We start from the raw sequence: 451,052 nt of genomic DNA, 5'->3' as shown, positions 1-451,052 counted from the left end.
CATCCACGGCGAAGCGCTGCGGGACAACGAGAACGTGATCCCGGGCCTGTACGCGGCCGGCGAGGTCGCGTGCGTGTCGGTGCACGGCTCGAACCGCCTGGGCACCAACTCGCTGCTCGACATCAACGTGTTCGGCCGCCGCGCCGGCATCGCGGCCGCGGAGTACGCGCTGGCACACGAGCACGTCGAGCTGCCGGAGCTTCCGACCAAGCTCGTCGAGGACCAGATCGCCGGCCTGCTGTCGGAGCACGGTGACGAGCGCGTCGCCGACATCCGCAAGGAAATGCAGCAGACGATGGACTCGCACGCCTCGGTGTACCGCACCGAGGACACGCTCAAGCAGGCGCTGACCGACATCCAGGCGCTGAAGGAGCGGTACACGCGGATCACCGTGTCGGACAAGGGCAAGCGGTACAACACCGACCTGCTCGAAGCCGTCGAGCTGGGCTTCCTGCTGGAGCTGGCCGAGGTCCTGATCGTGGGCGCCCTGGCGCGCAAGGAGTCGCGCGGCGGCCACGCCCGCGAGGACTACCCGAACCGCGACGACACGAACTTCATGCGCCACACCATGGCGTACAAGCAGGGTGAGGGCCTCTCGGCCGACATCCGCCTCGACTACAAGCCGGTGACCTTCACGCGTTACGAGCCGATGGAGCGGAAGTACTGATGACTGCGGCAACCACCGAAGAAGCACCCGCGGCCTCGCAGGACCACACGCCGATCACGGTCACGCTGAAGATCCTGCGCTTCAACCCCGAGGTCGACACCGAGCCGCACTGGGAGTCCTACGACGTCCCGGCGCAGCGCACCGACCGGCTGCTGAACCTGCTGTTCTACGTCAAGGACTACATCGACGGCACGTTCTCGTTCCGCCGGTCGTGCGCCCACGGCGTGTGCGGCTCGGACGCCATGCAGATCAACGGCATCAACCGGCTGGCCTGCAAGGTGCTCATGAAGGACCTGCTGGAGACCGGCGGCAAGAAGACCACCATCACCATCGCCCCGATCAAGGGCCTGACGACGTTGAAGGACCTCTACGTCGACATGGACCCGTTCTTCGAGGCCTACCGGTCGGTCAAGCCGTACCTGATCAACTACGGCCACGAGCCCTCCCGCGAGCGCATCCAGTCGCAGGCCGACCGCGACCGCTTCGACGACACCACCAAGTGCATCCTCTGCGCCTGCTGCACGTCGTCCTGCCCGGTCTACTGGAACGACGGCTCGTACTTCGGCCCCGCCGCCATCGTCAACGCGCACCGCTTCATCTTCGACTCCCGCGACGACGCGGCCGAGGAGCGCCTCGACATCCTGAACGACTCCGAGGGCGTCTGGCGCTGCCGCACGACCTTCAACTGCACGGACGCTTGTCCGCGCGGGATTCAGGTGACCAAGGCGATTCAGGAAGTGAAGAGGGCGCTGCTGTTCAAGCGCGTCTGAGAATTTCGTTGCGGGGAGGCCCTCGCCCGGTTCGCCGGGTGGGGGCCTTTTCGTTGCCGATTCGCAGCCAAGACAGACAAAACTCCCCTGTTCGGCGCTAACGCGACCCTGCGTGACTGAGCTATTCTTACCCGTTACCGATGACTCGGACGGTCGTGCGACGGGGAACGAACAGATGAGTGCTGGTACGGAACTGCGGAAGGTGCTTTCCCAACACCTGACACCGTTCATCGCAGATCTCGAAGAACTCGTGTTCCGACATGGCTACTTGCGGGTGTTCGCGGCGACGGTCGCCATGCTCGGCAGCGTGGGCCTGATCGGCGAGGTGGTCGGCATGGAGTGGCTGCGCACGACGTTCGCCAGCATCGCCGGCGGGTTGTTCGTGATCGCCAGCGCGATCTCCTTCGCCGGCACCCACAAGCTCCGCAACCAGGTGCAGCACAGCGAGGAGCTGCTGCACAGGTACGCCGACGCGCTCGCCATGCGCACGCGCAAGCCCATCGCCGTGCAGGAGTGGATGCAGGAAGTGACCATTGAGGACAATGGCGACGCGTTCTGCCGCCGGGTGCTCGTGCTCCACGAGGCGAACGACAACATCCCGCGTTATCTGTCCGTGAACCTCGTCTACTACGGCACCACGCCGATGACCGAGCGCGACCGCCGGTTGGTGCAGTGCAAGGCTTTCCACGCCGGCACCGAAGACATCGACCAGAAGACCCGCGCCAACGCGACTTCGATCTGGTCCACGTCCGCGAACGGGAAACCGAAACTGGACATCTACATCCATCTCGGCACGATCGTTCAGGAAGGCGACGTGGTCACCGTGGAATGGACGTGGCCGAAGTACTCGGTGGACCTGATGTCGGGCACCGAGCCCGAATCGTTCGACGTGATGTTCCGCAAGGAAATCAGCAAGTTCGAGCACCGGGTGATCTTCCGCAACGTCAAACGCGACTCCGCCTTCGTCGTGCGAAACCAGGGCGCGCAAGGGCTACGGCGGCTCCGGCAGGGCAAGGACGTGATCGTGGAGTTCTCCGCGGCGAACCCGAAAATGTCTCAGTACATGGGATTCATCGCCGACTATTCACCGGATTCGTGACGGTCATAAAAAAACCCGGAGTGCGGACTCCGGGTTTTTCGGGTGCGCGATCGGAACACCGATCAGTTGCCACCCGTTTCGGAACCGCCGGACATACGAATTCCATTCGGATAGTGCGAGCCTACGCTGGAGTGGCTCGCGAGAGCGCTGACCCTACTCCATTTGCGCCCCGCTGTCATACCGGCGGACGGCCGTATCCGGCGACCGCCGAGCCACCCTGCCCCTTGATCAGGAGTCGGCCGGGGAACGTTCCTTCGATCGGGTGGACCGCAGCGCTCGCCAGCCCAGGATCCCGATGATCGTCCCCAGCACGAACGACACCACCGTCAGCACCGCGTGCACGATGAAGTACGCCGTGGGGGACCCATCGGCTGACCAGGACTGGGAGCTGGCCCAGAGGTTCTTGGCGAAGGTGATCCAGATGATCCAGGACCACACGCCGAACAACAGCAGGAAGACCGCAGTACCTCGTGAAATGCGCATGCCCCTGAGTATGCAACCGGGCTCTCGACGCTAGATTGCGTGGGTGCACAGCGTTTTCTCCCGGTCGCTCCCGGTCCTCGTCGCGGTGGTGGCCCTTGGGCTGTTCGGCGCAGGAAGTCCCACCGCGGCGGTAGCCCAGGCTCAACCCTGTCAGGACCAGGCCGCACCGCCGGCGCCGGTGGACACCTCCGAGAAGCCGGCGCCCGGGCAGACGGTGCCGCCACCGTTGCCGGTTCCCGTGGAGCCCGTCGGCGGGCTGCGCATGGGCGGCTGCGGGATGATCCTGCCCGACGGCGCGCTCAACCCGCCGGACGGCAACACCGCCGCTTCGTGGGTGGTGCAGGACCTCGACACCGGCGACGTCATCGCGGCGAAGAACCCGCACGCGCGGGAGCGGCCGGCGTCGCTGATCAAGACGTTGCTCGCGCTGGTCGTGACCAGTGAGATGAAGCCCGACCAGATCGTGGTGCCCACGAAGGAGGACGCCGAGCAGGAGTGCACCTGCGTCGGCATCGTCGCCGGGGCGTCCTACACGGTCGACCAGTTGCTGCACGGCCTGCTGATGCACTCGGGCAACGACGTCGCCCACGCGTTCGCGACCGCGCTCGGCGGGGTCGACGTCACGACCACGAAGATGAACCTGCTGGCCAAGCGCATCGGCGCCATGGACACGCGCGCGGCGACGCCGTCGGGGCTCGACGGGCCCGGGATGTCCACCTCGGCCTACGACCTGAGCCTGATCTTCCACTACGCGATGAAGCAGCAGGAGATCGCGCAGGCCGTGGCCACGCAGTCGTACACGATTCCGCCGGCGGGCGGCAAACCCGCCATTCCGGTCTACAACGACAACAAGCTCCTGGGCGTCTACCCCGGCTTCCTCGGCGGCAAAACGGGCTTCACCGACGACGCCCGCCACACCTACGTCGGTGCCGCGGAGAAGGACGGCCGCCGCCTCGCCGTGGTGATGATGCGTGCGGAGCAACGGCCCACGAAGGTCGTCGACCAGGCGGGCAAGCTGCTCGACTACGGCTTCGCCCTCGAAGCCGACCACGCCGAGCCCGTCGGGCGCATCGCGTACGAAGCCCTGGTGGCCACGGCGCCGCCCGCTCCCCCGGCCAACGTCGCGGCCGGCGCCGCTTCGTCGGCCGCCCAGGCGAAGGAAGACCCGTTCGGCACCACGGGCTGGATCCTCACGCTGGTGGTCGCCCTGATCATCGTCGGCGGGTTCGTGATCGGCCACCAGCGCAAGAAGCAGGCCCGGCAGTAGCGCGAGCCTAGTCCCGCCTTCGACCCATCCAGCCGAGCAGCGCGCCCACGCTGAACACGCCCGCGGCCGTGCCCAGTCCGAACCCGCGGTGGACGGTCACGCTCGGCTCCAGCAGCACGGGCGCCGGCGGCCGCACGACCTTGCGCTGGTTCTCCTTCGCGGTCGCCGTCCACGCGGTGACCATGAGAAGGAACCGCGACACGAGGTTCGCGAACACGAGCAGACCGATGATCGGCCCGAAGATCGCCGCCGCCGGGGACTTCGTCACGCTCTCCAGGTAGATCGACGCCACCTGCTGCAGGATGACGAACCCGATCGCGGCGACGATCGCGCCCTTCACCGCGCTGCGCATCGCCACGTGCTCACGCGGCAGCCGCGCGATGACCCACATGAACACGAGCGTGTTGGCCGCCAGGCCGAGGATGATCGTGGCCACGCGCAGCACCCACACCGCCCACGTCTGGTGTTCCAGGCCGACGAGCTCGAGCAGGTACTGCCCCACCCCGCCGCCCGCCGCCGTCACCGCGAACGACACGATCAGCGCCACGCCGAGCCCGACGAGCGAAAGCAGGTCCTTGATCGTCGTCGACACGATCGGCTGTGGTTTCTTCTCCTGCCCCCACTGCGCCGTGAGCGCGTCGCGCAGGTTCGACATCCAGCCGATGCCGGAATAGAGCGCCAGCAGCAGACCGAAGATCCCGATGCCGCTGCCGGACTTGATCGCCGCGTCGACGATCGTGTTCACGAGGTCCTGCAATGCCAGGGGCACGGAATTCTTGATGCCGTTGGTGATCTGGTCGATCACCGCCTGGTCGCCGCCCACGACGATGCCCACGATCGCGAACGCGACCATGAAGATCGGGAATACCGCCAGCACGCTGAAATAGGTGATGGCGGCGGCGTAGTGGTTGCCGTAGTGCTCGCCGAAGGATTCGTTGGCTCGGATCAGGTGATCCAGCCACGGGTACTTCCGCCGCAGCCGAGGCAGCAGCTTTTCCTGGTCACCAGTCTTTGTCGCCACCGTAAAACGCTAACCACGGTGAGTGAGAGCCGCAACGCGAGCGGGTACCCGAGGGTCAGTCCAGAGCGGCGAGCACCGCTCGGTAGGCGGCGTCGACGTGACCGGCCGACGTCGTGATGACCCGCGCCCGCGGCCGGTCCGCGAGGAGGGATTCGAGGCGGTCGTGGAACGCGGCGACGTCGGCCGCGGTGGTGTCGTGGTGGTGCGGCCCGGGCGCGCGGGCGGCGAAGCGGTCGAGGACGTTTTCGCGGGTGTCCGTGAGCATCAGCTCGTGGAACTCAGCGCCGACGTCGTGAGCCAGTTCTTCCAGCTGCACAAGGAACTCCGGGCGTGCGAGCAGCTGCGGAACGACCACGTCGTGGCCCGCGGTCAGGTGCGCGCGGGCGGCCGCGAGGGCCAACGCGCGCGCCGCCGAGCCGGACTCTGCCGGCTGCGCGCGCCAGCCACCGACGAGCGAACGCACGCGGTCGACGTCGAGGTTCAGCGTCGGCGGATGGTCCTCGGCGAACCGCTCCGCCAGCGTCGACTTGCCGATGGCGGGCGGTCCGTTGAGGACGATCAGCCGCACCTAGACCCCTTGAAAAGCCTGGGCGATCTTCTGCCCGGCCGGCACCAGCAGAGTGTTGGCTTCGGCCAGGCTGATGCCGTTGGGGTGCGCGTCGTGGTCGTCGAGGTACAGCTCGAAGGCGAAGCGGCCCTTGCGGAAGATCAGCACGCCTTGGGTTTTCACCGACATCGTGTCGGTCATGATCCGCGACTCGTCGCCGATCGCGGCCGACGGGGCCTGGCCACCGTGCGCGCCCGCGGTGTTGTCGACGTATTCCTTGGCGGCGTCGTCGGACAGGAAGCTCGTGGCCGTCAGGGACAGCGCCTTGCGGGAGAGCGGGTCGTCCTCGCCGGTGCCGCGTTCGCACTCGAGCTGCACGTAGTTGCGCTGCTGCGGGTCCTTCGGGAACACGATGTCGCCGACGGCCGTACCCGGCATCTCGGAGACCAACGGCGACACGTCGGCGCCGATGGCGGGGCTCACCACACCGGCGGGGAGCAGCGGGCACGGCTGGGCGACCGGTTTCGGGAACACCGGGCTCGAGTAGTCGACGGTGCTCGGGCCGGCCGGCGCGTTCGTCTGCTTCTCGAGGTTCTGCATCACGCGCTTGGCGATGTCCTGCAGCTTGCCGGCGCTGCCGTTGCCCTTGAGGTCGAAGTCGAAGCTGGCGATGGTGTCGCCGAGGATCACGGTCGCCTGGCCCGACGCGTCGGGCTCGGGAACCGGACGGCGCTTCGAATAGAGGTGCACCGGGCCGAGCGTGATGCCGGCCGGAGCGCCGTCGAACGCGGCGGCCGCCTCGGCCGTGTCGGGCACGTAGGCGGGCTGAGACACCGCGACCGCCAGGGTTTCCTGCAGCGTGCCGTCCTTCGATTCGAGGGCGTAGGTGCACTTGTTGAGCGCCTCGCCGTCGGCCTTCGAGTAGGACGGGAACGAGTTCTTGAGCGGACCGGTGCCGTCGCCCACCAGGTAGACGCGCTCGAAGTTGACGATGTTCGGGTCCGGCCGCGAGCCGACCCGGATGCCGAAGTCCTTCAGGTCGTTCAGCGACAACAGGTTGCAGGCCTCGATCACCGGTTTCCCGCCGACCTGCGCGACCTGTGGGTCCGCCGTTTCCTTCAGCGGCCCGGCGTCCGGGTAGTCGGAACCTTCGTAGCCGGGCCGCTGGATGGTCTGGCCGTCCGAGACCGCCATCGCCTTCTGGCTGTCCGGAGTGGACTCACCGCACCCGGCGAGCAGCACGACGGCAGCCAAAATGGACAGGTGTTTCTTCACTTTTGCCCCCCCGGCAAGTGATTTTCAGCGAGCAGCGGGCAAGAAGCCCAACCGCTCGTATACGGTGGCGAGCGTCGGCGCTGCCACCTCCCGGGCGCGTTGCGCCCCTCGCGCGAGCACCTTGTCGAGCTCGGCAACGTCGTCCAAATAGGACTGGACCTTGGTCTGCAGCGGCGTGACCCACTCGACGAGCACCTCGGCGAGGTCCTTCTTGAGGTCGCCGTAGCCCTTGCCCTCGTACGCCGCTTCGAGGTCGGCGATCGAGCGCTCGGTGAGCGCCGAGTAGATGCTCAGCAGGTTGGAGACGCCGGCCTTGTTCTCCGCGTCGAACTTGACCTCGCGGCCGGTGTCGGTCACGGCGGAGCGGATCTTCTTGGCCGAACGCTTGGGGTCTTCGAGCAGTTCGACGAGACCGTTGGCCGCGGACGCCGACTTGCTCATCTTCGCCGTCGGGTCCTGCAGGTCGTAGATCTTCGCGGTGTCCTTGACGATGTAGGGCTCGGGCACCGTGAACGTCTTGCCGAGGCGGTTGTTGAAGCGCTGCGCGAGGTTGCGCGTGAGCTCCAGGTGCTGACGCTGGTCCTCGCCCACCGGCACGGCGTTGGCCTGGTAGAGCAGGATGTCGGCGGCCTGCAGGATCGGGTACGTGAAGAGGCCCACACTGGCGCGGTCGGCGCCCTGTTTGGCCGACTTGTCCTTGAACTGCGTCATCCGGCTGGCCTCGCCGAAGCCGGTCTGGCACTCCAGCACCCAGCCGAGCTGCGCGTGCTCGGGCACGTGGCTCTGGACGAACAGGGCACTTCGGTCAGGGTCGACGCCGATCGCGAGCAGCTGCGCGGCCGAACGGCGCGTGCGCTCCAGCAGCACCTTCGGGTCCTGCTCCACCGTGATGGCGTGCAGGTCGACGACGCAGTAGAAGGTCTCGTGCGTGTCCTGCAGCTTCACCCACTGCCGCAGGGCGCCGAGGTAGTTGCCGAGGTGGAACGAGTCGGCCGTCGGCTGGATCCCGGAAAGCACCCGCAGGCGCCCGTTCTGTTCGTCGGACACGTCGGCGATTCTTTCAGGAGCCGGAGAGGCGGGTCACAGGGAGGTCTCCCTGAGGCGCTTCGGCGGGGGTTCCGGCGGGCTTCTAGGGGTGCTGGATCGGCGCGAGGGGCCGGGTGGGCTCCTCGGCGTCGGCTGGCTCAGGGGCGGGCAGAGCCGTGGCTGTCGCCGCGCGCGCCTTGCGCCGCTGGCGCAGCACGCCGAGGGCCATGCCGACGATGCCCAGGGCCACGGCGACCAGCCCGACCGGGCCGAGGAAGCCGAAGCCCGCCGCCGAAGGGGTCTCCGCACGGACCACGCCGTCATCGGCGAGCGCCGTGCCGCTGCCCGCGAGCAGCAGGACGGCCGGCAGCACGACGAGCGTCGCCGACCGGGCCGAGTGCAGCGTGGACCGCAACAGGAGATGACCTGGGTTGCGCACCGGAGTGCCTCCCGCGAAGTGATGTTCCTGGCGAGATCTCTCACCCGTAAGGATGAGTCATACAGTGAAAAAACTACCGAGCGTGTCAAGACCTGTCGGTTCTGATCAACTCGGGCGCCGAGACTAGCGCCCGTCCGGGGAAGGCGGGTGACCACCCCCGGGCTGACGGTGTCACTGGTGGTCAGCGCTCTGCTGCCGGTTTTCCGGACCGTCCGGGTCGCTCGAACGGCTGTCTCGAGTGTCGGCTTGGTCCGGTTCCGGTCGCACGGCGCGAGCAAAACGTGAAAAACGTTCACCCGTTTGGCGGCGCCGAACTACGGAAAGCAAGTTATTCACCAACCTTGTTGGTCTGATCGCGTCTTTTTGACCTTCGGGGCCTGTTGTCGCTCTTGTGATTGGTCTATACCTCTGTGGTATAGACCACTTCAGGGGCGAACAAAGGAGTGAGCCCATGTCTCTCCGAAGGATCCTCACCGCCGTCGGGCTGGCCGCCGCGGCCGCGATCACGGTGCTCGTGCCGGCCACCACGGCCGCGAACGCCGCACCGGCCGCGAGCTTCGTAGTCAGCGAGTCGCAGTTCAACCAGATGTTCCCGGGGCGGAACTCGTTCTACAGCTACAGTGGACTGACCGACGCCCTCGGCGCGTACCCGGGCTTCGCGAATTCGGGCAGTGACACGGTGAAGAAGCAGGAAGCCGCGGCTTTCCTGGCGAACGTGAGCCACGAAACCGGTGGCCTCGTGTACATCGTGGAGCAGAACACCGCGAACTACCCGCACTACTGCGACACCAGCCAGTCGTACGGCTGCCCGGCGGGCACCGCCGCGTACTACGGGCGCGGCCCCATCCAGCTCAGCTGGAACTTCAACTACAAAGCCGCGGGCGACGCGCTCGGCATCGACCTGCTCAACAACCCGAACCTCGTGCAGAACGACTCGGCCGTCGCCTGGAAAACCGGCCTCTGGTACTGGAACACCCAGTCCGGCCCCGGCACCATGACCCCGCACGACGCCATGGTCAACGGCCGCGGCTTCGGCGAGACGATCCGCAGCATCAACGGCTCCATCGAATGCAACGGCGGCAACCCCGCCCAGGTCCAGAGCCGCATCGACGCGTACCAGAAGATCACCGGCATCCTGGGCGTCGACCCGGGTGGCAACCTCAGCTGCTGAGGCTGTTGCAGGTTGCTCGACAGAAGGGCTCCTCAGTGGCGGCTGAGGAGCCCTTCTGCTTGGCCGGTAAGGAAATCAGCCCCGGCGCCGGAGCTGCGCCTCGACCGCGGGTCAGCGGGGGAAAGGCACGTCGTAAGTCGCGGTGACGGGGGCGTGGTCGGACCAGCGTTCGGCGTAGGTGGCGGCGCGTTCGACGACTACGGACTGCACCGAGGCGGCCAAGGTGGGGGTGGCGAGCTGGCAGTCGATGCGCCAGCCGGAGTCGTTGTCGAAGGCCTGGCCGCGGTAGGACCACCAGGTGTAGGGGCCCGGGCCTTCGTGCAGGCGGCGCTGGACGTCGACGTAGCCGGCTTCGTCGTAGACACGGCCGAGCCAGGCGCGTTCCTCGGGCAGGAAGCCGGAGTTCTTGTGGTTGCCCTTCCAGTTCTTCAGGTCGACGGTGTCGTAGGCGATGTTCCAGTCGCCCACCACCACGACCTCGCGGCCGGCCGCCGCGGACTTCGCGCGCAGCTCGCCGAGGTAGGGCAGGAAGGCGGCCATGAAGCGCTCCTTCTCGTCCTGACGCTCGGTGCCGACGTCGCCGCTCGGCAGGTACAGGCTCGCCACGACGACGCCCGGCAGGTGCATCTCGAGGTAGCGCCCGCTGTCCTCGAACTCCGGCTCGCCGAAGCCGACGCGCACCTCGTCGGGCTCGACGCGGCTGTACAGCGAGACGCCGTTGCGCCCCTTCGCGGCCGAGGGCGCGTGGGCGGCGAACCAACCCTCGGGTTCGACGACGTGCGCGGGCAGCTGCGCGGCCTCGGCCCGCACCTCCTGGCAGGCGACGACGTCGGCCTTCGTGGTGGCGAGCCACTCGACGAAGCCCTTCTTCACGGCGGCCCGCAGGCCGTTGACATTCACGGTGGAGACGGTCAGCACCCCGCGCACGCTACCCGCCGGGCCTGACAATCCTGTGCCAGACTGCGCGCATGGCGCGACTCACCGTGCTCGGCACTGCGGCGCCTGGCCCGAACCCGGCCGCGCGTGCGCGGGATTCCTTCTCTCACAAGGAAACCATCACGTCGTGCTCGATCTCGGGTACGGCGCGGCGAGCCGGCTCTTCACGCACGTCGCCGCGAAAGACCTCGACGCCGCCGTGATCACCCACGAGCACCCCGACCACATGGCGGACCTCACCGCGCTCAGCCGAGCCTGGCACTACACCGTCGACGGCCGGCGCCTGCCGCTGCACTGCACCCCCGGCGTGCTGCACCGCCTCGAAGCCGCCGAGCCGCGCCCGCACCCGGCGACGATCTTCGACGTCCGCCTCTTCGCGCAGCCCGAAACCGTCGGTCCCTGGCAGCTCACCTCCACACCGCTCCCCCACCACGTGCCCAGCCACGGCGTGCGACTGAGCTCGCCGCACGGCACCGTCGCGTACTCCGGCGACACCGGCCCGTCGCGGCTGCTCGTCGAGCTGGCGCGAGACGCCGACCTCCTCATCTGCGAAGCCACCCTCCAAGGCGAGCAGCCGGACGAGCCACGCCACCTGCTCACGGCCGCGGAAGCCGGGCGGACGGTGGCCGAAGCGGGCGTCCGGACCTTGCTGCTGACGCACTTCTGGCCCGGCGCCGACCGTTCCGCGTCCGCCGCGGAAGCCCGCCGTGAGTTCGACGGCGACGTGGTCGTCGCGGACGAAGGCCTGACCATCGAGGTTGACGACCGCTAGCTAACGCCATTAGCTTTGAAGCTATGACAGTTAGCCAGCCCGATGTCCCCTAGAGCCGGCCTCACGCCGGACGCCGTCGTCACCCTCGCGCTCGAGGTGGTGGACGCCGACGGCGCCGACGCGCTCAGCCTCGCCAAGGTCGCCGAGCGCGCGGGTGTCGCCACGCCCTCGCTGTACAAGCACGTCGGCGGGCTCGCCGCCCTGCGCCGGCTGGTCGACCTGCGCGTGGTCGCCGAGATGACCGAAGCGTTGCGCGGTGCCGCGACCGGCCGTTCCGGTGACGACGCGATCGAGGCTCTCGCCGACGCCTACCGTGCGTACCTGCGCAGCCATCCCCACCGCGTCGCCGCGCTGGAAACCGCGCCCGACGAGGGCGACGAGGAGCTCGCGAAAGCCACCCACGGCGTCGCCGAAGTCGCCTTCGCCGTGCTGCGCCCGTACGGCTTCGACCAGGCGAAAACCGTGCACGCGACGCGGTGCCTGCGCGCGGCCGTCCACGGCTTCGCGAGCCTCGAAGCGTCCGGCGGCTTCGGCCGGCCCGAAGACGTCGACGCCAGCTTCACGCTCCTGAAAACGATGCTCGTCCGCGGTATCACCGACTACGCCAGCTGAGGAGAACCATGTCCTTCGTCCTCGCCGTTCTGCTGTTCACCGTCGCGCTCGGGATCCCCGACGCGCGTTTCCCCTGGCACACCAACGCCAAGCCGGCCGAGAGCGAGGCAGCCAGATGATCGCCGGGCACTTCGGCCTCGCCGCTGCCGTGAAAGCCGGCCGGCCCGCCATTCCCGTGTGGACACTGATGCTGGCCACCGCGTGGCTCGACATCGTGTTCACCCCGCTCTACCTGACCGGCATCGAAACCATCGACCAGTCGGGCGGCACGGGCTACGGCGAGGGCGTGATCCACGCCGACTACACCCACTCGCTCGTCGGCGCGCTCGTGCTCTCGGCACTGTTCGGCCTGGTCGCGGCGCGGTGGCTGGGCCGCAGCGCCGGCGTCACACTCGGCGCGGTGGCGTTCTCACACTGGCTGCTCGACCTCGTCGTGCACCGCGCCGACCTGCCGATCCTGCCCGGCAACGCGGGCGATCTGCCGACCTTCGGCTTCGGCCTGTGGCGGCTGCCGGCGGTGTCGATGACCGTGGAGGTCCTGCTGCTCGTGGCCGGGATCGGCCTCTACTGGCGGGCCGCGGCGACGCGCGACCGGCGCAAGGCACGCACGCTGGCGCTGATCGCGGCGCTTTCCGGCGTGGTCACGGTGGCGCTGGACTTCGCGGGCGTCTAACCGCGCTGACGTGAACCACTCAGCACTTGGAACCCTCGAGCGGCTTCACGAAGCTGCTCGCCACCCACTTGTCCTTGGCGACCTCGCGGAATCCGTTCTGCTGCACCGGCATCGCGTCGAACTCGGCGCCGTTGAGGTACTTGCCGACGATCTTGCCGTTGCCGTCCGGCGTTTCGCGGGCGTTGAGGACGTCGGCGGTCACCGTGACCTTGCACCCGGTCGGGGAACCCTGGGCGTCGGCCTGGCCCTTCTGGTTCAGGACGTAGATCACGATCACGGCAACGATCACACCGATGATGATCAGGGTCTTCTTCGGTATCAACCCCAGGATCACGGCCGCTCCTCAGTCGTGAAAAAACTCGGTCGCAAGAAATTGGGCTCTACCAGGGTAGACACGGAGTAGGTCCGCCCGACAGGTCCGGCCGGGCAGACCACCCGGAGGCGCCAACAGCGTCACCCTCCGGTGACAACCGGTAGTCACGACGAAGGGGCACCTCGGAAGACTCCTCCGAGGTGCCCCTTCGCGGTGGTGGGAAAGGCAGTTCAGCCGGTGGCTGGTGCGGCCTTCGATCAGCCCTGGGCGATCTTCTTGGCCAGGTTCTCGTCGAGCGTGCCGAGGAACTCCTCGGTGGTCTGCCACGCCTGGTCCTTGCCGACCAGCAGCGCCAGGTCCTTCGTCATCTTGCCGCCTTCGACGGTGTCGATGACCACGCGCTCGAGGGTGTTCGAGAAGCCGATGAGCTCGGCGTTGCCGTCGAGCTTGCCGCGGTGCTCCAGGCCCCGGGTCCACGCGTAGATCGACGCGATCGGGTTCGTGGAGGTCGGCTTGCCCTGCTGGTGCTGGCGGTAGTGGCGCGTGACCGTGCCGTGGGCGGCCTCGGCCTCGACGGTCTTGCCGTCCGGCGTGCGCAGCACCGACGTCATGAGGCCGAGCGAGCCGAAGCCCTGGGCCACGGTGTCGGACTGCACGTCACCGTCGTAGTTCTTGGTGGCCCAGACGTAGCCACCCTCCCACTTGAGCGCCGCGGCGACCATGTCGTCGATGAGGCGGTGCTCGTAGGTGAGGCCCTTGGCGTCGAAGTCGGCCTTGTACTCCGCCTCGAAGATCTCCTGGAACACGTCCTTGAACATGCCGTCGTAGGCCTTGAGGATCGTGTTCTTGGTGGAGAGGTAGACCGGGTAGCCGCGGTCGAGGCCGTACTGCAGCGACGCGCGCGCGAAGTCCTCGATCGACTTGCGGTAGTTGTACATCCCCATGGCGACGCCGCCGCCCTCGGGGAAGTTGGTGACCTCGAACTCCATCGGCTCGGAGCCGTCGGCCGGGGTGTAGGTCATGGTGACCTTGCCGGGGCCGGGGACCTTGAAGTCGGTGGCCTTGTACTGGTCGCCGTGGGCGTGGCGGCCGATGATGATCGGCTTGGTCCAGCCCGGTACCAGGCGCGGCACGTTCTGCATGATGATCGGCTCGCGGAAGACCACGCCGCCGAGGATGTTGCGGATGGTGCCGTTGGGGCTCCGCCACATCTTCTTGAGGCCGAACTCCTCCACGCGCGCCTCGTCGGGCGTGATCGTGGCGCACTTGACGCCGACGCCGTGCTTCTTGATGGCGTTGGCGGAGTCGATGGTGATCTGGTCGTCGGTGCGGTCCCGCTCCTCGATGCCCAGGTCGTAGTAGTCCAGGTTGACGTCCAGGTACGGGTGGATCAGCTTGTCCTTGATGAACTGCCAGATGATGCGGGTCATCTCATCGCCGTCGAGCTCGACGACGGTGCCCTGGACCTTGATCTTGGCCATGAGCAGCGGTGCTCCTTCCGCGGATCTTCGCGTTACTTCTTCGACTCGTCGGTAGCGGTACAAGCGTACTGCTTGCCGGAGCTGGATGGTTCCAGAAGTGGTCGGTATCAAGTCTCCACCTCTTGCTCGCGGCTCCGACGAGCGGGCACACACCACGCGTTCGCCGGTCGCGGAACCGGGTGAGGTCGGCAACCATCCCATCGGGGAACCAGCCACTCGGGAGGTCACGCTATGTCGTACTCCGACCCGTACACCACCTTTCAACCGCCCGCCTACCAGGCACCGCCACCCAGCCGGGCGTTGGCGCGGGTGTTCAGCGGGCTGCTGGGCCTCGTGCTCACGCCCGTGGCCCTGGGCCTGCTCGCGGCCGGGGGCTACCGGCAGCAGGTGATCGTGATGGAGGCCTTCGCCGCCCGCCGCGACGCGCTCGGCATCGCCTTGATGGCGGCCGGCGCAATCCTGTTACTGGGCGTCGCCGCGCTGGGCGCGTGGTCGTCCTCGGGACCGCTGCTCGGCGGGGTCGTGTGGGGCGTGCTGCCGGGCGTGATCGCGCTGGCGATGCCGGAATGGGGCCTCGACCTGCTGAACGTCCTCCCGCACGGCGGGCTTTCCTTCGGCCTGACGTCGTGGCTGTTCTCCGGCGCGCTGCTCGCCGCCGGGTTCGTGCTGGTCGGCACGGGTCTGGCGACGACGGTGGCGCGGCGGCGACCTGGGCGGTGAGGGCGTCCGGACCGCAGTGAGAACATCGTCACATGGGTCTGTTCACCGTGGCCGAGGCGCGCGCCGAGCTCTCCCGGCTGCTCCCGGTCCTCGCCGAACTCGTCCGCGTGCGCGCCGACGCGGCCGAGCTCGCCGCGTCGCTGCGCCCGGGCGGCCGCGACACCGACCTCGGCGGCCTGCCGGAGTGGAAGGCCGCACAGGCCCGCCTCGACGAGCTGATGACCACCGTCCAACGCACCGGCGCCGAGCTGAAGGGCTTCGCTCCCCTCCTGGTCGACTTCCCCGCGTCCCTCGACGGCGACGACGTCCTGCTCTGCTGGCTCGAAGGCGACCCCGAGCTGGCCTGGTACCACCGCGCCGACCTCGGCTTCGCGGGGCGCCGGCGGCTGAGCTGAAATTCGCTGGTCAGCGCCACTACGTTGGGCTTCGTGAGCTCTGTTTTCGACGAAATGGCCGCCGAGTACGACGACGATCTCTTCCACCCGCTGGTGGCGGACACTTTGATCTCTTTCTTGCCTCCCCGCCCCGGCCTGCTGCTCGACGTGGCCACCGGGACGGGCGCCGCAGCGTTCGCCGCGCTGCGGCTGTCGCCCGGTTCGGTGCTGGGCGTGGACATCTCCGAGGGCATGCTGGCCCTGGCCCGCGCGAAGGCCCCCTCGTTGGACCCGGCCGGGGTGATCTCCTGGCAGGCGGGGCCGGCCGTGCCGATGCCTTGCGCCGACGGCGCCGCCGATGCCGTCGTGTGCGCTTCGGCCCTGCACTTCCTGGGCGCCACCGCCCTTGCCGACTGGGCGCGCGTCCTACGCCCGGGCGGGGTCCTGGCCTTCAGCATCTCCTCGTCGGCCCGCTTCAACCCGTGCGGCTCGATGTCCGAGGTGATGGCTCACGACCTGCGCATCCCCGGCTCGGAGACGGAGGCCGCCGCCCTGGCGACCGACGCTGGCTTCCACTCCGCGACGGCGCAGACGGTGCGAGCCGACATCGGGGGCCGGGATCGGTTGGTTTTCGCGGTACGGGCGGTCCGCTAGCCGGATCGGCTCGCCGCCGATTCCGGATCGCGAGAAGCAGGCAACCGCCCACCACCACGCAGACGGCCGCTGGCTCGGCCCAAGACCCACCGCTGCTCTTGCCACCAACCAGCAGGCGGCCGGCACCCCAGCCCACACTCCACCAAAAACTCACCGCGCCCTTGCGACCACCAAACAGACGGCCGGCAACTCAACCGAAGCTCTCCCCAACCCCTCCCCCGACCCTTCCCCCGGGCCGCTCCCCGACGAGAAGCCACAACGCGGTTCGGGCCGCTTGTCAAGGTACTCTTTCCCGCCTTGACAAGCGGCCCGAACCGTCGTGAAAATTGGGCTTCGGGGAGCACTACTGTTTTTCTTTTCGCCCAAAGGGCGCAATACCCGAAGGCACGTTCCTTCAAAAGACAAAAGAACAAGAGAACAAAAGAATAGATCACCACCCCCGTCTCCCAATGGTTCTACGGGACTCACTTTGTGTCAAGGCTGGAAAGAGTACCTTGACACAAAGTGAGTCCCGTAGAAGATGCTTCTCGTCGGGGGCACCCGGGGAGGGAGTGGATTATCCGTGTCTTCGTTGCAGTCACGCGGATGCTCACTCCGCGAAACGGCATCAGGTGCGGTAAGTGAAACTCGCCAAATGACCGCCGCCGGCGGAACCTAAGAGGCAAGTGCCAAAGTGCACCCGCCGACTACTTCTTCCCAGCCGACTCAGCTTTCGCCGCCGCCTTCTGTTCCTTCTTGAACGCGCGGACCTCCGCCAGTGTTTTGGCGTTCACCACGTCCGCGATGGAGCGGCGGGACCCGCGGTCACCGTAGGCACCGGCGGCTTCGCGCCACCCCTTCGGCTGCACGCCGTACTGCTTCCCCAGCAACGCGAGAAAAATCTTGGCCTTCTGCTCCCCGTAACCAGGCAGGGCCTTGAGCCGCTTCAACACCTCAGCGCCATCAGGCTTGGGCCGGCCCTCGGTCCAGATCGCCTCGGGGTTGCCGTCGTAGTGCTCCACGAGGAACTGGCACAGCGCCTGCACCCGACGCGCCATCGAACCGCCATACCGGTGGATGGCAGGCGGCGTCACGCACATCTCGACGAACTCCTCCGTGTCGGCCTCCGCGATGCGCCGCACGTCGAAGCCGCCCATGCGGTCGGCGATCTTGCGCGGGCCGAGGAAGGCGACCTCCATGGAGATCTGCTGGTCGAGGAGCATGCCGACGAGCAGGGCGACCGGGTCCTCGCTCAGCAGCTTGTCGGCCTCGGCGTCGCCGCTCAGGTGCACTTCACGCGTCATGCGGTCCATTTTGGCAGGTCGCAACCCAGACGCGCAGCTCCCCGAGTGGGGTGGCACCGTAGGCCAGCGCGGAGGCCAGCTCGTCGCCGCGTTCGTAGCCGACGATCGGCAGACCCGGGAACGCGGCGGCGGCGCCGGCGACCGCGCCGGCCCAGTCGTCGCCGGTGAAGTTCCACAGGCCGACCGCGGCCGGCCCGCGGTGGGCGACGGTCGGGCCGCGGAGGTGGACGAACGAAGGGTCCGGTGACGCCGACGAGGGCCATCCCGACGACGATCGCACCGGGAAGTGCAGCCAGGTCGCCGAGAACAGCACCTCGAAGCCCGGCAGGTCGAGGGACGCGAAGCTGTCCTTCACTGAGCAGCCGGCCGAAGCGTCCACGAAGGGCAAGATGTCGGCGGCGGTGGCGTCCGGCGACAAGGTCACCGCGTCGGGAAAGAGCTCCGGTGTGCGCGCGGGCGCGGTCCAGGCGTGCGGGCCGAAGGTGCCGGAAACCCCGGAGATGCGGCAGAAAACGTCGCACCAAGCCGCGTTCTCCGAGACGGCCGCGGTCAGCGGCGGGCGAACCACAGCACGTCCGGTTCTCCGCGCGGCACCGGGACCGGCACCACGCGCACGTCGGCGAAGCGCTCCCGCAACCGGTCCGTGAACGCGGGAGAGGCGCCGGCACTCCAGACCGCCAGGACGCCGCCCGGGCGCAGCAGGCGGGCCAGACCGTCCACTCCGGACTCGCCGTACAACGAGGCGTTGCCCTCCGTCACCGTCCACTCGGGACCGTTGTCGATGTCGAGGCAGAGAGCGTCGAAGGTTTCACCCGAGGAACGCAGCCACGACACCAGATCCGCCTCCACCAGCGACACCCGGTGATCCTTCAGCGCCGCACCGTGCACGTCGCGGAGCGGGCCCGTGCGGTTCCACGCGATCACCGCCGGCTCGCGCTCCACCACCACAACCGAGCCGACGTGCGGGTGATCGAGCGCCGCCCGCAATGAAAAACCCACGCCCAGGCCGCCGATGAGCACGCGGGCGCCCGGTGCGAGCACGTCGGCGGCCCCGGTCACGAGAAGCCGTTCCGATTCCCCGTTCCGGGTGTCCATCAGGAACACACCGTTCTCGATCACCTCGAGCGCCGCGCCGTCACGGCGGAGCACGAGCTCACCGCCCAACCCGTGGGCCACGTCCAGAACCTCAGCCACCGGGCCAGCTTTTCACAACTGCCCTGTACGCGGCCGCGAGGCGCTCCTACCCTGAACGGCGGAGGTGAAACCCCATGCACGCGACGGTAGGAGACGAGATCCAGGTCCACGGCCGCACGGTGGGGGCCGCCGAGCAGCGCGCCGAGATCCTCGAGGTGCGCGGCCCGGACGGCTCACCGCCGTACGTCGTGCGGTTCGCCGACGGGCACGAAGCACTGCTGTACCCCGGGCCCGACTGCGAGATTGTCACCGACTAGCCGACGGCCACTTCTTCCCGGGCCGCCACGCGACGAGTGCGGCGGGTCTCCCAGAAGAACACCATCACCGCGATCGCGACGGCGCTGAGCACCGCGGCGATCTCCGGCAGCACTGTCGGCCCGGCCGACGTCAGCACCGCGCCGCCGACGATGCCGGAGAGCCCGACGCCGAGGTAGATCGCCGACGCGTTGAGCGAGAGGGCCAGACCGGCGTGCCCGGGTGACAGCTCGATGAGCCGGTGCTGCATCGGCGGGTTGATCGCCCAGGTGATCGTGCCCCACACGAAGAAGGTCACGCCCGCGCCGGCCACGGTCACCGACGTGAACGGCAGCAGCGCCAGCACGACGGTCATCGCGCCCAGCACCAGGAGCACCGGCACGCGTGCACCCCACCGGTCGGCCGCGCGGCCGCCGAGGTAGTTGCCCAGGGCGCCGCCGATGCCGTAGCAGAACAACAGCACCGTGACGGTGCCACCGGTGACGCCGGCCGTCGCGGCGAGCAGCGGCGACGAGAGCGTGTAGACCATGAACGCGCCGAGGCACGCGAGCACCGTCGTGACGAGCAGCGCGACCACGCGCTTGTCGCGCGCCACCGCGAAACGCTCGGCCAGCCGCACCGCGGGCGGCGGTGCGACCCGCGGCAGCACGACTCGCACCGCGACCGCGCCGGCCAGCGACAGCACACCGACGAGCAGGAACGCGGCCTGGTAGTCCCACTGCTGGGAGACCAGGCTGCCCAGCGGCACCCCGAAGATCAACGCGACCGTGAGCCCGCCGAACACCATCGCGACCGCGCGGCCGCGGCGCTCCGGCGTGGTCAGCTCCGCGGCCACGGCACTGGCAGCCGGGGTGAAGACGGCGGCGCCGACGGCCGTGACAACCCGCGCGAGAAGCAGCGTCGTGTACCCCGGCGCGACGGCGGCGAACAGGTTGCCGAGACCGGTGACGACGAGCGCGGCCACCAGGAGCGTCCGGCGCTCCCAGCGCCCGGTGACGGCGGCGAACAGCGGCGAGCCGATCGCGTACGCGATGGCGAACGACGTGACGAGCTGCGCGGCAGCGGTGGCCGACACGTGCAGCTCCGAGACGAGCGACGGCAGCAGCCCGGCGACGATGTAGCCGCTGGTGCCGACCCCGAAGGCCCCGAACGCCAGCACGGCGTTCCGCGAGCGCCCGGTGGTGGAGACGCTGGACATGGTGGTGCCCCCAAGAGGTGAACGGGATTGGTTCGACGAACGTCGTAGTTCGATGACGACCGTACACCGCGGGCCTGACAATTTCGAGGCACGTCGTACTATGGACGCATGCCCGCCACCGCGCACCTGACTCCGCTCGTCCACCCCGAGCGCGACGAGATGACCGTCGAGGCCGTGCTGCGCGCCCTCGCCGACCCGGTGCGCCTGGCGATCGTGCGCCAGCTGGCCCGGACCGAGGCCGAGGTGTCGTGCGGCGGGCTCGAGGTGCCGGTGACCAAGTCCACACTCACGCACCACCTCGGCATCCTGCGCGCCGCGGGCGTGATCGCCGGCCGGCAGGAAGGCACGACGCGGTTCAACTCCTTGCGCCGCAACGATCTTGACGAGCTGGCCCCGGGCCTTCTCGACGGAGTGCTCGCCGCGCGCCGCTGACGGTCGCGCTACGTGAAGAGCCTCACCCGGATACCGGGATGACAAACCCCCACCCCATCGGTTGAACTGGGTTGCAGACAGCACGACGGCGTCGGGGCCGCACACGGCTGTCTTGTTTTTTGCCCTTCGTCTAAAGCGCTTCAGAACGGGGTCTCCCCCGGGCTGAGTAATCGATTTCTCAAGGAAGGAGAGCCGTGCCCGTCGCGTTGCTCGCGCTCGCCATCGGTGCCTTCGGCATCGGGACCACCGAGTTCGTGATGATGGGTGTGCTGCCCCAGGCCGCCGCGGACTTCCACATCGACATCCCCACCGCCGGCTACTTCATCTCCGCCTACGCGCTCGGCGTCGTGATCGGCGCCCCGCTGCTGACCGCGGTGGCCGTGCGGCTGCCGCGCAAGACCATGCTGCTCGCGATGATGGGCCTGTTCACGCTGGGCAACGCCCTGTTCGCGCTGTCGCCGAACCAGGGTTTCGGCATCGCGTTCCGCTTCCTCGCCGGCCTGCCGCACGGCGCGTTCTTCGGCGCCGGCGCGGTGGTCGCCTCGAGCCTGGTGAAGCCGGGTGACCGCGCGAAGGCCGTGTCGATGATGTTCATGGGGCTGACGCTGGCGAACGTCGTCGGCGTGCCGCTCGGGACGTTGCTGGGCCAGCAGGTGGGCTGGCGGGCGACGTTCGGGGTGGTCGCGGTGATCGGCCTGTTCGCCGCAGCCGCGATCGCCAAGCTGGTGCCGCACCAGGGGCGGCCGGCCGAAGCTTCGCTACGCGGTGAGCTGGACGCGTTCCGCCGGCCGCAGGTGTGGCTGGCGCTGGCGATCGTGACGTTCGGGCTCGGCGGGGTGTTCGCGTGCATGTCCTACATCGCGCCGATGCTCACCGACGTCGCCGGCTACTCGCCCGCGGACGTGACGCTGCTGCTGTCGCTGGCCGGGGTCGGCATGACCGTCGGCAACTACCTCGGCGGCCGGCTCGCGGACCGCGCTCTGATGCCTTCGCTGTACGCGGCGATGCTGTCGCTGGCCGTGGTGCTGGGGATCTTCACGCTCACGGCCCAGTCGAAGGTCGGCGCGGCCATCACGATCTTCTTCGTCGGGGTCGCGGGCTTCATGATCGGCCCGATGATGCAGACGCGGATCATGCAGAAGGCCGGCGGCACTCCGTCGCTGGTGTCGGCGGCCGTGCAGTCGGCGTTCAACATCGCGAACTCGATCGGCGCGTACCTCGGCGGTCTCGTGATCGCCGGTGGTCTGGGCCTCGTGGCGCCCAACTGGGTCGGCGCGACGCTGGCCGTGCTCGGGCTGTCGATCGCCGCCGTCTCCGGCTCGCTCGACCGGCGCGACGCCCGCGCGGCCGAGCAACGGGAGCTCGCTCTGGCTTCGTGACCCGGACCAGAGCAGAAATGAGCAGCGGCCCCGCACCTACCCGGTGCGGGGCCGCTGTCGTACGGAACGTCAGGGCGTGGAGTCGAACGGACCGCCGGTGATCGTGAAGGCGATGTACAACACGGCAGCGCACAGCGCCGCGTAGGTGACGATGTCCACGACCTTGCCGCGGATCGCCAGCAAGCCGACGCGGTCCTCCGGCAGCAGCAGCCGCAGCAGCCCGCCCACGAGCAGCGCCGCGCCGACCAGCACCGCGCCCTCGCGCCAGTGGTACTGCAGGATCCGCAGCGCCGCGGCGAGCAGCAGCAGCATGACCAGCCCGAATGGCACGTGGACGGTCCACGACCGTTTCGTGCGGGGCCGGTCGGCGGTCATGGTCACCGGCTCGCGACCGCGCGCTCGGCGGCTTCGACGACGTTCGACACGAGCATCGCGCGGGTCATCGGGCCGACGCCGCCCGGGTTCGGGGACAGCCAGCCCGCGACCTCGGCCACGCCCGGGTCCACGTCGCCGGTGAGCTTGCCGTCGACGTGGGAGACGCCGACGTCCAGCACGGCCGCGCCGGGGGCCACCATGTCGGGCTTGATGATGCCGGGGACACCGGCGGCGGCGATGACGATGTCGGCGCGGCGGACCTCGGCGGCGAGGTCGCGGGTGCCGGTGTGGCACAGCGTCACGGTGGAGTTCTCGCTGCGGCGCGTGAGCAGCAGGCCCATGGTGCGGCCGACGGTGATGCCGCGGCCGACCACCGTCACGCGCGCGCCGTTGAGCTCGACGCCGTGGCGGCGGAGCAGCTCGACGATCCCGTACGGCGTGCACGGCAGCGGACCGCGCTGGCCGAGGACGAGGCGGCCGAGGCTCGTGGGCGCGAGGCCGTCGGCGTCCTTGTCGGGGTCGATGCGCTCGAGGACGCGGTTGGCGTCGAGGTGCTTGGGCAGGGGCAGCTGCACGATGTAGCCGTGGCAGGTCGGGTCGGCGTTGAGGTCGTCGATGACGGCCTCGAGCTTCTCCTGCGAGATGTCGGCGGGCAGGTCGCGGCGGATCGAGTTGATGCCGATCTTCGCGCTGTCCGCGTGCTTCATCTTCACGTACGAGTGCGAGCCCGGGTCGTCGCCGACCAGCACCGTGCCCAGCCCGGGGACGACGCCCCGCTCGGCGAGGGCGGCCACCCGCGGGCGCAGCTCCGCGAAAATGGCGTCCTTGGTGGCCTTGCCGTCCAGAATCTTCGCCGTCACGGTGACCATTCTCGCAAAGCACCGCCCGCGCCCGGACCTCGCCCGGGGCGCACACGCAGCGTGGTCACCGCACCACCCGATCGGCCCGGCGCGTCGCGAGCGGACGCGCAGCGCCACCGGACGTAGACTCGTGGTCACCCCAACGCCGGAGCCCAGTCCCAGCCCGCACGGGTGTGTGATCTTGAGCATCGTGCGTCGACCGAGGTCAGACCGTCCCTGAGTGGCAAAAGACCTATGCGGGGTGCGTTCGCGCGCGCGAACAGTCAAAATGTTCCCGTGGCACAACCGACGACGCAGCTGAACGCGACCGAGCAGGACACACTGGTCAAGCAGATCGGGCTCGCCCTGCTGCGCGCAGCACCGCGCGACTGGCGAAAGGTCACGGTCGAGTACCGGGCCGTCGGCAGGTACCACGAGCTGACGGGCGAGATCCGCACCGAAGACGGCACCGGGCAGGAGTGGGTCGCCACCCACGACATCGCGACGCTCTTCGGCCGGCTGCGCGCGGGTATGTACCGCGACGGCCGCGGCACGTGGTTCAACGCGCGCTATCAGCTCGACCACCCGTCCAGCTACAACCTCGAGTACAACCGCGAGGAGCCCACCTGGCACCTCGCGCCGCCGCCCCAGGCGTACCAGGACGAGCTGCGCATGTTCCCCCGTACGGAGGAGAACGTGCCGGAGTGGCTGATCCGGCGCCTGTCCGGCCTCGGCCCCGAGCAGCCCGGCCCGCACTTCCGCATCGCGCGGATCTTCGACACGATCGGCCCCGCCGGGCGCCCGGTCATCAACCGGCCCGACCTCGACGTCTCCGAGCAGGACCGCCTGCTCGACTACCTCGACCACGCGCCCGTGGTGGTGCAGGATCGCGGCTACGACATCGACCGACTCGCGCAGACGCCCGAGGCGACCGTGCCCGTGGCCTTCCACAGCGACGGGCAGTGGATCTGGCCCGCGGCCGTGAACTTCTACCTGCGCCAGTACGGCGTCTCGCCCGAGCCCGACCTGGTGGAGCACATCCGGTCCAACGGCTTCCAGCTGCCGCAGGTCGACGAAGGCGCGCTGCAGGGTGCCGCCGCATACCTCACGCGGGGCAGCCAGCAGCAGCGGCCGGGTCCGCCGCCGCAACAGCAGCAGCCGCCACAGCCGCCCATGCCGCCCGCTCCCCCGGTGGCCCAGGCGCCGCCGGCCCCGGCGCCCGAAGCCGCCCCGCCGGCGCCGGTCGACGTGCCGCTGGCCGTGCACACGCCGCCCGCCGAGCCGGAGGCGCCGGCCGAACCGCCGTTCGAGCAGGTCTTCGACGGGTCCGGCCCGCAGCACGACGACGGTCCTGGCTTCGAGAACGAGCAGTACCAGGACGAGCACTACGACGAGTTCGGCGACCGCTTCGCCGGTGAAGACCACTTCGAGGACCAGCAGCACCCAGACTTCGAACCCGCCCACGACCAGGCGTCCAACGGTGCCGGGTCGAACGCGGGCACACCGCCGAACGGGGCCGGGGCCGGGGGCGACAACCCGACGCCGGTGGCCGAGCGGACCGCGATGTACGCGCCGGTGGACCCGAACTCCCCACCGCCCGCGCACGAGGAACAGCAGCGCACGGCGATGTACGCGCCAGTCGACCCCAACGCCGCCCCGCCGCAGCGCGAGGAGCAGCGGACGGCCCTGTACGCGCCGGTCGATCCGAACTCCGCCCCGCCCGAGGAGGACGCCGAGCAGACCGCGCTGTACGCGCCCGTCGACGCCGCGGGAACCGAGCAGCCGCTCGAGGAAGAGCCGGTGCTGTTCACCCACACCGACGAACCTTCGCGGCACGAACCTTCCCGCCACGAAGAGCCGGCCGAGCAGCACACCGCGCTGTACGCCCCGGCTGACCGCGGCTCCGAGCAGTACGAAAGCGCTGAACAGTACGAGAACGCTGAGCAGTACGAGAACGCCGGGCAGTACGAGGACGCCCAGTCGTTCGAGGGTGGCCAGCCGCTCGAGAACACGCAGACGTTCGAGAACGGCCCGCACTTCGAAGACGGCCAGTACGACCAGTCCGGCCAGTACCAGGACGAGCAGTACGAGGACGACGAGCACTACGACGAGCAGCCGTACGGCGAAGGCCAGTACGGCGACCAGCCCCACGACGGTGGCGCCCCCGCCGGCCGGGAGCCGGACTTCGACTCGGGCCCGCCGACGGCGATGATCACGCCCGACGAGGGTGTGCCGGGTGTCCTGCCCGTGCCCGAGCTGCCCGTGTCCCCGCGCGCCGGCGCCCGGCCGGAGCCGGCCGCCGAACCGCAGGCCCCGCAGCGGCAGCCGCAGCAGCCGCCGAGGCGGCCGCGTCGCGAGCTGCCGGCCGAACCCGCTTTGGCGAAGCTGCAGACGCGCCTCGACGAGCTCGACGTGCCGGACGCCGCTTACCAGCTGGGTACGCCGACCGAGCGCGGCTGGACCGTGGAGCAGGTGGACGAGGGCTGGCGCGTCGGCTGGTACGACGGCGAGCTGATCAACCCCGCCGTCTTCGGCGACTCCGACGACGCCGCCGCGTTCATGCTCGGCAAGGTCCTGCTGCACCCCGACGGCCACGAGCCGGCCGAGGAGCAGCCGCCCCCGCCGCCGCCCGAGCCCGTCGCCGAGGCCCCGAAGCCGCCGGTGGTGGCGACGCTTTCGCCGGAGGTCGCGACGGGGTCGTTCCCGGTGCGTCCACGCGAGGCCGTGCCGCCGCAGGAGCAGACGGCGTTCACGCCGGCCGAGGAGCTGCTAGGTGACGAGCCGGAGGCCGAGGAGCCGCCGCAGCGGCAGGCCCCGCCGCCCCCGCCGGTTCAGCCGCCGACGCAGGTGACCCCGCCGGTCCAGCCGATGCAGCAGCGCCGGGAGCCCCCGATGCCGCCCGCGCCCCCGGTGGGTGGCGGGCTGGGTCTGCCGACCGGGCCCGGTGTGCCGCCGGGTGCTCCCGTCGGCGGACCGGGTGGACCCGGTGGGCCTGCTGGTCCTGGTGGGCCTGCTGGTCCTGGTGGACCCGGCGGTCCTGGTGGCCCTGGCGGTCCTGGTGGCCCTGGCGGTCCCGGGCTCGGTGGCCCGGCCGGTCCCGGCGGGCCGGGCGGGCCTGGTGCGCCCGTCGCACCGCCGCGCCGGGAGGAGCCGGCGCGGGCCAACGGGTCGTCGCGCGCCGCCGCCGGTGGTGGCGGCAACAACCAGTGGCCGATCGGGCCGCTCTCGGGCGAGCCGCCGCTGACGTTGTTCCGCGGCAAGGAAATGCGGGAGCTGCCCGCGGGCAGCGAGCTCGACCGCTTCGGCGGCCCGAACGGCAACCTGACCTACGCCGCGGGCACGCCGTTCGAGGAGCGTTCGCTGGTGCCGGAGTGGGTGAACCGGCCGTACCACGTGTACCGCGTGCAGCGTCCGCTCGAGACGCTCGCCGGCGTCGCGATCCCGTGGTTCAACCAGCCCGGCGGAGGTTCGGCCTACCTGCTGCCCGCGTCGATCGAGGAACTTCTCGCCGAGGGCGACCTGCTCGAACTCGAGCCGGGCGAACCGCCGATCGACTGAGTCGCTTGTGGACTGAGTTGCTTGCGAAAAGGGGCGGGGCCTTCGGGTCCCGCCCCTTTCACGTGCCGCGGGCGTAGCGGCGCTTGACGCCGACCGGGAAGTACTTCGGGGTCCACGCCGGGACACCGCTCGCCGGCGAAGAACGCCTGGTAGGCGCTGATCACGTCGTCCGGGGGCATCGGCCCATCACGTCTCGGCGGCCGGCGCCCGGTTTCACTTGACGATGAGGCCGTGGGCGGCGGCGAACCCGATGGCAGTCTCGACGTCGACGTAGGCGCCGCGCAGGTCGGCCTGCACGAGGGCGTTGGCGTCGAGGCGGGTGCCGCGCAGGTCGGCGCCGGGGAGCTTGGCGCCGAGGAGGCGGGCGCCGGTGAGGTCGGAGTCGCGCAGGTCGGTGTCGGTGAGGTCGGCCTCGGTGAGGTTGACCTCGCGCATGCGCAGGCCGGACAGGTGCAGCTTGCGCAGGCGGCCGCGGGCGAGCGAGGCCAGCGACAGGTCGCACTCCGTGAGCGCGATGCCGAGGAACCGGCAGTCTACAAAGGACGATCCGAGCAGCGAGCACGAAGCCCACCGGCTGTCGGCGAGCACCGCGCGGTCGAACGTGCAGCTGCGGAAGGCCGAGGCGTCGTGGCGTGAGCCGGCGAGGTCGGCCTTGGTGAAGTCGCAGTTGTCGAACGTGCAGCCGCGCGTGCGCAGGTCACGCAGGTCGGCCTCGGTGAAGTCGCAGCCCGTGAACTGACGCTTTTCCCACCACTGCCCGGAAAGCACGGCGTCGCGGTAGTCCTCACCGGTCTCGATCACCTCGACAGGATGTCACACGGCTTCCGAGGGCCTGGCTCAGCGCCCTGGTCACCGGAAGTCGCGCGACTTCGCCGTGATCCGCAGGGGCAGGGGCTCCAGCTTCTGGGCCCGCACGCTCGCCACGCCGTCCGCCTTCTCGACGACGCCGCGGACCAGCAGGGCGGTGCTGGTGCGCGCGACGCGGTGGAAGCGTTGCCAGAGGCCGAGGGTGCAGACGATGTTGACCATGCCCGTCTCGTCCTCGAGGTTGATGAACGTGACGCCGCCGGCGGTGGCGGGGCGCTGGCGGTGCGTGACGGCACCGCCGACGAGGACGCGGGCACCGTCGGGCTGGTCGAGCAGGCGCGACGCCGGGACGACGCCGAGGGTGTCGAGGTGGTCGCGCACGAACTCCGTCGGGTAGCTGTCCGGCGAGAGGCCCGTGGCCCACACGTCGGCGGCGGCGAGGTCGAGCTCGTCCATGCCGGGCAGCGTCGGCGCGTCGACGCCGGGAGCCGTGCCCGGCAGCTTCTCCGGGCGGTCCTGCGCGACGGCGCCGGCGGACCACAGCGCCTGTCGGCGGTCGCCGCCGAAGCAGCTGAACGCGCCGGCCGTGGCGAGGGCCTCCAGCTGCGGCGCGGTGAGCCGCACGCGGCGGGCGAGGTCGGACATGCTCGCGAACTCCCCGCGAGACCGTTCGGCCACGATCTTCTCCGCCAGCTCGTCGCCGATCAGCCGCACGGTGCCGAGACCGCCGCGCACCGCGCGCAGCTTTCCCTTGTCCGGCAACGGTTCCAGCGTCGCGTGCGGCAGGCTGCGGTTGATGTCGGGGCCGAGCACCGTGACGCCGTGGCGCCGCGCGTCGGCCACCAGCGACTGCGGCGAGTAGAACCCCATCGGCTGCGCGCGCAGCAGCCCCGCGCAGAACGCGTCCGGGTGGTAGTACTTGAAGTACGCGCTCGCGAACACCAGGTACGCGAAGCTCAGCGCGTGGCTCTCCGGGAAGCCGAAGTTCGCGAACGCCTTGAGCTTCAGGAAGATCTTCTCCGCGAGCTCCGGTTCCAGGCCGTTGGCGGTGGCGCCGTCGAGGAACCGCCGGCGCAGCAGCTCCATCTTCCGCTCGGACCGCTTCGACCCCATCGCGTGGCGCAGCTGGTCGGCCTCCGCGGCGGTGAAGTTCGCGACGTCGAGCGCGATCTGCATCAGCTGTTCCTGGAACAGCGGCACGCCCTTGGTCTTGTGCAACGCGTTCGCGAGCAGCGGGTGGTCGTAATCCCACTCCTCGCGCCCCTGCTTGCGCCGGATGTACGGGTGCACCGAGCCGCCCTGGATCGGCCCGGGTCGGATGAGCGCGACCTCCACGGCCAGGTCGTAGAACTCCTCCGGCCGCAGCCGCGGCAGCGTGGCCAGCTGCGCGCGGCTCTCCACCTGGAACACGCCGATCGCGTCGGCGCGGCACAGCATTTTGTAGATGTTGGCGTCCTTGAGATCCAGGTCGGCCAGGTCGATCTTCTCGGCCTTGTAGTCCTGGACGAGGTCGAGCATGTAGTGCAGCGCCGACAACATGCCCAGGCCCAGCAGGTCGAACTTCACCAGCCCGGCCGCCGCGCAGTCTTCCTTCTCCCACTGCACCACGCTGCGGTTCTCCATCCGCGCCCACTCCACGGGCACGACCTGGCTCACCGGCTCCTGGCAGATCACCATGCCGCCGGAGTGGATCCCGAGGTGGCGCGGAAAGTCTTCGAGCGCGAACGCGAGCTGCACGACGTCGTCGGGGATGTCGTGGTCGTGGTCCTTTTCGGTGCTGCGCAACGCTCCCCAGCGGTCGATCTGCTTGCTCCACGCGTCCTGCTGGCCGGGTGAGTAGCCGAGCGCGCGGGCGGCGTCGCGGATCGCCGAGCGGGCGCGGTAGGTGATCACGTTGGCGACCTGCGCGGTGTTGAGGCGGCCGTGTTTGGCGAAGACGTACTGGATGGCCTCTTCACGGCGGTCGGACTCGATGTCGAGGTCGATGTCGGGGTAACCGTCGCGGTCGGGGGCGAGGAAGCGTTCGAAGAGCAGCTTGTACTTCACCGGGTCGACCTTGGTGATGCCCAGTGCGTAGCAGACGGCGGAGTTGGCGGCCGAACCGCGACCCTGGCAGAGGATGGTGTTGTCGTGGCAGAAGCGCACGATGTCCCAGACGATCAGGAAGTAACCGGGGAAGCCGAGGTCTTCGATGATCTTCAGCTCGTGCTCGATCTGGGCGTACCCGGCGGCTTCGTCCTCCTTGCCGAGGTAACGCTCTTCGGCACCCTTCATCGTGAGCTCACGCAGGTACGTCGTCTCGGTGTGGCCCTCGGGCACGTCGAACGGTGGCAGCTCGGGCGCGAGGAGCTCCAGCTTGAACGAGCATTCGACGCCCAGCAGCGCCGAGCGTTGGACGGCGCCGGGGTATCGCCGGAAGCGCTCGGCCATTTCGGTGCCGGAGCGCAGGAAGGCGGCGCCGTCGCTGGGTAGCCAGCCTTCGAGGTCGTCGATGCTGCGGCGCGCGCGGATCGCGGCGACGGCGTCGGCGAGCCGGCCGCGTTCGGGGCGGGCGTAGTGCGCGGCGGTGGTGGCGACGGTGGGCAGGCCGAAGTCGTTCGCCAGCTCGGCGAGGAGGTCGTTGTGGGTGCTGTCGAGGGGCTGGCCGTGGTCGAAGAGCTCGACGTAGACGTTGTCGCGGCCGAAGAGCTCCACGAGTTTTCGCAGCTGAGTGGCCGCGGCGGCCGGTCCTTCGTTCAGCAGCGCCTGCCGGACGGAGCCTTTGCGACAACCGGTGAGGACGGCGCACTGACCGGTGACTTCCTCGGCGACGGCCCGCAGGTCGTAGATGGGGCGACCTTTTTCGGCGTGCTCTTGGTCTGAGGTGTCGGTGCTGTCGTAGCCGCGCAGCTGGCCCGCGGTGATGGCGCGGCACAGGCTTCGATAGCCGTCGTCGCCGCGCGCGAGCAGGAGCAGGTGCTCGCCTTCGGGGTCGGCGACGCCGTTCTGCGGCGCGGAGAGGCCGAAGCTCAGCTCGGTGCCGAAGACCGTGGCGACGCCCAGCTCCTTCGCGGCTTCGGCGAAGCGGACGACGCCGTACATGCCGTCGTGGTCGGTGAGCGCGATGGCGTCGAGGCCGAGCCGCGCGGCTTCCTCCACGAGCTCCTCGGGGTGGCTGGCGCCGTCGAGGAAGCTGAAGTTGGAGTGGCAGTGCAGCTCGGCGTACGGCACGCGCGGCCCCGACTCGACCTCGCTGCGCGGCGGCAGCACGTCGGCGGGGCGGCGGTAGACGTCGCGTTTGCGGCCCCACGCCGGGCTGTCGCCGTGGTCGCCGGGCGGCACTTCGCCGTCACCGCTCAGCGCGCGGGCGAGGTCCTGCCAGGGGACGGGCGGGTTGTTCCAGCCCATCTAGTCGTTTTCGGGCGACTTGCGGGGGCTCGGGATGAGCAGGCTGGTGTTCTCTTCCATCAGTCGTAGATTCCTTCCACTGTCCACACAGGATTTTCGGTGCCGGAGCACAGGACGAGCACGGCTTCGTCGGCGTCGTCGCGGCCGGTGGCGGCCAGGAGCAGCTGCAGGCGGGCCTGTTGCGGCGTGGCCGCGCGTCGGCTGGCCGCGACAGGCCACGGCCCGGCCCAGTCGAGGACCGTCCGCGGCGGCCCGCCCGCCACGCTCAGCCGGCACGGCGGCGCCGTGAGCTGCTTGCGGCTGGTGATGCCGACGGGCACACCCTGCTCGTCGACGACCTGCACCGGCACGGGTTGTTCGAGCACCGTCGCGGGTGACGGCGCGGGCAGGCGGCCCGGCCATGTGGCGTCCGGCGGCGAGACGGGCTCGCGCGGGTCGCCCCACGGGATGAGGCGGACGCGGCCGGCGGGGTCGCGACCGCCGTCGAGGATCGGGGTGACGACGCCTTCGGGGCCGAGCAGGCCCTGCACGCGCACGAAGGCGCGGGCGGCGCGTTCGGTGGTGAGCTCGTCGTCCTCGCTGCGGTTGCCGCCGTGCCAGAGGCCGAGCTGCAAGGACTTGCCCTCGACCGTTTCCTCCGGCTCCAGCCGCAGCCGCGCGACGCCCGAGGTGGGCCGGTTGCCCTTCAGCCAGCCCTCGAACTGCCAGCGCACGCGGTCGGCGACCCCTTGGGGCGTCAGGGGTTCCGCGCAGCGCCAGACCCGGCCGAGCTGCTCGCCGTCCTCGGTGGTGGCGTAGATGCCGAGGCGCGTGCACGCCAGGCCGCGGTCGGCGAGGGCCGCGTGGAACCGCGCGCCGAGGTTCTTGGCGAGGAACGCCGCGACGTCGATGCGCTCCAGCACCGGGTCGAACTCCTCGGTGAGCGTGAGGTCGGCCGGCGGTTTGCGGCGCAGCGGCGGGCGCTCCGACAGCCCGCGCGCCAGGCGGTGAGCGAGCACGCCGTCGAGGGCGAAGCGGGACATCACGTCGCGTTCGGTCAGCTCCGCGAACGCCCCGAGCGTCTTGAGGCCCAGGCGCGTGAGCAGGTCGACGAGCTCCTTGCGCTCGACGTCGGGCTGGTCCAGCTCGGCGACACGCAGGGGCGCGAGGAACTGCGCGGTTTCCCCGGGCGGCACGAACTCACCGTGCCGGGCCGCGATCGTGGCCCCGAACAGCCCTTCCGCCACCCCGACCTGGCATTCGACGCCCGCCACCGCGGCCACCTGGTCCAGCAGCTTCTCCGCGAGCGGGTGCTCGCCGCCGAAGTAGCCCGCCGCGCCCGCCACGGGCACCGCGATCAGCCCCGGCCGCACCACCTCCAGCCCGACGACCAGCTCCTCCACGGCCCGCGCGACGTTCTCGAACAGCCGCGCGTCCCGCCCGTCGTCCACGCCGAACACACCCAGCTCGGGACACTTCGACTCCGCCTCCCGCCGCCGCATCCCCCTCCGCACGCCGTTCCTGCGCGCCACCGCCGTACACGCCACGACCCGGTTGGCGAGAAACACCGCCGCCGGCCTGGTGAGCGGCGCACCCACCGCGGCCACCGCCGCGACGGCAGGCCAGTCGGGGCACCACAGGACGAGCATCCGGGTGGGGAGGTTGGCGGTTCTGGGTGGTTCCCGGGTGATGGTCATCCGGCCACCTCGATTTGTCCGATGCGGACGGATGTCACGCGAGTTCCCCAGCTCTGCACCTGACCTGCTGCGGCGGACCACGCCTCGAATCCCCGCGCCCCGCCTCCCGCGGTCGCTGCGGCCCCACGGCCGTCGCCCGGCGCACGCCGTCGCCGAGGGGCCGACCCACGCGGCACAACGGCGAAACTCTCGCAGGCGGTCCTCTCCAGTTCGGCGCCGCGGCCGTTGCCGGCTCTCGCGCGACCACCTCGCGCGAAGCCCGGAACGGAACCGGCGCTGCGACCAAGCCGCTGCCCCAGCGATCCACGTAGCGAAGCACAAGCGGCACTCCCCAGACCGCCGCCACGACCGCTGCCGACCTTCGCGCGACCATCCCACGCGAAACCCGGAACGGAACCGGCGCTGCGACCAAGCCGCTGCCCCGGCAATCCACGTGGCGAAGCACAGGCGGCGCTCCCCCGTCCGCCGCCAACCCTCGCACGACCATCCCACGCGAAACCCGGAACGGAACCGGCGCTGCGACCAAGCCGCTGCCCCAGCGATCCACGTAGCGAAGCACAAGCGGCACTCCCCAGACCGCCGCCACGACCGCCGCCAACCCTCGCGCGACCATCCCACCCCAAGCCCGGAGCGAAACCGGCACCGCGGCCAAGTCGCTGTCTCATCCCACCGCCTCCTCGTCGAGGCGCTGCAGCGGGAGCCCCACCGGCGTCGCGAGGGGCTCCATCGGGAGCGCACGGCCGTCGGGGCCGGGTAGAGCGACCGAAACCGACCGGGGCCGGGCGGCGGAACCCCGCCCGCGTGCGTGTACCTCGGCGGGCCGGGAGCGCAGGAACCCCGCCCCGGAGCCGAGGAGCCCCGTCCACTCGCCTGGGGCGCAGTGGAGTTCCACGTCGGCCGCGGGCCAGGGGCCGAGGGTGAGCAGGACGGTGCCGCGGTGGCGGGCGCGGGCGGAGAGGCGCCGGGCGACCGCGGGGGTGACGGAGCGGGGCTCGGTGACCACAAGGTCGACGCCGTCGAGCAGGGCGGCGACCACGGCCGGGTACTCGGCGCCCGGGCGGGGCACGAGGGCGAGGCGCGACACCGCGACGCCGTGTTCCGCCGCCGCGGCGATGCCCAGGGAGGGCACGCCGACCACCGCCGCCCACGACCCGGCGGCGGTGGCCTCGGCGAGCAGGGCGAGGAGCAGCGACGGGGAGCGGTGGACCGCCACGGTGCTCCCGCGCCGGAGCCCCGCGTCGGGCAGCAGGCCGGCCAACGCCGGGGACACCGGGAGCACCCTTCCCGTCGTCCTGGCGTGCTCGGCCTGCTCCGCCACCCGGCTCGCCGTGCTCACGCCGGGCAGCGCAGCGAGCCGAGCCACCGGCTCCACCACTGCCGTCACCGCACACCCCTCCCCTCCACGCACACGCCGGCGCCCACCCTCACCGCAGGCCCAGGCCAGGGCCCCACAGGACGAGCACCGACGCACCGCGGGGAAGGCGGCCCTCGACACCCTGCATCGAACACCTGTTCGATGTCTCAAGTACACCGGGATCCGGCAGCCGTGTCAAGCCGGGTCTGATGTCGAATTCCTGCCAGCCCCATCCCCACCACGGCCGCATTCTCGAGGGGAGATCACAACGGAGGAGAACCCCGAGTGCTACGCCCGTTCCGCAGCGAAACCACCGAAGAACAGCTCACCGACCTGAAAGATCGCCTGGCCCGAACCCGCTTCGCACCCGCGTTGTCCGGGCGCGACTGGACCCACGGCACACCGCCGGGTTACCTGGCCGAGCTCGTCGACTACTGGCGTACCGAATTCGACTGGCCCGCGGCCGAAAGCCGGCTCAACGCGCTCCCCCAGTTCGTCGCCGACGTCGGCGGCACCACGCTGCACTTCGTCCACGCCAAGGGAACCGGGCCCCAGCCGTTCCCCTTGCTGTTCTCGCACGGCTGGCCGGGCTCGTTCTTCGAGGTCACCAAGATCATCGGCCCGCTCACCGACCCCGCGGCGCACGGCGGCGACCCGGCCGACGCGTTCGACGTCGTCGCCCCGAGCCTGCCCGGCTTCGGGTTCTCCCCGCACCCCGGCACGCCCGGGATGAACCCGACGGCCATCGCGAACCTGTTCGACCGGCTCATGACCGACGCCCTCGGCTATTCGCACTACGCCGCGCAGGGCGGCGACTTCGGCGCGCAGATCACCAGCCGCCTCGGGCGCGACCACGGCGACCACCTGATCGGCATCCACCTCAACCTGATGGGTGCCACGCCGGCTCTCGACGGCACGCCGCTCACCCCCGCCGAGGACGCCTTCCTCGCCCAGGCCGAACACTTCTTCACCGCCGAAGGCGCATACGCCCAGCTCCAGGGCACCAAGCCGGCCACCCTCGCCGCGGGGCTGTCGGACTCCCCCGCCGGGCTGGCCGCGTGGATCGTCGAGAAGTTCCGCGCGTGGAGTGACTGTGGCGGCGACGTCGAATCCGTGTTCAGCAAGGACGAACTCCTCACCGACATCACCCTCTACTGGCTGACCGGCACCATCGCCACTTCCGCGCGCCTCTACTACGAAACCATGCACACCGAAGGCATGCTGGGTCGCAACACGCCCGGTTACGTCGCCACGCCCACCGGCTTCGCCTCCTTCGCCAAGGACAACTTCACCCCGCCCGAGGAGTGGGTGCGGCGCGCGTACAACTTGACCCGATTCACCCGGTTCGACGACGGTGGTCACTTCGCCGCACTGGAGCGACCGGACGAGCTCGTCACCGAGATCCGCGAGTTCTTCCGCCCACTGCGCCCACAACTGTCCTAAGTAGACCCACAGAACCGAAGCGCGACAACCACAACACCCTCGGTGTCCGCGATACACTGCCGGGAATGGGGCCACCGGCCCGCGCCAAGTCCGAGTGAAGCTGGTGGAGAAGCAGCATGAAACACCTCGCCCTGCGGCCGTTCGCCGAGGAAGATCTGCCGGTGCTCGATCGGTTCGCCGTGGAGCCCGAGGTGCTGGGTGCGTTCCAGTGGGCCGGGTTCGGCAGTGCGCAGGCGCGCCGGCGGCGGTTTGCCGAGGACGGGTTCATCGGTGACGAGTCGACGGCCGTCGCGGTGACCGTGGATGGCGTGGTGGCGGGGATGGCCAGCTGGGAGGCCGCCGATCGGGGTGGGCCGGCGGGGGGCTGTTTCGAGGTCGGGGTGACGTTGCTGCCCGACCACCGCGGGGTCGGCCTCGGTACGAAGGCGCACCGGCTGCTGGTCGAGCACCTGTTCCGCTTCACGCGCGCCCATCGGCTGGAGGCGTTCACCGACAGCGAGAACGTCGCCGAGCAGCGCGTGCTGGAGAAGGCGGGTTTCCACCGGGAGGGCCTGATGTGCCAGGTGACTTGGCGAGACGGCGCCTACCGCGACGAAGTCGTGTACGCGCGCCTTCGCGAATAAAAAGGGGCCGGCCCCCAAAGAGAGCCGGCCCCAGAGAAAACCTCAGTGCGCGAAGTGGCGCGTCCCCGTCAGGTACAGCGTCACGCCCGCGTTCTCGGCTGCCGCGATCACCTCGGCGTCGCGGATGGAACCGCCGGGCTGCACGACGGCGCGCACGCCGGCCTCCAGCAGGACCTCGAGCCCGTCCGGGAACGGGAAGAACGCGTCGGACGCGCCGACGGAGCCCTTCGCCCGGTCGCCCGCGCGCGCGACGGCCAGCCGCGACGAGTCGACGCGGTTGACCTGGCCCATGCCGACGCCGACAGTCGCGCCGTCGTAGGCCAGCAGGATCGCGTTGGACTTCACCGCACGCAGCGCGCGCCACGCGAAGGCGAGGTCGGCCAGGGTCGCCGCGTCGGCCGGCGTGCCGGTGGCGAGCTGCCAGTTGGCGGGGTCGTCGCCGGGCGCGTCGATCGCGTCGACGGTCTGCACGAGCACGCCGCCGGAGATCGGCCGCAGCTCGACGGGCGCCGGGTTCTCGATCACGGGCAGCTTCAGCAGCCGCACGTTCTTCTTGCGCTGCAAGATCTCCAGCGCCTCCGGCTCGAAGTCGGGCGCCAGCACGACCTCGGTGAACACCTCCGCGATCTGCTCCGCCGCGTCGACCGTCACCGGGCGGTTGGTGGCGATCACGCCGCCGTAGGCCGAAACCGGGTCGCACGCGTGGGCCTTGCGGTGCGCCTCGGCGATGTCCGCGCCCACCGCGATACCGCACGGGTTGGCGTGCTTGATGATCGCGACGGCGGGGTCGGCGAAGTCGAACGCGGCGCGGCGAGCGGCGTCGGTGTCGACGTAGTTGTTGTACGACATGGCCTTGCCGTGCAGCTGCTCCGCGTGCGCGAGACCCGGCTGCGCGCTGCGGTACAGCGCGGCCTTCTGGTGCGGGTTCTCGCCGTAGCGCAGCACGTCGGCGCGGTCCCAGGTGGCGCCCAGGAAGTCGGGGAAACCGGAGTCGTCCGCCGGCGCGTACACGTTGGCGAACCACGAAGCCACAGCCGAGTCGTACGCCGCCGTGTGCGCGTACGCCTGCGCCGCCAGCCGCTTGCGGTCGACGAGCTCGAAGCCGCCCGCCGCGACCTGCTCCAGCACCCACGCGTAGCGCGCCGGGTCCACGACCACCGCGACGCTGCCGTGGTTCTTCGCGGCCGCACGCACCATCGCCGGGCCGCCGATGTCGATGTTCTCCACGCAGTCCTCGGGGCTCGCGCCGGAGGCGACCGTCTGCGTGAACGGGTACAGGTTCACCACGAGCAGGTCGAACGCCGCGATCTCGAGCTTCCGCAGCTGCTCGACGTGGTCGGGGTTGTCCTGGTCGGCCAGCAGCCCCGCGTGCACGCGCGGGTGCAGCGTCTTCACACGGCCGTCGAGCGACTCGGGGAACCCGGTCACCTGCTCGACCGGCGTGACGGGGACCCCGGCGTTCGCGATCACCTTCGCGGTACCGCCGGTCGACACGATCTCCACGCCCGCGGCGTGCAGACCGGTCGCGAGCTCGAGCAGGCCGGCCTTGTCCGAGACGCCGATCAGCGCGCGCCGGACCGGGCGCCGTCCCTCTGCAGTGCTCACGAAAACCTCACCTTTCGTCCGTCCACGGTGCAGCCACCACGGCCGAGTCGCTCGATCGTTTCAACCAGCAGCCTGCGTTCCACGGCCTTGATCCGCTCGTGCAGGACGTCTTCGGTGTCGTCGGCCTCCACGACCACCGCCTCCTGGGCGATGACGGGGCCGGTGTCCACGCCCGCGTCGACGAAGTGCACGGTCGACCCGGTCACCTTCACCCCGGCCGCCAGCGCGTCGGCGACCGCGTGCATCCCCGGGAACGACGGCAGCAGCGCCGGGTGCGTGTTGATCACCCGGTTCGCGAACCGGGACAGGAACTGCGCGCCGAGGATCTTCATGAACCCCGCCGACACGACCAGGTCGGGCGAGTACGCGGCGACGGCCTCGGTGAGCGCCTTGTCCCACGCGTCGCGGTCGGGGTGGTCGGCCACGCGGACGGTGAACGACGGCACGCTCGCGCGCTCGGCGCGGGCCAGCGCCTCGATGCCCGTGCGATCGGCCCCCACGGCCACGACCTGAGCCGGGAACGCGGGGCGCGCGACGGCGTCGAGCACCGCCTGCAGCAGCGTGCCCGACCCGGACGCGAGCACGACGATCTTCACCGGGGTCGGCAGGTCCAAGCGGCTGGCCAGAACGGGCTCCTTGCACGGCGGCGGCGCACCTCGGGCGCACCGCGCTTCACCAGGTCACCCCAACCCTAACGGTCGCGCTCGCGGCCCTCGTCCGCACCGGAGCCGTCGGTGGACTCGGTCACAGCTCCGGGCCCGTCCGAGCCGCCGTCCGAGTCCTCGTCCGGGCCGGGTTCCGGCTGGTCGAGCGGGACGTCTTCAGGCAGCTCGAGGCCCAGTTCGGCCTCGGCTTCGGCGTCGTACTCGTCGTAGTCGGGCTCGGGCTGCCGGGGCTGGGGAGCGGTTTCGAGCTCCGGTTCGGTGAACTCGGCCTCGAACTCGTCGGTGTCGAGTTCTTCCCGGTCGACGTCCTCGAGGACCTCGTCGGGATCGAGCTCGTCGACGTCTTCGTCGCCCGGTTCGTCCGTGTCCTCTTCGGACTCTTCGGACTCTTCGAGGTCTTCAGCTTCGTCGGCCAGGTGTTCGTCGTCGACGAGCCCTTCCTCGACCTCCAGCGTGTCCGGCGGCGCGGCCGGCGCGTGCGCACCGGCGAAGAACGCCACGAACCCGCCCGGGATCACGATCCAGCAGAACGCGACGATCGACGCCACCCCGACGGGCACGCTCACCGGGTCGAACGGCCCGTCCGCGAGCCGCCCGCCCGCGAGCGTCCCCAGCACCACGCAGCCGAACGCGACCACGGCACCCGCGACGGCGACCATGCGGATCCGGGCGGCCGGATCGTCGTCGGAGTGGCGCAGCGACCAGCCGACCAGCGCGCCAACGGCCGCCGGCAGCACCAGCAGCACGGGCCACCACGCGGCGGTGTGCTCGGGGATGCCGCCGAGCAGCGGCACCGCGGGCACGGAGCCACCGCGGTAGGCGACGAGGCTGACGTCGAGCGACCCGACCGTGAAACCGGGTCCGCTGACGAACGACAGCGCCGCCACCACGGCGTTGGGCAGGTAGGCCACCGAAAGCAGGAACAGCCCGAAGCTGTTGCCGAACGACGGCTCGAACAGATCGTCCACAGTGGACCACGAGAGCACCGTGGCCGCCGCGAACACGATCGCACCCACCGCCAGCAGCGCCGCCAGTCCGAGCGCGCCCGCGCGCAGGCCGCGCAGGGCCAGCGGGTCGAGCCGTTCGGCCACCGTCGCGGGCAGGCCGCAGCGGCGCACCGCACCGCCCGTGGCCGCCAGCACGGCGAACACGCCGGGCACCACGAACGCCAGCAACGGGTTCGCCCGCACCGGCGCGCCGAGCGAGAGCAGCCCGATCAGCAGGCCGAACAACGCGTGGGCGGCGCCGATCACGGAGATCAGGGGGACGGCCTGGCGCAGCGTCGTGCAGCCCAGCCGCAGCGTCGCGCCGGACGCGGTGCGCGCCACGAGCAGCACGGCGCCGACCGTCGGCAGCAGCGGCAGCACGCCCAGCGGGTGGCCGCCGATGCCGAGCTGCACCTGGAACCCCGCGAGCCAGCCGGGGCCGGCCGAGAGCAGCACGCCGCCGGCCGAGAACGCGGTGCGCTCGGCGGTCAGCGCGACGAGCGCGACCAGCGTCGCGACCACGGCGTACTCCGTGATCAACGGGCCGAAGGCGGCGGTGAGCAACACCCGCACCCGGGTGGCGGGCGCGGCCTCGGCGTCGAGTTCGACGGTGTCGCCCACCGGCTCGCCGCCCGGCGGGCGTGGAGAACTGGTGAGCTGCTGCATGCTTCGCACCTTGACACCCGGCCTGGGCCGTCCGGGTGAGGCACGCCGCCCGCCCCGGGCTTGGCGAAGTTAACCCACCCGGTCGGGGGCACCCGAACACGAAAAACACCCGCTGTGACACGGAGAGTCACAGCGGGTGTTTTCACGAGGTGACAAGCACCCCAACGCGGCGTTGGTTGCGCTCAACGCACCGAATGCGGCGTTGGTTGCGTCCAGCGCACCGAACGCCACATTGGGGCGCGTCGGGCAGTCGGGCCGGGCCCGGTGGGTCAGCCCTGCTGGCCGAAGCCGCCCGGCGGGGTGCCCGGGGGCTTGCCCTGCTCGCCCTGCGGCTGCTGGAAGAACTGGCCCTGCTGAGGCGCGTACGTGGTCGCCTGCTGGCCCGGGGGCGTCGCGCTCGGCTGTTGCGGGTACTGGCCCGGCTGCTGCTGCGGCTGGTAGGGGCCGGCCTGGCCGTACTGCTGCTGGTAGTGCGGCACGGCGGCCTTCGGCGCCGGCGGCTTGAGGATGCCGTATTCCATCAGCAGCGCGGCCACCGCGACGAGCATCTGCACGATGCCGAGGATCAGCACCACCGTGACGATGCCCGGCGTGCTCGGCTCGGCCACCACGGTGTCGAGCGCTCCGAGCGCGCCGACCACGCTGAACAGCGCGGCGAACGGCAGCACGCGCGGCGCCTTCGGCAGGGCGTGCATCGCCGCGAGGAGGCCACCGGTGAGCAGGAAGATCGTTTCCTGACCGACGTCACCCGCTTCGTCGGAGAAGCCGATGAAGTACTGGACGATGCCCAGCACGGTCACCACGAGCGCGAGCACGAGCGGGAGGTTCTGCGGCAGCACCGGCCCGGCCGAGGGCGGCGGTCCCTGCTGCGGCTGCTGTTGCGGGAACCCGCCGGACGGGGGCGGTCCCTGTTGGGGCTGCTGCTGGCCACCGCCCTGCTGGGGGTAGCCAGGCCCGCCGCTGGGGAAGGTCATCGGAAGCTCTCCTGTCGTTCGCCGGCAACTCCGGGGGAAGGTGGCACCCGGACGAAACACGTGACGGCCGCGTCGCCGAACGCTAGCGCATCCGAGGGTCCCCCGTCCGGGCCGTTGGACGCACGGGATGCCCGTTCGGTTGCGGCCGGAAACGCCGCGGGCCGGGCACCGATCCCGGTGCCCGGCCCGCGTTGACCGCGTTTGTGCAGGTCAGAGGTTGTTGTACAGCTCACGCGCGAGGACGGCGGTCTCGCTCGGGGTCTTGCCGACCTTCACGCCGGCAGCCTCGAGGGCCTCCTTCTTCGCGGCCGCCGTGCCGGAGGAACCGGACACGATGGCACCCGCGTGGCCCATGGTCTTGCCCTCGGGGGCGGTGAAGCCCGCGACGTAGCCGACGACCGGCTTGGTCACGTTCTCCTTGATGAAGGCCGCGGCCCGCTCTTCGGCGTCGCCACCGATCTCACCGATCATCACGATGACCTTGGTGTCGGGGTCCTTCTCGAACTCCGCCAGGGCGTCGATGTGGGTGGTGCCGATGATGGGGTCACCGCCGATGCCGACGGCGGTGGAGAAGCCGATGTCACGCAGCTCGTACATCATCTGGTAGGTCAGCGTGCCGGACTTCGAGACGAGGCCGATGTGGCCCGGGCCCGAGATGTCGGCGGGGATGATGCCGGCGTTGGACTTGCCGGGGCTGATCACGCCCGGGCAGTTCGGGCCGATGATGCGGGTCTTGTTGCCCTTGGCGACGGCGTGGGCCCAGAAGTAGGCCGAGTCGTGCACCGGGATGCCCTCGGTGATCACCACGGCGAGCGGGATCTCGGCGTCGACGGCCTCGAGCACCGCGTCCTTGGCGAACTTCGGCGGCACGAAGATGACCGACACGTCGGCGCCGGTCTCCTTGATCGCCTCTTCGACGGTGCCGAAGACCTTGAGGTCCTTGCCCTCGATGGTCACGGTCTGGCCGGCCTTGCGGGCGTTGACGCCACCCACGATGTTCGTGCCGGACTTCAGCATCTTGGTCGCGTGCTTCATGCCCTCGGAGCCGGTGAGCCCCTGCACGATGACCTTGCTGTTCTCGTTCAGGAAGATCGACATCTCACGCACCTGCCGCGGCGAGCTCGGCAGCCTTGTCGGCCGCGTTGTCCATTGTGTCCACCACGGTGACGAGCGGGTGGTTCGCGTCGGCCAGGATCTGGCGACCCTCGACGACGTTGTTGCCGTCCAGGCGGACGACCAGCGGCTTGGTGGCCTCGTCGCCCAGGATCTTCAGGGCCTCGACGATGCCGTTGGCCACCGCGTCGCACGCGGTGATGCCGCCGAAGACGTTGACGAAGACGCTCTTCACGTCGGTGTCGTTGAGGATGACGTCCAGACCGGCCGCCATGACCTCGGCCGACGCGCCGCCGCCGATGTCGAGGAAGTTCGCCGGCTTCACGCCGCCGTGCTTCTCACCCGCGTACGCCACCACGTCCAAAGTGGACATGACGAGCCCGGCGCCGTTGCCGATGATGCCGACCTGGCCGTCGAGCTTGACGTAGTTGAGGTTCTTGGCCTTGGCCTTCGCCTCGAGGGGGTTCTCGGCGTCCTTGTCGACCAGGTCCTCGTGCGCGGCCTGGCGGAAGGAAGCGTTCTCGTCCAGGGTGACCTTGCCGTCGAGGGCGATGATCTTGTCCTGGGGGTCGCGCACCAGCGGGTTGACCTCGACGAGGGTGGCGTCCTCGGAGACGAAGGTCTCCCAGAGCTTCACGACCACGTCGGCGGCCTCGTCGATGATGTCGGCCGGGAAGTTGCCGGCCTTCAGGATCTCGAGCGCCTTCGCCTTGTCGACACCGGCGATCGCGTCGACCGGGATCTTCGCGAGCGCGTCGGGGCGCTCCACCGCGAGCTGCTCGATCTCCATGCCGCCCTCGGAGGACGCCATCGCCAGGAACGTGCGGTTCGCGCGGTCCAGCAGGAAGGAGAAGTAGTACTCGGACGCGATGTCCGACGCTTCCGCCACGAGCACGCGGCGCGTGATGTGGCCCTTGATGTCGAGACCCAGGATGGCTTCCGCCTTCTCCTTGGCCTCGTCCGGCGTCTGGGCCAGCTTGACGCCGCCGGCCTTGCCGCGGCCGCCGACCTTCACCTGCGCCTTGACGACGACCTGGGTGCCGATCTGCTCCGCGGCGGCCTTGGCTTCTTCGGGGGTGTTTGCCACCGAGCCCGGCAGAACCGGTACTCCGTGGGCGGCGAAGAGATCCCTCGCCTGGTACTCGTAGAGGTCCACTACTCCAGTCTCCTGACGACACGCCACTGTGGTGGTCCGTTACCGAACCGCGCTGTCGGACCAGTCGAGGTTAGCGACCAGCGCAGAAGCAGGGGACTCCGCACCTGGTGAAGTCGGTCACCGTACGCGGTCAGGGGGTGTGAGTCCGCCCACCGGGGCCGTTTTTTCGCCCCCGGCGGCGGCCGTCGCGGCGGCTGTTGCCGTGACGACGATCGCGGCGAGGCCGAACCAGAACCCGAGCGCGGGCGACCGTCCGGCGATCCCGGCGAGCGGCAGCTGTGCCACGTGGACGGCCAGAACGAGCACCGCACCGGTGAGCGCGGCCGCGGCGGCGCCGGGCCGGGAGCGGACGCTCAGGGCGAGCACGCCGAGGACGACGAGCAGCGCGGTGAGCAGTCCCCACGACGGAGTGTCGAAATCGGACCAAAGCCCGGGCGACGAGTAGCCGGGCGCGGTGAACACCGGCGAGCCGAAGGCGAGGACGGACAGGATCGCCGCCGCGACGACCGGCAGCAGCACCCGGGGGCGCGGGCCTTCGGTGCCTTCGTCGTCGCGCTCGACGACGCCGGTGACGACGGCCGCGAGCGCCGTCAGACCGGCGAGGCCGAGCGCGATCGCGGTGAAGACGGCGCCGGCGCCGAGGTGGTAGCTGAGGGTGCCGCCGAGACTGTCCAGTCCCGTCAGCCCGGTCGCCTGTGACGCGGTGATGGCGGTGCTGAGCACGGCCGTGCCGGCGAGGACGACGCCGGCCCACACGACGGCGAGGATGCCGCGGGCCGATTTGTACGCGAACAGGAACGGCGCGGGCAGGGCGACGAGGATCGCGGCCGTGAGCAGGAGCCAGCGCGCGGGGCTCTGGGTCGCGGTGGCTGTGTCGAGCTGTGGGGCGAGCGCGCCCACGACTCCGACCACTGCCGTCAGCAAGGCGAGCAGGGCCGTGGCGGTGCGCCACAACGTGAGGCTCGGGACGCGTGCTTCGCCGGCGAGGTCGGTGCGTTCGACCTGAGCGATTTGGGGCGTCGCGAGGGGCGCGAGAATAAGGACGAGGACCATCGCCACCACGGCGACGACCGGTCCCCACGCGAGGTGCAGCCCGCCCACCGCCAGCCCGCCGACCAGCGGCGGCAGCGCCACGGCGAACGTCGCCGCGGCCGCGCCGCCGAGCGTCCCGCGCGCGACGCCGTCGGACGCCGCCCCGAACCCGAGCACGACGGCGAGCAGCAGCGCGCCCGCCATGACCACGTAGCCAGTCAGCGCCAGGCCGGGGCCTTCGAACGCCGAGTGCGCCGGGAAGAACGGGTTGTCCGAGATGACGGGGGCCATCAACAACCCGACGCCCGCCGCGATCGTGAGCAGCGGCACGACCAGCCGCCAGCGCCGCCGTCCGCCGTCGTCCCCCGCGACCTCGTTGAGCTGCCGCGCCACCTGCGCCGCCGCGATCCCCGCGGCGATCGTGAGGACGTGGCCCGCGACGAGCAGCCAGAACCCCGCGCCGACCGCACTGCGGTCCAGCAGCCGGTCGGGCAGGTACAGCTCCGGGCGGACGGTTTTGGAGCCGTTGGCGAAGAACTGCAGGTCGAGCAGCAGGCGGCCGGGGGCCAGGGCGGCCAGGCCGATCGTGAGGCCGGCGGCCAGGCCGTGCCTGCCGCTGTACGCCGCCGCCGCGACGATCCCGGCCGGGACCAGGGCGAGGAGGGCCAGGAGGGGCCAGGCGAGGTAACCCGGGCTCGCGTCGGGCGAGACGGGGAGGATCGCGCCGGCCGTCAGGGCGAGGGCACCGATGCCGAGGAGTGTGACGGCGGTTTTGAGCTGTGGGGAGGGGGTGCGGTCGGTGTATTCGAGGTCGAAGTGGGGGCTGGGGGCCCGGTCCGCTTCGGTGGTCGTGGAGCTGGTTCCGGCTCCGGCGGGCTTGGTGCCGGTGACGCCACCGCTGCCCGCTGCGCTCTGGCCAGACCTCTCGACTTCCGCCTTGTCACGGCCACTGCCATTCGCGATGCGCCGAACGCCATCGCTTACAGCCTCGGCGCCGCCAGTGCTCCGCACATCACCGCTCGCGCCCGCTGCTCCGCGCGCACTGTTCTCTCCTCGGCGACTCCCACCATGGGCGTGATCGGCCGAGGTGTTCAAGGAGTCGCGCTCGGCGTCGGGACCGCCGCTCCCACCGCGGCTCTCGCCCCTGCCGCTGCCGACCCCGCGGTGTGCGGTCGACGTGCCATTCGCGGGGACGTTGCCATTCGCGCGGGACGAGACGCCGCCGGTGGCATCGGCGGGGGCGCCGGACCCGTCGGCGGACTTGCGGCTGCTCCCCCGGCGCTCACGGCGGGTCTCGGCGCGGGCGCGCTCCCGGGCGGCCGCCTTGCGCTCGGCGAGGCTGGGCCGTCGGGGGCCGGCGGGCGGCCTGGGGCTGTCCGGGTCGGAATCGGAACGGGCCGGGGAGGAGTCCCCGTCGTGGGGTCCTTCGGACGAAGTCATCGGACGCGACGCTAGCAAGTCGGACACCGCGCGGCCCCCGCAGTGGGAGGGAGTGACCCCGAGGCGCGAAGGGCAGCCGGCGACAACAGGGCACGCCGTCGCAGGGACTGCAACCGGTGGCGATGAGGCGTCGGTGCACGTCGGTGGGTCGATCGGGCGATCGGGTGATCACCCGGGGAGGCGAGTGACCGGCGCCACACAAGCGGGCGTGAATTCCCTTCAACACAGGGGCGCAAACGTTTATTTCAACGGTGGGGCCGTTCGGCGGGATGCGAGGGGGCCGCTCGGGGGTGCGGATGCCCGAAAGTCCTGTAATGGAGATCACACTGATCGGAGTAGTTTCGGATTAACTTTGGGTAATCCCTACAGCTAGCAGCGTGATGCGGGCCGCCCGTTCGGCCGAAACGGCGGGGGCACCTTGCTCAAAACGGTGCCCCTTCGTTACTGTCCCCCGGTCCCCATTACAGTCAGGTCACGAAGCGCAACGCCGAGCCAACCACCCCCGAGATTGGCTCAACGGGATCCCCCGCCCGTAGTCGCGCGACGATCCGGCTCCCCGACGATGGAAGGCCCTGTCTTGGCTTCACACCGCTCCCCCGGCGGCCAAGCCCCTTCCCCGGCGCTGAAGGACGCACTGGACGGTGCGGTCATCCGCGTGCGGGGTTCGCACCGCATCGCCCCGCCGTCCTCCGCCCTGCGTGGGCGGGTCGTGGTCGCAGCTGTCGCGGCCGGCGCGTTCGCCGCTGCCGCCGCGGGCCAGACCCTCAAGACCGTGACGACCGACTCCGACACCGCCGTCACCCCGCTCGCCAACGCCCAGGACGCGAGCGCCTCGTTCACCCTCGGCAGCGCGGGTTCAGGGGGAGCCCCCGAGCTGCTGCCCGCCGGCCACTCGATGGACGCCTCCGCCGAGGCCGCCCGCATGGCCGACAGCCTGAAGGTCACCGAAGCCCGCGAGAAGGCCGAGGCCGCGGCCGCGCAGAAGGCCAAGGAAGAAGCCGAGCGCCCCAAGACCTGCCTGCCGGCCCACGGCACGTTCACCTCGGGCTTCGGCGCCCGCTGGGGCAGCAGCCACCTCGGCATCGACATCGCGAACTCGATCGGCACCCCGATCTACGCCGCCTCCGACGGCACCGTCATCCAGGCCGGCCCCGCCAGCGGCTTCGGCCTCTGGGTCCGCATCCAGCTCGACGACGGCACCATCCAGGTCTACGGCCACATGAACAGCTTCTCCGTCCACGAAGGCCAGAAGGTCAAGTGCGGCGAGCAGATCGCCGAGATCGGCAACCGCGGCGAGAGCACCGGCCCGCACCTGCACTTCGAGGTCTGGCAGAACGGCACGAAGAAGATCGACCCGCGCCCGTGGCTCGCTGCCCGCGGCATCGTGGTCTGATTCTCGACTGGCTCTCCTTACTGTTCTTCGGTTTCACCGCTTTTCCACCCGGCCACGGTCCGCGCCCCCGCGCTCTCCGTGGCCGTTGTGCTTTCCGCTGCGGCAACGAGAAGCCCTCGCCGCAGCGCACCGTGCTGCGACACCGCCACCGAGCCGGCTTGGGCACCGCGAGCCGTCCGAGACCCGCGCTCGACCCGCCCGCTTCGATCTCCTCGCCGGACCGCGCCCCCGTGGCCGCTTGCCCGACGCCCTCAGCACCACGGAGATCGCGCGGCTACGGCGCCCGAGCGTCCTCTCGACCGCAGCAGACAGCTCTAACGCTCCCCGGTGGGCGCGCGGCGGATGAAGTACGCGACAGCGACCTGCCAGACCGTGCAGAGGCCGGCCGAGCGCCGACGGACAGGCCACCGGCCCAGGCGGCCCGCGCCGCAGGTTTGGCAGTGGCCGTCAGGCCCGAGGTCGTGATGACGGAGCAGGGCGCGCCACGCGGCGGCCAAGCGGTGCGCTTCCCCCGACGCACACCCGAAACCGGGCCCCGAAGCGCCGACAGCGCCGGCTGAACCGAACCCCGACGAGCCGCACCCCGTATCGGCAGAACCGCCGGAAACCCCCGCAGGTCCCGAAGTCCCCAGAACTCCCCGTAGGTAGTCCTGTACCCCGGCGGCCAGGACCCCAAACAAGATCGCGTCCACACCCTCGTGCTCCCTCCCGAGGCGGCCGGTGAACGAGCACCAGCCTACCTCATTCGTTCGAACTTGTGTTCGACTGGAGGGAGCCTAACCGAGGGGTCCGACAAAAATCAGAGCTTCACCATCGGCACGCTGCCGATCAGCATGAGGCGGACCTTGCCGGACGCGCCGAAGTCGATGGTGGCCGTGGCGCGGGGACCGACGCCGTCGCAGGAGATGACGGTGCCGAGGCCGTACTTGTCGTGGCTGACACGGTCGCCGACGTCGAGTTTGAGGGCCACCGTGTCCTTCCAGCCCTTGCCGAACGGCGACGACGACGTAGTGGAGGACGACGACGGCGACCGCCGGCCCCACGTCGTGGCCGCACGCGGGCCCGAGGACGACGAGCCCGAAGACGACCCGAAGTTGCCGAAGCCCGGCGAAGACGGCTCCAGCCGCCGCCAGTCGACGAGGTCCGGGGGCAGCTCGTCGAGGAAGCGCGAAGCCGGGTTCATCTGCGGCTGGCCCCACGCCGAGCGCACCAGCGCGCGCGAGACGTACAGCCGTTGCCGCGCGCGCGTGATGGCCACATAGGCCAGCCGACGCTCCTCCGCGAGCTCCGTCGGGTCGCCCAGAGCGCGCATGTGCGGGAAGACGCCGTCCTCCCAGCCCGTGCAGAACACCACCGGGTACTCGAGGCCCTTCGCGGTGTGCACCGTCATCAGCGTGACGACCCCGGCGCCGCCGTCGCCCTCGTCGCCGCCGTCGGGCGACGGGATCGAGTCGGCGTCGGCGACCAGGGACACGCGCTCCAGGAACGCGGCGAGCGAACCGGGCGCGGGCACGCCGTCGTCGAGCACCAGCTCGGCGTTCTCGTCCTGCTGGACCTCGGCGGTGAACTCGGCGAACTCGCGCGCCACCGTGACGAGCTCCGTGAGGTTCTCGACGCGGGAGGCGTCCTGCGGGTCGTCCGACTCCTCGAGCTCCGCGCGGTAGCCCGTGCGCTCCAGCACGGCCTCCAGCAGGTCGTGCACCTCCGAGCCCGACGCCGCCAGCTCGCCCAGATCGTCGAGCAGCGACACGAACCCCGTGATCGCCTTGGCGGAGCGCGGGTTCAGCAGCGCCACCTTGCCCTCGACGGCATCGCGCAACGCCGCCGCGAAGGTGATGCGCTCGCGTTCCGCGTGCGTGGCCACCACCGCTTCGGCGCGGTCGCCGATGCCACGCTTGGGCACGTTGAGGATGCGGCGCAAGGAAACCGTGTCGTCCGGGTTCGACAGCACGCGCAGGTACGCGAGCATGTCGCGCACCTCGCGCCGCTCGTAGAACCGCACGCCGCCGACGACCTTGTACGGCAGGCCGAGGCGAATGAAGATTTCCTCGAACACGCGCGACTGGTTGTTGGTGCGGTAGAAGACGGCGACGTCGGAGTAGTCCGCCTCGCCCTTCTCCGCCAACGCGTCGATCTCGCCCGCGACGAACGCGGCCTCGTCGTGGTCGTTGTCCGAGACGTAGCCGACGATCCTCTCGCCGTCGCCCGAGTCGGTCCACAGCCGCTTCGCGCGCCGGTTGGGGTTGCGCTCGATCACGGCGTTGGCCGCCGACAGGATCGTCTGCGTGGAGCGGTAGTTCTGCTCCAGGAGAATGGTGTGCGCGTTGGGGAAGTCGCGCTCGAACTCCTCGATGTTGCGGATCGTCGCGCCACGGAAGGCGTAGATCGACTGGTCCGCGTCACCCACCACGACCAGCTCCGCCGGGTCGATGCCGGTGTCGGTGGCCTCGGTGCCCGCGAGCACGCGCACCAACGTGTACTGCGCGTGGTTCGTGTCCTGGTACTCGTCGACCAGGATGTGGCGGAACCGGCGGCGGTAGTACTCCGCGACGTCCGGGAACGCCTGCAGCAGCGACACCGTGCGCATGATCAGGTCGTCGAAGTCGAACGCGTTGGCCGCTTCGAGCCGGCGCTGGTACTCGACGTAGACCTCGGCGACGCGGCGCTCCAGGTCGTTCGCGGCGTTCGCCACAGCCGCGTCGGGGTCCGTCAGCTCGTTCTTGAGGTTCGAGATGTGCACCGCGAGCGTGCGCGCGGCGTACTTCTTCGGGTCGATGTCGAGGTCGCGCGCGACGAGCGTGATGAGGCGCTTCGTGTCGTCCGAGTCGTAAATGGAGAAGCTCGACGACATGTCCAGCGTCTTCGCCTCGCGGCGCAGGATCCGCACGCACATCGAGTGGAACGTGGACACCCACATCGCGTTGGCGCGGCGGCCGACGAGCGACGCGACGCGTTCGCGCATCTCGGCCGCGGCCTTGTTGGTGAACGTGATCGCCATGATCTCGCCCGGGTGCACCCCCCGCTCCGCCAACAGGTACGCGATGCGGCGCGTGAGCACACGGGTCTTGCCCGACCCCGCGCCGGCGACGACGAGCAGCGGCCCGCCGGCGTGCATGACCGCTTCGCGCTGCGCGGGATTGAGGTCCTCGAGCAGCTCGGCGGTGGCCTTCCGGGCAGGCGCGGGCTTTTCTGCGGGGAGATCGAAGAGGGTGTCCATCGCCTGTCCACGCTACCCCTGGGGTACGACACGTTCTTCACAGGCAACTGCGCCTGTCGACGTACACGACGGTGTCGCCTCCCGTCCGACGCGCGGAGGCGTCCGCGGGCGGAGCATCGAACGGTATGGAAGACAAGATCCCCGCCCGGTTGAGGGCATCCGACAGCGACCGAGAACGCGTCGCCGCGATCATCCAGTCCGCCGGTTCCGAAGGCCGGCTCACGCTCGAGGAGGTGGAGGAGCGGCTCGGCACCGTCTACGCGACGCGCTACGTCGACGAGCTCGGCGCGCTCACCACCGACCTGCCGCGCCCCGAAGTCGCGCGACGGCCGGGATCCGGCTGGCCACTCACCCGCGCCGCGTTGCGCGAGCACCCGGCACTGCGGATCCACGCCGTGATCGTGGTGGCGCTGGCGGTGCTGCTGATCGTGCGGTGGGCGGTGCTGGGCGTCGGGTTCTTCTGGCCGGCGATGCCGTTGTTCTGGCTGTTCGTCACCCTCGTGGTGCACGCGCGGGTGCGGAGTTTCCGGCGGCGCGGTGAAACTCCTGTGCCATACTGACCGCGTGCGGCACAGCAGTGAGCGATTTTTCTACGGGACCCGGACTCCGGCTCCCGTGATCGCGTAGTGCCCCACCCGCCATCACCCGCAGCCCCGGAGTCCACGGACCCGGGGCTTTCGCCGTCCCAGGGGCCACTGGGAGTCCGGACTTCAGAGAGGTCCCGATGAACGCGCAGACTCAGAACGCCGACGGACAGCCCGCCGAGAACACCGCCGCCGGCGAGGACATCTCCTCGCTGCGCAAGGAGATCGACTGGCTCGACGCCGAAATCCTGCGGCTGGTGAAACGCCGCGTGGAGGTGTCGCAGACGATCGGCGCGGCCCGCATGGCCGCCGGCGGCACGAGGATCGTCTACAACCGCGAGATGGACGTGCTCGCGCGCTACCGCGAGCTGGGTCCGGAAGGCCGCCAGCTCGCGATGGCGCTGCTCAACCTGGGCCGCGGCCGCCTCGGCCGGTGAACTTACGGCCACATCAGGGACTTCCCCGATCCGCCGGTCCGCGAAAACGGGCAGACTGGACCCATGATTAACGTCATCGCCGTCATCATCGCGATCGCGAGCGTGCTGGCGGCACTGGGCCATGTCGGTTACCTGGCGCTGCTCAACAACGCGGCGGGTAAGCGGGCCGGCGGTGCGCCCGTCGCGCAGTACGTGCGCAGCCGCTGGGCGGTCGCCGGTGGTACCACGGCGGCATCACTGTTCGCGTGGCTGCTCACTTTAGGGGGAGGCGCAGCCGACATCATCGCCATTCTGATTGCTGTCGGTAGCGGTGCTGTGGCGACGAAGGCTCTCCAGACGACCCGGGAGAAGTACCGCAGCGGAGGGTGAGCAGCTCTACCTGCGGCGATTGCACTGCGTAGCGTGACCTCACGCCCGTTCGGTCGGCCCCGACAGAGTGAAACCTGTGCAAGTTGCAGGTTGCCCCGAGACTTTCGCCTGGCGGTTTTCTAGTCTTGGGTTCGTGAGGACCCATGCGTCTGGGTCGGGCGACGCCCGGAGGACGCGCGGGAGCTGCGGCTCCGCGCGCCTACTGCCGCGTGCGCGTGCAGATGCGCGGGAGTTCGCAAGTGTGGACGCAAGTGACTCCGTTCGCGCCTCTGCTCCGATCGGGTTGATCGGAGTGCCGGCGCCGTCACGCCCACACCGGGGAGGGGTCGGACGGGCATGACGGGAAACGCGATGGGTGGGTCGAGAAGCTCGAGCCACCCGGACACGGTGACGGCCGCGGAGGTCACGGTGCCGGGCAGGCACCGCGCTCGCAGTCTTCAGGACACGGACACGTGGACGCCCGTGGTCCCGCCACACGGCGGAGGTCACCACCGCCACCGGCCCGGCGCCGAGGCGGTCGACGCGCCGCCGTTGTCCCCACCGCGCCGACGGGCGGCCTCGACGTTCGCGCCCACGAACGGCACTCTGCCCGTGCCCGGACCCGGCGTGCTCCTGCCGCAGCCCCAGCAGGCCCGGCAACCGCACCCGCGCCGCCCCATCCCGCTCCCGCAGCCGACGCGCCGGCCCGACGAGCCGCGTGAGCAGCACCGCCTCCACGAGGACTACCACGCCTACGGCGCGCTCCCCGAGCACGCGCTGAACGGCCGCGGCCCGTACGCCCCGCCGCCCACGCCAAGCCGCACCGAGTTGCCCCAGCCCGGCCAGGGCGACCGGGGTTTCACCGCCGGGCGCCTCGACGAGGCCGGCCTGATCGGTGGCCCGACGATGCCTGAGCCGGAGTCGCTCTGGAGTGGGGCGCACTCCGGTGACCTCGCGGAAGTGGCCGGGCCGGAGTTCTCACCGGCCGAACGACGGGGGTCCGCCGGGCAACCGCAGTCGCGCGACCTCGCCGACACGGCCGGCCCCGACTTCGCGGACGACGAGCGGCGCGTGTCCACCGGACAGGCCGTGCTGCCACAGCCCGGTGCCGACGCCGCCGCGCCGGAGTTCGCGCACGACGAATGGCGCGGGTCCACCGCGCAGGCCAAGCAGCCGCACCTCCACGACCTCGCCGACACGGCCGGCCCCGACTTCGCGGACGACGAGCGGCGCGTGTCCACCGGGCAGGCTGTGCTGCCACAGCCCGGTGCCGTCGCCGCCGGGCCGGCGTTCGCGCACGACGAATGGCGCGGGTCCACAGCGCAGGCCACGCTCGGCGACCTCGCCGAGCCGGAGTTCGCGCGCGAGGAGCGGCGCGTGCCCGCTGGGCAGGCCGTGGTGCCGGATCCGCAGCCCGTGAGCGAGATCGATCGCGCGTGGGCCGCGCCGGGGACCACGCGGTCGCTCGCCGACGTGCCGGGGCGCGACGGGCTCGGGCGGCCGCAGGTGCGGCGCAGCCGGCGTGAGCGGGTCGCGGCGACGGCGGCCACGCTGGCCCAGCCGCAGGCCCCGGGGCACGACGAGCACGGTGAACCCGGCGAGCCCAACGAGCACAACGAGGACCAGGTCACCCGGCTGAGCGCGGCGCCGGAGCCCGCCGCCGAGGAGCCGGCGAAGCCTGAGCCCCCGAGGCGTCAGCGCGTCACACTGCGGGCGCCGGCCAAGCCGCGGGTGCGCGGGCCGTTCGACGAGGCCTCGCTCGACGAAGACGACGAAGTGCGGGTGTACGCCGCTCCCCTGCTCGACGGGCTCGGGAAGTTCGACCTGGGCTCCGTGCCCGCGTCGGTGACCCCGCCCAAGACGTGGCGGAAGGCCGCCTGGTTCGCGACCGGCGCGTCGGGCGCGGTGGTGGTCGGGCTGCTGTTCGCCGGGACCTTCCTCGTCGGCGGGCCCACCACGACCACCGACGCGCTCGGCGGCGGCTGGCCGGGCCGGCAGAACGGCGGCAACCCGCTGATCCTCCCGGACCCGTCGCTCGGCCAGCAGGGCGGCACGGGCGGCGACTCGCCCGACAGCAGCCGCGCCGGTGGCGGCCGCTCCGGCACGCGGGAAGACGACGACCCGAACACGCACCCGCAGAACGCCGTGGGCTCCGAGACCAGCGAAGACCAGTCGCCGACGGACTCGTCGTCGAGCGCCGGCTCGTCGGACCCCGTCACGACCGGGCCGACGTCGACGCCGGAGCAGCCGCCCGCGAAACCGCCGGTCACCCCGGCGTCGCGCGAGACCGCGCCGACCACCGTCTGGTACGACACGGGCAAGGACCCCCAGGCGATGGGGGACAACACCGAGAAGTTCTTCAACAACGTCACCACCGACCCGAACGCGGCCGCGGCCGTCACCACCGGGGACCTCAAGCAGGAGGGCGCGCAGGGCCTGCGCCAGCGCTACTCGAACGTCGCCTACTTCGAGGTCAAGAAGGTCGAGATCGACCCGGACAACAACACCACGGTCAACACGCTCGAGGTGACCCACACCGACGGCACCAAGACCATCGAGCAGCGCACGCTCACCTTCGGCGACGACGAGAAGATCGCCGACGACGGCGCCTGACCAGGCCTGATCGTCCGGCCCGGGCCGAACGTTTCGTGCAGGTGCAGACTGCCCGTTCCGATGCACGTGCGGTGCGGTAAGCGGTTGAACTTGCTCCGGGTGGGTGACATAAGCTGCCGCTCGTCGTATGACGACGGCATTCCGGCGACTGAGCCTGGCGGGTGCCCGCCGCCACAGGGTTACCTGGCGACAGCGGGTCCGGGAACCGACCACGAATCGGCCGTCCGGACCAGCGGCGTACGACCGAACGGCCGTACCGCCGTCCCCCGAACCCCAGAGCGAGGACTTTCGTGCTTGATCGGCAGCGCACACGGCGTGAGGCCCGCGAGGTCACTGCCGTCCGCGTCGAGGATGTGATCCCTCCCGAGCTGCTCAACGGCGTCGGTGACGCGGACCGCGACTACCTCGAGCAGGTCTTCCGCGAGCCGCAGAAGTACCTGCCGCCGCGGTCGCACCGCGCGGAGGCCGCCAGATCCGCCGAGCCGGCCGAAGAGCCCGAGAGCCGCTTCGCCCGCCGCGCCAAGCAGGCGGGCCTCGTCGGCGCCGGCGCGCTCGTCGCGGGCGCCGTGGTCACCGCCGCCCTGCTCAGCGGCGGTCCCCGGCCGACCACGCCGGTCGCCGAGGACACCATCCCCGCCGGCTTCAGCGGCGCCGCCGCGCTCGGCGGCCAGGCCGTGCCCGGCCCGCAGGAACACGGCGCCGGCGGCACGACGTCCGGACACCGCCAGGGCACGCAGGCCGCATCCGGCACCACGCAGCCGACGCAGGACACGGGCTCGACGACGCAGCAGACCGGCGCGCCCAGCACGGCCGCGCCGAGCACCACGCCGCCGTCGGAACACGCCGAGTCCGAGGGCGCGGACGCCACGTCCGACGCCGACAAGCTGCAGGCCGTGAAGGCCTTCTACTCCTCGATCGACAAGAACCCCGACAGCGCGCTGGCGCTGCTCGCCCCCGGCCTCGCCCAGGGCGAAGCCGGCAGCCTGGTCCGCGCGTGGAGCGCGGCCCGCTCGATCGACGTCCAGGAGACCCGCGTGCAGGGCGACGGTTCGGTGGTCGCGGTCGCGGTGCTGCACCAGGCCGACGGAACGCTGCTCCGCGTCACGCAGATGTTCGACGTCGTGGAGCACGACGTCATCTCCGAAGCGCGACTGCTCTCCGCCGTCGCATTCTCGTGACCTGCGACGATCCAGTTCCGGGTAGACGATCAGACCGTGCCGAGTGTGTGTGCACAGAGTGAACGCCTAGCCTTGTCACGGGCCGGTCTCGGGAAAACCGGCACACGGCCCACGACAGGTGCCTACGCTGCGGTGCTGCGGCCGGTTCGAGGTCGCGTCTTCGGGGTGGGCACGTCCCGCTCCGGGCAGTCGGAGCCCCAAAGGGAGGTCGCGTGAGCGACGAGGGTCGTCTGGTCGCCGGCCGGTACCGCATCATCGGCCGGATCGGCACGGGCGCGATGGGTGCCGTCTGGCAGGCACACGACGAGGTGCTGGGCCGCACGGTGGCCGTCAAGCAGCTGCTGATGCAGCCGGGCCTCGAGGAGCACGACGCCGAAGACGCCCGGCAGCGCACCATGCGCGAGGGCCGCATCGCCGCGCGCCTGCACCACCCCAACGCGATCTCGGTGTTCGACGTCGTCACCGACGACAACGGTCAGCCGTGCCTGATCATGGAGTACCTCAACTCCACGAGCCTGGCCCAGGTCCTGCAGGAGCGCGGCACGCTGCCGCCGCTGGAGGTCGCGCGGATCGGCGCGCAGGTGGCCGCTGCGCTGCGCGAGGCGCACGCCGTCGGCATCGTCCACCGCGACATCAAGCCCGGCAACATCCTGCTGGCCGGCAACGGCACCGTGAAGATCACCGACTTCGGCATCTCGCGCGCCAAGGACGACGTCACGGTCACCAAGACCGGGATGATCGCCGGCACGCCCGCCTACCTCGCGCCCGAGGTCGCGATCGGCGGCGACCCCGGCCCCGAGTCCGACGTGTTCTCGCTCGGCTCCACGCTGTACGCCGCGTGTGAAGGCCAGCCGCCGTTCGGGCTGTCGGAGAACACGCTGAGCCTCCTGCACGCCGTCGCCGCGGGGCAGATCAACCCGCCGCGGCAGTCGGGTCCGCTCGCGAGCGTGCTCGCCGTGCTGCTGCACCCCGACATCCACCACCGGCCCACCGCCGAGGAGTGCGAAGAGCTGCTGGCCTCCGTCGCACGGGGTGAAACGCCGCTGGGCGGACCGGCCGGCGAGACCGTGATGGTGGCCTCGGCCGGCACGCTCGGCGCTGCCGCCGTGGCCGGCGCTGCCGCCACGCACCTGTTCCCCGAAGAGGACATGGACGACGCCGCGCACTCGGGCACGCTGCTCGACGCGCCCGGCCCGGCGCAGCAGTACTACGACGACGAGGCCGACTACCCCGCGGCCGCCGCGTACCCCCAGAACGACTACGACGGCTACGACCAGCAGTACCAGGGCGAGCCCCCGCTGTACGGCGACCCGGGCCGCAACGGCCTGGCCGCCACCCGGTCCGTGCCGACGCACGACGTCTACGCCGACGACCAGTACGACGACGGGTATGACGACGGCTACGACGAGCCGCCGCCCCCGGCGCGCGGCCAGACCAGCCCCACCGACGACGAGGACGAGAAGCCGGGCGCGTGGAAGAAGCCGGCGATCATCGGCGCGATCGTGGTGGTCGGCCTGGTGGCGCTCGGCGTGTGGCTGCTGAGCTCGAACAACCCGCCGGACGCGTTGCAGCAGCCCGCTCCCCCGTCGACGTCGGCAAATGTGGTGCCGACCACAGGGTCGGTGCCTTCGACCGAGGAAGCAACCACGAGCGAGGAAGAGACGTCCTCTTCTGAGGAGTCCTCTACACGCGAGACGACGTCGTCTCGCCGGACCTCCCAGCGGAACACCCCCTCGCGGGAGACTTCGTCCGAGCAAGAGACGCCGTCCACCACCACAAGTTCGAAGACAGTCTCGCCTCCGACCTCGTCGGGCGACCCCACGGACACCGGCGGCCCGACAGCGTCGAACAACCCTTGATCCAGGATCAGATTTGAGTTCAGAAGGCACCATCGTCGGCGGCCGGTACCGGCTCGACCAGCCGATCGGCCGCGGCCGCGCGGGCATCGTGTGGCAGGCGTTCGACACGCGGCTGTTCCGCACGGTCGCGATGAAGCGCATGTACCTGCCCGTCGGCCTGCCGCCGGACCGTGCCGAGCAGGCGCGCGCCGCGGTGATGCAGGAGGGCAAGGACGCGGCGCGCGTGGACCACGCGAGCGCGATCACCGTGTACGACGTGCTGCCCGACGGACCCGACGTCTGGCTGGTGATGGAGTACATCCCGTCGCGCGGGATGGCGTCGTTCCTCGCCGAGCACGGGCGGCTCACGCCCGAGCAGGCGGCGTCGCTCGGGATCATGCTGGGCGACGCGATGGCGGCGATCCACGCGGCCGGCATCGTGCACCGCACGCTCGAACCCGGCACGGTGCTGCTGGCCGACGACGGCGGCGTCAAGCTCACCGACATCGGCATCACCGGCGGCGGGGCGCACCCGGCCTACCGCGCGCCCGAGGTCACCCGCGGTGCCCCGGCCTCGCCGGCCGCCGACGTGTTCTCGCTCGGCGCCACGCTGTACACGGCCGTGGAGGGCGTGCCGCCGTTCGGTGAGGACGGCGAGGCGTCCGAGCGGCCACCGCAGAACGCCGGCGTGCTCGCCGGCGCGTTGCGCAAGATGCTGCGGATGGACCCGACGGCCCGCCCGACGATGGCCGACACGGTGGCCGCGCTCAGCGCCATCACCGAAGGCCGCGAGCAGACCGCGTTCATCCCGCCGACGGCGCCCGCGATGCCGACCATGCCCGCGTCGCGGCCGTTGCCTCCGCCGCAGCAGGGCCAGCCGGGACCGTTGATGCAGATGCCGGTGCAGCAGGTGCCCTACGCGCCGGCCGCGCCGCAGCCCATGCAGCCGCCGATGGTCGCCCAGCCCACGCAGCAGATCCCGCCCCAGCAGCAGCCTGTGCAGCAGCCGTCCGCGCGGTTCGTGCCGTCGGCGGCTCAGCAGGCGGCGGCAGCCGCCGAGGTGCGGCAGAAGGCGGCCGCGCGCCGGAAGCTGATCCTCACCGTGGCCGCGATCCTGTGCGCGGTGCTGATCGGGATCGGCGTTTCCGAGCTGTTCTTCGTCTGAGTCGTCTGCGTCGTAAAAGCCGTCAGGCGACCTTCGCCGTCGCCTCACGCATCGCGTCGATCAGCGTCCGGACAGCCGGGTTCCCCACGGCCCGCGCGGCGATGGCGGCCTGGATGATCCGGCACGGCTCGGGGTTGCGGATCCGCCGCACGACCACACCCGGGTGCGGTGTGCCGACACCGAGCTCCGGCACCAGCCCCACGCCGAGCCCGGCCGCGATGAAGCCCTGCGCCGTGAGGTAGTCCTCCGACTCGACCACGATGTTGGGCGCGAACCCGGCCGACGCGCAGGCGCCGTCGAGGATCGCGCGGCACATCCCGGGCATCGGGTCCACGCCCACCCACGGCTCGTCGGCGAGGTCGGTCAGGTCGAGCACGCGCTTGCGCGCCAACGGGTGCGCGCGCGGCAGCACCGCGCGGTACGGGTCGTCGAGCAGGTGCACGAGCTCGATCCCCTTCGCCGGCGGCGCGGGCCGCGGGAAGACGACGATCGCGACGTCGGCGCGGCCCTCCTCCACCTCGGGCATCGGGTCGTCGGGGTCGACGAGCTTGAGGTCGAGCCACACGCCGGGGTGCTCGCGGCGGACGGCGGCCACGGCGTGCGGGATCACCGACGCGCCGGCCGTGGCGAAGTAGCGGATGGCCAGCTTGCCGGTGCGGCCCTCCTTGAGCTCGGTCAACGCGGCTTCGGCGCGCGCCAGCTCCGCACTCAGCGTCTCCGCGTGCTCCGACAGCAGCACGCCCGCGGGCGTGGCGCGGATGCCGCGGCCGACGCGTTCGAGCAGCTCGGTGCCGGCCTCGCGTTCGAGGACCGAAAGCTGCTGGCTGATCGCCGACGGGGTGTACCCGAGGTTCCGCGCCGCGGCGGTGATCGACCCGCTGGTGATCACCGCGCGCAGCACCTGCATTCGCCGCACGTCGAGCATGCGCCGAATTCTACAGCTGAGCTTAAGCGTTCCTGCAGTTATATTCGCTTGTCCTTACGTCTGGGCGGAGTCAGGCTGGACTTCGGCCGAGAAGGAGGAACTGGGGTGGGCGAGACGAAGACCCTGCTCAGGATTGCCGCGCTGGCACTGATGTGGGGTTCGAGCTTCTTCTGGATCAAGCTGGGGCTCGCGGCGTTCTCGCCGGTGCAGCTGGTGCTGGCGCGCCTGGTGCTCGGCGCCGTGGTGCTCGTGGCGCTGTGCCGGCTCGGGCGCCGGCGGCTGCCGACGGACAAGCGCACGTGGCGTCACCTCACCGTGGCCGCGTTCTTCCACAACGCGTTGCCGTTCCTGCTTTTCGCGATCGGTGAGACCACTGTGGACTCCGGCATCACGGGCGTGCTGAACTCGACGACACCGCTGTGGGTGCTCGTGGTGGCGCCGTTCCTCGGCGTCCGGCACCGGATGACGGCGATGCGCGCGACCGGGCTCGTGGTCGGCCTGGCCGGGATCCTGCTGATCTTCGCGCCCTGGGAAGCGTCGGGTCTGCTGAGCTGGGGCGCGCTGGCCTGCCTCGCGGCGGCGGCGAGCTACGGCTTCGCGTTCGTCTACGAGGGCCGCTACCTCTCGGACACCGGCGACTCGCCCTACGCGCTGTCGGGCGGGCAGATGATGATCGCCGCCGGGTTCCTCGTGCTGGTGATGCCGTTCGGGGGGCTGTCGCCGATCCACCTGACACCGCTGGCCGCGTTCGCCGTGGTGATCCTCGGCATCGGCGGGACCGGGATCGCGTTCGCCCTCAACTACCAGCTGCTGGCCAGCGAAGGCGCCGTCGCGGCTTCGGTGGTCGGCTACCTGCTGCCGATCGTGTCGGTGGCCCTGGGCGCGATCTTCCTGCACGAGCAGCTGAGCTTCCGCGTGATCGCGGGCATGGTCGTGGTGCTGGGCGGCGTCGCACTCACGCGGGTGCAGCGGAGGAAGAAGACCGAGGCCCCGGCGCCGCTGGTGGCTGCGGAGCCCGCCGCCTAGACGAGCCGGCGGTCCGACGCCCAGCGGGAGAGCTCGTAGCGGTTCGACAGCTGGGTCTTGCGCAGGACGCTCGACACGTGCGTCTCCACCGTCTTGACCGAGATGAACAGCTCCGACGCGATCTCCTTGTACGCGTAGCCGCGCGCGAGCAGGCGCAGGACGTCGCGCTCGCGCGGGGTGAGCAGGTCAAGCTCGGGGTCGTTGATGGGGGCCGAGCCGGGACGGTCGGCGAACGCGTCGAGCACGAAGCCGGCCAGGCGCGGGGAGAACACGGCGTCGCCGTCGGCCACGCGGACGATGGCGCGCACGAGTTCCTTCGACGAGATGGTCTTGGTGACGTAGCCGCGCGCGCCGCCGCGGATCACGGCGATCACGTCCTCGGCGGCGTCGGAAACCGACAGCGCGAGGAAAACGACGTCGGGCAACTCCGGGCGCACGCGGCGCAGCACCTCGGCGCCACCGCCGTCGGGCATGTGCACGTCGAGCAGCACGACCTGCGGCTTGGTGCGCGCGATGCCGGCGACGGCGTCGGCCACCGAACCGGCCTCGCCGACCACCTGGACCTCGTCGGTGATCGAGTCGAGCTCCGTGCGGACCCCGGCGCGGAAGAGCGCGTGGTCGTCCACGAGGAACACCTTGACCGGCTCGCGCTGGGTCTCCGTCACCGTGCTGCTCCCTCGCTCGTTGTCGCCCAGCCTGAGCATAGCGACGTCACGCCGCGCCCTTGGCCGCTTTGAGCGGCATGGCCAGCTGGACTTCGGTGCCCTCGCCCGGCGCGGTGCGCAGCTTGCACGTGCCGCCGTGGCGTTCCATGCGGCCGCGGATCGAGTCGGCGAGGCCGTGGCGGTCGGCCGGGACCACGTCGGGGTCGAAGCCCTTGCCGCGGTCGCGGATGAAGACGGTGACCTCGGTGGGCTCCACCTCGGCGTACACGCTGACCTCGTCGACGCCGGCGTGCTTGGCCGCGTTGACCAGCGCCTCGCGGGCCGCCTGGACGAGGGCGGTGAGGGGTTCGTTGAGTTCGACGTCGCCGACCACGACCTGGCTGACGGAGATCGCGAAGGTGTCCTCGACCTCGCCGCACGCGGCGCCGAGTGCCTCGGACAGCGGGACGGCGCCCTCTTCCTGTTCCTTCGACTTCTTGTCGCTCGGCTTGCCGTAGCCGCCGGGGCCGTAGAGCCAGCCGCGCAGCTCGCGCTCCTGGCCCCGCGCCAGCCGCGCGACCTCGTGCGGCTGGTCGGACTGGCGCTGGATCAACGCGAGCGTCTGCAGCACAGAGTCGTGCAGGTGCGCGGCGATCTCGGCGCGCTCGTCGGTGCGGATGCGGGCACGGCGCTCGTCGCCGAGGTCGCGGACCAGGCGCAGCCAGAACGGGATCGTCAGCACGGCCACGCCCACCAGCGTGGCGAGCACGGCGATGAGGGCGAACTTGACCTGGTCGAAGCTGCCGCTGCGGAAGACCACGACCCCGATGCCGGTGGCCACCAACGCGACGCCGGCGAGGATCCGGATGATCGCCGCGCTACGGCCGCCGCCACCCACGAACGCGCCCGTGACGCCGTCGCGCGCCCCCGTGCGCCAGCGCCGGCGTTGCGATTCGTCGGCCTCCCGCCAGACCACGGCCGCGCCGAGCATGGCGATGGCCAGCGGCACCGCGACCCAGCCGCGGATGGTGCCGCTGAGCGTGCCGCTCGCGATCGCGAGGCCGATACCGAGCGCGATGAGCCCGAACGCCTGCTGACGTTCCTTCGTCAGCTTCTTGCTGTCGACCTCGGCGGTGTCCTCGGCCTGCTGCGGCACGAACACCCAGAGCAGCCCGTACGCGAGCAAGCCGGCGCCGTTGAGGGCCGCAAGCAGCGCGAACGCCGTGCGCACCCACACCACGGGCACCCCGAGGTGGTCCGCGAGCCCGCCTGCGACACCGGCCACGGCCCGCCCGCTGCGGCGCCGGTACATCTTCGGCCGCCCGGCCCGCTCGCCGACCTCGGAACTCCCGGAAGTCGTCGGGGTCGGCGAAGCCGCGGTGGCCGTCATGACGGCAGGCGGCACCGGCCCCCGGGCCGGGTCGCTCACCTGCCCGGCGGCGCCGAGGTCGAGGAAGTCCTGCACGCCGTCCATCGTCACACGCCGCGAGCGGTTCTGACATCGGGGAAGCCCCTGATCACGACCCGGACACCGGCGGCACTCAGGGGAAACCTCAGGGAACGTCCCCGATGTGGCGCCGCCGCGGGCCGCGCATGCTTTGGCCTATGAGTGGTGCGAACGAGGCGCCGAGCCCGAAGTCGAATCCTTTCAACGGCTTCGAGGAGACGGTGAAGGATTTCTGGGTGAGCCGGCCACGCCGGCCGCACGCGGGACGCAAGGTCGCGGGGGTCGCGGCGGGGCTGGGGAACCGGTACGGCATCGACCCGGTCGTGATCCGGGTGGCGCTGGTCGCGGCGATGGTGTTCGGCGGCTTCGGGCTGGTGTTCTACCTGCTCGGCTGGCTGCTGTTCCCGAGCGAGGGCGACGAGACCTCGGGCTTCGAGGCGATGATCGGCCGCGGGCGCTCGACGATGTCGAAGGCGTTCGCCGTGGTCCTGACGCTGGCGTTGATCCCGGCGGTGGGGTGGACCTTCGGCAACGGCTGGTTCGACGGCGGTGGCCTCATCGGGTTCGCGCTGCTCTCGGCAAGCCTCTACCTCCTGCACCGCAGCCGCGGGCAGGACAACCGCCCGGCGCCGGTCGTCGCGTACCCCGCGTACGAGACGGCCCAGGCCGTGCCCGGAACCGGAGCCTTCACGATGACGGACACCACGACGGAGCCCATGGGCGCCGCCGCTCCCGGCTGGGACCCGCTGGCCGCCGATCCGGCGGGCTGGGACCTGCCGGACCCGGCGGGCCCGACGCCGCCGGAGAACCCCTACCACTACGAGTCGAACGACCCCACCCCGCAGCCGCGGCAGCCGCGGTCGAAGATCGGTTCGGTGACGATGGCGGCGGCCGTGGTCGTGGCCGGCGTGGGCGCGGCCCTGAACCTCAACGGCGTCGACTGGTTCTCGGTGCACCACATCATCGGCCTGGTGCTCGGCGTGCTCGGTATCGGCATGGTGGCCGGCGCGTTCGTCCGCGGCTCCCGCGGGCTCATCGCACTGGCGCTGCCGCTCGCGATCGTCGGCATGATCATGACGACCAGCGCGTTCAACAGCATCGACCTGCGCGGCGGTGTCGGCGACCTCAACGCGACCCCGCACTCGGTGTCCGAGCTGCAGCCGGTGTACCAGCACGCGGCGGGCGACATCGACCTCGACCTGACGCAGCTGCCGGCCGGCGACCCGATCGCCACCTCGGTCAGCAACGGCGCCGGCGACACCCGGATCACCGTGCCGTCGACGGCCGACGTCACCTACACCTGCAAGAACTCCGCCGGCGACGTCGACTGCCTCGACCGCTCCACGAGCGGCGTGGGCCGGCCCGCGCTCACCGGCACCGACTTCGGCGACGACGGTGTGGGCGGGCAGAAGATCACCCTGAACGTGACCAACGGTGCCGGCAGCGTGGAGGTGCTCCGTGGCTGACAACTCGAACATCCCGACCCGCCGCCGTGGCGTGGACGTGATCACCCTGATCGTCGGCCTCGCGACCCTGCTGGTCTCGGGTTACGTGCTCTCCGACGGCGCCAGCTGGCTGCCCACCTTCGACTTCCGCTGGGTCGTCGCGGGCGGCGCGGTGTTCATCGGAGTGCTGCTGCTGGCGGCTTCCTTGCGGCGCAAGCGGTACTGACACCCGGCACCACTCAACGCGAAGGGCCCCGTCGAATCCCGACGGGGCCCTTCGCGTTCAGGTCATTCCCACTCGATGGTGCCCGGCGGCTTGCTCGTCACGTCGAGGACGACGCGGTTGACCTCCGGCACCTCGTTGGTGATGCGCGTGGAGATGCGTTCCAGCACCTCGTACGGCAGCCGCGTCCAGTCGGCGGTCATGGCGTCCTCGGACGACACCGGGCGCAGCACGATGGGGTGGCCGTAGGTACGGCCGTCGCCCTGCACGCCGACGCTGCGGACGTCGGCCAGCAGCACCACCGGGCACTGCCAGATCTCCTGGTCCAGGCCCGCGGACGTGAGCTCCTCGCGCGCGATGGCGTCGGCCGCCCGCAGCGTCTCGAGCCGGTCGGCCGTGACCTCGCCGATGATGCGGATGCCCAGGCCCGGGCCGGGGAATGGCTGGCGCTGCACGATCGTCTCCGGCAGCCCCAGCTCGAGGCCCACGCGGCGCACCTCGTCCTTGAACAGCAGGCGCAGCGGCTCGACGAGCTCGAACTGCAGGTCGTCGGGCAGGCCGCCGACGTTGTGGTGGCTCTTGATGTTCGCGGTGCCCTCGCCGCCGCCGGACTCGACGACGTCGGGGTAGAGCGTGCCCTGCACGAGGAACTTGTAGTCGCCCTGCGCCTTCAGGTCGCGCTCGGCCTGCTCGAACACGCGGATGAACTCGCGGCCGATGATCTTGCGCTTCTCCTCCGGGTCGGTCACGCCGGCGAGCGCACCGAGGAACCGTTCGCGCGCGTCGATGGTCACGAGCTTCACGCCCGTGGCTGCCACGAAGTCCTGCTCCACCTGCGTGCGCTCGCCCGCGCGCAGCAGTCCGTGGTCCACGAACACACACGTGAGCCGCTCGCCGATCGCGCGCTGCACCAGCGCCGCCGCGACGGCCGAGTCGACGCCGCCGGACAGGCCGCAGATCGCCCGCCCGTCACCGATCTGCTCGGCGATGCGCGTGACCTGTTCGTCCACAATGGACGATGTGGTCCACTGCGCCTTGATGCCCGCGATCTCGGTCAGGAACCGGCGCAGCACCTCCTGCCCGTGGGGCGAGTGCGCCACCTCCGGGTGGTACTGCACGCCGGCGAAGCCGCGGTCCACGTCCTCGAAGCCGGCCACGGCCGCGCCGTCGGAACTGGCGGTGACGACGGAGCCCTCGGGCGCCTTGGTGACGCTGTCGTTGTGGCTCATCCACGCCGTCTGGTGGCCGGGCAGCCCGGCGTGCAGCCGGCCGCCTTCGCCGACCACGCGCACGTCGGTGCGGCCGAACTCGCGCACGCCGGTCGGCTCGACGACACCGCCGAGCGCGCGGGCGAGCAGCTGGTGGCCGTAGCAGATGCCGAGGATCGGCACGCCCGCCTCGACCAGCTTCGGGTCCATGCCGGGAGCGCCCTCGGCGTAGACGCTCGACGGGCCACCCGACAGGATGATCGCCGACGGGTTCTTGGCCAGAAGGTCCTCGGCGGTCGAGCTCGACGGCACGACCTCGGAGTACACCTGTGCCTCGCGCACGCGGCGGGCGATCAGCTGCGCGTACTGCGCCCCGAAGTCGACGACAAGTACCGGACCGGTGGGATTGGCCACCTACGACCTCCAGGCGAATGAGCGCTTTTGCCTCCATCGTCCCAGGTGGGCTGGGTCACGCCGCCCGCACCCCGCAACTCGCCCCGTCACCCGGCCCCGAATGAGGACCGCAGCTGTCCGCGAAGCGTCTTACGGTTCCCCCATGACTGTCGCATGGACCACTGAACTGCACGACCAGCTCGACTGGCACTGGCAGCACCACGTGCGCTCGCGCCTGGAAGGGCTCACGGACGACGAGTACTTCTGGCAGCCCGTGCCGAACTGCTGGACCGTGCGCCCGCGTGCGGAGAAGCCGGACGGGCCCGGAGCCGGGGACTTCACCGTCGACTTCGCCTACCCGGAGCCGGTGCCGCCGCCCGTCACGACGATCTCGTGGCGCCTGTCGCACATCATCGTCGGGGTGCTCGGCATGCGCGCCGCGTCGCACTTCGGCGGGCCGGCGATGAGCTACGAGACCTTCCCCTACGCCGGCACCGCGGCCGAGGCGCTCGACCAGCTCGACTCCGCGTACGACAACTGGATCAAGGGCGTGCGGGGGCTCGACGCCGAAGCGCTCGCGCGTCCGGTGGGCAAGGCCGAGGGTCCGTTCGCCGAGTACCCGATGGCCGCGCTCGTGCTGCACATCAACCGCGAGACCATCCACCACTGCGCGGAAGTGCTGCTGCTGCGGGATCTCTACCGCAACCGCTGACACGACGACGGCCCGGTCCCCCGACCGGGCCGTCGTACCCCCAGCACCCCCGGGCTAGGCGCGCACCTTTGGCAGGAGCGCGAACCCCAGCACCATGCCGAGCAACGCGGGCAGGCCGTGGTTGTCGTGCACGAGCGTGTCGACGATCGCGAGCGGTGCCACGAGGATCGGCACCACGAGCACCTGCGTCGGCAGGTGCACGCCGTGGCGCGCCGGCGCCCGCAGCAGCGCCACGGCCAGCGCGCCGATGAGCCCCGCGACGCACATCGAGTTGCCCGCGCCCACGGGCTGCAGCCAGACGTAGCTCATGAACTGGCCGAACAGCCCACACCCGAAGTACAGGACGAACGTGCGCACGCGGCCGAAGTAGCTTTCCGCCAGCGTGCCGAAGATCGCCAGGACCACCAGGTTGAAGACGCCGCCGACGAGTCCGCCGTCCTGGAAGAACATGCCGGTGAGCAAGCGCCACCACTGCCCGGCGTCGATCGCCGCGCCGTCGCGCCGGACGTGCTCGAGCAGCCCCGCCGCCGCGAGCTGAGCGACGAGCGCCGCCGCCGTGACGAGGAACACCGCGCCCGTGAGGACGGGTGCCCGGCGCGGGCCGATCCGGTCGAAGACGGCCACGAACGGGTTGCTGTGCCAGCGTTCCGAGGTCCGGTTGGTCATGCTCTGAACGTAGGGAGAGCCCCGTGCGAGCACCCCGGACATTTGTCACGACCGGGCCGGGGCATGCGTCATGAGGAATGAATCCCGGCCCGGATGACTCGGAACAGGTGAGACGCGAAAACCCGGAAAGGATCTTTATGCGAGCGACACTCATCTACGGCGCCGGCGACGTCCGAGTGGAGACGGTGGCCGACCCGAAGGTGGCCCAGGCGACGGATGCCGTGGTCCGCGTCTTGCGCTCCTGCATCTGCGGCAGCGACCTGTGGCCGTACGGCGGCATGGCCGCGCAGGAGAACGGCCGCCCGATCGGCCACGAGTTCCTCGGCATCGTGGAGGAGACCGGTGCCGACGTGACGAGCGTGCGCAAGGGCGACCTGGTCGTGGCGCCGTTCGTGTGGTCGGACAACACCTGCGAGTTCTGCCGCGAAGGGCTGCAGACGTCGTGCCTGCACGGCGGCGGGTGGGGCGCCGACGGCGTCGACGGAGGCCAGGGCGAGGCCGTGCGCGTGCCGCAGGCCGACGGCACTCTCGTCAAGCTCCCGCACACCGAGGACGAGGACCTGCTCGCCTCGATGCTCACGCTGTCGGACGTGTTCTCCACCGGGCACCACGCGGCCGTGACCGCGGGCGTCACGGCGGGCAAGACGGTGACCGTGATCGGCGACGGCGCGGTGGGCCTGTCCGCCGTGCTGGCCGCGAAGCGCCTCGGTGCCGAGCACATCGTGCTCATGGGCCGCCACGAGGACCGCACGAACCTCGGCCGTGAGTTCGGTGCGACCGACGTGGTGGCCGAGCGCGGCGAGGAGGGCATCGCGCGGGTGCGCGAGCTGACCGGTGGCCACGGCACGCACACCGTGCTGGAGTGCGTGGGCACGAAGCCGGCGTTCGAGATGGGCCTGGGCGTGGTGCGCGCGGGCGGCGCGCTGAGCCGGGTCGGCGTGCCGCAGTACCCGGAGGGCCCGATCGGGCGCTCGGTGTTCATGCGCAACGTCACCATCACCGGCGGCGTCGCCCCGGCGCGGCACTACATCCCGGAGCTGCTGCCCGACGTGCTCGAGGGCCGCTACCAGCCGGGCCGGGTCTTCGACCGCACGATCGGCCTGTCCGACGTGCCGGCGGGGTACCAGGCGATGGCCGACCGCGAGGCGCTGAAGGTGCTCATCAAGCCGTGAGCGACGCGCCGCGTGAGCCCCGTAAGGGTGGGGGTTCACGCGGCGCGCACCGCGCCCCCATACCTTGGTACGCATGGACATGATCACCCCGGAGCCGCGGCCCGCGTGGGTCGCCGGACGGGCGGAGCAGTGCGCCGAGACCCTCGTCGTGCGGCACCCGGTCGACGGCAGCGAAGTGGCGACCGTGGCGGTGCCCGGCGCGGAGCAGGTGGAGCGCGCCGTGGCGGCCGCCGCGGGGGTCGCGCGGGAGTTCCGCCGCTCCCCCGCGCACGAGCGCGCGGCGGCACTGGAGCACGTCTCGCGCGGGTTGCGGATGCGGGCCGAGGAGATCGCCGAGGTGATCACCGCGGAGAACGGCAAGCCGCTCAAGTGGGCGGAAGCCGAGGTCAATCGCGCGGTTTCGGTGTTCCGCATCGCGTCCGAGGAGGCCCGCCGGTTCAGCGGTGACGTGCAGCGGCTCGACGCCGACCCGTCGGGCGACGCGCGCCTGGCGCTCACGCGGCGGGTGCCGCGCGGGCCGGTGCTGGGGATCTCGCCGTTCAACTTCCCGCTGAACCTGGTGGCGCACAAGGTCGCGCCGGCGTTGGCGGTCGGCGCGCCGATCATCGTGAAGCCGGCGCCGCGCACGCCGTTGTCAGCGCTCATCCTCGGCGAGATCCTGGCTGAGACGGATCTGCCGGCCGGCGCGTTTTCCGTGCTGCCGTTGGGAAACGAGGCGACGCAGGCGCTGGTGGCCGACCCGCGGCTGCCCGTGGTGTCGTTCACCGGCTCCGGCCCCGTCGGCTGGTCGATCGCCGACGCGGCGCCGCGCAAGCACGTGGTGCTGGAGCTCGGCGGCAACGCGGCGGCCGTGGTCCTGCGCGATTGGCCCGACCCCGAGGGCGCAGCGCAGCGCATCGCGACGTTCGGCAACTACCAGGCCGGGCAGTCGTGCATCTCGGTGCAGCGCGTGATCGTCGACGCGGCGGTGGCCGAGGAAATCGTGCCCGCGCTGGTGGAGGCCGTGGAGGCCCAGCAGACGGGTGACCCGTACGACCGCAACACCGACGTCGGCCCGGTCGTCGACGAGGCCGCGGCCGAGCGGATCATCGCGTGGGTCGAGGAGGCCGTGGCGGCCGGCGCGAAGGTGCTCACGGGCGGCACGCGCGAGGGCACGCAGGTCGCGCCGACGCTGCTCACGGACGTGCCGCCGGAAGCGCGCGTGTGGTCGGAGGAGGTCTTCGGGCCGGTGCTGGCGGTGTCCGTTGTGGACGGTGTCGACCAGGCCTTCGCTGCCGTCAACGACTCCGCCTACGGGCTGCAGACCGGCGTGTTCACCTCCGACGTGCAGCTGGCGTTCCACGCGTCGGCCGAGCTGGAGGTGGGCGGCGTGATCATCGGCGACGTGCCGTCGTACCGCGCGGACCAGATGCCGTACGGCGGCGTGAAGGGTTCGGGCGTCGGACGTGAGGGTGTGCTGGCGGCGATGAACGACCTCACCGAGGAGCGGGTGACGGTGTTCACCGGGGTGGATCTGTAGGGCTCAAGCGGACTGCGCGAACTTGAGGACGCCGTCCGGGTCGTAGGTCTTCGCGACCTGGTCGAGCCGGGCGGCGTTGTCGCCGTAGTACGCGGTTTTCCAGTCGGGCATGGCGGGGTCGACGTAGTTGACGTAGCCGCCGCCCGCGCCCGCGTCGGCGAGACCGCTGACCACAGTGGACACCGACTTGGCGACGCTCGTGTGATTGCCCGTGGTGGCCGGCGCGTAGACCTGGATGCTGGCCAGCGCCTTGCGGTGCGGGAACGCGGTGTCGGCCGGGGCGACGTCGGCGACCGCGCCGCCGAGGCCGTCGATGAGCAGGTCCATGCCCTTGTGGCCGGCGGCGAGGTCGCTCACCTTCGCGCCCGCCACCGGGTCGGTGATGATCCGCGACGAGGCCACGAACGTCTGGCGCGCGGAGCTGCCGGAGAAGTAGTTCATGGCGCCGCCGTAGCTGAGGCTCTTCATCGTGCGGCTGGACGGTGCCGCGTTGAGCTTGCCCAGCAGGGAGTTGAGCTCGGCGGTGCCGCCGACGAACGCGCCGCCGACCCGGCACGCCACCGGAGAGCCGCCGGACACGACGAGGTTCGACCAGAGCTCGGGCGGCGTCGTCGGGAGCCACTGCTGCCACGCGTCGAGCACGTCGCCGGCCGAGCCGCCCGGGAAGTGCAGCGAGAACACCGTGATCCCGGGTGCGGGATCGGTGCGGAAGGTGAACGACGTGACGATGCCGAAGTTGCCGCCCCCGCCGCCGCGCAGCGCCCAGAACAGGTCGGGCTCGGAGTCCGCGCTGGCGGTGCGCAGCTTGCCGTCGGGGGTCACGACCTGGGCGGAGACGAGGTGGTCGCAGGTGAGGCCGTACTTGCGCGCCACGACGCCGATGCCGCCGCCGAGCGTGAGCCCGGCGATGCCGACCGTCGGGCACGAGCCGGCGGGCAGGCAGCGGCCGGCCTTGGCGAGCGCCGCGTAGACGTCGCCCAGCCTTGCCCCGGCGCCGATCACGACCTGGTCGCCCTGGACCTGGACGCTCGACATGCCGCCGACGTCGACGATCAGGCCGCCGTCGGGCACCGAGTAACCGGCGTAGCTGTGTCCCCCGCTGCGGGCGGCGATCGGCAGCCGTTGCGCGGCGGCTTCGAAGCAGGCCTGCACGTCTTCGGGCTTGCGCACCTTCGCCACGGCGGCCGGGGTGTGGCCGTCGAAGAGCGGGTTGAAGCCCCGCTTGGCCGTGGCGAAGCCGCTGTCGGTGGGCAGCAGGAGGTCGCCGCTGAGCTTGCTCCTCAACGCGTTCCAATCCGGCGGCCCGGACGGCTTCGTCGACGTCGGCGGCACCGGTGTCGTCTTGGTCGGCGTGGCCGTCGCCGGTGGCTGCCCGGTCGGCGCCGAGCCCGGCGCACACGCGGCGGCCACCGCACCGAGGGTGGCGAGCCCGGCGGCCCGCAGCAACGTCCTTCTCCCGACAGTCATGTTTGATCAGACGTTCCGGACAGCGGGGTGGTTCATCGGATCGCCCGAGCGAGTGTCGGTCAGCTCAGCAAGCAGGTCCCGGCTTGAGCCATGAACCGCTTGGTGGCCGGGTCCTTCGCGAGGGTCGCCCTGGCGGTTTGCAGTGCCGCTTCGACCTCGGTGCTGATCGCCTCGACGGCGTCGCCGAAGGTGCTGCTGTCGGTGGCCGACAGCTGGTCCGCGTGCCGTTGGGCCTGGGTGAGTGCGGCTTCGAGCTTGCCGTAGGTCGCGGACAGCCGGTCGCGCGCAGGGCTCGCCGGGGCGGCGGCGACCTTCGCCTCGTTGTCGTGCACGATCTGGACCATGGCCGCCGTGAGCCGCGCGGCGGTCTGCTGGTCCTGCTGACGTTGAGCGGGATCACCGTGGGTGTTGACCGCTTGGGCGCCGAGGTTCCGCAGCGCCGTCCGCGAATCCCGGAGCCCGCTGCAGAAAGCGCCCACCCAGTGTGAGGCCAGCTCTTCGGCCGGGGACAGGGTCGGAGCCGCCGGCTTCGACGGGGCGGGAGCGGCCGGCGGGGCAGCCGCGCAGCCCGAGACCGTCAACGCGACCGACACAACGAGGAGTGAGAACCGCCGCACGAGCCGAGCCTTTCTAGGAGCAGACCGCGTAGTCGCGCAGGAAGCGGCCCGTCGCGGGTTCCGCGGCGAAGACCTGGCGCGCCGCTTCGAAGGAGGTGTGGACCTGGCCGGCGTCGGTCTGGAGCTGGGGGCCGAACGTCGCGGCGGCGGAGGGCGACAGCTGGGCGACGCGCTGCTGGATCCGGGTGAGATCGTCCCGCAGCTGGGCGTACACGCCGGTCAGGCGGTCGCGGGCAGAGCTCGGCGGGGCGCTCGCGACGTGGGCCGCGTTGGTCTTCACCACCTGCGCCAGGGTGGTCAGGTTCTGGAGCGCGTCCTGCTGGGCCTGCTGCCGCTCGGCGGTGGTGGCGTCGACCATCGCCGCGTACGGGATGTCGTTGAAGCCGGTGTTCTTCAGCGACAGCAGAGCTGCCGACGGGCCGCTGCAGAACTCGCCCACCCGGGGGTTGGCGGTGTTGTCCACCGGCGAGGACGACGCCGGCGAAGGAGCGGGAGCAGGCGGGGTCGCCGAGCAGCCCGAAACCACCACCGCGGCCAGCACAGCCGCAACCGAAGACCAGCGCACGAAAGCCGTCCCTTCCCCAGTACCCGGCAAAGCCAAGCACAACGGGAAAAACCGCCTCACACCAGGGACTTGAACTCCGGCACGGGGCCGTCCAGCGCGGCGCCGGGGCCGCGGCCCGAGAGCCACGCCAGGAGGTCGCCGGGCGTGCCCGTGACGAGGCCGGCGGAGCCGTCGGCCATGGTCCACGTGTGGGTGCCGTCGGTGAGGCGGATCGGAGGCAGGTCGCCGAGGTACATGTTGATCATGTTGGTCACGACGTCGTCGACGTAGTCGCCCAGCAGTGAGCACGCGCTGGTGAAGTCGTGGCCGGCGTCGAGGTCGACGAGGTGGATGGTGGTCTCCGCGAGGCGCAGTGTGAGGGCATCGGCGCCGGTGATGGGCTGGCCGCCGCGGCCGCGGACGGGCGCGGTCCACGCGTGGTCCGGCAGCGAAGCGGCCAGGTCCACGAGCCGCTCCCCCGACGTGACGACGTCGGCGAGGATCTCGGTGGCACCGCGGGTGGCGCCGGCGTTGATGTCGTCGTCGCGGGCGGTGCCGGGGCCGTACATGGGGTGCTCGACACCGGTGGCCGCCCAGGTCAGGAGGTTGCCGACGGCGTCGGCGTTGCGGGCCAGGTGCGAGAGCAGGTGCGCGCGCGTCCAGCCGGGCAACGCGCTCGGCGCGCGCACCGCGGTCTCGTCGATGGAGCCGATGACCACGGCCCACTCGTCCTGCAGTTCCTTCACGCGGGTCAACGCCGTTGTCGTCACCCGGCGATCGTAGGAGCTATCGGCCGTGGGAGCTATCGGCGCAGCGCGGCCGGGGCGTCGGAGGGAACGGCCGGGTTCTTCGGCGCCACCGCGTCCAACCGTGCGTACGCCGCGTCCTGCGCCGGTCGCTGGTCAACCTCACCCTTGTTGGGCCAGAACGAGAACGCCCGCTCGGCCTGCGCCGTGATCGTCAGCGACGGGTTCACGCCGAGGTTGGCCGTGATCGCCGAACCGTCCACAACGGACAGTCCCGGGTAGCCGTAGACCCGGTGGTACGGATCGATCACGCCGGACTCCGCGCTGTCGCCGATCGGCACGCCGCCGATGAAGTGGGCCGTGAGCGGGATGTCGAAGATCTCGCCCCACGTGCCGCCCGGCATCCCGCCGATGCGCTCGGCCGTGCGGACGTTGGCCTCGTGCCCGGCCGGGATGAAGCTCGGGTTGGGCTCGCCGTGACCCTGCTTCGACGTGTACTTGCGCCGCCCGAAGAGCCCGGGCCGCGTGTACGTGGTGATGGAGTTGTCGAGGCTCTGCATCACCAGCAGGATCACGGTGCGTTCGCTCCAGCGGTAGCCGTTGAGCAGCTTCGCGGACTGCAGCGGGTGCTTGACCAGGAACGTCAGCGCCTGGCGCCAGCGCGGCACCGGCGAAGCGCCGTCGGTGGCGACGGTCTGCAGCAGGCTCATCGCGTTGCTGCCCTTGCCGTAGCGCACGGGCTCGATGTGGGTGTTCTCGTCGGGGTGGATCGACGACGTGATCGCCACGCCGCGGCTGAAGTCGCGCGCGGAGTCGACCGCGGTGCGCGCGGCGCCGATGATCGCCTCGGAGTTCGTGCGCGTCAGCTCGCCGAGCCGACGCGACAACCGCGGCAACGCACCCGTGTCCTTCATGCGGTGCAACAGGTTCTGCGTGCCCCACGTGCCCGCGGCGAACACGACCTGGCCCGCCGTCACGGTGGTGCTGAAGCGCTTCGAGCGCGTGCCGGTCTTCTGCAACGTCACGCGGTAGCCGTCGCCCACCGGCTCGACCGACGAGACGGTCGTCAGCGGGATGACTTTCGCCCCGTCCTGCTCGGCGAGGTAGAGGTAGTTCTTGACCAGCGTGTTCTTCGCGCCGACGCGGCAGCCCGTCATGCAGGCGCCGCACTCGGTGCAGCCGACGCGGTCGGGCCCGGCGCCACCGAAAAACGGGTCGCGCACGGTCTCGCTGGGCTTGCCGAAGTACACGCCCACCGGCGTCAGGTGGAACGACTCGCCCACACCCATGTCCTTGGCGACGTCACGCATCACCACGTCGGACGGCGTCAGCGTCGGGTTCGTGACCACCCCGAGCATCCGGCTCGCCTGGTCGTAGTGCGGCGCGAGCTCCGCCTCCCAGTCGGTGATGTGCGCCCACTGGCGGTCGGCGTAGAACGGCTTCAGCGGGCGGTACAACGTGTTCGCGTACACCAGCGACCCACCACCGACGCCCGCGCCGGCCAGCACCATCACGTCGTTGAGCATGTGGATGCGCTGGATGCCGAAACACCCGAGCTGCGGCGCCCACAGGTACCGCTTGAGGTCCCACGACGTCTTCGCGAACTCGTCGTCCGCGAACCGCCGCCCCGCCTCCACCACGGCGACGCGGTAGCCCTTCTCGGTGAGCCGCAGCGCCGCCACGCTGCCCCCGAACCCGGACCCCACCACGACGACGTCGTAGTCGGGCCCGCCCTGCGCTGTGGTGGTGTTACTGGCAGTCACAGGTCCGAGCGTAACCCGGGGATGTCCTTCTGACCAGAGGTAAGTTACTCGCCGGTTACATGGCCGAACCGCGGAAGCCGGACTCGGCCAACCGATACGATGCCCGCCGATGACGGTGAATTCGGTCCGAGCCCGGCGACGGGCCGGCGAGGCGAGCCAGACCGGCTTGAAGGTGCGCCTGCGCAAGATCCGCCCCGCCGACCACCGCGTGCTCGCCGGGTTCGACCGCGACGCGGCGCGTGGCCACGACCTGCGCCTCGGCGGCTATCGGCACTGGGCCGCGCACCGCGGCCGGGTCGCCGACTCCGGCGACGACTTCCACTTCGCCATCGAGGCGTGGCACAGCCGGGCCGTGGTCGGGTCCATGTGGATCCAGGCCGATCCGGCGACGCGCCGCTTCAGCTACGGCATCGGGATCGGCCCGCAGCACCGCCGTTGCGGGTACGCCGCCGACGCCGTCACCGTGCTGCTCACGGTCATGTTCGAGCAGCGCGGCTACCGCGAGTGCGTGGTGAGCGTGAACGGCGCCAACTTCGCTTCCCTTGCGCTGCACGGAGAACTCGGCTTCCGCGAGGAGGGCCGGCCACGCGACACCGAGCTGCGCCTCGGGGAGGTGCGATATCCCGTCCTGATGGGACTCACCGCGGCCCGGTTCGCTGCGCACCAGCGGCGCGGTCCCCTGCGTCCCGAGCGCGGACGGCATTGGCGCACCCCGAGGCGCGGCCGGCACTGGGCGTCCCGCACAGCGTCCTGAAAGCCTGAAGTCGTGAAAGCCTGAGGTCGTGAAAGAGGCCCCCACGTCCACGACGCGGGGGCCTCGGCAAGCGAACGATCAGCGGCGGACCGTCAGCCCGACCCGCTGGAACTCCTTCAGGTCCGAGTACCCCGTCTTCGCCATCGCGCGGCGCAGCGCGCCGAAGAGGTTCACCACGCCCTCGGCGTCGGACGATGGGCCGAAGAGCAGCGTCTTCAGGTCCACCGCGTAGTCGGAGTCCGGGCCGGCCACGACGCGCGAGCGGGGCAGCGACGGGTGGGCCGCGGCGGCGGTCCAGTAGAGGCCCTGGCCGGGGGCGTCGGAGGCGGTCGCCAGGGGCGCGCCGAGCATCACGGCGTCGGCGCCGCAGGCGATGGCCTTGGCGATGTCGCCCGAGGTGGTCATGCCGCCGTCGGCGAGGACGTGGACGTAGCGGCCGCCGGTCTCGTCGAGGTAGTCGCGGCGGGCGGCCGCGGCGTCGACGATGGCGGTGGCCATGGGGACACCGATGCCGAGCACGCGGTCGGTGCTGGTGACGCCCGGGGTGTAGCCGTGGCCGACGATCACGCCCGCCGCGCCGGTGCGCATGAGGTGCATGGCCGTGCGGTAGTCGCTCACGCCGCCGGCGATCACGGGCACGTCGAGGCGGCCGATGAACTCCTTGAGGTTGAGCGGTTCCGCGTCGCGCTCCACGTGTTCGGCGGAGATGATCGTGCCCTGCACCACGAGGATCTCGACGCCGGCGGCCAGCAGGTCGGGGGTGAGCTCGGCGGCGTGCTGCGGGCTCACGCGCGCGGCCACCGTGACGCCCGACTCGCGGACGGTCTTGATCGCCTCGCTCAGCAGGTCGAGCCGGACCGGCGCGGCGTGCAGCTCCTGCAGCTCACGGACGACGGCCGTGGGGTCCTCGGTGTCCTCCGCGGCGCGGACCAGCCGGAAGATGGCGTCCTCGACGTTGGCGTGGCGCGCCCACAGGCCCTCGGCGTTGAGCACGCCCAGGCCGCCCAGCTCACCGATCGCGACGGCCGTGCCCGGCGACACGATGGCGTCGGTCGGGTGCGTGACCAGCGGCAGGTCGAAGCGGTACGCGTCGATCTGCCACGAGGTCGACACCACCGACGACGACCGCGTGCGCCGCGAGGGCACGATCTCCACGTCATCGAGGTCATACGCCCGCCGAGCGGTGCGACCCATCCCGATCTCGACCAGATCCCGCACGTGATGTCCCTTCTCGCACCGACGACAACGTCGTCCATTGTCGCTAGTCCGCGTGGGTGACCAACGCACGGGGCCTCTTTCGAGGGCGAACAACCGCAGGTTGTGCACCACGTCACGAGGTTGTTTGCCACCGCCGTTTCGCGCGCTGTTGGATGCGTCGGACGACGACAGGGGGACGAGAGTGGCGCTGGGGCAGGACTTCCGGAGGTTGTGGCTCGCATACGCCACGAGCACCGCGGGCACGTGGCTCGCGCTCGACGCGTTCCCGTTCATCGCCGTGACGGTGCTCCACAGCAGCACCACCGAGGTCTCGGTGCTCGCCGCGGCGGGCCTGGCCGTCGGCGCGCTGATCGCCGTGCCGCTCGGGCCGTGGGTGGAGTTCCGGCGCAAACGACCGGTGCTGGTCGCGATGGACCTCCTGCGGTTCGTCGCGTTGCTCACCCTGCCGCTCGGGTACGCGCTCGGCGGGCTCACGTTCGGGCAGCTCGTGGCCGTGTCGGTGGTTGTGGCGGCCGCGGACATCGTGTTCACCGCGGCCAGCGGCGCCTACCTCAAGGGCCTGGCCACCGGCGAGGACCTGCTCGTGGCCAACGGCCGGTTCGAATCGACGCAGTGGACCGCCACCGCCGTCGGGCCGCCGTCGGGCGGGGCGTTGATCGGCGTGTTCGGACCACTCACGACGGTGGTGCTCGACAGCGTGAGCTACCTGCTGTCCGCGCTCGCGATCGGCGCCATCCGCACGCCCGAGCCGCCGCCCACCGCGCGTCCGGCGACAGTCCGGACCAGGGACGTGCTCGACGGCTGGCACTACATCCTCGGTCACCCGCGGCTGCGCGCGTTGTTCCTCAACACCACGCTGGTGAACGGCCTGATCATGGCGACCTCGCCCCTGCTCGCGGTCCTGCTCCTGCGCGAGCTCGGGTTCGCGGCGTGGCAGTACGGGCTGGCGTTCGGCGTGCCGTGCCTGGGCGGGCTGCTCGGCTCACGGCTGTCGCGCCGCATCACCGCGCGCTTCGGCCCGGACCGCGTGCTGCTGGTCACCGGGACGCTGCGCGTGATCTGGCCGGTGGCGCTCGGGTTCACCCCGCGTGGGCTCGCCGGGCTGGGGTTCGTGATGCTCGTGGAGTTCGGGCTGATCCTCACCATCGGCATCTTCAACCCGGTGTCCGCCACCTACCGGTTGCAGGAGACGGAAACCTCGCGCGCCGCCCGCGTGCTGTCGGCGTGGAGCATCACCGGCGGCGCGACGCGGGCCGCGCTGACGCTGGTGTGGGGTGCGCTCGGCGCGTGGCTCGGCACGCGCGAAGCGATCGGCCTGGCTGGGCTGCTGATGCTGGCCACGCCCGTGCTGCTCTGGCGGGTCAGAACAACGTCGCGCCCGCCACGGCCCCCGCGACCGCGGAAAGCAGGCCCACCGCGAGCGACACCGGCAGCGCCCGTTTCCCGCCCCGCACCATGAGGAACACCGCGTAGGCCAGCACGATCACCCCGACCAGGCCACCCCACACCGGCCCGATCAACGACGACGTGCGCACCCCGACCACCTCGTCGCCGCGGCGCACCTCGCGCACCGCGCCGGACCGGTTCGAGCGCGTGAGCTCCACGGCGGTGCCGACGCGGGTGTCGAGCGCCGGATCCACGCTCAGCATGTCGACGTTCTCGCCGCCCGCCGTGAGGAACCGCAGGACGTAGCGCGTGGGCGGGTTGTCGGGGTCGCGCACCTCGTCGCAGCTCACGACGTGGGCCGCCTCGACGTGCGACGGCCCGGCGACCTGAACCACGACGCCGGCCCCGACGGCCGCCGGCATGGCGAAGCCGACGACGACCACGAACAACTCGGCGAGACGATCCGCTTTCACCGCACCACTCAGCCGCACCGCGGCCGTCGCCGTGAGGGGACAAATGCCGCTCAGCGTTCGGGGGCCCGGAATCCGTGTCAGAAGGAGACGCGCTCCACGGAATCCGTTCGCAGCACCGACTCCTGCTGGAACAGCTTCTTGTAGTCCGTGCGGATCTGCTCGAGGTCGGTGTCGGCGTCGCGATCGTCGAACGGGTACAGGATCACGAGGACGATCGAGTGCTCGCGCGTGATCTCACCCGACGCGATCCGGTACTGGCCCGTGCCTTCGAGCTGGGTGAAGCCGTCAGGGAAGCGCGGGGTGACGTCCTTCGCGGTGAAGTCGGCGAAGTCCGCTTCGCTGACCACGCCGCCGTCCGGCTTGCCCGTGCCGAAGTAGAGCTCGGTGCGTTTTTAGACGTCGCCGCGATCAGCGGTCGCGGGCGCGGGGGCATTGGCCGGCGCAGCCACCGCCGCTCCCCCACCTGCGCCCAGCAGTGCCGCCGCCGTCGTGACCATCAGCACAACCCGTCGTGAAATGGACATCCCGCCCGCCCCCTCCGAGAAAGATCAACGTCTCGAAGTGTGCCGGGACGGGCGGGATGTCCGGAAGATCCGAACGAGTTACCGCGCGGAGTAGTTCGGGGCCTCGACGGTCATCGTGATGTCGTGCGGGTGGCTCTCCTTCAGCCCGGCCGCGGTGATGCGGACGAGCTGCGCCTCCTGCAGCTGCGGGATCGTCTCGGCGCCCGCGTAGCCCATGCCCGCGCGCAGGCCGCCGACGAGCTGGTGCACGACGTTGGCGAGCGGCCCGCGGAATGGGATGCGGCCTTCGATGCCCTCCGGGACGAGCTTGTCCTCGTTGAGCACGTCGTCCTGCGCGTAGCGGTCCTTGGAGTACGACTTGCCCTGGCCGCGCGACTGCATCGCACCGAGCGAGCCCATGCCGCGGTAGACCTTGAACTGCTTGCCGCCGACGAGGATCAGGTCGCCGGGCGACTCGGCGGTGCCGGCGAGCAGGCTGCCCAGCATCACGGTCGACGCGCCGGCCGCGATGGCCTTGGCGATGTCGCCGGAGTACTGGATGCCGCCGTCGCCGATCACCGGGATGCCGGCCGGGCGGCAGGCCTGGTCGGCCTCGTAGATCGCGGAGATCTGCGGCACGCCGACACCGGCGACGATGCGCGTGGTGCAGATCGAGCCCGGGCCGACGCCGACCTTCACGCCGTCCACGCCCGCGTCGACGAGCGCCTGAGCGCCCGCGCGCGTGGCGACGTTGCCGCCGACGATGTCGACGGTGTCGCCCAGCTCCTTCTTCAGCAGCTTCACGGTCTCGACGACGGCGCGGGAGTGGCCGTGGGCGGTGTCGACCATCAGCACGTCGACGCCGGCCTCGGCCAGCGTCATCGCGCGCTTGTGCCCGTCGGCGCCGACGCCCACGGCCGCGCCGACGATCAGGCGGCCGTCGGTGTCCTTGGTGGCGTTGGGGTACTGCTCGGTCTTCACGAAGTCCTTGACCGTGATCAGGCCGCGGAGCTTGCCCGCGCCGTCGACGATCGGCAGCTTCTCGATCTTGTGCCGGCGCAGGAGGCCGAGGGCCGCGTCGGCCGTGACGCCGACCTGCGCGGTGATCAGCGGCGCCTTCGTCATGACGTCGCTGACCAGACGCGTGTAGTCCACCTCGAACCGCATGTCGCGGTTGGTGATGATGCCCACGAGCGAGCCGGACGCGTCGGTCACGGGGACGCCCGAGATGCGGAAGCGGGCGCAGAGGGCGTCGACCTCGGCCAGCGTGTCGTCGGGCGAGCAGGTGACCGGGTCGGTGACCATGCCGGCTTCGGACCGCTTCACCACCTCGACGGCGGCGGCCTGCTCGTCGATCGGCAGGTTGCGCTGCAGCACGCCGATGCCACCCTGGCGCGCCATGGCGATCGCCATGCGGGCCTCGGTGACGGTGTCCATGGCGGCGGAGACCAGGGGAACGTTGAGGGTGATGTTGCGCGTGAGGCGGGTGCTGGTGTCGACCCCGCTGGGCACCACGTCGGATTCGGCCGGCAGAAGCAGCACGTCGTCGAAGGTCAGGCCCAGCATCGCGAACTTGCTGGGCACGGGGGCGGTGATGCTTTCGCTGGTCATAGCGGGCGAAGGGCCTTCCTGGCGGGGGTGAGCGATCTGGCCGAGGGGCTGGCTGAGCCTTCCCCTCATGATATCCGGGCTCCGCCCCTGACCCGGGTGGGTGGGGACGGGCGCCACACGGCGGGTACCGTGCAGGCCGTGCCGCACGACGTGTTGCCCCCCGACCCCTTCGCGGACGACCCGGACGACCCGGCCCGGGCGTTCCTCGACCCCGAAGACCAGCTGGACGAGCCCATCAGCCCGGACGAACGCACCGAGCTGCTGGCCGACCTCTCCGACCTGGCGGTGTACCAAGCCCTCCTGGAGCCTCGCGGCGTCCGCGGCATCGTCGTGGACTGCGGCGAATGCGACGAACCCCACTACCACGACTGGCACCTCCTGCGCGCCAGCCTCGAACAGCTCCTCGCGGACGGCCGCATGCGCCCCCACGAACCGGCCTTCGACCCGAACCCCGGCGACTACGTGAGCTGGGACTACTGCCGCGGCTTCGCCGACGGCGTGACGGCGAACGAGAGCGCGTACTGAGCTTTGCGGTTGCGCTGAACGGCCCTGGTGAGACTGCTCACCAGGGCCGTTCTCGTCTCGGTGGCCCGCGCTCGAACGACCCTGGTGACCTTCGTGTCACCGGGGCGGTTCGGCTGTTCTCGGGTTTGCCGCTGCGGGTGGGAGCCCGGGGCTTCTGACCAGACGCGGCAGCAAGGACGCAGCCCGCCCTCCCAGGGGGCCATCCCCAGCCCAGTCTATCGGCCACCCCCGACAAAACCGCTGTTCAAGCCGCCGAAGCGCGAAGCTGTCCACAACTTGGCAACTCTGTGGACAACCGGTCGCCCACCCCTGCCGGCAACACCCGCTCACGAAAAACGCCCCGGCCTGAGCCAGGGCGTTTTTCGATGCTGAGCCTTACGGGTTCTCCGACGTGTTGCTCTGGCCGCCGACGCTGTTCTGGCCGCCGACCGTCCCGCTTTCCGAGGACTCGTTGCGGGGGCTGCCACTGCCGCTGCCGGGGTCGTTGCCCGTGACGTCGGTGGGCGTCGTGGACGGCGGCGGCGTGACGGTGGTGGTGTCCGGGGGCGGCGGAGGCGGAGGCGGCGGTACGACGCTGGTCGTGTCCGGCTGGCTGGTGGAGCCGGTGCCGGGCAGGGACGTCGGCTGGCCGCTCGGCTGCTGCGACGCCGTGCTGGCCGGGTTGTTGGCCGGCGGCGGCGTGGCCGGGTTGTTCGGCGGGTTCTGGCCCCCCGTGGTGGGCGCGATCGGGTCACCGAGCTGGGCGGCGAGCTGGCGGTGCTGCTCCAGCAGCTGGTCGCGGTTCTCGTCGTCGGTGACCTGGTTCAGGGCGGCCTGAGCGTCGTCGAGGGCCTTGCGGGCATCGGCGAGGCGGTTGTCGGCCAGGGCGAGGTTGGCCTTCTCGAGGTCGAGCTTCGCCGCGGCGGCGGCTTCGACCGAGTGGGCGTGGTCGGTGTAGAGGACCTTGGTCAGGCCCCACAGCGTGTCGCCCGGCTGGGCGTCGCGGGCGGCGAGGCCGGTGCCGGCGAACGCGATGGCCACCGCGGCGCACGCGGCGGCGACCGGCACCAGGATGCGGCGCCGGCGGCTGCGGTCGGCGCGTTTGCGTGCGAGCGAAGCGGTCTTCACCGTGGTGACGGCGGTGTCGACGTCGACCAGCTCGGCCAGCGGCTCGCTGTCGATGTCGCGGCGCCACGCGAGCAGCAGCGCGTTGAGCTCCTGGTCACCGAGCCCGTCGGCGATGGCCGGGTCCGTGCCTCCGAGCGCGTCGAGCAGCGCGTCGTCGGCCTGGATGGCCGTGAGGTCACCGTCGGCTTCCGGGTCGTAGGCCGTCATGCCGCTCGTGAACGCGGACGGCGACAGGTCACGATCGTCGTCGTGATCAGTCACTCAGATCACCTCCTCGGCGGCGAGCACCTTACGCAGGCGGGCAAGCGCTCGGTGCTGGGCCACTCGAACGGCACCCGGCGTCGACCCGACGGCCTCCGCGGTCTCTTCCGCCGACAAGCCCACCACGACGCGCAGCACGACGATCTCGCGCTGTTTGTCGGGGAGCACCTGCAGCAGCTGTGCCATCCGCTCGTTCAGCTCGCCCTGCAACGCGCGCTGCTCCGGACCGACGCCGACCTCGACCTCGTCGGGGACCTCGGCCACCGGCTCAGCCCGGTTGCGGGCCGCCGCGCGGTGCGCGTCGGCCACCTTGTGCTGGGCGATCCCGTAGACGAAAGCCAGGAACGGGCGGCCTTGTTCACGGTACGAAGGCAATGCCGTGAGCACCGCGAGACACACCTCCTGCGCAACATCGTCTGCCGAAGCGAACGAACGCTCCTGCCTGCCAACCCGAGCACGGCAATACCGCACTACCAGGGGGCGGATGGCCGCCAGTAGCCGGTCCACCGCCTGAGGATCTCCCTCTACGGCAGCGGCGACCGGCTCATCCAGTCCATCCCCCACATTGGCCATCGCAGACAACAGTCCCAGTGTTACGTGTAGGCGTGCAAAGAATCCGGCGCGTGGTCATCGTGCCCCGCCCGCCGGTGACAGTTACCGTACCGTCGGCGACCTCTCCGACAACCGCCAGAGGTGGTCACCGGCGTGCCGCGTCGTGGACCCGGCCGCACCGCACACCTCGATCAGAGGACCAACGAGCGGCTGACCTGCGGGGTACGGCTTGCTGCCCGGGAGGGTGGCGCCGGCTGGGAGCCTGCCCGAGCGGTGGGGACGAAGGCGACGAACGTGACAGGTGACACATCCGTCACCGATGACACAGGTCAAGACCCGAGGACACAGGTACGGGCCAGGGCGGCAACCCTGGCCCGTCGTCACCGTGGCATCAGAACGGACAACCTGTCACGCAGAGCGTGGTCTAGCAGTTACTTGGCTTCAGGACACGAGGCCACGGCGGAAACCGTGGGCCACGGCCTGGGCGCGGTCGCGGACGCCGAGCTTGCGGAACAGCCGCCGCGCGTGCGTCTTCACCGTGTCCTCGGACAGGTACAGCTCACGGCCGATCTGGCCGTTGCTCTTGCCCTGGCTCATGCCGCGCAGCACCTGCAGCTCGCGCTCGGTGAGCTGCACGCCGGGGTCCGACGGCTGGCGCGGCGCCGGCACCGAGGTGCTGGCGAGCGTGTGGGCCAGTGCGGCGACCAGCTCGGGGCGCGAGGCGTCCCAGCGGAGGTAGCCGCGGGCACCGCCGGCGATGGCGGCGGCGATGCTGCCGGCGTCGTCGGGGGCACCGAAGACGATGACGTTCGCCTGGGGGTTCGCGGAGACGAGCCGCCGAGTGGCTTCGACGCCCGTCGGGACCGCGCGCTGCGTCCCGACCAGCACGACGTCGACCGGCTGACGGGTGTACCGGGCCAGCAGCTCGTCACCGTGCGCTACGCAGTCGATGCGACTGACCCCTGGGACCGCGGACATCACACGGGTGAGCCCTTCGCGGACACTGCGTCGGTCGTCGCAGATCAAGACCGTCGTCACGGGGTTTCCTTCCTGCAGCCGGGTGACATTCCACTTCCCCTATCGGACGCTTTAGCCCGAACCTTGACACGATCCGGTGGCTTTTTTTGAAGTTTCTTAGCCCGGATGCCGGAACGGCGTTTCCAGAGGGCTCAACCCGGCCTGTCGGGCACCCACGGTGAATCCTCTGCGATCCGCATCACGCAAGGATCTGCGTGCCGTAACACTGCGTGCAACACCTCGCGGCTTCTGAATCGATACTTCTCGGCGTGTCCGGGGTCCAGATCGGCCGCTACGCGTGTCGCCACCCAAATAAGTGAATAGAGTTCGTATTTCTCGGCGGTCATGGCGGCATTTGTGACGACGTCGAGTGCAGTAGCGCGTTGCTCCGGTTCCCCGGCCGTCGCGAGTGCGACTCCGAACACGATGTCGGATTTGACGATGTGCCGGTGCGAGCCGCGCACCCGCGCCGTTTCCGCAGCTCGCTGCGCAGGCTCGAGCGCCTCCCCCGGACGGCCGGCGGCCAGCGCGATCTCGGCGCCGACCCAGCCGCCACGGACGGTGGCGCGCCAGCGGTCGTCCGCCTCCGCCGCGCGGGCGGCCAGGCGCCGGGCGGCGGTGAGCCGGCCCAGGGCGAGGTTGTCGGCGGCCAGGCCGAGCAGGGCGTCGGCTCGTGCGCCGGCCGCGTCGAGGCCGTCCGGGTCCGGCTGCGAGCGGGCGCCGTCCAGCGCCACCAGCGCCTCCCCGTCCAGCGCCCGCGCAGCGACGTGCCCGCCGAGCTGACGGCGGTGCGACGCCAGCGTGGTCGCGGCCAGCGAGGCGATCACGGGGTCGGCGCTCCGGCGCAGGTCGGCCAGCGCCGTGGCCGCGGCGGCGTAGCGGCCCTGGGCGCCGAGCACGACGGCGGCCAGCAGCCGCTGCCGGGGCTCGGCGGAGGGCGGCGCGGTGACGGGCACCGGTGGCGGCACGAGATCGCCGAACGCGAGCTCGGCGAGGAAGGTTCGGAGCACGGGACCTTTCTAGCGCCCCGCCCCGACAAGAACGTGCTCGACGCGGCCCGCGGCGGCCGGCAGGTCGGCGAGCAGCTCGACCTTGTCGGGCAGCGTGGCGACGTCCCAGCCGGGCCCGCACGCGAACAGCCGGCTGCGCTGACGGCCACGGGACACCCGCGCGAACAGCCGCGGGTCCGCCACGTCACGCCGGTGCGCCCAGAGGACCACGGCGGCGGGCGCGCTGCGTCGCACGGCCACCGCCAGGACCTCAGCGGGCAGCGGCACGCCGAACAGCTGGGCGCCGATCCGCCGCCCCGCCAGCGCCGCCGCGAGCGCGTAGACGGGCATGGTGTCGCGTTCCTCGGGCACGCAGGCGAGCAGCACCGGACGCAGGTTGAGGGGCGCGTCGAGCACGGGCGTCGCGCGCACGAGCGCCGCGTAGACGCACTCGGCCAGCAGGTACTCGACCTCGGCGCCCGCGCTGACCCCGCGCCAGCGCGCGCCGAGGGCCGTGAGCACTGGTTCGACCACCCCCGACCACGCGGCGAGCACGCCGAGCTCGTCGAGGGCCTCGGCGAGCATGCGCTGCACGGCGCCGACGTCCATGGCCAGCGCGGCCGTGCTCAGGCGGCGGGCAAGGCGCGACGGGACCTCGCCGTCGGCGGGCGCGGGGTGCGCCGGCGTCGCGGGTTCGTCGGCGGGCGGGACGATCTCCGTACGCGGCATCTGCTGCAGCGCGTAGCGGGCGGCCTCGGCGGTCGAGGCGCCGCGGAGCAGGGCGCGCTGCATCAGCTCGAGGCGGTCGATGTCGGAGCTGCCGTAGCGGCGGTGCCTGCCGTCGGTGTGGCGGCTGGGGCCCAGCCCGTAGCGGCGGTCCCAGGTACGGAGGGTCGACGGGGCGACCCCGAGCCGGCGAGCGACCGAGGCCACCGGCAGGGTGGGTTCTCCTTCACGCGCTCCGGATCCCACCCGGCCAATATCCAGGCCCGCGAGAGTCACGGCAACCGGAGCCAAAACCCCTGCTCACCATTCCGGGGGATGCCTAACGGCTGAATCATCCCGAAGCTCTTGAACAACTATTGGCGCGCTTCTAACGTTACCGCCGTTGCACCGAATGGAGTATCGGCACCACAGCAGAGCAGCTAATGGCATCGACCGGATGACGGAGGCGGTCAGGATGGCAGACACGCGCAGGCTCCCCGGTCCCAACGCAGATATGTGGGACTGGCAGCTGGAGGGGTCGTGTCGGGGGATGGACAGCGCGGCGTTCTTTCACCCGGACGGCGAGCGGGGGCCGGCTAGGGCACGCCGTGAGGCCAGGGCGAAAGCGGTCTGCCTGGCCTGCCCGGTGCTCGACATGTGCCGGCGGCACGCACTGGCCGTGCACGAGCCCTACGGCATCTGGGGCGGACTGTCGGAGTCCGAGCGGGAGAACCTGATCAAGCAGGACAAACGAGCGCTGAGCATGTCCGGCGGCTGAGCGCGCTCACGAACTCACGGCAGGGGCGGTGTCCACTTCGGACGCCGCCCCTGCCGCGTTTTCGCTGGCGCCAGGCCAGCACAGCATCGCCGCGTCGATGATCGCGGTGAGCCCGGGCAGGTCCACGCCGTCGCGGGCCTGCATCGACAGGCCGAACAAGACCGTGGCGTAGTACGCGCCGAGCGCCTTCACGTCGACGGTTTCGGCGACCTCACCGGCCTCGATCCCGCGGCGCAGGCGGGCCCGGACCAGGTCCCGGACCTCCTCGCGCTGCGCCTTGAGGTACGCGCACACGCCCTGGTTCGAGGGCGAGCAGTTCGTGGCGGCGAGCACGACCATGCAGCCTGTGGGGTGCTCGGGATCCACGTACGTGCGGGCGTTGTCGCGAAGCATCGCTTCGATGGCCTCGCGTGCCGTCGGCTCTTCACGCAGCGCGCGGGGCGTGTAGCTGCCGTACGTCTCGCCGTAGCGCTCGACCGCTTCGCGGAACAGCGCCTCCTTGCCACCGAAGGCCGCGTACAGGCTCGGCGGGTTGATGCCCATGGCGCCGGTCAGGTCGGCCAGCGACGTGCCCTCGTAGCCGCGCTCCCAGAACACGAACATCGCCTGGGTCAGGGCGTGCTCCCGGTCGAACGCGCGTGGCCGGCCTCGCGGTGACATGGACCACCTTCTTTAGCGAGCGATACAGAAAAACTTGACGACCCCATGGTACGGCGTCTTTTATGTAGTCATCGATACAGAAAGGGTGACACATGGGTTCGCTCAACGGCAAGGTCGCACTGGTCACCGGCGGTAGCCGGGGCATCGGCGCGGCGATCGCGAAACGGCTGGCCGAGGACGGCGCCGACGTCGCGATCACGTACGAACGCTCGGCGGACAAGGCGGCCAAGGTGGTCGCCGGGGTCGAGGAGCTGGGCCGGCGCGGCCTCGCCCTGCAGGCCGACTCTGCGGACGCCGCCGCGGTGACGGCGGCCGTCGACCGGGTCGCCGAGGAGCTCGGCGGGCTCGACATCCTGGTCAACAACGCCGGCGTCTCCATCGCGGCACCGCTCGACGAGCTCTCCCTCGCCGACATCGACCAGACGCTCTCCGTGAACGTGCGCGCCGTGCTGGTCGCCACGCAGGCGGCCCTCAAGCACCTCCCCCGCGGCGGCCGCGTGGTCTCGATCGGCAGCGACCTGGCCGAGCGCGTGCCGTTCCCGGGGATGAGCGTGTACTCGGCGAGCAAGGCGGCACTGATCGGCTTCACGCGTGGCCTGGCGCGCGACCTCGGGCCGCGGGGCATCACCGCCACCGTGGTCCACCCGGGCTCGACGAACACCGACATGAACCCGGTCGACGGTCCCTCCGCCGCGGCCCAGGTGCCGCACATCGCGCTGGGCCACTACGCGGACGCGGCGGACGTCGCCGCGACCGTGTCCCACCTCGCCGGCCCCGACGGCCGTTACCTCACGGGCACGGCGATCACGGTCGACGGCGGGTTCACGGCCTGATCGGCCGCCGTCACCGGCCCGGGCGCGCCGCCAGCCCGGTCCAGAACCGCAACGCGGCGCGGTCCAGTTCGAGGGCCAGCTGCGTGGCGTGGTCGGACGCGGCGGCGGTGCCGTGGCGAGCGATGCGGCTGCGGTGCTGCTCGACCTGCTCGGCCGCGAGCTGCGAGAGACTCTCGGGGTCGGCGAGGTCGCTGAAGGCGAGCTTGAGCCAGGCCACGCTGCGGATCTCGGCCGGTTCGGCGTCGGGGCGGCTCAGCCACTCGCGCAGCGCGCGGTGGCCGGCTTCGGTGACGTAGTAGGTCTTGCGGCGGCGGCCGGAGGTCTCCTGGTCGCCTTCGAGCAGGCCTTGTTCCTGCAGCTGGCCGGCAATCGCGTACAGCTGCGCGTGCGGGATGGGCCAGTACTGCCCGATCGAGCGGCGCAACGCCTGCTTCACCGCGTACGGCGTGGTCACCCCGAGCTGGGCGACCATGCCGAGCACCACGTAGGCCGTGGCGGACAGCTCTCGCGTTCCCGAAGTCATCGGCGCCTCCAGTAGTCACACTGAGACTACTCGACGGCGTCGGGAAAACCCGCGGCCAAGATCTTCGTCACGCGATCGGCCAGGCCTCGGCACCGGCTGACCGGTCGGTGCCCGCGGGCTCGAAACCCAGGTGCGCCAAGCGATCCCGGTAGAGCTCGACGTTGGTGCTCACCTCGTAGGTCGCGCGGTCGCCGTCGAAGACAGCGAGGTGGCGAGGTTCACGGCAGCTCCCTCGGCGCAAACGAAACCGGGGCGGCACCCCCTCGCAAGGGAGCGCCGCCCCGGTTCGGCGTGCTGGTGGAACTAGTGCGAGTGACCGTGGCCGTGGCCGGCGTCGGGTTCCTCGTCGACCGGCTTCTCGACCACGGAGCTCTCCGTGGTGAGCACGAGCCGGGCGATGGACGCGGCGTTGGCGACCGCGGAGCGGGTCACCTTGACCGGGTCGACGATGCCCGCCGCGATCAGGTCGGTGAGCTCGCCGGTGGCGGCGTTGAAGCCGTGGCCCCAGCTCTGCTCCTGGACCTTGTTCACGATGACCGCGCCCTCGTGGCCCGCGTTGCTGGCGATCCAGAACAGCGGGGCGGTGAGCGCGTCGCGGACGATGCGGACGCCCGTGGCCTCGTCACCGGTCAGGCCGAGGTCGCCCTCGAGCTCCTTGACCGCGTGGACCAGCGCCGAGCCACCACCGGGGAGGATGCCCTCCTCGACGGCCGCCTTCGTCGACGCCACGGCGTCTTCGATGCGGTGCTTGCGCTCGTTGAGCTCGGTCTCGGTGGCCGCGCCGACCTTGATCACGGCCACGCCGCCGCCGAGCTTCGCGAGCCGCTCCTGCAGCTTTTCGCGGTCCCAGTCGGAGTCGGTGGTCTCGATCTCCTTGCGGATCTGCGCGATCCGGCCGGCGATGGCGTCCTTGGAGCCCGCGCCGTCGACGATCGTGGTGTCGTCCTTGGTGACGACGATCCGGCGAGCGCGACCCAGCGAGCTGAGGTCGATCTCGGACAGCTTCACGCCGATCTCGGCGGAGACGACCTCGCCGCCGGTGACGAACGCGAGGTCGTCCAGGAACGCCTTGCGGCGGTCACCGAAGAACGGCGCCTTGACCGCGACGGCGGTGATCGTCTTGCGCAGCGAGTTCACCACGAGGGTCGACAGCGCCTCGCCGTCGACGTCCTCGGCGATGATCAGCAGCGGCTTCTTGGCCTCGACGACCTTCTCCAGCACCGGGAGCAGGTCGGCCAGCGCCGAGATCTTCTCGCGGGACAGCAGGATGTAGGCGTCCTCGAGGATCGCCTTCTGGTCCTCGGGGTTGGTCGCGAAGTGCGCCGACAGGAAGCCCTTGTCGAACTGCACGCCCTCGGTGATCACGAGCTCGGTCGCCAGGGTCGACGACTCCTCGATGGTGATCACGCCGTCCTCGCCCACGCGCTCGACGGCCTCGCCGAGCAGCTGGCCGATCGTGGCGTCGCGGGAGGTGACGGTGCCGACCTGCGCGATGTTCTCGCGGCCCTTGACCGGGGTGGCCTTGGACTTGAGGATCTCGACGACCTTCTCGGCCGCGGCCTCGATGCCCTTGCCGACCGAGGTCGGGTTGGCACCGGCGGCGACGTTGCGAAGACCGTGCTTGACCAGCGACTGGGCCAGCACCGTGGCGGTGGTCGTGCCGTCACCGGCGACGTCGTTGGTCTTCGTGGCCACGTTCTTGGCCAGCTGCGCGCCGAGGTTCTCGAACGGGTCGTCGAGCTCGATCTCACGCGCGACGGTCACGCCGTCGAGGGTGATGGTCGGGCCGCCGAACTTCTTGTCCAGAACGACGTGGCGACCACGCGGGCCGAGGGTCACCTTGACGGCGTCGGCGAGCTTGTTCACCCCGCGCTCGAGCGCGCGACGAGCGTCCTCGTCGAAACTGATCTGCTTGGGCATAGCGTGTTCCGCTTACCTTTCAGGGGTTTTTGAACGCAAGAACGCCCCGTCCCCCGGCTTGTGCGGGGCCCGGGGCGTCATGCGCTGCGAGCGGACGTCAGTTGATGACGGCCAGCACGTCGCGGGCGGAGAGGATGAGGTAGTCCTCACCGTTGTACTTGACCTCGGTGCCGCCGTACTTGGAGTAGATCACGACGTCGCCCACGGCCACGTCGAGCGGCACGCGGTTGCCCTTGTCGTCGATCCGGCCCGGGCCCACGGCCAGAACCTTGCCCTCCTGGGGCTTTTCCTTGGCGGTGTCGGGGATGACGAGGCCGGAAGCGGTCGTCTCCTCGGCCTCGCTCGTCTGGACAACGATCTTGTCCTCGAGCGGCTTGATGTTCACGCTCACCGGGTTGACCTCCACGGTCGTCGAAAGCGTCGGCAGGATGACTTACGGCTCCTACCACCCCCGCCGTCGCGGGTGCCGGGCGTGTTCGGGCCGTTCGATTAGCACTCTAGCCACGGGAGTGCCAGCATTGCAAGGAGGGTCCATCTGACGTGGGGGAATCCTCGCCGAGGCGGGCTGACCAGCGACTTCATTTCGCACTGGTTCCGCCGGCCGTCGCTAGGCGCCGTCGATCAGGATGAGCAGGCCGAGGGCGATCAGCACGGCGGGCAGGACGATGTGGCCCCAACGCGCGAGGGTCCGGGCGACGGCGGGACGCGTGGCGAGGTGGTGGCCGGCGGCGAGCCAGGCGGCGACCAGCACGAGGAACACCACCGCGTAGACCGTCGTGCCGGCCGGGCCGGTGGTGGCGAAGACGGGGACGTAGACGCCGATGTTGTCGCCGCCGTTGGCGAGGGTGACGGCGGCGACTTCGAGGGTCCGTGGGCCGCCGGGGCGGGCGGGTTCGGCGTCGTCGCCGCGGTGGCGCCAGGCCTGCACCGCGGCGCGGATCCCCAGGGCGATCGACAGCAGGCCGAGGTACGGGATGAAGCCGGCCGGCAGGAACGTCACCCCGAACGCGGCCGCCACGGCGACGACGAGGATCGCCGCGAACCCGAGGTACTGGCCGGTCACGACGGCCCGGGTCGCGCCGGGCAAACCTGCGCCGCGGGCGAAGAAGAGGGCCAGCACGAGGAGGTCGTCGACGTTGGTCACGGCGAACAGGCCCACGGCCTGGCCGACGACGTTCAGGGGCACCCGCCCGACGATGCCAGGTCAGACGGGTTTGGCGGCGCGGACGATCGCGGAGTGCATGCCGTCGGCGACGAGGTGGGTCGGGGTGAGCTGGATGTCGGTGAAGCCCGCGGCTTCCAGGCCCGCGCGGTACTCGGCGAAGGACAGGGCGCCGGCGATGCAGCCCACGTAGTCGCCGCGTTCGGCGCGCTGGGCGGGGCTGAGGGTGTCTTCCGCGACCACGTCGGACACCCCGATCCGTCCGCCGGGCTTGAGGACGCGGAAGGTTTCCGCGAAGACGGCGGGTTTGTCGGTGGACAGGTTGATCACGCAGTTGGAGATCACGACGTCGATGGAGTCCGCGGGCAGCGGGATGGATTCGATGGCGCCCTTCAGGAACTCGACGTTGGTGGCGCCGGCCTTGGCGGCGTTGGCGGTGGCCAACGCCAGCATCTCGTCGGTCATGTCGAGCCCGTAGGCCTTGCCGGCGGGGCCGACGCGGCGGGCGGACAGCAGGACGTCGATGCCGCCACCGGAGCCGAGGTCCAGCACGTGCTCGCCGGGGTGCAGGTCGGCGACCGCGGTGGGGTTGCCGCAGCCCAGGGAGGCGGAGACGGCGTCGGCGGGCAGCTCGGCGCGTTCGTCGGCGGCGTAGAGGCCGGAGCCGAAGTCGACGTCGGCCGGTGCCGGGCCGCAGCACCCGGTCCCGCCTGAGGTGACTTCGAGGGCGGCCGCGGCGTAGCGCCGGCGCACGGTTTCACGCAGGTCGGTCATCGTGCTTCTCCTTGCTGGATCAGCTTGTATCGACGTTTGTGGAAACAACCTTGCGCTCTGGATCGGCAAACGTCAATATAGAAGCATGTCGATCCAGGAGTTGCCCGACGCGCGTGCGGGGTGCTGCGCGGGGCTGAGCTCGGCACCCTTGGCCGAAGCCGAGGCCGCCGAGCTGGCCCGCGTGTTCAAGGCGCTGGGCGACCCGGTGCGGCTGCGGCTGCTGTCGATGATCGCCTCCCGCGAGGGCGGCGAGATGTGCGTGTGCGAGCTGACGCCGGCGTTCGACCTCGCGCAGCCGACGATCTCGCACCACCTGAAACTGTTGCGCCAGGCCGGTTTGATCGACTGCCAGCGCCGGGGGACGTGGGTCTACTACTGGGCGATTCCGTCCACAATGGAGCGTCTCGCCGCTGTGCTGCGCGTACCGCAGGTGGCCCCGGCGTGACCACCTCGCTTCTTCGCCGCGCGGCCGCCGAGGCCGTGGGAACGGCCGCGCTGGTGGCCGTGGTCGTCGGCTCCGGTGCCCAGGCCGCCGAGCTGTCGCGCGACGTCGGCGTGCAGCTGCTGGCGAACTCGCTGGCCACCGTTTTCGGGCTGGGCGTGCTGATCGCGTTGTTCGGGCCGGTGTCCGGCGCGCACTTCAACCCGCTGGTCTCGCTGGCGGCGTGGCTCACCCGTCGTGGGAAGTTCGGGTTGCGCGACGTCGCCGCGTACGTGCCCGCGCAGTTCGCCGGCGGCATCGGCGGCGCGGTCCTGGCGAACGCGATGTTCGCCCGCCCGCTCGTGCAGTGGTCCGGTCATGACCGCACCGCCGGGAACCTGTGGCTCGGCGAGGTGGTGGCGACGGCCGGTCTGCTCATGCTGATCGCAGGGCTCGACCGCACCGGACGCGCGCACCACGCACCGGTGGCGGTGGCGTCGTTCATCGGCGCCGCCTACTGGTTCACGAGCTCCACCTCGTTCGCGAACCCGGCGGTGACCGTCGGACGCGCTTTCACCGACACGTTCGCCGGGATCGCACCCGGCTCGGTCGGTCCCTTCGTCGCCGCCCAGGTCGTCGGCGCCGCCGTCGGCCTCGCGCTCGTCGCGCTGCTGTTCGGCGTTCCCCGCACACTCCAGGAGGCTCGCTCGTGACCCGGTCCGTGTTGTTCGTCTGCGTGCACAACGCGGGCCGGTCGCAGATGGCCGCCGCGTTCCTCTCGCACCTCGGCGGTGACCTCGTCGAGGTCCGCTCGGCCGGCTCCGCACCGGCCGACTCGCTCAACCCCGTCGTGGTCGAAGCCATGGCCGAGGCCGGCATCGACCTCACCGCGGAGACGCCGAAGGTTCTCACCCTCGACGCCGTGGAAGCGTCGGACGTCGTCATCACCATGGGCTGCGGTGACGCCTGCCCCGTCTTCCCCGGCAAGACCTACCTCGATTGGGAACTCGACGACCCGGCCGGCAAATCCCTCGCTGAAGTCCGCGTCATCCGGGACGAGATCCGCAATCGCGTGCGGGCGCTCGTCCCGGAACTTGGGTCAGGCGTCGACCGCGGACGGACGAACACCGCCTGAGCACGGCCGAAGATCGCTAGGCTCGTGGCCGTGAGCAGCAGGATGGCCGACGGCAGCGCGGGCGACGCGGACTACGGCGAGATCGGCAAGGTCTACACCGGCTACCGCAACCCCGACCCCCGCATCGCCGCCGCGGTCGACGAAGCGCTCGGGAACGCGAGGACCGTGCTGAACGTCGGGGCCGGCGCGGGGTCGTACGAGCCGGCCGGCCGGACCGTGACCGCCGTCGAGCCGTCCGCGTCGATGCGGGCGCTGCGGCCGGAGGACCGGCCCGCAGTGGACGCGACGGCGGAGGATCTTCCGTTCGAGGACAACAGTTTCGACGCGGCCATGGCGACGTTCACCGTGCACCAGTGGCCGGATCTCGCGAAGGGCCTGAGCGAGGTTCGGCGCGTCACGAAGGGACCGGTCGCGATCCTCACCTGCGATCCCGACCGGGTACGGGACTTCTGGCTGTACGAGTACGCCCCGGAAGTGCTCGACACGGAAGCACGCCGGTACCCCGCGATCAGCGAGATCGCGAAGTACCTGGGCGACACCGAGGTCGTGCCCGTGCCGGTGCCGCGCGACTGCGTCGACGGGTTCAACGAGGCGTACTACGCGCGGCCGGAGATGCTGCTGGAGCCGCCGGCGCGGCAGGCGTGTTCGGCGTGGAGCTTTGTCGACGAAGCGGCCGTGGCGCGGTTCACGCGCAAGCTGACCAGCGATCTCGCCGACGGGACCTGGGCGGCCGAACACCGAGCGCTCAAGGAACAGCCCACGTTCGACGGCTCGCTCGTGCTCGTGATCGGGCGCTGACGACCGCTGGGCGAAAGCGCCGTCGCGGAGTCTTACCAGCCGCCCCCGTTTCTGGTTAAGTTTCGCCGGAAAAGCACCGACACCTGGGGGTCCCCACCGATGTTCCACTCCGTTACGCGGCGGCTGACCGTCGCGGGCGGGGCGGGGTTGCTGGCGGTCGCATTGGCGACGTCGGCACCCGCCCAAGCCCAACCGGCGAACCAGCAGCGCCAACAAGACTTCACGAGCGCGGCGAAGGAGTTCGGCGTCCCGCTCGACGTGCTGCTCGGCGTCTCGTACCTGGAGTCCCGCTGGGACTACAACGCCGGCACGCCCAGCACCGCCGCCGGCTACGGGCCGATGCACCTCACGGACCTGCGCACGGCCGGCGTCGTGACCAGCGAGTTCGACCAGAGCGGCGAAGACCCGCGCGGCGACGACGCCCGGCCCGCGCTGCACCCGAAGCCCACCCAGCAGCCCGCCGCGATCCCGCCCGGCCTGCAGACCGTGGACCAGGCTGCGGCCCTGCTGCACACGGACGCGGCGACGCTGCGCACCGACCCGAAGCAGAACATCCGCGGCGGCGCCGCCCTGCTGGCCGAGTACCAGCGCAAGCTCGGCGTGCGCAGCGAAGACGCGAAGGACTGGTACGGCGCCGTCGCCGCGTACAGCGGCTCCGAGGACGTGACGGCGGCCCAGACCTTCGCCGACGAGGTCTACACCACCATCGCCGGCGGTGAGACGCGCACGACCGACGACGGCCAGGCCGTCACGCTCGCCGCGACCCCCGGCGTCACGCCCGACCGGGCGCAGGCCGAGCGGCTGGGCCTGAAAGCCGATGCCCCGCCCGCCACCGAGTGCCCGAAGTCCGTGGCCTGTGAGTCCGTGCCCGCGCCTTACCAGGAGCTGCCCGGCGGCGACTACGGCAACCACGACATCGCGAACCGGCCGCAGAGCCAGAAGATCGACACGATCGTCATCCACGACACCGAGGGCTACTGGGACGACGCGCTCACCCTGGCGCAGGACCCGACCTACCTCGCGTGGCACTACACCGTCCGCTCGCAGGACGGCCTGATCGCGCAGCACGTGCCGACCAAGGACGTCGGCTGGCACGCGGGCAACTGGTACGTCAACGCGAAGTCCATCGGCGTCGAGCACGAGGGCTTCGCCGCGCAGGGCACCTGGTACACCGAGGCGATGTACCGGTCGTCGGCGAAGCTCGTCGGCTACCTGGCGAAGCGCTACGGCGTGCCGCTGGACCGCGCGCACATCATCGGCCACGACAACGTGCCGGGCACCACGCCCGCCACCATCCCCGGCATGCACTGGGATCCGGGTCCGTACTGGGACTGGTCGCACTACTTCGACCTGCTGGGCGCGCCGATCAAGGCCACCGGCCGGGCCGGCTCGTCGATGGTGACGATCGCGCCGAAGTTCGCGGCCAACCAGCCCGTGTTCACCGGCTGCGACAAGATCGGCTCCGGCACGCCGTGCGCCGCGCGCGGCTCGGAGGCCGTGGTGCTGCACACGGCGCCGGACACCGCGTCTCCCCTGCTGTCCGACGCCGGGCTGCACGGCACCGGGGCGTCCACTATGGACATTTCCGACGTCGGCAGCCGCGTGGCCACCGGCCAGCAGTACGCCGTGGCCGGACGGCAGGGCGGCTGGACGGCGATCTGGTACCTGGGTCAGAAGGGCTGGCTGCCGAGCAACACCGTGGTCCCGGCGAGCGGCCTCGTCGCCACGCCGAAGCCGGGCAAGGCGACGATTCCCGTCTACGGGCGGGCGTTCCCGGAGGCGTCGGCGTACCCGGCCGGGATCACGCCGCAAGCGCTGGCGCCCATGCCCTACACGTTCGCGGCGGGCCAGACCTACTCCGTCGGCGGCGTCGTTCCGTCGGAGTACTACTCGGCGACGACGTTCGACGTGTCGGACCACGTGGTGGTGCGCGGGAAGACGAAGTACGTGGAAGTCCAGTTCGGACACCGCGTCGAGTACGTGAACCTCGACGACGTGGTGCTGAAGCCGGCTTTCTGAGGTTGTGAAGACGAAGAAGGGCCTCTCCCGGCGGAGGGGCCCTTCTTCGTTGCCTCAGCTGTCCAGCGCCACCTTCACGCCGCTGGTGACCTCGGTGTTGCGCCGCGTCTTGGACCAGCCGTTGCGGCCGCGCACGAGACGGGTCACGGCGCGCCAGGACGTGATGTAGAAGGTGTAGATGTAGGCCGCGTACAGCAGGCCCATGCCGAGGCCGCGGAAGATGTTCTTGCTGCCCAGGCATTTCATCTGGTAGATCGGGCCCCACACCACGAACGGCAGCAGGCCGAACGAGCCGTAGATGGCGAAGAGGATCCAGGCGCCGCCGGTGAACCACGTCCAGACCTGCGACGGATCGCCGGCCGTGGTGGCCAGCAGGAGGATGAACGGCACCGGGTAGAGCAGCGAACCGAGCAGCTGCATCCACGGCTGCGCCAGGTAGTACATCATCTCCGCGGCGCCCAAAGTGGACACGTGCGGTGAGTCCCAGATGCGGCGCAGGTACCGCGAGCACTGCATCGTGCCCTGGCCCCAGCGCGTGCGCTGCACGAGGAAACGCCGCAGGCTGTACAGGCCTTCCTGCGCCACGTGGGAATCCGGCGTGAAGCCCGTGCGCCAGCCGGCCGTGAGCAGGTGGACGCCGAGCTCGAAGTCCTCCAGCAGGGAGCCGCGCCAGGGCTGGTGCTCGTCGCCGCCGATGGAGTCGAGGGCGGCCAGTCGCGTGAACTGGCCGTTGCCGCCCATGGAGATCGTGCCGGTGAAGCCGCGGGAGGTCTGGATCGCGGCGATCGCCGTGCGGAACTCCAGGTCCTGCAGCTGCGCCAGCTTCAGCCCGAACGCGCGCGCGAACCAGGTGCGACCCGGCGGGCGGGTGCGGACGTTGCTCATGCGCACGTCGAGCTGCACGGCGCCGATCTTCCGGTCGCCGAAGAGGTGGTCGGCCGCGCAGACCTCGAGGCAGTTGGCGGCCGGGCGGCCGTCCGCGTCGACGACCACCACGACCACGCGGTCGCGGTCGGTGTCGGGTTCGAGCCACTCGTCGAGGGCCCGGTAGGCGGCGTTGAGGGCGTCGCCCTTGCCCGTGCGGGCCTCGGGCCGCTTGCGCGCCACCAGATGCAGGTTGGGGTCGTAGCCGCCGTTGCGCCGCCACACCGAGCGGACGACGCGGGCGGTGCGGTCGTCGGAGTCGTCGTCGACGACCCACACGTGCGCGCGGCGGAAGGTGGTGCGCAGGTAGCGCACGGTCTCGCGGATCACGGCTTCCTCGTCGCGGCATGGCACGAAGAAGTGCCAGGCGAACGCGTCGGGATCGCCGACCGGGGCGGGTTTGCGGCGCAGGTAGGGCACCACGATCATCGCGACGTAGACGATGAACGCGACGCTCATCGTCAGCGCGAACGCCTGGGTGATCGAGAGCAGGACCTTGAACCCGGTGTCGTTCACGCGGCCGTGCCCTGGTTCTTCTCCGCCTTCGTCTGGCGGGTCGCGAGCCAGACGAACAGCACGAGCGACACCGCGCCGCCGAGCACGCTGACCATCGAGCCGAGCAGCGTGTGGCCCCAGTAGTAGCCCTCGTCGGTGCCCAGCGCGTGGACCAGACCGACGATGGTGAGAATACGCAACTGATTCACGAGAATGACGGCGATCGCGGCAATTCCCAGCGAGAGAAACAGTCGGCGCGCATTCCGCGGACGGAAGTAGAGGAGCACCGCAGTCACGAGCAGAAGTGGCAGCAAGAGGAATACAGAAGAGCATTCCGGGGTCATTCTCAACCCGAACGGAGTAGCGCCGGTCAACCCGAAGTACACGGATTCGCGACTACCGGCCACATAAACACCCGATGAGGTGATGACCCTCAGTATCGCCCCCGCGAGCTGCACTTCCAGCTCGCGGTAGGACCGCTCCACGAGCACGAGGACCACGCCGACCGCGACCACCCCGAGCACCGCCATACGCAGCGGAAACCGGGAGACGGGGGACACAGGTGTGTTCGCTACTGCCACGACGACCCTCTCAGCCGGAAACCTTCGGAAGAACGGCGGACCCCGGCGCCAGCGTAAGACACCAGTGCCGGAACTTTCGACGGGTATCCCCCTTCTCAGGGATCTCCCAGCGCCTTTCGGCACGAATGACGAGAAGCTTGCTAGGCCGTTCGGGTGATGCCTGCACCGACGTGGGAACCGGCCCGGATAAACCACCCGATACGGTGGTCTCCCCGGAATTGTGTGCCATTTCCGGCAACGCCACCGATATTCGATCAGCGTGCCGACTCTTGTTCAGCGGGATTCGTCCGTGCAGCGGCTCGCCCTGACAAAAATCGGAGGACCAGTGAAGAAACACCTCTTGCGACGAGGCGGGATGCTCGCCGCTGTGGTGGCGAGCATCGCCCTCGCCGGAGCAGTTCCGGCTTCGGCGGCGCCCGGTGACGGTTCCGCCTACGGCGTGAACGTCGACGTGAAGCTGCTCGGCGCGTCCGCGGTCAAGCTCGGCCCGCTCGCGGCGGCGAACACCGACGGACCGACGAGCAACAGCACGGTCAGCGCCAACGCCGCCGGGATCCTCACCGCCGGCGTCATCAACACCTCGGCCGTCCGCGACGACAACTCGGGCGCGGTCACGGCGAAGGCGAGCACCGCCAACGTCGGGCTGCCGCTGCTGAAGGCGGCGCTGGGCAACGTCGGGATCAAGGCCGTGGAGGCGGTCTGCACCGCGACCCAGGAAGGCGTCAAGGGCAGCTCCACGCTGGTCGGGGCCGATCTGGGCAGTGTCGGCGACGTCGACTCGAACCCGGCGCCGAACACGCAGATCAAGGTCGGGCTCGGCCCGGTCAACGTGGCGACGCTGATCCTCAACGAGCAGATCAAGAACAAGGACGGCAGCCTCACGGTCAACGCCCTGCACCTGAAGCTGCTCGGCGGCGTCGTCGGCGCCCTCGGCAGCGGCGACGTGATCGTGTCGTCGGCGACCTGCGGCCCGGCCGCTCCGCCGATGCCGCTCGCGTCCGGCGCCGGCCTGTGGGTGGGCCTCGGTGTGCTCGCGGCCGTCGCCGTGCCGGTCGGCCTGCGGTTCACCCGTCGCCGCTCGGTCGCCTGACCGGTCCGGGGTGATCGACTGATGTACAAGATGCCAGGTGCGGGCGTCGGCGTCGCCGGTGGCGGCGTGGGCACCCTCGCCGCCACCGGCGCCGACGTCGGCTGGTGGATCACGGTCGGCGCGCTCCTCGTGGTCCTCGGGACCGTCGCGGTGATCGCCGCCTACCGCCGCAACCGGCGGCTCGCCCGCGGTTAGCAGCACCGTGGGCCACCGGCTTCGGCCGGCGGCCCACGGGCTGTGCCGCGCCGGGCTGCTCACCTCCAGCGAGCAGCCCGGCGCACCGCTTCACCGCCCGACCGCCAACCCGAGGGCGACCGGCCCAAGCGACCACAACCACGCGGGTGGGAGCGGCCGGACGCGGAAACCCGCGCGGCCCTCCCGGGCCCGATGCGTCAGCGGCGAACCGATGACCACAACTACAAGACGACAGCCCGCACCCGGCGTAGTCGTCGCAAGCAGCGTGGGCGCAAGCGACTGCCGGGACTCACGCGGTCCCGCTTGGCGTGGACGCGAACCGCGGAGCCGCCAGGCGCGCGGGAGCAAGACACACAACCGAACAGCACAAGACCTCCGCCAGCCGCAGCCCGCGGTGATTCGCGGTCGGTGAAAGGCCCGGTCGTTCTCTCGAACGTCGGTGAGCTGGGGTTTCCGGGACACTCGAAAGTGTGGAACACGTGGACGTGATGTTGCTGGCCGGCACGCGGCCGGAGGCGGTGAAACTGGCGCCGCTCGTCGTGGCGCTCGAGGGGCGTGCCGGGGTACGGCCCGTGTTGGTGCACAGCGGCCAGCACCAGGGGATGGTGGAGCAGGCGCTCGTGCCGTTCGGGCTGGGCGTGGACGCGTGGCTGGACGTGCCGGAGCGGGTGAGCGGGACGCAGGCCGAGCTGGTGAGCGGGCTGCTGCCGGCGTTGGACGCGCAGCTGCGGAGCCTCAGGCCGGCGGCGGTGGTCGTCCAGGGCGACACCACGACGGGGCTGGCGGGGGCGCTGGCGGCGTTCTGGCTGGGGATTCCGGTGGTGCACCTCGAAGCCGGGCTGCGGACCAACGATCTCGCCGCGCCGTTCCCCGAAGAGGGCACGCGGCAGATGGTGGCGCGCATCGCGGCGTTGCACCTGGCGCCGACCGAAGCGGCGGCGAAGGCGTTGCGCGCGGAGGGCGTCGCCGACGAGAAGATCGTGCTGACCGGGAACACGGTCGTCGACGCGGTGCTGGCGATCACGGCGCGCGACCTGCCGGCGCACGATCCGGCGCTGGCGTTGCTGGAGATGGAGATCGCGGAGGCCGGGGAACGGCTGGTGCTGGTGACGTCGCACCGCCGGGAGTCCTGGGGCGAGCCGCTGGATCAGACGCTGACCGCCGTGCGGCGGATCGTCGAAACCCATCCCGACGTGCAGGTGTTGTTCCCCGTCCACCCCAACCCGGCGGTGCGGGCGCAGGTGACGGCGACACTCGGCGGCGTCGAGCGCGTGACGATCACCGAGCCGCTCGAGTACCCCGACCTCGTGCGCGCGCTGCGGCTGGCGTCGCTCGTGCTCACGGATTCCGGCGGCATCCAGGAGGAGGCGCCGACGTTCGGGACGCCCGTGCTGGTGCTGCGCGAGGTCACGGAACGCGCCGAGGCCGTCGACGCCGGGTGCGCCTGGCTGGTGGGCACGGATCCGGAGAAGATCACCGGCACCGCGACCCGGCTGCTGGCCGGGAGCCTGTGCCCCGCGCAGACGCCGAACCCCTACGGCGACGGCCACGCCGCCGAGAAGGCCACCACCGCGATCGAGCGCCTGCTGGGCGTGAAAACCGCACTGCAGCAGGCCCACTCCTAGAGCGAGACGATCTCCACCGACAGCCCCGGGGTGGCCGAGAACTCCCACGGTGCCGTCGGCCGCCCGGCCGCGACGACGTGGGCGCCGAGCGCCGCGATCATCGCGCCGTTGTCCGTGCACAGCCGGGGCCGCGGCACGCGCAGCTCGATGCCCGCCGCGGCACAGCGTTCGGCCGCCAGCTCGGACAGCCGGGAATTCGCGGCGACACCGCCGGAGATCACGATGGTACCGATCCCCTGCTCTTGAGCCGCCTTCACGGCCTTCGCGGTCAGCACGTCCGCCACGGCCTCCTGGAACGAAGCCGCGACGTCGTTCACCGGCACTTCGCCACCGTCGCGTTCCACCTTCTCCACCCACCGCGCCACGGCGGTCTTCAAGCCGGAGAACGAGAAGTCGAACTTCGCGTCGCGCGGACCCGTCATACCGCGCGGGAACGCGATGGCGGAACCGTTGCCCAGCCGGGCCGCCTTGTCGATCGGCGGCCCACCCGGGTACGGCAGGTCCAGCACCCGGGCGACCTTGTCGTAGGCCTCACCGGCGGCATCGTCCACAGTGGACCCGATCTCGGTGATCTTCGACGCGATGTCGTCCACGCGCAGCAGCTGCGTGTGCCCACCGGACACCAGCAGCGCGAGCACCGGCGAGGGCAACGGACCGTGCTGCAGCGTGTCCACCGCGATGTGCCCGGCCAGGTGGTTCACGCCGTAGAGCGGCACGTCGAGCGCCGACGCGTAGGCCTTCGCCGCCGACACGCCGACCAGCAACGCGCCGGCGAGCCCAGGCCCGGCCGTCACGGCGATGGCGTCCACATCGGACAGCTTCAGCCCGGCCGTCGCGAACGCCCGCTCGGCCGTGGGCACCATCGCTTCGAGGTGCGCGCGGCTGGCGACCTCGGGCACCACGCCGCCGAAGCGCGCGTGCTGCTCGACGCTGGAGGCGACCTCGTCGGCGAGCAGTTCCACCGCGCCGTCGTCGTGCAGGCGGACGAGGCCGACGCCGGTCTCGTCGCAGGAGCTCTCGATGCCCATGATGACGCGCGACATCAGCCGGCCACCTCGTCTTTTGCCGGGGTCCGCGCCGGGCGGGCCATGGTGAACGCGTCGGCACCGGAGGGCTGGTAGTAGCGCTTCCGGATGCCGAGCTTCTCGAAACCGTGCCGTTCGTAGAGGCCGACGGCCGTGTCGTTGTCGGTGCGCACCTCGAGGAACACGGGCGCCGACACCTCGTCGGCGCGCTCCAGCAACGCGCGCAGCAGGGCCTTGCCGATGCCTTGGCCCTGCGCCTCGGGCACCACGCCGATGGTGTGGATCTCCGCCTCGTACTCGCCGCGGCGGCCGACCACGGCGAGGCCGCCGTAGCCGAGCAGCTCGGTGCCGTCGTCGGTGCGCGCGGCCAGGTAGAAGTGACCCTGGTCCAGCTCGGAGTGGAACGCGCGGGCGCTCCACGGGTCGTCGCCGGGGAAGAGCACCTGCTCGATCTCCGCGCAGCGCTTCGCGTCGCTGCGGCGCAGGCGGTCGAGCTTCATGGCGACGTCACCCTCTTGCGAGCGGTGGGCTCGACGGCGTCGGGGCGGCGCAGATACAGCGGCGTCAGTGGCTCGGGCGTCGCGCCGGACAGCAGCGCTTCGCGCGCGACGCGGACCAGCCCGGACGGCGACGGGAACCGCGGCTCGATGGGCACGACGCCGACCGCGTCCGCGTACTGCAGCGCACCGTCACCGGCGGCGACGCGCGAAGTGGTCTCGACCTCGGCGGGGCGCTGCACGTGGGGACCGCTCACGCGCGTGCCGGCCGCGTCGTACTCGGCCCAGTACACCTCGCGACGGCGGGCGTCGGTGAGCACGAGGAACGGCTTGTCCGTGCGCACCACCTCCGCGGCGATCGCGTCGAGGCTGCCGACCGGGTAGACGGGGATGCCGAGCGCGTGGCCGTACGCCGCGGCCGTGGCCATGCCGGCGCGCAGGCCCGTGAACGGGCCGGGGCCGACGCCGCACACGATCGCGTCGAGGTCGCGCAGCGTCACGCCCGCTGCCTCGGCCGCCGCGAGGGCGTGGGGCGTGATGAGCTCGCCGTGGGCTCGCGGGTCGACCGTGACGCGGTCGGCCCGGGTGGTCAGTTCCGACTCGTCCACGGCGACGATGCCCGCGGTCACGGCCGGGGTCGAGGTGTCGATCGCCAGTACCAGCACGGTTTCCCAGCTTACGTCCAGTCCGAGAGTGACAGGCTGGCGGGCCGAAGGGGCAACCCCGCAACCGTGTGAATCGCGTCGCAGGTGGCCGAGGTCACGGCGCGGTACGGTGCCGGTGAGACGCCCGCCGACGCCGCGCCGCAGGAGGTCCTCACCGTGCCCGATCCGCTGTTCCCCGCGATCACCGACGGTTCTCCCCGGGAGGCGTTGCGGTTCGGTGACCAGGCGCTCACCTACGCCGAGCTGGGCGCGGTCGCCGGTTCCCTGGCGAGCGAGCTGCCCGCCGGCCGGGTCGCGGTGTGGGCGACGCCGACGCTGCACACCAGCGTCGCCGTGGTCGCCGCGCTGCTCGCGGGGGTGCCCGTGGTGCCGCTGAACCCGAAGATCGGGGAACGCGAGCTCGCTCACATCCTGGCCGACAGCACGCCGGCACTGGTGCTGGCGGAGGCCGGCGTCACGCTTCCCGACGGGCTCGCGGAGCTCGAACGCCGGGACATCCCGCTCACCGGGTCGGGGGCCGTGCCGGCTGCCGAGCCGGACGCCGAGGCGCCCGCGTTCATCGTCTACACCTCCGGCACCACCGGCCCGCCGAAGGGCGTGGTGCTCCCCCGCCGCGCGGTCTCGTCGACGCTGGACGCGCTGGAGGACGCGTGGGAGTGGACCGGCGACGACGTGCTGGTGCACGGGCTGCCGCTGTTCCACGTGCACGGGCTGATCCTCGGGATCCTCGGCCCACTGCGCCGGGGTGGCTCGGTGCGGCACCTCGGGCGGTTCTCGACCGAGGGCGTCGCGAAGGAACTGACCAGCGGCGCGACGATGATGTTCGGCGTCCCGACGATGTACCACCGGATCGCGGAGACGGTGGCTTCGGACTCCGCGCTGGCCGCGGCATTGCGCGGGGCCCGGCTGCTGGTGTCCGGGTCGGCGGCGCTGCCCGTGCACGACCACCAGCGCATCACGGCGGCGACCGGGCAGCAGGTCGTGGAGCGCTACGGGATGACCGAGACGCTGATGAACACCAGCGTCCGCGCCGACGGCGAGCGCAAGCCGGGCACGGTCGGCGTGCCGCTGGCGGGTGTCGAGCTGCGGCTGGTCGACGAGGCGGGCGTCGAGATCACTGAACTGGAGACCGTCGGCGAGATCCAGGTGCGCGGCCCGAACCTGTTCACCGAGTACCTCAACCGGCCGGACGCGACGGCTGCCGCGCTTGCGGACGGCTGGTTCCGCACCGGCGACATGGCGACGCGCGACGCCGACGGGTACGTGAAGATCGTCGGGCGCAAGGCCACCGACCTCATCAAGAGCGGCGGGTACAAGATCGGCGCCGGGGAAATCGAGAACGCGCTGCTGGAGCACCCGGGCGTCGCCGAGGCGGCCGTGACGGGAGAGCCGGACGACGATCTCGGCGAGCGGATCGTGGCGTGGGTCGTGCCTTCGGGCTCGCCGCCTTCGGCTGCCGAGCTGGCGGATCACGTCTCGAAATTGCTGGCCCCGCACAAGCGGCCGCGGGTCGTGCGGTTCCTGGATGCGTTGCCGCGCAACGACATGGGCAAGATCCTGAAGCGAGCGCTGGGGTGAGGCCCTCGGCCCGCGAGGTCATCGCGCAGGTGTCGACCGGGTTCACTGAACTGTCTGATGTGGACGGTAGTGTCGACGATCCACTCGGCTGGCCCGGCTACCGCGACGCCTACGCGGCGGCCGCGGCACGGACGGGCGAGACGGAGTCGGTGATCGTCGGTGAGGCGCTGGTGGGTGCGACGCCCGCGGTGCTGGTGGTGTGGGAGTTCGGGTTCCTCGGCGGGTCGATCGGCCGACGCACCGGTGATCGGGTGGAGGCCGCGTTTTCCCTGGCGCGGTCGCGGAAACTGCCCGTGGTGGCGTTGATCGCGACGGGCGGCAGTCGCATGCAGCACGGCATGCGCGCGTTGTCCCAGCTGCAGCGGATCGCGCGCGCTTCGGCGGCGGCGCGGGCGGACGGCGTCGCGCAGATCTCCGTGCTGCGCGACCCCACGACCGGCGGCGGCTGGGCGACGCTGGGCGCGAGCGCCGACGTGGTGCTCGGCTTGCCGCTGGCGCAGGTGGGTTTCGCGGGCTCGCGCGTGCGGCCGGCGACGTCGCCTTCGGAGGCTTACACGGTCGAGGCGAAGTACGAGTGGGGGCAGGTCGACCAGCTGGTTTCGCCGTCTTCGCTCGGGTCGGTTCTGGAGCGTTGGCTGCGGCTGGTGACTTCGCGGTCTTCGTCGCCGGCCCCTCCCCCGGCGGCTCTGCGTGACGTGCCGGTGCCCTCGACCGGCTGGGACGCCGTCCGCGCCGCCCGCTCCTCTCGGCGGCCCCGCGCGGCCTCGTACCTGGACGCCTACTTCGACTGGCACGAGCTCCTGCGCGGCGACCGCACCGGCGCCGTCGACGACGGCGTCCTGTGCGGCTTCGGCTGGCGCGACGGGCGCGCGCTCGCTTTCGCCGCCCAGTGCGGCACCGCGACGCGTCCGGCGGGCTTCCGCACCGCCGCGCGTCTCGTCCACCTGGCCTCGCGGCTCGGCATCCCGGTCCTGACGCTCGTCGACACCCCCGGCGCCGCCAACGACGCCTCCGCCGAAGAGGGCGGCGCCGGGCCGGCCATCGCCTCGCTGTTCGAGGCCATCGCCACCGCGACGGTGCCGGTCACCACCCTGGTCATCGGCGAGGGCGGCTCCGGCGGCGCCCTGGCCTTCGCGGCCCCGGACAACACCTGGATCGCTCCGGACGCGTACTTCTCGGTCACCTCACCGGAGGCCGCGGCCGCGATCTTGAAACGCCCCATGACGGAGATCCCCGCCACGGCCGACCAGCTCCGGCTGCGACCCCAGGACCTCGTCGAACTCGGCTTGGCGCGGGGGATCGTCAAGGCCTGAACGGTGCGGCCGGCCACCCACCGAGTTGCCGGCCACGATGCGCTTGCCACTCACACCGGCAAGCTGCCACCCGACGGCAGCGCTTGCCAAACACCACCGAGACTTGCCACACATGGCTCGTGGATGCCGCAAAGGTCGGCAGCTTGCCAGCCGGAGCCGCCAACCGAGCACCCGACTTGCCACACGCCCCGGCACGCGGCCAGTCAACGACGCACCTTGCCAACCGTCAACACGGCTTGCCGCCCGGAGCCCGCGAACGCCACAGAAATGGCGGCGTGCCGGACAGCTGCCGCGCCCAGCCGACTTGCCACACGCCCCGGCAAGCAGCCACTCAGCGACGCACCTTGCCAACCCTCAACACGGCTTGCCGCGCCCAGCCCGCGAACGCCACAGAAGCGCGCAGCCTGCCGGAGAGCCGCCGCGCCCAGCCGACTTGCCACACGCCCCGGCAAGCAGCCAGTCAATGGCGCGCCTTGCCAAGTATCAACGAGGCTTGCCCCGGGGAGCGTGCGATTGCCATAGGGGCGGGCAGCTTGCCGGGTCTGAGTCGCCAGTCGCGCGGCAGGCCTGCCAGAGGCGGCGGCAAGTTGCCATGCGACGGCGGAGCTTGCCGAACGTCACTGAGGTTTGCGGCAAGGGACCGCGGGTTGCCATAGAGGTCGGCAGCTTGCCATGGGAAAGGCAGCCGGATGCAGGCCCGCCGCGATGGGATGGGCGAAGGGCGTCGTGCGGGGGCCGGAGCCTAGGCCGTCGGCAGGGCCGACATTCGGGACGCCCAAGAGCCGTGCGGTTCGAGCGAGATCTCGCGCACGTCGTCGTCCCGGCGGGACAATCGCACGACCAGGTAGTCCGAAGACAGCCGTTCCGCCGAGCCCTCGCCCCACTCCACCACGACGGCGGAGCGTTCCAGGTCCGTGTCGAGGTCCAGGTCGTCGAGCTGGGCGAGGTCGCCGCCCAGGCGGTAGGCGTCGACGTGGATGAGGGGCACGCCGGCAGCGCCCGCGGCGTGGACGCGCGCCAGCACGAACGTCGGGGAGCTGACGCGCCCGCCGACGCCGAGGCCGTCGGCGATGCCGCGCGTGAGCGTGGTCTTGCCGGCGCCCAGCGGGCCCGCCAGGAGGACCAGGTCGCCCGCGCGCAGGGATGCGCCCAGGGAGCGGCCGAAGGCCATTGTGTCGTCGGGGGTCGCGAGAAGGAACGTCACCGTGTCCACCACCAGTTCCGCCGGTTGGGTGCGGCGCTTCCGGAACAGCGCTGCAGAAGATCGATGAGCCGGCCCGTGACGAGGTCGGGCTGTTCGAGCTGCACCATGTGGCCCGCGCCACGCACGCGGACGAGCTCGGCCTCGGGCAGTTCGGCCGCGATGCGCTCGGCGTGCGAGAACGGCGTGAACCGGTCGGAGTCGCCGCCGATCACGAGGACCTGGGTGTGCTTGAGGCCCGCCAGGGCGGCGTAGCGGTTGTGGCTGCCGAGCGTGTCGACGAAGTTCACCAGGCCGCGCACGGGCGTCACGGCGAGCATCGCGATCATGAAGTCCACCAGCCGCGGCGAGACGTCGCGGCTGCCGAACGCCAGGCGCCGCACGGCTTGCCGTTCCAGCTGCCCGCCGGCCGCGCGCACGAACTCCACCAGGCCCGGCTGCCAGCCCGCGAGGTTGCCGACGCCGCGCGTCAACGGGTTGTACTTCGACAGCAGCGAACGCGGCAGCCCGCGCGCGCCCACCTCGCCCGCGGCCGTCGCGATGAACGCGACCCCGCACACGCGATCCTCGAACAGCGAAGGGTTCTCCGCCGCCAGCTCCATGATCACCATGCCGCCCAAGGAATGTCCCATGAGGACGATCGGGCCCTCGGGCACCATCGCGCGCAGCACGCTGTCGAGGTCGTGCGCGAGCTGTTCGATGGTGCTGGTGTCGGCCGTCGCCGCGCCGGAAAGGCCGTGGCTGCGGTGGTCGTAGTACACCTGCCGCACGCGCGGCAGCCGCAGCGACGCGATGGCGCGGCGCTGGAAGTGCCAGGACTTGCGTGACAACGCAAACCCGTGCACGCCGACCAGCGTCACCTCGGGCTCGCCGCCGTCCTCGGGGTCGATCTCCTCCACCGAAAGCGGCGTGCCGTCCTCGGCCGCGACCGTCGACGTGCGGTCGGGCTTCAGCTCGCCCAGCTGCTCGTCCACGTACTGGTCCTCACTCTGCCTGCGTTGCTGCGCCGCGACGAGGGCCGCGGCGGCCGTACCCGTGGCCACCGCGCCGAGACCGCCGACGATCGCCCACAACCGAGCCGAAGGGCTCACGGCCTCTCCCCCAGGTACCGCCGCTGCACGCGCGGACGGTACATCGACGTGACGATCTCGTAGTCGATCGTGCCCAGCTTGTCGGCCCACTCGCGCGCGGTCGGCTCACCGCTCGCACCGGACGCGAACAGCACCACCTCTTCGCCGACCGCCGGGGCGTCGTCACCGCAGTCGACCACGAGCTGGTCCATGCACACGCGCCCGACGACTTCCCGCCGTCGCCCGCCCAGCCACACGTCCATGCGGCCCGACAACGACCGCGGCACCCCGTCGGCGTATCCGGCCGGTACGAGGGCCACGGTGGTGTCCCGCGAGGCCGTCCACGTGTGTCCATAGGAGACGGACTCGCCTGCGGGCAGGCGTTTCGTGAGCGCCACGGCCGCGCGGAACGTCATCGCCGGGCGCAGGTCTTCGTGCTGCGGCACGGGGTTCAGCCCGTACATCGCGATGCCGGGCCGCACGAGGTCGAAGTGCAGGTCCGGCCGCGTCAGGACGGCCGCGGAGTTGGCCAGGTGCCGCAGCGGGTCGAGCCCGGCAGCACGCGCGACGTCATAGGCATCGGCGAAGCGCTTGGCCTGGATGTCGATCGACGGGTGGCCCGGCTCGTCGGCGCACGCGAGGTGCGACCAGACGGCGACCACGTCCACGTCGGACGAAGCAGCGGCCGCGGCGACCAGCGCGGGCCAGTCGGCGGGCTGACAACCGTTGCGCGACAAGCCCGTGTCGATCTTCAGGTGCACGCGCGCGCGACGACCCACCTGCTTCGCGGCCGAAGCGATGCGCTCAAGCTCGTCGACCGAGCTCACACCCAGGTCGATGTCCGCGAGAATGCCGGGCCCGAAGTCGACCTCCGGCACGTCGAGCCAGCTGAACAGCCGCACCGACAGCCCGGCGTTCCGCAGGTCCAGCGCCTCACCCAGCGAGCACGTGCCCAGCCAGGTGACGCCCGCCTCCACCGCGGCCCGCGCGACGGGGACCGCGCCGTGGCCGTACGCGTCGGCCTTGACCACGGCCATCACGGCCGAGCCGGCGGCACGGCCGGCCAGCAGGGCGACGTTGTGGCGCACGGCGTCGAGGTCGATCACGACCTCCGCGCGCGGGAAACTGGCAGTCATAGCGACCGCCAGTTTCCCATGCGGGTCCGACAGGGCAGTGCGTCAGGGCAGGCGCAGCCCGGTGGTGCCGGAGAACACGTGCAGCTCGTCGGGACGGATCCGCAGGTGCAGGGTGTCGCCCATCGACGGCGTCTGGCGCGGGTCCACGCGCACGACGACGTTCTTCGACGCGCCCTCGGCGGCCAGGTCACCCGCGCCGCCGGCGAGCTTGCCGTAGACGAACGCGTCGGAGCCCAGCTCCTCGACCAGGTCCACCTTGATGGGCAGCGTGCCGTTGGTGTCGGTGGTGGCTTCGAGCGACTCGGGGCGGAAGCCCAGGGTCACGGTGTCACCGTCGGCGGCCGAGCGGATCGACGCCGCCAGCGGCACGCTCGCGCCACCGATCTCGGCGCCGTCGGCCGTGAGCTTCGCCGAGACGAGGTTCATGGCGGGCGAGCCGATGAAGCCGGCGACGAACACGTTGGCCGGGTGGTCGTACAGCGCGCGCGGGGTGTCGCACTGCTGCAGCAGACCGTCGGACAGCACGGCCACGCGGTCGCCCATCGTCATGGCCTCGACCTGGTCGTGCGTCACGTACACGGTGGTGACGCCGAGCCGGCGCTGCAGCGCGGCGATCTGCGTACGCGTGGAGACACGCAGCTTCGCGTCCAGGTTGGACAGCGGCTCGTCCATGAGGAACACCTGCGGCTCACGCACGATCGCGCGGCCCATGGCGACACGCTGGCGCTGACCACCGGAGAGCGCCTTCGGCTTGCGGTCGAGGTACTGCTCGATGTCCAGCAGCTTCGCGGCCTCGAGCACCTTCTGCTTGATCTCCGACGCCGGGCGGCCCGCGATCTTCAGCGCGAAGCCCATGTTCTGCGCGACGGTCATGTGCGGGTACAGCGCGTAGTTCTGGAACACCATCGCGATGTCGCGCGAACGCGGCGGCAGCTGCGTCACGTCGCGGTCGCCGATCCAGATCGAACCCTCGTCGACATCCTCCAGGCCCGCGAGCATGCGCAGCGCGGTCGACTTGCCCGAACCCGACGGGCCGACCAGCACGAGGAACTCGCCGTCGGAGATCTCCAGCTCGAGTGCGTCGACGGCGGGCCGCTCGGTGCCGGGGTAGCGCCGGGTCGCCTTGTCGTAGGTGATGGTGGCCATCGGTCAGTCCTCTCCGAATTTCGCGGGAACCCCGTGCGCGGCTTCCCGCACTTCGAGGTGGCGTCGCTGGATTTCCTTGCCCGCGGCGCGTTGCGCCTCGGCCGGCTCGTCCAGCACGAGCCGGTTTCCAGGTCCTTCGGCCACCCACGCGGGTGGTTCGGCGGTGCCCGCCAGCGCCCAGGCGGCCTGGCGGGCGGCACCGAGGGCGACGTACTCGCCCGTCTCGGGGATCACCACGGGCACGCCCAGCACGATCGGCGCCACGGCCCGCACGGCCGCCGACTGCGCGCCGCCACCGATGAGCAGCACGCGGCGGACGTCCATGCCCTGCGCGCGCACCGCGTCGAGGCCTGCGGCCAAGCCGCACAGCATGCCCTCGACGGTGGCGCGGGCCAGGTTCTCGGGCGTCATGTTCGCCCTGGTCAGGCCGTGGAGCGAGCCCGTGGCGTCGGGCAGGTTGGGGGTGCGTTCGCCGTCGAGGTACGGCAGCAGCGTGAGCCCGCCGGCGCCCGCTTCCGCGGCGAGCGCGAGGCGGTCGAACTCGGCGAGGTCGACGCCGAGCATCGTCGCGCCCGCGGTGAGCACGCGGGCGGCGTTGAGGGCGGCGGTGAGCGGCAGGAAGCGGCCGGTGGCGTCGGCAAACCCGGCGACCAGGCCGCTCGCGTCGGCCGAACCGGTCTCGGTCACGCCGAAGACGGTGCCGCTGGTGCCGAGGGAGATCACGGCGTCGCCGGGCGCGAGCTCCAGCGCCAGCGCGGCGGCCATGTTGTCGCCGGTTCCGGCGGAGACGAGCAGGCCGTCTGACGTATGTCCGGCGACATCGGCGGGGCCGAGCACGGTCGGCAGCTCGGGCGTGCGGCCGCCGAACGCGTGGGCCAGGACGTCGACGCGGTAGGCGTTCTCCGTCGGCGAGAAGTAGCCGGTGCCGGACGCGTCGCCGCGGTCGGTCACGGCCTGCTCGGGCTTGCCGAGCAGGCGCCAGGTGAGCCAGTCGTGCGGCAGCAGGACACGAGCGACGCGGTCGGCGTTGGCGGGCTCGTGCTCGGCGAGCCAGCGCAGCTTGGTGACGGTGAAGCTCGCGACCGGCACCGAGCCCACGGACTTGGCCCAGACACCGGCGCCGCCCAGTTCCTCGGTGAGGTCCTGGGCGGCCTGCGCGGAGCGCGTGTCGTTCCAGAGCAAAGCGGGGCGAAGCACCTCGCCGTCCTCGTCGACCGTGACCATGCCGTGCTGCTGGCCGCCGATGCCGAGGGCTTTCACGCCGTCGAGCAGCCCGTCGGTGGCCTCGCCGAACGCCTGCCACCAGGCCGCGGGGTCCACCTCGGTCCCGTCGGGGTGCGGCGCGCGGCCGGTGCGCACGACGGCGCCCGTGCGGGCGTCGCAGACCACGACCTTCGTCGACTGGGTCGACGAGTCGATCCCGGCCACCAGCTCAGCTGTCATAGGGCTGCCCCTCCTCGACGTGCTCGACGGTCTCCACGGCCGTGCCGGCGTTGAGCGCGGCCTCGATCTCCTCGGTCGGGGTGATCTCGCTGGTGATCAGGAGGTCGTAGTCGCCGACGTCGCCGTGCGCGAAGGTCGCGGTGCGGCCGAACTTCGAGTGGTCGAGCACGAGCACATTGCGGTTCGCGGCGCGCAGCACGGCCTTCTTGAGCTCGGCGTAGTCCTGCACGGGGTGGAAGAGCCGGCCGACGGCGACGGCGCTCACGGACACGAACGCGATGTCGGCGCGCGTGCGTTCCAGCAGCGCCAGCACGTCGGGGCCGGAGCAGGAGTCGTATTCCGGGTGGTAGCGGCCACCGGCGACGACGACGGTCACGCCGTCGCCCAGCAGCTTGGCGGCGCGCAGGGAGTTGGTGATCACGGTGAGGCCGTCGAGGTCGGCCAAGCGCTCGACCAGGGGGAACAGCGTGGTGGAGTCGTCGACGAACACCGTCTGGCCGGGTTCGACGTGCTTGATCGCGGCCTCGGCGAGGGCTTCTTTCTCGGCGGAGTGCAGCGTGAAGCGGCTGGCGGTCTCCATCGTCAGCGCCGGGTAGGCCTCGACCTTGCCGCGCAGCTTGCGCAGGAGGCGGCGGTCGGCCAGGTCGTCGAGGTCGCGGTGCATCGTCATGAGGCTCACGCCGAAGCGGGCGGTGAGGTCGTCGATGCGCGCCTCGCCGAGCTCGATGACGTGGTCGAGGATGTCCTGCCGCCGCTGCTCCACGGCCGCGTCCGACGGGCGAGTCCTAGGCACGGCGCACCTCACCATCGACCCGGTTGAGGGTCACCTGATCGGGGGCACCAGTGCTCACACCTCGTTCTTACCAGATTTTATCGCGTTAGTTAACGGGTAACTCGATAACTTCTACGTCGCTGGTGCCCCGGACGAGCTTGAGCGCCCCCGGGATCGCGTCGACCAGGCCGGACGCGGAGGTCGGCACGCCGTCCGCGGCCAGCGCCCCGGCGAGCGAGTGCACCTGCGCGCCCGCGGCGGCGGCCAGCCACGGGTCGAGGCCGGCGGCGAGCAGCGACCCGATGAGGCCGGTGAGGACGTCGCCGGAGCCGGCCGTCGCGAGCCAGGAGCCGCGCGGGGTGTTGACGGCGACGCGGCCGTCCGGCGCGGCGATCACGGTGCAGTGGCCCTTGAGGAGGACGACGGCGTTGTACTTCCTCGCGGCGTCGCGGGCGGCCTGCACGCGGTCGGCGACGGGGCGCGCGCCCATGAGGCGTTCGTACTCGCCGGCGTGGGGTGTGAGCACGAGCGGGGTGTCGGGGTCGCGGGCGTCCAGAACCTCGGGGTGCTGGGCGATGATCGTGGTGGCGTCCGCGTCGGCGCAGACGGGCACGCCCTGGCCGAGGATGTGGCGCAGCACTTCGCGGCCTTCGGAGCCGGTGCCGATACCCGGGCCGACGACCCAGGCCTGCACGCGGCCGGCGTCGGTGACCGAGCCCGTCGCGACGATCTCTGGCCAGCGCCCGCGGACCACGTCGGCCGCGGGGCCGGCGTAGCGGACCATGCCGGCGGTGGCGTGCACGGCGGAGCCCGAGGCGAGCACGGCCGCGCCGGGGTATGTCGCCGAGCCGGCGGCGATGCCGACGACGCCCTGGCTGTACTTGTCGTCGCCCGCGCCGGGGATGGGCCAGAGGTCGGCGAGGTCGGTGAGCTCCAGGCGGCGCAGGTCGGGTTCGCCGAGCTCGGGGCGCAGGCCGATGTCGACGAGCACGACGTCGCCGCACTGCCGGGGCGCGAGCGCGTGGACGGGTTTGGGGGCGCCGAAGGTGACGGTGAGCGCGGCGGTGACGTGCGGGCCGTCGACGGCGCCGGTGTCGGGGTCGACGCCGCTCGGGAGGTCCACGGCGACGATGGGGGCGTCGATGTTCTCGATCAGTCGTGCCGCATCCGGGCGCAGTGGGCCTTTGCCGGAGATGCCGACGATGCCGTCGACCACCACGTCGGCCTTTTTGATCCACCGTGGACTGTCCTCAATGGACACTACGCGGCCGCCGGCTTTCCGTAGGGCCGCCAGTCCCTTCGCGTGCGCCTTCTCCGGCTTCAGCAGCACCGCCGTGACGGCCACGCTGCGGCGACGCAGGAACGCGCCGGCCCACAGGGCGTCGCCGCCGTTGTCGCCGGAGCCGACGAGCAGCACGACTCGTCGGCCGGCGACGCCGCCGGTGCGTTCGGCCAGGAACCCCGCGAGGTGCGTGGCCAGGCCGAACGACGCCCGGCGCATCAGCTCGCCGTCGGGCGTGACGGCGAACAGCTTGCCCTCCGCGTCGCGAATCCGTTCCGTGGTCCAGATTCCCTGCACGGCGGGGGCCTTTCTGCTATTCGACAGTGACCGACTTCGCCAGGTTACGCGGCTTGTCGACGTCGTACCCGCGGGCGCGGGCGATCTCCGCGGCCAGCACCTGAAGCGGCACGGTGGAGACCAGCGGCTGCAGCAGCGTCGGCACGGCGGGGATCTCGATCAGCTCGTCGGCGAACGGCCGCACCGCCTCGTCGCCCTCTTCGGCGATCACGATGGTGCGGGCGCCGCGGGCCTGGATCTCGCTGATGTTGGAGACCAGTTTGGAGTGCAGCACCGCGCGGCCCTTGGGCGAGGGCATGACGACGACGATCGGCAGGCCTTCCTCGACCAGCGCGATCGGGCCGTGCTTGAGCTCGCCGGCGGCGAAGCCCTCGGCGTGCATGTAGGCGAGCTCCTTGAGCTTCAGCGCGCCTTCGAGGGCGACCGGGAACCCGACGTGGCGGCCGAGGAACAGCACCGCCTTGGAGTCGGAGATCCGGCGGCCGAGGTCGCGGACCTGGTCCACAGTGGACAGCACCTTCTGCACGGCGGCCGGCATGGCCTCCAGCTCGGCGAACTCGCGGGCGACCTCGTCGGGGTACTTCGTGCCGCGCGCCTGCGCGAGCGCCAGGCCCACGAGGTAGTTGGCGGCGATCTGCGCGAGGAACGCCTTCGTCGACGCGACGCCGATCTCGGGGCCGGCGTGCGTGTACAGCACGGCGTCGGACTCACGGGGGATCTGCGCGCCGTTGGTGTTGCAGACGGCGAGCACACGGGCCTTCTGTTCGCGGGCGTGCCGCACGGCTTCGAGTGTGTCGGCCGTCTCGCCGGACTGGGACACGGCGACGACGAGCGTGTCGCGGTCGAGCACCGGGTCGCGGTAGCGGAACTCACTGGCGAGCTCGACCTCGACGGGCAGGCGCGTCCAGTGCTCGATGGCGTACTTGGCGACCAGGCCCGAGTGGTACGCGGAACCGCAGGCGACGACGAAGACCTTGTCGACGTCCCGCAGGTCCTGGTCGGAGATGCGCTGCTCGTCGAGGATGATCCGGCCGGCCTCGAAGTGGCCGCGCAGCGTGTTGGCCAGGGCTTCGGGCTGCTCGTCGATCTCCTTGAGCATGAAGTACTCGTGGCCGCCCTTCTCGGCGGCGGACAGGTCCCAGTCGACGGTGAACGGCTTGGCCTGCGCGGCGTCGCCGTGGAAGTCGGTGACCTCGTAGCCGTCGCGGGTGATGATCACCAGCTGGTCCTGCCCCAGCTCCACGGCCTCGCGCGTGTGCTCGATGAACGCGGCGACGTCGGACGCGACGAAGTGCTCGCCCTCCCCGACCCCGACCACCAGCGGCGAGGAACGGCGGGCGGCCACGATGGTGTCCGGCTGGTCGGCGTGCGTCACGACCAGCGTGAACGCGCCCTCCAGCCGCCGGCACACGGCCGCGACGCTGGCGGCGAAGTCGTGTTTGGTGTCACCGCTGTTGTACGCCCGGGCCACCAGGTGCGCGGCGGTCTCGGTGTCGGTGTCGCTCGCCATCTCGACACCGTCGGCCTCGAGCTCTGCGCGCAGGGCGGCGAAGTTCTCGATGATGCCGTTGTGCACCACGGCCACCTTCTTGGTGGCGTCCTGGTGCGGGTGCGAGTTCCTGTCCACAGGCGCGCCGTGCGTCGCCCAGCGGGTGTGGCCCATGCCGGCGGTGCCGGTGAAGCCATCCCTGCCCACGACGTCGAGCTGCGCCTCCAGGTTGGCGAGCCGACCTGCCTTGCGCTCGACCTTCAGCGCGCCGGCGCCGTCGAGCACCGCCACCCCGGCCGAGTCGTAGCCGCGGTACTCCATCCGCCGCAGGCCACCGAGGACCACATCCAGCGCCGGCCGGTGTCCGACATATCCCACGATTCCACACACGCGAACAAGCCTAACGAGGGATGTCCAGTCCCCTACTCCGGTACCTTCCCGAGGCTTTTCAACCCACCTGACCAGCGGAGATCGAGTGGTGACGGTGCGGAGTGGGCTGGCGGTGGCGGGCCCCTGATCGGTGGGGTTCTGGGGCTTTTCGGCACTGTGTCGAATCGGGGTGTGCCCGCTCGTGTAGAGGGTGAACCGAGAGGAGAAAACATGCGTTCCCTCAGCGTCACCATGAACATCACCCTCGACGGGGTCGTGCAGGGCCTCGGGCGGCCCGACGAGGACAGGCGCGGCGGGTTTCCCCACGGGGGCTGGGGCACGAGGTACCAGGACGAGGTCCTCGGCCGCGAGATGGCGAAGGGGATGAGTCGGCCCGGCGACATGCTGTTCGGGCGCCGGACGTGGGAGGACTTCATCGGCGCGTGGGCGGGGCGCGACGACGGCAACCCGTTCACCGCGCACCTCGACGCCGCCACCAAGTACGTGGCCTCGACCACCCTCGCGAGCGCCGACGCGTGGCAGAACTCGATCCTCCTGCCCGGCGACGCGACGAAGAACGTCGCCGAATTGAAGGCCGAGCCGGGGAACGACCTGGCGATCGTCGGCAGCGCGGCGCTCGTGCGGAGCCTGCACGCGGCCGGGCTGGTCGACCGCTACACGCTGGTGATCCACCCGCTCACCCTCGGCGTCGGCGCGCGGCTGTTCGACGGCCCGGCACCGCTGACCGAGTTCCGGCTCACGCGAAGCATCGCGACCACGAAGGGCGTGCTCATCGCGTACTACGAGCGGGCATGACCGGCCCGGAGCGGCGGGCGGGCCGGGGCCGGGCGCGGGCAGTAAGGTCACGCGCATGGCCAGCAAGCCCAAGCACCTGCTCGCGGAGCTGTCACACCCGGGGCCCCACGAGGTCCTGCGCGGCAACCTGGCCCTGGTCGGGCTGCCGGGGGTCGTGTTCACGCCCCGCCAAGGGCTGGGGCTGCCGGCCATCGCGTTCGGGCACGGGTGGCTGCAGCCCGCGTCGCGCTACCGGCACCTGCTGCACCACCTCGCGAGCTGGGGCGTGGTCGCCGCCGCGCCCGCGACGCAGGGTGGGCCGCTGCCGTCGTACCGCCTGCTGGCCAGCGACCTGCTGACGACGCTCGACGTGGTCACCACAGTCCGCCTCGGCCCCGACGGCATCAGCGTCGACCCCGCCAAACTCGGCCTCGCCGGCCACTCCACCGGCGGCGGCTCCGCCGTCCTCGCCGCCGCCCAGGCCGCCGCGGCCGACGACTCCGTGCGCCCCCACGTCCGCGCCGTCGCGACGATCACCGCCGCCCAGACCCTGCCCTCCGCCTCGGCCGCCGCCCAGCTCATCACCGCCCCCGGCCTGCACCTCGCGGCGGAGGAGGACCTGGTCGCACCCGCCGTCGCCCACGCGGAAGCCATCGCTGCGGCTTGGGCCGGGCCGGTTCAGCTGCGCACCTTGGGGAAGTCCTCCCACCTCGGCGTGACGGAGGGACGGCACTGGAGCCAGCTGCTTCTCCAGGGCAAACCGAACCGCCGCACGCAGCAGCTGACGCGGGCCTTGTTCACGGCGTTCTTCCTGACGCACCTGACGGGCACGGAGCGTTACTTGCCCCTCCTGGACGCGGACGTGAAGCGCGCGCCGATCGAGCTGACGGAAGAGCCTGCTGCCTGACCGGTCGGTGACCGGGGTTGGGTGAAGGGGACCTTCATCGCTTCGGTTGGTGGGCTGGGGATCTGGCGTTGCCGACGTTGGCTGCGCGCGAGGGGACTTCTCGTCGCCACGCCGATGTGCGAACGGACCCGTCTCCTCCGCAGTTACTCCCGGCGCGAATGGCGGTCTGCGCGGTTGGGACTCGCTTGTTGTGCTACTCGGCTGATGTCCGCGAGTCAGGCTGCGTTGCCGCTCCCTGGTCGCGTCGAGACCGTTCACCAACGGGGAGTCGCGCGCGGGTCGGTTCGCCGGCCGCAAGGCGCTCGACGGGACCACTCGCGAGCCGCGGCGATCGCGATGGGACCGCTCGTGGGCCGCGGCGATCGCGATGGGACCGCTCGTGGGCCGGCGATCGTGCGAACGGACCCATCGTGCCGCCCTCAGGCAGCCGGTCTCGCGTCATCGGCTGGCTTCGGTGGGCAGCGGCGGGAGGCGTCGGGGGACCCTTCGCGCCCTGGCATCGGCGGCGGTCACCTCACGTGGCGCTGAGGGGCATGAAGGGCCCCTTCACACCTTCGTGCGGCAACCGGGGTGGGTCAGTCGACCATCCAGGTGTTGTTGGCGAAGTCGTGGTCGTCGAAGCGGCCGGGACGGGTGGGGTGGCCCGGGGTTGGTGGGGTGGGCTCGTCCGGTGGTGGGTCGGCGGGTGGGGTGAGGTCGATGGTGTGCGTGCGGTCGGTCATGGTCTTTTCGGTGAGCCAGCCGCCGGCTTCGCGGTGGCGGCGCTGGAGGTCCTGGGCGCGGGTGAGGTAGCGGCCGTGGGTGGCGGCGTCGCGGTGGAGGGATTCGGTGGCGTCGGCCGTGGCCGAGGTGACGTGGCGGTCGCGGAGGGCGCGTTGCTCCTGGTGTTCGCGGGCGGCGGCGTCCTGCGCAGCACGGGCAGCGGCGAGGCGGTCGGCGGTGGTCACGGTTGGGGTCGCCGTCCCGTGAGCTGGGTAGCGGCGGTCGCGCGTCGTTGCGCCACGGTGTTCGGGCGCCGACATCCGGCGGGCTGAGCGGCGGCGGTCAAGCTGCGTGAGGCGGGCGGGTCAGTGGCGGTCAACGCCCGGGCCCGTCGTCGAGGGAGCCGCTGATGCGGCCGGCCGAGCCGCGGGTGTCGAAGACGTCCGTGCCGAGCCGAGCGGCGGGGCGGGTTTGGTCGCCGGGGGCGGTGCCGAGGCCGTTGAGGCCGGGGAGGGACAGGGCGCCGAAGCCGTTCATGCCGTCGGGGAGGGAGTCGGGGGTGGGGCCGAGGGGGTCGAAGGTGACGTCGCCGCCCGGGGCCGTGCCGAGTTCCGCGGAGGGCTGCTGGTCTTGGGGTGGGTCGACGATGTGAGCGCCGAGGTCGGCCAGCGAGGCCGAGGCCGTGGTGCTGTCGTCCGGGAGGTCCAGGTCGCCCGAGGTCGAGCCGGACGACGGGTCGAAGCCGGCCGGAACGACAGGGAGGCCGAGAGCGGGAGTCGGCGAGTCCACGGAGACGCCAAGGACGGAGCCGGGCGAGTCCGCAGGGACGCCGACTGCGGGAACGGACGAGTCCGCCTGCGTGCCCAGAGCATGAGCTGGTGAGTCAGCGGGCAGACCAAGCGCGGGACCAGGCGAGTCCGCGGGCAGACCAAGGGCGGGACCAGGCGAGTCCGCGGGGACGCCAAGGACTGGACCAGCGGAGCCGGCCGGTAGGCCAAGAGCGGGAGTCGGCGAGTCCGCCGCGCCCAGAGCATGAGCCGGTGAGTCCTCGGGGCCAGGAGCGGGAGTCGGTGAGCCGACAGCGATACCCAGAGCGGGAGTCGGCGAGTCCACCGGCGCGCCCGGAGCATGAGTCGGCGAGTCCACGGGAACGCCCGGAGCGCGAGTTGGTGAGTCCACGAGCGAGCCCAGAGCGCGAGTTGGTGAATTCGCTGGAGCGTTCAGAGTCGGAGTGGGCGAGTCCACCGGTGAATCCACTGTAGACGAACCCGGAACAGCCAGGAATCCCACCAGGGCACGGAAGTGGCCGTCGATGGTGGAGGTGGCCGTGGTGCAGAGGGCCTGGAACGCAGCGTAGCGGCTGGTGAACTCGGTCGCGAAAGGACCGTTCAGCCATTGGCGCGCGGCGCGGATGGCGTAGTCGCTGTCGGCGGGGTCGCAGTCGTGCAGGCGGTTGTGGAGGTCGTTACCGGGGCTGGTGGAGTCGAGCCAATGGGCGAGGTCGAGCAGCTCGGCCTTCGAGACGGTGCCGCCTTGGGCGAGCGCGGCGATCCGTTGCGCCACAGGCAAAGGGGCGCCCGCGATGGAGTCGGTGCGGAGGTGCAGTGCTTCGTCCACTTTGGTCTTCAGGGCGGTGAAGACGTGGGTCATCGTCTCGGGGATGAGCTGGGCGGCGCCGGAGAGGTGGTCGAGTAAGTCATCCGGCGCGAGGCGGTGGTACGCGCTCTGCGCGGCCGTCGCGGCGGGGCTTTGCCAGTCGCGGAAGAGGGCGGTGGTGGCGGTGGTGGCGGCGGTGTGGGTGGAGGCGAGGGTGTCGCGGGTGTGGGACAGCGTGGCGGCGTCGGCGAGGAACTTGCGGAAGTCGAGGCCGGTGCTGTCCCCGAACCGCAGGCGGATGTCGCGCTCGACGTCGATCTTCGTGGCCGCGAAGGTGTTCCAGACCGGGGCCCACTGCGCGAAGAAATCCAGCGCCGGCGCGGCGAGCGCGAGCACCTCGTCGGACGTCGCCACCCCGACGCCGCCGGGCTCGGGGCCGCGCAGCGCGTCGGTCATCGCGCTGCCGTGTTCCGTGCGGTGTCGACGTGCTCGTCCTCGATGGACGCGTACCGCTCGGCCGCCACGTCGAGGCTGCTGCCGAACGACGCGAGCGCCCCGCCGTAAGCCTGGACGGCGTCACTCAGCGCGGCGAACCCGTTGCGGTACGCGGCAAACGCCCCGCCGTGCCCACGCCCGAAGTCGGCCTCGGCGACCTGCGACGCCACCCCGGGGACCCTTCCGGCCGCAGCCTCGAGTGCGCCCTTCGCGGCGCGCATCGCCGCCGCGTCCGCCCGGTGGCTGCCCTCCGGCATGGCCACCCCCTCACTCCGCCGCCCCGCACCCTCCGACGCACGCCGACGGCGCCCGGTGCCACCGGGAATCTAGCGATTCAGGAGGCTGGAGTCGACAAAAAGCTCAGTTCGCGAGCCAGTTCGTGTCCGCGAAGTCGGCGTCGTCGTCGACGGCGTGCGCGGGTCGCCGATGCCGCCCGGCCGGCTCGGCCGGCTGTTCCGCAGGTATCGGAGCCGCGGGCCGCCTGCCGTAGCGGACCTCGGGGTCGTCGGCGGTGCGGAACCCGGCGCGGCGCTCGTTCTCGGCCTCGTCTTCCTCGAACCCGTAGTCGTTGTCTTCGTCGGCCCGGTTCCCGACGGTCTTCTCCGTCACCCAGCCGCCGGCCGTCTTCGCGCGACGGTTGCGCTCCTGCAGCCGGACGAACACCTCGCCCTGGATCTTGCCCTGCTTCTCGAGCTTCTCCTTGCTCTCCGCCACCGCCTCGGCCCGGTTGCGGTCGAGCAAGGCCGACCGGGCACTGCTCTCGGCCTCCAGCGTCGCGAGCTTGGCACGCATCGCGGCCAGTGCGTCCTGCGAACTCATCGGACTCCCCTTCCCGACTCCGGCTAGCGGCCCATCACCGGGTCATCGTCGAGCGAACCGCTGATGCGGTTGCCCGACTTCGTCGATTCGAACAGTCCGCGGTCGACCCGGTACGCGCTCGAGGACCGCTCCTGGTCCTGCCCGCCGCCGCCCGAGCCGCCCATCATGCCGCCGCCCATCATCCCCATCGGGGAGGACTGCTGGCCCTGGTGGTCGCCCATGGTCGGAGCGGCGCCGAGCGGGGACGTCGACGGGTCGGTCGCGCCACCGCCCAGGGGTGCGCTCGCGTCCGGGCTCGTCCCGAGCGACTCGTCGGCATGCGCCTCGAAACCGCTGTGGCTGTCGAGCGGGTTGGTGAGCGACTGGGCGGTGGTGGAGTCGTCGACCGCCACCGGCCCGTCCTGCCCGGTGTGGCTCGCCGCGTCCGGGGTGAAGCCGGCCTGCTGAGGTACGTCCGCGGCGTGCTGGGGGCCGGCATCCGCCGCGTGGACCGGGACGGAATCCTGCCCGTTCGAGTGCGCCGGCGAGTCCTGGCCGCCGAGCCCGCCGCCGGCTCCGGCCGAGTGGCCCGGCCCGTCCTGCGGGCCGCCCAGATCGCCCGAGTGGGAGACGCCCGGCACGTCCGGCAGCCCGTGCTGCGCCGTGGTGCCCGTCGGGTCGGTGCCTGTCGGAGCGGTGCCCGTGAGCGCGTCCGGCTTGTCGTCGTCGCCGAGGGTGTACTTGACGGGCTCGCCGCTGCCGTCGTCGACGGTCACCACGGTCGGCCCGTCCGGCCCCGACGGCTGCTCCGCGGTGATCTTGAGCCTGCCGTCCTCGATGTGGATCTTGCCGTCCGGACCGGGTTCGTAGGTCTTGCCGGACGGATCGGTGGCCTGGGCCGCGTCGTGCCCCTGGGGACCGAAGCCGGGAGTGGTTTGGCCAGGCGGAGTGGGCAGACCCGGCTGGACGGGCTGTCCCGAGTGGACAGGCTGACCCGGCTGGCCTAGCTGACCCGGCTGACCAAGTTGACCCGGCTGACCCGGAACGACGGCAGCACCGTCCTTCGGATCGTCGAAGTCGAGGTTGTACTGCTTCGGGTGCCCGGTTCCGTCGTCGACGGTGATGCCCATGCGGCCGTCGGAGTCCGGCTCGGTCATCGCGATCTTGTGATCGCCCTGCTCGACCGTCATCGTCTCGGGCTCGGCCGTCTTGATCGCCTCGCCGGTGCGCGGGTCGATCGGATACGGCTTGCCCGTGGCCGGGTCGGTCTCGAGCGGCTGGTGCGTGACCGGGTTGAGGGCCGGGTCGGTCGCGTCCGGGGTCTTCGGCAGGTCGACCTTCGGGATCGCCGGTGTCCCACCGCCGCCACCGGCCGACGGCATCCCGCCACCGCCGTTGCTTCCGCCGCCACCGCCGCCACTGCTGCTGGACGGCTTGGTGGTGCCCGGGTCCGGCGGTGCGGCCTGGTCGACGTTCGAGAACGGATCTTGCGGCAGCTGCGCGAAGAAGTCGGTGAGCGCGCGCCAAGCACCGTCGACCGCGGTGTGCGTGTTGGTGCACATCGTCTTGAAATCGCGGATGTACCCGTCGAAGAACTTGCCGAAGTTTTCCTTCAGGTAGATGTTGCACTGGTCGACGATGTGGTTGATCGTGTCGTCGTTGAGATTGCACGAGTCGTCGTCGATCATCTGCTGCGATTCGGGGTCCAGGAACTTCGCGCAGTGCTTGAAGTCGTCCTGGCTGGCGTTGCTGCGCAGCTCGGCGATCCGGATGATGCGGTCGAGATCCGGGGCGGTCACCTGGCCGAGCGAGTCGACCCGGTACTTGATCACCCAGTTCGCCTTGTCCCGGCACGCCTTGCCGACGGAACCGCACGCCGACTTCATCGCTTCGGCCGCGTGCGTGGCGGAATCGGACACGACCTTGGCGTCGGCCGTGTAGTTCTTCCGGAAGTTGTTCGCCGAGTCGGCCGCACTGCCGTGCCAGTCCGCGAGGTTGGTCGACAGCTGGCCTTCGACATCGGTCGACGCGTTGACGACGGCCCCGCTCAACGCCGTGAACTCGTCGGCGCCCGTCATGAACTTGGTGAACGGGATCTTCCGCTGTTCGTCGTAGAGCTTGTAGAGCTCGTCCTTGTTGGCGGGCTGATAGGTCCCGACCAAGGCAACGGCGCGGTTGAACAAGGGCGCCCAGATGTCGAACGTCTTCATGCCCGGCAAGCCCAGGTCGAGGATCTCGTCGGAGGTGTTCGCCCCGGCGTTCGTCGCCGAGGCTTTGCCTGCCTGCGCGTCGAGCTTGCCCTTGGCGTCGTCCGCGGCCTTCTTGTCGGCCGCGCGGGCGTCCGCCTGGTTCTTCTGGTGGATGCCGTTCGCCTGCGAATAGGCTTTGTAGACGTCGTCGTTGTCGTGGTTGTCGTCAGCGTCCTCGGGCGGATCGGCGCTGAGCGCCATGTCGTTCTTGACCCGGTCGCGCCACTGCTCGAACTCGTGCTCGTCCTTGAACCCGTACTTCGTCGGGTCGTGGTCTTCGAGGTACTTGATGTACTTCCACGCCAGATCCGATCCAGCCTGGGTCTTGCCCAGGTCGTGGTCGTACAGGATCTGCTCGACTTCCTGGCGGGACGGAACGTCGTCCCCGACGTCGGCGCTCACTTCCCCGCCGCCTTCACCGCAGAACCCGAAGCGTCCTCGTTGGCCTGGTAGTGCCCACCCGCCGAGTTGAGCTTCTGGGCAAAGGCGTCGGATGCCTTGAGGTACGCGTCGGCCATACCGGCCAGCCGGAGGACACCCGAGTGGTACGGGTCGAAGTTCATGCCGTGGGCTTCGCCGAAGTCGGCGGCCACGATCTGCACGTCCTTGACCGCCGCGAGGGGTTGCTGCAGCGTGTTCCGCGGCATTTCGCTCACGGCTTTCGCGGCCCTCGTCAGCGCCTCAGTATCGACCTTGTGGCCGCCCGCCATCGCTCGCCCTCCCTAGAGCACCCGTGTTCCAGCACTCTAGGACGCACGGAACCCGCCCCCGGTGCCATCGCACTCGCACACGGAATGTACCCGGGCTGTGACGACGGGCGCAGCGATTCGGCGATCCGGGACGATCAGGAGACCGCGGACACCACGCCGGCCAGTCGGTCGGCCGCCGCTTGGGCCGTGGAGTGGGCCGGGGCCTCGACCATGACGCGGACGAGCTGTTCGGTGCCCGAGGGGCGCAGGAGGACGCGGCCCTCTTCGCCGAGTTCGGCTTCGACCTCGCCGACGGCGTCGCGGACTTCGGAGGAGCCCGCGACGGCCGCCTTGTCCGCGACGGGGACGTTGACGAGGACCTGGGGCAGGCGGTTCATCACGGACGCCAGCTCGGCGAGCTTCTTGCCGGTGGCGGCCATGCGGGACATGAGGCGCAGGGCGGTCAGGAGGCCGTCGCCGGTGGTGGCGTGGGCGGGGAGGACCACGTGGCCCGACTGTTCGCCGCCGAGGGCGAGGCCGGAGGCGCGCAGCTCTTCGAGGACGTAGCGGTCGCCGACGGACGTGGTGACGACCGTGATGCCGTGGGCCTTCATCGCGAGGTGGAGGCCCAGGTTGCTCATCACGGTGGCGACGAGCGTGTCCTTCACCAGCTCGCCGTCCTCGGCGAGCGCGAGGGCCAGCACGGCCATGATCTGGTCGCCGTCGATGAGCTCACCCGAGGCGTCCACGGCGACGCAGCGGTCGGCGTCGCCGTCGTGAGCGATGCCCAGGTCGGCGCCGTGCTCGACGACGGCGGCGCGGAGCAGGTCGGGGTGGTTCGAACCGCAGTGCTCGTTGATGTTGATGCCGTCGGGCTCCGCGTGGAGGGCGACGACCTCGGCGCCGGCGCGGCGGTAGGCCTCGGGGGCGGCGACGGCGGACGCGCCGTTGGCGCAGTCCACCACGACCTTCAGGCCCTCGAGCCGGTGCGGCGTCGCGGAGAGCAGGTGGTCGACGTACAGGTCCAGCGCGTCGGAGACGTCGGACACGCGGCCGACGCCCGAGCCCGTCGGGCGGACGACGTCGGCACCGCCGAGGCCGGCCTCGATCTCGTCCTCGATGCTGTCGGGGAGCTTGTGCCCGCCCGCGGCGAAGAGCTTGATGCCGTTGTCCGGCATCGGGTTGTGCGAGGCCGAGATCATCACGCCCAGATCGGCCTCCAGCGCACCCACGAGGTACGCGACGGCGGGCGTCGGCAGCACGCCGAGGCGCAGCACGTCGGCGCCGGCGGACGCGAGGCCCGCCACCACGGCGGCCTCCAGCATCTCGCCGCTGGCACGCGGGTCGCGGCCGACGACGGCCACCGGGCGGTGCGAACGGTCGTGCGCGGCGAGCACACGCGCGGCGCTGGCCGCGAGCGAAAGCGCCAGCTCGGGGGTCAGCTCGGCGTTGGCCAGGCCTCGTACCCCGTCGGTACCGAACAGTCGGGCCATCTCCACGACCTCCTAGGTCCAAATCGACCACGACAACCTAGCGGCGGCTGCGACCCGGCCGGGCCCTGCCCCCACCCCTGGAATGTCGCGGACCGCGCGCGAAATGCATCACTGTGGGGCGGATGAGACACATGAGGTCCCAGAGAACACGTTCAGTACAGCACTCGGAAAGCACGAGAGCGCCCATCCGATGGACGGATGGGCGCTCCCGAGGTTGCCCCTGTGCAGGGACACGGGGGTACGAAACCCCCACACGAATCAGCGCTTGCTGTACTGCGGAGCCTTACGGGCTTTCTTGAGGCCGTACTTCTTCCGCTCCGTGGCGCGCGCGTCACGGGTCAGGAAGCCGGCCTTCTTCAGGGCCGGGCGGTCGTCGGCGTCGACCTCGACGAGGGCGCGGGCGATGGCGAGGCGCAGAGCGCCGGCCTGGCCCGAGATGCCGCCACCGTGGAGGTTGGCGAAGATGTCGAACGAGTCGGGCTTGTCGACCGTGACGAGCGGCTCACGGATGAGCTGCTGGTGCACCTTGTTCGGGAAGTACTCCGCGAGGCTGCGGCCGTTGAGCTTGAACTCACCGGTGCCGGGGACGACGCGGACGCGGACCACGGCCTCCTTGCGACGGCCGACGGTCTGGGCGTTGCCACCCGCGGCGCGCGACGGACGCGGGGCGGCGGGCGTCTCGCTGGTGGCGACGGCCTCGCCCTCAGGGGTCTCGGTCGAGGCGACGACCTCGGTCTCGGTGCTGGTCACAGACTGTTCCTCACTCACTGCGCGACCTGCGCGATCTTGGTGATCTCGCGCGCCTGCGGCTGCTGCGCGGCGTGCGGGTGCTGCGGGCCGGCGTACACCTTCAGCTTCTTGGCCATGGCGCGGCCGAGCTTGTTCTTCGGCAGCATGCCCTTCACGACCTTTTCGACAAGGTGCTCGGGCTTGGTGTCGAGCAGCTCACCGAAGGAACGCTTGCGCAGACCACCGGGGTAGCCACTGTGGCGGTACGCGAACTTCTGGTCGCGCTTGTTACCGGTGAGCGCGACCTTCTCGGCGTTGACGATGACGACGAAGTCGCCGGTGTCCACGTGCGGGGCATAAGTCGGCTTGTGCTTGCCGCGCAGCAGCGTGGCGACCTCGGTCGCGAGCCGGCCGAGCACGACATCCTCGGCGTCGATCACGTGCCAGGCACGAGTGACGTCGCCGGGCTTGGGGCTGTACGTGGGCAAGGGTCTACCTCGTCGTCAACATTGCGTGTGGGTTCTGTGCGGGCCTAGCGCTGACGCGCCGCAACGCACAACGACATATGAAGATACGCCCCTGTTCACGTGACCCGTACAGCGGGGGGTGCCCGGCAGCCGGAAGTCCCGGCGACCGCGCTCCTCGGACCGCGCCCACAGCATACCGGGCGACCTCGCCGAACCACCCACGCGGGCACGCGCGACAAGCCAAGATGAGACGATCCGCGCGGACAGCCGAACACCCGGGGGAAAGCGATGACGAAACGGGCCAGCCGAGCGGCGCTCGCCCTGGGCGCCGTGCTGGTGCTCGCGACCGCGTGCGGGCAGGCCCGCGCCGGCACCGCGCTGCCCAACGGCGACCAGGCCTCGGCCTACGTCGGCGCCAAGTTCGAGAAGGCGATGTCGAAGCTCGAGAACTCCATCCTCGACGCGCGCGACGTCACCAACTCCGCCGACGCGTACTTCAAGTTCGACGACAAGTGGATCCACAGCGTGATCACCTCGGCCCGCACCGGCAGCCCCGAGAGCCGCGTGGTCCACAACCGGTCGCAGAAGAACCCCGACGAGATCATCGACACGTTCACCCCCGCCGACGGGCCGCTCGAGTACGTCTACCTCGGCCCCACGTACAAGTCGCTCGAGCCGACAGCGTGGGTGTCAATGCCGAAGCCGGAAGCCGGGCTGATCCAGCCGTGCGCATGGGGCGGGGTGCTCACGGCCTGCAAGATGGCCAACGCCGTGGACGACTCGTACAACGCCGACAAGAAGGCCGTGCGCGGCGCGAAGAGCTCGGCCGACGGCTCGGCGGAACTGACGGTGAACGTCCCCTTCTCGCAGTTCCTCGACAAGCGCGTGGAACTGCTGCCCGACTCGCTGCTCAAAGAGGTCGGGCCGCAGCTGAACAAGTCCGTGATCCCCACCACGATCAAGCTCAAGCCGGACGGTTCGCTCGCCGAGTTCGTGATGGCCGCCAAGTTCTCCGGGGACGGGCACAATATCGAGCTCAACTACGACTTCCGCTTCACCGGCAAGGCGACCGCGCAGGACCTGCCGAAGCTGCCGGACGCGAGCCAGATCACCGCACTGCCGGACGACGCCGCGAAGCAGGACTTCTACAACCGGCTCGCCCAGCTGCAGGGCAACTGATGAGCACCCGAGGTGACCTCCGATGACCCAGCCTGAGCCGCCCCAGCAGCCGCAGCAGTGGTGGCAGCCACCCGCGGCCCCCGCGTCCGGCGGTCCCGGCGGGCCGGAAGCCCAGTACCCGAGCCAGTGGCCGGGCGGGGCGCAGCAGGGTGCGTGGCAGCAACCGCAAAACCCGCAGCCGCAGCAAAATCCGTGGTCGCAGGGCACGCCGGCGCAGTACCCGAACACCGGCGGGCAGCAGTACGCCAACCCGCAGCAGTACGCGAATCCCGGAACCGCAGCGCAGCCCTACCCCGGCGTCGCCCCGCAGCAGTATCCGTACGCGAACCCGGCGAGCGGACCGCAGCAACAGCCCTACGCCACCGGCCCGCAGACCCAGCAGGTGCCGGGAGTGCCGCCGCAGCAGCAGGGCGCGGCGTTCGGCGGCGGGTTCCAGCCGACGACGTACGGCGGGCTCGGCGCGTTCTCCGCCGAAGCCGTGAAGAAGGCCCCGCGCTCAAAACGGCCGTGGGTGATCGCCGGCGCCGCCGTGGCCGTGGTGGTCATCGGTGGCGGCGCCGCGTGGCTGCTCGGCGCGTTCCAAGGGGACACGCTCGACCAGAAGTCGTTGCAGGACGGCGTTTCCCGGGTGCTCGCGGAGAACTACGGCGAGCCCGACGTGAAGAACGTGGCCTGTCCCTCGGGTGAGTCCACTCAGAACGGCACCACCTTCGACTGCACGCTGCAGCTCGGCGGGCAGCCGCGCAAGGTCACGGTGCGGGTGCTCAACGACAAGCCCGAGTACGAGGTCGGCGCGCCGCACTGAGCGCCGGGGCGCGCCGCGCCAGTCCACAACGGACGCGGCGAATCCCCTCGCCCCGGGCACGACTGCGCCACAACGACCGCACCACAACAAAACGGCGGGCCCGCACCGAAGTGCGGAACCCGCCGTGGTTTCGTCAGAACCCGAGAATCAGAAGAGGTTCTCGACGTCCTTGTCGGTCTTGGTGTAACCGTCGGCGATCTCCGGCAGCGCGATGGCGATCTGCGCCAGCAGCTGGGTCAGGTCGTTGAAGCTGTTGTCCCAGTCGGCCTGGGCCTTCATGTAGTTGTCCTTGGCCGCACCGGTCCAGGTGTTCGTGAGCTTGCTCAGGTCTTCCTTGAGCCGGTCGAACGAGGACTTCAGGTCCTTGGTGGTCGCGTTGCAGTCGTCAGCCGCCCGGTGGATCGTGGCCGGGTCAACGAGGATGCGTGCCATGTCGTACTCCTGTCAAAGTCGGGGTGTGGAATGGATGAACTGAACGTTGCCGCTCGGCTCAGCCGAGGACGCCGAAGCCCTTGTTGAAGCTGCTCACGATTTCGTTCTGCTCGGCTTCAGTGCGCTGGTACTTGGAGCCGGCTTCCTGCAGCAGGTCCGCAATGCGCTGGAGCGCCTGGTTCAGCTTCTTGCCCGACTCGTCGAAGCGCTGCATGACGTTGTTGAACGCCTGAGCCGCCTCGCCGTCCCAGCCCGCGCGGGTCGCTTCGATCTCACCCTGCAGGGTGGAAAGCCGCTGGTCCATCGAGACGCGAACGTCGGTGACCTGGTTCTCAGCAGCGGTGAACTCTTCCGGAGTTCCTTCAAAGCCGCCAGCCGCCATGGGAACTACCCCCTTCGTTTCATTGGTCGTGCGTATCGGCGTCCTGTTTCCGCCGTACACCCCTACGACGAAGACAGTGCCAGGTTCGGTTCACCCTTGGTGCGAGATTTCCCAAGTAGTTGCTTGCGTGAACGCCACCCGAGGGAACCGACGCCGCCGAGCCGAGCGCGACGCCCCCGGGAGAAGTCGCAAAACCCTTGGCCTACTGGGCAATTAGCACACGCACAGCCGGAATGAACGAGATTCACGGTTCCCTGCTCATGATTCGCAACTGCGAAAAGTCCTCTTCCTCATCACTCGTTCGTGCGGCCGGCGATGGAACTTCGGGCGCGGACCGGACCAATTCGGCCTCCGTCGGCAGGTGCGGCATCGGCAGTCCGCACGCCGCGCGGAACCGGGCGGCGGCACCGCGCAGCACCCGCGGCGTGGGTTCGACGGCGCCGCCGCCCGCGAGGCGGTGCCGGGCGTAGGCCTTCATCAGTTCCCGGTTGTCCTCGCGGTGGCGGACGTTGCGGGCGAGCGCGGTGCCGGCGACGCGGCGCGCGTGCGTGACCGCGTCCTGCCCCGCTCGGGTGAAAGCCGCCGCGGCGGACTCGGGTTCCGACGGCACGGGCACTCCTTCAGCTGGTGATCTTCAGCGTCCGCACGATCTGCTCGCAGGCCGTGTCGACGCGTTGCCGCAACGCGGGCGTTTCGTACTGACACCCCACGTGTACCCGGATCTTCCCCTGCACCACCACGTACCAGTTCACGGTGAGCTGGTCGCTCTTGCGCTGGTGGTACCCGATCACGGTGCGGCCACCGTACGTCAGGTTCGGATCGAAGGCGCTGTAGTTCGGGTCCCTGGCCGCCTGCGCTTGCAAAGAGTTCACGAGCTGTGCGCGGTCGGCGGTCGCGTCGTAGTCCATCACGAACTCCTGCGCGACCACGAGGTCGTTGCCGGCGGAGGCGTCCTGCGGGTGCAGGATCACCTGGCGCTCGGCCACCTGGTCGGAGGTCTGGACCCAGTCCTGAGGCGCGCTGACGCTGAAGTCGTACTGGACGAACGTCTTGCCCGGCAGCCCCGCCGGGTCGTCGCCGCCCCGGTTGACCACGAACAGCACGCCCGCGGCGGCGACCACGACCACCGCCACGACCGCGACGATCCCCCACAGCCGCTTCCGGCTCTTGCCGCGCGCAGGGGTCTCCGGCGGCCACGGCGGGCGGCCTGGACCACCTGGCTGAGCGGGACGTGGCCCGCCGGCAGGGGGTCCCGCGAAACCTCGGCCCGGCGTCGGCCGCACTGCCGGGATCGGCCCGGACGGCGGCTGGGGCCCCGGCTGCGGCATTGACTGGGGCACTGGCTGAGGCCCTGACTGCGGTCTCGGCTGAACCCGCGGCGCGGCGGGCCGCGACAACAGCTCGGTGCGGCCGTCACCGTCGACCTGCGCGTCGCCCGGCCTCGGCAGCTCGCCGGGCCGCACGACGTCGGTGCGCCGCTCGGCCGTCGGAACGCCACCGGGAGCGCCGGCCAGGCGCGCCACCGAAGCGCCGGGCAGCGCGCCCGTGCGGTCGGGGTCCACGAGCACCGCCCGCAGCGCGCCGCGCGCCACCACCGTCTCCGGCTGGTCGAGGCTCGTGGGCACCACACCCGTGCGCTCGTGGACCAGGCGGGAGATCATCGGGATCCGGCTCGAACCGCCGACGAGGAAGATCGCGGTGAGCTGTTTCGGCCGCAGCCCGGCGTCGGCGATCGCCGCGCTGGTCAGCTCCACCGTGCGCCCGAGCGGCGCCGCGATGAGCTTCTCGAGGTCCTCACGCGTCACGTGCGCGTCGGCGAACGGTGGCGGCATCGGCACGTCGGTGTAGGCGTGGCGCGACAACGTCTCCTTCGCGCCCCGCACGTCCTGGCGCAGCACGCGGCGCCGGCGCCGGTCAGCGAGTTCGCGGCCCGTGACCAGCTCCCGCCACGCGTCGGGATCGGCGCCCGACACGAGTGAGCCGATGTGCTCCAGCAGGGCCTGGTCGATGTCGGCGCCGCCGAAGCTCGGGTCGCCGCGGGTGGCGAGCACCTGGAACCCGCCACGAGCACTCGGCCCGCGTCCGGCCTCGGGCAGCCGCCGCACGACGCTGACGTCGACCGTGCCGCCGCCGAGGTCGAGCACCGCGAGCGCGTCGCCGGGCCGGCCGCTGAACTCCACGGTGCGCCCGTCCGGCTGCGCGACGGGCGCGAACGTGGCCGCGTGGTACACGGCCGCGGCCACGGGTTCCGGCACCAGCGCGACCTCGCGCGCCAGCCGGCCCGCGGCCTGCCGCAGCAGCCGGGTGCGGATCGCACCCCAGTCGGCGGGGTGCGTGAGCACGAGGAGGTCGACCTCGGCGTCGCCTGCGATACGGCGCGCCTCGGCCACGGCCCGGCCCAGCACGGCGTGGACGACATCGGTGACCCGCAGCACGGAGTCGCCCAGCAGCAGGTCGCCCTCGTCGATGCGCCGCTTCGGGTTCGGCTCGTAGCGCGACGGGTCGACGGCCGCCTGCCGTTCGGCCTCCTGGCCGACGAACAGCGTGCCGTCGGCGGCCGCGAAGACCGCCGACGACATCAACGGCTGGCCGTCGATCACCACGACCTGCGGCTCGCGGCCGTTGACGGAGGCGACGACGCAGGTGCTGGTGGTCCCGAAATCCACCGCGACCCGCACTGTCACCCGTCACCCCCGCCGTCGCCCGGGCACCGGCCGCGCACGCCGCGGCCGGCCGCCGAAATCAGTCGGGCTGGATCCACGACACCTGCACGAGCTGCCTGCCGTTCTTGCGGCTGAGCATCACGCCTCGGCCCGGGGGCATCGCGGAGGGCCGGATGTTGCCGATCAGCACGCCTTCGTCCTTCGAGCCGTTCATGACCATGCCCGGCGCCGCGATTTCCTTGAGCTTGCCGATGACCGGGTCGTAGGAGGCCCTCGACGCACCACCGGTGCGGCGCACGATGATCAGGTGCAGGCCGACGTCCTTCGCCTGGGCGAGGAAGTCCGCCAGCGGCTTGAGCGGGTTGGACGTCTGCGTGGCCACCAGGTCGTAGTCGTCGACCAGGATGAACAGCTCCGGCCCGGTCCACCACGACCGGTTCCTCAGCTGGTCCTGCGTGACGTCCGGGCCCGGCAGGCGCCGGGTCATCGAGCCGTGCACGTCCTTGACCATGCTGTCGAGCTGGTTGGACGACACGGCGTAGCCGAGCAGCGAGTCTCCCTCGAGGAAGCCGAGCATCGTGCGCCGGTAGTCGACCAGGAGGATCACGCCCTCCTGCGGTGAGTAGCGCTCGGCGATCCCGCGGCCGATCTGGCGCAGCAGGTTCGTCTTGCCCGACTCGCCGTCGGCGAAGGCGAAGAAGTGCGGCTCGGCGTCGAAGTCGAGGTAGACCGGTGAGAGGTCGTCCTCGTTGACGCCGAAGGGCACCAGCTTCGTGTTGCGCTTGGAGTCGATCTTGAGGACTTCCTCGTAGGTGATCATCTCCGGCAGCAGGCGGACCTGCGGCGCCGACCGGCCGCGCCAGGCGCCGCGGATCTTCGCGACGGCGTCGGCCACACCGGCGGCCACCGACTCGGCGTCGCTGGAACCGTCGACGCGCGGCAGGCCCGTGAGCATGTGCAGCTTGTCGCGGGTCAGACCACGCCCGGGCCGCCCGGCCGGCACGTTGACCGCCACGCGGCGGTCGATGTCGGACTCGGTCGGGTCACCGAGGCGCAGCTCGAACCGCGTACCCAGCATGTCCTTGATCGCCGGGCGCAGGTCGGCCCACCGGTTGGCGGAGATGATCACGTGGACGCCGTAGGACAGACCCTGCTGGGCCAGCCGCGTGATCGACGCCTCGAGCTCGTCGAAGTCGTCGCGGATGGCACGCCAGTTGTCCACGATCAGGAACGCGTCGCCGAACGGGTCCTGGTCGGCGGAGATCTCGCCGCGGCGCTTGCGGTTGCGGAACTCGGTCATCGAGTCGATGCCCAGCGCGCCGAACCGGCCTTCGCGCTCGGTCATGAGCGTGGTGAGCTCGGCGACGATCCGGCGGGCCTTGTCCGGCTCGCGCCGGGCGACGGCCACCCCGCCGACGTGCGGCAGGTCGGCGAGCCCGGCGAGCGTGCCACCACCGAGGTCGAGGCAGTAGAACTGCACTTCCTCGGGGGTGTGCGTGAGCGACATCGACATGATCAGCGTGCGGAGCATGGTCGACTTGCCGGCCTGCGGGCCACCGGCGATCACCGCGTGGCCGGCGGCACCGGAGAAGTCGGCCCACAGCAGGTCGCGGCGCTGCTCGAACGGCCGGTCGACGATGCCCAGCGGCACCTGCAGCCGGCCGTTGCCGAAGAACCCGACCGGGGACAGGCCGCGGTCGTCGGTGGGGTTGAGGTTCGGCAGCATCGTGTCGAGCGAGTTGGACTCGTCCAACGGCGGCAGCCACACCTCGTGCGCGGGCGGGCCCTGGCCGATGAACCGGTCGACCATCACCTCGAGCTCGCTCGGTTCGGTGGCCTCCTCCGACTCCTTCGGCTTCGCCACCTCTTCGACCGGCTCGAACTGCGGCTCCGGCTCGGGCGGCAGCTCGACGAAGTCGGGCACGAACAGCTGCGGGCGCTTGTCCGCGCGCACGACCGTGGCCACCGGCCCGGCCGCCTTGATGCCGGCGGGGCGGTACGGGCCGGAGACGTAGGACGCCTTGAACCGCACCATCGTGGAGGTGTCGTACTTGAGGTAGCCCGAACCCGGGATCGACGGCAGCTCGAACGCGTCCGGCACACCGATCGCGGCCCGCGACTCCGCGGCCGAGAACGTCTTCAGACCGATCCGGTAGGACAGGTACGTGTCCAGACCACGCAGCTTGCCCTCCTCCAGCCGCTGCGACGCGAGCAGCATGTGCATCTGCAGCGACCGGCCGACACGGCCGATCTGGAGGAAGATGTCGATGAAGTCCGGCTTCGCCGTCAGCATCTCGGAGAACTCGTCGATGCAGATGAACAGCGCGGGCAGCGGGTCGAGGTCGGCGCCGTTCTCACGCGCCTTCTCGTAGTCCCACACGTTCTTGTAGTTGCCCTTCGCCAGCACTTCCTGGCGCCGGGACACCTCACCCGCGATGGCGTCCTTCATGCGGTCGACCAGCGTGAGGTCACCCGCGAGGTTGGTGATCGTCGCGGCGACGTGCGGGGCCTTGTCCAGACCGAGGAACGTCGCACCACCCTTGAAGTCGACGAGGATCATGTTGAGCGACGTGCTCGAGTGCGTGGCCAGCAGGCCCAGCACCAGCGTGCGGAGGAACTCCGACTTACCGGACCCCGTCGCCCCGATGCACAGGCCGTGGGGGCCCATGCCCTCCATCGCCGCTTCCTTGATGTCCAGCTCGACGGCCTGGCCGTACTCACCGACACCGAACGGCACGCGGTAGCGGTCGCGCACCGGCCGCGGGCGCCAGGCGCCCTGCACGTCGAACGTCATCGGGTCGCCCGGGATGCCGAGCAGCTCCAGCAGCGTGGGGTTGGACAGCAACGGCTCGTCGTCCGACGCCTCCGCGCCGCCACCGCCCCCGACGCGGTACGGCGCGATCAGCCGGGCCAGCGCCTCGGCCTCGACCACCGACAAGGTGTCCGGCCGGCCGAACCACTCGACACCGCCGGCGCTGCGCGCGCCGAGGCGGTCGGGCTCGGCCACCAGCCGCAGGCCGCGGCGGGCCGACAGGTTCCCGAGGGTGTCGGACAAATCGACCAGCGTGACACCGACCAGACCCTCCTCGAGGATGATCTGCTCCTCGCGCGTGACCTCGGCGTCGTCGATCACGATCACGACGTGCGGCTGGTCGGGCGCGGGCGTGGCGTTGCGGGAGAACCGCTGCCGGTCACGCAGCTCCTCGTCCAGCCACTGCTCGATCTGGGCCAGCGAACCGGCCATCATGCGCAGCTGGCCGATGCCGTCGGACATCGTCGGGTGCTGCACGTGCGGGAGCCACTTCGCCCACTCCCACTCCTCCTTCGCCCGGCCCGCGGTGGCGATCGCGATCATCACGTCGTCCGGGCTGTGGAAGGTGATCAGCTGCGCGAGCATCGCACGGGTGAGACCACGGGTGAGCGAGCGCTCGCCCTGCATGCTCACCGCGGCGAACCCCCGCAGGGTGATCTGCGTGGGCAGATCCGGCACGATCGAGTGCGCGCGCACGAACCGGCGCAGCGCGAGGGTGGCGATCGGCTCCAGCTCGTCGACCGGGCCGGTCTGCGGCGGCACGAGCCGCGTCGCGAGACGATGCGAGCTGCGGCCGACGCGCAGGTGCAGGAAGTCCTGGTCGTTCTGCCGGCGCTCCCACATCCGGCGACTGGCCGCGAGCGACCACAGCGACTGCGGATCCGGGTGCACCCACTCCAGCGCGGCGCGCTGGTCGACCATCGCCTCGCGGGCCCGGTCGCGCATCTGGCCCAGGTACCGCAGGTAGTCCTTGCGGTCCTCGTCCATCTCGGCCTTCTTCTGGCCACCACCCCGGCCACCACCGCCGGCGAGCATGCCGACGGTGCCCATCAGCATCATGCCGCTCATCATGATCGTGGTCGGGTTCTTCCCACCCGCCGTGAACATGAAGACCATCATCCCGAGCGAAGCGAAGATCATGACGCCCGGAATCGCCTTCGCGACGATGTTGCCCGGGATCGTGCGGGGTACTTCGGGTGGGGGCTCGAGGTGCACCTCGCCGCCCGGCGGGCGCGGCGCCGCCAGCCGCGGCGACTTCTTGAACTGAAGCGTGCTCATCGAAGGACCCCTCTATTCCAACTCGACGATTGCCGGCCGGCTCCTGCGCTCGGGCGCGCGTGACAACCTATCGAACGTCGCCGGGGAATTCCGGCCAACGCCCGGAAGTGCACCGCGCTTGCCCCCTCATCGGACACCGACGGATACCGGCACGTCCGGCACCTCGCCCGCGAACCCGTTTCCTCTGATCATCGGAGTGTACGACCCACCACCGACAGCGAGGGCCCGAATCGACCGATCCCACCTGGTCGCGCCGCCCGTCCGTCGTCCGGCCGGTGTACTTTCGCCAGGGATTTTCGGACAGTCGATGATCCCGGCGCCAGGGTTCGGTATAAGTTCCCCCGGGAGCTGACTCTTCAGAGCGGGGGCATCTAGTGGCAACGGGCACGACGGTATTCAGCAGGGTGACGGTGGTCGCACCGAACACCCGGATCGACGTCGCGCTACCGGCCGACGTCGCGGTGGCCGACCTGCTGCCGATGCTGCTGGAGATGGCCAAGGAGACCTCACCCGACGGCGGCGCGCGCCACGGCGGCTGGGCACTGGCCAAGCTGGGCGACGCCCCGCTCGACCCGAGCCGCACGCTGGCGTCGCTCGGCGTCGTGGACGGCGAGCTGCTGCAGCTGCGCAAGCGCAACGAGAACCCGCCGCCGCCGCTGTACGACGACGTCGTCGACGCCATCGCCGAGTCGACGCCCGACAGCTTCCGCCCGTGGACCAAGGAGACGGCGCGCCGTTTCGGCCACGTCGCCGGCGGCCTCGCACTGTTCATCTCCGCGCTGGCGCTGTTCATGAGCGGCTCGCTCTACGGCGGCAGCTCGCTCGGCGCGGCCATCGCCGGCGGCCTCGGCGCGATCGCCTGCGTGGCGATCGGCGCGACGCTCGCGAAGGCCTACCAGGCCGAGGCCACGGGCGTGCTGATCGCGGCCGCGGGCGGCCTGCCGCTGGCGTTCGTGAGCGGCTTCTACATCGTGCCCGGCCTTTCGGTGCGCGCGAACCTGTTGCTGGGCGCGGTGCTCGTGCTGATCGTCTCGGCGGTCTGCATCCTCATCATCGGCGCCGGCATCCGCGTTTTCATCGCCGCGGCCACGGCCGGCGCGTTCGGCGCGATCGCGTTCCTCGTCGCCACGCTCGTGCCCGGCGCCACCACGGCCGGTGTGGGCGCCGGCGCGGTCGCCGTGTCGCTCGCCTGCATCTCGATCCTGCCGCGCGCCACGATCTGGCTCGCGAAGCTCCCGCTGCCGCACGTGCCCAGCACCGCGGAGGAGCTGAAGGAAGACTCCGGTTTCCCGGACTACCAGGCCATCGAGCAGCGCACCGCGATCGCCCACGACTACATGACTGGCCTGATGATCGGCTGCGGCGCCACCACGGCGGTCTCCGCCGTGATCGCCGCGACCGCGCCGGGCTACTTCGGGGTCATCCTCGGCGTGATCGCCACGCTCGTGCTGCTGCTGCGCGCCCGCGCGTACGCCAACGGCGCGCAGGCCATCGCGCTGCTCACCACCGGCATGGTGTCCGCGGCCGGCATCCTCGTCGGCTGGCTCTTCGCCACGACGGCGGAGTTCCGGCTGCTGTACGTGTTCGGCGCCCTGATCGTGGTCGCCGCGGGCTCGCTCGTGGTCGGCGTGATCTTCCCGAACCAGCGCTTCTCGCCGCCGCTGCGGCGCACCGTGGAGATCCTCGAGGCGATCTGCATCGCGGTCGTGCTGCCGCTCGCGCTCGGCGTGATGGACCTCTACACGACGCTGCGCCACCTGAACCTCAAGTGAGGCAGCAGATGCGCGCGCGACGTCCGCTCGTCCGGCGGCTCGGGATCGGTGGCCGCACGGGTGTCGTCCTGCTCGCGGCCGGGCTCGGGGTGCTGTCGCCGTTCGCGGTCGTCTCGCCCGCGTCGGCACAGCAGGACACCGGTGCCGCGGGCACCTGGGCCACACCGCCGCAGGTGGACGGCAGCGCCCTGCCGATCGACGAGCGCAAACCGGACCAGACCTACCAGAAGAAGACCGAGTGCGTGAAGCGCAGCCTCGGGCAGAACATCGAGATCAACACGATCCCGTGGGGCCAGAGCTACCTGCAGCTGGACAAGGCCCAGCAGATCGTGCGCTCGGCCAAGGGCACGGTCGGCGGTGGCATCACCGTCGCCGTGGTCGACACCGGCGTCACGCCGCACCCGTGGTTCCAGGGCCGCGTCGAAAGCGGCGGTGACTATGTCGCGACGCCGGACAACGGCGCCCTGCCCGGCCTGCAGGACTGCGACGGCCACGGCACCGAGGTCGCCGGCATCATCGCGGGCAACCCGCAGGACTCGAAGGTCGGCTTCATCGGGGTCGCGCCCGACGCCACGATCCGTTCGTACCGGCAGCTGAGCTCGAACTACGCCGTCGACGAGAACGCCTCGAGCAACACCGGGCAGCCCGGTGGCGGCACCGGCACTCCGCCCGGCAACCAGAACGGCAGTACCCCGCCCAGCGGCCAGAACGGCGGTCAGCTGCCCGGCAACGGCGGCGGTGGCGGTCAGGTCAGCGGCGGTACCGCTCCCCAGCAGAACGACAAGGGCGACCCGCGTCAGCTGCAGAAGGAAGGCACCGCGGGCACGCTGAAGACGCTGGCCGAGATCATCCGCGGCATCGCCGAGCGGGGCGAAGCCAGTGTGATCAACATGTCGGTGGACCACTGCCGCGCGGCCGACGGGACCGGCAGCATCCAGACGGGCGAACAGCAGGTGCAGGCCGCGGTGCATTTCGCGGCCGAGCACAACGTGGTGGTCGTCGCGGCCGCAGGCAACGTCTCCGACGACTGCCCGCAGAACGACCAGGCCGACCCGAACAAGCCGCGCTCGATCGTCACGCCGCCGTGGTTCGCCGACGACGTCCTGTCGGTCGGCGCGATCGACGAAACCGGCGGGGTCGCGTCGTTCAGCGTGCACGGGCCGTGGGTCGGCGTCGCCGCGCCGGGCACCGACATCGTGTCGCTCGACCCGGCCGAGGGCTCGACGGGCCTGGCTAACCTGACCATCGAGGGCACCACGCAGTCGCCGATCCAGGGCACGAGCTTTGCTTCGCCGTATGTGGCGGGGGTGGCCGCGCTCGTGCGCCAGATGTACCCGCAGCTCAACGCGCGCCAGGTGATCCAGCGCATCGAGGCCACCGCGCAGCACCCGGCCGCGCCGGGCGGGCGCGACGACTTCGTGGGCTACGGCGTGATCGACCCCGTGGCCGCGCTCACCGCGAACCTGCCCAATGACGTGGGCGAGCTCGCGAAGCCGAAACCCGTGGTGCAGACCGCGGTGCTGCCGCCCGCCGACTCGATGAGCTCCACGCCGATGATCGTGGCGCTGGCCGGCACCGGCGGTGGCATCGTGGCGCTGCTGATCACGCTGTTCGTGATGCACACGATCCGGCGCAACCGCCCGACCGGCCCGCCGAGCTGAGCCGCACCCGTCCGAAGACGCTGAAGGGGCCGTACACCGCGGAAAAGCGGTGGGCGGCCCCTTCCGGTCAGTTCTGGGGTTTCTTGGCCTTGGCGGGCTTCTGAGGGTCCTCTCCGATCACGGGCGGCGTGACCGGCGCGGGATCGCCCAGGAGCTCGGAAGGCTTGGCGGGCGTGCGGTTCTTGGCCTGGCGCGAGCCGCCACCGCCGCCGCCCATCCCGCCGCCGCCCATGCCCATGCCGCCCATCGGCATCATGGGCATCATCGACATGCCGCCGGACTCGTTCGCTGCGGCCGGCGCGGGCGCCGGGGCGAGGCCTTCGGGTCCGATCGGCGGCACGCCCGCCTGGCCCGGGGTGAGCCGAGGGTCGGCGCCGGTTTCCTTGCCCTGGTGGGGTTCCTCGGCCGCGGACGCCGAAACGGAGTCGTCGGCCGACGGTGTCGTGGCGTCGGTGTGGGTCGCTGCGGCTTCGGTGTGCGCCACACCGGTGTGAGCCACGGCCTGCTGAGCCGCGCCGTCCTGCGTCGGCTGCTCCGATGTGGACGGCCCCGCGGTGCCCGTCGACGGCTGCTGCGACGGCGCGGAATCGCTTTCGTGCAGCCGGAACTGCTCCTGCGGGTAGTGTTGCCGCACGGCGATGCTCGACTGCTCCCCCGCCGGTGCGTCCACGCCGTTGCACAGCTGCGCGAAGTGCTGCAGCACGTCCTCCGCCGCGTCGTACAACGACTTCACCGACTGCTCGGTCTCGCGCAACTGCGCGCGCGAGCGGCTGACGCCACCGACGGGCAGCATCGCCGACTCCGACAGCAGGTCGGCCGAGTCCACAAGCACGTCGGTGGCGTCGCCGACGATCTTGCGCAGCGATCCGGCCAGCTCCTCGAGCGCGCCCGCCAGCTCGTCGAGCGCGTCCTCGACGCCTTCGCTCGCGGACCGGATTTCACCCAGGTAGGTGACGAACGCGTCGGCGTCGTCACCAGACCACGACGCGTCGAGCCGGCCGAGCTCGTCGGCCAGGTCGGCGGACACGCCGCCGGCCGTCTTCGCCGCGGTGCGCAGGCGTTGGGCTTCCTCTTCGAGCTCGGTCCAGCGTCCCACGAGCGGCCGGTAGTACGTCTCGACGGGGTCGGTCACGCCGAGCTCACCCGCGAGCTCGGACACGAACGTCAGCGACGGCTCCGTCACGACAGCCCCCCGGCCCGCTTGATCTGCTCCGCTGCATCGGCGTCGCGCTGCGCGTGGCCGGCGGTGAGCTGGTCCAGCGCCTCCGCGGCCGAACGCAGCGCGGCCGCACCTGCCTGCAGCTGCTGCCGCAGCGCCCCGGCCGCCCGCGCGTACGACTGGTCCAGGCCGAGGCGGCCACCGAGCTCGCCGTACGCCTCGGCCGTGGTCGCTCCCGCGCCGACACCGCCCGCGGCTGTGTCCAGTTCGTCGGCGGCCAGCGCGACCTTGGCCGCGTAGCCGCCGACGACTTCGCCGTCGATGTTCAGCGCGTTGTTCCCCGCTGCCACGACATCCCTCCGCTCACCCGACTGTCTTCGAGTGTGACGGACGCGAACCCGCTTCAGTTCCCCGCCGGCTGCCCGGCCTGCTGGTTGGTCGGCGAGGAGAACGAACCGGCGTTCGGGTCGATCGGCACGGAGTCGAACTGCTTCATCACGTTCTGCGTGTTCAGCGACGAACCCGTGGGCAGCAGGCCGATGATCGACTCCGGCGCGGGCAGCGCCTCGGTCAGGCCGAGCGCGCCGGCCGTCGCCTGGTCCGGCACGCCGTAGCGGAGGCCGCGGTCGCTGATCAGCTGGATCGGGCCCTTGAAGAACGTCGCGCTCGACTCGGTGGCCGATTGCACCACGGCGCCGAAGCCCGGCGGCATGTAGAACCCGGTGATCGGCAGGCCGTTCGGACCGGTGTTGCTGATGCTCTGGACCTTGCTCGAGCCGTCGGCGTTCGTCGTCTCGGCCGGCAGGCCCTTGCTCACGTACACCGAGGTGTGGGCGGCCTTCCGGTTGCTGTCGAGCGACCAGCCGAGGCACGCCACCGGCGAGCCCTGCGTGGCGTCGAGCACGACCGGGGTCTGTTCGGGGTAGTTCTCGACCTTCACGAACCCGGGGTCGGTGGGCTGCAGCCGGCGGACGTTGTTGATCTTCTCCAGGCCGAGGTCGGTGATCTTGCTCCCGCCGCCGTTCTTCGCCACGCGCACGATGTCGGCGACCGCGGACGAGACCTTCTGGATGCCGTCCTGGGTGATCAGCCAGAACTCCGTCGGCGCACCGGACGGGCTCGTGGAGAACACGTCGCCGACGGTGAGGCCGTCGAAGTCCTGCGGCGGCGTCTCACCGGCACCCGGGACGACCGGCGGCACCAGCTTGCCGACGTCGGGGATCGCGTTGAGGAACGCCTGGGAAGCCTTGCGCGCCTTGGCCGGCAGCTGCAGCGCCGCCCGCACCGGGTCGTTGTCGCCGAGGTCGACCTCGGCGCGCACGGTGTTGGCGTCGGGCCGGGCCTGCGTGGCCTGCAGGCGGTAGATCAGGTAGGTCTTGCCGTCGTCCGCGCGACCGAGCAGCGCCTGGCCCCGGGCGAGTTCCGTGCCGACGTTCGCGACGCCACCGATCACGGTCGTGTCGGTGCGATTCACGCTGTCGGGTTGCGGCAGCCGCGTGTCGAGCGCCACCTGATCGCAGACCGCCCAGTTGGGGGAAATGCGCTGGGCGATATCGGGCAGAAGTTGTGGCCCATCGGGAATGCCGGTCAGCTTCTCGCGCGGAATATTCTTGAGCTGTTCATCGGAGACGACGGTCGGATTGACCGCCGCGGCCGGCGCGGCATTCGCCGGAGGCTGCGCTCCGCCTTGTGCGCCTTGTCCTTGCTGCTGCGTCTGCGCAAGAAGGATCAGGCGCGCGGAAGCGAGGTTGAACGTAGGAATCAGTTTCTGCGGATTGCCCGTGACCACGTAAACGGTGCCGGACTGCTCACCGATCACGATGCCGCCCGACGCGGGTACCGACGGAGCGGGGCTGAGCAGGGCGATCAACACGAAAACGACCGCACCGAGCACACCGAGGATCACCCCGACGACGGTCGCCCGCGAGTGCGTGCGCATCGGGTCGTGGAGCATCACCGCGTCGCGGCGGACGAGCGCCGACTGCATCCGGCGCATGACGAACTTGTAGGCCTGAACCTGTGACTTAGTCGTGGGTGTTGATGGCATTCTCGACCTACAGTCCTCCCCGTCGCGGTACGGTTCCGCAGGATAGCCGTACGGGGACCGTCTGGTGTGGGGTTTCTACCAACTCAAGCTAGGGTCGGACACCTCGGGACCGGCTTTCCGGGAACGTAGCACTCACGAGGGGAAGAGAACGCGCGGATGTCCGTCACCACGCCTCCACGTCCGCCAGGGCCCCCCGGGCCACCGCCGCCCGGAGGACGTCCTCCGGGCCCGCCGCAGCGGCCGGGCAGAGCAGGCGGACCGGGTGGACCTGGTGGCGTGCCGGGCGGTCCTGGCGGCCCCGGCGGAGTCCCGCGTGGCCCCGGAGGCCCGGGCGGTCCCGGTGGACCCAGCGGACCCGGCGGGCCCGGCCCCCGTGGCGGCGGCCCGGGTGGACCCGGCGGTCCGGGTGGACCCGGCGGCCCTGGAGGTCCGGGGGGACCTGGCGGGCCCGGTGGACCTGGCGGCGGTTCCGGCGGTCCCGGTCCTGACGGTCCCGGTGGCTCGCCGCAGGGCGGTGGCACCGCGATCGCGACGCGTCTGGCCCCGCCTTCGCGTCAGCGTTCCGGCGGCATCAACCTCGGCCCCCTTCCCGTGTCGAACCTCGTGCTCCTCGAGGTGGGTGTCGCGATCGGACTCGTGCTGCTCGCCATCAACACCGACCAGCTGAAGTACATCGCCATCGGCGTCGCGGCCGTGTTCCTCATCTTCGCGTTCCTGCGCTGGGGCGGGCGCTGGTTCACCCAGTGGCTCGGCCTCACGTTGCGCTACCGCTTCCGTTCGCACGACCGCATCGCGACCCCGCCGCCGCCCAGCAGCCTCGAAGAGCTGGCCGCCGAGAACACCACCGTGACGGGCCCGGACGACGCGCGCGTGAACCTGCTGCGCCTGGCCGTGCCGGACCTCGTGGTGGCGCACGGCGTCGACCACGAGCGCCAGCAGGTCGGCCTCGCCTGGAACGACGGCACGTGGACGGCGGTGCTCCTCGTGGAGCCGACGCCCGCGCTGATCACCCAGGCCGGCGGTGCGCCCAGCCTGCCGCTGTCGGCGCTCGCGCCGTGCCTCGAGGACCGCGGTGTGGTGCTCGACTCGATCCAGATGATCTGGCACAGCTACCCGGGTTCCGCGGCGCTGCCGTCGGACTCGCCGGCGCTCAGCTCGTACATGGAGGTGCTCGGCCCGCTGCCCGCAGCGGCCCGGCGCACCACGTGGATCGCGATCCGCCTCGACCCGCGCCGCTGCCCGGAAGCGATCCGGGAACGCGGTGGCGGCGTCGTCGGCGCCCACCGCGCGCTGATCGGTGCGCTGTCGCGCGTGCGCAACGCGCTGGAGTCGCAGGGCGTGCCGACGCGGCCGCTGGACCCGGACGAGCTGCTGCGCGCCAGCATCTCCGCCGCGGAGCTCACGGCCGTGGCGGGCTCGTCGACGAAGGTCACGCTGCAGGAGAGCTGGACGGGCGTCACGGCGGCCGGCATCGGGCACTCCAGCTACGCGATCACGAGCTGGCCCAAGGGAAAGATCACCGGCAGCCTCGACGCGCTCACGAGCGTGCGCGCGCTGTCGGCCACGGTCGCCATGTCGATTTCCCCCGCCGCGGACGAGGGCCGCATCGGCCTGCGCGGCGTGGTGCGCGTGAGCGCACGCAACCCGCGTGAGCTCGAAGCCGCCGACCAGCGGCTCAAGTCCGTTTCGGAGCGGCTCGACGTCGACCTGACGCCGTTGCGGGGTCTGCAGATCTCCGCGTTCGCCGCCACCCTGCCGATCGGAGGTACGGCATGAGCACCCGCCTTCGCGACGCCGGGCAGAACCCCGGCGTGGCCCCGGAGTTCACCGTCGACCCCGCGATGCTCGACGCCATCAGCCCCTCGGGCGACCGCGGCGGCATCGTCCTCGGCTCGGGCCTGAAGGGCGAACCGCTCACCATCTCCGCCCTGCGCTCCGCGCCGACGCGCATCGTCCTCGTGGGCGGGCTGTACCTGGCCCGTCAGGTGGCGCTGCGCGCGATGGCGGTGGGTGCGTGGGTGGTTGTCGCAACCGGGCGCCCCGCGGCCTGGCAGGTGCTCTCCCAGGCCGCCGGCAACCGCGACGGCCGGCCCTCGCCGCTGGTGCAGATCCGTCGCCTGTCGCCGGTCGAGCTGCCGCGCCCGTCCGAGGACGCGCCCCTGCTCGTGGTCACCGACGGCGGCCCGACCCCGCAGGACCTCTTCCCGCCGCGCTCCCCGTGGCAGACCACGGTCTACGTCCTGCCGTACCTGCACCCGCAGGCCGGCGCGACGGCCAACGCCGCGGATCTCGTGCTGATGCAGCGCCTGCCCGCCGGCCAGGCCGAGCTGGCGGCCCGCATCTGGCGCCTGCCGCCCCAGATGATGCGCCAGCTGACCACGCTGAAGGACGACCAGGTCGTGGCGCTGGGCCGCAACCTGTGGCGTCCGCTGCGCCTGGTGACGACGCAGAAGGAGCAGCAGCTGCTCGGCCCGGTGCGCCGGGGCGACTGAGCCGGTTTTCGCTTGGGTGAAGGCCTCCTCGACGGGTTCGAGGAGGCCTTCGCTGTGTTCAGATCAGGAGTTCGGCGACGGCACTCGGGGCTTCCCGCATCGCGTTGTGGGCGGTGGGGAGGTCGTGGACGTGCCAGCCCGGATCGGCTTCGAGCCGGGCGCGGAGTCCGGCGAAGGGGGTGCGGTCTTCCCAGCCGGAGCAGTAGACGAAATCGTGCCGGGGCACCCGGTCGACGGCGCCGGTGAGCCGGATCGTCTGCACGAGGGAGGCGAGGGGGTGGGGACGGCGACGGGGATCGCCGCCGTGCGGGGCGCGGAACGGCGGACGGACGGCGTGGCCCGTGTCAGCCGCACCGGCCACGAACGACTGCCGGTAGCCCTCGGTGGTCAACGACCAGCACGACTCGCCGTCGCGCGGAACGTAGGCGTCGAGATGAACCAGCCGGGAGACACGCCCGCCCGCGCGGTCGGCAGCGGCGGAGATCACCATCCCGCCGTAGCTGTGGCCGACCAGCGTCGCGTCGGTGATCCGGGCGCGGTCCAGGAGGCTCACGACGTCCTCGGCGTGAGTGTCGAGGTTGGCGCTCGCAACCGTCGCGGCGTCATCGTCGGGCCGCAATCCCGTCAGGGTCAGGGCGTGGACGGTGTGCCCGGCCCGTTCCAGCAGCGGGACGACCGACTCGAACGTCCAGGAACCGTGCCACGCACCGGGCACGAGGACGAACGTCGCCATGGCAGATCTCCTTCTGGGCTCGCGATGGGGAACCCCACCAGGTCATCACCCCCACGGCGTGGCTCACCACCGATAAGCCGCCTCTTGATGCCCGTTCGCCGCCAAGCTCGGTATCCGGCTCCGGCAGGCCGCGAGTGCGCTAGCGGTGCGCCAGCAGGTGCGCGTCGAGGAAGCCGCGCTCGGATTGCGGGTCGTGGACGAGGCGGGCGGACTCCGTGAGGCCGGCGCTGGTGAGCAGCTCGGCGAAGTGGTCCACCGGCCAGCTGTAGGCGGGCGCCACTTTGTGGTCGAAGCGGACCGGCTCCGGAGCGTCGGTCGCGAAGAACGAGACGAGCGCCAGACCGCCGGGCGCCAGGACGCGGGTGAGCTCGGCCAGGAGCGCGGGCACTTCGGCCGGCGAGGTGTGGATCAGGGAGTAGTGGGCGACCACGCCGCCGAGGGAGCCGTCGTCGAGCGGCAGGGCTTCCGTGCGGGCCTCGTCGAAACGCAGCGCCGGGAAGGACTTGCGGGCGTGTTCGACCATGCCCGGCGAAAGGTCGAGGCCGCGGGCGGCCAGCCCCTGGTCGGCGAGAAACGCGGTGATGTGTCCGGGGCCGCAGCCGATGTCGGCCACCTGCGAATTCTCCGTCGCGGCAACCAGTTCGGCGAAGGTGCGGACCATGGTTCGCGTGAACGGCATCGTCTCCAGCGTCCGATCGGCGAAGAGCGACGCGTACAGCTCGACGACGCCGTCGTAGGCCGCCCTGGTCTGATCCTGGTGCTCCCCCATGAGGAGAGAAGCTACAGGTCCTCGGCGGAGCGGACGTTGCGCGTCTGCTCGGCACGCGCGGCGAGTTCCGCGTCCGGCGGGTAGTCCACGGCGGTGAGCGTGAGGCCGTGGGCCGGGGCGACGGCGCTGTCCCGCGTGCCGCTGGAGAGCACCTCGGCGGGCCAGGAACGGGGGCGGCGGCCGTCGCCGACCATCAGCAGCACGCCGACGAGGCTGCGGACCATGGAGTGGCAGAAGGCGTCGGCTGAGACGCGGACTTCCAGCAGGTGCTCGTCGAGCCGGGTCCACTCCAGCTGCTGCAGCTCGCGGATCGTGGTCCCGCCCTCGCGCTGCTTGCAGTACGCGGCGAAGTCCTGCAGACCCAGCAGGTCCGCGGCGGCCTCGTTCATGGCGTCCGTCGACAGTGGACGGCCCCAGGCGAGGGTGTCGTTGCGGCGCAACGGGTCGACGCCCCACGGCGCATCCGAGACGCGGTAGCGGTAGTGGCGGCGGATGGCCGAGAAGCGGGCGTCGAAGCCCGCCGGGGCGACGCGGGCGCCGAGCACCCGCACGTCGGCGGGCATCAGCTTGTTCCAGCGGCCCGTCATGCGCGCCAGGTCCGGGATGCCGTGCGCGTCAACCGGCACGCGGCCGGGAGCATTCGGCTCCAGCGGGACGACGTCGACGTGCACGACCTGACCCGTCGCGTGCACGCCGGCGTCCGTGCGGCCCGCCACGACCACCGACTTGGGCACGGACGCGCCCGGAGGCTGGCGCTGCAGGGCCGCTTCCAGCTCGGCCTGCACGGTGCGTCGGCCGGGCTGACGGGCCCAGCCCGAGAAGTCCGTGCCGTCGTAGGAAACGTCCAGGCGCAGACGAACGAGCCCGCCCTCCCCGGAGGGAGTGGCGGGCTCGTCCGGTGTCGACTGTGCTGTCAGGACTTCAGTCCTTCTTGGCGTCCGCGTCGTCAGCGGCAGCCTCGTCGGCGGCGGCCTCTTCCGAAGCAGCCTCCTCCGAAGCCGCGGCCTCGGTGGTCTCCTCGGCCGGAGCCTCGGCGACGGCTTCGTCAGCAGTGGTCTCCTCGACCACGGCGGTCTCGGCCGGCTTCTCGTCCTTCGCGAACTTCGTCTTGCGAGCCCGCTCGGCTTCCGACGTCACGGTCTTCTCCGCGACCAGTTCGATGACGGCCATGGCGGCGTTGTCGCCCTTGCGCGGCATCGTCTTGGTGATGCGGGTGTAACCGCCGGCGCGCTCCGCGAAGTGCGGACCGATCTCGGCGAAGAGCTTGTGCACGACGTCCTTGTCACGCACGACCTTCTGCACCTGGCGACGGTTGTGCAGGTCGCCCCGCTTCGCCTTGGTGATCAGCTTCTCGGCCAGCGGGCGCACCCGGCGGGCCTTCGCCTCGGTCGTGGTGATCTTGCCGTGCTCGAACAGCTGCGTGGCCAGGTTGGCCAGGATCAGCCGCTCGTGCGCGGACGACCCGCCGAGCCGGGCTCCCTTGGTAGGGGTGGGCATTGGTTCTCCTAGTTCAGCTGCACAGCTCCAGGCCTACGCGGCCTTACAGCTGCTCCGTCTCTGCGTAGTCCTGGCCATCGTCGTGGCCCTCGTCCGAAATCCCGCCGCCGATGCCGGCCACGCTGCCCGACCAGCCCTCACCGTCGTAGCTCGAGGCAGCCGCGGTCGGGTCGAACCCGGGCGGGCTGTCCTTGAGCGCCAGGCCGAGACCGACCAGCTTCAGCTTGACCTCGTCGATCGACTTCGCACCGAAGTTGCGGATGTCGAGCAGGTCCGCCTCGCTGCGCGAGACGAGCTCGCCCACCGTGTGGATGCCTTCGCGCTTGAGGCAGTTGTACGACCGGACGGTGAGGTCCAGGTCCTCGATCGGCATCGCGTAGGCAGCGATGGTGTCCGCTTCCTGCGGCGACGGGCCGATCTCGATGCCCTCGGCGTCGACGTTCAGCTCGCGAGCGAGACCGAACAGCTCCACCAGCGTCTTGCCCGCCGACGCGACCGCGTCGCGCGGCGTGATCGACGGCTTGGTCTCGACGTCCAGGATCAGCTTGTCGAAATCGGTGCGCTGCTCGACACGAGTGGCCTCGACCTTGTACGTCACCTTCAGCACCGGCGAGTAGATCGAGTCGACCGGGATACGGCCGATCTCGGCGCCGGCCTGCTTGTTCTGCAGGGCCGGAACGTAACCGCGGCCGCGCTCGACGACGAGCTCGATCTCAAGCTTGCCCTTGCCGTTCAGGGCCGCGATGTGGAGGTCCGGGTTGTGCACGGTGACGCCGGCCGGGGGCACGATGTCGGCTGCCGTGACCTCACCGGGGCCCTGCTTGCGCAGGTACATGGTGACCGGCTCGTCCTCTTCCGAGGACACCACGAGCTCCTTGAGGTTCAGGATGATGTCGGTGACGTCTTCCTTCACCCCGGGAACGGTGGTGAACTCGTGCAGCACGCCGTCGATGCGGATGCTCGTCACGGCCGCGCCCGGAATGGACGACAGCAGCGTGCGCCGCAGCGAGTTGCCGAGCGTGTAGCCGAAGCCGGGCTCCAGCGGTTCGATGGTGAACCGGGAGCGGGTCTCGTTGACCGTCTCTTCGCCGAGAGCCGGCCGCTGGGAAATCAGCATTTCTTCTGGTTCCTTTCCAGACGACGCCCGCCATATGACGTCGAAGGGATGGCGCGGCGGCGGCGCACCTGTTGCGCCGCCGCCCGTAACTCAGCCCGGAAGCTGGGTTACTTCGAGTAGAGCTCGACGATCAGCTGTTCCTGAACCGGAACGTCGATCTGCGCACGCTCCGGCAGCTGGTGGACCAGCACGCGGAGGTTGGACTGGACGACCTGCAGCCACGCCGGGATGGGGCGCTCGCCGAAGGACTCCTTCGCCACCACGAAGGGCAGCATCGAGAACGACTTCGGCCGCACGTCGATGATGTCCCACTTGGAGACCTGGAAGGACGGGACGTTGACCTTGACGCCGTTGACCAGGAAGTGGCCGTGGCTCACCAGCTGGCGCGCCTGGCGGCGCGTGCGGGCGATGCCGGCGCGGTAGATCACGTTGTCCAGCCGGGACTCGAGGATCTGCAGCAGGTTCTCACCGGTCTTGCCCGGACGCCGAACGGCTTCCTTGTAGTACCGGACGAACTGGCGCTCGAGAACGCCGTAGGTGTAGCGAGCCTTCTGCTTCTCCTGCGACTGCAGGAGGTACTCGGACTCCTTGATGCGCCCGCGGCCGTGCTGGCCTGGCGGGTAGGGGCGACGCTCGAAAGCCTGGTCGCCGCCGATGAGGTCAACCTTGAGGCGACGCGAAATACGCGTCGCGGGGCCGGTGTAACGAGCCATTTCTTCTTACTCCTCCCCGTTCCTCAGACCCGGCGCCGCTTGGGCGGGCGGCAGCCGTTGTGAGGCTGCGGGGTCACGTCCTGGATGGTGCCGACCTCGAGACCGGCGGCCTGCAGCGAGCGGATCGCCGTCTCGCGGCCCGAACCCGGGCCCTTCACGAAGACGTCGACCTTCTTCATGCCGTGCTCGGCAGCCTTGCGGGCCGCGTTCTCGGCGGCCATCTGCGCGGCGAACGGGGTGGACTTACGCGAGCCCTTGAAGCCCACGTGACCACTCGACGCCCACGCGATCACGGCGCCCGTGGGGTCCGTGATCGAGACGATGGTGTTGTTGAACGTGCTCTTGATGTGCGCGTGACCGTGCGCGACGTTCTTCTTTTCCTTGCGGCGGACCTTCTTGGCCCCCGCCGCAGTACGAGACTTCGGTGGCATGTTCTGAGGGTTCTCCTGTTAGCGCGCGTTCTCTTGGTGAGCGGCAACCGCTTCGGCCTGACCGCGTCGGATGATCGATCCGGCGTCGGTGTACAGGTTCCGCAGCGCCATCGGGCGGGCGTAGAGCGCCTTGGGCGAGACACAAGCCGTGCCGCGACGGTTCCCGCCGCCCATCTGCACGACCTTCTTGCCCTTGACGCTCACTTCTTGCCAGCCTTCTTCTTGCCGGCGACCGTCTTCTTCGGACCCTTGCGGGTGCGGGCGTTGGTCTTGGTCCGCTGACCGCGGACGGGCAGACCACGACGCCAGCGCAGGCCCTGGTAGGTGCCGATCTCGATCTTGCGACGGATGTCGGCGTTCACCTCGCGACGCAGGTCACCCTCGACCTTGAAGTTCTCGTCGATGTAGTCACGAAGCTTGATGAGGTCCTCATCGCTGAGGTCCTTCACGCGGGTGTCCGCGTTGAGCTCGGCAGCAGCGATCATCTGCTTCGAGCGGGTACGGCCGATGCCGTAGATGTAGGTCAGCGCGATCTCCAACCGCTTTTCGCGGGGGAGGTCTACGCCAGCGAGTCGTGCCATGGGCGCTGTAGCTCCTTCTTCGATTTCATCTTCAGGTCTTCTCCCCGTCCGGTTCCGGAACCGACTCGCCTGTCGTGCCCGCGGCTTGCGCTGCGGGTGTCCCGGCCCCGGCCTGAAGTCCGGGGGTGAACCGGACCGCTCACGCGGCCCGGCAGGTGCGGGGAGGGTGTGTAGCCGTCAATCCGCTCTGCTGGAGTGCGGTGCTCAGCCCTGACGCTGCTTGTGACGCAGGTTCTCGCAGATCACCATGATCCGGCCGTGGCGGCGGATCACCTTGCACTTGTCGCAGATCTTCTTGACGCTCGGCTGGACCTTCACGTCTCCGACTCTCCTGCTTCTTCTCAGCTCTTCGTGATCACTTGTAGCGGTAGACGATGCGACCACGAGACAAGTCGTAGGGCGAAAGCTCCACGACGACCCTGTCCTCGGGCAGGATGCGGATGTAGTGCTGCCGCATCTTGCCGCTGATGTGGGCAAGAACTTTGTGGCCGTTCTCCAACTCGACGCGGAACATCGCGTTGGGGAGCGGCTCGACCACGCGGCCTTCGACCTCGATGGCCCCGTCTTTCTTAGCCATGTCCTCCGCAATCCCTGAATGCACGCTTGATGCACACAGCGTGATCGGTTTGAGCTCGAGTCCCTTGCTTACTGGGGTGCTGCTCCGGCACACTCCACCCCGACTCCGAGTGTTCGCGAGAGTTCACGAGCGCGCAGGAACCGGCGCGATGAGTACGCCGACTTGACAGTGTACGCAACTCGTGTCGCGACCCCCAAACGGGGGGTAACTGTGCTACAAGCCGACGGTAGGGCGCCAGGGTTCCAGTATGCCTGAAAACGAGCCGACCTGCGAGAATCGCCTGGTCAGGTGAACTTTGCCGGCAGGGTGAACGCCGTATCAGTCCTCTTCGGGCGCGGTGAGCACCCAGGGACCGTCCTCGGTGATGGCGACGGTGTGCTCCCAGTGCGAGGCGCGGGAGCCGTCGGCCGTGACCACGGTCCAGCCGTCCTCGAGCTCCACCGTCTCGCCGCCGCCCCCGGTGAGCATGGGCTCGATCGCGAGCGCCATGCCGACCTTGAGCCGCGGGCCCTTGCCGGGCTTGCCGACGTTCGGCAGGAACGGGTCCATGTGCATCTGGCGGCCGATGCCGTGGCCGCCGTACTCGAGGATCATCCCGTACTCGACGCCGTTGTCGCGGCCCGCCTTCTCGGCCGCGGTCTGCACGGCGAACGAGATGTCAGTGAGCCGGCCGCCCGCGTGCACGGCCTCGATGCCGGCCCACATGGACTTCTCCGTGGCGGCGGACAGCGCGAGGTCCTTCTCGCTGACGGCGCCGATCGCGAGCGTCACGGCGGAGTCGCCGTGCCAGCCGTCGAGGATGGCGCCGCAGTCGACCGAGATCAGGTCACCGTCGGCCAGCACCTGCCGGCTCGACGGGATGCCGTGGACGATCTGCTCGTTCACCGACGCGCAGATCGACGCGGGGAAACCGTGGTAGCCCTTGAAGGACGGCACGGCCCCCGCGTCGCGGATCGTCTGCTCGGCCAGCTCGTCGAGCTCGGCGGTGCTGACCCCCACCTGCGCACGCTCGCGCACGGCGGCCAGGGTCTTCGCGACGACCAGCCCTGCCGCCCGCATCGCCTGCAGCTCGCCCGGCGTCTTGACCTCGATCATGCGCCCACGGCGGAGCACTTGCAGAACACGCAACCCTCCGAGATTCACGTGCGGTCGCGCAGCGCTTTCAGCACGCGGTCTGAGATCTCCTGCACGTCGCCCACGCCGTCGACAGCCACCAGGATGTCGGCGTAGTACTCCAGCAGCGGGGCCGTCTCGGACCAGTAGATCTGCTGGCGGCGGCGGATGACCTCTTCGGTGTCGTCGGCGCGGCCACGGGCCATCAGCCGGGACACGACCACGTCCTCGGGCACCTGCAGCTGGATCACCGACTCGAGCGCGCAGTCGGATTCCTTCAGCATCTCGCCGAGGACCTCGGCCTGCTTCGTGTTGCGGGGGAAACCGTCGAGCAGGAAGCCGGCCTTCGCGTCGGGCTCGGCGAGCCGTTCGCGGACCATCTCGTTGGTCACCGAGTCGGGGACGAGCTCACCCGAGTCGAGGTAGCGCTTGGCCTCCTGGCCGAGCGGCGTCTCCTGGCCGACGTGGGCGCGGAACAGGTCACCGGTCGAGATGTGCGGAACCCGCAGCTGCTCCGACAGGGCCACCGCCTGCGTACCTTTACCCGCGCCGGGCGGGCCGACGAGAACCACTCGCGTCACTTCAAGAACCCTTCGTAGTTGCGCTGCATCAGCTGGCTTTCGATCTGCTTCACGGTGTCGAGGCCGACACCCACCATGATCAGCACAGCCGTGCCACCGAACGGGAAGTTCTGGTTGTTCCCGCTGCCGGTGAGGGACAGGAAGAAGTTCGGGAGGATCGCGATGATGCCCAGGTACAGCGAGCCCGGCAGGGTGATCCGGCCGAGGACGTAGCTCAGGTATTCGGCGGTGGGACGGCCCGGGCGGATACCCGGGATGAAGCCACCGAACTTCTTCATCTCGTCCGCACGCTCGTCGACGTTGAACGTGATCGTGATGTAGAAGTACGTGAAGAAGATGATCAACGCGAAGTACAGCAGGATGTGCACCCAGCTGCTCTGGTTGACCAGGTAGTTCTGGATGAAGGCCTGCCAGCCGGAGTTGCTGTTCGGGTCGCCGATGAGCTGGCTGAGCAGCTGCGGCAGGTACAGCAGCGACGACGCGAAGATGACCGGGATGACACCGGCCTGGTTCACCTTGATCGGCAGGTACGTCGACGTGCCGCCGTACATCCGGCGGCCGATCATGCGCTTGGCGTACTGCACCGGGATCCGGCGCTGCCCCTGCTCCACGAAGATGACGCTCGCGATGATCACCAAGCCGAACACGCAGATCATGACCAGGGCGACCGCGCCGCCGTTGCTCATGATGTTGGCGCCCTCGGTGGGGATGCGGGCCGCGATGTTCAGGAAGATCAGGACCGACATGCCGTTGCCGACGCCGCGCTCGGTGATGAGCTCGCCCAGCCACATCATGACGGCGGTGCCCGCGGTCATGGTGCAGACGATCAGCGCCAGCGAGTAGACGCTGTTGTCCGGGATGATCTGCTGCTGGCAGCCCTGGAACAGGGTGCCGCGGTCGGCCAGCGCGACAACGCCGGTGGCCTGCAGGATCGCCAGGGCGATCGTGAGGTACCGGGTGTACTGCGTGAGCTTGTTCTGGCCGGCCTGGCCTTCCTTCTTCAGCTCCTCGAACCGCGGGATCACCACGGTCAGCAGCTGGATGATGATGCTCGCCGTGATGTACGGCATGATGCCGGTCGAGAACAGCGACAGCTGGAGCAGCGCACCACCGCTGAACAGGTTCAGCAGCTGGTAGACGCCCTGCTGGTCGGCCTGAGAGCTACAGGCCTGCACGGCGGAGAACGAGATCCCCGGGGCCGGGATGGCGGCACCGATCCGGTAGACCGCGACGATGGCTAGCGTGAACAGGATCTTCTTGCGTAGATCCGGCGTCGCGAGAGCCGAGCGGAAGGCGCTGAGCACGCGGGGGACCTCCTCGGCGTCGTCGGCTGTCCTACCGACGATCGGCTTGGCCGGCACGAGACCGGCGGGAACACAGCTCACTGGCAGGCAAGCCAGGAACGCCTCAGGGCACACTGGTCCCGAAGCGTGTGGCCGACTCTAACAGCTTCACAGGGCGTGTCCGCAGCGCGTGTGCGTTTTCCGTCTCAGCCGGCTTCGAGACGCCTGGGGCGATGCCGCAGGTTGGACCGTTCGCAGGCGAAATGATCACCTGTTCGGCCCCGGTCTTCAGTCGTGTGCCGGTGGCCGCTACACGGTGGACGCGCGGGGCCGGGCCGGGTTGCTTCGTTGGCGCACAACGGATCGGGCCGCGGGCACCGACTGCCGCTCGGCCGGCCGCGAACGTCCTCAGTGGCCCTGAGCGGACCCGTCGGGCCCGCTCCCCGCGACGGCCGCGAACGCGCCTGTGGAAGAGCCCACACAACGACTCGGGCCCACCCAGCGGTGCGCTGGATGGGCCCGAGTCGGGTATCAGTGCTTCAGGTGCCTCAGTTGGCGGTGGCGGAACCACCGGCAGCTTCGAGCTTCTCCTTGGCAGAGCCGGAGAAACCGTCCGCGGTGATGTCCAGCTTCACGCCGTTGACGTCGCCGTTGCCGAGGACCTTCACGAGGCTGCCCTTGCGGACGAGACCGCCCGCGACGAGCTCCTCGACGCCGATCTTGCCGCCGTCCGGGAACACGCGGGCGATGTCGCCCACGTTCACCGGCTGGTACTCGGTGCGGAAGCGGTTCTTGAAGCCACGCAGCTTCGGCAGCCGCATGTGGATGGGCATCTGCCCACCCTCGAAGCCGGCGGGCACGTTCTTGCGGGCCTTGGTGCCCTTCGTACCGCGGCCGGCCGTCTTGCCCTTGGAACCTTCACCACGGCCCACGCGGATCTTGTCGCGCTTGGCGCCCGGAGCCGGACGCAGGTGGTGGATCTTGATGGCCGTCATGCCTGGACCTCCTCGACCTCCACCAGGTGGCGGACGGTGTGGATCAGGCCGCGCACCTGGGGGGTGTCTTCACGCACGACGCTCTGGCGGATCTTGCGCAGCCCGAGGGTGCGCAGCGACTCGCGGTGAGCGTGCTTCGTGCCGATCTTGCTCTTGACCTGGGTGACCTTGAGCTGAGTCATGTCAGACCCCCTGGCCCGCGCGCTGGCGCAGCATCCGGGCCGGAGCGACGTCCTCGAGCGGGAGACCGCGGCGGGCCGCGACCTCTTCGGGACGCTGCAGACCCTTCAGGGCCGCGACGGTCGCGTGCACGATGTTGATCGCGTTGTCGGAGCCGAGCGACTTCGACAGCACGTCGTGGACACCCGCGCACTCCAGCACCGCGCGCACCGGGCCACCGGCGATGACACCGGTACCGGCCGAAGCCGGACGCAGCAGCACGACACCGGCGGCTTCCTCACCCTGGATCGGGTGGGGAATGGTGCCACCGACGCGAGGCACGCGGAAGAAGTTCTTCTTCGCTTCCTCGACGCCCTTGGCGATGGCCGCGGGAACTTCCTTGGCCTTGCCGTAGCCGACGCCGACCTGGCCGTCACCGTCGCCGACGACGACGAGGGCGGTGAAGCTGAAGCGACGACCACCCTTGACGACCTTCGCGACGCGGTTGATCGTCACGACCTTCTCGAGGTGCGGGGTCTTGTCCTGGGCCGCCCCGCCACGGCCGCTGTCGCGCCGGTCCCGGCGGTCGCGACGGTCACCGCGGTCGTTGCCGCCCTGACCGCCCGGTCCGCCCTGGCCGCCGCCGAATTGCCGCGTACGTCCCGGCATCAGGCTTTCCTTCCATTGACGAGCATCTGCATCAGAATTCCAACCCCGCCTCACGGGCGGCGTCGGCCAGCGCGGCGATGCGGCCGTGGTAGGCGTTGCCGCCACGGTCGAACACCACAGCCGAGATCCCGGCCGCCTTGGCGCGCGAGGCGACGAGTTCGCCGACCTTCGCGGCCTTGGCCTTCTTGTCGCCGTCGGCCGCGCGGACGTCCGCCTCGAGGGTGGACGCCGACGCCAGGGTGTGGCCGGCGAGGTCGTCGATCACCTGCACGGCGATGTGCCGCGAGGAACGCTTGACGACCAGCCGCGGACGAACCGGCGTGCCGCTGACCTTCTTGCGCAGGCGGAAGTGCCGACGGGCCTTCGCGACGCGGCGGCGGGTCGAGATGTCCTTGCCGACCGGCTTGCGCTTCGTCGTAGTCGTGTCGCTCATGATCACTTACCCGTCTTTCCGACCTTGCGGCGGATCTTCTCACCCTCGTAGCGCAGGCCCTTGCCCTTGTACGGGTCGGGACGGCGCAGCTTGCGGATGACCGCGGCGATCTGGCCGACCTTCTGCTTGTCGATGCCGGACACCGAGAACCGGGTGGGGGTCTCCACCTTGAAGGTGATGCCCTCCGGCGCCTCGATCTTCACCGGGTGGCTGTAGCCGAGGGCGAACTCGAGGTCCGAGCCCTTGGCCTGCACGCGGTAACCGACGCCGTGGATTTCCATCTTCTTCTCGTAGCCGGTGGTGACACCGACGACGAGGTTGTTCACCAGCGTGCGGGTGAGACCGTGCAGCGCCTTGGAGGTGCGCTCGTCGTCCGGGCGCTTCACCTGCAGCGCGCCGTCTTCACCGCGCTCGACGGTGATGGGCTCGGCGACGGTGTGCTCGAGGGTGCCCTTGGGACCCTTGACCTGAATGTGCTGACCGTTGATGGTCACCTCGACCCCGGAGGGGACGGCGACCGGCAGCTTTCCGATGCGTGACATGTCTGTGCCCCCTTCCTTACCAGACGTAGGCGAGGACTTCGCCGCCCACGTTGTTGCGCTTGGCCTGACGGTCGGTCTGCAGGCCGCCGGACGTCGAGATGATCGCGACGCCGAGGCCACCCAGCACGGACGGCAGTTCGGTCGATTTTGCGTACACCCGCAGACCCGGCTTCGACACGCGCCGGAGGCCGGCGATGCTGCGCTCACGGTTGGGGCCGTACTTCAGCTCCACGATCAGGTTCTTGTGCTTCTCGCCCGGCTCGTCGCGGTAGCCCGCGATGTAGCCCTCGCGCTTGAGGATCTCGGCGATGTTCGCCTTGATCTTCGAGTGGGGAAGCACGACCTCGTCGTGGTACGCCGAGTTCGCGTTACGCAGACGCGTCAAGAAGTCTGCGATGGGGTCGGTCATCGTCATGGTGACCTGTCAACCTTTCTCGCCTGGTTCCCCGCCGTGTGAGGGCGGGGCCTGTGGCGAACTGGGAAATAGTTTCGAGCCTCTTACCAGCTGGACTTGTGGACGCCGGGCAGCTCGCCCGCGTGCGCCATCTCCCGGAGGCAGATCCGGCAGAGCCCGAACTTGCGGTACACCGAGTGCGGCCGACCACAACGGTTGCAGCGGGTGTAACCCCGCACGGCGAACTTCGGCTTCTTGGCGGCCTTGTGGACCAGCGCTTTCTTGGCCATCGGCTCAGTTCTCCTTGAACGGGAAACCGAGCTTGCGCAGCAGCGCCCGGCCCTCGTCGTCGGTGGTGGCGGTCGTGACGACGGTGACGTCCATACCGCGCGGACGGTCGATGTCGTCGGGGTTGATCTCGTGGAACATCGACTGCTCGTTGAGACCGAACGTGTAGTTGCCGTTGCCGTCGAACTGCTTGCCCGACAGGCCGCGGAAGTCGCGGATACGGGGCAGCGCGATGGTGAGCAGCCGGTCCAGGAACTCCCACATCCGGTCGCCGCGCAGCGTCACGCGCGCACCGATCGGCTGGCCCTCGCGCAGCTTGAACTGCGCGATGGACTTGCGGGCCTTCCGGACTTCCGGCTTCTGGCCGGTGATCAGCGACAGGTCGCGGACAGCACCCTCGATGAGCTTGCTGTCGCGGGCCGCGTCACCCACACCCATGTTCACGACGACCTTCACGACGCCGGGAATCTGGTGCACGTTGGGGATGGAGAACTCCTTCTGGAGCTCGCCCTTGATCTCGTCGCGGTACCGGGTCTTCAGACGCGGCACGATCTTCTCTGCGGTGGTCATGTCAGATGTCCTTGCCGTTCCGGCGCGAGACCCGGACCTTCTTGCCGTCCTCGCCGATGCGGTAGCCCACGCGGGTCGGCTTGCCGTCCGAGTCCACGACCATCACGTTCGACACGTGGATGGGCGCTTCCTGGGTCACGATGCCACCGGACTGCGCACCACGCTGGGTCTGGGTGATCCGGGTGTGCTTCTTGATCCGGTTCACGCCTTCGACCAGCACGCGGTCCCGCTCCGGGTAGGCCTGGATGACCTTGCCCTTGGCGCCCTTGTCCTTGCCGGCGATGACGACGACCGTGTCGCCCTTCTTCACCTTCATCACAGCACCTCCGGCGCGAGCGAAATGATCTTCATGAACTTTCGGTCGCGCAGCTCGCGGCCCACCGGGCCGAAGATGCGGGTGCCACGGGGCTCGTTGTCGTTCTTGATGAGCACAGCGGCGTTCTCGTCGAAGCGGATGTAGGAACCGTCCGGACGACGGCGTTCCTTCACCGTGCGGACGATGACGGCCTTGACGACGTCGCCCTTCTTCACCCCGGCAGCCGGGATGGCGTCCTTCACGGTGGCGACGATGATGTCGCCGATACCCGCGTAGCGCCGCCCCGAACCACCGAGCACCCGGATGCAAAGGATCTCCTTCGCACCGGTGTTGTCGGCAACCCGTAGCCGCGACTCCTGCTGGATCACGTCAACTCCTGTATGTCGCGCCGGTTCTCGCGTGTTGTCTCACAACGCGAGCCTTGCGGAACCAAGGACTCCGAAGAGCCCTGCTTACTTGGCCTTCTCCACGACCTGCACGAGGCGCCAGCGCTTCGTCGCCGACAGCGGCCGGGTCTCCATCAGGGTGACCCGGTCGCCCACGCCCGCCTCGTTGTTCTCGTCGTGCACCTTGACCTTGGTGGTGCTGCGCAGAACCTTCGAGTAGCGCGGGTGCTTCTTGCGGTCTTCGAGCTCGACCACGATCGTCTTGTCCATCTTGTCCGAGACGACGTAGCCCTCGCGCACCTTGCGGTAGTTGCGCACGACCTTCTCGGTCTCGGTGGTGGGCTCGCTCATGCGGCACCTTCACTCTCGCTGTCGGGGGCCACGGAAAGCCCGAGCTCCCGCTCGCGCATGACCGTGTAGATCCGCGCGATGTCCGTGCGGACGGTGCGCAGCCGACGGTTGTTGTCCAGCTGCCCGGTCGCCATCTGGAAGCGGAGGTTGAAGAGCTCCTCCTTGTATTCCTTCAGACGCAGCACGAGCTCTTCCGCGGTGAGCTCACGAAGCTCCGATGCCTGGGCGGCGCCGTTGGCCATCAGAACTCACCACCTTCACGGGTCACGATGCGGCACTTCATGGGCAGCTTGTGGATCGCGCGACGGAGGGCCTCACGGGCCGTCTCCTCGTTCGGGAAGCTGATCTCGAACATCACGCGACCCGGCTTCACGTTGGCGATCCACCACTCGGGCGAACCCTTACCGGAACCCATGCGGGTTTCGGCCGGCTTCTTGGTCAGCGGGCGGTCCGGGTAGATCGTCGTCCACACCTTGCCGCCACGCTTGATGTGACGGGTCATGGCGATACGAGCGGACTCGATCTGCCGGTTCGTCACGTAGCTGTGCTCAAGCGCCTGGATGCCGAACTCGCCGAAGCTGACCTTCGTACCGCCCTTGGCGGCGCCGTGGCGCTTCGGGGAGTGCTGCTTCCGGTGCTTGACCCTGCGCGGGATGAGCACGTCTCAGCCCTCCGTCTTTTCTGCGGTCTCGGCAGCCGGGGCCGCTTCGGTCGCCACGGGTGCCGTGTCTTCGGTCTTCGCGGCGGCGGCGGCGCGGCCGGCTTCGGTCGAGGTGGCCGTCGTGCCCGAGGCGCCGGAGCGGCGCGGACGGGAGGGACGGTCGCCACGGTCGCGGCGCGGGGCCCGCTCGGCAGCCGCGGCGGCGTCGCGCGCCTCGCGGGCCTTGAGGCCACCGACCAGCTCACCCTTGTAGATCCACACCTTCACGCCGATGCGACCGAACGTCGTCTTGGCCTCGAAGAAGCCGTAGTCGATGTCGGCGCGCAGCGTGTGCAGCGGGACCCGGCCGTCGCGGTAGTGCTCGGAGCGGGACATCTCGGCACCGCCGAGACGACCGCCGCACTGCACGCGAATGCCCTTGACCTGCGGCGAGCGCATGGAGGTCTGGATCGCCTTGCGCATCGCGCGGCGGAACGCCACGCGGTTGCTCAGCTGCTCCGCGACACCCTGCGCGACGAGCTGCGCGTCGGCCTCGGGGTTCTTGACCTCGAGGATGTTCAGCTGGACCTGCTTGGCGGTCAGCTTCTCCAGCGCGCCACGGATCCGGTCGGCCTCCGCGCCGCGACGGCCGATGACGATGCCCGGCCGGGCGGTGTGGATGTCGACGCGGACGCGGTCACGGGTGCGCTCGATCTCGACCTTGGAGATGCCGGCGCGCTCCATGCCCGTGGACAGCAGCTTGCGGATCTTCACGTCCTCGGCCACGTACTCCGAGTACTGCTTGTCGGCGTACCAGCGCGACTTCCAGTCCGTGGTGATACCCAGGCGGAAGCCGTGCGGGTTGATCTTCTGGCCCACTACCGGCCACCTGCCTTCTTCTTGCTCTGAGCCTTCTTCACGTCGGCCTTCGGACGCGACTCCACCTCGACGGTGATGTGGCTCGTCCGCTTGCGGATCCGGTACGCGCGGCCCTGGGCCCGCGGGCGGATGCGCTTGAGGGTCGGGCCCTCGTCGGCGTACGCGTTCTTGACCCAGAGCGTCTCCGGGTCCAGCTGAAGGTTGTTCTCGGCGTTGGCCACGGCGCTGGCGAGCACCTTCGCGACCGGCTCGCTGGCCGCCTGCGGGGCGAACCGGAGCACGGCCAAGGCGTCGGCGGCGCTACGTCCCTTGATGAGCTCGATCACCCGGCGCACCTTGGTCGGCGAGTCCCGGACGAAGCGAGCCCGCGCGTAAGCCGTAGGCAGAGCCTCGACCGTCGCGTCGTTCTGGGCGTTCATCGCTACTTCCCTTGTCTTGTTTCGTGCCCGCTCAGCGGCGGCGCGACTTGCGGTCGTCCTTGATGTGGCCCTTGAAGGTCCGAGTCGGGGCGAACTCGCCCAGCTTGTGACCCACCATGGCCTCGGTGACGAACACCGGGACGTGCTTGCGGCCGTCGTGCACGGCGATCGTGTGGCCCAGGAAATCCGGGATGATCGTCGAGCGACGCGACCAGGTCTTGATCACGGTCTTCTTGTTGGCCTCGTTCAGCGCGTCCACCTTCTTGAGCAGGTGGTCGTCCACGAACGGGCCCTTCTTGAGGCTACGTGGCATGTTGTTCTACCTCCCTGCTCAGCGCTTGTTCTTGCCGGTGCGACGGCGGCGGACGATGAGAGCGTCGCTCGCCTTGCGGCGGCGCGTACGACCCTCGGGCTTACCGTTCGGGTTGACCGGGTGGCGACCACCGGAGGTCTTGCCCTCACCACCACCGTGCGGGTGGTCGACCGGGTTCATCACGACACCACGGACGGTGGGGCGCTTGCCGCGCCAGCGGTTACGACCCGCCTTGCCCCAGTTGATGTTGGCGTGCTCGGAGTTGCCCACCTCGCCGACGGTCGCGCGGTTGCGCACGTCGACGTTGCGGATCTCGCCCGAGGGAAGCCGCAGCTGGGCGTACGGCCCGTCCTTGGCGACCAGCTGCACGCGGGCGCCGGCGGAACGCGCCATCTTCGCGCCGCCACCGGGGCGGAGCTCGATCGCGTGGACCACGGTGCCGACCGGGATGTTGCGCAGCGGCAGGTTGTTGCCCGGCTTGATGTCGGCGCGAGGGCCGTTCTCGACGGTGTCGCCCTGCTTCAGCTTGTCCGGCGCGATGATGTAGCGCTTCTCGCCGTCGGCGTAGTGCAGGAGCGCGATACGCGCGGTGCGGTTGGGGTCGTACTCGATGTGCGCGACCTTGGCCGGCACGCCGTCCTTGTCATTGCGACGGAAGTCGATGACGCGGTAGGCGCGCTTGTGGCCGCCACCCTTGTGCCGGGTGGTGATCTTGCCCGACGAGTTGCGACCGCCCGAACCGCTCAGCGGACGCAGCAGCGACTTCTCCGGCGTGGAGCGGGTGATCTCGGCGAAGTCCGAGACGCTCGAACCGCGACGACCCGGGGTCGTCGGCTTGTACTTGCGGATGCCCATTGTCAGCTCAGTCCTTTACGCGGTGGGTCCGCCGAAGATCTCGATCGCCTTGCTCTCGGGCGAAAGAGTCACGATGGCGCGCTTGGTGTCCTTGCGCTTGCCGAAGCCCGCGCGAGTCCGCTTCCGCTTGCCCTGACGGTTGGCCGTGTTGACGCTGACCACCTTGACACCGAACACCTTCTCGACCGCGATCTTGATCTGGGTCTTGTTGGCGTCCGGGCGGACGATGAACGTGTACTTGTGGTCCTCGAGCAGCCCGTAGGACTTCTCGGAGATGACCGGCGCGAGCAGGATGTCGCGGTGGTCCGGAATGGCGACCGAGCTCACTTCTCGTCACTCCCTTCCGTAACCTCGCCCGACCGCGCGGAGGCCTTGACGGCCTTGCCACGGACGGGGCCTGCGACGAACGCGTCGTACGCGGCCTTGGTGAACACGACGTCGTCGTTGACCAGCACGTCGTAGGTGTTGAGCTGGTCCGCCCAGAGGATGTGCACCTCGGGCAGGTTCCGCAGAGAAACCCAGGACAGCTCGTCGTCCCGGTGCAGCACCACGAGAACGCGCTTCGCCTGCGTCACGGCGGCGATCGCGGTCTTGGCGGCCTTGGTCGACGGCTTCTCACCGGCGACCAGCTCGGTCACGACGTGCAGCTGCCCGGCGCGGGCCCGGTCCGAGAGGGCGCCACGCAGAGCGGCGGCCTTCATCTTCTTGGGGGTGCGCTGGGTGTAGTCACGCGGCGTGGGGCCGTGGACGACGCCACCGCCGGCGAACTGCGGCGCGCGGGTCGAACCCTGGCGGGCACGACCGGTGCCCTTCTGCCGGTACGGCTTCTTGCCGCCACCGGAGACCTCACCACGGGTCTTCGTGTCGTGCGTGCCCTGGCGCGCGGCGGCCAGCTGGGCCACCACCACCTGGTGCATCAGCGCGACATTGGCCTGCACGTCGAAGATCTCCTCGGGGAGGTCCACGGTGCCGTCGGCTTTACCGGCCGGGGTCTTCAGCTCGACGCTTGTCATTCGGAGTTACCACCCTTCGCGGCGCTGCGCACGAACAGCAGGCCGCCCTTGGGACCGGGCACGGCGCCCTTGATCAGCAGCAGGCCGTCCTCGGCACGCACGGCGTGCACGGTGAGGCCCTGCGTGGTGACCCGGTCCGAGCCCATACGACCCGCCATGCGCAGGCCCTTGAAGACGCGGCCGGGGGTGGCGCAGCCACCGATGGAACCCGGCTTGCGGTGCACGGCCTGAGCACCGTGGCTCGCGCCCTGGCCCTTGAAGCCGTGGCGCTTCATGACACCGGCGTAGCCCTTGCCCTTGCTGGTACCGGTCACGTCGACCTCGACGCCGGCGGCGAACACCTCAGCGGTGATCTCCTGACCGACCTCGTACGTCTCGGCGTCCGTGGTACGCAGCTCCGCGAGGAAGCGCCGCGGGGTCACGCCCGCCTTGTCGAAGTGGCCGGTGCGCGGCTTGTTCACCTTGCGCGGGTCGACCGCGCCGAACGCCAGCTGCACGGCCGCGTAGCCGTCCTTGTCCTGGGTCCGAACCTGGGTGACCACGTTCGGACCGGCCTTCACGACGGTGACCGGGACAACCCGGTTCTGCTCGTCGAAGACCTGGGTCATGCCGAGCTTGGTGCCCAGGATGCCCTTCATCTGCCTGTCAGACATGAGTCTCTTACTCTCCGCCGCTCGCCAGCCGCTACTGGATGTTGACGTCGACGCTCGCCGGCAGGTCGATGCGCATGAGCGCGTCGACCGTCTTCGGCGTCGGGTCGAGGATGTCGATCAGACGCTTGTGCGTGCGCATCTCGAAGTGCTCGCGCGAGTCCTTGTACTTGTGCGGCGAGCGGATGACGCAGTAAACGTTCTTCTCGGTGGGCAGCGGCACCGGCCCGACAACACGGGCGCCGGTGCGCGTGACCGTCTCCACGATCTTGCGCGCCGAGGTGTCGATCGCCTCGTGGTCGTAGGCCTTGAGCCGGATGCGGATCTTCTGTCCCGCCATGGTGGCTGCTCGTTCCTTCGTCGTCTCGTGCCGCTTGTCTCGTCAACCCGGGCGCCAGCCCCGGTTTCAGCAGTTCAACGGCCCTGTCCCCGGTCCACGCGGTCGGGCGTGTCGCGCCCGACGCACAGACGGATCCCGTGGGATCGTCCTGCCTGGTCTTCCTCAACGTGAGGAGGCCGCGAGCCCGCGGTGCCGCAAAACAGCACCGCCGACTGGTTGGCCTTTGCCCGCTAGCCTCACCCCGAAGGAAGAGCTGGACGGACCGTGGCCGCTCGTACAGGGGCGGCCGGAACCCCGTGAGTCATTCGCACAACTCTGGGATTCGGCCGCCCCGGGACGAGCAACCTGAATAGTGTCGCACACGTGAGTTGACGCCCTTGACTGGGGGGTGTATTGCCCCAGCCAAGGGCGTCGAAATCACTTGATGATCTTGGTGACCTGACCCGCACCCACGGTGCGGCCGCCCTCGCGAATCGCGAAGCGCAGGTTCTCGTCCATCGCGACCGGCTGGATCAGCTGGACCGAGATGTCCGTGTTGTCGCCCGGCATGACCATCTCGGTGCCCTCGGGGAGGGTCACGACGCCGGTCACGTCGGTCGTACGGAAGTAGAACTGCGGGCGGTAGTTGTTGAAGAACGGGGTGTGACGGCCACCCTCGTCCTTCGACAGGATGTAGACCCGGCCCTCGAAGTCGGTGTGCGGGGTGGTGGTACCCGGCTTCACGACGACCTGGCCGCGCTCGACGTCCTCGCGCTTGATGCCGCGGAGCAGGAGGCCGACGTTGTCGCCCGCCTGGCCCGAGTCGAGCAGCTTGCGGAACATCTCGACACCGGTGACAGTCGTCTTCTGCGACTTCTCCTTGATGCCGACGATCTCGACCTCTTCGTTGACGTTGACCACGCCACGCTCCACACGACCGGTCACCACGGTGCCGCGGCCGGTGATGGTGAAGACGTCCTCGATCGGCATGAGGAACGGCTTGTCGAGCTCACGCACCGGGTCCGGCACGTTGTCGTCGACGGCGGTCATGAGCTCGAGGACAGCCTCGGCCCACTTGGCGTCGCCCTCGAGAGCCTTCAGGCCCGACACGCGCACGACCGGCGCGTCGTCGCCCGGGAACTCCTGCGAGGACAGCAGCTCGCGAACCTCGAGCTCGACGAGCTCCAGGATCTCCTCGTCGTCGACCATGTCGGCCTTGTTCAGCGCGACCACGATGTAGGGCACGCCGACCTGGCGGGCGAGCAGCACGTGCTCACGGGTCTGCGGCATCGGGCCGTCGGTGGCGGCCACGACCAGGATCGCACCGTCCATCTGGGCGGCACCGGTGATCATGTTCTTGATGTAGTCCGCGTGACCGGGGGCGTCGACGTGCGCGTAGTGACGCTTCTCGGTCTGGTACTCGACGTGCGAGATGTTGATCGTGATACCGCGCTGGCGCTCTTCGGGCGCGTTGTCGATCTGGTCGAACGCACGCGACTCGTTGAGCTCCGGGTACTTGTCGTGCAGAACCTTGGTGATCGCCGCGGTCAGCGTGGTCTTGCCGTGGTCGACGTGACCGATGGTCCCGATGTTGACGTGCGGCTTGCTCCGCTCGAACTTCGCCTTCGCCACTGGAATGTCCTCCTGGACTGATTTCGCTTTGTGCTCCCCGGCCGACGTGGCTGCCGGCCGGGGATTGTTACTCGTCGTCTTTGCTGCGGACGTTCAGGAGTGTTCCTTATGCCCGCGAGCGAGGGGGAACTACTCCCCCGTCGCCTTCGCGATGATTTCCTTCGCGACGTTCGCGGGAACCTCGGCGTAGGAGTCGAACACCATGGAGTAGTTCGCGCGACCCTGGGTGCGAGACCGCAGGTCGCCCACGTAACCGAACATCTCCGACAGCGGCACCAGTGCCTTCACGACACGGGTACCGGCGCGCTCCTCCATGGCCTGGATCTGGCCACGGCGGGAGTTGAGGTCACCGATCACGTCACCCATGTAGTCCTCGGGAGTCGTGACCTCGACGGCCATCATCGGCTCGAGGATGACCGGGCCGGCCTTCTTCGCGGCTTCCTTCATCGCCATGGAACCGGCGATCTTGAACGCCATCTCCGAAGAGTCGACCTCGTGGTACGCACCATCCAACAAGGTGAACTTCAACCCGACGAGCGGGTAGCCGGCCAGCACGCCGTACTGCATGGCGTCCTGCGCGCCCGCGTCGACCGACGGGATGTACTCCCGCGGCACGCGGCCACCGGTGACCTTGTTGTCGAACTCGTAGAGTGCACCGTCCGTCGTCTGCAGCGGCTCCAGCTTCACGATGACCTTCGCGAACTGGCCGGAACCACCGGTCTGCTTCTTGTGCACGTAGTCGAGCTTGTCGACCGTCTTCTTGATCGTCTCGCGGTAGGCGACCTGCGGCTTACCGATGTTCGCCTCGACCTTGTAGTCGGACTTCATGCGGTTCACCAGCACCTCGAGGTGCAGCTCGCCCATGCCCGCGATGATCGTCTGGCCCGTGTCCTCGTCGAGCTGGACCTGGAAGGTGGGGTCCTCCTCGGCCAGCTTCTGGATCGCGAGCGACAGCTTCTCCTGGTCGGCCTTCGTCTTCGGCTCGATGGCCACGCGGATAACGGGATCCGGGAAGGTCATCGACTCGAGGACGACCGGGTTCTGCGGGTCGGCCAGCGTGTCACCGGTCGTGGTGTCCTTCAGGCCGATGACCGCGTAGATGTGGCCGGCCTGGGCCTCCTCGACCGGGTTCTCCTTGTTGGAGTGCATCTGGAAGAGCTTGCCGATGCGCTCCTTGCGCTCCTTGGTCGCGTTGACGACCTGGGCGCCCGCGGAGACCTTGCCCGAGTAGACCCGGATGTAGGTCAGCTTGCCGAAGAACGGGTGCGCGGCGATCTTGAACGCGAGCGCGGAGAACGGCTCGTCGACCGACGGCTTGCGCAAGACCGGGGTCTCGCCGTCGGGCAGCGTGCCCTCGACGGCCGGCACGTCCAGCGGGGACGGCAGGTAGTCGATGACCGCGTCCAGCATCGGCTGCACGCCCTTGTTCTTGAACGCGGAGCCGGTGAGCACCGGGTACGCCTCGCGCGCGACCGTGAGCTTGCGGATGCCGGCCTTGATCTCGGCCTCCGTGAGCTCCTCGCCCTCGAGGAACTTCTCCATCAGGGAGTCGTCGGCCTCGGCGACCGTCTCGACCAGCTTCTCGCGGTACTCGGCGGCGCGGTCGGCGAGCTCGGCGGGGATGTCCTCGATCTCGTAGTCCTCGCCCTTGCTCACCTCGCCCCGCCAGGTCAGCGCCTTCATGCGGACGAGGTCGATGACACCCTCGAAGTCGTTCTCGGCGCCGATCGGCAGCTGGATGACCAGCGGCCGGGCACCGAGGCGCTCCTCGATGGTGCGCACGGTGAAGTAGAAGTCGGCGCCCAGCTTGTCCATCTTGTTGACGAAGCAGATGCGCGGGACTTCGTACTTGTCCGCCTGCCGCCAGACCTGCTCGGACTGCGGCTCGACGCCTTCCTTGCCGTCGAAGACGGCCACGGCGCCGTCGAGCACGCGGAGCGAGCGCTCCACCTCGACGGTGAAGTCGACGTGCCCGGGGGTGTCGATGATGTTGATCTGGTGATCGGCCCAGAACGTGGTGGTGGCAGCCGAGGTGATGGTGATACCCCGCTTCTGCTCCTCCTCCATCCAGTCCATGGTGGCGGCGCCGTCGTGGACTTCGCCGATCTTGTAGTTGATCCCGGTGTAGAACAGGATCCGCTCGGTGGTGGTGGTCTTACCGGCGTCGATGTGCGCCATGATCCCGATGTTGCGGACCTTGTTCAGGTCGGTCAGCACTTCACGTGCCACGAGAGTGTTCCCCTGTCTCGAGCGTGGGGCCCGGCATGGCTTGGATCGGCAGCCGGGCGGTCATCACCAGCGGTAGTGCGCGAAGGCCTTGTTGGACTCGGCCATCTTGTGCGTGTCTTCACGGCGCTTGACGCTGGCGCCAAGACCGTTGCTCGCGTCGAGCAGCTCGTTCTGCAGCCGCTCGATCATGGTCTTCTCGCGGCGAGCCTGCGAGAAGGAGACCAGCCAGCGCAGGGCCAGCGTGGTGGAGCGGCCGGGCTTGACCTCGATCGGCACCTGGTAGGTGGCGCCACCGACGCGGCGGCTCTTCACCTCGATGGTGGGCTTCACGTTGTCGAGCGCGCGCTTCAGCGTGACGACCGGGTCGGTGCCGGTCTTCTCGCGAGCGCCTTCCAGCGCGCCGTACACGATGCGCTCGGCCAGCGACCGCTTCCCGTCCTTCAGCACCTTGTTCACCAGCTGGGTGACCAGCGGGGAGGCGTAGACCGGGTCGGAGATCAGAGGCCGCTTCGGGGCCGGACCCTTGCGGGGCATTAGCTCTTCTCCTTCTTCGCGCCGTAGCGGCTGCGCGCCTGCTTGCGGTTCTTCACACCCTGGGTGTCGAGCGAACCGCGGATGATCTTGTAGCGAACACCAGGCAGGTCCTTCACCCGGCCGCCGCGCACGAGCACCATCGAGTGCTCCTGCAGGTTGTGGCCTTCACCGGGGATGTACGCCGTGACCTCGATGCCGCTCGTCAGCTTCACACGCGCAACCTTGCGCAGCGCCGAGTTCGGCTTCTTCGGGGTCGTGGTGTACACGCGGGTGCACACGCCACGACGCTGCGGGCTCCCCTTGAGGGCCGCGGTCTTCTGCTTGGCAGCCTTGTCCTGGCGGCCCTTGCGGACCAGCTGCTGGATCGTGGGCAATGGACCAGCTTCCTGTCGTGATCTTGCTTCTTCGTGTCTTCACCGGCCCCCGCGGTCGGGCGTGTCGGCCCGCGTCACGGTCTCTCGACCGGTAACTTCCCGGAGGGATTTTCCGTCGCAACCCCACGTGGAGAGGCCGGTGAACCGGGTGCGCGAGCACCCCGCTCATGCCGTACGGCACGCGGAGCGGCCCGACGCCTGCCGGGCACGGTCTCCAAAGATACCCGGCCACCTGACGGGAGGTCCGGGCGGGGGGTCCGAAGTGACGGTGACCGCCCATCGTAACCCCAGATGAGGACTCTGCGGCCAGAGCGACGCGGAGGTCCCGTTATTCAGAACGTGACGGACGTCGCCGCTATTCCTCGTCCGGCTTCGCGTGGTCGGGCCGCCCCGGGTGGGGATCGCGCGACAGGTCGATCAGCGGGTGGACGCCGGCCCCCTCAGGCGCGGCGTGGCTCCCCTTGGTGTCCTTCTGCCCCTCTTCAGGCCGGTCGGCGGTGCCGTTGCCGTCCATGACGCACTCCTCAAGTCGGTTTCCCTGCGGCTCGCACGCTACCCATTTCCACGAACGGGTGACACATGGGGATCGAACGTCGCTTTCCTCAGGTGATCGACTTGGCCGTTAACCAGTGGACGGACCGGTCACGATGATTTCGTGACGACGAACTGGGCCATCACGCCAATCCCCGTCGACCATCTCGACGCGCGCGCGATCCTGCGCGAGTACCTCACCGACGTCGCGAGCCGCTACTGGGGCCGCCCGGCCACCGACGCCGAGGTCGACCAGGCTCTGGCCGAGGCACCGAGCGACGACCTGGCGCCCCCGACCGGCGCGTTCCTCGTCGCCCGCCTGCCAGACGGCACCGTGGCCGGCTGCGCCGGCACGCGGGTGGTGCGGCCCGGGCTGAACGAGCTCACCAAGGTGTACGTGCGCCCGGCCCACCGCGGCCAGGGCGGCGGCGCGCGCCTCGTCGCGGCGGCCGAGGAGGCGGCGCGGGCGCTGGGCGCCGAGACGCTGCGGCTCGACACCCGCCACGACCTCGTCGAGGCCCGGGCCCTGTACGCACGGACCGGATACGCGGAAGTCGAGCCGTTCAACGACGACAAGTACGCGGAGCACTGGTTCGCGAAAACGCTCAGGTGAAACGGTTTCCCACTGTCCACACCGGATTTACCTGCTCCACAAAGGACTTCGAGCAGCGTTCGTGTACGGCGGCGGCGCCGTCGCCTCTTCTGGGAAAAGATTCACGACTTCGCAGCGCGAACGCGACAGAAGCGGCATAATCCGCACGTCCGCACACCCGTCGTGCACGTGAGGGGGCCGCCGTGTCGGCTGAGATGGATCGTCTCGTCGCCGAGTTCGAGAAGTTCCAGAGCAGGATCAAACAGGCCGAGGCGAACTTCGCCAAGGTCGGCGACATGCAGGACGAGGTGACGGCACTCGAGGCCACCGCGATGTCGCCCGACCGCGCCATCACGGTCGTCGCGGGCGCCGGCGGCTCGGTGAAGGACATCCGCCTGACCGCCGACGCCCTTCGCCAGCAGCCGCAGCAACTGGCCTCGGCCATCCTGTCGACGCTGCACCGCGCCGTCGCCGACGCCGCGCTGAAGCAGGCCGGCATCGTCGACGCGCACGTGGGCGCCGCCTTCGGCGTCGACGTGTCCGACCAGGTCCTCGAGGCCCAGGCCGAAGCGATGGGAACCACAGCCGAAGAGCTGAAGTCCAAAGCCTCGGAGGCAGAGCCGGCCCCCCGCCGCCTCTCGGACGACGACCTCGAACACGGCGACATCCTGCGCCGCGACGAGCCCCCGGTCGCTCCCCCGCCACCGCCCCCGGCCAAACCGGCCGACGACGGCGTCCGCCGCCTGTGGGACCACGAGGAGGACTGATGGCACACGATGTGGATCCGCAGATCCTGAAGACCTACGCGTCGAGCACGCTGCCGCACTACAAGGACGAGACGACCAAGTTCGGCAACCTCGTCAACCAGGCCGACGTCACGGACAAGTCGTGGGGCCTGATCGGGCTGGCGGTGAAGCAGACGTACACGAGCAAGCTCGACGACCTGCGGCAGATGCTCGAACTGATGAAAACCGGCGTCGACACGCTGGGCGGGAAGATGAACCAGGCCGCGGAGATCTACGACGGCCACGAGAAGGACACCGTCATGACCTTCGGCAAGTTCAAGGCGAACATCGACGGACCGCTCTGAGCAGGGGGAGACCGAAATGGCCGACAGCATCGCCGACGGCGTCAAGCTCGAGCACGAGGGCGAGGGGTTCGTCCACGACGCCAACGAAGCCGCCAAGAAAGCGCCGATCATCGGCAAAGGGGTCGAGGGCGTCGAACGAGGCATCAAGGGCTTCAGCGAAGCCGACGACGCCGGCGAGTTCGCGGCGGCCACCGGGCAGATGCTCCAGGACGGCGCCGGCTTCGTCGCCGGAGCCGCGGTGGACGTGGCGAGCTTCGCGCTCGACCCCGTCGGCTGGCTGGTCAGCAACGGGCTGAACATGCTCCTGGAGCTGATCTCGCCGTTGCAGGACGCGCTGCACTTCGTGACGGGCGACGGCCCCGCACTCAAGGAAGCGGCCGGCAACTTCAGCGAGATCGGCGTGGGCTTCGTCAAGCTCGGCGACGACTTCGCCAAGAAGGGCAAGGAGGAGCTCCGGACCTGGGTCGGTGACGGCGGCAACGCGGCCCGCAGTTCGCTGGACCAGTTCTCCGAGGGCATCAAGGGCATCGGCTCGACCACTGGCGGGGTCGGCGAGACGCTTCAGATGTGGTCGATGGTCATGACCGTCATCGAAGAGGTCGTGAAGGCGATCATCAGCGAGCTGGTCAGCTGGCTGATCTACATCTGGCTGCCGGCGCTCGCCGCCTCGATCGTGAGCCTCGGCTCGTCGGTCGCCGCCGCGATGACCGCTTCGATCGCCAAGGCGGCCAGTGCGTTCACCAGGATCACCTCGAAGCTGGGCAAGCTCGGCGAGCTGCTCCAGAAGTTCATGACCTTCCTCTCGAAGTGGACCGACGACCTGATCAAGCAGGGCAGCAAGCTCACCCCGTCCGGTGCTGCCGGCATGACGCCGGGCATGGAGAAGGCCGCGACCGGGGCGATCGCCTCGGCGACGAACTCCCGCGGCATGGCGACGGTCGAGGCGCTCAAGGAGTCGGTCAAGGCCGGCGGCGAAGAAGCCCTCAAGCAGTTGACGGGCGTGAAGCTCGGTGACCTCGACAAGGGTTCGGCCTACAGCGGAAAGGCCGGCTTCGACTTCGTCAACAAGGCGGTCGACAACACCCGCGACATCCTGAAGTCCCGCGGCGGCAGCGACGCAGCCGGTTACCACTCCGAAGAGGACACCCGCGAGAACCTGGACATGGACCAGTAGATGGACCTGTTCGAGCCGTGGTTCATCGTCGGCGGTTTCGCGCTGGGGTTCGCACTGCTGTGGCTCGCCGGCCGGCTTGACGGGCGCAGCGGCTTGGCCGCGACCGCGTGCTACGCCCTGTGCGGTGTGACCTTCTCCGCAACGGCGCTGTACTGGCTTTCCGCAGGCACCGGCAGCTTCGTCCCCCAGCTGATCTGGATCGCGTTCCCGGTGGCGTTCGCCGCGCTGGTGGCGTGGCGGGGCTGGCGGCAGCGCACGTGGATCGCGCGGATCGCGGGCGCGACCAGGCAGCAGACGTTCGGCGTGCTCCCCCACCTCGGCCGCGGGGTCGCGCTCGACCACCCGGACCCCGGTTCCGTGCGTACGGCGGTCGAGTTCGACCAGCAGGGCCACCGCGTGCTGGGTACCGAGTACTCGACCGCGCCGCCCCACCCGAACGAGCCGGGCGCCGCGACCGCCAAGGTCGCGGAGCAGATCGACTCGATCAACTCTTCCGTTCAGCTGCGGATCCCGGTCGTGCCGGCGTTGGTGATCTCACCGCGGACCGGAGCGTTCGAGCCGGAGTACCCCACGCCGCTGGAAGACGCCCGGATCACCCGGAACTACGTCGGCTGGCTGAAGCCCGACCTCGCGCTGGACACCTACGAGGTCGACACCGAGTTCGACCGGCGGTTCACGGTGACCACCTCGGACCCCGAGTTCGCCGCGGCGGTGCTGACCGACGACGTGCGCGCCTTCATCATGAACGACCTGTGGTTCCGAGTGCGCTCGGTCGCCCTCCACGGCGACGCGATGTGGACCACCGAATCGGGCGCGCTGACCGAGGACCGCATGTTCGGCAACTCCCGCCGGCTCGCCATGCTGGCCGCGGTCGTGCCCGCGCCGGTATGGGAGGTGTGGGGCGGGGACAAGGCGTTCGCCGCGGTGGCCGCCGAGTCCGACACGAGCTACATCTCCTGGAACGGCGGTCGCGGCGGGTTCCTGCGGACACCGGTCAACCGCTTCCGCGAGGCGGCGGACCGGCAGCCGGTCACGTCGGTGTCACTGACCACGCGCACGGTCATCGCGCTTGCCCTGGTGTTGCTCGGGCTGCTGCCGGTCCTGAACTCCCTGGCCGCGCTGGTCAACGTGTCGCCCCAGACCCAGCTGACCGTCCTCGAAGCGCACGAAGGCTTCGCCGGCGACTGCTCCCGCGGCCGCGGCGGCTGCACCGGCAGCAGCGACTGGGTCCGCGGCAGGTACGTGCTCGACGGCACGACCCACGACGTGTCGACCCAATGGATCGACACGTTGCCCGCCAAGGGCGAGGTCCTCGACGTGGAGATCGGCCCGATCTGGTGGCACCCGGTCCTGGAGAGCAGCCTCGCGGCGATCTACGTGCTGCTCGTCGCTCTCCTGCCGCTTCTCGCGGGCGCGCTGCTCGCGAAGGCCACTTACCGGCCCAGGCCGCCCCGGCGCGTCAGGAAGCAACGCAAGGCCCAGGAAACGACGAGCGCCTAGCTACAAGCGGGTGCCGCAGTCACCGCAGAAGACGGCGCCGGCGGTGGAGGGCTTGCCGCACTCGGTGCAGTGGACGGTGGGGGCCAGGGACGAGCCGCAGGCGGCGCAGAACTTGCCGCCCTCGGCTTTGACGCCGCAGCTGGGACAGGTCAGGTGGGCGCGGGTGTCGAGGTCGAGGTCGCGGGTCCAGTCGCGGTCGCGGGCGCGGTCCCAGATCTGGTCGCGCTGCGCGGAAGCCTGGGCACGCGAGATCTCCTCCGCGACGCTCGGCGAGCACCGCAGGCACTGCCCGATCTCGGTGTTCCAGCACTGGTCCGCGCACATCCAGTCGCTGCAGCCGCGGCACTGGCGGAAGCTCGGCGAGATCTCCTTCACCGCGGCCGCGAGCGCGCGGTCCTTCGCGGCGGAGTTCGTGGCGCGGTCGTAGCGCCACTGGTCGGCCGAGTAGCTCAGGTCCTGCAGCTTGCCGCCGAAGAACGAGCCGACCGCGCGCAGCACGCCGCGGCCCGTCTCGACCGCGTCGCGCTGGAAGGCCGACCGGTAGCCGTTTCCGCAGCGTTCACAGCGGAACTCGAATTGGTAGCCCTGGGTGTTGGAGATGTCCGAGAAGTTGTCCGTGAACGGCACGACGTCAGCCACGGCTGCCAAGGTAGGCGCGCTCCCCCGGCCCCGGGACCGTAGAAGTGCCGACAACAACGCGACTACCGAACGCATTCATCTCAGCTAACGCCGCCGCATGAAGAAGGCCCCCGCCCCGGAAACCCGGGAACGGGGGCCTTCTCGGCTACAGGCTACGAACCGATCAGCGGAAGTCGCGACCGAAGTCGTAGTCGTCCAGCGGAACAGCGGCACCGGTGCCCGAACCGAACACGTCCGGGGTGTAGTAACCGTCGTCGTAGGACGGGATCGCGTAAGCCGCGACCCGGGCCTCCTCGGTCGGCTGGACCTGGATGTTCCGGTACTTGTTGATGCCGGTACCGGCCGGGATCAGCTTACCGATGATCACGTTCTCCTTGAGGCCCACGAGCTTGTCCGAGCGGCCGTTGATGGCCGCGTCGGTCAGGACTCGCGTGGTCTCCTGGAACGAGGCCGCCGACAGCCACGAGTCCGTGGTCAGCGACGCCTTCGTGATGCCCATCAGCACCGGGCGACCCGAAGCCGGCTCGCCACCCTCGGCGACCGCGGCGCGGTTCGTCGCCTCGAACTTCGTCCGCTCGGGCAGCTCGCCCGGCAGGAAGTCCGTGGCACCGGAGTCGATGATCGTCACGCGGCGCAGCATCTGCCGCACGATGACCTCGATGTGCTTGTCGTGGATCGACACACCCTGCGCGCGGTACACCTTCTGGACCTCGTCGGTGAGGTGCATCTGCGCCTCACGCGGGCCCATCACGCGGAGCACCTCGTGCGGGTCGGGCGTGCCCTCGAGCAGCTGCTGCCCGACGTTGACGTGGTCACCGTCGCCCAGCGGGCCGTTCGGGGTGTTGGCGAGCCGCTGCCGCTTGGACAGCTTGTCGAAGACAATCTCCTCCGACCCGTCGTCCGGGATCAGGGTGATCTTCCAGAACCGCTCGCTCTCCTCGATCCGCACGCGGCCGTCGACGTCCGCGATCGGCGCCTTGCCCTTCGGCACGCGAGCCTCGAAGAGCTCGGTCACACGGGGCAGACCGGTCGTGATGTCGTCACCGGCGACACCACCCTGGTGGAACGTACGCATCGTCAGCTGCGTACCCGGCTCACCGATCGACTGGGCGGCGACGATGCCGACGGCCTCGCCGACGTCGACGAGCTGGCCCGTCGCCATCGAGCGGCCGTAGCAGGTCGCGCACACACCGACCGCCGACTCACACGTCAGGACCGAGCGGACCTTGACCTTCGAGATGCCGCTGGAGAGCAGCTTCTCGATGGCCGGGTCGCCCACGTCGTCGCCCGCGTTGAGCACGACGTTGCCCTTGGCGTCCACCGCGTCCGTCGCGAGGTTCCGCGCGTACACGCTGGTCTCCACGTGCTGGTCGCGGATCACCTTGCCGTCGCCGACGTCCTCGCCGACGACCATGGAGATACCGCGCGTGGTGCCGCAGTCGATCTCGCGGACGATGACGTCCTGCGAGACGTCCACCAGACGACGGGTCAGGTAACCCGAGTCGGCGGTACGGAGAGCCGTGTCCGCCAGACCCTTCCGGGCACCGTGCGTCGCGATGAAGTACTCCGCCACCGACAGGCCTTCACGGAAGTTGGCCTTGATCGGACGCGGGATGTACTCACCCTTCGGGTTCGACACCAGGCCACGCATACCGGCCAGCGACCGGACCTGCGTCATGTTGCCCGCCGCACCCGACTTCACGATCATGGCGATCGGGTTGTCGTCCGGCAGCGCCGTCTCCATGATCTTGTGGACCTCTTCGGTGGCCTGCGTCCACACCTTGACGAGCTCGTTGTTGCGCTCGGTGTGGGACAGCTGACCACGCTGGTACCGCTTCTCGACCTGGTCGGCCTTGCCCTCGTACTCGTCGAGGATGGCCTTCTTGCCGACCGGGGTCAGCACGTCCGAGATCGCGACGGTGACACCGGAGCGAGTCGCCCAGTAGAAGCCGGCGTCCTTGAGCTTGTCCAGCGTCTGCGCCACCTGCGTCATCGAGTAGCGCTCGGCGAGGTCGTTCACGATCGCGGCCTGACGCTTCTTCGGCATCGGCTCGTTCACGAACGGGTAGTCCGCCGGGAGCAGGTCGTTGAACAGCACGCGGCCCAGGGTCGTCTCGGCCAGCCACATCTTGCCCGGCTCCCAGCCGTTCTCCGCGAGCCGCGCTTCGTCGGCCTTGGCCGGCTGGCGGTCCGTGACGCGGATCTTGATGGGAGCGTGCAGGCTCAGCGCCTTGCGGTCGAACGCCATGATCGCCTCGGCCGGCGAGGAGTAGGCGTTGCCCGCACCCTCGGCCTTCTCGTTGAGGCGGGTCAGGTGGAACAGGCCAGTAACCATGTCCAGACGCGGCATGGCGAGCGGACGGCCCGACGCCGGCGACAGGATGTTGTTCGCCGACAGCATCAGGATCCGGGCCTCGGCCTGCGCCTCGGCCGACAGCGGCAGGTGCACCGCCATCTGGTCACCGTCGAAGTCCGCGTTGAACGCCTCGCAGACCAGCGGGTGCAGCTGGATGGCCTTGCCTTCCACCAGCTGCGGCTCGAAGGCCTGGATGCCGAGGCGGTGCAGGGTCGGCGCGCGGTTCAGCATCACCGGGTGGCCGGTGATGACTTCTTCGAGCACGTCCCACACCTGCGGGCGCGAACGCTCCACCATCCGCTTGGCGGACTTGATGTTCTGAGCGTGGTTCAGGTCGACCAGCCGCTTCATGACGAACGGCTTGAACAGCTCGAGCGCCATGTCCTTCGGCAGACCGCACTGGTGCAGCTTCAGCTGCGGACCGACGATGATGACCGAACGGCCCGAGTAGTCCACGCGCTTGCCGAGCAGGTTCTGGCGGAACCGGCCCTGCTTGCCCTTGAGCAGGTCGGACAGCGACTTCAGCGGCCGGTTGCCCGGGCCGGTGACGGGACGACCGCGGCGGCCGTTGTCGAACAGCGCGTCGACGGCCTCCTGCAGCATCCGCTTCTCGTTGTTGACGATGATCTCGGGCGCGCCGAGGTCGATCAGCCGCTTGAGGCGGTTGTTGCGGTTGATCACGCGGCGGTACAGGTCGTTCAGGTCCGACGTGGCGAAGCGGCCACCGTCGAGCTGCACCATAGGGCGCAGGTCCGGCGGGATGACCGGCACGGCGTCGAGCACCATGCCACGCGGGTCGTTGCCGGTCGCCTGGAAGGCGGCCACGACCTTGAGGCGCTTGAGCGCGCGCAGCTTCTTCTGGCCCTTGCCGTTGCGGATGGTGTCGCGCAGGCTGTCGGCCTCCGCGGCGACGTCGAACTCGGTGGCCAGCTTCTGGATGGCCTCCGCGCCCATGCCGCCGGTGAAGTACTCGCCGTAGCGGTCGACCAGCTCGCGGTAGAGCAGCTCGTCGGCGATCAGCTGGCGGGTGTCGAGCTTCGTGAAGGTCGTCCAGACCTCCTCGAGGCGGTCGAGCTCGCGGCCGGCGCGGTCGCGCAGCTGACGCATCTCGCGCTCGCCGCCCTCCTTGACCTTGCGGCGCACGTCGGACTTGGCGCCCTCCGCCTCCAGCTCGGCCAGGTCGGCTTCCAGCTTCTGCGCGCGAGCCTCGATGTCCGCGTCACGCTTGGTCTCGAGGTTCTTGCGCTCGACGCCGATCTCGTTCTCGAGGGTCGGCAGGTCGTTGTGGCGCAGCTCCGTGTTCACGCCCGTGATGACGTAAGCAGCGAAGTAGATGATCTTCTCGAGGTCCTTCGGCGCCAGGTCCAGCAGGTAGCCCAGGCGGGAAGGAACACCCTTGAAGTACCAGATGTGGGTGACCGGCGCGGCCAGCTCGATGTGGCCCATCCGCTCACGACGCACCTTGGCGCGAGTCACCTCGACGCCGCAGCGCTCACAGATGATGCCCTTGAAGCGAACGCGCTTGTACTTGCCGCAGTAGCACTCCCAGTCCCGGGTCGGGCCGAAGATCTTCTCGCAGAAGAGGCCGTCCTTCTCGGGCTTGAGCGTCCGGTAGTTGATGGTCTCCGGCTTCTTGACCTCGCCGTAGGACCACTGACGGATGTCGTCAGCAGTGGCGAGACCAATGCGGAGCTCATCGAAGAAATTGACGTCCAGCACGTCTAAGTCCCCTTGGGGTTGTATCGGCTAGAGGAGTCTTGGTGGCGAGCCGGGGGCCTGCGGGAGGCCGGCCCCCGGCTCAGCACACGATCAGTGAACGACGTCGTCGACGCTGGGCGACTCGTTGCGGGACAGGTTGATGCCGAGGTTGGCCGCGGCGCGCTCGAGGTCCTCGTCGTCGGAGTCGCGCATCTCGATGGCCGCACCGTCGCTGGAGAGCACCTCGACGTTGAGGCACAGCGACTGGAGCTCCTTCAGGAGCACCTTGAACGACTCCGGGATGCCCGGCTCGGGGATGTTCTCCCCCTTGACGATGGCCTCGTACACCTTCACGCGGCCGACCACGTCGTCCGACTTGATCGTGAGCAGCTCCTGCAGCGTGTAGGCAGCGCCGTACGCCTGCATCGCCCAGCACTCCATCTCACCGAAGCGCTGGCCACCGAACTGCGCCTTACCACCCAGCGGCTGCTGCGTGATCATCGAGTACGGGCCGGTGGAGCGGGCGTGGATCTTGTCGTCGACCAGGTGGTGCAGCTTCAGGATGTACATGTAGCCGACCGACACCGGGTACGGGTACGGCTCGCCGGAGCGACCGTCGAACAGCGTGGCCTTGCCGTTCTCCTTGACCATGCGCTCGCCGTCGCGGTTCGGCTTGGTCGAGCCCAGCAGCCCGGTGAGCTCCTCCTCCTTGGCGCCGTCGAACACCGGGGTGGCGGTGTTCGTGTTCGGCGCGACGTCGTAGAGCTCCTCGGACAGGTTCTTCGCCCAGTCCGGGTTGCCTTCGATCGTCCAGCCCTGCGACGCCAGCCAGCCCAGGTGCAGCTCGAGGATCTGGCCGATGTTCATCCGTCGCGGCACACCGTGCGTGTTCAGGATGATGTCGACCGGGGTGCCGTCCTCCATGAACGGCATGTCCTCGGCCGGCAGGATCTTGCCGATGACGCCCTTGTTGCCGTGGCGGCCGGCGAGCTTGTCGCCCGGCTGGATCTTGCGCTTCTGGGCCACGTAGACGCGGACCAGCTCGTTGACGCCCGGGGGCAGCTCGTCGTCGTCCTCGCGCGAGAACACGCGGATGCCGATGACCTTGCCGGTCTCGCCGTGCGGCACCTTCAGCGAGGTGTCGCGGACTTCGCGGGCCTTCTCACCGAAGATCGCGCGGAGCAGGCGCTCTTCCGGCGTCAGCTCGGTCTCGCCCTTCGGCGTGACCTTGCCGACCAGGATGTCGCCGTCGCGGACCTCGGCACCGATGCGGATGATGCCGCGCTCGTCGAGGTCGGCGAGCACCTCCTCGGAGACGTTCGGGATGTCCCGGGTGATCTCCTCGGCGCCCAGCTTGGTGTCGCGGGCGTCGATCTCGTGCTCCTCGATGTGGATCGACGTGAGCACGTCGTCCTGCACCAGGCGCTCGGAGAGGATGATCGCGTCCTCGTAGTTGTGGCCCTCCCACGGCATGACCGCCACGAGCAGGTTCTTGCCCAGCGCCATCTCACCGTTCTCGGTGGACGGGCCGTCGGCGATGACCTGGCCCTTCTCGACGCGGTCACCCTCGTCGACGATCGGGCGGTGGTTGAAGCACGTGCCGTGGTTGGAGCGGCGGAACTTGTACAGTCCGTAGCTCTTCCGCGTGCCGTCGTCGTGCATGATCGTGATGATGTCCGCGGACAGCTCCTCGACCACGCCGGCCTGCTCGGCCACGAGGACGTCACCGGCGTCGACCGCGGCGCGCAGCTCCACACCAGTGCCCACGTACGGGGCCTGGTTGCGCAGCAGCGGCACGGCCTGGCGCTGCATGTTCGCGCCCATCAGCGCGCGGTTCGCGTCGTCGTGCTCCAGGAACGGGATCATCGCGGTGGCGACGGAGACCATCTGCCGCGGCGACACGTCCATGTAGTCGATCTCGAGCGGGTCGATCAGCTCGACCTCGCCACCCTTGCGGCGACCCAGGACCTTGTTCTCGACGAAGTGGCCGTCGTCGGTGATCGGCGCGTTGGCCTGCGCCTTGACGAAGCGGTCTTCCTCGTCGGCCGTGAGGTAGTCGACCTGGTCGGTGACCTGGCCCTCGACGACCTTGCGGTACGGGGTCTCGATGAAGCCGAACGGGTTGACCCGCGCGTAGGAGCAGAGCGAACCGATCAGGCCGATGTTCGGGCCTTCCGGCGTCTCGATCGGGCACATGCGGCCGTAGTGCGACGGGTGGACGTCGCGGACCTCCATGCCGGCGCGCTCACGGGACAGACCACCGGGGCCCAGCGCCGAGAGGCGGCGCTTGTGGGTCAGGCCCGACAGCGGATTGTTCTGGTCCATGAACTGCGACAGCTGCGAGGTGCCGAAGAACTCCTTGATCGCCGCGCCGATCGGGCGGATGTTGATCAGGGTCTGCGGCGTGATCGCCTCGACGTCCTGCGTGGTCATGCGCTCGCGCACGACGCGCTCGGTGCGGGAGAGACCGACCCGGATCTGGTTCTGGATCAGTTCACCCACCGTGCGCAGGCGGCGGTTGCCGAAGTGGTCGATGTCGTCGGTCTCGACCGGCACCTCGACGTTCGACACGCTCGTCATCTTGTCCTCGCCGGCGTGGAGCCGGACCAGGTACTCGATGGCCGAGACGATGTCCTCTTCGGTCAGCGTGCCGGTGTCGTACGGGGTGTCGAGACCGAGCTTCTTGTTGACCTTGTAGCGGCCGACCTTGGCCAGGTCGTAGCGCTTCGGCTTGAAGAACAGGTTCTCCAGCAGCGTCTGCGCGCTCTCCTTCGTGGGCGGCTCGCCCGGACGGAGCTTGCGGTAGATGTCGAGCAGCGCCTCGTCGGTGCCGGCGGTGTGGTCCTTCTCGAGGGTCGCCAGCAGCGTCTCCGAGAAGGAGAAGCGCTCGCGGATCGCCTCGGTGGTCCAGCCCAGCGCCTTCAGCAGCACGGTGACCGGCTGGCGGCGCTTGCGGTCGATGCGCACGCCGACGGTGTCGCGCTTGTCGACGTCGAACTCGAGCCACGCACCGCGGCTCGGGATGACGCGCACGCTGAAGACGTCCTTGTCGGTCGTCTTGTCGACACTGCTGTCGAAGTACACGCCCGGAGAACGCACGAGCTGGGACACGACGACCCGCTCCGTGCCGTTGATGATGAAGGTGCCCTTGTCCGTCATCACCGGGAAGTCGCCGAGGAAGACCGTCTGGCTCTTGATCTCACCGGTGTTGTTGTTGACGAACTCCGCCGTGACGAACAGCGGGGCCGCGTAGGTCATGTCCTTGTCCTTGCACTCCTCGATCGAGGCCTTGACCTCGTCGAAGCGCGGGGCGGAGAAGGACAGCGACATGGAACCGGAGAAGTCCTCGATCGGGGAGATCTCGTTGAGGACCTCCTCCAGGCCGCCGACCGGGTTCTCGTCACCTTCGTTGACGCGGCGCTCGAACCACGCCTCGTCGCCGGTGAACCACTGGAACGACTGGAGCTGCACGTCCAGCAGGTTGGGGGTGTTAAGGGGCTCGCGAATCTTTGCGAAGGAGACCCGCTTGGGCGCGCCGGGGATACCCGTGGACTCCGAGCGGGATACAGCCGAGGTGGTCGCAGCAGTGGCCTGGTTCGCGGGAGAGACTGCCAAGATGCGTCCTTCCGGGGACAATGAGCGGTGAGCAGCCGTTATGGCAACAGGTGCCGTCGCGACTGTCAGGGGTGCCGTGTGCCCACTACTCTAACTACCGGCTCCGGGCAGCCTGAAAGAGGGCAGCGCAAAGAGGCAGTCTAGCTTGAACGACGCGGTCTGTCCAGGGGGCGCTCCCGATGGGGCCCAGCCTGCCTCGCGGCGTTGTAGCAATGCCTCCGACCCGCCCGGGTTCTGCGTCCCTCCCGCAAGGTTCGCGCTCCCGGCCGTGACCGTTGGCAGTAAGCCTGAACCCACGACGCCTTCGAGTCAAGATGCCACTCGGGGGTCCGACCGGTTGGCGCAGCGTCGACCGGGGCATGCGGAGGGTGACAACCGGGATGATCATCCCGGTTACCCGCCGGTACCTGCAGAATCGCGGTCGCGGGGTCGGTCGGGGCGGGGTTCAAACGGTGTTCTGCGTCACGAACAGGGGTCGCGGGGTGAGTGGTCCAGTCGGCCCACGGGCGTGGTGCGGCGGGCGGCTGAGGGGTTGTCGGCGCGCTGCTCGCGGCGGATCGAGGGGCTGGTTCGTGACCCGGGAGCCGGGTGCGGCGGTACGTCCGGGCAGACAAATCCGGCATCGGCACGATTGCGCGTCCACCCGGCGAGATTGTCCGGGTTTCGTGAATTCCCCACCGCTAAAATCGGATCCGATCCTGGTCGCCGGCCCACGACGGAGTGCTCATGCTCGGGAACGAGACCGCTCGCCGCTCCACCGTGATCCTCGCCGTCGCCCTGGCCGCACTCACCGTCGGAGGCACTCAGGCCATGGCCGCATCCGAAAAGACCGCCACAGACACCAAGGACAGCACGGGCCACGCGTTCGGCCGGCTCCGGCCGCTCACGGACCTCGTGGTCGAGCGCCTGCGGGTGAGCGATCGTGTGGCGGCGTCGAAGTTCGGCACCGGCAAGCCCATCGACGACCCGGCGCGCGAGGAGCAGGAGCTCGCCGCGGTGCGCACCCGGGCGTTCGCACTGGGGCTGGACCCCGAGCGCACGGCCGCGTTCTTCTCCGACCAGATCACCGCCAGCAAGGTCGTGCAGCGCGGGCTGTTCGACCGCTGGACCGCGCACCCCGAGCAGGCACCCACCACGCGCCCGGACCTCACGGAGATCCGCGCCGAGCTGGACGAGCTGACGACGTCGCTGCTGACCGAGCTGGTGGCCACGAACGACGTCCGCGAGCCCGGCTCCCCGCGCCGCGTGGACGTGCTCGAGGCGCAGATCTCGGCCGACGTCGTCGACCACCTCGACGAGCTGCACCGCACGGCACTGCGCACGGCCGTGCAGTCGCTCTGCTGAGGCTCTCCGGACACCGGCGGAAAGCAAGAAAGGCCCGGCACCCGCTCAAGCGGGCACCGGGCCTTCTGCGGTCCTTACTTCGACGGCGGCGGCGAGGCCGGCGCCGAGGAAGCGGGCGCCTTGGCCGCGGGCGGCGCCGGGGCCTTGTACGTGTCGAGGTCGGTGATCTTCCACGTGTCGCCCTGCAGCTGGGCGTCGACGTGCAGCTGGGCCGAGCCGGCGGTGGTCTGCTTGGTGTCGGTGCGCGTGGAGGTCTGGTCGACGAACACCATCACGCGGGCGAGGTCCCCGTTGAGCATGATCACCGCGCTGCGCGTGACCTTGCAGGTCACCACCATCTTCTGCTGCGGTGCGAGGCGCTTCACCTCGCCCATGAGCGAGTTGTACTTGGCCTTGACGTCGTCGTTGGCCAGCACGCTGTTGGCCGCGTCCTCGGTCTTCTTGATGTTGTTGAAGTCGTAGGAGAACAGGGTCTCGGTCGCCTTCGAGACCTGGTCCTTGACCTGCGCGGTCTTCGCGACGTCGAGCAGGGCGGCGTTGCTCGTGGAGTCGGAGACGTCGTCGAACTTCAGCTTGAAGAACACCGCGCCCCCGGCGAACACCAGGCCCACCACGAGCAGCACCACGACCAGTGCGACCGAGCGGTCCTCGCGCGGCTGCAGCTTCGCCCACGGCGGCGGCGTGGCCGGAGCGCCGGCGGCCTCCTGCTCGGCCTCGTCGCGGTCCACGGGCTTCGCGCGGCCCGCGTCGCGGCGCTTCCGGCGGGGAGCGGCGTGGGCCGGCCCTTCTGGCTTCTCGGGAGCTTCTGGCTTCTCGGGAGCTTCGGTTTCCACGGCCTCGCCGGTGAGGGCGTCGACCTCCGCCTCGTCCTCGACCGGGGCCGAGGTGTCCTCGGTCGCCGGCCCGCGGGACCGCGAGATCCCCGCGCTCTTCGGGAACCGGATCTCCTGCGTGACCTCGGACGGGTCCGCGCTGGTCAGCGGGCCGGGCCGCGGCACCGGACGCGGGCGCGGCTTGGCCGGGGCCGGGGTCGCGGGGGGAGTCGGCCGCTCGTCGGTGGACGCGGGTGCGCCGTCCGCGCTCGACGGCTTGCGCAGCCCGGCGACCCTCGGCCGGCGGGCCGGCGGGGTGCTGCTGCGGGGCGGCTGGCGGCGGGAGGGGGGCACTGGGAGAACTCCGTTCTGCGGTGAAACTACTGTCCGGAGGCGACGAGGGGGACGCTGTCGATGCCGGACAGCTTCCACTCGCTCCCGACGCGGGTCATCGAGGCCTCCAAGCGCAGCGCCTTCGAACTGGTCTGGCCGCCCGCGCTGTTCGTCGTGGTGATCGCGGCCAGGAAGCTCGCCTTGCCCTCGTGGTCGTCGAGCTCCTCGACGGCGATGTCCTGCACCGTCGCGGTGACCTTCACCTTCGAGTCGGTCAGCGCCTTCGAGTACGTCGCCCGGCCCGCGTCGATCTGCTGGGCCATGTTGGTGTCCGACACGGCCTTCTGGTGGTCGAAGTACTCGTTGAGGTTGGTGTAGTCCACGGTGGTGTAGGCCTCAACCGCCGCGGCGCCCGCCTTCACGACGTCGTCGCGGGACTTCGCGAGGTCGGCGTTCTCGCCCGTGCCCGCGACCCACCACATGATCCCGAAGACCACGGCGACCACGAAGGCGGCGAGCGCGAAGGCCCCGGCGCCGAAGAGCCACACGCGCGGCGAGCCCGGCAGGGACCGCTTGGCCGGCGAGGCGGCCGCGTGCGACGTGGTCTCCGAAGCGGAAGCCGAGGCTTCCGGCGGCGACGAGGTCACCCCTTCCTCGGCGGCGGCCTGTTCGGAACTCATATCACTCCAGGGTAGGTAACGGTCGTCAAATACCGGTCAGGACGCTCAGCCGGCGAGGCCGAGCAGCGCTCCCAGGCTGTTCAACGAGACACCCGGGCTTCCGGCTACGCCCGGCACGGCGGCGTCGCGCATGTCCTGCAGCTCCTGGGCCGGACGGCCCGCGTTGGCGTCCACGTCCGCCTGCGACGGCGCGACCGGGGCCCCGCCGTACGGCGCGTTCTGCGAGCCGCGGACGTTGATCGGGCTGCCCTTGGGCTCGGCACAGTACACGTTGTCGTCGGCCGGCCGCGGTGACGTGTCGGCGCCCGTGCGGTACTGGCTGTAGGGCAGGTAGCCCTTCGTGCAGGCCGGCGGGTTGAACAGGTTGAGCACGAGCCCGAGGTGGGCGGTGCCGTCGCCCGGCGCCACGCTGGACGCCGCGCCGGCCAGCGCCGGGTAGGTCACCAGGCCCTGTTCGATGCCGTCCAGCCGCGTCACGGTGACGTTGGCCGTGGTCAGCAGGTTCGCCGTCAGCGCGCCCAGGCCCGGCCCGGTCTCGTTGACGACCTGGTTGATCTGGGCCGCGACCTGCGGTGTGACGCCGATGAGCTTGCGCAGGTCACCGTCGGAGTTCTTCAGCGTGCCCGTGAGCTCGTTGAGGTTCTTGGAGAAGTCCGCGAAGTTCGACGCTTCGTGGTTCTGCGTGTCCAGCGCCTGGCCGCCGGCGTCGAGCAGCTGCACCGTCTGCGGCAGGTACTGCTGGGCCGTGGCCGTGAAGCTCTGCGCGGTGTCGAGCAATTGCTGCAGGTCGCCGCCAGTGCCGCGGAACGCGTCGTAGGACTCGTCCACGACGGTGCGCAGCGAGTCGGTGGGCACGGAGGCCGCCAGCGAGTCGAGGTCCGACAGCAGCCGGTCGGTGCTGACCGGCACCGTCGTCTTCGACGCCGGGATCACCGAGCCCCCCGCGAGGTATGGGCCCTTGTCGTTCTTCGGCCGCAGGTCCACGTACTGCTCACCCACGGCCGAGCGGTTGGCGACCACGGCGTCGAGGTCCGCGGGCACCTGCGGCGCCGACGGGTCGATGTTGAGGTCGGCCTCCAGGCCGGTCTGCGTGAGCCGCAGCTGGCCGACGCGCCCGATGTTGAAGCCGCGGTAGGTCACCTCGGCGTTGGTGAAGATGCCGCCCGACTCGTTGAGCTGCAGCTTCACCGTGTAACCGCTGTCGCCGAACACCGAGCCGAGGCCGGCGAAGCGGACCAGGGCGTAGACGAGCGCCACGATCGAGATGATCGCGAAGGCCACGAGCTGGATCTTCGTCTTGCGCAGCAACATCAGCCCGCACCTCCCGAGAGGATCCCGAAGAGCCCGGACAGCCCGCCCTGCGACGGCTGCCCGCCGCCCTGGCCGCCGGTCGAGTTCGGCTGCTTCGAACCGGAGCCCGAACCGGACTGGTCGGGGAACGACAGCGGCGGCGGCTGGTCGGCGGGCGTGCCGCTCACCCCGCCGGTCAGGCCCGGCACCGGCAGCAGGTTCGACAGCGGGTTGTCCCGGCTGCGGCCCAGGTTGTCGATGATGTCCTTGAGGTTCAGGTCGACCTTCGCGAAGAGGTTGAAGTAGTCGCCCTTCACGTCGTCGTAGGCCTGGTCGGTGAACGGGAAGGTCAGCAGGATCTGCAGCGCCTGCGGCAGGTCGTTGCCGGCCTCGCCGAGCTTCTGCAGCGTCGGCGTGAGGGCCTTGAGGTCGGCCACGAGGTCCGCCTTGCTCTTGTTCACGGTGTCGGTCGCGACGCCGGAGAGGTTGTTCAGCGCGTTGAGCATGGTCACGAGCTGGCCGCGCTGCTGCTCCAGCACGCCGATGCCAGGCCCGAGGTTGTCGACGGCGCCCACCAGCTTGTCCTTCTGGTCCTTGAGCGTCATCGACAGCCGGTCGAGCCCGTCGAGCGCGCGGGTGATGTTGCGCGACTGCTCGTCGAGGTTCGTCACGAGCTCGTTGGCGTTGTCCAGCAACGCCTTGATGTCGGGCTCCTTGCCCGCCGTCGCGTTGTTGAGCTCCTTGGTGATGGTGTTGAGCTGGTCGACCCCGCCACCGTTGAGCAGCAGCGACAGCGCGCCGAGGACCTCTTCGACCTCGACGTCGCGGCCGGTGCGCGCGAGCGGGATCGTGGCGTTGTTCGCGAGCGTGCCCTGCGCCTGGCCGTCGCCGGGTGACGACAGCTCCACGTACTTCTCGCCGAGCAGGCTCGACTGCTTCACGTTGGCCAGCGCGTTGGCCGGCAGCTTCACGTCGCCGTTGATCTCCACGGTGACCTCGGCGTGCCAGCCGTCGGGGGTGAGGCCGACGGACTCGACCTGGCCGACCGGCACCTCGTTGACCTTCACGCCGGCCTGCGGCACGAGGTCGAGCACGTCCTGGAACTGCACTTTCACCTTGTACGGGTGGCTGCCGAGGTCGGCACCGCCGGGCAGCGGCACGTCGTAGATGCCGGTGAACCCGCAGCCCGACAGCACCAGCGCGGACACCGTGGTGACCACGCCGGCGGCGGCGAACCTCTGGAGGCGCTTCATGCTCAGCTCCCCGTCCCGTAGACCTGGCCCGCGAGCGGGAGCGGCAGTGGCGGAAGCTTGCCGTTCTGCAGTGACTGCACCACCTGCGCGGTGGACGGCAGCGGCACGAGGCCGTCGACCACGCCGGCGATCGAGCCGCACGTGTTGCCGAGCAGCTTGAGCGCGTCGGGCGTCTGCTTGAGCAGGTTGCACACCATCACCAGCGGCGGCTGCGTGAGCTCGTTGAGGTTCGGCCGCGCGTCGAGCGTGCCGGAGGAGCCGTTGTAGACGTTGACGAGGTTCGACAGCGCCACCGGCGCCACGTCGAGGATCTCCGACAGCGCGCTGCGCTGGTCCACGAGCACCTTGGTGACACTGGCCAGCTTGTCCACATTGGACTTGAGCCGGCCGCGGTTCTGCTCGATGAAGCCCTGCACCGACTGCAGCGTGGTGCTCAGCTGCTGCACGGTGGCGGCGAGGTCGTCCTTCTCCCCCGCCAGGTACCCGCTCACGTCGGCGAGCTGGCTCTCGAACTGGCGCACCTGGCTGTCGCTGTTGACCAGCGTCTGCGAGAACTGGCCGAGGTTCTGCACGGTCTGGAACAGGTCGTCCTTGTTGCCGGCGAGCGTGCCGGACGCCTGGCCGAGCTTGGCGATCGTGTCGTGCAGGGCCTGGCCGTTGCCGTCCACGTTCTTCGCGACGGTGTTGAGCAGGTCCGAGAGCGAACCGTTCTTGTTGGCGCCGTTGGGGCCGAGGGTCTCGCTCACCTTCGCGAGGCTCGCGGCGAGCTGGTCGACCTCGAGCGGCACCTCGGTGCGGTTGAGCGGGATCACGGCGCCGTCGGAGATCTTCGGGCCGCCGGTGTACGCGGGCGCGAGCTGGATGTAGCGGTCGCTGACCAGCGACGGCGAGACGATCAGCGCCTTCGCGTCGGCGGGCACGGGCACCGAGCGGTCGTACTCGAAGTCCACGCGCACCTGGTTGCCCATCGGCTGGACCTTGGTGACCGTGCCGAGGTCGACGCCGAGCATCCGCACGCTGTTGCCCTCGTAGAGGCCGACGGCGCCGGAGAAGTACGCGGTGAGGTGGTTGCGCCCCGCGTCCTTGAGCGTCCACCAGATGCCGCCCGCGACCACGAGGGCCAGCACGACGGCGATGGACGCGCCGCGCAGGAGCGATTGGCCGAACCGGGTGTCACTCATTTCGTGTAGCACCCCTCTTGGTTGAGCGGGCCGACCGACGGCGCCACCAGGCCGCAGATGTAGTTGTCGAACCAGTGCCCGGTGCCGATGGTGTTGGTGAACACGCGCACGAACGGGGCGAACTTGGCGATGCCCTGCGCGAGCGAGTCCTGGTTGCGCTGCAGCATCGACGTGAGCTGATCCAGCTGCGTGAGCACGGGGTCGAGCTGCTTGTCGTTGTCGTCGACGAGGCCCTGCAGCTGCGTGGCGAGCTCCTGGGAGCCCTGGAGCAGCGCGGTGATGGCCTGCTCGCGCTTGGAGATCTCGTCGAGCAGCTGGTTGCCGTCGGTGATCAGCTTCTGCACCTCGGCGTCGCGGTCGACCAGCGTCTGCGACACCTCGCGGGTGTTGGCCAGCAGGTTCGACAGCTGCGCGTCGCGCGAGGCGATGGTGTCCGACAGCTTCGACAGGCCCGAGAGCGCGCCCTTCACGTCCTCGGGCGTGTTGGCGAACGTCTGCGTGATGGTGTCGAAGCTCTTCGCGAGCTGGTCGGTGTTGATGTCGTCAACGGTCTGGGACAGGCCGCGGAACGCGTCGAGCACGTCGTAGGGCGACATCGTGCGGTCGCGCGGGATCGGCTGGCCCGGGTTGAGCGTGCCGGTGCCCTGCGGGTCCAGCGAAAGGTACTTCTGACCCAGGAGCGTCTTGATCTTGATCGCGGCCGAGGTCTTGTCGCCGAGCCAGGCGTCCTTGACCTTGAACGACACCTTGACGCTGGCGCCGTCGAGCTTGATCTCGGAGACCTTGCCGACCTTCACGCCGGCGATGCGCACGTCGTTGTCGGTCGTGAGCCCGGCGGCCTCGGAGAACTCGGCGCTGTAGGTCGTGCCGCCGCCGATCACCGGCAGGTCGTCGGAGTTGAGCGCGGCAATGAAGCCGAGCACGAGGACCGCGAGCCCGACCAGCGCGATCGGGACGGGGTTGCGCTTCTGGAAGGACTTCATCCGCTGCACCTCTCCCGGTTGGACGGCAGCAGCGGCACGTCGATCGGCTGGTTGACCAGCGGCGGCAGGGCGACGCTGCCCTTGACCTCGCAGGCGTAGAAGTTGAACCAGGAGCCGTAGTCGGCGGTGCGGGTCAGCGCGCTCACCTTCGTCGGCAGGAACTGGATGAAGTGCTCCAGCGTGGGCTCGTTCTTGTTGAGCTTGCCCGCGAGGTCGCCGAGCGCGCCGATGTCGTCCTTCAAGGGCTGGCGCGCGTCGCCGAGCAGGCCGGCGGTGGTCTGGGCCAGGGTGCCGAGGCTGTCGATCGCGTCACCGATGGGCTTGCGGTCGGCGGCCAGGCCGGACACCAGCTGCTGCAGCTTCACGATCAGGTCGCTCAGCTGCGGCGTGTGCGCGTTGACGGTGTCGAGCACCGAGTTCAGGTTGTCGATGACCTCGCCGATCACCTTGTCCTTGTCGGCGATCGTGGTGGCCAGCGACGCGGTGTGCGACAGCAGGCTTTCGACGGTGCCGCCCTCGCCCTGCAGGACCTGGATGACCTCGTAGGAGAGCTTGTTGACGTCGTCGGGGTTCAGCGCGGTGAACAGCGGCTTGAACCCGTTGAACAGCTCGGTGAGGTCCAGGGCGGGGGTGGTGCGTTCGAGCGGGATGGTGCCGCCCGGCGCCAGCGTCTTGCCGGAGGTGTCGCTGCCCTCGCCGAGCGAGAGGTAGCGCTGGCCGACGAGGTTGCGGAACTTGATCTGCGCGGTGACACCGGCCGGCAGCTGCCGCCCGGCGTCGACGGTGAAGTCGACCTGCGCCTGGCGCTTGTCGACGATCTTCACGTCCTTCACCGTGCCCACGCGGACGCCGGCGATGCGGACGTCGTCGCCGTTGAGCAGCAGCGTCGCGTCGGTGAAGCGCGCCGAATAGTCCAAGGTGCTGGTGGTGTTGATGTTCGCGATGCTGATGCCGAGCACTGCGGTGAACAGCACGGTGATCACCACGAAGATCGACAGCTTGATCAGCGGTGCGGCCAGTCCCCTCACTTCACCGTCACCTCCGCACCCCGGTAGAGCGGGCCGACGAGCAGCGAGCCCCAGCCCGGGAAGTCACCTTGGGACATCCCGACTTCCGGCCCCACGAGCTGGCCGAGGAAGTCGTTCTCCGCGCCGGAGTACGCCGGGTCGCCGCCACCCGTGCCGCCGCCGAGGCCCGCAGCGTCGGCGAGGAGGTTGCCCGGGTTGAGGCCGGTGCTGTGGGAGTTCGGCGCGTTCGTGTGGCTGGTGCCGTCCTTGAACGCGCCGTCCGGCGGCTCCTGCGGGAACGGGTTCGGCAGGTTCTTCAGGTCGTAGCAGCGCGGGCCGCGCTTGTCCTCGAACCGCGGCTCGTCCTGACCCGCCTTGTAGGGACCGCGGTTCACGACCACCTCGATCGTCGCGTGCAGGCCGGGCTGTTTGGTGCCCTTGCCGAGGGCCTTGTCGACGACCGGCACGAGCTTCGCCATCTGCCCGATCACGCACGGGTACTCCGGCGCGTACTTGGCGAGCAGCTCAGCTGTGGGCCGTGCGGTGTCGGCGAGGCTGATGATGTTCTGGGAGTTGGCTTCCAGGAACGACTGCAGGTTCTGCGAAGCCGTGGTCAGGTTGCCGTAGAGGCTGGCCAGGTTCTGCTGCTCGTCCACCACGGTGCGGGTGGTCGTGCTCAGGTTGTCGAGGCTCTGCACCAGGTCCGGCGCCGACGCGCTCAGGTTGTCGGAGAAGTCCGCCAGGGCCTTGAGGTTGTGCTGCAGCTGCGGCTCGTGCGGGTTGAGCTTGCCGATGTAGTCGCCCAGCTGCGAGAGCGTCTCGCCGAGCGGCTTGCCGCGGCCCTGCAGCGCGGTGGAGATCGCGGTGAGCGTGCTGGAGAGCTTCTGCGGCTGCACCGCCTGCAGCACCGGGAGCAGGTGCTGCAGCGCCTGCTCCAGCTCGATCGCGCCCGACGTGCGGTCCTGCGGGATCACGTCGCCGTCGGTGAGCGTCTTGGCGGACGGGTTCTTCGGGATCTCGAGCGAGACGTAGCGCTCGCCGAAGAGCGTCTTGGGCAGAAAGCGTGCCGAGACGTTCTCCGGGATCAGCTTCACGTAGTCCGGCTGCAGATCGAGCGTGAGCTCGGCCCCGTCGGTGGTGGCCGCGATGGTCTTGACCGACCCCACGATCAGGCCGCGCACCTTCACGTCCGACTGCTCCAGCAGCTGGTTGCCGATGCTGTCGGCCTCGAGCTTCACCGTCACGAACTTGGTGAACGCCTTGTTGTACAAGGCGATGCTCAGGGCCACACCTCCCACGAGCAGCGCCACGAGCAGCAGGCCCAGAAGCCTGCGCCGCAGTGTGATCATCCCGCAATCCTCACCGTGACGTCGGTCCCCCAGATGGCGAAACCGATGAAGAAGTTCACGATCGAAACCGTGACGATGGAAAGGCGCACCGCGCGGCCCACGGCCACGCCGACGCCGGCCGGCCCACCGGAGGCGCGGTAGCCGAAGTAGCAGTGCGAAAGAATGATCAAGACGCTGAAGATCAGCACCTTGATGAACGAGTACAGAACGTCTTGCGGTGGTAGGAAAAGGTCGAAGTAGTGGTCGTAGGTACCCGCTGACTGGCCGTAGATGTAGATGACCACCAGCCGCGACGCGAGGTAGGAGCTCAGCAGGCCGATGATGTAGAGCGGGATCACGGCCACGAACCCGGCGATGATCCGCGTGGTCACCAGGTACGGCAGGCTCGGCACGCCCATGACTTCCAGCGCGTCGATCTCCTCGGAGATCCGCATGGCACCCAGCTGCGCGGTGAAGCCGGCGCCGACCGTGGCCGACAGGGCCAGGCCCGCGACGAGCGGCGCGATCTCGCGGGTGTTGAAGAACGCGGTGAGGAAGCCGGTGAACGCCGAGGTGCCGATGGAGTTCAGGGCCGAGTAGCCCTGCAGGCCCACGAGGACACCGGTGAAGAGCGTGAGGCCGACCATCACGCCGACCGTGCCGCCGATGACCGCGAGCGAGCCGGAGCCGAAGCTCACCTCGGCGAGCAGCCGCAGGACTTCCTTCATGTAGCGGCGCAGCGTGCGTGGCGTCCACAGCAGCGCGCGGCCGTAGAAGGACATCTGGTCGCCCAGGGTGTCCAGGGTCTCCAGCGGACGGTGGGCGACGCGCTTCGCACCCGAGATGAACGTCATGTCAGTCCAGCTTTCCGGGCACGATCTGCAGGTAGATCAGCGTGATCACGAAGTTCACGACGAAGAGCAGCAGGAACGTGATGACCACCGACTGGTTCACCGCGTCGCCCACGCCCTTCGGGCCACCGCTGGGGTGCAGGCCCCGGTAGGCCGCCACGACCGCGGCGATGAAGCCGAAGATCAGGGCCTTGAGCTCACCGACCCAGAGGTCGGATTCCTGGGCCAGCGCGGAGAAGCTCGCCAGGTAGGCACCCGGTGTACCGCCCTGGAGCACGACGTTGAAGAAGTAGCCGCCGAGCACGCCGATGACGCTGACCATGCCGTTGAGCAAGAGGGCAACGAGCATCATCGCGAGCGTGCGCGGCACGATCAGGCGCTGGACCGCCGAGACGCCCAGCACCTCCATCGCGTCGATCTCCTCGCGGATGGTGCGGGCGCCGATGTCCGCGCAGACCGCGCTGCCGCCGGCGCCGGCCACCAGCAGCGCGGTGACGAGCGGGCTGGCCTGCTGCACCGTGGCGAGCACCGAACCGGCGCCGGTGTAGGACTGCGCGCCGAGCTGGCGGGCGAGCGCGCCGAACTGCAGCGAGATGACCGCGCCGAACGGGATCGCGACGAGCGCCGTCGGCAGGATCGTGACGCTGGCGACGAACCAGGCCTGCTGGATGAACTCCCGCAGCTGGAACGGGCGCTGGAAGATGCCGCGGATGATGTCGAGACCGAGGGCGAACAGGTTCCCGGTTTCGCGGAGCATGCCCGCTCCGGGGATCTTCTTCGCCGGCGCTGCGTTCGAGCTCACGCGCCACCCGGCCCGTTGCCGGTCCGGCCGAAGTAGCCGCCGCCCGGTCCTTGCGGGTTGGCGTCGCCCGGGATGCGGGCGACCTGGTCGGCGGGCAGCTGGCCCTGGTGCTGGTTCGGCACCGGGCCGCGGTCGGTGATCCGCGGGATCTGCTGCGTGTCCTCGGGCCCCGGGCGGCGGGCCGGCGCGTGGACGTTCGCTTGGACGTTCGCTTGGACGTTGTAGTGCCGCTGCTCCTCCGGCGTGAGGGACTCGATGATGCCCTCCTGCGCGTTGGCCGGGAGCGTGTGGAGGATCCGCATCACGCGGTCCATCCGGCGGCGGGCGCCCGCGCGCTCCGGCAGGCCGGGGCTGGGCTGCATCTGCGGGACGACCCCGCGGACGTCCTCGTCGGGCGAGCCGTCGGAGTGCCCCGCCGCGGCTTCGGCCTCCTCGCGCGCCATCGTGGCGGTGTCCTTCTCCTCGGACATGCCGATGGGGCCGCGCTTGCGGCCGTTGAGGAACTGCTCGACCACGGGCTCGTCGCTCGTGAGCAGCACCTCGCGGGGGCCGAACATCACGAGCTCCTTGCGGAACAGCATGCCGAGGTTGTCGGGCACGGTGCGCGCGAGGTTGATGTTGTGGGAGACGATGAGGATCGTCGCGTCGATCTGGGTGTTGAGGTCGATGAGCAGCTGCGAGATGTACGCGGTGCGCACGGGGTCCAGACCGGAGTCCGGCTCGTCGACCAGGATGATCTGCGGGTCGAGCACCAGAGCCCGCGCGAGGCCCGCGCGCTTGCGCATACCGCCGGAGATCTCGCCGGGCAGCTTCCGGTCGGCGCCGGCCAGGCCCGTCATCTCCAGCTTCTCCTGGACGATGCGGCGGATCTCGGACTCGGACTTCTTGGTGTGCTCCCGCAGCGGGAAGGCGACGTTGTCGTACAGGTTCATCGACCCGAACAGCGCGCCGTCCTGGAACAGGACGCCGAAGAGCTTGCGGATCTCGTAGAGCTTGTGCTCGGAACACGTGACGATGTCCACGCCGTTGATCACGCAGCGGCCCTTGTCGGGCTTCAGCAGGCCGATCATGGACTTGAGGAACACCGACTTGCCGGTTCCCGACGGGCCGAGCATCGCGGACACCTCACCCGGGGGCAGCGTCAGCGTCACGTCCCGCCAGATGGTCTGCCTGCCGAAGGACTTCGTCAGACCTTCGATGACCACCTCGGCGCCCATCACACCTCCAGGAGCTGTTCCGCGTCGTCGCGCACCGCCGCCCCGCGGCAACTGGCAGCGGAGCCCGCGCCGATGCGCGCCGCGATCTCCGCGTCAACCAGGTGCAACGAGCTGAGTGCGAACAGGTTACTCACCAGTTTTCCGCCCTGGCGAGGCCGGTGAGCACCTCACCCGTTCGTGGCCTTGTCCGGTGACTGCTGGCAGCACGGTAGTGCACGTCACTCAGTGACGCAGATCCAGATGGCCCAAACGGCCTCACTCCGTCGGGCTAACAGGAGCAAACGGAACAGATCGACAACGAACTCGACGTGATCGAGTGCTGGGCCTTGGTCACCCGGCGGCGATGGCGATCCCGCAGATCACGGACGCGACGAGGCCGAGCACGGCGATCGTGGTGAGCACGAGGAGGTAGCGGCGGATGGCGACCTGCTGGGCCACCAGCTCGACGAGCAGGCGCTGCACGTGGGCCTGGTTGTGGCCGGCTTCGGCAGATTCCTTGAGCCTCTTCTGCACTTCGTCGGGATGGAGGTCGCTGGTCGAGTAGTAGCGCGGCAAGGCGGCGGTGCCGTCGGTCATGGGCAGCCCTTCTGATCACGGTGGGTGGTGTTCGGGAAACCGCTTCGCCGACCTTGATTGTTACGCGTCTTGATCAAAAGGAAAGGGGCGGGCATCCGAGTGGATGCCCGCCCCTTCAACGAGGTGGTGCGGTAGGCGCTTGCGCGCCCGGGATCACTTGATGGTGATCTTGGCGCCGGCGGCCTCGAGCTTCTCCTTGGCGGCCTCGGCGGCCTCCTTGTCGACCTTCTCCAGGAGGGCCTTGGGAGCGGCCTCGACCAGCTCCTTGGCCTCCTTCAGGCCCAGGCCCGAGACGACCTCGCGGACGACCTTGATGACCTGGATCTTCTTGTCACCGGCGGACTCGAGGACGACGTCGAACTCGTCCTGCTCCTCGGCGGCGGCCGGGGCGGCACCCACGGGGCCGGCGGTGACGACGGCGGCCGGGGCGGCGGCGGTGACGTCGAAGGTGGTCTCGAACTCCTTCACGAAGTCCGACAGCTCAAGAAGGGTGAGCTCCTTGAAGGCGTCGATCAGCTCGGCGGTGCTCAGCTTCGCCATGATGGCTTCCTCTCAGAAAAACGAACTCGACGTTCGGGGTGGGGGTGATCAGCTCTCGGCGGGTGCTTCGGCTGCTTCGGTACCGGCGGCGCCGCCCTGCTTCTCCTGCAGCGCGGCAGCCAGGCGGGCGACCTGGGACGCCGGCGCCTGGAACAGCGCGGCGGCCTGGGACAGCTTCGCCTTGAACGCGCCCGCTGCCTTGGAGAGCAGGACCTCACGGCTGTCGAGATCGGCGATCTTGCTGATCTCGTCCACGGACAGCGCTTTGCCGTCCATGTAGCCGCCCTTGATGACAAGCGCGTTGTTGTCCTTCGCGAAGTCGCGAAGCGCCTTCGCGGCGTCGACCGGCTCACCTTCGACGAAGGCGATCGCGGTGGCACCGACGAACAGGTCGTCCAGACCCTGCACACCGGCGTCCTCGGCGGCACGCTTCACGAGGGTGTTCTTCGCGACCCGGTACTTGGCACTGGTGCCGAGAGCGCGGCGCAGCTGGGACAGCTGGGACACGGAGAGGCCGGTGTACTGGGTAACGACGGTGGCCGAGCTGCTGCGGAAGCTCTCCGCGATCTCGGCGACGGCCGCCACCTTGTCGGGCTTCGCCATGGTCGCCTCCTCTCTTGGCTAGTGGATTCCACTGGTCCTTCGAGAGCCCTCTGAGACGAAAAAACGCCCACGCGCAGTCAGCACGGGGCGTCACACGGCGTTTCCCCGAGGGGAAGCCGAACCTCATTCCTCCTGCGCGGGCCGCCCGCTCATCTCGCGGGACCTTCGTTCCGAGCGCCGTGGAGCACCCGGAAAACCAGCGGTCTTCGGTAGAACCGTCGTCAACTATACGTGAGGGCTTTCCCGCCTTTCGCCCACCCCCCTGCCTGACCAGCGACAAGCCGCCCGGACTCGGGGATTCACCGCCGAGCGGGCATCATTGGTGACGTGGCGGAGCAGCGTGATCACGGACAGCCGGACAACCCCACCGGCCCCGGCCCCCAACCTGCCGACGGCACGCAACCGGTTCCGGGCGGGTTGCCGCAGCCTTCGGGGCAGTCTGGTTCCGGGCAGTGGCCAGGTTCGCAGCAGCCTTCAGCGCCGGGGGTTCCGCAGAACGGCCTGCCGTCGGGCTCGCCGCCCCCCGCCGCGGAGCCGTCGCATCTGCCCGCGCTGCCGCAGCCATCCCAGCCCGCCCAGGGCGAGCCGCAGCTGGACGCCGCGCAGCTGGAGCAGTTCCGCCAGTTCCAGCAGTTCCAGGACTACCTCCGCTTCACCCAAGCCCAGCAAGGCAACCAACCCGCCCCCACGCCCGACGCCGGCCTCGTCCCCGCGGGCTCCCGCCAGCCGCAGACCCAGCCGGGCTGGCAGCCGCCCGTCCCCCCGGGCCCGCCCGGCGCGTTGGCGCCCTACGAGGAACCCCGCCGTCGCCGCCCGGTGCCCCGCTGGCTCAAGCGCCTCGGCGGCAAGATCCTGGGCTGGGTGATCGTGCTGGTGATCCTCGGTATAGCCGCCACGTGGGCCTACCGCCACTACTTCCCCAGCGACGAAGGCAAGTCCTCGGCCCAGATCGCGGCCGAAGGCGGCGGGACCTACCACACGAACCACATCTTCTCGACGAATCCGTACGAGGCCGTCCGCTTCGTCTACCACAACATCGCGCAGGGCCTGGTCCAAGACGCGTGCGGCCGGTTCGACGAGCCCATCCAGACCAAGTTCGCCCAGGACGTCGGCCAGCCCGACTGCAAGGTGGCCGTCGAGAAGCTGCACGCGCAGGTCACCAACGAGAACGACTACGCCGAATCACTGCCCTCGTACGTCTCCGGCCCCCCGCCGGCGGGCGTGGTGACCATCGACTCGTGCGACTTCACCATCTCCGGCGGCCCGGCACTGGGCGTCTTCACCGTGTCCCAAGTGGACAAAGGTCAGTGGCTGATCACGGGCCACTCGCCGGGTCCGGAGAAGTGCGGGCCCGCGTCGAGTTCCACTCCCCCAACGTCCTGACCAGATCCGGCAGCCGCGCCTCGACCACTTCGGACGGTGCCGCCAGCGCCACAGCCGCCACGACGCGCCCCGACTCGGTGACCGGCACAGCCACGGCGGCCATCGTCTCCATGGCGTGCCCGGAGTCGACCACGGCGTAACCCTGCTCGCGGATCTCCGCCGCCTCCGCGAGCAGATCGACGCCCGTGCGGGTGTCGGGCTCCTGCGCCACCACCGCACGGCGGTCGGCTTCGGGCAGCGAAGCGAGCAGCACGCGCCCCGCCGCCGTACGCGGGAGCGCGGAGCGAAGGGACCGGGAGAGCGCGTAGTCGAATGGCTCGTCCGTGCCGGCCCAGTCGACGTACACCGCGCTGTCACCCACCTGCACCGCGAGCAGCGCCGCGCACCCGGCCGCAGAGCTCAACGAAACCAGCGCGGAATGCGACACCGACCGCACCGGCACGCGGCCGGAGCGCACCGTGAGCACGTGCGGCGCGGGGCCGAGCACGAAGTGCCGCTCCTGCTCGTCGAGGTACCCGACGGCGGCGAGGCCGTTCACCAGCTTCTGCACCGACGACACGGGCGCGTCGAGCCGCGCCGCGAGCTGCGTGAGCGTCAGCCCCGGCGCGCTGTTCGCGACCGCCTCCAGGATCGCGGCGACGCGATCGACCGTGCGGTGGTGCTGACGATTACCCATATAGGTAACAGAGTATCACATTGCGTAAATTACTTAGCCTACCTAACTTAATGGGAGAGGTTATCGATCAAGGAGGCACGAAGTGACCGAAGGCGCCCTGCACGGCATTCGCGTGATCGACCTGTCGTCCGTGGTCATGGGCCCCTACGCCACCCAGATCATGGGCGACCTCGGGGCCGATGTGGTCAAGGTCGAGTCCCCCGCGGGCGACAGCACCCGCCGCACCCACCCCCAGCGCCACGACGGCATGGGCGCGCTCGCGCTCAACGTCAACCGCAACAAACGCAGCGTCGAGCTCGACCTGAAGTCGGCCACGGGCCACGAGGCCTTCCTGCGCCTGGTGAAGACAGCCGACGTGCTGGTCACCAACATGCGCCCCGGCGCGCTGCAGCGCCTGGGCCTCGGCTACAAGCAGCTCGCGGAGCTCAACCCGCGGCTCGTCTACTGCAACGCCCAGGGCTTCCGCACCGACTCCGACCGCGCCGGCCTCGCCGCCTACGACGAGATCGTGCAGGCGTCCTCAGGCATGGCCGACCTGATGCGCCGCGCGACCGGCACGCCCACGTACGCGCCGACGATCCTCGCCGACAAGCTGTGCGCGCTCACCATCGTCTACTCCGTGCTCGCCGCCGTGGTGCACCAGCGCACGACCGGCCGCGGCCAGCGCGTGGAGGTGCCGATGGCCGACACGATGCTGGCGTTCAACCTCGTCGAGCACCTCGCGGGCCACACGTTCGAGCCCGCGATCGGGCCGATGGGCTTCAACCGGTCGATGACCGAGGGCCATCAGGCCGTGCGGACGGCCGACGGCTGGGCCTGCGTCCTGCCCTACACCGAGAAGAACATCGCCGACTTCTTCCGCGCTGCCGGACGCGAAGACCTCGCCACCGACCCGCGGTTCGGCGACCCCGCCAGCCGCGCGAAGCACTACGGCGAGCTGTACGACGAGATCGGCAAGCTGTCGCTCGAGAAGACCACGGCGCAGTGGCAGGAGATCTGCGCCGAGCTGTCCATCCCGTTCGCGCCGGTGCTGGAGCTGGAAGACGTGGAGACCGACCCGTACTACACGGGCAGCGGCCTCGTCTCCCTCGCCGAGCACCCGACGGAAGGCACGTACCGCCAGGTCGGGCCACCGATGATCCTGTCCGACACGCCGGCGTCGGTCCGCCGCCACACGCCCGCGCGCGGTGAGCACACGAGCGAGCTGCTCGCCGAGCTCGGCTACGCCGGCGAGGAGATCGCGAACCTCGTCTCCCCCGTGTCCGAGTAGGCGAAGAAGTCGGCCAGCGCCAGGGCGAACGCGGGGTCCGCGACGGCCGTCATGTGGTCGCCCGGGACGCGGACGAGGCGGGCGCCCGCGATGCCGATGGCGAGGCGCTCGGGCTGGGCCGCGAGCTGGTCGCGTTCGCCGGCGAGGATCAGGGTGGGGACGGTGATCTCGGTCAGGGGGATGGACGTGCGGCGGGAGGCGCGCAGGACGGCGGCCAGGGCGTCGACGTCGCCGCCGGTGCGGCGGGCGAGGCGGCGGAAGGGGCGGACCTGGGCGGGCACATTGGCGTGGTCGTCGGCGAGGAGGCCGTCGGCGAGCTGCTCGGGCTCGACCACGCGCGTGTCGACGCCGCCGAAGTCGATGATGCCCGCGCCGATCCCGCCGGTGGCCAGGCAGCGCACGCGCTTGTCCGTGGTGGCCACGATGAGGGCGACGATCGCGCCCATGGAGTAGCCGGCGAGGGAGACCTCTTCGAGGCCCAGCTCGTCGAGCAGGGCGGACACGTCGCGGGCCATCACGTCCTGGCCGTAGCAGGCCGGGTCGTGGGGCTTGTCCGACGCGCCGTGGCCGCGGGCGTCGAGGCCGATCACGGTGAACCCGGCGTCGACCAGGGTATGGACGACGCCGGTGCCGACCCAGTTCACGTGGGCGTCCGCCGCGAAGCCGTGTTGCAGCACGACGGGGCGACGGTGCCGCCCGTCGCCCTCCCACACCGTGTAGCTCAGGCGGAGCCCGTCGGGAGCGGTGAATGTCGTCGTCGGCATAGTGTCCATGAGACACGAAAAAAGGGCGGCCACGCACATTGCGTGACCGCCCTTTCGCGTGATGTGCGACTCAGACGGCCGCGTCCTCGCTGAGGAGGTTGCGCGTCCGCAGCGGGTCGACCGGGATGCCCGGGCCCATCGTGGTGGTGAAGGTGATCTTCTTGACGTAGCGGCCCTTGGCCGACGACGGCTTGGCGCGCAGGATCTCGTCCAGCGCGGCCGCGTAGTTCTCCACCAGCTTCTCGGTGTCGAACGACGCCTTGCCGATCACCAGGTGCAGGTTGGCCTGCTTGTCGACGCGGAAGTTGATCTTGCCGCCCTTGATGTCCTGCACGGCCTTCGTGACCGCGGGGGTCACCGTGCCGGTCTTCGGGTTCGGCATCAGACCACGCGGGCCGAGGATGCGGGCGATGCGGCCCACCTTGGCCATCTGGTCCGGCGTCGCGATGGCGGCGTCGAAGTCGAGCCAGCCACCCTGGATGCGCTCGATCAGCTCGTCCGTGCCGACCGCGTCCGCGCCGGCGGCCTCGGCCTCGGCGGCCTTGTCGCCGACGGCGAACACGATGACGCGAGCGGTCTTACCGGTACCGTGCGGCAGGTTCACGGTGCCGCGGACCATCTGGTCGGCCTTGCGCGGGTCGACACCCAGACGCATCGCGACCTCGACGGTCGCGTCCATCTTGGTCTTGGAGGTCTCCTTCGCCAGCTTCGCGGCCTCGAGCGGGGCGTAGAGACGCTCCTTGTCGATGAGCTCCGCAGCCTGGCGGTAAGCCTTGCTGTGCTTGGTCATGCTTCTGTCCTTAACTTCGAAAACGGATCAGTGTGGTGTCAGAGCCAGCACTGGCTCTCCCACGGTGTCGATTGCCTCGACTCCGTCGAGGCGGCGAGATCGCCCTGAGCCGATTTCTTCCCTCCCGATTTCGCTCGGCCCTCGGGGCCGATCGAAATCGCTCAGTCCAGAAACCGGCGCGATCTCGCGGTGGTGCTCAGGAGAAAATCAGCCCTCGACCGTGATGCCCATGGAGCGGGCGGTGCCGGCGATGATCTTCGCCGCCTGGTCGATGTCGTGGGCGTTGAGGTCGGTCTCCTTGGTCTTGGCGATCTCGCGGACCTGGTCCCAGGTGACCTTGGCGACCTTGGTCTTGTGCGGCTCGCCGGAGCCCTTCTCCACGCCCGCGGCCTTGAGCAGCAGCTTGGCGGCCGGCGGCGTCTTCAGCTTGAAGTCGAACGACCGGTCTTCGTACACGGAGATCTCGACCGGGACGACGTCCCCGCGCTGCGACTCGGTCGCGGCGTTGTAGGCCTTGCAGAACTCCATGATGTTGACGCCGTGCTGGCCCAGCGCCGGGCCGACCGGCGGGGCCGGGTTGGCCTGGCCCGCCTTGATCTGCAGCTTGATGATCGCCGCAAGCTTCTTCTTCTTGGGTGGCATTACCTTGTGTCCTTCTTACTGACGTGAGTCCCCCGCACACCTGCCAGTACGCGGGGACTGCCGGTCGGTATTCCCGACCGTCAGATCTTGGAGACCTGGGTGAACGACAGCTCGACCGGGGTCTCCCGGCCGAAGATCGACACCAGGACCTTCAGCTTCTGTCCGTCGACGTTGACCTCGGAGATCGTCGCGGGCAGCGTGGCGAACGGGCCGTCCATGACGGTGACCGACTCGCCGACCTCGAAGTCGACCTCGACGGCGCCGCCACCGGACGGCGTGGACGCCGCGGCGGCCTCGCCCTTGCCGGCCTTCGCCGGGGCTTCCTTCTCGACCTGCGGCGCGAGGAACTTCAGCACCTCGTCCACGGTGAGCGGCGACGGGCGCGAGGTCGCGCCGACGAACCCGGTGACGCCCGGCGTGTTGCGCACCGCGCTCCACGAGGCGTCGTTCAGGTCCATCCGGACCAGGATGTAGCCGGGCAGCACCTTGCGCTGCACCTGCTTGCGCTGGCCGTTCTTGATCTCGGTGACCTCTTCGGTCGGAACCTCGATCTGGAAGATGTAGTCCTCGACGTCCAGCGTCGTGGTCCGGGTCTCGAGGTTGGTCTTCACCTTGTTCTCGTACCCGGCGTAGCTGTGCACGACGTACCACTCGCCCGGCGCGGCCATCAGCTCGGCGCGCAGCGCGGCGACGGGGTCGTCGGACTCGGCGGCCGGCTCGGACTCGACGGCTTCGTCGGCCACGGCGTCGGCTTCGCTGTCGTCAGCCGCCTCGGCGTCGTCGGCCTCGGTGTCCGAGGCCTCGGCGTCGTCAGCGCTGTCTTCGACGGCTGCGTCGACCTCTTCGCCGGCGTCGGGCACCTCGACGGGCTCGAGGTGAGCGGACTCCTCGTCGCCGAGTGCCGCGTGCACCTGCTCGTCGGAAAGCTCGGTCAGGTCGCGACCGGCTCCTGTGCCGTTGTCGGAGGTCACGTTCCGTCCTCTCAGTTGATCACTTGCCGGGCTCGGGCAGGCCGGCCCGCGCGGCGCACGGTGGCGCGCCCCTTCGGCGTCAGCCGAAGACCAGCCCGATGACCTGCTTGAAGGCCAGGTCGAGGCCGCTCACGAGGGCCACCATGAACACCACGAACACCAGCACGACTGCGGTGTAGGTGACCATCTGCTTGCGGTTGGGCCAGATGACCTTGCGCAGCTCCGCCCAGACCTCGCGGACGAACCGCATGATCCGCGCGAAGACCGACGCCTTCTTCGGCTTCTGGTCCCGCTTCGGGGTCGGCGCGCCCTTGGCGTCGGCGGGCTTCGCGACCTTGTCGCCCGCCTTGCCGGACGGCCTGGTGCCGCCCGAACGCGCCTCGGACTTGCCGGACGGGCGGGCGGAAGCGCGGCGCTCACGCCGAGCCGCGGCGGTCGCCGGGCGGGACTCGACCCCGGGCTTCTCGCCCGACGCGTCCTGCTCGTGCTCGCCGCTGGCGTCGCTGTCGCTCACGACCACTCCTCCGCTCCACCAGTACCCGTACGCAGGGGTGACAGGACTTGAACCTGCAACCTGCGGTTTTGGAGACCGCTGCTCTGCCAATTGAGCTACACCCCTGTGGAACCTGGTCACCCAGGCTCCGGAGGACGCATTCCATCGTCCCCACCATCCGGCGGGGATGACCGTAGTGCGTTCCGAGTTCCGAAGTCTACGGCAAGCCGGATCGAGGCCCGCAACCGCGCCCCCCTCGTTAGTCGGGCGCCCTCGCACCGACCCCCCGATGCCCTGCTCCAGCGCGCCGGGAACGTGACCGGCGAGCGCCGCCGAGCCGTGCCAGGATGGCCGCATGCGCCCGTCCGCGATTAATCGGGAAACGACTCTCCGCACAGTGGTCAACGCGGATTCCGCGGTCGTTCATCCCGGACTCGCGAGGCACTTCGGAAGCCGCCGGAAAACCTTGCCGCACCGGGGAAATTCCGGCATCGCGGCCGAGAACCCGGTGATCCCCAGCGAGGTCCCCGGTGCGGCGCGTGATCTTCGTTGTCCCGCAAGGAAAGTCGTCCCCGAGGAGGCCCGGTGACCGCGTTGCGACTCGGACTCGCCCTGCCGCAGTACGGCAAGCTCGCCGACCCCACTGCCATCGCCGGATTCGCCGCCGCGGCCGAGGATCTCGGCTACGCTTCGCTGTGGGTCGGTGACCGCGTGCTCACCCCGCTCGAACCCTCGGACCTGTACCCGGGAGGCGGGACACCGGAGCGGCCGTACCCGCCGGAGTTCATCCACTTCGTCGACCCGTTCGTCGCGCTGACGGCCGCCGCCGGCGCCACGAAGACCGTGCGGCTGGGCATGAGCACGCTCTCGGCGCCCGTCTACACGCCGGTGCTGCTCGCTCGGACGCTCACGTCGCTCGACCTGCTCTCCGGCGGCCGCCTCGACGCCGGGTTCGGCCTCGGCTGGCTGCGCGACGAGTACACCGCCACCGGCGCGCCGTGGGCCGGGCGCGGCGGCCGCCTCGACGAGCTGATCCAGGTCCTGCGCACGCTCTGGACCGCCGACCCCGCGGGCCACGACGGCGCGCACTGGCAGATCCCCGATTCGCACGTCGGCCTGCGGCCCGTGCAGACCCCGCACCCGCCGATCCTGCTCGGCGGGATGTCCGAACGCGCCCTGCGCCGCGTCGGCACGAGCGCCGACGGCTGGCTCCCGACGCTGCTGCCCCCGCAGTACCTGCACCGGATGTGGGCGGTGATCGCCGACGCCGCCACCGAAGCCGGCCGCGACCCGGCGACGCTGCGGCGCCCGTTGCGCGTCAACCCGCGCGAGGGCACGCCCGTGGTGACCGTGGCCGACCTCGCGTCGGCGCTGAAGGGTGCCGCCGACGAGGGGTTCACCGAGGCGTTCGTGGACCTGCACTACATCGCCGACGGCGTCGAGCACGCGCTGGACCTGGCCGAACAGCTGCGCGCCGCCGTCGACCGGTAGGGGTCTCACCCGGATACCCGTCGTCACGCGGGGTCGCGGACCGGTAGAAACGATCAGGTGGCAGCGAAGAAGCGCGGCGGATGCGGGTTGCTGATCCTGGTGGTCGTGGTCGCGCTGCTCGGGGTGGGGTACTACAAGTCGAAGCACGGGTCGTCGACCGAGCCGCCGGCCGGCGCCGGTACGGGTGGTGGCTCGGGCCGCTACGTGGCGCTCGGCGACTCGTACACCTCCGCGCCGCGCACGGGGAAGGCGGCGGGCACGCCCGCGGGCTGCGACCGTTCGGACAACAACTACCCGCACCTGGTGGCCGCGAAGATCAAGCCCGCGCAGTTCGTGGACGTCAGCTGCAGCGGCGCCACCACGGCCGACCTCACGGGCTCCCAGTCGACCCACAACGGCACGAACCCGCCGCAGCTGGACTCCGTGACGTCGGCGACCACGCTCGTGACGCTGGGCATCGGCGGCAACGACGTCGGGTTCATCGCGCTCGCCCCCAGCTGCGCCACCTCGCACCGCGACGGCGCGCCCTGCCACGACCGGCTCACCGCGGGCGGGCACGACCAGCTCTCCGACCGCATCGACGCCGTCGCGGGCAAGCTCGGCGCGGTGCTCGACAAGATCCACGCCCAGGCCCCGAAGGCCCGGGTGGTCGTGGTCGGCTACCCCACCGTGCTGCCCGACGGCGACGGCTGCTGGCCCGCGATCCCCGTCGGGTCCGGCGATGTCGCGTACTTGCGCGACTCGCTGAAACACCTCGACGACGTGCTCGAAGAGCAGGCCAAGACCCACAACGCGGGCTACGCCGACACGGCCGGGCCGAGCAAGGGCCACGACGTGTGCACGGGCTCCGGCACGCGCTGGGTGGAGGGTCTGGTGCCGACGTCGGCCGCCGCCCCGCTGCACCCCAACGCGCGGGGTGAAGCGGGCATGGCGACGGCCGTCGAGTCGGTGGTGAGCTGAGCGCGTTACGCGCGGACGAGCGCCTGCGGCTTGCCGAGCACGGTCTTGCCGTCGAACTTCACGACCAGGTCCAGTCGGGCGACGCCGTCGTCGGAGATCGCGCCGACCTTGCCCGTCATCTCCACGAGGGCGCCCTCGGCGTCGTCGGGGACCGCGACGGGGCGCGTGAAGCGGGCGCTGAAGTCCAGCAGGCGCGAGGGGTCGCCGAGCCAGTCGGTGACGACACGGCCGGCCAGGGCCATGGTGAGCATGCCGTGGGCGATCACGTCGGGCAGGCCGACTTCCTTGGCGAAGCGCTCGTTCCAGTGGATCGGGTTGAAGTCCAGCGCGGCGCCCGCGTAGCGGACCAGCTGCTCGCGCGTGACGCGCACCTGCAGCGAGGGCAGTTCGTCGCCGACGTTCACGCGTCCTCCCCTCGCACCACGAGCTGCGCGCGGGTGGTGCAGACCAGCTTGCCGTCGGCGTCGGTGATGCGGGCGCTGACGTTGATGAAGTCGTTGCCGGCGCGGGCCATGATGTTCTCGATGGTCGCGCCGATCTCCAGCACGTCACCCGCGTGGACGGGGCGCTCGTAGGTGAAGCCCTGGTCGCCGTGGACCATGCGCGAGTAGTCGAGCCCGAGCTCCGGGTCGGCCACGATCCCGTTGACCTTGGGCAGGTTCAGGAGCGTGAGGAACGTCGGCGGCGCGACCACGTCCGGGAACCCGGCCGCGCGGGCCGCCTCCGGGTCGCAGTAGATCGGGTTGGGGTCCCCGATCGCCTCGGCGAACTCGAGGATCTTCTCGCGGCTCACCGCGTACTTTCCGGCCGGCGGATAGCTCCGCCCGGCGAACGACTGGTCCAAAGGCACCCGCTGAGGCTAGCCGACCCGGGACCGTTGTCCGAGAGGTCCCCGGACGTGCCCTCGGCCGGCCCAAAACTGGCCCTGAACAGCGAAAAGCCGCCCCGGCGCTGGGCCGGGACGGCTGTTCGAAGCTGGACGAGAACCGCTAACGTCAGCGGGTCTCTTTGTGAGTCCGGTGCGTACCGCAGTTCGGGCAGAACTTCTTCATCTCCAAGCGGTCCGGGTCGTTGCGCCGGTTCTTCTTGGTGATGTAGTTGCGGTGCTTGCACTCCTCGCACGCCAGCGTGATCTTGGGTCGCACGTCGGTGGCAGCCACAGCGTTTCCTTCTCTCTCAGATCCGGGGGCCAGCCCCGTCGTTACCGCGTAGCGGTGGCCGGACTTGAACCGGCGACACAGCGATTATGAGCCGCTTGCTCTGCCAACTGAGCTACACCGCCCTAACCACGCCCAACCCCGGGGGGTCCAGGGGGCGAAGCCCTCTGGCGGAGGCCTGGGGGTTCGACCCCCAGATGGACGCCGCGAAGCGAGCTAGGCTTGCGTTTTCCGCAAGCATAGCTCGTTCACTCGCGAGCCCCTTTACGGAATCGAACCGTAGACCTTCTCCTTACCATGGAGACGCTCTGCCGACTGAGCTAAAGGGGCCTGCCTCTGTGAGGACTTGAAAAGATTAGCAAGGGCGTCACCCATGCGTGCACGGGGGTCCGCCTTGCCGCAAAACCTCAGGTCAGCAGGGTCAAGACCGTCTCCGAGTGCCGGCCCGGCGACCGCGCCGTGCGGGCCTGCAGCCAGGCCTCCAGGCGGTCCTCGGGCAGCGGTCGCGAGATCAGGTAGCCCTGGGCGACGTCACACCCCATCGCCTCCAGCTGGTCACGCGCGACGTCCTCTTCGACGCCCTCCGCGACCACCGTGAGGCCCAGCGAGTGGCCCAGCTCGACAATCGAGCGCACCACGGCGAGGTCACCGAGGTCGGTGCCCATGCCGAGCACGAAGCTCTTGTCGATCTTCACCTGGTCCACCGGCAGCTGCCTCAGGTACGCGAGCGACGAGTAGCCCGTGCCGAAGTCGTCCACGGCCAGCACGATGCCCAGCGAGTGCAGCTCCCGCAGGATCGGCAGGGCCTTCTGCGGGTCGGACATCACGCCGGACTCGGTGAGCTCGAACGTGAGCAGCTCGGGCGGCACGTCGTAGCGCTCCAGCTCGCGCTGGACCTTCGCCGGGAAGTCCTCGTCCGCCAGGTTGCGCACGGACAGGTTCACGGCCGCGGAGATGCGCAGGCCCTCGTCGAGCCACTTGCGCACGCGCTTGAGCGAGGCCTCCAGCACGAACGACGTCAGCACGCCGATGAGGCCGGCCGCTTCGATGGCGGGCACGAACTCGTCGGGGCCGAGCCGGCCGAACTCCGGGTGCACCCAGCGCACGAGCGCCTCGACGCCCTGCACCTGACGGTTCGGCAGCGTGATCTTCGGCTGGTAGTGCACGGACACGTGCCCGTCCTCCAGCGACTGCCGGAACTGCGTCACCATCTGGAAGCGGCGCAGGAAGATCTGGCCCATGCTCGGCACGTAGCCGCGCACCTCTTCGCCGCCGCGGGTGGCGCGGACGGCGACGTCCGCGCGCTGCAGCAGGCCGTCGACGTCCACGGGCTCGCCGCCGTCCTCGGTGGAGGTGGTGGCGTAGCCGATCATCGCGTTGGCTTCGACCGAAAGCCGGTCGACGGGGTAGGGCGCCGAGAGCTGCACGCGCAGGCGTTCGGCCGCGGCGTGGGCGTTCTCCGGCGTGCAGCCCACGAGCAGGGCGGCGAACGACGCGCCCTCGAGACGGGCGAGCGGCACGTCCGGGCCCAGCGCGTCGCGGATCCGGCGGCCGGCAGCGATCACCATGCGGTCGGCCCACGAATAGCCCAGCGCGTCGCTGACGGTCGAGAAGACGTCGAGGTCGATGCGCAGCACCACAGCGTTGGCGAAGTCGCGCAGCGGCTCCTTGGCGACCTGCTGGAAGCCCGGCCGGTTGAGGTGGCCGGTGAGCGGGTCGTGGTAGGCGTCGTGGCGCAGGGTCGCGAGCAGGCGCCGGTTGTCGAGCGACGTCGCGAGGTGGCTGGCCATCGTGCCGAGCAGCTGCACGTCGTACTTGCCGAAGCCGCGCCAGCGCGACAGCCGGTCGTGGGCCTCGACGACGCCCAGCAGCTGGTTGGCGCTGCGCAGCGGCACCACGAGCGCCTCCTGCGCGCCGCGGTTGAGCAGCGCCGCGCGGACGTCGGGGTTGGCCTCGGTGATGCGGAAGTGGCGCACGTGGGCGCCGGGCAGGCGCTGCAGCGGGTCGTCGGCGTTCGGGTCGACGGGCGGCAGCTCGTCGCCGGCCACGACCACGCGCATGGTGTCCTTGGCTTCCAGGCGCAGTCGCAGCACGACGCGGCCGGCGGCCAGCTGGTCCTTGATCCGTTCGGCGATCGTGGCCCACTCGCGCACGTCGACGCCGCCGACGAGCTCGTCGGCCCGCCCGGCCGGACGCGCGGCGGCCTGCTGGCCCGAGCGCGCGACCATGAGGCTCACGTCGGACAGCGCCTCCATGTCCCGCTGCTCGCGCAGCAGGTCGGAGTAGGCCCAGTACAGCGCGGTGAGCCCGAGGAACACGGCCAGCACCAACGGCCACGCCTGCGGGGTGTTCGCGATCACGAGGTAGCCGGACAGGCCCACCGACGCGTTCACGAAGCCCACCACGAGGATGCGGCCGGTCAGCCGGATCGCGGTGCTCACGCGCATGCGGCGGCGCAGCACGCGCACGGCGGCCAGCGCCAGCAGCGTGCTGACCAGCGGCGCGGTGAGCGTGCCCGCCAGCGCGGCGACCCACGGCATGGCCTCGCCGCCGCCCACGGCCTGCTTCACGAGCCCCGCCACGGCGAACGCGCCGGTGATCTCGAGCAGGAACGCGCCCGCGTTGTAGAGGACGCGTCCGGCGACCTTGCGGGCCAGCAGCGTGCCGATGCCCGCGACCAGGTGCGCGGCCAGCACGACCTCGAACGGAGCAACGAAGAAACCGATTACCAGCGGAATTTCGGTGAACGAGATCGTCCACGAAATGCCGCTTCGGACGTCGACGTTGATGCCCAGCTGTTCGGCGAGCAGGAACGCCAGCGCCAGCACTGGTCCGATCCACCAGAGTTTGGCCGAGCCGTGAAAGGGCAACCAGGAACCGACCGCGAAGGCGGTGATCAGACCCAGGCCGAGAACGGCGAAGGTGTATATGCGGAACCGGCGTTCGTCCGTGCGGGCCTCGGTGAAGGTCCCGGAAACGGCGCCCCCCTTGGCCTGTTTCGCCGCTGGGGCGGCATCAGGCCTGCCGTTGCTGTCCGGCATCCGACCTTCCTTCCCGGCTGCCCACCGGTCGCGCTCGTCAGTGACGTCAGGTGTGGACAAGGGCCATACCGTACCCCGGAGGGCGTACCCGTGTCCCTTTCGAGACAGTAGGAGATCACCCCAGGGTTAACAATGGGCTTGTGGCGCTGACCTGCGTGGACCAAGGAGTGAAACTCCCCGTTCGTGCCTGATTCGGCGGCCCGGGGTGTGTTCAGGGGTTCTGCCGAGTCCAGCGGGGCGACAATGAAGTACATGCACAACGACGTGACAGCCACCGGGCACGCGGCGCGGATCGCCACGGTGGACGCCCTGCTCCCCGCACCCCTCCCCTTCGAAGTCCACGACGACGCCACCATCCTGTCGGCGCAGGTCGGAGACACGACGGCCGCCGGTCTGGCCACCAGCACCGAGCTCGGCCCCGACAGCTCCCAGTCCATCTGGCGGGCCCTGACCGAGCACCGGCTCGAGGTCCAGCTCGCCGGCCCCGACCCCGCCGCCGGCCTCGACGCGTTGCTCACTCGATGGGATGAACACCTGTCGACCATCGCCCGCCCGGGGGATCCCGAGTGCTCGGCCGTGGTCTCCCGGCCCAGCCGCGACATCGCCGGTGTGACCGAAATGCTGCGCCACGGCTTCGCTCCGGTGGGCGTGATCGCCGTCCGCCCGGCCCAGCGCATGGCCGCCGCGGGGCCGGCGACGACCCCCGGCGTCTGCATCCGCCACGCCACTCCGGACGACCTCGACACCGCCGTGCACCTCATGCTCGAACTCCAGCGCTACGACGCGCAGTTCGGCCGCGTGACCGTGCGGCCGGGCATCGACGAGCTCGTGGGCAAGGAGCTCCTGCGGCTGCTGGAGCGGCCGGAGCCGCAGGTGTGGATCGCCGAGCTGTACGGGCAGGCGCTCGGCCTGGCCGTGCTGCAGATGCCCGACGAGACGGCCTGGATCCAGCACCGGGTGGCCGCTTCGCGGATCGGCTACCTGTCTTCGCTTGCAGTCTCGGAGGCCGCGCGGTCGGCCGGTGTGGGTACGGCGCTGGCGGCCCACGCGCACCAGGTGTTCGACGAGGCCGGTGCGGATGTCGTGCTGCTGCACACAGCAGTGCTGAACCCGCGGTCGACGCCGTTCTGGTACGCGCAGGGGTACCGGCCGTTGTGGACGGGGTGGCAGCGCAGGCCCGCGGTCCGCTGATCCGTGGCGTGCGCGAGCTCGTCCAGCGGGTCGTCGGCGCCGGGGTGGTGATGCGGCTCGGTCCGCGGGAGATCATCACCGTTGCTCGCTAGGCTTGGCCTTCGGCGACGAGGGGAGATCCGACGTGAGCGAGCAGCCGGCGGCCGCGCCGAAGGCGCCCGAGGGCGTGGACACCGAGAAGCCCTCGGCGGCGCGGATCTACGACTGGTACCTCGGCGGCACGCAGAACTGGGCCGTCGACCGCGAGTTCGGCCGGCGCGTGGAGCAGCAGTGGCCGCTCGTGCGCCCGGGCGCGAAGCAGAACCGCGAGTTCATGAACCGCGCGGTGCGCGCCGCGCTCAAGGCCGGGATCCGGCAGTTCATCGACCTCGGCTCCGGGGTGCCGACGGCCGGCAACGTCCACGAGGTCATCGAGGCCGAGCTGGACGACGACGACCGCGCGACCGTGTTGTACGTGGACTACGAGCCCGTGGCCGTGGCCCACGCGACGTTGATCCTCGAGGAAGAGGCCGCCACCGACTGGGCGGGCATCCTGCAGGCCGACATGCGCGACCCGAACGCCGTGCTGCGCTCGCCGATCACGCGGGAGTTCATCGACTTCTCCCGGCCGGTGTGCCTGCTGATGATGGCGGTGCTGCACTTCGTCGGCCCGGACGACGACCCCGAGGGCCTCGTCAAGGCCTACCGCGACGCGCTCGCGCCGGGCAGCTGGCTGTCGATCTCGCAGATGAGCGAGGGCGACGGCGACGGGCCGGCGCTCGAAGGCCTGCGCTGGTTCGTGGAGCAGTACCGCAAGACCAGCAACCCCGTCTGGATGCGCGACCGCGACGACATCGTGCCGTTCTTCGGCGGGTGGCCGTTGCTGGAGCCGGGCATCGTGCACCTGCCGGACTGGCGGCCGGAGCGTGAGCTGAACGCGGTGGAGGCCGAAGCCAGACCGTTCGCGTGGTGCGGGGTCGCGGAGAAGCCGTGACCGCGCCGGACGCGCCGGCCGGGGTGGACATCGAGAAGCCGTCGGCCGCGCGCGTCTACGACTGGTACCTCGGTGGTTCGCAGAACTGGGCCGTCGACCGCGAATTCGGCCGGCGCGTGGAGAAGGTGTGGCCGCTGATCCGGCCCATCTCGCGGCAGAACCGGGCGTTCATGAACCGCGTGGTGCGCGCCGCGCTCGACGCCGGGATCCGGCAGTTCGTGGACCTCGGCTCGGGGGTGCCGACGGCGGGGAACGTCCACGAGATCGTGCGCGAGCGGCTGCCTGAGAACGAGCGCGCGTCCGTGGTGTACGTGGACTACGAGCCGGTGGCCGCCGCGCACTCACGCGTGATCCTCGAACGCGAGCACGCGGGCGACTGGGCCGGCCTCGTGCAGCGCGACATCCGCGACCCCGTGGCGCTGTTCGCCGACGAGACCACGCGGCGGCTCGTGGACTGGTCCGAGCCTGTGTGCCTGCTGATGATCACCGTGCTGCACTTCATCGGCCCCGACGACGACCCCGACGGGCTCATGGCGACCTACCGCGCGAAGCTCGCCCCCGGCTCCTGGCTGGCCGTGACCCACGGCACCTGCCGCGACGACGCGCCACCCGAGCGCGCGGCCGAGGTGAAGGCCTTCATCGACGCCTACCGCGACACCTCCAACCCCGCCTACCTGCGCTCGGACGCCGAGATCCTGCCGTGGTTCGGCGGCTGGCCCCTGCTGGAACCGGGCCTGTCCGCGCTGCCGGACTGGCGCCCCGACCAGCCGGTGTCAGCGCTGGAGGCGGAGACCCGGCCATTCGCCTGGTGCGGGGTCGCGGAGAAGCCGTGACGGGGCCCACGTGCCTCTGACCTGCGAAAACAGCTGATCGCTGCCAGCGAACACTCCCCGGGAAACAAACCCGCCCCACGGATAGTTGAGCAAGGCAGACTCAACTAATCGAGGAGTGCACATGTCAGATCCCCGCCTCCTGCCCGTTCTCCCGCTCGATGACGACGTCGTGCTGCCGGGCATGGTGGTCCCGCTCGACCTCACCGACGCCGAGACCCGGGGCGCAGTGGAGTCCGCTCAGGCCAAGACGCCCGCGACGGCGTCGTTCCCCGGCATCCGCTCCGGCGCGGCCACCAAGGCCGAAGTGCTGATCGTCCCCCGCATCCACGGCGAGTACGCCGAGATCGGCACGGTCGCCACCGTCGAGCGCATCGGCCGGGTTCCCGGCGGCAAGGCCGCCGTTCTGCTGCGCGGCACCGGCCGCGCCGTGGTGGGCCGCATCGCGGACGGTCCCGGCGCCGCGCGCTGGGTCCACGCCGACGAGGCCACCGAGTTCACCGACGACCGTTCGGCCCAGCTCGCGTCCGAGTACAAGGCCGTGGTCATCTCGCTGCTCCAGCAACGCGGTGGCTGGCAGATGATCGACGCCGTCCAGCAGGTCGAGGAACCGTCCGCGGTGGCCGACCTGTCGGGCAACGCGCCGTACCTGGCCACGGAGCAGAAGATCGAGCTGCTCACCACGCTCGACGTGAGCAAGCGGCTCGAGAAGGCCATGGAGTGGAGCAAGGAGTACCTCGCCGAGCTCGAGGTGACCGACACCATCCGCAAGGACGTCCAGGAGGGCATGGACAAGCAGCAGAAGGAATTCCTGCTGCGCCGCCAGCTCGAGGCGATCCGCAAGGAGCTCGGTGAGCTCGACGGCAGTGACAAGGACGACGACTACCGCGCCCGCGTCGAGGCCGCCGACCTGCCCGACAACGTGAAGAAGGCCGCGCTGGCCGAGGTCGACAAGCTGGAGCGCACCTCCGAGCAGTCGCCCGAGGGCGGCTGGATCCGCACCTGGCTCGACACCGTCCTCGAGCTGCCGTGGAACGAGCGCACCGAGGACGTCTACGACATCGCCGCCGCGCGCGCCGTGCTCGACGCGGACCACGCGGGCCTCGACGACGTCAAGGAACGCATCATCGAGTACTTGGCCGTGCGCAAGCGTCGCGCGGAATCGGGGCTCGGCCCGGTCGGCGGACGCCGTTCGGGTGCCGTGCTCGCCCTCGCGGGCCCTCCCGGTGTCGGCAAGACGTCGCTGGGTGAGTCCGTGGCGAAGGCCATGGGACGCAAGTTCGTGCGCGTCGCCCTCGGTGGCATCCGGGACGAGGCGGAGATCCGCGGGCACCGTCGTACGTACGTCGGCGCGCTGCCGGGCCGCATCGTGCGGGCCATCAAGGAGGCCGGCTCGATGAACCCGGTCGTGCTGCTCGACGAGATCGACAAGGTCGGCGCCGACTACCGCGGCGACCCGACGGCCGCCCTGCTTGAGGTGCTGGACCCGGAGCAGAACCACACGTTCCGCGACCACTACCTCGAGGTGGAGCTCGACCTGTCCGATGTCGTGTTCCTGGCGACCGCCAACGCGCTGGAGACCATCCCCGGCCCGCTGCTCGACCGCATGGAGCTCGTCACCCTCGACGGCTACACCGAGCACGAGAAGGTGACGATCGCCCGTGACCACCTGCTCCCGCGCGAGCTGGAGCGCGCCGGCCTCGCGACCGGCGACGTGGTGATCACCGACGCGGCGTTCAGCCGGATCGCCGCCGAGTACACCCGCGAGGCGGGCGTGCGCGACGCGAACCGGACGATCGCCAAGCTGCTGCGCAAGATCGCGACGAAGGTGGCTCTCGACGAGACCGCGCTGCCGGTGTCGCTGGACGCCGCGGACTTGGAGACCTACCTGGGCCGCCCGCGCCACGTGCCGGAGTCGTCCCTGCCGACCTCGACCCAGCGCACGTCCATCCCGGGCGTCGCGACGGGCCTGGCCGTGACCGGCGCCGGTGGTGACGTCCTCTACATCGAGGCGTCGCTGGCCGACCCGGAAAGCGGCTCGACGGGCCTTCAGCTCACCGGTCAGCTCGGTGACGTGATGAAGGAGTCGGTGCAGATCGCGCTCTCGTACCTGCGCTCGCACGGCGCGGAGCTCGAACTGCCCGTCAGCGACCTGAAGGACCGCGGCATCCACGTCCACGTCCCCGCGGGCGCGGTGCCGAAGGACGGCCCCTCGGCCGGCGTCACCATGACGACGGCTCTGGCGTCGCTGCTGTCCGGCCGGGTCGTGCGCGCCGACGTGGCAATGACCGGCGAGGTCTCGCTGACCGGCCGCGTGCTGCCGATCGGCGGGGTGAAGCAGAAGCTGCTCGCCGCGCACCGCGCGGGGATGAAGACGGTGATCATCCCGCAGCGCAACGAGCCGGACCTGGACGATGTGCCCGCCGAGGTGCTGTCGCAGCTGGACGTCCACGCTGTGGCGAACGTCCGTGAGGTGCTGGAGCTGGCGTTGACGCCTGCTTCGTCGGAGGTTCCGCAGGCTGCGTGAATCTTGCCGTGAACGGCCCCCGTTTCCCTTGGGAACGGGGGCTTTTCACTGTTCGAAGCCCTCCACGACGACCTTTTCCTGGTCGTCTCGGAAGTTTTCCGCGCGCCGCTCGATGTCGGCCAGCTGCGCGGCCGCCCGCGAACACGGAAACCCGAACCGCGCGAGCACCCGCTCCGACGCGAGCGTCAACGCCGCCCGCGACCGCTCGACGAACTCCGCGACCGGGTACGCCTCCCCCGCGGTGAAGTGCTCTTCGACCACAGTGGACGGTGAATAACACCGCTGCACCGAGGAATCCGGCCAGCGCACTCGGAACACGACCTCGGGCATGGTTCCTCCTCGTTGTCGCGTCGAGTGGACACCACGCACGTTTCACCGGTGTTGCACGAAGGCGGGTGTGTGATCAGGGCAACAGTCCTCGGGGAAGCCACTGCTCGGTGAACCGATGCCGACGGCTCCCGCTTCCCACACCTGGGCGGTGCTCGGGCCGTCGCCGCCGAAGAGTTCCACTTCGACGTAGCCGATGGGGCCGGCCAACGAGCAGCGGGCCAGGACCTCTTCGAAACCGCGCGGGAATTCGAGGAACGGCGCGAGCTCGGGGGCTTCGGGGTCCGCGACCGAGGCGGCGTAGTCCCTGGTGACCGGGACGAGCGAAAGGCCCTGTCCGAGCCGGACGATCACCGGGTCGCCCGGGAGCCCGCGGAGGACCTCGGCCGTGGCGATGACGGCCTCGAGGACGTAGGCCATCAGAAGTCGAGCTTGTGCCAGTCGAAGCGGGTGCGCCAGGTGTCGTCGTGGGTGGCGAAGGCGAGGAAGGCCGTGGTGACGTCGTCGAGTGACGGGACGTCGGTGCGGTAGTGGCGGTCCGGGGAGCCGTCGCGGTGTTCGAGGGCGTAGTGGCCTTCGGGGGCGCCCGCGTTTCGGCCTTGGCCGACCTGGACGTAGGCGTCGCCGCGTTCGAGGACGGCGTGCCAGTTGGTGCGGGACAGGCGGTGCAGGGCGGTGCGGATGGTGGTTTCGTCGGGGTTTTCGGCGCGGAAACCGTTGGCCGACGTGAAGGTGAGCACGCCCGGGTTGTGCACTTCGCCGCTCTGCGGGTCGTACGCGACGAGGCCGTGGCGTTGCGCCAGGGCGAGGACGAAGCGGGCGACCTCGGCGTGCGGCGACGTGATCGGCATGACGACGGCGTCTTCGGTCACGTCCAAGCCGGCGGCCCACGGTGAGTTCTCGAAGTCGTCGACCAGCTCCGGGTAGCGCGCCGTGAGCTCACGGTAGAACGCGGCGACCTGCGGGTGCTTCACGTCGCCGGGTTCGGCGTCGGCGAGTTGGTGGTAACGCGCCTTCACCTCGGCGGCGGTGACCTCCGCGGGCGCGAACCAGACGGCAAGGTCGAAACTCATCGGCAATCCTTCCCCAGTTTTTGTCGAGACTACGTCGCCTCGACGCGGCCGAGCATGGAGCCGAGTTTGGTGAGGGCGTAGTAGATGTCGATGTCGATCACGACCTGGCGGTGGCGCTCCAGGGTTTCCGGCAGGCGGGCGAGCAGGGTGGGCGCGGTGGCGGGGTCGAGGAGGAGCTCGTCGAGCCGCGCCTGGCCGCCGAGGGCGTCGATGAGGGCTTGGACGTCCCAGTCGTCCCAGGCCTCGTAGGTGGGGTCCTCGACGTCCACGTCGGACGGCACCGCCGCGCGGCACACGTAGATCATGAGGTGGTCGAACTCGTCGAGCGCGCCGGCGTGGGCGTCGTGCCAGCCCGGCGGCGGCGCGGGGAAGCTGCTGCGGAACGGGTGGAACCCGATGACCTCGCCCATGTCGGGAAGTCTGCCATCCCACCCGGGTGTGAATCCCCTGGTCGGGCCTTTGATCACCCGAAATTGTCGGACCTCGCCGTTAGCGTTGCGGAACACCGCTGGGGAGAGGACCACTGTGGAACTGACAACGCACCTGCCGCCTGCCGACCGCGAACGGGTCGAGGCGCGGCTGGCACACAACCTGATGGCGTGGCTCACCACCGTGCGGCCGGACGGGCAGCCGGTCACCGTGCCCGTGTGGTTCCTCGCGCGCGACGACGGGACCTTCCTGCTCTACAGCCGCCCCGGTGTGGGGAAGCTGCGCAACATCGCCGCCAACCCGAAGGTCAGCCTGGTTCTGGACGTCACCGACATCGGCCGCAACGTCGTGCGGATCGAAGGCGCGGCCGCCGCCGCGGAGGCACCGCCGGCCGACCGGAACCCCGCGTACCTGGCCAAGTACACCGAACGCATCGCGGCACTGTTCGACACGCCTGAGCGGTTCGCCGAGCTGTTCTCCGTCGCGGTGGTGGTGACGCCGACGAAGCTGAGTACCTCGTGAAACAACAAACCCCCACGAGTCTTCGCGGGGGCTGGTGTGGCAGGTGAGGGATTCGAACCCCCGAAGGCTGAGCCGTCTGATTTACAGTCAGATCCCTTTGGCCGCTTGGGTAACCTGCCATGGCCGGGTGAACCGGCCGGAGAGAAGGATACCCAACGGCCCGACGCGCGGATCAACCGGGGACCCCACCGGGTGACAGGGGCTAGGCTGGTGGCCCCTGACGAGCGAGTACGAGGTGTGAGGACACGTGGCGGATCCCTCTTTCGACGTGGTGAGCAAGGTCGACCGCCAGGAGGTCGACAACGCGCTGAACCAGGCGAGCAAGGAGCTGGGCACCCGGTTCGACTTCCGGGGCACGGGCACGAGCATCAACTGGTCCGGCGAAGAAGCGCTCACCATCGAGTCGGAGACCGAGGAGCGGGCGCTCGCCGCCGTGGAGGTCTTCAAGGAGAAGCTGATCAAGCGCAACATCTCGCTGAAGGCGTTCGAAGCCGGCGAGCCCGCGCTGTCCGGCAAGATCTACAAGATCGGCGGCAAGATCCTGCAGGGCATCGCGTCGGACAAGGCGAAGCAGATCGCCAAGTTCATCCGCGACGAAGGCCCGAAGGGCGTCCAGGCTCAGATCCAGGGCGACCAGCTGCGGGTGTCGGGCAAGAAGAAGGACCAGCTGCAGGACGTGATCGCGTTGCTGAAGGGCAAGGACTTCGAGATCGCGTTGCAGTTCACGAACTACCGCTGACGCACCCTCGTTGACCTGCGGGTATCCGTTATTGGGTGCCCGTGGGTACAACACGGGTACAACCCAGTGCCGAGTCAACCAGCGTCCGCGTCTGGTCCACGGCGTCCGGCCAGTAGCCGACGTAAGTGTTGAGCGTGACCGTCGGCGTGGTGTGCCCCATGGCGAGCTGAACGGTCTTGACGTTCGCTCCGCCGAAGATCAGCACGGTGGCGAAGTAGTGCCGTAGGTCGCGCAGGCCGAAGCCCTCGGGCAGGCCAGCGGCTTTCACGGCCGGACGCCAGATGCACGACCAGTCGGCCCGGTGGATCGGCCGGCCGTCGCCTCGGGTGAACACGAGGTCAGCGGCGCGCCGAATCGGCCGGCGGGGATCGGTCTCGTCGTCGATCTCCTCCGGCATCGACCGGAAGGTCTCCAGGTGTCCTCGAAGGCTGTCGACGACGAGGGCGGGCAGCTCGTTCGTCCGGCGGCTGGTCTTCGTCTTGGGTGGCGCCAGGTAGGGCGTGCGGCCCGCGATGACCGTGAGCTGGTGCCGCACATGGACTTCACGAGTGCCGAAGTCGATCGCGTCGCGTTCAAGGCCGAAGATCTCGCCACCGCGCCAACCGCACCCGGCAGCGAGGTAGACGATCGGCCGGTACCGCTCAGGTAGAGCGTCGTGCAGCGCGTGCACCTCTTCCGGGCGCGCGATGTAGTACTTGGCGTCGTCGATCTCCGGCAGACGGACGCCGACGCACGGGGTCGTCCCGATGCGCTTGTCGGCTACGGCCGCGTTGAACAGCGGCACCAGCGTTCCGAAGTAGACGACCGCGAGCGTGCTCGGGGCGAGCTTGGTGGATCGGTCCTTGACCCAGCCACGAATGTGCGAGCTGCGGATCTGCGCGATCGGCAGGTGACCGAGCACCGGCACGAGGTGACGCCGGATGACCCGCTCGGTCCGCTCCGCGGTGCTGGGCCGGTGCAGAAGCGTGCTGCGCCACTGCTCCGCGTAGTCGGCGAGGGTCAGCTTTCCGGCGCGCGGGTCGACGTACTGGCCGCGCGAGATGTCGGCCTGGATGTTGGCGTCGTGCCGGTCGGCGTCGGCGCGGCGCTCGAACAGCTCGGTACGGGGCTGGCCGGTGTCCGGGTCGTCCCACCGGACTCGCCAGCGCTTCCCACGGCCGTAGCGCTTGGACCGCAGCCGCTCCCCCGTCTCCGCATCGCGTTTACGCAGGTACCAGAGGTCGTCAACGGCCATGGTCAGCTCCGTCGTCCTGGCCGTCGAGCTTGCGGCGGGCGAGGTGGAGTTCAGAGAAGACAACGGCGAGGCGCCGTTCTGCCTCGTTGTGGTAGCCGATGCCGGTCATGGCCCAGTCGTTGACGGCGTGCAGGCTCACCGTGTCGGCGATGCCGAGCGCTTCGCGTTCCTGGTCAAGGCGGTACTCGGTACGGGTCCGTCGAATCTGCCCAAAGGTGGTCGAGTAGCGGCGTGACTTGGTCAGGAAGTGGCCACGGAACCCGAGCATGTGCGCCCACTTCCGCAAGTTGAGCTCCTTGAACTCCTCCAGGCCGCCGAGACGCCACGCGGTGCGCATGAGCTGCTTGTGGTGCTCGCTGATCGCGAGTTGCTCAATGTGCTCGGCTGACCGGATGCGGAAGTCGCTGCCTTCGGTCAGGCGGGTTCCCTTCGTCGCGTACTTGGCGACGTAGCCCGCGACGTGCTGGTCACGCCAGCCGGCCGAATCGTCCCGAGACGCAGCGATCGTTTCGACGTCGACCTGATCGCCCCAGGTCAGGTCACGCACACCTGTGGCAGCCGACTCGGGGCTGTAGACCACGACCGAGGCCGCCGCGTCCTGGATAACGGCGGTCAAGAGGGCGTCGGTGACTTCAGCGGGCGGAGGCGGTCCGTCTGGCCCCTCGGGACCGTCGATGCGGACGACGGCATGGAAGTGGATCAGGCCGCGCCGCTGGTACTCCGCCACCTTCGCGTACGACAGGCGCATGACCTCCCGCAGCTCCGCCGGACGTAGCCCGAGGGCGCGCGCAAGCTTGCGGTTCACGGCGATGGTGAACCGGCGCCACAGCTCCCCCGCTTGCGCCTGCCAGAGCACCGAGCCCACGTAGTCGTAGGTCGCTGGGTCCAGCGGCGTGCCCAAGGCGTCGTCGTACTGGGAGTGCAGAACACCACACGAGCAGCGGCGATACGCACCACCCCGGAACGGTCGCGAGTGGACTTTCCCGAATGATGGTGCGGTCAGCGTGGCGAACACCCGCAGGTGACCACCCACCGTCTCCGGCACACCCTTGCCGCCGGACAGACCGGCCCTGATCAGGTGGAAGGTGTCGTGCGCGTAGTGCGCTGAGCAGGACTCACACACGGAGGCGCGCCGGTTCTTGCACGGCACGAAGACGCTGCCTGAGAACTCCGAGACGATGGTGCCCGCGCCGTCGACCAACGTGGACGACCCGGACATGCGCACCGGCTTGACGCACCCGCGAGCTGCGCGGACCTTCCCCGCCCACGTGTCGAAGTCGCCGCGAGCCAGCACGTGCGCCAACGCCGGGTCGAGGTCGCCGGATTCGGCGTACGCGGACACCAGCTCACGGAAGCCCATCGGAGCAGCGCCCATCAGGCAGCCACCCCCGATCGGGCGGCGCCGGGCCAGCCGACAGAGGTCGGAAGTGCGCGCCAGTTGACCTCGCGCGGGACTCGGTGCCAACCGTCGAAGAACGGCAGCTCCAGCACTTCCCCGCGCTCGACCAGACGGTTCCAGCGGTCCGGCTGGACGCCCATGTTCAGCACCAGGTCCATGACCCAGTCGGGCAGCTCAGCGAACCGTTCCTGGCAGTACGGGACGCCGCTGTCCGGGTCAACGTCGGACAGGCGGATACGTTCTCCAAGCCGTCGAGAAGCCATGGCCATGGTTCAGCCCCCCACGCAGACGCACACGACGGCGGCACCGACACGGCCCGTCATGGACCCATCCACATCGGACATCGCGAACGTGCCCCAGCAGTCCGGGCAGACTCCGGCCGGGCCCGAGCGGTAGCCACGACGCGCAACCGAGCGGAGGAACCGGGCCAGCGAGAAGTACTGGAACGGGCCAACCACCGAGTACGTCTCCCCCTGGTCCACCAGGGCGTCCCACTCAGCCTGAGTCAGGCCGACCACGTCGGTGATGACGTCTTCGATGTACGGCGGGAGGTCGCCGAACTTGTTCCGCGCGTACGGGTCCAAGGTCAGCGGGTTCTCGTCGGAGAAGCGGAATCGGTCGGGGATCACCGTCACGTAAAACTCGTCTTCCAGCAGGGCCAGCGCGCCCATCTGAACCTCCAGTTTAGGGCCCTAAACTCTCTGAGCGGGAAAGGGTCGCCAGTCGTTTAGGGGTGGTAAACCGAGGTTACGCCCACCTGGTGATCAGCGTCAAGGGGGTCTAAACTCTGCAGGATGAGCAGCGAATTCGAGGCCGTGCGGCGGGAGCCCGACCCTCTCCGTCAGGGTCGGCGCGCGACTGAGCTACTCACCGTCTACCAGCAGCAAGCAACCGAGCTGGCACGCCTCCGACGCCACGCGATCGAGCGGGCACACCGCGAGCTAGGGCTGAGCTACACGGAGATCGCGGCGAAGCTCGGCATCACCAAGGGGCGCGTGACCCAGATCCGAAGCACGGCACCTGTACCTGAGCGGGCGTTCTTCGGCGTCGGCCCCGTCAGCGTCGGTGTGCCGTACCGGTACCAAACGACCGACCGTGAGCGGCCGTTGATCGCGGCGGAGGACGCTAAGACCGCCGAACAGCTCGACCGGTTCTTGGACTCGATGGCCTTCGCGACCACGCAGTTCCAGATTGAACCGGACCGGGAGGATCCGCCGGCCGGGGACACCGTGGTGGTCTGTGGACCCAAGTCGGCGCCCGTTGGTGCGTGGCTGCTCGACCAGGACCCGACGCTGAGCATGGTCGAGGACGGCGGGCGGTGGTGGATCGAGGAGACCGCCACGGGTGATCGGCACGGCTCTCCTTCGGACGCCGAGGAGGCCGAGTCCATCGACGTCGCCTACGTGGGGCGGCACCTCATCGACGATCGTGTGGTCGTGCACATCGCGGGTATCCACGGGATCGGGTCCCTCGGAGCGACCGACTACCTCGTGAAGAACCTCGGATGGGTGTTCGGCACGACGACGGACAAGCCGTGTTCGCTGGTCGTCCGAGCCGAGTACGACGGCCTGAACATCGTCCACAGCGAACTTGCAGCCGGACCTTTCGTGTGGTGATCACATGCGTGCCGTAGTGGCTCAGCTCCCCGCGTCCGAAGACAGCGATGACAAAGTGTTCGTGACCCCGAACGCGGTCGTGCTCTTGGACGGAGCGTCCGCGTTCCGCCCTGTGCCCATACCTCCGGCGACTTACGCGAGTCAGCTCGGAGCCAATCTCCGCGACCAGCTACTTGCCGAACCGTCGGGTGACCTGCGGACAATGCTCGGACGGGCGATCAAGGAGACCGCTGCCGGATTGGAGCTGACGCCGGGGCGTTCTCCGTCGAGCACGGTCACGATCGCTCGTGAGGCGGGCGGATGGGTCGACGTTCTGGCGCTCGGAGACAGCGTGGCGGTCCTGCCCGATGAGGTGATCACGGACGACCGCATGGACGCGCTGGGCCTCGAACCACGCCGTACGTACAGGGAGCGGTTGGCAGCCGGTGGCGGATACGACGATCGGCACCGTGAGATCCTCCGCAGCCTTCAGACTGAGCAGGCCGCCTTGCGGAACCGTGAAGGCGGGTACTGGATTGCCGAGGCGAGCGAGGGAGCCGCTCAGCACGCCCTGATCGAGCGGCGTCGTGTTGACGAGGTGCCGTGGCTGGTGCTGGCTACCGATGGCGCCTACGACCCGATGCGGCACCTTGGACTGAGCGACTGGCCTCAGGTCTGCGCCATGGACTCTGACGAGCTACACGGGCTCTTGGTGCAGTGCCAGGCGTGGGAAGCCAAGGCGGATCCATCCGGGAAGGCCTTGCCCCGGGCGAAGCGTCACGACGACAAGAGCTTGGTGGCCGTGCTGCCCGGAGCGTGACACGCGTAGCCGGTGAGAAGTTTCTTTACTGGATCAAGGCGGCCCCTCCGGGGCCGCTCGGCCCCATGCCTTTGCCCCGGCCAAGCCCTCGCGGGGGCGTGCGGCCTGGCGGCCGGTCCCCCGCGAGTCGGCCGGGGCGAATGGGCCGATGGACGCGGTGGGTCTCGGATCAAAGAGATGTCCTCGCCGGACGGGCAGGTCTCCGAGATGGCCGGCAGGGCTCGCACGTTGCGTCCGTGGTTGGCCAAACGGCATCTCGCCGACCTCCCATAGGGCTATCACGCCGCGTCAAGGGGGCGTTTTCGCAGTTCAGGCACCCCAGGCAGAAGGTGCCCCCTTGACACGACGTGATCGGGCTGCGCCAGGTCGACGAGATGCCGAGAGGCCACCCACTTGGTTTGAATAACGTTCTCATTAATCGTGTAACGACACGAGCGCGAATGACGACAAGTCAGAGATCTGGAAACAAGTGACGAAAGGTCTAGTTGTGGACTTGCGCGAAGAGCACCAGCAAAGCTCAGTAGCCGACAAAGTTGCTGCGTTGGTGGCCGTGACTCGACCAATAATCACTGGAGTACTGTTTTCGATTTCTAACGAAGTCCTATCATCGGCACAGTTATCAAGAGAAACGTTGCCATTAAACTTGCTCGGCAGGCTACGAAAGGAAGGTGATGGCGACTGTGGAATCGCCTTCGAGTACGCAGTACACGACGCAATAAGCGCTGGCAATTCCATCGTCATGGACCGTGTTTCAACAGCGCTGAGTAAATGCCGCATATGGCGTGGCGAGCCTTCTTCGATCTTGTTTGCGATCGAGAAAACAGGAGCGCAGCGCCTAGTCTCCACCCAGCTGGAGCTGATCACCGACGACTCCCGCGTACTCTCCGGCAAGCAGGGTCAGCCGGTCAAACTAAAGAAGCAGCTCAACACCCTCGCGGCCGCGTTTCGCCGGCCGAATACCCGACTCAACCTGCCGCAAAGCATTAACGGACTCTGGAAGGCCGATCTGTTTCTTGGTTCAACGGAGCCGGACCACTGGGTAGGAACTACAGTTAAGATTAACCCCAGCCAACTAGAGGCCGCTCGGGGGCTAAGGATAGCTGTAGTCCCGACTCAATCGGGGCGATCTGACGCAATTCGCGAAGACAGTCAACGCAACCTAGTTATTTGCCCAATGCCTCACGATGGCAGCTTTATGCAGGTCTTTTATGAGGGGTGGAGGATTATTCAAGTTCTATGTAAGAACGATTTTAAGATGCCCAGAGAGGTCGAACTTCCCTCACCCCAGGAGCGCGAGGTGGCTCGGATTTATGTAGAGCGAAGAAGCTTTCCGGCGCTTGAGGTGCTCGACGCGGTGCAGGCCTTTGCGCAGCCCGAGTTGCTTGCGCTCAAGGAGGAGTCGGTTGACTCCGTGCCCTTCGGCGCCGACGTGATGGCTGAAACTTCAACGATGATCTCGCCGTTCCCTCGGCTAACGGACTGAACAGAGGACGTGCCTACCTGTGCGCAGGGTACAAATCCGGTACAGATGGCATCAGCCAGCGACGGCCGACGACGACCGCCAACGAGCACAAATCCGCAGTTCAGAGCCTCACCGCAGTGCGTCTGCCCAGGTCGGACGCAGTTCACGAACTACCGCTGAGCCGATCTCACGAACTCCGTCGGAGTCCGGCCGTAGCGGGACTTGAACGCGCGGATCAGGTGGCTGCTGTCCGAGAACTGCCAGCGGGCCGCGACTTCCGAGACGGTGGCGCGGCCCGTGGCCAGGTCCGCGCGGGCGTGGTCCAGCCGGCGGCGCCGAACGTAGGCCGTGACGGATTCGTCGCAGTTGGCGAAGGCGCGGTGGAGGGTGCGGACCGAGACGTTCAGGTGGCGGGCCGGCACGGCCGGCGAGAGGTCCGCGTCCGGGAGCAGGCGGTCGGCGAGGTCGCGGGCGGCCTGGGCCAACGCGGGGGCCAGCAGAGGGTCTGCGCAGTCAGCGTGGCCGAGGAGTACGCCCTTCGCCAGTTCCACCAGGGACGCGCGGGCGGTGGTGAGGCCGGGCCGGGGTCAGCGTGTCGACGGTGGCCTCGACGGCGCGGGTCTGGGCCAGGAGGAGGCGGACCTCGGCGGAGGTCACCGCGCCGATCACGTGCCGGTCGGCCAGGTGGGGGCGCAAGCTGGTCGACGGGCAGCTGCAGGACCAGCGCGGTGGTGCGCGGCTCGACCTCGAATGTCCACGAGGGATCGTTGAGGCGGACGATGAACTGTCCACCGAGAACGGTCGTGGTGGTGCGGCGCGGGCCGGCGAAGCGTCACTCGCCGTGGCGGACGACGTGGAGCACGACGCGGTTGTTGGGGTGGTTGAACTCGCCGCCGACGACGGATTCGCTGTAGAGGCGCTCGACGACGGCGTCGTCCACTTTGGCGTGGCGGATGCGCACGCGGTAGTCGCCGACGCCGACGGGCTGGGCGGGCGGCAGGGGGATCACGCGGCCGACCTGGAAGTCCCAGCCGCGGCTCAGCACCTCGAGCCAGTCGCGCGCGTGCGCGGGCACCGTCACGTCCACGGAGTACTTCCGCCGGGCTTGCACACCCACTCCACGAACGACTTGGCACGCAGGTTCAACGAACGTGGCGGCGAAGTCCAATCAGGCGGACCCGCGCGATTTCTAGCGTGACCTCAGCACCGCCGGAAGCACCGGCGCTCGCCGAGGGAGGACCCGCCATGCCCACCGACCCGCTCGTGACCACCGACTCGGCGGCCGACGCCGACGTGATGCTGCACCTGCTCACCGGCGCCTGGGTCGTCCAGATCCTGCGCACCACGGCCACGCTGAACATCGCCGACCACCTCGCGCACGGTCCCGCCACCGCCGCCGAAGTCGCCGAGCGGGTGGGCAGCGACCCGCGCACGACGTACCGGCTGATGCGCGCCGTGGCGTCGCTCGGGGCTGACGCCGCTGGGCGCGCTGCTGCGCTCCGACGTGCCGCGGTCGATGCGGTCGCTCGTGATGATCCAGAACGAGCACGCGCACTGGCAGGCATGGGAGCGGCTGCCCGACGCCGTGCGCACCGGACGCAACCAGATGCGCGAGACGCACGGCACGGACCTGTTCGGCTACTTCGGCCGTCCCGAGAACGCGGAAGAAGCGGCGCTGTTCGCGCGCGCCATGGGAGATCTGTCCGGTTTGGTCACCCAGGGCGCCGTCGCCGCGGTCGACACCACGGGCGTGACGACGGTCGTCGACGCCGGCGGCGCGGACGGTGACTTCGTGCTCGGGCTGATGGCCTCGAACCCCCAGCTGCGCGGTCAGGTCCTCGAACTGCCGCACGCCGTTCCGGGCGCCCGCGCGGAGGCTTCGCGGCGCGGCCTGGCCGACCGTTTCGAGGCCGTCGAGGGTGACTTCTTCGTCGAGGTCCCGCCCGCGGACCTGTACTTGCTGAAGATGATCCTCCACGACTGGTCCGACGAGAGCTGCCTCACGATCCTGCGCGACTGCCGCGCCGCCGTCACCGAAGGCTGGCGGCTGCTGGTCGTCGAGATGGTGATCGGCGAGCTCGGCAAACCCGACTTCGCGACGCGCGTGGACATGGACATGCTCACCGCCACCGAGGGCATGGAACGCGACCTCGACGAGTACGACGCGCTGTTCGCGGAGTCGGGTTGGCGGCGGGTGAAGACGTATCCGGTGGGTGCTGGGTACTCGGTTCTGGAGCTGGTGGCGGCGGAGTGATCAGCCGGCGGTGGAGCCGGTCCAGCGCAGGGTTTCGAGGCCGGGATGGGCTTCGACGGCGGTGATGAGCTCGCGTGAGCCGCTGATCCGCGTCGCCATGAGGTCCCAGTTCGTGGAGACGAACCAGGAACGGTCGGCGGGCCAGACGTTGCTGGGACTCGAGCCCGCCTCGGGGAGGCCGAGGAGCAGGGCTGCGAAATCGGGCCACGGACCAGCGCAGACAGTGAGCGTCGCGGCGTCATCGCCAGCGGGGATGACGCCGTAGGAGAGGTAGCCGTAGGAGGCCAGGCACTGGTCCGGCGTCGAGCCGCTGTGGTCGGTGAGCACCTCGGCCAGCGCGTGCACGTCGGATTCGGTCAGCGACCCCTCGGCGGGCGGCCGGATCGACGCCGGCCACCTGCGGAAGGGGAACCAGTCGAGGTCCGGCGGGTAAGTCATCCCCTCCCCCAGCCGGCGGCCGAGGCGCTCGGTCAGTGACCGCCACGTGAGCCGGGTCCAGCCCTCGCCCGGGGTTTCGGTGAAGCCGAACGGGATGCCGGTGCTGTACGCGGCGACGTCGAGACCGGGCAACACGAAGGGCTCGACGATCAACTCGCGCCGAAAGCCGTTGGCAGAGACCTCAGGTGCGGGCTGCTCGTACATCGCGTGCAGGATCCAGACGGAGTCCGGCCAGCGGTCGGGGTGGTAGCCGAGGGCCGCCTCCCTGTCGCCGCGTGCGGAAAGCCACGCCATCGCCTCGGCGGGTTCCTCCTGCGGCACCGCCCTCACGACGCCGTGACCGTCCACGAGCCGTCATACGCCTCCACTTCCAGGAAGGTCGGGGCTTGGACCGGGAAGTCGACGGTTGCCGCGCCGATTTCGTTGACCGGGAGGTCCATGGTGCCGCCGCCCTGGACCCAGACGGCGGAGTGGCCCTTGGAGGACGTCTGGAAGGTCGCGTGGGTGACGCCGGCGGGGATGGCCAGCACGGCGTCGCCCTTGCCGGCGTGGGGCTTGCCCGCCGTGAGGGTCGGGAGGGTGCGGTGGTCGGTGATGGTGGCGGTCCACGAGGAGTTCGCGGTGATCGTGAGGACGCGGGAGGGGTCGCGGCCTTCGATGGCGTTGAACCAGACCGTGCCGTGGTACGAGCCGATGGCGTTGATGAGTGAGAACTCGTCGCCGTCGGTGTGGACGAAGATGTTGGAGTCGCAGCGGGGGCAGTCGAAGGTGAGGTAGCCGGGGACGTCGGTGGGCCACGACAGCTGGACCGTGGCGTTGCCCTTGCCGGTGTGGGTTTCCGTCGGGGCTTCCAGGCGGCGCGGTGGCGGCGCGACCGAAGTCGACGGAGACGAAGGCACGTCGAGACCCGGCGACCCCAGGAGCACCCCGCGCCCCGACGGCTGGACGCTGCACGAGGCCGTGACCAGGCCCGCGAGCAGCAGCACCGCAACACGCCCGCGGACGCGCGTCATCAGACATTCCCCCCGTGAGCCACCGCGTGGCTCTCACGTGATCTTTCGTCACCCTTTGACGATCCGTTACCTCCACCTGACACCCGATCGGGCGGGTCAAACCCCTCGACCGGGTGGAGTCCCAGCGCTGACCTGCGGAAGCGCCGGAACGAGCGTCTGAAGCCGGCCGGTTGCGTGGTGTAATCGCGCGGCCCGCCCGCGAGAGAGGTTCGTCGATGCGCCGTTGGACACCCGTGATCGCCTTCCTCACGTCACTGGTGGTGGTGGCCGCCGGGCTCACGCCCGCGTCGGCCGTAGTGGACAAGAAGCAACTGGTGGACGGGTACGGCTCGTACGCGCGGCTGATCCGGCTGCAGTACTCACCGTTCGGCAAGGGCCACATCCTCGCGTCGCTCACGAGCGAGGACGCCGGCGGCAAGTTCACGCCCATCATGGAAAGCACCGACGAGGGCGCGAGCTTCCACAAGATCGGCGAGATCCGCGACCCCGACGGCAAGCTCGGCGAATGCTGCGGCACCCTCTACGAGCTGCCCCAACGCGTCGGCCGGCTGCGCGCGGGCACCGTGCTGTGGGCCGCGAGCTACCGGCAGGACGCCGGAGCCCAGCGGCGCATCGGCATCAAGGTCTGGGCCAGCTCCGACGGCGGGAAGCGCTGGACGTACCTGTCCGAGGCCGCGATCTCGCACAACCACGACGGCATCTGGGAGCCCGAGTTCACCGTCGACGCCGGCGGCACGCTCTGGCTGCACTACGCCGACGAGACCCAGGCCCCGAAGTACGCGCAGGTGCTCAACCGCGTCGCGTCCACCGACGGGATCCACTGGGGCACCAAGCAGCTCACGCTGGCCATCCCGCCCGACCGCGTCCGCCCGGGCATGCCGATCATCCGGCGCCTACCCGACGGCCGGTACTGGTTCAGCTACGAGATCTGCAACTACGGCGACCGCTACTGCGACCCGTACTACAAGATCTCCGCGGACGGCGCGAACTGGGGCGATCCGGCCGATCCGGGCACGCGCGTGAACACCGCCAGCGGCAACTACTTCCAGCACGCGCAGACTGTCACGCTGTTCCCCGGCGGCCCGAACGGCGTGCGGCTGGTCATGGTCGGGCAGATCTACACCAACGCCAAGGGCACGCCCGTCACCGGCAACGGCCAGACCCTGCTCGCCAACGACAACCTCGGCGCCGGCAACTGGTACCCGCTGCCCGCCCCCATCCTCATCACCGGCATCTACAACAACTTCTGCCCCAACTACTCGTCCACGCTGCTGCCGGTGGACGGCGGGAAGAACGTGCTGGAGATCGCCACCGAGTACAACCTCGGCTGCAAGGCCTACTTCGGCAAAGGTCCGATGGGCTGACACACTCACTCGGAACGCTGAACGCCACGAGTGAGGAGACGGATGAAGGGCATCGTGCTGGCGGGCGGCAGCGGGACGCGGCTGCACCCGATCACGCAGGCCGTGTCGAAGCAGCTGCTGCCGGTCTACGACAAGCCGATGATCTACTACCCGATCTCGGTGCTCATGCTGGCGGGGATCCGCGAGATCCTGGTGATCTCCACGCCCGCCGACCTGCCGAACTTCCGGCGCCTGCTGGGTGACGGCAGCCAGTTCGGGCTGTCGTTCAGCTTCGCCGAGCAGCCCAGCCCCAACGGTCTGGCCGAGGCCTTCGTCATCGGCGCCGACTTCGTGGGCGACGACTCCGTGGCGCTGGTCCTGGGCGACAACATCTTCTACGGCCAGGGTTTCTCGCGCACCCTGCAGGACGCGTCGACCGACCTCGACGGCTGCGTGCTGTTCGGGTACCGCGTCAAGGACCCCGAGCGCTACGGCGTCGGCGAGATCGACGGGTCCGGCAAGCTCGTGTCGATCGAAGAGAAGCCGGCCAAGGCGCGGTCCAACAACGCGATCACCGGGCTGTACTTCTACGACAACGGGGTCGTCGACATCTCGCGCGCGCTCCAGCCGTCGCACCGCGGCGAGCTGGAGATCACGGACGTCAACCTCACCTACCTGCGCGAAGGCCGCGCCACCCTCATCGAGCTCAGCCGCGGCTTCGCCTGGCTCGACACGGGCACCCACGACTCGCTGCTGGAGGCCGGCCAGTTCGTGCAGGTGCTCGAACACCGCACGGGCGTGCGCATCGCCTGCCTGGAGGAGATCGCGGCCCGGATGGGCTTCATCAGCCCGGACGAGTGTTATGCGCTGGGGACGAAGCTCGCGAAGTCGGGGTATGGGGACTACGTGATGAGTGTCGCTCAGTCGTTGGGTGCGACGGGGGCGTAACTCAGAAGCCCCGAGCCATCGCTTCCAGGCGGCGGATGCGGTCCTCGATCGGCGGGTGCGTCGAGAACAGCTTCGACAGGCCGGCGCCCGGGCGGAACGGGTTGGCGATCATCAGGTGCGACTGCGAGACGACCGCCGGTTCGGGGGCCAGGGGCGCCGCGCGCGTGCCGCTTTCGAGCTTGCGCAGGGCCGAGGCCAGGGCGAGCGGGTCGCCCGTGAGCTCGGCGCCCGAGGCGTCCGCCTGGTACTCGCGGGAGCGGCTGACGGCGAGCTTGATCACCGACGCGGCGATGGGGCCGACGAGAACCAGCAGCAGCGACACGAACGGGTTGCCGTCGCGGTTGTTGCCGCCGAAGAAGAACGCCAGGTTGGCGAGCACGCTGATCACGCTCGCGAGCGCGCCGGCGACGCAGGAGATCAAGATGTCCCGGTTGTAGACGTGCGACAGCTCGTGGCCGAGGACGGCGCGCAGCTCTCGCTCGTTGAGCAGGTCGAGGATGCCCGTCGTGCAGCACACAGCGGCGTGCTGCGGGCTGCGGCCGGTGGCGAACGCGTTGGGCGCGACCGTGGGGCTGAGGTACAGCGCGGGCATCGGCTGGCGCGCGGTGGTGGCCAGCTCGCGCACGATGCGGTACATCACGGGCTGCTCGACCTCCGACACCGGCCGCGCGCGCATGGCGCGCAGGGCGAGCTTCTCGGAGTTGAAGTAGGCGTACGCGTTGACCCCGAGGGCCAGCACCAGGCCGATGATCAGGGCGCCGCGGCCGAAGAGGCTGCTGATCGCGATGATGATCGCCGACAGCAGACCGAGGAGCAACGCCGTCTTCAGCCCGTTCTGGTGCTTGTGCACGCGGCTCGCCTCCGTCCGCTCTCAAGGGTGATTACTCATCGGAAACAACGCGATCGGGGGACCCGAAGTTCCTTCGCATGATCCACCAGCGGGTTAGGGTCGGGAAAGTTTTCCCCAGGTGATCTTCCTCGGCGGAGGTGGGCGATGCACGGTCCCGAACTGAGCCGACGAGGGCTGTTCGCCCTGGCCACGGCGGGTGTGGCCACAGCCGTGCTCCCCGCGACCGCGTGGGCGGAGCAGGTGAGCGTGGTCGACGTCGGCGGGCGGCTCACGGCCGTCGCGGTGAATCCGGTCACGGGGCTGGTGTACGTGACCGACTCGAACTCCGGCTCCGTCGCCGTGATCGACCCGGCCGCGGGGCGCGTGACCACGATCATCACCGTCGGCGGCAAGCCCAGCGACGTCGCCGTGGACTCGGCCGCCAACCGCGTGTACGTGGCCAACCCGCCGGGCGGCACCGTGATCGCGCTCGACGCGCTGAGCCACCAGACGGTGAGTGTCATCGGCGCGGGCGCCGGCGCGTCGTCGCTCGCCGTGGACTCGACGGCGAACAAGGTCTACGCCGTGAGCGGCACGAAGGGCACGCTCGCCGTCCTCGACACCCTCAGCCTCACCACGCTGCGGATGGTGGCGGCGCCGAAGCCGAGCCTCGCGGGCATCGCGCTCGACACCGGGCGGCGCGTCGCCTACTGCACGAGCCCCACCACCGCCTCGGTCGAGGTGTACGACATCGACGCCGGCAAGTTCACCGGCAGCGCCGGGGTCGGCGCGTCACCCACGGGAGTGGTGGTGCACGAGACGAGCGGCACCGTGTTCGTGGCCAACTCGGCGATCCACCACATGTCCATTGTGGACGGCGTGACGCGCAAGCAGAGCAAGACCGTGCTGCTGCGCAGCGAAGCTTCGGCGATCGCCGTGCACCAAGGCACTGACACGATCTACACCAACGGCGGCCAGAACGGACTGTCCCGCGTGGACGGCAAGGCCGGCGTGCTGACGGGTGAGCTGAGCCTCGGCGTGAATCCGGGCGACGTCGCGGTCGACCAGCGTTCGCGCGCTGTTTACGTGACGGATCCCTTGCACGGAACCGTTTCCGTCATCCACAATTTCTGACCGCGCAGCTGGTGTAACTCCAGGTATACGTTCGGTTTTATGAAACTCGGACTGCAGATCCCCAACTTCACCTGGCCGAACGGTCCGTCGAAGCTCGGCGCCGACCTGGCCTCCGTCGCGCGCTCGGCCGACCAGGCCGGCTTCGAGTACCTGGCCGTGATGGACCACTTCTTCCAGATCCGCGGCGTCGGGCCGAGCGAGAACGAGATGCTCGAGGCGTACACGGCGCTGGGCTTCCTCGCCGCGCACACCGAGCGCGCGAAGCTGCTCACGGTGATCACCGGCGTGATCTACCGCCACCCGGGCCTGCTCGCGAAGGCCATCACCACGCTGGACGTGCTCTCCGGCGGCCGCGCGGTGCTCGGCATCGGCGCCGGCTGGAACGAGGAGGAGTCGAAGGGCCTCGGCTTCCCGTTCCCGTCCACCGCCGAGCGCTTCGAGCTGCTCGAGGAGAACCTGCAGTACATCCTGCAGATGTGGGCCGACGGCGACGCCGCGTTCTCCAGCAAGCACTTCGAGGCCGAGCGCCTGCTGAACTCGCCCCAGCCGATCACGCGCCCCCACCCGCCGATCATGATCGGCGGCGGCGGGGAGAAGAAGACGCTGCGCTTCGTCGCCAAGTACGGCGACGCGTGCAACATCTTCAACGCCCCCGACGTGGAGCACAAGCTCGACGTGCTGAAGCAGCACTGCGAGAACGAGGGCCGCGACTACGACGAGATCACCAAGACCGTCTACCACACCCTCGACATCGGCCCGAACGGCGAGAAGACCGGCGAGCTCGTGGCGGAGCTGGAGCGCCTCCACGGCCTGGGCTTCCACGCGGCCATCGGCAGCATCCCGACGCTGCCGGACGTCTCGGCGATCGAGAAGTTCGCCACGGACGTCATCCCGGCGGTCGAGAAGCTGGGATGAAACTCGGACTGCACCTCCCCCAGCTGACCTGGCCGAACGGTCCGGCGGCACTCGGGCCCGACCTCGCCACGGTGGCTCGGGCCGTCGACGAGGCCGGGTTCGAGTACCTGTCGGTGATGGACCACTTCTTCCAGATCTCGCGCTACGGCCCGCCGGAGCGCGAGATGCTGGAGGCGTACACGACCCTGGGCTTCCTCGCCGCGCACACGTCGCGCGTCAAGCTGCTCACGCTCGTCAGTGGCGTGATCTACCGGCACCCTGGCCTGCTCGCGAAGGCCGTCACGACGCTCGACGTGCTGTCGGGCGGGCGCGCCATCCTCGGCATCGGCGCCGGCTGGAACGAAGAGGAATCCCGCGGCCTCGGCTTCCGCTTCCCGCCGCTCAAAGAGCGCTTCGAACAGCTGGAAGACGCCCTGCGCTACGTCCTGCAGATGTGGGCCGACGGCGACGACGCGTTCTCCGGCAAGCACTTCGAGGGCGAGCGCCTGCTCAACTCGCCGCAGTCCCTGCAACGCCCCCACCCGCCGATCCTGATCGGCGGCAGCGGCGAGAAGAAGACGCTGCGGTTCGTCGCGCAGTACGCCGACCTCTGCAACCTCTTCCCAGGTCCCGACCTGGCGCACAAGCTCGACGTGCTCAAGCAGCACTGCGACGCCGTCGGCCGCGACTACGACGAGATCACCAAAACCGTCGCGCTGTGGCTCGACATCGGCGAGAACGGCGAGAAGACCGGGCAGCTCCTCGACGAGCTGGGCCAGCTCGCCGAGCTCGGCATCCACGCCGCCACGGGGTGGATCCCGGGCGTGCCCGATCCGCGGGTGATCGAGAAGTTCGCGACGGATGTCATCCCGGCGGCTGAAAAGCTCTAGACCACCCTCGCGACGCAGCAACAGCCCCGCGCCGGGGTGCGGGAAAAACCCACGCACCCCGGCGCGGCGTTACTCTCCGCACACGGCTCCGGCAAGGTAAAGACCACGCCAATCCCCCGCTCCCACCAGGAGAACAGGCCGGGAAAAGCGTCGCGAACCGGGCTGAGCACATCTCATTCAGAAAACGGTGCTCCACCCCTCACACGCTCGCTGTAACGAGCCCCCGCTGGTCATCGACGTGTCTAGCACGCAAGCCGCGAGCCGAGGAGCCCGTTGATGACCACATGCCGACTCTGCGGTTCGACAGCTCTGGTGAGTGTCGTCGATCTCGGAGCGACCCCGCCGTGTGAGCGGTTCCTGACCGCGGAACAGCTGGCCGAGCCCGAGAACACCTACCCGCTGCACCTGCAGGTCTGCACGGAGTGCTGGCTGGCGCAGATCCCGCCGCTGATCACTCCCGAGGACACGTTCACCGATTACGCGTACTTCTCGTCGTATTCGACGTCGTGGGTGGAGCACGCGCGCCAGTACGTCACCGAATCGGCCGAGCGGCTCGGGCTGGGGCCCGACTCGTTCGTGGTCGAGGTGGCGAGCAATGACGGTTACCTCCTGCAGCACGTCGTCGAGCGGGGCATCCGGTGCCTGGGTGTCGAGCCGTCGGTGAACGTCGGGCAGGCGGCGCGCGACAAGGGCGTGCCGACGAAGACGGCGTTCCTCAGTCCCGAGACGGGGCGCGACGTTCGCGAGGAACACGGGCCGGCGGACCTGGTCGCGGCGAACAACGTCTACGCGCACATCCCCGACATCATCGGCTTCACCCACGGCCTGCGCGCCCTGGTCGCCGACGACGGCTGGGTCAGCATCGAGGTGCAGCACCTGCTCACGCTGATCAGCGAGAACCAGTACGACACGATCTACCACGAGCACTTCCAGTACTACACCGTGGAATCCGCGCGCCGGGCGCTCGCGGTCGGCGGACTGTCCGTTGTGGACGTCGAGCTGCTGCCCACGCACGGTGGCTCGATCCGCCTGTGGGCACGGCCCATGGAGGTCGCCGGCGAGCCGAGCGCGCGGATGGTCGACGTGCTGGCGCGCGAGAAGGCCGCGGGCCTGCACGAGCTGTCGGGCTACACCGAGTTCGCCGAGCGCGTCACGCGCGTGCGCCTCGACCTGCTGGAGTTCCTGGTCAAGGCGGCCAAGGAGGGCAAGACCGTGGTGGGCTACGGCGCACCCGGCAAGGGCAACACGCTGCTGAACCACTGCGGCATCCGGCCCGACGTGCTGGCCTACACCGTCGACCGCAACCCGTACAAGCACGGCCGGTTCACCCCGGGCACGCGCGTGCCGATCCTCGAGCCCGAGCGCATCGCGGCCGACAAGCCCGACTACGTCCTCGTCCTTCCCTGGAACCTCAGGAAGGAACTCACCGAACAACTGTCCTATGTAGACGACTGGGGCGGGCGGCTCGTGTTCCCGATCCCCCGTCTCGAGATCGTCGAGGTGAACAAGTGAAGGTAGTCCTGTTCTGCGGCGGCTACGGCATGCGGATGCGCAACGGAGACGCCTCCGACGTGCCCAAGCCGATGGCCATGGTCGGGCCGAGACCGCTGATCTGGCACGTGATGCGCTACTACGCGCACTTCGGCCACACCGAGTTCGTGCTGTGCCTGGGCTACGGCGCCCACCACATCAAGGAGTTCTTCCTCAACTACAAGGAGACGACGTCCAACGACTTCGTGCTCCGCGACGGAAAACCCGAACTCCTGAGCACCGACATCTCCGACTGGACCATCTCCTTCGTGCAGACCGGCATCGAGTCGCCGATCGGCGAGCGCCTGCGCCGCGTGCGCCAGTACCTCGACGGCGACGAGATGTTCATCGCCAACTACGCCGACGTGCTGACCGACGCGCCGCTGGACAAGATGGTGGAGCGCTTCGAGCAGACCGACGCCGGCGCGTCGATGATGGTCGTGCCGCCGCAGTCGTCGTTCCACTGCGTGGAGATGGACGAGGGCGGGCTCATCGGCTCGATCACGCCGGTCAGCGACATGCCGCTGTGGGAGAACGGCGGGTACTTCGTGCTGCGCCAGGAGATCTTCGACCACATCCCGGAGAACGGCGACCTGGTCGCCGACGGCTGCGGCGAGCTCGCCAAGCGCGGCCGGCTGCTGGCCTACCCGTACCGCGGGTTCTGGAAGCCGACCGACACCGTGAAGGAACGCTTCGCGCTCGACGAGGGCTACACCCGCGGCGACCGGCCGTGGGCGCTGTGGGAACGGGACCGGGTGCACGCGTGATCAAGCTCGGCGCGGAAAAGCTCGACAGCGTCGTGGTGCTGGGTGCGCACTGCGACGACATCGCCATCGGCGCCGGCGGGACGCTGCTCACGATCTGCGAGCAGCGGCCCGGCCTCCGCGTCGACGCGCTGGTGCTGTCGGGCGGCGGCACCGAACGCGAGGCCGAGGAACGGGCGGCGCTCGCCGCGTTCTGCCCGGGCGCGGACCTCGACGTCACGGTGCTGAAGCTCCCCGACGGCCGCCTCCCGGCCCACTGGGACGAGGCCAAGAACGCGCTGGAAGAGCTCAAGCAGCGCACCGACCCGGACGTGGTCTTCGCACCGCGCACCGTCGACGCGCACCAGGACCACCGCGGCCTCGCGCAGCTGGTGCCCACGGTCTACCGCGGGTACCTGGCGCTGGGCTACGAGATCGTGAAGTGGGACGGCGACCTCGGCCGCCTCCCGGCCTACGTCCCGCTCGCGGACGAGCTGGCCGAGCAGAAGGTGCGGCTGTTGCAGGAGCACTACGCCTCCCAGCGCCACCGCCCCTGGTACGACCGCGAGGCCTTCCTGGGCCTCGCCCGCATCCGCGGCATCGAATGCCAGCAGCGGTACGCGGAAGCGTTCGAACTGAACAAACTCGTTCTCGACCTGAGGGGCTGACTGACATGCGGGTGTTGCTGACCGGGCACACGGGATACCTCGGCACGGTGATGGCGCCGGTGCTCACCGAAGCCGGACACGACGTCGTCGGCCTCGACTCCGGGCTCTTCGCGGGCTGCCTCCTGGGGCCGGCTCCGAAGGACCTGCCGTCGATCACCGTCGACCTGCGCGACGTGCGGCCCGAGCACCTCGAGGGCTTCGACGCGGTGATCCACCTGGCCGCGCTGTCGAACGACCCGCTGGGCTCGCTCGCGCCGGAGCTCACCTACGACATCAACCACCACGCGTCGGTCCGGCTCGCCCAGCTGGCCAAGGACGCCGGCGTCGGCCGGTACCTGTACGCGTCCACCTGCTCGGTCTACGGCGCCTCGGGCGGCGGCGGCCTGGTCGACGAGGACGCGCCGCTGCGGCCGGTCACGCCGTACGCGGAGTCGAAGGTGCGCGTGGAGGACGAGGTCTCGAAGCTCGCGGATGACGGCTTCACCCCGGTGTACATGCGCAACGCCACCGCGTTCGGCTTCTCGCCGCGGCTGCGCGCCGACATCGTGCTCAACAACCTCGTGGGCCACGCCTACCTCTCGGGCGAGGTGCTCGTGCTGTCCGACGGCACGCCGTGGCGCCCGCTGGTTCACGCGCGCGACATCGCCCGCGCCTTCACGGCCGCGCTCGACGCGCCGCGCGAGGCCGTGCACAACAAGGCGTTCAACATCGGCACCGAGCGCAACAACGTCACCGTGGCGGAGATCGCGCAGGAGGTCGTGGAGGCCGTGCCCGGCTCCAAGCTGCGCATCACCGGCGAGGCCGGCGCCGATCCGCGCTCGTACCGCGTGGACTTCTCGCGCTTCCGCGAGGCGATCCCGGGCTTCGAGTGCGAGTGGGGCGTGAAGGACGGCGCGCTGCAGCTGATCGACGCCTACCGCGCCTACGAGCTCACCAAGGAGCAGTTCGAGCGCCGCTTCACGCGACTCAACTGGCTGTCCGACCGTCAGGCTGCGGGAGCCGTCGACGACACGCTGCGGCAGCGCTGATGCTCACGGGGGGCGAGATGCACGCGCTGGTGGAGCGGCTTTACCCGCTCTGCCGCAGCATCACGGGGGACGGCGTCCGGCAGACGCTGGCGATCGTCGGTGAGCACCTGGACCTGAAGGTGCACGAGGTGCCCACCGGCACGCAGGTGCTGGACTGGACCGTGCCGCAGGAGTGGAACATCCGCGACGCGTACGTCGCGGATGCCTCCGGCCGGCGCGTGATCGACTTCCGCGAGTCGAACCTGCACGTGGTCGGCTACAGCGTGCCGGTGGACGAGACGATGAGCCTCGCCGAACTTCGCGGGCGCCTGCACACGCTGCCCGAAAGCCCCTCCTGGGTCCCCTACCGGACCAGCTACTACTCGCCCACCTGGGGTTTCTGCGTCGCGCTGGACGTGCTCGACGCGTTGCCCGAGGGCGATTACCACGTGAAGATCGACTCGACGCTGGCCGACGGCTCGCTCACCTACGGCGAGCACGTCGTGCCCGGCGAGGTGGGCGACGAGGTGATCGTGTCGTGCCACGTCTGCCACCCGTCGCTGGCCAACGACAACCTCGCGGGCATCGCGGTGGCCGTGTCGCTGGCGCAGGGGCTGGCGGCGGAAAAGCCGCACTTCACGTACCGGTTCCTGTTCATGCCGGGCACGATCGGCGCGATCACCTGGCTCGCACGCAACGCCGAGCACGTCGACCGCGTGAAGCACGGCGTGGTGCTGGCCTGCGCCGGCGACCGCGGCTCGTTGACGTACAAGCAAAGCCGCCGCGGTGACGCCGACATCGACCGCGTGATGGCCCACGTGCTCAAGGACAAGCCGCACGAGATCCGCGCGTTCTCGCCGTACGGCTACGACGAGCGGCAGTTCTGCTCCCCCGGCTTCAACCTGGGCGTCGGGTCCCTCACGCGCACGCCGTACGCGGGTTACCCGGAGTACCACACGTCGGCCGACAACCCGGCCTTCGTCTCGCCGGAGGCCATGGAGGACACGCTCGACACGCTGCAGACGGCGTTCTCGGTGCTGGAGCGCAACCGCCGGTACGTGAACCTCAGCCCCTACGGCGAGCCGCAGCTCGGCAAGCGCGGGCTGTACGACTCGCTCGGCGGCCGCAGCGACGCCAAGGAAGCGCAGATGGCGATGCTGTGGGTGCTGTCCTACTCCGACGGCGAGCACAGCCTCCTCGACATCGCCGAACGCGCGGACCTGCCGTTCGGCGCCGTGGCCACCGCGGCCCAGGCCCTGCAGGTCGCCGGCCTGCTCAAGGAGTGAGGCCGAGTGCCTCCGATCCTGCGTTCGCGGGCCGTCCGCGCCATGGCGGGGCGGCTGAGCTGGGGCCTGGGCGACCAGGCCGTGTCGAGCCTGACCAACTTCGTGGTGGGCCTCTACGTCGCGCGATCGCTGGGTGCGGCGGCGTTCGGCCTGTTCAGCATCGCGTGGGTCACCTACGGCGTGATCCTCAACGTCTCGCGCGGCCTGGCCACCGACCCGCTGATGGTGCGGTTCTCCGGGGTTCCCAAGGCGCGCTGGCGCGAGGCGCTCGGCCAGGCCGTGGGCACGGCGCTGCTCGTGGGGGTCGCGAGCGGGATCGTGAGCGTCCTGTTCGGACTGATCGTGGGCGGGTCGCTGGGCGGCGCGTTCGTGGCGCTCGGCGTGGTGCTGCCGTTCCTGCTGGTGCAGGACTCGTGGCGGTTCGGCTTCTTCGCGGCGGGTACCGGGCAGAAGGCGTTCGTGAACGACGGCATCCAGGCCGTGGCGCTGTTCCCGGCGCTGGTGATCGGTGCGCGCTACGGCACCGTGGTCGCGTTCCTGCTGGCCTGGGGCTGTTCGGCCGGCGTCGCCGCGGCGTTCGGGTGGGTGCAGACGAGCGTGCTGCCGCGGCTGGGCGGGGTGCGCGCGTGGCTGCGCGACCACCGCGAGCTGGGCGTGCGCTACCTGCTGGAGAACGTGAGCAACAGCGGGTCTTCGCAGCTGCGCGCGTACGGGCTGGGTGCGGTCGCCGGTCTCGCCGCCGTCGGCACGGTGCGCGGTGCGGAGCAGCTGCTCGGGCCGTTCCTCGCGTTGCTGATGGGGCTTTCGCTGGTCACGGTGGCCGAAGGCGCGCGGGTGCTGCAGCGCTCGCCGCACCGGCTGTGGCACTTCTGCGTGGTCCTCGGCGGGGTGCAGGCCGCGGCCGCGCTGGCGTGGGGCCTCGGGCTGCTGCTGCTCATCCCGGCCGAGGCGGGCCGGTTCGTGCTCGGTTCGCTGTGGGACACGTCGTCGCTGCTGATCCTGCCGGTGACGTTCGCCGTGGTCGGCGCGAGCTTCACAACCGGCGCGACGGCGGGCCTGCGCGCGCTGGGCACGGCGAAGCGCAGCCTGCGTTCGCAGCTGATCGCTTCGGTGTTCTACGTCGTGTTCGGCTTGATCGGGGCCGCTCTGGGCGGTGCCGCCGGGTCGGAGTGGGGTGTCGCGATCGCGACGATCACCGGCTCGGCCGTGTGGTGGTGGCAGCTGCGGATCGCGCTGCGCGACCACTTCGCCATCGCGGAGAACGTCCCCGCCACGCCGGCGCCGCGCACGGGCGAGCACTCCCTCGAGTTCCGCCCGGTTTCAGGATCGTTCAGCCATGAAGAGCTTCATTCGGCGTCAGACGGAATGACAGAAATGAGAACGGGATGAGCGCGGTTCCCCGGCTGACCATCGGTCTGCCCGTGTACAACGGCGAGGAGTTCCTGGGCGAGGCGCTCGACGCGTTGCTCGGTCAGACGTACGAGGACTTCGAACTGGTCATCTCCGACAACGCGTCGGCCGACGGCACCGAAGAGATCTGCCGCCAGTACGCGGGCAAGGACTCGCGCATCCGCTACGTGCGCCAGGCCCGCAACATCGGCGCGACGCCCAACCACAACGTGCTGCTCGACATGGCGCGCGGCGAGCTGTTCAAGTGGGCCTCGCACGACGACCTCTACGGGCGCGAACTGCTGGCCAAGTGCATCGCGGCGCTCGACGAGCGGCCCGAGGTGATCCTGGCTCACTCGCACCAGGCGATCATCGACGAGAACGGCGCGGTGACCGTGCCGTTGGACTATGTGCACAAGACCGATGCGCCGCGGCCGTCGACGCGGTTCAAGAGCCTGCTGTTCGAACCCGGCGGCGACGACTTCTACGGCGTGATGCGCACCGACGTGCTGCGCCGCGTCACGCCGATGGACAGCTACCACCACGCCGACCGCACCTACGTGGCCGAGCTGGCGCTGCACGGGCCGTTCCACCAGGTGCCGGAGCTGTTGTACTTCCGCCGCGACCACCCGGACCGCGCCGAACGCGCGAACCCGAGCAAGCGCTCGCGGTGCGCGAACCTCGACCCGAAGCGCGGCAACCCGATCACGAACCCGACGGCGCGGCTGCTGGCCGAGTACGTGTGGGGTTACGTGCACGGCATCCGCAAGGCGCCGCTGTCTTCGCGCGAACGCCGGGCGTGTTACCTCGCGCTGGTCGAGTGGTTCACGAGCCGCGCGCGCCCGGGCGGCGCCGGGGAGCGGGTGGAGGACCGCGCGCCGGTGGCGGCCGACGAGCTGTCGATGACCGTCGACCTGGTCGTGGCCGGCCGCGAACGGCGGGTTTCGTGACCACACGCGTCGGTGTGTTCGGGCTCCTGGGCTCGGGCAACCTCGGCAACGACGGGTCGCTGGAAGCCGTGCTCGGTTTCCTGCGCGCGGAACACCCGGACGCCGCGGTGTCGGCGTTCTGCGGCGGCCCGGACGTCGTGCAGGCCCGCTACGGCGTGCCCGCCACCCGGCTGAACTGGTACTCCGATGAGTACCGCACGGCGGCCGGCGTGCGCGCGATCGCCACGAAGGCACTGGGCAAGCTCGTCGACGTGGTGCGCACGGCACGCTGGGTGCGCCGCCAGCACGTGGTGATCGTGCCGGGCATGGGCGTGCTGGAGGCGACGCTCCCGTTGCGGCCGTGGGGTTTCCCCTACGCGTTGTTCCTGCTTTCGCTGCTGGGGCGGCTGTTCGGCACGAAGGTGGCGCTCGTCAGCGTGGGCGCCGACCGGATCACCATGCCGGCCACGCGGTTCCTGGTGCGGCAGGCGGCGCAGCTCGCCGCGTACCGGTCCTACCGCGACGAGCTGTCGCGTTCGGCCATGGCGGACATGGGCGTGCGGACCGCGGGTGACAACGTGTACCCGGACCTGGCGTTCGCGTTGCCGACGCCGGTCGCGGACGAAGACCCCCGGGCCGTGGGGGTCGGCGTGATGGCCTACTTCGGCGGGAACGACGACCGGGCGCGGGGCGAGGAGATCTACCGGTCCTATGTGGACTCGCTGACGGAGTTCGTGCGGTACCTCGTGGCCGACCGCCGGCCGGTGCGGCTGTTCATCGGTGACCGGGCCGACCTCGCCGTGGTGGACGAGATCGTGGCCGAGGTGGACTCACCGCTGGTCACGGCCGAGCCGCCGGGGTCACTGGGCGAGCTGATGACCGCGATGGCCGGCGTCGGTACGGTCGTGGCCACGCGCTACCACAACGTGCTGTGCGCGCTGAAGGCCGGGAAACCGACCGTCGCGATCGGGTACGCGAAGAAGAACGACGTGCTGATGGCCGAAATGGGCCTCGGCGAGTTCTGCCAGGAAGCGCGGTCGGTTGACGTGCCGCGGCTGATCGCGCAGTTCGAGGAGCTGGAACACCGCGCGACGGAACTGAAAGCGACGCTGGACGAACGCAACGAGGACAACAAGCAACGGCTGAAATCCCAGTTCGCCGTGTTGTCGTCCACACTGTTCCCCGTTTCGGAGGCCCGATGAAAGCCATTCCCGTGCCGGCGATCTCCGGCCTGATCCTCTTCCAGCCGACGCCGCACCGCGACGAACGCGGGTTCTTCTCGCGCACGTTCGACGCGGACGTCGCGCGGTCCGTCGGCATCGACCCGGACGCGTTCGTGCAGGACAGCGTGTCGCGGTCCGTGCGGGGCGTGGTGCGCGCGATGCACCTGCGCTCGGGCGACGGCGAGGCGAAACTGGTGCGGTGCTCGTTCGGCGAGGTGTTCGACGTGGTCGTGGACCTTCGGCCGGAGTCGCCGACTTTCCGGGCCATGGAGACGTTCCGGCTTTCCGACGACACCCAGGTGAGCATTTACATCCCCGCCGGGTGCGCACACGGGTTTCAGGCACTTTCCGATATCGCTGATGTCTCGTATCGCATCGATCGCGTGCACAATCCGGACGAAGACGTCAGTATCGCCTATAACGATCCTCAACTCGCCATTCCGTGGCCGCTGCCGCCCACGCTGATGTCCGAACGCGACAAGACCGCGCCCTCGCTGGCTGAGGCGCTGCAGACCTAGAAGGTGACCACAATGGACCTGCCCCGCTCCCGTGCCGCGAACGAGCGGCTGCACCGGGTGATCCCCGGCGGCGCGCACACCTACGCCAAGGGTGAGGACCAGTACCCCGAGCACCTCGCGCCCGTGATCTCCCACGGCCGCGGCGCGCACGTGTGGGACGTCGACGGCAACGAGTACGTGGAGTACGGCTCGGGCCTGCGGTCGGTGAGCCTCGGGCACGCCCACCCGCGCGTGACCGAGGCCGTGCGCCGCGAGATCGAGCGGGGCAGCAACTTCGCGCGTCCGTCCATTGTGGAAGCCGAGGCCGCGGAGCGGTTCCTCGAGAACGTGCCGACCGCGGACATGGTCAAGTTCACCAAGAACGGCTCCGACGCGACGACGGCCGCCGTGCGGCTCGCGCGTGCCGTGACGGGCCGGCCGCTGGTCGCGTTGTGCGCCGACCACGCGTTCTTCTCCACCGACGACTGGTTCATCGGCACCACGGCCATGGCGGCCGGCATCCCGGGTGAGATCACGGACCTGACCGTGCGCTTCCCGTACGGCGACCTCGCGGCGACCGAAGCCCTGCTGCAGCAGCACGACGGGCAGATCGCGTGCCTGATCCTGGAGGCCGCGACGCAGCAGGACCCGCCCGACGGGTACCTCGCGAGCCTGCGCGACCTCGCCCACCGCCACGGCGCGCTGCTGGTCTTCGACGAGATGATCACCGGCTTCCGCCTCTCCGAGCACGGCGCGCAGGGGCTGTTCGGCGTCACGCCGGACCTCTCGACGTTCGGCAAGGCGCTCGGCAACGGCTTCGCGGTGTCGGCACTGGCCGGCAAGCGCGAGTTCATGGAGCTCGGCGGCCTGCGCGACTCGCGCGACCGCGTGTTCCTCCTGTCCACCACCCACGGCGCCGAGACGCACTCGCTGGCCGCGGCGATCGCCGTGATGGACACCTACGAGGCCGAGGACGTCACCGCCCGGCTGCACGCGCTGGGTGCGCGGCTGGCCGCCGGCGTCCGCGAGGTGGCCGCGTCGCACGATGTGGCCGACCACGTGGTGGTGCGCGGCCGCGACAGCAACCTGGTCTTCGGCACGCTCGACGCGTCCGGCGCGCCGTCGCAGGACTACCGCACGTTGTTCCTGCGCCAGCTCGTGACGGGCGGCGTGCTGGGTCCGTCGTTCGTGGTCAGCGCGGCCCTGACGGACGCGGACATCGACCACACCGTCGAGGTCGTCTCCGGGGCCTGCGTGGTCTACCGCAAGGCCCTGGACGCGGGCGACCCGTCGCCGTGGCTGGGCGGGCGGCCGGTGAAGCCGGTGTTCCGCCGCAAGGCCTGAACTACTTGACGAGCACCAGGTAGGCGAACCCGAGCACACCCCGATACGCGGTGACGTACTCGCGTTCGCGGGTGTCGAGCCACTCGCGCGTCTCGGCGGCGCGTGGGTCGTCCGGGTTCGCCAGCAGCCAGCGCAGCCGGCCGGCGCGGGAGGTGGACTCGAAGTCGTCCCATTCGCGCTGGTCGGCGGTGCTCAGGTGGAGCACGCGCCAGCCCGTGTCGCGGCAGGCGTCGAGGAGGTCGGGCAGCGGAAGGACGTCGTCGCCGAAGATTTCGTGGGCGGCGGGTGTGGGGTCGGCTGACCAGTAGCCGTCGCCGTAGAGCAGGTGGTCGGTGACGCCGGCGAGGGCGGCCAGCGCCTGGCGGGTGCCGCCGAAGGCGTGCGACGCGCCGATGCAGAGCGCGCGGTCGGCCCGGCTCTGCCAGGTGGCGGCGTCCTGCTCGACGAACTCGACCTGGGCGCCGCGCTCCTTCGCGGCGAGGCGGCCGCGTTCGATCGCCACCTCGTCGGTGTCCACGGCGATGCCTCGCGCGGCGGTGCCGTCGACCGCGCGGATCAGTAGCTCACCCCAGCCCGCGCCGAGGTCGACGACGGTGCCGTCGGTGACGTCGAGGCGGTCGAGCAGCAGGGCGGCGTGGGATTCGTCGAGCGGGGCGTTCCAGCGCATGGCGGAACGGCGGGAGAGCGTGAAGTCGTCGGGCACGGGCGACAGCCTCGCTGCCGGGCCGGACCGGTGTCACGTGGTTTTCCGGCGCCGGAGTGATCGACATCTCGGCTGAACGGAAGGTGAACCGAAGGGGTTTCTGGCACCGTGTCTCATTCATGAGCAACCCCTTGATCGCGCCGACCCAGGACTCGACGAAGGCGTATTCGGGCATCACGCTGCTGGAAGACGCCAACGATCTGAAGACGGCGATCGAGACCGGCGACTGGGCGTCGGTGGCGATGGGGGCGGTCGGGACGGCGCTGGACGCGCTGTCGATGGCGATGGACCCGTTCGGGGCGATCCTCGCGGCCGGCGTCGGGTGGCTGATGGAGCACGTCGGGCCGCTCAAGGAGGCGCTCAACGGGCTGACCGGCAACGCGGATCAGATCGCGGCGCAGTCGGAGACGTGGAAGAACGTCGCGGGTGAGCTGGAGGCCGTCGCGTCGGATCTGCAGGACATGGTCCAGGCGGATCTGCAGTCGTGGACGGGGGCGGCGGCGGATGCGTATCGGCAGCGGAGCCAGGATCTGGCGGCGTTGCTGGGCAGTGCGCAGAAGGGCACGGAGGGCGCGGCCAGCGGCGTGAAGACGGCTGGTGAGGTCGTGGGCGCGGTGCGGGCGCTGGTGCGCGACATCATCGCGGATCTGGTCGGGCACATGATCAGCTGGGCGTTGCAGGTGGTGTTCACGCTCGGGATCGGGTTGACGTGGGTGGTGCCGCAGGTGGTGAACGCGGTGGCCAAGACCGCGTCGAAGATCACCGACGTCACCACGAAGCTGATCAAAGCGCTGAAGGCGTTGATCCCGTTGCTGAAGAAGGCGGGCACGCTGTTCGAGGACGCGGGCAAGGCGTTGAAGGGGCTCAAGGGGGGCAAGATCTCGGCGCCGCCGAAGCCGAAGAGCATCGATGCGCCGCCGAAGGCACCCGACGTGAAGACGCCGCCGAAGGGCGGGGGCGACAGCACCACGGCGTCGGGTTACACGCCGCCGCCCAAGCACGACACTCCCCCGCCGGCCAAGAACGACGACGCGACGACGACGTCCAGTGCCGGGGACACGCCGCCGCCGGTGAAGAGCGACCCGCCGCCGGTGAAGACGGACGACTCGACCAGTGCGTCGAGCGCGGGTGGCACCCCGCCCCCGCCGGCCAGGAACAGCCCGCCGCCGAACGACTCCACGAGCGCGTCCAGCGCGGGCAACACCCCGCCGCCGGCGAAGAGCAGCCCGCCCCCGCTCGACCCGCCGCCGGCCGACCGCGGCCTGCCCGGCGGCGAAGGTGGCGGCAAGAGCGGGGGCAAGGACACCACGTCGGCGCAGAGCTCCATCAAGGACGCCAACACCACCCCGCGTTCGAACGACACCCCGACGGCCGACCGCCTCGCCTGCGGTGACCCGATCGACGTCTCCACGGGCCGGGTCATGCTCACGCAGGAGGACGTCCGGCTGGACGCGGCGCTGCCACTGGTCCTTTCGCGCACGCACCTGTCGTCGTACCGGATCGGGCGGGCCTTCGGCGCGTCGTGGGCCTCGACGCTCGACCAGCGGCTCGAAGCCGACGGCGACGCCGTGCACTTCGCGGCCGAAGACGGCACCTTCCTCGAATACCCGAAGCCCGTCGTCGGCGGCGAGGTGCTGCCCGTGACCGGCCCGGCGTGGCCGCTGACGCGCGGCATCGACGGCTCCTACGTGCTCACCCAGCCCGACCGCGGCCGCGCGCTGCTGTTCTCCGGCGCGACCGGGCGACTGGTCACGGTGAGCACCATGGCCGGCGATCAGCACTTCCGCCTGTCCTACGACAACGCGGGCACGCTGACCGACCTGACGCACTCCGCGGGCCACCACGTCGGCGTGACCACCGACGGCGGCCGCGTCACCGAGCTGACGCTACTCAGCGGCGGTGCGCCGGTCGTGCTCGTGCGCTACGCCTACGACGAGCGCGCGAACCTGGCCGAGGTCCGCAACTCCTCGGACCTCCCGCAGCGCTTCGGCTACGACGCCGAGGGCCGGCTCGCGAGCTGGGAAGACCGCAACGGCATGTGGTACCGCTACTCCTACGACGCGCAGGGCCGCTGCGTACGCGCCGAAGGCCGCGACGGCGACCTGCGCTACAGCCTCGCGTACGAGCCACGCCGCACCACGGCCGTCGACTCGCTCGGTGCCACCACGGTGTTCGACCTCAACGACGCGTTCCAGGTCGTCGCGGTCACCGACCCGCTTGGCTTCACGACGCGGATGGAGTGGGACGACCGCGACCGGCTGCTGTCGAGCACCGACGCGCTGGGCGCCACCACCCGCAACCACTACGACGACGCCGGCGACCTCGTGGCGATCGTCGCCGCCGACGGCTCCCGCACCACCGCCGAGTACGACGACGAGCACCGCCCGGTGAAGGTCGTCGAGGCCGACGGCGCGGTGTGGCTGCGGGAGTACACAGAGGACGGTGACGTCGCGGCGGCCGTCGACCCGCTCGGCGCCCGCACGCGTTTCGAGTACGCGCGGCCGGGCCTGCCCGCCTCCGTCACCGGGCCGCTCGGCGAGACGACCCGCTACGAGTACGACGCCGCCGGCCTCCCGGTCGCGGTGACCGACGCCGTCGGCGCGACGCAGCGCACGGTCTTCGACCGCTTCGGCCGACCGGCCGCCGAAACCACCGCGCTGGGCGCGGTCACGCGCACCGCGTGGACCGTCGAGGGCGAGCGGCTGAGCGTCACGCGACCGGACGGCACGAGCGTGTCCTACCGCCACGACGGCGAAGGCAACCTCCGCGAAACCCGCGAAGCCACCACCGTCTCGCGCACGGACTACTCCGGGTTCGACCGGCCCGTCGCCGTGACCGCGGTCGACGGCTCGCGCGTGGAACTGAGCTACGACACCGAAACCCGCGTCACGGGCGTGCGCAACGAGCTGGGCGCGCAGTGGCGCTACGAGTACGACGCCGCGGGCCGGCTCGCCGCCGACACCGATTACGACGGCCGCCGCCGCGCCTTCCGCTACGACGCGGCGGGCCGGCTGGTCGAGCAGACCTCGGCGAGCGGCCGGGTGCTGCGTTTCGGCTACGACGCGCTGGGCCGGATCGTGCGGCTCGACGCCGACGGTGCGGTCGCCACCTACGAGTACGACCCCGCCGGCCGGCTCGTCCGGGCCGTCAACGAGGACGCGGACCTGCGCCGCACCTACGATCCGGCCGGCCGCCTCGCCGAGGAGTCGGTGAACGGCCGCGTGCTGTCGTCCACTTTCGACGCTTCGGGCCGGCGCACTTCGCGCACGACACCGACCGGCGCTCACGCCGAATGGCGCCACGACGCGGCGGGCCGGCCGATCGCGCTGTTCACCGCGGGCCGCGAGCTCACCTCCGTGCGCGACCTCGAAGGCCGCGAGGTCGAGCGGCGGCTGGGGAACGTGCGGCTGCGCCAGGGCTGGGACGCCCGCGACCGGCTCGTCACGCAGACCCTCGCGAACGGCCGGCCACTGCAGCAACGCTCGCTGCACTACCGCCACGACGACACCGTGATCGCGATCGACGACGCCCTGACCGGGCGGCGGCAGCTGCGGCTGGACCCGATCGGCCGTCCGCTGGCCGTCGAGGGCCCCGCGAGCCGGGAGACCTACGGCTACGACGCGGCGGGCAACCTCGTACAGCCGGGAAACCGCGTGTACGCCGGCAGCCTGCTCAAGCGCGATGACACCGCGGAGTACGAGTACGACCCCGACGGCAAGCTCGTGCTGCGCCGGACCGCCGAGGGCAACGAATGGCGGTACGAATGGGACGGTCACGAGCGGCTCGTCGCCGTGCACACCCCGGCCGGCCACCACTGGCGCTACCGCTACGACGCGCTCGGCCGCCGCGTCGCGAAGGAACTCCTCGACGCCACCGGCACCCAGCGCACCCGCACCGAGTTCACCTGGGACGGTGAGCAGCTGGCCGAGCAGGTCACCGACGGCGTGCGCGCGCTGGTCTGGCACACCGAGCCCGGCAGCGGCCGTGTGCTCACGCAGACCGAACGCGTGCTGCACCAGGCGAGCGGCGAATGGCGCGACCACAGCCTCCGCGGTGTGGTCACCGACCTCGCCGGCGCCCCGACCGAGCTGCTCGACGCCGAACAGGGCCTGGTCTGGCACGGCACGCTCACCGCGTGGGGCGCCGCGACCGGCCCGATGCCGACGCCGCTGCGCTTCGCCGGGCAGTACCACGACGACGAAACGGGCCTGCACTACAACTTCCACCGCTACTACGACCCGAACGCGGCGCGGTACCTCAGCCCGGACCCGTCGGGCCTGAGCCCCGCGACCAACCCGTACGCCTACGTCGCCGACCCCGTCGGCTGGACCGACCCGCTGGGGCTGGCGCCGTGCAAGCTGTCGTTCGACCAGGCGCACAGCACGCCGGACGGGCCTTCGCTGAACCTGCGCGGGCCGCGCAAGTCGGGCAAGACGGGCCGGACGCCGAACAAGATCCGCGACGAGGAGAAGTTCAACGACATCGCGCAGACGGCCGGCGTGCCGAACCCGCACAAGCAGCGACTGACGCTCGACGGCGACGCCCAGACGATGCTGGAGAACAACCGCGGGCTCGGCGGGAAGCTGCACGAGCACGCACGCGGTGAAGGTCTCGTCGACCCGGTGTCCAAGGACCGCCAGGCCGTCGAGGCGCTGGGCCGCAACGACCCGAACACGCGCAACTTCTGGGAGCAGCAGGACCGCCGCGACCAGCACACGGCGAACCAGGTGACCGAGAACAACAAGCAGGACCACCGCGACGCCGACCGCGATCAGGAAGTGGACGACCGGTTGCGCCCCGTGATGGACAAGCACGAGGCGACGGGCTCGTTGCTGGACAAGTACGACGGCGTGGTCGTCGGCGGCAAGCACGACGGCAAGCACCCGGGCCTCGAGATGATGCGCGACAACATGGGCGACCTCAAGCAGAACGGCGTCAACAAGGTCTACCTGGAGAGCCTGCGCGACGACGCGCACAACGGCATGGTCAAGGACTACCTGAACTCCCCGCCCGGCAGCGAGATGCACCCGGACCTGAAGAAGTACCTCGACTCCAGCCCGAACGGCAAGCTGGTGGGGCAGGTGATCGAGTCGGCGAAGAAGGAGGGCGTCGACGTGATCGGCATCGGCGGCAACCCGGCGCGGCGCGATCTCGACGGCAGCGCCGGGCTGTTCCAGCGCCACGCGATGTTCAACTCCTACGGCGCCGAGTCGGTGCAGCACCACCAGGCGGCCAACCCGGGCAAGTACGTGATGGAGATCGGCGAGGCGCACGGCAAACCGCACACGTGGAACGGTGCCGCACCGGTCAACGTCGGCGGGGTCGACCTGCCGCCGAGGTCGGCCGGGATCGGCGACCTGCTCGGCGTGCCGCAGGTGAAGGGCGACGGCACGGGAGGCTCGTTCCAGCGGATCGACGGTTCCACGGATCTGAGCTGATCAGTCCACTTCGGAAATGATCCACTAATTGCGCAACTTCGCGGAAATGTGTTGTCAGGCAAGGGAGATTCACTCGTCGGGGCAGCCGGCGAACCCCATCAGGGAAGTTACGGGGGCGCCGGCGGACCGTAGCGTTGGGCCATGGGTAGATCTGTGGCCGTCGTGGTGGGGCTCGTCGTACTCGCCGGCAGCCTTTCCGGGACGACGGCCTCGGCCGGGACCGCCGCGGTGTGCGGCACGACGGTGACGGAGTACGCCTCGGCGCCGTCCGGGGCCGTGGTGGTGGATCCGGCGCACGACAGCGAGCTCGCGCAGCGCACGTCGGCCAGCCCGGCGGGCACCACGTTCTGGCTCAAGCCCGGCACGCACACGCTCGGCACCGACGCGTTCGGCCAGGTCCAGCCGAAGGACGGCGACACCTACCTCGGCGCACCGGGCGCGATCCTCGACGGCCGCGGGGTCAACCAGGCGGCGTTCACCGGGCAGGCCAAGGACGTGACGATCCGCGGCCTCACCGTGCGGGGCTTCGCCGCGCCGCAGGACCAGGGCGTGGTGAACCACGACTCCGGCACGCACTGGGTGATCGAGGACAGCACCATCGAGGACAACCGCGGGGCCGCCTTGATGGCGGGCGACCGGCAGGAAGTCCGGCGCAACTGCCTGAAGGACAACGGCCAGTACGGCATGAACGCCTACCGCGCCGGCGACGGCATCACCGGGCTCGTGCTGGAGGGCAACGAGATCACCGGCAACAACACCGACGACTGGGAGACCAAGTCGCCGGGCTGCGGCTGCAGCGGCGGCGTGAAGTTCTGGGCCGTGAACGGCGCCGACGTCACCGGCAACTGGGTCCACGGCAACCACGGCCCCGGCCTGTGGGCCGACACGAACGACAACGACTTCCTCGTGCAGGACAATGTGATCGAGGACAACGACGCCGAGGCGCTGTTCTACGAGATCAGCCACAACCTCACCGTCAGCGACAACGTCTTCCGCCGCAACGGCCTCGTCGCCGGCCGCGCCCGCGCCGCCAAGGGCGACAACTTCCCCGTCGCCACCATCTACCTCTCCGAGTCCGGCGGCGAACCCCGCCTCGGCGCGCGCACCCACCAGATCGACATCGGCGGCAACACCTTCGACGACAACTGGGGCGGCGTCGCCCTGTGGGAGAACGCCGACCGCTTCTGCAACAGCCCGGCCAACACGTCCACGGGCTACTGCACGCCGTTCGCCACGAAGGCCCAGTGCACCGCGCCGGCCATCACGCAGAAGCCGCTGTACGACGACTGCCGCTGGAAAACCCAGAACGTGACCGTGCACGACAACACCTTCACCTTCGACCCGGCACACCTGGGCTGCACGCAGTTCTGCGGCCGCATGGCGGTGCTGTCCAACTACGGCAGCTACCCCGACTGGTCCCCGTACAAGGGCGACGTGGTGCAGCAGGTCATCACCTTCGACCAGAACAACCACTTCAGCGACAACACGTACTCCGGCCCGTGGACCTTCGTCGCCCACGACACCAGCCGGGTCCTCACGCCGGAGCAATGGCAGGCGGGCCCGTACGGGCAGGACCAGGGCAGCAAGTTCTGATGCCGCACATCGTGCCAAGGTCCCGCGACGGGCGCTCGCCTTCTCGCCCCGCCCCCAATGCGGCATTGGTTGCGCTGAACGCACCCAATGCGGCGTTCGTTGCGCTGAACGCACCGAACGCCACATTGGGGCGCGTTGGCACCTACCCCACCGCCGGCCGGGGTGCATGCCCAACACAAGCCGCCCCCGCGAAGGACTAAACCCCTACAGCCGAGCAGCGATCCGGTCGATGGCGAGCGCCGTGGCCGGGATGATGGTGAGCGCCGCCGCGAAGCCGCCGATGGTGTCGGTCGGGTAGTGGGCGCCGAGGCCGACTTCGGCCCAGGCCATGAGGGCGGCCGCGGCGAGGGCGAGGGCGGCGGTGACGGCGAGCGCGGCCGGGCGGCGGAGGCGGTCGGCCAGGAGGAAGGCGGCGATGAGGGCCAGGGCCGTCGCGAAGGCCGTGTGGCCGCTCGGGTAGGACAGGAAGTGGCCGTGGATGGTGCGGCCGGTGATGGGCTTGAGCAGCGACGTCACGGCGACCGTGAGCCCGCAGCCGACCAGCGTGAGCACGGCCGTGCGGGGGCGGCGGGCGAGCAGCGTGCCGCCGGTGAGGAGCACGATGACGATCGCCGAGCCCACCGGCTCGCCCACGAAGTCCACGGCGGTGGCGATGTACCACCACGGGTCGGGCAGCAGGTCCGGGCCGGGCAGGAGCGGCGTGTCGAACGCCGTGGGCTGGGACTCCCCCGCGAACAGCACGGCGAGCACCACCAGCACGACCAGACCGAGGCCGGCCACGACCAGCACCGGCGTGCGCACGGAAACCGGCAACGCGGGCGGCGCCGCCCGGACGGCGGATCTCATCGAGTGGCGCCGATCAGCGCGGAGCCGGCCGGCGTGCGGTTCGTCGGCGCCCAGGCCACCGGCGCGAAGTCTGCCGGCGGGCAGAGCGTGGGGGTGGTGCTGCGGGAGGTCTGCATGGAGGCGAGCGCCCTTTCAGCCGCGGTGCCCGACCGTGCGGGACCTCTGAGGAGAACGTACGGCTCTCGTCGTCACCTTGGTGTCAAACGGTGGGCGGCGATCGCCGCTTCGTAGCCCTCGACCAGCCGCCGGAAGCCCACCGCCGGGGTGAAGTCCTCGTCGTAGCGCCGGCGGGCGGCGTCGCCCATCTTGCGGTTGCGTTCGGGGTCCGCGACGACGTCGCGCAGTGACTCGGCCAACGAGACCGCCGAGCCCGGTTCGTGAAGCAGGCCCGTGACGCCGTCGGAGATCAGTTCCGGGAACGCGCCGTGGGCAGGGGCGACGGTGGGCACTCCGGCGGCCATCGCCTCGACCACGACGAGCCCGAACGCCTCCAGCCACGCCGAAGGGGCCACCACCGCTGCCGCGGAAGCCGTCAACGCCTGGCACGAAGCCTTGTCCTGCAGGCCCACGTACGAGACGTCCGTGCGCGAAGCGGCCCAAGCCGAGACCTCGTCCGAAAGCGGCCCGGTCCCCGCGATCACCAGCGGCAAGCCGAGCGAACCGCCGAGCCGGTCCCACGCCGCCATCAGCAGCGGCACGCCCTTCTCCTCCGTCAGCCGGCCGAGGAACAGCACGTGGGCACCCTCGCCCGCCCGCCGCACACCCGGATCGGTCACGAAGTTGTGCTTCACGGTCATCCGCGAAGGCGGCATGCCCGCGTCGACCAGCAAGCGCCGCTGAGCGTCGGAGATGCAGAAGAAGCGCGTCACGTCGCTGCGCCAGCGCGAGCGGTTGAGCAGGAGGTTCGCGGCCATCGGCACCGTCGCCGCGGCCGAACCCCGGTAACATCCGTGCCGAACGGCGGGAACGGGCGCGCCGCCCACGCAGTCCGTGCAGATGCGGCCGTCGCGATACAGCGTGCCGGGCGGGCAGACCATGCCGTAGTTGTGCAGCGTCGCCACGACCGGCACGCGCGCGTCCGCGCAGGCCGCCAGCACCGAAGGTGACAGCAGCGGGAACGTGTTGTGGACGTGCACCACGTCCGGCCGCTCGACCTGCAACCGAGCCGTCAACTCGGCTCGCGCCGACCGGTTCCACGGCACCTGCACCGGCACCAAAGCCTTGCGCGGCATGGACATGGCCGCGATGTCGTCGCTCAGCCGCTCGAACAACGACACGCGAACGCCGCCGGCGGCCAGCAAAGCCGTCTCGGCGTCGACCACGTTGTTCTCCCCGCTCGGCTGCTCCGAGCGGTAGCGGTTGTGGACCACGAGCACCTTCATGCGGGCTGCCCCTTCGGAATGAACTCTTCGTCGGAAGCGGTCCGCACGGTGCCCTGGGCCAGCAGCGACGCGGCCAGCGCCAGGTGCAGCAGGTACGGCGACGCGTCACCGAGCCCAGCCTCGGTGTAGGAGGCGGAAATGCAGTACGTGATCAGGAAGATCGCACACGCGCGCGCCAGCGACGGGGGCCGCAGCACGGCCACGGCGACCAGCACCAGCAGGAACGCCGCGACGATCGCGATGCCCGTGAACCCCTGCTCGTGGTAGACCGCGAGCCAGCTGTTGTCGATCGGCAGGCCGTCGTAGGACTTGTCGGTGAGCCCGACGCCGAAGATGTACTCGTTGACCGTGCGCGGCGCCGCCAGCAGCGCGTCCCACACCTTCGCGCGGCCGGTGAGGCTGGAGAAGTTCTCCTCGCTCTGCCCGCGCAGGAACCACGCCTGCAGCAGCCCGCCGAGCACCACCACGGCGAAGCCCGCCACCAGCACGAACGTGGTGAACACCTTGCGCGCGCGGGCGTTCGTCATGGTCAGCGACAGCAGCGCGACCACGAGACCGGCCACGAGACCGAGCGTCGCCGTGCGCGTGTGCGAGAGCAGGAGCAGCCCGAGCGAGGGCACGATCACGATCAACGCGCTTGTCATCGTCGTGCGCTTGCCCAGCCACAGCAGCGCCGCCAGGCCCGCGATCACGGCCGCGTACTGCCCGACCTGCGGCGGCGTCAGCGGCCACACCGCACCCGCGAGCCGGCCGCCGTAGCTCTCCGGCATGGCCTTGCCCGGTGCGATGACGAGCCCGATCGCCACGGACACCAGCACGGCGCTGAACATCTTGATGTGGTGGCGCACGAACGTGAACCCGCCGTTCCACCAGCGCGTGAGCAGCCACAGCGTCGCGAGGAACACCCCGAACCGGAAGCACCGGAACAGCGACCCGAACCCGGCTTCCAGGTGCAGGCTCGCGACGGTGCTCGTGACCAGCAGCAACGTGAGCAGCAGCAGGTACGCGCTCGGCCGGATCTTCAGCCGCGGGTTCAGCGCCAGCGCGATCACGAACGCGGTCATCAGCGCGCCCATGGTCACGAGCTGGCTCACCGCGCGCGGCAGCGGGATCACGGTCTCCGCGCCGGTCGAGCCGAGGGTGTTGAGGATCAGCAACGCCCACGCGGCGCCGACGAGCTTCGGCGTCGGCTCACCCGTCTCCGCCGCCGTCGGTTGCCGGATGCTGGTCAGTAGGGCCATATCAGCCTCCCCCGCCACGCTCGTACGTCGTGCGCGCGTCCTGGTTGTACGGCGCGCCCTCCCACTCGCCGATGCCGAGGACGTGGCTCATGTCGGTGGCGATGAACGTCCACGGCCCCACGTACGCGTTGTCGTGCCAGCTGTTGCCCTGTTTGAAGGTGATCGCGTTCTGCACCACGTCACCCTTGTACGGCGACCAGTCCGGGTAGGTGCCGAAGTTCGACAGCAGGCCCATGCGCCCGCACGTCTCCTCGCAGCCGATCGCCGAGGGCACCAGCGAGAACCGGTTGTTGTGGATGTCCACGCGCTGGGTCTTCCAGCGGCAGTCGTCGTACAGCGGCTTCTGCGCGATCGCCGGCGCCGCGCACTTCGCGGTGTCGGGGACGAGCTTCGTGCAGACGCCGCTGGAGGTGTTGGCCGGGCTGTTGCAGAAGCGGTCGGCGTTCTCCCACAGGGTGATGCCGTTCCAGTTGTTCTCGAACACGTTGCCGTAGATCTCGAGCTTCGACGAACGCGCCTTCACACGCGGCTCGCCGCCGGACTCGGAGATGTAGATGGTCGCGGTCGGGAACGAGTCGCCGCGGTCGGCGTAGTCACGGCCGTCGACGAGGTTGTTGCGCCGGATGGTGTTGTTGCGGATCACGGCGTTGTAGCTGGTCTCGTAGGTGATCGCCGAGCTGTCGTTGTTCTCGATGAGGTTGCCCTCGATCAGGAAGTCGTTGTTGTTCGTGTCGGCCCACAGGCCGGTGCCGCGGTTGTCGTGCACCCAGTTGCCGATCACGTCGGCACCGTTGACGGCCCAGAACTTGATGCCGCCGGTGCAGCCGCAGCCGTCGACCTTCTTCTCCCAGTCACCGGTGTTGTTGCCGGTGATCTCGTTGCCGCGCACCACCAGCCCGGTGATGTCGTCGCCGGCGGAGAAGGCGTTCATGCCGTACTGGCCGTTGCGGCGCAGGCAGTTGTCGAGCACCTGCTGCTTGTTGCCCGCCATCAGGGCCGCGCCGTCGTTGTCCTGCAGCGTGGTGTGCTGGATCGTCCAGCCGTCGCCGGAGTCGTGGTTCACCACACCCTCGTCGCGCGGCGCGACGAAGTTCTGCACGGTGAGGTTGGTGATCTTCACGTTCTTGGCGTGACCGGTGAACGCGTACTGGTTGACCTTGCGCCCGTCGAGCACCGCGCCCGGGCCGCCGATGAAGACGTCGCCGTCCTTCGGCTGGACCTGGTCGAACCGGTCGTCACCGAGGTGGTGGCTGCCCGGCGCGAGCCAGAACGTGGTGCCGGCCGGGGCGGTGCGCGTCTTGGCGGCGAGGTCGTCCGGCACCGCCGGGTCCACGCTCACCGCGCCCGCGGGGGCGGTGGCGGGACCGGGCGGCATCTTGTCGCACACCGCCGCCACCGGCCCGGTCGGCGCCGCCGACGTCGCCGCGGCCTGGCTCGAAGCGGCATCGTCGTCGGGCGCGCTCGAGCACCCGGCGAGCACGAGCGGGCACAGCAGACCCAGGAACAGCAAAAGCCTGCTGGTCGATCGCACCGGGTGGATCCTCTCGATCTTTAAAAACTCAACGTGGTGGTCAAGGGTTTCGCGGCCGTGCCAACGCCGATCAACGTGGTCGACGGTTCGCGCCGGCCGAACCCGGCGGAGTACCAGCCGAGCGGCGGGCTCGTCTCGCCGCGGTGCGCGGTCCAGGTCAACGCCGGCGGCAGCGCCAGCGTCGCCGTGTGGCCGGGCCAGCTCAGCCGCGCCGTGCTGCCGTCGAGCGTGACCTCGACGAGCGGGCCGAGGTGGAAGGCCAGCTTGGCCGGCAGCGTCAGGTCGCCGTCGACCTCGTCGAGGATCGTCAGCGTCCGGTCTTCCAGCTCCACGCACCGGCGGTGCACGGCCGGCGCGTACCCGTCGTGCTCGGCGCGCCAGCGCACCGGGCCGACGGCGAGCGTGCGGGTCCGCGCGTGCCGGGTCCACAGGAACGGCCCGCCCGAGGTCGACTGGTCGGTGTCGCCGAGCTGCAGCGTGTTGTGGCCGAGCGTCGAGCGGAAGTAGGAGCGCCACTCGGGTTCGCCGTGGTAGCAGTAGGTGCCCGGGTCGGCGAGGATGTCGACGCCGTCGTGGCGGACCTCGAGCGCCAGCGCGTCCGCGTGGGCGTGGGCGGCGATGGCGAGGAAACCGTGGGGACCGCCATCGCAGCGGACCCAGATCTCCTCGGGTTCGCCGGCCGGGGTGCGGAGGATCGTCATGCCGGCGTCGAAGAGGTCGTCGATCCGCCGAGGGGGTCGCGGGTCGGCGAGCTCGGGAACCGTGCCGAGCGAAGAGAAAACGACCGCAAGCACCGTGTTGTTCAAGCTGCCCGGCACCTTCGGCCACCACTCCTGCCGGCCGAACAACGCGTCGCCGGTGGCGAGCAGCGAGGCCCAGCGGCTGGTGCCGGTGCCGTCGACGATCAGGCCGTAGCCGTCGTCGGCGTCGCCCTGGCGAGGCGGCCGCAGGCTGGAGTCCACAATGGACGCCAGTGCATCGCACATCCGCCGGAGCACGAGCCAGGTCGACGTCGGCACCAGCGGCCCGGCTTCCAGCGCGGCCGCGAGGCCCAGCTCCAGCACCAGGCCGTGGTACTCCGTGGCCAGCTCGCGGTTGAGCCCGGACGCGAACGTGTTGGCCTGCAGCTGCGTGTCCAGGGACTTCACGGCCGCGTCGCGCCAGGCGGGCGACTCGGGGAACCAGTCGAATGCGCAGGCGGCCGCCAGCTGTCCGGCGTCCTCGGCGATCACGTGGTTGTTGGCCGACGAACCGCGGCTCGGGAACGCCGCCAGCCAGCGCTGGTGGTGCCAGATCTGGTGCAGCGCCTCGGGGTTGTCCTCGAACAGACCGGACGCGCCGGACCAGCCGTCGAGCAGGCGGCGCACCCAGACCCACGACAGCAGCCGGATGCCCAGTTCGATGCCGCTCACCCAGTGCACGCCGCGCATCGGCGGATTGGCCGCCCACCAGGACTTCAGGTGATCGGCCACGCGGTGGGCGTAGCGGTCTTCGCCGGTGAGCGCGTACGCGGCGGCCAGCACGGTCAGGTGCTGGTGGCGCGAGGGCTCCCAGATCTGCTTGATGTCGCCGACCGTGTCTTCGCTGCGGTAGGCGATGTCGAAGGAGTACGCGTCGGCCGGCGCGTGACGTCCGGTCTTCGGGTCGAACGACCAGTCCGGTGTCACGAGGTCAGCGCGCTCCACGCCGAAGTACTCGGCGTGGCCGTCCATCAGCCGCTCGGCCGTGGCCAGCAGCTCCGCGCGCGCCTCGGCCGACACCCCGTCGACGCTCGCCGGCCCGGCGAACGCGCGGTGCGGCAGCCACGTGGCCTTCTGCTTCGCGACCCCGCGCCACTGCTGCTTGCGCAGCGCGTCCGTGGCGCGCCCGGCGACCTCGGCCGGGCTCATGGCCGAAAGTCTTCGCAGGTACCAGGCGGGATCCATCAGCCGAGCACCTCTTTCGGCTCCAGCCGCACCGGCGCGCCGGTTTCGAGGCTGCGGTTCACGGCGAGCGTGGCCAGCGTGGTGTTCACCAGCGACTCGACGCCGATCGGCATCGCGACGCCGGTGGTCAGCGCCGTGACGAACGCGTCGATCTGGGCCTTCTGGCCCTTGTCGCGGCCCTTCGGGATGCGTGAGCTGGCCCAGCGCTTCTTGCCGTACACCGACGCGCGGGCGAAGTCGTCGAACTTCAGCACCTTGCCGTCGGCCAGCACCTCCAGCGTCTCCTTCTGGAACGACGTGGAGCCGCTGGTCACGTAGCTGATGGCGGCGGTGGAGCCGTCGGCGTAGCGCAGCAGCACCTGCAGGTCGTCGTTGCCCGGTGTCGCGGTGGCGTAGACGGAGATCGGGTCGCTGCCGAGGAACCAGCTCACTGTGTCGATGAAGTGGCCGCCCTCGCCGACGAACCGGGAGCCCTCGGAGTCGGCCTGGTTGTACCAGCTGTTGGACTCCAGGCGGCCCGCATTCACGAGGTAACGCACCGACGCCGGGCCCAACCGGGGACCGAACTGGATCTTGGCCTCGTTGAGCAGCGGCGCGAACCGGCGGTTGAAGCCCACCTGCAGCCGGTTGTTGCCCGACTCCTCGATGGCCTCGACGATCCCGCGCAGCTCCTTCTCCGACAGCGCCAGCGGCTTCTCCACGAACACGGCCTTGCCCGCGAGCAGCGCACGCCGCGTGAGCTCGGCGTGCGAGCTGTGGCGCGTCACCACGAACAGCGTGTCCACGGACTCGTCTGCGAGCAGCGCGTCGAGGTCGGTGGTGGCCTTCGCGAAGCCGAACTTGCGCTTGGCATTCGCGCCCGAGAGCGCCGACGTGGTGACCACTTCGGACAGTGCCACACGGTCCTGCTCCACCAGGTGCGGCAGCAGCATCGACGACGCGTAGTTACCCGCGCCCACGAACCCGACGCGCAGGCGTCCGCGCGGAGTCGCCCGCGTGGTCAGCGCAGCGGGCGGCGCGACCGACGACACCACCGGTTCGGCTTCGCCCTCCGGGCCGGCCGGGTACTGGAAGAGCACCGCGACGGCCTTGAGCTCGCCGTCCTGCAGCGACTTGTACGTCTCCACGGCCGTCGAGAAGTCCGCGGTGTGCGTGATCAGCGGCTCGACGTCGAGCTTGTCGCGCGCGGCCAGGTCGAGGAAGCACTCGATGTTGCGGCGCTCGGTCCAGCGCACGTAGCCGATCGGGTAGTCGCGACCCTCGAGCTCGTATTCGGAGTCGTAGCGGCCCGGCCCGTACGAACGCGAGAAGCGGACGTCGAGCTCCTTCTCGTAGTAGGCGTTCCACGGCAGGTTGAGCGAGATCTTGCCGATGTCGACCACGCGGCCGCGGTCGCGCGCGAGCCGCGCGGCCAGCTCCACCGGGTCGTTGGAGGCGCCGCCCGCGGCCAGGTAGACCTGGTCCACGCCGTGGCCGCCGGACAGCTCCGCGACCGCGCTCTCGATCGTGTCCGACGCCGGGTGCGCGCAGGCCAGCGCGCCGAGCTGCTCGGCCAGCTCGCACCGCGACGGGTCCGGGTCCACGCCGACCACGCGCACCCCGGAGGCGACCAGCAGCTGCACCACGAGCTGCCCGATCAGGCCGAGGCCGATCACCAGAGCCAGGTCGCCGAGCTGCGGCTCACCGCGGCGCACGCCCTGCATCGCGATCGAGCCGACCGTGCCGAACGCCGCGTGCCGGGGTTCGAGCCCGGCCGGCACCCGCGCGTAGAGGTTCTTGGGCACCCAGTTGAGCTCGGAGTGCAGCGCGTGCTCGTTGCCCGCGCACGCCACGACGTCGCCCACCGCGACGTCGTCGATCCCCGCGCCGACCTCCACGACCACACCGGCCAGCGAGTAGCCCAGCGGCGTGTAGGAGTCGAGCTTGCTGGTGACCTTGCGGTAGGTGGCGGCGAGGCCGTTGGTGGCGACGCTCTGCATCACCTTGGCGACCTGGTCCGGCCGCGACCGCGCCTTGCCGATCATCGACATGCTCGCCTCGGACACCTTCATCATCTCGGTGCCGGTCGAGATCAGCGAGTACACCGTGCGCACGAGCACGCCGCCCGGCTTGCACGCCGGCACGGGGACGTCGAGGAGGGCCAGCTCCCCGCTCTTGTAGTTCTGCACTACCTGCTTCACAGCACTCCTAGCTGCTCGAAATCGCGGTGGAAGAAGCGGCGCGGTACCAGTACTCGAGGGTCAGCACGTGCCAGAGGTGCTTCGCGCGGTCCTGCTGCCCGGCGGCGTCCTCGGCCACGAGCTTCTGCAGCGCTTCGCGTTGCAGGAACCCGGATTCGACGAGCACGCCCTCGTTCACGACCTCCCGCACCAGCGGGGCGAGGTCGCGGCTCATCCAGGCCCGCAGCGGGGCGCTGAAGAGCCCCTTCGGGCGGTAGACGATCTCCTTCGGCAGGATCGCCAGCGCGGCTTCCTTGAGCGCCGCCTTGCCCTGGCGGCCGACGATCTTCTTGTTGCCGGGCACCCGGAACGCCGCCTTGACCACCTCGACGTCGACGAACGGCGTGCGCACCTCGGTGGAGGCGGCCATCGTCGAGCGGTCGGTGTAGGTGAGGTTCAGGCCGGGCAGGAACATCCGCGTGTCGGCCAGGCACATGCGGTTGACGTAGTCACGCAGGTGCTGGTCGTGGTAGGTGTCGGCGTGTTCGGTGAGCACGTCGTCGACGTCGGCGGCCAGGTCCGGGTTCACAAGGTCGAGCAGTTCGCCGCGGTCGTACATCGTGTAGCTGCGCCGGAACGCCGTCTCCTCCGGCAGCTCCGCGAACGACAGGAACCGCTTGGCGAAGCGCACCGTGCGGTAGCCGCGGCTGGCGGACGCGACCGGCAGGCGGTCCACGACGGTCTCGATGGGCTTGCGCACCAGGCCCGGAACGCGTTGGTAGCGCAGGGCGAGCTGGTTCGCGTAGTGCTTGCGGTAGCCGGCGAACATCTCGTCGGCGCCCATGCCGGACAGCATCACCTTCACGCCGGCCTCGCGCGCGGCCGAGCAGATGAGGAACGAGTTGATGGCCGCGGGGTCGCCGATGGGCTCGTCCAGGTGGTAGGTCATGCGCGGCAACAGGTCGAGCACCTGCGGCGCGATCTCGATCTCGTGCAGGTCCACGCCGAACTGCTTGGCGACGATCCGGGCGTACTTCAGGTCGTCCGGCATCGCCTCGAACTTGGCGTCCTCGGCGCGGAAACCGATGGTGTAAGCCGAGATCCCGGGCTGCCGGCGCGCGGCGAGCGCGGTGAGGTAACTGGAGTCCAGGCCGCCGGAGAGGAAGGTGGCGACCGGGACGTCGGAGAGCAGGTGCTTGCTCGTGGAGTCGGCGATCACCTGGTGCAGGTCGACGTCGCCGCGATGGGCCTCGCCTTCCTCGGCGACCTGACGCAGCGACCAGTACGCGCCGCGCTCGCTCGTGCCGTCGGGACGGAAGCGCACCCACGTGCCGGGCTGAAGCTTCTCGACCTCGCGGTACGCGCACCGGCTGTCGGGCACCCAGTAGTACAGCAGCGACGCGATGAGTGCCGCTTTGTCGACTTCCAGCGTGCCGCCGAGCTCGGTGGCCAGCGCCTTGAGCTCCGAGGAGAACGCGACGCCACCGTTGCGCTGCACGAAGAACAGCGGCTTGATGCCCAGCTGGTCGCGCACCAGCGTGAGCTCACCGGTGCGTTCGTCGAAGACGCCGAACGCGAACATCCCGCGCAGCCGCGGCAGGCAGTCGACGCCCCACTCGCGCCACGCCCGCAGCAGCACCTCGGTGTCGGACGTGCCGCGGAACCGCACGCCCTTGCCCTCCAGCTCCGCGCGCAGCTCGGGCGCGTTGTAGAGCTCGCCGTTGTACGTCAGCGCGAGCCCCTCGGCCACCATCGGCTGCGCGCCCGTCTCGGACAGGTCCACGATCGACAGCCTGCGGTGTCCGAAGTGGACTTCCCCGGCGCCGGCCCGGTGGTCGTAGCGACCCGAACCGTCGGGCCCGCGGTGCGCGAGGCACTTCGTGAGCCGATCGGTGAGCGGGCCGCCGTCCGGCCAGTGGTAGGCACCTGCGATGCCGCACATGTGCGTGACCCTCTCTAGCTTTCCGGACCGGACTGGACGGGCGCGAACTTCTTGGTCGGCATCTCGGAGTTGCCGGGCTCGGACTTGCGCTGTTCCGGCGCGCGCTCTTCGGGCTTGCGCGGCACAGGGCTCAGCCGACGCGTCGGCGCTTCGAGGTGGTCCTTCTTCTCGGCCGGCATGACCGGATTGACGACCGAAGCCTCGACAGTCGTCTCGCTGTCATGCTCCACCGGCCAGTCGATCGGCTTCTCCGGCTCCTGCTCGACGAACTTCCGCGGCGGCTTCTCGATCTGCTTGGCCGCGACGACGGACGCACGCCCGCGCAACGCGGTGTGCAGCCCGTCCCACAACGTCCCGTCGGTCTGGTCCTTCGGGTCCGGATCGACGAGCACCACGCCCAGGATCGGGATGCCGCAGTCGGCGAGCTGCCGGGCCACCGTGTGCAGCCACAGTGTGTTCGCGTGGCCCGAGCGCACCACCAGCACCGTCTCCGTGCCGAGATATTCCAGGTCCGTCCACGCCGTGCCCGGCGCGACCGTGCCGACACCGAGCCGGTAGACCGCGCGCTTGATCGACGGGTCCCCGACCTCGACCACCTTCACGTCGCCGGCCACGGTCAGCCGTTTCGCGTCGTGGCGCGGCAGGTCGTCGATCACCACGACCGGCCCGTCCTCGGCCAGCTCCGCCGCCATGTCCACCGCGAGTCCGGCGGCCACGCCGGGCGCGCCGAGCTCCAGCAACGACAGCGGCCCACGTTCGGCCCGGGCCGCCCGCACGAGCGTCACGGCCACGCGCTTGCGTTCGACCACCGGCTTCGACTTGGCCCACAACCGCTTCGGGCCGCGCAGCTTCGACGGCAGCTGCGCGATCACCGACGCACCGAGGTGCTCGGAGACCTCGCGCCGCAGCACCGGCCGGTCGCGCACGAGCGCGGTGACCATCGCCAGGGCCAGCCCGAGGGCGAGCCCCAGTGCGAAGCCGATGGCGCCGTTGGTGGCGGCCGTCTTGAGGAACGACACCTTCTGGATCGCCGGCGCGTCCACGATCTGCGTGCCCGCGGCCACCTGCGGAGTGCCGATGCCCGCCTGCTGCGCCTGGTTCTGCAGGTCGGCGATCTTCGACACGAGGTCCGCGCGCTGCGTGTACAGCTGCTCCAGCGTGCCCGCGTTGGCCCGGTTGCCCTTGTCCGCTTCGGCGGCGGCCTGCGCGTCGATCTGCGCCAGCTGCTGCTGTGCCTGGGTGCGCTGATCGGTCAGCGCCTTGGCCTGCGCGGTCGCCGCTGCCTGGTTGCGTTGCACGTGGTCGGCGATGAAGGCGTCGGCCAGCGCCTTGGCCTTGGCGACGGCGTCGTCCTTGGTCTTGGCCGTCACCGTCACCTGCATGACGTTGTTGGTCAGGCCGAGGCCGGTGTAGTCCTTCAGGAAGTCTTCGGTCGTCTCGGTGCTGTGCACCTTCTGCAGTGCGGCCGACGCGATCTTCGCGGTCTCCAGCACGGCAACGTCGGTGCGCATCAGCGTGCCGCTGTCGGTCGGCGAGTCGTCCGGGTGGATCACGATGATCTTGGTGACCGCGGTCGGCGGGGCCGGCAGCAGCACGGCCACCGCACCGCCGAGCACGAGGCCCAGCAACGCGAAGGTGACCCACAGCCGGCGGTGCCGGCGCACGGCGACGACGAGCCGCTGGAAGTCGATCAGCGGCGGCGAGGAATTCTGCGAACCGGTCACGACGAACCTGCCATCACGTCACGGTCCACCGGGACCTGGGGTGGATCCGCCGAGGCGGGGTCTCTGCGTGGTTTCCCGGTGACGCGGACCTGACGCGTGAGCACGGCGCCGAGCACCTCGTGGCCCGCGTCGGCGCACGCCTCGGCGATCGTCACGAGCTCCCACGCGCTGCGGCTGCCGACCGAAAGCACCACCAGCACGCCTGCGGTGCCGTCGGGCACGGTCGGCTGCGCGCCGGAGCCCACGGTGACCTCCGTGATCGTCAGCTCCACCCGCACGCGCTCGGTTTCGGCGACCTTCGCGAACTGCGCCGCGGCGCGCCGGGCCGCGCTGTCGCCGGCGGCGACGAGCACGAGCAGCCGCAGCACGCCGTCGCGGTCGGTGCCCAGCCGGGCGAACACCCGGCGGTAGCGCACCTCGCGGCTGGCCGCGTCGGCCGAAGCCGGCACCTCCGGCAGGTTCCACGGCTTGTCGCTGCCCGTGATCCGGCGCAGCACACCCCGGAACCCGCCGACGCTCTCGTGCTCACCGGTCTCCGGCACGTCGACGCTCGCCAGCACCGGCGCACCCAGCGCCGAGCCGATCTCCGTCTCGCTGCGCGGACGGCGGTCGCTGCGCGCGCCGAAGAGGTAGCTGAGCAGGCCGATGAGGAAGAACAGGATCGCGCCGCCGCCGGCGAGCTGCGGCAACGTGGGCGCGGCGGCGGAGGTCGGCTTCTCCGACGGCCCCATCACGACCATGTTCCCGGCGCCCGTGGCCGCGTCGGCCGCGTCGAGGTTGTTCATCGCCTGCTCCAGCGAGGTGCGCAGGCCCTGCAGCTCCGTGCGGACCTGCACGCCCTCCACCGTCTGGCCGTCGGACACCGAACGGGACAGGTCGAGGATGCGCTGGTTGGTCTGCGCCACCTGCTGGCGCAGCGCCTCGCGCTGCTCCTGTGCGAGCTGCGCCGACGAGCCGGCCGAGTTGGACAGCAGCTGCGTGGAGTACTTCACGAACTCCTGCGCCACCTGATCGGCCAGCTGCTGCGCGTGCGCCGGGGTGTCGCTGCTCGCGGTGATCGCCACGACGTTGCCTTGCGCCACCGAGGCCGTGACCTTCTTCTGGAGGTCCGGACCGCTGTCCCGCATGCCGAGCGCCGCGGCCGCGCGGTCCAGGACCACCGAGCTGGTGGCCACCTGGGCCTGCGTCAGCAGCTCGTCGGCCTGGCGCGGGCCCTGCAGCAGCACGCTCGCCGTGGTCTCGTACCCGGGCGAAAGCACGACCGAAGCCCCCGCACCGACGCCCGCCCCCACGACCACCAGGATCAGCAGCGCCCGCCAGCGTCTGCGCAGAACCTGCCCCACCATCGAAAGTCGTACCGTGTCGTCACTCAAAACCGGGGTCTCCCCTCCGAAAGTGGCGTACCGGTCACTGACCCCGTCGTCGTGCTGGAGGCGTTGGTTACACCGAACGCACGAACCTTGTTCAAACCGCGATCAAGCACAGGAGCTCAGCGCACAGCCCGCTCATACGCCGCGAGCAGCGCTTTCTGCGAGTTCTCCCAGGCCAGCGGCCCACTGACCCGCGCCTTGCCGAGTTCGCCCATCCGGACGCGCATCTGCGGGTCGTCGAGCAGCACGGCGACGAGCTTCGCGAACTCGGTCACGTCGTTGGCCGGCGCGTAGAGCGCGGCTTCCCCCGCGGACACGCGGGCCTCACGCAGCTCGAACGAGACGATGGGCTTGCTCATCGCCATGTACTCCATGATCTTGTTCATGGTCGACACGTCATTGAGCGGATTCAGCGGGTCGGGCGAAAGGCACACGTCGGCCGCGGACAGGTAGCGCAGCAGGTCGGCGTCGGACACGCGGCCGGTGAACTCGACCTGGTTTTCCAGGCCCAGTTCCTTCGACAGCGCCACCACGTCGTCGAACGCGTCGCCGGCACCCACGAACACGGCGTGCCAGTCGTCGCGGCCGATCTCGTCGCGCAGGGAAGCCAGCGCGCGCAACGCGTAGTCCACGCCGTCCTGCGGCCCCATCACGCCGAGGTAGCAGAGCAGGTGCGGTTTGCCGCGTTTGAGCTCCGGTTCCGCCGGCACCTCGTGGAAGCGCTCGACCACGGGCGCGCTGCGGACCACGAACACGTCCTCGGGCCGCTTGCCGCCGCGGATGAGGGCGACCTGGCGGTAGCTCTCGTTTGTCGCGATCACGACGTCGGCCGCGCGGTAGGTGGAGCGTTCGAGCGCGCAGACGCCGCGGTAGAGCAGGTCCTGGCCGCGGTCGAAGCGCGAGAGGTACAGCTCCGGCACGAGGTCGTGCTGGTCGAAGATGAACTTCGCGCCCTGGCGCTTGAGCATCCGCGCCACGAGGAACAGCAGGTCCGGCGGGTTGCAGGCGTGGACCACGTCGACCGGGCCGACCTTGCGGGCCAGCCGGAACGTGTGCCAGACGGCGGAGCCGTACTCCTGCACGTAGCCCGCGGGGCCGCCGGTCGCGGCCTTGAGCGGGTAGCGGTGGATGTGCACGTCGTCGATGACGGCTTCGGGTTCGGTGTCGCGTTTCGTGCCCTGCGGGCAGATCACGTGCACCTCCCAGCCGGCGTCGCGCAGCGTCTGGCACTCCTGCCACACGCGGCGGTCGAACGGGACCGAGAGGTTCTCGACCAGGATCAGGGCTTTTTTCTTGTCACCAGGCAAGGCCGACGTATCCCTCTTCGGCCCGGCGCACCTCGGCGTCGGGGAGGCGGACGAGGTCGACGAGCGTCTGCTCGCCGCCGTGGGGAAGAGCGGCCAGCACGGCCGGGTCGGCGGTGCCGACGAGGCACACCTCGGCGTGCTCCAGCACCTCTTCGACCGAGCCCGCGAGCAGCTGTCCCAGGTGCGGCAGCCGGCTCTCGATGTACTCGCGGTTGGCGCCCATCAGGCGCGACAGGCTCACGTTGGCGTCGTAGATCTTGAGGTCGAAGCCCTTGCCCAGCAGACGCTCGGCCAGCTCGACGAGCGGGCTCTCGCGCAGGTCGTCCGTGCCCGGTTTGAACGAGAGGCCGAACAGGCCCACCTTGCGCTTGCCGGTGCGCGCGACGAGGTCGAACGCCCGCTGCAGGTGATCTTCGTTCGACGGCAGCACGTGCTCGAGGATCGGCACCGACACGTCGGCGCGGCGCGCGGCGTAGACCAGTCCGCGCAGGTCCTTCGGCAGGCACGAACCACCGAACGCGAAGCCCGGGCGCAGGTACGCGGGGCTCACGTTGAGCTTGCGGTCGGCGAGGAAGACGTCCATCACCTTGTGCGAATCGAGCCCGAGGGCGCGGCACACGGCGCCGAGCTCGTTGGCGAAGCCGATCTTCAAGCCGTGGAAGGCGTTGTCGGCGTACTTGGTCATCTCCGCGACCGGGATCGGCACGCGGAAGACGTCGCCGGGCAGGCCCGTGTAGAGCTCGGCCACGATGTCGCCGCTGGCGCTGTCGAGCTCGCCGATCACGGTCTTGGGCGGGTCGAAGAAGTCGCGCACGCTGGTGCCCTCGCGCAGGAACTCCGGGTTCACCGCCACACCGAAGTCGACGCCCGCGGTGCGGCCGCTGGACTTCTCCAGGATCGGCACGAGCAGGTCGAGGCAGGTGCCCGGCAGCATCGTGCTGCGGAAGACGACCGTGTGCCGGCGCTCTTTGGATGTCACAGCCTTGTGCGCCAACGCTTCGCCGATCTCGTCGGCCACGCGTTCGAGGTACTCGGTGGAGAGGCTGCCGTTGGGCGCCGAAGGCGTGCCCACGCAGACCAGCGACACGTCGGTCGCCGCCACCGCCTCGGCCACGTCGGTGGTCGCGCGCAGCGCCCCCGACGCCACCACCTCGGCCGTCAGCTCACCGATGCGTTCCTCGACCACCGGCGCCTTGCCGCGCGTCACCAGGTCGACCTTCACCGGGTTCACGTCGACCCCGACGACCTCGTGCCCGTTCCCCGCCAGACAGGCCGCGGACACACACCCCACGTACCCCAGCCCGAAGACACTGATCCTCACGCTTGAACCTCCGCCCGCATTCGCTGATCCCTTGGTCGGCGCGCGGACGCAGTTCGTTACCCGTTCAGGCCAGTGGAGAAATGGCAACCGGATTTGCGTATCGATTTTGCGCTGTTTCGGCAGTGTTTCAGCTCGGCGTAGTGGTCTCGACAACATTTCCCGTTGCCGTAGCGCCATTTCGGCCAAGAAGCGACGAAGCGCCGAGGAAGCTCGACAAAGCTTCCCCGGCGCCCGTTGTGCCGTCAGTTCAGTTGTTGTTCACGAACGTGCTCGCGAGACCCTGACCCGTGCTCGTGGCCGTGCCGTGGTTCTCGATCGGCGAGACCTTCGAGTTCTTGAAGCAGATGTAGGTCACGCCGGAGTCGGTACCACCGTTGGACGGGTCGGGGTTGATGCCGAGGTCCTTGGCCGTCGCGTACGAAGCCTCGCCGATGATCCCGGTCGGCCCGGTGTCACCGATGACGGTGTATTCGACTTTTCCGTTGTAGATCACCGCGCAACTGCCGCCACCCTTGAGCCCGGAAGAGCTGTAGTTCCACGTGCCGCTCGAACTCGGCACGACGATGTAAGGCAGCGTCGCGGCGTTCAGCGGCTTTCCGTCGCTCTGGTGGAACGCCGTGTCGCCCTGGAAACAGCAGTCGGTGTTCTCGTTGCACTGCGAAGTGCGCTGCCCGTCGCAGTCGATGTCCATGTCGGCCTTCCAGAACACGGCCCCGTTCGCGTCGCACACGGCGACGGTCTTGGACCCGGCGTCCTCGTCGGTCTTGTACTTGCCGTTCGAGATCTGGTTGCAGCTGTTGGTCTTCGCCAGCAACTGCGCCGCCGTCGGCCCGGCCGCCGGCGCCGCGGCGACCTGCGCGTGGTCCGGCCCCGCCGGCCCGGCCGACGCCGACGCCGACGCCACCGCCGCCGGCATCACCGCGGCGGCGACCGCCATGGCTGCGAACAGGATCAGCTTCCTCATCGAGGCTCCCTGTCAGTCAAGAGACGTTAGTTAGGAAAGTTTCCTTACTGATTGCGGCGTAGCGCACAGGATGCCCCCGGACGCACACGGTGACAAGACTTCGCCCGTCAGTGGTTTTCCCACCGGTTGCAGACATTTGACGAAACCGCTGGTACAACCACAAAACCGTTCACGAACTCCGAAAACCGAAGTCCCGAACACCGGCACACACCAACCGCAGCGAACGCCACCCACCACCGCACGCCGACAACGCAGCAGCCCCCACCGCCCGCCCACCGCAGCGAACGCCACGCACCCGCCGCAGCGGACCCCCACCCACTAACGCAAGCCGACAACGCAACGCACCCCCAGCACCCAGCCCCCGCCCGGCACCCCGATCCGAAGCCTCCCTGCGGCCGCCGACCCCGTGTCAAGGCACGCTTTCCCGCCTTGACACGGGGTCAGCGGCCGTCAGCACACTCCAGCTTCGGGGTGCTCCCCCAACGCGAGCCGCCCTGCGAGGACCGAAACCTCAGAAGTCCAGCAACCCCGTCAGCCGACCAGGCCACCGCCCATACCGCCCCACCAACACACCCTCAGCCCACTTCCGATCAAGGTCATGGCGCACCTCAACCCGATGCTGCAACCACTCCCCACCCCGAACCCCCGAACCCCCGGGCCCCGACCCGGCATACACCCGCGTCGCCCCAGCAGCTCGCAACCGCCCCAGCACCCGCCGATCCACCCGGCGCCCGGACAGCGAGTACCGGCACACCGCCCGCCCACTCAGCTCCCCCAGCAACCGCGGCGCCGCATCGAGCTCCCGCCGCAGCACGCGTTCCTCGAAGCGCCGCGCACCGAACCGATCCCAGCCGTGCGAGCCGACGTCCATCCCGGCGGCAACCAGCGAACGCAACCCGGCCCGGTCCACGAACCCCCGCGACCCGACCCGGCCGGCGAGCGGGAAGAACTCCCCGCGCAGCCCACGCTCCACCAACCGCGGCAACGCGACCTCGACATCCGAGACGTTCCCGTCGTCGAAGGTCAACCGTGATTCAGGGCACTTCGCGACGAGGTCCAGCAAGGTCTCGAACTGCTCCACCGTGATCCAGCGCTCGTCTTCGCCCGGATCGAGCGCGCGCTGGGGCCTGCCGATGCCGTGCACGGTGAAGTTGACCATCGCACCTCGTCCCGGTTCGGAGCGTCGGACCTCCTGTTCTCGATTAATCGACTTGGCAAATGGAGTAGTTACACTATCTACACAAAGTTATTTGCGAATCTCCAAAGTGCAGCACTTCGGCCCGCCGCCGGCCTTCCGCAGTTCGGAAATATCCAGGTAGACGGGCTCGTAGCCCCGCTCGGCCAGCTGCGCGCCCAGTCCGACGGCCTCCAGCGGCAGCACGACGTTGCGTCCGTCGGAGACGCCGTTGAGGCCGAAGCACTCGGCGTCGGCCGCCGTGGCTATTACGGCGTCGGGGAACAGGCGCCGCAGCACGCGCTGCGAGCCGGGTGAGAAGGCCTCCGGGTAGTAGGCGATCTGCGCAGCCGTCGTGTCCGTCGCTTCAGTGAGGACGAACAGCGCCGTGTCGAGGTGGTAGTAACGCGGGTCGACGAGGCTCAGCGACACCACGGGCACGCCGAGCACCTCCTGCGCCTCCGCGTGCGCGGCCGGGTCGGTGCGGAAGCCGGTGCCGGCGAGCAGCAGCTTGCCCGTCCAGGCGAAGTCACCCTCGGCTTCGTTGATCCGCTCGGGCATGGTCAGGTCGCGGTAGCCGTGCTCCACGAACCAGCGGCGGAAGTGCTCGGCCTCGGCCGCGCGCTGCGGCGCCCGGAAGCGCGAGCCGAGCACTCGCCCGTCCACGACGGTGCCCGAGTTCGCGGCGAACACCATGTCGGGCAGGCCGGGCTGCGGCTCGATCTCCTCGACCGTGTGGCCGAGACGGCGGTAGGTGTCGCGCAGCCCGGTCCACTGCGCCACCGCGACGTCGGCGCTGACCGGCTGCGTCGGGTCCATCCACGGGTTGATCACGTAGTCCACCGCGAAGAACCGCGGCGGGCACATCAGGTAACGGCGGGTGGTGGGCACTCGCTGCACAGACTCTGCCTGCATGATTGAAGGGTAAGGTCGACCTAACCGCGCAATCAATCGCTGTTCGCTGCGCACATACCTGCTAAACATTGCGTGTGAACACCATCGACCAGCGAATCGTTTCCTGCCTGGTGGCCAACGCGCGGTCCAGCTACGCCGAGATCGGCAAAGTCGTCGGGCTGTCCGCCCCGGCGGTCAAGCGCCGCGTCGACCGGCTACTGGAGACGGGCGTGCTGCGCGGCTTCACGGCGGTCGTCGACCCGGAGGCGCTCGGCTGGGGCACCGAGGCCTTCGTGGAGGTGCACTGCCAGGGCAACGTCACGCCCGCCCGCATCCGCGCGCGGCTCGAACCACTGCCGGAGGTCGTGGCCGCCTACACCGTCTCGGGCGCGGCCGACGCGATCGTGCACCTGCGCGCCGCCGACATCCACCACCTCGAGACGGCGCTCGAACGGCTGCGCGGGCTGGAGATCATCGACCGCACCGTTTCGACCGTCGTCCTGTCGCGGCTGCTGGAACGCCCGCCGAACCCGCAGAGCTGACCGGTTGGACCGGACAACCGGCCCGGGCTTCATCGGGAACTCGAATGAACTTATCCACATGCCGGGACACGGATGCGGGACCAGTCCATTCGGTGGCATCGTCCATGCCACAGACCGGGAAATCCGGTTTGTGTGGCCCATCGGTGGGAGACGTGCGTCACTGCGGTTCCCCCGGAAATCCCGTTACCATCGGTTACAGGTAACAAAGGGCGCCCGCCGCCGGTGACGGGATGAAGGCCTCCACTCCGGGTACCCCACACTTCGGGAACTCCCGAGTCCTCGACGAGTAACCTCGGGGGAGGCCTGGTGATCCAGCCGACATCGCCGGGCGGGCGTTTCCCCGGGGGCCGACCCGGGGTCGCAGCACGTCGGGAGAGAGGGATTCCCTGACCCATGAGCACGAGTGCGAACGGCGGTCCGGGAAGCACGGCGGCCGGCAACGGTCACAGCAGCGCTTCCCTGACCAGCTCGAGGTCGACCGAAGTCAGCAAGCTGGACCGGGTGGTCATCCGGTTCGCCGGTGACTCGGGCGACGGCATGCAGCTGACGGGCGACCGGTTCACGTCCGAGGCCGCGGCCTTCGGCAACGACCTGTCGACGATGCCGAACTTCCCCGCCGAGATCCGCGCACCACAAGGCACGATCCCGGGTGTCTCGTCGTTCCAGGTGCACTTCGCCGACTACGACATCCTCACGCCCGGCGACCGGCCCGACGTGCTGGTGGCCATGAACCCCGCGGCGCTGAAGGCGAACCTGCGTGACGTCCCGCAGGGCGGCACGATCATCCTCAACACCGACGAGTTCTCCAAGCGCAACCTCGTGAAGGTCGGGTACGACAACGACCCGCTCGACGACGAGACGCTGTCGGCCTTCCAGGTCCACCGGGTCGCCATGTCGACCCTGACCCAAGGCGCGCTCGCCGACACCGGCCTCGGCAAGAAGGACGCCGAGCGGTGCAAGAACATGTTCGCGCTCGGGCTGCTGTCGTGGATGTACCACCGGCCGACCGAGGGCACGGAGCGGTTCCTGCGCGAGAAGTTCGCCAAGAAGCCGAACATCGCCGAGGCCAACATCCTGGCCTTCCGCGCGGGCTGGAACTACGGCGAGACCACCGAGTCGTTCGCGACGACGTTCGAGGTGGCGCCGGCGAAGCTCGACCAGGGCACCTACCGGCAGATCACCGGCAACACGGCGCTCGCGTACGGGATCGTGGCGGCCGGGCAGCAGTCCGGGCTGCAGATCCTGCTGGGCACCTACCCGATCACCCCGGCGTCGGACATCCTCCACGAGCTGTCCAAGCACAAGAACTTCGGCATCATCACCTTCCAGGCCGAGGACGAGATCGCCGGCATCGGCGCGGCGCTGGGCGCCTCGTACGGCGGTGCGCTGGGCGTGACCTCGACGTCCGGCCCGGGCATCGCGCTGAAGTCGGAGACCATCGGGCTCGGCGTGATGACGGAGCTGCCGCTCGTGGTCATCGACGTGCAGCGCGGTGGTCCGTCCACCGGCCTGCCGACGAAGACCGAGCAGGCCGACCTGCTGCAGGCGATGTTCGGCCGCAACGGCGAGTCGCCCGTGCCGATCATCGCGCCACTGTCGCCCGCCGACTGCTTCGACGCGGCGCTGGAGGCCACGCGGATCGCGCTGAAGTACCGCACGCCGGTGCTGCTGCTGTCCGACGGCGCGATCGCCAACGGCTCCGAGCCCTGGCTCGTCCCCGACGTCGAGGACCTGCCCGACCTTCGCGTCGAGTTCGCCACGGAACCCAACTCCGACAACGACTCCGGCGAGTTCTGGCCCTACGTGCGCGACCCGGAGACGCTCGCGCGCGAGTGGGCCGTGCCGGGCACGCCGGGGCTGCAGCACCGCATCGGCGGCCTCGAGAAGGCCGACCGGACCGGGCACATCTCCTACGAACCCGACAACCACGACAAGATGGTGCGGCTGCGCCAGGCCAAGATCGACGGCATCGACGTGCCCGACCTGGTGGTCGACGACCCGTCGGGCGGCAAGGCGCGCGTGCTCGCGCTCGGCTGGGGCTCGTCCTACGGCCCGATCGGCGCGGCCTGCCGGCGCGTGCGCAAGCTGGGCATGCCGATCGCGCAGGCGCACCTGCGTCACCTCAACCCGCTGCCCGCGAACCTGGGCGACGTGCTCCGGGCCTACGACAAGGTCGTGGTGCCGGAGATGAACCTGGGCCAGCTCGCGCTGCTGCTGCGCGGGAAGTTCCTGGTCGACGTGCACTCGTACACCAAGGTGGCGGGGCTGCCGTTCAAGGCCGAAGAGCTGCAGAACGTGTTCGCCGACATCATCACCAGCACCGTTCCGGAGGGCGTCAAGTGACCGCCATCGACCTCGGACTGCCGCAGCTCGGTGGTCTGGACCTCGTCCCCACCACCGACGAACCGCAGAAGGCCAAGGACTACAAGTCGGACCAGGAAGTGCGCTGGTGCCCCGGCTGTGGTGACTACGTGGTGCTCAACGCCGTGCAGTCGTTCCTGCCGACGCTGGGCCTCAAGCGCGAGAACATCGTGTTCATCTCGGGCATCGGCTGCTCGTCGCGCTTCCCGTACTACCTCAACACCTACGGCATGCACTCGATCCACGGCCGCGCGCCGTCGATCGCGACCGGCCTGGCCACCACGCGCCCGGACCTGTCGGTGTGGGTCGTCACCGGCGACGGCGACGCGCTGTCCATCGGCGGCAACCACCTGATCCACGCGCTGCGCCGCAACGTGAACATCAAGATCCTGCTGTTCAACAACCGGATCTACGGCCTGACCAAGGGCCAGTACTCGCCGACGTCGGGCCAGGGCATGGTCACCAAGTCGACCCCGATGGGTTCGGTGGACACGCCGTTCAACCCGTTGTCGCTGGCGATCGGCGCCGAGGCGTCGTTCGTGGGCCGCGCGCTGGACTCCGACCGCAAGGGCCTCACCGAGGTCCTGGAGGCGGCGGCCCGCCACCGCGGCTCGGCGATCGTCGAGATCTACCAGAACTGCCCCATCTTCAACGACGGCGCCTTCGACGTCCTGAAGGACAAGGACGAGGCCGCGTCCCGGCTCATCCCGCTGAAGGCGGGCGAGCCGATGCGCTTCGGCGCCGAGGGCGAGTTCGGCGTCCGCCGCGGCGAGTGGGGTGGCCTGGACATCGCCAAGGTGAGCGACATCGGCGAGGACAACGTGGTCGTCCACGACCCGACCATCGCCGACACGTCGTACGCCTTCGCGCTGACCCGCCTGGGCGACCAGAATCTGACGCACGTCCCGACGGGCATCCTGCGCCAGGTCGAACGCCCCACCTACGACGACGGCGCCCGGGCCCAGGTGGAAGAGGCCCGCGCGGCCCGCAAGCCCGACCTGCAGGGCCTCCTGCGCGGCAAGGACACCTGGACGGTGGTTTAAAGTCTCCGAGTTTGACCAAAAGGCCGCTGCCCACAACGGGGCAGCGGCCTTTTTGGTCTGTCTACAACGGATTAGCTCAAGGGCCTGAAGCCGACGCGCTCGGCGTCAGCGGAAGTCCTGAACCACACTTCGGCGACCATGCGCGGGAACTGCGGCGATTCCTCGGTGCAGTACCGCAAAGCCGTGACGCTGGCCTTGACCGTGAAGGCGTCCGACGGGCGGCCGCCGCCGGGGCGGGGCATGGCGGAGCCGGGGCCGAAGGGGCCGGGCGGCACGGAGTCCTCGCCGGTGTCGCGGGCCGGGGGTGGTTCCGGGGCGGCCATGGCGGCGACCTGGTTGGGCTGCACCGACGGCTCGAACAGCGAACCGCTGTGCGCGCCCGTGAGGTCCGGCTCGCGGCGTTCGACCGGGCGCATCGACGGCTGGATCGGCCGCGGCGGGTCGAAGCCGCCGCGCGGGGATTCGCGGGGCTGGCGCTTGGGCAGGCCGCCGGACTCCAGGGGTTCCTCTGTGGACTCTTCGGGCTCGTCGACTGCGGCCGCGGGCTGCGCCATGGCCGGCGTCAGGTGCTCAGTGGACTCCGGCTCGTCGAGGTAGTCGCCGCCCGGTGCGTCCTCGAACGGCGAGCGCTCCGGCAGTTCCTTCGAGAACCAGTCCGATTCGGACTGATCCGCCGCGGGCGCGGGCTGGAACAGCGACACCGGCTCGTCGGGCACGACGGGCGGGTCCAGCCGGCTCTCGAACGACGACGTGGTCTCGAACGGTTCGAGCTTGCTCTCGAACGGTTCCACCGCGCGGTGGTAGCCGCTGCCGTGGTCCTCGTCCTCGAGTTCTACCGCGTGGTGGTACCCGCTGTCCGGCTCGCGCGAGACCGGGCTGAGGTACTCCGTCGCGGCCGCGCGGTAAACGTCGCCACTGTCCACGGAGGACGCCAGGGCCGGCTCGTCCGCTTCGGGCGAAGCGCCCGGCTCCGGCGCGGTGCGGTATTCGGCGTCGTACTCCTCCTCCGGGTCGAACCCGGCGGGCGGCGCCGCGGCGATCAGCTCGGTCGGCGCGTGCTCGCGCTCGTCGCGCGTCCACGCCGGCTCGCTGTCCGGCTCCGCGAGATCGGACGTGAACCCCAGCGGTTCCGAAGCCACGGGCGCGTCGACCGGCGGCAGCACCGACGTCCGGCCCGACGCGGCGGCCAGCGCGGCCGCATTGGCCGGGGTGCGCGCGTTCTCGGCGTGCGCCGACGCCAGCGCGTCTTCCAGCTCACGAATGCGCTTGCGCGCCGGCAACACGAGGACCAACCAGGCCACGAGCGCGCCGACGAAGAACGCCAGCAGGCTCCACAGCCAGACTTGTCCGAAAATGGACATCTTCTCTGCCCCTTTTAATGCGTCCGCGCGACCAGGTAGTCGGCCACCGATTCGCAAGCGTCTCGCGCAGGGGAAGCGGGCAGCGCTGCGAGCTCGGCACGTGCCCGGGAAGCGTAGTCGGAAAGGGTGACGCGCGCGCGTTCGAGTCCACTCGAGCGGCGCAGCAGCTCGAGGGCCTCGGCGACCACCTCGTCCTCGGCGATCGGGCCGGCCAGCAGCTCCACGAGCCGCGGGTCGGTGTCCGGGTCGGCCAGCGCGTAGAGCATGGGCAGCGTGCGCACGCCTTCGCGCAGGTCCGTGCCCTGCGCCTTGCCGAGCTCGTCGGACGGCGACGCGATGTCGATGATGTCGTCAGAGATCTGGAACGCCGTGCCGATGATGTCGCCGAACCGGCGCAGCGCCTGGATGTACTCCTCGGGGGCGCCGGACATCATGCCGCCGAAGCGCCCCGACGTCGCGATCAGCGAGCCGGTCTTCTGCGCGATGACGGTGAGGTAGTGCTCCACGGGGTCGTCGCCGGGGCCGGGGCCGACCGTCTCGCGCATCTGGCCGGTCACGAGCTCGCCGAACGTCTCGGCGATGATCCGCGCCGCGTCCGTGCCGAGGTCGGCCACCAGGCGCGAGGCGTGGGCGAAGAGGAAGTCGCCGGTCAGGATCGCGACGGTGTTGTCCCAGCGCGCGTTCACGCTCTCCGCGCCGCGCCGCATGGTCGCTTCGTCCATCACGTCGTCGTGGTACAGCGTCGCCAGGTGCACCAGCTCCACCGCGGCGGCCGCGATGAGCACGTGGTCACCCTGGCGCGGCCCGAACTGCGCCGACAGCAGCGTGAACAGGGGACGAAAACGTTTGCCCCCCGCCTCGACCAGGTGCAACGCCGCGTCGTGCACCGCCTGCACATCGCTCTTCACGACGTCCCGCAGCATCGCCTCGACGTCCGCCAGCCCGCCGGCGATCGCCCTCAGCAGCTTCTCGTCCTCGATCTGCAGCCCGACGGTCGCGCGCAGGTCCTCGACAGCGCCATCCCGTGCAGCGGCGGCTCCCGCCCCCGGGGGTGGTGAAGACACAGACACGTCGGCTCCGCTCTCTCATGCGCCGGTCGGGTTATCCGGCTTTCAGAGTAGTGGCTACCCCTGGTACGCCGTTTACCCGCTGTCCAGGGGAAACGGTGACGAACATGACACCGGAGGGCAACCCCGTCCCAGAAGTCAAGGCCGAGCCCCGAACGGGTTGATCCCCCGGCACGGACGAGTGATCAACGCCCGGCAGCGCAACGGGCGAAACGGGCGCGCGGATATTCACTCAGTGGGAGTTCGCCGGCGCGGTCCGTGCGGCTTGAGTGCAGGGAGGTCAGGACATGCTGAAGAACGTGAAGACGGGGCTCGTCGCGGCGGTGGTGATGGCGGGGAGCGTGGTGGCCGGAGGCGTGGCCCACGCGGAGACACCCGCGGGCGTGGCCGATCTCGGTGAAGCGAGCTTCACCAAGGGCTCGACGACGGTGACGGTGCCGACGCTGGCGCCGTGCGCGGTGGAGGGGCCGACGAGCGCGTCGGCGGGCTCGCTGAGCAAGACGGGCCTGAGCTGGGGCGGCGGCACTTCGTCCTGCACGACGACGGTGGTCGATCCCGACAACGACACCACCAGCACCAAGTCCACGGCCACCGGCAAGAACTTCGAGCTCTCGGCCCTCGTCAGCGCCGGCGGGCCGCGCATCCGGCTCTCGAGCTACACCGTCACGTGCGACGCCGTGCAGCGCCAGACCAGCGCCAACTGGACGTTCAGCGGCCTGGCCGGCATCACCGGCCTGCCCTCGCCCGTGCCGTCGGGCTACACGAAGCCGATCACGAAGTCGAACGGCACCGTGCTCGCCAACGCGGTGTTCAACACCCAGACCCTTCCTGGCGACGGCAGCATCAGCTTGACCATGCTGCGCATCGACTTCCTGCCCGCTTCGGGCATCTCCGGCAGCGTGACCGTGGGCCGCACGGCCTGCTCCCCCACGCCGTAATTTGGCCCCGGCTCCGCGGCGCTAAGCCAGCAGTTCAGCGCGCAGGTCGGCGTCGCGGAGCAGGTCGAGCAGGGACGCGTCCGAGAAGATCCGTGGCGCGCCCGGCAGCAGGGCCTGGCGGAGCATGGCGTGGAGGACGTCGGCGTGGGGCTGGTCGCGCAGGGTCCAGATGGCGCGGCGGCGGGTGTCGGCGTCGCCGTTCCACCAGTGGAACACCAGGGCCGCCACCTGGTCCACGGCGGCGGCGCGGCCGCGTTCCAGGAGGGGCCGGTTCAGGCCGCACACCTCGATCGTCGCGCGGCCCTTGTCCGTCAGAGCGCGATAGGTGCCGATGGACAGCACCAGGAACAGGTGGTCGAGCGGGTCCTCGGCGGTCGGGTCGATGAGCAGCGGCCGGCCGACGTCGTCCACCGGGAACCGGTCGCGTTTGTGGTGGCTGTTGCAGTACTCGCACGCCAGCAGGTGGTTGAGCCAGTCGAACGCCCGCCGTGGCGCCCGCGCCACCGGTTCGAAGTGGTCCACAGTGGACCCGAGACCGTCGCCGCAGTACATGCAGTAGCCGCGGCCCGAGGCCATCGCGGCGAGGTGCGTGCGGATCGAGCGGCGGGCGCCGCGGGCGGAAGTCCACAAGCGACGCGCGGTTTTGCTGTCGCCAGAAGGAATCCGCGAGGTGAGCCGCGCGAGCTCGAGAGCAACCACGGCGGGCAGCGCCACCCGGCGCAGCGCGATCACCGTTCGTCGAAGTGGCGCGTGACGTCGTCGACGCGGCTGGGCGGTGAGCTGCTGAGCCGGTCGCGCAGCTGCTCCCACTCGCGCACGCCGTCGGCGTCCGCCTGGCCGCTCGCCACGAGCATCTCCAGCTCGGCGAGGTGCTCCCGCAACTCCACGGCCCGCGGCGAGTACGGGGTATCGAGCCCGAACAGATCCGACAGCACCGCGTCATCACCGCTGCCGTAGACCACACGCTGGTACAGCTCGTCCGACACCACTCGCGGCGGCTCCTGCTCGTCCGGCCCCGGCAGGCGGATCAGGCCACCGGGATCGGCGGCCTGGCAGACATACGGGCTGTGCGTGCTCACCACGAACTGGATCCCCGGGAAATGCGCCTTCAGCCACGGCCCGATGCGCTTCTGCCACGACACGTGCAGGTGCGCGTCGACCTCGTCGATCAGCACCACGCCCGACGCGTCGACCCCCAGGCCCGCGTCCGCCAGCTGCCGCACCAGGTCCACGACCAGCGCCGTGACCGTGCGGTACCCGTCGCTCATCTCGCGCAGCGGGAAGCGTTCGCCGCGGTAGGACACCCACAGGCCGTCGGAGTCGACGTCGCGCACGCGGTAGCCGTCGGGCAGCAGGCCGTCGCCCAGCAGCGTCAGCACCGAGTCCTTCAGCTCCCGCGCGCCCGCTTTGCCCTCCAGCGCCCGCAGGTGCTGGTTGATCAGCCACGCCACGCCCTCGGCCAGCGAAGCGTCCTCGCTGAACAGGCTCGCCACCCGCGCGAACTCGCCGCGCATCAGCGACTGCGCCTCGGGCGCGCCCCCGGCCAGCCGCCGGAACGGGCCGTAGCCGGCACAGAACGCGGGCCCCTCGCCCACCACCTCGACGTCGATGGAGCTGCCCTCGGCGACCAGGCTCTCGGCGAACGGCGGCTGCACGAGAGCCTGCGCCAGCGCCCGCAGGAACGTCGTCTTGCCCGACCCGTTGCGCCCGGCCAGCACGGTCCAGCTCGGCCCCGGCAGCTTCAGGTCCACCGTGCGGGCACCACGGAACCCCAGGACGTCCGTGATCCGCACCCGCTCGATGTGCATGGTGAAAAGCTTATCTGTGTTTTTGGCGTCGGCTCCGCCGACGCGTGCGAGATCGCCTTTGAGCCGGCTCCTTCCCTCCTGATGTGGTCGGCCCGGGGGCCGACCACATCAGGAGGGAAGAAACCGGCGCGATCTCGCCCAGTGGTTCAGAAACCCTACGAAGCGAATCCGCCCGAACTGGCCCACGAGAGGGCGAACGAGGGCACCAGGCCCAGCACCAGCGTCACCACCACACCGAGCGTGATGGCCGCCGTGGTGAAGCCGCCCGGGATGGCGACGGTCGGGCCGTCGGCCGCCGGCTCGGAGAAGTACATCAGCACGATCACCCGCAGGTAGAAGAACGCGGCCACCGCGCTGAACACCAGCGCGATCACCACCAGCGGGGCCATGCCGTCGGACAGGGCCGCGGAGAACACCACGAACTTGCCCACGAACCCACTGGTCAACGGGATACCGGCCAACGCCAGCAGCAGGAACGTGAACACCCCGGCCAGCACCGGCGAGCGTTTCGCCAGCCCCGCCCAGGCGGACAGGTGCGTCGCCTCACCGCTGGCGTCGCGGACCAGGCTGATCACGCCGAACGCGGCGAGCGTGGTGAAGCCGTAGGCGAGCAGGTAGAACAGCGTGCTCGACAGGCCGTCCTCGGTCATCGCGATGGCGCCGACGAGCAGGAAGCCCGCGTGGGCGATCGAGGAGTACGCGATCATGCGCTTCACGTCGGTCTGCGTGAGGCCGAGGATCGCGCCGATCGCCATCGAGATGATCGCCACGGCCCACAGCACCCCGCGCCACTCCCAGCTCGTAGAAGAGAACGCCACCGACAGCACGCGCAGGATGGCGCCGAACGCGGCGACCTTCGTGCACGCCGCCATGAAGGCCGTGACCGGAGTCGGCGCGCCCTGGTAGACGTCCGGCGTCCAGGTGTGGAACGGGCCGACCGAGCCCTTGAACAGCAGACCCACCACGAGCAGGCCGAGGCCCGCGAACAGCAGCGTGTCGGAGCGGTCCGAGCCGGCCGCGGCGTTGGCGATGTCGGCGAGCTTCACGGAGTTCGCGTAGCCGTAGAGCAGCGCGAGGCCGTAGAGGAAAAACGCCGAGGAGAACGCGCCGAGCAGGAAGTACTTGACCGCCGACTCCTGCGAGATGAGCCGGCGCCGGCGGGCCAGGCCGCACATGAGGTACAGCGGGAGGCTCAGCACCTCGAGCGCGATGAACATCGTCAGCAGGTCGTTGGCCGCGGTGAAGGCCATCATGCCGCCGAGTGCGAAGAGCGTGAGCGGGAAGACCTCGGTCTGCGACGTCACCGTCCCGACCGCCTGCGCCCGGTCCTGCACGGTGCCGGGGCTGATCGCGGCCTGCGCCACGAACGCGCCGCCGGGCTCCACCTTGCGGTCGGCGATGAGGAACACCGCGCCGAGCCCCAGCAGGAGCAGCGTGCCCCACAGGAACAGCGACGGGCGGTCCACCGAGATCGCGCCGGCGAACGTGGTCACGCCCGCCTTCGGCGCCGTCTTGGTGGCGTACATGATCAGCGAGACCCCGGACGCGAGGATCGCGATCACGGTCACGAAGACCTGCGCGTACCAGCGAGAGGCCTTCGGCGCGAACGCCTCCACCAGCACGCTGACGCACGCGACGCCGAAGATGATCAGCAACGGCAGCACGGCCGCGTAGTCGACCGAAGGTGTCGCCACCTGGGTCGACGGAGCCTGGGAGAGAACAGGCTCAATGAGACTGTCGAGCACGGTTTACTTGCCTCCCTGCACGGCAGACAGCGTCGCCTGCACCGACGGGGTGATCGTGTCGAGCACCGGCTTGGGGTAGAAACCCAGGCCGATGATCAGGATGACCATCGGGGCCAGGATCGCGATCTCCCGCCCGCCGAGGTCCTTGATGGCCTTCTTGGCCCCGAGCTCCGGCGCGATCGCCGTGCCCGGGCCGCCGCCCACGCCGATGAGCGCGTCACCGCGCACCGGGCCCTGCATGATCCGCTGGTAGAGCCACAGCACGTAGGCCGCGGCGAGCACCATGCCGACCGTCGCGATGATCGTGTACACCGGCTGGGTCACGAACGAGCCGATGAGCACCAGGAACTCGCTCACGAACGAGTTGGTGCCCGGCAGCGACAGCGCCGAAAGGCCGGCGATCAGCAGCATCCCGCCGAGCAGCGGGGTCACCTTCGCCATGCCGCCGTAGTCGGAGATCCGCGTGGACCCGCCGCGCATCACGATCAGGCCGACCACCACGATGAGCATCCCGGTCGACAGGCTGTGGTTCAGCATGTACGAGACCGAGCCGATCATCGCCTGCTCGTTGAAGGCGAAGATGCCCAGCGAGATGAAGCCGAAGTGGGCGATCGAGACGTAGGCGATGAACCGCTTCATGTCGCTCTGCCCGGCCGCGAGGATCGAGCCGTAGATCACGCCGATCACCGAGAGCACCAGCACCAGTGGCGCCAGCGCCTTGCTCGCCTCGGGGAACATCGGCAGGCAGTAGCGCAGGAAGCCGAACGTGCCGACCTTGTCCAGCACACCCACCAGCAGCACCGCGACGCCGATCGGGGCCTGGCCCGCGGCGTCCGGGAGCCAGGTGTGGAACGGCACCAGTGGCGCCTTGATCGCGAAGGCGAGGAAGAAGCCGAGGAACAGCCAGATCTGCGTGCCCGTCGGCGCCTCGCGCACGACCGTGACCAGCGTGGCCCAGTCGAACGTGCCGTGGCCCAGCTTGTCGGCCGCCAGCGAGTACGCGCCGATCGCCGAGGCCAGCATGATCAGGCCGCCGAGGAACGAGTACAGGAAGAACTTCACGGCCGCGTACTGCCGGTTCGCGCCGCCGTAGCCGCCGATCAGGAAGTACATCGGGATCAGCATGATCTCGAACAGCACGTAGAAGAGGAACACGTCGGTCGCCGCGAAGACGCCGATCGTGATCGCCTCCTGCAGCAGGATCAGCGACAGGAACCCGCCGGCGCTGCGGCCGGCCGGGAGCTTGTCGGTGAGCCCGAGCGCGCCCACGACGATCGGCACCAGCAGCGCGATCACCGCGATCATGATCAGCGAGATGCCGTCGGTGCCGAACGAGATGTGGATGCCGAAGGTGGGGATCCAGTCCATCGAGGTGGCCTGCTGGATCCTCGCTCCCGAAGGCGAGTAGCTCGCCCAGAACGGGATGATCAGCAGGAACTCCACAATGGACACGACGAGCGCGGTCGCGATCGCGGCCCGGTCGTTCCCCTTGAGGAACGCCAGCACCAGCGAGCCGACCAGCGGCAGCAGGATGAGCGCCAGGAGCCAAGTCATGTCAGGAGAACCTCACCAGCAGAAGGGCCGCCAGAAGCAGGAACGTGCCGCCGAGCATGGACAGCGCGTACGACCGGACGAAACCGGTCTGCAGCCGCCTGAGCCGGCCGGACCCGCCGCCGAGGGCCGCGGCGAGGCCGTTGACCGCCCCGTCGACCCCGCGGTTGTCGACGTACACCAGCGCCCGCGCGAGCCAGGTGCCCGGACGGGCGACCAGCGTCTCGTTGAGGGCGTTGCCGTACAGGTCGTTGCGAGCCGCCCGGACGACCCAGGAGACGCGCTGCGGGCGCTCGACCGGGATGTCCCGGCCGGGGCGGAAGATCCAGACCGCGAGCAGTGCGCCGATCAGGGCGAGCGCGAGGGTCAGCCACGGGATCGCGGCGGCGGAGATCGGGGCGTGCTCGGCTTCGTGGTACGCGCCGACGGTCGGGGCCAGCCAGTTTTCGAACCGGTCGCCGATGGCGAAGAACGCACCGGAGCCGACCGAGCCGATTGCCAGGATCGCCATCGGGATCCACATGATCGGCTTGGACTCGTGCGGGTGGAAGTCGCGGCCGTCGGAGCTCTTGATCTCCTTCCAGCGCGACTTGCCGAAGAAGGTCATCATCATCAGGCGCGTCATGTAGAACGCGGTGAGCCCGGCGCCGATGATGCCCGCGAGGCCGAAGACCCAGCCGCGCCAGCCTTCCTGGCCGAACGCCGCCTCGATGATCGCGTCCTTCGTGTAGTAGCCCGCGAGGAACGGGAACCCGATCAGCGCGAGGTAACCGAGGCCGAAGGTGACGAAGGTGATCGGCATCTTCTTGGCCAGGCCGCCGAACTTGCGCATGTCGACCTCGTCGTTCATGCCGTGCATGACCGAACCGGCCCCGAGGAAGAGCCCGGCCTTGAAGAAGCCGTGGGCCACGAGGTGCATGATGCCCAGCGCGTAGATGCCCGGCCCGAGGCCGACCGCCAGCATCATGTAGCCGATCTGGCTGACGGTGGAGTAGGCGAGCACCTTCTTGATGTCGTCGTAGGCACAGCCGACGATGCACCCGATCAGCAGCGTGACCGCGCCGACGAGCGTGACCACCAGCCGGCCGTCCGGCGTCGCGGAGAAGATCACGTTGGAGCGGGCGACCAGGTAGACGCCGGCGGTGACCATCGTTGCCGCGTGGATCAGGGCCGAGACCGGGGTCGGGCCCTCCATCGCGTCGGGCAACCAGGCCTGCAGGGGGAACTGGCCCGACTTACCGCAGGCGCCCAGCAACAGCAGGATCGCGATCGCGGTGATCGCGGCCGGCGGGATCTGGCCGTTGGTCAGGCCGTCGAAGACCTGGGTGTAGCCGGTGGAGCCCGTGTACTTGAACATCAGGAAGATCGCCAGCGCGAGCCCGACGTCACCGACGCGGTTCATCAGGAACGCCTTCTTCGCGGCGGTGGCCGCGGACGGGCGGTTCTGGTACCAGCCGATGAGCAGGTAGGACGCGAGACCCACGCCTTCCCAGCCGAGGTACAGCGTCACGAAGCTGTTGCCCAGCACCAGGATCAGCATCGAGGCGACGAAGAGGTTCAGGTACGCGAAGAAGCGGTACCGGCCCTCGTCGTCGGCCATGTAGCCGATCGAGTAGAAGTGGATCAGCATGCCGACGCCGGTGATCAGCAGGACGAACGTCAGCGACAGCGCGTCGATGCGCAGCCCGAAGTCCACCTGCAGCTGACCCGCGGGGATCCACGAGTACAGGTTGACGTTCTCGGTCGCGTTGCCCGCCGTCGAGAAGAACAGGATCACGGCGTAGACGAAAGCCAGGACGACGGTGGCGGTGCCGAGCAGGTGCCCCCAGGCCTTCGCCCGTTTCCCGGCGAGCAGGAGGATCAGGGCTCCGAGGGCCGGAAGGGCCACCAGCAGCCACGATGATGCGGTCACACTAGCCCTCTCAGTACTTCAGCAGGTTGGTGTCGTCGACCGAGGCCGAGCGCCGGGTGCGGAAGATCGACATGATGATCGCCAGGCCGACCACGACTTCGGCGGCGGCCACCACCATCACGAAGAACGCCATCACCTGACCGTCGAGCCCGCCGTTGATGCGGGCGAACGTGACCAGGCTGAGGTTCACCGCGTTGAGCATCAGCTCGACGCACATGAACACGACGATCGCGTTGCGGCGGACCAGGACGCCCACGGCGCCGATGGAAAACAGCAACGCCGACAACAGCAGGTAGTAGCTCGGGGTCACTTTCCTTCCCCTTCTTCGTCGGTGCCCGCGGCAACGCTGTCGCCGCCGACCAGCGCGTGGGCGTCGGGCTTGGGGCCCTCGTCGGCGATGAGCTTGCGCTCGCGCATGAGCTGCAGCGCCGAGGTGGACTCGATGATCGCCGAGAGCGACTCCGGCGCGATCGAGCCGTCGGGCAGCAGGGCCGGCACCGCGACCGAGTTGGCCGTGGCGAACACGCCCGGGCCGGGCAGCGGCGACGGGCGGTCGTGCTCGCCGCGGAAGCGCAGCTTCACGAGCTCGCGCTGCGGGAGCTTGCCGCCCTTCTTGTGGCGGTCGGTGAACGCCAGCACCATCGCGCCGAGCGCGGCCGTGATGAGCAGCGCCGACGTGAGCTCGAACGGGAAGAGGTACTGCGTGAAGATGATCCGCCCGAGGCCGCCCGCGCCACCGCCGTTGGCGGCGTACGGGTCGAGCGACGGCGCCGGGGTCACGTTCACCATCGAGCGGAAGACGCCGGCGGCGATCAGCGCGGCGAGCCCGATGCCGAGGATCGTCGCGGCGAACCGCTGTCCGCGCAGGACCTCGACCACGGAGTCGGAGCTCTCGCGGCCGACCAGCATCAGCACGAACAGGAACAGCATCATGATCGCGCCGGTGTAGACGATGATCTGCGTGAACCCGAGGAACGGCGCCGACTGCGTCATGTAGAGCGCGCCCAGGCTCAGCATCGTGAGCACCAGCCACAGGGCCGAGTGCACGGCGTTGCGCGAGAAGATCATCCCGAGCGCGCCGAGCAGCGACAGCGGGCCGAGGATCCAGAACGCGATCGCCTCGCCCACCGACACCGAGGTCGACGCGGGGGGCGGCGCCTGCGCCAGAAGGGCCGTGATCATTGCTGGGCCTCCTGCTGCTGCGCCTTGGCCGCTGTGCCTGATGAGCTCTCAGCTGAGAAGCGTGCTTCGAGCTCGGGACCGTTGACGTAGTAGTCCTGCTCGTTGTCGCCGAGGCGCATCGGGTGCGGCGGCTGCTCCATGCCGGGCAGCAGCGGGGCGAGCAGGTCTTCCTTGGTGTAGATGAGGCGCTGGCGGTCGTCGTCGGCGAGCTCGTAGAAGTTGATCATCGTCAGGGACCGCGTGGGGCAGGCCTCGATGCACAGCCCGCAGCCGATGCAGCGCAGGTAGTTGATCTGGTAGTCCGCGCCGTATCGCTCACCCGGGGAGAAACGCGCTTCCTCGGTGTTGTTGCCGCCCTCGACGAAGATCGCGTCGGCCGGGCAGGCCCAGGCGCACAGCTCGCAGCCGACGCACTTCTCGAGCCCGTCCGGGTGGCGGTTGAGCTGGTGGCGGCCGTGGTACCGCGGCGCGGCCGGGGCGCCGGCCTCCGGGTACTCCTCGGTGGCGACCTTCTTGAACATCATCGCGAAGGTGACGCCGAAACCCTTGATGGGATTCAGGAAGTCAGTTGCCGCCATCTTCTGCCCCTTCCTGTGCTGCGGTGCCGACGGCCGCCGGCTTGCGCCGGGCCGCCCTCGCCTCCGCCTTGGCCAGCGCCTTCTGGCGCGGAGTGCTCTCGGGGACCTTCAGGTCCAGCGGCGGCACGGGGAACCCGCCGCCCGTGAGGTCGACGTAGTCGCCTTCCGGCAGCTTCTTGTTCGGCACCGCCAGGCTGATCAGCACGAGCACCACCAGCACGATGCCCACGCCGACGAGGATCTGCGGCCAGCTCCACTGGATGGTCTTGATCGCGACGACCACGAGGATCCAGACCAGGTTGATCGGCACCAGGACCTTCCAGCCCAGGCGCATGAACTGGTCGTAGCGCAGCCGCGGCAGCGTGCCGCGCAGCCAGATGAAGCCGAACAGCAGGATGAACGTCTTCGCGAAGAACCAGAGCATCGGCCACCAGTTCTGGTTCAGCGGCGAGTCGTCGCCGACGAACGGGAACCGCCAGCCGCCCAGGAACAGCGTGGTGCAGAACGCCGAGACGATCACCATGTTCACGTACTCGGCGAGGAAGAACATCGCGAACTTCATCGAGCTGTACTCGGTGTGGAAGCCGCCGACGAGCTCCGACTCGGCCTCGGGGAGGTCGAACGGCGCGCGGTTCGTCTCGCCGACCATCGAGATCACGTAGATCACGAAGCTCGGGATGAGCATGTAGAAGTACCAGCCGTGGGCCTGCTGCTCCACGATCTCCGACGTCTGCAGCGACCCGGAGTAGAGGATCACCGCGACGATCGAGAGACCCATCGCGATCTCGTAGGAGATCACCTGCGCCGCCGAGCGGAGACCGCCGAGCAGCGGGTACGGCGAGCCCGAGGACCAGCCGGCGAGCACGATGCCGTACACGCCGATCGACGAGCACGCCAGGATCACCAGCACGCCGACGGGCAGGTCGACCAGCTGCAGCGTGGTCGTCTGGCCGAAGATCGACACGACCGGGCCGAACGGGATGGCCGAGAGCGCGATCAGCGCCGGGACCGCGGCGAGCACCGGTGCGAGGAAGTACACCTTGCGGTCGGCCGTGTCCGGGATGATCTGCTCCTTGAACGGGAGCTTGATCGCATCGGCCAGCGACTGCAGGTACCCGCCAGGGCCCACGCGGTTGGGACCGGGCCGGTTCTGCATCCGGCCGACCGCCTTGCGCTCCCAGACGATCAGGAAGATCGTGAGGATCGGGCCGATGAGCAGGATGACCACGGCCTTGATGAGGACCAGCCACCACGGGTCGTCCGCGAGCAGGCGAGCGCGTTCTGCCGCGTCCGGCATCTGCGCCAGGAACGGCATGAGCTGCGGGCTCACTGTTCACCTCCGGAGATCTGCACCAGCGCGCCGTGACCCGCGGCCAGTGCGGCGCGGACGGCAGAGCCGTCGGAGTTGCCCGGGAGCCACACGACCCCGTCGGGCAGGTCGGCGACTTCGACGGGCAGCGTGATCGAGCCGCGCTCGTTCGACACGCTGACCGTGGCGCCCAGGCCTTCGGCGGTCTTCGCCGAGAGCCGGGCCACGGGCTTGCGCTGCGTGCCCTTGAGGTGCGGTTCGTCGTCCTGCAGCGAGCCGTTGTCGATCAGCTGCCGCCAGGTGGCGAGCACGGCCTGGCCCTCGCCCGGCGCCGGTGCGGCCTGCGCGCCGGTGGCGATGTAGCCGAACTTCGTGGTGCCCTGGCCGAGCTTGGCGAAGTCGCCCGCCGCGGCGGCCGGCGTCTGCGTGAACAGGTCCACGTCCATCTCGACGGCGAGGGTGTCGAGCACCCGGCCGTCGGACAGGGCGCCGGTGCCTTCCACCGTGATGTCGAAGTCGCGGCGGCGGCCCTCCCAGTTGAGGTAGCTGCCCGCCTTCTCGACCGACGGCGCGATCGGCAGGACCACGTCGGCCCGCTCGGTGACCTCGCTCACCCGCAGCTCCAGGCTGACCACGAAGCCCGCGTTGTCGAGCGCGCGGCGGGCCAGGTCCGGGTCGGGCAGGTCGTTGGGGTCGAGCCCGCCGACGACCAGGCCGTCGAGGTCACCACCGGAAGCGGCTTCCAGGATGCCCGTCGTGTCGCGGCCGTCGGCAGCGGGAAGCTCGGCGCCCCAGTGCTTTTCGACCTCGGCGCGAGCCGCCGCGTCGGTGACCGAACGGCCACCCGGCAGCAGCGTCGGCACACAGCCGGTGGCCAGCGCACCGCGCTCACCGGCTCGGCGCGGGATCCACGCGAGCCGCGCGCCCGTGCGCTCGACCAGCGCCCGCAGCGACGAGAACAGGCCGGGAACCTCGGCGGCGCGCTCGCCGACGAGGATCACCGCGTTACCGCCGCTCAGCGCGGAGTCGAGGTCCGGCGCGTGCTGCGCGATCCCGTCGACCGCGGCGGCTTCGCCACCCGGCACGCAGGCGAGCAGTTCACCGAAGGTCTTGCGCACCGACGAGGTGGTCCACTGTCCCAAGTGGACGACGCGGGTGCGGTTCTTGCGAGCCGCCTTGCGCAGCCGCAGGAACACGATCGGCGCCTCGTCCTCCGGCTCGAACGCCACGCACAGGACCGTGCGCGCCCGCTCGATCTCGCCGAAGGTCACGCCGGTCTCCGGCGTGGTGGCCATGACCGACGAGGTGAGGAACGCCAGCTCCTCGGCCGAGTGCGCGCGGGCGCGGAAGTCGATGTCGTTGGTGCGCAAGGCGAGCCGCGCGAACTTCGAGTACGCGTAGGCGTCCTCGACGGTCAGCCGGCCCCCGGTGAGCACCCCGACGCCCTTGCCGTCACGCGCCTTCGCCAGGCCGGCGGCCGCGATGCGCAGCGCGTCGGTCCAGGAGGACTCCTCCAGCACGCCGGCCTCGTTGCGGACGAGCGGGCGGCGGATGCGGTCGTCGGCCTGCACGTAGCGGAACCCGAAGCGGCCCTTGTCGCACAGCCACTCTTCGTTGACCTCGGGGTCGTCGCCGGCGAGCTTGCGCTGCACCTTGCCGCGGCGGAAGTCGGTGCGCTCCGCGCAGCCCGACGAGCAGTGCTCGCACACGCTCGGCGAGGACACCAGGTCGAACGGGCGCGACCGGAACCGGTACGCGGCGCTGGTGAGCGCGCCGACCGGGCAGATCTGGATGACGTTGCCGGAGAAGTAGCTCTGGAACGGCTGGCCGCTCGTGGTGCGCGAGGCCAGGTCCAGCACGTCGGCCGTCTCGGCGGTGCCGATCTGCTGGTGGGCGCCGCGTTCAAGCAGCTCGATGAACGGGTCGCCCGCCACCTGCGCGGAGAACCGCGTGCAGCGCTGGCAGAGCACGCAGCGCTCGCGGTCCAGCAGTACCTGCGTGGAGATCGGCAGCGGCTTCGGGAACGTGCGCTTGGTGTCCACGAACCGCGACTCCGTGCGGCCGTGCGCCAGCGCCTGGTTCTGCAGCGGGCACTCACCGCCCTTGTCGCAGATCGGGCAGTCGAGCGGGTGGTTGATGAGCAGCAGCTCCATCACGCCCTGCTGCGCCTTGTCGGCGACCGGCGAGGTGAGCTGCGTCTTCACGACCATGCCGTCGGCGACCGTCATCGTGCAGGAGGCTTGCGGCTTCGGCATCGGCCGGCCGCCCATCTCCACCTCGACGAGGCACTGGCGGCAGGCGCCGGCCGGGTCGAGCAGCGGGTGGTCGCAGAAGCGCGGGATGACCGTGCCGAGGCGCTCCGCCGTGCGGATCAGCAGCTCGCCCTTGGGCGCGATGACCTCTTCACCGTCGATGGTCAGCTTGACGTAACCCTCGGGGACCGGGGTCTCCGTGGTCGCGGGCTTGTCAGGGGCGATCGTCATGCCTGAGCTCCCACCAATTCGGGCTGGGCGGCCTTGTTCTTCTCGCACAGGTCGAGGAACTCCTGGCGGAAGTACTTGATCCCGCTCTGGATCGGCGACACCGCGCCGTCACCCAGGGCGCAGAACGAGCGGCCGAGGATGTTGTCGCAGACGTCCAGCAGCGTGTCGATGTCCTCGGCGGTGCCGTGGCCCTCGACCATGCGCTCCAGGATCTGCGCGAGCCAGTACGTGCCTTCGCGGCACGGCGTGCACTTGCCGCAGGACTCGTGCTCGTAGAACTCGGTCCACTTCATCACGGCCCACGGCACGGACACGGTCTCGTTGAAGACCTGCACCGCGGTGGTGCCGAGCATCGAGCCGGCCTCCGCCGCGCCCTCGAAGTCGAGCGGCACGTCGAGGTGCTCCGCCGTGAACATCGGCGTGGACGAACCACCCGGCGTCCAGAACTTCAGCGGGATGCCGTCCTTCATGCCGCCCGCGAGCTCCAGCAGCTCGCGCAGGGTGGTGCCGAGCGGGCACTCGTACTGGCCGGGCTTCTCGACGTGGCCGGAGATCGAGTAGATCTTCGGGCCCGGCGACTTCTCGCGGCCCATCTCGCGGAACCAGTCGGAACCCGCGTTGATGATGAACGGCGCGCTCGCGATGGTCTCGACGTTGTTCACCGTGGTCGGCGCGGCGTAGAGGCCGGCGGCCGCGGGGAACGGCGGCTTGAGGCGCGGCTGGCCGCGGCGGCCCTCGAGCGAGTCGAGCAGCGCCGTCTCCTCGCCGCAGATGTACGCGCCGGCGCCGGCGTGCACGGTCAGCTCGAGGTCGTAGCCGGTGCCGAAGATGTTCTTGCCGAGGTAGCCCTTGGCGTACGCCTCGCGCGCGGCCGCGTTGAGCCGGCGGATGCAGTGCAGGGCCTCACCGCGCACGTAGATGAAGCAGTGGTTCGACCGCATCGCGTACGAGGCGATGATGCAGCCCTCGATGAGCGAATGCGGGTCGGCCATCATGAGCGGGATGTCCTTGCACGTGCCCGGCTCGCCCTCGTCGGCGTTGATCACCAGGTAGTGCGGCTTGTCGAAGTTCGGCGGCATGAACGACCACTTCACGCCGGCCGGGAACCCCGCGCCGCCGCGGCCGCGCAGACCGGAGTCCTTGACGACCTGCACCAGCTGCTCGGGCGTGCCGGCGAGCGCCTTGCGCGCCGCGGTGTAGCCCTCGAGCTGCTCGTAGGTTTCGATGCGCCAGGAGTTCGGCGACAGCCAGCGCTTCGTGAGGACCGGGGTAATCGGGTCGGGCATTACTTCTTCTCCACTTCAGGGAGCGGAACATCCTGCGTCGCGGGCGCCGTCCAGCCGCGGTCGGCCGCGATCTGGGCGCCGCGCAGGGTTTCGACGGCCTGCGACGGCCCGTCGACGTCCCCGCGGTAGGTGAGCTCGTCCTCCGGGAAGAACCCGGCCAGCTGCAGCTCCGCGCCCTTGAAGTTCGTCAGCGGCGCGCCGCGCGTGGGGGCCGGCTTCTTGCCCGCCTGCAGCGCGTCGACCAGCGCCACCGCCTTCTCCGGCGTCTGGTTGTCGAAGTACTCGTAGTTGACCTGGATGACCGGGGCGAGGTCGCAGGCCGCGAGGCACTCGGCGTGCTCCAGCGTGATCGAGCCCGGCTCGTTCGGCGTGCCCGCCGTCTCCTCCTGGCCCAGCGGCGCGTCCTCGGAACCGAGGTGCGTCTGGAGCTTCTTGTAGATCGCCTCGCCGCCCATCGCCGCGCACAGCGTGTTGGTGCAGACGCTCACCAGGTGCTCGCCGCAGGGGCGGCGCTTGTACATGGTGTAGAACGTCGCGACCGCGCTGACCTCGGCGTCGGAGAGGTCGAGGTGCTTGGCGCAGAAGGAAATTCCCTCCTGGCTCACGTACCCCTGCACCGACTGCACGAGGTGCAGCATCGGCAGCAGCGCCGAGCGCGCCACCGGGTAGCGGGCGATGATCTCCTTCGCCCGCGTGTGCGTGTCCTCGCCGAACGGGTCCACCGGCGGGTTGTCGGCCAGGATGCCCTCGGCCGCGGCCGGGTCGGGCGCGATGCCGACCACGTCGGTGTCGGGGCCCGCCGCGGCGTGCGTCGTCTTGGCGTCGTGCGGCCCCGGCTCCGGAACTGCCGTCGAGTACGTCATCGGTCCACTCCCCCCATCACCGGGTCGATCGACGCGACCGCGGCGATCACGTCGGCCACCAGCCCGCCTTCGGCCATCGCGGGCATCGACTGCAGGTTCACGAAACTCGGTTCGCGCACGTGCACGCGCAGCGGCCGGGTGCCGCCGTCGGACACCAGGTGCGCCCCGAGCTCACCGCGCGGCGACTCGACCGGCGAGTACACCTGACCCGGCGGCACGTGGAAGCCCTCGGTCACGAGCTTGAAGTGGTGGATCAGCGATTCCATCGACTGGCCCATGATCTTCTTGACGTGCTCGAGCGAGTTGCCCATGCCGTCGCTGCCGATCGAGAGCTGCGCGGGCCACGCGATCTTCTTGTCCTCCACCATGACCGGGCCCGGTTCGAGCATCTTCAGGACCTGCTTGATGATGCGCAGGCTCTGGTGCATCTCCTCGACGCGGATCAGGTAGCGCGCCCAGCAGTCGGCGTCGGTCGAGGTCGGGACGTCGAACTCGATCTCGTCGTAGCGCGAGTACGGCTCGGTCTTGCGCAGGTCCCACGGCAGGCCCGCGGAACGCAGGATCGGGCCGGTGACGCCGAGCGCGAGGCACGCGTCGACCGGCAGGACACCTACGCCCTTGAGCCGGTTGCGCCAGATCGGCTGGCCGGTGAAGAGCTTGTCGTACAAGGGAAGACGGCTGTCCATCACCTTGACGAACGCGGAGACCTTCTCCTGGAAGTCGGCCGGCATGTCCTGCGCGAGACCGCCGGGGCGGATGAACGCGTGGTTCATGCGCAGGCCGGTGAGGTGCTCCAGCAGGTGCAGCACCTCTTCGCGCTCGCGGAAGCCGAGCGTCATCGCCGTGGTGGCGCCGAGCTCCATGCCGCCGGTGGCGATGTAGACCAGGTGCGAGCCGATGCGGTTGATCTCCAGCAGCATCACGCGAAGCAGCTCCGCGCGCGGCGGGGCCTTGATGCCCAGCAGCTTCTCCACACCGAGGCAGTAGGCCATCTCCGTGGACAGCGGCGCCAGGTAGTCCATGCGCGTCACGAACGTGACGCCCTGGGTCCACGTGCGGAACTCGCAGTTCTTCTCGATGCCGGTGTGGAGGTAGCCGATGACCGACCGCAGCTGCGTGACGGTCTCGCCCTCCATCTCCAGCACGAGCCGGAGCACGCCGTGCGTCGACGGGTGCTGCGGGCCCATGTTGATGACCATGCGCTCGTCGTGCTGCGCGTCGGCGACGACGTCGTCCCAGTCGCCACCGGAGACCGTGTAGACGCGGCCTTCGGTGGTGTCGCGCGAGTCGGCGTAACCGAAAGCTTCTTCGTCGCCGTCGATGATCTCGGACATGTTCTCGCTGGTAGTCACGAGTACGACCTCCGCTGGTCCGGCGGCGGGATTTCCGCGCCCTTGTATTCGACCGGGATCCCGCCGAGCGGGTAGTCCTTGCGCTGGGGGTGGCCGTCCCAGTCGTCCGGCATGAGGATGCGGGTCAGCGCGGGGTGGCCGTCGTAGACGATGCCGAACATGTCCCAGGTCTCGCGCTCCTGCCAGTCGGCCGTCGGGTAGAGCCCGACGAGCGAGGGCACGTGCGCGTCGTCCACGTCGAGGGTGACCTCGACGCGGATGCGGCGCCTGTAGGTCATCGACGTGAAGTGGTACACGGAGTGCAGGCGCTGCGGCACGTCCACGCCGTAGTCCACACCGGACACCGAGCTCAGCAGCTCGAAGCGCAGGCCGGCGTCGTCGCGCAGCACGCGGGCGACCTCCAGCAGGTGCTCGCGGTCGACGTAGAAGGTGATCTCGTCGCGGTGGACCGTGGTCTGCAGGATCGCCGCGGCCGGAACCTTGTTGTCCGCCAAGGCCGCGTAGAACTCGTCGGCGAACTCGTCGAACCAGCCGCCGTACGGGCGCTCGGCCGGGGGCGGGCTGTAGGCGGGCAGGCGCACGCCGCCGTAGCCGGAGGTGTCACCGCTGCCGGTGACGCCGAACATGCCCTTGCGGGCGCGGCCGGCGACAACGGGTTCCACCGGAGCGGCGGGCGTGGTGCCCTGCGGCTCGAGACCGGCTTCGGGGCGCTCGGCGCTGGACTGCTCGCCACCGGTTTCGGGGGTTTCTGCGTTTTCGGGGTTGTCGGCCACCGGGCTCACTTCTTCGCGTACTTGATCGACGAGGGGATCAGCTCGGTGCGCGCGCCGCTGGCCGCGCGGATGGCGGCGCGGCGGGCGTTGATCGGCTCGTCCTGGATCTTGGCGTGCAGCTTGAGGATCGCGTCGAGCAGCATCTCCGGGCGCGGCGGGCAGCCGGGGAGGTACATGTCGACCGGCACCACGTGGTCGACGCCCTGCACCACGGCGTAGTTGTTGAACATGCCGCCCGACGAGGCGCACACGCCCATCGCGAGCACCCAGCGCGGCTCGGCCATCTGGTCGTAGATCTGGCGCAGGACGGGCGCCATCTTCTGCGTCACGCGGCCGGCCACGATCATCAGGTCGGCCTGGCGCGGGGTGGCGGAGAAGCGCTCCATACCGAAGCGCGCGATGTCGTAGCGGGAACCGCCGACCGTCATCATCTCGATCGCGCAGCACGCGAGCCCGAAGGTGGCGGGCCACAGGGAGTTCTTGCGCGCCCAGTTGACCAGGCCCTCGAGGCTGGCCAGCAGGATGCCGTTGGGGAGTTTCTCTTCGAGGCCCATGGCTTCAGTTCCAATCCAGGCCGCCGCGCCGCCACACGTAGGCGTACGCGAACCCGACCGTAACGATGAACAGCACGATCTCCACCAGGCCGAACACACCGAGCGCGTTCGCGTTCACGGCGAACGGGTAGAGGAACACCATCTCGATGTCGAACAGGATGAAGAGCATCGCCGTGATGTAGTACGCCACCGGCATCCGGCCGCCGCCGACGAGCGGCTGCGGCGAAGGCTCGATCCCGCATTCGTAGGCCGAGAGCTTCGCCTTGTTGTAGCGGCTGGGGCCGACGAGCGGGCCCAGCAGCACCGACAGGGTGGCGAACGCGAGCGCCAGCACGAACAACAGGACGAGCGGCAGGTACACCTTCAGGCCAGGCGCGGCCGCAGCTCCACTGGGGTCGGCCTGCGCCAGCACGGGCAACATCAGCACGGGGTCTTCGCCATCCTTTCCGCGCCGCTGCGGGTTGCTTCTCGGGTGGTGGTCCGCTTCCTCGTCGGCACCCTAAGGGAGCTGGGTCACACCGCCGAGGGTCAGGGCACCCTTACGGCCCGTGGCCGGGCCACGGGGTGCTTGTGAAATAGTTCACAAGCCACTCGTCGTGGATGTGAAGCGATTCACAAGCATGGGGGGAGTGTAGGACGCGACTCACACGGCCGTCTCTAGGGGCCGTGGTATAAGGCTTACCTAACTTGACCGCCCGGCCAGGACGGTGCGGCGCCGGTCGCACTCGCGGGACCAGCGATTTAGGGGTTGATTACCGGATGAGCCGGGGACAATCCGGACGTGATCTTGTGACGTATCCCACCTGACCGGCCGGGCAACCATTGCTCCAGCCGTGTATCGGCGCACCGGCTCGTGGGACGGCAGCGAGCCGGAGCGGGGTCCTCCGGCCGGTCGCTGGGGGTAGTCGGCTCGGTCAGCGAGGAGTGGGCGTGACCCGCGCGAGGGCCGAGATGAGGCGGTCGACGCCGTCGCCGCCCTTGGCGTCGTAGCAGCCGGAAAGTCCCTTGTACACCAACGGAAGGATCTTGTTGATCCGCAGGCCGTACTTGGTGCACGCGTGCATGACCTTGGGGTTGCCGATGAGCTTCGCGAAGACGTTGCCGAGGCGGTAGTAGCCGCCCATCAGCTCACCGACGGCGCGCGGGTAACCCTGCAGCGCGCGCTCGCGCGAAGGGCCTTCGCGGCGGGCCAGCGCCTGCACGACGACCTCCGACGCGAGCTGCGCCGACTCCATCGCGGCGGAGATGCCTTCGCCGTTGAACGGGCTGACCATGCCGCCGGCGTCGCCGAGCAGCAGGAGGCCGTCGCGGTAGTGCGGGGTGCGGTTGAAGCCCATGGGGAGACCGGCGCCGCCGACCTTGCCGATGGCGTTCTCCTCGCGGTAGCCCCATTCCTCGGGCGTGCCGTCGAGCCACTGGCGCAGGAGCGCGCGGTAGTCGGTGTTGCGGAAGGAAGCCGAGGTGGAGAGCATGCCGAGGCCGACGTTCACGGTGCCGTCGCCGAGCGGGAAGGCCCAGCCGTAGCCCGGGAGCAGCTTGGGGTTGCGCGGGTCGGAGCGGTCCCACAGCTCGAGGTGGCCCTCGATGAACGGGTCGTCGTGGCGCGGGCTCTTGTAGTACCGGCGCACGGCGACGCCCATGGGGCGCTTCTCGTTCTTCTCGATGCCGACGCTCAGCGCGAGCCGCGCGGACACCCCGTCACACGCCAGCACGAGCGGCGCGCGGTAGCTGACCGGCGTCTTCTCGGGGCCGACCTTCGCCTCGACGCCGATCACGCGGCCGGACGGGCTGGTGATGGCGTTGGTGACGGTGGTGCGCTCGTACAGGCGCGCGCCGGCCTTGACCGCGGTCTTGGCCAGCAGGTCGTCGAAGTCCTGGCGCGTGCGGGCGACGCCGTAGGGCGGGTAGCTGGTGAGGTCGGGCCAGTCGAGCTCCAGCGTGAGGTCGCCGGTGAGGATGCGCAGGCCGCGGTTGCGGACCCAGCCGTTCTCCTCGCTCGTGTCGATGCCCAGGTCGATCAGCTGCTTCACGCCACGCGGCGTGAGGCCGTCGCCGCAGACCTTCTCACGCGGGAACTCGGTCTTCTCCAGCAACAGCACGTCGACCCCCGCGCGCGCGAGGTACGTGGCCGCGGTGGAACCGGCCGGTCCGGCGCCGACCACGATCACTTCGGCGTCGTGGTCCGGGCTGCGGCGGGAGATCGTCATGTCACGAGTCTACGGAGGGCTTCTTCGCGCGGTGAATGGCGACGACGCCGAATGTGAGGTTCAGCCACTCGACCTCGATCCAGCCCGCGCTCGCGATGATCTCGCCGAGCGCCCGCTGGTCGGGCCACGCGAGCATGGATTCGGCCAGGTAGGAGTACGCCTCGGGGTTCGTCGACGAGCGGCTGCCGACCCAGGTGAGCAGCTTCAGGACGAAGCGCCGGTAGAAGAACCGGATGGGCGCGAAGGTGGGCGTGGAGACCTCGCAGATGACCAGTCGGCCACCGGGCTTGACCACCCGCAGTATTTCCGTGAGGGCGGCCTTGGTGTCGACGAAGTTCCTCAGCGCGAGGGAGATCGTGACGGCGTCGAACGAGTCGTCCGCGAACGGCAGGTGCAACGCGTCCGCCGCGACCATCGGCAGCTTCCGCCGCAGTCCCGCCCGCAACATCCCGAGCGAGAAGTCGGCCGCGACGCAGTAGGCGCCGTTGCGCGCGTACTCGACCGTCGAGACGCCCGTGCCGGCCGCCAGGTCCAGCACCTTCTCCCCCGGCTTGGCGTCCAGCACCCGCGCCGTGGTGGTCCTCCACCGCCGGTCGAACCCGAACGTCATGAACGAATTCGCCCGGTCATAACCGGACGCCACGCCATCGAACATCGCGGCGACTTCGTGCGGATCCTTGTCCAGACTGGCGCGGGGCATGCCTCGAATCTAGACACTGGCGTGCGGACTGGACGCTGAGGGTGGCTGAGGCGCTGGTCAGGAGGGCTGGGTCGGGTCCGGTCCGGTCCGGGACCGCGACGGCGGGGGTCGGGTCGCGACGGCGGGGCTCTGTCGCGGTGTCACGGGGGCCCGGTCGCGACGGTTGGCGCGGCGTGAGGGGCGCTGTCGCGCCTCGGCCATGGCACGAACGGTCCCCTCACGCGCCGCCAACGGCACGAACGGTCCACTCGCACGCGGCCACCGGCGCGAACGGTCCCTTCGCCCCACCAACGCGGCGCGATCGGTCCCCTCGCGCGCCGCCGACGGCACGAAGGGTCCCCTCGCGCAGCGCGGGTCGGCGCGACTGGACCGTTCGCGATCGGACCACTCGCACCCAGCGGGCCGGCACGAACCGTCCCCTCGCGACCCGCGCACGGCGCGAACGGTCCTTTCGTGCCCCAGTGCGCGACACGAGCGGTCACCTCGCACCTGCGGCACGGCGCGAACGGTCCACTCGCGCCGCTTGCACACCGCGAGCGGCCCCTTCGTGCCCGCCGCGCGGCGCTAAAGGTCCCGTCGCACCGAGCAACCTGCGCGAACGGTCCCCTCGCACCCTCGGATGGCGCGATCGGTCCTCTCGCGCGCGGCCACCGGCGCGAAAGGTCCACTCGCGCAGCCGGGTCGGCGCGACTGGACCGTTCGCGATCGGACCACTCGCACCCAGCAGGCGGCACGAACCGTCCCATCACGCTCATCGCATCTCCCGAACCGTCCCCTCGGGACCCAGTGCGCGACACCAGCGGTCACCTCGCACCTGCGGTAGGGCGCGATCGGACCACTCGCACCCAGCAGCCGGCACGAACCGTCCCCTCGCGACCCGCGCACGGCGCGACCGGTCCACTCGTGCCCGTTGGGCGGTGCGAGGGGACCGGTCGCGGTTCGGCTGGGACCCCGGGTCAGTCCGAGTGGGCTGGTCCGGGATGGGTTGATCCCCACGGACCAAACCCGAACCGACCCAAGCGAAACCTCACCCAAGCGCAGCGAGCATCCCCCGCACCGACTCCGGCCAGGCGAATTCCTCGGCGCGCGCCCGGGCGGCGGCGCGGCGGAGGTCTTCGGGGCTGTCCAGGAGGCCGGTGACGGCGGTGGCGAAGGCGGGGGCGTGGTCGTCAACGGCGGCGCCGCAGCCGGGGCGGACGATTTCGCGCAGGGCGGAGGAGGCGGAGACCACGACGGGGGTGCCGGAGGCGAGGGCTTCGAGGGCGGCCAGGCCGAAGGTCTCGTGGGGGCCCGGGGCGAGCGACACGTCGGCGGTGGCCAGCAGGCGGGCGACTTCGTCGCGGCCGGAGAGGAAGCCCAGGAACGTCACGGGGAGGCCGCGGGCGCGGCGTTCCAGCGCGCGTCTTCGAGGCCCGTCGCCGGCGATCACCAGGCGCACGCGGGCGCCGGACTCCGTCAGTTCCGCCACGGTGTCCACGCTGCGCTCGACGTGTTTCTCGGGAGACAATCGTCCACAGTGGACCAACAACGCATCCGCCCCATCGGCCAGGGAATGGCGCCACGAGTCCGAGCGCATCGAGGGGGCGAAGGTCGCCAAGTCGACGCCCAACGGGACCCGACGGACGTTCGGTGCCGCGATCCGGTCGAACTCGGCGCGGGCGAAAGCAGTGGTGCAGACGACCGTGTCGTAGCTGGCGGCCATGCGGCGGTTGGCGACGTCCGCCACGCCCCGCGCGACCGGTCGGGGCAGGAGAAACTGCTCCAGCAGGCGGTCGAGGCGCTCGTGGGAGATCACGGTGCTGGGCACCCCGTTGCGACGCGCCCAGGTGCCCATGCCGCGCAGCGTCAGCCGGTCGGAGACCTCCAGGCGGTCCGGCGAAAGCCGCCGCAGCACGGACCGCACACGATGGGGGTCGACGGCCCGGTAGCCACCCGTGCCGGGGATCCGGGGCGCCGGCAGCGAGTACCGGCGCACGCCCGTGGGCAGTGTCTCCACCGCGTACCGGGTGCCCGGCACGACGAGGGTCACGCGGTGCCCGCTGGCGACATAACCCGCGCCGAGGTGGTGCAGGGCGGTCCGCAGCCCTCCCGAGCGCGGCCCGTAGAAGTTCGCCAGCTGGACGATGTGCATCGCTCAGGCCGCGCGCGCGGCCCGGTCCTGCACGGCCTCGTAGTGCCCCACCAGCTCCCGGCACACCGCGGGCCACGTCCGGCCCAGCACGACCTTGCGGGCCTTCTCCCCCAGCCGCGCCCGCAGGGCCGCGTCGCGCAGGTCGTCGATGCGCTCGACGAGGGCGCGGCCGAACTCGTCGCGGTCGGCGGGCAGCAGGTAGCCCGTGCGGCCGGGCAGGACGAGGTCTTTCGGGCCGCCCGCGTCGGGCGCGAGCACCGGCAGGCCGGAGGCCATGGCTTCCTGGACGGCCTGGCAGAACGTCTCGTGCGGTCCGGTGTGGACGAACACGTCGAGGCTCGCGTAGGCCACCGACAGCTCGTCGCCGTACTTCGCGCCGAGGAAGGCGGCGCCGGGGAGACGTTCGCGCAGCGAGGGCAGCTCGGGGCCATCGCCGACCACGACCACGCGGATGCCGGGCACGCCGGCCAGCGACACGAGCCGGTCGACCTCCTTCTCCGGAGCCAAGCGGCCGACGAAGCCCACGAGCAGCTCGCCGTTCGGCGCCAGCTCGGCCCGCAGCGCCGGGTCGGCGTGCGAAGGCGAGAAGCGGTCGATGTCCACGCCGCGGGCCCAGCGGTGCACGCGGGGCACACCGTGCAGCTGGAGCTGCTCGACGGAGTCGGACGACGGCGCAAGCGTCCGGTCGGCGCGCGAGTGCACGCGGCGCACCCAGCGCCAGGCGGCGCGCGCGCCGATGCCGAAGCCGTACGACGTGGCGAAGCCCGCGATGTCGGTCTGGTAGACGGCGATCGACGGCACCCGCAGGCGCCGCGCGGCGGCCAGGCCACGCGCGCCCACCACGAACGGCGAGGCCAGGTGCACCACGTCCGGCCGGAAGCCGCTGAGCGCCGTGAGCACCGTGCGCGTCGGCAGGCCGATCGGCAGGGAGTGCACGCCGGGCACGTCCAGCGCGGGGATGCGGACGACCGGTGCGCCGCGGTAGGACTCGGGCCCCGGTCCCGGCGCCACCACGAGCACGTCGTGAGCGCGGTCGACCAGGTGCTCGACGACCCGCAGCACGGAGTTCGTCACGCCGTTCACCTGGGGCAGGAAACTTTCGGTGACTATGGCGACTCGCACCCGGCCACTGTCGCACCGGCGTGCGCGAACCGGACCAATCCTTCGTGACCGATGGGCCAACGGTGTTCGAACACTCCGAAGCGTCCGGGTCCGAATACAGTCCGTCGACAGATTCGCCACGACATGTCACCTCAAGGTCGTGTCCCGGAAACCAGGACGGCCCAGACTAAGCAGGCATGACCCTCTTGTCCTCCAGGCCGTCGCAGCCCGTGGAGCCGGGGCTGCTCTCGAGGGCTCTCGAGGTGGCCGGCCGGCTGGCCAACGACGCCACCGACGTGATCACCGCGACGGCGGGCCGCGGAGCCCACCCCTCGACCCTGGACTCCCCGTTCGACTGGGTCACCGACACCGACAGAATCCTCGAGCGCCACACCCGCCGGGTGCTGACGGCCGAGTTCCCCGGCATCCCCGTGGTGGGTCACGAGTTCGGCGCCGACCACGGCGCCGACGTGGCCGAGTACCGCTGGGTCGTGGACTCCGTCGACGGCACCGCCAACTACGTCGCCGGCGTGCCGTGGTGCGCGTACAGCCTCGCGCTGATCGACGCGTCCGGGCCGGTGGTGGGGGTGGTCGCCGACCCGTACCGCGCCCAGATCTACGCCGCCGCCCGCGGCCGCGGCGCCCGTGCCAACGGCAAGCCCATCCAGCTCGTCGACCGTCGCGTGACGGCCGGCGCCATCGTCTGCACCGAGCTCGCGCGCAAGGGGCCGTGGCCGGGGATGGGCGGCTTCATCGAGCGCGCGGCGGCCGCCCACGCGGGCGTGCGGGTGCTGGGCTCGGCCGCGCTGTCGATCGCGCAGGTCGCGCTCGGCCACGCGGCCGCGGCGGTGCTGCACAGCTACCACGAATGGGACGTCGCCGGCTCCGTCGCCATGGCCATCGAGGCCGGTGCGGTGGTGCTGGACAAGCACGGCGAAGACACGACGCTGCCGACAGACGGCCTCTTGGTGGCCGCTCCGGGGGTCGCCGACGAGGTGCTGAGCTGGTGGCAGGAGACGGCCACGGTCGCCACGACCTGACGCGGCGTTCGGGCGGCCGGGGCACGGTCGCCTGAGCGCTACGCTTGATCGCGGCGAACCCGCCGGCGGGTGAACACGAAGCCCACAGCCACCCGCGCGACAACGGCCGCGGCGCACAGCAAGAGGGTCAGGCGCCGCCGGCAGAGACCACCGAGCGCGGCCGCGTCAGGCGACCGGGACCTCCGGCACCTCGGTCGCCGCCCGGGCGGCCCGGTCGCGCTTGATCAGGCGGCGCAGCCACCACATCAGCGGGCCCGCGACCAGCCAGGTGATCAGGATCGTCGTGCCGAGCGGCAGGAGGGTGAGCGTCGCGGTGCGGCCGGCGACGCGGGCGGTGCGGTCGGGGTTCGTGACGTCGTACTCGATGGCCACGAGCTGGCCCGCCAGGAGGCCGGACGGGTACAGGACGCCGTTGGCCGGGCTGTGGACGATGCCGTCCGGGCTCTGGAACTGGATGATCGTGCGATCGAAGTTCACGGACTCGACGGTGGCCGTGGCCGTGCCGAGGTGGGACTCGATGGCGTTGTCGTTGCGGATCGCCGCGAAGAGCAGGCTCACGCACATGACGGTGAGGAGCGAGGCGACACCGAGGACGGCGAACCATCCGATGCGCCTCGCCCGCTCACGCCTGACCGTCACGTCGCAAGGCTACCAATCCGGCCGAAAGCAGGCCGACGCCCGCTCGGCACGTAACCGTTGCTACGAAGCCATTCGGCCGTGACTGTGGTCCGATCGGTAACGATCGGTACAGGAGAGCGTCACCGTTCGCCCGCGGCAGCGAGCATGCGGTGGTTGGCCCGGATCTGGTCGTAGGACTTCGGCTTGACCAGAGCGTGGGCCGCCCGAGCAGACCGAGCCGCGGCACCGTTGGGACCGACGGCCGGCTTGCCCTTCGTGAACAGCCACGTCTGGAACAACGCCTGCAGCGGCTTGCCCGACACCTGCTCGGCCAGCGCCTCGAACTCCGGGATCACGCCGTTGCCGCCGACCTTCGTGGCCTGCCACTTCTGCAGGATGGCGAAGAACGCGTCGTCGCCGACGGTGGTGCGCAGCGCCTGCAGGGCCATCGCGCCGCGGTCGTAGACGGCGCCGTCGAACTGGTTCTCCTCACCCGGGTCGCCGGGCAGGACCTGCCAGAACGCGTCGTCGGCGGCGTAGGAGTCGTAGGCGTACTGCGCGAGCTCGGCCGTGGTGCCCTCGCCCTCGTGCTCGGACCACAGGTACTCGGCGTAGGACGCGAAGCCCTCGTTGAGCCAGATGTCGCTCCACTTGCCGAGGGAGACGTTGTCGCCGAACCACTGGTGGGCGTTCTCGTGGGCGATGAGGGTGGTGTTGGAGCCGTTGAGGAAGTTCTTCAGCCCGTAGGTGGGGCGGGTCTGGTTCTCGAGCGAGAACGTGATGCCGCTGGTGACCACGCCACCCTCGGCCTCGAACGGGAACGGCCCGAACTGCGTGGCCAGGAACGCGTCGATCTCCGGCGTCCGCTCGACGCTCGCCTTGGCCGCGTAGAGGGAGTCGCCGAGGTCGGAGCCGTACGCGGTGATGAACGGCTTGCCGTCCGGCGTCGTCGACTGGTTGACCTCGTACTTGCCCACGACGAACGACGTCAGGTACGTGGCCTGCGGCTTCGTGCTGCGCCAGTTCCACCGCGTCCAGCCGGCGCGCGACTGGGTCTTGCGCACGAGCGTCCCGTTCGTGATGGCCGCGTTGCCGTCGGGCGCCTCGATGCTGACGTCGTAGGTGGCCTTGTCCGTCGGGTGGTCGTTGGACGGGAACCACCACTGCGCGCTCTGCGGCTCGTCGACGCCCAGCGCGCCGAACGCGCCGTGCTTCCAGCCGTGCAACCCGTCGACGGCCTCGGTGGACGGCGTGTCGTCGTAGGCCACGACGACGGTGGTGGTCTGGCCCTTGAGCAACGGGTGCTGGGGCGTGATGACGAGCTCGCCGTTGCCGTTCTGGTTGGCGAACGTCGCGGCCTCGTTGCCGACCAGCACGCTCTTGGCCTTGAGCGCGAAGTCGAGGTCGAACCGCGACAGGTCCTGCGTCGCGGTGAGCAGCAGGGTCGTCGTGCCCGCCAGCCGGTCGGTGTCCGGCTGGTAGGTCAGGCGGATGTCGTAGTGCAGGACGTCGGTGCCGCCGTTGCCGGCGTTGGGGTAGTACGGATCACCCACCCCCGGCGCCCCCGGCTGCGGCGCGGCCGACGCCACCCCCGCCACCAGCACCGACACCACTCCCGCCGCGACCAACCCGAGCCCGGCCCGACCTCTTCCACGCATGGCGTTTCCTCCCAGACGGTGATCAACGCGCTCGAACGTAGCCAGGGTTCGAGTTGCGAGGTACGTCCGTTGGGAGGTTCTTACCCGCTGGGACCGCGGAAGGTAATCACTTGACGGGGTGGCGAAACTCAGTCGGGTGATGGAAGAACCGCTGGTCGGGAACATGACGAGCGGCATCGTCCGCGTCGGCGCCACGGTGCGGCGCCCGGCGGGGCCGTGGACTGAAGCCGTCGACGCGCTGCTCGGGTACCTGCATTCGGCCGGCTTCCACGCGGCGCCGCGGCCGCTCGGGCGAGACGAGCGCGGCCGGCAGGTGCTGGAGTTCGTGCCGGGTGAGGTGGGCGGCCCGTACTCCCCCGGCGACCTGCGAGAGCTCGGCCGCACGCTGGCGGAGCTGCACCTGGCGCTGGCCGGCTTCGTGCCGCCGCCGGGCGCGGTCTGGCAGCGGCTCATCCCGCCGGACCGTGAGGAACTCGTGTGCCACAACGACGTCGCGCCGTGGAACCTCGTGCGAGCCGAGCGGGGGTGGGTGCTGATCGACTGGGACTGCACCGCGCCGGCCTCGACGGTGTGGGACCTCGCCTACACCGCGCAGACCACGGCGGACCTGCGCGCCGACCGGCCGGTCGCGGAATCCGCCACCCGTCTGCGCGCGTTCACCGACGGCTACGGCCTCGACGAGCGCCGGCGTGCTGAACTCGCGGCCGCGCTCGGCCGCCGCGCCCGGGCGATGCACGACTTCCTGCGGGCGAACGCCGGCACGCAGCCGTGGTCACGGATCTGGCGTGAGGACGGCCCGTACTGGCTGGCGACCGCCGACTACCTCGACGCCCACCAGGACGCGTGGCGAGCGGCGCTGGATTGAACCTCAGCCGTGGCCGACGGCCGAGGCCACGGCCTTGCGCAGGCGCGCGTGCAGGTCGCGGTGGCGGGAGCGGTCCACGCGCACCTCGACGACGCGCAGGCCCGGCGCGGGCTTCAGCGCGGCGCGGAACTCCGACACCGAGGTGGCCACCACGTGCGGCACCCGGTAGCCCGCGCACAGCGCGCCCAGGTCGGCGCCGTGGGGAGTGCCGAACACGCGCTCGAAGCTGTCGGCGTGTTCGGGCGCGCCCTGTTCCAGCAAGGAAAAGATCCCGCCACCGTCGTCGTTCAGGACGACGATGGTGAGGTCCGGACGTTGCTCGGCGGGACCGGTCAGCAGGCCGGAAGCGTCGTGCAGGAACGTCAGATCGCCCAGCAACGCGTACGAAGGCGCGCGGTGCACGGTGGCCGCACCAATGGCCGTGGAGACGGTGCCGTCGATGCCGGCGACGCCGCGGTTGCGGTGGACCAGCACGTCGGGACGCAGGGTCCCGGCCAGGGCGACATCGCGGGTCGGGTTCGAGGAGCCCACCACCAGAAGAGCGCCCTGCGGCAAGGCGTCCACCAGTTCCGACGCGACGCTCAACCCGCTGGGCCACGGTTCCGCGGCGAGAGCCGACGAAACGGCCGCCGCGGCGGCCGCGTCGGCGCGTTGCCAGCCGGCGAGCCACTCCGGGTCGGCGGGCTTCGTGGGCTCGGCGAACCACTGGCCGACCTGGCGGACGTTGTGCGCCGGCGCGGGCCAGTCGGAGTCCGGGCGGACGAGCAGGACCTCGACCGCGGGGTCCGAGAGCACCTTCTGGACCTGCCGGAACACCGTCGGCCGGCCGAGGCAGAGGACCTGCTCCGGCTTGTGGTGCGAAATGAACTCCTCGACGCCCAGCAGCCACGCGCCCGACGAGATGGCCGTGGAGCCGGACAAGCCCAGACCACCGGTTTCCGAAACCACCGGCCAGCCGTGCTGCTCGGCCCACTCGCTGGCCGCCTGCACGCCGGTGTCGCACGCGATCACGAGGCCGTGGCGGGCCGAGGGCACCACGAACGACGGCAGGGCGCCGAAGTCGGGCAGTTCGGTCCAGCGTTCGCCGTCGGCTCGGCCTTCGGTGGATTCGTACCACTCGCCGTCGTCGTCGAGGTCCGGGACGAGCGGCTCGCGGAACGGGATGTTCAGGTGCACCGGGCCGCTGCGCCACTCGCCGTAGGCGGCGTTCCAGGCGCGGCAGATCTGGCTGCGCCAGTAGGAGTTCTGGCCGGCGCGCCGCTCGGCGACGGCAAGCTCGTCGAAGTAGCGCACGGCGTCGCCGTAGAGCTGGTACTGGTCGATCACCTGGCTGGCGCCGGCGGACCGCAGCTCGGGCGGCCGGTCGGCGGTGAGCACGATCAGCGGCACGCCCGCGCGGTCGGCCTCGAGCACGGCCGGGTGGAAGTTCGCGGCTGCCGTGCCGGAGGTGCAGACCACCGCCGACGGCCGGCCCGTGCGGGCGGCGATGCCGAGCGCGAGGAAGGCGGCGCCGCGCTCGTCGATGCGGACGTGGAGCTTCAGCCGGCCGGCCGCGGCCGCGTCGTAGAGCGCGATCGACAGCGGCGCGTTACGCGAGCCCGGGCAGAGGACGACGTGGGACACGGTGTTGCGGACCAGTTCGTCGACGATGACCCTGGCCTGCGCGGTGGAGGGGTTCACCGGCAGGCTCCGGGTAAGTCGCCCACGGACGCGCTACCTCCCGCGGAGGCGGCATCAGGCACAGCAGAGATGTCCACAGGTCCTATTCTCCCAAACGTGGATGACGCCCGAGTTTCCGAGCTGTTCGACCCCGCCGCGTGGACCGAGGTCGAAGGTTTCGCCTTCACCGACATCACCTACCACCGCTCTGCCGAGAGCCGCTCCGGCAAACGGGTGGTCCGCGTCGCGTTCGACCGTCCGGAGGTCCGCAACGCCTTCCGCCCGCACACGGTCGACGAGCTCTACCGCGCCCTCGACCACGCCCGGATGAGCTCCGACGTCGGCTGCGTCCTGCTCACCGGCAACGGGCCGTCGCCCAAGGACGGCGGCTGGGCGTTCTGTTCCGGCGGTGACCAGCGTATTCGCGGACGCTCCGGGTATCAGTACGCGAGCGGGGAGACCTCCGACACGGTCGACCCCGCACGCGCCGGCCGGCTGCACATCCTCGAGGTCCAGCGCTTGATCCGCTTCATGCCGAAACCGGTGGTCGCGGTCGTCCCGGGCTGGGCCGCGGGTGGCGGGCACTCGCTGCACGTCGTGTGCGATCTCACGCTCGCCTCCGCCGAGCACGCGCGCTTCAAGCAGACCGACGCCGACGTCGGCTCGTTCGACGCCGGCTACGGCTCCGCCTACCTCGCCCGCCAGGTCGGGCAGAAGTTCGCCCGCGAGATCTTCTTCCTCGGCCGCGACTACACCGCCGAGCAGATGCACCACATGGGCGCGGTCAACGAGGTCGTCCCCCACGCCGACCTGGAGAAGGTGGCGCTGGAGTGGGGCTGGGCCATCGTCGGCAAGTCCCCGACGGCGCAGCGCATGCTGAAGTACGCGTTCAACGCGATCGACGACGGCCTCGTCGGCCAGCAGCTCTTCGCCGGCGAGACCACGCGGCTCGCCTACATGCAGGACGAAGCCGTGGAAGGCCGCGACGCGTTCCTGCAGAAGCGGGACCCGGACTGGTCCGACGTCCCGTACTACTACTGATCCTCCGGGGGACCTTGTGCGTGTGGTGTGGCTCGACGGGAGCGCCGAAGCGGTGTCCACGCTGGACACGGCGGTGGCGGCCGCGCTCGACGGTGGCGAGGCCGTGCTGCCGCTTTCGAGCGCCGACCCGGCGGCGTCCGGCGTCCTCGACGCGATGGCGCCCGACCACCCGGTCGAACCGGACACGGCAGTGATCATCGCCACGTCCGGGTCGACGGGCGCGCCCAAGGGCGTGCTGCTGTCACCGGGCGCGCTGACGTCGTCGGCCACCGCCACGCACGCCCGGCTCGGCGGCGCCGGCCACTGGCTGCTCGCCACGCCGGCGCACTACATCGGCGGCTTGCAGGTGCTCGTCCGCGCTCGGCTGGCCGGAACGAAACCCGCGTTCCTGACCGGCACGGGCTTCCGGCCGGACGAGTTCGCCGCGGCCGCCGCGCCCGTGCTGGCCGAGGCCGGGCCGCGCTACACGGCGCTGGTGCCGACGCAGCTCGTCCGGCTGCTCGACGACGGCGGGGCCGGGCTGTCCGCAGCGCAGGCGTTCGACGGGATCGTGCTGGGCGCGGCGGCGACGTCCGCGAAGCTGCGTACGCGGGCGATGGAGGCCGGCGTGCGGATCGTTCCCGCGTACGGCATGAGCGAGACCGCGAGCGGCTGCGTCTACGACGGGGTGCCGCTCGACGGGGTGCGCGTGGAGCCGGACGCGGACGAGCGGCTGCGGATCTCCGGGCCCGTGCTGGCCCACGGCTACCGGCTCGCGCCGGAGCTGACCGCGGAGTCGTTCCAGGACGGCTGGTTCCGCACGTCCGACCGCGGCCGGCTGCTCGACGACGGCCGCGTGGAGGTGCTCGGCCGCGCCGACGACGTGATCAACACCGGCGGCGTGAAGGTGTCGGCGGGGTCGGTGGAGCGGGTGCTCGGCGCGATCAAGGGTGTGCGCGACGTCTGCGTGGTCGGGATCCCGGACCCCCAGTGGGGTGAAACCGTGGTCGCGCTGGTGGTCGCGGAGGGACCGGTCGCGCCCGAGACGATCAAGGCCGTCGCCCGCGAGGAGCTGGGCGCCGCGGCCACGCCGAAGCAGATCGAGTTCGCGGATGAGCTGCCGCTGCGGGGCCCCGGGAAGATCGACCGGGCAGCCGTCAAAGCCCACTTCGACCTACGGATGGCGTGAAATCCCGCCGGATCGTTGACAGGGTGCCAGTGATCGCGGTTGCCTCGGGGTATGACGAGGTGGACCAAGGCGGCCGTCGCGGTCGTGACTCTTGCGGTGGGGCTGCTCATCGGCGCGGGGGCCGCGTCGGCCGACGAACCGAACACCAGTGGGACTCTCACGTGGCAGGTCACGGGTTCCTGATCGGGTGAAGATCGCATGGCGTTGAATAACGACCATGGCGACAGTGAGTGAGTGGATCGAAGGCGCCCGCCCGCGGACGCTGCCCAACGCGATCGCGCCGGTGGTCGCGGGCGTCGGTGCGGCGATCGCGCTGGACGCGTTCTCGTGGTGGCGTTCGGTGCTCGCGCTGCTGGTCGCGCTCGCTCTGATCATCGGCGTGAACTACGCCAACGACTACTCCGACGGCGTCCGCGGCACCGACGAGAACCGCGTCGGCCCCCTGCGCCTCGTCGGCTCCGGCACGGCCGCCCCGAAAGCCGTCCTCACGGCGGCGCTGGTGTGCCTCGGCCTCGCCGGCGTGCTGGGCCTGCTGCTCGTCGCCCTCACCGGCTTCTGGTGGCTGCTGATCATGGGCGGCGTCTGCATCCTCGGCGCCTGGTTCTACACCGGCGGCAAGAAGCCCTACGGCTACTACGGCTTCGGCGAGATCGCCGTCTTCGTGTTCTTCGGCCTCGCCGGCGTCCTGGGCACGGTCTACGTCCAGGCCGGCCACGTCAGCTGGGCCGGCCTGGCCTGCGCCGTCGCCGTCGGCACCTTCTCCACGGCCGTGCTGACGGCCAACAACCTCCGCGACATCCCCACCGACATCGAATCGGGCAAACGCACCCTCGCCACCCGCCTGGGCGACAAGGGCACCCGCCGCCTTTACCTCGCCCTGGTAACCGTGCCCTACGTCCTGACGGTGATCCTCGGCATCTGGCACCCGCTCCAGCTCATCGCCCTGATCACCGCCCCCATGCTGCTGAAGTCGATCCGCGCCGTCGGCGGCGGCAAGGTGGGCCGCGAACTCATCCCGGCACTGCGCGACACGGGCTTGGCCATGCTCGCGTGGGCGGTCCTGAGCGCAATCGCACTCGCCCTCTGACCACACACCCCAGGCGACGCACACCGCCACCCACCCAACCGTCGCCCACCCACGCGACGAAACCTGCACCCAGCCCCTCCCCGGCACCCCGATCCGAAGCCTCCTTGCGGCCGGCGAGCCGTTGTCAAGGCACGCTTTCCCGCCTTGACAACGGCTCACCGGCCGTCAACACAATCCAGCTTCGGGGTGCACGCCCAACGCAACACGCCCTGCGAGGACCAACGACGGCCCGGCAAGGGCCTACCCCTCAAACCGCCCCGTCAGCATGAACTCGTCGAACTTCGCCCGGTACGGCGCGATGTCGAGGTCCTGCTCGGCCAGCCATTCATCCGAGTAGTACGTGTTCGCGTACCGATCGCCGCCGTCGCACAGCAAAGTCACGACGGACCCGGCCTGCCCCTCGGCAACCATCCGCGAGATCAACAAAAACGCGCCGTACAGGTTCGTCCCCGTGGACCCGCCGGCCCAATGCCCCGTGTGATCCCTCAACAACCGGATCGCCGCCAGCGACCCGGCGTCCGGCACCGAGAACATCTCGTCGATCACCCCGGGAACGAACGACGGCTCCACCCTCGGCCGCCCGATCCCCTCGATCCGTGACGGCATCCCCGTCGCGTAGTCCAGCGCGCCGGTCTCCCAGGCACCGAAGAACGACGAGTTCTCCGGATCCACCACGGCGACCTTCGTCGTGTGGCGCTTGTACCGCACATACCGGCCGAACGTCGCACTGGTCCCACCCGTGCCAGCTCCGACGACGATCCACGACGGCACCGGATGCCGCTCCGCCCGCATCTGCGCGAACACCGACTCCGCGATGTTGTTGTTCCCCCGCCAGTCGGTCGCGCGCTCGGCGTAGGTGAACTGGTCGAGGTAGTGCCCGCCGCACTCGGCCGCGAGCCGCTCCGCCTCCGGGTACATGTCCGGCGCCCGGTCGACGTAGTGGCACTCACCGCCGTAGAACTCGATGAGGGCGATCTTCTCCTTGCTCGTCCGCCGCGGCACCACGGTCACGAACTTCAGCCCCAGCATGCGCGCGAAGTACGCCTCGGACACCGCCGTCGACCCGCTGGAGGCCTCGATGAGCGTGGTGTCCGGGCCGATCTGGCCGTTGACCAGGCCGTAGAGCAGCAGCGACCGGGCCAGCCGGTGCTTGAGCGAGCCCGTGGGGTGCACGGACTCGTCCTTCAGGTAGAGGTCGACACCCCACTCCGGGGGCAGCGGGAACACGTGCAGGTGTGTGTCGGCGCTGCGGTTCGCGTCGGCCTCGATGATGCGGACGGCCTCGCGCACCCAGGCCCGGTTGTGGAGCCTGCTCACGCGGCTTCGTCGCCCGGGTTGGTCGGCAGGTCGCCGCGCAGCTGGGCGCGCAGGGCGGCCCGCGCGCGAGCCCGCGACTCGTTGCGCTTGGCCAGCCCGGCCGTCACGCGCGCGTTGAGCTTGCGGAAGAGCAGCAGACCCAGCGGCAGGCCCACGACGAGCCCGATGAGGAGGGACACCAGCAGCGGCACTCCGACCAGCACCAGCACCCACGCGACCACGGCCACGAGCGCGAAGCGCGCGACCAGGTACAGGGTCAGGTCACGGGGCAGGTGTTCCGGCGATTCGTGTTCCGGCGATTCGCTCACATCAAGGGAGGCTACGCCTTGTTCTCGGCCTCTTCGTCCAGGCCCGCGTTGTTCGGACGGCCCTCGAAGCGGGTCGAGAGGACCACCGTCGTGTTGGTGCGCCCGACGCCCGGGATGCGCCGCAGCCGCCCGAGCGTGTGCTCCAGCTCGTCGACGGTCGACACGCGCACCTTCACCACGAACGCCTCGTCGCCGGCCACGGCGTAACAGCTCTCCACCTCGGGCAGCTCGCCGAGCGCCGCGGCCACGTCCTCGTCGGTGGCGGTGTCGGTCGGGTGGATGCCCACCAGCGCCGTCACGCCCAGGCCGACGGTGCCCGGGTCCACCATGGCGTGGTAGCCGGTGATCACCCCCGCGGCCTCGAGCTTGCCCACGCGTTCGTGCACCGACGAGGCCGACAACCCGACGGAGCGGCCGAGGTCGGCGTAGGTGGCCCGGCCGTTGACCCGCAACGCCGCGATGATCTTCCGGTCCAGCTGATCCACCGGCTCATTATGCGGCGCCGCCCGCGCCGGCCGCAGGGAAGGTGAGACGCCCCCGGCGACAGACACAGTGTCTACTGCGTCACAACGTCGCCGATGGTCCGCTATGGCCCGCGATGCCGCTTTGGCGTGTCTTTACCTGAGGCCGCCGTTCCGCAGAAGAAAACCTCCTGGTCAGAGCCATTTGAACAAGGACTTCACACGCGGGAGGACGCCAGAGGTTATGTCCCTTTTGCACTTTAAGGGCCCTTTACTCAAGGACAACCGTTCGAGTACCCGACGGGTGAAGTGCCACGATTGCCGCGTTGGCTACCCCGGCGCGACGGGCGAAAGGCCCGATGCCTCCGGTATAGCAAGTAGGTCGTTAAGGAGGCGGAAAATGACCGCGACGATGGGCGGAAGGTTGCTCACCCCGGGTGAAGTGGCCGCCTTGTTCCGGGTGGACCCGAAGACGGTCACCCGGTGGGCCACGGCCGGCCGGATCGGCTCGATCCGGACCCCGGGCGGGCACCGCAGGTTCCGCGAGTCCGAGGTGAACGAGCTCCTCGCCGAGCTCACCACCGACGCGAGCGAACCGGCCCGCAAGGCCTGAACCAGCGCGACAAGAGGGTCGTGAGTGGTAAGAGGTGACTTCCCGCACCTCTTACCGGTCACGACCCTTCGTCGTACCCAGGGTTCGGGCCGGTTCGCCGTTTTACGGCTACTGTGCGGATGGTTACCAGTCCGACCACAGTCACGGCGGGAACGTTTTGCGATAGGCCCTGACGTCCGGTTGCGTACCCGCCTTCTTCAGGCCGGATTGGTAACGTGGGACACCGGCAAGGCCTTGCACGACGGAAGGACCGGGCATGATCGCTCTGCTCGCAGCGGTGGGCGCCATCACCATCGCCGTTCTGTTGTGGCGGGCCTTCGGGGCGCAACGCATCGGCGTGCCCGATCGGCGCCCCACCCTCGCGCCCGACGACGACCCCGACTTCCTGCGCAAGCTCGGCGAGCAGCAGCGCAAGCGGCCCACCGACGACCCGGACGCCTGACCCGCCACCTGGCCCCGACCACCCCAATGTGGCATTGGTTGCGTTGAGCGCACCCAATGCGGCGTTCGTGCGTTGGGCGCACCGAACGCCACGTTGGGGTGCTTTACGGAGCCGGGGTCAGCGGTACTGCTGAGCCCCGAAGCCGTCGGCTACCGTCGCCGCCAGTTCCAGCAGGGCCAGGCGCGTGTCGCCGCCCAGGCGTTCCAGCTCGATCTCCGCGCCCTCCTCGAGGTGCGCGTCGAACGGGATGCGGCACACGGCGCGGACCTTCGCGCCGAAGTGGGCCGAGAGCTTGTCGAGGTCGACCGAGCTGCCCTTCGGGCGCACGGAGTTGATGACCACGACCGAGCGCTTCACCAGGTCGCCGTAGCCGTGGGCCTCGAGCCAGTCGAGCGTGGCCGAGGCGCTGCGCGCGCCGTCGACCGAGCCCGACGAGACGACCACCAGCGAGTCGGCGACGTCGAGCACGCCCTTCATCGCCGAGTGCATCAAACCGGTGCCGCAGTCGGTGAGCACGATGTTGTAGAAGTGCTCCAGCAGGTTGACCGTGCGCCGGTAGTCGGTCTCGGAGAAGGCCTCCGACACGGCCGGGTCCTGCTCGCTGGCGAGGATCTCCAGCCGGCTGGAGCCCTGTGAGGTGTACGAGCGCACGTCGCTGTAGCGGGTGATCTTCTCGGCGTCGCGCAGCAGGTGCCGCACGGTCGCCGTGGTCTCGATGGCGATCTTCTGCGACAGCGTGCCGCGGTCCGGGTTCGCGTCCACGGCCACCACGCGGTCGCCGCGCAGCGACGCGAACGTCGAGCCCAGCGTGGTCGTGGTGGTGGTCTTGCCGACGCCGCCCTTGAGCGAGAGCATCGCGATCTTGTAGCACCCGCGCAGCGGCTGGTTCACCCGCGCGATCAGCTCGCGCCGGCGCGTGTCGGCCGGGCTCTCGCCGGGGTTGAGCAGCTTGCCGGTGGCCAGGTAGAGCGCCTTGCGCCAGCCCGACTGCGGCGTGCGCTTGGCCTGCTTCACCAGGTGCGCGGTGGTCAGGTCGTCGGGCACGGTCGAGTGGCGGCCGCCGGGCTGCGGCAGGCCCGAAGGCGCCTGCTGCGACGGCGGTTGCTGCTGCGGGTAACCCGCGGGCGGGTACTGCTGCTGCGGCTGCAGCGGCGGGAGGTTCTGGTCGTACTGCTGCGGCGCGTACCCCGGCGGAACCTGCCCGGGCTGCCCCGGCTGACCCGGTTGCGCCGGCTGGCCTGGCTGCGCTGCTTGTGCGACGGGCTGACCCGGCAGGGCGTGCGGCCCCGAGTTCGGGTTGGGCGAGGCCACGACCTGGGTCGGCTGGGCCTCGTACGCGTCCGCGGCCGGGTGCGGCGTCGAGTCCGTGCGTTCGTCGGAGAACAGTTCGGCCGCCGGTTCCGGAGTCGCCTCGGGCTGTGCCTGAGCCTGCTCGGGCTGCCCTGGAACACCGCCGGACTCCGCCCGGGTGGCCGCCTCTTCGCTGGGTCCGGTCACCGCTGCCAACCTCCCGATCGCACCGCCTGCTGGATCCTCAGGTATCGACGGTAGTCGGGGGGAGTGTTACGAACCGCGTGGACCCCCGGTCAGTTGACCCCGGCGTACGAGTGGAGTCCGGCAGTCACCAGGTTGACGAAGAACAGGTTGAAGATCGTCACCGCGAACCCGACGATGTTGATCACCGCTGCCCGCGTGCCGCGCCAGCCGGCGGTGGCGCGGGAGTGCAGGTAGGCCGCGTAGACGACCCACGCGATGAAGGCGACGGTCTCCTTCGGGTCCCAGCCCCAGAACCGGCCCCATGCGGCCTCGGCCCACACCGCGCCGCACAGCACGCCGAAGGTGAAGATCGGGAACGCCACGATCGTGGCGCGGTAGGCGATGCGGTCGAGCACGTCGGCGGCCGGGAGCTTGGGGCCGAAGCCGGAGAACTTGGCCGGGTTGCGGTCGTACGCGGTGCGGAAGAGGTAGAGCACGCTCGCCACGCCGGGCACCAGGAACACGCCGGAGCCGATGATCGCGGCCGACACGTGAATGTAGAGCCAGTACGACTGAAGCGCGGGCACGACCGGCGCGGCCACCGTGTAGAGCAGCGTGCCGTTGATGAACATCAGGATCACGACGGGCAGCAGCAGGAAGCCCGTGAGGTGGCGCACCGGGAACTTCCGGATCACGATCAGCCACGCGACCACCGTGATGAAGGTGACCGCCATGCCGTACTCGTACATGTTGCCCCACGGCGCGCGGTGCACGGCGAGGCCGCGCAGCACGATCGCGGTGAGCTGCAGCAGCGCGCCCAGCACCAGCAGCGAGGCACCCATGCGGCCGATGCGCTCGGGACGGCCGACCTCACGCGGAGCCTCGGGCTCGGCCGGGGTGTCGGCGTCCTCGATCACCGGCCCGCCGGCGCCGACCAGCGACTTCTGCGCGCTGCGCGCGTGGGCCTGGCGGCCCTTCGCGCCGAAGGCCTGCTCGAACAGCGAGAGCAGGAGCGCGAGGACGTAGATCGCCACCGTCGTGGTGTAGAACCAGTCGCTGTACTGCGACAACGTCTCGTTGATCTGCATGCCTCAGCTGCCTTTCCGGCCCGTGACCAGCCGTTCGCTGATCCGCTGGAACTCTTCGCCGTACCCTGCCTGGTCGGTGCGCGCCAGCCCGGCGACCTCGATCACGGTACCCGCGTGTCCGTCGTCACCCTGGCGCACCCGCACCCACACCCGTCGCCGCTTGACCAGCAGCGATCCGCCCAGGCCCGCGAACATCACGATCGCGAAGCCGAGCACGTACACCTGCGTGGGGTCGTGGGAGATCTGGAGGTTCACCCACTTGTTCACGCCGTCGAAGCGGACCTTGGTGCCGTCGTCGAGCGTCACCGACTGGCCGATGGCCAGGTTCTGCCGCGCGACGCGCTTGAGGCGCCCGTCGGCCACGCGGTCCTGGTCGACCTCGAACACCGACTGCCCGCGGCCCGCGTCGAGGCCGAGGTCGCCGCGCAGCACGTCGACGGCGACCATCGGGTTGTTCAGCTCGGGCGCGGTGGAGGTGAGGATCCCGCCGTGGACGAACGACGTCGGCGCCAGCACCCCGGTGATCGCGAGCTGCTTGGTGCGCCGCTGGATCTCGTCGGTGATGCCGGGCTGGTCGAACTTGGTGGCGCCCTGCGAGAGCATCGTGGTCGTGTCGGTAGGCCGCCACTGCGTGTTCTGCGTGCGCTGCTCGCCGTTCGGGAACGTCACGGTGAACTGGGGCGAGTAGCCGTTGCCCAGCAGGTAGACGCGGTCGCCGACGGTGCGCAGCGGGTCGTTGACCTGCAGGTTGTACGGCCGCCACGTGTTGGTCTTGAGGTCTTCGCCCGACTGGTACTGGATGTTCGAGTGGTAGTAGTCCGCCTCGCCGGCGGGCGTGTAGTTCGCGGTGAAGTCGTTGACCTTCACGCAGAACTCGTCGAGGTCGGTGCCGTCGATGCGCAGGCCGGCTTCGAACGAGTCGTAGTTGTAGATGCCGGAGTTGCAGAACTGGCTGCCGTCGGCCTGCACGATCACCTGGCCCTCGTAGCTGTAGAGCTTGCCGAGGGCGAAGAAGATGATCAGGCCGAGCATGCCGAAGTGGAAGAGCAGGTTGCCGGTCTCACGCAGGTAGCCGCGTTCGGCGGAGATGGAGAAACCGCCTTCTTCGTCCCGCTCGATCTTGCGCCAGCCCGAGAGCTGCTTGCGCACGTCTTCGCGGATCGATTCCGGGGTGCGCGCGGTGCGGACGATGCGGTGGTGCGGCATGCGCGCGAGGTTGCGCGGCGTCAGCACGGGCTTCGCGCGCATCTGCTGCACGTAGTCCCAGCTGCGCGGCGTGAGGCAGCCGACGAGCGAGATCATCAGCAGCAGGTAGATCGCCGAGAACCAGACGCTGGAGTAGACGTCGTAGAACTGCAGCTTGTCGAGCAGGCTGCCCCACCAGCCGTGGCTGGTGATGTATTCGTCGACCTTGGCCGCGTTGAGCCGGTTCTGCGGCAGCAGTGCGCCGGGCAGCGCGGCGAGCGCCAGCAGGAACAGCAGCACGAGCGCGGTGCGCATCGACGTGAGGCCGCGCCAGGTGTTGCGCAGGAAGGCGAGCAGCTGCTTGCCGGCCGACGGCCGGTACGGGCGCTGCGGGCTGGCCGGGGGTGCTTCGGTGGTGGTCACAGTGGCAGCACCAGGTTCGAGGCGACGGAGTTGCGGAGCCAGCCCATGACGTCTCCCCAGAGTCCGGTGACGAGCAGGATGCCGACGACCATCAGCAGCCCACCGCCGATGAGCTGCACGCGGCGGCCGTTGCGGCGCAGCCAGTCGGTGGCGCGCACGGCCCAGCGGGCGCCGAGCGCGATCAGCAGGAACGGCAGGCCGAGGCCCAGGCAGTAGACGAGCACCAGCAGGTACCCGCGCGCGGCCGCGCCGCCCGTGGCGCTCGCGAGGCTCGTGACGGCCGAGAGCGTCGGGCCGATGCACGGCGTCCAGCCGAGCCCGAACACCGCACCCAGCAGCGGCGCGCCCCAGATCCCACCGCCCGGCACGCGGTGCGAGCGGACCTCCCGCTGCAGGCCCGGGATCCAGCCGAGGAACACGAGCGCCATCGCGATCGTGAGCACCCCGCCGATGCGCTGCAACAGGTCCTGGTTGATCAGCAGCGTGTCCGCGAGCCAGACGAGCGTGCCGAGCGTCGCGACGAACACGACGGTGAACCCGAGCACAAACAGACCCGCCGCGCCCAGCACGGCGTAGCGGCCCTTCTTGCGTTCCTCGTCGACGCTCACCGCCGGCGCGTCGGCTCCCACCAGCGCCGCGAGGTACGCCAGGTACCCGGGCACGAGCGGCACCACGCAGGGCGACGCGAACGAGATCGCGCCGGCCAGCAACGCCACGCCCGCGGCGAGCAGCAGCGGTCCGGAGATCGCCAGCTCGGACACGGAGTTCACGCACTTGAGAGTAGGCAGTGAGCTTCGCGTGAGACGGGCGGGGGCAGCTCACAGGACGTACGCCACAGCCCGAACGGGACCAAGGTCCCACTCGTGACCGGCGCTGCCGGACGGATCCGGCGGCGCCGATCACCGAAGTGACGAGCGGGCGGGCAGGCTACTTCTCGGCCGCCAGCCGCTGCATGACCGGGACGAGGTCGGTCGCGAGGACGTCGCGCAGGAACACGGCCGCCACGCGGTGCTGTTTGTCCAGGATGATCGTCGAGGGAATGATGTTGCGCGGGTAGCCCTGGAGCTGCAGCAGCACACGGCCCGACGGGTCCCAGATGGACGGGTACGTGATGGCGCGGTCGCGCACGAAGTCCTGGGCGACCGAGCGGGCCGGGTCGCGGACGTCGAGGCCGACGATCGCCGCGTTGAGCGGCTGGAACTGCTTCGCCGCCTTCTCCAGCTCCGGCGCCTCCGCGCGGCACGGCCCGCACCACTGGCCCCACAGGTTGATCGCCACGGGCTTGCCCGCGAAGTCGTTCAGCGACAGCTGCTTGCCCTCGTTCATCAGGTCGTCGCCGGCCAGCACCGGGGCCGTCTGGCGCTTGTCGAGGGGGTAGGTGATGTCGATCTGCCCGCCGGGCGACACGAACGTGAAGGTGCCGCCGGAGACGACGGCGTCCTTGCCCGTCGAGCAGCCGGCCACCAGCAGCGCGGCGGCCAGCAAGGCACCGAGCGCCCGTTTCATGCGCCCGTCACCTTCGGGTCCGTGGTGCCCGCGGGTTCGCTGTAGACGATGTCCACCAGGGCCTCACCGTCGAAGACCAGCGACGTCAGCGAGGCCAGTGAGCACTGGCGGTTGCGCGGGTCGTGCCACAGGCGCTTGGCCTCGAGGAACCGGCGCAGCGTCCAGATCGGCAGCTGGTGCGAAACGCACAGGGCCTCGCGCCCCTCGGCCTGCTCGCGGGCGCGGTAGACCGCGCCGAGCATCCGGTGCGCGATCTCCACGTACGGCTCGCCCCACGACGGGCGGAACGGGTTGACCAGGTGCGGCCACGCCTTGGGCTGGCGCAGCGCCCCGTCGCCGACGGCCACGCGCTGGCCTTCGAAGACGTTGCCCGCTTCGATCAGGCCCTCGTCTGTCGCGATGTCGAGGCGGTGGGCGGCCGCGATGGGCGCCGCCGTCTCCTGGGCGCGCTGCAGCGGCGACGCGACGACGTGCGCGAGGTCGTGGCCCGCCACGGCTTCCGCGACGGTGAGCGCCTGGCGCTGCCCGCGGTCGGACAGCCGGAAGTTCGGCAGGCGGCCGTAGAGGATCTTGTCGGGATTGTGGACTTCGCCGTGGCGCAGGAGGTGGACGACGGTGGTCACGGCTTGACCGCCTCGGCCGCGGCGCGGGCGGCGGCCGGGAGGGCCGCCTCGATCACGCCGAACGCTTCGTCGTCCATCGCGGCGTTCACGAACCACGCCTCGTACGCGCTCGGTGGCGCGTACACGCCGGCGTCGAGTAGTGCATGGAAGAAGGCGGGGAAACGCCAGGTCTCGGTGGCCTGCGCGCCCGCGTAGTCGCGCACGGCGCCGTTACCGAAGAAGACGCTCACGAGGTTGCCGGCGTACTGCACGTTGTGCGCGACGCCCGCTTCGGTCAGCGCAGCGTCGAAGAGCCCGCCGAGCCGCTTCGCGTTGGCGTCGAGCGCCGCGTACACGGCGTCGTCGGCCGCGCGCAGCGTCGCGAGGCCCGCGGCGACGGCGACGGGGTTCCCCGACAGCGTGCCGGCCTGGTAGACGGGACCACCCGGCGCGAGCTTCGCCATCACGTCGGCGCGACCGCCGAACGCGGCGGCCGGCAGCCCGCCCGACATGACCTTGCCGAACGTGTACAGGTCACCGGCCACGCCTTCGAGGCCGAACCAGCCGGCGCGCGAGACGCGGAAGCCGGTCATGACCTCGTCCATGATCAGCAGCGCGCCGTGCTCGCGGGTGATCTCCGCGAGGCCCGCGTTGAACCCGGCATCCGGCGCGATCGCGCCCATGTTGCCCGCGGCCGCCTCGGTGATCACCGCGGCGATCTCGCCCTCGTTCTCCACAAAGGACTTCCGCACGGCGTCGAGGTCGTTGTACGGCAGGACGATCGTGTCCGCGGCCTGCGCGCCGGTGACGCCGGGCGAGGTCGGCAGCCCGAGTGTCGCGACGCCGGAGCCGGCCTGGGCCAGCAGCGCGTCGACGTGACCGTGGTAACAGCCGGCGAACTTCACGATCTTCGCCCGGCCGGTGAACCCGCGGGCGAGGCGGATCGCGCTCATCGTCGCCTCGGTGCCGGAGTTGACCAGGCGCACCTGCTCGACGGGCTCGACGCGACCGATGATCTCCTCGGCCAGCTCGACCTCGCCGATCGTCGGCGTGCCGAACGAGAGCCCGCTCGTGGCGGCCGCGCGCGCGGCCTCGACCACCTGCGGGTGGGCGTGCCCGAGGATCATCGGACCCCAGGACGAGACGAGGTCGACGTAGCGGTTGCCGTCGGCGTCCCACAGGTGGGGGCCTTCGCCGCGGACCATGAACCGCGGGGTGCCGCCGACCGAGTTGAACGCCCGCACCGGCGAGTTCACCCCGCCCGGGACGGCCGCCTTCGCGCGTTCGAACCAAACCTTGGACTGCTCGGTGCCAGTGCTCACCCGTCCAGTCTTGCAAATCCCCGAGCCCAGCCGGTGGCCGACGTCGCGCGCGCGGGCCGCGGTGCTCCACTGTGCTGCTCGTTACCAATCCGACCACGGGTCACGACGGGGACAGTTGCGAACCGGGGAAACGTCCGTTTGGTGCCCGCCTGCCTTTGGTCGGATTGGTAACCTGCCGATCACGGGCGGTTCAGCCAGGTGCCGCCGGGCCGCCGTGAACGGGGAGGGCAACGTGACCACGCCCACGCACAGGCGCAACCCCTGGGTCGTGCTCGTGGTGTTCTTCGTGCTGGTCGCCGTGGTCGCCGTCGTGGGGTCGCTCGCCGCCACGTCGGCGCCCGAGACGTACGCGCGGCTCGTGCTGCCGGACTGGGCGCCGCCGGCGAAGCTGTTCGGTCCTGTGTGGACACTCCTGTACGTGCTGCTCGCGTTCGCCGGCTGGGTCTACTGGCGCACGGACGGCGAGACGCAGGGCTTCGCCATGTACGGCGTCAGCCTGCTGTTCAACCTGCTCTGGACGCCGCTGTTCTTCGCGGGCGGCTCCACGCGGCTGGCCTGCGTGGACATCATCCTGCTCGGCTTCACCACGCTGATGACGATCGGTTTGTTCTACCGCCGCTCGCACCTGGCCGCGGTGCTGCTGCTGCCGTACTTCCTCTGGATCGTCTACGCGACGGCGCTGAACGTGGCGATCATCGCGCTGAACGAGAACCTCAACTAGCGGCCGCCGCCGTGAAGACGTGGGCGACGGTGCCGCGGCTGAACGCAGTGGTGCGCACCGGTTCGAGGGTGAGCGGCTTCGTGAAGAGCCGCTCACCGGCGCCCAGCACGACCGGGTGGACGACGAGGCGGTACTCGTCGATCAGGCCGGTCTCGATCAGGGACCGGGCGAACCGGACGCCGCCGTGGGCGAGCAGGTAACCGTCGCGCTCCTCCTGTTTGAGCCGCGTGACGGCCTCGGCGAGATCGCCGGTGACGATCGTCGTCTCAGGCCAGTCGGCGGTGGTGAGCGAGTTCGAGAAGACGATCTTGGGGATGTCGTTCATCGGCTGGGCGAACGGCCCGGTCGCGGTCGGCCAGAAGCCGGCCACCTGCGTGTACATGGTGGCGCCCATGAGGTGCGCACCGGCGCCGCTCAGCGTCTCGACGTTCGCCGCGGCCCCGTCCTCGGAGCGGCCCGCGGCGAACCAGTCCACGCGCCCGTCGGCCGGCGCGGCGTAGCCGTCGAGCGAGACCGACATCTTCAGCACGAGTGCGACCATGCGCCGGAATCGTACGCGGGAACGACCGGCCCGGGGTCCGGTTTGCGAAGCGCGGGTTTCGCTTTCCGGCCGGACGCCGCGTGACGAGGACAGCGGCGCCCTGTGCCTGACTTGCGATGGCGAATGCCTGCTCCGGCCGATGACCAGCGAGTATCGACCTCCCGGAGAGGTGCCGGCCGGCGAGTGGCGGCCGACGACCAGCGCAAAGGAGCGCGCCGATGGACCACACGGTGACGAGGACCGACCCGGCCCCGCGAGTCGACGGTGACGACCCGGGGCGGTGGAGTCTGCGCCAGCTGTGCCGGGCGACTCGGTTCGAGGTCTTCCGCGAGAACCTGAACAGCGTCTTCTACCCCGCGAAGGTCGAAGTCCGGGAACGCGCCGCCCGGTGCTCCCCAGCTCCCGCCTCAGCGCGGCGGAGCTCCGGCACCTCACCGTCGGGTACGTCTGCTTCGGAACCGAAACCAGCGTCGACCCGGGCGCGCTGGGCGCCTACCACGTCAACCTCCCCACGTTCGGCGCCGTCGAGTCGCACTGCTGGCCGCGCGGGACGATCACGACGCCGGGGCACGCCGCGGTGTTCACCCCGTCGGAGCACACGTACCTCCCGCGCTGGGCGGCCGACGCCGAACAGATCTGCGTCAAGATCTCCACCAGCGCTCTCGAAGCGGAACTGGAGGGCCTGCTCGGTCACCCGGTGGGCACCTCCGTCCGGTTCGATCTCGATTTCTCCCTCACGTCGGGCGCCGGGCGAAGCTGGTTGTCCACGGTGAAGCTACTGCTGTCCGAGCTGGCCGATCGGGAAAGCCTGGTCCACCGCTCGGAGCGGCACCGCGAGCACCTCGAGTCCATGGTCGTCGACGGCGTCAGCGGCCGGCGAGAGCAGCAGGGCTTCCGATGGCCTACCTCAGGCGCGTCCGCCTCGAGCGCGCGCGGCAAGACCTACGGGAGAACGCGGGTTCCGTGAGCGATGTCGCCAACCGCTGGGGGTTCTCGAACCTCGGGCGCTTCTCCCGCGCCTACCGCGAGCAGTTCGGCGAAACACCGTCGGCCACGCTGCGCGACGCGCGGCAGACCAGGCCGCTGTTCCTTCCCGGCAAAGGGTTTCGCGATCCGTCCTGCGCCGTCGCGATCAGGGCACGCCACGACCGGCGGCCGTCCTACCGTCGACGCGCGCGGGTGCCCGGAGCCCGCCGGACGGAATGGAGTGACGATGGTGGTGGAGCAGGCCTACCTGCGGATCGCCGACGGGCGCGAGAACGACTTCGAAGAGGCGTTCCGCGCGGCCAAACCCCTTCTCGCGCAAGCGCAGGGCTGCACGAGCGTGGAGCTTTTCCGCGACGCCGAGCACCGCTCGACGTACCTGCTCCGCGTCGGCTGGGAGCGGCTCGAAGACCATCTGGTGGTCTTCCCCACGAGCGATGGGGGCAAGCGGTTCGCCGAACAGGCCGCGGGTTTCTTCGCCGACGAGCCCGAGGTTCGCCACTTCGAAAGCACCGACCGGGGCGTGGCCTGATGGATTTCTCTTGGGAGACCGCGACTTCGGCCGTGATCGACAGCTTCCGCGACACCCCCGACCCCCGGTTCCGAGGACTCAGCGGCATTGCTGGTGAGTGTCATCGCTTCCTCTATCCGGCCCAGCCGCTCCACGTACCCACCCGGCCGGAATGCGCAACGAGGCCGCGGACTTCGGCCGCCGACGACCACCGCGGTGAAGCGACCGGCCTCGGTTGCGCGGTCCGGAAGGCGACGCAGATGAGCGTCGAGCGTGGCCGCGCCGGCCAGAGTGTCGATGTCGAAGAGACGCCCGGCAAACGCGGCTGCCGGCAACCCGGCGGACGCCGATCGGCCCGAGCACCCGATCCAGCGGCACCCGCATGCGGTCCGGATCGGCTTCGTGGAGCCGCGGCCGGATGACCATGTCGTCGCCGGCGCTGATCACCGTGACCCGCAGCTCGTCGTCGGCCAGCCCCCGTTCCTGGCGCAACTCGGCCGCGCTCGCGGCGCTGGACGCCCCCGCGAACCCGCCTAACTGCTCGCGCCCGTGTAGCGGCGCAGGCCTGTGCGCCACACGAACATCGCGACGAGGACCGAGGCGGCGGTGGTGACCAGCGCGCCGAGCACGAGCAGTGCGTCGACCGGGCGGACGAGGACGCGGGCCGGCGCGGAGGCGACCACCGCGAGCGGCAGGACGTAGGTGAACACGCGCCGCAGGGGGCGGGCGTAGATGTCGGCGGGATAGCGGGCGAGCTGCCAGACGTTGCCGAAGAGGCTGTGGAGGTCGAGTTTCGGCGCCCAGAACGCGAGGCCGGCGAAGATCATCCCGACCGCCCATGTCGTCACGGTCGCGGCGGCCACGAGCACAGCCCACACCGAGAACGCGCCGGCACCCGGGAACCGGGGCAGCTCGGCCGCGCCCGCGAAGACCACGCCGAGGCCCAGCAGGATCTGCACGCCGGCGAGCGGCGCGGCGGTGGCGAAGCTGACGAGGAACATGCTGGGCGCCGGCTGCAGCAGGTGGTGGTCGAGGCGGCCCTCGCGCACGCCGCGCGTCGGGAAGCCGGCGAGGTTCGGGTCGACGAACGTCGTCTTCACGCCGCTGAGCAGCTCGAACGTGCCGATGAGCACCAGCACCTCGGGTCGCGTCCAGCCGGCGAGGGTCGTGGTGCGGGAGAAGATGACCAGCACCGTGGCGATCGTCGAGGCCAGCGCGACGACCGACAGCACCGCGTCGAACACGAGGTTCGCCCGGAACGCCAGCGCCTGGCGCAGGGACAACGAGAAACTCGTCGCGAACAACCGAAGCAGCTTCACGCGCCCACCGCCGTGTAGCGGCGTACGCCGGAGCGCCAGACGACCACGGCGGCCACCGCGAAGACCACGCACCAGCCGGCCTGCACCGCCACGCCCGACGCCGGCAGCGTCCCGGAGGCGATGTCGGCGGGCAGCCCGAGCATGGCGTGGAACGGCAGCAGCGACGCCACGGGCCGCCAGGACGCGGGCAGATCGGCCAGCGGCGCGGCGATGCCACCGAGCAGGAACACGAGGATGTTGCCCAGCGCGACGATCGCGTGCACCCGTTCGGTCCAGAACGCCGCCAGCGCCAGCAGCCAGGTCCACAGGAACCGCAGCACCGCGGCCAGCACGAGCGACGGCAGCGCGAGCAGCACGTCCGGCCAGCGGTAGGACGCACCGGTGACGAGGGCGACCACCACCGTCAACGGCAGCCCGAACAGCGCCAGCCACAGCCGGATCGCGAGGTTCTCCCCCGCCGGTCCGAGCACCACGGGCTGGGGTTCCAGCAGGCGGGCGCTGATCTTCCCGTCGTACACCGACTCGGCGAAGGTGTAGTCCTCGAACGAAGCCGTGAGCAGGTGCACGGCCACCAACGCCACGAAGTACCGCACGATCCGCGCGTCGCCCGGGAGCACGGCGGACCACACGACGAGCCCGATCAGCGGCCCGATCGCGTAGTTCACGACCAGCGACGCGGTGAACCACCACGTGCCCGCCCACTCCAGGAACTGGTGGCGCACCGCCAGCGCGAGCAGCCGGGCCGTCCTCACACGCCCTCCCGGTACGCGCGGTCCAGCACCGTCTCCAGCGACGGCTCCTCCACCGCCAGGTCCACGACGTCGAGCGAGGTCAGCAGCTGCGACGTCACACGGGCGACGTCATCCCGCGGCACGCGCAGGTCCCACGACACCCCGCTGGTGGCCACGACCTCGGCGACCCCGTCGAAGTCCTCCTTCACCGCCGCGGGCGCGCTGATGCGCAGCAGCTTGTACGGCGAGAGCCGCGCGGCCAGCTCTTCGCGCGGACCGTTGTACTGCACGCGGCCGTGGTCGACGAGGATCAGCCTGCGGCACAACGACTCCACGTCGGCCATGTAGTGGCTGGTGAGCACGATCGTGGCGCCGGTCTGCGTGGCGTAGGCGGCGAGGAACCGGCGGATGGCCGCGGCGGCGGACACGTCGAGGCCGAGCGTCGGCTCGTCGAGGAAGAGCACTTTCGGCCGGTACAGCAGGGAAAGCGCCAAGCCCGCGCGCATCTTCTCGCCGAGGCTGAGCGCGCGCAGCTGCCGGTGCAGCAGCGGGCCGAGCTCCAGCAGCTCGGCCAGCTCGTCGAGCCCGGCGTGGTAGCCGGCTTCCGGGATGTCGTAGAGAACGCGTTGGTACTGCAGGGAATCCAGCACGGTCAGCTCCTGCGCGCCGCCCGTGGGCTGGCTGCCGCGCACGAGCGCGATCTGCTTGAGGAACGGCGTGCGGCGCTGCCACGGCGTGAAGCCGAGCACCTCGACGGACCCGGCCGTGGGGTGCAGCAGGCCGGACATGAGCTTCATCGCGGTGGTCTTGCCGGCGCCGTTGGGCCCGAGCAGGCCGACGACTTCACCGGCCGGGACCTCGAACGACAGGTCGCGCACGGCCTCGACCTCCCGGTAGCGCCGGTGCACCAGCGAGCGGAACGCGGCCTTCAGCCCCGCCTCCCGCACCGGGACGCGGTAGGTCATCGACAGGCCGTCGACGACGACGGCGCTCACGGCCACAGTTCGTCGTACGGCAGCGTCGCGAACAGCTCGTCCCACGCGGCGTCGTCGCCCTGCCAACGGCCTTCGAGCAGCGGGATCTCGCGGTACGCGATGCCGGGCGGAAGCTTGTCGAGGTCCTCGGGAGTGGTGCGGCGCAGCCAGAGGAGGGCGAAGTCGTGGCCGGGGTAGCGCTCGCGCAGGGTGGTCTGGAGCCGTTCGAGGTCGGCGGCGGTCTCGACACCGTTGGCGTCCTGGCGGACGTACAGCACGCGCTGCGGTGAGGCGACGAGCTCGCGCCAGCGCCGGGCGAGGAACGCCAGCTTCTCGCGGACGGCGGGAAGCTGTTCTTCGACGTCTTCGAGCGTGAGCTTCGCGTCCGGCTTCGCGTGGAACTCGTGGTAGAACTCGATGCCGGCGTCGAGGTCGATGGCGCCTTCGCCGTCGGTGGTCAGCGCCATGCGGCCGGGTTTGAGCAGGCCCCGGAAGTCGGTGTCGAGGGCTTGCTGCACGAAAACCAGGTCGATTTCGAGCCAGTCGAAGAAGTGCGCGGACTCCTGGCCGGTGATGCGGCGGATCTGGTAGGTGGACTCACAGTGCTGGCCGAGCCCCACACACAGGTCGAACACGGTTCTCCTTCCTGAACTACCGGGCCACGCGGCGGGCGAACTCCCGCTGCAGCACGGGCGGTTCGAGCGCTTCGAAGTCGAGACCGCCGGGGCGGATCTTCTTGCTGTCCAAGGCCAACGCGCTCACGCGGCCGGAGCCGCACCAGCCGTCGGGGTCGATGTCGGCGATGGGGTCGCGGTAGGCCTCGTCGATCGGCACGATCTCCCAGCCGGCTTCCCGGAAGGCGCGGGCGGCGTCGGCGATGAAGAGGGTGTTGAGGTCGTTTTCGTGCAGCAGCACCACATGCGCGGGTGAGCGGCCGGTGGCGGCGACGGCGAGCTGGTCGTAGAACTCCGCCGGCGCCAGGAGGGACTCGACGTAGAGGTCCCGCAGGGCTTCGCGGTCGCACGCGCGGCCCGCGCGGACGGTCTCGGCGACGAGGGCGTCGAGGTACCAGTCGAGGGTGAGCACGGTGACGTAGGCGTTGCGCAATCCCCGTTGCACCAACGCTTTCCGGACGGCGGCGCGCTTGGCCGGGTCGTCGTCGCCCTCGTCCAGGAACGGGAAGCGGAACCACGGCCGGGCGCCTTCGCGGCCTTCGAATCACTCCGCGGCGCGGTCGAGGTCGGCGAGGTAATCGGCGACCGACGTGTCCGCCAGCCGTAGGTGGCTGTAGCTGTGACTGCCGAGCACGTGGCCGGCCGCGGTGTAGGCGTTGATCCGGGCCTCGCCGCCGACGCCGCGCGGCTGCTGGAAATCGCCGACCACGACGAAGAACCCGGCCTGTTCGGGGAGCTGCTCGACGAGGGCGGCCGTGCGTTCGTCGGGGGTGAAGAAGACGCCCGGGTCGTGCGGGGTGTCGTCGAAGGTGAAGGCCACGCGTTTAGTCGGCATCGAGCACCCCCACCGGCTGCACCTGCACGTCACCGCTGCGGTCGAGCTTGTCCCACGCGCCGCGCCGGCCGGTCACGATCCGGGCCCAGGCGATCCACGTCGCCCATGAACCCACGACCGGAATGACCACAGTGGACCGAAAGCTGGTGCGCGCGGCCACCAGTCCCGCCGCCGCCCGGCCCGCCGCGTCGAGGGACCGCGCGAACCTCCGTGACACGACGAAGTAGCCGTAGTTGACCACGATCGTGAGCACGGCCACCGCCACCACCTCGGGCAGGTCGTCGCCCCGCAGAAGCAGCACCACGGCCGACAGCGGCAGCAGCACCGCGCTCGGCACGGACACCAGCGGCAGGACGGAGTTGTTCCACAGCAGGTACAACCACAGCATCGCCGCGATGCCGCCGCGCCGCAGCGCCGGCCACGCGATCCTCAGCAGCACCTGCGTTTTCCCGGTGGCCCAGCGCACGCGCTGGCGGCGCAGGCTCGCCATCGTGTCCGGCGCCTCCGTGAGCACGGCCGCGGAAGCCTCGTGCACCGTGCGGTGGCCGGCGAGCAGCAACGCGAGCGTGAGGTGCGCGTCTTCGGCCAGCGTGCCCTCGGGGTACCCACCGACCGCGGCGACGGCCCGGCGCCGGAACGCGCCGATCGCGCCGGGGATCACGGTGATCCGCCGCATCCGCGAGAAGGCGCGGCGCTCGATGTTGTTCGCGGTCTCGTACTCGTGCACCTGCGCGGCGTACACGAAATCCTGCGCCGGCCGGCGGTTGCCGACGATCATCTGCCCGGACACGGCGGCCACGCGCGGGTCGGCGAAGTGGCCGAGCAGGCGGGCGAGGGTGTCGGGCAGCACCTGCGTGTCGGCGTCGACGGAGACGAAGAACTCCGTGGTCACGGCGGTCAGGCCGCGGTTCAGCGCGGCCGCTTTGCCGAGGTTGCGCTGGCCGAGCACGAGGATCACGTCGCCGTAGTGCGCCACGGCTTCCCGCATCACCGCGCGGGTGGCGTCGGTGGAGCCGTCGTCGACGCAGATCACGCGGTCCAGCTCGACGCCGCGCGAGGCGAGGATGGCGTCGATCGTCTTGCGCAGCACCTTGGCCTCGTTGAAGCACGGCACGAGCACGGACACCCGCCGGCGCGGCCCGCTCGGCGGTGGTGGCACGGGTTTGCGTGCGAGCGCGAGCAGCACGAAACCTTGCCCGGACGACCAGACGGACAACAGGGTCAGCACCCAGAACACGACCGTCATGACGGGCCGAGATCGTCCGGCGTGAGCTCGACGTCGGCGAACGCGTCCAGGTACGCGGTGATGGAGGTGCCGGCCTCGTCGCTGCGGCTCTGCCCGCTCTCGAGGTAGGCGAGCACGCCGTACGGACCGCAGAGGTGTGCGGCGCCGAGCAGCGACGCCGGCGACGGGTCGCTCGACGACCACAGGTCACCGCCGGATTTGGCGAAGTGGCGGTCGAGGATGCTCGCGTTGTGCCGCAGCGCCCGGCGCAACACCGCGAGCTGACGGTCGTGGTCGCGCAGGTCGGCGAGCGAGTGGATGCCGTCGCGGCCGGTGAACGTGCCGCGCCACTCGTTGACGTCGGTGCCGATGCGCCAGTGCCCGGTGCCCTCGTCGAGGTGGACGTGGCTGGTGGTGCCGCCGCGCCAGGTGCGTTCCGCCAGGGCGGGCGCGTAGTACGACGGGAGTTTGACCTCCTCGCCGTCGAGGACCACGGCTTCGCGCACCGGGCGGTAGTACTGCAGGTCGATGAGCAGGCCTTCGCCGAACTGGAACCCGACGAACCCCCACGGGTTGATCACGGCGGCCTGCACGGCGGTGATGCCGGCGGAGCGCTCGAACAGCTCGGCCGTGCCGGTGCGGCGGAGGAACTCGGCGATGGTGATGCGGTCGGTCACGGGGGCGCCGGTCTCGGCGTCGCGCATGAGCCGGCCAGGGCGCTCGACCTGCCAGTAGTCCATGACGGGGTTGTCGAGGTTGTCGACGTACCAGTCGAGGTTTCGCGAGTCGAGGCGGGATTCGAGGTCGAGAAGGCGACGGGCGAACGTCATGCGAGTCCCTTCACCGGTTCGAGGTCTGCAGGCAGAAAGCGCTTCCTGGTGAAGAGGACGTTGTACTGGTCTTCGGTCTGCGTGTCTCGGGCGAACGGTTCGAGGCCGTGCTGGCGGAGCTTCTCGACGACGTCGGCGGCCAGCCATTGGTCCTGCCAGAACGGGGTTTCCTCGACCTCGATCTTGAGCAGGTCGCACCGGTCGAGGAAGGTTCCCGCGCCGCTGAGGACTTGTTCCGTGGCGCCTTCGACGTCCATCCACAACGCGAACGGCCCTGGTGCGGCGGCGAATTCGCGGTCGAGCGTCGTCGCCGCGACGGTGACCTCTTCGTACTCGACGTCGCCGAGCCAGTCGTCGCCTCTGCGGCGCAGGAGGGAGTTGTAGCCCTCGACGCGGTCGTCGGCCAGGCTGGCGCTGTCGGTGATCACCAGGAAGGTGACCTCGCCGGGTTCGCTCGCCAGCGCCTGGTGGCGGTAGTCCACACCACGCGCCGCGAAGTCCGTGGCAGCAGTGAACTTCCGGTGCACGTAGGGATTCGCCTCGAACGCCACCACCGTGCACTCCGGCACCGCTTCGGCGACCCTCAGCGAAGTCTCGGCCTCGAACGCGCCGGCTTCGACGAAAATTCTGGGCTGCAGCAGGGAAATCCGGTCGAGGAACAGCGCGTCGAGTTCCGCGACCGTGCTGGCTGTCCGAATTTTCCCTTCCTGGACCCGGAAATTCACTGGAGCGCTCCCGTCGTGCGACACCGGCCTCTCTCCAGTGATCCACGCGGGACGCGCCGCGAGCAAGGAAGACTAAGGGAATTACCACCGTCAGGGGTCCGATGGGTGCACGATCGGACACGGAACCGGGTACCACCGGTTAGGGCGGCACCCGGCCGGGTACCTAGTCCTGGATGCGGTAACGCTCGGCGACAGCGTGGAAAGCCGCCTTGGGCTCCCACGGCAGGCCGGGGTACGTCGTGCCGGTGCGGTCCTCGAACACCTTGACGATGCCGCCGCCCGCGAGGTCGAGGTCGTCGCGCGGGTCACCGTCGGGGCGGTGCGGGTGCGTGCGCAGGGCGAAGAGGTAGACGAACGCGCTGTCCACGCCTTCTTCCTCGAAGATCTCCAGCAGTTCGGTCAAGTACTGGGCCTGGCCGGGTTCGTCGCGTTCGTAGACGTCGTTCAGCCGGACCGGCCGGCCGTGCTCGTCGTTCTCGACGATCTCCATGCTGCGCGGCGCGACGTCACCGGCGCCGCGCCAGGTGGCCGTGCCGAACCCCGTGATGACCACGGGTTTGTCCTGGCGCGTCAACGTCCGCACGCCTTCGCGGAACACGTCGGCGACGGCGGCCGAGCGGATGAGCTCCAGCGTTGTGAAGTCGAACAGGTCCCAGTCGACGCGCTCGAACTGGATGGCCGCGTAGGTGACCTTGCCGCCGAAGATCTTGCGGATCGCCGGCACGGCTTCGCGGAAGAAGTCGCCGAGGCGTTCACTCGCCTTCGCCAGGCGCGCGGGCCGGTCGGCCGGGTCGCCGAGCAGCCAGCCGAGGCGCTGCTCCAGCGTGGCGCCGTCGGCGAAGCCCTGGACCATCACGGACAGCTCGGCTCCGGCGACGAACACGACCTCCGCCCCGGTGCGGCGGATCCGCTCGGCGCGTTCGGCGCAGTCGGCGAAGAGCGCGTGCAGCTCGTCGACGGTCAGGTCCAGCGGGTACGGCGAGAACCACACCTCCAGCCCCAGCTCGGCCGCGAGCCGGCCGGCGATCTCCAGCCGCTCGGGGACGCCGCCGACGAGCTGGACGGCGGTGCAGTGCAGGTCGTCGCGGATGATCGTGAGCTCGCGCCGGACGACGTCCGCGTCGAAGTCGTCCCAGGAAGTGGCTCCGTTGCTGAGGAATCCGGTGTCGTAGGCAATGCCGTTGGCTCTCATGGCGGCGAGGCTAGCTCGCAATGTTGCGTGCGCGCAAGATTGCGGATCCGCAGGTTTTCGGCTTTACTGGACCGGTGACCGGTCTGCGTGAACGCAAGAAGCAAGCCACCCGCACGGCGTTGAGCTCCGCCGCGTTGCGGCTGGCAGTCGAGCGCGGCGCGGAGAACGTGCGGGTCGACGACATCGCGAAAGCCGCCGGGGTCTCACCGCGGACCTACAACAACTACTTCGCGAGCCGCGAGGACGCGATCGTCTTCGCCGTGACCAGCGACCGCGAAGCGCGGGTCGCGGCCGCCGTCCGCGCTTCTCCGGCCGGCTTGGCCGACGCGGTGGTGGAGGCCGTTGTTTCGCAGTACACCGAGCCCGACGAGAACGCCCGCGAAGCGTTGCTGCTCATCACGACAAGCCCCGCATTGCGCACCGCATACGCGCGCTCCGCGACGGCGCTCGAACCGCCGCTGACTTCCGCGCTGGCCGAGCGGGTACCGGACGGGCCCACCGCCCGCGTGCTGGCCGCCGCGGTCGCCGCCGCGGTGCGGATCGCACTCGAACAGTGGGCCCAGCCCGTGACCTCGGGTTTTGTCGTGGTTTCGGGTTCCCTGCCGGACTTGCTGCGGACGTCGCTGGCCCCGTTGGTGCCGGCCCTCGATGCCGCCGAGCGTTAACGCGCGGGCTGCTGCACGATCGCCTGCGCGGCGACGGTGCCGTCGGAGCCGGGACGGCCCTGGACCGTCACGGTGGCGCCGGGTTTGAGGTCCGACAGCTTGCCGGGCTGGGTGAGGCCGACGGTGGTGGAGTCCGAAGTGGACACGGTGACGTCGGTGCCCTGCAGGGTTTTCAGGGTGACGGTGGTGCCGTCGACCTTTTCGACCGTGCCGACGGTGCCGCGGCCCGCGCCGCCGCGGGCGCCGGTGAAGCCGCCGGAGCCCTGGCCCTGCTGGGCGGCGCCGGTGCCCGCCCCGGTCCCCGTACCCGTGCCGGTGCCCGTGCCGCGGCCGCCGAAGCCGCCGCGGGCGCCGCTCTGCTGGCCGCCGGTGCGGGCAGCCGCGGCACCGCCGCCGCCGGAACCGGAGCCGAAAGCCGCGTGCGTCCAAGCACCTCCGGCGAAGGACAGGGCGATGACCAGCAGGCCGGCCAGCACGAACGTCGGTTTGCCGAACGGCTTGGCGACCCGCTTCATCTCCTGGTTCAGATCACCGTCGACCGCCGGAGAAGCCACGATCTCTTCCGGCGAAGGCGAAGGAGAAGGAGAAGCCGCCAACGGCGCCGTCACCGGTGGGAACTCGGTCGTCGGCTCGTCGGGGACGGGGTTTCCCAACCCGGGCGACTGGGTGGACGAAGACATGTGCGAAGGCTCCTACTCGTGCCGGAGGGCGTCGATCGGGCGCAGGCGCGAGGCCCGGTTCGCCGGGAAACTGCCGAAGAAGAGACCGATCAGCGCCGACACCGCGAAGGCCAGCACGATCGACGACGGCACCACCACCGGGGTGATGCCCGCGAAGCTGAACTGGCTGCCGACCACGCCGATCACCACGCCGAGGAACCCGCCGAACAGGCTCAGCATCGTCGCCTCCGCGAGGAACTGGCCGAGGATCGCCGAGCGCGGCGCGCCGATCGCCTTGCGGATGCCGATCTCGCGGATCCGCTCGGTCACGGTCACCAGCATGATGTTCGTGACGCCGATCCCGCCCACCAGGAGGGAAATCGCGGCGACGGCGCCCAGCAGCACGGTGAACGTCTGCGTGGCCGACGTGCGCGTCGCCAGCAGTTGCTCCGAGTTCTGGATCTGGTAGTCGGGGGTGCCGCCGAGGCGGATGCCGTGGCGCGCGTTGAGGATCGCCGTGATCTCGGCCTGCGCGAGCGACACGGAGTCGGCCGAGGTGGCCTGCACCGCGATCTGGCTCAGGTTGCCGTAACCCGCGAGCGAGTTCTGCACCGCGCTGATCGGGGCGATGGCGACGTCGTCCGCGTTCTGCAGCCCCGTGCTGCCCTTGGCCTGCAGCACGCCCACCACGGTGAATTGGATGCTGTTGAGCAGCACGTTCTTGCCCACCGGCTCCGCGGTGCCGAACAGCGCCTGGGCCGTGGTCGGGCCGAGGACCACGACCTTGCGCGCCTGCGTCACGTCCTCGGTGGTGAACAGCGCGCCGTCGGCGATCTGGCGGTTGGTCGTGGTGAAGTAGGCCGGCTCGGTGCCCGCGACCGTCGAGATGTCGTACGACGTCTGCCCGTAGGTGGCCGTCGCGCTGGTGTTCACCACCGGCGACGCGGCCTTCACGTCGGGCGCGCCGACCGGGTCGACGAGGGCGTGGGCGTCCTGCACGGTCAGCGGCCGCGCCTCGCTGCCCTGCCCGCCGCCGCGCGACGGCGACACGTTGACCACGTCCGTGCCCAGGCCCTGGATGCTGGCGGCGATCGCGGCCGAAGCCCCGTTGCCCACTGCAACCAGCAGGATCACCGACGCGACGCCGATGGTGATGCCGAGCGTGGTGAGCGTCGAGCGCAGCTTGTTGGCGGTGAGGCCGCGCACGGCAAAGCGCAGCACCTCGAACACGTTCACGCGACCACTCCGACGCTGCGGTTGAGCTCGTCGCTCACGATCCGGCCGTCGCTGACGCGCACGACGCGGTGCGCGTGTTCGGCGACCTCGTCCTCGTGCGTGATCACGACGATCGTGCGACCCAAGGCGTTGAGCCGGTCGAACACACCGAGCACGTCTTCGGTGCTGGCGCGGTCGAGGTTGCCGGTGGGCTCGTCGGCGAGCAGCAACGCCGGTCCGGTCACCAGGGCCCGCGCGACGGCGACGCGCTGCTGCTGGCCGCCGGAAAGCTCGCTCGGCAGGTGCTTGGCGCGCTCGGTGAGCCCCACCATTTCCAGTGCCGCCAGTGCCCGTTCCCGCCGCGCAGCCCGGCGAAGTCCACTGTAGACGAGCGGAAGTTCCACATTGGACAACGCACTCGTACGCGGCACGAGGTTGAACGACTGGAAGATGAACCCGATCTTCCGGTTGCGCAGCAAGGCGAGCTGGCGTTCGTTGAGGTCCGCGACGCTGAACCCGTCGAGCAGGTATTTGCCCGAAGTCGGCACGTCGAGGCAGCCCAGCATGTTCAGCAGCGTCGACTTGCCGGAGCCGGACGCGCCCATGATGGCCACGTACTCCCCCGGCCGCACGACGAGGTCGACCCCGCGCAGCGCGTGGACGGCCGTCTCGCCGGCGCCGTAGGTCTTGCGCAGTCCGGAGACCGCGATCACGGGTTTCATCCGCGTCCCCCGCCACCGAAGCCACCCTGGCCGCCGCGGAAGCCGCCACCGGCGCCACCGGTACCGCCCGTGCCGCCGAAGCCGCCGAACCCACCGGCGCCGGCGCCGCGCTGGCCCGCGCCGCCCGTGGCCGTGGTCGGCGACGCGGCCGTGAGCACCACGTTCTCGCCCTCGGTCAAGCCGGACTTGATCTCCACAGTGGACTCGCCGCGCACGCCGATCTCCACCTGCTGCGGCACGTTCCGGCCGTTCTCCTGGATCGTGACGACGTTCGTGGTGCCCGCCGTGGTGACGGCGGCGGCCGGCACGCTCAGCACGTTGTCGGCCTCGGCCACGGTGATCACGACGCTCGCCGACTGCCCGGGCCGCAGCCCCGACGGCGGGTTGGTGAGCGTGAGCTGCGCACCGTAGGAGACGACGTTGCCGCTGGTCGTGGGCGTGAGGTCGACCTTCGAGACGGACGCCTGGATCGGCTGGTCGGGCGAGGCGTTGAGCGTGACGGTGGCCTTCTGGCCCGCCTTCACCTTGCTCACGTCGATCTCGGCGACGGAGGTGTCCACGAGCAGGTTGGTCATGTCGGTGATCTGGACGAACCCACTGGACGACGAGCTGCTCGACGAGCTCGCGGACGAACCTTGGCTGTTGCCACCGTTCCCGCCGTTGCCGCCGGAACCGCCGCTGCTCGCCGAACTCCCCGACCCGCCGCTGCCGGCCTGCTGCCCGACGGTGCCGTTGATCGCCGTCACGGTGCCGGCGCCGGGCGCGGTGAGCACGGTGGCGTCGACGGCCGACTGGGCCGTGTCGACGTCGAGCTGCGCCTGGTCCACTTTGGCCTGCAGCGAGGTCACGGACTCCTGGCTCTGCTGCTGGCCTTGGCCCTGCCCGGCGCCGGAGCCCGACGTGGTGGTCGGAGTGTCCTCACCGGTGGCGAGGTTGTCCTCCGCCACGGCGAGGTTGTCCTTGGCGACCTGAAGCTGTTTCTCGGCCTGCGTCGAGTCGATCGTGGCGAGCTTCTGCCCCGCGCTCACCACGTCGCCGACCTTCACGTCGATGCTCGTGACCTTGCCGGAGGTCGTGAAGTTGGCGGCGCCGGTGTAGCCGCTCGAGAGGGTGCCCGCGGCGGAGACCGTTTCGGTCACGTCGCCGCGGCGCACCGGGGTGGTGCGGGTCTGTGCCTGGGCGGTGTTGCCCGCCGGCGTGAATGCTTGGTAGATCCCGAAAGCCGCACCGCCGAGCAGTACGACCAGCACCCCGTTGATGACCCATGTCCGGGTACGCAGCCGCGTCATGGCCGCAAGACTGGTGGCGCTGCTTAGCAGTCAGCTGTTGGTTCCCTGTGGGCCAGCTGTGGATGTGGCGCCTCGAGTTGCGGAGTCAGCGCTTCTTCCGGCGGTGCCGCGCACTCACCGCGAGCAGCAGCTGACGAACCGCGTCCACCACGAGCACAGCGCACAGCGCGCCGAGCGCGAGCGCGCCCGCGATGTGCCCGCCGAAGTACCGCTGCGACGCCAGCTGGGCGCCGTCGCCGGCGGTGGTGACGACCGTGACGACACCCGCGTGCCACAGCACGAACGCCAGCCACAGCGCCAACGCGGCCACGACGAGCTCGCCGAGCGCCACGAACGCGCGCCACGGCTGGTTGAGCCGCGCCGGCTTGGCCGAATCGCCGGGCCACAGATCGGCGCCGGTCGGCTGGGGAAGGTCGATCACGGGATCAAGCCTCTCAGGTTTCTCGCCCTGCGTCATTTCGTCTCGTTCGCCTCGACCAGCCGGGTGAGCGCCGCCTTGAGGGCCTCGACGTCCCGGGCCCACGCGAGCACGACCGTGCCGTCGTCGAGCTTCACGGGCAGCTCGTCGTACTTGTTCGGCACGCTCCAGCCTCCGCCGAGCACGCGCGCGCCGACGGGGGTGCCGACGTCGGTGACGTCCGCGATCCGCTTCGCCTCGACGCTTTCGCGGCCCTGGCGCAGCTCCTGCGTGGTCACCTCCAGCGAGAGGAACCGCCGGCGCGCATAGACCCACGGGACCGTGAGCCCGCAGAGCGCGACCGCGATCAGCAGCCACGGGATCCAGTGCACCGGTCCGCCCGTCGCCAGCTCCGCCACCGCGCCGAGCACCGCGAACAGCGGCCCCCAGGCCAGCGAGCGCCAGCCGACGCCGGGTTCGGAGTAGAGCGTGCGGTCCATTACAGCTGCTTGCCGACCTTGGGGAAGAAGTCCCTGGTGCTCGGCAGGTACAGCAGCACCACCAGGATCACCAGCAGCAGCGACGACACCACCGAGAACACGCTGCGCACGAGCCCGAGCTGGAACACCAGCCCCAGCAGCGCCAGCATCGTGACCACGGTCCGGGCCGAACGCGTGCCCTCGCGGGCCTTGTAGGCGAACAGCACCATGATGATGCTGAAGCAGAGCGCGCCGACGAACAGCGCCCACACGAGCGTGGTGGCGTTGGACTCGAGCTGCGCCATGTCGAGCTTGCGGCCGGCCGGCGTCGCCTTCACCGCCTGGTCGACGAGCTGCTGCTTGAAGAAGATCCAGACGACCTGGCCGATCAGCAGCACCACGGACGCGGCGATCGTGAGGATGAACGCGGCCTTGACCGGGCCCGGGGCCTGCTCCTTCGAGGGCTCCGCGTCGTTCTGCAGGTACTCCGGGGACGACGCGACGGGCGGCGCCTTGGGGAAGCCGGTCGGGAGCTCTTTCGCCTGCTCCTCGACGTGCTTGACCTGCTCGGGCTGCTCGACCTGCGGGGCGGGCCCTGCCTGCTCGGCCTGTTCGGCTTCGTTCGGCGCGGGCTCCGGCTTCGCGAGGTTCTCGCTGGTCAGCCCCGCGGGTTCGGCGGTGTTGTCGTCCTTCTCGGCCACTCGTGGACTCTAGCCCAGTGCGGGCTCAGTCGAGCCAGGCGGCGGCTTCGGTGGCCCAGTACGTGAGGATCAGGTCGGCGCCCGCGCGGCGGATCGACGTGAGCACCTCCAGGATCGTGCGCTCGCGCTCGAGCCAGCCATTCGCCGCAGCGGCCTCGACCATCGCGTACTCGCCGGAGATGTTGTACGCCGCCACCGGAACCGGCGAGATGTCCGCCGCCGCCTTGATGACGTCCAAATAGGACAGTGCCGGCTTGACCATGATCATGTCGGCGCCCTCGCCGAGGTCCAGCTCGATCTCGCGCAACGCTTCGCGCGCGTTGCCCAGGTCCTGCTGGTAGGTCTTGCGGTCGCCCTTGAGCTGCGAGTCGACGGCCTCACGGAACGGGCCGTAGAACGCGCTGGCGTACTTGGCCGAGTAGGCGAGGATGGCCTTGTCGCTGTGGCCCACCTCGTCGAGCGCGCGGCGGATCACGCCGACCTGGCCGTCCATCATGCCGCTCGGCCCGAGCACGTGCGCGCCCGCTTCCGCCTGCGCCACGGCCATTTCCGCGTACACGCGCAGGGTCGCGTCGTTGTCCACCGCGCCGTCCGCGTCGAGCACGCCGCAGTGGCCGTGGTCGGTGAACTCGTCGAGGCACGTGTCGGCCATCAGCACGGTCGCGTCCCCGAGCTCCTGGCGCAGGTCCCGCAGCGCAACGTTGAGGATCCCGTTCTCGTCGACCGCGCCCGATCCCTCGGCGTCCCGCGTCTCCGGCACGCCGAACAGCATCAGCCCACCGACACCCGCGTTCACCGCGTCGACCGCGGCCTTCCGCAACGTGTCCCGGGTGTGCTGCACAACCCCCGGCATGCTCGAAATCGGCCGCGGCGCGTCAATCCCCTCGGCCACGAACATGGGCAGAATCAGCTGACGCGGGCGAAGCGTCGTTTCACCGACCAGCCTGCGCATGGCCGGCGTGGTACGGAGCCTGCGGGGTCGATGCTCAGGGAACACGCCGTCCACGGTACTCCCGCTGCTCGGGGGGCAATTCGGCTGCCCTCGGGAAAAACCACGTTCTGACAAGGTGTCCGGAAAATGTCGGGCGCGGAAAGGGACGGCTTTCGCGAGCCTCGACGATTTCCGCCTCGCGGCTCAGCCAAACGCTCATCACCCGCCTCGACCCGGGCCGCGTCGACCACGCTGAGTACTGCGGCGGGTAAAACGGCGCCGCAAGGAGACGGCAGGGCGTCGAGCCAGCTGTCAATCGCCCGCCGATGCGATGTGTGGCGGCCCATCTGGACCGGAACGCTCGCTTTCGGTCCAGCTGCGCCGACCCGTTCAGCCAGTTCGCCGGGGACATCCGCGTTCAGCCGCGCCATCCGGACAACTCTGCCCACAAGGACCTGCCCCCGACACGAAAAGGGCCCCTCCCCGGAAACCGGAGAAGGGCCCTTCCCGAACCAAACCCGTCAGCTGCGACGCGCCCGCTTCGCCTTGCGGGGCGGCGGCAGGGCGCCCTCCGCGCGAAGCCGGGCGGCGTGCTCGGCCAGGGCGTCCACCAGGTGGGGCACGTCGGCCTTCTCCGGCTGGACGTCGACGCGCAGGCCGAATTCCACGGCGGTTTCCGCGGTCTTCGGGCCGATGCACGCGACCAGGGTGCGCGTGTGCGGCTTGCCGGCGATGCCGACCAGGTTGCGCACCGTCGAGGACGAGGTGAAGCAGACCGCGTCGAAGCCGCCGGTCTTGATCATCTCGCGGGTCTCGGCGGGCGGCGGGGCGGCGCGGACCGTGCGGTAGGCCGTGACGTCGTCGATTTCCCAGCCGCGGTCGCGCAGGCCGGCGGACAACGTCTCAGTGGCGATGTCGGCGCGCGGCAGCAGCACGCGGTCCACGGGGTCGAGCACGTCGTCGTACGGCGGGAACTCGGCGAGCAGACCCTCGGACGACTGCTCGCCCGACGGGATCAGCTCGGGGATGATGCCGAACGAGCGGACCTTGGCGGCCGTCGAGGCGCCGACGCAGGCGATCTTCACGCCGGAGAACGCGCGGGCGTCGAGGCCGAACTCCTCGAACTTCTCCCACACCGCGCGCACCGCGTTGGTGGAGGTGAAGACGATCCACTGGTAGCGGCCGTCGACGAGGCCCTTCACCGAGCGCTCCATCTGCGCCGGGCTGCGGGGCGGCTCGACGGAGATCGTGGGCACCTCGTGCGAGGTCGCGCCGTGGCTGCGGAGGCGGTCGGCCATCTCGCCGGCCTGCTCCTTGGTGCGCGGCACCAGGACCTTCCAGCCGTACAGCGCGCGCGACTCCCACCACGACAGCTTCGAGCGCTGCCCGGCGGCCTGGCCGATGGTCACGATCAGCGGGCCGACGAGCTCACCCGCGTCGTTGCCCAGGGTGCTGAGCGTGGAGTCGAGCGTGCGCTGGGTGTTGATGGTGCCGTTGGCCGTCACGGCGACGGGCGTGGACGGCGGCATGCCCTTCTCCGTGAGCCGGCTGGCGGCCTCGGCCAGGTGCGCCGAGGTGGCGTGCAGCACGAGCGGGCCGGGCTGCGCGGCGAGCGCCGCCCAGTCGACCTCGCCGCGGACGTCGACCTCGGTGTGGGTGCCGCCGAGGGCGACACCGGCGTAGGCCGGCACCGCGGCGCCGGGGGAAACGCCCGGGATCACCTCGAACACGGCGGACGTGCGGGCCACGGCCTGCACCTCGTTCACCACGGCGGGGGTGGTCAGCGGGTCGCCGGCGACCAGGCGCAGCACGAGCCGCCCGGCCTTGGCCTCGGTGGTCAGGTCCTTCGACACGTCGGCGGGCTCACCGACGGCGGGCCGGACCTCGGCGCCGGGGGCGGCGAGCGCGAGGACGGTGGCGGGCACGTCGGGATCGGTCACCACGACCTCGGCCTTGGCGAGCAGCTCCTGGGCGCGGACTGTGAGCAGCCCGGCGTCACCGGGGCCCGAGCCCACGAAGGCGACGCGCCCAGCGGTCTTGCGAGCGGGGGTCATCTCTGGCGTTTCTCCTGTCAGGCGGCCGGGTACGTCATCGGCCGCAGGTGTGTGGTGCTGGTCATTCGAGTGCTCTGCGGGTTGCGTCACTGGGCGGGGCCGGACAGCAGTGCGCCGGCACCCAGGTCGAGGAGCTCGGCCGCCAACGTCCGGCCGAGCTGCTCCGCCTCGGCGAAGTCGGCGAGTGCGGAAGCCCGCAGCATGTCGACCGCGCCGTTCTCGCCCTCGACGGCCGCGGTGCCGCGCAGCGAGATCCGTTCCACGACCGCGCCCTCGGAGTCGAGGTCCTCGACGATCTCGGCGAGCGCACCCACGGGTGCGCTGCACCCCGCCTCGAGCGCGGCCAGCAGGGAACGCTCGGCCGTCACCGCGGCCCGCGTGCCCTCGTCGTCCAAACTGGACGCGAGCAGGTGCTCCACGTCCACGTCTTCGGCCCGGCACTCCACCGCCAGCGCCCCCTGCGCGGGAGCGGGCAGCATCTGGATCGGGTCGAGGGTCTCGGTGATCGCCCCCACCAGACCGATCCGGGCCAGTCCGGCACGCGCGAGCACCACGGCATCGAGCTCGCCGTCGGTCACCTTGCGCATGCGGGTATCGATATTGCCCCGGATCGGCACGATTTCCAAACCGAGACCCAGCGCGAGCAGCTGCGAGGTGCGCCGCGGCGCCCCCGTGCCGACCTTCGAACCCGGCGGGAGCTCACCCAGCGTGAGGCCGTCGCGGGCGATCAACGCGTCGCGCGGGTCCTCGCGCGGCGGCACGGCGGCGAGCACGATGCCGGCCGCCGGCGCCGTGGGCAGGTCCTTGTACGAGTGGACGATGACGTCGATTTCCTTGCGCAGCAACGCTTCCCGCAGCGCCGAGGTGAAGACGCCGACGCCGATCTGCGGGATCGGCTTGCTGGAGACGTCGCCGGGGGTGGTCACGCGGACGATCTCGACCTCGGCGCCGGTGGCGCGGATCTTGTCGGCCACGGTCTCGGTCTGCGCGACGGCGAGCTTGCTGCCGCGCGTCCCGATGCGAATCACTCTGTCCACTGCTTACTTCTTCTCGATGTCTGGCGGCACGGCGGTGGGGCTCGCCACAGCCGCGGGGGCCTGCGGATCGAGGCAGAACAGCTCGCGCAACGCGTTGGCGTAGTCGGTGTCGGCCGTCTCGGCGGCCAGCTGCTTCACCCGCACTGTGGGCGCGTGCAGCAGTTTGTCGACGACACGGCGGACCGTGCGGCCGACTTCTTCGCGGACCTGCGTGTCGAGGTCCGGGAGGCGGTTGTCCAGACGCAGCAGCTCCGCGTCGACCACCTCGGCCGCGCGGCGGCGCAGCGCGGTGACGGTGGGCGTGACCTCGGCGCTGCGCTGGCCGGCGAGGTAGTCGCGCACCTCGTCGAGCACGATGCCGTTGGCCCTGATCGTCTGGCGTTCGGTGGTGGGGGCGCCGGCGTCGCGCATGCGGCGCTGGATCGTCTCGAGGTCGACGACGGTCACGTCGGCCAGGTCGGCCACGCCCGCGTCGACGTCCTTCGGCAGGCCGAGGTCGCACACCACGAGCGGGCGGCCCGCGCGGGCGGGCACATGCTCGGGCAGGAACACGGCGTCCTGCGCGCCGGTGCACGACACGACGATGTCGGCCTTCGCCACGGCGTCGGCCAGCTCGGACAGCGGCACGGCACGTGCGGGCACGCCCTCCACCGCGGTCTTCTCGGCGAGCCGCGCGGCCTTGGCTTCGGTGCGGTTGGCCACGGTGATCTCGCCGATGCCGGCCTTGCGCAGGTGCGACGCGGTGAGCGCGCCCATCGAGCCGGCGCCGACGATCAGGGCGTGCTTGCCGACGAGGTCGCCCGCGGCGGCCAGCGCCTCGGACACCACGGACGCGCCGAGCTGGTCGAGACCCGTCTCGGAGTGCACGCGCTTGCCGACGCGCAGCGTCGTCTGGATCAGCTCGTGCAGCGTGCGCCCGACCGTGCCGGCCTCACGCGCGGTGGCGTAGGCCGAGCGGACCTGGCCGAGGATCTGCGTCTCGCCGACGACCATCGAGTCGAGGCCCGACGTCACGGAGAACAGGTGCTCGACGGCCGCGCCGGCGTAGTGCACGTAGAGGTTGTCGTAGAGCTCCGCCGGCTCCATGCCGGCCTGGCGGGCGAGCACGTCGGAGACGTCGTTCACGCCGCCGTGGAACGTCTCGACCACCGCGTAGACCTCGATGCGGTTGCACGTGGAGACCAGCATGGCCTCGCTCACGTGCTCGGCCTGCTGCAGCTCGTGCAGGACCTTGGTGACCTCTTCCGCGGGCACGGCGGCCCGTTCGAGCGTGGTCAGCTCCGCACTTCGGTGGGAGAGCCCGACCGCCAACACGCTCATCCGCGCACCACCATTCCAAGACCGCCGTCTGCCTGTCCGTTGCCGTTACTGCCATTGTCGATCGGCAGGCCGGCGTCGGGTAACCCGGTATTCCCCTGAATTGCCAGGGCGTCATCGGCACGGCGAGCCACGTGGAACGAGAGGATCTGAAGTTCGACCGCCAGGTCGACCTTGCGGACCTCGATGTGCGCCGGTACCTGGAGCACCACCGGCGCGAAGTTCAGTATGCACTGGACGCCGCCCGCTACCAGCCTGTCGCACACGGACTGCGCAGCGGTAGGAGGTGTGGCGATGATCCCGATGGAAATCTGCCGTTCGGAGCAGACGCGCGGGATTTCGTCCAGGTGCGAGACGGGCAGTCCCCCTACGGGAACCCCGACGAGGTCGGGGTCGAGGTCGAACAGCGCCTCGACGGGGAAACCGCGGCCGGGGAACCCGCCGTAGTTGGCCAGCGCGTGACCGAGGTTACCGATCCCGACCACGGCGACGCGGTGCTGGCGGGTGAGGCCGAGGATGCGTTCGATCTGGCTGACCAGCACCTGCACCTCGTAGCCGACGCCACGCGTGCCGTACGAGCCGAGGTAGGACAGGTCCTTGCGCAGCTTGGCGGAGTTCACGCCGGCGGACGCGGAGAGCTCTTCGCTGGAGACGGTGGTCGCACCCTGCTCCGCCATGCCCGACAGGACCCGCAGGTACACGGCGAGGCGCGCGACGGCCGCTTCGGGGATCTGCTTCGCGCGGACGGCTGTCTCGACGGCGCTGTCGACCGCGGGCATCTCCGCCGTGGGCGCATTGTCGGCATCAGGCGCTGCCCGCCGGGCGCGGCCGTTGCCCTTCGCGGCCCGGCGGGGTGGTTCAGCGGGCGGTTCGGCACCGCTGCGCCTCCCCCGCTGTGTCACCACGCCCGGTCACTCCTCAAGATTGGGTCGCATCTCTTGACCCCGCGGCTGGAGTCCGGTTCAATGCCGGGCTTTTGCGGGACGGCTCCCTACGGTAGTCCACTTGTGAACGCACGCACAAAGTCACTGGTCACCGACATGACACGACCCACACCCGCGCCCGATCAGGTGACAGCGGCCCGGGTCGCGGCGGGCACCGGGGCCGGCCGGGCAAGATCATCCGCGCCCCGCCCGCGTTTCGGAGGTCGTTCAGGCTGATGGCCACCCACTGGGTCTGGTGCGTTATCGCGCCGATCCTGGGACGGCGGGCGGTTCGACGCCCAGCGCGCGGAACCGGAGATCGCCGACCTGGCGGAGTCACGGACAAGGTCGCGGGTCGGATCGTGGAGAAGCTGCCGGGCTGAGACCCGTCGTACGTGGAGGTGGGTGAGCGTTGGCCGGGCACTGGTACTGGTACGTCGTCCTGGCGCTTGTCGTCGGCGGTTACGGGGTTTGGTACCTGCGCGGCTACCGGCGCCGGACCGCGGCCATCGCCGCCGGGGCGCGCGAGCGGGGGTGGACCTACCGGGAACGGGCGCCCCAGTTGCTCGGGCGGTGCCACGGCTACCCCTTCGGGCGGGGACGACGGCCGCGGGCGTGGCACGCCGTGAGCGGGAGCCACGACGGGCGCGAGTTCACCTCGTTCGAGTACAGCGAGGTCGTCGGGCATTCCGACGTCGACAGCAACGACAGCGCCGAGCGGCTGTACCTGCAGGTGTACGCCGTGAAGGTCGCGGGCGCGCCAGTGCTCACCGTGCGGCGCCGCGGGGTTGCGGGTGTCGTCGCGGGACGGCTGGGCGTGGGTGGGAACGCGACCGGTGACCCTGACTTCGATCGGCGGTTCGTGGTCGAAGGCGACGCCACGAGCCTCACTCCCGAAGCGCAGGTCTGGCTCACCGCCCACCCGCGACCGTTTCGCGTCGACGGCGGCGAGGTCCTCGTTTGGGATGAAGGGCGGTTCAACCTCGGCCGCGTGGAGCCCGCGCTGGAGCAGCTCGGGGAGCTGCTCACCCGTGCGCGGCTCGGCTGACCCAGCGTCAGGCGTTCACCATCACCGAGTGCCAGCCCGAAGCTCCGTTCGGCACCGGCTCCGCGGCCTGGTCCGTCTGGGTGTAGCCCGACTGGTCGGTCGCGCGGACCGTCACCGTGTGGCTGCCCGACGGCACGGCGAGGTCGGTCCACCACATGCGCCACGTGTCTTTGTTGACCTCGGTCGACAGGGTGGTCGGCTGCCACGGGCCCTGGTCGACGCGCACCTCGACCTTGGCGATGCCGATGTGCTGGGCCCACGCCGTGCCGGCGACGCGGAGCTTGCCCGAGGTCACCTTGGCGGTGTCGATGCGCGACTCGGTCTTGATGGGCGCTTGCTCGGCCCAGCCGCGCTGCAGCCAGTAGGACTGGCGGTCGTCCCACTTGGCGAACTCGAGGCTGGTGACCCACTTCGTCGCGGAGACGTAGCCGTACAGGCCCGGAATGACGATCCGCGCGGGGAAGCCGTGTTCGACGGGCAGGGGTTCGCCGTTCATGCCGATGGCGAGCATGGCGCCGCGCGTCGGGTCGAGGGCGATCTTGGCCGGGGTGCTGCAGGTGAAGCCGTCGATGCTCGTCGCGTACATCTGTTCCGCGCCGGGTTGCACGCCGGCCGCGTCGAGGAGGTCGACGAGGTCCACGCCGATGAACTTGGCCGTGGAGATCAGGTCCCCGCCGACCTCGTTGGAGACGCACGTCAAAGTGACCTCGCGCTCGACCAGCGGCCGCGAGCGGATGTCGTTGTAGGAGAACGAAACCTCACGGTTGACGAGGCCGTGGATCTTCAGGTTCCACTCCTCGGTGCGCACCTGCGGCACCACGAACGCCGTGTCGATGCGGTAGAAGTCCGAGTTCGGCGTGATGAACGGCGGCGAGCCCAGCTTCTGGAAATCGGCGTCCGGCGGCAGCGGCGGGGCCTTGCGCGCGGCGACGAGCGGTCCCACGGCCGCCCGCGAGGTGTCGGCGCTGCCCGTGCTCGAGATCGCCTGCCCGGCGACGGCCGCGACCCCCGCGCCCGCCGCGACGCCGATGCCGCGCGACAGGACCTGCCTCCGCGTCGGGCCCTTCGGCGGGCGGGCCTCGTCGAACGCCGGCGGCAGCGCGTAGTGGTGCAGCCAGGTGAACACGAACGCCGAAGCCGCCAGCGACACCACGGGCGCCAGCAGCGCGAGCTGCCCGACGTCGGTGCGCTCGTAGACGGCCGCGATCCCGGCGATGCCCAGCAGCACCACCACGATCTGGCCACCTCGCGGCGTGCGGCGCGAAACCTGCCCGGCCAGCACCGCGAACAGCACCAGCACCACGGCCAGGCCGATCTTCAGCACGGTCTTGTCCGCCGTGCCGAGCGTCTGCTCCGCCCACACCACCACGGCGTGCGGGCTGTGCGCGATCACGAAGTCGGCGACGGCCACGAACGGCGACGCGTTGTAACCGACGAAGCCGGCGATCAGGTGCCCCACACCCAATGCGGTGATCAAGGCCGCCAGCCCGATCAACGACGCGATCGGCAACGACAGCCGCCGCGGCTCAGGGGGCTTGACGGTCTGCGGGGCTTCCTTCAACGCGCTCACCCCACCATCTTCGGCGGGCTCGACCCCCGATAGCGCCGGGAACCCTTACGACTTGATTACCGCATCGGACTATCGGGCGGAACTAGCCGGCCAGCGCCCGGCGGAACCGCTCTTCCTCCACCCGCCAGTACCCGTGTTCCGCACCGTCGATGAGGATCACCGGAACCTGGTCGCCGTACTCGGCTCGCCACTCCGCGTCACTGTCGACGTCCGCGAGCTCCCACGGCACGTCGAGCTCACCGCAGATCCGCGCGACCTCGGCCTCGGCCACCTCGCAGAGGTGGCAGCCGGCGCGCGTCATCACCGTCACCTGATGCACCACCGCAGTCTAGAACCGCGTCAGCGCAGCTTGAGCCGCCGCAGCTTCCCGGTGGCCGAATGCGGCAGCGTCGAAACGAACTCCACGAGGTGCGGCACCTTGTACCCGGCCAGGTTCGCCGCGCACTGGTCGCTCACCTGCTGCTCCGACAGCGCCGCGCCGTCGGCCGGCACCACGACCGCCTTCACGGCCTCGCCGCTGCGCTCGTCGACGACCCCGACCACGGCGACCTCCGCCACGCCCGGCAGCCGCGAGATCACGTCCTCGACCTCGTGGGGGTAGACGTTGAAGCCGTTGACGATGATCAGGTCGTTGGCGCGGTCGACCAGGTGCAGGTCGCCGTCGAGATCGAGGTAACCGACGTCGCCGGTGCGGAACCAGCCCTCGGCGTCGGGGCCGTGCGCGCCGTCGGGCCAGTAGCCCGAGAACAGGTTCGCGCCGCGGATCGACACCAGGCCGGTGTCGCCGCCGGACTCGAAGACGTCGGCGACGTCGTCCGGGTCGAGCGGCACGCCCTCCTCGGTGCCGTCGCTGTCCACCAGCCGCAGCTCGATGCCGGGCAGCGGCCGCCCGACCGAGCCGGGCTTCGGGTAGCCCGTGACCAGCGTCGACGTGACCACCGGCGCGCATTCGGTGAGGCCGTAGCCCTCGTAGACGTCGTGGCCGGTGGCCTCGCGGATCGCCGCCAGCACGCGCGGGTGCAGCGGCGCGGCACCCGAGGTCAGCATCCGCACGGTCGCGAGCCCGCGCGCCAGCTCCTCGGCGCCGAGGTCGGCGAACTCCGTGTACATGGTCGGCACGCCGGCGATCGACGTGACGCGGTACTCGGCGCAGTCGTCCAGCGTCTTCGCCGGCTCGAAGCGCTCCGAGAGCACCAGCGTCGCGCCCACGGCCGTCGCCTGGAGCAGGCCGGGGCCGAGGCCGTAGACGTGGAACAGCGGGATGGTCACGAGCACGCGGTCCTCGTGCACCGGCACGCCCTCGACCTGGCTGAGCTGCTCGAGGTTCGCCAGCAGCGCGCGGTGCGAGAGCAGCACGCCGCGCGGCGGGCCGGTGGTCCCCGAGGTGTAGGAGATCACCGCGATGTCCTCGCCGGCGCGGCCGAGGTCCACAGGGTCTCCCCCGAGTTCGCCGCGAGGTGACAGCGCCGTGAGGCTTTCGGGCAGGTCGGTGTCGTCGTCGCGCTGGATCACGAACCGCGGGTCGCAGTGCGAAAGCAGCTGCTCCAGCTCCGGCGCGGGCGCCTGCGGAGACAGTGGCACCGCGATCGCGCCGGCGCGCAGCACGCCATACAGGGCGACGGCGAAATCCGCCGACGTCGGCAGCCGCAGCACGACCCGGTCGCCCGGGTCCACGCCGGCTTCGACGAGCCGCCGCGCCTGCGCGTGGGCCGCCTCGTCGAGCTCCCGCCAGGTGAGCGTGGCCCCCGTGCCGGTCTCGGTGATGGCCGTTTCGTCCGCCCACCTGGCCGCCGCCTCGGTCAGCAGCTGCGCGACACCCTCCACCGGGCCCCCTTCCTGCTGTAGCCCTTTTGTCATCTTGTCACCCGTAACGGGGACGCCGCGCGATCGTCGCACCTCCGGTACCGCGGGACCTCTACCTACTTCGCGGTAACTACACGTATGCTGCACTGCGTCGCCGGGTGGCGTTGATCACTGCCGGGTGACGTGAGAAAGGGAGTCGCCGTGACGAACTTGCTGGTCCACGCAGTCGTGGAACACGTTCAGCGGCCCATTCCTGCTCGCGTGGGGGACGGGCGCACAGCTCGCCGCGGAGGCCGCCCGCCCGGCCTCCGGACCGCAGGAGGTGCCGCCCTGTGACCCTGCCGACCACCGCGAACCGCGGCCCCCTCGTGATGTTCGCCGAACGTGCGTTCGGGCGGCCCGCCGCCGTCCCGCTGACCAGGGCGACCGAGGCCGCGCAGGCGCCGGACCCCGCCGAAGCCGCCAAGATCGAGGCGTGGGACCTCGTGCGCGAAGCGCAGGAGGGCGACTCCTCGGCGTTCGGGAAGCTCTACGACCGGTACGTCGACGTCGTCTACCGCTACGCGCTGTTCCGCCTCGGCGATCGCGAGCTGGCCGAGGACGTCACGAGCGAGACGTTCCTGCGCGCGCTGCGCCGGATCACGTCCGTGAGTTACCAGGGCCGCGACGTCGGGGCCTGGTTCGTCACGATCGCCCGGAACCTGATCCTCGACCACGTGAAGTCGAGCCGCTTCCGTCTCGAGGTCGTGACCGACGATGTCAGCGAGCCGGGCGCGGCACCGGTTTCGGCCGTCGGGCCGGCCGCGCAGGCCGGGCCGGAGCAGCAGGCCATCGCGGGCGCCACGCGCGCGGAGCTGCTGCGCTGCGTCGCCGAGCTGGGCGAGGACCAGCGCGAGTGCATCGTGCTGCGGTTCCTGCAGGGGCTGTCGGTCGCGGAGACGGCCCAGGTGATGCACCGCAACGAGGGCGCGATCAAGGCGCTGCAGCACCGCGCTGTCCGCCGTCTGGCCCAATTGCTGCCCACCGGGCTGCGCTGACTTTTTTCACGTCCCGGCGCAACCGTAACTTCTTCGTCTTCTTAATCGTTTCTCCACGCAGACCGGCTGTCAGGGCCGGGGCTTGTAGAGCTTTGTGAAGCTTTGTGGAGACGGAGCAGCACCGTGGGCGTGCCCGTTTGGTTTTCGCGGGATCGAACCGAGAACGAGCGGTTCGATCGCGCGCTGGACCCGTCGCCCGTCGAGCGCGACGGCGAGTTCGCCGACGAGCTGGCCGTGGTCGCCGCCCTGCGTTCGCTGGGCGAGGCGGGCGCGCCCGACGTCGCGACGCGCGAGCGCATCCGGGCGGAGATCGAGGGCCGGCTCGGCCAGCCCGTCGTCCGGCGACGCTGGAAGCCGCGGATGGCCGATCTGGTGGCGGCCGGCATCGCGCTCGTGCTGGGGCTGGCCGGGCTGACGCTGCTGCTGTCGCGCAACGCAATGCCGGGCGACGCGCTGTACACCGTGAAGCGCGCGGGTGAAGAGACATCGCTGGGGCTGACGTTCGGCGACGAGGCCAAAGCGCGCAAGCACCTGGAGTTCGCCGCCAACCGCGTGAGCGAACTGGGGCTGATGACGGACGCGTCGCCGTCGGCGTACCGGACAGCGCTGGGGGACTTCGGCAGCGACGTCCGCGCGGGCGTCACGGCGTTGACGGCACTGGCGACGGGCGGCAGCGGGCGGACGCAGCTGTCGGACCTCGAGACGTGGACGAAGGAGCAGGCCCGGCTGCTGGCGGCCGAGCAGCCGCGGGTCCCGACGTCCGCCCGCGCGGACTTGAGCGGCGCGCGCGGGCTGCTCACGCGCGTGCAGCAGCGGACGTCGGCGCTGGTGTCGCGGCTGAACTGCTACGAGATCACCACGGGCAGCTCCGACGAGCTGGGCCTGCTTCCGGCGCGCGGCGCGTGTACGCAGCAGCCCACGCGTCCTGGTGAGCCGGCGCCGCCTTCGCCTTCGTCGCCTGGCCCCACCCCTACGCCGACCGAAAGCGGGGTGCCGCCGGCGACAGGGACGTCGTCCCCGCCGGACCTGGCCGTGTCCAGCACGCCGACGCCGACGTCCGGGGGCAGCGCCACGGCTCCCCCGCCGGTGTTCTCGCCGCCGATCACCGCGCCGACGACGCCGCGGCTGCCGACGACCAGCCCGCCGCCGCCGTTGATCTCGATCCCGCCGCTGCTGCCGGGGCTTCCGCCCATTGTCATCGGGTGATCGTCGGCGGGGCGGGACTCGGCCCGGTCAGTCGCTGGCGTGCGCGGTGTTGTCGAGCCAGTGCTGGGCGAGGTCGAGGTCGCCGTCGACGCTGATGGTTTCGCCGTCAGAGAGAGGGAGCCGGCGGGTCAGGACCATCAGCAGCGACTGTGCCGGGCCGGTCACCGTCACGTCGGCCTGCCGGGTCCCGGGCTGCCACGTCGCTCCGTCCGGGCGCCGTTCGACGAACCACGCGCCGTCGGTGTCGGTGGCCCGCCACTGCAGGGTCTGCCCGGTGCCCCGGACGGCGTGAGCGGACTCGGGCCGTTGCATCGTCCACGTGGGCGAGGTGAGCATCGCGAGGTGGTTGCCGATGAGCGCGGCGGCAACACCGGCGTCGACATCGGCCGGGCGGCCCGCCGCATTGGCTGCGTCGAGACCGTGGACGACGGCCTCGTTCAGCATGCTGGACATCCAGAATCGCGCCCCGGACCGCTCGTCGCCGGCGGCGTTGAACACCGGCGCCTCCAGCGCGTCGTCGGAGCACGCGCTCGCCACTCGCTGCGCGGACTCCGCCAGCCACGCCGGCCACTCGCCGGGTTCGGCCGGCAGCACGGCCATCTCTGTGGGCAGCTGTGTGGGATCGGTGATGCGCCGCTCGATGATCTCCGCGACCCAGTTCTGCGTCTGGCCCACGTGCGCGACCAGGTCGGTGACGGTCCAGTCCGGGGCCGTCGGCACGGCGGCGCCGGGCCCGGCCACGGCGGCCGATTCCGCCAGCCGCCGGGTGTGGTCGACGATCGCGCGCCGGACGGTTTCCGCGTTCAGCTCGGTCATGGCACTGTCCTTGGTGTCGGGGTGAGCGCCCGCCCCCTGCGGGCGCCTTCGACTACGCGTCGAACGACGGTATCCGGGATCGACAACCCCGAGCACGACTTTCGATTCTTCCGCCCGAAGGTCGGAAATCGCGGACGCCGGCCACGAACAACCGCGGTCACCTCGGACGACGGCGCCAGGCGATCACTCGGCGCTTCGGCAACCCCTGATCGAGGCCCTCACCACACCTGGAACGGGTGAGTCGCGTGGTCGCTACGCTGTGCGTCAGGACCCGGCCGTTCCCGGCCGCCGGGACGTGCCCGAACGTGGAGGCGGTGTGCGTGTCAGCTTGGCGTGGCAAGGATAAGAGTCAGGAGCTCGAACGGCTCGCCACGCTCGCGGGCGAGGCGTCGGCCGAGGCCGCTCAGATCACGGCGAACGCCGAGCCTGCCGTGCCCCCGGCCCCACCGGACCTGACCGCGGCCGCGTTCTTCGACGTCGACAACACGATGATGATGGGCGCGTCGATCTTCTACTTCGCGCGCGGCCTCGCGGCGCGCAAGTTCTTCACGTCCGCCGACCTAGCCGGTTTCGTGTGGCAGCAGGTGAAGTTCCGCCTGGGCGGGCGCGAGAACAAGGAGGACATCAAGTCCCACCGCGAGCGCGCACTGTCCTTTGTGGCCGGTCGCACCGTCGAGGAGCTCACCAGCATCAGCGAAGAGATCTACGACGAGCTCATGGCCGACAAGATCTGGTCCGGCACCCGCGCGCTCGCCCAGATGCACCTCGACGCGGGCCAGCGCGTGTGGCTCGTCACCGCCACACCCATCGAGCTCGCCGCGATCATCTCCCGGCGCTTGGGCCTGACGGGCGCCCTCGGCACCGTCGCGGAAACCAAGGACGGCGTCTACACCGGCCGCCTGGTCGGCGACCTGCTCCACGGCCGCGCCAAGGCCCACGCCGTCCGCGCCCTCGCCTCGCGCGAAGGTCTGAACCTCAAACGCTGCACCGCGTACTCCGACTCGCAGAACGACGTCCCCATGTTGTCCGCCGTCGGCACCGCCGTGGCCATCAACCCGGACTCCGGCCTGCGTGACGTGGCCCGCGCCCGCGGCTGGGAAATCCGCGACTTCCGCACGGGCCGCAAGGCGGCGAAGATCGGCGTCCCGTCGGTGCTGGGCGCGGGCGCGCTGGCGGGCGCTGTCGCCGCGGGGATGGCCTACCGCCGCCGCTGACGTTGTCACCGGCGGGCTGAGGCGCCTCAGCCGCGGAAGATGTTCTTGCGCTGGGCGAGGCGGCGGTACAGCGCTTGCTGGATGGATTCGCGCACCTGGTCCGTCAGGGTGAACACCAGCATCGGGTCGTCGACGGCGTCCGGGGTGAAGTCGTCGGTGCGGATGGGTTCGCCGAACTCGATGGTCCACTTCGTGGGCAGCGGGACGGCGCCGAGGGCGCCGAACAGCGGGAAGAACGGCGTGACCGGGAAGTACGGCAGGCCGAGCACCCGCGCGAGCAGGCGGATGTCGCCGATTTTGGGGTACGTCTCCTCCGCGCCGACGACGGACACGGGGATGATCGGCACGCCCGCCCGCATGGCGGCGGAGACGAAGCCGCCGCGGCCGAAGCGTTGCAGCTTGTAGCGCGCGGAGAACGGCTTGCCGATGCCCTTGAAGCCCTCCGGCCACACGCCGACGAGCTCGCCGCCGCGCAGCAGGCGTTCGGCGTCGGCGTTGCAGGCCAGCGTCTGGCCCGACTTGCGCGCGAAGGAGCCCACCAGCGGCATCTTGAACACCAGGTCGGCGCCGAGGCCGCGCAGGTGGCGCCCGCCCGTCTCGTCGTGGACGGCGACGGCGGTCATCAACGCGTCGAGCGGCAAGGTGCCCGAGTGGTTCGACACGAGCAGCGCGCCGCCGGTCGCCGGGAGGTTCTCGACGCCGAAGGTGTCGACGCGGAACCACTTCTCGTACAACGCGCGCAGTGGCGGCAGCACGAGGGTCTCGGTGAGCTCGGCGTCGAAGCCGAACTCGTCGACGGTGTAGTCGCCCGTCAGGCGGTTCCGCAGGAACGCCAGCGCCGAGCGCACGGACTCCGGCAGGGGTTCCGGCTCGGCGGGAGCCGGCGGGGCGGCCGGGAAAGCCACCACCGGCGCGTCCGAAGCAGACTTCGCAGGCTCGGCCGGCGGCGCGGCAGGCTGCGAAACCCGCCCCGGGCCGTGCAGCGGGATCACCTGGGCCTCGGCTCCGTTCACGGTGTGCGCCTCACTTCCGATCGCGGGGCTCATCGGCCGGCCTGCCCGGTCGCGGCGGCCACGAGGACCTTGCCGGCCAGCGAGGCCAGCCCGGCGCCGTCGAACACCGGGCGCAGGCCGCGGCCCGCGGTGTAGTCGTCGAACGCCTCGCGCGTGGTGAAGCGAGGCTGGTAGCCGAACTCCGTCTTGAGCTTCGTGATGTCCACGACCCGCCCGAAGTTCAGCAGGCGGACCTGGTCGGCCGAGAAGTCGACCACGCGCGCGCCCCGCAGGACCTTGCCCACGGACGGCACCACTGCGCTCGGCATCGGCAGCCCCACGCGGCCCGCCCGGCGGATCGCCTGGGACAACCCGAGTACCCCTTCCGACGCGACGTTGAACACGCCCGGCTTGTCCTGCAGCACGGCCTGCTCCAGCACGCCCAGCGCGTCGGACGCGTGCAGTAGCTGCAGCCGCGCGTCGTAGCCGAAGACGGTGGGCACGACGGGCAGCGCGAAGTACCGCGAGAGCACCGTGTCAACCTCGGGCCCGATGATGTTGGCGAAGCGCGCGAGCGTGACCGTGATGTCGGGCCGGCGGCGAGCGAGGCCGCGCACGTAGCCCTCCACCTCCACGGCGTCCTTCGCGTAGCCGCTGGACGACGTCGGGATCAGCTCCGAGTCCTCCGTGAACACGGCCTGCGAACGCGCCCCCGCGCCGTAGACGGCTGCAGTGGACTTGACCACGAGCTTGCGCACCTTCGGCGAGCTCTGGCAGGCCGCCAGCAGCCGCATGGTGCCGATCACGTTCAGTTCCTTGTCGGCGGAGCGGCGGCTCGGGCCGGCCGGGTGGGCCAGGCACGCCGTGTGGACCACCGTGTCGACGCCGGCGCTGCTGATGACCTTGGCGATCAGCGGGTTGCGGATGTCGGCGCGCACGAACTCCGCGTTGCCCATCCGCTGCAGCACCTCTTTCGGAGGCGGCGCGGTGTCGACGCCGATCACGCGCTCGAAGGCGGAGTTGGTGCCGAGGCGGGCGAGCAGCTTCCCGCCCAGGTCTCCGGCGACCCCGGTGACGAGCACGATGTTCGACGGCATGGGACTCCCTGTGCGGCTGGGCTGTTCGGCTGGGCGTGAGAGGGCGGACGATCACCCGAAGTGCACGAGCCTGCACTCATTGAAAGCATCGCGCGGACGCACCACCGATGTTACCGGCGCCGGGGGGTGCCCTGACCAGGTCTTACTTCGTATTTACAACTCCACCCGAGAATTGCGGCTCACGCCTCACTCGATCGGGGGAGAAGGCCCACCACATGGACGTGGCCCGTCCAGAGACTGGACGGGCCACGGCGCATCAGCTGTGGGGCTGGCTCACTTGCCGGCCTTACGACGCTGCACTCGCGTACGGCGAAGCAACTTGCGGTGCTTCTTCTTGGACATGCGCTTGCGGCGCTTCTTGATCACGGAACCCATAGGGCGCTCCTCAGTTGTCGTCGGTCACGCTGCCCGGCGCAGCGTCCAACGGGTGGAGCGCACAGGCACGAGCGGTCTACCAGGTTACCCGCGTCCTGACGCGGGCCGGTCGGCGGGCATGGCTAGCGCATGCCCGGCGACCGCGCAGGCCCGCCCACCGCCGCCCTCAACGGAGCGGCTCGCGGCACTGAACTGCTATCCGACGTCGAAGTAAGCACCCTGCAGGTACTCGTGCACAGCCTTTTCGGGCACCCGGAACGACTTGCCCACCCGCACGGCGGGGAGCTCACCCGAGTGCACCAGCCGGTACACGGTCATCTTCGAGACCCGCATCAGCGTGGCCACTTCGGCGACTGTCAAAAACTGGACCTGCCCTACCGCGGGCAAATCCTCCTTCTTGTTCGGCGACATGATTACCGCGTCCTTCGACACGTGTCGCGCCACGAGGCTTCCCCACCTGTGGTATCGACACGCACGTGCTCTCCCAGAGGGTAGCGGGACACGTGGGACTAGTGCGACGGCTGTCACCGGGATGGGCCCCTACCTGCGGGTTTTCCGCACGCGGATAACCCTCCCGGGTCTGGTTTGCCGGTTTTGTCAGTCCTCGTGGGCGCGGCCGAGCTCTTCCGAACGGTCGCGCGCGGCTTCGATCGCGTCCAGCAGAGCCGCCCGCACGCCGTGCTTCTCGAGCTCGCGGATCGCGTTGATCGTGGTGCCGGCGGGCGACGTGACGGCCTCGCGCAGCAGCACGGGGTGGTCCGTGCCCTCGGCGAGCATCTTCGCGGCGCCCACGGCCGACTGGATGATCAGCTGCCCCGCGAGCGCGCGCGGGAGGCCGAGCAGGATGCCGGCGTCGATCATGGCCTCGACCAGGTAGAAGAAGTAGGCCGGTCCTGAGCCTGAGAGGGCCGTGACGGCGTCCTGCTGCGATTCCGGTACCTCGACGACCTGGCCGACGTGCGAGAGCAGCTCGTGGACCGTGGCCAGGTGTTCGGCGGTGGCGTAGCGGCCGGGCGACATCGCGCTCATGGCCTCGCCGACCAGCATCGGCGTGTTCGGCATCACGCGGACCACGGGCACGCCGTCGGCCAGGCGCCGCTCGTACAGCGACGTCGGCAGCCCCGCGCACAGCGAGACGACCAGCGAGGACGCCCCGAGCAGCGGCGCCAGCTCCGCCAGCACCGGTTCGATGTCCTGCGGCTTCACGGCGACCACGAGCACGTCCGCACGCTTCGCGGCCTCCTCGACGGTCGCCGCGCGCATGCCCGGGTAGCGCTCCTCGAGCTCGCGGACGCGACCCTCGTAGCGCTCGGTGAAGAGCAGGTCGCCGGGCGCGTGGCCCCCGTGCAGCAGCCCCGACAGGAGAGCTTCGCCGATCTTTCCCGCGCCCAGCACCGCAATCACACTCATGCCACTGAGAGTGCCAAACGCGCGTCAGGCTCCCGGTGCCGGGGCGAGCGCGAGCTGGCGCGCCTGCGCGACGAGCCGCCCCTGGGAGTCGACCACCGTGGCGTCGGAGTCGAACCAGGCCTCGTGCACCGAACGCGATTCCACCAGGATGCGCAGCCAGCCCGGGGCCGGGCGGGTGCGCAGGAAGGCCGTGAGCTGCACCGTGGGCGCCCAGCCGACGCGGCCGAGGTTGGCCACCACCGGCGGGTTGAGGTCGCCCGCGAGGAGTGCGAAGTAGACGTCGCCGATCCCGTCTCGGGGACGTACCCACAACTTCATCCGCGGCGGGTCGCCGGCGCGCCCGGCGAGGTACCCCGCCGTGGCCGGGTCCACGCGGACCTCGCAGCTGGACGAGAGGTTGAACACGCCCTCCGACGTTTCGGCACCGAGTGGCACCGCGCCCGAAGGCGGTTCGGCCGGCAGCTGCGGCACGTCACTCCAGTCCGGGCGCCGCATCGGCAGCCGCCCGGTCGTCACTCGCGCCTCCACGCAGCTTCGCCCACGCTGCTCCAGCCGCACGCCGACCACCGACGCGCGGCGGCCGACCTTGCGGACGTCGGTGCGCAGCAGCACCGGGCCCAGCGCCGGGGCGTGCAGGAATTCGGCGCTGACCACCAGCGGTTCGGCCGTGGGTTCGCCGCGTTCGCCGAGCACGGCCGTGGCGGCCTTGGCCAGCAGGGCCAGGAGAAATCCGCCGTGGGGGTGGTTCGCGATCGCCCATTCCGCTCTCAGCGTGGCCGTGAAAGTCCCGTCCCCGAGGGAACGGACCGTGCTGGCCGCGTCGAAAGCCGTCGCCGTCTGTTCGGCCCGGCTCACGAACGGCCGGCCACGGCGGTGCATGTGGCGGAGAAGTTCAACGATCGCAACGAGTTCACGGTCGGCACTTTACGTGTCGATGAGCCGGAAGAGGGTGTCGGCGGGCCCGGGACCGCCCGGACAGCCGATCATGCTAACGACCTGGTCACTGTCCGAGGTGCAACCGGGCGAACAGCAGCGCCTCCGCGAGAGCGCGGGCCCGCTCCGCGGTGGCCACGGCGTGCCGCGTGTTGACTTCGAGCACGACCTGACCGGCGAAACCGTCGCTGACCAGCTTTTCCAGCAGTTCGGCGCACGGCTGACCCCCGTGGCCCGGGATGAGGTGCTCGTCCTTGGGCACGCCCGTGCCGTCGGCGAGGTGGACGTGGCTCAGGCCCTCCCCCATCCGCTCGGCCAGCGCCAGCGCGTCCATCCGCGCGGCGGCGCTGTGGGAAAGATCAAGCGTGTAGTGCCGGAACCCGACGTCCGTGGGATCGATCGACGGCCGGAACGCCGACACCCGCGCGTTCCGCGACCCACCCGGCGGCCGCACCTTGAACATGTTCTCCACGGCGACCTCGATGCCGGACTTCTCCTCCAGCTCGTCCACGAGGTCCCCGAACGCGTCGCCGTACCGCCGCTGCCACCGGAACGGCGGGTGCACGACGACCGTCCGTGCCCCCAGCTCCTGCGCGGCCTCCACGGACTTCCGCAACCGGATCTCGGGATCCGGCGACCACACCCGCTGCGTGATCAACAACGACGGCGAGTGGATGGAGAGAATGGGCACGTTCGTGCGCTTCGACCACCGGCGCACCGCCGCGACGTCCTGGCTGATGGGGTCCGCCCACACCATGACCTCGACCCCGTCGTACCCGAGCTCCGCCGCGAGCTCGAACGCCGCCCCGGCCCGCAGGGGCCACACCGACGCAGTGCTCAGGCCCACGGGGATCGGGTTCTCAGGCGCGCTCACGGGGGACATCCTGCCTTGCCTGGGTGGGCGTGTCGCAGGTGCCGTGGGTCTCCGCAGAGCTGTTGTCCGTGTTCTTGTCCTCGCAGGGCGGCTTGCCTGGGGAGTGCACCCCGAAGCTGGATTGTGTTGACGGCCGGTGACCTTGTGTCAAGGCGGGAAAGCGTGCCTTGACACAAGGTCGCCGGCCGCAAGGAGGCTTCGGATCGGGGTGCCGGGGCGGGTCTGGGTGCGGGGCTTGGTTGCGTTGTCGGCTGGTGGTTGGGGCGGTGGTGCGCCTGGCTCGGGTGGGTGGTGAGTCGGGCGTGCGGCCGGCGGTTGGGTGGGGGCCAGAGCGCGCCAATGTGGCGTTCGGTGCGTTGAGCGCAACGAACGCCGCATGGGGGTGAGGTGGGTGGGGGTGTGCCGGGCCGGGGGCCGAAATGCGAGAACTCCCGGCCCGCCGAAGCGGGGGCCGGGAGTTCCGACGCGATAGGTGCCTAGCGCCCCACCAGCAACAGGGCTGCGGGGGAAACGGTCACGACCAGGCCGACCAGGATGGCCAGCAGCGTGGTCTGCAGGTCTTCGGCGCGGCGGATCTTGCGGACGATCCACACCAGAGCCACGATCACCAGCAGCGCGCCCACGAGGGCGGCCGGGGCGAGGTTGACCCAGAGCCAGTTGAAGCCGAGCCAGACGGCGGCGCCGCCGACGACGCCGAGGGCCAGTTGGCCCGCGAGGGTGAGCCACTGTTTGCCCGGGGAGCCTTCGGGGACCGGCTCGGCAGCCGCGGGGGCGGCGGGTTCTTCGGGGGCGACGTCGTCGTAGTCGTCCTCGTAGTCGCCGTGCTGGTCGTAGCCGTAGTCGTCGCCGTCGAAGTCCGGGGAGCCCGGCTGGGCGAACTCGCGTTCGTACTCGGACAGGTCGTCGTCGACGGGGCCGCCGCCCGGGGCGAACGGCATGGGCGCCGGGTAGCCCGCGGTGGGCGGGCCGGCGTCGAAGTCGGCGGGGGCGGCCATGGTGGGCGGGCCGCCGTCGTAGTCGCCTTCGGGTGGGTACGGCTCGGCGTAGTCGTCGGCCGCGTAGTCCTCGTCGGCGTAGGCGTCGGCGGGTTCGCCCGGGACGACCGGCATCACGCCGATCTCGGTGTCCTCGAGCTGTTCCTGCTGACGACGCTTGCGCCAGCCCGCCAAGCCTGGCGGCTGCGCGGGCGGACCACCAGGACCACCAGGACCAGGACCAGCCGAGCCGGGGCCACCGGGGCCAGGACCACCGGGACCGGGCGCCACCTCAGGCGCCTCCGGCTCCACGCCGGCCACGGCGTCGAACTGCTCCGTGTGCGGGTCCTGCTGCGGCGCGGGCCGGCGGGCCGGCGCCCGGCGCGGACGCTGCGGCGCACCCGTCGGGAACGCGCCGCTGGCCATGGGCGGCTCGGGCACGTCGGCGTCGGGCGTTCCGTCGAGACCGTCGAGCCGCGACGCGAGCGTGCCACCCGGCGCGGGCGGCGGGCCGGGACGGCGGCGGACCGGCGGCACCTGGTTGCGGGTCTCTTCCGCACCCGGCGGCGGCACCGGCTGCTGACGCGTGGGACGTCCCCGCGGCGGCACCGGCATCTGGCCGGACTCCTGCGGCGGCGCCGGCGGACGCACGAACTGGCTCGACTCGGGCGAAGGCGGAACCGGCATTTGCGCCGACTCCTGCGGTCGCACGAACTGACCCGACTCCTGCGGCGGCCCGGGCGGGCGGGTGTACCCCGTCTCCTGCGGCCGCACGAACTGGCCGGACTCCTGCGGGCGGGCGAACTGCCCCGACTCCTGCGGCGGCTGGCGCACGAACCCGGAATCCTGCTGCCCGTTCACCGGGCGGACCGACCGCGTCGGCGGACCGGACGGACCAGGTCCACCCGGACCCGCGGGACCAGGACCGGCCATCCCACCCGGCCCCTGGGGACCGGCGGGCGGCGCGGGAGGAGCAGCAGGCGGACGCTGCAACGGCCCCGACTCCTGCGGCACCGCGCGCGGCGCGGGGGCCGCGGGCCCGTCCGAACGACGACGGCCACCCGCCGAACGCGAAGGCGGCGGCGGAGTGCCGCCGTCGCTGGTCACGCGGTCGATGATCGCCTGCGGAGCGGTGTCGCTCACGCCCGCCGCGCGGCGGCCGCCCTCCGGCGGCTGCTCGGGGGCGTCGTCGTCTTCCGCTGCGCGACGCCTGCGCCGCCGTGAACCCTCGACCTGCTGCCCGTGCTGGGCGAGCAGTTCGGCCACGGTCTTCTGGGGCGGGGCGCCGTTCTCGTCGGTCATACCGTGCTGTCCAAAGCGCGCTCGGGGTTGGCCACGGCAGGTGCCGGCGGCCGGACGCAGGCGGCGCCGCGCGCGCTGAACACCGTGCTGTGCATGTCCGTCACCTCTTCACCGTGCCTGTTTTCCGTCACCGAAGTCCAGTCCACTGCTGTCACCGGTCCTCCCCGTTCGCCGAAACGCCGGCGAGGGCGGCCCCAGTTTCGTCCGCGCCGTTGGAATGGTCCAGCCGTCGCAGGATGACACCCTCTCGCAGTGCCCACGGGCAGATCTCGAGTTCTTCGAGGGAAAGCGCCCGCATGGCGGCTTGCGCCACCAGAGCACCCGCCACGAGCTGGTGCGACCGGCTCGAGCTGACTCCCTCGAGTTGTGCGAGGTCCGCTGCGGGCATGCGCGAGATGAAGGCGATGAGCTGGCGCAACGCGGTGTCCGTGAGCGTACGGCGCACGCGCGGGCCGGCCGCCGAGGGGGCCGCGCCGGTGAGCCTGGCCAGGGAGCGGAACGTCTTCGACGTCGCCACCACCCGATCGGGTTCACCCCATTTCGCGACCTTCTTCGCGAGCCCGCTGAGCTGGTCCTCCAGCCACGCCGAGGTCGCCACGACCTCCGAGCGTGTCGGCGGGTCGTGGCGGAAGCGCGTGCGCGTGGTGCGCCCGGCTCCCAGCGGCAGCGACTCCGCGAGCACAGGTTCCTCGTCGCGGCCCATCGCGACCTCCAGCGAGCCGCCGCCGATGTCGAGCACCAGCACCTGGCCGGCCGACCAGCCGAACCACCGGCGCACGGCCAGGAACGTCAGGCGCGCCTCGTCGACGCCGGAGAGCACCTTCAGCTCGACGCCGGTCTCGTCCGCGACCCTGGCCAGCACCTTCGCCGAGTTCTTGGCCTCGCGCACGGCCGACGTCGCGAACGCCATCACGTCTTCGCACCCGAGCCGCACGGCCGCGGCCCGCGCCGACTCCACGGCCCGCACCAGCTGGTCGGACCCCGCGCGGCTGAGGTCTCCGGTTCGCGTGATCTGCTCGGCGAGGCGCAACACGGCCTTCTCCGAGTGCATGGGTGTTGGGTGCGCACCACGATGGGCGTCGACCACCAGCAGGTGGACGGTGTTGGACCCGACGTCGAGTACCCCTAGGCGCACGAGGATCCAGCGTACCGGTCTCACAGCCAGGTCTCGAAACTGTAACCAACACCACTCGGTCCGGGCTCGACTCTGCGTGCCCGAGCGCCCGCGCAGGGTGAAAAATGAGGCGTTTCCCCAGGAGCGAAAACGGCCGGGGTGGCAAGAAAAAACCCCGCCATCCCGGCCGTGCTCCGGTGTTTTCCCTACCGCCGGCTCACGTCTCGAACTTGTACCCGAGGCCGCGCACCGTCACGAGGTGGCGCGGGGAGCCCGGGTCGGGCTCGATCTTCGAGCGCAGGCGCTTCACGTGCACGTCGAGGGTCTTGGTGTCCCCGACGTAGTCGGCGCCCCACACGCGGTCGATCAGCTGGCCGCGCGTGAGCACGCGGCCCACATTGCGCAGCAGGTACTCCAGGAGGTCGAACTCCTTGAGCGGCAGCGAAACCTCCGCGCCATCCACGGTCACGACGTGGCGCTCGACGTCCATCCGCACCGGCCCGGCCGAGAGCACCAGCGGGGCCAGCTCGCCCTCCGCGCCCGGCTCGCCGCCGCGGCGCAGCACCGCGCGCACGCGCGCGATGAGCTCCCGGGCCGAGTACGGCTTCGTCACGTAGTCGTCGGCGCCCAGTTCCAGGCCCACGACCTTGTCGATCTCGCTGTCGCGCGCCGTCACCATGATCACCGGCACGGCCGAACGCTGGCGCAGCTGCTTGCACACGTCCGTGCCGCTCATGCCCGGGAGCATGAGGTCGAGCAGCACGATGTCGGCACCGTTGCGGTCGAACTCCTCGAGCGCCTGCTGTCCCGTCCCGGCCACCGCGGCCGTGAAACCTTCCTTGCGCAACAGGAAGGCGAGCGGGTCGGCGAAGGACTCTTCGTCCTCGACAATGAGAACCCTCGTCACAGGTTTCCTCCATGGTCTGGGCCGGAGAGCTCCTGCCCGGTTGCCACGAGCCGGGGTGTCCGCTCGGGGGTCTTGTCCTGCCGCACCACGGTGGCGGGCTGGGTCTGCTTGCCGCCGCGCGCGCCGTCGCCGCCGGGCTCGGGGCTGACGTGCGCGGGGATCCGCAGCGTGAACGTGGACCCGGTGCCGGGTCTGCTCCACAGGCCCACCGAACCGCCGTGGTTGGCCGCGACGTGCTTCACGATCGCCAGGCCCAGCCCCGTGCCGCCGGTGGCGCGGGAGCGGGCCTTGTCCGCGCGGTAGAAGCGCTCGAACACGCGCTGCTGCTCGTCCTCGGCGATGCCGATGCCGCGGTCGGTCACGGCGATCTCGACCATGCCGTCGGCGAGCCGGCGCGAGATCGACACCGGGCTGCCCGGCGACGAGTACGCGACGGCGTTCTCCAGCAGGTTCGACAGGGCCGTGACCAGCAGCGTCCGGTCGCCTTCGATGAGCAGGCCGCTGGCCGTGTCGGTGGTGATGGTGATCTCCGCCGACTCCGCTGACAACGTTGTCCGGCCGAGCGCTTCCCGCACCACGGCGTCGACCTCGACGACGTTGAGGTCCGGCAGCCGTTCGGCGCCCTGCAGGCGCGAAAGCGCGATCAGCTCGGTCACGAGCGTGCCTAGCCGGGTCGACTCGCGGAGGATCTTGCTGCCGAAGCGGCGGACTTCGTCCACGTCGTCGGCGGCGTCGAGCACGGCCTCGGTGAGCAGCGCGATCGCGCCGACCGGGGTCTTGAGCTCGTGGCTCACGTTGGCCACGAAGTCGCGCCGCACGGCCTCCAGGCGGATGGCCTCGGAGTGGTCCACGGCCTCGACCACGGTGAAGCCGTCGCCGAGCGGGCGGACCTCGCCGAGCACCGCCTCCGGCTGGCGCCGCCCGCGGTTCTCAAGCGGCGACAGGTCGATCTCCATCGGCTCGTCGGTCTCCACCACCTGCTCGGCGGCGGCACGGGCCCGCGGGTCGGCCTGGTTCACGCGAACCAGGCCGAGTTCGTAGGCCCTCGGGTTGTGCAGCACGAGGTCACCGAAGCGGTTGAGGACGACAACGCCGCTCCGGGACGACCGGATCAGCCGTTCGAGGAGCTCCGCCACGGTCGGTCCCACCGGCCGTGCCGTCTCCTTCCGGGCTCGCGCCCGGGCGATGAGGAACCCGACGACCGCGCCGACGACAAGAGCGCCGATGGCCGAGATCAGGGCAACTGGCGTGGTCACAAAGGAATCGTAAGCATCCCGGTAGCCTTTCGGACCAGTCTTGGAAGCCCGGTCGTGAGGCGCGTGACACCTACGGGCGACATGTTCGCCCTGGTGTCAGGCCCTGTTCACCCTCCCGAGACCTTCCCGCAGGATGTTCACGCTCCGTCGAGGTCGGCAAGATCGTCGGCCGTCAGGCGCAGCTGCGCGGCGGCGACGTTCTGTGCCAGATGGTCCGGGTTGCCCGTGCCCGGGATCGCGAGCACGTGATCACCTTGCGCGAGCGTCCACGCGAGACGGACCTGGGCCGATGTGGCGTCGTGGCGCTTCGCGACGGCCGCCACGCGCTCTTCGACCCCGGATTCGTCGGTTTGTCCACTCGCGACGGCGAACCACGGCACGAAGGCCACGCCGTGTTCACCGCAGAGGCGCAGCAGCTCGTCGTCCTCGCGGACGGCGGTGAGGCCGTACTGGTTCTGCACGCACACCACGGGCGCGATCGCGAGCGCCTCGGTGAGGTGCTCGGGGCCGACGTTGGAGATGCCCAGCTCGCGGATGAGGCCGGCGTCGCGCAGCTCGGCCAGCGCGCCGAAGTGCTCGGCGATGGAGCCCGTGCCGCGGCCGAGGCCCGTGCCGATGCGCAGGTTGACCACGTCGATGTGGTCGCGCGCGAGCTGGCGCAGGTTCTCCTCGACCTGGCCGCGCAGCTGGTCGGGGCGCGCGAAGGGCAGGAACTCGCCGGACGGGTCGCGGCCGGGACCGACCTTCGTGGTCAGGACCAGGTCGTCGGCGTACGGCGAGAGGGCGGTGTTGATCATCTCGTTGGAGGAGAACTCCGGCGTGAAGTAGAAGGCCGCCGTGTCGATGTGGTTCACGCCGAGTTCGAGCGCACGGCGCAGGACGGTGAGGGCGCGCTCGCGGTCGGCACTGGTGCCGCCCGCGAACGGGACGAGCCGCATGGCGCCGAAGCCGAGGCGGTTGACGGTCAGGGAACCGAGCCGCCACGTGCCGGCGGCCGCGGCGGGAAGTGCTGTCTGGGTCATGACTTCCAGCGTGTCCCGGCGGGGTTCGGGGCGCCCGGATTGGCAGGAAGCTGCCACCGGATCTCATCGGGGGGACACTGGGACGCGTGACTCGAGTCGACGACGTCGTGACCGTGCGCGGCGAACGCGAGCTGTTCGACCGCACCGCCCACCTGTTCGGCAGCGCCACGGACATCGCGTGCGCCGCGAACACCCTCTACACCTGGGCCGCCTCACGCCCGGGCACCGGCGTGCGCGCGGTGCCGGACCTGCAGGGCCGGCGGGCGCGCAAGATCTACCTGCCGAGCGTGCTGCTGGACGAGGCGAGCGTCGAGCACCTGCGCCTGCTGCGTTCGCTGGGCGCGCAGATCCGCATCAGCGAGCGCGAGATCAACGAGACGATCATCCTCGACGGCCGCCTCGCGATCCTCGCCGCCGAGGTCACGCCCGACGGGCGCAGCTACACCGTCCTTTCGCGACCCGACCTGGTCAACGGGATCTCGTCGCTGTTCGAGGCCGCGTGGCGCTCGTCGACGGATCTCGCGGCGTTCGAAACGCGCTTCGCCGAGCTGCGGCAGAACACGCCGCGGCTGCTGGACCTGCTGCTGTCGGGCTGCACCGACGAGACCGCGGCGCGCACGATGGGCGTCGGCCTGCGGACCTACCGGCGCTACGTCGCGGAGCTGATGGCAGCGTTGGGGGCGACGTCGCGGTTCCAGGCCGGGGCGCGCGCGAAGGAGGCCGGTCTGCTGTGAGGCGTGGTGTCGTGGTGTCGGTGGCCCTGCTCGGTCTGGTGTCCGCGGGGTGCAGCTCGGCGGTGGGCGGGAAGGCCGTGGTTCCGCCGCAGCCCGCCAACCTGGCCTACGTGGACGCGAAGGCCACCAGCGACGCGTCCGCGGGGATCAAGAAGGCCGTGGAGACCGTGTTCAGCTTCGACTCCACGGACACGGCCACGGTGGCGAAGAACGAGCAGGAGTACTTCACCGGCAACGCGCGCACGCAGTTCGACCAGACCTTCGCGCAGATCAAGACCGCTGCGGTGAAGACGCAGACGCACGTGGTCGATTCGGGTGTCGCGTCGCTGTCGCCCAGCGGGGCCACGGTGCTCGCCGCGATCAAGCAGCAGAGCCAGACCCCCGACGGCAAGACCAACGCGGCACTCGCGGTCGTCCTCGTGACCGCCGCCCCCGCCGGCGACCACTGGCGCGTGAGCGACCTGAACCTCAACCCGCGCGGCACCCTCGGCCCCACGGCCGACCCGGGCGCCCCGCGCCCCGCCGTCACACGCGACTCCGCCCTCGCCGCCGCCCGCCACGCCGGTTCGGTCCTGCTGACCGTCGACGCCCAGAACGCCGACGCCGTGTACGACGGCTACGAGAGCGTCGCCGTCGACCCACTGCTCACGCAGTTCCGCGCGACCCGCCAGACCACCGTCGACAGCATGAAAAACAGCGGCGCCAAGGCTTCCTTCAACCCCCAGTCCGCGGCGGCCGTGTCGTCGACCTCCGCGGACGGCAAAACCGCCACGGTGCTCCTGGACGCCGTCGTCTCGACCCAGCAACAGGGCGGCCCGCAGGACCGCACCATCCCCGTCCGCCTCACCCTCGCCCGCCAACCGGACGGCAGCTGGAAGGTGTCGGCGATCGATCCGCTGAACGCGGCCTGAGGCCGGTTCCGGATAAGCCGAAGGGCCACCGCGCAGCTCGCGCGATGGCCCTTCGTCGTGAAGGAAGCTCGCCCGCCACGGTTCGCACCAGCCGCGACCACAGGTCACGGCGCCGGTCGGCTCCGCGGCATTGACCTCCGCACGACGGGCGGCCTCGCCTGCGCGGCCCGCGGTCGGGCCGGCAACCCTGAGCCCGACACCCGCACCACCCCGCGCGACCCTCCGGATAAGCCGAAGGGCCACCGCGCAGCTCGCGCGATGGCCCTTCGTCCGTGGGTGAGCGGGCTCAGCGGCCCTGGTTCGCCACCGCGGCGGCGGCTTCCTCCGCCGCCTCCGGGTCGAGGTAGAGGCCGCCCGGCTTGATGGGCTGGAGGTCGTCCGTGAGGTCGTAGCGCAGGGGGATGCCGGTGGGGATGTTGAGGGCGGCGATGTCCGTGTCGGAGATGCCGTCGAGGTGCTTGACGAGGGCGCGCAGCGAGTTGCCGTGCGCGGCGACCAGCACGGTCTTGCCCGCGCGCAGGTCGGGGACGATCGCGGTCTCCCAGTACGGCAGGAGGCGCTCGACGACGTCCTTGAGGCATTCGGTCAGGGGCGCGTTGTCGCCGAGGTTGGCGTAGCGCGGGTCGCCGGCCTGGCTGAACTCGTCGGCCGGGTCGATGGCGGGGGGCGGGGTGTCGTAGGAGCGGCGCCAGAGCATGAACTGCTCCTCGCCGAACTCCTCCAGCGTCTGCTTCTTGTTCTTGCCCTGCAGCGCTCCGTAGTGGCGCTCGTTGAGCCGCCAGTCGCGCTTGACGGGGATCCAGTGCCGGTCGGCGGCGTCGAGGGCGATGTTCGCCGTGCCGATCGCGCGGCGCAGCAGCGACGTGTGCACCACGTCGGGCAGCAGCCCCGCCTCGGCCAGCAGCTGGCCACCCTGGCGAGCCTCGCGCTCGCCCGTCTCCGAAAGCGGCACGTCCACCCATCCGGTGAACAGGTTTTCCGCGTTCCACGTGCTCTGTCCGTGACGCAGCAGCACCAGCGTCCCAAGTTCGGCCATGGCCCACAGCCTGCCAGAGCGGACCAGGTTCGTGACTGGTGAGTCCCGCTTGAACGATGTTCTACAGAGAGTGTGTTACTCCATAGTAACACCTTCACCCGAACAGAAGTCAGCCCGTCAACAAGCCGCGAATTGGGTGCAATGTGCTGCGCGCTGTTATCCCGCTGAGTGAAGTTCACTCGAATGGAGTAACGAGTAGTCTTGTGATTACAGGTGGACATCTGACAGGTTTGGCATGTCCCGCTCAGCCGGATTCCACGCACTCCCCGGCTGACGGCGGGCTATGACCGCGGCTCGTCTCCCCCCTGCCGAGCCGCGGCCCGCCGGCCCCGTTGGCATCCCCCTCGTCACCGGGTCCTTGATCGGCGGGAACTTCAGCGGGGCGGCTCGAGATCGCGACTCCCCCCTCCCTCGAGCCGTCCCGCCTTTCCCGTTATCCCGCAGGTCCGGCGGAGACAGCCGCGTCATCCGCCGGCCGCGTACGACGCCGCCGGCGCACCCACCACCACACCGCCCCGGCCGGGATCCCGAGCACCACGGCGAACGGCGCGATCGCCCCCAGCGCCGTCAGGAAGCCGCCGCCGAAGGTCAGGAACGCGTCCCAGCCACCGGCAAGCCCCGCGAGGAAGCCCGGCAAGTCATCGGATGTCTGCCCGGGACCGGTCACGACCTCTGCGGTCACGGACAGTGCCACCGTCGCCATCGCGACGCTTCCCGCGAGCGCCTTCTGCTGCTGTTCGAGTGACTCCAGCGCGGCCTCGCGGGTGGTGAGCTCACTCTCCACACTCGCGATCTCGGAGATCGACGTCGCCTTCGCCAGCAACGCCCGGATCCGGTCCACGCTCGCGCGCTGGGTCGCCAGGCGCGCGTCCACGTCGACCACCTGGGCGGTGACGTCCTGGGAGCTCAGCTCGCGCTTGGTGACCTTGCCGAGCCCGGCGAGCTGGTCGAGCACCCCGTCGAGCTTTTCGGCGGGCACGGCGAGGCTCAGGGTCGCGGACGACTCCAGCGTGCTCTCCTGGCCGGTGTACCCGCCGGCTCCGGTCGCGATCACCCGAGCCCGCGACACGACGTCGTCGAGCTTCGGGGTCGAGAGGTCCAGCCGTGCACTCCGCGCGAGCTTGCGGTCGGTGGTCCCCGTGGCTCCCACCGCCGGCGCGTTGGCCGAAGCACCGGAAGCCCCCGGCGCTCCCGGTGCGGGCACGGCCGGCGCGGCTTTCTCGGCCAAGCCCTGCTGAGGCGCGGCCGCCACCCCGCTGTCGGCCTCCGTCGAGCTCGGCTCGTTCGCCGTGCACCCCGCCAGCGCCACCAGCAACACGGCACCGGCCGGCACCCATCTCCATCGAGTCCTCATCCGTCCTCCTCCACTCGGGTGGCAGACGGACGGACCCCGGCCTCAGCGGCGTTGCACGGCCCGAGTCACGACTCGGTCAAGCCCGGCTCGTGCGGCTTCTCGGGCGCCACGAGGTGCTTGAACGCCTGGAGGTTCGCCAGCGACTCCCCGCGCGACACGCGCCAGTCCCACTCGCGCTTGATCGACGACGCGAACCCGATCTCCAGCAACGTGTTGAAGTCACCGTCGGCGGCTTCGAGCACCTGCCCGAGGATCTTGTCCAGCTCGGCGTCGGTCACCGTCTCCTTGCCGAAGCGCCCGACGAGGTAGATGTCGCCGATGCTGTCCACTGTGTAGTGCACGCCGTAGAGCCGGGCGTTGCGCTGCAACAGAAAGCGGTACACCTGCTCGTGCGCCTCGTCCGGGCGGCGGCACACGAACGCCTCCACGGAGAACGCGTGGTCGCCGTCCACGAGCCAGCAGTTGGTCTGGAGCTTCTTGGTCCCCGGCAACGTCACGAAGTACTTTCCTTCGCCACGCCGGTCGTACTTGAGCTCGGCGGCGTCCAAAGTGGACTTGATCGTCGCGTCCAGGCTCACACCGCCACCTCCGCCCGCGTTTCGAGCGCCCCGCGGAACGCCTTGGTCGCCTGAGCATAGATCTCCAGCAGCGAGTCCGTGGTGCGGCTCCAGGAGAAGCGGCGGGCGTGGAGCACGGCGTTGGCACCGAGCTCACGCCGGCGTTCCGGACGCAGCGCGACGGCCGCCAGCGCGTCCGCCCAGTCGGTGGCCGTGTGCGAAGGCACGAGCAGTCCCGACACGCCGTGCGGCACCGCGACCGGCAGCCCGCCGACCTCGGCGGCCACCACGGGCGTGCCGCAGGCCTGCGCCTCCAGCGCCACGAGGCCGAACGACTCGTTGTAGCTCGGCACGGCCACCACGTCGGCCGCGCGGAACACGTTCACGAGCTTCTGCCCCGGCTGCGGCGGCAGGAAGCGCACCTGCTCCTGGATGCCCAGGGTGCACGCCAGCTCCTTGAGCGCCTGCGGCTGCTCCAGACCGGTGCCCGACGGCCCCCCGACCACGAGCACCACGAGCTTCGAGCGCAGCTCCGGCCGCTGGGTCAGCAGCTCGGCGGCCGCGCGCAGCAGCACGTCCGGCGCCTTCAACGGCTGGATCCGGCCCGCGAACGCCAGCACCACGGCGTCGCGCGGCAGCCCGAACGCGTCGCGCGCCAGCGCCTGCGAGCCCGGCGTGAAGCGGTCGAGGTCGACCCCCGGCGGCACGGCGTGCACCGCGTGCGGATCGGCGCCGTAGAGGTCCACGAGCTGACGCGCCTCGACCTGGGTGTTGGCGACCAGGCAGTCGGCCTCGGTCACCACCTGCTCCTCGCCCATCACCCGGGTGCGCGGCTCGGGCTTGTCGCCGTCGGCGAGCAGTGAGTTCTTGACCTTCGCCAGCGTGTGCGCGGTGTGGACCAGCGGTACGCCCCAGCGGTCGCGCGCCAGCCAGCCGACCTGGCCGGAGAGCCAGTAGTGCGAGTGGATGAGGTCGTAGTAGCCGGGCTCGTGGAACGCCTCGGCGCGCAGCACACCCGAGGTGAACGCACACAGCTGCGCGGGCAGCTCGTCGCGGCCCAGCGGCTCGAAGGGGCCGGCCTGCACGTGGCGAACGGTCACGCCCGGCGCCAGCTCGGCCAGCGGCGGCTGGTCCGACGAGGTCGCGCGCGTGAACACCTCGACCTCGACGCCTCGGCGCGCCATCTCGGTGGCGGTCTCGCGCACGTACACGTTCATGCCGCCCGCGTCGCCGGTGCCCGGCTGTTCGAGCGGCGAGGTGTGCACGGACAGCACCGCGATGCGACGCGGCGCAGCACGGAACCCCGACAGAGAGGAGATGGTCACCTGGTCACTACTCCTGTGTGCGCTACTCGGCTGTTTCCCCGGAGAACCGCCGCAGCGCGGAGTTGAACTCCCCCGCGTCCTCGACGAACGGCAGATGCCCCGCATCAACGAACCAACGCAGAACTGCCCCCGGAATCTTCCCGGCCGAATATTCCGCTGCCGACGGATCGACCACCCGGTCGGCCGTGCCGTGCACGACCAGCACCGGTTTGTCGACCTTGGCCAGCACTTCCGAACTCTCCACGTCGCGCTTGAACAGCGCCGCGCGCACGGCCGGCGGCACCGCCAAAGACATCCCGAGCAGGGCTTGCGCGAACGTCCCGGGCACCGAGGCGTTGGCCTGGGCCCGGCTGAACTCGACCAACGCCGGCACGGCGACCTCGGGATCGTCCGAGAGCGCCGCGGGCAGCGCGGCCCGCATGACCGATCCGGTCTTACCGCCTTCGCGGCCCCGGCCGATCTCCGTGATGGCACCGACGAGCACGATCCCGGCCAGCCGTGCGGTTCCGTGCACCCGCAGGTAGTCGGTGATCACGAGCCCGCCGTAGGACCAGCCGACGACGATCGCGTCGGGGCCGGCGAAGTCGAGCACGGCGGCGAGGTCGTCGGCCCACTGGCGCGGGTCGTCGTAGCCGCCCGCCGGGACGTCGGACGCACCGTGGCCCCGCAGGTCCATCGCCACCAGGCGGAACCGCTCCGTGAGCGCCGGGTCGGCCAGCTGGGCCGCCCACGCGCGCGACGACTGGGCCCAGCCGTGCACGAAGACGATCGGACGGGAGTTCTGGGCACCCTCGACGCGCACCGCGATGCGCACGCCGGAGGTACCGACCACTTCGGTGTTCACGACGTCAGTTCGTAGCACGCTTCACTTGGCCGCCGACAGCGTCTTCCAGGTGGACCAGTCGTAGAACCAGTCCTTGACGTCGGAGCCGGTGGGGCTGGACAGCTGCGAACCGGTCACCTCCACGGGGTCGCCGATGAGCGCGGAGTCGAAGTAGTCCTTCGCGTCGGCTTCCAGCAGGTTGACGCAGCCGTGGGAGTTGTTGGCCTTGCCGATGTTGGCTGCGTTGTCCTGGTTTTCGTGGATGTACTCGCCGTGGTTGGAGATGCGGCAGGCCCACTTCTTGTTGACGTTCGTGTAGCCGTAACGGGCGTTGTCGAACACCGCCGTGGGCTCCTTCGACATCACGATGAACGTGCCGTTGGGCGTGTTGCGATTCACATCGGAGTCGAGGCCGTTGGCGCACGGGTAGCTCTTGTACTCGGAGCCGCCGCGGTAGACCTTCATCACGTGGTCGGGGGTGTTCACCTTCACGACCTGGTTGCGGCCGATCTTGAACTTGGTCGTGACGTCGGCCTTGCCGTAGGCGCCACCGCCGAGGTCGACGCCGTAGAGATTGGCCTCGACCTCCACGGTCGTGTTCTCCGGCCAGTACTCCTTCGGCCGCCAGTCCACCTGCGTGGGCGAGAGCCAGCCCCACGAGCCCTCGACGTCGGTCTTCACCTTCAGCGCCTTCTCCACGGCCGCGCGATCCTTCGGCGCTTCCTTGAACTTCACGCTGATCGGCATCGCGACGCCCACGTGGGCGTCGTCGGCCGGATTGAGCGTGGCGCGCAGCTGCTTGGCCGGGTTGACCGTCGCGAAGGAGCCCTTCAGCTCCACGGGGCGGTTGTCCGTACCGGTGGCCTTGGCGGCGTAGGTGTAGGTCTTTCCGTAGCCGAGGGATTCGGAGCTCTTCCAGGTCAGGCCGTCGGCCGCGAGGTCGCCCTTGACGGTGTCGCCGTCGGAGTTGGTGACCTTCACCTCGCTGAGCTTGCCGGAGGTCACCTTCACGACCACGGGCTCGCGCACGTCCGCGTCCTTCGCGTCGACGGCCGGCGTGGCGGTGATCTTCGCCACCGGGTCCACAGGCTTGCCGCCGTCCTCCCCGCTCCCGCCGAGCGGCAGCGCCGTGCCGTTCGTGGTGGTCGAACACGCGGCCGCGAGCGCCCCCGCCCCCGCGGCGAGCACCGCCTTGAACACCGTGCGCCGTTCCATCCCCGTGAACCTCCCCTTTTTCGGACCACGACGGCCCCCGCACCGGCGGATGCTTCCACGCTGTCAGCGCCGGTGAGCGACTCGACGTTACCTGCCGGCACCGGGTTCACCCAGTCCATGTGGCCCGCGTCTTGTCGACAAGACGTTTCATCCACCGGGCGGTTGCGCGGTCCGGCTGCTGGTGACGGGGTTGTGACGAGCCCAGCGCGAGGTTGGGACGAGTCAGAGCGAGCAGGCGATCAGCAACGGCTCCGGGTGCAGCGTCACCCCGAAGCGGTCACGCACGCCGTCGCGGACTTCACGGGCCAGGGTGAGCAGATCGGTCGTGGTGGCGGTGCCGCGGTTGGTCAGGGCGAGGGTGTGTTTCGTCGACAGCGAGGCACGGGCGCCGGGACCGGGGTGGCCCTTCGCGAAGCCGGCGCGTTCGATCAGCCAGGCGGCGGACAGCTTCACGCCGGCGTCGGCCGGGTACTGGGGTACGGCGACGTCCGGGCCGACGACCGCGGTGATCCGCTGCAGAACGGCCTCGGCGTCGGCCGACGGGACGATCGGGTTCGTGAAGAACGAGCCGGCGCTCCACGTGTCGTGGTCGGCCGGGTCGAGGACCATGCCCTTGCCGCGGCGCAAGCCCAGGACCGCGGCGCGCGCGGCGGCGGCGGGGACTCTCGCGCCGATCTCGACCCCGAGCGTGCGCGCGAGCTCGGCGTAGCGGATGGGCGCCGACTCGCCGGCCGGGTCCACGCGGAAGCGCACGCTGAGCACCACGCCGCTGTCAGTGCCCTTGAGCACACTGGTGCGGTAGGCGAAGCCGAGCTCGTCGGCCTTGACCGTGCGCACCTCGCGCGCGGCGCGGTCGTAGAGCTCGATCGAGACGATCGACTCCGCGACCTCGCAGCCGTACGCGCCGACGTTCTGGATCGGCGTCGCGCCGACGGAACCCGGAATGCCGGACAGGCATTCGAGCCCGCCGATGCCCGCGGCCACGAGCCCGGCCACGAACGCGTCCCACTCCTGCCCGGCGGCGGCCTCGACGACGTCGCCGTCGCGCGTCCAACCGGTGTTCGCGACCTGGATGAGCGTGCCGGGGAACCCGCTGTCGGCGACCACGAGGTTCGAACCGCCGCCGAGCAGCAGCACGCGCTCGCCGGCGGCGTCGGCCTCGCGCACAGCGGCGACGAGATCGTCGCTGGTCGTGGCGCGCACGAACCGGCGCGCGGGCCCTCCGAGGCGCAGCGTCGTGTACTCGGCGAGGCGCGGCGGCGCGGGCGTTTCGACGGGGTTCACGCTGCCTAACGGTACTGTCCGGCCCATGGGATCCCGGATCGAGCACCGTGCCGAGTTCTCCGCCGGACTCGGGGCCGTGCTGGCCGCCGTGTCCGGTGAGGACGCGCTGCGGGCGCGCCTGAAGGAGCTGGGCGGCGACAACGCCGCGCTCCTTGCACATGCTGTTGACGGCGACACCGTGCGCTACGAACTGCGGCACGGCATCGCCGCGCAGCGCCTCCCCCAGGCCGTGCAGGCGCTGCACCGGGGCGACATCGTCGTGCACCGCAAGCAGGTGTGGCAGCGCTCCGGCGACGCGTACACGGGCCAGGTCGAGGTCAGCGTGAGCGGCGTTCCGGGCGAGATCGGCGCGCAGACCTTCCTGACGCCACGCGGTGAGCGCGTGGAGTTCCGGACGTCCGGCGAGGTGACGGTGCGGATCCCGCTGTTCGGCGGGAAGATCGAGGAGTTCGTGGCCCAGCAGGTGACGAACCTGTTGGCTCGCGAAGCCGACTTCACCGCGTCGTGGCTGGCCGAGCACGCCTGAGCCCGGTGGGCGCCCCGACGAGGGGCACCACCAATCCCAATCGGTTACGCAGAGTCGATCGCTGGCTCGCGAACGACCCCGCGGTGACGCGGCTGTTGCGGCGAACGCCCGACCCGCTCGTGGTCGACCTCGGCTACGGCGCGTCACCCGTGACGACCATCGAGCTCCAGCGGTGGCTTCGCCGGGTCCGCGCCGACGTCCGGGTGCTCGGACTGGAGATCGATCCCGAGCGAGTGGCGTTCGCGCGCCGCGCCGCCGACCCTCCGTGGCTGGACTTCCGCCGCGGCGGATTCGAGCTGGCGGGCGCGCGGCCGGTGGTGGTGCGGGCGTTCAACGTGCTGCGCCAGTACGCCGAGCACGAGGTCGCCGGGGCGTGGAAGGTGATGCTCGACGCGATGCCCGACGAGGGGCTGATCGTCGAGGGCACCTGCGACGAGATCGGACGGCTGGCGTCGTGGGTCGTCGTGGGCGCGGCCGGCCCGGTTTCGCTGACGGTGTCGATGCGGCTCGCTGAGCTGGATCGTCCGTCCATTGTGGCCGAACGACTGCCCAAGGTTCTCATCCACCGCAACGTTCCCGGCGAACCGGTGCACGCGTTCCTGTCCGCTTTGGACGACTGCTGGGCCGCCGCGGCGCCGCACCGGTCGTTCGGCGTGCGGGCGCGGTGGGTGTCGGCGGTGGGCCTGCTGCGGGACCGCGGCTGGCCGCTGCTCGGCCGGCCGGAGCGCTGGCGGCTCGGGGAGCTGACGGTGCCGTGGGACAGTGTGAACCCGCTCTGAGTTGACTACACAGAGTGCCCGACTGGGCTGATCAGTGTGGGTACGAATGCGTCGTCCGGGTACGAATCCCACCTGTTCACCGACCCACCCCCGCGGTGTCACCCGGTGGTGACCTGCGGTGATCACCATGGGCGGGTGGAACTGCTTCAACACGTCACCGACCTGCTGCGCGGCGCGCTGGGTTCGCCGTGGCTCTGGGTGCTCGTGTTCGCCGTCGCGGGCTTGGACGCGTTGCTGCCGTTCATGCCCAGCGAGACGACCGTGGTGACGGTCGCGGTCCTCCTCGGGCCCGACCCGGAGCGGCTGGCGCTGCTGGCGCTCGTCGCGGCGACCGGGGCGTGGGCCGGCGACTGCCTCGGCTACGCGGTGGGCCGGGCCGCCGGACTGCGGGCGATCGCGCGGCTGCAGCGCGGGCCGTCGGGGCGGCAGCGCTACGAATGGGCGCGCGAGCAGGTGCGGCGGCAGGCGCCGTTGCTGATCATCGCCGCGCGCTACCTGCCGGGCGGCCGCGTGGCGAGCGCGCTGGCGACGGGCAGCCTCGGCTACCCGTTGCGCCGCTTCATGCCGCTCGACGCGGTCGGCGCCGCCGTGTGGTCGGTCTACAGCGTGCTCATCGGCCTGGTCGGCGGCGCGACGTTCGCCGACGAGCCGGTGAAGGGCCTGCTCCTGTCGTTCCTCCTCGGCCTCGGCTTGGTCACCCTCATCGAGTTCGGCCGCCGCCTTCGCCTGCGACGGCTACGGTCGGGCGATGCACCTGACCGAGGCGATCGACATCCACGCCGACCGGCTGAAGGCGGCGGCCCTGACGGCGGGCCCGTCCGCGCGCCTGCACAACTGTCCGAAGTGGACGATGAACGACCTGGTGACGCACCTGGTGACGGGGCTCTCGTCCACGGTCGCGGCGATCACGGACCGCCCCGCTGACCCCTTGCCGCCCGCCGACTGGGCCGACGCGCTCGGCCGGTGGGACGGCCAGCGCCTCGCCGTCCGCGAAGCCCTCCGGCTGCCTGGCGAGACCCCGGTGCGGTCGCCGTTCCCCGGCGGTGGCCTGCTGACCGTCGGCCGCTGGGCGCGGCGCCTGGCGCACGAGACGGCGATCCACCGGCTGGACGCGGAGAGCGCCCTGCCCGAGCCGCCGGCCACGCGGTACGCGGACGTCTTCGCGCTGGACGGGATCGACGAGTTCCTGACGTTCTTCGTCCCCCGCCGGGCCGCTCAGCAGGACGGCGTCGTGCGGATCGAAACCGGAGACCGGGCGTGGATGGTGGTTCTTCGCTCCGGCGAGGTGCCGACGTTGGGCGATGGCCCCGCGGACCTCACCATCACCGGCTCACCCGACGACGTCTACCGCGCCCTCTGGGGCCGGCCGAACGCCGCGCGAATGGTGGGCCAGGTCGCACTCACCGAGCCCCTCGCGGCGCCCTGACCAGCACCGGCGAGAATGGTGGGCGTGCCTGATCCCCAGCGTTACGTGCTCACCTTCGGCTGCCCCGACCGCACCGGCATCATCGCCCGCATCTCGGGCTTCCTCGCCGACCACGGCGGGATGATCGTGGAGGCGGCGTACCACACCGACCCGGACTCGGGCTGGTTCTTCACGCGCCAGGTCGTGCTGGCGGGGTCGCTGCCGTTCGACGCCGACGGGTTGCGGGCGCGGTTCGCCGCCGTCGCGGAGGAGCTGTCGGCCGAGTCGAGCTGGCAGGTGCGCGACACGGGTGAGCGGCCGCGCGCGGTCGTGCTCGTCTCGAAGGCCGGGCACTGCCTGTACGACCTGCTGGGCCGCGTCGCGTCCGGGGAGCTGGACGTGGACATCGCGGCGGTGATTGGCAACCACGCGTCGCTCGCCGACATCACGCGGGCGCACGGGATTCCGTTCTACCACGTGCCTTTCCCGGCCGACGGGAAGGCCGAGGCGTTCGCCCAGGTGCGCAAGCTCGTCAACGACTACGACCCCCACGCCGTGGTGCTGGCGCGGTTCATGCAGGTGCTGCCGGCCGATCTGTGCGACGAGTGGGCCGGGCGGGCGATCAACATCCACCACAGCTTCCTGCCGTCGTTCATCGGCGCGCGGCCCTATCACCAGGCGCACGTGCGCGGCGTGAAGCTGATCGGGGCGACCTGCCACTACGTGACGGCCGACCTCGACGCCGGCCCGATCATCGAGCAGGACGTGATCCGCGTGGACCACGGCGACTCCGTCGACGACCTCGTGCGCAAGGGCCGCGACATCGAGAAGGTGACGCTGGCGCGCGGCCTGCGCTGGCACCTCGAGGGCCGCGTGCTGGTGCACGGCAACCGGACGATGGTGTTCTGAGCGCAGGCCGCGCGGCCGGTCAGGCGCCGATCGTGGACGCGTCGATCACGAAGCGGTAGCGCACGTCGCTGTTCTCCACGCGCTCGTAGGCGGTGTTGACCTGGTCGGCGGTGATCGTCTCGATCTCGGCACCGACGCCGTGCTCGGCGCAGAAGTCGAGCATCTCCTGGGTCTCGGCGATGCCACCGATCATCGAGCCGGCGAGGATCTTGTTGCCGCCCAGCAGCGAGAAAACGTTGTACTCCAACGGCTCGCCGGGCGCACCGACGTTCACCATCGCGCCGCCGACGCGCAGCAGGCTCAGATAAGCGTCCACCGGCAGCTTCGCCGACACCGTGTTGAGCACCAGGTCGAACCGGCCGCGCAGAACGTCGAAAGTGGACTCGTCGCTGGTGGCGAAGTAGTCCTTCGCCCCGAGCTTGAGGCCGTCTTCCTGCTTCTTCAGGCTCTGGCTCAGCACGGTGACCTCGGCGCCCATCGCCGCGGCGAGCTTCACGGCCATGTGGCCGAGCCCGCCGAAGCCGACGACCGCGACCTTCTTGCCCGGGCCCGCGCCCCACTGGCGCAGCGGCGAGTACGTGGTGATGCCCGCGCACAGCAGCGGTGCGGCGACGTCGAGGCCGATGCCCTCCGGGATACGGCACACGAAGGCGTCCTTCACCACAACCTGGCGGCTGTAACCGCCGTAGGTGACCTCGCCGTCGAAGCCGACGCCGTTGTAGGTCTGCACGTTGCCCTTCACACAGAACTGCTCCGTGCCGGCGATGCAGTACTCGCACTCGCCGCACGAGTCGACCATGCAGCCGACCCCGACGCGGTCGCCGACCTGGTACTTCGTGACGCCCGAGCCGACGGCGGCGACGACGCCGGCGATCTCGTGGCCGGGCACCATCGGGAAGGTCGAGCCGCCCCACTCGTCACGGGCCTGGTGGATGTCGCTGTGGCAGATGCCGGCGAAGGCGATGTCGATCAGCACGTCGTCCGGACGCAGGTCGCGGCGCTCGATCGTCGTCGGCGCGAGCGGCTGTCCCGCGGCCGGTGCTGCGATGGCGGGCGTGGTGGTGGTCATGAAATCCTCCAGACGATTCCGGGCTCCGCCGCCCGGACCATGTAAGACCCCTCTTACATCTTCTATAGTAAGAGGGGTCTTACATCCGCGCGACCGAGATCGGGTGTGATCCACGACATGGGCGGCAAGTACCACCACGGCGACCTGCGCGCCGAGCTCGTGCGCGTGTCACTCGGCCTGATCGCCGAGCAGGGCCTGGAGGGCTTCTCCGTCGCCCAGGTCGCGAAGCGTGCGAACGTCTCCGCCGCCGCGCCGTACCGCCACTTCCCCGACCGGTCCAGCCTGCTGGCCGCCGTCGCCGCCGCGGCCGCCTGCCGCCTGCGCGACCTGGTCGACCAGGTCATCGCCGAGGAGTCCGACCCGGTCACCCGCCTGGCCTCCGCACTCGGCGCCTACACGCGTTTCTTCATCGACACCCGCCTCGGCTACGCGGTCCTCTTCGCCGACGGCCTGGCCAACCCCGAGTACACCGAGATGCACGACCAGCGCCGCGCCCTGTTCGACACGTTCCTCACCCTCAGCCTCGCCGTCACCGACGGCCACGCCGACGCCCTCGAACTCCTCGAACAGCTCAACGCCCAATCCCACGGCTACGGGGCGCTGTACCTGGACGGAGTGTCACCGCGCATGGGCTACTCGGCCGAGCAGGTGGTGGCCAAGTCGACGCGAGCGGCGCGCATCGTGATCGAGGCGTACCGGACGCAGTGAGGTGAGTGCGCATGCTCTGCGTGTTCGACGTGAACGAGACACTGCTCGACCTCCGGGCGCTCGATCCGCTGTTCCGCGAGCTCACGGGGAGCCCCACGGCACGGCAGGAGTGGTTCGCGCTGGTGGTGCACACGGCGTTGGCCGTGACGGCGGCCGGCGGGTACCGGGACTTCGCGGAGATCGCCGGGCTGGCCGCCGTGGACACCGCGGACCGGTATGGCCGTGAGCTCACGGACAACGACCTGGCCAGGATCGGCGACGGGCTGCGGTCCCTGCCCGCGCACGCCGATGTCGACGAAGCGCTCCGAACGCTCAAGCGAGCCGGCCACCAAGTCGTCGCGTTGACGAACTCGCCGCTCGCCACGGCGGAGGCGCAGTTGCAGAACGCGGGGCTCGCGAAGAGGTTCGACCGGATCTTCTCCGCACAGCAGGTGAGCCGGCTCAAGCCCGCGCCCGAGCCGTACCGGCAGGTGCTGAACGCCTACCGCACAACGAAAGCCGTGATGATCGCCGCGCACGGGTGGGATCTGGCCGGCGCCGAGGCGGTCGGCATGGAGACGGCGTTGATAGCGAGAACCGGGCAGCGAACCCTTCCGGGCCGGCCCGCCACCCACACGGCGACGAGCCTGCCCGAGCTGGCCGCCGAGATCAGCTGAGCCGCACCAGCATCTTGCCGGTGTTCGCGCCGTTGAGAAGGCCCAGGAAGGCGTCCGGCGCGTTGCGGATGCCGTCCACAATGGTCTCCGAATACTTGATCTCGCCGGAGGCCACCAGGGGCGCCACCTCGGACACGAACTGCTGCTGGAGGTGCCAGTGGTCGAGCACGAGCATGCCGCGGATCGTGAGGCGCTTGGCGATGATCTGCACCAGGTTGCGCGGCGCCGGCGTCGCCTCGGTGGCGTTGTACTGCGAGATCATGCCGCACACCGTGATGCGCCCGTGGAGGTTCATCGACGCGATGGCGGCTTCGAGGTGCTCGCCGCCGACGTTGTCGAAGTAGACGTCGATGCCCTCGGGCGCGGCGGCGGCCAGCTGCTGGGCGACGGGGCCGTCCTTGTAGTTGAAGGCCGCGTCGAAGCCGAGGTCCTCCACGAGGTGGCGGACCTTCTCGGCCGAGCCCGCGCTGCCGATCACGCGCTTGGCGCCCTTGAGCTTCGCCAGCTGGCCGACGAGCGAACCGACCGCGCCGGCCGCGCCGGAGACGAAGACCGTGTCGCCCGGCTTGAATTCCGCGGTCACCAGGAGCCCGGCGTACGCGGTGAGGCCCGGCATGCCGAGCACGCCCAGGTACGTCGAAAGCGGCGCGACGGAACCGTCGACCTTCACGACCTTCGTCGCGTCGACCACGGCGTGGGTGCGCCAGCCGAGCTGGTGCAGCACGTGGTCACCGGGCTTGAAGCCATCCACAGTGGACTCCACGACCTCACCGACCGCGCCACCGCTCATCGCCTCGCCGACCGCGTAGGGCGGCGCGTAGGACTTCGCGTCGTTCATGCGGCCGCGCATGGCCGGGTCGACGCTCATGAACACGTTGCGCACCAAGAGCTGACCTTCGGCCGGCGTCGGGATGTCGATGTCGACGACGTCGAAGTTGGCCGGCGTCGGGACGCCGTGCGGACGGGACGCGAGCCGGATCTCGGTCGCCTGGGTCGGTGCGTTCACCACTGAACTCCAAATCGAAGAGGCCTGAACCGGGGCCATCGCCCCGCATACCTTCGCCCCAACGAGCCAACCGGGGCGATCATTCCCGATTACTGATCCGGCCAAAAGTAGGCCGACCCCCCAAGCGGCACGTAACCGTTGTTACGAAGCCATTCGGCCGTGACTGTGGTCGGATTAGTAATGATCGGCACAGTGTGCCCGGCCGCGTGGCAGGCGCTACACGATCTCCTCGAGCTTGCCGAGCACGCCGTCGTAGATCTTCTTCAGCCCACCGGGCGCGAAGGTCTTCTCGAAGAAACCGCCAACGCCACCGGCGCCGTCCCAGCTCGTCTGGATCCGCACGACGCTGCCCGCGCCGGAAGGCGAAACCGTCCAGGTCGTGACCATGCTGGAGTTCGCGTCGGTCTCCACGAGGGTGCCCGGCGACGGCTCGCTCACGGTCGCGGCGACGTCGCGCACGCGCTTCGACGTGGCCTGCAGCTTCCAGCTCGCCTTGGTGCCCGCGCCCACGCCACCCTCGGTGACCTCGTAGTCGCGGTAGTGCTCGGTGAGCAGCTTCGGCCGGGTCTCGGCGTAGTCGGCGACCAGCTCGCGAACCCTGTCCACCGGCGCGTCGATCGTGCGCTCCGCGGTGGCCGTGACCTTACCCATCTCGCTCCTCAGCTGTACTGGAGAACCCCTCACGCGCCACCTTCGCACACCACCCGATCGGGCACCGCGTCACCAGGGGTTTCCCGCCGAGGGTCACACGAAAACGGGCCGCCCGGAAAGTCCCGGACGGCCCGTTTCGCGTTGCGCACGCTCAGGCGAGGCCCTGCTGCGTCAGCCAGTCCTTCGCGACGTCGGCAGCCGGGTCACCGTCGGAGTCCACGCGCTTGTTCAGCTCGCGCATCCCCTCGGTGGTCAGCTTCGCCGAGACAGCGTTGACGACGGCCGCGAAGTCGGCGCCACGCTCGTCGAGCACCTTCTTGTTCACCGCCGGCACCACGTTCTCCGTCGGCACGATCTGCAGGTCGTCCTTCAGCGCCACGTACTGCGGGTCGCCGACCAGCGGGCTCACCGAGTCGACCGGGATCACGGTCGCCGCACCGGAATTGAGCTGCTGCACGCGCGGCCCGGCTTCCTGCACGGTCTGGAACGAGGTGTTCGTCAGCTTGTAGACGTCGGTGAAGCCCTTGTAGCAAGGCAGCCGCGACTCGCACTCCGGCGGCCCGGCCATGACGACCTTGGGCAGCTTCTTGAGGTCGCTGATGCTCGTGATGCCGTTGGCCTTCGCGAGGTCGGCCTTCATGATGTAGGTGTTCTTGTCCTCGGCCGCGGCGTAGTTCAGCAGCGCGATGCCGTCCGGCGCGAACAGCTCGGTGAGCTGCTGGTGCTCACCGTCGGCCGTCTTCACCGCGTCCTTGCCGAAGCCCGTGGTGATCGCCGCGCCCTGGTACTCGGGCAGGAACTGCAGCTCACCCGACTTGAGCGACGGGTAGATCAGCTCCCGCGACCCCAGGTTCAGCTTGCGCGTGACGGGGTAGCCCTTGGCCTCGAGCGCGCCTGCGTAGATCTCCGCCAGGATCTGGCTGTCGGTGAAGTTGAACGACGCGACGACGATCGGCGCCCCGCCCTTGCTCTGCGCGGCGGGCTGGCCGCTGTCGGAGCCCCCACCCCCACCGCACGCGGTCAGACCGAGCGCGGCCACCGCCACCAGCGCGGCCGCTCGGATGTTCCGGGTCCAGCGCACGTCCCCACACTCCTCGTGTCACGAACAGAGGATTGGACCCTAACCGTGAGCCACGACAGAAACCACATACCGGGAATCACCGGCATCGAATCTCAACAACCGGAATCACAGCGCTCGAACGGGGTAACCTTCCGTGGTGCATGCGTCCGCGGTCACTCCGCTGCTCACTGAGAGCAGCCGGCCGATCTTCGAGTGGCGGTGGGTCGAGCGCAACGCCGACGCCATCGGCCAACGCCTCGGTGAACACATCGCCCTCACGGCCACGGCCCTGGGCATCGGCCTGGTGGTGTCGCTGGCGCTGGCGACGCTCTGCCTGCGTTACCGCTGGTTCTACCCGTTCGTGCTGGGCACCGCCGGTGCCCTGTATGTGATCCCGAGCCTCGGGGCGTTCGCGCTGCTGGTGCCGTTCTTCGGGCTCACGTTCACCACGGCGGTGATCCCGCTGGCCACGTACACGCTGCTGATCCTGATCCGCAACATCGTCACGGGCGTGCAGCAGGTGCCCGCCGAGGTGCGCGAGGCCGCGATCGGCATGGGCTTCACGCGCGGGCGGCTGCTGTGGCAGGTGGAGCTGCCTCTGGCGCTGCCCGTGGTGATCGCGGGCCTGCGCGTGGCCGCCGTGACCACGATCGGCCTGGTCACCGTGACGTCGCTGCTCGGCATGGGCGGGCTCGGGTACTTCATCCGCGCCGGCATCCAGACGACCACGCCGAACCCGAGCCCGATCATCGTCGGTGTGGTGCTGTCGGTGGTGCTCGCGGTGGTCGTCGACCTGTTGCTGTGGCTGAGCGAGCGCGCGCTGGCGCCGTGGGTGCGGAAGGTGCGGGCGCGATGAACGTCTTCACGCAGCTGGGCGAGTGGCTCTCGGCGCCGAACCGGTGGAGCTGGACCGACCCCGCGGGGGTCCCGTACCGGACGGTGGAGCACCTGTGGTTCTCCGTACTGTCGCTGGTGGTCGCGGCCGTGCTCACGATCCCGCTCGCGTTGTGGCTCGCGCACTACCGCCGCGGCGCGTTCCTCGCGAGCAGCGCCGTGAACATCGGCCGCGCGATCCCGAGCTTCGGCCTGATCATCCTGTTCTGGTTCCTGGCCAGCCGCTGGGGTGCGGACACGGACTTCTGGCCGCTGCTGCTCGCGCTCGTCGGGCTGGCGCTGCCGCCGCTGTTCACCAACACCTACGCCGGCGTGGTGCAGCTGGAGCAGGAGACGATCGACGCGGCGCGCGGCACGGGCTATCGCGAGTGGCAGATCATGCTGAAACTGGAGCTGCCGCTGGCCTCGCCCGTGATCGTGGCGGGTGCGCGGGTGGCGTTCCTGCAGCTGGTGGCGACGGTCGCGATCGGCGCCATCGTCAACGACGGCGGCGGCCTCGGCCGCTACATCGTCGACGGCTTCGCCGAAGGCGCCCAGGGCTACGGCGAGATCTTCGGCGGCGGGCTCGCCGTGATCATCCTGGCTCTGTTGTGCGAAGGGATCTTCGCGTTGCTGACGCGCTGGGCGACGCCGAAGGGTGTCGCGCTGCAGACGGCTCGACGCGACTAGCCGAGGTCCCTGAGGTCGTTGAAGTACGCCTGGCGACAGGCGGCCACGAGCCGTTCGACATCCGGGCCCAGCGGCCGGTCGACCAGGACCGGCGGCACGCGGTCGGTGATCCACTCGTAGATCGCGTGGAGCCCGGGGCTGCCGGGACCGTCGGCGAGGTGGCGGGCCTGCGCGCCGGCGATCAGTTCGCACGCGGTGATCGCGAAGACGTGGTCCACGGCCACTTCCAGCTCGTGGCCCGCGGCCCAGGCGAAGGCCTGCACGTCCTCCTGACCGGCGGAGGTGTCCAGTGAGCCGGGTGTCGCCGGGGCGGCGAGGCGGCGCAGCGAGTGCAGCTCGCCGACCGCGCGCTTGTGCAGCGGCGTCAGGCCGGCCTGCGGCCCGGGGTCCACGGCCAGCTGCGGGGGCAAGCCGCTGAACTGCGGGTCGAGGAGCCGGTGGAGGCGCTGCACGGAGATCTCGCCGGCGTGCACGAGCGCGGCCTTCATCGCGTCCATCCGCAGCCCGAGCTCCGCGGCGTGGTAGCCGGTCGTGGGCACGAGCTTTCCATCCACAAAGGACGGTGAGTCGTCCGGCGTCACCCAGGTTTCCCGGAGCGTTTCGACGAGATCGGCGCACACCTGGTCCACGAAGCCGATCACCCGCGGGCCGACCCGCACCGAAACCGGCGCCTGGACGACCGGGCGCGCGGCGGAGCCGCTGGTGAGGGACAGTACTTCGGACAGCACGGCTTGGGCGTGCCGGTTCGCCACCGGATAGCGGTACACCTCACGCGGTGCGCCGAGCACGTCGACGGAGATGGCTGCGCACAACGTCTGCAGGTCGACCAGCTGCTGCACGCGGCCCGACAGCGTCCACGCGTAGGCCTGGGCCAGCGGGGAGCCCTGGATGAGGCTCGCGCCTTCCTTGGGGCCGAGCTTGAGCGGCGGCGTGTTCCGGTCGGCCAGCGCGGTCGCGGCCGGCGTGAGCACACCGTCCTCCAGGACCGAGCCGAGGCCGGTGAACGTCTGGAACGCGTGCGCCAGCGGGATGATCTCGCCGGCGCTGCCGAGGCCGTCGCGAGGGACAGCGGGGAGGAAACCGTCGTTGAGGCGGTCGGCGAGGAACGTCACGAGCTCGGGGCTCACGGCGGCGTCGAGCCGGAGGAACCCGCGCAGACGCATCAGCAGGAGCGCGCGGGTGAGCTCCGCCGACAGCCACGGCGGGCCGCCGACGGCGCGGCCGACCAGCAGGTTGTGCTGGTGCTCGGCCTGCTGGGCGGCGGTGAGCTTGACGCCGGCGAGGCGGCCCATGCCGGTGTTGACGCCGTAGACCGGGCCGTCGGCGGCGTCGAGCACGGCCAGCATCGCGGCGCGGTTCTCTTTGACGCGCCGGAGCAGGTCCGGGTGCAGTTCGAGGGGTTCTCCCGGCTCGCTGCCGGCCGCCAGGACGTCGGCGGGTTCGCGGACGATCACCGGTACGGCAGCATCGTGCCGACGTCCGCCGCTTCCGCGCGTTGCAGGATCATGTGCGCGACAGCGACGTCCGTTGTGGACAGTCCGCGGTGCCAGAAGAGGATGCGCTCGTCGTCGCTCTCGCGGCCGGGCCGGTTGCCCGCGACGACGTCGCCGATCTCGGCGTGCACGCCGCTTTCCGTGAGCAGCCCGGCGTTGAGGTGCGGCCGCAGGGCGCCGAAGCGGGGGTTGCCCGACTGCGACTCGCGCCAGTTGTCGACCACGACCTTGTCCACGGCGTCGAGCAGCGTGAGCTCCAGGGCACTGATGGTGCCGTAGGGCACGAGGAACGCGCCGGGCCGCAGGAACTCCTTGCGCACCAACGCTTCCGGCTCGGTCAGGCGGGAGGCCTCCACGAGCACGTCGGCGCCGTCGAGGGTTTCGGCAGCGGTTTCGCAGACGCGGACCTGCTTGCCGAGGTGCTCGGTGAGCCGTTGCGCGAAGTCCTCGCGGGACTCGGGGCGCTTGCTGGTCACGCGGATCTCGTCGAAGTCGAACAGCGAGTCGAGCAGCACCACGTTCCACCACGCCGTGCCGCGCGCGCCGACGTGGCCGAGGATCTTCGAACCGGGCCGCGCCAGGTGTTTCGCGCCGACGGCCGTCATCGCGCCCGTGCGGGCCTCGGTGATCATGGTGCCGTCGACGATCGCGCGCGGCATGCCCGTCTCGGGGTCGAGCAGGAGGATCAGGGCCATCTCGCTGGGCAGGCCGCGTTCGAAGTTGCCGACGAAGTCGCCGACCACCTTCACGCCGCTGACCTGCTTGGCCGAGAGGTGGCCGCGCAGGATGTTGAAGTGGCCCTTGCCGCCGTTGTCGGGCACGAGGTGCGTGCGCGGCTCGAACACGACGTCACCGCGGCCGTGGTCGACCAGCACGTCCTCGACGGCGCCCACGATGTCGGCGTTGGTGATGCCGAGGCTGTCGATGTCGTCGCCGGTGAGGTAGCGGAGCCAGACTGAGTGCGGCCCAGTCACCGGGCGAGGTCCTCGATGACCTCGGCGTTGGGCAGCGTCTGCAGGGCGGCGCCGGAGATGAGGAGCTTGCTGCCGCGGATACCGCTGCCGATCACGAGCTCCGGCGCGGCGGCGACGCGGGCGTCGATGAGGATCGGCCACTCGGCGGGCAGGCCGACGGGTGTGATGCCGCCGTACTCCATGCCGGTGAGGGACACAGCCTCGTCCATGGGCGCGAACGACGCCTTGCGCACGTCGAGGCGGCGTTTGATCACGCCGTTCACGTCGGCGCGCGTGGTGGCGAGCACCAGGGCCGCCGCGAAGCGCACCTCGCCGGCCCGCTTGCCGGCGACGACGACACAGTTGGCCGACGCGTCGAGGGGCGAGCCGTACGTCTCGCAGAAGGCCGCGGTGTCCGCGAGCTCGGGATCGATCTCTGTGACGCCGACCGCGTCGGGCTCCGCGAGGGCGGCGAGCGCCTTCGCGACGGGTTCGGCGAGCAGGTCGGTACGGGTGGGCGCGGGGACGACCGTGAGGCTCCCGGCGATGGTCCAGGTGGTCACATCAAGAGAATCTACGCGGCTACCAGTTGCGGTTGCCCCGCTGCACCTCGATCAGCCGCGGCCGCACATCCACGATGTACACGAGCGCGGCCGCCATCGCGGGCACCCAGAAGATGAACCCGGCCCCGCTGACGTTGCTGCCGAACAGGACCAGCGCGACCGTGGCACCGCCGGTGATCAGCAACCAGATCGGCTTGGTCTTGCGGTCGGCCGCCTGGTACGCGTCCGAGCGCTGCAGCAGCGCGTGAACGAAGGCGAAGAGCCCGACCAAGGCGCTGCCCCAGTGGATGATCTGAAGTATCCAAGCGGCAACCAGCACGCGCCCCAGCTTACGGCAAACCACCCAACGCGCCCGTGGCCCGGCAGTTCACCGACGCCGGAGGGCGGGGGTGGTGTGACGTAGTTCTCTTTGTGGTGGCGGTGTTGCGTTCGGGCGTGCGGCTCGGATTGCCGACGCGGTGGTGTGGCGGACGCCGGAGGCTCCTTCGAGCTGGCTTGCGGCGGGCTGCCGGTGCCCGGAGGCTGCGGCCAGTCGTGCGCGTTGCCGGTGTTGGTGTGTCCCCGCGGCCGCATTGCGGCCCGCGCTCAGCCTCCGCGCCGTCGCCGGTTCTGGCGCAGCTCACTGCTCGGAGGCTCCGGCAGTGACGGCGCGCTGGGAACCCGGCTGGGGTCGTTGCCGATCTTGGCGCTCGACTCGGCGCAGGCCACCGCGACGCGCGCCGTGCCCACTCCTGCCTGCCCAACCACACAAAGCCCGCTCCCCGGCGGCCGACCTGTCGAGGTGGCGCCGGGGAGCGGGCGGTGTCGTGCGAGGGCTTACTTCTCGGTCTTCGGCTCGGTGGCCGGCTTCTTCGCGACCGTCGTGGTGGTGCGGCGGGCGGGCGAAGCGGTCTTCGGCGCCGTGCGGTTGGCGGCCTTGCGGGCGACCGAGCGGGTCTCGTGGGCGAGGTCGTCGCCGAGGTCCTCGACGGCCGCGGCGGTCTCGTCGGCGACCTCGGTCACCTTGCGGGCGGTCTTCTCGCCGGCGGAGCGGGTGCGCTTGGTGACCTTGGCCAGCACGCCGTCGACGCGCTCGCGGGTCTCGCCGGCCAGGCCGTCCACGCGCTCCTGCGCGGTGGTCAGCGCGTCCTCGAGCTGGTCGAGGGCCTTCTTCACCTGCGGCTGCGCGGAGATCTTGTCCCAGGTCTGCTCGCCGGACTCGGCCAGCTTGTTGTAGAGCTTGAGCGCGGCCTCGGTGTACTCGTCGATGACCTTGCGCAGCTCGGCCGGGTCGAACTTGCCGCGGAGGCTCTCGACGTCGGTGGGCAGCTCTTCGAGGTTCTTGCGGGCGTGCTCGCCGCTCTTGCGCGCCTTCGCAACCGCGTCGGTCACGGCCTGGCTCGCGAGGTTGCCGGCGCCGAGCGCGGCGAGCAGCGGGGTGCGGACCTGGTCGATGGCGGTGCTGACGACCTTGCGGACGTCCTCGGTCTTGGGCGTGGTCATGCCGACTCCTCTGTGGTGTCGTGGGTGGTCTTGGTGGTTGTCGGTTCAGCGGGCGTGCCGGCGGCGTTCTCCCGCCGGAAGGACTCGTAGACGTCGAGCAGAACCTGCTTCTGCCGCTCGGTCAGCACGGTGTCGGCGCGAATCGCGTCGCCGACCGGGCCGCCCGTGGGCACGTCGAGGATTCCTGCCTGCACGTACAGCGCTTCGGCCGAAATCCGCAGACCTTTGGCGATCTGCTGCAGGATCTCCGCGCTGGGTTTGCGGACCCCGCGCTCGATCTGGCTCAGGTACGGATTGGACACGCCGGCGAGCTTCGACAACTGGCGCAACGAAATCTTCGCCGAACTCCGCTGCTGGCGGATGTACTCGCCGATGTCGGAGGCGATGTCCGCGACCTTCTCCATCGGGTTCTGGGTCCCGCCGGGTTCTGTCATCCGGTCACCTCCTCGCGACACTTCCGACCGTACGCGGACGTGCTAGCTATTGCAAGCACTCTGCTTGCACCATCGGGTGTGGTTCCGCTCACCCGGCTACGGTGGTCCCCATGGCGACTCAACGGTTGCGCCGCAGGCTGGTCAGACACCTGGTCGAGGAGGACGTGCTCCACGACCCGAAGTGGGTCGACGCCTTTCGCAGCGTGCCGCGCCACGTGTTCCTGCCGCGGTTCTTCACGCGCGTCGACGAGGGCTGGGCGGCTGTCGACCGTGACGATCCCGGGTGGCTGGAACGCGTCTACTCCCCCGACGTCCTGGTGACGCAGCTCGACGACGACTCGTCCCTGTGGGAGAAGGCCCGGCGCAACGGGCCCATCGACGGAGTGCCGACAAGTTCTTCGAGCATGCCGGCGATCATGGCGATCATGCTCGAAGAGCTGCGCGTGGAGGACGGGCAGCGGGTGCTGGAGATCGGCACCGGCACCGGGTACAACGCGGCTTTGCTCAGCCACCGTTGCGGATCCGGTTCGGTGTCCACTGTGGACGTCGATGCGGGACTGGTTTCGGCCGCGCGCGGACATCTGCAGGAGGCGGGGTACGCGCCGTCGTGCGAAGTCGGCGATGGGACGCTGGGTTTTCCGGCGGGGATCATGTTCGACCGGGTGCTGTGCACGGCTTCGGCTTCTTCGGTGCCGCCGGCCTGGCTCGAGCAGACCGTGCCGGGCGGGTTGGTCGTGACGACGTTGAACCGGCCCCTGGGCGCGGGGTTGGTTCGCCTGGTCGCCGGTCCGGGCGCAACGGGCCACGGCCGGGTTTTGACTCGCGACGGTCGTTTCATGCCCCTGCGCGGGCACCGCCTTCCCGCCCCAGCTGCCCTGCCCCCGCTCGCCGCCTCGGATTGGCGACCGTCGAAGCTGCCGATCGAGTTGCTGCTGAAGCCGCGCTTGCAGTTCGAGTTCTTCGCTTCCTTGGAACTCCCGGGCGTCCAGCCAGTCCGCGAACTCCCCGACGGCTCGAGCAACCCGGTTTCCTCGGGCGACCCCCACGTGGGGGCCTTCGCCCTCACCCACCCCGACGGCTCGTGGGCCCGCTTCCGCGCCCACGGCGACACGTTCGAAATCGCCGAAGGCGGCCCCCGGGGCCTGTGGGAGCTCGCCGAGCGCGCCCTCGTCCTGTGGAACTCCCTGGGCCGCCCGGAACGCGACCGCTTCGGCCTGACCGTGGACGGTTCGCGGCAGGAGTTCTGGCTGGATGAGCCGGACGGGCTTCGGTGGGAGCTGAATTAGGTCGGACCCAACCGCTGCTTGTCGATCCGATTGAAGCCGCTACGTCCGTAGCGGCGCGAGCGCCGTGCTCATTCCTCGGCCGCGATCGAGCCCGGAATCCCCACCTGCCTGGCCACCTCGGCCGCGGCCCAGGCGACATCGAGCGCCTCCCCCGTGCGGATCACGGTGCGGCCGTCGTAGCGGGCCCAGCACCACGCGCCCCTGGCGTCGAGGTTGCCGTGCTCGTCCATCCCGCGCGTGCCCAGGCTGATGCGGCCACCGTCGATCGTCGTGACCCAGACCGACGGGTCGGTGCCGCTCGGGTGGTCGATCGCGTAGCGCGCGACGCCGGCCGCCAGCAGAGCCTCGATCACGTCGTCCGCGTTCATGGGACGGACGTTACCCACGGACGTTCAAGACCGAAGCCATTTCCCGGCCGCTAGCCGGTCAGGTTCGACCTGACCCACTTCTCCACCTGGGTGACCACATCGTCGAGCGAGGCGACGGTGGTGTCGAGGTACGGGACCTGGCTGCGGATCCACTGGTTGAACTCGAGCATCTCGTCGATGCGCGGCTCATCCCATTCGCGCCAGGCAGGGCGGGCGCGCAAGCGTTTGCGGAGGACCGCGTCGTCGGCGACGAGGGCGAGGTAGTGCACGTCGGAGAAGAAGACACGCTCCGGCAGCGGCTCGACTTCCTGCGGGGCGACGGTGCCGCACAGCACGACCGGACGGCCGTTCTGGTGCAGCATCGCCGCCATGCGGAGCCAGGCCGCGCGGAACGCCGGGATGTCGTCCCGGAGAGCGCCGGCCCACAGGACGTCCTGCTCCAGCACCACCGCGTCCCCGGCCAGCCGCGCCGCCAGCGCCGGGCCGACCGTGGACTTGCCCGCGCCGCTCGGACCCGTCAGCGCGAACAGCGGCAACCGCCGGAACGGCCACCGATGTCCACAGAGGACACACTCCAGCACCGCACCCTCGGCCCGCGGGCGTTCGGCCCGATCGCCGCACGCGGGACAAATCCGCAGGTCGAGGGCGGGCACCGGGTCAAGAGCCGACGCCGAGCCCGGGCCGCTCATCGGATCGACGACAGGCAACTCAGTCGAACAGGTTCTCGAGGAAGCTGCGCTTGCGGTGGCCGTGCGGGCGAGGCGAGTCGGCGTAGCCGCGGTGGCCGCCGCCGTAGGGCCGTGGGGAGTCCGAGTACCCGCCCCCGTACGGCTTGGGCGAGTCCGAGTACCCGCCGCCCCGGTAGGGCCGAGGCGAGTCCCCATGGCCGCTCCGGTACGGGCGCGGCGAGTCCGCGCGCGCATAACGCGGTGGCGGCGTCGGCACCCCGCCGTAGTACGAGCTCTCCGCCCCGGCGATCTGCTCCAGCTCACCGTGGTCCAAGAAGATCCCCCGGCAGGCTTCGCACTGTTCGATGTGGATGCCGTTCTTGTCGACGGTCCGCATCCGGTTCTGACACTTCGGACAAATCACGCATCCGAGACTACGCAGATTCCGCCCGGCGCGTCAGCAGGCGCACAGGCAGAACGGATGACCCACCGGATCGGCGTAGACGCGGAAGGTCGAGGGCGAGTCGTCGAGCAGCTTGGCGCCCAGCGAGAGCACGCGCGTGTGCGCGGCTTCGAGGTCGGCCACGTCCAGGTCGAGGTGCGCCTGCTGGGGTTGCGAAGCCGAGGGCCATTCGGGGGCGCGGTAGTCCGTGACCTGCTGGAACTCCAGCCGAGCGCCGCCCGCCGGGTTGACGAGCCGGGCCCAGCCGCCGTCCTCGTGCACGTCAGGTTCGGGCCAGTCGAGCACCGCGCGGTAGAAGCCGGCGAGCGCGGCGGGGTCCGGGCAGTCGAAGACGGTCGAGCCGAATGTCGGAACAGCACCCATGATCGTGACTCCCTCCAGTAACCAGTATTCGGAGTATGGGAGTTATCAGCCGACGAAGCAACCACCCTCGCTCGTACACTGGTTGCGTGCACACCGACGCGACCCTGGTGGTGGACTTCCTCAACACCGTCGACATCGAGCGCGGCGAGGACCTGCTGGACGACCCCGGGCTGTGGCAACGCTGGTCCGCCCAACGCGGCGTCTCCCCGAGCAACGCGGACGAAGCCCGCGCCATCCGCGACGCGCTGCGCGCCGCCGTCGGAGATCCGCGGCTCCCCGTGGAGCAGCTCGAAGTCCCGCTGACGTTCTCGCTCGACAACCAGGGACCCCAGCTCCTGGGGACAACCGCCGTCTCCGCGGTGCTGGTCGCCGCCACCCGGCTCTCCATCCGCGGCGACTGGGTCCGGCTCAAGATCTGCCCGGCCGACGACTGCTTCGAAGCCTTCTACGACGAGTCCCGCAACCGCTCGCGCACGTGGTGCTCAATGCGCGTCTGCGGCAACCGCGAGAAGGCCCGCACCTGGCGCGCCCGCGCGACGGGTGTGCACAACTGAGGACCTGTGGACAACTCGTGCACAGCCACCAGATATGCACGTGCAGACGCACCGGATCCCCACAACTTGTGGATGGGTGTTAGGCCAGATCCGTGAAAAGTTGTGGATAACCCGGGGGATAACTCAGCTTCCTGTGGACAACTGGTTTGAAGCTCCCCCACGTGTGGTATACGCACCGGCTGCGCATGAGCAGCCACGCTCCGGCCACCTCAGAACCGTGACGAACCCCGACAAAACCGAGAAAAGACCAGGTCAGAACAGCAGCTGGGCCACCGTGTAGATCACCAGGCCGGCCAACGCGCCCACCACCGTGCCGTTGATGCGGATGAACTGGAGGTCGCGCCCGACCTGCAGCTCGATCTTCCGCGACGTCTCCTCGGCGTCCCAGCGCTCGACGGTGTCGGTGATGATCGTGGTGATCTCCTTCGAGTAGTTCTTCACCAGGTACGCCGCCGCGCCCTCGACCCAGCTGTCCACCTTCGACGCCAGCGAGTCGTCCGTGATCAGCCGCTCGCCCAGCGACTGCAGGCCCGCGCGCACGCGTCGGCGCAGTTCACTCGACGGGTCCTCGGCCGCGTTGAGCAGCATCTCCTTCGCCGTGGCCCACGCGTTGCCGATCAGCTTCTGCACCTCGTCGTGGTGCACGATCTGGCCCTTGACCTGCTCGGCGCGCTCCATGGTCTTCGGGTCGTTCTGCAGGTCCTGCGCGAACTCGCCGAGGAACTTGTCCAGCGCCAGGCGCATCGGGTGGTTCACGTCGGTCTTCACGGCCCACGCGAACGACAGCACCTCGCCGTACACCTTGTCCGCCAGCATCTCGTCGACGAACTTCGGCGACCAGCTCGGCGCGCGGTCGGAGACGACCCGCAGCATCGCCTGGTGGTTGTCGCGCACCCACTCGTACGCGCGGTCGCACATCAGGTCCACGAGCTTGTGGTGCGCGCCGTCCTCGAACACGCCCTCGAGGATCTTGCCCAGCGGCGGGCCCCACGGCCGGTCGACGATCCGCTTGACCACGGCCTGTTCCATGATCGCCTGCACGTCTTCGTCGCGCAGCACCGTCACGGCGCCGCGCACGACCGTGGCCAGCTCCGACGTCACGCGCTCGGCGTTGTCCGGCTGCGAAAGCCACCCGCCGAGGCGACGCGAGATCTCGACGCGCTTGAGCTTGTCGCGGATCACGTCCTCGGAGAGGAAGTTCGAGCCGACGAAGTCGCCCAGGCTGTTGCCGAGCTGGTCTTTCTTGTTCGGGATGATCGCCGTGTGCGGGATCCGCAGGCCCAGCGGGTAGCGGAAGAGCGCGGTGACGGCGAACCAGTCGGCGAGCGCGCCGACCATGCCGGCTTCCGCCGCCGCCTTCACGTAGCCGACCCACGCGGGCCAGCCGGCCGACTCCGCCCAGCTCGTGAGCAGGAAGACGACCGTGGCGCCGAGGAGGAAGGACAGCGCGACCTGCTTCATCCTCCGCAAGCCGCGCCGTTTTTCCGCTTCACCGGCGGCGCCACCGGGCGGGTCTGCGGGCGTGACCTTGGCTGGGGTGAGTTGCTCCACGACGCCATTGTCCGTGAGGATGCGTTTTCGTGCGTGAACCAGCTCTCGTCCCCCGCCTCCGCCCCTTCACCGCGACGATCTTCGCCGAGATGACGGCGCTCGCCGTGAAGCACGGCGCCGTGAACCTCGGCCAGGGTTTTCCCGACACCGACGGGCCCGCCGGCATGCTCGAAGCGGCGAAGAACTCCCTGTTCGGCGGCGACAACCAGTACCCGCCGGGCCCGGGCCGCCCCGAGTTGCGCGCCGCCATCGCGCGCCACCGGCTGCGCTACGGCACCGAGTACGACCCGGACACGGAAGTCCTGGTCACGGCGGGGGCGACCGAGGCCATCACGGCCGCGCTCATCGCGCTGACGGAGGCCGGCGACGAGGTGATCGTGGTCGAGCCGTACTACGACTCCTACGCCGCGGCCGTCGCGATGGCCGGCGCCCAGCGGCGGGTGATCGGCCTGGTCGAGACCGAAGACGGGCGTCTCGAGCTCGACCTCGACGCCCTGCGCGACGCCATCACGCCGCGCACCCGCGCCGTGCTGCTGAACTCGCCGCACAACCCGACCGGCACCGTGTTCTCGCGCGCGCAGCTGGAGGCCGTGGCGGCGCTGTGCGTGGAGCACGACCTCATCGCGGTGACCGACGAGGTCTACGAGCACCTCGTGTTCGACGACGCGGCCCACATCCCGCTCGCCACGCTGCCCGGGATGCGCGAGCGGACGGTGTCGATCTCCAGCGCCGGCAAGACGTTCAACTGCACCGGCTGGAAGATCGGCTGGGTCTGCTCGTCGCCGGAGCTCGTGGCCGCAGTGAAGGCGGCGAAGCAGTTCATCACGTTCGTCTCGGGCGGCCCGCTGCAGCCGGCCGTGGCGTACGCGCTGGACCACGAGCTGCCGTGGGTCGAAGAGCTGCGGACGAGCCTGCAGGACAAGCGCGACCGGCTGTCGGCGGGACTCGCGGACGCGGGTTTCGCCGTGCGGCCCAGCAGCGGCACGTACTTCGTGACAGCCGACGTCCGTCCACTCGGGTTCACCGACGCCGCGGAGCTGGCGTGGGAGCTGCCCGAACGCGTCGGCGTCGCGGCCGTGCCCGTCAAGGTGTTCACAGATCACCCGGACGAGTGGAAACACCTGCTGCGGTTCGCGTTCTGCAAGCGGAACGAAGTCATCGACGAGGCCGTCGCGCGATTGCGGCAACTCGTCTGACCACTGCGGTTACCGAATCACGAGTTGCGAAGCGGTTACGCTCCAGATTCGTCGACGGTGCGTTAGTGATTCGATACCGAGAGTATGTTTTCGAGGTGAAACATCAGGTCAACGACCGTGCACGCGTCCGCCCGGATGGCCGCAGAGGGTCCTGTCGGGCACACGCTCAGTGATCAACTTCGGCTGATCGGACACCGGAGCCGGTAAGTCCGTTCCGCCTTACGGGGTGGATCGAACGCAGGGAAGATGAAACACTCGCGACCGGTGCTAGAAAGAGTGCAGCCCCGGGGGAACTGCGACCTGGCCGGAGAAGAACCCCAGTTGGATCAGTCTCGTGCGGCGGCCGCATGAGCTTCAGGCGCGGACGGTGGTGGTGGCGTGAGCGACATGGCAGCCGCACGCACCGACGCACCACTCGTGAGCAGCGCTGATCCCGGGCTGACCCCTTCTGTTGTTCTGCCGGCCGGTGTTCCGAGTGGCCGCGCTTCGGTGTCTTCTGTGTCTCCGGTGCCTGCAGTGCGCCGGCCGCGGCCGTGGGCGGCCCCGTTGGCGAGGCCGGCCGCGCGGATCGCGCTGGCAGGCGGGTTGACGTTGGCCGGGTGGCTGCTCGGCGCGTTGATCGCCGGAGCCGGGGCGGAAGCGGCGGAACAGCCGCACGGGGACGCATCCGGGAACACGGCCGTGACCGCGCCGGGGCACACCGGGCACGGCGAGGCTCGGGAGCACCGTCGAGAGCCGCACGGACATCCGTGGCACGGCGCTTCGACCGGGTCCACTGCGGACTCGAGTGCCGCGGGGACTTCCGGTGACAGCAAGGGTTCGACCGGCAGCACCGGCTCGGATGCCGCGGCAACGGGCACTTCCGGCACAAGCACTTCCGGCGAGACCACCTCCGGCACGAGCGCCTCGGACACGAGTACTTCCGGCACGGACGCCGCCAAGCCGAGCGCTTCCGGCACCAGCGCTTCCGACGAGAGCACGTCGGACCAGACCGCGACGCCCGCCGTTTCCGGCGACAGCACCGACTCCGGGGCCACGACCGGCGCGAGCCAGGGCGGCGCCACCGCCGGCTCCGATCAGGTCGGGCCTGACGGGTCCGCCGGCGCGAAGCAGCACGAGACCGGCGACTGCGACGGAACGCACCACAGCGCAACCGACCAGACCACCAGCGATCCCAGCACTGCGACGGATCCCAGCGCCACAGACGCGCCGCTGCGCGTCACGCCGTCGCACCAGGATGGGCTGCTCGGCGGGTTGCTCGGGGGCGTACTCGGACTGGTCGACACCACCGTGCACTCGATCACCGGTGTGGTCGGGACCGTGGACGACGTCGGGGGAACCGTGTTGCCGCCGGTCACGACGGTGCCGAGTGGGGATGACGCACCGCCGTTGATCCCGATCGGAGACGTGCTCGGCCCGGTGTTCTCGGGTGGGACGGTGAGCGGCGGGGTCACGGCGACCGTGCCGGAGCTGACCGCCCAGCCCGCCGAGGTGGTGAGCGCCGTCGTGCCGGTGATCGTGCCGCAGCCGGCGCCGGTGACCGTGCCGAAGGCGGCCGGGCTGGTGCACTACCCGAGCGTCGTGCACCTGATTCCCGTGCAGCAGCGCAGCACCGGCGCGCAGCCCGCGCACAACGAGAACTCCCGCGTCGGCGTCACAGGTGGCGGCGGCAGCGGGGGCGGCGGTGGCCTGCCCGCGGCGCCCAGCGCGCCCGTCGCGCCGACCACCACCGCCAACCCGGGCCACGACGGCCCGGGCGGCGCACGGCAGCCGTTCGCCGTCGTCGGGGACAGCGTGACCACCACGCAGCTCAAGCTGATCGGCGTCAGCCGCGACCACGAGGTCGCCGGCGCGGGCAGGGACGCAGCCCTGCCCACCACCTCCCCGGACTGACCGGCACCCGGTCCACCGGGGAGAGCCACGTCCAAACCAAGATCAACTTCTTGGAGCGCGCGCCCGTTCGCTGCGCCTGGCTCACCCTTTCGCACCAGTCATTCGACGTGTCATTCCACGCGTCAATCCAGGTGTCACTCCAGGTGTCACTCCAGGTGTCACTCCACAAGGGGCGATCCATGCGTACGACCAGCCTTCCCGACCGGCCGACCGCGCCCGGCCGGATCGGGTCCTGGTCCCGGCGCCGCGCTGCCCCCGCGGCGCCGGGACCCACAACGGGCGTGCTCCGGAGGTTCCCGCTCACCGCGCCGAGCGGGAACCTGCGCCAACCGAAGCCCGCCTGAGCCGTCGGCGCTTCCCGGCACGTCGAGGGGCTGTGCCGGGAAGCCGCCGCGGCGCCCGCTCTGAACGGAGCGGGTGACGAACAGCCGGTGCGCCGGATGCGACCACCACCATCCCTGGAGTGGTTGGAACATCCGGTGCACCGGCTGTTTATCTTTTGAGCCCTGGCCCGGGAAACGCTGCCGCACCAGCGAAGCTCAGGTCACCGGCACGTTCGCCGCCGGCACATCCGCGTAACCGCGCACCGACTCGACGGCCAGGCTCAGCCGCCGCACGGCCTCCAGCAGCTGGTCGGGCGGCAGGCCGAACGGCAGCCGCAGCCAGCGTTCGAGGCCGCCGTGCACGCCGAAGCGTGAGGCGGGCGCCAGCTGCACGCCGTGGTTCGCCGCCGAGACGGCGAGGCGCGTGCTCATCGGTTCCGGCAGGCGGCACCACAACGACAGGCCCCCGGCCGGGACCTCGAACGTCCACTCAGGACAGTAGGCGTGCACCGCGTCGATCAGGGCATCGCGCTGCAGCCGGAAATCCACCCGCCGCTGGGCCAACGCCGCGTAACCGGCCGGCTCCAAGAGCGAAGCCAGCACCAGCTGGTCGAACACCGGCGCCCCGAGGTCCACGGCGAAGCGCGACGACAGCAGCCGGTCGAGCAGGTCGGCTGACGCGCGGATCCAGCCCAGCCGTAGCCCGCCCCACTGTGACTTCGCGGCCGAGCCGACCGTCAGCGCCAGGTCCCCCGCGAACGCGGCCAGCGGCGGCGGCGCGTCGAGCGGATCACCCTCGTAATCCAGCTCCACCAACGATTCGTCGACCACCACGGGCGTGCGCGAGCGCGCGAGGAGGCCGCCGAGGCGTTCGCGGCCCGCGGCGTCGAGGCGCAGGCCCGTGGGGTTCTGGAAGTCGACGACGAGGTAGCCGAACCGCGGCGACGCCTGGCGCAACGCGGCCTCGATCCCCGTGAGATCCCAGCCGCGCACGGGGTCGAGCGCCACCGGCACGGGCAGTGCGTGCGCGGCGCGTACGGCGTCGATCGCGTTCGGGTAAGTCGGCTGCTCCACCAGCACGCGGTCGCCCGGGCCGGCCAGCATGCGCAGGCACAGCACGAAAGCCGAGTACGCGCCGGCCGTCAGCATCACCTGGTCCGGAGTCGTCGGCAGGCCGCGCGCGGTGTAGCGCTCGGCGATCCGCTCGCGCAGCAGCGGCAGGCCGCCGGTGAGGTACCCGTTGCCGCTCAGGTGCTCCACGAGGTCGCGCCGCGCGGTGTCGACGGCGTTGATCAGCCCCGGCAACGCGGGTGGCGCGGCCCGGGCCAAGTCGATCAGGCCGTCGCGTTCGTGCTGGGCCGGCGCGGCCGAACGGTGGCCGGCACCGGAGATCCACGAACCGGCACCGCGACGGCTGGCGACGACGCCGGTGGCACGCAGCCGGTCCAGCGCCGCGCCGATGAGGGTGCGGCTGACGCCGAGCGCGTCGGCGAGCTCGCGCTCCGCGGGCAGCCGGGTGCCGATGGGGAGCTGGCCGTCGAGCACTTGCAGCTCGACGGCCGCGGCCAGATCCGCCGCCCCCTGCCGGGAGCCACGGCGGCGCCACTCCCCCAGCAACACGGCCAATCGGGTACCAGAGACACGGCTACCCAGCGGAAGATGCGAGGTCATAAGACCAATTATCCGACATTGGCCATGGATTACCAGTCCACTTGTCGCCGATAGTGGAGAAGTGGCAGTTGTCGACCTCAGTCCCCTCAGCGTCCGCCGGGCGCCCGTCCGCCGGGGTGCCCAGCTTCTGGCCGGCCTCGCGCTCTACGGCGCCAGCATGGCCATGCTCACCCGCGCCCACCTGGGCCTCGACCCGTGGGACGTGCTCCACGAAGGCCTCACCAAGCTCACCGGCCTGAGCTTCGGCACGGTCACGGCCATCGCGTCGGTGTTCGTGCTGCTGCTGTGGATCCCGCTACGCCAGCGGCCCGGCATCGGCACGGTGGCCAACGTCGTGGTGATCTCCGTGACCGTCGACGCCGTCCGCGCGGTGCTGCCCGACCAGCACACGCTCGCGTTGCAGATCCTGCTGCTCGTCGGCGGTGTGGTGCTCAACGCCGTGGCCACCGCCGTCTACGTCGGGACTCGCCTCGGCCCCGGTCCGCGCGACGGGCTGATGACCGGCCTCACCGCGCGCACCGGCTGGTCGGTGCGGCTGGTGCGCACCGGGATCGAGGTGACCGTGCTCGCCGTCGGCTGGCTGCTCGGCGGCACCTTCGGCGTGGGGACCGTGCTCTACGCGCTCACGATCGGACCACTCACGCAGGCCCTGTTGCCCCTGGTCACGTGGCGGACCGGGCGCCGCGAAGAGCAGCAGCACTAGCCGGCCTCCCGCTGGCCGACCACGCGGCGCACCGACACGTAGTCGACGCCGTGGGCGGCCAGCAGGTCGGGCACCGGGCCCTTCTGCTGCACCAGCGCGAGCAGCAGGTGCTCCTGCCCGAGGTGCTTGTCGCCCAGCTTCACGGCTTCGCGCAGGCTCAGCTCCATCGTCCGCTTCGCGTCGGCCGCGAACGGGATGTGGCCGCGTTTCGCGCGTCTGCCGCCACCGGCGAGCGCACCCGGGCCGTGGGTCTCCTCGACGCGCTCGACGATCTGCTCCACGTCGATGCCGAACTCGGTGAGCGCGGCGACCTCGGCGTCGCTGATCCCGCCGCGCCGGCGGATGCGGTCGAGCTCGCCCAGCACGTCTTCCCGCGACACGCCGAGCTCCTGCAGCAGCCGCAGGCCGGCGCCGTTTTCGGTGCGGGCGAGCCCGGCCAGCACGTCGGTGAGCTCGATCTGCCGCGCACCGGCCTCGCGCGCCACGATCTGGGCCTCGACCACGGCCAGCCGCGCGTCGAGCGTGAACCGTTCGAACATCAGTGCCTCCCGTACTTCTTGTGGACGGCCTGCCGGCTGACCCCCAGCTCGGCGGCGATCTCCTGCCAGGACCAGCCGTGCACGCGGGCGCTGCGCACCTGCACGGCTTCGAGTTGTTCCAGGAGCCGACGAAGCGCCGCGACCGCGCGAAGCCCCACTCTGGGATCACGGTCGCCCGCCCTCGCGGCCAGGTCTGTTGCTTCGGTCATGATGTCAATCTAGGTTGACACACCACGTCTGTCAACCGAAGTTGACAGACCGGTCGCGGTCAGCCGTTCGGGTTAGCATCGGGTGATGCCCGAGATCGCGATCGCGGAGCGCGCGGGAGTAGGCGCGGACGGCCTGCCTCGCGCGAGCGAAGACCATGTCGTGGTGCTGGACAACGCCGTGCTGCTGCTGGACGGCGCCACGTCACCGAGCCCCGACCTGCCGCCCGGCGGCTGGTACGCCGACCTGCTGGTGCGCCGGCTGGCGGACGAGCTGAGAGAAAGTCCCAAGGAAGACCTCGCCGTGGCGCTGGCGTCGTCCATCGCCGGGGTCGCGGCGGAGCACGGGCTGGAGCCCGGGCACTCGCCGTCGAGCACCGTGTCGATCCTGCGCTGGGACGCGGCCGAGGTCGAAACCCTTGTGCTGGCGGACAGTCCGGTTGTCGCGTTCGGACAGTTCGGCGTCGACGTCGTGGCCGACGACCGGCTGGTCTCCCTGCGCGACGGCGGCCTGCTGCAGACCGGCGCCGACGTGCGCCGCCGCCGCAACGCCGAAGACGGCTTCTGGGTCGCCGAAGCCGACCCCGAGGCGGCGGCGAAGGCCGTGCGGCGCTCTTGGCCGCGCCCCGAGGTCGACGCCGTGCTGCTCGCCACCGACGGCGTGTCCACCGGGGTCGACGACTACGGCCTCTTCGGCTGGCCCGACGTGCTGCGCCTCGCCAGGGTGAACGGCCCGGACTCCGTGCTGGACGCCGTGCGAACCGCGGAAACGCAGGATCCCGACGGTTCGCGCTGGCCGCGGGCGAAGCGGCACGACGATCAAGCCTTGGTGCTCGCCGAATTCACCAGCGAGGTCGAATAGGGGTCGAATTCAGGGTGATCCCGGATCACGGATCGCGCCGGCCCCGCAACGCTGGGGACCATGGGGATTTCACGGGGGCTGCGGATCTGGCGGATGGGCGCACTGGTGGCGATCGGGTGGGGGCTGTTCACGATCACCCTGATGCACGTGATCAGCTCCCACGACCCGATCCACGACACGTTGTCGAGCTACACCACCACCGACCCGGGCCTGCTGAGCGCGAGCGTGCTGGCGCTCGCCGTCGGTTCGCTGGCCGTGCTCGGTTGCCTGGCGGCCGGTGGCGTGCCGCTGCCTCGGACCACGCGAGTGCTGCTTTCGTTGTGGGCCTTGGGGTTGGCGACGGCCGCGGTGTTCCCGGCGAGCTACCCGCCGCACCCTGACCTGACGAGCGGCGAGATCCACCTGTACTCGTGCGTGGTGGCGTTCGCGAGCCTGCCGGCCGCGGCGCTGACGTTGCTGGAACCGTTGCGCGGCACGGCCGAGCGCGCGCTCGTGGCGCGGTGGCTGCGGTTCGGGGTGGCCGTTCTGGTGGTGTTCGGCGTGAGTTTCCTGTTCGCCCGCCTCGACGAAGCCGGGCTGCCGGTCCACACCGTCACCGAGCTGCTGCCGGTGGGGGCCACGCAACGGCTGATGCTCGTCGCGGACGTCGTGCTGCTGCTGGGCCTGGTCCGCGTGGCGGTGCGGGTCGACGCCACCCGCGCGGCGGCCGAGCTGCAACCGTCCGCCGCGCGGGACTGACTCACTCCTGCATCGCGGCGACGAACTCCGGTGCGTAGCCGTACAGCCCGGGCAGGCCGCCGGTGTGCACGAACACCACCGTCTCCTCGGGGTCGAACCGGCCGTCCGCGGCCCATTCGACGAGCGCGGCAGCGGCCTTGCCGGAGTAGACCGGGTCCAGCACCACACCTTCGGTGCGGCCGAACAGCCGCAGCGCGCCCCACGTCGACGGCGCCGGGATGCCGTAGCCCTCGCCCATGGTCGAGTCGCTCATGCGCACGTGGTCCAGCGACGGCGTGTCGACGCCGAGGAGCTGCGCGGCTGAGGTGACGAGATGGGTGAGGTTGTCGGTGGCCTCGTCGAGCGGGTGGCTCACGCAGGCGAAGTCGGCGCCGAGGTTGCCGAGCAGCGCCGTGCCGAGCGCGAGGCCGGCGGACGTGCCGCCGCTCGCGTGGGGCGCGACGATGCGGGCGCTGTCGATCCCGAGCGCCGAGAGCTGCTGCGCGAGCTCGTGGGTCGCGGACACGTAGCCGAGAGTGCCGAGCGCGTCGGAGCCCCCGACGGGGACCGTGAAGACCTTGCGGCCCTCGTAGTCGGCCGACGCGAGCAGCTCTTCGTAGGTGCGCTCGGCTTCCTCGACGGTGGCGCAGATGTGCAAGCGGGCGCCGAAGAGCAGGTCGAGCGGGATGTTGCCGGAATGCTCGTAGGCCTCGCCTTCGCGGGGCACCTTCGCCGTGAGCACGAGCTCGCAGCGCAGCCCGAGCCGCGCGCACGCCGCCGCGGTCTGGCGTCCGTGGTTGGTCTGCAGGGCGCCGAAGGTGATCACCGTGTCGGCGCCGGCGGCGAGTGCCGCACCGAGGTGGAAGTCGAGTTTGCGCAGCTTGTTGCCGCCCACGCCGAGCGGGTGGACGTCGTCGCGCTTGAGCATCAGCCGCGGCAGCCCGAGCGCCTCGCCCAGGCGCGGCGCGGCCAGCAGCGGCGTCGGCCCGGTGCCGAGCCCCGCCCGCGGGAACGCGTCGAAAACGGGAAACCGGTCGAAGTCGAACGTCATCGATCCTCCGTGGGGCTGGGGCGGGTCTCGGGCTCATCGTCGGCCTCGGGCGGGTCGGCTGTCGAACCAGGGAGCCGGAATCACAGTCCGGTGGTAACGTTCGTTCGAACGAACGAGAACCCGGGGGTGGCCCGATGACCGTCAGGACTTCCGCGTTCACGACCGTCGCCGACCAGGTGACGGCGCTCGAAGCAGGCGAAACGACCTCGGTGGCGCTCACCGCAGCGGCTCTGGAAGAGGCGCACGCGAGCCAGACCGTGCTCAACGCGTTCCGCCGGATCCGCGACGACGAAGCCCTTGCCGAGGCCGAAGAAGCCGACCGGCGCCGGGCGCGAGGTGACCGGACGCCGTTGCTGGGCGTGCCCGTCGCGATCAAGGACGACGTGGACCTCGCGGGCCTGCCGACGGCGTTCGGCTGCGCGGGTGACTTCCCGGACGCGACCGCCGACGCACCCGCCGTGGCGCTGCTCAAGCGGGCCGGCGCCGTGATCATCGGCAAGACGAACACGCCTGAGCTGGGACAATGGCCGTTCACGGAAGGGCCGGCGTTCGGCGTCACGCGTAACCCCTGGCACCCCGACCACACGCCCGGCGGGTCCTCCGGCGGCTCGGCGGCCGCGGTGGCCGGCGGGGTGGTCGCGGCGGCGCTCGGCTCCGACGGCGCCGGGTCGGTGCGCATCCCGGCGGCGTGGACGGGGCTCGTCGGCATCAAGACGCAGCGCGGCCGCGTGCCGCTCGGTGGGGAGTTGTTCCACGGCCTCACCGTGCTCGGCCCGCTGGCCCGGACCGTGGCCGACGCGGCGACCCTGCTGGATGTCACCACGGGCTCCGACGGCGTGTTCCGCGCGGCCGCCCGCCGGGAACCCGGCCGGCTGCGCATCGGGCTGTCGACGAGGATTCCGTTCACCGCAACGAAAACCAGCCTCGACCCGGTCGTCGAAGCGGCCGTGCGCAACACCGCGGAGGCGCTGGCGAACCTGGGCCACGACATCGTCGAGATCGACCCGGGCTACGGGCTCATCGGCCTCACCTTCCTGCCGCGCTCGCTCACCGGTGTGCGCGACTGGGCCGCGCGCGTGCCCGAGAAGGCCAAGCTCGACCCCCGCACGCGCGGCAACGCGCAGCAGGGCACCGTGCTCGCCGGTGCGTTGAAACTCGCCCGCGCTCTCGAACCCGCGCTGCAACGCCGCATCGGTTCCGTTTTCGGGCGCGTCGACGTGCTGCTCACCCCGACCACCGCGACGCCGCCGCCGAAGACCGGCGCGTTCGACGGCCTCACCGGCTGGCGCACCGACCAGACGATGATCGCCGCGTGCCCCTACGCTTGGCCGTGGAACGTGCTGGGCTGGCCGGGGATCAACGTCCCGGCCGGACAAACCGCGGACGGGCTCCCCCTCGGCGCCCAGCTGCTGGGCCCGTCGCACGCCGAGGAGCGGCTGATCTCCGTGGCCGCGCAACTGGAAGAGGTCCAACGGTGGCACCTGCGCCGGCCCGCAAGGGCGTGGTGAACACCCGCGACGCGATCCTGCGGGCGACGCTCGAAGTCGTCGGCGAGCAAGGGGTCGGCGGGCTCACCAACCGCCGCATCGTGGCCGCCGCGGGCGTCTCGCTCGGCACGCTGACCTACCACTTCCCCAGCCAGACGGAGCTGCTGCGCGAGGCGATGCTGCTGTTCGCCGAGGAGGAGACGGCGAAGCTCGCCGCGATCGCCGACGCGCACAGTGCGGACGGCCTCAGCCTGGAGCAGGCCGCGGCCGTGGTGGAGCACGTGATCGAGCAGCTGCCGTTCGGCACCGACGACCTCGCACCCCACGAGCTCTACCTGCAGGCCGCGCGTGATCCCGGGCTGCGCGAAGCGTCGGCGCGCTGCTTCGCGGCGTACGACGACCTGGCCACGACGATCCTGCGCGCGCTCGGCGTGCCCGATCCCGCGCGGGTGGCGGGTCCCGTCGTCGCGCTCATCGCCGGGTTGCAGCTGCGGCGGCTGTCGACGGGCACCGACGTGCCGGCCGCCGAGCCGCTGATGATGCTGCTGCGCGGGGCCTGACGTGGCGCCGCCGGTCGTGCGGGGCACCGCGGCCTGGCGGTACTTCGGTGACTTCCGCGACGTGTTGCTGGCCGGGCAGGTCCTGGTGCTGCAGGTGGCCCACCCCGTGGTGGCGGCCGGGGTGCGGGACCACTCGGACTACGTTTCGGATCCCTGGACGCGGTTGATGCGGACGGGGGCTTCGCTGTCGATCTACGTGTACGGCGGTGCTGCGGGCGCGCGGTTCGAGGCTTCGCGGTTGCGGGAGCTGCACCGGACGTTCACCGGGGTGGCCGGTGGGCGGCGGTACAGCGGGCTGGATCCGGGTGCTTACGCGTGGGTGCATGCGACGTTGGTGAAGGTTCCCGTTGATGTACAACGGTTTTTCGGGCGGCCGCTGACGCCGGGCGAGCTCGACGAGTACTACGCGCAGATGTGCGACATCGGCCGGGTGCTCGGGGTGCGGGAGCGGGATCTGCCACCCGACTGGGCCGCGTTCTCGCGGTACTACGACGAGATGGTCGCGGCGTTCCGGCCGAACGAGACGATGACGACGTTGCTGGAGACCATCCACACCGTGCCGAAACCCGTGCGGTGGCTGCCGGATCGGTGGTGGCCGCGGCTGCGGGATGCGCAGGCGGCCGGGCAGCTGTTCTTGATCCGGGCGACGTTGCCGGCGGCTTTGCGGGAGCAGCTCGGTCTACAGTGGACTTCTCGTGACCAGCTGCGGTTCGCGCGCTTCTGCCGTGTGGTGCGGATCGTCGGCTGGTTGGTGCCCGCGCCGTTGCGGACGGCGCACATGCGGTGGATCGGCAAGCTGAACGTGTGGTTGCGGGCCCATCCGTGGGCTTACCGGCTCCTGCCCTGACTCAGCCGTGCGTAGTGGGCCCGGGCTTTGGCGCGGTTGCCGCAGCGGGACATCGAGCACCACTGGCGGGTCCTTCGTGGTGACGCGTCGGCGAAGCGGAGGCCGCAGTCGTCCGCGGCGCAGATGCGGACGTCCACCGGGCTCGTCACCAGCTCGATCACGTCGGTCGCGATCAGCGCGAAGGCGGCCGCGACCGGGTTTCGCGGGGTGGGTGCCGCTTTGCGCAGCTCCCCGTCGGACAGCCGAAGGCGCGCGTTGGGCAGCGGCTCCTCGACGGCTTTGTTCACGAGCTCGACGTCAGGGGGTGCCGGCGGGGTGGTGGCCAGCCGGTTCACGGCTTCCCTGAGCCATTTCGCCGTTTCGAGGTCTTCCTGCGTGACGGGCACCGGGCCTTTGGTGAGGCCGGCGAGCGAGAGCCATTCGGCGAGGGCTTCGGGCGAGGTCAGCAGCTCGACCCCTTCGGGCTGGTAGCGGTCGCGCAGCGTGTTGACGAGGTCGAGACACGGCCGGCCACCGTCGAAAACCCACTCCATGGGGTTGATTCTAACCCTTGTCACCGGTTAGGCGCGTCCGGTAGCGTCTAACCCCATGAGCCGGTTAGAACCTTCGATGGCGCAGGTCGGCGACCTCCGGATGCACTACCTGCGCGGCGGCGACGGCCCACCCGTGTTCCTGCTGCACGGGTGGCCGCAGACGTCGCATTGCTGGCACCGCGTCGCGGGCCCGCTCGCCGAAACCCACACCGTGATCGCGCCCGACCTGCGTGGTTACGGCCGCACCGACAAGCCCCGCGGCGGCTACGACAAGCGCACGATGGCCGCCGACCTCGCCCAGCTCGCCGAGCAGCTGGGCTTCGACCGCGTGTCGGTGGTCGGCCACGACCGTGGCGGCCGCGTCGGCCACCGCTGGGCTTTGGACCGCCCGGAGCAGGTCGAGCGCCTGGCCGTCCTCGACATCGCGCCGACGCGCGAGATGTGGAAACGGCTGGATTCGGATGTCGCGAAGGGCTACTGGCACTGGCTGTTCCACCTGCAACCCGACCTGCCGGAGCTGCTGGCGGGCAGCAACATCGCCGCCTACCTGGGCTACTTCTTCGAACGCTGGACCTTCCAGCGCCAGGGCCTGCCCGCCGAGGACGTCGCCGAATACGTACGCGCCTTCTCCGCCCCCGGCGCCCTCCGCGCCGGCTTCGACGACTACCGCGCCTCCTTCCCCGACGACGCCGCCCTCGACGACGCCGACTACGCCGCCGGCAACCGCCTCACCCAGCCCGTTCTCGCCATGTGGGGCCAAGCGGGCCTCCTCGGCAAACTCCCCACCCTCGACCTCTGGCGCGACTACGCCGACAACGTCACCGGCGTCGGCCTCGAGAACTGCGGCCACTTCCTACCGGAGGAACAACCGGAGGCGGTGGTGTCGCACTTGCGTGAGTTCTTGGGTTAGCCGGTGATCGCACTTACGCGAGCTTCTCGCCTGGGCCTTGATCAGCTCGTCGGCCGGCGGCCGCGCCACACCCTCCGGGGAACGCCGGCGGCGGGGCGGCTGAGCACCCCATCCAGCCCGCGCTCCGCAACGCCGAGGCAAACGGACCGCGGCCGCTTCCCCGGAGGAGCAGCCAGAAGTCGCCGGCCAGGCGGCACATGAGCGCCGAACCGAGCCTGCGCTCAGAAACGCGAGGGCCAGGCCCGACAGCGGCCGCTTCCGGAGAGATGCCGCCGGACGTCGTCGTTGTGGGCGGCGAGGGCCGCTCGGCTAGCCCTTGATCAGCTCATCGACCACCCATTGCCCGACACCCTCCGGGAAGGGCGACGGCAGGCCGAGCACCACGTGCTCGAAGCCGGCGTCCACGGCCTCGGCGATGGCTTTGCGGGTGAGGCCCGGGTCCGCATAGGACACCGGCAGGTGGATCGAGCGCGTGATTTCCGCCGGGTCGCGGCCGATGTCGGTGCAGTAGCGGTCGAGGAGGGCGCTGCGGCTGATGCAGTCGTCGAGGTCGCCGCCGGGGATGTTCCAGACGTCGGCGTGGGTGGCGGCGACGCGGAGGGTTGCGGAGGCGCGGCCGCCGATGACGATCGGGGGGTGGGGGCGCTGTACGGGCTTGGGGTTGCCGAACGCGCCCTCGAGCTGGACGGTGTCGCCCACGAAGTCGAAGGTCGCGTCCTCTGTCCACAGGCGACGGATGACGGTGCAGGCTTCGGCGAGGGCCTGCACGGCGTGCGCGGTGTCGTGGAACGGGAGGCCGTGGGCTTCGTACTCGCGCCGGGCCAGGGGGTGGCTCGGGCGGGAGCCGACGCCGATGCCGAAGTCCAAGCGGCCGTGGGAAACCACGTCGACGGTCGTGGCGATCTTGGCGAGGACGGCGGGTGGGCGGAAGCGGTTGCTGGTGACCATGAGGCCGAGGCGCAGGCGGGAAGTCTGCGCGGCGAGAGCCGAAAGCAGGGTCCAGCCTTCGAAAATCGGCCCATCAGGGTCGCCGGCGATGGGGAGGAGGTGGTCGAAGAGCCAGGCGTGCTCGATCTCCGGCAGGGTGTCGGCTTCGCGCCAGACGCGCACGAGGTCGGCGTAGTCAACCTGCATCGGGGCGGTCATGATGCCGAACCGAGGTGACATGGGAAGTCCTTTCAGCGGCGACGCAAGGAGGGATCGAGCAGAGCGGGAGGGGTGTCGAACTTCTCGTGCGCGGCCAGGTCGACGCCGGGTGCGACGATCTCGTCGATCGCGTCCAGCACGTCGGCGGACAGCACGGTGTCGGCGGCCGCGAGGTGCGAGCGCAGGTGCTCCGGCGTGCGCGGGCCGATGATCGCGCTGGTCACGGCCGGGTGCGCGGTCACGAAGCCGAGCGCGAGCTGGATCAGCGTCAGCCCGGCGTCGGCGGCGACCTTCGCCAGGCGCTCCACCGCGTCGAGCCGGGCCCGGTTGGCGGGCAGCGTCAGGTCGAAGCGCTGCGGCAGGGCCTTCGAGCGGCTCGTGGCGATCTCGCGCCCCTCACGGACCGCGCCCGACAGCCAGCCCGACGCGAGTGGGCTCCACGCCAGCACGCCGAGGCCGTACTCCTCGGTCATCGGCAGCACGTCGGCCTCGATGCCGCGTTGCAGGATCGAGTAGCTGGGCTGCTCGGTGACGTAGCGGCCCAGATGGTGCTCCCGCGCGGCCCACTGCGCCTGCACGATCTTGTACGCGGGGAACGTCGACGAGCCGAAGTAGCGGATCTTCCCGGCGCGCTGCAGATCCGTGAGCGCGGAAAGCGTCTCCTCGTCGCTGGTCGAGGGGTCCCAGCGGTGGATCTGGTAGAGGTCGACGTGGTCGACACCGAGCCGGCGCAGGCTGTTGTCGAGCTCGCTGACGAGCCAACGGCGCGAGCTGCCCCGGTGGTTGCGCTCGTCGCCCATCGGCATGGCGGCCTTCGTGGCGAGCACGAGGTCGTCGCGGCGCCCGGCGATGGCCTTGCCGACCATCACCTCCGACTCGCCGGCGCCGTACATGTCGGCCGTGTCGACGACGTTGATGCCGCCTTCGAGCGCGGCGTCGACGATGGCCGTGGCGTCGTCCTGCGTGGTGCGGCCGATCGCGCCGAAGTTCATGGCGCCGAGCGACAGCGCGCTGACCTGCACACCAGTGCGGCCCAAGGTGCGGTACTGCATGGAATCGTCCTCCGAAGAGCAAACGGAACGTTGCTCCGCTAACCATACGGAGCAACGTTCCACTTCGCAAGGAAGCTGGTACCTAGGGGTTCGCATCCCCCGAACCGGGGATGGATCTTCCCCCGCTTCCGTGACGATTCGACCCCCGTAACCTCGATACCTTTTGCCGTGATGGGGACCACAAAGACAACGGCGCTGCTGCTGGTGCTGTGCGCGCTGGGGATCGCGCTCGGCGGCGGCACCGCGCGCGCCGACGGGGCACCGGTCGGCGCAGACATCCAGGTGGCGCAGACCCTCGGCTCGCGCGAGCTCACCGTGATCATCCGCCGGATCGACGTGACACCGGGCGACCTGCACGTCGACATCGCCACACACGCGGGCACCGCGCCCGGCCCACTGCACCTCGCGGCGGCCGCCGACGGCGTCGTGTTCTCCCGCGGCGACGTCGTGCTCGGCGCGACGCCCGGGCTCTACCCCGGCACGGTCGGCGTCGACCACGCCGGGCCATGGGAACTGCGGCTGAACGACGGGACGACCACCGCGACCATCCCGTTCGTAGTCCCGGCGCGCGTGGTGCCGCCCTGGGAGAAGGCGGCGTACGGCGGTTTCGTTGCGGCAGGGGCGTTTCTGCTCCTCGCCCTGGTCGTGGCCGTGCGGTCACGCCGCACCGCCTACGCCCTGCTGCCGGCGGGCGGGATGGTCGCGGCGCTGGCCGTCGCGGTCACCGGCGCGCTGCTGTCGACGAGCACTCCCCCGCCGCCCGCGCCGGGCGCGCAGCTGGACGCGACCGTGGACAACGTCACCGACCCGTACGCGCTGTCACGCCTGCCCGTCACGGACTACTCACGGCCACCGGTGAACCTGACCGTTGGCACGCAAGGAAAATCTCTCGATCTCCGCTTCACCGACGGGTCCACCGGCCGGCCCGCCGACGACCTCGTGATCCACGACGACGCCTTGGTCCACCTCATCGTCGTCTCCCCCTCCGGCCGGTTGTGGCACCTGCACCCGGTGCGGGTGGCGCCCGGCGAGTACCGCGTCGACTTCACCGCGCCGGAAGCCGGAACCTACGCGGTGGCCGCGGAACTCGAACGACGCGGCGGCGGCGTTCAGCTCGCACGGTCCACTGTGGACGCAAAGAGCAAAACCGGCAACCCCGCCGAAGTCCCCGCCGGACCAGGAAAACGCGTCGTCGACGGAGTGCCCGTCGACGTCACCACCACGGGCGTGCAAGCCGGCACCCCGGTCACCGTCACCGCGCACTTCCCCTCCGGCGACCTCCAGCCGTGGCTGGGCATGCTGGGCCACCTGATCGTCGTCGGGCCGCTGCCGTCGGACACCGACGTCGGCGCCGCGGCCGCCACCGCACCGACGTGGGCCCACGCGCACGCGATGCCGCCGTACGTCCCGGGCCTCACCGGCGTGCCGGACGAAACCGTCGCCGCGTACGGGCCCGACGTGCCCTTCACGTACACCTTCCCCGCGCCCGGCCGCTACCGGTTGTGGCTGCAGGCCGAACGCGGCTGGTCCGTGCTGACCGTGCCGGTGGTGCTCGACGTGCCGGCCATTCCCGGAGGGGGCCAATGAAAACGAAACGTCCAGTGGTGCTGATCAGCGTCGTCGTGCTGGTGGCCGCGGTGATCGCCGGCTGGCTGCTGTTCGGCGGCGGGCCGAGCGGTCCCACCGTGCTCAAGTCGACGACCGGGCCCTACACCGTGCAACTGTCCGCGGACGCGCCACGCGTCGGCGGCAACACGTTCGCGTTCGCGGTGACCGGTCCCGCCGTGGACGGCGTGACGGTGGAGCCGGTGATGCCGCAGATGGGCCACGCCATCACACCCGTGCCGGCGACCGCCGACGGGCCGGGGCACTTCCGCGCCGCCGACGTCGGCCTGCCGATGGCGGGCCAGTGGGAGATCACGGTCTCCCTGCGTGGGCCGGCGGGCGCCGGTCAAGTCGTGTTTCCCGTGTTGGTCAACCAGTAAGGAGGGGCTGGGGATGGATCTCACCGCGTCGGGGGCCCGGGTGGTCGCCGCGACGAGAAGGCCGGGGCTGGCGCCCGCGTGCACAGTGCTCGCGGGGTCGGTGATCTCGATGGTCGGGCTCACGTGGGACGTGCAGTGGCACGACGACGTCGGCCCGGACACGTTCTTCACGCTGCCGCACCTGTTCCTGTACTCGGGCAGCGCGATCGTCGGGCTGGCGAGCCTGGCCGTGGTGCTGCTGACCACGGCTGCGCAACGCGCCGGGCGGCCGGTGGACCCGCGCATCGGCGGCCGCGCGATCGGTGTGTTCGGCCGGACGTTCGCCGCGCCGGCGGGCTACCTCACCTCCGGCGTCGGCGCCGCGTTGTTCCTGCTCTACGGGCTGTGGGACCAGTGGTGGCACGGGCTGTACGGCTTCGACGCCGTGATCGACTCGCCGCCGCACATCGGGCTGCTGCTCTCGGTGACGCTGTCGATCATCGGAACCACGATGGTCTTCGCGGCCGCGCGGGAGCAGCGCTGGGGCCGGATCGGGGTGTTCGGCTCGCTGGCCGTGCTGATCGCGTTCAGCGCGGTGACGGCGCTGGGGCTGCAGCAGGTGGACCTCGACCCGGTGGAGGCGACGTCGGTCGGCTCCACGCTGCTGTCCGTGCTGCTCGTGTTCGCCGGCGCCGGGTTCCTGCGCCGGCCGGGCGGCGCCGTGGCAACAGCGGCGATCCTGGCCGTGATCCAGGCCGTCTTCTGGTGGTTCTCACCGTGGGCTGCGCGCGCGTACGCCGATCTCGTCGGGCTGCCGGTGCGCGACTACGTGAGCGGCGTGCCGGACATGCCCGCGCTGATGCCGATGGCGCTCCTGCCGGTGGCCGCGTTGGTGGAGGGCTACCTGCTGATCGCGCGACGGCGGGGGTGGCAGCTGGGCCGCGTGTCCGTGCTCGCGGGCGGGCTGGCCGGGCTCCTGGTCGGTGCGACCCTGCTGGTGCAGCGCGGATTGGTCTATTCCGGTCACATCGGTGACCTCACGGCGGTTCTCGCGACCGGCCTCGCCGCCGGCGTGCTCGGTTTGGCGGGCGGCTTCGCGGGCTGGCGCTTCGGCGGCATGCTCCGCCTGCTCGCCCCGGCTTCGGAGGTGCAGACCCATGCGTAAGACACTGCTGGCGCTGGGCGCGGTCATCGGCCTGCTGCTCGCCACCGCCCTGCCGGCCAACGCGTACGAGCCGGTGAACATCGTCCACACCGAACGCGTGCAGGCGGGGCCCTACGGCCTCACCGTGGGCTTCTCGACGTGGCCGCTGCGCGCCATGCAGTCGCTGGACTTCACCTTCATCCCCGACGGCGGCATCGGCACCAAAACCGGCACGCTCGCCATGCACAACCCCTCGGCCGCCGCGTTCCAACGCCCGCAGCCGCTGGCGCGCCACCCGCGCAAGCGCGACGTCTGGGGTCTGGACATCCGCGCTCTGCCGACGGAGGGCACGTGGGCGTTCCGCTTCACGATCAACGGCCCCCAGGGTCAGGGCAGCGGTGAGCTGAAGAGCCTGCCGGTGCTGTCACAGCCGGGACCGCCGATGGGGTTGAGCTGGGCGATCAGCAGCCTGCCGTTGATCGGGCTGGTCGTGCTCGTGGTCATCGCCTGGCGCCGCACGCGCGGCCGGCTGCGCGGCGGCGGGGTGCCGGCCGCCGCCTGATCCACAGCTCAGCGCGCCCCAATGTGGCGTTGGTTGCGTTCAACGCACCGAACGCCACATTGGGTGCGCTGAGTGCACCGAACGCCGCATTGGGGTGCTTTGCGCCGCACGACCACCCAGGGTCAGCGCCAATCACTCGTTCGAGTGACAGTTGGTGAAAGCCTCACGGCAAGGCCCGCACGCGGGTTCCCGCGTGAATCGCGAACCGCGCGTCAAGCGTCCGGCGGCAGGTCGAACTGCCCGGCCTTCACCGCGACCAGGAAGGCCTCCCACTCGCCCCGGTCGAACACGAAGACCGGACTGGACGCGAGCTTGGTGTCGCGCACGCCGACGAGGTCGGAACGGCCCAGGTTGACCTCGACGCAGCTGCCGCCGTTCGGCTCACTGGCGAACGACTTCTCCCAGGCAGCGTCCTCGAACAGCCCCTCGGCCGTGTCCGGGTCGTAATCCTGGAGCGACGGATAATCCGTCATGGGTCGTACCTCCGAGCCTCCTGCAGGGCGTGCGGTCGCCACACACGTCCCCGGCTTCTTTCTGTCACTACGGAGCAAACCGCAGGGCCAAGCGGGTGATCAACTCGACCCGATCTCGACATGAAGATTATTCCAGGAGTAGGATTAATCGCATCGATCGGGGCGCCAGTGGTGGGTGAATGGCTTGCTGCATTCGGCCCAGCCCACCAGTGGAGTCCACGAACCGGCACCGACCTCGGGGGGAGGGACCGCGTGATCATCCAGGACAGCATGACGGCGAACGTGCTCATGACGGGCAGGGTCGGCGAATCCCGCCGCGTCGTGCACGTGTTCGAGGTGGACGCAGCGGGTTCTTCCGCAGAGGTGCTCGCGCGGTGCGGGGAGTCGTTTCCCCGGACCCACATCGAGTGGCTGGCGCCGGGCGTGGGTATGCCGTGCGAAAGCTGTCTCGGTCTGGCCGGAGCGGATCTGCCCCGGTCACCGCTATCGGAACTGGGGGTGTGATCTCATGGCCGTCCGGCTCACCACGCTCTTCCGTCGTGAGGATGAACACACTCACGGCCGGCGTGGGATCAACCACGAGCTGCGCAGTCGCTTCGGCTTCAGCCTGATCCAGGCGCCGCTGCGCAGCCCGGTCACATGGGACACCGACCTCGACGTGCCCGCCCCGCGCCAGCCGGACCTGGTCCGCGCCACGCGGCCGCTCGAGGCGCGCGTCGACCTCGCGCCGCTCGTCCACGGGCTGGGCCCGTCCCGCGCGTAAGCGCGACACAGACCACCGAACCAGCGCGCCCCGGGCCACCCTCCCGGGGCGCGCTTTCGTCGTTACGGCTTCCGTCCGACGGCGCAGATTCCGCCGCTGAACGACGGATCGGCGGCCATGCGGTCGCTGTTGCGCGACTCGCCTTCCTCCGGCCGCCACTCCGAAACCCAGACCACCCCGGGGTCCACGAGCTCCAGGCCGTCGAAGAACTCCGCGAACTCCGCGCGCGAGCGGAAGTGGATCGGGGTGCTCGACTGCTTGTACTGCTCGTGGATCGACTCGCGGCTGTCCCCGTCCGACTCCGGCACCCCGTCGAGCGTGATGTGCGAGGCCATGAAGAACGAGCCCGACGGCACCAGCGAGAGGTACTTGCGCACCATCTCGTGCGCTCCCTCGTCACGGCCGATGAAGTACAGGACGCCGGACATGATCAACCCGATCGGGCGCTTCGGGTCCAGCACACCGGTGTCGAGCGCACGCGGCCAGATGTCACCCGGGTTCCGCAGGTCGCCGTGCAGCACCGCGTGCCGGTCGGCGACGCCCTCACGCTCCAGCAGGATCTGCGAGTGGGCGACTGCCACGGGCTCGTTGTCCACGTACACGCAGCGCGCGTCGGGGTTCACCGATGTGGCGATCTCGTGCACGTTGCCGGCCGTCGGCACCCCGGAGCCGAGGTCGAGGTACTGGTCGATGCCGTTGCGCGCCATGTAGCGCACGGTGCGGCCGAGCAGCTCGCGCCCGGACTTCGCGATGGTCTTGATCATGGGGAAGGTCTGTACCGCGCGTTCGCCGAACTCGCGGTCGATCGCCCAGTTGGCCGTGCCGCCGAGGAACCAGTCGTAGATGCGGGCCGCGTTGGGCCGATCGAGGTCGATGCCCTCCGGGGCTTCGGGATCCGGTACCTGTGTCATCAGCTGTCCCTTTCCGACCCGCGGTGTGCTGGTGCGGACCAGTCTGCCGATCTCCCGGCGCGTCCCGCAGCCGACCCCCGATCGAGTGACACCTGATCGGGGGGCCCGGCGGCGAAAGCCCAGGAGAACGGAGAGACCGGCCCCGTCGTCAACCACTACTTTGCCGGGAATGCGCTTCCTCTTCACCTTCGTCGGCGGCCGGGGCCACTTCGATCCGATGGCACCCGTCGCGCGGGCCGCCGCGGCGCGGGGGCACACCGTCGCCGTGGCCGGGGCGGGCAGTCACGTGCCGCCGATCGAGCGCGCGGGGTTCACAGCCCTGGCCACGAGCGCACCGCGCGCTCAGACCGCGTCGACGCGCGAGCCGCTGCCGCCGGTCGACCCGGCGCGTGACGACTGGGAGATCCAGGAGCTCTTCGCGCGCCGTGCCGGCCGCGAACGTGCGGGGAAGCTGCTGGAGATCATCCGCGACTGGCGGCCCGACGTCGTGATCCGCGACGAGGTCGACTTCGGCGCCGCGATCGCCGCCGAACAGCTGGGCGTGCCGTGCGTGAACGCTCTCGTGCTGGCCGCGGGAACGTTGCTGCGCAAGGAGCTCGTGGCCGAACCGCTGCACGAGCTGCGCGCCGAGCACGGCCTGCCGACGGACCCCCAGCTGACGATGCTGGAGGGGCAGCTCGTGCTCTCGCCGTTCCCGCCGTCAGTCCGTGACCCGGCCTCGCCGTTGCCGCCCGGTGCGTTCTCCTTCCGCCAGGGCGACCCGATCCCGCCGCAGCCACCGCACGAGCCGCCCGGCGTGTACTTCACCCTCGGCACGGACTTCAACACCGCGTCCGGCGACCTCTTCGAACGCACGCTGGCAGGGCTCGCGCGGCTGACCGCGGACGTGACCACCACTGTCGGCACCCAGCTCGACCCGGCCGTCTTCGAGCCGCAACCCGCGCACGTCCGCGTGGAACGGTTCGTGCCCCAGGCCGAGCTGCTGCCGTCGATCGACCTGGTGGTGTCGCACGGCGGATCGGGCAGCCTGCTGGGCGCGCTGGCGCACGGCCTGCCGTCGCTCGTGTTCGCCATGGGCGCCGATCAGCCCGGCAACGCCCGCCAGACCACCCGGCTCGGCACCGGCATCGCGCTGGACCCGGAAACCGCGACACCGGACGAAATCCACGACGCGGCCGCGCGGCTGCTCACCGAACCGCGGTGGCGCGAGGCGGCTCAGCGCGTGCAGGAGGAGATCAACGGCCAGCCCGGCGCGGAAGAAACCGTGCCACTGCTGGAAATCACTGCGACATCTGCGCCCGGTAGCCCTCGGCGAGCTCCTTGAGGAACTGGCGCGTCTCGCCGCGCTCCAGTGCCGCACCGCGCAGCCGGTCCCACGAGTCGACGAAGATGTTGAAGTCCTTGACGTCGTCGAGGTAGAGGCCGCCCGCGGAGTGTTCGATGTAGACGAAGTCCCGCGTGCGGTCGGGGAAGCGCATGATCGTGAAGTCGTTGGGCACCGCGGCGAGCTTCGCGCCGAAAGGCAGCACGTGCACGTACACGCGGGGGTAGCGGTCGAGCGCCAGCATGTGCTCGACCTGGTCCAGCATCACGGCCGGCGCCGTCCCGCCGGGAGCGCGGCGCAGCGCGCCCTCGCTCACGATGAACCGGTAGTACGGCGGCTGCTGCTGGTCGAACACGGCCTTGCGGTCGAGCCGGTTGCGCACGAGCGACGTGACGTCGGTCGCGCCCGCCTCGGTGAACTGCTTGAGCATGTAGTGCTCGGACTGCAGCGGGCCCGGGATGCGCTCACCGTGCCAGGTGAGGATCTCCGCCGCGGCCGGCTCCAGGTCGGTGAAGGTGCGGAACCAGTGCGGCACCACCGAGCGGTAGCCCGACCAGTGACCGCGCTGCCCGGCGGCGGCGCGGGCCAGGTTCATCAGGGTGTCGGCTTCTTCGCCGTTGATCCCGAACGCGTTCAGCATCGATCGCACATCTCCGAGCTTGACCCCCACTGCTCCGGACTCGATCTTGTTGACCTTGCCCTGGGTGCAGCCGAGAACTTCGGCGACCTGCTGCTGTGTCATCCGCGCGGCGTTTCGAGCATGCCGGAGCTCGTTGCCGAGCTGCTTCCGGCGCGAGGTGACGGTGCTCGCCATCAGCCTTGCTCTCCCGGACCACTAACCGCCGGAGCGGTCTCTCGACCACTGCCGACGCGCGAACGTTCGAACCACCCAGGTTAGTGCCTTTACCCAACGGGGTTCGATGATGACACCGCGCAGCGTTCCAGGAAATGATCCGAAAAGCCAGTCACCCCGGGTGTCACTCGCCTGGACCAGGCCATATAGCGCCTTTCGGACATCGTCGCTGCTCCATCCGGACTACCGGGGCCGGTTCTGCGCCGTTCGGTTCTGCGGCATAGTGGCGGACGTGATCGATCGCTCCCCCGGCGCCGCGAAGGTCGAGCGCCTCGCAGACGGCGTCTTCGGCTACGTGCAGCCCGACGGTTCCTGGTTCATCAACAACTGCGGCTTCGTGTCCGCGGGTGACCACACCGTGCTCATCGACACGTGCGCCACCGAGCGGCGCACGCGCGCCCTGCTGGCCGCCGTGGAGGACACGACGGGACCGGTCACCACGCTCGTGAACACCCACCACCACTCCGACCACACCAACGGCAACTACCTCGTCGGCGGCGCGACGATCATCGGCCAGCGCAAGACGCGCGACGCGATGCTCGCCGCCGGCATCGAGACCTACGACGGTGTGCTCGTCGGCAACGACTGGGGCCACCTGGAGCTGCGCGCGCCCGAGGTCGTGTTCGACGACCGGCTCACCGTCCACGCGGGCGACACCGCGATCGAGCTCCGGCACCCCGGCCACGCCGCCCACACCACCAACGACGTGCTCGCCTGGCTGCCCGAGCAGCGCGTGCTGTTCGCGGGTGACCTGGTTTTCAACGGCGGCAGCCCGTTCGCGCTGATGGGCTCGGTCGCCGGCTGGCGTGCCGCCCTCGACGTGATCCGCGAGCTGGAGCCCGCGCTGATCCTGCCCGGCCACGGCGGCCCGTGTGGACTGGAGACGGTGGACGTCGTCGACGCGTACCTGAAGTTCGTCCAGGACACGGCCGAACGCGGCAAGGCGGCGGGGCTTTCGCCGCTGCAGCTGGCGAAAGAGACCGACCTCGGGACCTTTTCGGACTTGTCCGAACAGGAACGGCTGGCCGGCAACCTGCACCGCGCGTATGCCGAACTGGACGGCGCCGAGTGGGGCGCGCCGATCGACCTCGTCGCGGCGATCACCGACATGGTCGCGTACAACGGCGCGCCCATCCGCTGTTTCTCCTGAGGCCCGGCACACGACAGAAGTGGTCCCGGTCACCGGGCCGCCCGTGATTCATTCCCCCGGACCCCCGTGAGTGTTCTCGCAGGTTCGCGTGAGCGCGAACCGGACTACGCTCGGACTCCGGCAGAGACTTCGGAAAGGGTTCGGATGAGCAAGAAGGCGAGCATCGGGGTCACCGGCCTGGCGGTCATGGGCCGCAACCTGGCGCGGAACCTGGCCCGGCACGGGCACACGGTCGCCCTGCACAACCGCTCCGAGGCGCGGACGCGCACGCTCGTCGAGCAGTTCGGCGACGAGGGCGACTTCATCCCGGCGTACTCCGCGCAGGAGTTCGTCGACGCGCTGGAGCGGCCGCGGCAGATCGTGATCATGGTGCAGGCCGGTGGGCCCACCGACGCCGTGATCGAGGAGTTCGCGCCGCTACTGGAGCCGGGTGACGTGATCGTCGACGCCGGCAACGCGCACTTCGCGGACACCCGCCGGCGCGAGGCCGCGCTGCGCGAGCGTGGGCTGCACTTCGTCGGCACGGGCGTGTCCGGTGGTGAAGAGGGCGCGCTCAACGGCCCCAGCATCATGCCGGGCGGGTCGAAGGAGTCGTACGAGTCGCTCGGCCCGCTGTTCGAGGACATCTCGGCCAAGGTCGACGGCGCGCCGTGCTGCACGCACATCGGCGCGGACGGCGCGGGCCACTTCGTGAAGATGGTCCACAACGGCATCGAGTACGCCGACATGCAGCTGATCGCGGAGTCGTTCGACCTGCTGCGCGGCGCCGCCGGCTACTCGCCCGCGGAGGCCGCCGACGTGTTCTCGACGTGGAACACCGGCCGGCTCGAGTCGTACCTGATCGAGATCACCGCCGAGGTGCTCAAGCACGTCGACGGTTCGGGCAAGCCGTTCGTCGACATCGTCGAGGACGCGGCGGAGCAGAAGGGCACGGGCCGCTGGACCGTGCAGATCGGGCTCGACCTGGGCGTGCCGATCAGTGGCATCGCCGAGGCCGTGTTCGCGCGTTCGCTTTCGGGCTCGAAGCCGCTTCGCGCGGCCGCCCGCGGGCTGGCGGGGCCGGCGCGGACGCCGCTGAAGGGTGCCGCGCTGGAGACCTTCGCCGACGACGTCGAGCAGGCGCTGTACGCGTCGAAGGTCGTCGCGTACGCGCAGGGCTTCAACCAGATCCAGGCCGGCGCCACGGAGTACGGCTGGGACATCGACCTGGGCGCCGTCGCGTCGATCTGGCGCGGGGGCTGCATCATCCGCGCGAAGTTCCTGAACGACATCACCGCGGCCTACGCCGAGGACCCGGCTCTCCCGACGCTGCTGACCGCGGGCGCGTTCCGCAAGGCCGTCGAGGACGCGCAGGACTCGTGGCGTTCGGTCATCTCCACGGCGGTGCGGCTGGGCATCCCGACGCCGGGCTTCTCCACCGCGCTGGCGTACTACGACGGCCTGCGCGCCGACCGGCTGCCGGCCGCGTTGGTGCAGGGTCAGCGTGACTTCTTCGGTGCGCACACGTACCGGCGCGTCGACCGCGAGGGTTCGTTCCACACCCTGTGGGCCACGGATTCCCGTGACGAGGTCGGTGCTTGATCGTTTGGTGAAGGGACCCCCACCCGGGTTGGTGGGGGTCCCTTTTTCATCGCGTGTACTCGGCGAGCCAAGGCGGGATCTGCGGCCGGCGGTAGGTGTTGAGGTCGTCGCGGTAGTGCTGCGGCGGCAGGAGCTGGTGGGGCGGGAAGGGTTCGTCGCCGTAGTCGTAGTTGACGCTGAGCTGGCCGCTGTTGAGCACGCTCAGGATCAGCCGCCACCACGGGCCGGCGGACATCTGCGCGGCGACGTGGCGCTGGTTGCGCAGCATCGCGGTGATGGGCTCGGGGACGTAGACGTCCTGGTGCTGGTTGCCGGCGAAGAACCGCAGGAGTGCGATTTCCGCGGAGACGGTGAAGGAGAACTCGGCGGAGAACCACTCCCAGCCTTGGGGACCGAGCAGCGCGAGCTGCTGCACGATCGGCTCCAGCAGGCGGCCGGCTTCGGCGGCGAGGGTCTCGTCGTTGTCTTCGACGATTTCAAAGCTCTGGATGGCGGGAGGGCCGTCGCCCTGGGCGTCTTCGAACGCCCGGCGGAACTCCTCCATGAACCGGTCGGCCATGCCGGCCAGCCTAGGGGTCAGGCGGTCGCCGCCACCAGAAGCAAAGCGACGACGACTGCCGGCACCACGTACCTCACTGCCCTCGCGCCGCCAGGATCTCGGCCAGGGCTTCGCGGATCTTCGCCTCCGCCGCCTCCTTCTTGATGCCCAGCCCGGCGAGCACCTCGTAGCCGGCACCTTCGCCCTGCTCCAGGATCGCCAGCAGGATGTGCTCGGTGCCGATGTAGTTGTGGCCAAGGCGCAGGCCTTCGCGCAGGGTCAGCTCGAGCGTCTTCTTACCCGCCGCGGTGAACGGCATCGGGTCCGGCACGGGGTCGACGGGCTCGGGCAACCGCGCCTCCGCCGCTTCCTTCACGGCGTGCAGGCTGGCGCCCTGGAACACCAGGATCCCGGCGGCCAGGGCGGCCGGTTCGGTGAGCAGCCCGAGCACCAGGTGCACGGTGTCGATGCCCGGGCTCTTCGCGTCCTTCGCCGCCTGCTGCGCCGCCACGACGACGTGCCGCGCGCGATCGGTGTAGCGGCCGTAGAGCCGCTCGATCATCCCGCCCGGATCACCCCCCGGGTCGACCTTCGGCACGAACCTCTTCTGGGCCGCCTGCTTCGACACGCCCATGCTCGTCCCGATTTCCGTCCACGACGCGCCACTGCGCCTCGCCTGGTCCACGAAGTGCCCGATGAGGTGATCGGCGAGCTCCCCGAGGTGCTCGCCCAGGTAGACCGCGTCGGACAGCTGCGCGAGGGCGTCCTTGTCGTTGTTCGCCTTGATGGCGCTGATGAGGTCGTCGAGCTTCACTGGGTAGGTCATGTCGTCAACTGTAGGTTGACGATTCGGTGTCGTCAACCTTGGGTTGACGATGGGTTTGGGGATGGGTTTGGGGATGGGTTTGGGGATGGGGTCGACTTGTCGGCTGGGCGAGGTTGGGCGGATCACGGCCTGGATCGGCAGGAGACTGCACCTGGCCGGTGGTTGCCGGGACGCGAGGGCCCGGCAGGTCGGCGACTTCGGCACGGCCGGATCGCTCACCGTCCAGGCTGCGTCGGCCCTGCCAGTCGCCCTCGGCACGGCCGGATCACCGGCCTCAACCGCGGCGATTCGGCCGCGCGGGCCGCGCCGGACGTGCCGGCCCAGCCGCGTTCGTCAGGCGGCCGAGACCGGGATCTGCAGCTCGGTCACCCAGCCCGTCTCGTCGCCGTCGGTGTGCAGGTAGACCTCGCGGGCGTGGCCCGGTTCGGCGCGGTAGCCGTTGTCGTCGATCCAGCGCGCGAGGGCCTGGTACGACTCGGCGATGGTGGCCATCGTGCCGCGGTGGACGAGCGTCGCGGCGTGGGCGAGGGCCGGCAGCTCCACCTCGTCCAGCGCGGCGCCCTCCGGCGACCCGACGTAGGGCGCGCAGGCCTGCACGTGCACCCGATCGTCGGCCGGCTCGTACCAAGCGATGGCCGGCCCGGCGAACTTCAGGCCCGCGCGCTCCATCCGCTCGGCGAGACTCGCGCACAGCCCGCCGACGACAGGCCCGATGTCGTCGTACTCGAACGACTCGGCAATCCCCCCGACGGCCACCACACGAGCACCCTCGACCGGCTTCACCACAACGTCCACTTCGGACATGGTGTCCTCCACTTCGATCAACCGGAGCCTCGCCTCCACGCGCGCCAGCCGCGCCGTCTCCGCCGCAACCCGCTCCGCCAGCTCCCCACGGCGCAACCTGAGCATCCCGCGCAGCTGCTCCGCGCTGGGCCGCTCGTCGAGCACCTCGGCGACCTGCTTGAGCCCGATCCCGAGATCGCTCAACGCCAGGATGCGGTTCAGCCGCGCGAGCTGGTCCGCCGCGTAGTAGCGATACCCACTGTGCGGATCCACCCGCGCCGGCCTCAGCAGCCCGAGCGCGTCGTAGTGCCGCAACATCCGCACGGACACGCGGCCGACCTTGGCGAACTCTCCGATGCTGAACATGACACCACCTACGTTCGGGTCTCACACGGTGTCAGAGTCAAGCCCACTTGGCGACGGGTGCGGCCGCCGGTCGCGGCGTCCGCGGTCCGCTCGCATGCCGGGGCTCAGTCCGAACGGTCCCCTCGCACCATTCACCGGCACGCGAAGGGTCACTTCGCGACCGCCCCACCACACGACAGGTCCACTCGCACACCCACCGGTACGCGAACGGTCCCGCCGCGACCGCCCCGCAGCACGACAGGTCCACTCGCACCCACATCACGGCCCGAAAGGTCCATTCGCACCCCACACCACCCCGCGAGAGGTCCACTCGCGACATCGCGGCCGGGCGAACGGTCCCGTCGCGCGGCACAGCTCGAGCGGTCCCCTCGCGACATCGCGGCCAGGCGAACGGTCCGGTCGCGGTTCCGGCACAGGGCGAGCGGCCAACTCGCTCACTCACCAGCGCGCAAGCGGTCCACCCGCCCTGTCATAGCCGTGCGAAGGGACCGTTCACACACTCACCGGCGCGCAAACGACCGGCCCGGCACGAAAGGCCCACTCGCGCCGTCGTGGCGCAGCGCGAGCGGTCCCCTCGCGACATCGCGGCCAGGCAAACGGTCCGGTCGCGGCTCCCGCACAGGGCGAGCGGTCCACTCGCTCACTCACCAGCGCGCAAGCGGTCCACCCGCCCCGCCATAGCCGCGCGAACGCTCCGTTCACACACTCACCGGCGCGCGCGAACGGTCCCGCCGCGGCCGGCCCACGGCACGAAAGGACCACTGGCGCCGCAGCGGCGCCAGTGGTCCACTCACGAGCCCAAGCGAGACCGGAAAACCTCAACCCCCGAACGGCAACCCCACGTAGTTCTCCGCCACGCTGGTCGCTGCGGCGCGCGACGAGGCGGTGTAGCGGAGTTGCGAGAGCTGCAACCGGCGGGCGAACGCGTCGGCGCCCGGGTCGGTGTGGAGCATGGTCGTCATGAACCAGGAGAAGTGTTCGGCGCGCCAGACGCGGCGGAGGCAGGTGTCGGAGTAGGCGTCGGCCAGGGCGGGGTCGCCCTTGAGCAGGGCGACCAAGGCGCGCGAGAGGACGCGGACGTCCGCGACGGCCAGGTTCATGCCCTTCGCCCCGGTCGGCGGGACGATGTGGGCGGCGTCGCCGGCGAGGAACAACCGGCCGTGGCGCATGGGTTCGGCGACGAAGCTGCGCATGGGCGTGATGCCCTTGTCGAGGATCGGGCCTTCGCGCAGGGTGAACTCGCCGTCGACCGCCAGGCGCAGGGACAGCTCGGACCAGATGCGGTCGTCGGACCAGGCCGCGAGGTCCTCGGCGGGGTCGACCTGCAGGTAGAGGCGCGTGATTTCCGGCGAGCGCATGCTGTGCAAGGCGAACCCACGCGGGTGGTGCGTGTAGATCAGCTCCTCGTGCGAAGGCGGCGTCTGCGCCAGGACACCCAGCCACGCGAAGGGGTACTCCCGCTCGAAGAACTGCAACACACCGTCCGGAATGGACGGACGAGACACCCCGTGGAAACCGTCGCAGCCGACAACGGCGTCACATTCCAGAACCTGCGCAACACCAGCCGCGTCCACATACCGGACCACCGGACGCGAAGTGTCCACATCAGACACAGCCACGTCCGAAACCTCGAACTCCAACGGCAATCCCTGACGTTCGTGCGCGTCCACGAGGTCCTTCACGATCTCCTGCTGCCCGTACACCGTGATCGATCGCCCGGTGAGCTCGGTCAGCGCGATGCGGTGGTCCTGGCCGTCGAACCGGAGCGAGAAACCCTCGTGCGGCAAGCCTTCCCGCGCCAGCCGGTCGCCGAGGCCGATCTCCGTGAGCAGCTCGACCGTCGGTTGTTCGCAGACCCCCGCGCGCACGCGTTGGCGCACGTACTCGCGATCGCGCGCCTCCAGCACGACGGCTTCCACGCCCTCGGAGTGGAGCAGGTACGAAAGCAGCAGACCGGCCGGGCCGGCGCCGATCACAGCGACCTGGGTGCGCAACGGGGGTACCTCCGAACGAACGAACGAACGTCAAGCCGCGGAACGCGACTTCACATGGGCTTTCAAATCGAACGAGCTGGCTTCGAGATCGGCGTACGACGGACGCAGCTCCGCCGTGAACAGCCGGCGCGCGGCGATGTGGTCGGGCGGGCGGTTCACGGACTCGACGGCGATCAGCACCCCGTCGCGGAACGACAGCACCGAGAACCGCCCCTCGGCCCGGTCGCCCGTCACCACGGTCTGGTCGGCATTGGCCAGAATGCCGACGATCTGCAGCTTCGCGCCCGTCTGGTCGGTCCAGAACCACGGCAGGCTGTCGTACGGCGCGGCGTCGCCGGTGATCGCCGCGGCGACGCAGCGGGCCTGGTCGACGGCGTTCTGCACCGACTCCAGCCGCGTCGCCGCGCCCGCGTGGACGCACGGGAAGTTGGCGCAGTCGCCGATCGCGAAGATCTTCGGGTCCTCGGTGCGCAGGTGCTCGTCGACGACCACACCGTTGGTCACGGCCAGCCCGGCCTCCGAAGCGAGCGTCGTCTCCGGCACCACCCCGACCGCGACCACGACCAGGTCGGCGGGCAGGCGCGAGCCGTCGGCCAGCTCGACCGACGAGACGTGCCCGTCGCCGTGCAGAGCCGTAACGCCCGTTCCGAGCAACACCGTGTGGCCGGCTTTTTCGTGCAGTTCCTTGAAAAACGCCGACACCTCCGGCGACGCCACCCGCGCCAGCAGCCGGTCCTGCGCCTCGACGACCGTCACGGGCCGCCCGGCGTGCGAGGCGAACTCCAGCCCGATGAAGCCGCCGCCGATGACCACGATGTTCGAAGCACTTTCCAACGACGAACGCAGCCGGTCCGCGTCGTCCCGCGTCCGCAGCATCAGCACGCCGTCGAGTTCCGCGCCGGGCACCGGCAGCACCCGGTTCCGCGCACCCGTGGCCAGCACGAGGTGGTCGTACGCAAGCTCCTCACCCGACTCCAGAATCACCCGCGAAGTCGCCCGGTCCACCGAAGCCACCCGCCCCGGCACCAGCTCGATGCCCTTCTCCGCGAAGAAGTCCTCCGGCCGCAGCCGCAGCTGTTCATCGCCCGCCGTGCCCTTGAGGTAGGCCTTCGACAGCGGCGGCCGCTGGTACGGCACGCCCGGCTCGTCGCCGACCAGGACCACCCGCCCGGTGAAACCCTTGTCCCGCAACGAAGCCGCGGCCTGGAAGCCGCTCTGGCCGCCGCCGGCGACGAGCACGGTCTCGGGCGAGGATCCTGTGGTCATAACTGCTCCTCCGGCAAACGCAGGACCAGACCGTCGAGGTCCTCGGTCACCGGAAGCTGGCAGGACAGCCTGCTGGTGGCCGCCCTCGGGCTGGCCGTGCAGTCCAACATCTCCTCTTCATCTGAGCACAAGGGCCCAAGATCGTCGAGACGCGCCGGGTCGACGTAGACGTGACAGGTCGCACACATGGCGTTACCGCCGCACTCGGCCACGATCCCGTCCACGCCGTGGTCGAGCGCCACCTGCATCAGCGAGCGACCGACCGTGGCGTCGACGGTGCGGGAGGTCCCGTCGGGCCGCATGTAGGCGACCTTCGGCATCCCGCTCACCGAACCCGGACCGGCAGCGAGGCGAGGCCACGCAGGGTGTTGGACAGCTGGGGCCGCGGCTCGCCGGTGAGCTCGATCGTCGTGACGCGCCGGGCCAGCTCCGCGAGCAGCACCTCCCCTTCGAGCCGCGCGAACATCTGGCCGACGCACGCGTGGACACCCGAGCCGAACCCGACGTGCCCGGCCGCGCGGCGCGTGATGTCGAACGTGTCCGCGTCGGGCCGGCGCCGCGGGTCGCGGTTGGCGGCGGCCAGGAAGAGCAGCACCTTCTCCCCCGCCGGGATCCGCTGGCCGCCGATCTCGACGTCACGCGTGGTGGTGCGGAAGAACGTCTGCACGGGCGACGTGAACCGCACGACCTCTTCGAACGCCGCGCGCGAGCGTTCCGGCTTCTCACGCAGCGCGGCCCACTGGTCGGGGTAGGACGCGAAGCACAACACGGCGTTGCCCAGCGCGTGGACGGTCGTGTCGACGCCGGCGCTCAGGAAGGAGCGCACGAGCAGGGCGCGTTCCTCGGCCGGGTAGTCGGCAGCGGCTTCGTGGATCCGCGCCCCGAGCCCGCCCGGCGCCAGATTCTCAGCGCGGCAGTGCTCGGCGATCCACTCGCGGGCCACGGCGCCGCGCTCCATGGCCTCGGTGACCAGGTGGTTTCGGGGGCCGAAGCCGTTGAACACCATGGCGCCGTACGGCAGCAGGTGCTCACGGCCCTCGGCGGGCAGACCGACGGCGTCGGGGAAGACCTTCAGCGGGAAAGCCTCCGCGAAGTCGGGGACGGCGTCGAACTCGCCGCGCTCCACCAGCGAAGCGACGAGCTTCTCCGCTTCTCGCGCGAAGGTGTCCCGGTAGGTCTTCACGACCTTCGGCGTCAGCACGCTCGTCACGGTGCGGCGGGCCCGGTCGTGCTCCGGCGCGTCGGCCTCGAGCAGCAGGCTCGGCGGGCGCCACGGCGTCTCCTTGCGGAAGTCGCTGAGCCCGACGCCGGCGGACGAGCAGAACGTCTCCGGATCGGTCAACGCCTGCGTGACCTCCTCGACGCGGGCCATCGCCCACACGTCGTAACGGCCGAGGCGCACGACGGGACCGGCGTCGCGCAGCCGCCGGTGCAGCGGCACGGGGTCGGCCAGGACTTCGTCGGCGAACGGATCGTCGTCGAGGGTGATCACCGGGCCTCCTCACGTCGTCGGGATGGCCCTCAGCGTGCTGGTTCGCGGCCGTTGACCGCAGCCCGTCTTCCACTGAGTGGAAGGTTTCAGTGGGTCTCGCGGTGCGCGTCTTCGGAAAGCCGCAGCGTGGCGCCGAGCGTGCGTGAAATACCGCGCGCCGCCGCCCGCACGGCCGGGACCAGCGTCAACGGGTCCGTCCCCTCGGCCGGCACGACCACGGAAATCGACGCGACGACCGTGTCCGACGCGCCGCGCACCGCCGCCGCGACGGAGAGGGCGGGCAGCTCGATCTGGCCGTCGCTCACCGCGTAGCCGTTGCGGCGGACGTCGGCCAGCACCCGCCGCAGCTGCTCGGCCGAGCGGATCGTCTTGCCGGTGTAGCGCTTGAGCGGCAGCGCGAGCACCTGCTCCTGCACCTCGGCCGGCGCGTGCGCGAGCAGCACGAGCCCGACGCCCGTCGCGTGCAACGGCAGCCGCCCGCCCACCCGCGAAATCACGTTCACCGCGCGGCGCCCGGAGAGCCGTTCGAGGTACACGACCTCGGCCCCGTCGAGCACGGCCAGCTGCACGTTCTGGTGCGTGGCCTCGTAGAGGTCCTCGAGGAACGGCATCGCGCTCTCCCGCAGCTGCGCCCCGTGCGGCGCGAGCGACGCCACCTCCCACAGCCACAGGCCCACGCGGAACTGCCCCTGCTCGTCGCGCTGCAACGCCCCGCGCCGCACGAGCTCACCCGCCAGCCGGTGCGTCGTCGACAACGGCAGCCCGGCCCGCCGGCTCAGCTCGGACAGCGTCAACACCGGTCGCTCGGACGTGAACGCGCCCAGCACGTCCAACACCCGCTCCACGACCGACGGCGGCCGCTGCGCGTTGTGCCGCATGGGTGTCAGTCAAGCACCCCTACGGTGCCGGTGTCTCAGGTGAGCACAGGCCAGTGCGCCGCTCGAGTGGCGCGCCGCGTGTCCGGGCCGAGCGGGCACTCAACCTGCCGATCGTCGGCGAAGTGGTCCATTCGCAACCCCGCGACGCCGCCCACCCATCCGGACGAACGCGCCGCCATCTCGTCCCAGCGCATCGACGCCGCTGCCTTCGGTGCGACCGCGGCGATGCCGGCGGCACCGTCAAGCACCCCTACGGTGCCGCCAGCAGGTCCGGATCCTTCCTCGCCCCCAGGTGGTTGAAGAGGAGGTTCAGCAGGAACGCCAGGATCGACGTCAGCGTGATCGGGCTGCCGCAGATGGTCTGGAGCCACGCGGGGAAGTGCTGGAAGAAGATGGACGTGCCGAAGCGGTCGGTGGCGAAGGCGGGCAGGAGGCCGACGCCGAGGGACACCGCGACGATGAACGTGTTGTGGTTGCCCGTGAACTCGACCTTCTTGAGGTTCTGCACGCCCACCGCGGCCACCATCGCGAACATGATCACCGCGACGCCGCCGACGACCGGTTCGGGGATCGAGGCGATGGCCGCGCCGACCTTCGGCACGAGGCCCATCAGCACGAGCAGGCCGCCTGTCACGGCGACGACCCACCGGCTGCGCACGCGGGTCATCTGGACGAGGCCGACGTTCTGGGCGAACGCGGTGTCGGGGAAGGAGTTCATGAAGCCGCCGAGGATGGCGGACAGGCCGTCGGTGGCGAGGCCGCGGGCGACGTCGGCGTCGGTGGCCGGGCGGCCCGTGATCTCGCCGACGGCGATCATGTCGGCGGTGGACTCGGTGAACGTCACCAGCATGACCACGCACATCGACAGCACGGCGGCGATCGGGAACGTCGGCGCGCCGAAGTGCAGCGGGGACGCGAGCCCGAACCAGCTCGCCTGCCCGACTCCGCCGAACTGCGTCAGGCCAAGGGGAATCGCCACGATGAGCCCGACGGCGAGCGCCACCAGCGGCGCGATCTGCGCGACGAACCCGCGCAGTACCCGGGTCAGCAGCACGATCAGCGCCACCACGCCGAGGGCGATGCCGAGGTGCGACGGGGTCGCGTAGTCGGGGGCCTCCGTGTCGTGGCCGGCGATCATCGCCGCGCCCGGGCCGAGCAGCGAGATGCCGATGACCAGCAGCAACGTGCCCGAGACCAGCGGTGGGAAGAACCGGATCATCTTCGCGAACGGCCGTGCCAGCAGGAGCCCGAACACGCCCGAGGCGATCATCGAGCCGTACACCGCGGTGAGGCCGTACTGCGAGGCGATCAGGATCATCGGGTTGACCACGGTGAACGTCGCGCCCGCGACCACCGGCAGCCGCACGCCGATGAGCTTGCCGATGCCGATGGACTGGACCAGCGTGGCGATCCCGGCCACGAAGAGGTCGGCGTTGACCAGCAACGCGATCGTCGCCGCGTCGAGCTTCAGCGCGCTGCCGACGATCAGCGGCACAGCGACCGACCCCGTGTACATGATCGCCATGTGCTGCAGGCCGAGCAGGAGCAGCCGCCCTGCGGGGAGGCCTTGGTCGACCGGGTGTTTGGTCATGGGGGCAGCCCTTTCACGCGGATCCGATCGCGCATCTTCTCACGACGCATACCGCCGGTTTGTGTGTGACGATGCGAGGATGACTCCGCGTCCCCCCTTCCGCGCCGACCACGTCGGGAGCCTGCTGCGGCCGCCGGTTCTGCGCGACGCCCGCCGCCGCCACGCCGCGGGTGAGATCACCGCCGAACAGCTGAAGGCCGTCGAAGACGACGCGATCCGCGACGTGATCAAGATGCAGAAGGTCGCCGGCCTGTCCTCGGCCACCGACGGCGAGTTCCGCCGCGCGTCCTGGCACATGGACTTCATCTACTCACTCGGCGGCATCTCGCAGAGCGACGAGCGCCTGCACGTGAAGTTCCACAACCTCGCCGGCGACCTCGAGTTCAGCCCGCCCGGCCTGCAGGTCGACGGCCGCGTGCGGCTGGACCAGCCGATCTTCGCCGAGCACTTCGCGTTCCTCAAGTCCCACGTGGACGCCGGCATCACCCCGAAGCTCACCATCCCGTCGCCGAGCATGATCTACTACCGCGGCGGCCGGGCGGCGGTGAGTGAGACCGTGTACCCGGACCTGGAGGAGTTCTTCGCCGACCTGGCCACGGCGTACGCGGCGCAGCTGACGGCGATGGGCGAGCTCGGCTGCACGTACCTGCAGCTCGACGACACCAGCCTCGCGTACCTCAACGACCCGGCGCAGCGCGAGCTCGTCGCGCGCATGGGCGGTGACCCGGACACCCTGCACCTGCGCAACATCCAGCAGATCAACGCGGCGCTGCGCGGCCGGACCGAGGGCATGAGCGTGACGACCCACCTGTGCCGCGGCAACTTCCGCTCGTCGTGGGCGGCTTCGGGCAGCTACGAGTTCGTGGCCGAGGCGCTGTTCGGCGAGCTCGGCGTCGACGGCTTCTTCCTGGAGTTCGACGACGAACGCTCCGGCGGCTTCGAGCCGCTGCGGTTCGTGCCGCCGGGCAAGCGCGTGGTGCTCGGTTTGGTGACCACGAAACGGCCGGAGCTCGAAGACGCGGACACGTTGGTGCGCCGTATCGAGGAGGCTTCGCGGTTCGTCGACATCGGCCAGCTCTGCCTCTCGCCGCAGTGCGGTTTCTCGTCGACTGAGGAAGGCAACGAGCTCACCACGGACGACCAGCTGCGCAAGCTGGAGCTCATCGTCTCGACCGCGGAACGGGTGTGGGGCCGGTGATCACCTGCGTGGTCGACTACGTCATCGATCCCGCGAAGATCACCGAGTTCGAACGGTTCGCCCAGGCGTGGATGCGCCTGGTCACCCGCGAAGGCGGCGTGCACCACGGCTACTTCCTGCCCGCAGAAGGGGCGAGTGACGAGGCCAGGGCGTTGTTCAGCTTCGAAAGCCTCGCCGCGTACGAGCAGTACCGCGCGCTCTTCGGCGTCGACCCCGACTTCATCGCGGCCGACCGCATCCGCGACGAGTCCGGCTGCGTCGTGCGGCACCGCCGCACCTTCATGCGGCCGTTGATGCCGGACGACGACAGCTAACCCACGTGCACGAGCGGCCGCCGGTGCGGATCGGGTTCCGCGCGCCGCAAGACTTCCCGCGTCACGGGGGCGATGTCGCCGTCGCCGAAGATGAGGTAGCGGATGATGAACTTGAAGGGGTTGCCCTCGGTCCAGGCGAAGTAGATGTGGGGCTGTTTCCCGGTTTCGTCGCGGATGTGCAGCAGCACGGCGGCGATGGCGTTGGCGATCGACGGGCTCTTCATGCGCAGGATCCGGTAGCCCGCGCGCTTTTCGCCGTGGACGCGCAGCGTGGTTTCGAAGTCGGACGCGTCGGAGATCGTCACCTCGAGGAAGAGGATCGCGCAGTCGGTCGGGATGTGGTTGTCCTCGCGGGCTTCGCGTTCCTTGTCGCGGTACTCGGCCTCGTCGCGGGCGTCCGGTTCGTTGGCGATGATGCGGATTTCGCCCGCGCGCACGGCCTTGTCGAGGATCCGCTGGGCCGCCGCGTCGAAGTCGACCTCCTCCACGCGCAGCTCCAGCGACCGCGTCGCGCGCGAGATCATCGACGTCAGCACGATGGCGACGATGAAGAACGCCGCGATCTTCACGCCGTCCGGACGCTCGATCACGTTGGCGATGGTCGTGTAGAGGAACACGAGCGTGATCACCAGGTACGCCACGAACGCCCGCCGCTGCCGGCGCCGGCGGGCCGACAGCGTCACCGCCACGGCGGCCGAGGAGATCAGCACCAGCACGCCCGTCGCGTACGCACCGCCCTGTTCCTCCACGTTGGCGTCGAAGATCAGCGTGATCACGAACGCGATGAGCGCCACCACGATCACCAGCGGCCGCGTCGCGCGGGCCCAGTCGGGAGCCATGCCGTAGCGTGGGAGGTAACGCGGCACGATGTTCAGCAGCCCCGCCATCGCCGACGCGCCGGCGAACCACAGGATCGCGATCGTGCTGACGTCGTAGACCGTGCCGAAGACGTCGCCGAGGTACTGGTGCGCGAGGAACGCGAGCGCACGACCGTTGGCCGCGCCGCCGGGCTGGAACTCCTGCTGCGGGATCAGCACCGTGGTGGCGAAGCTCGACGTGATCAGGAACGCGCTCATCGTCAGCGCCGCGGTGAGCAGCAGCCGGCGCGTGTTGCGGATACGGCCTTCCGGCTCCGGTTCGGTGTCGCCCGGCTTGCCCTTCACCAGCGGCATCACCGAAACACCCGTCTCGAAGCCGGACAGGCCCAGCGCCAGCTTCGGGAACACGACCAACGCCACGCCCACCATCAGCCACGGATTGGGGTGCTGAGCCACCAGCAGGTTCTGCCAGTCGACCACCAGTTTCGGGCTCGTCACCACGTGCTCGACGGCGGTGGCGACCACGACCACGTTCAGCGCCAGGTACACGCCCACCAGCACCACCGCGACGCCGATCGCCTCGGCGAACCCCTTGAGGAACACCGCGCCGAGCAACGCGATCAGCACGAGCGTGATCCACAGCTGGCCGTTGTGCAGGGCGGACGGGGCGAAGGGGTTCTCGACCACGTGCGCGGTGGCGTCGGCGGCCGAGAGCGTGATGGTGATGACGAAGTCGGTGGCCACGAAACCCAGCAGCACCAGCACGAGCAGCTTGCCGCTCCACCACGACAGGAGCTTCTCCAGCATCGCGATCGAGCCCTGCCCGTGGGGGCTTTCTCGCGCGACGCGGCGGTAGATCGGCAACGCACCACAGAGCGTGAGAATCACGAGCACGACCGTCGCCAACGGTGACAGCACGCCGGCGGCGAGCGCGGCGATGCCGGGCTGGTAGCCGAGGGTGGAGAAGTAGTCGACACCCGTGAGGCACATGACCTTCCACCACGGGTGTTCGGCTTCCTTCGCGGTCTCCCGCTTGCCGCCCTTCAGCTGCTCGGCGCGTTTGTGCTCGCCTTCGAGCAGCCACGTCCGCAGGCCGGGCCTGGTCTTGACCTTCACCACGCCGTGATCATGCCCGGTCAGGACTGGTCAAGACTGGTGATGTCGGTTAACAGCAGCCGAACTCAGATGCAGAGAATGCCCAGCACACACGGCCGGTTGGTCTTCGTCGTAGTCGTCGGGGGCGGAGGCGGCGGAGGCTGGTTGTCCGACGAGATGCCACCCGAACCGGGCGCGGTGCCCGTCGGCGAGGTCGGCGAGTCGGATCCGCTGGTCGCGGTGCCGGAGTTGCTGCTCGACGTCGTGCCGGGCTCACCACCGCCGCGCGGGTTGAGCGGGTCGATGATCGACGTGATCTTCGGGGCGCTGGCCTCGGTGGTCTCGTCGTCGCTCGAAGAGGTCGAGTCGTGGCCCTGCCCGGACCCCGCGATCGTGGCCGGCGGCGGGTTCGACTCCGAGACGCCACCCGCACCGTCGGTGCGGTCGGGCATCTCGATGACCTTCATCTCGGTGAGGCGCGTGGCCTCGTCGTTCGCCGTCGTGCCGAACGACACCAGGATCGCCGCGGCGCCACACCCGACGACCACCGCCACCATCACGGCGACCATGCGCCAACGCGAGCGCGAAGGCGGCGGCAGACGTTCGCCCCAACCTTCGCGCACGAGTAGCTCGGCGACCGAAACCTCTTCGTCCACCAGCGGGCCTTTCACCAGGAGTGGGCCATTCATACCGCACCAGGCCACCGAACGGGTGAATAATGACAGAAAGTTCTACGCAGTGTGCGTCACTCTAGCGGGTGAGAATCACAGCGGTTTCACAGCTGCCCTTAGCGAAACTCCCAGGATGCCCGGAGAGCCTGGAGTAATGCTGCTGCGAGCCCGACAGCCGGTCACCCTCCGAGACTGGTGGACCCACCGGCTCGTCGGCGAGGCCGCGCCCACCCGGGTGACGCTGACCTGGCGAGCAGTGGGCCGCAGCTTCGCGCGGGCGCTGCCGACCCCGCGGTCGACACCGTTCACGTTCGGTTACCTCATCGTCCTGCTCGGCACCACGCTCGTGCTGCGCTTCGCCGACCCGGTCGTCACGGCCAAGCTGTTGCAGCTCTCGAGCACCGACGCCCACAACCTCTGGCGCCGCCCGCTGGTCTCCCTGCTCAGCAGCGCGCTGTGGCTCGAAGACGGCGGCTGGCTCGCCTACGCGATCATCTTCACCATCGCGCTCGCCCCGCTCGAACGCCGGTTCGGGCCCGGCCGCACGGCGATCGTCTTCTTCAGCGGCCACGTGCTGGCCACGCTCGCCACGGAAGTGCCCGTGATGCTGCTGATCAGCGGCGGCGTACTGCCGACGACCGCGAGCCGCTGGCTCGACATCGGCGTGAGCTACGGCTTCTTCACCACGGCGGGCGCGCTCGTGTTCCTGCTGCGCGGCCGGCTGCGCATCGCGGTTCTCGTGGTGATGGAGCTGTTCATCGCCGTGGTCTGGGTGTCCGATTCGCCCGGCAGCCTCGATTCCGTGGTCACCGTGCTCGGCCACGCGTGCGCGGCGCACTTCGGCCTCTTCTACTGGGGCCCACGGCTTCGCGACTCCGTGAACCGGCGTCCGAGGGGCGCGACACCGAGGGAATTCGCGGAGCCGGGGCCCGGCGGCACGTGATATACGAAGGTTCCCCGGCGCATATACACGACTGATCCCTTGGTGGTGTAATCGACGGGCCACACGCCGACACAGGGGGACCGGACGCACTATGGAGGCCGACGCCCTAGCCAAGGCGCAGCTCGCGGAGCTGGCCGAACGCTACCGGCGGCTCGTGGAGCTGAGCGCCGACGCCACCTGCGTGCACGAAAGCGGCGTGATCACCTACGCCAACCCCGCGGCGCTCGATCTCTTCGGCGCCCGGTCGACGGCCGAGGTCGTGGGCCGGCCGGTCACCGACTTCGTGGTGGCCGAACGGGACCGCGCCGAGGAGCCTGCGGCCGAACCGGTCGAAACGGTCGTGAAACGAGTCGACGGCAGCACGTTCGCCGTGGAGACGGTGTCGCTGCGCACCGGCGACGAGGCCGCGTCGGCGATCCAGGTCGTGATCCGCGACGTCGCCGGGCTCCGGGCCGCCGCCACTCAGGCCGCGCTGGTGTCGCAGGTGAGCGACGCGATCATCGCGGTGACCGCGGACGGCATCGTCACGAGCTGGAACCCCGCAGCGGAGACCGTGTACGGGTGGACCGCGGCCGAAGCCGCCGGCCGGCCGGCACGCGAGCTGCTCGGCGCCGATCCCGATCCCGTGGCGGTCCAGCTCGCGGGAGGCGTGGTGCAGCAGACGCACCACCATCGCGAAGGGGCTCCGCTCTCGGTCCGCGTTTCCGCAGCTGAGATGAATGACGGCCACGTACTCGTCTGCGCTGACGAGACCGCGCGCCGCCGAGCGGAGCAGCACTACCGCACGGTGGTGGCCGCGCTCGACGAAGGTGTGCTGGTCGTGGGCCCGAAAGGCCTGATCGAGTCGGTGAACCCCGCCGCGAGCCGCATCCTCGGCGTGCCGGCCGACGAGCTGATCGGCGTGCCGTGCTCGTCGCTCGTGCTCTTCGACGAGTCCGGGCACCGGCTGTCCGAGGACGAGCTGCCGTCGATCTCCACGCGCCGCACCGGGATCACGCAGAACGGCCTCGTCCTGCGCCTGCGCCGCGCCGACGGCCGCGACGTGTGGGTGGCGCTGACGTCGCGGCTGCTCAACCCGGACGACCCCGTCGGCGTCTCCGTGGTCACGTCGTTCACCGACATCACCGAACGGCGCGCCATCAGCGCCCGCCTGGCCCACGACGCGACCCACGACCCGTTGACGCGCCTGGCGAACCGCACACTCGTGCTCGACCGGCTCGATCGCCGCGACCGCGTCAACCCGACCACGGTGCTGTTCCTCGACCTCGACAAGTTCAAGATCATCAACGATTCCCTCGGCCACTCCGTCGGTGACCAGGTGCTGCGGATCGTCGGCGAACGCCTGCGCCGCGCCACGGCCGCGGCCGACGTGGTGGGCCGTTTCGGGGGTGACGAGTTCGTGGTCGTCACGGCCGGGGCCACAGCCGACGCCGAGGTGCGCTCGCTCGCGGCACACCTGCGTTCGGTGCTGGCGGAGCCCATTTCCGTGCACGGACGCGAGCTCCACGTGGACGCGAGCATCGGCATCGTCCTCGTCGCGGCGGGCGACCAGCGCAGCGCCGAAGACCTGCTGCGTGACGCGGATGTCGCCATGTACCAAGCAAAAGCGCTCGGCCGCGGGCGGCACGAGTTCTTCGACGTCGCCCTGCGGATGCGAATGCAGCGGCGGCTGCGCATGGAGCAGGACCTGCGCGACGCGGTCCACAGTGGACAGCTGTGGCCCGCGTACCAGCCCGTGGTCGACCTGCACACCGGCGAAATGGTGGGCGTGGAAGCGTTGCTGCGCTGGACGCACCCCACCCACGGCGCGATCTCGCCCGCGGAGTTCATCCCGCTGGCCGAGGAAAGCGAGCTGATCAACGAGATCGGCAAGTTCGTGCTGCGCGACACCACGCGCGAGGTGGCTTCGCTGCGCGCGGCCCGCGGTCTGGACCTGTCGCTGAAGGTGAACCTTTCCGTGCGCCAGCTGGAAGATCCACAGCTGGTGCCGGCCGTGCGCGACGCACTGGCGACGACGGGCCTCCCGGCTTCCGCGTTGTGCCTGGAGGTGACGGAGAGCGCGCTGATGCGCGACGAGGTCGCCGCCGCGGAAGTACTGGCAGCACTGCGTTCCCTCGGCGTGCTGCTCGCGATCGACGACTTCGGCACGGGCTATTCGTCGCTGGCGCAGCTGCGCCGCATGACGCTGGACACGCTGAAGATCGACCGCTCGTTCATCACCGGCATCGCCGACTCCCGCGACGCCGCGGCGATCGTCGCGAGCATCATCGCGATGGCGCACGCGGTCGGCTTGACCGTGGTGGCCGAGGGGGTGGAGACGGCCGAGGAGCTGGCGTTGCTGCGTCAGCTCGGCTGCGACCAGGCCCAGGGGTACCACCTGGGCCGGCCGCTGCCTGCCGCGGAGCTGTTCGCTCAGTAGACCTTCAGCAGTGCGTCGAGTTCTTCGTCGGTGAGCACGATGTCCAGGTCCGCCAACGTCTTCTCCAGCTCTTCGGGCGCGATCGTCCTGGTCACGTCCGTCATCCCGGGCCGGGACTCGGTGAGCTCCCGCCCGATCATGCGGCGCAGCCGGCCGTCCTCCAGTCGCATGAGGACCAGCCGCCCGAAGAACACCGACTTCGGGTGGGTGGAGATGTAGTGGTGGTAGACCTCGTAGTCCACGGGCCGGCTGCGGACCTGCGCGAGGAGCTCGTGGAGGTCTTCCCAGCCGTGCTGGTCCTTCTTCTGGAAGACCCACCAGTCGTCCCGGCGGATGAGCCGGTGCGGCCACCCGCCCTGGTCCACCACCGCGCCGTCCTCGAACGGCATCGGCACGAGCATCCCTGACCCGAACCCGACGTCGACGAGGTACGGCGTGTTCTCCACGGTGACGATCAACGTCATGTGCGTGTACGGCCCGCCCCGGTCGGGCTGCACCCGCGAAACCGTCCGCTGCACGTCGTACCCCAGCCGTTCCGCGACGGCCGCGAAGAGGCCGGCCTGCTCGTAGCAGTACCCGCCTCTTCGCCGCGTGATCAGCTTCTCGCTGACGACGTCCAGCCCGATCCCCCGATGCCGCCCGAGCACGACGTCCACGTTCTCGAACGGAATCGTCTCGACGTGCGCCCGCGTCAACTCCCGCAGCGCCTCGGCTGACGGTGGCCGACGCGGGCGCCCGACCCGCTCGAGGTACGCGTTGACGTCCACGGCGTCGATGTTCCACATGGTGATCAGCGTGCAACCTCGACCTCGGTGCAGGTCAACCCTCGTACTCGACCGGCCGCACCTCCACCGCGGTGTGCTTCGCCTCCGGAACCTCGGCGGCGAGCTCGATCGCCCGGTCCTTCGTGGGGACATCGACGAGGTAGTAGCCGCAGAGGAAGGTCTCGCTGCCGTGGATGAGGCCGATCTCGGGCTGCGTCTCGCCCTCGCGCACCCGCACGGTGACACTTTCGCCGGGCCCGGCCAGCGCCTTGGTCTCGACGAACTCGGCGGCGTTGTTCTTCATGAAGGCGCCGTGTCCGTCGTACACGTCCTGCTTCGCGCTTTCGGGGAGGCTCTCCCACAGGGCGGGGGTCATGTTGATGGTGAGCAGGTACTTCACGGTGTGCTCCTTGGGTCTCGACGGTGTCTTTCGCCGAGTGGTCGGAGCCGGCGTGGTGGTCCGGACACGGCCGCGCGAAGTTTTTTTGCGGATCCGCCGAAGCAGGCCTTCACCCGATTCACCACGTCCCCGAGCAGCCTCGACTTGTGCCCGATCGATCGCAGCCACCGTCGTGCGTCTTCAGGCTCGACTGGTCACCACGTACCGCTCATCCTCGATCTCCGCACCCCACAAGGCCGGGTCGTCCAGTTTCTCGACGCCCGCTTCCCGCCGGTGAGCCAGCACGTGTCCTTGACACGCCGCCGCGGTCAGCCCGGCCCCGGTGGACCACCGGCCCTCGATCAGCACGAGCCGCCCGCCGGGCCTCAGCAGCCCGACCCACCGCGCCACCGCGGCCGCGGGATCGGCCATCGCCCACAGCACGTGCTGGCTGAGCACCACGTCGTACGCACCCGCCGGCGGATCCGCCACGTCGCCATGCCGAAACTCGACCTGGACTCCGGCCGCCGCCGCCTTTTCCTCGGCGAGCGCCAGCATCCGCCGGGACAGGTCCACCCCACACACCTCATAGCCGGCCTCGGCCAACAACACGGCGAGACTTCCCGTCCCACATCCCAGATCAACCACGGACGCCGGCGCCTTCGGCAGCAACGACAGCAGAAGCTCCCGCCACGCCTCGCGCACGACGGGGTCGCGCAACCCGTGATCGGGCTGCTCATCGAACTCCGCGGCGTGCGCGTCCCACAGCTCGTGCGTCACGTTCGGCATCCTGCCAGCGGCGTCCGCCACGGAGACGCGCTTCACCTTGCGCGGTTCTCTGAGCCAGGCTTCGAAGAACGCACGCCGCTCCAACCCGCATAGTTTTTCACGCACAGCAAGAAGATTCGGCGAACAAGCCACTCCGAGTGATCACAAGTGGATCTCCGCGAGCGGGAATTCCGGGAATGTCCGGCAGGATTCGGTGCATGCGTTTGTCTCGAAGATTCATCGCCGCCGCCTTCGTGGCGGCGGCTGCCGCAGGATGTTCGACCGGTGCCAACGGAGCCGTCGTGGCGGCGCCGGCCTCCAGCAGCAGTCCTGCGCCCACCACGAGCGCCAGCCCTCCCCCGCCGCCGTTCGTGCCGGCAGTGTCGCCGGCCAAGCTGACGGCGGCGTGTCCGTTTCTGGACTCGGCGGAGATCGCAAAGGCGTTCAGCGACCCGAACATTTACGACAGCAGCGAACAAATCCCGTCAGTCCAGGGCGGGCTCACCGTCTACACCTGCAAGTACCACCGCACCGACGACGACGGTTCCCTTCTGGCAGCCCTCGAGATCGCCGAGACCCCGACAATGGTTGCGCAGAAGACACTGCTGCAAGTCGCCGAACAGGAGTGCGCCGACAAGGCGCAGCCGCTCGGTGAAGCCGCGATCTACTGCCTCAGCAAGGGCAACGGCACCGACATCGCGGTCATCGAGCCGAGCCACGGCGTGACCCGTGTCGCCCACCTCTCCTTGGCCGCTCCGCGCAACGACGGGTTCCGCGCCGGCTACACCACGCTGGCGAAAACCCTCGCCGAACGGCTGTGATCACCACGACACCGGCGGCCGAACCGAAACACAGCAAGTAACACGATCATCGGGGACGTCGCGTCCCGTGGAGGCGGCACGAGCCGCCTCCACCGCGGCGTCCCCGCGATCGTCGCCCCGGCGTTGACGCCACTCGCGCCAAATCCGCCCTCAGACACAAGAAAGCCGCCCTGACGTGAGTCAAGACGGCTTCTTCGAGCGTGGCCAGGGCCGGGGTCGAACCGGCGACCTTCCGCTTTTCAGATCTCGGCAAGACCGTTCAGCACGGTTTATCCGGCGCTAACGCGCTGGTCAGAGCAACCGCTGCAACGGTGGCGACAGCATGAACGGACATGAACTGAGACGGGGACTGAGACGGGCAAGCGACAGCCTGACCAGCCGATACGCCCCCCGGGACGTCGGGGGTTCAAGACGAGGGGCCCAGCAACGCTGCTCTGCGTGAGTACCCTCGCGAGCATGACTGACGTTTGGCAAGTCCAGGTCGCAGCGCCGTCGCGCGAAGCCGCTACGAAGCTTGCCGGAGGGGCTGTGGAATCGCAGCTGGCGGCCGGCGGGCAGGTTTTAGGCCCGGTCACCAGCGTCTTCTGGCACCACGGTGAGTTCGGCCAGAGCGAGGAATGGCTTGTCCTCCTGAAGACGACGTCGGACCGGTACCCGGAGCTGGAACAACACCTGGTCGAACACCACGAGTGGACCAACCCCGAGATCACCGCCGTCCCCTTCGCTGCCGGACTGGCTCCCTACCTAGCTTGGGTTGCCGCCACGACGGGAGACAAGGTCGGTGACAGCGCCGACTGACGCGTGTGGCGCCATGCGCTCAAGCACGGCACTGAGCCGCTGCTGTGGCCGCGCCGATGCCACGTTGGCCGAGAGGTCGAAGGCTCGATCGAGCGACGCAGCAGCATGCTCGACTTCTCCGGCATCCAGGTATGCATCAGCCAGCCAGGACAGGTAAAGCGCCTTGTCACGTGCGTGGCTGTCGTCGTACCTGGACATTGCCGATTCGAGGGCAGGAACCGCGCGAAGCGGGCGCCCCAGCTCCGTCCAACATCGGCCGGCCATGATCTCCAACTCAGTCTGATTGTGCGCCCACGTAGCCCAGTCCGGCCCCGGGCCGACATCGCGCGGATCCGCGAGCGCATCTCCTGCGGCTCCAAGTGCGCGCGCGACACCTTCGGCATTTCCACTCACCGCAAACGACCACGCCCCGCGCTGGTAGAGCAACGATCGAATTGCTGGATCACCTACCTTGTCGGCAATTTTGAACGACTTTGACGACAGATCTGTCGCGTCCTGCCCCTGCGACGTGAGTTGGTACGCGCGATACGCGAGTGCATTCCCGGCAAGGCCCGCGTTTTCCGCTTCCTTTGCCGCGTTAAAGCTCCGCTCGTAAAGATCTCGCGCTTGGTCGTGCCACCCCGCATCGAAAGCAGCCCAGCCAGCCTGCTGAGCCTGCTCGGCGAAAAGGGTTAGAAGTTCACGTCGCGCTCCCCCAACGAAACTAGCGTCCTTGAGCAGACCCGCGGTCTTCTCAACCTCAGCGAGATAAAGGCGATACGTGTCGGCACCACCGAGGTGGTCATCCAAGCGACGAAGCCTGACCATATTGTCGCGAAGCTCAACGACGGTGCTGTCTCCGATCTTATTTCCGCTAACCCCGGATGGCAGTCCGACAAGAGTTGTCGCGGCGACACCGGCTCCAAGCCTCATGAAATCCCTGCGCAGCACCGAAAAGCCTCCATCCGAATCGTGAATCGACTTGGTTGCTTCGGCAGTTACCTCGGCCGCAATTTCCCATGGGCGCGGCGCTAGATTGAGCATCGCCCCTGGAATTCGTAGGCCGTCTGCTACCCGCTCGAAGAGCTCGATGCGCTGCGCCTGCACGCGCCCGCTGATGTAGTCCTGAACTCGTGAAACGGTTAGCTCACATCGCCTAGCCAGGTGCGACGCGGTGAATCCCACGCCACCCCACTGCTTGGCCAGACGAAGTACCGCGCCGATATCGCGCGCCTCGCACGCCGCCGTGAAATCGGGACGCGCGAGCACCTCGGCCGGCAGATAGTCCGCTGGTCGCTGCCTTGCCATGCCGATCCTCCTCGGTAGCGACCCGCCGACGCCAATGTTACTCGCGGGTTTACCCACTGCGGGTACTCAAGTCGACCTTATTGCAGCCCTGTGACCAGGGGTTTTCTAGAGACGTCAGCAACACGATGGCGAACCCAGAGCCACCAGAGGCGACGGTTCGGACGCAAGGAGACCCGATGGCGAAGAACATCATTCCCGGGATGAAGACCGGCGGCGGCGCACTCCGGAAGGTGATCGGTGCAGCCGTTGCGATCGCGCTCGTGGTCCTGGTCGTGCGCTATCCCGCCGACACAGCAACCTGGGCCAAGAACGCGGCTGCGGTGGCCGGCGACGCGATCGACGGCCTGGTGACGTTCCTCCGGAACCTGGGGAACTAGCCATGGGTACGCAGTTGACTTTCAACGGCCTCAAGCCGAGCAGTGAGATCAGCGAGCACCGCGAAGACATCCTCCAACGTCGCAGGGACCGCACCGACTCTCGTCTCCGGTGCCGGCGCTTGCTGGCGAACGAACGTGCCCATCCCCTGGCGGGTCGTGATGAGCTTCGAGTCCTGGAGCAGCGAGTATGCCCGCTTCACGGTGCCTACCGAGACGCCGAACTGATCAGCGATCTCCTGATGTGGCGGCAGTTTGGCACCGACAGCGTAGGTGCCATCTGCGATGCGAGCTGCAATCGCGTCGGCGACGAGCTGGTAGGACGCACGCGGGTCGTCCGGATCGAAGTTGTCCACGTCACACAGCTTACGCGGGCAGCCAAGCTAGGCCATTCAGGTGATAACAGCTATGTCTGACTTGCCTAGGTATGCTGTTATCCGTAGCGTCTCTCGTGTCGCAGGGATCGCACAAACCCCCAGCGAACAGCAGACGGCCCCGGCGGTGCTGGAACACCGGCCGGGGCCTACATCGAAACCTCTGGGAGCAACGATGCAGGTCGAGAGTAACCGGTACTTCCGGGTCAAGCAGCTGGCGGAGATGCTCGACGTCTCCCGCGCCACCATCTACCGCGCTATCGAGTCCGGGCAGCTCGCCGCCCTGAAGATCGGCACCGGCAAGGGCGCGCTGCGCATCCCCGGTCACGCCGTGAATACCTACCTGAACGGCTGCGCCGAGGCGGCTTACCGCAGCTACGTGGAGGTCGGCGAGTCGGCGGCGGCCGACGACACCAGCACCGAGGGCACCGAGGTCAGCGCCAACGTGGTGGAGGTGGCGTGATCATGGCGGACCGCCTGTTCGTCCCTGCCGCGTTCTGCGAACTGCTGGCCACGATGCCGCCCGCGTCGGCGACACCGTTCGACCGGCTGGCCTGGCTGGACCGCACTGTCGAGCGGCTGCGGCGCGAGGTCACCGGCCCGCACGGGCTGAGCGCGATTCGGCTGGCCCAGGTGATCGACCAGGCCCGCCACGCCACCCACCGCGAGTACGTGGAGGCGGTCGCGGCGGCTGAGTTCGGTCTCGCCGCCTGACCTGACGCACCACCGCCTTTCCCGCGCGTTTTCTGCGCCATTCCACCTTGTTTCGCATTCGTTCCGGGGCACCGCCATGCCTGCTCCCGGTACCGAACTTTGTCCGAAAGGGACAGATCATGACCTGGTACACGCTGCCTGTGTCGGTGAAGC

451 protein-coding genes, 4 tRNA genes and 4 pseudogenes (2 of these 459 cut by a window edge) are annotated in these 451,052 nt (G+C 70.3%); 154 read left to right on the top strand and 305 right to left on the bottom strand.

The window, feature by feature from the left end; genetic code table 11:
* From sdhA to ACFY1H_RS13200, 3 genes are all read left to right on the top strand, one after another.
* Positions 1-667, top strand: the 3' portion of a protein-coding gene (gene sdhA / locus ACFY1H_RS13210) for a succinate dehydrogenase flavoprotein subunit (RefSeq protein ID WP_366575576.1). 1,088 nt of this gene lie to the left of the window's left edge; the window shows 667 of its 1,755 coding nt (coding positions 1,089-1,755); its start codon lies off the left edge, out of view; its stop codon occupies positions 665-667.
* Complete coding sequence (locus tag ACFY1H_RS13205) at positions 667-1,437, top strand: succinate dehydrogenase iron-sulfur subunit (protein ID WP_366575578.1); 771 nt, start codon at positions 667-669, stop codon at positions 1,435-1,437. The genes sdhA and ACFY1H_RS13205 overlap by 1 nt, the downstream gene beginning before the upstream one ends.
* 112 nt (positions 1,438-1,549) lie before the next feature.
* Positions 1,550-2,536: a hypothetical protein gene (locus ACFY1H_RS13200; RefSeq protein WP_366575580.1), complete on the top strand. Its 987-nt coding sequence runs from the start codon at positions 1,550-1,552 to the stop codon at positions 2,534-2,536.
* Between the two features lie 228 nt (positions 2,537-2,764).
* Here the strand turns inward: ACFY1H_RS13200 and ACFY1H_RS13195 are convergent, their stop codons facing one another.
* The gene (locus tag ACFY1H_RS13195) at positions 2,765-3,019 is read right to left on the bottom strand and encodes an SCO4848 family membrane protein (protein WP_366575582.1); all 255 of its coding nucleotides are present in this window, start codon (positions 3,017-3,019) and stop codon (positions 2,765-2,767) included.
* A gap of 43 nt (positions 3,020-3,062) precedes the next feature.
* Here ACFY1H_RS13195 and ACFY1H_RS13190 point away from each other — a divergent pair, with 43 nt between their 5' ends.
* Entirely contained in the window at positions 3,063-4,286 is a 1,224-nt protein-coding gene (locus ACFY1H_RS13190) for a D-alanyl-D-alanine carboxypeptidase family protein (RefSeq protein WP_386946488.1), read from the top strand.
* Positions 4,287-4,293: 7 nt separating this feature from the next.
* Here the strand turns inward: ACFY1H_RS13190 and ACFY1H_RS13185 are convergent, their stop codons facing one another.
* From ACFY1H_RS13185 to ACFY1H_RS13165, 5 genes are all read right to left on the bottom strand, one after another.
* Positions 4,294-5,307 (bottom strand): YhjD/YihY/BrkB family envelope integrity protein, encoded by a 1,014-nt coding sequence (locus tag ACFY1H_RS13185; protein WP_386946485.1) that lies wholly within the window; start codon positions 5,305-5,307, stop codon positions 4,294-4,296.
* A gap of 55 nt (positions 5,308-5,362) precedes the next feature.
* Positions 5,363-5,875 carry an AAA family ATPase gene (locus ACFY1H_RS13180; RefSeq protein ID WP_366575586.1) on the bottom strand — a complete coding sequence of 171 codons (513 nt, stop codon included), beginning with the start codon at positions 5,873-5,875 and terminating at the stop codon, positions 5,363-5,365.
* Complete coding sequence (locus tag ACFY1H_RS13175; protein WP_366575588.1) at positions 5,876-7,129, bottom strand: hypothetical protein; 1,254 nt, start codon at positions 7,127-7,129, stop codon at positions 5,876-5,878.
* Positions 7,130-7,153: 24 nt separating this feature from the next.
* Complete coding sequence (gene trpS / locus ACFY1H_RS13170) at positions 7,154-8,176, bottom strand: tryptophan--tRNA ligase (protein ID WP_366575589.1); 1,023 nt, start codon at positions 8,174-8,176, stop codon at positions 7,154-7,156.
* A gap of 82 nt (positions 8,177-8,258) precedes the next feature.
* Positions 8,259-8,594: a hypothetical protein gene (locus ACFY1H_RS13165; protein ID WP_366575591.1), complete on the bottom strand. Its 336-nt coding sequence runs from the start codon at positions 8,592-8,594 to the stop codon at positions 8,259-8,261.
* A 451-nt stretch (positions 8,595-9,045) separates the two neighbouring features.
* Here ACFY1H_RS13165 and ACFY1H_RS13160 point away from each other — a divergent pair, with 451 nt between their 5' ends.
* A complete protein-coding gene (locus ACFY1H_RS13160; RefSeq protein WP_366575593.1) occupies positions 9,046-9,765 on the top strand; it encodes a chitinase in 720 nt (239 codons plus the stop codon).
* 111 nt (positions 9,766-9,876) lie between these two features.
* Here ACFY1H_RS13160 and ACFY1H_RS13155 read toward each other — a convergent pair whose 3' ends face one another.
* Positions 9,877-10,692 (bottom strand): exodeoxyribonuclease III, encoded by an 816-nt coding sequence (locus tag ACFY1H_RS13155; protein ID WP_366575594.1) that lies wholly within the window; start codon positions 10,690-10,692, stop codon positions 9,877-9,879.
* 41 nt (positions 10,693-10,733) lie between these two features.
* Between ACFY1H_RS13155 and ACFY1H_RS13150 the strand changes: the two are divergent.
* From ACFY1H_RS13150 to ACFY1H_RS13140, 3 genes and pseudogenes are all read left to right on the top strand, one after another.
* Positions 10,734-11,473, top strand: a pseudogene (locus ACFY1H_RS13150) (MBL fold metallo-hydrolase).
* 42 nt (positions 11,474-11,515) lie between these two features.
* Positions 11,516-12,085: a WHG domain-containing protein gene (locus ACFY1H_RS13145; protein ID WP_366575597.1), complete on the top strand. Its 570-nt coding sequence runs from the start codon at positions 11,516-11,518 to the stop codon at positions 12,083-12,085.
* Positions 12,086-12,200: 115 nt separating this feature from the next.
* Positions 12,201-12,758, top strand: a complete 558-nt coding sequence (locus ACFY1H_RS13140) for a permease (protein ID WP_366575599.1) — start codon at positions 12,201-12,203, stop codon at positions 12,756-12,758.
* 19 nt (positions 12,759-12,777) lie between these two features.
* Here the strand turns inward: ACFY1H_RS13140 and ACFY1H_RS13135 are convergent, their stop codons facing one another.
* Together ACFY1H_RS13135 and ACFY1H_RS13130 are read right to left on the bottom strand one after the other, a co-directional pair.
* Positions 12,778-13,092: an SH3 domain-containing protein gene (locus ACFY1H_RS13135; RefSeq protein ID WP_366575601.1), complete on the bottom strand. Its 315-nt coding sequence runs from the start codon at positions 13,090-13,092 to the stop codon at positions 12,778-12,780.
* A gap of 236 nt (positions 13,093-13,328) precedes the next feature.
* Positions 13,329-14,552 carry an NADP-dependent isocitrate dehydrogenase gene (locus ACFY1H_RS13130; protein WP_366575603.1) on the bottom strand — a complete coding sequence of 408 codons (1,224 nt, stop codon included), beginning with the start codon at positions 14,550-14,552 and terminating at the stop codon, positions 13,329-13,331.
* Between the two features lie 231 nt (positions 14,553-14,783).
* Here ACFY1H_RS13130 and ACFY1H_RS13125 point away from each other — a divergent pair, with 231 nt between their 5' ends.
* Genes ACFY1H_RS13125 through ACFY1H_RS13115 form a run of 3 tightly spaced genes read left to right on the top strand, consistent with a single transcriptional unit; the run spans position 14,784 to position 16,300 of the window.
* A complete protein-coding gene (locus tag ACFY1H_RS13125) occupies positions 14,784-15,272 on the top strand; it encodes a hypothetical protein (protein WP_366575605.1) in 489 nt (162 codons plus the stop codon).
* Positions 15,273-15,304: 32 nt separating this feature from the next.
* Positions 15,305-15,667 carry a DUF2203 domain-containing protein gene (locus ACFY1H_RS13120; protein ID WP_366575607.1) on the top strand — a complete coding sequence of 121 codons (363 nt, stop codon included), beginning with the start codon at positions 15,305-15,307 and terminating at the stop codon, positions 15,665-15,667.
* Between the two features lie 33 nt (positions 15,668-15,700).
* Positions 15,701-16,300: a class I SAM-dependent methyltransferase gene (locus tag ACFY1H_RS13115; protein ID WP_366575609.1), complete on the top strand. Its 600-nt coding sequence runs from the start codon at positions 15,701-15,703 to the stop codon at positions 16,298-16,300.
* A 686-nt stretch (positions 16,301-16,986) separates the two neighbouring features.
* Here the strand turns inward: ACFY1H_RS13115 and ACFY1H_RS13110 are convergent.
* From ACFY1H_RS13110 to ACFY1H_RS13100, 3 genes are read right to left on the bottom strand one after another with little or no spacing between them, the layout of a single operon-like run.
* Entirely contained in the window at positions 16,987-17,583 is a 597-nt protein-coding gene (locus ACFY1H_RS13110) for an HhH-GPD-type base excision DNA repair protein (RefSeq protein WP_366575611.1), read from the bottom strand.
* Positions 17,573-18,151, bottom strand: coding sequence for a hypothetical protein (locus ACFY1H_RS13105; protein WP_366575613.1), 579 nt, complete (start codon positions 18,149-18,151; stop codon positions 17,573-17,575). The genes ACFY1H_RS13110 and ACFY1H_RS13105 overlap by 11 nt, the downstream gene beginning before the upstream one ends.
* The gene (locus ACFY1H_RS13100; protein WP_366575615.1) at positions 18,133-18,777 is read right to left on the bottom strand and encodes a spermidine synthase; all 645 of its coding nucleotides are present in this window, start codon (positions 18,775-18,777) and stop codon (positions 18,133-18,135) included. Before ACFY1H_RS13100 ends, ACFY1H_RS13105 begins: the two co-directional genes overlap by 19 nt.
* A 74-nt stretch (positions 18,778-18,851) precedes the next feature.
* Between ACFY1H_RS13100 and ACFY1H_RS13095 the strand changes: the two genes are divergently transcribed.
* Positions 18,852-19,034, top strand: a complete 183-nt coding sequence (locus tag ACFY1H_RS13095) for a DUF1918 domain-containing protein (RefSeq protein ID WP_220246197.1) — start codon at positions 18,852-18,854, stop codon at positions 19,032-19,034.
* Here ACFY1H_RS13095 and ACFY1H_RS13090 read toward each other — a convergent pair.
* Complete coding sequence (locus tag ACFY1H_RS13090) at positions 19,031-20,230, bottom strand: MFS transporter (RefSeq protein ID WP_366575617.1); 1,200 nt, start codon at positions 20,228-20,230, stop codon at positions 19,031-19,033. The genes ACFY1H_RS13095 and ACFY1H_RS13090 overlap by 4 nt on opposite strands.
* A 108-nt stretch (positions 20,231-20,338) precedes the next feature.
* Between ACFY1H_RS13090 and ACFY1H_RS13085 the strand changes: the two genes are divergently transcribed.
* Both ACFY1H_RS13085 and ACFY1H_RS13080 read left to right on the top strand, forming a co-directional pair.
* Positions 20,339-20,662: a metalloregulator ArsR/SmtB family transcription factor gene (locus tag ACFY1H_RS13085; protein WP_366575619.1), complete on the top strand. Its 324-nt coding sequence runs from the start codon at positions 20,339-20,341 to the stop codon at positions 20,660-20,662.
* A 194-nt stretch (positions 20,663-20,856) separates the two neighbouring features.
* Entirely contained in the window at positions 20,857-22,041 is a 1,185-nt protein-coding gene (locus ACFY1H_RS13080; protein WP_366575621.1) for an MFS transporter, read from the top strand.
* 69 nt (positions 22,042-22,110) lie between these two features.
* Here ACFY1H_RS13080 and ACFY1H_RS13075 read toward each other — a convergent pair whose 3' ends face one another.
* Positions 22,111-22,416, bottom strand: a complete 306-nt coding sequence (locus ACFY1H_RS13075) for a DUF3017 domain-containing protein (protein WP_386946478.1) — start codon at positions 22,414-22,416, stop codon at positions 22,111-22,113.
* Positions 22,417-22,418: 2 nt separating this feature from the next.
* Positions 22,419-23,276, bottom strand: a complete 858-nt coding sequence (locus ACFY1H_RS13070; protein ID WP_386946476.1) for a bifunctional methylenetetrahydrofolate dehydrogenase/methenyltetrahydrofolate cyclohydrolase — start codon at positions 23,274-23,276, stop codon at positions 22,419-22,421.
* Positions 23,277-23,552: 276 nt separating this feature from the next.
* Between ACFY1H_RS13070 and ACFY1H_RS13065 the strand changes: the two genes are divergently transcribed.
* Positions 23,553-26,813 carry a glycohydrolase toxin TNT-related protein gene (locus tag ACFY1H_RS13065; protein ID WP_386946475.1) on the top strand — a complete coding sequence of 1,087 codons (3,261 nt, stop codon included), beginning with the start codon at positions 23,553-23,555 and terminating at the stop codon, positions 26,811-26,813.
* A gap of 213 nt (positions 26,814-27,026) precedes the next feature.
* Here the strand turns inward: ACFY1H_RS13065 and ACFY1H_RS13060 are convergent, their stop codons facing one another.
* The 4 genes from ACFY1H_RS13060 to ACFY1H_RS13045 all read right to left on the bottom strand — a co-directional run bounded on the left by ACFY1H_RS13060 (position 27,027) and on the right by ACFY1H_RS13045 (position 34,067).
* Positions 27,027-27,614, bottom strand: coding sequence for a pentapeptide repeat-containing protein (locus ACFY1H_RS13060; RefSeq protein ID WP_366575628.1), 588 nt, complete (start codon positions 27,612-27,614; stop codon positions 27,027-27,029).
* Positions 27,615-27,662: 48 nt separating this feature from the next.
* On the bottom strand, positions 27,663-31,007 hold the full coding sequence (locus tag ACFY1H_RS13055) for an error-prone DNA polymerase (RefSeq protein WP_366575630.1): 3,345 nt from the start codon (positions 31,005-31,007) through the stop codon (positions 27,663-27,665).
* 59 nt (positions 31,008-31,066) lie between these two features.
* Entirely contained in the window at positions 31,067-32,635 is a 1,569-nt protein-coding gene (locus ACFY1H_RS13050; protein ID WP_386946877.1) for a DNA polymerase Y family protein, read from the bottom strand.
* Positions 32,636-33,344: 709 nt separating this feature from the next.
* Complete coding sequence (locus tag ACFY1H_RS13045; protein WP_366575632.1) at positions 33,345-34,067, bottom strand: hypothetical protein; 723 nt, start codon at positions 34,065-34,067, stop codon at positions 33,345-33,347.
* A gap of 255 nt (positions 34,068-34,322) precedes the next feature.
* On the opposite strand from ACFY1H_RS13045, the gene ACFY1H_RS13040 reads away from it, so the two are divergent.
* Together ACFY1H_RS13040 and ACFY1H_RS13035 are read left to right on the top strand one after the other, a co-directional pair.
* Positions 34,323-35,480 (top strand): epoxide hydrolase family protein, encoded by a 1,158-nt coding sequence (locus ACFY1H_RS13040; RefSeq protein ID WP_386946473.1) that lies wholly within the window; start codon positions 34,323-34,325, stop codon positions 35,478-35,480.
* 116 nt (positions 35,481-35,596) lie between these two features.
* Positions 35,597-36,103, top strand: coding sequence for a GNAT family protein (locus ACFY1H_RS13035; RefSeq protein ID WP_366575636.1), 507 nt, complete (start codon positions 35,597-35,599; stop codon positions 36,101-36,103).
* Between the two features lie 42 nt (positions 36,104-36,145).
* Here the strand turns inward: ACFY1H_RS13035 and purH are convergent, their stop codons facing one another.
* The 7 genes from purH to ACFY1H_RS13000 all read right to left on the bottom strand — a co-directional run bounded on the left by purH (position 36,146) and on the right by ACFY1H_RS13000 (position 45,311).
* On the bottom strand, positions 36,146-37,708 hold the full coding sequence (gene purH / locus ACFY1H_RS13030; RefSeq protein ID WP_386946471.1) for a bifunctional phosphoribosylaminoimidazolecarboxamide formyltransferase/IMP cyclohydrolase: 1,563 nt from the start codon (positions 37,706-37,708) through the stop codon (positions 36,146-36,148).
* On the bottom strand, positions 37,705-38,322 hold the full coding sequence (gene purN, locus ACFY1H_RS13025) for a phosphoribosylglycinamide formyltransferase (protein ID WP_364053676.1): 618 nt from the start codon (positions 38,320-38,322) through the stop codon (positions 37,705-37,707). Before purN ends, purH begins: the two co-directional genes overlap by 4 nt.
* 77 nt (positions 38,323-38,399) lie before the next feature.
* Positions 38,400-40,025 carry a DUF6350 family protein gene (locus ACFY1H_RS13020; protein ID WP_366575639.1) on the bottom strand — a complete coding sequence of 542 codons (1,626 nt, stop codon included), beginning with the start codon at positions 40,023-40,025 and terminating at the stop codon, positions 38,400-38,402.
* 269 nt (positions 40,026-40,294) lie between these two features.
* Positions 40,295-40,999: a DUF5336 domain-containing protein gene (locus tag ACFY1H_RS13015; protein WP_366575641.1), complete on the bottom strand. Its 705-nt coding sequence runs from the start codon at positions 40,997-40,999 to the stop codon at positions 40,295-40,297.
* A 210-nt stretch (positions 41,000-41,209) separates the two neighbouring features.
* Positions 41,210-42,097, bottom strand: a complete 888-nt coding sequence (sucD, locus tag ACFY1H_RS13010) for a succinate--CoA ligase subunit alpha (protein ID WP_366575642.1) — start codon at positions 42,095-42,097, stop codon at positions 41,210-41,212.
* 1 nt (position 42,098) lies between these two features.
* The gene (gene sucC, locus ACFY1H_RS13005) at positions 42,099-43,268 is read right to left on the bottom strand and encodes an ADP-forming succinate--CoA ligase subunit beta (protein WP_366575644.1); all 1,170 of its coding nucleotides are present in this window, start codon (positions 43,266-43,268) and stop codon (positions 42,099-42,101) included.
* Positions 43,269-43,385: 117 nt separating this feature from the next.
* Positions 43,386-45,311 carry a hypothetical protein gene (locus tag ACFY1H_RS13000; RefSeq protein WP_386946468.1) on the bottom strand — a complete coding sequence of 642 codons (1,926 nt, stop codon included), beginning with the start codon at positions 45,309-45,311 and terminating at the stop codon, positions 43,386-43,388.
* 1,138 nt (positions 45,312-46,449) lie between these two features.
* Here ACFY1H_RS13000 and ACFY1H_RS12995 point away from each other — a divergent pair.
* Positions 46,450-47,133, top strand: a complete 684-nt coding sequence (locus tag ACFY1H_RS12995) for a M23 family metallopeptidase (RefSeq protein WP_366575959.1) — start codon at positions 46,450-46,452, stop codon at positions 47,131-47,133.
* A 799-nt stretch (positions 47,134-47,932) separates the two neighbouring features.
* Here ACFY1H_RS12995 and pcrA read toward each other — a convergent pair.
* Entirely contained in the window at positions 47,933-50,350 is a 2,418-nt protein-coding gene (gene pcrA / locus ACFY1H_RS12990; protein ID WP_366575647.1) for a DNA helicase PcrA, read from the bottom strand.
* 125 nt (positions 50,351-50,475) lie between these two features.
* On the opposite strand from pcrA, the gene ACFY1H_RS12985 reads away from it, so the two are divergent.
* From ACFY1H_RS12985 to ACFY1H_RS12955, 7 genes are all read left to right on the top strand, one after another.
* A complete protein-coding gene (locus tag ACFY1H_RS12985) occupies positions 50,476-50,910 on the top strand; it encodes a DUF1707 domain-containing protein (RefSeq protein ID WP_386946466.1) in 435 nt (144 codons plus the stop codon).
* Between the two features lie 164 nt (positions 50,911-51,074).
* Positions 51,075-51,371 carry a chorismate mutase gene (locus ACFY1H_RS12980; RefSeq protein WP_220246175.1) on the top strand — a complete coding sequence of 99 codons (297 nt, stop codon included), beginning with the start codon at positions 51,075-51,077 and terminating at the stop codon, positions 51,369-51,371.
* A gap of 63 nt (positions 51,372-51,434) precedes the next feature.
* On the top strand, positions 51,435-51,740 hold the full coding sequence (locus ACFY1H_RS12975; protein WP_366575652.1) for a hypothetical protein: 306 nt from the start codon (positions 51,435-51,437) through the stop codon (positions 51,738-51,740).
* A gap of 336 nt (positions 51,741-52,076) precedes the next feature.
* Positions 52,077-54,332, top strand: coding sequence for a hypothetical protein (locus tag ACFY1H_RS12970; protein ID WP_386946464.1), 2,256 nt, complete (start codon positions 52,077-52,079; stop codon positions 54,330-54,332).
* Positions 54,333-54,622: 290 nt separating this feature from the next.
* Positions 54,623-55,510, top strand: coding sequence for a hypothetical protein (locus ACFY1H_RS12965; protein WP_386946462.1), 888 nt, complete (start codon positions 54,623-54,625; stop codon positions 55,508-55,510).
* 212 nt (positions 55,511-55,722) lie between these two features.
* Positions 55,723-57,369 (top strand): serine/threonine-protein kinase, encoded by a 1,647-nt coding sequence (locus ACFY1H_RS12960; protein WP_386946460.1) that lies wholly within the window; start codon positions 55,723-55,725, stop codon positions 57,367-57,369.
* A 13-nt stretch (positions 57,370-57,382) separates the two neighbouring features.
* Positions 57,383-58,513, top strand: a complete 1,131-nt coding sequence (locus tag ACFY1H_RS12955; protein WP_386946458.1) for a serine/threonine-protein kinase — start codon at positions 57,383-57,385, stop codon at positions 58,511-58,513.
* Positions 58,514-58,535: 22 nt separating this feature from the next.
* Here the strand turns inward: ACFY1H_RS12955 and ACFY1H_RS12950 are convergent, their stop codons facing one another.
* Positions 58,536-59,438: a LysR family transcriptional regulator gene (locus ACFY1H_RS12950; protein ID WP_366575660.1), complete on the bottom strand. Its 903-nt coding sequence runs from the start codon at positions 59,436-59,438 to the stop codon at positions 58,536-58,538.
* Between the two features lie 105 nt (positions 59,439-59,543).
* Here ACFY1H_RS12950 and ACFY1H_RS12945 point away from each other — a divergent pair, with 105 nt between their 5' ends.
* Positions 59,544-60,464, top strand: coding sequence for a DMT family transporter (locus tag ACFY1H_RS12945; protein ID WP_386946456.1), 921 nt, complete (start codon positions 59,544-59,546; stop codon positions 60,462-60,464).
* On the opposite strand, the gene ACFY1H_RS12940 is transcribed toward ACFY1H_RS12945, so the two are convergent.
* Together ACFY1H_RS12940 and ACFY1H_RS12935 are read right to left on the bottom strand one after the other, a co-directional pair.
* Positions 60,461-61,168, bottom strand: coding sequence for a response regulator transcription factor (locus tag ACFY1H_RS12940; RefSeq protein ID WP_255638645.1), 708 nt, complete (start codon positions 61,166-61,168; stop codon positions 60,461-60,463). The two genes, ACFY1H_RS12945 and ACFY1H_RS12940, sit on opposite strands and share 4 nt — an antisense overlap.
* A gap of 7 nt (positions 61,169-61,175) precedes the next feature.
* Positions 61,176-62,588, bottom strand: coding sequence for a PspC domain-containing protein (locus ACFY1H_RS12935; protein ID WP_386946454.1), 1,413 nt, complete (start codon positions 62,586-62,588; stop codon positions 61,176-61,178).
* Between the two features lie 125 nt (positions 62,589-62,713).
* Here ACFY1H_RS12935 and ACFY1H_RS12930 point away from each other — a divergent pair, with 125 nt between their 5' ends.
* Together ACFY1H_RS12930 and ACFY1H_RS12925 are read left to right on the top strand one after the other, a co-directional pair.
* Positions 62,714-64,021 carry a PspC domain-containing protein gene (locus ACFY1H_RS12930; protein WP_386946453.1) on the top strand — a complete coding sequence of 436 codons (1,308 nt, stop codon included), beginning with the start codon at positions 62,714-62,716 and terminating at the stop codon, positions 64,019-64,021.
* Positions 64,014-64,226 (top strand): hypothetical protein, encoded by a 213-nt coding sequence (locus tag ACFY1H_RS12925; protein ID WP_364181835.1) that lies wholly within the window; start codon positions 64,014-64,016, stop codon positions 64,224-64,226. Before ACFY1H_RS12930 ends, ACFY1H_RS12925 begins: the two co-directional genes overlap by 8 nt.
* Positions 64,227-64,288: 62 nt before the next feature.
* Here the strand turns inward: ACFY1H_RS12925 and guaA are convergent, their stop codons facing one another.
* The gene (guaA, locus tag ACFY1H_RS12920; RefSeq protein WP_366575668.1) at positions 64,289-65,845 is read right to left on the bottom strand and encodes a glutamine-hydrolyzing GMP synthase; all 1,557 of its coding nucleotides are present in this window, start codon (positions 65,843-65,845) and stop codon (positions 64,289-64,291) included.
* Between the two features lie 142 nt (positions 65,846-65,987).
* Between guaA and ACFY1H_RS12915 the strand changes: the two genes are divergently transcribed.
* Positions 65,988-66,536: a DinB family protein gene (locus ACFY1H_RS12915; RefSeq protein ID WP_366575670.1), complete on the top strand. Its 549-nt coding sequence runs from the start codon at positions 65,988-65,990 to the stop codon at positions 66,534-66,536.
* Between the two features lie 54 nt (positions 66,537-66,590).
* Here ACFY1H_RS12915 and ACFY1H_RS12910 read toward each other — a convergent pair whose 3' ends face one another.
* Entirely contained in the window at positions 66,591-67,202 is a 612-nt protein-coding gene (locus tag ACFY1H_RS12910; protein WP_366575672.1) for a rhomboid family intramembrane serine protease, read from the bottom strand.
* A gap of 137 nt (positions 67,203-67,339) precedes the next feature.
* Here ACFY1H_RS12910 and ACFY1H_RS12905 point away from each other — a divergent pair, with 137 nt between their 5' ends.
* Entirely contained in the window at positions 67,340-68,374 is a 1,035-nt protein-coding gene (locus ACFY1H_RS12905; protein WP_366575674.1) for a zinc-dependent alcohol dehydrogenase family protein, read from the top strand.
* A 73-nt stretch (positions 68,375-68,447) separates the two neighbouring features.
* Positions 68,448-69,893: an aldehyde dehydrogenase family protein gene (locus ACFY1H_RS12900; RefSeq protein ID WP_386946449.1), complete on the top strand. Its 1,446-nt coding sequence runs from the start codon at positions 68,448-68,450 to the stop codon at positions 69,891-69,893.
* Positions 69,894-69,896: 3 nt separating this feature from the next.
* Here ACFY1H_RS12900 and ACFY1H_RS12895 read toward each other — a convergent pair whose 3' ends face one another.
* From ACFY1H_RS12895 to ACFY1H_RS12875, 5 genes are read right to left on the bottom strand one after another with little or no spacing between them, the layout of a single operon-like run.
* Positions 69,897-71,360: an FAD-dependent oxidoreductase gene (locus tag ACFY1H_RS12895; protein ID WP_366575677.1), complete on the bottom strand. Its 1,464-nt coding sequence runs from the start codon at positions 71,358-71,360 to the stop codon at positions 69,897-69,899.
* A gap of 59 nt (positions 71,361-71,419) precedes the next feature.
* The gene (locus ACFY1H_RS12890) at positions 71,420-71,953 is read right to left on the bottom strand and encodes a hypothetical protein (RefSeq protein WP_366575679.1); all 534 of its coding nucleotides are present in this window, start codon (positions 71,951-71,953) and stop codon (positions 71,420-71,422) included.
* Between the two features lie 37 nt (positions 71,954-71,990).
* Positions 71,991-72,542 (bottom strand): hypothetical protein, encoded by a 552-nt coding sequence (locus ACFY1H_RS12885; protein WP_386946447.1) that lies wholly within the window; start codon positions 72,540-72,542, stop codon positions 71,991-71,993.
* Between the two features lie 56 nt (positions 72,543-72,598).
* Entirely contained in the window at positions 72,599-73,291 is a 693-nt protein-coding gene (locus ACFY1H_RS12880; RefSeq protein ID WP_386946446.1) for a maleylpyruvate isomerase family mycothiol-dependent enzyme, read from the bottom strand.
* A gap of 32 nt (positions 73,292-73,323) precedes the next feature.
* Entirely contained in the window at positions 73,324-75,030 is a 1,707-nt protein-coding gene (locus ACFY1H_RS12875) for an FAD-dependent oxidoreductase (RefSeq protein ID WP_386946444.1), read from the bottom strand.
* Positions 75,031-75,202: 172 nt separating this feature from the next.
* Between ACFY1H_RS12875 and ACFY1H_RS12870 the strand changes: the two genes are divergently transcribed.
* Positions 75,203-75,784, top strand: a complete 582-nt coding sequence (locus ACFY1H_RS12870; RefSeq protein ID WP_366575963.1) for a GNAT family N-acetyltransferase — start codon at positions 75,203-75,205, stop codon at positions 75,782-75,784.
* Between the two features lie 78 nt (positions 75,785-75,862).
* Here the strand turns inward: ACFY1H_RS12870 and ACFY1H_RS12865 are convergent, their stop codons facing one another.
* A complete protein-coding gene (locus ACFY1H_RS12865) occupies positions 75,863-77,002 on the bottom strand; it encodes a GuaB3 family IMP dehydrogenase-related protein (protein WP_366575687.1) in 1,140 nt (379 codons plus the stop codon).
* A gap of 181 nt (positions 77,003-77,183) precedes the next feature.
* Between ACFY1H_RS12865 and ACFY1H_RS12860 the strand changes: the two genes are divergently transcribed.
* Positions 77,184-78,461 carry an MFS transporter gene (locus ACFY1H_RS12860; RefSeq protein ID WP_366575689.1) on the top strand — a complete coding sequence of 426 codons (1,278 nt, stop codon included), beginning with the start codon at positions 77,184-77,186 and terminating at the stop codon, positions 78,459-78,461.
* Here the strand turns inward: ACFY1H_RS12860 and ACFY1H_RS12855 are convergent.
* The 3 genes and pseudogenes from ACFY1H_RS12855 to guaB form a co-directional block, all read right to left on the bottom strand.
* Positions 78,364-78,861 carry a hypothetical protein gene (locus ACFY1H_RS12855; RefSeq protein ID WP_366575690.1) on the bottom strand — a complete coding sequence of 166 codons (498 nt, stop codon included), beginning with the start codon at positions 78,859-78,861 and terminating at the stop codon, positions 78,364-78,366. The genes ACFY1H_RS12860 and ACFY1H_RS12855 overlap by 98 nt on opposite strands.
* A 77-nt stretch (positions 78,862-78,938) precedes the next feature.
* Positions 78,939-79,238, bottom strand: a pseudogene (locus ACFY1H_RS12850) (DUF3574 domain-containing protein); the annotation flags it as partial.
* A gap of 225 nt (positions 79,239-79,463) precedes the next feature.
* On the bottom strand, positions 79,464-80,975 hold the full coding sequence (gene guaB / locus ACFY1H_RS12845; protein WP_360597460.1) for an IMP dehydrogenase: 1,512 nt from the start codon (positions 80,973-80,975) through the stop codon (positions 79,464-79,466).
* A gap of 129 nt (positions 80,976-81,104) precedes the next feature.
* Here guaB and ACFY1H_RS12840 point away from each other — a divergent pair, with 129 nt between their 5' ends.
* Positions 81,105-81,500, top strand: a complete 396-nt coding sequence (locus ACFY1H_RS12840) for a DUF5319 domain-containing protein (protein WP_220247349.1) — start codon at positions 81,105-81,107, stop codon at positions 81,498-81,500.
* A 375-nt stretch (positions 81,501-81,875) separates the two neighbouring features.
* On the opposite strand, the gene ACFY1H_RS12835 is transcribed toward ACFY1H_RS12840, so the two are convergent.
* The 5 genes from ACFY1H_RS12835 to ACFY1H_RS12815 all read right to left on the bottom strand — a co-directional run bounded on the left by ACFY1H_RS12835 (position 81,876) and on the right by ACFY1H_RS12815 (position 86,365).
* Complete coding sequence (locus ACFY1H_RS12835; RefSeq protein ID WP_386946441.1) at positions 81,876-82,868, bottom strand: anti-sigma-D factor RsdA; 993 nt, start codon at positions 82,866-82,868, stop codon at positions 81,876-81,878.
* Positions 82,869-83,441 carry a sigma-70 family RNA polymerase sigma factor gene (locus tag ACFY1H_RS12830; protein WP_220247347.1) on the bottom strand — a complete coding sequence of 191 codons (573 nt, stop codon included), beginning with the start codon at positions 83,439-83,441 and terminating at the stop codon, positions 82,869-82,871.
* Between the two features lie 420 nt (positions 83,442-83,861).
* Entirely contained in the window at positions 83,862-84,458 is a 597-nt protein-coding gene (locus tag ACFY1H_RS12825) for a response regulator transcription factor (RefSeq protein WP_020662719.1), read from the bottom strand.
* Positions 84,459-84,589: 131 nt separating this feature from the next.
* Positions 84,590-85,447: a hypothetical protein gene (locus ACFY1H_RS12820; RefSeq protein ID WP_386946439.1), complete on the bottom strand. Its 858-nt coding sequence runs from the start codon at positions 85,445-85,447 to the stop codon at positions 84,590-84,592.
* A gap of 9 nt (positions 85,448-85,456) precedes the next feature.
* Positions 85,457-86,365, bottom strand: coding sequence for a MerR family transcriptional regulator (locus ACFY1H_RS12815; protein ID WP_386946874.1), 909 nt, complete (start codon positions 86,363-86,365; stop codon positions 85,457-85,459).
* A gap of 223 nt (positions 86,366-86,588) precedes the next feature.
* On the opposite strand from ACFY1H_RS12815, the gene ACFY1H_RS12810 reads away from it, so the two are divergent.
* Positions 86,589-86,909 (top strand): WhiB family transcriptional regulator, encoded by a 321-nt coding sequence (locus ACFY1H_RS12810; protein WP_220246148.1) that lies wholly within the window; start codon positions 86,589-86,591, stop codon positions 86,907-86,909.
* A 6-nt stretch (positions 86,910-86,915) separates the two neighbouring features.
* Here ACFY1H_RS12810 and ACFY1H_RS12805 read toward each other — a convergent pair whose 3' ends face one another.
* Positions 86,916-87,569: a TetR/AcrR family transcriptional regulator gene (locus tag ACFY1H_RS12805; RefSeq protein WP_386946437.1), complete on the bottom strand. Its 654-nt coding sequence runs from the start codon at positions 87,567-87,569 to the stop codon at positions 86,916-86,918.
* Between the two features lie 92 nt (positions 87,570-87,661).
* On the opposite strand from ACFY1H_RS12805, the gene ACFY1H_RS12800 reads away from it, so the two are divergent.
* Positions 87,662-88,402, top strand: coding sequence for an SDR family NAD(P)-dependent oxidoreductase (locus tag ACFY1H_RS12800; RefSeq protein ID WP_366575699.1), 741 nt, complete (start codon positions 87,662-87,664; stop codon positions 88,400-88,402).
* Positions 88,403-88,412: 10 nt separating this feature from the next.
* Here the strand turns inward: ACFY1H_RS12800 and ACFY1H_RS12795 are convergent, their stop codons facing one another.
* The 5 genes from ACFY1H_RS12795 to arsM form a co-directional block, all read right to left on the bottom strand.
* Positions 88,413-88,925, bottom strand: coding sequence for a PadR family transcriptional regulator (locus tag ACFY1H_RS12795; protein ID WP_366575701.1), 513 nt, complete (start codon positions 88,923-88,925; stop codon positions 88,413-88,415).
* A gap of 303 nt (positions 88,926-89,228) precedes the next feature.
* Positions 89,229-90,845: a chaperonin GroEL gene (gene groL, locus ACFY1H_RS12790; protein WP_366575702.1), complete on the bottom strand. Its 1,617-nt coding sequence runs from the start codon at positions 90,843-90,845 to the stop codon at positions 89,229-89,231.
* A gap of 97 nt (positions 90,846-90,942) precedes the next feature.
* Positions 90,943-91,236, bottom strand: coding sequence for a co-chaperone GroES (gene groES / locus ACFY1H_RS12785; RefSeq protein WP_009072407.1), 294 nt, complete (start codon positions 91,234-91,236; stop codon positions 90,943-90,945).
* 216 nt (positions 91,237-91,452) lie between these two features.
* Entirely contained in the window at positions 91,453-92,031 is a 579-nt protein-coding gene (locus ACFY1H_RS12780; protein ID WP_366575705.1) for a cadmium resistance transporter, read from the bottom strand.
* Positions 92,032-92,049: 18 nt separating this feature from the next.
* Positions 92,050-92,781: an arsenite methyltransferase gene (gene arsM, locus ACFY1H_RS12775; RefSeq protein WP_366575707.1), complete on the bottom strand. Its 732-nt coding sequence runs from the start codon at positions 92,779-92,781 to the stop codon at positions 92,050-92,052.
* 85 nt (positions 92,782-92,866) lie between these two features.
* On the opposite strand from arsM, the gene ACFY1H_RS12770 reads away from it, so the two are divergent.
* The 5 genes from ACFY1H_RS12770 to ACFY1H_RS12750 all read left to right on the top strand — a co-directional run bounded on the left by ACFY1H_RS12770 (position 92,867) and on the right by ACFY1H_RS12750 (position 97,154).
* Positions 92,867-93,226, top strand: coding sequence for an ArsR/SmtB family transcription factor (locus tag ACFY1H_RS12770; RefSeq protein WP_386946434.1), 360 nt, complete (start codon positions 92,867-92,869; stop codon positions 93,224-93,226).
* Positions 93,223-93,915, top strand: coding sequence for an aquaporin (locus ACFY1H_RS12765; protein ID WP_386946432.1), 693 nt, complete (start codon positions 93,223-93,225; stop codon positions 93,913-93,915). The genes ACFY1H_RS12770 and ACFY1H_RS12765 overlap by 4 nt, the downstream gene beginning before the upstream one ends.
* The gene (locus ACFY1H_RS12760) at positions 93,912-94,337 is read left to right on the top strand and encodes an arsenate reductase ArsC (RefSeq protein ID WP_386946430.1); all 426 of its coding nucleotides are present in this window, start codon (positions 93,912-93,914) and stop codon (positions 94,335-94,337) included. The genes ACFY1H_RS12765 and ACFY1H_RS12760 overlap by 4 nt, the downstream gene beginning before the upstream one ends.
* 30 nt (positions 94,338-94,367) lie before the next feature.
* On the top strand, positions 94,368-95,135 hold the full coding sequence (locus ACFY1H_RS12755) for a class I SAM-dependent methyltransferase (protein WP_386946429.1): 768 nt from the start codon (positions 94,368-94,370) through the stop codon (positions 95,133-95,135).
* 99 nt (positions 95,136-95,234) lie between these two features.
* A complete protein-coding gene (locus tag ACFY1H_RS12750) occupies positions 95,235-97,154 on the top strand; it encodes an N-acetylmuramoyl-L-alanine amidase (protein WP_386946427.1) in 1,920 nt (639 codons plus the stop codon).
* A 54-nt stretch (positions 97,155-97,208) separates the two neighbouring features.
* Here the strand turns inward: ACFY1H_RS12750 and ACFY1H_RS12745 are convergent, their stop codons facing one another.
* Positions 97,209-98,537, bottom strand: coding sequence for a glycosyltransferase (locus ACFY1H_RS12745; RefSeq protein ID WP_366575967.1), 1,329 nt, complete (start codon positions 98,535-98,537; stop codon positions 97,209-97,211).
* A gap of 53 nt (positions 98,538-98,590) precedes the next feature.
* A complete protein-coding gene (gene xrtP / locus ACFY1H_RS12740; RefSeq protein ID WP_386946425.1) occupies positions 98,591-99,133 on the bottom strand; it encodes an exosortase P in 543 nt (180 codons plus the stop codon).
* 376 nt (positions 99,134-99,509) lie between these two features.
* Between xrtP and ACFY1H_RS12735 the strand changes: the two genes are divergently transcribed.
* From ACFY1H_RS12735 to wecB, 3 genes are all read left to right on the top strand, one after another.
* Positions 99,510-100,244, top strand: coding sequence for a choice-of-anchor P family protein (locus tag ACFY1H_RS12735; RefSeq protein ID WP_386946424.1), 735 nt, complete (start codon positions 99,510-99,512; stop codon positions 100,242-100,244).
* A gap of 21 nt (positions 100,245-100,265) precedes the next feature.
* Positions 100,266-100,439 carry an LPXTG cell wall anchor domain-containing protein gene (locus ACFY1H_RS12730; protein WP_354876031.1) on the top strand — a complete coding sequence of 58 codons (174 nt, stop codon included), beginning with the start codon at positions 100,266-100,268 and terminating at the stop codon, positions 100,437-100,439.
* Positions 100,440-100,918: 479 nt separating this feature from the next.
* Positions 100,919-102,064 (top strand): non-hydrolyzing UDP-N-acetylglucosamine 2-epimerase, encoded by a 1,146-nt coding sequence (gene wecB / locus ACFY1H_RS12725; protein ID WP_366575969.1) that lies wholly within the window; start codon positions 100,919-100,921, stop codon positions 102,062-102,064.
* On the opposite strand, the gene tsaD is transcribed toward wecB, so the two are convergent.
* From tsaD to tsaB, 3 genes are read right to left on the bottom strand one after another with little or no spacing between them, the layout of a single operon-like run.
* Complete coding sequence (gene tsaD, locus ACFY1H_RS12720; RefSeq protein ID WP_366575722.1) at positions 102,061-103,107, bottom strand: tRNA (adenosine(37)-N6)-threonylcarbamoyltransferase complex transferase subunit TsaD; 1,047 nt, start codon at positions 103,105-103,107, stop codon at positions 102,061-102,063. The genes wecB and tsaD overlap by 4 nt on opposite strands.
* A complete protein-coding gene (gene rimI / locus ACFY1H_RS12715; RefSeq protein ID WP_366575724.1) occupies positions 103,107-103,589 on the bottom strand; it encodes a ribosomal protein S18-alanine N-acetyltransferase in 483 nt (160 codons plus the stop codon). The genes tsaD and rimI overlap by 1 nt, the downstream gene beginning before the upstream one ends.
* Positions 103,586-104,251 carry a tRNA (adenosine(37)-N6)-threonylcarbamoyltransferase complex dimerization subunit type 1 TsaB gene (gene tsaB, locus ACFY1H_RS12710; protein WP_366575725.1) on the bottom strand — a complete coding sequence of 222 codons (666 nt, stop codon included), beginning with the start codon at positions 104,249-104,251 and terminating at the stop codon, positions 103,586-103,588. The genes rimI and tsaB overlap by 4 nt, the downstream gene beginning before the upstream one ends.
* A gap of 156 nt (positions 104,252-104,407) precedes the next feature.
* Here tsaB and ACFY1H_RS12705 point away from each other — a divergent pair, with 156 nt between their 5' ends.
* Both ACFY1H_RS12705 and ACFY1H_RS12700 read left to right on the top strand, forming a co-directional pair.
* Positions 104,408-105,829: an acyl-CoA synthetase gene (locus ACFY1H_RS12705; protein ID WP_366575971.1), complete on the top strand. Its 1,422-nt coding sequence runs from the start codon at positions 104,408-104,410 to the stop codon at positions 105,827-105,829.
* Entirely contained in the window at positions 105,826-107,142 is a 1,317-nt protein-coding gene (locus tag ACFY1H_RS12700) for a carboxyl transferase domain-containing protein (RefSeq protein ID WP_366575727.1), read from the top strand. The genes ACFY1H_RS12705 and ACFY1H_RS12700 overlap by 4 nt, the downstream gene beginning before the upstream one ends.
* A 742-nt stretch (positions 107,143-107,884) precedes the next feature.
* On the opposite strand, the gene tsaE is transcribed toward ACFY1H_RS12700, so the two are convergent.
* The 8 genes from tsaE to glmS form a co-directional block, all read right to left on the bottom strand.
* Positions 107,885-108,346: a tRNA (adenosine(37)-N6)-threonylcarbamoyltransferase complex ATPase subunit type 1 TsaE gene (gene tsaE / locus ACFY1H_RS12695; RefSeq protein WP_386946420.1), complete on the bottom strand. Its 462-nt coding sequence runs from the start codon at positions 108,344-108,346 to the stop codon at positions 107,885-107,887.
* Positions 108,343-109,434, bottom strand: a complete 1,092-nt coding sequence (locus ACFY1H_RS12690; RefSeq protein ID WP_386946418.1) for an alpha/beta fold hydrolase — start codon at positions 109,432-109,434, stop codon at positions 108,343-108,345. The genes tsaE and ACFY1H_RS12690 overlap by 4 nt, the downstream gene beginning before the upstream one ends.
* Positions 109,431-110,549: an alanine racemase gene (gene alr, locus ACFY1H_RS12685; protein ID WP_386946417.1), complete on the bottom strand. Its 1,119-nt coding sequence runs from the start codon at positions 110,547-110,549 to the stop codon at positions 109,431-109,433. Before alr ends, ACFY1H_RS12690 begins: the two co-directional genes overlap by 4 nt.
* Before the next feature lie 42 nt (positions 110,550-110,591).
* Positions 110,592-111,695, bottom strand: a complete 1,104-nt coding sequence (locus ACFY1H_RS12680; protein ID WP_386946415.1) for an ABC transporter ATP-binding protein — start codon at positions 111,693-111,695, stop codon at positions 110,592-110,594.
* A 3-nt stretch (positions 111,696-111,698) separates the two neighbouring features.
* Complete coding sequence (gene xylB, locus ACFY1H_RS12675; protein WP_386946413.1) at positions 111,699-113,138, bottom strand: xylulokinase; 1,440 nt, start codon at positions 113,136-113,138, stop codon at positions 111,699-111,701.
* Complete coding sequence (locus ACFY1H_RS12670) at positions 113,128-113,946, bottom strand: DeoR/GlpR family DNA-binding transcription regulator (RefSeq protein WP_386946411.1); 819 nt, start codon at positions 113,944-113,946, stop codon at positions 113,128-113,130. The genes xylB and ACFY1H_RS12670 overlap by 11 nt, the downstream gene beginning before the upstream one ends.
* Before the next feature lie 70 nt (positions 113,947-114,016).
* Positions 114,017-115,489: an NAD(P)H-hydrate dehydratase gene (locus ACFY1H_RS12665; protein WP_386946409.1), complete on the bottom strand. Its 1,473-nt coding sequence runs from the start codon at positions 115,487-115,489 to the stop codon at positions 114,017-114,019.
* Positions 115,490-115,505: 16 nt separating this feature from the next.
* Positions 115,506-117,368, bottom strand: a complete 1,863-nt coding sequence (glmS, locus tag ACFY1H_RS12660; RefSeq protein WP_366575741.1) for a glutamine--fructose-6-phosphate transaminase (isomerizing) — start codon at positions 117,366-117,368, stop codon at positions 115,506-115,508.
* A gap of 210 nt (positions 117,369-117,578) precedes the next feature.
* Here glmS and ACFY1H_RS12655 point away from each other — a divergent pair, with 210 nt between their 5' ends.
* Positions 117,579-118,163: a dihydrofolate reductase family protein gene (locus tag ACFY1H_RS12655; RefSeq protein WP_366575742.1), complete on the top strand. Its 585-nt coding sequence runs from the start codon at positions 117,579-117,581 to the stop codon at positions 118,161-118,163.
* A gap of 55 nt (positions 118,164-118,218) precedes the next feature.
* Positions 118,219-119,049, top strand: a complete 831-nt coding sequence (locus ACFY1H_RS12650) for a dienelactone hydrolase family protein (RefSeq protein ID WP_386946407.1) — start codon at positions 118,219-118,221, stop codon at positions 119,047-119,049.
* A gap of 575 nt (positions 119,050-119,624) precedes the next feature.
* Here the strand turns inward: ACFY1H_RS12650 and ACFY1H_RS12645 are convergent.
* The 9 genes from ACFY1H_RS12645 to rplM form a co-directional block, all read right to left on the bottom strand.
* Complete coding sequence (locus tag ACFY1H_RS12645; protein WP_386946405.1) at positions 119,625-119,996, bottom strand: hypothetical protein; 372 nt, start codon at positions 119,994-119,996, stop codon at positions 119,625-119,627.
* Between the two features lie 130 nt (positions 119,997-120,126).
* A complete protein-coding gene (locus ACFY1H_RS12640) occupies positions 120,127-121,803 on the bottom strand; it encodes a hypothetical protein (RefSeq protein WP_386946403.1) in 1,677 nt (558 codons plus the stop codon).
* On the bottom strand, positions 121,800-122,099 hold the full coding sequence (locus ACFY1H_RS12635; protein WP_366575748.1) for a hypothetical protein: 300 nt from the start codon (positions 122,097-122,099) through the stop codon (positions 121,800-121,802). Before ACFY1H_RS12635 ends, ACFY1H_RS12640 begins: the two co-directional genes overlap by 4 nt.
* 103 nt (positions 122,100-122,202) lie before the next feature.
* A complete protein-coding gene (locus ACFY1H_RS12630; protein WP_386946401.1) occupies positions 122,203-122,661 on the bottom strand; it encodes a hypothetical protein in 459 nt (152 codons plus the stop codon).
* Positions 122,662-122,684: 23 nt separating this feature from the next.
* Positions 122,685-125,291 (bottom strand): hypothetical protein, encoded by a 2,607-nt coding sequence (locus ACFY1H_RS12625; RefSeq protein ID WP_386946399.1) that lies wholly within the window; start codon positions 125,289-125,291, stop codon positions 122,685-122,687.
* Positions 125,288-125,599, bottom strand: a complete 312-nt coding sequence (locus ACFY1H_RS12620; protein ID WP_285970637.1) for a hypothetical protein — start codon at positions 125,597-125,599, stop codon at positions 125,288-125,290. The genes ACFY1H_RS12625 and ACFY1H_RS12620 overlap by 4 nt, the downstream gene beginning before the upstream one ends.
* Positions 125,600-125,733: 134 nt before the next feature.
* The gene (gene glmM, locus ACFY1H_RS12615; RefSeq protein WP_366575756.1) at positions 125,734-127,071 is read right to left on the bottom strand and encodes a phosphoglucosamine mutase; all 1,338 of its coding nucleotides are present in this window, start codon (positions 127,069-127,071) and stop codon (positions 125,734-125,736) included.
* Positions 127,072-127,329: 258 nt separating this feature from the next.
* Positions 127,330-127,821 (bottom strand): 30S ribosomal protein S9, encoded by a 492-nt coding sequence (rpsI, locus tag ACFY1H_RS12610; protein ID WP_360597513.1) that lies wholly within the window; start codon positions 127,819-127,821, stop codon positions 127,330-127,332.
* Between the two features lie 14 nt (positions 127,822-127,835).
* Positions 127,836-128,288 (bottom strand): 50S ribosomal protein L13, encoded by a 453-nt coding sequence (rplM, locus tag ACFY1H_RS12605; RefSeq protein ID WP_220246114.1) that lies wholly within the window; start codon positions 128,286-128,288, stop codon positions 127,836-127,838.
* A 267-nt stretch (positions 128,289-128,555) separates the two neighbouring features.
* On the opposite strand from rplM, the gene ACFY1H_RS12600 reads away from it, so the two are divergent.
* Together ACFY1H_RS12600 and ACFY1H_RS12595 are read left to right on the top strand one after the other, a co-directional pair.
* Positions 128,556-129,446, top strand: coding sequence for a hypothetical protein (locus ACFY1H_RS12600; protein WP_386946396.1), 891 nt, complete (start codon positions 128,556-128,558; stop codon positions 129,444-129,446).
* 22 nt (positions 129,447-129,468) lie between these two features.
* A complete protein-coding gene (locus ACFY1H_RS12595) occupies positions 129,469-130,251 on the top strand; it encodes a DUF4333 domain-containing protein (protein WP_386946394.1) in 783 nt (260 codons plus the stop codon).
* 147 nt (positions 130,252-130,398) lie between these two features.
* Here the strand turns inward: ACFY1H_RS12595 and ACFY1H_RS12590 are convergent, their stop codons facing one another.
* The 5 genes from ACFY1H_RS12590 to eccCa form a co-directional block, all read right to left on the bottom strand.
* On the bottom strand, positions 130,399-130,683 hold the full coding sequence (locus ACFY1H_RS12590; protein ID WP_364045256.1) for a WXG100 family type VII secretion target: 285 nt from the start codon (positions 130,681-130,683) through the stop codon (positions 130,399-130,401).
* A gap of 58 nt (positions 130,684-130,741) precedes the next feature.
* On the bottom strand, positions 130,742-131,065 hold the full coding sequence (locus ACFY1H_RS12585; protein WP_366575761.1) for a WXG100 family type VII secretion target: 324 nt from the start codon (positions 131,063-131,065) through the stop codon (positions 130,742-130,744).
* 244 nt (positions 131,066-131,309) lie between these two features.
* Positions 131,310-131,675, bottom strand: a complete 366-nt coding sequence (locus ACFY1H_RS12580) for a hypothetical protein (RefSeq protein ID WP_366575762.1) — start codon at positions 131,673-131,675, stop codon at positions 131,310-131,312.
* A 10-nt stretch (positions 131,676-131,685) separates the two neighbouring features.
* Entirely contained in the window at positions 131,686-133,749 is a 2,064-nt protein-coding gene (locus tag ACFY1H_RS12575) for a type VII secretion-associated protein (protein ID WP_386946392.1), read from the bottom strand.
* 58 nt (positions 133,750-133,807) lie between these two features.
* Entirely contained in the window at positions 133,808-137,818 is a 4,011-nt protein-coding gene (eccCa, locus tag ACFY1H_RS12570; RefSeq protein ID WP_366575766.1) for a type VII secretion protein EccCa, read from the bottom strand.
* Positions 137,819-138,222: 404 nt separating this feature from the next.
* Here eccCa and eccD point away from each other — a divergent pair, with 404 nt between their 5' ends.
* Together eccD and ACFY1H_RS12560 are read left to right on the top strand one after the other, a co-directional pair.
* Positions 138,223-139,590: a type VII secretion integral membrane protein EccD gene (gene eccD, locus ACFY1H_RS12565; protein ID WP_366575768.1), complete on the top strand. Its 1,368-nt coding sequence runs from the start codon at positions 138,223-138,225 to the stop codon at positions 139,588-139,590.
* A gap of 8 nt (positions 139,591-139,598) precedes the next feature.
* Positions 139,599-141,251: a S8 family serine peptidase gene (locus ACFY1H_RS12560; protein WP_366575770.1), complete on the top strand. Its 1,653-nt coding sequence runs from the start codon at positions 139,599-139,601 to the stop codon at positions 141,249-141,251.
* A gap of 67 nt (positions 141,252-141,318) precedes the next feature.
* On the opposite strand, the gene ACFY1H_RS12555 is transcribed toward ACFY1H_RS12560, so the two are convergent.
* From ACFY1H_RS12555 to eccB, 3 genes are read right to left on the bottom strand one after another with little or no spacing between them, the layout of a single operon-like run.
* Positions 141,319-142,434 carry a WXG100 family type VII secretion target gene (locus ACFY1H_RS12555; protein WP_386946390.1) on the bottom strand — a complete coding sequence of 372 codons (1,116 nt, stop codon included), beginning with the start codon at positions 142,432-142,434 and terminating at the stop codon, positions 141,319-141,321.
* Positions 142,431-142,760 carry a hypothetical protein gene (locus ACFY1H_RS12550; protein ID WP_366575774.1) on the bottom strand — a complete coding sequence of 110 codons (330 nt, stop codon included), beginning with the start codon at positions 142,758-142,760 and terminating at the stop codon, positions 142,431-142,433. The genes ACFY1H_RS12555 and ACFY1H_RS12550 overlap by 4 nt, the downstream gene beginning before the upstream one ends.
* 53 nt (positions 142,761-142,813) lie before the next feature.
* Complete coding sequence (gene eccB, locus ACFY1H_RS12545) at positions 142,814-144,457, bottom strand: type VII secretion protein EccB (RefSeq protein WP_386946388.1); 1,644 nt, start codon at positions 144,455-144,457, stop codon at positions 142,814-142,816.
* Between the two features lie 591 nt (positions 144,458-145,048).
* Between eccB and eccE the strand changes: the two genes are divergently transcribed.
* Both eccE and ACFY1H_RS12535 read left to right on the top strand, forming a co-directional pair.
* Entirely contained in the window at positions 145,049-146,233 is a 1,185-nt protein-coding gene (eccE, locus tag ACFY1H_RS12540; RefSeq protein ID WP_366575778.1) for a type VII secretion protein EccE, read from the top strand.
* Complete coding sequence (locus ACFY1H_RS12535; RefSeq protein ID WP_326568117.1) at positions 146,230-146,949, top strand: hypothetical protein; 720 nt, start codon at positions 146,230-146,232, stop codon at positions 146,947-146,949. The genes eccE and ACFY1H_RS12535 overlap by 4 nt, the downstream gene beginning before the upstream one ends.
* Positions 146,950-147,007: 58 nt before the next feature.
* Here the strand turns inward: ACFY1H_RS12535 and ACFY1H_RS12530 are convergent, their stop codons facing one another.
* From ACFY1H_RS12530 to ACFY1H_RS12335, 40 genes are all read right to left on the bottom strand, one after another.
* Positions 147,008-147,682 (bottom strand): alpha/beta fold hydrolase, encoded by a 675-nt coding sequence (locus tag ACFY1H_RS12530; RefSeq protein WP_386946386.1) that lies wholly within the window; start codon positions 147,680-147,682, stop codon positions 147,008-147,010.
* Positions 147,683-147,821: 139 nt separating this feature from the next.
* On the bottom strand, positions 147,822-148,451 hold the full coding sequence (locus ACFY1H_RS12525; protein WP_366575782.1) for a class I SAM-dependent methyltransferase: 630 nt from the start codon (positions 148,449-148,451) through the stop codon (positions 147,822-147,824).
* 11 nt (positions 148,452-148,462) lie between these two features.
* Positions 148,463-149,299: a tRNA pseudouridine(38-40) synthase TruA gene (gene truA, locus ACFY1H_RS12520; protein WP_366575973.1), complete on the bottom strand. Its 837-nt coding sequence runs from the start codon at positions 149,297-149,299 to the stop codon at positions 148,463-148,465.
* 73 nt (positions 149,300-149,372) lie between these two features.
* Positions 149,373-149,948 carry a 50S ribosomal protein L17 gene (rplQ, locus tag ACFY1H_RS12515; protein ID WP_366575784.1) on the bottom strand — a complete coding sequence of 192 codons (576 nt, stop codon included), beginning with the start codon at positions 149,946-149,948 and terminating at the stop codon, positions 149,373-149,375.
* 43 nt (positions 149,949-149,991) lie between these two features.
* Entirely contained in the window at positions 149,992-151,065 is a 1,074-nt protein-coding gene (locus ACFY1H_RS12510) for a DNA-directed RNA polymerase subunit alpha (RefSeq protein ID WP_285970652.1), read from the bottom strand.
* 107 nt (positions 151,066-151,172) lie between these two features.
* Complete coding sequence (rpsD, locus tag ACFY1H_RS12505; protein ID WP_326568113.1) at positions 151,173-151,778, bottom strand: 30S ribosomal protein S4; 606 nt, start codon at positions 151,776-151,778, stop codon at positions 151,173-151,175.
* A 23-nt stretch (positions 151,779-151,801) separates the two neighbouring features.
* Positions 151,802-152,209 (bottom strand): 30S ribosomal protein S11, encoded by a 408-nt coding sequence (rpsK, locus tag ACFY1H_RS12500; protein WP_004558885.1) that lies wholly within the window; start codon positions 152,207-152,209, stop codon positions 151,802-151,804.
* An 18-nt stretch (positions 152,210-152,227) separates the two neighbouring features.
* Complete coding sequence (locus ACFY1H_RS12495; protein ID WP_285970654.1) at positions 152,228-152,413, bottom strand: hypothetical protein; 186 nt, start codon at positions 152,411-152,413, stop codon at positions 152,228-152,230.
* The gene (gene rpsM / locus ACFY1H_RS12490) at positions 152,410-152,790 is read right to left on the bottom strand and encodes a 30S ribosomal protein S13 (RefSeq protein ID WP_204091690.1); all 381 of its coding nucleotides are present in this window, start codon (positions 152,788-152,790) and stop codon (positions 152,410-152,412) included. Before rpsM ends, ACFY1H_RS12495 begins: the two co-directional genes overlap by 4 nt.
* A gap of 204 nt (positions 152,791-152,994) precedes the next feature.
* Complete coding sequence (rpmJ, locus tag ACFY1H_RS12485; RefSeq protein WP_004558882.1) at positions 152,995-153,108, bottom strand: 50S ribosomal protein L36; 114 nt, start codon at positions 153,106-153,108, stop codon at positions 152,995-152,997.
* 37 nt (positions 153,109-153,145) lie between these two features.
* The gene (gene infA, locus ACFY1H_RS12480; RefSeq protein ID WP_004558881.1) at positions 153,146-153,367 is read right to left on the bottom strand and encodes a translation initiation factor IF-1; all 222 of its coding nucleotides are present in this window, start codon (positions 153,365-153,367) and stop codon (positions 153,146-153,148) included.
* A gap of 318 nt (positions 153,368-153,685) precedes the next feature.
* On the bottom strand, positions 153,686-154,462 hold the full coding sequence (gene map / locus ACFY1H_RS12475; protein ID WP_386946382.1) for a type I methionyl aminopeptidase: 777 nt from the start codon (positions 154,460-154,462) through the stop codon (positions 153,686-153,688).
* Positions 154,463-154,506: 44 nt separating this feature from the next.
* The gene (locus tag ACFY1H_RS12470) at positions 154,507-155,061 is read right to left on the bottom strand and encodes an adenylate kinase (RefSeq protein WP_220246093.1); all 555 of its coding nucleotides are present in this window, start codon (positions 155,059-155,061) and stop codon (positions 154,507-154,509) included.
* A complete protein-coding gene (gene secY / locus ACFY1H_RS12465; protein ID WP_360597836.1) occupies positions 155,058-156,365 on the bottom strand; it encodes a preprotein translocase subunit SecY in 1,308 nt (435 codons plus the stop codon). The genes ACFY1H_RS12470 and secY overlap by 4 nt, the downstream gene beginning before the upstream one ends.
* A gap of 527 nt (positions 156,366-156,892) precedes the next feature.
* Positions 156,893-157,339, bottom strand: coding sequence for a 50S ribosomal protein L15 (gene rplO / locus ACFY1H_RS12460; RefSeq protein ID WP_386946381.1), 447 nt, complete (start codon positions 157,337-157,339; stop codon positions 156,893-156,895).
* Positions 157,336-157,521 (bottom strand): 50S ribosomal protein L30, encoded by a 186-nt coding sequence (gene rpmD / locus ACFY1H_RS12455; RefSeq protein WP_020643215.1) that lies wholly within the window; start codon positions 157,519-157,521, stop codon positions 157,336-157,338. Before rpmD ends, rplO begins: the two co-directional genes overlap by 4 nt.
* 1 nt (position 157,522) lies before the next feature.
* Complete coding sequence (gene rpsE, locus ACFY1H_RS12450; protein ID WP_004558874.1) at positions 157,523-158,167, bottom strand: 30S ribosomal protein S5; 645 nt, start codon at positions 158,165-158,167, stop codon at positions 157,523-157,525.
* A gap of 31 nt (positions 158,168-158,198) precedes the next feature.
* Positions 158,199-158,606 carry a 50S ribosomal protein L18 gene (gene rplR, locus ACFY1H_RS12445; protein ID WP_364045225.1) on the bottom strand — a complete coding sequence of 136 codons (408 nt, stop codon included), beginning with the start codon at positions 158,604-158,606 and terminating at the stop codon, positions 158,199-158,201.
* Complete coding sequence (gene rplF / locus ACFY1H_RS12440; protein ID WP_366575792.1) at positions 158,603-159,142, bottom strand: 50S ribosomal protein L6; 540 nt, start codon at positions 159,140-159,142, stop codon at positions 158,603-158,605. The genes rplR and rplF overlap by 4 nt, the downstream gene beginning before the upstream one ends.
* A 16-nt stretch (positions 159,143-159,158) precedes the next feature.
* Positions 159,159-159,557: a 30S ribosomal protein S8 gene (gene rpsH / locus ACFY1H_RS12435; RefSeq protein ID WP_220246088.1), complete on the bottom strand. Its 399-nt coding sequence runs from the start codon at positions 159,555-159,557 to the stop codon at positions 159,159-159,161.
* Between the two features lie 83 nt (positions 159,558-159,640).
* Positions 159,641-159,826: a type Z 30S ribosomal protein S14 gene (locus ACFY1H_RS12430; protein WP_326568105.1), complete on the bottom strand. Its 186-nt coding sequence runs from the start codon at positions 159,824-159,826 to the stop codon at positions 159,641-159,643.
* A gap of 4 nt (positions 159,827-159,830) precedes the next feature.
* Positions 159,831-160,394: a 50S ribosomal protein L5 gene (rplE, locus tag ACFY1H_RS12425; RefSeq protein ID WP_360597545.1), complete on the bottom strand. Its 564-nt coding sequence runs from the start codon at positions 160,392-160,394 to the stop codon at positions 159,831-159,833.
* 1 nt (position 160,395) lies between these two features.
* Positions 160,396-160,710 carry a 50S ribosomal protein L24 gene (gene rplX, locus ACFY1H_RS12420; protein ID WP_204091700.1) on the bottom strand — a complete coding sequence of 105 codons (315 nt, stop codon included), beginning with the start codon at positions 160,708-160,710 and terminating at the stop codon, positions 160,396-160,398.
* Positions 160,710-161,078, bottom strand: coding sequence for a 50S ribosomal protein L14 (rplN, locus tag ACFY1H_RS12415; RefSeq protein ID WP_004558867.1), 369 nt, complete (start codon positions 161,076-161,078; stop codon positions 160,710-160,712). The genes rplX and rplN overlap by 1 nt, the downstream gene beginning before the upstream one ends.
* Positions 161,079-161,162: 84 nt before the next feature.
* Entirely contained in the window at positions 161,163-161,447 is a 285-nt protein-coding gene (gene rpsQ, locus ACFY1H_RS12410; RefSeq protein WP_360597546.1) for a 30S ribosomal protein S17, read from the bottom strand.
* Positions 161,444-161,689, bottom strand: coding sequence for a 50S ribosomal protein L29 (rpmC, locus tag ACFY1H_RS12405; protein WP_220246084.1), 246 nt, complete (start codon positions 161,687-161,689; stop codon positions 161,444-161,446). Before rpmC ends, rpsQ begins: the two co-directional genes overlap by 4 nt.
* Positions 161,689-162,108, bottom strand: coding sequence for a 50S ribosomal protein L16 (gene rplP, locus ACFY1H_RS12400; protein WP_091618501.1), 420 nt, complete (start codon positions 162,106-162,108; stop codon positions 161,689-161,691). Before rplP ends, rpmC begins: the two co-directional genes overlap by 1 nt.
* Before the next feature lie 3 nt (positions 162,109-162,111).
* Positions 162,112-162,966 (bottom strand): 30S ribosomal protein S3, encoded by an 855-nt coding sequence (gene rpsC, locus ACFY1H_RS12395; RefSeq protein ID WP_366575794.1) that lies wholly within the window; start codon positions 162,964-162,966, stop codon positions 162,112-162,114.
* Complete coding sequence (gene rplV, locus ACFY1H_RS12390) at positions 162,966-163,385, bottom strand: 50S ribosomal protein L22 (RefSeq protein WP_220246082.1); 420 nt, start codon at positions 163,383-163,385, stop codon at positions 162,966-162,968. The genes rpsC and rplV overlap by 1 nt, the downstream gene beginning before the upstream one ends.
* Before the next feature lie 31 nt (positions 163,386-163,416).
* Positions 163,417-163,698, bottom strand: coding sequence for a 30S ribosomal protein S19 (rpsS, locus tag ACFY1H_RS12385; RefSeq protein ID WP_153035997.1), 282 nt, complete (start codon positions 163,696-163,698; stop codon positions 163,417-163,419).
* Between the two features lie 18 nt (positions 163,699-163,716).
* A complete protein-coding gene (gene rplB / locus ACFY1H_RS12380) occupies positions 163,717-164,553 on the bottom strand; it encodes a 50S ribosomal protein L2 (protein ID WP_366575797.1) in 837 nt (278 codons plus the stop codon).
* A gap of 15 nt (positions 164,554-164,568) precedes the next feature.
* Positions 164,569-164,880, bottom strand: a complete 312-nt coding sequence (rplW, locus tag ACFY1H_RS12375) for a 50S ribosomal protein L23 (protein WP_220246080.1) — start codon at positions 164,878-164,880, stop codon at positions 164,569-164,571.
* A complete protein-coding gene (gene rplD, locus ACFY1H_RS12370; protein WP_366575799.1) occupies positions 164,877-165,566 on the bottom strand; it encodes a 50S ribosomal protein L4 in 690 nt (229 codons plus the stop codon). Before rplD ends, rplW begins: the two co-directional genes overlap by 4 nt.
* Entirely contained in the window at positions 165,563-166,219 is a 657-nt protein-coding gene (gene rplC / locus ACFY1H_RS12365; protein ID WP_360597553.1) for a 50S ribosomal protein L3, read from the bottom strand. The genes rplD and rplC overlap by 4 nt, the downstream gene beginning before the upstream one ends.
* Positions 166,220-166,250: 31 nt before the next feature.
* Positions 166,251-166,556, bottom strand: coding sequence for a 30S ribosomal protein S10 (gene rpsJ / locus ACFY1H_RS12360; protein WP_003102098.1), 306 nt, complete (start codon positions 166,554-166,556; stop codon positions 166,251-166,253).
* 417 nt (positions 166,557-166,973) lie between these two features.
* The gene (gene tuf, locus ACFY1H_RS12355) at positions 166,974-168,167 is read right to left on the bottom strand and encodes an elongation factor Tu (protein WP_360597555.1); all 1,194 of its coding nucleotides are present in this window, start codon (positions 168,165-168,167) and stop codon (positions 166,974-166,976) included.
* Between the two features lie 129 nt (positions 168,168-168,296).
* Positions 168,297-170,396 carry an elongation factor G gene (gene fusA, locus ACFY1H_RS12350; RefSeq protein ID WP_366575800.1) on the bottom strand — a complete coding sequence of 700 codons (2,100 nt, stop codon included), beginning with the start codon at positions 170,394-170,396 and terminating at the stop codon, positions 168,297-168,299.
* Between the two features lie 63 nt (positions 170,397-170,459).
* Entirely contained in the window at positions 170,460-170,930 is a 471-nt protein-coding gene (gene rpsG / locus ACFY1H_RS12345) for a 30S ribosomal protein S7 (RefSeq protein ID WP_007031033.1), read from the bottom strand.
* The gene (gene rpsL / locus ACFY1H_RS12340; protein WP_003102113.1) at positions 170,930-171,304 is read right to left on the bottom strand and encodes a 30S ribosomal protein S12; all 375 of its coding nucleotides are present in this window, start codon (positions 171,302-171,304) and stop codon (positions 170,930-170,932) included. The genes rpsG and rpsL overlap by 1 nt, the downstream gene beginning before the upstream one ends.
* Before the next feature lie 355 nt (positions 171,305-171,659).
* Positions 171,660-171,818 (bottom strand): hypothetical protein, encoded by a 159-nt coding sequence (locus ACFY1H_RS12335; protein ID WP_220246074.1) that lies wholly within the window; start codon positions 171,816-171,818, stop codon positions 171,660-171,662.
* 141 nt (positions 171,819-171,959) lie between these two features.
* On the opposite strand from ACFY1H_RS12335, the gene ACFY1H_RS12330 reads away from it, so the two are divergent.
* The 5 genes from ACFY1H_RS12330 (at position 171,960) to ACFY1H_RS12310 (ending at position 176,191) form a co-directional block, all read left to right on the top strand.
* Positions 171,960-172,448 (top strand): GNAT family N-acetyltransferase, encoded by a 489-nt coding sequence (locus tag ACFY1H_RS12330; protein WP_366575803.1) that lies wholly within the window; start codon positions 171,960-171,962, stop codon positions 172,446-172,448.
* A 182-nt stretch (positions 172,449-172,630) separates the two neighbouring features.
* Complete coding sequence (locus ACFY1H_RS12325) at positions 172,631-173,194, top strand: YbaB/EbfC family nucleoid-associated protein (RefSeq protein ID WP_366575805.1); 564 nt, start codon at positions 172,631-172,633, stop codon at positions 173,192-173,194.
* A complete protein-coding gene (locus ACFY1H_RS12320; RefSeq protein ID WP_366575807.1) occupies positions 173,194-173,517 on the top strand; it encodes a hypothetical protein in 324 nt (107 codons plus the stop codon). The genes ACFY1H_RS12325 and ACFY1H_RS12320 overlap by 1 nt, the downstream gene beginning before the upstream one ends.
* A 16-nt stretch (positions 173,518-173,533) precedes the next feature.
* Positions 173,534-174,691, top strand: coding sequence for a hypothetical protein (locus tag ACFY1H_RS12315; RefSeq protein ID WP_386946369.1), 1,158 nt, complete (start codon positions 173,534-173,536; stop codon positions 174,689-174,691).
* Entirely contained in the window at positions 174,692-176,191 is a 1,500-nt protein-coding gene (locus tag ACFY1H_RS12310; RefSeq protein WP_386946367.1) for a hypothetical protein, read from the top strand.
* Here the strand turns inward: ACFY1H_RS12310 and ACFY1H_RS12305 are convergent, their stop codons facing one another.
* The 3 genes from ACFY1H_RS12305 to ACFY1H_RS12295 form a co-directional block, all read right to left on the bottom strand.
* Positions 176,192-176,830 carry a zinc ribbon domain-containing protein gene (locus ACFY1H_RS12305; protein ID WP_366575813.1) on the bottom strand — a complete coding sequence of 213 codons (639 nt, stop codon included), beginning with the start codon at positions 176,828-176,830 and terminating at the stop codon, positions 176,192-176,194.
* Between the two features lie 163 nt (positions 176,831-176,993).
* The gene (locus ACFY1H_RS12300) at positions 176,994-180,905 is read right to left on the bottom strand and encodes a DNA-directed RNA polymerase subunit beta' (protein WP_366575815.1); all 3,912 of its coding nucleotides are present in this window, start codon (positions 180,903-180,905) and stop codon (positions 176,994-176,996) included.
* 90 nt (positions 180,906-180,995) lie between these two features.
* On the bottom strand, positions 180,996-184,499 hold the full coding sequence (locus ACFY1H_RS12295; RefSeq protein WP_366575817.1) for a DNA-directed RNA polymerase subunit beta: 3,504 nt from the start codon (positions 184,497-184,499) through the stop codon (positions 180,996-180,998).
* A 726-nt stretch (positions 184,500-185,225) separates the two neighbouring features.
* Here ACFY1H_RS12295 and aroQ point away from each other — a divergent pair.
* Positions 185,226-185,843, top strand: a complete 618-nt coding sequence (gene aroQ / locus ACFY1H_RS12290) for a gamma subclass chorismate mutase AroQ (RefSeq protein WP_386946365.1) — start codon at positions 185,226-185,228, stop codon at positions 185,841-185,843.
* A 74-nt stretch (positions 185,844-185,917) separates the two neighbouring features.
* Here the strand turns inward: aroQ and ACFY1H_RS12285 are convergent, their stop codons facing one another.
* From ACFY1H_RS12285 to rplJ, 15 genes are all read right to left on the bottom strand, one after another.
* Positions 185,918-187,009, bottom strand: coding sequence for a hypothetical protein (locus ACFY1H_RS12285; protein WP_386946363.1), 1,092 nt, complete (start codon positions 187,007-187,009; stop codon positions 185,918-185,920).
* 26 nt (positions 187,010-187,035) lie between these two features.
* Entirely contained in the window at positions 187,036-187,668 is a 633-nt protein-coding gene (locus tag ACFY1H_RS12280) for a hypothetical protein (RefSeq protein ID WP_366575823.1), read from the bottom strand.
* Positions 187,669-187,713: 45 nt separating this feature from the next.
* Positions 187,714-188,979: an MlaD family protein gene (locus ACFY1H_RS12275; RefSeq protein WP_366575825.1), complete on the bottom strand. Its 1,266-nt coding sequence runs from the start codon at positions 188,977-188,979 to the stop codon at positions 187,714-187,716.
* Positions 188,979-190,211: an MCE family protein gene (locus tag ACFY1H_RS12270; protein ID WP_366575827.1), complete on the bottom strand. Its 1,233-nt coding sequence runs from the start codon at positions 190,209-190,211 to the stop codon at positions 188,979-188,981. Before ACFY1H_RS12270 ends, ACFY1H_RS12275 begins: the two co-directional genes overlap by 1 nt.
* A gap of 2 nt (positions 190,212-190,213) precedes the next feature.
* On the bottom strand, positions 190,214-191,392 hold the full coding sequence (locus ACFY1H_RS12265; protein WP_386946361.1) for an MCE family protein: 1,179 nt from the start codon (positions 191,390-191,392) through the stop codon (positions 190,214-190,216).
* On the bottom strand, positions 191,389-192,375 hold the full coding sequence (locus tag ACFY1H_RS12260; protein WP_366575831.1) for an MCE family protein: 987 nt from the start codon (positions 192,373-192,375) through the stop codon (positions 191,389-191,391). Before ACFY1H_RS12260 ends, ACFY1H_RS12265 begins: the two co-directional genes overlap by 4 nt.
* Positions 192,372-193,403 (bottom strand): MCE family protein, encoded by a 1,032-nt coding sequence (locus ACFY1H_RS12255; protein WP_366575832.1) that lies wholly within the window; start codon positions 193,401-193,403, stop codon positions 192,372-192,374. Before ACFY1H_RS12255 ends, ACFY1H_RS12260 begins: the two co-directional genes overlap by 4 nt.
* Positions 193,400-194,731 (bottom strand): MCE family protein, encoded by a 1,332-nt coding sequence (locus ACFY1H_RS12250; protein ID WP_366575833.1) that lies wholly within the window; start codon positions 194,729-194,731, stop codon positions 193,400-193,402. Before ACFY1H_RS12250 ends, ACFY1H_RS12255 begins: the two co-directional genes overlap by 4 nt.
* Positions 194,728-195,564 carry an ABC transporter permease gene (locus ACFY1H_RS12245; protein ID WP_360597583.1) on the bottom strand — a complete coding sequence of 279 codons (837 nt, stop codon included), beginning with the start codon at positions 195,562-195,564 and terminating at the stop codon, positions 194,728-194,730. The genes ACFY1H_RS12250 and ACFY1H_RS12245 overlap by 4 nt, the downstream gene beginning before the upstream one ends.
* Before the next feature lies 1 nt (position 195,565).
* The gene (locus ACFY1H_RS12240; protein WP_366575975.1) at positions 195,566-196,318 is read right to left on the bottom strand and encodes an ABC transporter permease; all 753 of its coding nucleotides are present in this window, start codon (positions 196,316-196,318) and stop codon (positions 195,566-195,568) included.
* Between the two features lie 41 nt (positions 196,319-196,359).
* A complete protein-coding gene (locus tag ACFY1H_RS12235; protein ID WP_366575835.1) occupies positions 196,360-197,580 on the bottom strand; it encodes an ATP-binding cassette domain-containing protein in 1,221 nt (406 codons plus the stop codon).
* On the bottom strand, positions 197,580-197,714 hold the full coding sequence (locus tag ACFY1H_RS12230; protein WP_366575837.1) for a hypothetical protein: 135 nt from the start codon (positions 197,712-197,714) through the stop codon (positions 197,580-197,582). Before ACFY1H_RS12230 ends, ACFY1H_RS12235 begins: the two co-directional genes overlap by 1 nt.
* 196 nt (positions 197,715-197,910) lie before the next feature.
* Positions 197,911-198,156, bottom strand: coding sequence for a hypothetical protein (locus ACFY1H_RS12225; protein WP_366575839.1), 246 nt, complete (start codon positions 198,154-198,156; stop codon positions 197,911-197,913).
* A gap of 153 nt (positions 198,157-198,309) precedes the next feature.
* Positions 198,310-198,696 (bottom strand): 50S ribosomal protein L7/L12, encoded by a 387-nt coding sequence (rplL, locus tag ACFY1H_RS12220; protein WP_364045171.1) that lies wholly within the window; start codon positions 198,694-198,696, stop codon positions 198,310-198,312.
* 48 nt (positions 198,697-198,744) lie between these two features.
* Positions 198,745-199,299, bottom strand: a complete 555-nt coding sequence (gene rplJ / locus ACFY1H_RS12215) for a 50S ribosomal protein L10 (protein ID WP_386946357.1) — start codon at positions 199,297-199,299, stop codon at positions 198,745-198,747.
* A 327-nt stretch (positions 199,300-199,626) separates the two neighbouring features.
* Between rplJ and ACFY1H_RS12210 the strand changes: the two genes are divergently transcribed.
* On the top strand, positions 199,627-200,682 hold the full coding sequence (locus ACFY1H_RS12210) for a hypothetical protein (protein WP_386946355.1): 1,056 nt from the start codon (positions 199,627-199,629) through the stop codon (positions 200,680-200,682).
* Here the strand turns inward: ACFY1H_RS12210 and ACFY1H_RS12205 are convergent.
* Positions 200,615-201,358 carry an IclR family transcriptional regulator gene (locus ACFY1H_RS12205; RefSeq protein WP_386946353.1) on the bottom strand — a complete coding sequence of 248 codons (744 nt, stop codon included), beginning with the start codon at positions 201,356-201,358 and terminating at the stop codon, positions 200,615-200,617. The two genes, ACFY1H_RS12210 and ACFY1H_RS12205, sit on opposite strands and share 68 nt — an antisense overlap.
* 82 nt (positions 201,359-201,440) lie before the next feature.
* On the opposite strand from ACFY1H_RS12205, the gene ACFY1H_RS12200 reads away from it, so the two are divergent.
* Positions 201,441-202,628: a CaiB/BaiF CoA transferase family protein gene (locus ACFY1H_RS12200; protein ID WP_386946351.1), complete on the top strand. Its 1,188-nt coding sequence runs from the start codon at positions 201,441-201,443 to the stop codon at positions 202,626-202,628.
* Here ACFY1H_RS12200 and ACFY1H_RS12195 read toward each other — a convergent pair.
* The 6 genes from ACFY1H_RS12195 to ACFY1H_RS12170 all read right to left on the bottom strand — a co-directional run bounded on the left by ACFY1H_RS12195 (position 202,580) and on the right by ACFY1H_RS12170 (position 206,414).
* Positions 202,580-203,392 carry an alpha/beta fold hydrolase gene (locus tag ACFY1H_RS12195; protein ID WP_386946349.1) on the bottom strand — a complete coding sequence of 271 codons (813 nt, stop codon included), beginning with the start codon at positions 203,390-203,392 and terminating at the stop codon, positions 202,580-202,582. The two genes, ACFY1H_RS12200 and ACFY1H_RS12195, sit on opposite strands and share 49 nt — an antisense overlap.
* Before the next feature lie 70 nt (positions 203,393-203,462).
* Complete coding sequence (gene rplA / locus ACFY1H_RS12190) at positions 203,463-204,182, bottom strand: 50S ribosomal protein L1 (RefSeq protein WP_220246051.1); 720 nt, start codon at positions 204,180-204,182, stop codon at positions 203,463-203,465.
* A gap of 207 nt (positions 204,183-204,389) precedes the next feature.
* A complete protein-coding gene (gene rplK, locus ACFY1H_RS12185; protein WP_204091731.1) occupies positions 204,390-204,824 on the bottom strand; it encodes a 50S ribosomal protein L11 in 435 nt (144 codons plus the stop codon).
* A gap of 80 nt (positions 204,825-204,904) precedes the next feature.
* A complete protein-coding gene (gene nusG, locus ACFY1H_RS12180; protein WP_386946346.1) occupies positions 204,905-205,795 on the bottom strand; it encodes a transcription termination/antitermination protein NusG in 891 nt (296 codons plus the stop codon).
* Between the two features lie 79 nt (positions 205,796-205,874).
* The gene (gene secE / locus ACFY1H_RS12175) at positions 205,875-206,309 is read right to left on the bottom strand and encodes a preprotein translocase subunit SecE (RefSeq protein ID WP_360597598.1); all 435 of its coding nucleotides are present in this window, start codon (positions 206,307-206,309) and stop codon (positions 205,875-205,877) included.
* A gap of 32 nt (positions 206,310-206,341) precedes the next feature.
* Positions 206,342-206,414, bottom strand: a tRNA-Trp gene (locus ACFY1H_RS12170).
* 459 nt (positions 206,415-206,873) lie between these two features.
* Here ACFY1H_RS12170 and ACFY1H_RS12165 point away from each other — a divergent pair.
* Positions 206,874-207,779: a TIGR03619 family F420-dependent LLM class oxidoreductase gene (locus ACFY1H_RS12165; RefSeq protein WP_366575854.1), complete on the top strand. Its 906-nt coding sequence runs from the start codon at positions 206,874-206,876 to the stop codon at positions 207,777-207,779.
* A gap of 57 nt (positions 207,780-207,836) precedes the next feature.
* Positions 207,837-208,739: an SGNH/GDSL hydrolase family protein gene (locus ACFY1H_RS12160; RefSeq protein ID WP_366575856.1), complete on the top strand. Its 903-nt coding sequence runs from the start codon at positions 207,837-207,839 to the stop codon at positions 208,737-208,739.
* A gap of 5 nt (positions 208,740-208,744) precedes the next feature.
* On the opposite strand, the gene ACFY1H_RS12155 is transcribed toward ACFY1H_RS12160, so the two are convergent.
* The 6 genes from ACFY1H_RS12155 to ACFY1H_RS12130 all read right to left on the bottom strand — a co-directional run bounded on the left by ACFY1H_RS12155 (position 208,745) and on the right by ACFY1H_RS12130 (position 212,937).
* Positions 208,745-209,143 carry a MaoC family dehydratase gene (locus ACFY1H_RS12155; RefSeq protein ID WP_366575858.1) on the bottom strand — a complete coding sequence of 133 codons (399 nt, stop codon included), beginning with the start codon at positions 209,141-209,143 and terminating at the stop codon, positions 208,745-208,747.
* Positions 209,140-209,589 carry a MaoC family dehydratase N-terminal domain-containing protein gene (locus ACFY1H_RS12150; RefSeq protein WP_386946343.1) on the bottom strand — a complete coding sequence of 150 codons (450 nt, stop codon included), beginning with the start codon at positions 209,587-209,589 and terminating at the stop codon, positions 209,140-209,142. Before ACFY1H_RS12150 ends, ACFY1H_RS12155 begins: the two co-directional genes overlap by 4 nt.
* Positions 209,590-209,734: 145 nt before the next feature.
* A complete protein-coding gene (gene rpmG, locus ACFY1H_RS12145; RefSeq protein WP_020668467.1) occupies positions 209,735-209,899 on the bottom strand; it encodes a 50S ribosomal protein L33 in 165 nt (54 codons plus the stop codon).
* A gap of 49 nt (positions 209,900-209,948) precedes the next feature.
* A tRNA-Met gene (locus ACFY1H_RS12140) sits at positions 209,949-210,021 on the bottom strand.
* 132 nt (positions 210,022-210,153) lie between these two features.
* A tRNA-Thr gene (locus ACFY1H_RS12135) sits at positions 210,154-210,226 on the bottom strand.
* 77 nt (positions 210,227-210,303) lie between these two features.
* Entirely contained in the window at positions 210,304-212,937 is a 2,634-nt protein-coding gene (locus tag ACFY1H_RS12130) for a bifunctional diguanylate cyclase/phosphodiesterase (RefSeq protein WP_285970697.1), read from the bottom strand.
* A 252-nt stretch (positions 212,938-213,189) separates the two neighbouring features.
* On the opposite strand from ACFY1H_RS12130, the gene ACFY1H_RS12125 reads away from it, so the two are divergent.
* The 4 genes from ACFY1H_RS12125 (at position 213,190) to lon (ending at position 218,458) form a co-directional block, all read left to right on the top strand.
* Entirely contained in the window at positions 213,190-214,128 is a 939-nt protein-coding gene (locus tag ACFY1H_RS12125) for a GNAT family N-acetyltransferase (protein WP_386946341.1), read from the top strand.
* Positions 214,129-214,252: 124 nt separating this feature from the next.
* Complete coding sequence (locus tag ACFY1H_RS12120; protein ID WP_386946339.1) at positions 214,253-215,101, top strand: SAM-dependent methyltransferase; 849 nt, start codon at positions 214,253-214,255, stop codon at positions 215,099-215,101.
* The gene (locus ACFY1H_RS12115; protein ID WP_366575864.1) at positions 215,098-215,934 is read left to right on the top strand and encodes an SAM-dependent methyltransferase; all 837 of its coding nucleotides are present in this window, start codon (positions 215,098-215,100) and stop codon (positions 215,932-215,934) included. Before ACFY1H_RS12120 ends, ACFY1H_RS12115 begins: the two co-directional genes overlap by 4 nt.
* A gap of 121 nt (positions 215,935-216,055) precedes the next feature.
* A complete protein-coding gene (lon, locus tag ACFY1H_RS12110) occupies positions 216,056-218,458 on the top strand; it encodes an endopeptidase La (protein ID WP_366575866.1) in 2,403 nt (800 codons plus the stop codon).
* 45 nt (positions 218,459-218,503) lie between these two features.
* Here lon and ACFY1H_RS12105 read toward each other — a convergent pair whose 3' ends face one another.
* Genes ACFY1H_RS12105 through ACFY1H_RS12090 form a run of 4 tightly spaced genes read right to left on the bottom strand, consistent with a single transcriptional unit; the run spans position 218,504 to position 220,268 of the window.
* Positions 218,504-218,788, bottom strand: coding sequence for an MSMEG_0570 family nitrogen starvation response protein (locus ACFY1H_RS12105; RefSeq protein WP_366575868.1), 285 nt, complete (start codon positions 218,786-218,788; stop codon positions 218,504-218,506).
* A gap of 42 nt (positions 218,789-218,830) precedes the next feature.
* Positions 218,831-219,205 (bottom strand): hypothetical protein, encoded by a 375-nt coding sequence (locus tag ACFY1H_RS12100; protein WP_386946336.1) that lies wholly within the window; start codon positions 219,203-219,205, stop codon positions 218,831-218,833.
* Entirely contained in the window at positions 219,205-219,858 is a 654-nt protein-coding gene (locus ACFY1H_RS12095) for a hypothetical protein (protein WP_386946334.1), read from the bottom strand. Before ACFY1H_RS12095 ends, ACFY1H_RS12100 begins: the two co-directional genes overlap by 1 nt.
* 29 nt (positions 219,859-219,887) lie before the next feature.
* A complete protein-coding gene (locus tag ACFY1H_RS12090; protein WP_366575872.1) occupies positions 219,888-220,268 on the bottom strand; it encodes a hypothetical protein in 381 nt (126 codons plus the stop codon).
* A 115-nt stretch (positions 220,269-220,383) separates the two neighbouring features.
* On the opposite strand from ACFY1H_RS12090, the gene ACFY1H_RS12085 reads away from it, so the two are divergent.
* Complete coding sequence (locus ACFY1H_RS12085; RefSeq protein WP_366575873.1) at positions 220,384-220,809, top strand: TIGR03667 family PPOX class F420-dependent oxidoreductase; 426 nt, start codon at positions 220,384-220,386, stop codon at positions 220,807-220,809.
* A 37-nt stretch (positions 220,810-220,846) separates the two neighbouring features.
* Here ACFY1H_RS12085 and ACFY1H_RS12080 read toward each other — a convergent pair.
* A tRNA-Tyr gene (locus ACFY1H_RS12080) sits at positions 220,847-220,928 on the bottom strand.
* Between the two features lie 128 nt (positions 220,929-221,056).
* On the opposite strand from ACFY1H_RS12080, the gene ACFY1H_RS12075 reads away from it, so the two are divergent.
* A complete protein-coding gene (locus ACFY1H_RS12075; protein WP_364045133.1) occupies positions 221,057-221,548 on the top strand; it encodes a YajQ family cyclic di-GMP-binding protein in 492 nt (163 codons plus the stop codon).
* Positions 221,549-221,576: 28 nt separating this feature from the next.
* On the opposite strand, the gene ACFY1H_RS12070 is transcribed toward ACFY1H_RS12075, so the two are convergent.
* The 4 genes from ACFY1H_RS12070 to ACFY1H_RS12055 all read right to left on the bottom strand — a co-directional run bounded on the left by ACFY1H_RS12070 (position 221,577) and on the right by ACFY1H_RS12055 (position 224,852).
* Positions 221,577-222,782: a tyrosine-type recombinase/integrase gene (locus tag ACFY1H_RS12070; RefSeq protein WP_386946332.1), complete on the bottom strand. Its 1,206-nt coding sequence runs from the start codon at positions 222,780-222,782 to the stop codon at positions 221,577-221,579.
* Entirely contained in the window at positions 222,772-224,076 is a 1,305-nt protein-coding gene (locus tag ACFY1H_RS12065; RefSeq protein ID WP_386946870.1) for a replication initiator, read from the bottom strand. The genes ACFY1H_RS12070 and ACFY1H_RS12065 overlap by 11 nt, the downstream gene beginning before the upstream one ends.
* A gap of 80 nt (positions 224,077-224,156) precedes the next feature.
* Positions 224,157-224,450 carry a hypothetical protein gene (locus ACFY1H_RS12060; protein WP_386946330.1) on the bottom strand — a complete coding sequence of 98 codons (294 nt, stop codon included), beginning with the start codon at positions 224,448-224,450 and terminating at the stop codon, positions 224,157-224,159.
* A 3-nt stretch (positions 224,451-224,453) separates the two neighbouring features.
* Positions 224,454-224,852: a hypothetical protein gene (locus ACFY1H_RS12055; protein ID WP_386946328.1), complete on the bottom strand. Its 399-nt coding sequence runs from the start codon at positions 224,850-224,852 to the stop codon at positions 224,454-224,456.
* Between the two features lie 123 nt (positions 224,853-224,975).
* Here ACFY1H_RS12055 and ACFY1H_RS12050 point away from each other — a divergent pair, with 123 nt between their 5' ends.
* From ACFY1H_RS12050 to ACFY1H_RS12040, 3 genes are all read left to right on the top strand, one after another.
* A complete protein-coding gene (locus tag ACFY1H_RS12050) occupies positions 224,976-225,797 on the top strand; it encodes a hypothetical protein (RefSeq protein WP_386946326.1) in 822 nt (273 codons plus the stop codon).
* Positions 225,798-225,801: 4 nt separating this feature from the next.
* A complete protein-coding gene (locus ACFY1H_RS12045; RefSeq protein WP_386946324.1) occupies positions 225,802-226,596 on the top strand; it encodes a hypothetical protein in 795 nt (264 codons plus the stop codon).
* Between the two features lie 487 nt (positions 226,597-227,083).
* Positions 227,084-228,079: a hypothetical protein gene (locus ACFY1H_RS12040; protein ID WP_386946323.1), complete on the top strand. Its 996-nt coding sequence runs from the start codon at positions 227,084-227,086 to the stop codon at positions 228,077-228,079.
* A gap of 149 nt (positions 228,080-228,228) precedes the next feature.
* Here the strand turns inward: ACFY1H_RS12040 and ACFY1H_RS12035 are convergent, their stop codons facing one another.
* On the bottom strand, positions 228,229-228,609 hold the full coding sequence (locus tag ACFY1H_RS12035; protein ID WP_386946321.1) for a helix-turn-helix transcriptional regulator: 381 nt from the start codon (positions 228,607-228,609) through the stop codon (positions 228,229-228,231).
* A gap of 281 nt (positions 228,610-228,890) precedes the next feature.
* On the bottom strand, positions 228,891-229,169 hold the full coding sequence (locus tag ACFY1H_RS12030) for a hypothetical protein (RefSeq protein WP_386946319.1): 279 nt from the start codon (positions 229,167-229,169) through the stop codon (positions 228,891-228,893).
* A 134-nt stretch (positions 229,170-229,303) separates the two neighbouring features.
* Between ACFY1H_RS12030 and ACFY1H_RS12025 the strand changes: the two are divergent.
* A pseudogene (locus tag ACFY1H_RS12025) lies at positions 229,304-229,516 on the top strand (methyltransferase dimerization domain-containing protein); the annotation flags it as partial.
* 58 nt (positions 229,517-229,574) lie between these two features.
* On the top strand, positions 229,575-230,312 hold the full coding sequence (locus tag ACFY1H_RS12020) for a methyltransferase (RefSeq protein ID WP_386946317.1): 738 nt from the start codon (positions 229,575-229,577) through the stop codon (positions 230,310-230,312).
* Here the strand turns inward: ACFY1H_RS12020 and ACFY1H_RS12015 are convergent, their stop codons facing one another.
* Together ACFY1H_RS12015 and ACFY1H_RS12010 are read right to left on the bottom strand one after the other, a co-directional pair.
* Positions 230,313-231,080 carry a hypothetical protein gene (locus tag ACFY1H_RS12015; protein ID WP_386946315.1) on the bottom strand — a complete coding sequence of 256 codons (768 nt, stop codon included), beginning with the start codon at positions 231,078-231,080 and terminating at the stop codon, positions 230,313-230,315.
* Positions 231,077-231,763, bottom strand: coding sequence for a hypothetical protein (locus ACFY1H_RS12010; protein WP_386946313.1), 687 nt, complete (start codon positions 231,761-231,763; stop codon positions 231,077-231,079). The genes ACFY1H_RS12015 and ACFY1H_RS12010 overlap by 4 nt, the downstream gene beginning before the upstream one ends.
* Positions 231,764-231,978: 215 nt before the next feature.
* On the opposite strand from ACFY1H_RS12010, the gene ACFY1H_RS12005 reads away from it, so the two are divergent.
* Both ACFY1H_RS12005 and rfbA read left to right on the top strand, forming a co-directional pair.
* Positions 231,979-233,127: a sialidase family protein gene (locus ACFY1H_RS12005; RefSeq protein ID WP_366575883.1), complete on the top strand. Its 1,149-nt coding sequence runs from the start codon at positions 231,979-231,981 to the stop codon at positions 233,125-233,127.
* A gap of 42 nt (positions 233,128-233,169) precedes the next feature.
* Positions 233,170-234,054, top strand: coding sequence for a glucose-1-phosphate thymidylyltransferase RfbA (gene rfbA / locus ACFY1H_RS12000; protein ID WP_366575885.1), 885 nt, complete (start codon positions 233,170-233,172; stop codon positions 234,052-234,054).
* A gap of 1 nt (position 234,055) precedes the next feature.
* Here the strand turns inward: rfbA and htpX are convergent, their stop codons facing one another.
* Positions 234,056-234,904 (bottom strand): zinc metalloprotease HtpX, encoded by an 849-nt coding sequence (gene htpX, locus ACFY1H_RS11995; RefSeq protein WP_366575887.1) that lies wholly within the window; start codon positions 234,902-234,904, stop codon positions 234,056-234,058.
* 144 nt (positions 234,905-235,048) lie between these two features.
* Between htpX and ACFY1H_RS11990 the strand changes: the two genes are divergently transcribed.
* From ACFY1H_RS11990 to ACFY1H_RS11930, 13 genes are all read left to right on the top strand, one after another.
* Positions 235,049-236,017 (top strand): YncE family protein, encoded by a 969-nt coding sequence (locus ACFY1H_RS11990; protein ID WP_386946310.1) that lies wholly within the window; start codon positions 235,049-235,051, stop codon positions 236,015-236,017.
* A 39-nt stretch (positions 236,018-236,056) separates the two neighbouring features.
* Positions 236,057-236,932, top strand: coding sequence for an LLM class F420-dependent oxidoreductase (locus ACFY1H_RS11985; RefSeq protein ID WP_366575891.1), 876 nt, complete (start codon positions 236,057-236,059; stop codon positions 236,930-236,932).
* Positions 236,929-237,801 carry an LLM class F420-dependent oxidoreductase gene (locus tag ACFY1H_RS11980; protein WP_366575893.1) on the top strand — a complete coding sequence of 291 codons (873 nt, stop codon included), beginning with the start codon at positions 236,929-236,931 and terminating at the stop codon, positions 237,799-237,801. Before ACFY1H_RS11985 ends, ACFY1H_RS11980 begins: the two co-directional genes overlap by 4 nt.
* Positions 237,802-238,077: 276 nt before the next feature.
* A complete protein-coding gene (locus tag ACFY1H_RS11975) occupies positions 238,078-239,313 on the top strand; it encodes a class I SAM-dependent methyltransferase (protein WP_366575894.1) in 1,236 nt (411 codons plus the stop codon).
* Positions 239,310-240,098 carry a glucose-1-phosphate cytidylyltransferase gene (locus tag ACFY1H_RS11970; RefSeq protein WP_366575896.1) on the top strand — a complete coding sequence of 263 codons (789 nt, stop codon included), beginning with the start codon at positions 239,310-239,312 and terminating at the stop codon, positions 240,096-240,098. The genes ACFY1H_RS11975 and ACFY1H_RS11970 overlap by 4 nt, the downstream gene beginning before the upstream one ends.
* A complete protein-coding gene (locus tag ACFY1H_RS11965) occupies positions 240,095-240,742 on the top strand; it encodes a PIG-L family deacetylase (protein WP_366575897.1) in 648 nt (215 codons plus the stop codon). Before ACFY1H_RS11970 ends, ACFY1H_RS11965 begins: the two co-directional genes overlap by 4 nt.
* 5 nt (positions 240,743-240,747) lie before the next feature.
* Positions 240,748-241,770, top strand: coding sequence for an NAD-dependent epimerase/dehydratase family protein (locus ACFY1H_RS11960; protein ID WP_386946306.1), 1,023 nt, complete (start codon positions 240,748-240,750; stop codon positions 241,768-241,770).
* Complete coding sequence (locus ACFY1H_RS11955) at positions 241,770-243,035, top strand: DUF4910 domain-containing protein (protein WP_386946304.1); 1,266 nt, start codon at positions 241,770-241,772, stop codon at positions 243,033-243,035. The genes ACFY1H_RS11960 and ACFY1H_RS11955 overlap by 1 nt, the downstream gene beginning before the upstream one ends.
* A 42-nt stretch (positions 243,036-243,077) precedes the next feature.
* Complete coding sequence (locus tag ACFY1H_RS11950) at positions 243,078-244,424, top strand: hypothetical protein (protein ID WP_366575976.1); 1,347 nt, start codon at positions 243,078-243,080, stop codon at positions 244,422-244,424.
* Positions 244,421-245,374, top strand: coding sequence for a glycosyltransferase family A protein (locus tag ACFY1H_RS11945; RefSeq protein ID WP_366575901.1), 954 nt, complete (start codon positions 244,421-244,423; stop codon positions 245,372-245,374). The genes ACFY1H_RS11950 and ACFY1H_RS11945 overlap by 4 nt, the downstream gene beginning before the upstream one ends.
* On the top strand, positions 245,371-246,555 hold the full coding sequence (locus ACFY1H_RS11940) for a polysaccharide pyruvyl transferase family protein (protein ID WP_366575903.1): 1,185 nt from the start codon (positions 245,371-245,373) through the stop codon (positions 246,553-246,555). The genes ACFY1H_RS11945 and ACFY1H_RS11940 overlap by 4 nt, the downstream gene beginning before the upstream one ends.
* Complete coding sequence (rfbC, locus tag ACFY1H_RS11935) at positions 246,552-247,094, top strand: dTDP-4-dehydrorhamnose 3,5-epimerase (RefSeq protein WP_386946302.1); 543 nt, start codon at positions 246,552-246,554, stop codon at positions 247,092-247,094. Before ACFY1H_RS11940 ends, rfbC begins: the two co-directional genes overlap by 4 nt.
* Positions 247,095-247,106: 12 nt before the next feature.
* On the top strand, positions 247,107-248,417 hold the full coding sequence (locus ACFY1H_RS11930) for a glutamate-1-semialdehyde 2,1-aminomutase (protein WP_386946300.1): 1,311 nt from the start codon (positions 247,107-247,109) through the stop codon (positions 248,415-248,417).
* Between the two features lies 1 nt (position 248,418).
* Here ACFY1H_RS11930 and ACFY1H_RS11925 read toward each other — a convergent pair whose 3' ends face one another.
* Entirely contained in the window at positions 248,419-249,120 is a 702-nt protein-coding gene (locus ACFY1H_RS11925) for a class I SAM-dependent methyltransferase (RefSeq protein ID WP_366575908.1), read from the bottom strand.
* A 119-nt stretch (positions 249,121-249,239) separates the two neighbouring features.
* On the opposite strand from ACFY1H_RS11925, the gene ACFY1H_RS11920 reads away from it, so the two are divergent.
* Positions 249,240-254,558 (top strand): RHS repeat-associated core domain-containing protein, encoded by a 5,319-nt coding sequence (locus tag ACFY1H_RS11920; protein WP_386946298.1) that lies wholly within the window; start codon positions 249,240-249,242, stop codon positions 254,556-254,558.
* A gap of 141 nt (positions 254,559-254,699) precedes the next feature.
* Positions 254,700-256,151: a right-handed parallel beta-helix repeat-containing protein gene (locus tag ACFY1H_RS11915; RefSeq protein WP_386946296.1), complete on the top strand. Its 1,452-nt coding sequence runs from the start codon at positions 254,700-254,702 to the stop codon at positions 256,149-256,151.
* A 204-nt stretch (positions 256,152-256,355) separates the two neighbouring features.
* Here ACFY1H_RS11915 and ACFY1H_RS11910 read toward each other — a convergent pair whose 3' ends face one another.
* From ACFY1H_RS11910 to ddaH, 14 genes are all read right to left on the bottom strand, one after another.
* Complete coding sequence (locus ACFY1H_RS11910) at positions 256,356-256,997, bottom strand: phosphatase PAP2 family protein (protein ID WP_366589206.1); 642 nt, start codon at positions 256,995-256,997, stop codon at positions 256,356-256,358.
* A gap of 188 nt (positions 256,998-257,185) precedes the next feature.
* On the bottom strand, positions 257,186-258,379 hold the full coding sequence (locus tag ACFY1H_RS11905; RefSeq protein WP_386946294.1) for a glycosyltransferase: 1,194 nt from the start codon (positions 258,377-258,379) through the stop codon (positions 257,186-257,188).
* Positions 258,376-259,620, bottom strand: coding sequence for an O-antigen ligase family protein (locus ACFY1H_RS11900; RefSeq protein WP_366589201.1), 1,245 nt, complete (start codon positions 259,618-259,620; stop codon positions 258,376-258,378). The genes ACFY1H_RS11905 and ACFY1H_RS11900 overlap by 4 nt, the downstream gene beginning before the upstream one ends.
* A gap of 1 nt (position 259,621) precedes the next feature.
* A complete protein-coding gene (locus tag ACFY1H_RS11895; RefSeq protein ID WP_366589220.1) occupies positions 259,622-260,995 on the bottom strand; it encodes a right-handed parallel beta-helix repeat-containing protein in 1,374 nt (457 codons plus the stop codon).
* A gap of 176 nt (positions 260,996-261,171) precedes the next feature.
* Positions 261,172-263,076 carry an alginate lyase family protein gene (locus ACFY1H_RS11890; RefSeq protein ID WP_366589199.1) on the bottom strand — a complete coding sequence of 635 codons (1,905 nt, stop codon included), beginning with the start codon at positions 263,074-263,076 and terminating at the stop codon, positions 261,172-261,174.
* Positions 263,076-265,256 carry a bi-domain-containing oxidoreductase gene (locus tag ACFY1H_RS11885; protein ID WP_386946291.1) on the bottom strand — a complete coding sequence of 727 codons (2,181 nt, stop codon included), beginning with the start codon at positions 265,254-265,256 and terminating at the stop codon, positions 263,076-263,078. Before ACFY1H_RS11885 ends, ACFY1H_RS11890 begins: the two co-directional genes overlap by 1 nt.
* A gap of 7 nt (positions 265,257-265,263) precedes the next feature.
* The gene (asnB, locus tag ACFY1H_RS11880; RefSeq protein WP_386946289.1) at positions 265,264-267,177 is read right to left on the bottom strand and encodes an asparagine synthase (glutamine-hydrolyzing); all 1,914 of its coding nucleotides are present in this window, start codon (positions 267,175-267,177) and stop codon (positions 265,264-265,266) included.
* 14 nt (positions 267,178-267,191) lie between these two features.
* The gene (locus tag ACFY1H_RS11875) at positions 267,192-268,901 is read right to left on the bottom strand and encodes a Wzz/FepE/Etk N-terminal domain-containing protein (protein WP_386946287.1); all 1,710 of its coding nucleotides are present in this window, start codon (positions 268,899-268,901) and stop codon (positions 267,192-267,194) included.
* Entirely contained in the window at positions 268,898-270,247 is a 1,350-nt protein-coding gene (locus ACFY1H_RS11870; RefSeq protein WP_386946286.1) for an exopolysaccharide biosynthesis protein, read from the bottom strand. The genes ACFY1H_RS11875 and ACFY1H_RS11870 overlap by 4 nt, the downstream gene beginning before the upstream one ends.
* 143 nt (positions 270,248-270,390) lie before the next feature.
* On the bottom strand, positions 270,391-271,578 hold the full coding sequence (locus tag ACFY1H_RS11865) for a glycosyltransferase family 4 protein (RefSeq protein ID WP_366589187.1): 1,188 nt from the start codon (positions 271,576-271,578) through the stop codon (positions 270,391-270,393).
* The gene (locus ACFY1H_RS11860; protein WP_386946284.1) at positions 271,568-272,899 is read right to left on the bottom strand and encodes a nucleotide sugar dehydrogenase; all 1,332 of its coding nucleotides are present in this window, start codon (positions 272,897-272,899) and stop codon (positions 271,568-271,570) included. Before ACFY1H_RS11860 ends, ACFY1H_RS11865 begins: the two co-directional genes overlap by 11 nt.
* Positions 272,900-273,146: 247 nt before the next feature.
* Positions 273,147-273,863 carry a glycoside hydrolase family 75 protein gene (locus tag ACFY1H_RS11855; RefSeq protein ID WP_386946282.1) on the bottom strand — a complete coding sequence of 239 codons (717 nt, stop codon included), beginning with the start codon at positions 273,861-273,863 and terminating at the stop codon, positions 273,147-273,149.
* A gap of 511 nt (positions 273,864-274,374) precedes the next feature.
* Positions 274,375-275,022 carry a polysaccharide deacetylase family protein gene (locus ACFY1H_RS11850; protein WP_386946280.1) on the bottom strand — a complete coding sequence of 216 codons (648 nt, stop codon included), beginning with the start codon at positions 275,020-275,022 and terminating at the stop codon, positions 274,375-274,377.
* A gap of 87 nt (positions 275,023-275,109) precedes the next feature.
* A complete protein-coding gene (ddaH, locus tag ACFY1H_RS11845) occupies positions 275,110-275,952 on the bottom strand; it encodes a dimethylargininase (RefSeq protein ID WP_386946278.1) in 843 nt (280 codons plus the stop codon).
* A 74-nt stretch (positions 275,953-276,026) separates the two neighbouring features.
* Here ddaH and ACFY1H_RS11840 point away from each other — a divergent pair, with 74 nt between their 5' ends.
* The 3 genes from ACFY1H_RS11840 (at position 276,027) to ACFY1H_RS11830 (ending at position 279,877) form a co-directional block, all read left to right on the top strand.
* A complete protein-coding gene (locus tag ACFY1H_RS11840) occupies positions 276,027-276,473 on the top strand; it encodes an Lrp/AsnC family transcriptional regulator (RefSeq protein WP_220245995.1) in 447 nt (148 codons plus the stop codon).
* A gap of 393 nt (positions 276,474-276,866) precedes the next feature.
* Entirely contained in the window at positions 276,867-278,816 is a 1,950-nt protein-coding gene (locus ACFY1H_RS11835) for a 2-oxoacid:acceptor oxidoreductase subunit alpha (RefSeq protein ID WP_386946276.1), read from the top strand.
* Positions 278,813-279,877, top strand: a complete 1,065-nt coding sequence (locus ACFY1H_RS11830; protein WP_366589171.1) for a 2-oxoacid:ferredoxin oxidoreductase subunit beta — start codon at positions 278,813-278,815, stop codon at positions 279,875-279,877. Before ACFY1H_RS11835 ends, ACFY1H_RS11830 begins: the two co-directional genes overlap by 4 nt.
* A gap of 71 nt (positions 279,878-279,948) precedes the next feature.
* On the opposite strand, the gene ACFY1H_RS11825 is transcribed toward ACFY1H_RS11830, so the two are convergent.
* Both ACFY1H_RS11825 and ACFY1H_RS11820 read right to left on the bottom strand, forming a co-directional pair.
* The gene (locus ACFY1H_RS11825; protein ID WP_366589169.1) at positions 279,949-281,238 is read right to left on the bottom strand and encodes a hypothetical protein; all 1,290 of its coding nucleotides are present in this window, start codon (positions 281,236-281,238) and stop codon (positions 279,949-279,951) included.
* Positions 281,239-281,252: 14 nt separating this feature from the next.
* Complete coding sequence (locus ACFY1H_RS11820) at positions 281,253-282,302, bottom strand: polyprenyl synthetase family protein (protein WP_366589217.1); 1,050 nt, start codon at positions 282,300-282,302, stop codon at positions 281,253-281,255.
* Positions 282,303-282,592: 290 nt separating this feature from the next.
* Between ACFY1H_RS11820 and ACFY1H_RS11815 the strand changes: the two genes are divergently transcribed.
* Entirely contained in the window at positions 282,593-283,243 is a 651-nt protein-coding gene (locus ACFY1H_RS11815) for a hypothetical protein (protein WP_386946273.1), read from the top strand.
* 21 nt (positions 283,244-283,264) lie between these two features.
* On the opposite strand, the gene ACFY1H_RS11810 is transcribed toward ACFY1H_RS11815, so the two are convergent.
* From ACFY1H_RS11810 to ACFY1H_RS11715, 20 genes are all read right to left on the bottom strand, one after another.
* Positions 283,265-283,975 carry an HNH endonuclease gene (locus ACFY1H_RS11810; RefSeq protein ID WP_366589165.1) on the bottom strand — a complete coding sequence of 237 codons (711 nt, stop codon included), beginning with the start codon at positions 283,973-283,975 and terminating at the stop codon, positions 283,265-283,267.
* A complete protein-coding gene (locus ACFY1H_RS11805; RefSeq protein WP_386946271.1) occupies positions 283,972-285,051 on the bottom strand; it encodes an AAA family ATPase in 1,080 nt (359 codons plus the stop codon). Before ACFY1H_RS11805 ends, ACFY1H_RS11810 begins: the two co-directional genes overlap by 4 nt.
* A gap of 155 nt (positions 285,052-285,206) precedes the next feature.
* Complete coding sequence (gene nuoN / locus ACFY1H_RS11800) at positions 285,207-286,781, bottom strand: NADH-quinone oxidoreductase subunit NuoN (protein ID WP_366589215.1); 1,575 nt, start codon at positions 286,779-286,781, stop codon at positions 285,207-285,209.
* Positions 286,782-286,799: 18 nt separating this feature from the next.
* Positions 286,800-288,350: an NADH-quinone oxidoreductase subunit M gene (locus ACFY1H_RS11795; protein ID WP_386946269.1), complete on the bottom strand. Its 1,551-nt coding sequence runs from the start codon at positions 288,348-288,350 to the stop codon at positions 286,800-286,802.
* 1 nt (position 288,351) lies between these two features.
* Positions 288,352-290,259, bottom strand: coding sequence for an NADH-quinone oxidoreductase subunit L (gene nuoL, locus ACFY1H_RS11790; RefSeq protein ID WP_364045043.1), 1,908 nt, complete (start codon positions 290,257-290,259; stop codon positions 288,352-288,354).
* Positions 290,260-290,269: 10 nt separating this feature from the next.
* Positions 290,270-290,569: an NADH-quinone oxidoreductase subunit NuoK gene (nuoK, locus tag ACFY1H_RS11785; RefSeq protein WP_360597685.1), complete on the bottom strand. Its 300-nt coding sequence runs from the start codon at positions 290,567-290,569 to the stop codon at positions 290,270-290,272.
* Positions 290,566-291,441, bottom strand: a complete 876-nt coding sequence (locus tag ACFY1H_RS11780) for an NADH-quinone oxidoreductase subunit J (RefSeq protein ID WP_386946267.1) — start codon at positions 291,439-291,441, stop codon at positions 290,566-290,568. The genes nuoK and ACFY1H_RS11780 overlap by 4 nt, the downstream gene beginning before the upstream one ends.
* Positions 291,438-292,019: an NADH-quinone oxidoreductase subunit NuoI gene (gene nuoI, locus ACFY1H_RS11775; RefSeq protein ID WP_366589154.1), complete on the bottom strand. Its 582-nt coding sequence runs from the start codon at positions 292,017-292,019 to the stop codon at positions 291,438-291,440. Before nuoI ends, ACFY1H_RS11780 begins: the two co-directional genes overlap by 4 nt.
* Positions 292,006-293,334, bottom strand: coding sequence for an NADH-quinone oxidoreductase subunit NuoH (gene nuoH / locus ACFY1H_RS11770; protein WP_366589213.1), 1,329 nt, complete (start codon positions 293,332-293,334; stop codon positions 292,006-292,008). The genes nuoI and nuoH overlap by 14 nt, the downstream gene beginning before the upstream one ends.
* A gap of 11 nt (positions 293,335-293,345) precedes the next feature.
* Positions 293,346-295,811 (bottom strand): NADH-quinone oxidoreductase subunit G, encoded by a 2,466-nt coding sequence (locus ACFY1H_RS11765; RefSeq protein WP_386946265.1) that lies wholly within the window; start codon positions 295,809-295,811, stop codon positions 293,346-293,348.
* Positions 295,808-297,097 carry an NADH-quinone oxidoreductase subunit NuoF gene (nuoF, locus tag ACFY1H_RS11760; RefSeq protein ID WP_366589149.1) on the bottom strand — a complete coding sequence of 430 codons (1,290 nt, stop codon included), beginning with the start codon at positions 297,095-297,097 and terminating at the stop codon, positions 295,808-295,810. Before nuoF ends, ACFY1H_RS11765 begins: the two co-directional genes overlap by 4 nt.
* Positions 297,097-297,960 (bottom strand): NADH-quinone oxidoreductase subunit NuoE, encoded by an 864-nt coding sequence (gene nuoE / locus ACFY1H_RS11755; RefSeq protein WP_366589147.1) that lies wholly within the window; start codon positions 297,958-297,960, stop codon positions 297,097-297,099. Before nuoE ends, nuoF begins: the two co-directional genes overlap by 1 nt.
* Complete coding sequence (locus ACFY1H_RS11750; RefSeq protein WP_366589211.1) at positions 297,957-299,294, bottom strand: NADH-quinone oxidoreductase subunit D; 1,338 nt, start codon at positions 299,292-299,294, stop codon at positions 297,957-297,959. The genes nuoE and ACFY1H_RS11750 overlap by 4 nt, the downstream gene beginning before the upstream one ends.
* A gap of 14 nt (positions 299,295-299,308) precedes the next feature.
* On the bottom strand, positions 299,309-300,094 hold the full coding sequence (locus ACFY1H_RS11745; RefSeq protein ID WP_366589144.1) for an NADH-quinone oxidoreductase subunit C: 786 nt from the start codon (positions 300,092-300,094) through the stop codon (positions 299,309-299,311).
* On the bottom strand, positions 300,091-300,639 hold the full coding sequence (locus tag ACFY1H_RS11740) for an NADH-quinone oxidoreductase subunit B family protein (RefSeq protein ID WP_204091789.1): 549 nt from the start codon (positions 300,637-300,639) through the stop codon (positions 300,091-300,093). The genes ACFY1H_RS11745 and ACFY1H_RS11740 overlap by 4 nt, the downstream gene beginning before the upstream one ends.
* Positions 300,640-300,643: 4 nt before the next feature.
* Positions 300,644-301,060 carry an NADH-quinone oxidoreductase subunit A gene (locus ACFY1H_RS11735; protein WP_360597848.1) on the bottom strand — a complete coding sequence of 139 codons (417 nt, stop codon included), beginning with the start codon at positions 301,058-301,060 and terminating at the stop codon, positions 300,644-300,646.
* A 493-nt stretch (positions 301,061-301,553) separates the two neighbouring features.
* Positions 301,554-302,846 carry a geranylgeranyl reductase family protein gene (locus tag ACFY1H_RS11730; protein ID WP_366589141.1) on the bottom strand — a complete coding sequence of 431 codons (1,293 nt, stop codon included), beginning with the start codon at positions 302,844-302,846 and terminating at the stop codon, positions 301,554-301,556.
* 1 nt (position 302,847) lies between these two features.
* Complete coding sequence (locus ACFY1H_RS11725; protein WP_366589139.1) at positions 302,848-303,546, bottom strand: demethylmenaquinone methyltransferase; 699 nt, start codon at positions 303,544-303,546, stop codon at positions 302,848-302,850.
* A 1,027-nt stretch (positions 303,547-304,573) separates the two neighbouring features.
* On the bottom strand, positions 304,574-305,677 hold the full coding sequence (locus ACFY1H_RS11720) for a glycosyltransferase family 1 protein (RefSeq protein WP_366589137.1): 1,104 nt from the start codon (positions 305,675-305,677) through the stop codon (positions 304,574-304,576).
* A 3-nt stretch (positions 305,678-305,680) separates the two neighbouring features.
* Complete coding sequence (locus ACFY1H_RS11715) at positions 305,681-306,799, bottom strand: glycosyltransferase family 1 protein (RefSeq protein WP_366589135.1); 1,119 nt, start codon at positions 306,797-306,799, stop codon at positions 305,681-305,683.
* A 176-nt stretch (positions 306,800-306,975) separates the two neighbouring features.
* On the opposite strand from ACFY1H_RS11715, the gene ACFY1H_RS11710 reads away from it, so the two are divergent.
* Positions 306,976-307,818, top strand: a complete 843-nt coding sequence (locus ACFY1H_RS11710; protein ID WP_220245973.1) for an inositol monophosphatase — start codon at positions 306,976-306,978, stop codon at positions 307,816-307,818.
* 165 nt (positions 307,819-307,983) lie between these two features.
* Here ACFY1H_RS11710 and ACFY1H_RS11705 read toward each other — a convergent pair whose 3' ends face one another.
* Positions 307,984-308,457: a DUF3592 domain-containing protein gene (locus tag ACFY1H_RS11705; RefSeq protein ID WP_366589133.1), complete on the bottom strand. Its 474-nt coding sequence runs from the start codon at positions 308,455-308,457 to the stop codon at positions 307,984-307,986.
* Between the two features lie 119 nt (positions 308,458-308,576).
* Positions 308,577-310,094, bottom strand: coding sequence for a M1 family metallopeptidase (locus ACFY1H_RS11700; protein ID WP_366589131.1), 1,518 nt, complete (start codon positions 310,092-310,094; stop codon positions 308,577-308,579).
* Positions 310,095-310,233: 139 nt separating this feature from the next.
* Between ACFY1H_RS11700 and ACFY1H_RS11695 the strand changes: the two genes are divergently transcribed.
* Complete coding sequence (locus ACFY1H_RS11695) at positions 310,234-310,959, top strand: phosphotransferase enzyme family protein (protein ID WP_386946866.1); 726 nt, start codon at positions 310,234-310,236, stop codon at positions 310,957-310,959.
* Positions 310,960-310,962: 3 nt separating this feature from the next.
* Here ACFY1H_RS11695 and menD read toward each other — a convergent pair whose 3' ends face one another.
* The gene (menD, locus tag ACFY1H_RS11690) at positions 310,963-312,639 is read right to left on the bottom strand and encodes a 2-succinyl-5-enolpyruvyl-6-hydroxy-3-cyclohexene-1-carboxylic-acid synthase (protein WP_386946262.1); all 1,677 of its coding nucleotides are present in this window, start codon (positions 312,637-312,639) and stop codon (positions 310,963-310,965) included.
* Positions 312,640-312,735: 96 nt separating this feature from the next.
* Between menD and ACFY1H_RS11685 the strand changes: the two genes are divergently transcribed.
* Genes ACFY1H_RS11685 through ACFY1H_RS11670 form a run of 4 tightly spaced genes read left to right on the top strand, consistent with a single transcriptional unit; the run spans position 312,736 to position 315,914 of the window.
* Positions 312,736-313,659, top strand: a complete 924-nt coding sequence (locus ACFY1H_RS11685) for a 1,4-dihydroxy-2-naphthoyl-CoA synthase (protein WP_220245968.1) — start codon at positions 312,736-312,738, stop codon at positions 313,657-313,659.
* A gap of 16 nt (positions 313,660-313,675) precedes the next feature.
* The gene (gene menE / locus ACFY1H_RS11680) at positions 313,676-314,827 is read left to right on the top strand and encodes an o-succinylbenzoate--CoA ligase (RefSeq protein ID WP_386946260.1); all 1,152 of its coding nucleotides are present in this window, start codon (positions 313,676-313,678) and stop codon (positions 314,825-314,827) included.
* A 51-nt stretch (positions 314,828-314,878) separates the two neighbouring features.
* Positions 314,879-315,010, top strand: a complete 132-nt coding sequence (locus ACFY1H_RS11675; protein ID WP_366589125.1) for a hypothetical protein — start codon at positions 314,879-314,881, stop codon at positions 315,008-315,010.
* Positions 315,011-315,044: 34 nt separating this feature from the next.
* Positions 315,045-315,914: a 1,4-dihydroxy-2-naphthoate polyprenyltransferase gene (locus tag ACFY1H_RS11670; RefSeq protein ID WP_366589122.1), complete on the top strand. Its 870-nt coding sequence runs from the start codon at positions 315,045-315,047 to the stop codon at positions 315,912-315,914.
* Between the two features lie 240 nt (positions 315,915-316,154).
* Here the strand turns inward: ACFY1H_RS11670 and ACFY1H_RS11665 are convergent, their stop codons facing one another.
* The 3 genes from ACFY1H_RS11665 to ACFY1H_RS11655 are packed head-to-tail and all read right to left on the bottom strand — an operon-like array spanning position 316,155 to position 318,024.
* Complete coding sequence (locus tag ACFY1H_RS11665) at positions 316,155-317,231, bottom strand: PLP-dependent cysteine synthase family protein (RefSeq protein WP_366590618.1); 1,077 nt, start codon at positions 317,229-317,231, stop codon at positions 316,155-316,157.
* Positions 317,228-317,539, bottom strand: a complete 312-nt coding sequence (locus ACFY1H_RS11660; protein WP_366590620.1) for a DUF4229 domain-containing protein — start codon at positions 317,537-317,539, stop codon at positions 317,228-317,230. The genes ACFY1H_RS11665 and ACFY1H_RS11660 overlap by 4 nt, the downstream gene beginning before the upstream one ends.
* Before the next feature lie 11 nt (positions 317,540-317,550).
* A complete protein-coding gene (locus tag ACFY1H_RS11655) occupies positions 317,551-318,024 on the bottom strand; it encodes an Lrp/AsnC family transcriptional regulator (protein ID WP_285970770.1) in 474 nt (157 codons plus the stop codon).
* Positions 318,025-318,400: 376 nt separating this feature from the next.
* Between ACFY1H_RS11655 and ACFY1H_RS11650 the strand changes: the two genes are divergently transcribed.
* Both ACFY1H_RS11650 and ACFY1H_RS11645 read left to right on the top strand, forming a co-directional pair.
* Positions 318,401-318,613, top strand: a complete 213-nt coding sequence (locus ACFY1H_RS11650) for a BldC family transcriptional regulator (protein ID WP_072474890.1) — start codon at positions 318,401-318,403, stop codon at positions 318,611-318,613.
* Between the two features lie 256 nt (positions 318,614-318,869).
* Positions 318,870-319,055: a hypothetical protein gene (locus ACFY1H_RS11645; protein ID WP_220245962.1), complete on the top strand. Its 186-nt coding sequence runs from the start codon at positions 318,870-318,872 to the stop codon at positions 319,053-319,055.
* A gap of 117 nt (positions 319,056-319,172) precedes the next feature.
* Here ACFY1H_RS11645 and ACFY1H_RS11640 read toward each other — a convergent pair whose 3' ends face one another.
* The 7 genes from ACFY1H_RS11640 to hemL all read right to left on the bottom strand — a co-directional run bounded on the left by ACFY1H_RS11640 (position 319,173) and on the right by hemL (position 326,657).
* Positions 319,173-320,552 (bottom strand): MinD/ParA family protein, encoded by a 1,380-nt coding sequence (locus ACFY1H_RS11640; RefSeq protein WP_386946255.1) that lies wholly within the window; start codon positions 320,550-320,552, stop codon positions 319,173-319,175.
* Positions 320,553-320,641: 89 nt separating this feature from the next.
* The gene (ccsB, locus tag ACFY1H_RS11635) at positions 320,642-321,619 is read right to left on the bottom strand and encodes a c-type cytochrome biogenesis protein CcsB (protein ID WP_366577879.1); all 978 of its coding nucleotides are present in this window, start codon (positions 321,617-321,619) and stop codon (positions 320,642-320,644) included.
* Positions 321,620-321,622: 3 nt separating this feature from the next.
* Positions 321,623-323,227 carry a cytochrome c biogenesis protein ResB gene (locus tag ACFY1H_RS11630; protein ID WP_366577877.1) on the bottom strand — a complete coding sequence of 535 codons (1,605 nt, stop codon included), beginning with the start codon at positions 323,225-323,227 and terminating at the stop codon, positions 321,623-321,625.
* The gene (locus tag ACFY1H_RS11625) at positions 323,224-323,997 is read right to left on the bottom strand and encodes a cytochrome c biogenesis CcdA family protein (protein ID WP_220245958.1); all 774 of its coding nucleotides are present in this window, start codon (positions 323,995-323,997) and stop codon (positions 323,224-323,226) included. Before ACFY1H_RS11625 ends, ACFY1H_RS11630 begins: the two co-directional genes overlap by 4 nt.
* 157 nt (positions 323,998-324,154) lie before the next feature.
* Positions 324,155-324,733, bottom strand: a complete 579-nt coding sequence (locus tag ACFY1H_RS11620) for a TlpA disulfide reductase family protein (RefSeq protein ID WP_366577875.1) — start codon at positions 324,731-324,733, stop codon at positions 324,155-324,157.
* Positions 324,730-325,356 carry a histidine phosphatase family protein gene (locus ACFY1H_RS11615; RefSeq protein ID WP_220245956.1) on the bottom strand — a complete coding sequence of 209 codons (627 nt, stop codon included), beginning with the start codon at positions 325,354-325,356 and terminating at the stop codon, positions 324,730-324,732. The genes ACFY1H_RS11620 and ACFY1H_RS11615 overlap by 4 nt, the downstream gene beginning before the upstream one ends.
* The gene (gene hemL / locus ACFY1H_RS11610) at positions 325,353-326,657 is read right to left on the bottom strand and encodes a glutamate-1-semialdehyde 2,1-aminomutase (protein ID WP_366577873.1); all 1,305 of its coding nucleotides are present in this window, start codon (positions 326,655-326,657) and stop codon (positions 325,353-325,355) included. The genes ACFY1H_RS11615 and hemL overlap by 4 nt, the downstream gene beginning before the upstream one ends.
* A gap of 232 nt (positions 326,658-326,889) precedes the next feature.
* Between hemL and ACFY1H_RS11605 the strand changes: the two genes are divergently transcribed.
* Positions 326,890-327,378, top strand: coding sequence for a TspO/MBR family protein (locus tag ACFY1H_RS11605; RefSeq protein ID WP_366577871.1), 489 nt, complete (start codon positions 326,890-326,892; stop codon positions 327,376-327,378).
* On the opposite strand, the gene ACFY1H_RS11600 is transcribed toward ACFY1H_RS11605, so the two are convergent.
* Complete coding sequence (locus ACFY1H_RS11600; protein ID WP_366577869.1) at positions 327,371-327,919, bottom strand: dihydrofolate reductase family protein; 549 nt, start codon at positions 327,917-327,919, stop codon at positions 327,371-327,373. The genes ACFY1H_RS11605 and ACFY1H_RS11600 overlap by 8 nt on opposite strands.
* Before the next feature lie 280 nt (positions 327,920-328,199).
* Here ACFY1H_RS11600 and ACFY1H_RS11595 point away from each other — a divergent pair, with 280 nt between their 5' ends.
* The 3 genes and pseudogenes from ACFY1H_RS11595 (at position 328,200) to ACFY1H_RS11585 (ending at position 329,435) form a co-directional block, all read left to right on the top strand.
* On the top strand, positions 328,200-328,886 hold the full coding sequence (locus tag ACFY1H_RS11595; RefSeq protein ID WP_386946252.1) for a hypothetical protein: 687 nt from the start codon (positions 328,200-328,202) through the stop codon (positions 328,884-328,886).
* Positions 328,874-328,921, top strand: a pseudogene (locus ACFY1H_RS11590) (hypothetical protein); the annotation flags it as partial. The gene ACFY1H_RS11595 and the pseudogene ACFY1H_RS11590, both read left to right, overlap by 13 nt.
* A 211-nt stretch (positions 328,922-329,132) precedes the next feature.
* Complete coding sequence (locus tag ACFY1H_RS11585) at positions 329,133-329,435, top strand: antibiotic biosynthesis monooxygenase family protein (protein WP_386946250.1); 303 nt, start codon at positions 329,133-329,135, stop codon at positions 329,433-329,435.
* 512 nt (positions 329,436-329,947) lie between these two features.
* On the opposite strand, the gene ACFY1H_RS11580 is transcribed toward ACFY1H_RS11585, so the two are convergent.
* From ACFY1H_RS11580 to ACFY1H_RS11535, 10 genes are all read right to left on the bottom strand, one after another.
* Entirely contained in the window at positions 329,948-330,733 is a 786-nt protein-coding gene (locus ACFY1H_RS11580; protein ID WP_386946248.1) for an ABC transporter permease, read from the bottom strand.
* Positions 330,730-331,485, bottom strand: a complete 756-nt coding sequence (locus tag ACFY1H_RS11575; RefSeq protein WP_386946246.1) for an ABC-2 family transporter protein — start codon at positions 331,483-331,485, stop codon at positions 330,730-330,732. The genes ACFY1H_RS11580 and ACFY1H_RS11575 overlap by 4 nt, the downstream gene beginning before the upstream one ends.
* Positions 331,482-332,459: an ATP-binding cassette domain-containing protein gene (locus ACFY1H_RS11570; RefSeq protein ID WP_386946245.1), complete on the bottom strand. Its 978-nt coding sequence runs from the start codon at positions 332,457-332,459 to the stop codon at positions 331,482-331,484. The genes ACFY1H_RS11575 and ACFY1H_RS11570 overlap by 4 nt, the downstream gene beginning before the upstream one ends.
* Positions 332,456-333,073, bottom strand: coding sequence for a DUF1796 family putative cysteine peptidase (locus ACFY1H_RS11565; protein WP_366577859.1), 618 nt, complete (start codon positions 333,071-333,073; stop codon positions 332,456-332,458). Before ACFY1H_RS11565 ends, ACFY1H_RS11570 begins: the two co-directional genes overlap by 4 nt.
* Before the next feature lie 16 nt (positions 333,074-333,089).
* Positions 333,090-333,557 (bottom strand): hypothetical protein, encoded by a 468-nt coding sequence (locus ACFY1H_RS11560; protein ID WP_386946243.1) that lies wholly within the window; start codon positions 333,555-333,557, stop codon positions 333,090-333,092.
* 99 nt (positions 333,558-333,656) lie between these two features.
* Positions 333,657-333,947, bottom strand: coding sequence for a polysaccharide deacetylase family protein (locus tag ACFY1H_RS11555; RefSeq protein ID WP_386946241.1), 291 nt, complete (start codon positions 333,945-333,947; stop codon positions 333,657-333,659).
* Positions 333,937-335,193: a glycosyltransferase gene (locus tag ACFY1H_RS11550; protein WP_386946239.1), complete on the bottom strand. Its 1,257-nt coding sequence runs from the start codon at positions 335,191-335,193 to the stop codon at positions 333,937-333,939. Before ACFY1H_RS11550 ends, ACFY1H_RS11555 begins: the two co-directional genes overlap by 11 nt.
* The gene (locus ACFY1H_RS11545) at positions 335,190-336,002 is read right to left on the bottom strand and encodes a hypothetical protein (RefSeq protein WP_366577855.1); all 813 of its coding nucleotides are present in this window, start codon (positions 336,000-336,002) and stop codon (positions 335,190-335,192) included. The genes ACFY1H_RS11550 and ACFY1H_RS11545 overlap by 4 nt, the downstream gene beginning before the upstream one ends.
* The gene (locus tag ACFY1H_RS11540) at positions 335,999-336,727 is read right to left on the bottom strand and encodes an FkbM family methyltransferase (protein WP_386946237.1); all 729 of its coding nucleotides are present in this window, start codon (positions 336,725-336,727) and stop codon (positions 335,999-336,001) included. Before ACFY1H_RS11540 ends, ACFY1H_RS11545 begins: the two co-directional genes overlap by 4 nt.
* A 163-nt stretch (positions 336,728-336,890) precedes the next feature.
* Positions 336,891-337,919 (bottom strand): hypothetical protein, encoded by a 1,029-nt coding sequence (locus ACFY1H_RS11535; protein ID WP_386946235.1) that lies wholly within the window; start codon positions 337,917-337,919, stop codon positions 336,891-336,893.
* Between the two features lie 74 nt (positions 337,920-337,993).
* Here ACFY1H_RS11535 and ACFY1H_RS11530 point away from each other — a divergent pair, with 74 nt between their 5' ends.
* Positions 337,994-338,584: a TetR/AcrR family transcriptional regulator gene (locus tag ACFY1H_RS11530; RefSeq protein WP_386946233.1), complete on the top strand. Its 591-nt coding sequence runs from the start codon at positions 337,994-337,996 to the stop codon at positions 338,582-338,584.
* Here ACFY1H_RS11530 and ACFY1H_RS11525 read toward each other — a convergent pair.
* The 12 genes from ACFY1H_RS11525 to ACFY1H_RS11470 all read right to left on the bottom strand — a co-directional run bounded on the left by ACFY1H_RS11525 (position 338,581) and on the right by ACFY1H_RS11470 (position 350,290).
* Positions 338,581-339,264, bottom strand: a complete 684-nt coding sequence (locus ACFY1H_RS11525) for a DUF5666 domain-containing protein (RefSeq protein WP_386946231.1) — start codon at positions 339,262-339,264, stop codon at positions 338,581-338,583. The genes ACFY1H_RS11530 and ACFY1H_RS11525 overlap by 4 nt on opposite strands.
* A gap of 12 nt (positions 339,265-339,276) precedes the next feature.
* Positions 339,277-340,479, bottom strand: coding sequence for an ABC transporter permease (locus tag ACFY1H_RS11520; RefSeq protein ID WP_366577846.1), 1,203 nt, complete (start codon positions 340,477-340,479; stop codon positions 339,277-339,279).
* On the bottom strand, positions 340,476-341,180 hold the full coding sequence (locus ACFY1H_RS11515; RefSeq protein WP_386946228.1) for an ABC transporter ATP-binding protein: 705 nt from the start codon (positions 341,178-341,180) through the stop codon (positions 340,476-340,478). Before ACFY1H_RS11515 ends, ACFY1H_RS11520 begins: the two co-directional genes overlap by 4 nt.
* Positions 341,177-342,469, bottom strand: coding sequence for an efflux RND transporter periplasmic adaptor subunit (locus tag ACFY1H_RS11510; protein WP_386946227.1), 1,293 nt, complete (start codon positions 342,467-342,469; stop codon positions 341,177-341,179). Before ACFY1H_RS11510 ends, ACFY1H_RS11515 begins: the two co-directional genes overlap by 4 nt.
* Before the next feature lie 85 nt (positions 342,470-342,554).
* Entirely contained in the window at positions 342,555-342,890 is a 336-nt protein-coding gene (locus ACFY1H_RS11505) for a hypothetical protein (protein ID WP_366577841.1), read from the bottom strand.
* Between the two features lie 32 nt (positions 342,891-342,922).
* Positions 342,923-343,366 (bottom strand): hypothetical protein, encoded by a 444-nt coding sequence (locus ACFY1H_RS11500; protein WP_386946225.1) that lies wholly within the window; start codon positions 343,364-343,366, stop codon positions 342,923-342,925.
* Positions 343,366-344,046, bottom strand: a complete 681-nt coding sequence (locus tag ACFY1H_RS11495) for a hypothetical protein (protein ID WP_386946223.1) — start codon at positions 344,044-344,046, stop codon at positions 343,366-343,368. Before ACFY1H_RS11495 ends, ACFY1H_RS11500 begins: the two co-directional genes overlap by 1 nt.
* 25 nt (positions 344,047-344,071) lie before the next feature.
* On the bottom strand, positions 344,072-345,043 hold the full coding sequence (hemB, locus tag ACFY1H_RS11490) for a porphobilinogen synthase (protein WP_366577835.1): 972 nt from the start codon (positions 345,041-345,043) through the stop codon (positions 344,072-344,074).
* Positions 345,044-345,498: 455 nt separating this feature from the next.
* Positions 345,499-347,031 (bottom strand): uroporphyrinogen-III synthase, encoded by a 1,533-nt coding sequence (locus ACFY1H_RS11485; protein ID WP_386946221.1) that lies wholly within the window; start codon positions 347,029-347,031, stop codon positions 345,499-345,501.
* An 86-nt stretch (positions 347,032-347,117) separates the two neighbouring features.
* Positions 347,118-348,068: a hydroxymethylbilane synthase gene (hemC, locus tag ACFY1H_RS11480; protein WP_366577831.1), complete on the bottom strand. Its 951-nt coding sequence runs from the start codon at positions 348,066-348,068 to the stop codon at positions 347,118-347,120.
* 3 nt (positions 348,069-348,071) lie between these two features.
* On the bottom strand, positions 348,072-349,388 hold the full coding sequence (locus ACFY1H_RS11475) for a glutamyl-tRNA reductase (RefSeq protein WP_366577829.1): 1,317 nt from the start codon (positions 349,386-349,388) through the stop codon (positions 348,072-348,074).
* Positions 349,385-350,290 carry a redox-sensing transcriptional repressor Rex gene (locus ACFY1H_RS11470; RefSeq protein ID WP_366577827.1) on the bottom strand — a complete coding sequence of 302 codons (906 nt, stop codon included), beginning with the start codon at positions 350,288-350,290 and terminating at the stop codon, positions 349,385-349,387. The genes ACFY1H_RS11475 and ACFY1H_RS11470 overlap by 4 nt, the downstream gene beginning before the upstream one ends.
* Before the next feature lie 430 nt (positions 350,291-350,720).
* Between ACFY1H_RS11470 and ACFY1H_RS11465 the strand changes: the two genes are divergently transcribed.
* The gene (locus ACFY1H_RS11465; protein WP_386946218.1) at positions 350,721-351,356 is read left to right on the top strand and encodes a hypothetical protein; all 636 of its coding nucleotides are present in this window, start codon (positions 350,721-350,723) and stop codon (positions 351,354-351,356) included.
* Between the two features lie 7 nt (positions 351,357-351,363).
* Here the strand turns inward: ACFY1H_RS11465 and ACFY1H_RS11460 are convergent, their stop codons facing one another.
* From ACFY1H_RS11460 to ACFY1H_RS11450, 3 genes are all read right to left on the bottom strand, one after another.
* Positions 351,364-352,926: a molybdopterin-dependent oxidoreductase gene (locus ACFY1H_RS11460; RefSeq protein WP_386946216.1), complete on the bottom strand. Its 1,563-nt coding sequence runs from the start codon at positions 352,924-352,926 to the stop codon at positions 351,364-351,366.
* A gap of 82 nt (positions 352,927-353,008) precedes the next feature.
* Positions 353,009-353,248, bottom strand: coding sequence for a glutaredoxin family protein (locus ACFY1H_RS11455; protein WP_366577822.1), 240 nt, complete (start codon positions 353,246-353,248; stop codon positions 353,009-353,011).
* 17 nt (positions 353,249-353,265) lie between these two features.
* Complete coding sequence (locus tag ACFY1H_RS11450) at positions 353,266-354,783, bottom strand: AMP-binding protein (RefSeq protein WP_386946214.1); 1,518 nt, start codon at positions 354,781-354,783, stop codon at positions 353,266-353,268.
* Between the two features lie 278 nt (positions 354,784-355,061).
* Here ACFY1H_RS11450 and ACFY1H_RS11445 point away from each other — a divergent pair, with 278 nt between their 5' ends.
* Positions 355,062-355,766 (top strand): sigma-70 family RNA polymerase sigma factor, encoded by a 705-nt coding sequence (locus ACFY1H_RS11445; RefSeq protein ID WP_386946212.1) that lies wholly within the window; start codon positions 355,062-355,064, stop codon positions 355,764-355,766.
* Positions 355,767-355,889: 123 nt separating this feature from the next.
* Entirely contained in the window at positions 355,890-356,972 is a 1,083-nt protein-coding gene (locus ACFY1H_RS11440) for a DUF5667 domain-containing protein (RefSeq protein WP_386946210.1), read from the top strand.
* Positions 356,973-356,999: 27 nt separating this feature from the next.
* Here the strand turns inward: ACFY1H_RS11440 and ACFY1H_RS11435 are convergent, their stop codons facing one another.
* Complete coding sequence (locus ACFY1H_RS11435) at positions 357,000-357,788, bottom strand: maleylpyruvate isomerase family mycothiol-dependent enzyme (protein ID WP_366577815.1); 789 nt, start codon at positions 357,786-357,788, stop codon at positions 357,000-357,002.
* Positions 357,789-358,093: 305 nt separating this feature from the next.
* On the opposite strand from ACFY1H_RS11435, the gene ACFY1H_RS11430 reads away from it, so the two are divergent.
* Positions 358,094-359,002, top strand: coding sequence for an HAD-IB family hydrolase (locus ACFY1H_RS11430; RefSeq protein ID WP_366577926.1), 909 nt, complete (start codon positions 358,094-358,096; stop codon positions 359,000-359,002).
* A gap of 26 nt (positions 359,003-359,028) precedes the next feature.
* On the opposite strand, the gene ACFY1H_RS11425 is transcribed toward ACFY1H_RS11430, so the two are convergent.
* From ACFY1H_RS11425 to ACFY1H_RS11365, 13 genes are all read right to left on the bottom strand, one after another.
* Positions 359,029-360,048, bottom strand: a complete 1,020-nt coding sequence (locus ACFY1H_RS11425) for a lysophospholipid acyltransferase family protein (RefSeq protein ID WP_386946208.1) — start codon at positions 360,046-360,048, stop codon at positions 359,029-359,031.
* Positions 360,045-361,091, bottom strand: coding sequence for an NAD-dependent epimerase/dehydratase family protein (locus tag ACFY1H_RS11420; protein WP_386946207.1), 1,047 nt, complete (start codon positions 361,089-361,091; stop codon positions 360,045-360,047). The genes ACFY1H_RS11425 and ACFY1H_RS11420 overlap by 4 nt, the downstream gene beginning before the upstream one ends.
* Before the next feature lie 273 nt (positions 361,092-361,364).
* A complete protein-coding gene (locus ACFY1H_RS11415; protein WP_007030867.1) occupies positions 361,365-361,466 on the bottom strand; it encodes a 30S ribosomal protein bS22 in 102 nt (33 codons plus the stop codon).
* A 195-nt stretch (positions 361,467-361,661) separates the two neighbouring features.
* Positions 361,662-361,877 carry a helix-turn-helix domain-containing protein gene (locus ACFY1H_RS11410; protein ID WP_037353555.1) on the bottom strand — a complete coding sequence of 72 codons (216 nt, stop codon included), beginning with the start codon at positions 361,875-361,877 and terminating at the stop codon, positions 361,662-361,664.
* Positions 361,878-362,063: 186 nt separating this feature from the next.
* The gene (proC, locus tag ACFY1H_RS11405) at positions 362,064-362,876 is read right to left on the bottom strand and encodes a pyrroline-5-carboxylate reductase (protein ID WP_366577808.1); all 813 of its coding nucleotides are present in this window, start codon (positions 362,874-362,876) and stop codon (positions 362,064-362,066) included.
* Positions 362,877-362,900: 24 nt separating this feature from the next.
* Entirely contained in the window at positions 362,901-363,755 is an 855-nt protein-coding gene (locus tag ACFY1H_RS11400) for a thioesterase family protein (protein ID WP_366577806.1), read from the bottom strand.
* A gap of 121 nt (positions 363,756-363,876) precedes the next feature.
* Positions 363,877-364,683: a sugar phosphate isomerase/epimerase family protein gene (locus ACFY1H_RS11395; RefSeq protein ID WP_386946203.1), complete on the bottom strand. Its 807-nt coding sequence runs from the start codon at positions 364,681-364,683 to the stop codon at positions 363,877-363,879.
* 476 nt (positions 364,684-365,159) lie between these two features.
* Positions 365,160-366,959 carry a hypothetical protein gene (locus ACFY1H_RS11390; protein ID WP_386946201.1) on the bottom strand — a complete coding sequence of 600 codons (1,800 nt, stop codon included), beginning with the start codon at positions 366,957-366,959 and terminating at the stop codon, positions 365,160-365,162.
* The gene (locus ACFY1H_RS11385; RefSeq protein WP_366577800.1) at positions 366,956-367,114 is read right to left on the bottom strand and encodes a hypothetical protein; all 159 of its coding nucleotides are present in this window, start codon (positions 367,112-367,114) and stop codon (positions 366,956-366,958) included. Before ACFY1H_RS11385 ends, ACFY1H_RS11390 begins: the two co-directional genes overlap by 4 nt.
* Positions 367,111-368,094 carry a Ppx/GppA phosphatase family protein gene (locus ACFY1H_RS11380; RefSeq protein WP_366577798.1) on the bottom strand — a complete coding sequence of 328 codons (984 nt, stop codon included), beginning with the start codon at positions 368,092-368,094 and terminating at the stop codon, positions 367,111-367,113. Before ACFY1H_RS11380 ends, ACFY1H_RS11385 begins: the two co-directional genes overlap by 4 nt.
* A 196-nt stretch (positions 368,095-368,290) precedes the next feature.
* Complete coding sequence (locus tag ACFY1H_RS11375; RefSeq protein WP_204091841.1) at positions 368,291-368,980, bottom strand: response regulator transcription factor; 690 nt, start codon at positions 368,978-368,980, stop codon at positions 368,291-368,293.
* The gene (locus ACFY1H_RS11370) at positions 368,977-370,236 is read right to left on the bottom strand and encodes an ATP-binding protein (protein ID WP_366577796.1); all 1,260 of its coding nucleotides are present in this window, start codon (positions 370,234-370,236) and stop codon (positions 368,977-368,979) included. Before ACFY1H_RS11370 ends, ACFY1H_RS11375 begins: the two co-directional genes overlap by 4 nt.
* 137 nt (positions 370,237-370,373) lie before the next feature.
* Positions 370,374-371,258, bottom strand: coding sequence for an aldo/keto reductase (locus tag ACFY1H_RS11365; protein ID WP_386946198.1), 885 nt, complete (start codon positions 371,256-371,258; stop codon positions 370,374-370,376).
* Positions 371,259-371,344: 86 nt separating this feature from the next.
* Between ACFY1H_RS11365 and ACFY1H_RS11360 the strand changes: the two genes are divergently transcribed.
* Together ACFY1H_RS11360 and ACFY1H_RS11355 are read left to right on the top strand one after the other, a co-directional pair.
* Positions 371,345-371,992, top strand: coding sequence for a DNA-binding response regulator (locus ACFY1H_RS11360; protein ID WP_366577792.1), 648 nt, complete (start codon positions 371,345-371,347; stop codon positions 371,990-371,992).
* Positions 371,989-372,903, top strand: a complete 915-nt coding sequence (locus ACFY1H_RS11355; protein ID WP_386946197.1) for a hypothetical protein — start codon at positions 371,989-371,991, stop codon at positions 372,901-372,903. Before ACFY1H_RS11360 ends, ACFY1H_RS11355 begins: the two co-directional genes overlap by 4 nt.
* A 286-nt stretch (positions 372,904-373,189) precedes the next feature.
* On the opposite strand, the gene ACFY1H_RS11350 is transcribed toward ACFY1H_RS11355, so the two are convergent.
* The 7 genes from ACFY1H_RS11350 to ACFY1H_RS11320 all read right to left on the bottom strand — a co-directional run bounded on the left by ACFY1H_RS11350 (position 373,190) and on the right by ACFY1H_RS11320 (position 380,497).
* Positions 373,190-373,939 carry a phosphoglyceromutase gene (locus ACFY1H_RS11350; protein WP_366577788.1) on the bottom strand — a complete coding sequence of 250 codons (750 nt, stop codon included), beginning with the start codon at positions 373,937-373,939 and terminating at the stop codon, positions 373,190-373,192.
* A gap of 433 nt (positions 373,940-374,372) precedes the next feature.
* On the bottom strand, positions 374,373-375,293 hold the full coding sequence (locus tag ACFY1H_RS11345) for a DUF4349 domain-containing protein (RefSeq protein WP_366577786.1): 921 nt from the start codon (positions 375,291-375,293) through the stop codon (positions 374,373-374,375).
* Positions 375,294-375,358: 65 nt separating this feature from the next.
* Complete coding sequence (locus ACFY1H_RS11340) at positions 375,359-375,871, bottom strand: YbjN domain-containing protein (RefSeq protein ID WP_220245921.1); 513 nt, start codon at positions 375,869-375,871, stop codon at positions 375,359-375,361.
* Positions 375,868-377,175: a D-inositol-3-phosphate glycosyltransferase gene (gene mshA / locus ACFY1H_RS11335; protein WP_386946194.1), complete on the bottom strand. Its 1,308-nt coding sequence runs from the start codon at positions 377,173-377,175 to the stop codon at positions 375,868-375,870. Before mshA ends, ACFY1H_RS11340 begins: the two co-directional genes overlap by 4 nt.
* Before the next feature lie 22 nt (positions 377,176-377,197).
* A complete protein-coding gene (locus tag ACFY1H_RS11330) occupies positions 377,198-378,019 on the bottom strand; it encodes an alpha/beta hydrolase (protein ID WP_366577782.1) in 822 nt (273 codons plus the stop codon).
* Positions 378,020-378,040: 21 nt separating this feature from the next.
* Positions 378,041-379,213: an Ig-like domain-containing protein gene (locus ACFY1H_RS11325; protein ID WP_366577781.1), complete on the bottom strand. Its 1,173-nt coding sequence runs from the start codon at positions 379,211-379,213 to the stop codon at positions 378,041-378,043.
* Positions 379,214-379,435: 222 nt separating this feature from the next.
* Positions 379,436-380,497 carry a UDP-N-acetylmuramate dehydrogenase gene (locus tag ACFY1H_RS11320; RefSeq protein WP_366577779.1) on the bottom strand — a complete coding sequence of 354 codons (1,062 nt, stop codon included), beginning with the start codon at positions 380,495-380,497 and terminating at the stop codon, positions 379,436-379,438.
* Between the two features lie 25 nt (positions 380,498-380,522).
* On the opposite strand from ACFY1H_RS11320, the gene ACFY1H_RS11315 reads away from it, so the two are divergent.
* The 5 genes from ACFY1H_RS11315 (at position 380,523) to purU (ending at position 384,116) form a co-directional block, all read left to right on the top strand.
* Positions 380,523-381,023, top strand: a complete 501-nt coding sequence (locus tag ACFY1H_RS11315; RefSeq protein ID WP_366577777.1) for a DUF2505 domain-containing protein — start codon at positions 380,523-380,525, stop codon at positions 381,021-381,023.
* Positions 381,002-381,802, top strand: coding sequence for a class I SAM-dependent methyltransferase (locus tag ACFY1H_RS11310; RefSeq protein WP_366577775.1), 801 nt, complete (start codon positions 381,002-381,004; stop codon positions 381,800-381,802). Before ACFY1H_RS11315 ends, ACFY1H_RS11310 begins: the two co-directional genes overlap by 22 nt.
* Before the next feature lie 135 nt (positions 381,803-381,937).
* Entirely contained in the window at positions 381,938-382,726 is a 789-nt protein-coding gene (locus ACFY1H_RS11305) for a VTT domain-containing protein (protein ID WP_366577773.1), read from the top strand.
* Positions 382,629-383,228 (top strand): maleylpyruvate isomerase N-terminal domain-containing protein, encoded by a 600-nt coding sequence (locus ACFY1H_RS11300; protein ID WP_366577924.1) that lies wholly within the window; start codon positions 382,629-382,631, stop codon positions 383,226-383,228. The genes ACFY1H_RS11305 and ACFY1H_RS11300 overlap by 98 nt, the downstream gene beginning before the upstream one ends.
* Positions 383,229-383,243: 15 nt before the next feature.
* On the top strand, positions 383,244-384,116 hold the full coding sequence (gene purU, locus ACFY1H_RS11295) for a formyltetrahydrofolate deformylase (RefSeq protein WP_366577771.1): 873 nt from the start codon (positions 383,244-383,246) through the stop codon (positions 384,114-384,116).
* Between the two features lie 19 nt (positions 384,117-384,135).
* On the opposite strand, the gene ACFY1H_RS11290 is transcribed toward purU, so the two are convergent.
* Positions 384,136-385,185 carry an NAD(P)-dependent alcohol dehydrogenase gene (locus tag ACFY1H_RS11290; protein ID WP_386946191.1) on the bottom strand — a complete coding sequence of 350 codons (1,050 nt, stop codon included), beginning with the start codon at positions 385,183-385,185 and terminating at the stop codon, positions 384,136-384,138.
* 105 nt (positions 385,186-385,290) lie between these two features.
* Here ACFY1H_RS11290 and ACFY1H_RS11285 point away from each other — a divergent pair, with 105 nt between their 5' ends.
* Together ACFY1H_RS11285 and ACFY1H_RS11280 are read left to right on the top strand one after the other, a co-directional pair.
* Positions 385,291-385,893, top strand: a complete 603-nt coding sequence (locus tag ACFY1H_RS11285) for a TetR/AcrR family transcriptional regulator (RefSeq protein ID WP_366577767.1) — start codon at positions 385,291-385,293, stop codon at positions 385,891-385,893.
* Between the two features lie 11 nt (positions 385,894-385,904).
* The gene (locus tag ACFY1H_RS11280; protein WP_386946189.1) at positions 385,905-386,549 is read left to right on the top strand and encodes a haloacid dehalogenase type II; all 645 of its coding nucleotides are present in this window, start codon (positions 385,905-385,907) and stop codon (positions 386,547-386,549) included.
* On the opposite strand, the gene ACFY1H_RS11275 is transcribed toward ACFY1H_RS11280, so the two are convergent.
* The 3 genes from ACFY1H_RS11275 to ACFY1H_RS11265 form a co-directional block, all read right to left on the bottom strand.
* Positions 386,542-387,555: an NADP-dependent oxidoreductase gene (locus ACFY1H_RS11275; protein ID WP_366577764.1), complete on the bottom strand. Its 1,014-nt coding sequence runs from the start codon at positions 387,553-387,555 to the stop codon at positions 386,542-386,544. The two genes, ACFY1H_RS11280 and ACFY1H_RS11275, sit on opposite strands and share 8 nt — an antisense overlap.
* A gap of 216 nt (positions 387,556-387,771) precedes the next feature.
* Entirely contained in the window at positions 387,772-388,206 is a 435-nt protein-coding gene (locus ACFY1H_RS11270; protein WP_366577763.1) for an SRPBCC family protein, read from the bottom strand.
* A gap of 151 nt (positions 388,207-388,357) precedes the next feature.
* Complete coding sequence (locus ACFY1H_RS11265; RefSeq protein WP_366577761.1) at positions 388,358-389,287, bottom strand: ABC transporter substrate-binding protein; 930 nt, start codon at positions 389,285-389,287, stop codon at positions 388,358-388,360.
* Between the two features lie 136 nt (positions 389,288-389,423).
* On the opposite strand from ACFY1H_RS11265, the gene ACFY1H_RS11260 reads away from it, so the two are divergent.
* Both ACFY1H_RS11260 and ACFY1H_RS11255 read left to right on the top strand, forming a co-directional pair.
* Entirely contained in the window at positions 389,424-390,122 is a 699-nt protein-coding gene (locus tag ACFY1H_RS11260; protein WP_366577759.1) for an ABC transporter permease, read from the top strand.
* Positions 390,119-390,829, top strand: coding sequence for an ABC transporter permease (locus ACFY1H_RS11255; RefSeq protein WP_366577757.1), 711 nt, complete (start codon positions 390,119-390,121; stop codon positions 390,827-390,829). The genes ACFY1H_RS11260 and ACFY1H_RS11255 overlap by 4 nt, the downstream gene beginning before the upstream one ends.
* Here ACFY1H_RS11255 and ACFY1H_RS11250 read toward each other — a convergent pair.
* The 6 genes from ACFY1H_RS11250 to ACFY1H_RS11225 all read right to left on the bottom strand — a co-directional run bounded on the left by ACFY1H_RS11250 (position 390,826) and on the right by ACFY1H_RS11225 (position 395,724).
* On the bottom strand, positions 390,826-392,280 hold the full coding sequence (locus tag ACFY1H_RS11250) for an aromatic amino acid lyase (RefSeq protein ID WP_386946863.1): 1,455 nt from the start codon (positions 392,278-392,280) through the stop codon (positions 390,826-390,828). The genes ACFY1H_RS11255 and ACFY1H_RS11250 overlap by 4 nt on opposite strands.
* Positions 392,280-393,296, bottom strand: coding sequence for an ornithine cyclodeaminase family protein (locus tag ACFY1H_RS11245; RefSeq protein WP_386946186.1), 1,017 nt, complete (start codon positions 393,294-393,296; stop codon positions 392,280-392,282). Before ACFY1H_RS11245 ends, ACFY1H_RS11250 begins: the two co-directional genes overlap by 1 nt.
* Complete coding sequence (locus ACFY1H_RS11240; protein WP_366577753.1) at positions 393,293-393,838, bottom strand: YbaK/EbsC family protein; 546 nt, start codon at positions 393,836-393,838, stop codon at positions 393,293-393,295. The genes ACFY1H_RS11245 and ACFY1H_RS11240 overlap by 4 nt, the downstream gene beginning before the upstream one ends.
* Before the next feature lie 19 nt (positions 393,839-393,857).
* Complete coding sequence (locus ACFY1H_RS11235) at positions 393,858-394,157, bottom strand: DUF2516 family protein (protein WP_366577752.1); 300 nt, start codon at positions 394,155-394,157, stop codon at positions 393,858-393,860.
* A gap of 497 nt (positions 394,158-394,654) precedes the next feature.
* Positions 394,655-395,320: a hypothetical protein gene (locus ACFY1H_RS11230; RefSeq protein WP_386946183.1), complete on the bottom strand. Its 666-nt coding sequence runs from the start codon at positions 395,318-395,320 to the stop codon at positions 394,655-394,657.
* Positions 395,317-395,724, bottom strand: a complete 408-nt coding sequence (locus ACFY1H_RS11225) for a helix-turn-helix transcriptional regulator (RefSeq protein WP_366577920.1) — start codon at positions 395,722-395,724, stop codon at positions 395,317-395,319. The genes ACFY1H_RS11230 and ACFY1H_RS11225 overlap by 4 nt, the downstream gene beginning before the upstream one ends.
* Positions 395,725-395,864: 140 nt before the next feature.
* On the opposite strand from ACFY1H_RS11225, the gene ACFY1H_RS11220 reads away from it, so the two are divergent.
* Complete coding sequence (locus tag ACFY1H_RS11220) at positions 395,865-397,040, top strand: methyltransferase domain-containing protein (protein ID WP_386946181.1); 1,176 nt, start codon at positions 395,865-395,867, stop codon at positions 397,038-397,040.
* Between the two features lie 68 nt (positions 397,041-397,108).
* On the opposite strand, the gene ACFY1H_RS11215 is transcribed toward ACFY1H_RS11220, so the two are convergent.
* The 4 genes from ACFY1H_RS11215 to ACFY1H_RS11200 are packed head-to-tail and all read right to left on the bottom strand — an operon-like array spanning position 397,109 to position 398,902.
* Entirely contained in the window at positions 397,109-397,408 is a 300-nt protein-coding gene (locus ACFY1H_RS11215; protein ID WP_366577746.1) for a hypothetical protein, read from the bottom strand.
* A 50-nt stretch (positions 397,409-397,458) separates the two neighbouring features.
* The gene (locus ACFY1H_RS11210; protein WP_386946179.1) at positions 397,459-398,097 is read right to left on the bottom strand and encodes an AAA family ATPase; all 639 of its coding nucleotides are present in this window, start codon (positions 398,095-398,097) and stop codon (positions 397,459-397,461) included.
* Positions 398,098-398,116: 19 nt separating this feature from the next.
* Complete coding sequence (locus tag ACFY1H_RS11205) at positions 398,117-398,473, bottom strand: zf-TFIIB domain-containing protein (protein WP_386946177.1); 357 nt, start codon at positions 398,471-398,473, stop codon at positions 398,117-398,119.
* Between the two features lie 60 nt (positions 398,474-398,533).
* Complete coding sequence (locus ACFY1H_RS11200; protein WP_386946175.1) at positions 398,534-398,902, bottom strand: VOC family protein; 369 nt, start codon at positions 398,900-398,902, stop codon at positions 398,534-398,536.
* Between the two features lie 86 nt (positions 398,903-398,988).
* Between ACFY1H_RS11200 and ACFY1H_RS11195 the strand changes: the two genes are divergently transcribed.
* Positions 398,989-399,456: a CGNR zinc finger domain-containing protein gene (locus tag ACFY1H_RS11195; protein WP_386946173.1), complete on the top strand. Its 468-nt coding sequence runs from the start codon at positions 398,989-398,991 to the stop codon at positions 399,454-399,456.
* 252 nt (positions 399,457-399,708) lie between these two features.
* On the opposite strand, the gene ACFY1H_RS11190 is transcribed toward ACFY1H_RS11195, so the two are convergent.
* Positions 399,709-401,007: a DUF445 domain-containing protein gene (locus ACFY1H_RS11190; RefSeq protein WP_386946171.1), complete on the bottom strand. Its 1,299-nt coding sequence runs from the start codon at positions 401,005-401,007 to the stop codon at positions 399,709-399,711.
* Between the two features lie 29 nt (positions 401,008-401,036).
* Here ACFY1H_RS11190 and ACFY1H_RS11185 point away from each other — a divergent pair, with 29 nt between their 5' ends.
* The gene (locus ACFY1H_RS11185; RefSeq protein WP_386946169.1) at positions 401,037-402,203 is read left to right on the top strand and encodes a pyridoxal phosphate-dependent aminotransferase; all 1,167 of its coding nucleotides are present in this window, start codon (positions 401,037-401,039) and stop codon (positions 402,201-402,203) included.
* A gap of 507 nt (positions 402,204-402,710) precedes the next feature.
* On the top strand, positions 402,711-404,096 hold the full coding sequence (locus ACFY1H_RS11180) for a hypothetical protein (RefSeq protein ID WP_386946167.1): 1,386 nt from the start codon (positions 402,711-402,713) through the stop codon (positions 404,094-404,096).
* Positions 404,097-404,635: 539 nt separating this feature from the next.
* Here ACFY1H_RS11180 and ACFY1H_RS11175 read toward each other — a convergent pair.
* Positions 404,636-406,045, bottom strand: a complete 1,410-nt coding sequence (locus ACFY1H_RS11175; RefSeq protein WP_386946165.1) for a PLP-dependent aminotransferase family protein — start codon at positions 406,043-406,045, stop codon at positions 404,636-404,638.
* A gap of 106 nt (positions 406,046-406,151) precedes the next feature.
* Between ACFY1H_RS11175 and ACFY1H_RS11170 the strand changes: the two genes are divergently transcribed.
* A complete protein-coding gene (locus ACFY1H_RS11170) occupies positions 406,152-406,793 on the top strand; it encodes a hypothetical protein (RefSeq protein ID WP_366577731.1) in 642 nt (213 codons plus the stop codon).
* Here the strand turns inward: ACFY1H_RS11170 and ACFY1H_RS11165 are convergent.
* Entirely contained in the window at positions 406,790-407,332 is a 543-nt protein-coding gene (locus tag ACFY1H_RS11165; RefSeq protein ID WP_366577729.1) for a Clp protease N-terminal domain-containing protein, read from the bottom strand. The genes ACFY1H_RS11170 and ACFY1H_RS11165 overlap by 4 nt on opposite strands.
* Positions 407,332-407,541, bottom strand: a complete 210-nt coding sequence (locus tag ACFY1H_RS11160) for a sigma factor-like helix-turn-helix DNA-binding protein (protein ID WP_004559389.1) — start codon at positions 407,539-407,541, stop codon at positions 407,332-407,334. The genes ACFY1H_RS11165 and ACFY1H_RS11160 overlap by 1 nt, the downstream gene beginning before the upstream one ends.
* 85 nt (positions 407,542-407,626) lie before the next feature.
* Here ACFY1H_RS11160 and ACFY1H_RS11155 point away from each other — a divergent pair, with 85 nt between their 5' ends.
* Positions 407,627-408,400 carry a hypothetical protein gene (locus ACFY1H_RS11155; RefSeq protein ID WP_386946162.1) on the top strand — a complete coding sequence of 258 codons (774 nt, stop codon included), beginning with the start codon at positions 407,627-407,629 and terminating at the stop codon, positions 408,398-408,400.
* Between the two features lie 60 nt (positions 408,401-408,460).
* On the top strand, positions 408,461-409,138 hold the full coding sequence (locus tag ACFY1H_RS11150) for a DUF998 domain-containing protein (RefSeq protein ID WP_386946160.1): 678 nt from the start codon (positions 408,461-408,463) through the stop codon (positions 409,136-409,138).
* A 1-nt stretch (position 409,139) separates the two neighbouring features.
* Here the strand turns inward: ACFY1H_RS11150 and ACFY1H_RS11145 are convergent, their stop codons facing one another.
* Complete coding sequence (locus ACFY1H_RS11145; RefSeq protein ID WP_386946159.1) at positions 409,140-410,168, bottom strand: D-cysteine desulfhydrase family protein; 1,029 nt, start codon at positions 410,166-410,168, stop codon at positions 409,140-409,142.
* A gap of 134 nt (positions 410,169-410,302) precedes the next feature.
* Here ACFY1H_RS11145 and ACFY1H_RS11140 point away from each other — a divergent pair, with 134 nt between their 5' ends.
* From ACFY1H_RS11140 to ACFY1H_RS11130, 3 genes are read left to right on the top strand one after another with little or no spacing between them, the layout of a single operon-like run.
* Entirely contained in the window at positions 410,303-411,676 is a 1,374-nt protein-coding gene (locus ACFY1H_RS11140) for an amidase (protein ID WP_366577721.1), read from the top strand.
* Positions 411,673-412,215: a TetR/AcrR family transcriptional regulator gene (locus tag ACFY1H_RS11135; protein ID WP_386946861.1), complete on the top strand. Its 543-nt coding sequence runs from the start codon at positions 411,673-411,675 to the stop codon at positions 412,213-412,215. The genes ACFY1H_RS11140 and ACFY1H_RS11135 overlap by 4 nt, the downstream gene beginning before the upstream one ends.
* Before the next feature lies 1 nt (position 412,216).
* Complete coding sequence (locus ACFY1H_RS11130) at positions 412,217-413,062, top strand: oxygenase MpaB family protein (RefSeq protein ID WP_386946157.1); 846 nt, start codon at positions 412,217-412,219, stop codon at positions 413,060-413,062.
* Here ACFY1H_RS11130 and ACFY1H_RS11125 read toward each other — a convergent pair.
* Positions 413,044-413,595: a CGNR zinc finger domain-containing protein gene (locus ACFY1H_RS11125; RefSeq protein ID WP_386946155.1), complete on the bottom strand. Its 552-nt coding sequence runs from the start codon at positions 413,593-413,595 to the stop codon at positions 413,044-413,046. The two genes, ACFY1H_RS11130 and ACFY1H_RS11125, sit on opposite strands and share 19 nt — an antisense overlap.
* Positions 413,596-413,650: 55 nt before the next feature.
* Between ACFY1H_RS11125 and ACFY1H_RS11120 the strand changes: the two genes are divergently transcribed.
* The gene (locus ACFY1H_RS11120; protein ID WP_386946153.1) at positions 413,651-414,505 is read left to right on the top strand and encodes an alpha/beta fold hydrolase; all 855 of its coding nucleotides are present in this window, start codon (positions 413,651-413,653) and stop codon (positions 414,503-414,505) included.
* Between the two features lie 309 nt (positions 414,506-414,814).
* Here ACFY1H_RS11120 and ACFY1H_RS11115 read toward each other — a convergent pair whose 3' ends face one another.
* Together ACFY1H_RS11115 and ACFY1H_RS11110 are read right to left on the bottom strand one after the other, a co-directional pair.
* Complete coding sequence (locus ACFY1H_RS11115) at positions 414,815-415,672, bottom strand: LLM class flavin-dependent oxidoreductase (RefSeq protein ID WP_386946151.1); 858 nt, start codon at positions 415,670-415,672, stop codon at positions 414,815-414,817.
* A gap of 11 nt (positions 415,673-415,683) precedes the next feature.
* Positions 415,684-416,703, bottom strand: coding sequence for an aldo/keto reductase (locus ACFY1H_RS11110; RefSeq protein WP_386946150.1), 1,020 nt, complete (start codon positions 416,701-416,703; stop codon positions 415,684-415,686).
* A 171-nt stretch (positions 416,704-416,874) separates the two neighbouring features.
* Between ACFY1H_RS11110 and ACFY1H_RS11105 the strand changes: the two genes are divergently transcribed.
* Genes ACFY1H_RS11105 through ACFY1H_RS11090 form a run of 4 tightly spaced genes read left to right on the top strand, consistent with a single transcriptional unit; the run spans position 416,875 to position 420,373 of the window.
* On the top strand, positions 416,875-418,290 hold the full coding sequence (locus tag ACFY1H_RS11105; protein ID WP_386946148.1) for a hypothetical protein: 1,416 nt from the start codon (positions 416,875-416,877) through the stop codon (positions 418,288-418,290).
* Complete coding sequence (locus ACFY1H_RS11100) at positions 418,287-418,688, top strand: FixH family protein (protein ID WP_386946146.1); 402 nt, start codon at positions 418,287-418,289, stop codon at positions 418,686-418,688. Before ACFY1H_RS11105 ends, ACFY1H_RS11100 begins: the two co-directional genes overlap by 4 nt.
* A gap of 13 nt (positions 418,689-418,701) precedes the next feature.
* Positions 418,702-419,832 (top strand): hypothetical protein, encoded by a 1,131-nt coding sequence (locus tag ACFY1H_RS11095; RefSeq protein ID WP_386946144.1) that lies wholly within the window; start codon positions 418,702-418,704, stop codon positions 419,830-419,832.
* Positions 419,825-420,373, top strand: coding sequence for a hypothetical protein (locus ACFY1H_RS11090; protein ID WP_366577702.1), 549 nt, complete (start codon positions 419,825-419,827; stop codon positions 420,371-420,373). The genes ACFY1H_RS11095 and ACFY1H_RS11090 overlap by 8 nt, the downstream gene beginning before the upstream one ends.
* Before the next feature lie 212 nt (positions 420,374-420,585).
* Here the strand turns inward: ACFY1H_RS11090 and ACFY1H_RS11085 are convergent, their stop codons facing one another.
* Positions 420,586-420,846 carry a DUF397 domain-containing protein gene (locus tag ACFY1H_RS11085; protein WP_366577701.1) on the bottom strand — a complete coding sequence of 87 codons (261 nt, stop codon included), beginning with the start codon at positions 420,844-420,846 and terminating at the stop codon, positions 420,586-420,588.
* 252 nt (positions 420,847-421,098) lie between these two features.
* Here ACFY1H_RS11085 and ACFY1H_RS11080 point away from each other — a divergent pair, with 252 nt between their 5' ends.
* Both ACFY1H_RS11080 and ACFY1H_RS11075 read left to right on the top strand, forming a co-directional pair.
* The gene (locus ACFY1H_RS11080; RefSeq protein ID WP_386946142.1) at positions 421,099-421,350 is read left to right on the top strand and encodes a hypothetical protein; all 252 of its coding nucleotides are present in this window, start codon (positions 421,099-421,101) and stop codon (positions 421,348-421,350) included.
* Positions 421,351-421,354: 4 nt separating this feature from the next.
* Positions 421,355-421,609, top strand: coding sequence for a hypothetical protein (locus tag ACFY1H_RS11075; protein WP_285970871.1), 255 nt, complete (start codon positions 421,355-421,357; stop codon positions 421,607-421,609).
* 62 nt (positions 421,610-421,671) lie between these two features.
* Here ACFY1H_RS11075 and ACFY1H_RS11070 read toward each other — a convergent pair whose 3' ends face one another.
* A complete protein-coding gene (locus ACFY1H_RS11070; protein ID WP_386946139.1) occupies positions 421,672-422,520 on the bottom strand; it encodes an SAM-dependent methyltransferase in 849 nt (282 codons plus the stop codon).
* Positions 422,521-422,689: 169 nt separating this feature from the next.
* Between ACFY1H_RS11070 and ACFY1H_RS11065 the strand changes: the two genes are divergently transcribed.
* Positions 422,690-423,844 carry a glycosyltransferase gene (locus ACFY1H_RS11065; RefSeq protein ID WP_386946137.1) on the top strand — a complete coding sequence of 385 codons (1,155 nt, stop codon included), beginning with the start codon at positions 422,690-422,692 and terminating at the stop codon, positions 423,842-423,844.
* Here ACFY1H_RS11065 and ACFY1H_RS11060 read toward each other — a convergent pair.
* Positions 423,801-424,658 carry a helix-turn-helix transcriptional regulator gene (locus ACFY1H_RS11060; protein ID WP_364044700.1) on the bottom strand — a complete coding sequence of 286 codons (858 nt, stop codon included), beginning with the start codon at positions 424,656-424,658 and terminating at the stop codon, positions 423,801-423,803. The genes ACFY1H_RS11065 and ACFY1H_RS11060 overlap by 44 nt on opposite strands.
* A 271-nt stretch (positions 424,659-424,929) precedes the next feature.
* On the opposite strand from ACFY1H_RS11060, the gene ACFY1H_RS11055 reads away from it, so the two are divergent.
* Positions 424,930-425,847 carry an MBL fold metallo-hydrolase gene (locus ACFY1H_RS11055; protein WP_366577693.1) on the top strand — a complete coding sequence of 306 codons (918 nt, stop codon included), beginning with the start codon at positions 424,930-424,932 and terminating at the stop codon, positions 425,845-425,847.
* 144 nt (positions 425,848-425,991) lie between these two features.
* Entirely contained in the window at positions 425,992-427,428 is a 1,437-nt protein-coding gene (gene gndA, locus ACFY1H_RS11050; protein WP_366577691.1) for an NADP-dependent phosphogluconate dehydrogenase, read from the top strand.
* Between the two features lie 46 nt (positions 427,429-427,474).
* On the opposite strand, the gene ACFY1H_RS11045 is transcribed toward gndA, so the two are convergent.
* From ACFY1H_RS11045 to ACFY1H_RS11005, 9 genes are all read right to left on the bottom strand, one after another.
* Entirely contained in the window at positions 427,475-427,987 is a 513-nt protein-coding gene (locus ACFY1H_RS11045; RefSeq protein WP_366577689.1) for a hypothetical protein, read from the bottom strand.
* Positions 427,988-428,060: 73 nt separating this feature from the next.
* Positions 428,061-428,792, bottom strand: coding sequence for a Clp protease N-terminal domain-containing protein (locus tag ACFY1H_RS11040; protein WP_386946134.1), 732 nt, complete (start codon positions 428,790-428,792; stop codon positions 428,061-428,063).
* 333 nt (positions 428,793-429,125) lie between these two features.
* A complete protein-coding gene (locus ACFY1H_RS11035; RefSeq protein ID WP_366577685.1) occupies positions 429,126-429,941 on the bottom strand; it encodes a MerR family transcriptional regulator in 816 nt (271 codons plus the stop codon).
* A gap of 818 nt (positions 429,942-430,759) precedes the next feature.
* Entirely contained in the window at positions 430,760-431,935 is a 1,176-nt protein-coding gene (locus ACFY1H_RS11030) for a 4-hydroxybenzoate 3-monooxygenase (protein WP_366577684.1), read from the bottom strand.
* Between the two features lie 30 nt (positions 431,936-431,965).
* Positions 431,966-433,201 (bottom strand): NAD(P)/FAD-dependent oxidoreductase, encoded by a 1,236-nt coding sequence (locus ACFY1H_RS11025; RefSeq protein WP_386946132.1) that lies wholly within the window; start codon positions 433,199-433,201, stop codon positions 431,966-431,968.
* The gene (locus ACFY1H_RS11020; RefSeq protein ID WP_386946130.1) at positions 433,198-433,521 is read right to left on the bottom strand and encodes a 2Fe-2S iron-sulfur cluster-binding protein; all 324 of its coding nucleotides are present in this window, start codon (positions 433,519-433,521) and stop codon (positions 433,198-433,200) included. Before ACFY1H_RS11020 ends, ACFY1H_RS11025 begins: the two co-directional genes overlap by 4 nt.
* A 5-nt stretch (positions 433,522-433,526) precedes the next feature.
* Positions 433,527-434,693, bottom strand: a complete 1,167-nt coding sequence (locus ACFY1H_RS11015; protein WP_386946128.1) for a cytochrome P450 — start codon at positions 434,691-434,693, stop codon at positions 433,527-433,529.
* An 86-nt stretch (positions 434,694-434,779) separates the two neighbouring features.
* Positions 434,780-435,571 (bottom strand): IclR family transcriptional regulator, encoded by a 792-nt coding sequence (locus tag ACFY1H_RS11010; RefSeq protein ID WP_366577676.1) that lies wholly within the window; start codon positions 435,569-435,571, stop codon positions 434,780-434,782.
* Positions 435,572-435,821: 250 nt separating this feature from the next.
* The gene (locus ACFY1H_RS11005; RefSeq protein ID WP_386946125.1) at positions 435,822-437,162 is read right to left on the bottom strand and encodes a nucleobase:cation symporter-2 family protein; all 1,341 of its coding nucleotides are present in this window, start codon (positions 437,160-437,162) and stop codon (positions 435,822-435,824) included.
* A 79-nt stretch (positions 437,163-437,241) separates the two neighbouring features.
* On the opposite strand from ACFY1H_RS11005, the gene ACFY1H_RS11000 reads away from it, so the two are divergent.
* Both ACFY1H_RS11000 and ACFY1H_RS10995 read left to right on the top strand, forming a co-directional pair.
* The gene (locus ACFY1H_RS11000) at positions 437,242-438,360 is read left to right on the top strand and encodes a 5-methyltetrahydropteroyltriglutamate--homocysteine S-methyltransferase (RefSeq protein ID WP_386946123.1); all 1,119 of its coding nucleotides are present in this window, start codon (positions 437,242-437,244) and stop codon (positions 438,358-438,360) included.
* On the top strand, positions 438,357-438,674 hold the full coding sequence (locus ACFY1H_RS10995; RefSeq protein WP_366577670.1) for an NIPSNAP family protein: 318 nt from the start codon (positions 438,357-438,359) through the stop codon (positions 438,672-438,674). The genes ACFY1H_RS11000 and ACFY1H_RS10995 overlap by 4 nt, the downstream gene beginning before the upstream one ends.
* On the opposite strand, the gene ACFY1H_RS10990 is transcribed toward ACFY1H_RS10995, so the two are convergent.
* Both ACFY1H_RS10990 and ACFY1H_RS10985 read right to left on the bottom strand, forming a co-directional pair.
* Positions 438,671-440,611, bottom strand: a complete 1,941-nt coding sequence (locus ACFY1H_RS10990) for an amino acid transporter (RefSeq protein ID WP_386946121.1) — start codon at positions 440,609-440,611, stop codon at positions 438,671-438,673. The genes ACFY1H_RS10995 and ACFY1H_RS10990 overlap by 4 nt on opposite strands.
* Positions 440,612-440,673: 62 nt before the next feature.
* Entirely contained in the window at positions 440,674-441,276 is a 603-nt protein-coding gene (locus ACFY1H_RS10985) for a hypothetical protein (protein WP_386946119.1), read from the bottom strand.
* 136 nt (positions 441,277-441,412) lie between these two features.
* Here ACFY1H_RS10985 and ACFY1H_RS10980 point away from each other — a divergent pair, with 136 nt between their 5' ends.
* Entirely contained in the window at positions 441,413-442,201 is a 789-nt protein-coding gene (locus tag ACFY1H_RS10980; protein ID WP_386946117.1) for a rhomboid-like protein, read from the top strand.
* Between the two features lie 91 nt (positions 442,202-442,292).
* Entirely contained in the window at positions 442,293-444,620 is a 2,328-nt protein-coding gene (locus ACFY1H_RS10975) for an EAL domain-containing protein (protein ID WP_386946115.1), read from the top strand.
* On the opposite strand, the gene ACFY1H_RS10970 is transcribed toward ACFY1H_RS10975, so the two are convergent.
* The 3 genes from ACFY1H_RS10970 to ACFY1H_RS10960 form a co-directional block, all read right to left on the bottom strand.
* The gene (locus ACFY1H_RS10970; RefSeq protein ID WP_386946113.1) at positions 444,614-445,405 is read right to left on the bottom strand and encodes an arylamine N-acetyltransferase; all 792 of its coding nucleotides are present in this window, start codon (positions 445,403-445,405) and stop codon (positions 444,614-444,616) included. The genes ACFY1H_RS10975 and ACFY1H_RS10970 overlap by 7 nt on opposite strands.
* Before the next feature lie 34 nt (positions 445,406-445,439).
* The gene (locus tag ACFY1H_RS10965) at positions 445,440-445,784 is read right to left on the bottom strand and encodes a YciI family protein (RefSeq protein ID WP_366577659.1); all 345 of its coding nucleotides are present in this window, start codon (positions 445,782-445,784) and stop codon (positions 445,440-445,442) included.
* Between the two features lie 180 nt (positions 445,785-445,964).
* The gene (locus ACFY1H_RS10960) at positions 445,965-446,684 is read right to left on the bottom strand and encodes a class I SAM-dependent methyltransferase (protein ID WP_386946111.1); all 720 of its coding nucleotides are present in this window, start codon (positions 446,682-446,684) and stop codon (positions 445,965-445,967) included.
* Between the two features lie 149 nt (positions 446,685-446,833).
* On the opposite strand from ACFY1H_RS10960, the gene ACFY1H_RS10955 reads away from it, so the two are divergent.
* Together ACFY1H_RS10955 and cutA are read left to right on the top strand one after the other, a co-directional pair.
* The gene (locus ACFY1H_RS10955; protein ID WP_386946109.1) at positions 446,834-447,352 is read left to right on the top strand and encodes a hypothetical protein; all 519 of its coding nucleotides are present in this window, start codon (positions 446,834-446,836) and stop codon (positions 447,350-447,352) included.
* Positions 447,353-447,808: 456 nt separating this feature from the next.
* Positions 447,809-448,150 (top strand): divalent-cation tolerance protein CutA, encoded by a 342-nt coding sequence (cutA, locus tag ACFY1H_RS10950; RefSeq protein WP_386946107.1) that lies wholly within the window; start codon positions 447,809-447,811, stop codon positions 448,148-448,150.
* On the opposite strand, the gene ACFY1H_RS10945 is transcribed toward cutA, so the two are convergent.
* Positions 448,097-449,437, bottom strand: coding sequence for a hypothetical protein (locus tag ACFY1H_RS10945; protein ID WP_386946105.1), 1,341 nt, complete (start codon positions 449,435-449,437; stop codon positions 448,097-448,099). The genes cutA and ACFY1H_RS10945 overlap by 54 nt on opposite strands.
* Positions 449,438-449,613: 176 nt before the next feature.
* Between ACFY1H_RS10945 and ACFY1H_RS10940 the strand changes: the two genes are divergently transcribed.
* A complete protein-coding gene (locus tag ACFY1H_RS10940) occupies positions 449,614-449,814 on the top strand; it encodes a hypothetical protein (RefSeq protein WP_386946103.1) in 201 nt (66 codons plus the stop codon).
* Here the strand turns inward: ACFY1H_RS10940 and ACFY1H_RS10935 are convergent.
* Positions 449,811-450,167 carry a GntR family transcriptional regulator gene (locus tag ACFY1H_RS10935; protein ID WP_386946101.1) on the bottom strand — a complete coding sequence of 119 codons (357 nt, stop codon included), beginning with the start codon at positions 450,165-450,167 and terminating at the stop codon, positions 449,811-449,813. The two genes, ACFY1H_RS10940 and ACFY1H_RS10935, sit on opposite strands and share 4 nt — an antisense overlap.
* 193 nt (positions 450,168-450,360) lie before the next feature.
* Between ACFY1H_RS10935 and ACFY1H_RS10930 the strand changes: the two genes are divergently transcribed.
* From ACFY1H_RS10930 to ACFY1H_RS10920, 3 genes are all read left to right on the top strand, one after another.
* Positions 450,361-450,648 carry a helix-turn-helix transcriptional regulator gene (locus tag ACFY1H_RS10930; RefSeq protein ID WP_386946099.1) on the top strand — a complete coding sequence of 96 codons (288 nt, stop codon included), beginning with the start codon at positions 450,361-450,363 and terminating at the stop codon, positions 450,646-450,648.
* 2 nt (positions 450,649-450,650) lie between these two features.
* Positions 450,651-450,899 (top strand): hypothetical protein, encoded by a 249-nt coding sequence (locus ACFY1H_RS10925; protein ID WP_386946097.1) that lies wholly within the window; start codon positions 450,651-450,653, stop codon positions 450,897-450,899.
* A 119-nt stretch (positions 450,900-451,018) separates the two neighbouring features.
* Positions 451,019-451,052, top strand: partial view of a sigma-70 family RNA polymerase sigma factor gene (locus ACFY1H_RS10920; RefSeq protein WP_386946096.1) — the start only. Its footprint extends 827 nt past the window's final position; 34 of the gene's 861 nt are visible here — the first part of the coding sequence; it begins with the start codon at positions 451,019-451,021; its stop codon lies beyond the right edge, outside the window.

Source organism: Amycolatopsis sp. NPDC001319 (assembly GCF_042896185.1).
Taxonomy (GTDB): Bacteria; Actinomycetota; Actinomycetes; order Mycobacteriales; family Pseudonocardiaceae; genus Amycolatopsis.
The sequence above is the reverse complement of the archived record's forward strand: the minus strand, read 5'-3'. Positions and strand labels throughout refer to the sequence as shown.

Excerpts from the sequence above, each read along its gene's own strand:
- ACFY1H_RS13205 (WP_366575578.1), top strand. The coding sequence starts at position 667 with ATGACTGCGGCAACCACCGAAGAAGCACCCGCGGCCTCGCAGGACCAC.
- ACFY1H_RS13195 (WP_366575582.1), bottom strand. The coding sequence starts at position 3,019 with ATGCGCATTTCACGAGGTACTGCGGTCTTCCTGCTGTTGTTCGGCGTG.
- ACFY1H_RS13160 (WP_366575593.1), top strand. The coding sequence starts at position 9,046 with ATGTCTCTCCGAAGGATCCTCACCGCCGTCGGGCTGGCCGCCGCGGCC.
- ACFY1H_RS13145 (WP_366575597.1), top strand. The coding sequence starts at position 11,516 with ATGTCCCCTAGAGCCGGCCTCACGCCGGACGCCGTCGTCACCCTCGCG.
- ACFY1H_RS13140 (WP_366575599.1), top strand. The coding sequence starts at position 12,201 with ATGATCGCCGGGCACTTCGGCCTCGCCGCTGCCGTGAAAGCCGGCCGG.
- ACFY1H_RS13130 (WP_366575603.1), bottom strand. The coding sequence starts at position 14,552 with ATGGCCAAGATCAAGGTCCAGGGCACCGTCGTCGAGCTCGACGGCGAT.
- ACFY1H_RS13125 (WP_366575605.1), top strand. The coding sequence starts at position 14,784 with ATGTCGTACTCCGACCCGTACACCACCTTTCAACCGCCCGCCTACCAG.
- ACFY1H_RS13120 (WP_366575607.1), top strand. The coding sequence starts at position 15,305 with ATGGGTCTGTTCACCGTGGCCGAGGCGCGCGCCGAGCTCTCCCGGCTG.
- ACFY1H_RS13110 (WP_366575611.1), bottom strand. The coding sequence starts at position 17,583 with ATGACGCGTGAAGTGCACCTGAGCGGCGACGCCGAGGCCGACAAGCTG.
- ACFY1H_RS13095 (WP_220246197.1), top strand. The coding sequence starts at position 18,852 with ATGCACGCGACGGTAGGAGACGAGATCCAGGTCCACGGCCGCACGGTG.
- ACFY1H_RS13090 (WP_366575617.1), bottom strand. The coding sequence starts at position 20,230 with ATGTCCAGCGTCTCCACCACCGGGCGCTCGCGGAACGCCGTGCTGGCG.
- ACFY1H_RS13085 (WP_366575619.1), top strand. The coding sequence starts at position 20,339 with ATGCCCGCCACCGCGCACCTGACTCCGCTCGTCCACCCCGAGCGCGAC.
- ACFY1H_RS13075 (WP_386946478.1), bottom strand. The coding sequence starts at position 22,416 with ATGACCGCCGACCGGCCCCGCACGAAACGGTCGTGGACCGTCCACGTG.
- ACFY1H_RS13055 (WP_366575630.1), bottom strand. The coding sequence starts at position 31,007 with ATGGGCTGGAACAACCCGCCCGTCCCCTGGCAGGACCTCGCCCGCGCG.
- ACFY1H_RS13050 (WP_386946877.1), bottom strand. The coding sequence starts at position 32,635 with ATGCTCGTCCTGTGGTGCCCCGACTGGCCTGCCGTCGCGGCGGTGGCC.
- ACFY1H_RS13035 (WP_366575636.1), top strand. The coding sequence starts at position 35,597 with ATGAAACACCTCGCCCTGCGGCCGTTCGCCGAGGAAGATCTGCCGGTG.
- ACFY1H_RS13020 (WP_366575639.1), bottom strand. The coding sequence starts at position 40,025 with ATGCAGCAGCTCACCAGTTCTCCACGCCCGCCGGGCGGCGAGCCGGTG.
- ACFY1H_RS13015 (WP_366575641.1), bottom strand. The coding sequence starts at position 40,999 with ATGACCTTCCCCAGCGGCGGGCCTGGCTACCCCCAGCAGGGCGGTGGC.
- sucD (WP_366575642.1), bottom strand. The coding sequence starts at position 42,097 with ATGTCGATCTTCCTGAACGAGAACAGCAAGGTCATCGTGCAGGGGCTC.
- pcrA (WP_366575647.1), bottom strand. The coding sequence starts at position 50,350 with ATGGACACCCTCTTCGATCTCCCCGCAGAAAAGCCCGCGCCTGCCCGG.
- ACFY1H_RS12985 (WP_386946466.1), top strand. The coding sequence starts at position 50,476 with ATGGAAGACAAGATCCCCGCCCGGTTGAGGGCATCCGACAGCGACCGA.
- ACFY1H_RS12980 (WP_220246175.1), top strand. The coding sequence starts at position 51,075 with ATGAACGCGCAGACTCAGAACGCCGACGGACAGCCCGCCGAGAACACC.
- ACFY1H_RS12975 (WP_366575652.1), top strand. The coding sequence starts at position 51,435 with ATGATTAACGTCATCGCCGTCATCATCGCGATCGCGAGCGTGCTGGCG.
- ACFY1H_RS12970 (WP_386946464.1), top strand. The coding sequence starts at position 52,077 with ATGACGGGAAACGCGATGGGTGGGTCGAGAAGCTCGAGCCACCCGGAC.
- ACFY1H_RS12950 (WP_366575660.1), bottom strand. The coding sequence starts at position 59,438 with ATGCTCGACGTGCGGCGAATGCAGGTGCTGCGCGCGGTGATCACCAGC.
- ACFY1H_RS12940 (WP_255638645.1), bottom strand. The coding sequence starts at position 61,168 with ATGCTCAGGCTGGGCGACAACGAGCGAGGGAGCAGCACGGTGACGGAG.
- ACFY1H_RS12930 (WP_386946453.1), top strand. The coding sequence starts at position 62,714 with ATGAGTGGTGCGAACGAGGCGCCGAGCCCGAAGTCGAATCCTTTCAAC.
- ACFY1H_RS12915 (WP_366575670.1), top strand. The coding sequence starts at position 65,988 with ATGACTGTCGCATGGACCACTGAACTGCACGACCAGCTCGACTGGCAC.
- ACFY1H_RS12910 (WP_366575672.1), bottom strand. The coding sequence starts at position 67,202 with ATGACCAACCGGACCTCGGAACGCTGGCACAGCAACCCGTTCGTGGCC.
- ACFY1H_RS12905 (WP_366575674.1), top strand. The coding sequence starts at position 67,340 with ATGCGAGCGACACTCATCTACGGCGCCGGCGACGTCCGAGTGGAGACG.
- ACFY1H_RS12900 (WP_386946449.1), top strand. The coding sequence starts at position 68,448 with ATGGACATGATCACCCCGGAGCCGCGGCCCGCGTGGGTCGCCGGACGG.
- ACFY1H_RS12895 (WP_366575677.1), bottom strand. The coding sequence starts at position 71,360 with ATGACTGTCGGGAGAAGGACGTTGCTGCGGGCCGCCGGGCTCGCCACC.
- guaB (WP_360597460.1), bottom strand. The coding sequence starts at position 80,975 with ATGACCAGCGAAAGCATCACCGCCCCCGTGCCCAGCAAGTTCGCGATG.
- ACFY1H_RS12830 (WP_220247347.1), bottom strand. The coding sequence starts at position 83,441 with ATGGCCAATGTGGGGGATGGACTGGATGAGCCGGTCGCCGCTGCCGTA.
- ACFY1H_RS12810 (WP_220246148.1), top strand. The coding sequence starts at position 86,589 with ATGACGGAGGCGGTCAGGATGGCAGACACGCGCAGGCTCCCCGGTCCC.
- ACFY1H_RS12805 (WP_386946437.1), bottom strand. The coding sequence starts at position 87,569 with ATGTCACCGCGAGGCCGGCCACGCGCGTTCGACCGGGAGCACGCCCTG.
- ACFY1H_RS12800 (WP_366575699.1), top strand. The coding sequence starts at position 87,662 with ATGGGTTCGCTCAACGGCAAGGTCGCACTGGTCACCGGCGGTAGCCGG.
- ACFY1H_RS12795 (WP_366575701.1), bottom strand. The coding sequence starts at position 88,925 with ATGACTTCGGGAACGCGAGAGCTGTCCGCCACGGCCTACGTGGTGCTC.
- groL (WP_366575702.1), bottom strand. The coding sequence starts at position 90,845 with ATGCCCAAGCAGATCAGTTTCGACGAGGACGCTCGTCGCGCGCTCGAG.
- arsM (WP_366575707.1), bottom strand. The coding sequence starts at position 92,781 with ATGACCGACCTGCGTGAAACCGTGCGCCGGCGCTACGCCGCGGCCGCC.
- ACFY1H_RS12770 (WP_386946434.1), top strand. The coding sequence starts at position 92,867 with ATGTCGATCCAGGAGTTGCCCGACGCGCGTGCGGGGTGCTGCGCGGGG.
- ACFY1H_RS12750 (WP_386946427.1), top strand. The coding sequence starts at position 95,235 with ATGTTCCACTCCGTTACGCGGCGGCTGACCGTCGCGGGCGGGGCGGGG.
- ACFY1H_RS12745 (WP_366575967.1), bottom strand. The coding sequence starts at position 98,537 with ATGAGCGTCGCGTTCATCGTCTACGTCGCGATGATCGTGGTGCCCTAC.
- ACFY1H_RS12735 (WP_386946424.1), top strand. The coding sequence starts at position 99,510 with ATGCTCGCCGCTGTGGTGGCGAGCATCGCCCTCGCCGGAGCAGTTCCG.
- ACFY1H_RS12730 (WP_354876031.1), top strand. The coding sequence starts at position 100,266 with ATGTACAAGATGCCAGGTGCGGGCGTCGGCGTCGCCGGTGGCGGCGTG.
- tsaD (WP_366575722.1), bottom strand. The coding sequence starts at position 103,107 with ATGTCGCGCGTCATCATGGGCATCGAGAGCTCCTGCGACGAGACCGGC.
- rimI (WP_366575724.1), bottom strand. The coding sequence starts at position 103,589 with ATGAAGCTCGACCGCCTGCGCCGCAGCGACGCGAAGCGCTGCGCGGAG.
- alr (WP_386946417.1), bottom strand. The coding sequence starts at position 110,549 with ATGACTGCCAGTTTCCCGCGCGCGGAGGTCGTGATCGACCTCGACGCC.
- ACFY1H_RS12680 (WP_386946415.1), bottom strand. The coding sequence starts at position 111,695 with ATGGCCACCATCACCTACGACAAGGCGACCCGGCGCTACCCCGGCACC.
- xylB (WP_386946413.1), bottom strand. The coding sequence starts at position 113,138 with ATGACAGCTGAGCTGGTGGCCGGGATCGACTCGTCGACCCAGTCGACG.
- ACFY1H_RS12670 (WP_386946411.1), bottom strand. The coding sequence starts at position 113,946 with ATGGTGAGGTGCGCCGTGCCTAGGACTCGCCCGTCGGACGCGGCCGTG.
- ACFY1H_RS12655 (WP_366575742.1), top strand. The coding sequence starts at position 117,579 with ATGCGTTCCCTCAGCGTCACCATGAACATCACCCTCGACGGGGTCGTG.
- ACFY1H_RS12650 (WP_386946407.1), top strand. The coding sequence starts at position 118,219 with ATGGCCAGCAAGCCCAAGCACCTGCTCGCGGAGCTGTCACACCCGGGG.
- ACFY1H_RS12640 (WP_386946403.1), bottom strand. The coding sequence starts at position 121,803 with ATGACCGACGCGCTGCGCGGCCCCGAGCCCGGCGGCGTCGGGGTGGCG.
- ACFY1H_RS12635 (WP_366575748.1), bottom strand. The coding sequence starts at position 122,099 with ATGCCGGAGGGCAGCCACCGGGCGGACGCGGCGGCGATGCGCGCCGCG.
- ACFY1H_RS12630 (WP_386946401.1), bottom strand. The coding sequence starts at position 122,661 with ATGAGTTCGCAGGACGCACTGGCCGCGATGCGTGCCAAGCTCGCGACG.
- ACFY1H_RS12620 (WP_285970637.1), bottom strand. The coding sequence starts at position 125,599 with ATGGCGGGCGGCCACAAGGTCGATACTGAGGCGCTGACGAGGGCCGCG.
- glmM (WP_366575756.1), bottom strand. The coding sequence starts at position 127,071 with ATGGCCCGACTGTTCGGTACCGACGGGGTACGAGGCCTGGCCAACGCC.
- ACFY1H_RS12600 (WP_386946396.1), top strand. The coding sequence starts at position 128,556 with ATGACGAAACGGGCCAGCCGAGCGGCGCTCGCCCTGGGCGCCGTGCTG.
- ACFY1H_RS12595 (WP_386946394.1), top strand. The coding sequence starts at position 129,469 with ATGACCCAGCCTGAGCCGCCCCAGCAGCCGCAGCAGTGGTGGCAGCCA.
- ACFY1H_RS12590 (WP_364045256.1), bottom strand. The coding sequence starts at position 130,683 with ATGGCACGCATCCTCGTTGACCCGGCCACGATCCACCGGGCGGCTGAC.
- ACFY1H_RS12585 (WP_366575761.1), bottom strand. The coding sequence starts at position 131,065 with ATGGCGGCTGGCGGCTTTGAAGGAACTCCGGAAGAGTTCACCGCTGCT.
- eccCa (WP_366575766.1), bottom strand. The coding sequence starts at position 137,818 with ATGAGCACGCTTCAGTTCAAGAAGTCGCCGCGGCTGGCGGCGCCGCGC.
- ACFY1H_RS12560 (WP_366575770.1), top strand. The coding sequence starts at position 139,599 with ATGCGCGCGCGACGTCCGCTCGTCCGGCGGCTCGGGATCGGTGGCCGC.
- eccB (WP_386946388.1), bottom strand. The coding sequence starts at position 144,457 with ATGCCATCAACACCCACGACTAAGTCACAGGTTCAGGCCTACAAGTTC.
- ACFY1H_RS12535 (WP_326568117.1), top strand. The coding sequence starts at position 146,230 with ATGAGCACCCGCCTTCGCGACGCCGGGCAGAACCCCGGCGTGGCCCCG.
- ACFY1H_RS12530 (WP_386946386.1), bottom strand. The coding sequence starts at position 147,682 with ATGGCGACGTTCGTCCTCGTGCCCGGTGCGTGGCACGGTTCCTGGACG.
- ACFY1H_RS12525 (WP_366575782.1), bottom strand. The coding sequence starts at position 148,451 with ATGGGGGAGCACCAGGATCAGACCAGGGCGGCCTACGACGGCGTCGTC.
- rplQ (WP_366575784.1), bottom strand. The coding sequence starts at position 149,948 with ATGCCCACCCCTACCAAGGGAGCCCGGCTCGGCGGGTCGTCCGCGCAC.
- ACFY1H_RS12510 (WP_285970652.1), bottom strand. The coding sequence starts at position 151,065 with ATGCTGATTTCCCAGCGGCCGGCTCTCGGCGAAGAGACGGTCAACGAG.
- rpsD (WP_326568113.1), bottom strand. The coding sequence starts at position 151,778 with ATGGCTCGTTACACCGGCCCCGCGACGCGTATTTCGCGTCGCCTCAAG.
- rpsK (WP_004558885.1), bottom strand. The coding sequence starts at position 152,209 with ATGCCACCGAAGTCTCGTACTGCGGCGGGGGCCAAGAAGGTCCGCCGC.
- rpsM (WP_204091690.1), bottom strand. The coding sequence starts at position 152,790 with ATGGCACGACTCGCTGGCGTAGACCTCCCCCGCGAAAAGCGGTTGGAG.
- infA (WP_004558881.1), bottom strand. The coding sequence starts at position 153,367 with ATGGCTAAGAAAGACGGGGCCATCGAGGTCGAAGGCCGCGTGGTCGAG.
- map (WP_386946382.1), bottom strand. The coding sequence starts at position 154,462 with ATGATCGAGGTCAAGACGCCGGGCGAGCTGCAGGCGATGCGGGCGGCA.
- rplO (WP_386946381.1), bottom strand. The coding sequence starts at position 157,339 with ATGACGGCCATCAAGATCCACCACCTGCGTCCGGCTCCGGGCGCCAAG.
- rpmD (WP_020643215.1), bottom strand. The coding sequence starts at position 157,521 with ATGACTCAGCTCAAGGTCACCCAGGTCAAGAGCAAGATCGGCACGAAG.
- rpsE (WP_004558874.1), bottom strand. The coding sequence starts at position 158,167 with ATGCCGGGACGTACGCGGCAATTCGGCGGCGGCCAGGGCGGACCGGGC.
- rplF (WP_366575792.1), bottom strand. The coding sequence starts at position 159,142 with ATGTCACGCATCGGAAAGCTGCCGGTCGCCGTCCCCTCCGGGGTCGAG.
- rpsH (WP_220246088.1), bottom strand. The coding sequence starts at position 159,557 with ATGACGATGACCGACCCCATCGCAGACTTCTTGACGCGTCTGCGTAAC.
- ACFY1H_RS12430 (WP_326568105.1), bottom strand. The coding sequence starts at position 159,826 with ATGGCCAAGAAAGCGCTGGTCCACAAGGCCGCCAAGAAGCCGAAGTTC.
- rplE (WP_360597545.1), bottom strand. The coding sequence starts at position 160,394 with ATGACCACCGCAGAGAAGATCGTGCCGCGTCTGAAGACCCGGTACCGC.
- rplX (WP_204091700.1), bottom strand. The coding sequence starts at position 160,710 with ATGAAGGTGAAGAAGGGCGACACGGTCGTCGTCATCGCCGGCAAGGAC.
- rpsQ (WP_360597546.1), bottom strand. The coding sequence starts at position 161,447 with ATGAGCGAGCCCACCACCGAGACCGAGAAGGTCGTGCGCAACTACCGC.
- rpmC (WP_220246084.1), bottom strand. The coding sequence starts at position 161,689 with ATGGCCAACGGCGCCGCCCAGGCATCGGAGCTTCGTGAGCTCACCGCG.
- rplV (WP_220246082.1), bottom strand. The coding sequence starts at position 163,385 with ATGAACGCCCAGAACGACGCGACGGTCGAGGCTCTGCCTACGGCTTAC.
- rpsS (WP_153035997.1), bottom strand. The coding sequence starts at position 163,698 with ATGCCACGTAGCCTCAAGAAGGGCCCGTTCGTGGACGACCACCTGCTC.
- rplB (WP_366575797.1), bottom strand. The coding sequence starts at position 164,553 with ATGGGCATCCGCAAGTACAAGCCGACGACCCCGGGTCGTCGCGGTTCG.
- rplD (WP_366575799.1), bottom strand. The coding sequence starts at position 165,566 with ATGACAAGCGTCGAGCTGAAGACCCCGGCCGGTAAAGCCGACGGCACC.
- rplC (WP_360597553.1), bottom strand. The coding sequence starts at position 166,219 with ATGTCTGACAGGCAGATGAAGGGCATCCTGGGCACCAAGCTCGGCATG.
- rpsJ (WP_003102098.1), bottom strand. The coding sequence starts at position 166,556 with ATGGCGGGACAGAAGATCCGCATCCGGCTCAAGGCCTACGACCACGAG.
- rpsG (WP_007031033.1), bottom strand. The coding sequence starts at position 170,930 with ATGCCCCGCAAGGGTCCGGCCCCGAAGCGGCCTCTGATCTCCGACCCG.
- ACFY1H_RS12335 (WP_220246074.1), bottom strand. The coding sequence starts at position 171,818 with ATGGACGGCAACGGCACCGCCGACCGGCCTGAAGAGGGGCAGAAGGAC.
- ACFY1H_RS12320 (WP_366575807.1), top strand. The coding sequence starts at position 173,194 with ATGGCACACGATGTGGATCCGCAGATCCTGAAGACCTACGCGTCGAGC.
- ACFY1H_RS12315 (WP_386946369.1), top strand. The coding sequence starts at position 173,534 with ATGGCCGACAGCATCGCCGACGGCGTCAAGCTCGAGCACGAGGGCGAG.
- ACFY1H_RS12310 (WP_386946367.1), top strand. The coding sequence starts at position 174,692 with ATGGACCTGTTCGAGCCGTGGTTCATCGTCGGCGGTTTCGCGCTGGGG.
- aroQ (WP_386946365.1), top strand. The coding sequence starts at position 185,226 with ATGCTCGGGAACGAGACCGCTCGCCGCTCCACCGTGATCCTCGCCGTC.
- ACFY1H_RS12280 (WP_366575823.1), bottom strand. The coding sequence starts at position 187,668 with ATGAGTTCCGAACAGGCCGCCGCCGAGGAAGGGGTGACCTCGTCGCCG.
- ACFY1H_RS12275 (WP_366575825.1), bottom strand. The coding sequence starts at position 188,979 with ATGTTGCTGCGCAAGACGAAGATCCAGCTCGTGGCCTTCGCGATCATC.
- ACFY1H_RS12270 (WP_366575827.1), bottom strand. The coding sequence starts at position 190,211 with ATGAAGCGCCTCCAGAGGTTCGCCGCCGCCGGCGTGGTCACCACGGTG.
- ACFY1H_RS12265 (WP_386946361.1), bottom strand. The coding sequence starts at position 191,392 with ATGAGTGACACCCGGTTCGGCCAATCGCTCCTGCGCGGCGCGTCCATC.
- ACFY1H_RS12260 (WP_366575831.1), bottom strand. The coding sequence starts at position 192,375 with ATGAAGTCCTTCCAGAAGCGCAACCCCGTCCCGATCGCGCTGGTCGGG.
- ACFY1H_RS12250 (WP_366575833.1), bottom strand. The coding sequence starts at position 194,731 with ATGATCACACTGCGGCGCAGGCTTCTGGGCCTGCTGCTCGTGGCGCTG.
- ACFY1H_RS12245 (WP_360597583.1), bottom strand. The coding sequence starts at position 195,564 with ATGACGTTCATCTCGGGTGCGAAGCGCGTCGCCCACCGTCCGCTGGAG.
- ACFY1H_RS12240 (WP_366575975.1), bottom strand. The coding sequence starts at position 196,318 with ATGCTCCGCGAAACCGGGAACCTGTTCGCCCTCGGTCTCGACATCATC.
- ACFY1H_RS12235 (WP_366575835.1), bottom strand. The coding sequence starts at position 197,580 with ATGGGCGCCGAGGTGGTCATCGAAGGTCTGACGAAGTCCTTCGGCAGG.
- ACFY1H_RS12225 (WP_366575839.1), bottom strand. The coding sequence starts at position 198,156 with ATGACCGACGGCACCGCCGCCTTGCCGCGCTACTACTCGACCAGCGAC.
- rplL (WP_364045171.1), bottom strand. The coding sequence starts at position 198,696 with ATGGCGAAGCTGAGCACCGCCGAGCTGATCGACGCCTTCAAGGAGCTC.
- rplJ (WP_386946357.1), bottom strand. The coding sequence starts at position 199,299 with ATGGCGAAGCCCGACAAGGTGGCGGCCGTCGCCGAGATCGCGGAGAGC.
- ACFY1H_RS12205 (WP_386946353.1), bottom strand. The coding sequence starts at position 201,358 with ATGGGTAATCGTCAGCACCACCGCACGGTCGATCGCGTCGCCGCGATC.
- ACFY1H_RS12195 (WP_386946349.1), bottom strand. The coding sequence starts at position 203,392 with ATGCCGACGACGACATTCACCGCTCCCGACGGGCTCCGCCTGAGCTAC.
- rplA (WP_220246051.1), bottom strand. The coding sequence starts at position 204,182 with ATGACCAAGCACAGCAAGGCTTACCGCCAGGCTGCGGAGCTCATCGAC.
- rplK (WP_204091731.1), bottom strand. The coding sequence starts at position 204,824 with ATGCCACCCAAGAAGAAGAAGCTTGCGGCGATCATCAAGCTGCAGATC.
- ACFY1H_RS12130 (WP_285970697.1), bottom strand. The coding sequence starts at position 212,937 with ATGCCGGACAGCAACGGCAGGCCTGATGCCGCCCCAGCGGCGAAACAG.
- ACFY1H_RS12125 (WP_386946341.1), top strand. The coding sequence starts at position 213,190 with ATGCACAACGACGTGACAGCCACCGGGCACGCGGCGCGGATCGCCACG.
- lon (WP_366575866.1), top strand. The coding sequence starts at position 216,056 with ATGTCAGATCCCCGCCTCCTGCCCGTTCTCCCGCTCGATGACGACGTC.
- ACFY1H_RS12105 (WP_366575868.1), bottom strand. The coding sequence starts at position 218,788 with ATGCCCGAGGTCGTGTTCCGAGTGCGCTGGCCGGATTCCTCGGTGCAG.
- ACFY1H_RS12100 (WP_386946336.1), bottom strand. The coding sequence starts at position 219,205 with ATGGCCTACGTCCTCGAGGCCGTCATCGCCACGGCCGAGGTCCTCCGC.
- ACFY1H_RS12095 (WP_386946334.1), bottom strand. The coding sequence starts at position 219,858 with ATGAGTTTCGACCTTGCCGTCTGGTTCGCGCCCGCGGAGGTCACCGCC.
- ACFY1H_RS12090 (WP_366575872.1), bottom strand. The coding sequence starts at position 220,268 with ATGGGCGAGGTCATCGGGTTCCACCCGTTCCGCAGCAGCTTCCCCGCG.
- ACFY1H_RS12070 (WP_386946332.1), bottom strand. The coding sequence starts at position 222,782 with ATGGCCGTTGACGACCTCTGGTACCTGCGTAAACGCGATGCGGAGACG.
- ACFY1H_RS12060 (WP_386946330.1), bottom strand. The coding sequence starts at position 224,450 with ATGGCCATGGCTTCTCGACGGCTTGGAGAACGTATCCGCCTGTCCGAC.
- ACFY1H_RS12055 (WP_386946328.1), bottom strand. The coding sequence starts at position 224,852 with ATGGGCGCGCTGGCCCTGCTGGAAGACGAGTTTTACGTGACGGTGATC.
- ACFY1H_RS12050 (WP_386946326.1), top strand. The coding sequence starts at position 224,976 with ATGAGCAGCGAATTCGAGGCCGTGCGGCGGGAGCCCGACCCTCTCCGT.
- ACFY1H_RS12045 (WP_386946324.1), top strand. The coding sequence starts at position 225,802 with ATGCGTGCCGTAGTGGCTCAGCTCCCCGCGTCCGAAGACAGCGATGAC.
- ACFY1H_RS12020 (WP_386946317.1), top strand. The coding sequence starts at position 229,575 with ATGCGGTCGCTCGTGATGATCCAGAACGAGCACGCGCACTGGCAGGCA.
- ACFY1H_RS12010 (WP_386946313.1), bottom strand. The coding sequence starts at position 231,763 with ATGACGCGCGTCCGCGGGCGTGTTGCGGTGCTGCTGCTCGCGGGCCTG.
- ACFY1H_RS12005 (WP_366575883.1), top strand. The coding sequence starts at position 231,979 with ATGCGCCGTTGGACACCCGTGATCGCCTTCCTCACGTCACTGGTGGTG.
- rfbA (WP_366575885.1), top strand. The coding sequence starts at position 233,170 with ATGAAGGGCATCGTGCTGGCGGGCGGCAGCGGGACGCGGCTGCACCCG.
- ACFY1H_RS11990 (WP_386946310.1), top strand. The coding sequence starts at position 235,049 with ATGCACGGTCCCGAACTGAGCCGACGAGGGCTGTTCGCCCTGGCCACG.
- ACFY1H_RS11985 (WP_366575891.1), top strand. The coding sequence starts at position 236,057 with ATGAAACTCGGACTGCAGATCCCCAACTTCACCTGGCCGAACGGTCCG.
- ACFY1H_RS11980 (WP_366575893.1), top strand. The coding sequence starts at position 236,929 with ATGAAACTCGGACTGCACCTCCCCCAGCTGACCTGGCCGAACGGTCCG.
- ACFY1H_RS11975 (WP_366575894.1), top strand. The coding sequence starts at position 238,078 with ATGACCACATGCCGACTCTGCGGTTCGACAGCTCTGGTGAGTGTCGTC.
- ACFY1H_RS11960 (WP_386946306.1), top strand. The coding sequence starts at position 240,748 with ATGCGGGTGTTGCTGACCGGGCACACGGGATACCTCGGCACGGTGATG.
- ACFY1H_RS11955 (WP_386946304.1), top strand. The coding sequence starts at position 241,770 with ATGCTCACGGGGGGCGAGATGCACGCGCTGGTGGAGCGGCTTTACCCG.
- ACFY1H_RS11950 (WP_366575976.1), top strand. The coding sequence starts at position 243,078 with ATGGCGGGGCGGCTGAGCTGGGGCCTGGGCGACCAGGCCGTGTCGAGC.
- ACFY1H_RS11945 (WP_366575901.1), top strand. The coding sequence starts at position 244,421 with ATGAGCGCGGTTCCCCGGCTGACCATCGGTCTGCCCGTGTACAACGGC.
- rfbC (WP_386946302.1), top strand. The coding sequence starts at position 246,552 with ATGAAAGCCATTCCCGTGCCGGCGATCTCCGGCCTGATCCTCTTCCAG.
- ACFY1H_RS11930 (WP_386946300.1), top strand. The coding sequence starts at position 247,107 with ATGGACCTGCCCCGCTCCCGTGCCGCGAACGAGCGGCTGCACCGGGTG.
- ACFY1H_RS11920 (WP_386946298.1), top strand. The coding sequence starts at position 249,240 with ATGAGCAACCCCTTGATCGCGCCGACCCAGGACTCGACGAAGGCGTAT.
- ACFY1H_RS11915 (WP_386946296.1), top strand. The coding sequence starts at position 254,700 with ATGGGTAGATCTGTGGCCGTCGTGGTGGGGCTCGTCGTACTCGCCGGC.
- ACFY1H_RS11910 (WP_366589206.1), bottom strand. The coding sequence starts at position 256,997 with ATGAGATCCGCCGTCCGGGCGGCGCCGCCCGCGTTGCCGGTTTCCGTG.
- ACFY1H_RS11905 (WP_386946294.1), bottom strand. The coding sequence starts at position 258,379 with ATGAAGGTGCTCGTGGTCCACAACCGCTACCGCTCGGAGCAGCCGAGC.
- ACFY1H_RS11900 (WP_366589201.1), bottom strand. The coding sequence starts at position 259,620 with ATGGCCCTACTGACCAGCATCCGGCAACCGACGGCGGCGGAGACGGGT.
- ACFY1H_RS11895 (WP_366589220.1), bottom strand. The coding sequence starts at position 260,995 with ATGCCGCCCGGTCCCGCCACCGCCCCCGCGGGCGCGGTGAGCGTGGAC.
- ACFY1H_RS11890 (WP_366589199.1), bottom strand. The coding sequence starts at position 263,076 with ATGGATCCCGCCTGGTACCTGCGAAGACTTTCGGCCATGAGCCCGGCC.
- asnB (WP_386946289.1), bottom strand. The coding sequence starts at position 267,177 with ATGTGCGGCATCGCAGGTGCCTACCACTGGCCGGACGGCGGCCCGCTC.
- ACFY1H_RS11870 (WP_386946286.1), bottom strand. The coding sequence starts at position 270,247 with ATGGTGGGGCAGGTTCTGCGCAGACGCTGGCGGGCGCTGCTGATCCTG.
- ACFY1H_RS11855 (WP_386946282.1), bottom strand. The coding sequence starts at position 273,863 with ATGAGGAAGCTGATCCTGTTCGCAGCCATGGCGGTCGCCGCCGCGGTG.
- ACFY1H_RS11850 (WP_386946280.1), bottom strand. The coding sequence starts at position 275,022 with ATGGTCAACTTCACCGTGCACGGCATCGGCAGGCCCCAGCGCGCGCTC.
- ddaH (WP_386946278.1), bottom strand. The coding sequence starts at position 275,952 with ATGCAGGCAGAGTCTGTGCAGCGAGTGCCCACCACCCGCCGTTACCTG.
- ACFY1H_RS11835 (WP_386946276.1), top strand. The coding sequence starts at position 276,867 with ATGAGCACGAGTGCGAACGGCGGTCCGGGAAGCACGGCGGCCGGCAAC.
- ACFY1H_RS11825 (WP_366589169.1), bottom strand. The coding sequence starts at position 281,238 with ATGTCCATTTTCGGACAAGTCTGGCTGTGGAGCCTGCTGGCGTTCTTC.
- ACFY1H_RS11815 (WP_386946273.1), top strand. The coding sequence starts at position 282,593 with ATGCTGAAGAACGTGAAGACGGGGCTCGTCGCGGCGGTGGTGATGGCG.
- ACFY1H_RS11805 (WP_386946271.1), bottom strand. The coding sequence starts at position 285,051 with ATGCACATCGAGCGGGTGCGGATCACGGACGTCCTGGGGTTCCGTGGT.
- ACFY1H_RS11795 (WP_386946269.1), bottom strand. The coding sequence starts at position 288,350 with ATGACTTGGCTCCTGGCGCTCATCCTGCTGCCGCTGGTCGGCTCGCTG.
- ACFY1H_RS11780 (WP_386946267.1), bottom strand. The coding sequence starts at position 291,441 with ATGATCACGGCCCTTCTGGCGCAGGCGCCGCCCCCCGCGTCGACCTCG.
- nuoI (WP_366589154.1), bottom strand. The coding sequence starts at position 292,019 with ATGGCGGCAACTGACTTCCTGAATCCCATCAAGGGTTTCGGCGTCACC.
- nuoH (WP_366589213.1), bottom strand. The coding sequence starts at position 293,334 with ATGCCGTTCCTGGCGCAGATGCCGGACGCGGCAGAACGCGCTCGCCTG.
- ACFY1H_RS11765 (WP_386946265.1), bottom strand. The coding sequence starts at position 295,811 with ATGACGATCGCCCCTGACAAGCCCGCGACCACGGAGACCCCGGTCCCC.
- nuoF (WP_366589149.1), bottom strand. The coding sequence starts at position 297,097 with ATGCCCGACCCGATTACCCCGGTCCTCACGAAGCGCTGGCTGTCGCCG.
- nuoE (WP_366589147.1), bottom strand. The coding sequence starts at position 297,960 with ATGACGTACTCGACGGCAGTTCCGGAGCCGGGGCCGCACGACGCCAAG.
- ACFY1H_RS11750 (WP_366589211.1), bottom strand. The coding sequence starts at position 299,294 with ATGTCCGAGATCATCGACGGCGACGAAGAAGCTTTCGGTTACGCCGAC.
- ACFY1H_RS11740 (WP_204091789.1), bottom strand. The coding sequence starts at position 300,639 with ATGGGCCTCGAAGAGAAACTCCCCAACGGCATCCTGCTGGCCAGCCTC.
- ACFY1H_RS11735 (WP_360597848.1), bottom strand. The coding sequence starts at position 301,060 with ATGTTGCCCGTGCTGGCGCAGGCCGACCCCAGTGGAGCTGCGGCCGCG.
- ACFY1H_RS11730 (WP_366589141.1), bottom strand. The coding sequence starts at position 302,846 with ATGACGATCTCCCGCCGCAGCCCGGACCACGACGCCGAAGTGATCGTG.
- ACFY1H_RS11725 (WP_366589139.1), bottom strand. The coding sequence starts at position 303,546 with ATGCCCCGCGCCAGTCTGGACAAGGATCCGCACGAAGTCGCCGCGATG.
- ACFY1H_RS11720 (WP_366589137.1), bottom strand. The coding sequence starts at position 305,677 with ATGCACATCGTCCAGCTGGCGAACTTCTACGGGCCGCGCTCGGGAGGG.
- ACFY1H_RS11710 (WP_220245973.1), top strand. The coding sequence starts at position 306,976 with ATGACCCTCTTGTCCTCCAGGCCGTCGCAGCCCGTGGAGCCGGGGCTG.
- ACFY1H_RS11700 (WP_366589131.1), bottom strand. The coding sequence starts at position 310,094 with ATGCGTGGAAGAGGTCGGGCCGGGCTCGGGTTGGTCGCGGCGGGAGTG.
- ACFY1H_RS11695 (WP_386946866.1), top strand. The coding sequence starts at position 310,234 with ATGGAAGAACCGCTGGTCGGGAACATGACGAGCGGCATCGTCCGCGTC.
- ACFY1H_RS11675 (WP_366589125.1), top strand. The coding sequence starts at position 314,879 with ATGACGAGGTGGACCAAGGCGGCCGTCGCGGTCGTGACTCTTGCGGTG.
- ACFY1H_RS11670 (WP_366589122.1), top strand. The coding sequence starts at position 315,045 with ATGGCGACAGTGAGTGAGTGGATCGAAGGCGCCCGCCCGCGGACGCTG.
- ACFY1H_RS11650 (WP_072474890.1), top strand. The coding sequence starts at position 318,401 with ATGACCGCGACGATGGGCGGAAGGTTGCTCACCCCGGGTGAAGTGGCC.
- ACFY1H_RS11645 (WP_220245962.1), top strand. The coding sequence starts at position 318,870 with ATGATCGCTCTGCTCGCAGCGGTGGGCGCCATCACCATCGCCGTTCTG.
- ccsB (WP_366577879.1), bottom strand. The coding sequence starts at position 321,619 with ATGCAGATCAACGAGACGTTGTCGCAGTACAGCGACTGGTTCTACACC.
- ACFY1H_RS11620 (WP_366577875.1), bottom strand. The coding sequence starts at position 324,733 with ATGAAACGGGCGCTCGGTGCCTTGCTGGCCGCCGCGCTGCTGGTGGCC.
- ACFY1H_RS11600 (WP_366577869.1), bottom strand. The coding sequence starts at position 327,919 with ATGGTCGCACTCGTGCTGAAGATGTCGGTCTCGCTCGACGGCTACGCC.
- ACFY1H_RS11585 (WP_386946250.1), top strand. The coding sequence starts at position 329,133 with ATGGTGGTGGAGCAGGCCTACCTGCGGATCGCCGACGGGCGCGAGAAC.
- ACFY1H_RS11555 (WP_386946241.1), bottom strand. The coding sequence starts at position 333,947 with ATGCCGACTAAACGCGTGGCCTTCACCTTCGACGACACCCCGCACGAC.
- ACFY1H_RS11550 (WP_386946239.1), bottom strand. The coding sequence starts at position 335,193 with ATGACGGTCGTGTTCTGGGTGCTGACCCTGTTGTCCGTCTGGTCGTCC.
- ACFY1H_RS11545 (WP_366577855.1), bottom strand. The coding sequence starts at position 336,002 with ATGACGTTCGCCCGTCGCCTTCTCGACCTCGAATCCCGCCTCGACTCG.
- ACFY1H_RS11535 (WP_386946235.1), bottom strand. The coding sequence starts at position 337,919 with ATGAGAGCCAACGGCATTGCCTACGACACCGGATTCCTCAGCAACGGA.
- ACFY1H_RS11525 (WP_386946231.1), bottom strand. The coding sequence starts at position 339,264 with ATGTCTTCGTCCACCCAGTCGCCCGGGTTGGGAAACCCCGTCCCCGAC.
- ACFY1H_RS11515 (WP_386946228.1), bottom strand. The coding sequence starts at position 341,180 with ATGAAACCCGTGATCGCGGTCTCCGGACTGCGCAAGACCTACGGCGCC.
- ACFY1H_RS11510 (WP_386946227.1), bottom strand. The coding sequence starts at position 342,469 with ATGACGCGGCTGCGTACCCGGACATGGGTCATCAACGGGGTGCTGGTC.
- ACFY1H_RS11500 (WP_386946225.1), bottom strand. The coding sequence starts at position 343,366 with ATGGACCGCACGCTCTACTCCGAACCCGGCGTCGGCTGGCGCTCGCTG.
- ACFY1H_RS11485 (WP_386946221.1), bottom strand. The coding sequence starts at position 347,031 with ATGACCCCCGCTCGCAAGACCGCTGGGCGCGTCGCCTTCGTGGGCTCG.
- ACFY1H_RS11475 (WP_366577829.1), bottom strand. The coding sequence starts at position 349,388 with ATGAGCGTGTTGGCGGTCGGGCTCTCCCACCGAAGTGCGGAGCTGACC.
- ACFY1H_RS11450 (WP_386946214.1), bottom strand. The coding sequence starts at position 354,783 with ATGACAAAAGGGCTACAGCAGGAAGGGGGCCCGGTGGAGGGTGTCGCG.
- ACFY1H_RS11435 (WP_366577815.1), bottom strand. The coding sequence starts at position 357,788 with ATGACCGAGCTGAACGCGGAAACCGTCCGGCGCGCGATCGTCGACCAC.
- ACFY1H_RS11425 (WP_386946208.1), bottom strand. The coding sequence starts at position 360,048 with ATGAGCCCCGCGATCGGAAGTGAGGCGCACACCGTGAACGGAGCCGAG.
- ACFY1H_RS11420 (WP_386946207.1), bottom strand. The coding sequence starts at position 361,091 with ATGCCGTCGAACATCGTGCTCGTCACCGGGGTCGCCGGAGACCTGGGC.
- ACFY1H_RS11415 (WP_007030867.1), bottom strand. The coding sequence starts at position 361,466 with ATGGGTTCCGTGATCAAGAAGCGCCGCAAGCGCATGTCCAAGAAGAAG.
- ACFY1H_RS11410 (WP_037353555.1), bottom strand. The coding sequence starts at position 361,877 with ATGTCGCCGAACAAGAAGGAGGATTTGCCCGCGGTAGGGCAGGTCCAG.
- proC (WP_366577808.1), bottom strand. The coding sequence starts at position 362,876 with ATGAGTGTGATTGCGGTGCTGGGCGCGGGAAAGATCGGCGAAGCTCTC.
- ACFY1H_RS11400 (WP_366577806.1), bottom strand. The coding sequence starts at position 363,755 with ATGCACCGCCGTGGCCGGCCGTTCGTGAGCCGGGCCGAACAGACGGCG.
- ACFY1H_RS11390 (WP_386946201.1), bottom strand. The coding sequence starts at position 366,959 with ATGACCGACGAGAACGGCGCCCCGCCCCAGAAGACCGTGGCCGAACTG.
- ACFY1H_RS11365 (WP_386946198.1), bottom strand. The coding sequence starts at position 371,258 with ATGACCCAGACAGCACTTCCCGCCGCGGCCGCCGGCACGTGGCGGCTC.
- ACFY1H_RS11350 (WP_366577788.1), bottom strand. The coding sequence starts at position 373,939 with ATGGCCGAACTTGGGACGCTGGTGCTGCTGCGTCACGGACAGAGCACG.
- ACFY1H_RS11345 (WP_366577786.1), bottom strand. The coding sequence starts at position 375,293 with ATGAGGACTCGATGGAGATGGGTGCCGGCCGGTGCCGTGTTGCTGGTG.
- ACFY1H_RS11325 (WP_366577781.1), bottom strand. The coding sequence starts at position 379,213 with ATGGAACGGCGCACGGTGTTCAAGGCGGTGCTCGCCGCGGGGGCGGGG.
- ACFY1H_RS11315 (WP_366577777.1), top strand. The coding sequence starts at position 380,523 with ATGGGATCCCGGATCGAGCACCGTGCCGAGTTCTCCGCCGGACTCGGG.
- purU (WP_366577771.1), top strand. The coding sequence starts at position 383,244 with ATGGTGGGCGTGCCTGATCCCCAGCGTTACGTGCTCACCTTCGGCTGC.
- ACFY1H_RS11290 (WP_386946191.1), bottom strand. The coding sequence starts at position 385,185 with ATGACCACCACCACGCCCGCCATCGCAGCACCGGCCGCGGGACAGCCG.
- ACFY1H_RS11280 (WP_386946189.1), top strand. The coding sequence starts at position 385,905 with ATGCTCTGCGTGTTCGACGTGAACGAGACACTGCTCGACCTCCGGGCG.
- ACFY1H_RS11270 (WP_366577763.1), bottom strand. The coding sequence starts at position 388,206 with ATGGGTAAGGTCACGGCCACCGCGGAGCGCACGATCGACGCGCCGGTG.
- ACFY1H_RS11255 (WP_366577757.1), top strand. The coding sequence starts at position 390,119 with ATGAACGTCTTCACGCAGCTGGGCGAGTGGCTCTCGGCGCCGAACCGG.
- ACFY1H_RS11230 (WP_386946183.1), bottom strand. The coding sequence starts at position 395,320 with ATGACCACGCCCAAGACCGAGGACGTCCGCAAGGTCGTCAGCACCGCC.
- ACFY1H_RS11225 (WP_366577920.1), bottom strand. The coding sequence starts at position 395,724 with ATGGAGAAGGTCGCGGACATCGCCTCCGACATCGGCGAGTACATCCGC.
- ACFY1H_RS11220 (WP_386946181.1), top strand. The coding sequence starts at position 395,865 with ATGGCGACTCAACGGTTGCGCCGCAGGCTGGTCAGACACCTGGTCGAG.
- ACFY1H_RS11215 (WP_366577746.1), bottom strand. The coding sequence starts at position 397,408 with ATGAACGCGGACGACGTGATCGAGGCTCTGCTGGCGGCCGGCGTCGCG.
- ACFY1H_RS11210 (WP_386946179.1), bottom strand. The coding sequence starts at position 398,097 with ATGAGCGGCCCGGGCTCGGCGTCGGCTCTTGACCCGGTGCCCGCCCTC.
- ACFY1H_RS11205 (WP_386946177.1), bottom strand. The coding sequence starts at position 398,473 with ATGCGGACCGTCGACAAGAACGGCATCCACATCGAACAGTGCGAAGCC.
- ACFY1H_RS11200 (WP_386946175.1), bottom strand. The coding sequence starts at position 398,902 with ATGGGTGCTGTTCCGACATTCGGCTCGACCGTCTTCGACTGCCCGGAC.
- ACFY1H_RS11165 (WP_366577729.1), bottom strand. The coding sequence starts at position 407,332 with ATGTTCGAACGGTTCACGCTCGACGCGCGGCTGGCCGTGGTCGAGGCC.
- ACFY1H_RS11160 (WP_004559389.1), bottom strand. The coding sequence starts at position 407,541 with ATGACCGAAGCAACAGACCTGGCCGCGAGGGCGGGCGACCGTGATCCC.
- ACFY1H_RS11155 (WP_386946162.1), top strand. The coding sequence starts at position 407,627 with ATGCCCGAGATCGCGATCGCGGAGCGCGCGGGAGTAGGCGCGGACGGC.
- ACFY1H_RS11150 (WP_386946160.1), top strand. The coding sequence starts at position 408,461 with ATGGGGATTTCACGGGGGCTGCGGATCTGGCGGATGGGCGCACTGGTG.
- ACFY1H_RS11145 (WP_386946159.1), bottom strand. The coding sequence starts at position 410,168 with ATGACGTTCGACTTCGACCGGTTTCCCGTTTTCGACGCGTTCCCGCGG.
- ACFY1H_RS11140 (WP_366577721.1), top strand. The coding sequence starts at position 410,303 with ATGACCGTCAGGACTTCCGCGTTCACGACCGTCGCCGACCAGGTGACG.
- ACFY1H_RS11125 (WP_386946155.1), bottom strand. The coding sequence starts at position 413,595 with ATGGAGTGGGTTTTCGACGGTGGCCGGCCGTGTCTCGACCTCGTCAAC.
- ACFY1H_RS11120 (WP_386946153.1), top strand. The coding sequence starts at position 413,651 with ATGAGCCGGTTAGAACCTTCGATGGCGCAGGTCGGCGACCTCCGGATG.
- ACFY1H_RS11115 (WP_386946151.1), bottom strand. The coding sequence starts at position 415,672 with ATGTCACCTCGGTTCGGCATCATGACCGCCCCGATGCAGGTTGACTAC.
- ACFY1H_RS11110 (WP_386946150.1), bottom strand. The coding sequence starts at position 416,703 with ATGCAGTACCGCACCTTGGGCCGCACTGGTGTGCAGGTCAGCGCGCTG.
- ACFY1H_RS11105 (WP_386946148.1), top strand. The coding sequence starts at position 416,875 with ATGGGGACCACAAAGACAACGGCGCTGCTGCTGGTGCTGTGCGCGCTG.
- ACFY1H_RS11100 (WP_386946146.1), top strand. The coding sequence starts at position 418,287 with ATGAAAACGAAACGTCCAGTGGTGCTGATCAGCGTCGTCGTGCTGGTG.
- ACFY1H_RS11095 (WP_386946144.1), top strand. The coding sequence starts at position 418,702 with ATGGATCTCACCGCGTCGGGGGCCCGGGTGGTCGCCGCGACGAGAAGG.
- ACFY1H_RS11090 (WP_366577702.1), top strand. The coding sequence starts at position 419,825 with ATGCGTAAGACACTGCTGGCGCTGGGCGCGGTCATCGGCCTGCTGCTC.
- ACFY1H_RS11085 (WP_366577701.1), bottom strand. The coding sequence starts at position 420,846 with ATGACGGATTATCCGTCGCTCCAGGATTACGACCCGGACACGGCCGAG.
- ACFY1H_RS11075 (WP_285970871.1), top strand. The coding sequence starts at position 421,355 with ATGGCCGTCCGGCTCACCACGCTCTTCCGTCGTGAGGATGAACACACT.
- ACFY1H_RS11070 (WP_386946139.1), bottom strand. The coding sequence starts at position 422,520 with ATGACACAGGTACCGGATCCCGAAGCCCCGGAGGGCATCGACCTCGAT.
- ACFY1H_RS11065 (WP_386946137.1), top strand. The coding sequence starts at position 422,690 with ATGCGCTTCCTCTTCACCTTCGTCGGCGGCCGGGGCCACTTCGATCCG.
- ACFY1H_RS11060 (WP_364044700.1), bottom strand. The coding sequence starts at position 424,658 with ATGGCGAGCACCGTCACCTCGCGCCGGAAGCAGCTCGGCAACGAGCTC.
- gndA (WP_366577691.1), top strand. The coding sequence starts at position 425,992 with ATGAGCAAGAAGGCGAGCATCGGGGTCACCGGCCTGGCGGTCATGGGC.
- ACFY1H_RS11045 (WP_366577689.1), bottom strand. The coding sequence starts at position 427,987 with ATGGCCGACCGGTTCATGGAGGAGTTCCGCCGGGCGTTCGAAGACGCC.
- ACFY1H_RS11040 (WP_386946134.1), bottom strand. The coding sequence starts at position 428,792 with ATGACCTACCCAGTGAAGCTCGACGACCTCATCAGCGCCATCAAGGCG.
- ACFY1H_RS11035 (WP_366577685.1), bottom strand. The coding sequence starts at position 429,941 with ATGTTCAGCATCGGAGAGTTCGCCAAGGTCGGCCGCGTGTCCGTGCGG.
- ACFY1H_RS11025 (WP_386946132.1), bottom strand. The coding sequence starts at position 433,201 with ATGACCACAGGATCCTCGCCCGAGACCGTGCTCGTCGCCGGCGGCGGC.
- ACFY1H_RS11020 (WP_386946130.1), bottom strand. The coding sequence starts at position 433,521 with ATGCCGAAGGTCGCCTACATGCGGCCCGACGGGACCTCCCGCACCGTC.
- ACFY1H_RS11010 (WP_366577676.1), bottom strand. The coding sequence starts at position 435,571 with ATGCGGCACAACGCGCAGCGGCCGCCGTCGGTCGTGGAGCGGGTGTTG.
- ACFY1H_RS11005 (WP_386946125.1), bottom strand. The coding sequence starts at position 437,162 with ATGACCAAACACCCGGTCGACCAAGGCCTCCCCGCAGGGCGGCTGCTC.
- ACFY1H_RS11000 (WP_386946123.1), top strand. The coding sequence starts at position 437,242 with ATGACTCCGCGTCCCCCCTTCCGCGCCGACCACGTCGGGAGCCTGCTG.
- ACFY1H_RS10985 (WP_386946119.1), bottom strand. The coding sequence starts at position 441,276 with ATGAATGGCCCACTCCTGGTGAAAGGCCCGCTGGTGGACGAAGAGGTT.
- ACFY1H_RS10980 (WP_386946117.1), top strand. The coding sequence starts at position 441,413 with ATGCTGCTGCGAGCCCGACAGCCGGTCACCCTCCGAGACTGGTGGACC.
- ACFY1H_RS10975 (WP_386946115.1), top strand. The coding sequence starts at position 442,293 with ATGGAGGCCGACGCCCTAGCCAAGGCGCAGCTCGCGGAGCTGGCCGAA.
- ACFY1H_RS10970 (WP_386946113.1), bottom strand. The coding sequence starts at position 445,405 with ATGTGGAACATCGACGCCGTGGACGTCAACGCGTACCTCGAGCGGGTC.
- cutA (WP_386946107.1), top strand. The coding sequence starts at position 447,809 with ATGACTGACGTTTGGCAAGTCCAGGTCGCAGCGCCGTCGCGCGAAGCC.
- ACFY1H_RS10945 (WP_386946105.1), bottom strand. The coding sequence starts at position 449,437 with ATGGCAAGGCAGCGACCAGCGGACTATCTGCCGGCCGAGGTGCTCGCG.
- ACFY1H_RS10940 (WP_386946103.1), top strand. The coding sequence starts at position 449,614 with ATGGCGAAGAACATCATTCCCGGGATGAAGACCGGCGGCGGCGCACTC.
- ACFY1H_RS10930 (WP_386946099.1), top strand. The coding sequence starts at position 450,361 with ATGCAGGTCGAGAGTAACCGGTACTTCCGGGTCAAGCAGCTGGCGGAG.
- ACFY1H_RS10925 (WP_386946097.1), top strand. The coding sequence starts at position 450,651 with ATGGCGGACCGCCTGTTCGTCCCTGCCGCGTTCTGCGAACTGCTGGCC.